At 64.7% G+C, this 461,373-nt stretch carries 417 protein-coding genes, 4 tRNA genes and 1 riboswitch (2 of these 422 cut by a window edge); of the genes, 185 read left to right on the forward strand and 236 right to left on the reverse strand.

Annotation, left to right across the window (positions count from 1 at the left end; genetic code table 11):
• The 4 genes from AABD04_RS16475 to AABD04_RS16490 form a co-directional block, all read right to left on the reverse strand.
• Positions 1 to 5,217 carry the 5' portion of a non-ribosomal peptide synthase/polyketide synthase gene (locus AABD04_RS16475; RefSeq protein ID WP_341441815.1) on the reverse strand. The gene continues 16,587 nt to the left of window position 1, outside the view, so only the first 5,217 of its 21,804 coding nucleotides appear in the window; it begins with the start codon at positions 5,215 to 5,217; its stop codon lies beyond the left edge, outside the window.
• A gap of 53 nt (positions 5,218 to 5,270) precedes the next feature.
• A complete protein-coding gene (locus AABD04_RS16480; RefSeq protein WP_341441816.1) occupies positions 5,271 to 26,186 on the reverse strand; it encodes a non-ribosomal peptide synthase/polyketide synthase in 20,916 nt (6,971 codons plus the stop codon).
• 267 nt (positions 26,187 to 26,453) lie between these two features.
• A complete protein-coding gene (locus AABD04_RS16485) occupies positions 26,454 to 26,879 on the reverse strand; it encodes a PPOX class F420-dependent oxidoreductase (RefSeq protein WP_341441817.1) in 426 nt (141 codons plus the stop codon).
• A 52-nt stretch (positions 26,880 to 26,931) separates the two neighbouring features.
• Positions 26,932 to 28,389 carry an amidohydrolase gene (locus AABD04_RS16490; RefSeq protein WP_341441818.1) on the reverse strand — a complete coding sequence of 486 codons (1,458 nt, stop codon included), beginning with the start codon at positions 28,387 to 28,389 and terminating at the stop codon, positions 26,932 to 26,934.
• Positions 28,390 to 28,462: 73 nt separating this feature from the next.
• Here AABD04_RS16490 and AABD04_RS16495 point away from each other — a divergent pair, with 73 nt between their 5' ends.
• Complete coding sequence (locus tag AABD04_RS16495; RefSeq protein WP_243594714.1) at positions 28,463 to 28,897, forward strand: acyl-CoA thioesterase; 435 nt, start codon at positions 28,463 to 28,465, stop codon at positions 28,895 to 28,897.
• Here the strand turns inward: AABD04_RS16495 and AABD04_RS16500 are convergent.
• The 13 genes from AABD04_RS16500 to mftE all read right to left on the reverse strand — a co-directional run bounded on the left by AABD04_RS16500 (position 28,873) and on the right by mftE (position 45,031).
• Positions 28,873 to 30,819 (reverse strand): acetoacetate--CoA ligase, encoded by a 1,947-nt coding sequence (locus AABD04_RS16500; RefSeq protein ID WP_341441819.1) that lies wholly within the window; start codon positions 30,817 to 30,819, stop codon positions 28,873 to 28,875. The two genes, AABD04_RS16495 and AABD04_RS16500, sit on opposite strands and share 25 nt — an antisense overlap.
• A 31-nt stretch (positions 30,820 to 30,850) precedes the next feature.
• Positions 30,851 to 32,467 carry an AMP-binding protein gene (locus tag AABD04_RS16505; protein ID WP_341441820.1) on the reverse strand — a complete coding sequence of 539 codons (1,617 nt, stop codon included), beginning with the start codon at positions 32,465 to 32,467 and terminating at the stop codon, positions 30,851 to 30,853.
• A 55-nt stretch (positions 32,468 to 32,522) separates the two neighbouring features.
• Positions 32,523 to 33,353, reverse strand: a complete 831-nt coding sequence (gene eutC, locus AABD04_RS16510; RefSeq protein WP_423228163.1) for an ethanolamine ammonia-lyase subunit EutC — start codon at positions 33,351 to 33,353, stop codon at positions 32,523 to 32,525.
• The gene (locus tag AABD04_RS16515; protein ID WP_341441821.1) at positions 33,350 to 34,762 is read right to left on the reverse strand and encodes an ethanolamine ammonia-lyase subunit EutB; all 1,413 of its coding nucleotides are present in this window, start codon (positions 34,760 to 34,762) and stop codon (positions 33,350 to 33,352) included. The genes eutC and AABD04_RS16515 overlap by 4 nt, the downstream gene beginning before the upstream one ends.
• Positions 34,759 to 36,213 carry an ethanolamine permease gene (gene eat, locus AABD04_RS16520; RefSeq protein ID WP_341441822.1) on the reverse strand — a complete coding sequence of 485 codons (1,455 nt, stop codon included), beginning with the start codon at positions 36,211 to 36,213 and terminating at the stop codon, positions 34,759 to 34,761. The genes AABD04_RS16515 and eat overlap by 4 nt, the downstream gene beginning before the upstream one ends.
• Positions 36,214 to 36,348: 135 nt before the next feature.
• The gene (locus AABD04_RS16525) at positions 36,349 to 37,332 is read right to left on the reverse strand and encodes a cation diffusion facilitator family transporter (protein ID WP_341441823.1); all 984 of its coding nucleotides are present in this window, start codon (positions 37,330 to 37,332) and stop codon (positions 36,349 to 36,351) included.
• A gap of 118 nt (positions 37,333 to 37,450) precedes the next feature.
• Complete coding sequence (locus AABD04_RS16530) at positions 37,451 to 37,990, reverse strand: DUF779 domain-containing protein (protein WP_341441824.1); 540 nt, start codon at positions 37,988 to 37,990, stop codon at positions 37,451 to 37,453.
• Entirely contained in the window at positions 37,990 to 39,513 is a 1,524-nt protein-coding gene (gene adh, locus AABD04_RS16535; protein WP_341441826.1) for an aldehyde dehydrogenase, read from the reverse strand. Before adh ends, AABD04_RS16530 begins: the two co-directional genes overlap by 1 nt.
• Positions 39,514 to 39,635: 122 nt before the next feature.
• Entirely contained in the window at positions 39,636 to 40,931 is a 1,296-nt protein-coding gene (locus tag AABD04_RS16540) for a sigma-54-dependent transcriptional regulator family protein (RefSeq protein WP_243597268.1), read from the reverse strand.
• Positions 40,932 to 41,039: 108 nt separating this feature from the next.
• Complete coding sequence (locus AABD04_RS16545) at positions 41,040 to 41,177, reverse strand: hypothetical protein (protein ID WP_167326762.1); 138 nt, start codon at positions 41,175 to 41,177, stop codon at positions 41,040 to 41,042.
• A 126-nt stretch (positions 41,178 to 41,303) separates the two neighbouring features.
• A complete protein-coding gene (gene mftG / locus AABD04_RS16550) occupies positions 41,304 to 42,788 on the reverse strand; it encodes a mycofactocin dehydrogenase MftG (RefSeq protein WP_341441827.1) in 1,485 nt (494 codons plus the stop codon).
• A 33-nt stretch (positions 42,789 to 42,821) separates the two neighbouring features.
• Entirely contained in the window at positions 42,822 to 44,219 is a 1,398-nt protein-coding gene (mftF, locus tag AABD04_RS16555; protein ID WP_341441828.1) for a mycofactocin biosynthesis glycosyltransferase MftF, read from the reverse strand.
• A gap of 125 nt (positions 44,220 to 44,344) precedes the next feature.
• Positions 44,345 to 45,031 (reverse strand): mycofactocin biosynthesis peptidyl-dipeptidase MftE, encoded by a 687-nt coding sequence (gene mftE / locus AABD04_RS16560; RefSeq protein WP_341441829.1) that lies wholly within the window; start codon positions 45,029 to 45,031, stop codon positions 44,345 to 44,347.
• A 70-nt stretch (positions 45,032 to 45,101) separates the two neighbouring features.
• Between mftE and AABD04_RS16565 the strand changes: the two genes are divergently transcribed.
• The 3 genes from AABD04_RS16565 (at position 45,102) to AABD04_RS16575 (ending at position 48,249) form a co-directional block, all read left to right on the forward strand.
• Positions 45,102 to 45,827, forward strand: coding sequence for a GntR family transcriptional regulator (locus AABD04_RS16565; RefSeq protein WP_243597264.1), 726 nt, complete (start codon positions 45,102 to 45,104; stop codon positions 45,825 to 45,827).
• Between the two features lie 108 nt (positions 45,828 to 45,935).
• Positions 45,936 to 47,489: an NCS1 family nucleobase:cation symporter-1 gene (locus AABD04_RS16570; protein ID WP_243608266.1), complete on the forward strand. Its 1,554-nt coding sequence runs from the start codon at positions 45,936 to 45,938 to the stop codon at positions 47,487 to 47,489.
• Positions 47,490 to 47,499: 10 nt separating this feature from the next.
• Positions 47,500 to 48,249 carry an aspartate/glutamate racemase family protein gene (locus AABD04_RS16575; protein WP_341441831.1) on the forward strand — a complete coding sequence of 250 codons (750 nt, stop codon included), beginning with the start codon at positions 47,500 to 47,502 and terminating at the stop codon, positions 48,247 to 48,249.
• Positions 48,250 to 48,262: 13 nt separating this feature from the next.
• Here the strand turns inward: AABD04_RS16575 and AABD04_RS16580 are convergent, their stop codons facing one another.
• Positions 48,263 to 52,039: a WD40 repeat domain-containing protein gene (locus AABD04_RS16580; protein ID WP_341441832.1), complete on the reverse strand. Its 3,777-nt coding sequence runs from the start codon at positions 52,037 to 52,039 to the stop codon at positions 48,263 to 48,265.
• A gap of 213 nt (positions 52,040 to 52,252) precedes the next feature.
• Between AABD04_RS16580 and AABD04_RS16585 the strand changes: the two genes are divergently transcribed.
• Positions 52,253 to 52,579: a LuxR C-terminal-related transcriptional regulator gene (locus AABD04_RS16585; protein WP_341441833.1), complete on the forward strand. Its 327-nt coding sequence runs from the start codon at positions 52,253 to 52,255 to the stop codon at positions 52,577 to 52,579.
• Between the two features lie 22 nt (positions 52,580 to 52,601).
• Here the strand turns inward: AABD04_RS16585 and mftD (AABD04_RS16590) are convergent, their stop codons facing one another.
• From mftD (AABD04_RS16590) to mftA, 5 genes are read right to left on the reverse strand one after another with little or no spacing between them, the layout of a single operon-like run.
• On the reverse strand, positions 52,602 to 53,825 hold the full coding sequence (gene mftD / locus AABD04_RS16590; protein ID WP_341441835.1) for a pre-mycofactocin synthase MftD: 1,224 nt from the start codon (positions 53,823 to 53,825) through the stop codon (positions 52,602 to 52,604).
• On the reverse strand, positions 53,822 to 55,000 hold the full coding sequence (mftD, locus tag AABD04_RS16595; protein ID WP_341441836.1) for a pre-mycofactocin synthase MftD: 1,179 nt from the start codon (positions 54,998 to 55,000) through the stop codon (positions 53,822 to 53,824). The genes mftD (AABD04_RS16590) and mftD (AABD04_RS16595) overlap by 4 nt, the downstream gene beginning before the upstream one ends.
• Entirely contained in the window at positions 55,000 to 56,235 is a 1,236-nt protein-coding gene (gene mftC, locus AABD04_RS16600; RefSeq protein WP_341441837.1) for a mycofactocin radical SAM maturase, read from the reverse strand. The genes mftD (AABD04_RS16595) and mftC overlap by 1 nt, the downstream gene beginning before the upstream one ends.
• Before the next feature lie 43 nt (positions 56,236 to 56,278).
• The gene (gene mftB, locus AABD04_RS16605) at positions 56,279 to 56,563 is read right to left on the reverse strand and encodes a mycofactocin biosynthesis chaperone MftB (RefSeq protein WP_341441838.1); all 285 of its coding nucleotides are present in this window, start codon (positions 56,561 to 56,563) and stop codon (positions 56,279 to 56,281) included.
• 2 nt (positions 56,564 to 56,565) lie between these two features.
• Positions 56,566 to 56,679, reverse strand: a complete 114-nt coding sequence (mftA, locus tag AABD04_RS16610) for a mycofactocin precursor MftA (RefSeq protein ID WP_341441839.1) — start codon at positions 56,677 to 56,679, stop codon at positions 56,566 to 56,568.
• Positions 56,680 to 56,785: 106 nt separating this feature from the next.
• Here mftA and mftR point away from each other — a divergent pair, with 106 nt between their 5' ends.
• Together mftR and mftM are read left to right on the forward strand one after the other, a co-directional pair.
• On the forward strand, positions 56,786 to 57,391 hold the full coding sequence (mftR, locus tag AABD04_RS16615; RefSeq protein WP_243608270.1) for a mycofactocin system transcriptional regulator: 606 nt from the start codon (positions 56,786 to 56,788) through the stop codon (positions 57,389 to 57,391).
• A 27-nt stretch (positions 57,392 to 57,418) separates the two neighbouring features.
• A complete protein-coding gene (gene mftM / locus AABD04_RS16620) occupies positions 57,419 to 58,246 on the forward strand; it encodes a mycofactocin oligosaccharide methyltransferase MftM (protein WP_341441840.1) in 828 nt (275 codons plus the stop codon).
• A 70-nt stretch (positions 58,247 to 58,316) separates the two neighbouring features.
• Here the strand turns inward: mftM and AABD04_RS16625 are convergent, their stop codons facing one another.
• The 9 genes from AABD04_RS16625 to AABD04_RS16665 all read right to left on the reverse strand — a co-directional run bounded on the left by AABD04_RS16625 (position 58,317) and on the right by AABD04_RS16665 (position 69,069).
• Complete coding sequence (locus tag AABD04_RS16625; RefSeq protein ID WP_341441841.1) at positions 58,317 to 58,997, reverse strand: MadR family response regulator transcription factor; 681 nt, start codon at positions 58,995 to 58,997, stop codon at positions 58,317 to 58,319.
• Positions 58,994 to 60,349 (reverse strand): MadS family sensor histidine kinase, encoded by a 1,356-nt coding sequence (locus AABD04_RS16630; protein ID WP_341441842.1) that lies wholly within the window; start codon positions 60,347 to 60,349, stop codon positions 58,994 to 58,996. Before AABD04_RS16630 ends, AABD04_RS16625 begins: the two co-directional genes overlap by 4 nt.
• Positions 60,346 to 61,533, reverse strand: a complete 1,188-nt coding sequence (locus AABD04_RS16635; protein ID WP_341443087.1) for an iron-containing alcohol dehydrogenase — start codon at positions 61,531 to 61,533, stop codon at positions 60,346 to 60,348. Before AABD04_RS16635 ends, AABD04_RS16630 begins: the two co-directional genes overlap by 4 nt.
• A 180-nt stretch (positions 61,534 to 61,713) precedes the next feature.
• On the reverse strand, positions 61,714 to 63,231 hold the full coding sequence (gene madC, locus AABD04_RS16640; RefSeq protein WP_341441843.1) for a MadC family VWA domain-containing protein: 1,518 nt from the start codon (positions 63,229 to 63,231) through the stop codon (positions 61,714 to 61,716).
• Complete coding sequence (locus AABD04_RS16645) at positions 63,228 to 64,265, reverse strand: MadB family AAA-type ATPase (RefSeq protein ID WP_243608273.1); 1,038 nt, start codon at positions 64,263 to 64,265, stop codon at positions 63,228 to 63,230. Before AABD04_RS16645 ends, madC begins: the two co-directional genes overlap by 4 nt.
• An 82-nt stretch (positions 64,266 to 64,347) precedes the next feature.
• Positions 64,348 to 65,619 carry an NDMA-dependent methanol dehydrogenase gene (gene mdo / locus AABD04_RS16650; RefSeq protein ID WP_032376592.1) on the reverse strand — a complete coding sequence of 424 codons (1,272 nt, stop codon included), beginning with the start codon at positions 65,617 to 65,619 and terminating at the stop codon, positions 64,348 to 64,350.
• Positions 65,620 to 65,816: 197 nt separating this feature from the next.
• Entirely contained in the window at positions 65,817 to 67,049 is a 1,233-nt protein-coding gene (locus AABD04_RS16655) for an MFS transporter (protein WP_341441844.1), read from the reverse strand.
• A gap of 74 nt (positions 67,050 to 67,123) precedes the next feature.
• Positions 67,124 to 67,900 carry a glutamate racemase gene (locus AABD04_RS16660; protein ID WP_341441845.1) on the reverse strand — a complete coding sequence of 259 codons (777 nt, stop codon included), beginning with the start codon at positions 67,898 to 67,900 and terminating at the stop codon, positions 67,124 to 67,126.
• The gene (locus AABD04_RS16665) at positions 67,897 to 69,069 is read right to left on the reverse strand and encodes a cystathionine gamma-synthase (protein ID WP_341441846.1); all 1,173 of its coding nucleotides are present in this window, start codon (positions 69,067 to 69,069) and stop codon (positions 67,897 to 67,899) included. The genes AABD04_RS16660 and AABD04_RS16665 overlap by 4 nt, the downstream gene beginning before the upstream one ends.
• A gap of 81 nt (positions 69,070 to 69,150) precedes the next feature.
• On the opposite strand from AABD04_RS16665, the gene AABD04_RS16670 reads away from it, so the two are divergent.
• Entirely contained in the window at positions 69,151 to 70,323 is a 1,173-nt protein-coding gene (locus AABD04_RS16670) for an acyl-CoA dehydrogenase family protein (RefSeq protein WP_243608275.1), read from the forward strand.
• A gap of 53 nt (positions 70,324 to 70,376) precedes the next feature.
• Here AABD04_RS16670 and AABD04_RS16675 read toward each other — a convergent pair whose 3' ends face one another.
• Positions 70,377 to 71,762 carry a cystathionine beta-synthase gene (locus AABD04_RS16675; RefSeq protein ID WP_243597248.1) on the reverse strand — a complete coding sequence of 462 codons (1,386 nt, stop codon included), beginning with the start codon at positions 71,760 to 71,762 and terminating at the stop codon, positions 70,377 to 70,379.
• A gap of 97 nt (positions 71,763 to 71,859) precedes the next feature.
• Here AABD04_RS16675 and AABD04_RS16680 point away from each other — a divergent pair, with 97 nt between their 5' ends.
• Both AABD04_RS16680 and AABD04_RS16685 read left to right on the forward strand, forming a co-directional pair.
• Positions 71,860 to 72,873: an SGNH/GDSL hydrolase family protein gene (locus tag AABD04_RS16680; protein ID WP_341441847.1), complete on the forward strand. Its 1,014-nt coding sequence runs from the start codon at positions 71,860 to 71,862 to the stop codon at positions 72,871 to 72,873.
• 63 nt (positions 72,874 to 72,936) lie between these two features.
• Positions 72,937 to 74,157: an acetyl-CoA C-acetyltransferase gene (locus AABD04_RS16685; protein ID WP_341441848.1), complete on the forward strand. Its 1,221-nt coding sequence runs from the start codon at positions 72,937 to 72,939 to the stop codon at positions 74,155 to 74,157.
• Between the two features lie 61 nt (positions 74,158 to 74,218).
• Here the strand turns inward: AABD04_RS16685 and AABD04_RS16690 are convergent, their stop codons facing one another.
• A complete protein-coding gene (locus tag AABD04_RS16690; protein WP_243597246.1) occupies positions 74,219 to 75,067 on the reverse strand; it encodes a Bax inhibitor-1/YccA family protein in 849 nt (282 codons plus the stop codon).
• Positions 75,068 to 75,264: 197 nt separating this feature from the next.
• Between AABD04_RS16690 and AABD04_RS16695 the strand changes: the two genes are divergently transcribed.
• Positions 75,265 to 75,690 carry a hypothetical protein gene (locus AABD04_RS16695; protein WP_341441849.1) on the forward strand — a complete coding sequence of 142 codons (426 nt, stop codon included), beginning with the start codon at positions 75,265 to 75,267 and terminating at the stop codon, positions 75,688 to 75,690.
• Between the two features lie 9 nt (positions 75,691 to 75,699).
• Here AABD04_RS16695 and AABD04_RS16700 read toward each other — a convergent pair whose 3' ends face one another.
• Positions 75,700 to 76,821 (reverse strand): class I SAM-dependent methyltransferase, encoded by a 1,122-nt coding sequence (locus AABD04_RS16700; RefSeq protein ID WP_341441850.1) that lies wholly within the window; start codon positions 76,819 to 76,821, stop codon positions 75,700 to 75,702.
• 127 nt (positions 76,822 to 76,948) lie between these two features.
• On the opposite strand from AABD04_RS16700, the gene AABD04_RS16705 reads away from it, so the two are divergent.
• Positions 76,949 to 77,071, forward strand: a complete 123-nt coding sequence (locus AABD04_RS16705; protein ID WP_335741310.1) for a hypothetical protein — start codon at positions 76,949 to 76,951, stop codon at positions 77,069 to 77,071.
• Between the two features lie 4 nt (positions 77,072 to 77,075).
• On the opposite strand, the gene AABD04_RS16710 is transcribed toward AABD04_RS16705, so the two are convergent.
• The 3 genes from AABD04_RS16710 to AABD04_RS16720 are packed head-to-tail and all read right to left on the reverse strand — an operon-like array spanning position 77,076 to position 78,985.
• Positions 77,076 to 77,600 carry a peroxiredoxin gene (locus AABD04_RS16710; protein ID WP_341441851.1) on the reverse strand — a complete coding sequence of 175 codons (525 nt, stop codon included), beginning with the start codon at positions 77,598 to 77,600 and terminating at the stop codon, positions 77,076 to 77,078.
• A gap of 16 nt (positions 77,601 to 77,616) precedes the next feature.
• On the reverse strand, positions 77,617 to 78,387 hold the full coding sequence (locus AABD04_RS16715) for a tyrosine-protein phosphatase (protein WP_341441852.1): 771 nt from the start codon (positions 78,385 to 78,387) through the stop codon (positions 77,617 to 77,619).
• Positions 78,388 to 78,412: 25 nt separating this feature from the next.
• Complete coding sequence (locus AABD04_RS16720) at positions 78,413 to 78,985, reverse strand: antibiotic biosynthesis monooxygenase (RefSeq protein WP_341441853.1); 573 nt, start codon at positions 78,983 to 78,985, stop codon at positions 78,413 to 78,415.
• A 170-nt stretch (positions 78,986 to 79,155) separates the two neighbouring features.
• Between AABD04_RS16720 and AABD04_RS16725 the strand changes: the two genes are divergently transcribed.
• Positions 79,156 to 79,653: an Lrp/AsnC family transcriptional regulator gene (locus AABD04_RS16725; protein ID WP_243597240.1), complete on the forward strand. Its 498-nt coding sequence runs from the start codon at positions 79,156 to 79,158 to the stop codon at positions 79,651 to 79,653.
• Positions 79,650 to 80,795, forward strand: a complete 1,146-nt coding sequence (locus AABD04_RS16730) for an NAD(P)/FAD-dependent oxidoreductase (RefSeq protein WP_341441855.1) — start codon at positions 79,650 to 79,652, stop codon at positions 80,793 to 80,795. Before AABD04_RS16725 ends, AABD04_RS16730 begins: the two co-directional genes overlap by 4 nt.
• 38 nt (positions 80,796 to 80,833) lie before the next feature.
• Here the strand turns inward: AABD04_RS16730 and AABD04_RS16735 are convergent, their stop codons facing one another.
• Positions 80,834 to 81,481, reverse strand: coding sequence for a TetR/AcrR family transcriptional regulator (locus AABD04_RS16735; protein WP_243608282.1), 648 nt, complete (start codon positions 81,479 to 81,481; stop codon positions 80,834 to 80,836).
• 147 nt (positions 81,482 to 81,628) lie between these two features.
• Here AABD04_RS16735 and AABD04_RS16740 point away from each other — a divergent pair, with 147 nt between their 5' ends.
• Positions 81,629 to 83,098 carry an MDR family MFS transporter gene (locus tag AABD04_RS16740; protein ID WP_341441857.1) on the forward strand — a complete coding sequence of 490 codons (1,470 nt, stop codon included), beginning with the start codon at positions 81,629 to 81,631 and terminating at the stop codon, positions 83,096 to 83,098.
• 1 nt (position 83,099) lies between these two features.
• Here AABD04_RS16740 and AABD04_RS16745 read toward each other — a convergent pair whose 3' ends face one another.
• From AABD04_RS16745 to pdhA, 4 genes are read right to left on the reverse strand one after another with little or no spacing between them, the layout of a single operon-like run.
• Positions 83,100 to 85,247 carry a thiamine pyrophosphate-dependent enzyme gene (locus tag AABD04_RS16745; protein ID WP_341441858.1) on the reverse strand — a complete coding sequence of 716 codons (2,148 nt, stop codon included), beginning with the start codon at positions 85,245 to 85,247 and terminating at the stop codon, positions 83,100 to 83,102.
• 37 nt (positions 85,248 to 85,284) lie between these two features.
• Positions 85,285 to 86,577: a dihydrolipoamide acetyltransferase family protein gene (locus AABD04_RS16750; protein ID WP_341441859.1), complete on the reverse strand. Its 1,293-nt coding sequence runs from the start codon at positions 86,575 to 86,577 to the stop codon at positions 85,285 to 85,287.
• A 45-nt stretch (positions 86,578 to 86,622) separates the two neighbouring features.
• Complete coding sequence (locus tag AABD04_RS16755) at positions 86,623 to 87,618, reverse strand: alpha-ketoacid dehydrogenase subunit beta (RefSeq protein ID WP_341441860.1); 996 nt, start codon at positions 87,616 to 87,618, stop codon at positions 86,623 to 86,625.
• A complete protein-coding gene (pdhA, locus tag AABD04_RS16760; RefSeq protein WP_243597233.1) occupies positions 87,615 to 88,697 on the reverse strand; it encodes a pyruvate dehydrogenase (acetyl-transferring) E1 component subunit alpha in 1,083 nt (360 codons plus the stop codon). The genes AABD04_RS16755 and pdhA overlap by 4 nt, the downstream gene beginning before the upstream one ends.
• A 134-nt stretch (positions 88,698 to 88,831) precedes the next feature.
• Between pdhA and AABD04_RS16765 the strand changes: the two genes are divergently transcribed.
• Both AABD04_RS16765 and AABD04_RS16770 read left to right on the forward strand, forming a co-directional pair.
• A complete protein-coding gene (locus tag AABD04_RS16765) occupies positions 88,832 to 89,311 on the forward strand; it encodes an Lrp/AsnC family transcriptional regulator (protein WP_243597232.1) in 480 nt (159 codons plus the stop codon).
• Positions 89,312 to 89,479: 168 nt separating this feature from the next.
• On the forward strand, positions 89,480 to 90,589 hold the full coding sequence (locus AABD04_RS16770) for a Glu/Leu/Phe/Val family dehydrogenase (protein WP_341441861.1): 1,110 nt from the start codon (positions 89,480 to 89,482) through the stop codon (positions 90,587 to 90,589).
• A gap of 88 nt (positions 90,590 to 90,677) precedes the next feature.
• Here the strand turns inward: AABD04_RS16770 and AABD04_RS16775 are convergent, their stop codons facing one another.
• Together AABD04_RS16775 and gabT are read right to left on the reverse strand one after the other, a co-directional pair.
• A complete protein-coding gene (locus AABD04_RS16775; RefSeq protein WP_341441862.1) occupies positions 90,678 to 92,129 on the reverse strand; it encodes an NAD-dependent succinate-semialdehyde dehydrogenase in 1,452 nt (483 codons plus the stop codon).
• Position 92,130: 1 nt separating this feature from the next.
• Positions 92,131 to 93,495 (reverse strand): 4-aminobutyrate--2-oxoglutarate transaminase, encoded by a 1,365-nt coding sequence (gabT, locus tag AABD04_RS16780; RefSeq protein WP_243608289.1) that lies wholly within the window; start codon positions 93,493 to 93,495, stop codon positions 92,131 to 92,133.
• A gap of 130 nt (positions 93,496 to 93,625) precedes the next feature.
• Between gabT and AABD04_RS16785 the strand changes: the two genes are divergently transcribed.
• Positions 93,626 to 95,122, forward strand: coding sequence for a PucR family transcriptional regulator (locus AABD04_RS16785; protein ID WP_341441863.1), 1,497 nt, complete (start codon positions 93,626 to 93,628; stop codon positions 95,120 to 95,122).
• A gap of 40 nt (positions 95,123 to 95,162) precedes the next feature.
• Positions 95,163 to 95,867, forward strand: coding sequence for a YoaK family protein (locus AABD04_RS16790; RefSeq protein WP_341441864.1), 705 nt, complete (start codon positions 95,163 to 95,165; stop codon positions 95,865 to 95,867).
• Here AABD04_RS16790 and AABD04_RS16795 read toward each other — a convergent pair.
• Genes AABD04_RS16795 through AABD04_RS16805 form a run of 3 tightly spaced genes read right to left on the reverse strand, consistent with a single transcriptional unit; the run spans position 95,864 to position 99,011 of the window.
• Positions 95,864 to 97,549 (reverse strand): flavin monoamine oxidase family protein, encoded by a 1,686-nt coding sequence (locus tag AABD04_RS16795; protein WP_335741299.1) that lies wholly within the window; start codon positions 97,547 to 97,549, stop codon positions 95,864 to 95,866. The two genes, AABD04_RS16790 and AABD04_RS16795, sit on opposite strands and share 4 nt — an antisense overlap.
• Positions 97,546 to 98,382, reverse strand: coding sequence for a carbon-nitrogen hydrolase family protein (locus AABD04_RS16800; RefSeq protein WP_341441865.1), 837 nt, complete (start codon positions 98,380 to 98,382; stop codon positions 97,546 to 97,548). Before AABD04_RS16800 ends, AABD04_RS16795 begins: the two co-directional genes overlap by 4 nt.
• Entirely contained in the window at positions 98,379 to 99,011 is a 633-nt protein-coding gene (locus tag AABD04_RS16805; protein ID WP_243608294.1) for a helix-turn-helix domain-containing protein, read from the reverse strand. The genes AABD04_RS16800 and AABD04_RS16805 overlap by 4 nt, the downstream gene beginning before the upstream one ends.
• A gap of 104 nt (positions 99,012 to 99,115) precedes the next feature.
• Between AABD04_RS16805 and speB the strand changes: the two genes are divergently transcribed.
• Complete coding sequence (gene speB / locus AABD04_RS16810; RefSeq protein WP_341441866.1) at positions 99,116 to 100,075, forward strand: agmatinase; 960 nt, start codon at positions 99,116 to 99,118, stop codon at positions 100,073 to 100,075.
• Positions 100,076 to 100,079: 4 nt separating this feature from the next.
• On the opposite strand, the gene AABD04_RS16815 is transcribed toward speB, so the two are convergent.
• Both AABD04_RS16815 and AABD04_RS16820 read right to left on the reverse strand, forming a co-directional pair.
• Positions 100,080 to 100,979: a universal stress protein gene (locus tag AABD04_RS16815; RefSeq protein ID WP_341441867.1), complete on the reverse strand. Its 900-nt coding sequence runs from the start codon at positions 100,977 to 100,979 to the stop codon at positions 100,080 to 100,082.
• Entirely contained in the window at positions 100,976 to 102,415 is a 1,440-nt protein-coding gene (locus AABD04_RS16820; RefSeq protein ID WP_341441868.1) for an amino acid permease, read from the reverse strand. Before AABD04_RS16820 ends, AABD04_RS16815 begins: the two co-directional genes overlap by 4 nt.
• A 177-nt stretch (positions 102,416 to 102,592) precedes the next feature.
• Here AABD04_RS16820 and AABD04_RS16825 point away from each other — a divergent pair, with 177 nt between their 5' ends.
• The 4 genes from AABD04_RS16825 to AABD04_RS16840 all read left to right on the forward strand — a co-directional run bounded on the left by AABD04_RS16825 (position 102,593) and on the right by AABD04_RS16840 (position 105,860).
• The gene (locus AABD04_RS16825) at positions 102,593 to 103,810 is read left to right on the forward strand and encodes a PucR family transcriptional regulator (protein ID WP_341441869.1); all 1,218 of its coding nucleotides are present in this window, start codon (positions 102,593 to 102,595) and stop codon (positions 103,808 to 103,810) included.
• Positions 103,811 to 104,012: 202 nt separating this feature from the next.
• Positions 104,013 to 104,168: a hypothetical protein gene (locus AABD04_RS16830; protein WP_183130214.1), complete on the forward strand. Its 156-nt coding sequence runs from the start codon at positions 104,013 to 104,015 to the stop codon at positions 104,166 to 104,168.
• Positions 104,165 to 105,232 (forward strand): TerC family protein, encoded by a 1,068-nt coding sequence (locus AABD04_RS16835; protein ID WP_341441870.1) that lies wholly within the window; start codon positions 104,165 to 104,167, stop codon positions 105,230 to 105,232. The genes AABD04_RS16830 and AABD04_RS16835 overlap by 4 nt, the downstream gene beginning before the upstream one ends.
• 79 nt (positions 105,233 to 105,311) lie before the next feature.
• A complete protein-coding gene (locus AABD04_RS16840; protein ID WP_341441871.1) occupies positions 105,312 to 105,860 on the forward strand; it encodes a Dps family protein in 549 nt (182 codons plus the stop codon).
• A 69-nt stretch (positions 105,861 to 105,929) separates the two neighbouring features.
• Here AABD04_RS16840 and AABD04_RS16845 read toward each other — a convergent pair whose 3' ends face one another.
• Entirely contained in the window at positions 105,930 to 106,391 is a 462-nt protein-coding gene (locus AABD04_RS16845) for a hypothetical protein (RefSeq protein ID WP_341441872.1), read from the reverse strand.
• A gap of 118 nt (positions 106,392 to 106,509) precedes the next feature.
• Here AABD04_RS16845 and AABD04_RS16850 point away from each other — a divergent pair, with 118 nt between their 5' ends.
• Complete coding sequence (locus tag AABD04_RS16850; RefSeq protein ID WP_243597216.1) at positions 106,510 to 106,707, forward strand: CsbD family protein; 198 nt, start codon at positions 106,510 to 106,512, stop codon at positions 106,705 to 106,707.
• A gap of 91 nt (positions 106,708 to 106,798) precedes the next feature.
• On the opposite strand, the gene AABD04_RS16855 is transcribed toward AABD04_RS16850, so the two are convergent.
• On the reverse strand, positions 106,799 to 107,527 hold the full coding sequence (locus AABD04_RS16855) for an EAL domain-containing protein (protein ID WP_341441873.1): 729 nt from the start codon (positions 107,525 to 107,527) through the stop codon (positions 106,799 to 106,801).
• Positions 107,524 to 108,753: a PucR family transcriptional regulator gene (locus tag AABD04_RS16860; protein WP_341441874.1), complete on the reverse strand. Its 1,230-nt coding sequence runs from the start codon at positions 108,751 to 108,753 to the stop codon at positions 107,524 to 107,526. The genes AABD04_RS16855 and AABD04_RS16860 overlap by 4 nt, the downstream gene beginning before the upstream one ends.
• 296 nt (positions 108,754 to 109,049) lie before the next feature.
• Here AABD04_RS16860 and AABD04_RS16865 point away from each other — a divergent pair, with 296 nt between their 5' ends.
• The gene (locus tag AABD04_RS16865; protein WP_341441875.1) at positions 109,050 to 110,237 is read left to right on the forward strand and encodes an esterase/lipase family protein; all 1,188 of its coding nucleotides are present in this window, start codon (positions 109,050 to 109,052) and stop codon (positions 110,235 to 110,237) included.
• A gap of 56 nt (positions 110,238 to 110,293) precedes the next feature.
• Here AABD04_RS16865 and AABD04_RS16870 read toward each other — a convergent pair whose 3' ends face one another.
• From AABD04_RS16870 to AABD04_RS16885, 4 genes are read right to left on the reverse strand one after another with little or no spacing between them, the layout of a single operon-like run.
• A complete protein-coding gene (locus tag AABD04_RS16870; protein WP_341441876.1) occupies positions 110,294 to 111,136 on the reverse strand; it encodes a glycosyltransferase family 2 protein in 843 nt (280 codons plus the stop codon).
• On the reverse strand, positions 111,133 to 112,176 hold the full coding sequence (locus AABD04_RS16875; RefSeq protein WP_341441877.1) for a glycosyltransferase: 1,044 nt from the start codon (positions 112,174 to 112,176) through the stop codon (positions 111,133 to 111,135). The genes AABD04_RS16870 and AABD04_RS16875 overlap by 4 nt, the downstream gene beginning before the upstream one ends.
• On the reverse strand, positions 112,173 to 113,282 hold the full coding sequence (locus AABD04_RS16880) for a glycosyltransferase (protein ID WP_341441878.1): 1,110 nt from the start codon (positions 113,280 to 113,282) through the stop codon (positions 112,173 to 112,175). Before AABD04_RS16880 ends, AABD04_RS16875 begins: the two co-directional genes overlap by 4 nt.
• Positions 113,279 to 114,364 carry a glycosyltransferase gene (locus AABD04_RS16885; protein ID WP_341441879.1) on the reverse strand — a complete coding sequence of 362 codons (1,086 nt, stop codon included), beginning with the start codon at positions 114,362 to 114,364 and terminating at the stop codon, positions 113,279 to 113,281. Before AABD04_RS16885 ends, AABD04_RS16880 begins: the two co-directional genes overlap by 4 nt.
• Positions 114,365 to 114,532: 168 nt before the next feature.
• Between AABD04_RS16885 and AABD04_RS16890 the strand changes: the two genes are divergently transcribed.
• The 4 genes from AABD04_RS16890 (at position 114,533) to AABD04_RS16905 (ending at position 118,937) form a co-directional block, all read left to right on the forward strand.
• Complete coding sequence (locus AABD04_RS16890) at positions 114,533 to 115,468, forward strand: WcbI family polysaccharide biosynthesis putative acetyltransferase (protein WP_341441880.1); 936 nt, start codon at positions 114,533 to 114,535, stop codon at positions 115,466 to 115,468.
• The gene (locus AABD04_RS16895; protein ID WP_341441881.1) at positions 115,465 to 117,786 is read left to right on the forward strand and encodes a glycosyltransferase; all 2,322 of its coding nucleotides are present in this window, start codon (positions 115,465 to 115,467) and stop codon (positions 117,784 to 117,786) included. The genes AABD04_RS16890 and AABD04_RS16895 overlap by 4 nt, the downstream gene beginning before the upstream one ends.
• A gap of 84 nt (positions 117,787 to 117,870) precedes the next feature.
• Complete coding sequence (locus AABD04_RS16900) at positions 117,871 to 118,101, forward strand: hypothetical protein (RefSeq protein WP_243597206.1); 231 nt, start codon at positions 117,871 to 117,873, stop codon at positions 118,099 to 118,101.
• Positions 118,102 to 118,112: 11 nt separating this feature from the next.
• The gene (locus AABD04_RS16905; RefSeq protein ID WP_243597205.1) at positions 118,113 to 118,937 is read left to right on the forward strand and encodes a CDP-alcohol phosphatidyltransferase family protein; all 825 of its coding nucleotides are present in this window, start codon (positions 118,113 to 118,115) and stop codon (positions 118,935 to 118,937) included.
• On the opposite strand, the gene AABD04_RS16910 is transcribed toward AABD04_RS16905, so the two are convergent.
• Positions 118,885 to 119,721, reverse strand: coding sequence for a YihY/virulence factor BrkB family protein (locus AABD04_RS16910; protein WP_341441882.1), 837 nt, complete (start codon positions 119,719 to 119,721; stop codon positions 118,885 to 118,887). The two genes, AABD04_RS16905 and AABD04_RS16910, sit on opposite strands and share 53 nt — an antisense overlap.
• Positions 119,722 to 119,754: 33 nt before the next feature.
• On the reverse strand, positions 119,755 to 120,147 hold the full coding sequence (locus AABD04_RS16915) for an OsmC family protein (RefSeq protein ID WP_341441883.1): 393 nt from the start codon (positions 120,145 to 120,147) through the stop codon (positions 119,755 to 119,757).
• A gap of 213 nt (positions 120,148 to 120,360) precedes the next feature.
• Here AABD04_RS16915 and AABD04_RS16920 point away from each other — a divergent pair, with 213 nt between their 5' ends.
• Complete coding sequence (locus AABD04_RS16920) at positions 120,361 to 121,314, forward strand: ferritin-like domain-containing protein (RefSeq protein ID WP_243608310.1); 954 nt, start codon at positions 120,361 to 120,363, stop codon at positions 121,312 to 121,314.
• A 66-nt stretch (positions 121,315 to 121,380) separates the two neighbouring features.
• Here the strand turns inward: AABD04_RS16920 and AABD04_RS16925 are convergent, their stop codons facing one another.
• Positions 121,381 to 122,562 (reverse strand): zinc-dependent alcohol dehydrogenase, encoded by a 1,182-nt coding sequence (locus AABD04_RS16925; protein WP_243608311.1) that lies wholly within the window; start codon positions 122,560 to 122,562, stop codon positions 121,381 to 121,383.
• 127 nt (positions 122,563 to 122,689) lie between these two features.
• Between AABD04_RS16925 and AABD04_RS16930 the strand changes: the two genes are divergently transcribed.
• Positions 122,690 to 123,688 carry an iron-containing redox enzyme family protein gene (locus AABD04_RS16930; protein WP_243608312.1) on the forward strand — a complete coding sequence of 333 codons (999 nt, stop codon included), beginning with the start codon at positions 122,690 to 122,692 and terminating at the stop codon, positions 123,686 to 123,688.
• Here AABD04_RS16930 and AABD04_RS16935 read toward each other — a convergent pair.
• Together AABD04_RS16935 and AABD04_RS16940 are read right to left on the reverse strand one after the other, a co-directional pair.
• Entirely contained in the window at positions 123,670 to 123,834 is a 165-nt protein-coding gene (locus AABD04_RS16935; RefSeq protein ID WP_341443088.1) for a CDGSH iron-sulfur domain-containing protein, read from the reverse strand. The two genes, AABD04_RS16930 and AABD04_RS16935, sit on opposite strands and share 19 nt — an antisense overlap.
• 61 nt (positions 123,835 to 123,895) lie before the next feature.
• Positions 123,896 to 124,582, reverse strand: coding sequence for a HemK2/MTQ2 family protein methyltransferase (locus AABD04_RS16940; RefSeq protein ID WP_341441884.1), 687 nt, complete (start codon positions 124,580 to 124,582; stop codon positions 123,896 to 123,898).
• Between the two features lie 201 nt (positions 124,583 to 124,783).
• Here AABD04_RS16940 and AABD04_RS16945 point away from each other — a divergent pair, with 201 nt between their 5' ends.
• Together AABD04_RS16945 and AABD04_RS16950 are read left to right on the forward strand one after the other, a co-directional pair.
• On the forward strand, positions 124,784 to 125,170 hold the full coding sequence (locus AABD04_RS16945; RefSeq protein ID WP_341441885.1) for a hypothetical protein: 387 nt from the start codon (positions 124,784 to 124,786) through the stop codon (positions 125,168 to 125,170).
• Positions 125,167 to 126,366, forward strand: coding sequence for an NAD(P)/FAD-dependent oxidoreductase (locus AABD04_RS16950; RefSeq protein WP_341441886.1), 1,200 nt, complete (start codon positions 125,167 to 125,169; stop codon positions 126,364 to 126,366). Before AABD04_RS16945 ends, AABD04_RS16950 begins: the two co-directional genes overlap by 4 nt.
• On the opposite strand, the gene glsA is transcribed toward AABD04_RS16950, so the two are convergent.
• On the reverse strand, positions 126,322 to 127,569 hold the full coding sequence (gene glsA / locus AABD04_RS16955) for a glutaminase A (protein ID WP_341441887.1): 1,248 nt from the start codon (positions 127,567 to 127,569) through the stop codon (positions 126,322 to 126,324). The two genes, AABD04_RS16950 and glsA, sit on opposite strands and share 45 nt — an antisense overlap.
• 112 nt (positions 127,570 to 127,681) lie before the next feature.
• Between glsA and AABD04_RS16960 the strand changes: the two genes are divergently transcribed.
• Positions 127,682 to 128,680, forward strand: a complete 999-nt coding sequence (locus tag AABD04_RS16960) for a fumarylacetoacetate hydrolase family protein (RefSeq protein WP_341441888.1) — start codon at positions 127,682 to 127,684, stop codon at positions 128,678 to 128,680.
• Between the two features lie 4 nt (positions 128,681 to 128,684).
• On the opposite strand, the gene AABD04_RS16965 is transcribed toward AABD04_RS16960, so the two are convergent.
• From AABD04_RS16965 to AABD04_RS17015, 11 genes are all read right to left on the reverse strand, one after another.
• Positions 128,685 to 128,819 carry a hypothetical protein gene (locus AABD04_RS16965; protein ID WP_279392721.1) on the reverse strand — a complete coding sequence of 45 codons (135 nt, stop codon included), beginning with the start codon at positions 128,817 to 128,819 and terminating at the stop codon, positions 128,685 to 128,687.
• A gap of 146 nt (positions 128,820 to 128,965) precedes the next feature.
• A complete protein-coding gene (katG, locus tag AABD04_RS16970) occupies positions 128,966 to 131,161 on the reverse strand; it encodes a catalase/peroxidase HPI (protein ID WP_279392820.1) in 2,196 nt (731 codons plus the stop codon).
• Positions 131,162 to 131,236: 75 nt separating this feature from the next.
• The gene (locus tag AABD04_RS16975) at positions 131,237 to 131,716 is read right to left on the reverse strand and encodes a Fur family transcriptional regulator (RefSeq protein WP_341441889.1); all 480 of its coding nucleotides are present in this window, start codon (positions 131,714 to 131,716) and stop codon (positions 131,237 to 131,239) included.
• 157 nt (positions 131,717 to 131,873) lie between these two features.
• Positions 131,874 to 132,143 carry a metal-sensitive transcriptional regulator gene (locus AABD04_RS16980; protein ID WP_032397635.1) on the reverse strand — a complete coding sequence of 90 codons (270 nt, stop codon included), beginning with the start codon at positions 132,141 to 132,143 and terminating at the stop codon, positions 131,874 to 131,876.
• Positions 132,144 to 132,195: 52 nt separating this feature from the next.
• Entirely contained in the window at positions 132,196 to 132,615 is a 420-nt protein-coding gene (locus AABD04_RS16985) for a DUF302 domain-containing protein (protein WP_341441890.1), read from the reverse strand.
• 24 nt (positions 132,616 to 132,639) lie between these two features.
• Positions 132,640 to 134,706 carry an MMPL family transporter gene (locus AABD04_RS16990; protein ID WP_341441891.1) on the reverse strand — a complete coding sequence of 689 codons (2,067 nt, stop codon included), beginning with the start codon at positions 134,704 to 134,706 and terminating at the stop codon, positions 132,640 to 132,642.
• A 253-nt stretch (positions 134,707 to 134,959) separates the two neighbouring features.
• A complete protein-coding gene (locus tag AABD04_RS16995; protein WP_341441892.1) occupies positions 134,960 to 135,424 on the reverse strand; it encodes a MarR family transcriptional regulator in 465 nt (154 codons plus the stop codon).
• Positions 135,425 to 135,436: 12 nt separating this feature from the next.
• A complete protein-coding gene (locus tag AABD04_RS17000) occupies positions 135,437 to 137,236 on the reverse strand; it encodes an acetyl/propionyl/methylcrotonyl-CoA carboxylase subunit alpha (protein WP_341441893.1) in 1,800 nt (599 codons plus the stop codon).
• A gap of 14 nt (positions 137,237 to 137,250) precedes the next feature.
• Complete coding sequence (locus AABD04_RS17005; protein WP_341441894.1) at positions 137,251 to 137,475, reverse strand: acyl-CoA carboxylase epsilon subunit; 225 nt, start codon at positions 137,473 to 137,475, stop codon at positions 137,251 to 137,253.
• Positions 137,472 to 139,082, reverse strand: a complete 1,611-nt coding sequence (locus AABD04_RS17010; RefSeq protein WP_341441895.1) for an acyl-CoA carboxylase subunit beta — start codon at positions 139,080 to 139,082, stop codon at positions 137,472 to 137,474. The genes AABD04_RS17005 and AABD04_RS17010 overlap by 4 nt, the downstream gene beginning before the upstream one ends.
• 42 nt (positions 139,083 to 139,124) lie before the next feature.
• The gene (locus AABD04_RS17015; RefSeq protein ID WP_341441896.1) at positions 139,125 to 140,267 is read right to left on the reverse strand and encodes an acyl-CoA dehydrogenase family protein; all 1,143 of its coding nucleotides are present in this window, start codon (positions 140,265 to 140,267) and stop codon (positions 139,125 to 139,127) included.
• 93 nt (positions 140,268 to 140,360) lie between these two features.
• Between AABD04_RS17015 and AABD04_RS17020 the strand changes: the two genes are divergently transcribed.
• The 6 genes from AABD04_RS17020 to AABD04_RS17045 all read left to right on the forward strand — a co-directional run bounded on the left by AABD04_RS17020 (position 140,361) and on the right by AABD04_RS17045 (position 143,812).
• On the forward strand, positions 140,361 to 140,942 hold the full coding sequence (locus AABD04_RS17020) for a TetR/AcrR family transcriptional regulator (RefSeq protein WP_222092734.1): 582 nt from the start codon (positions 140,361 to 140,363) through the stop codon (positions 140,940 to 140,942).
• Positions 140,943 to 141,023: 81 nt separating this feature from the next.
• A complete protein-coding gene (locus AABD04_RS17025; protein ID WP_341441897.1) occupies positions 141,024 to 142,043 on the forward strand; it encodes an LLM class flavin-dependent oxidoreductase in 1,020 nt (339 codons plus the stop codon).
• Positions 142,044 to 142,127: 84 nt separating this feature from the next.
• Positions 142,128 to 142,934 (forward strand): transglutaminase-like domain-containing protein, encoded by an 807-nt coding sequence (locus AABD04_RS17030; protein WP_341441898.1) that lies wholly within the window; start codon positions 142,128 to 142,130, stop codon positions 142,932 to 142,934.
• Between the two features lie 116 nt (positions 142,935 to 143,050).
• Positions 143,051 to 143,221: a CsbD family protein gene (locus tag AABD04_RS17035; protein WP_243596365.1), complete on the forward strand. Its 171-nt coding sequence runs from the start codon at positions 143,051 to 143,053 to the stop codon at positions 143,219 to 143,221.
• A 91-nt stretch (positions 143,222 to 143,312) separates the two neighbouring features.
• Positions 143,313 to 143,573: a lipopolysaccharide assembly protein LapA domain-containing protein gene (locus AABD04_RS17040; RefSeq protein ID WP_243596364.1), complete on the forward strand. Its 261-nt coding sequence runs from the start codon at positions 143,313 to 143,315 to the stop codon at positions 143,571 to 143,573.
• Entirely contained in the window at positions 143,570 to 143,812 is a 243-nt protein-coding gene (locus tag AABD04_RS17045; protein ID WP_341441899.1) for a hypothetical protein, read from the forward strand. The genes AABD04_RS17040 and AABD04_RS17045 overlap by 4 nt, the downstream gene beginning before the upstream one ends.
• A gap of 198 nt (positions 143,813 to 144,010) precedes the next feature.
• Here the strand turns inward: AABD04_RS17045 and AABD04_RS17050 are convergent, their stop codons facing one another.
• Both AABD04_RS17050 and thiD read right to left on the reverse strand, forming a co-directional pair.
• Complete coding sequence (locus AABD04_RS17050) at positions 144,011 to 144,316, reverse strand: hypothetical protein (protein WP_341441900.1); 306 nt, start codon at positions 144,314 to 144,316, stop codon at positions 144,011 to 144,013.
• A gap of 103 nt (positions 144,317 to 144,419) precedes the next feature.
• Positions 144,420 to 145,211, reverse strand: a complete 792-nt coding sequence (gene thiD, locus AABD04_RS17055; RefSeq protein WP_243596362.1) for a bifunctional hydroxymethylpyrimidine kinase/phosphomethylpyrimidine kinase — start codon at positions 145,209 to 145,211, stop codon at positions 144,420 to 144,422.
• Between the two features lie 201 nt (positions 145,212 to 145,412).
• Here thiD and AABD04_RS17060 point away from each other — a divergent pair, with 201 nt between their 5' ends.
• The 7 genes from AABD04_RS17060 (at position 145,413) to AABD04_RS17090 (ending at position 151,433) form a co-directional block, all read left to right on the forward strand.
• Positions 145,413 to 145,850, forward strand: a complete 438-nt coding sequence (locus AABD04_RS17060) for an SRPBCC family protein (RefSeq protein WP_341441901.1) — start codon at positions 145,413 to 145,415, stop codon at positions 145,848 to 145,850.
• A complete protein-coding gene (locus tag AABD04_RS17065; RefSeq protein ID WP_341441902.1) occupies positions 145,847 to 147,166 on the forward strand; it encodes an APC family permease in 1,320 nt (439 codons plus the stop codon). Before AABD04_RS17060 ends, AABD04_RS17065 begins: the two co-directional genes overlap by 4 nt.
• Positions 147,163 to 148,755 carry a phytoene desaturase family protein gene (locus tag AABD04_RS17070; RefSeq protein ID WP_341441903.1) on the forward strand — a complete coding sequence of 531 codons (1,593 nt, stop codon included), beginning with the start codon at positions 147,163 to 147,165 and terminating at the stop codon, positions 148,753 to 148,755. The genes AABD04_RS17065 and AABD04_RS17070 overlap by 4 nt, the downstream gene beginning before the upstream one ends.
• 156 nt (positions 148,756 to 148,911) lie before the next feature.
• A complete protein-coding gene (locus AABD04_RS17075; protein WP_341441904.1) occupies positions 148,912 to 149,268 on the forward strand; it encodes an STAS domain-containing protein in 357 nt (118 codons plus the stop codon).
• Between the two features lie 31 nt (positions 149,269 to 149,299).
• On the forward strand, positions 149,300 to 149,689 hold the full coding sequence (locus AABD04_RS17080; protein ID WP_341441905.1) for an STAS domain-containing protein: 390 nt from the start codon (positions 149,300 to 149,302) through the stop codon (positions 149,687 to 149,689).
• A 28-nt stretch (positions 149,690 to 149,717) separates the two neighbouring features.
• Positions 149,718 to 150,167 (forward strand): ATP-binding protein, encoded by a 450-nt coding sequence (locus AABD04_RS17085; RefSeq protein WP_341441906.1) that lies wholly within the window; start codon positions 149,718 to 149,720, stop codon positions 150,165 to 150,167.
• Between the two features lie 15 nt (positions 150,168 to 150,182).
• Positions 150,183 to 151,433, forward strand: a complete 1,251-nt coding sequence (locus AABD04_RS17090) for a PP2C family protein-serine/threonine phosphatase (protein ID WP_341441907.1) — start codon at positions 150,183 to 150,185, stop codon at positions 151,431 to 151,433.
• A 37-nt stretch (positions 151,434 to 151,470) separates the two neighbouring features.
• Here AABD04_RS17090 and AABD04_RS17095 read toward each other — a convergent pair whose 3' ends face one another.
• Positions 151,471 to 152,715, reverse strand: a complete 1,245-nt coding sequence (locus tag AABD04_RS17095) for a TetR family transcriptional regulator (RefSeq protein WP_341441908.1) — start codon at positions 152,713 to 152,715, stop codon at positions 151,471 to 151,473.
• A gap of 215 nt (positions 152,716 to 152,930) precedes the next feature.
• On the opposite strand from AABD04_RS17095, the gene AABD04_RS17100 reads away from it, so the two are divergent.
• Positions 152,931 to 153,323, forward strand: a complete 393-nt coding sequence (locus AABD04_RS17100; RefSeq protein ID WP_341441909.1) for a LuxR C-terminal-related transcriptional regulator — start codon at positions 152,931 to 152,933, stop codon at positions 153,321 to 153,323.
• A 77-nt stretch (positions 153,324 to 153,400) separates the two neighbouring features.
• The gene (locus tag AABD04_RS17105; protein ID WP_341441910.1) at positions 153,401 to 155,878 is read left to right on the forward strand and encodes an alpha/beta fold hydrolase; all 2,478 of its coding nucleotides are present in this window, start codon (positions 153,401 to 153,403) and stop codon (positions 155,876 to 155,878) included.
• Positions 155,879 to 155,890: 12 nt separating this feature from the next.
• Here AABD04_RS17105 and AABD04_RS17110 read toward each other — a convergent pair whose 3' ends face one another.
• Positions 155,891 to 157,555, reverse strand: coding sequence for an FAD-binding dehydrogenase (locus AABD04_RS17110; RefSeq protein WP_341441911.1), 1,665 nt, complete (start codon positions 157,553 to 157,555; stop codon positions 155,891 to 155,893).
• Positions 157,556 to 157,685: 130 nt separating this feature from the next.
• On the opposite strand from AABD04_RS17110, the gene AABD04_RS17115 reads away from it, so the two are divergent.
• Complete coding sequence (locus AABD04_RS17115) at positions 157,686 to 158,888, forward strand: PucR family transcriptional regulator (protein ID WP_341441912.1); 1,203 nt, start codon at positions 157,686 to 157,688, stop codon at positions 158,886 to 158,888.
• Positions 158,889 to 159,043: 155 nt separating this feature from the next.
• Here AABD04_RS17115 and AABD04_RS17120 read toward each other — a convergent pair whose 3' ends face one another.
• On the reverse strand, positions 159,044 to 159,943 hold the full coding sequence (locus AABD04_RS17120) for a 3-hydroxyacyl-CoA dehydrogenase (protein ID WP_243608337.1): 900 nt from the start codon (positions 159,941 to 159,943) through the stop codon (positions 159,044 to 159,046).
• A 280-nt stretch (positions 159,944 to 160,223) separates the two neighbouring features.
• Between AABD04_RS17120 and AABD04_RS17125 the strand changes: the two genes are divergently transcribed.
• Positions 160,224 to 160,850, forward strand: a complete 627-nt coding sequence (locus AABD04_RS17125) for a class I SAM-dependent methyltransferase (protein WP_243608338.1) — start codon at positions 160,224 to 160,226, stop codon at positions 160,848 to 160,850.
• Positions 160,851 to 160,907: 57 nt separating this feature from the next.
• Entirely contained in the window at positions 160,908 to 161,273 is a 366-nt protein-coding gene (locus AABD04_RS17130; protein WP_243608339.1) for a DUF1330 domain-containing protein, read from the forward strand.
• 31 nt (positions 161,274 to 161,304) lie between these two features.
• On the opposite strand, the gene AABD04_RS17135 is transcribed toward AABD04_RS17130, so the two are convergent.
• Complete coding sequence (locus AABD04_RS17135) at positions 161,305 to 162,129, reverse strand: dienelactone hydrolase family protein (protein WP_243608340.1); 825 nt, start codon at positions 162,127 to 162,129, stop codon at positions 161,305 to 161,307.
• A 158-nt stretch (positions 162,130 to 162,287) separates the two neighbouring features.
• Positions 162,288 to 162,665: a hypothetical protein gene (locus AABD04_RS17140; RefSeq protein ID WP_094739627.1), complete on the reverse strand. Its 378-nt coding sequence runs from the start codon at positions 162,663 to 162,665 to the stop codon at positions 162,288 to 162,290.
• 68 nt (positions 162,666 to 162,733) lie between these two features.
• Between AABD04_RS17140 and AABD04_RS17145 the strand changes: the two genes are divergently transcribed.
• Positions 162,734 to 163,273, forward strand: a complete 540-nt coding sequence (locus AABD04_RS17145) for a TetR/AcrR family transcriptional regulator (protein ID WP_243608341.1) — start codon at positions 162,734 to 162,736, stop codon at positions 163,271 to 163,273.
• Positions 163,274 to 163,294: 21 nt separating this feature from the next.
• Here the strand turns inward: AABD04_RS17145 and AABD04_RS17150 are convergent, their stop codons facing one another.
• Genes AABD04_RS17150 through AABD04_RS17160 form a run of 3 tightly spaced genes read right to left on the reverse strand, consistent with a single transcriptional unit; the run spans position 163,295 to position 167,049 of the window.
• Positions 163,295 to 164,089, reverse strand: a complete 795-nt coding sequence (locus AABD04_RS17150) for a MerR family transcriptional regulator (protein ID WP_341441913.1) — start codon at positions 164,087 to 164,089, stop codon at positions 163,295 to 163,297.
• 54 nt (positions 164,090 to 164,143) lie between these two features.
• Positions 164,144 to 165,436: an MFS transporter gene (locus tag AABD04_RS17155; protein WP_243596344.1), complete on the reverse strand. Its 1,293-nt coding sequence runs from the start codon at positions 165,434 to 165,436 to the stop codon at positions 164,144 to 164,146.
• Entirely contained in the window at positions 165,433 to 167,049 is a 1,617-nt protein-coding gene (locus AABD04_RS17160) for a class I adenylate-forming enzyme family protein (protein ID WP_341441914.1), read from the reverse strand. The genes AABD04_RS17155 and AABD04_RS17160 overlap by 4 nt, the downstream gene beginning before the upstream one ends.
• 151 nt (positions 167,050 to 167,200) lie before the next feature.
• Between AABD04_RS17160 and AABD04_RS17165 the strand changes: the two genes are divergently transcribed.
• The 3 genes from AABD04_RS17165 to AABD04_RS17175 all read left to right on the forward strand — a co-directional run bounded on the left by AABD04_RS17165 (position 167,201) and on the right by AABD04_RS17175 (position 170,143).
• The gene (locus tag AABD04_RS17165) at positions 167,201 to 167,818 is read left to right on the forward strand and encodes a TetR/AcrR family transcriptional regulator (protein ID WP_341441915.1); all 618 of its coding nucleotides are present in this window, start codon (positions 167,201 to 167,203) and stop codon (positions 167,816 to 167,818) included.
• A gap of 91 nt (positions 167,819 to 167,909) precedes the next feature.
• Complete coding sequence (locus tag AABD04_RS17170) at positions 167,910 to 169,121, forward strand: acyl-CoA dehydrogenase family protein (protein ID WP_243596341.1); 1,212 nt, start codon at positions 167,910 to 167,912, stop codon at positions 169,119 to 169,121.
• Positions 169,118 to 170,143 (forward strand): phosphotransferase family protein, encoded by a 1,026-nt coding sequence (locus AABD04_RS17175; protein WP_243596340.1) that lies wholly within the window; start codon positions 169,118 to 169,120, stop codon positions 170,141 to 170,143. The genes AABD04_RS17170 and AABD04_RS17175 overlap by 4 nt, the downstream gene beginning before the upstream one ends.
• 7 nt (positions 170,144 to 170,150) lie before the next feature.
• Here the strand turns inward: AABD04_RS17175 and AABD04_RS17180 are convergent, their stop codons facing one another.
• Positions 170,151 to 171,056, reverse strand: coding sequence for a glycoside hydrolase family protein (locus tag AABD04_RS17180; protein ID WP_335742336.1), 906 nt, complete (start codon positions 171,054 to 171,056; stop codon positions 170,151 to 170,153).
• Between the two features lie 110 nt (positions 171,057 to 171,166).
• The gene (locus tag AABD04_RS17185; RefSeq protein ID WP_341441916.1) at positions 171,167 to 172,774 is read right to left on the reverse strand and encodes a sensor domain-containing protein; all 1,608 of its coding nucleotides are present in this window, start codon (positions 172,772 to 172,774) and stop codon (positions 171,167 to 171,169) included.
• A gap of 191 nt (positions 172,775 to 172,965) precedes the next feature.
• Here AABD04_RS17185 and AABD04_RS17190 point away from each other — a divergent pair, with 191 nt between their 5' ends.
• On the forward strand, positions 172,966 to 174,123 hold the full coding sequence (locus tag AABD04_RS17190) for a beta-ketoacyl synthase N-terminal-like domain-containing protein (protein ID WP_243608346.1): 1,158 nt from the start codon (positions 172,966 to 172,968) through the stop codon (positions 174,121 to 174,123).
• A 10-nt stretch (positions 174,124 to 174,133) separates the two neighbouring features.
• Here AABD04_RS17190 and AABD04_RS17195 read toward each other — a convergent pair whose 3' ends face one another.
• Together AABD04_RS17195 and fdhA are read right to left on the reverse strand one after the other, a co-directional pair.
• Positions 174,134 to 174,337: a zinc-ribbon domain-containing protein gene (locus AABD04_RS17195; RefSeq protein WP_243596337.1), complete on the reverse strand. Its 204-nt coding sequence runs from the start codon at positions 174,335 to 174,337 to the stop codon at positions 174,134 to 174,136.
• A gap of 95 nt (positions 174,338 to 174,432) precedes the next feature.
• A complete protein-coding gene (fdhA, locus tag AABD04_RS17200) occupies positions 174,433 to 175,650 on the reverse strand; it encodes a formaldehyde dehydrogenase, glutathione-independent (RefSeq protein WP_243596336.1) in 1,218 nt (405 codons plus the stop codon).
• Between the two features lie 212 nt (positions 175,651 to 175,862).
• On the opposite strand from fdhA, the gene araB reads away from it, so the two are divergent.
• From araB to araA, 3 genes are read left to right on the forward strand one after another with little or no spacing between them, the layout of a single operon-like run.
• A complete protein-coding gene (araB, locus tag AABD04_RS17205) occupies positions 175,863 to 177,536 on the forward strand; it encodes a ribulokinase (RefSeq protein WP_341441917.1) in 1,674 nt (557 codons plus the stop codon).
• Positions 177,533 to 178,210 (forward strand): L-ribulose-5-phosphate 4-epimerase, encoded by a 678-nt coding sequence (locus AABD04_RS17210; RefSeq protein ID WP_341441918.1) that lies wholly within the window; start codon positions 177,533 to 177,535, stop codon positions 178,208 to 178,210. The genes araB and AABD04_RS17210 overlap by 4 nt, the downstream gene beginning before the upstream one ends.
• Positions 178,211 to 178,249: 39 nt before the next feature.
• The gene (gene araA / locus AABD04_RS17215; RefSeq protein WP_341441919.1) at positions 178,250 to 179,734 is read left to right on the forward strand and encodes an L-arabinose isomerase; all 1,485 of its coding nucleotides are present in this window, start codon (positions 178,250 to 178,252) and stop codon (positions 179,732 to 179,734) included.
• Between the two features lie 16 nt (positions 179,735 to 179,750).
• Here araA and AABD04_RS17220 read toward each other — a convergent pair whose 3' ends face one another.
• From AABD04_RS17220 to AABD04_RS17240, 5 genes are all read right to left on the reverse strand, one after another.
• Positions 179,751 to 180,689: a TAXI family TRAP transporter solute-binding subunit gene (locus AABD04_RS17220; RefSeq protein WP_341441920.1), complete on the reverse strand. Its 939-nt coding sequence runs from the start codon at positions 180,687 to 180,689 to the stop codon at positions 179,751 to 179,753.
• Between the two features lie 15 nt (positions 180,690 to 180,704).
• Positions 180,705 to 182,069, reverse strand: a complete 1,365-nt coding sequence (locus AABD04_RS17225) for an MFS transporter (protein ID WP_341441921.1) — start codon at positions 182,067 to 182,069, stop codon at positions 180,705 to 180,707.
• 124 nt (positions 182,070 to 182,193) lie between these two features.
• On the reverse strand, positions 182,194 to 183,594 hold the full coding sequence (locus tag AABD04_RS17230) for a sensor histidine kinase (RefSeq protein WP_341441922.1): 1,401 nt from the start codon (positions 183,592 to 183,594) through the stop codon (positions 182,194 to 182,196).
• Position 183,595: 1 nt separating this feature from the next.
• A complete protein-coding gene (locus AABD04_RS17235; RefSeq protein ID WP_341441923.1) occupies positions 183,596 to 184,276 on the reverse strand; it encodes a response regulator transcription factor in 681 nt (226 codons plus the stop codon).
• Positions 184,277 to 184,404: 128 nt separating this feature from the next.
• On the reverse strand, positions 184,405 to 185,052 hold the full coding sequence (locus AABD04_RS17240) for a hypothetical protein (RefSeq protein WP_341441924.1): 648 nt from the start codon (positions 185,050 to 185,052) through the stop codon (positions 184,405 to 184,407).
• Positions 185,053 to 185,152: 100 nt separating this feature from the next.
• Here AABD04_RS17240 and AABD04_RS17245 point away from each other — a divergent pair, with 100 nt between their 5' ends.
• The gene (locus AABD04_RS17245) at positions 185,153 to 185,308 is read left to right on the forward strand and encodes a hypothetical protein (RefSeq protein ID WP_243596326.1); all 156 of its coding nucleotides are present in this window, start codon (positions 185,153 to 185,155) and stop codon (positions 185,306 to 185,308) included.
• A gap of 152 nt (positions 185,309 to 185,460) precedes the next feature.
• On the opposite strand, the gene AABD04_RS17250 is transcribed toward AABD04_RS17245, so the two are convergent.
• Together AABD04_RS17250 and AABD04_RS17255 are read right to left on the reverse strand one after the other, a co-directional pair.
• The gene (locus tag AABD04_RS17250) at positions 185,461 to 186,675 is read right to left on the reverse strand and encodes a hypothetical protein (RefSeq protein ID WP_341441925.1); all 1,215 of its coding nucleotides are present in this window, start codon (positions 186,673 to 186,675) and stop codon (positions 185,461 to 185,463) included.
• A 286-nt stretch (positions 186,676 to 186,961) separates the two neighbouring features.
• Positions 186,962 to 187,369: a DoxX family protein gene (locus tag AABD04_RS17255; RefSeq protein ID WP_341441926.1), complete on the reverse strand. Its 408-nt coding sequence runs from the start codon at positions 187,367 to 187,369 to the stop codon at positions 186,962 to 186,964.
• A gap of 90 nt (positions 187,370 to 187,459) precedes the next feature.
• On the opposite strand from AABD04_RS17255, the gene AABD04_RS17260 reads away from it, so the two are divergent.
• The 4 genes from AABD04_RS17260 (at position 187,460) to AABD04_RS17275 (ending at position 192,775) form a co-directional block, all read left to right on the forward strand.
• Positions 187,460 to 188,770: a competence/damage-inducible protein A gene (locus tag AABD04_RS17260; protein WP_341441927.1), complete on the forward strand. Its 1,311-nt coding sequence runs from the start codon at positions 187,460 to 187,462 to the stop codon at positions 188,768 to 188,770.
• A 72-nt stretch (positions 188,771 to 188,842) separates the two neighbouring features.
• Positions 188,843 to 191,431 (forward strand): AMP-binding protein, encoded by a 2,589-nt coding sequence (locus AABD04_RS17265; protein WP_341443090.1) that lies wholly within the window; start codon positions 188,843 to 188,845, stop codon positions 191,429 to 191,431.
• A complete protein-coding gene (locus tag AABD04_RS17270; RefSeq protein WP_341441928.1) occupies positions 191,422 to 192,021 on the forward strand; it encodes a sulfite oxidase-like oxidoreductase in 600 nt (199 codons plus the stop codon). Before AABD04_RS17265 ends, AABD04_RS17270 begins: the two co-directional genes overlap by 10 nt.
• Positions 192,022 to 192,028: 7 nt before the next feature.
• Positions 192,029 to 192,775 carry a ferredoxin reductase gene (locus tag AABD04_RS17275; RefSeq protein WP_341441929.1) on the forward strand — a complete coding sequence of 249 codons (747 nt, stop codon included), beginning with the start codon at positions 192,029 to 192,031 and terminating at the stop codon, positions 192,773 to 192,775.
• A 12-nt stretch (positions 192,776 to 192,787) separates the two neighbouring features.
• Here AABD04_RS17275 and AABD04_RS17280 read toward each other — a convergent pair whose 3' ends face one another.
• The 7 genes from AABD04_RS17280 to AABD04_RS17310 all read right to left on the reverse strand — a co-directional run bounded on the left by AABD04_RS17280 (position 192,788) and on the right by AABD04_RS17310 (position 199,602).
• Positions 192,788 to 194,173 carry an alpha/beta hydrolase gene (locus AABD04_RS17280; RefSeq protein WP_341441930.1) on the reverse strand — a complete coding sequence of 462 codons (1,386 nt, stop codon included), beginning with the start codon at positions 194,171 to 194,173 and terminating at the stop codon, positions 192,788 to 192,790.
• A gap of 7 nt (positions 194,174 to 194,180) precedes the next feature.
• Positions 194,181 to 194,669, reverse strand: coding sequence for a nucleoside deaminase (locus tag AABD04_RS17285; RefSeq protein ID WP_341441931.1), 489 nt, complete (start codon positions 194,667 to 194,669; stop codon positions 194,181 to 194,183).
• A gap of 305 nt (positions 194,670 to 194,974) precedes the next feature.
• A complete protein-coding gene (locus AABD04_RS17290; protein ID WP_341441932.1) occupies positions 194,975 to 196,126 on the reverse strand; it encodes an alpha-hydroxy acid oxidase in 1,152 nt (383 codons plus the stop codon).
• Positions 196,127 to 196,242: 116 nt separating this feature from the next.
• Positions 196,243 to 197,037 (reverse strand): ABC transporter ATP-binding protein, encoded by a 795-nt coding sequence (locus AABD04_RS17295; protein WP_335742299.1) that lies wholly within the window; start codon positions 197,035 to 197,037, stop codon positions 196,243 to 196,245.
• Positions 197,034 to 197,807: an ABC transporter permease gene (locus tag AABD04_RS17300; RefSeq protein ID WP_341441933.1), complete on the reverse strand. Its 774-nt coding sequence runs from the start codon at positions 197,805 to 197,807 to the stop codon at positions 197,034 to 197,036. Before AABD04_RS17300 ends, AABD04_RS17295 begins: the two co-directional genes overlap by 4 nt.
• A complete protein-coding gene (locus tag AABD04_RS17305) occupies positions 197,804 to 198,616 on the reverse strand; it encodes an ABC transporter permease (protein ID WP_243596314.1) in 813 nt (270 codons plus the stop codon). Before AABD04_RS17305 ends, AABD04_RS17300 begins: the two co-directional genes overlap by 4 nt.
• A complete protein-coding gene (locus AABD04_RS17310; protein WP_341441934.1) occupies positions 198,613 to 199,602 on the reverse strand; it encodes an ABC transporter substrate-binding protein in 990 nt (329 codons plus the stop codon). The genes AABD04_RS17305 and AABD04_RS17310 overlap by 4 nt, the downstream gene beginning before the upstream one ends.
• Before the next feature lie 168 nt (positions 199,603 to 199,770).
• Between AABD04_RS17310 and AABD04_RS17315 the strand changes: the two genes are divergently transcribed.
• The 4 genes from AABD04_RS17315 (at position 199,771) to AABD04_RS17330 (ending at position 203,627) form a co-directional block, all read left to right on the forward strand.
• Positions 199,771 to 200,607, forward strand: coding sequence for an alpha/beta fold hydrolase (locus AABD04_RS17315; RefSeq protein WP_341441935.1), 837 nt, complete (start codon positions 199,771 to 199,773; stop codon positions 200,605 to 200,607).
• A 26-nt stretch (positions 200,608 to 200,633) separates the two neighbouring features.
• Positions 200,634 to 200,915 (forward strand): hypothetical protein, encoded by a 282-nt coding sequence (locus AABD04_RS17320; RefSeq protein WP_341441936.1) that lies wholly within the window; start codon positions 200,634 to 200,636, stop codon positions 200,913 to 200,915.
• Positions 200,916 to 201,060: 145 nt separating this feature from the next.
• Entirely contained in the window at positions 201,061 to 202,449 is a 1,389-nt protein-coding gene (locus AABD04_RS17325; RefSeq protein ID WP_341441937.1) for a flavin monoamine oxidase family protein, read from the forward strand.
• Between the two features lie 137 nt (positions 202,450 to 202,586).
• The gene (locus AABD04_RS17330) at positions 202,587 to 203,627 is read left to right on the forward strand and encodes an agmatine deiminase family protein (protein ID WP_243608367.1); all 1,041 of its coding nucleotides are present in this window, start codon (positions 202,587 to 202,589) and stop codon (positions 203,625 to 203,627) included.
• A gap of 111 nt (positions 203,628 to 203,738) precedes the next feature.
• Here AABD04_RS17330 and AABD04_RS17335 read toward each other — a convergent pair whose 3' ends face one another.
• The gene (locus tag AABD04_RS17335) at positions 203,739 to 204,362 is read right to left on the reverse strand and encodes a TetR/AcrR family transcriptional regulator C-terminal domain-containing protein (protein WP_243608368.1); all 624 of its coding nucleotides are present in this window, start codon (positions 204,360 to 204,362) and stop codon (positions 203,739 to 203,741) included.
• A 105-nt stretch (positions 204,363 to 204,467) separates the two neighbouring features.
• Between AABD04_RS17335 and AABD04_RS17340 the strand changes: the two genes are divergently transcribed.
• Positions 204,468 to 206,492, forward strand: coding sequence for an amidase (locus AABD04_RS17340; RefSeq protein ID WP_243608369.1), 2,025 nt, complete (start codon positions 204,468 to 204,470; stop codon positions 206,490 to 206,492).
• 142 nt (positions 206,493 to 206,634) lie between these two features.
• On the opposite strand, the gene AABD04_RS17345 is transcribed toward AABD04_RS17340, so the two are convergent.
• On the reverse strand, positions 206,635 to 207,585 hold the full coding sequence (locus tag AABD04_RS17345; protein WP_243596282.1) for an alpha/beta hydrolase: 951 nt from the start codon (positions 207,583 to 207,585) through the stop codon (positions 206,635 to 206,637).
• A 41-nt stretch (positions 207,586 to 207,626) separates the two neighbouring features.
• A complete protein-coding gene (locus AABD04_RS17350; protein WP_243596281.1) occupies positions 207,627 to 208,424 on the reverse strand; it encodes an SDR family NAD(P)-dependent oxidoreductase in 798 nt (265 codons plus the stop codon).
• Positions 208,425 to 208,501: 77 nt separating this feature from the next.
• Here AABD04_RS17350 and AABD04_RS17355 point away from each other — a divergent pair, with 77 nt between their 5' ends.
• Both AABD04_RS17355 and AABD04_RS17360 read left to right on the forward strand, forming a co-directional pair.
• Positions 208,502 to 209,065 (forward strand): TetR/AcrR family transcriptional regulator, encoded by a 564-nt coding sequence (locus tag AABD04_RS17355; RefSeq protein ID WP_243596280.1) that lies wholly within the window; start codon positions 208,502 to 208,504, stop codon positions 209,063 to 209,065.
• Complete coding sequence (locus tag AABD04_RS17360; RefSeq protein ID WP_243596279.1) at positions 209,062 to 210,375, forward strand: lipase family protein; 1,314 nt, start codon at positions 209,062 to 209,064, stop codon at positions 210,373 to 210,375. The genes AABD04_RS17355 and AABD04_RS17360 overlap by 4 nt, the downstream gene beginning before the upstream one ends.
• A gap of 56 nt (positions 210,376 to 210,431) precedes the next feature.
• Here the strand turns inward: AABD04_RS17360 and AABD04_RS17365 are convergent, their stop codons facing one another.
• Entirely contained in the window at positions 210,432 to 211,595 is a 1,164-nt protein-coding gene (locus tag AABD04_RS17365; RefSeq protein ID WP_341441938.1) for an epoxide hydrolase family protein, read from the reverse strand.
• Positions 211,596 to 211,684: 89 nt separating this feature from the next.
• A complete protein-coding gene (gene uvrA / locus AABD04_RS17370; protein ID WP_335742281.1) occupies positions 211,685 to 214,117 on the reverse strand; it encodes an excinuclease ABC subunit UvrA in 2,433 nt (810 codons plus the stop codon).
• A gap of 161 nt (positions 214,118 to 214,278) precedes the next feature.
• Between uvrA and AABD04_RS17375 the strand changes: the two genes are divergently transcribed.
• Positions 214,279 to 214,557 (forward strand): hypothetical protein, encoded by a 279-nt coding sequence (locus AABD04_RS17375; protein WP_341441939.1) that lies wholly within the window; start codon positions 214,279 to 214,281, stop codon positions 214,555 to 214,557.
• Positions 214,558 to 215,075: 518 nt separating this feature from the next.
• The gene (locus AABD04_RS17380; RefSeq protein WP_341441940.1) at positions 215,076 to 216,257 is read left to right on the forward strand and encodes a lipase family protein; all 1,182 of its coding nucleotides are present in this window, start codon (positions 215,076 to 215,078) and stop codon (positions 216,255 to 216,257) included.
• Between the two features lie 188 nt (positions 216,258 to 216,445).
• On the opposite strand, the gene AABD04_RS17385 is transcribed toward AABD04_RS17380, so the two are convergent.
• The 3 genes from AABD04_RS17385 to AABD04_RS17395 form a co-directional block, all read right to left on the reverse strand.
• Positions 216,446 to 216,664, reverse strand: a complete 219-nt coding sequence (locus AABD04_RS17385; RefSeq protein WP_243596275.1) for a PLDc N-terminal domain-containing protein — start codon at positions 216,662 to 216,664, stop codon at positions 216,446 to 216,448.
• 90 nt (positions 216,665 to 216,754) lie between these two features.
• Positions 216,755 to 216,883 (reverse strand): dsRBD fold-containing protein, encoded by a 129-nt coding sequence (locus AABD04_RS17390; protein ID WP_243596274.1) that lies wholly within the window; start codon positions 216,881 to 216,883, stop codon positions 216,755 to 216,757.
• Positions 216,884 to 216,946: 63 nt separating this feature from the next.
• Positions 216,947 to 217,897 carry a universal stress protein gene (locus AABD04_RS17395; RefSeq protein ID WP_243596273.1) on the reverse strand — a complete coding sequence of 317 codons (951 nt, stop codon included), beginning with the start codon at positions 217,895 to 217,897 and terminating at the stop codon, positions 216,947 to 216,949.
• A 185-nt stretch (positions 217,898 to 218,082) separates the two neighbouring features.
• Here AABD04_RS17395 and AABD04_RS17400 point away from each other — a divergent pair, with 185 nt between their 5' ends.
• Positions 218,083 to 219,006, forward strand: coding sequence for a universal stress protein (locus AABD04_RS17400; protein ID WP_341441941.1), 924 nt, complete (start codon positions 218,083 to 218,085; stop codon positions 219,004 to 219,006).
• Positions 219,007 to 219,967: 961 nt separating this feature from the next.
• On the opposite strand, the gene AABD04_RS17405 is transcribed toward AABD04_RS17400, so the two are convergent.
• Positions 219,968 to 221,215, reverse strand: coding sequence for an MgtC/SapB family protein (locus AABD04_RS17405; protein ID WP_243608466.1), 1,248 nt, complete (start codon positions 221,213 to 221,215; stop codon positions 219,968 to 219,970).
• 680 nt (positions 221,216 to 221,895) lie between these two features.
• On the opposite strand from AABD04_RS17405, the gene AABD04_RS17410 reads away from it, so the two are divergent.
• Positions 221,896 to 223,485 (forward strand): FAD-binding oxidoreductase, encoded by a 1,590-nt coding sequence (locus AABD04_RS17410; RefSeq protein ID WP_243608377.1) that lies wholly within the window; start codon positions 221,896 to 221,898, stop codon positions 223,483 to 223,485.
• Positions 223,486 to 224,513: 1,028 nt separating this feature from the next.
• On the opposite strand, the gene AABD04_RS17415 is transcribed toward AABD04_RS17410, so the two are convergent.
• The 4 genes from AABD04_RS17415 to AABD04_RS17430 form a co-directional block, all read right to left on the reverse strand.
• On the reverse strand, positions 224,514 to 225,521 hold the full coding sequence (locus AABD04_RS17415; RefSeq protein ID WP_243608378.1) for an ABC transporter substrate-binding protein: 1,008 nt from the start codon (positions 225,519 to 225,521) through the stop codon (positions 224,514 to 224,516).
• A complete protein-coding gene (locus AABD04_RS17420; protein ID WP_341441942.1) occupies positions 225,518 to 226,291 on the reverse strand; it encodes an ABC transporter ATP-binding protein in 774 nt (257 codons plus the stop codon). The genes AABD04_RS17415 and AABD04_RS17420 overlap by 4 nt, the downstream gene beginning before the upstream one ends.
• A complete protein-coding gene (locus tag AABD04_RS17425) occupies positions 226,291 to 227,328 on the reverse strand; it encodes a FecCD family ABC transporter permease (RefSeq protein WP_335742276.1) in 1,038 nt (345 codons plus the stop codon). Before AABD04_RS17425 ends, AABD04_RS17420 begins: the two co-directional genes overlap by 1 nt.
• Positions 227,329 to 227,470: 142 nt before the next feature.
• A riboswitch (cobalamin riboswitch) is annotated at positions 227,471 to 227,697 on the reverse strand.
• Positions 227,698 to 227,720: 23 nt separating this feature from the next.
• Positions 227,721 to 228,017: an ArsR/SmtB family transcription factor gene (locus tag AABD04_RS17430; RefSeq protein ID WP_335742275.1), complete on the reverse strand. Its 297-nt coding sequence runs from the start codon at positions 228,015 to 228,017 to the stop codon at positions 227,721 to 227,723.
• A gap of 107 nt (positions 228,018 to 228,124) precedes the next feature.
• On the opposite strand from AABD04_RS17430, the gene AABD04_RS17435 reads away from it, so the two are divergent.
• From AABD04_RS17435 to AABD04_RS17475, 9 genes are all read left to right on the forward strand, one after another.
• The gene (locus tag AABD04_RS17435; protein ID WP_341441943.1) at positions 228,125 to 229,717 is read left to right on the forward strand and encodes an ABC transporter substrate-binding protein; all 1,593 of its coding nucleotides are present in this window, start codon (positions 228,125 to 228,127) and stop codon (positions 229,715 to 229,717) included.
• A complete protein-coding gene (locus AABD04_RS17440; RefSeq protein WP_423228164.1) occupies positions 229,599 to 230,696 on the forward strand; it encodes an ABC transporter permease in 1,098 nt (365 codons plus the stop codon). The genes AABD04_RS17435 and AABD04_RS17440 overlap by 119 nt, the downstream gene beginning before the upstream one ends.
• Positions 230,693 to 231,532 carry an ABC transporter permease gene (locus tag AABD04_RS17445; protein ID WP_243596264.1) on the forward strand — a complete coding sequence of 280 codons (840 nt, stop codon included), beginning with the start codon at positions 230,693 to 230,695 and terminating at the stop codon, positions 231,530 to 231,532. Before AABD04_RS17440 ends, AABD04_RS17445 begins: the two co-directional genes overlap by 4 nt.
• Positions 231,529 to 232,284, forward strand: a complete 756-nt coding sequence (locus AABD04_RS17450) for an ATP-binding cassette domain-containing protein (RefSeq protein ID WP_374230323.1) — start codon at positions 231,529 to 231,531, stop codon at positions 232,282 to 232,284. Before AABD04_RS17445 ends, AABD04_RS17450 begins: the two co-directional genes overlap by 4 nt.
• Complete coding sequence (locus tag AABD04_RS17455; RefSeq protein WP_335742272.1) at positions 232,281 to 232,895, forward strand: ATP-binding cassette domain-containing protein; 615 nt, start codon at positions 232,281 to 232,283, stop codon at positions 232,893 to 232,895. The genes AABD04_RS17450 and AABD04_RS17455 overlap by 4 nt, the downstream gene beginning before the upstream one ends.
• A gap of 829 nt (positions 232,896 to 233,724) precedes the next feature.
• A complete protein-coding gene (locus tag AABD04_RS17460; protein WP_243596261.1) occupies positions 233,725 to 234,411 on the forward strand; it encodes a DUF3159 domain-containing protein in 687 nt (228 codons plus the stop codon).
• Positions 234,412 to 234,498: 87 nt separating this feature from the next.
• Positions 234,499 to 235,221, forward strand: coding sequence for a MerR family transcriptional regulator (locus tag AABD04_RS17465; RefSeq protein WP_243596260.1), 723 nt, complete (start codon positions 234,499 to 234,501; stop codon positions 235,219 to 235,221).
• A gap of 39 nt (positions 235,222 to 235,260) precedes the next feature.
• Positions 235,261 to 236,547, forward strand: coding sequence for an alpha/beta fold hydrolase (locus AABD04_RS17470; RefSeq protein WP_341441945.1), 1,287 nt, complete (start codon positions 235,261 to 235,263; stop codon positions 236,545 to 236,547).
• Between the two features lie 22 nt (positions 236,548 to 236,569).
• Complete coding sequence (locus AABD04_RS17475; RefSeq protein WP_341441946.1) at positions 236,570 to 238,456, forward strand: S9 family peptidase; 1,887 nt, start codon at positions 236,570 to 236,572, stop codon at positions 238,454 to 238,456.
• Positions 238,457 to 238,498: 42 nt separating this feature from the next.
• Here AABD04_RS17475 and AABD04_RS17480 read toward each other — a convergent pair whose 3' ends face one another.
• Entirely contained in the window at positions 238,499 to 239,140 is a 642-nt protein-coding gene (locus AABD04_RS17480) for a TetR/AcrR family transcriptional regulator (protein WP_335741506.1), read from the reverse strand.
• A gap of 122 nt (positions 239,141 to 239,262) precedes the next feature.
• On the opposite strand from AABD04_RS17480, the gene AABD04_RS17485 reads away from it, so the two are divergent.
• The 3 genes from AABD04_RS17485 (at position 239,263) to AABD04_RS17495 (ending at position 243,189) form a co-directional block, all read left to right on the forward strand.
• A complete protein-coding gene (locus AABD04_RS17485) occupies positions 239,263 to 240,828 on the forward strand; it encodes an alpha/beta hydrolase (protein WP_341441947.1) in 1,566 nt (521 codons plus the stop codon).
• A 118-nt stretch (positions 240,829 to 240,946) separates the two neighbouring features.
• Positions 240,947 to 241,588: a hypothetical protein gene (locus AABD04_RS17490; protein WP_335741504.1), complete on the forward strand. Its 642-nt coding sequence runs from the start codon at positions 240,947 to 240,949 to the stop codon at positions 241,586 to 241,588.
• A gap of 23 nt (positions 241,589 to 241,611) precedes the next feature.
• Complete coding sequence (locus tag AABD04_RS17495; RefSeq protein ID WP_335741503.1) at positions 241,612 to 243,189, forward strand: alpha/beta hydrolase; 1,578 nt, start codon at positions 241,612 to 241,614, stop codon at positions 243,187 to 243,189.
• A 463-nt stretch (positions 243,190 to 243,652) separates the two neighbouring features.
• Here the strand turns inward: AABD04_RS17495 and AABD04_RS17500 are convergent.
• The 7 genes from AABD04_RS17500 to AABD04_RS17530 all read right to left on the reverse strand — a co-directional run bounded on the left by AABD04_RS17500 (position 243,653) and on the right by AABD04_RS17530 (position 249,652).
• A tRNA-Leu gene (locus AABD04_RS17500) sits at positions 243,653 to 243,726 on the reverse strand.
• Positions 243,727 to 243,770: 44 nt separating this feature from the next.
• Positions 243,771 to 245,222, reverse strand: a complete 1,452-nt coding sequence (locus tag AABD04_RS17505; RefSeq protein WP_341441948.1) for a short-chain fatty acid transporter — start codon at positions 245,220 to 245,222, stop codon at positions 243,771 to 243,773.
• A gap of 116 nt (positions 245,223 to 245,338) precedes the next feature.
• Positions 245,339 to 246,283: a Ppx/GppA phosphatase family protein gene (locus tag AABD04_RS17510; RefSeq protein ID WP_341441949.1), complete on the reverse strand. Its 945-nt coding sequence runs from the start codon at positions 246,281 to 246,283 to the stop codon at positions 245,339 to 245,341.
• The gene (locus AABD04_RS17515) at positions 246,280 to 246,810 is read right to left on the reverse strand and encodes a DUF501 domain-containing protein (protein ID WP_032377244.1); all 531 of its coding nucleotides are present in this window, start codon (positions 246,808 to 246,810) and stop codon (positions 246,280 to 246,282) included. Before AABD04_RS17515 ends, AABD04_RS17510 begins: the two co-directional genes overlap by 4 nt.
• On the reverse strand, positions 246,807 to 247,361 hold the full coding sequence (locus AABD04_RS17520; protein WP_243608400.1) for an FtsB family cell division protein: 555 nt from the start codon (positions 247,359 to 247,361) through the stop codon (positions 246,807 to 246,809). Before AABD04_RS17520 ends, AABD04_RS17515 begins: the two co-directional genes overlap by 4 nt.
• Before the next feature lie 193 nt (positions 247,362 to 247,554).
• Complete coding sequence (gene eno, locus AABD04_RS17525; protein ID WP_243596249.1) at positions 247,555 to 248,841, reverse strand: phosphopyruvate hydratase; 1,287 nt, start codon at positions 248,839 to 248,841, stop codon at positions 247,555 to 247,557.
• Between the two features lie 88 nt (positions 248,842 to 248,929).
• Positions 248,930 to 249,652 (reverse strand): lytic transglycosylase domain-containing protein, encoded by a 723-nt coding sequence (locus tag AABD04_RS17530; protein WP_335741502.1) that lies wholly within the window; start codon positions 249,650 to 249,652, stop codon positions 248,930 to 248,932.
• Positions 249,653 to 249,829: 177 nt separating this feature from the next.
• Between AABD04_RS17530 and efeU the strand changes: the two genes are divergently transcribed.
• From efeU to efeB, 3 genes are read left to right on the forward strand one after another with little or no spacing between them, the layout of a single operon-like run.
• Positions 249,830 to 250,711, forward strand: a complete 882-nt coding sequence (gene efeU, locus AABD04_RS17535; RefSeq protein WP_341441950.1) for an iron uptake transporter permease EfeU — start codon at positions 249,830 to 249,832, stop codon at positions 250,709 to 250,711.
• A gap of 14 nt (positions 250,712 to 250,725) precedes the next feature.
• On the forward strand, positions 250,726 to 251,865 hold the full coding sequence (gene efeO / locus AABD04_RS17540) for an iron uptake system protein EfeO (RefSeq protein ID WP_243596246.1): 1,140 nt from the start codon (positions 250,726 to 250,728) through the stop codon (positions 251,863 to 251,865).
• The gene (gene efeB / locus AABD04_RS17545; RefSeq protein WP_243596245.1) at positions 251,846 to 253,096 is read left to right on the forward strand and encodes an iron uptake transporter deferrochelatase/peroxidase subunit; all 1,251 of its coding nucleotides are present in this window, start codon (positions 251,846 to 251,848) and stop codon (positions 253,094 to 253,096) included. Before efeO ends, efeB begins: the two co-directional genes overlap by 20 nt.
• Positions 253,097 to 253,303: 207 nt before the next feature.
• Here efeB and AABD04_RS17550 read toward each other — a convergent pair whose 3' ends face one another.
• The 4 genes from AABD04_RS17550 to AABD04_RS17565 all read right to left on the reverse strand — a co-directional run bounded on the left by AABD04_RS17550 (position 253,304) and on the right by AABD04_RS17565 (position 259,659).
• Positions 253,304 to 254,218 (reverse strand): nucleoside triphosphate pyrophosphohydrolase, encoded by a 915-nt coding sequence (locus tag AABD04_RS17550; RefSeq protein ID WP_243596244.1) that lies wholly within the window; start codon positions 254,216 to 254,218, stop codon positions 253,304 to 253,306.
• Between the two features lie 2 nt (positions 254,219 to 254,220).
• The gene (mfd, locus tag AABD04_RS17555; protein WP_243608467.1) at positions 254,221 to 257,799 is read right to left on the reverse strand and encodes a transcription-repair coupling factor; all 3,579 of its coding nucleotides are present in this window, start codon (positions 257,797 to 257,799) and stop codon (positions 254,221 to 254,223) included.
• Positions 257,800 to 258,186: 387 nt separating this feature from the next.
• Positions 258,187 to 258,831 (reverse strand): ScbR family autoregulator-binding transcription factor, encoded by a 645-nt coding sequence (locus AABD04_RS17560; protein ID WP_341441951.1) that lies wholly within the window; start codon positions 258,829 to 258,831, stop codon positions 258,187 to 258,189.
• 189 nt (positions 258,832 to 259,020) lie between these two features.
• Positions 259,021 to 259,659 (reverse strand): TetR/AcrR family transcriptional regulator, encoded by a 639-nt coding sequence (locus AABD04_RS17565; protein WP_094613864.1) that lies wholly within the window; start codon positions 259,657 to 259,659, stop codon positions 259,021 to 259,023.
• Positions 259,660 to 259,917: 258 nt separating this feature from the next.
• Here AABD04_RS17565 and AABD04_RS17570 point away from each other — a divergent pair.
• The 9 genes from AABD04_RS17570 (at position 259,918) to AABD04_RS17610 (ending at position 268,503) form a co-directional block, all read left to right on the forward strand.
• Positions 259,918 to 259,988 (forward strand) — tRNA-Gln (locus tag AABD04_RS17570).
• A gap of 52 nt (positions 259,989 to 260,040) precedes the next feature.
• Positions 260,041 to 261,513, forward strand: coding sequence for a bifunctional UDP-N-acetylglucosamine diphosphorylase/glucosamine-1-phosphate N-acetyltransferase GlmU (glmU, locus tag AABD04_RS17575; protein WP_243608406.1), 1,473 nt, complete (start codon positions 260,041 to 260,043; stop codon positions 261,511 to 261,513).
• Positions 261,510 to 262,493 carry a ribose-phosphate diphosphokinase gene (locus AABD04_RS17580; protein ID WP_308198140.1) on the forward strand — a complete coding sequence of 328 codons (984 nt, stop codon included), beginning with the start codon at positions 261,510 to 261,512 and terminating at the stop codon, positions 262,491 to 262,493. The genes glmU and AABD04_RS17580 overlap by 4 nt, the downstream gene beginning before the upstream one ends.
• Before the next feature lie 183 nt (positions 262,494 to 262,676).
• Positions 262,677 to 263,303, forward strand: a complete 627-nt coding sequence (locus AABD04_RS17585; protein ID WP_341441953.1) for a hypothetical protein — start codon at positions 262,677 to 262,679, stop codon at positions 263,301 to 263,303.
• 18 nt (positions 263,304 to 263,321) lie between these two features.
• Positions 263,322 to 264,518, forward strand: coding sequence for a sensor histidine kinase (locus tag AABD04_RS17590; RefSeq protein ID WP_341441954.1), 1,197 nt, complete (start codon positions 263,322 to 263,324; stop codon positions 264,516 to 264,518).
• Complete coding sequence (locus tag AABD04_RS17595) at positions 264,518 to 265,177, forward strand: response regulator (protein WP_243596238.1); 660 nt, start codon at positions 264,518 to 264,520, stop codon at positions 265,175 to 265,177. The genes AABD04_RS17590 and AABD04_RS17595 overlap by 1 nt, the downstream gene beginning before the upstream one ends.
• Positions 265,178 to 265,258: 81 nt before the next feature.
• Positions 265,259 to 266,083 (forward strand): ABC transporter ATP-binding protein, encoded by an 825-nt coding sequence (locus AABD04_RS17600; RefSeq protein WP_341441955.1) that lies wholly within the window; start codon positions 265,259 to 265,261, stop codon positions 266,081 to 266,083.
• Positions 266,080 to 267,459, forward strand: a complete 1,380-nt coding sequence (locus tag AABD04_RS17605) for an ABC transporter permease (RefSeq protein ID WP_341441956.1) — start codon at positions 266,080 to 266,082, stop codon at positions 267,457 to 267,459. The genes AABD04_RS17600 and AABD04_RS17605 overlap by 4 nt, the downstream gene beginning before the upstream one ends.
• Positions 267,460 to 267,642: 183 nt before the next feature.
• Entirely contained in the window at positions 267,643 to 268,503 is an 861-nt protein-coding gene (locus AABD04_RS17610) for a DUF559 domain-containing protein (RefSeq protein WP_341441957.1), read from the forward strand.
• A 101-nt stretch (positions 268,504 to 268,604) separates the two neighbouring features.
• Here the strand turns inward: AABD04_RS17610 and egtD are convergent, their stop codons facing one another.
• The 4 genes from egtD to egtA are packed head-to-tail and all read right to left on the reverse strand — an operon-like array spanning position 268,605 to position 272,877.
• A complete protein-coding gene (egtD, locus tag AABD04_RS17615; RefSeq protein WP_341441958.1) occupies positions 268,605 to 269,573 on the reverse strand; it encodes an L-histidine N(alpha)-methyltransferase in 969 nt (322 codons plus the stop codon).
• Positions 269,570 to 270,319 carry an ergothioneine biosynthesis protein EgtC gene (gene egtC, locus AABD04_RS17620; RefSeq protein ID WP_341441959.1) on the reverse strand — a complete coding sequence of 250 codons (750 nt, stop codon included), beginning with the start codon at positions 270,317 to 270,319 and terminating at the stop codon, positions 269,570 to 269,572. Before egtC ends, egtD begins: the two co-directional genes overlap by 4 nt.
• Positions 270,320 to 271,624 carry an ergothioneine biosynthesis protein EgtB gene (egtB, locus tag AABD04_RS17625; RefSeq protein WP_341441960.1) on the reverse strand — a complete coding sequence of 435 codons (1,305 nt, stop codon included), beginning with the start codon at positions 271,622 to 271,624 and terminating at the stop codon, positions 270,320 to 270,322.
• A complete protein-coding gene (egtA, locus tag AABD04_RS17630; protein ID WP_341441961.1) occupies positions 271,621 to 272,877 on the reverse strand; it encodes an ergothioneine biosynthesis glutamate--cysteine ligase EgtA in 1,257 nt (418 codons plus the stop codon). The genes egtB and egtA overlap by 4 nt, the downstream gene beginning before the upstream one ends.
• 146 nt (positions 272,878 to 273,023) lie before the next feature.
• On the opposite strand from egtA, the gene AABD04_RS17635 reads away from it, so the two are divergent.
• Entirely contained in the window at positions 273,024 to 274,193 is a 1,170-nt protein-coding gene (locus AABD04_RS17635) for an aminotransferase class V-fold PLP-dependent enzyme (protein ID WP_341441962.1), read from the forward strand.
• Here the strand turns inward: AABD04_RS17635 and AABD04_RS17640 are convergent.
• Complete coding sequence (locus tag AABD04_RS17640) at positions 274,136 to 275,101, reverse strand: DMT family transporter (RefSeq protein ID WP_341441963.1); 966 nt, start codon at positions 275,099 to 275,101, stop codon at positions 274,136 to 274,138. The genes AABD04_RS17635 and AABD04_RS17640 overlap by 58 nt on opposite strands.
• Before the next feature lie 73 nt (positions 275,102 to 275,174).
• Here AABD04_RS17640 and AABD04_RS17645 point away from each other — a divergent pair, with 73 nt between their 5' ends.
• From AABD04_RS17645 to pth, 3 genes are all read left to right on the forward strand, one after another.
• Positions 275,175 to 275,750, forward strand: a complete 576-nt coding sequence (locus AABD04_RS17645) for a TetR/AcrR family transcriptional regulator (RefSeq protein WP_341441964.1) — start codon at positions 275,175 to 275,177, stop codon at positions 275,748 to 275,750.
• A gap of 212 nt (positions 275,751 to 275,962) precedes the next feature.
• Positions 275,963 to 276,637 (forward strand): 50S ribosomal protein L25/general stress protein Ctc, encoded by a 675-nt coding sequence (locus tag AABD04_RS17650; protein WP_341441965.1) that lies wholly within the window; start codon positions 275,963 to 275,965, stop codon positions 276,635 to 276,637.
• Between the two features lie 81 nt (positions 276,638 to 276,718).
• A complete protein-coding gene (pth, locus tag AABD04_RS17655) occupies positions 276,719 to 277,315 on the forward strand; it encodes an aminoacyl-tRNA hydrolase (protein ID WP_341441966.1) in 597 nt (198 codons plus the stop codon).
• Positions 277,316 to 277,406: 91 nt separating this feature from the next.
• Here the strand turns inward: pth and AABD04_RS17660 are convergent, their stop codons facing one another.
• A complete protein-coding gene (locus tag AABD04_RS17660) occupies positions 277,407 to 279,041 on the reverse strand; it encodes a fatty acyl-AMP ligase (protein ID WP_243596225.1) in 1,635 nt (544 codons plus the stop codon).
• 146 nt (positions 279,042 to 279,187) lie between these two features.
• Between AABD04_RS17660 and AABD04_RS17665 the strand changes: the two genes are divergently transcribed.
• Both AABD04_RS17665 and pnuC read left to right on the forward strand, forming a co-directional pair.
• Positions 279,188 to 280,882 carry a peptide chain release factor 3 gene (locus tag AABD04_RS17665; RefSeq protein ID WP_243596224.1) on the forward strand — a complete coding sequence of 565 codons (1,695 nt, stop codon included), beginning with the start codon at positions 279,188 to 279,190 and terminating at the stop codon, positions 280,880 to 280,882.
• A gap of 9 nt (positions 280,883 to 280,891) precedes the next feature.
• Positions 280,892 to 281,545 (forward strand): nicotinamide riboside transporter PnuC, encoded by a 654-nt coding sequence (pnuC, locus tag AABD04_RS17670; RefSeq protein WP_243596223.1) that lies wholly within the window; start codon positions 280,892 to 280,894, stop codon positions 281,543 to 281,545.
• A 164-nt stretch (positions 281,546 to 281,709) separates the two neighbouring features.
• Here the strand turns inward: pnuC and AABD04_RS17675 are convergent, their stop codons facing one another.
• Entirely contained in the window at positions 281,710 to 281,934 is a 225-nt protein-coding gene (locus tag AABD04_RS17675; RefSeq protein WP_341441967.1) for a hypothetical protein, read from the reverse strand.
• Positions 281,935 to 282,004: 70 nt separating this feature from the next.
• Here AABD04_RS17675 and AABD04_RS17680 point away from each other — a divergent pair, with 70 nt between their 5' ends.
• The gene (locus AABD04_RS17680) at positions 282,005 to 282,358 is read left to right on the forward strand and encodes a hypothetical protein (RefSeq protein ID WP_243596221.1); all 354 of its coding nucleotides are present in this window, start codon (positions 282,005 to 282,007) and stop codon (positions 282,356 to 282,358) included.
• A gap of 10 nt (positions 282,359 to 282,368) precedes the next feature.
• Here the strand turns inward: AABD04_RS17680 and AABD04_RS17685 are convergent, their stop codons facing one another.
• From AABD04_RS17685 to AABD04_RS17700, 4 genes are all read right to left on the reverse strand, one after another.
• Positions 282,369 to 283,367: an enoyl-CoA hydratase/isomerase family protein gene (locus AABD04_RS17685; RefSeq protein ID WP_243596220.1), complete on the reverse strand. Its 999-nt coding sequence runs from the start codon at positions 283,365 to 283,367 to the stop codon at positions 282,369 to 282,371.
• A gap of 45 nt (positions 283,368 to 283,412) precedes the next feature.
• Complete coding sequence (locus AABD04_RS17690; RefSeq protein ID WP_243596219.1) at positions 283,413 to 284,096, reverse strand: DUF4166 domain-containing protein; 684 nt, start codon at positions 284,094 to 284,096, stop codon at positions 283,413 to 283,415.
• A 79-nt stretch (positions 284,097 to 284,175) separates the two neighbouring features.
• On the reverse strand, positions 284,176 to 285,972 hold the full coding sequence (locus AABD04_RS17695) for an ABC-F family ATP-binding cassette domain-containing protein (protein WP_243596218.1): 1,797 nt from the start codon (positions 285,970 to 285,972) through the stop codon (positions 284,176 to 284,178).
• Positions 285,972 to 286,907, reverse strand: a complete 936-nt coding sequence (locus tag AABD04_RS17700; RefSeq protein ID WP_243596217.1) for a 4-(cytidine 5'-diphospho)-2-C-methyl-D-erythritol kinase — start codon at positions 286,905 to 286,907, stop codon at positions 285,972 to 285,974. The genes AABD04_RS17695 and AABD04_RS17700 overlap by 1 nt, the downstream gene beginning before the upstream one ends.
• 314 nt (positions 286,908 to 287,221) lie before the next feature.
• Between AABD04_RS17700 and AABD04_RS17705 the strand changes: the two genes are divergently transcribed.
• The 3 genes from AABD04_RS17705 to AABD04_RS17715 all read left to right on the forward strand — a co-directional run bounded on the left by AABD04_RS17705 (position 287,222) and on the right by AABD04_RS17715 (position 290,220).
• Complete coding sequence (locus tag AABD04_RS17705; RefSeq protein ID WP_341439794.1) at positions 287,222 to 288,289, forward strand: IS110 family RNA-guided transposase; 1,068 nt, start codon at positions 287,222 to 287,224, stop codon at positions 288,287 to 288,289.
• Positions 288,290 to 288,402: 113 nt separating this feature from the next.
• A complete protein-coding gene (locus AABD04_RS17710; protein ID WP_243593654.1) occupies positions 288,403 to 289,392 on the forward strand; it encodes a helix-turn-helix transcriptional regulator in 990 nt (329 codons plus the stop codon).
• Between the two features lie 12 nt (positions 289,393 to 289,404).
• Positions 289,405 to 290,220 (forward strand): DNA/RNA non-specific endonuclease, encoded by an 816-nt coding sequence (locus AABD04_RS17715; protein WP_243593655.1) that lies wholly within the window; start codon positions 289,405 to 289,407, stop codon positions 290,218 to 290,220.
• Between the two features lie 8 nt (positions 290,221 to 290,228).
• Here the strand turns inward: AABD04_RS17715 and rsmA are convergent, their stop codons facing one another.
• The 3 genes from rsmA to AABD04_RS17730 form a co-directional block, all read right to left on the reverse strand.
• The gene (rsmA, locus tag AABD04_RS17720; RefSeq protein ID WP_243593656.1) at positions 290,229 to 291,104 is read right to left on the reverse strand and encodes a 16S rRNA (adenine(1518)-N(6)/adenine(1519)-N(6))-dimethyltransferase RsmA; all 876 of its coding nucleotides are present in this window, start codon (positions 291,102 to 291,104) and stop codon (positions 290,229 to 290,231) included.
• A 154-nt stretch (positions 291,105 to 291,258) separates the two neighbouring features.
• Entirely contained in the window at positions 291,259 to 292,386 is a 1,128-nt protein-coding gene (locus AABD04_RS17725) for a resuscitation-promoting factor (protein ID WP_243593657.1), read from the reverse strand.
• 102 nt (positions 292,387 to 292,488) lie between these two features.
• Entirely contained in the window at positions 292,489 to 293,316 is an 828-nt protein-coding gene (locus AABD04_RS17730) for a TatD family hydrolase (RefSeq protein WP_243593658.1), read from the reverse strand.
• A 21-nt stretch (positions 293,317 to 293,337) separates the two neighbouring features.
• Here AABD04_RS17730 and metG point away from each other — a divergent pair, with 21 nt between their 5' ends.
• Positions 293,338 to 294,882: a methionine--tRNA ligase gene (metG, locus tag AABD04_RS17735; RefSeq protein ID WP_243593659.1), complete on the forward strand. Its 1,545-nt coding sequence runs from the start codon at positions 293,338 to 293,340 to the stop codon at positions 294,880 to 294,882.
• Between the two features lie 71 nt (positions 294,883 to 294,953).
• On the opposite strand, the gene AABD04_RS17740 is transcribed toward metG, so the two are convergent.
• Positions 294,954 to 296,333 carry a WS/DGAT/MGAT family O-acyltransferase gene (locus tag AABD04_RS17740; protein ID WP_243593660.1) on the reverse strand — a complete coding sequence of 460 codons (1,380 nt, stop codon included), beginning with the start codon at positions 296,331 to 296,333 and terminating at the stop codon, positions 294,954 to 294,956.
• Between the two features lie 186 nt (positions 296,334 to 296,519).
• Here AABD04_RS17740 and AABD04_RS17745 point away from each other — a divergent pair, with 186 nt between their 5' ends.
• Positions 296,520 to 297,524, forward strand: a complete 1,005-nt coding sequence (locus AABD04_RS17745; protein ID WP_243593661.1) for an alpha/beta hydrolase — start codon at positions 296,520 to 296,522, stop codon at positions 297,522 to 297,524.
• 14 nt (positions 297,525 to 297,538) lie between these two features.
• The gene (locus AABD04_RS17750) at positions 297,539 to 297,967 is read left to right on the forward strand and encodes an SRPBCC family protein (protein ID WP_243593662.1); all 429 of its coding nucleotides are present in this window, start codon (positions 297,539 to 297,541) and stop codon (positions 297,965 to 297,967) included.
• Between the two features lie 4 nt (positions 297,968 to 297,971).
• Here the strand turns inward: AABD04_RS17750 and rsmI are convergent, their stop codons facing one another.
• Positions 297,972 to 298,796, reverse strand: a complete 825-nt coding sequence (rsmI, locus tag AABD04_RS17755; protein ID WP_243593663.1) for a 16S rRNA (cytidine(1402)-2'-O)-methyltransferase — start codon at positions 298,794 to 298,796, stop codon at positions 297,972 to 297,974.
• A 107-nt stretch (positions 298,797 to 298,903) separates the two neighbouring features.
• Between rsmI and AABD04_RS17760 the strand changes: the two genes are divergently transcribed.
• The gene (locus AABD04_RS17760; RefSeq protein WP_243593954.1) at positions 298,904 to 300,415 is read left to right on the forward strand and encodes a dolichyl-phosphate-mannose--protein mannosyltransferase; all 1,512 of its coding nucleotides are present in this window, start codon (positions 298,904 to 298,906) and stop codon (positions 300,413 to 300,415) included.
• Positions 300,416 to 300,421: 6 nt separating this feature from the next.
• Here AABD04_RS17760 and AABD04_RS17765 read toward each other — a convergent pair whose 3' ends face one another.
• The 3 genes from AABD04_RS17765 to AABD04_RS17775 all read right to left on the reverse strand — a co-directional run bounded on the left by AABD04_RS17765 (position 300,422) and on the right by AABD04_RS17775 (position 301,958).
• On the reverse strand, positions 300,422 to 300,844 hold the full coding sequence (locus AABD04_RS17765; RefSeq protein WP_243593664.1) for a DoxX family protein: 423 nt from the start codon (positions 300,842 to 300,844) through the stop codon (positions 300,422 to 300,424).
• A 66-nt stretch (positions 300,845 to 300,910) separates the two neighbouring features.
• Positions 300,911 to 301,279, reverse strand: a complete 369-nt coding sequence (locus AABD04_RS17770) for a GntR family transcriptional regulator (RefSeq protein ID WP_243593665.1) — start codon at positions 301,277 to 301,279, stop codon at positions 300,911 to 300,913.
• 10 nt (positions 301,280 to 301,289) lie between these two features.
• Entirely contained in the window at positions 301,290 to 301,958 is a 669-nt protein-coding gene (locus AABD04_RS17775; RefSeq protein WP_243593666.1) for an SDR family oxidoreductase, read from the reverse strand.
• Positions 301,959 to 302,023: 65 nt separating this feature from the next.
• Here AABD04_RS17775 and arsC point away from each other — a divergent pair, with 65 nt between their 5' ends.
• Together arsC and soxR are read left to right on the forward strand one after the other, a co-directional pair.
• Positions 302,024 to 302,371 (forward strand): arsenate reductase (glutaredoxin), encoded by a 348-nt coding sequence (arsC, locus tag AABD04_RS17780; protein ID WP_243593667.1) that lies wholly within the window; start codon positions 302,024 to 302,026, stop codon positions 302,369 to 302,371.
• 82 nt (positions 302,372 to 302,453) lie between these two features.
• The gene (gene soxR / locus AABD04_RS17785; RefSeq protein WP_308198103.1) at positions 302,454 to 302,954 is read left to right on the forward strand and encodes a redox-sensitive transcriptional activator SoxR; all 501 of its coding nucleotides are present in this window, start codon (positions 302,454 to 302,456) and stop codon (positions 302,952 to 302,954) included.
• On the opposite strand, the gene AABD04_RS17790 is transcribed toward soxR, so the two are convergent.
• The 12 genes from AABD04_RS17790 to AABD04_RS17845 all read right to left on the reverse strand — a co-directional run bounded on the left by AABD04_RS17790 (position 302,870) and on the right by AABD04_RS17845 (position 312,078).
• Complete coding sequence (locus tag AABD04_RS17790) at positions 302,870 to 303,772, reverse strand: SDR family oxidoreductase (protein WP_243593668.1); 903 nt, start codon at positions 303,770 to 303,772, stop codon at positions 302,870 to 302,872. The two genes, soxR and AABD04_RS17790, sit on opposite strands and share 85 nt — an antisense overlap.
• A 75-nt stretch (positions 303,773 to 303,847) precedes the next feature.
• Positions 303,848 to 303,991, reverse strand: a complete 144-nt coding sequence (locus AABD04_RS17795; protein WP_243593669.1) for a hypothetical protein — start codon at positions 303,989 to 303,991, stop codon at positions 303,848 to 303,850.
• A gap of 87 nt (positions 303,992 to 304,078) precedes the next feature.
• Entirely contained in the window at positions 304,079 to 304,753 is a 675-nt protein-coding gene (locus AABD04_RS17800) for a ScbR family autoregulator-binding transcription factor (RefSeq protein ID WP_243593670.1), read from the reverse strand.
• Between the two features lie 189 nt (positions 304,754 to 304,942).
• Entirely contained in the window at positions 304,943 to 305,377 is a 435-nt protein-coding gene (locus tag AABD04_RS17805; RefSeq protein WP_335741472.1) for an effector binding domain-containing protein, read from the reverse strand.
• Positions 305,377 to 305,829, reverse strand: a complete 453-nt coding sequence (locus tag AABD04_RS17810; protein ID WP_243593672.1) for an effector binding domain-containing protein — start codon at positions 305,827 to 305,829, stop codon at positions 305,377 to 305,379. Before AABD04_RS17810 ends, AABD04_RS17805 begins: the two co-directional genes overlap by 1 nt.
• 365 nt (positions 305,830 to 306,194) lie before the next feature.
• Positions 306,195 to 307,079, reverse strand: coding sequence for a glycosyltransferase family 2 protein (locus AABD04_RS17815; protein WP_243593673.1), 885 nt, complete (start codon positions 307,077 to 307,079; stop codon positions 306,195 to 306,197).
• 243 nt (positions 307,080 to 307,322) lie between these two features.
• Complete coding sequence (locus AABD04_RS17820; protein WP_279395650.1) at positions 307,323 to 307,859, reverse strand: acyltransferase; 537 nt, start codon at positions 307,857 to 307,859, stop codon at positions 307,323 to 307,325.
• A 109-nt stretch (positions 307,860 to 307,968) separates the two neighbouring features.
• Positions 307,969 to 308,041 (reverse strand) — tRNA-Ala (locus tag AABD04_RS17825).
• 55 nt (positions 308,042 to 308,096) lie between these two features.
• Entirely contained in the window at positions 308,097 to 308,966 is an 870-nt protein-coding gene (gene sepX, locus AABD04_RS17830) for a divisome protein SepX/GlpR (protein WP_243593674.1), read from the reverse strand.
• A 145-nt stretch (positions 308,967 to 309,111) separates the two neighbouring features.
• Positions 309,112 to 309,759, reverse strand: coding sequence for a GNAT family N-acetyltransferase (locus AABD04_RS17835; protein ID WP_243593675.1), 648 nt, complete (start codon positions 309,757 to 309,759; stop codon positions 309,112 to 309,114).
• Positions 309,760 to 309,831: 72 nt separating this feature from the next.
• Positions 309,832 to 311,091 (reverse strand): molybdotransferase-like divisome protein Glp, encoded by a 1,260-nt coding sequence (glp, locus tag AABD04_RS17840; protein ID WP_243593676.1) that lies wholly within the window; start codon positions 311,089 to 311,091, stop codon positions 309,832 to 309,834.
• 33 nt (positions 311,092 to 311,124) lie between these two features.
• Positions 311,125 to 312,078, reverse strand: a complete 954-nt coding sequence (locus AABD04_RS17845) for a UTP--glucose-1-phosphate uridylyltransferase (RefSeq protein ID WP_037192236.1) — start codon at positions 312,076 to 312,078, stop codon at positions 311,125 to 311,127.
• A gap of 107 nt (positions 312,079 to 312,185) precedes the next feature.
• Between AABD04_RS17845 and AABD04_RS17850 the strand changes: the two genes are divergently transcribed.
• The 4 genes from AABD04_RS17850 (at position 312,186) to mscL (ending at position 314,550) form a co-directional block, all read left to right on the forward strand.
• Complete coding sequence (locus AABD04_RS17850; RefSeq protein WP_243593677.1) at positions 312,186 to 312,782, forward strand: 5-formyltetrahydrofolate cyclo-ligase; 597 nt, start codon at positions 312,186 to 312,188, stop codon at positions 312,780 to 312,782.
• Between the two features lie 144 nt (positions 312,783 to 312,926).
• Positions 312,927 to 313,283, forward strand: a complete 357-nt coding sequence (locus AABD04_RS17855) for an FmdB family zinc ribbon protein (RefSeq protein WP_243593678.1) — start codon at positions 312,927 to 312,929, stop codon at positions 313,281 to 313,283.
• 87 nt (positions 313,284 to 313,370) lie between these two features.
• Positions 313,371 to 314,033 carry an SAF domain-containing protein gene (locus tag AABD04_RS17860; protein WP_243593679.1) on the forward strand — a complete coding sequence of 221 codons (663 nt, stop codon included), beginning with the start codon at positions 313,371 to 313,373 and terminating at the stop codon, positions 314,031 to 314,033.
• A gap of 43 nt (positions 314,034 to 314,076) precedes the next feature.
• Positions 314,077 to 314,550 carry a large conductance mechanosensitive channel protein MscL gene (gene mscL, locus AABD04_RS17865; RefSeq protein ID WP_243593680.1) on the forward strand — a complete coding sequence of 158 codons (474 nt, stop codon included), beginning with the start codon at positions 314,077 to 314,079 and terminating at the stop codon, positions 314,548 to 314,550.
• A gap of 143 nt (positions 314,551 to 314,693) precedes the next feature.
• Here the strand turns inward: mscL and AABD04_RS17870 are convergent, their stop codons facing one another.
• The 7 genes from AABD04_RS17870 to AABD04_RS17905 all read right to left on the reverse strand — a co-directional run bounded on the left by AABD04_RS17870 (position 314,694) and on the right by AABD04_RS17905 (position 321,848).
• The gene (locus tag AABD04_RS17870) at positions 314,694 to 315,137 is read right to left on the reverse strand and encodes a hypothetical protein (RefSeq protein WP_243593681.1); all 444 of its coding nucleotides are present in this window, start codon (positions 315,135 to 315,137) and stop codon (positions 314,694 to 314,696) included.
• A 125-nt stretch (positions 315,138 to 315,262) separates the two neighbouring features.
• A complete protein-coding gene (locus AABD04_RS17875; RefSeq protein WP_243593682.1) occupies positions 315,263 to 316,063 on the reverse strand; it encodes an MspA family porin in 801 nt (266 codons plus the stop codon).
• Between the two features lie 776 nt (positions 316,064 to 316,839).
• Complete coding sequence (locus AABD04_RS17885; protein WP_032377304.1) at positions 316,840 to 317,337, reverse strand: MogA/MoaB family molybdenum cofactor biosynthesis protein; 498 nt, start codon at positions 317,335 to 317,337, stop codon at positions 316,840 to 316,842.
• A gap of 89 nt (positions 317,338 to 317,426) precedes the next feature.
• Positions 317,427 to 318,935, reverse strand: a complete 1,509-nt coding sequence (locus tag AABD04_RS17890) for a S1C family serine protease (RefSeq protein ID WP_243593684.1) — start codon at positions 318,933 to 318,935, stop codon at positions 317,427 to 317,429.
• 95 nt (positions 318,936 to 319,030) lie between these two features.
• Complete coding sequence (locus AABD04_RS17895; protein WP_243593685.1) at positions 319,031 to 320,482, reverse strand: HAMP domain-containing sensor histidine kinase; 1,452 nt, start codon at positions 320,480 to 320,482, stop codon at positions 319,031 to 319,033.
• Positions 320,482 to 321,168, reverse strand: coding sequence for a response regulator transcription factor (locus AABD04_RS17900; protein WP_027496041.1), 687 nt, complete (start codon positions 321,166 to 321,168; stop codon positions 320,482 to 320,484). Before AABD04_RS17900 ends, AABD04_RS17895 begins: the two co-directional genes overlap by 1 nt.
• A gap of 65 nt (positions 321,169 to 321,233) precedes the next feature.
• On the reverse strand, positions 321,234 to 321,848 hold the full coding sequence (locus AABD04_RS17905) for a trimeric intracellular cation channel family protein (protein WP_243593686.1): 615 nt from the start codon (positions 321,846 to 321,848) through the stop codon (positions 321,234 to 321,236).
• A 149-nt stretch (positions 321,849 to 321,997) separates the two neighbouring features.
• Here AABD04_RS17905 and AABD04_RS17910 point away from each other — a divergent pair, with 149 nt between their 5' ends.
• Positions 321,998 to 323,014 carry a magnesium and cobalt transport protein CorA gene (locus AABD04_RS17910; protein WP_243593687.1) on the forward strand — a complete coding sequence of 339 codons (1,017 nt, stop codon included), beginning with the start codon at positions 321,998 to 322,000 and terminating at the stop codon, positions 323,012 to 323,014.
• A gap of 66 nt (positions 323,015 to 323,080) precedes the next feature.
• Here the strand turns inward: AABD04_RS17910 and AABD04_RS17915 are convergent, their stop codons facing one another.
• The gene (locus tag AABD04_RS17915; protein ID WP_243593688.1) at positions 323,081 to 324,799 is read right to left on the reverse strand and encodes a metallophosphoesterase; all 1,719 of its coding nucleotides are present in this window, start codon (positions 324,797 to 324,799) and stop codon (positions 323,081 to 323,083) included.
• A gap of 447 nt (positions 324,800 to 325,246) precedes the next feature.
• Between AABD04_RS17915 and AABD04_RS17920 the strand changes: the two genes are divergently transcribed.
• On the forward strand, positions 325,247 to 325,546 hold the full coding sequence (locus AABD04_RS17920) for a hypothetical protein (protein ID WP_243593689.1): 300 nt from the start codon (positions 325,247 to 325,249) through the stop codon (positions 325,544 to 325,546).
• Positions 325,547 to 325,666: 120 nt separating this feature from the next.
• On the opposite strand, the gene AABD04_RS17925 is transcribed toward AABD04_RS17920, so the two are convergent.
• From AABD04_RS17925 to mrf, 5 genes are all read right to left on the reverse strand, one after another.
• The gene (locus AABD04_RS17925; RefSeq protein ID WP_374230238.1) at positions 325,667 to 326,851 is read right to left on the reverse strand and encodes an RtcB family protein; all 1,185 of its coding nucleotides are present in this window, start codon (positions 326,849 to 326,851) and stop codon (positions 325,667 to 325,669) included.
• A 315-nt stretch (positions 326,852 to 327,166) separates the two neighbouring features.
• Positions 327,167 to 328,225 (reverse strand): VIT1/CCC1 transporter family protein, encoded by a 1,059-nt coding sequence (locus AABD04_RS17930; RefSeq protein WP_341441969.1) that lies wholly within the window; start codon positions 328,223 to 328,225, stop codon positions 327,167 to 327,169.
• Between the two features lie 26 nt (positions 328,226 to 328,251).
• Positions 328,252 to 328,419 (reverse strand): 50S ribosomal protein L32, encoded by a 168-nt coding sequence (gene rpmF, locus AABD04_RS17935; protein ID WP_027496033.1) that lies wholly within the window; start codon positions 328,417 to 328,419, stop codon positions 328,252 to 328,254.
• 3 nt (positions 328,420 to 328,422) lie between these two features.
• The gene (locus AABD04_RS17940) at positions 328,423 to 328,683 is read right to left on the reverse strand and encodes a type B 50S ribosomal protein L31 (RefSeq protein WP_243593692.1); all 261 of its coding nucleotides are present in this window, start codon (positions 328,681 to 328,683) and stop codon (positions 328,423 to 328,425) included.
• Positions 328,680 to 329,912: a ribosome hibernation factor-recruiting GTPase MRF gene (gene mrf, locus AABD04_RS17945; RefSeq protein WP_341443091.1), complete on the reverse strand. Its 1,233-nt coding sequence runs from the start codon at positions 329,910 to 329,912 to the stop codon at positions 328,680 to 328,682. The genes AABD04_RS17940 and mrf overlap by 4 nt, the downstream gene beginning before the upstream one ends.
• Positions 329,913 to 330,049: 137 nt before the next feature.
• Here mrf and rpmB point away from each other — a divergent pair, with 137 nt between their 5' ends.
• The 7 genes from rpmB to AABD04_RS17980 all read left to right on the forward strand — a co-directional run bounded on the left by rpmB (position 330,050) and on the right by AABD04_RS17980 (position 333,146).
• A complete protein-coding gene (gene rpmB, locus AABD04_RS17950) occupies positions 330,050 to 330,286 on the forward strand; it encodes a 50S ribosomal protein L28 (protein ID WP_032365915.1) in 237 nt (78 codons plus the stop codon).
• The gene (gene rpmG, locus AABD04_RS17955) at positions 330,283 to 330,453 is read left to right on the forward strand and encodes a 50S ribosomal protein L33 (protein ID WP_187346656.1); all 171 of its coding nucleotides are present in this window, start codon (positions 330,283 to 330,285) and stop codon (positions 330,451 to 330,453) included. The genes rpmB and rpmG overlap by 4 nt, the downstream gene beginning before the upstream one ends.
• A gap of 2 nt (positions 330,454 to 330,455) precedes the next feature.
• The gene (gene rpsN, locus AABD04_RS17960; protein WP_243608915.1) at positions 330,456 to 330,761 is read left to right on the forward strand and encodes a 30S ribosomal protein S14; all 306 of its coding nucleotides are present in this window, start codon (positions 330,456 to 330,458) and stop codon (positions 330,759 to 330,761) included.
• A 14-nt stretch (positions 330,762 to 330,775) separates the two neighbouring features.
• Positions 330,776 to 331,030 (forward strand): 30S ribosomal protein S18, encoded by a 255-nt coding sequence (gene rpsR / locus AABD04_RS17965; protein ID WP_008719028.1) that lies wholly within the window; start codon positions 330,776 to 330,778, stop codon positions 331,028 to 331,030.
• Between the two features lie 80 nt (positions 331,031 to 331,110).
• On the forward strand, positions 331,111 to 332,037 hold the full coding sequence (locus AABD04_RS17970; protein ID WP_341443092.1) for an AEC family transporter: 927 nt from the start codon (positions 331,111 to 331,113) through the stop codon (positions 332,035 to 332,037).
• Positions 332,038 to 332,083: 46 nt separating this feature from the next.
• Positions 332,084 to 332,548, forward strand: a complete 465-nt coding sequence (locus tag AABD04_RS17975) for a hypothetical protein (RefSeq protein ID WP_243593695.1) — start codon at positions 332,084 to 332,086, stop codon at positions 332,546 to 332,548.
• Positions 332,549 to 332,573: 25 nt separating this feature from the next.
• Positions 332,574 to 333,146: a DUF1707 SHOCT-like domain-containing protein gene (locus AABD04_RS17980; RefSeq protein WP_341441971.1), complete on the forward strand. Its 573-nt coding sequence runs from the start codon at positions 332,574 to 332,576 to the stop codon at positions 333,144 to 333,146.
• Here AABD04_RS17980 and AABD04_RS17985 read toward each other — a convergent pair whose 3' ends face one another.
• Entirely contained in the window at positions 333,147 to 335,093 is a 1,947-nt protein-coding gene (locus AABD04_RS17985; RefSeq protein ID WP_341441972.1) for a VWA domain-containing protein, read from the reverse strand. It abuts the gene before it with no gap.
• Entirely contained in the window at positions 335,093 to 336,478 is a 1,386-nt protein-coding gene (locus tag AABD04_RS17990; RefSeq protein WP_341441973.1) for an ATP-binding protein, read from the reverse strand. Before AABD04_RS17990 ends, AABD04_RS17985 begins: the two co-directional genes overlap by 1 nt.
• 237 nt (positions 336,479 to 336,715) lie before the next feature.
• On the opposite strand from AABD04_RS17990, the gene AABD04_RS17995 reads away from it, so the two are divergent.
• On the forward strand, positions 336,716 to 337,579 hold the full coding sequence (locus tag AABD04_RS17995; protein WP_341441974.1) for a DUF559 domain-containing protein: 864 nt from the start codon (positions 336,716 to 336,718) through the stop codon (positions 337,577 to 337,579).
• 67 nt (positions 337,580 to 337,646) lie between these two features.
• On the opposite strand, the gene purH is transcribed toward AABD04_RS17995, so the two are convergent.
• The 8 genes from purH to AABD04_RS18035 form a co-directional block, all read right to left on the reverse strand.
• Positions 337,647 to 339,200: a bifunctional phosphoribosylaminoimidazolecarboxamide formyltransferase/IMP cyclohydrolase gene (purH, locus tag AABD04_RS18000; RefSeq protein WP_243593700.1), complete on the reverse strand. Its 1,554-nt coding sequence runs from the start codon at positions 339,198 to 339,200 to the stop codon at positions 337,647 to 337,649.
• Entirely contained in the window at positions 339,197 to 339,811 is a 615-nt protein-coding gene (purN, locus tag AABD04_RS18005) for a phosphoribosylglycinamide formyltransferase (RefSeq protein ID WP_243593701.1), read from the reverse strand. The genes purH and purN overlap by 4 nt, the downstream gene beginning before the upstream one ends.
• Positions 339,812 to 339,891: 80 nt before the next feature.
• Positions 339,892 to 341,328 (reverse strand): cell division protein PerM, encoded by a 1,437-nt coding sequence (locus tag AABD04_RS18010; protein WP_341441975.1) that lies wholly within the window; start codon positions 341,326 to 341,328, stop codon positions 339,892 to 339,894.
• A 74-nt stretch (positions 341,329 to 341,402) separates the two neighbouring features.
• Positions 341,403 to 342,572 (reverse strand): DUF5336 domain-containing protein, encoded by a 1,170-nt coding sequence (locus tag AABD04_RS18015; RefSeq protein ID WP_341441976.1) that lies wholly within the window; start codon positions 342,570 to 342,572, stop codon positions 341,403 to 341,405.
• A 93-nt stretch (positions 342,573 to 342,665) separates the two neighbouring features.
• Positions 342,666 to 343,790: a dimethylsulfone monooxygenase SfnG gene (gene sfnG / locus AABD04_RS18020; protein WP_341441977.1), complete on the reverse strand. Its 1,125-nt coding sequence runs from the start codon at positions 343,788 to 343,790 to the stop codon at positions 342,666 to 342,668.
• A gap of 23 nt (positions 343,791 to 343,813) precedes the next feature.
• Positions 343,814 to 345,034 carry an acyl-CoA dehydrogenase family protein gene (locus tag AABD04_RS18025; protein ID WP_341441978.1) on the reverse strand — a complete coding sequence of 407 codons (1,221 nt, stop codon included), beginning with the start codon at positions 345,032 to 345,034 and terminating at the stop codon, positions 343,814 to 343,816.
• A gap of 75 nt (positions 345,035 to 345,109) precedes the next feature.
• Entirely contained in the window at positions 345,110 to 345,451 is a 342-nt protein-coding gene (locus AABD04_RS18030) for a DUF2200 domain-containing protein (RefSeq protein WP_341441979.1), read from the reverse strand.
• A 10-nt stretch (positions 345,452 to 345,461) separates the two neighbouring features.
• On the reverse strand, positions 345,462 to 345,956 hold the full coding sequence (locus AABD04_RS18035; protein ID WP_341441980.1) for a hypothetical protein: 495 nt from the start codon (positions 345,954 to 345,956) through the stop codon (positions 345,462 to 345,464).
• A gap of 138 nt (positions 345,957 to 346,094) precedes the next feature.
• On the opposite strand from AABD04_RS18035, the gene AABD04_RS18040 reads away from it, so the two are divergent.
• Positions 346,095 to 346,268, forward strand: coding sequence for a hypothetical protein (locus AABD04_RS18040; RefSeq protein ID WP_341441981.1), 174 nt, complete (start codon positions 346,095 to 346,097; stop codon positions 346,266 to 346,268).
• A 128-nt stretch (positions 346,269 to 346,396) separates the two neighbouring features.
• On the opposite strand, the gene sucD is transcribed toward AABD04_RS18040, so the two are convergent.
• The 3 genes from sucD to AABD04_RS18055 form a co-directional block, all read right to left on the reverse strand.
• Positions 346,397 to 347,308, reverse strand: coding sequence for a succinate--CoA ligase subunit alpha (gene sucD, locus AABD04_RS18045; protein WP_222089956.1), 912 nt, complete (start codon positions 347,306 to 347,308; stop codon positions 346,397 to 346,399).
• Positions 347,309 to 347,316: 8 nt separating this feature from the next.
• Positions 347,317 to 348,480 carry an ADP-forming succinate--CoA ligase subunit beta gene (gene sucC, locus AABD04_RS18050; RefSeq protein WP_032377331.1) on the reverse strand — a complete coding sequence of 388 codons (1,164 nt, stop codon included), beginning with the start codon at positions 348,478 to 348,480 and terminating at the stop codon, positions 347,317 to 347,319.
• A gap of 146 nt (positions 348,481 to 348,626) precedes the next feature.
• A complete protein-coding gene (locus AABD04_RS18055) occupies positions 348,627 to 350,492 on the reverse strand; it encodes a hypothetical protein (RefSeq protein ID WP_341441982.1) in 1,866 nt (621 codons plus the stop codon).
• A gap of 240 nt (positions 350,493 to 350,732) precedes the next feature.
• On the opposite strand from AABD04_RS18055, the gene AABD04_RS18060 reads away from it, so the two are divergent.
• Positions 350,733 to 351,767: a M23 family metallopeptidase gene (locus tag AABD04_RS18060; RefSeq protein WP_341441983.1), complete on the forward strand. Its 1,035-nt coding sequence runs from the start codon at positions 350,733 to 350,735 to the stop codon at positions 351,765 to 351,767.
• A 69-nt stretch (positions 351,768 to 351,836) separates the two neighbouring features.
• Here AABD04_RS18060 and pcrA read toward each other — a convergent pair whose 3' ends face one another.
• Positions 351,837 to 354,302, reverse strand: coding sequence for a DNA helicase PcrA (gene pcrA / locus AABD04_RS18065; RefSeq protein WP_341441984.1), 2,466 nt, complete (start codon positions 354,300 to 354,302; stop codon positions 351,837 to 351,839).
• A 297-nt stretch (positions 354,303 to 354,599) separates the two neighbouring features.
• Here pcrA and AABD04_RS18070 point away from each other — a divergent pair, with 297 nt between their 5' ends.
• Positions 354,600 to 354,890, forward strand: a complete 291-nt coding sequence (locus AABD04_RS18070; protein WP_243593958.1) for a chorismate mutase — start codon at positions 354,600 to 354,602, stop codon at positions 354,888 to 354,890.
• Between the two features lie 46 nt (positions 354,891 to 354,936).
• Here AABD04_RS18070 and AABD04_RS18075 read toward each other — a convergent pair whose 3' ends face one another.
• Positions 354,937 to 356,388: an NAD-dependent succinate-semialdehyde dehydrogenase gene (locus AABD04_RS18075; RefSeq protein WP_341441985.1), complete on the reverse strand. Its 1,452-nt coding sequence runs from the start codon at positions 356,386 to 356,388 to the stop codon at positions 354,937 to 354,939.
• Positions 356,389 to 356,469: 81 nt separating this feature from the next.
• Here AABD04_RS18075 and pgi point away from each other — a divergent pair, with 81 nt between their 5' ends.
• Entirely contained in the window at positions 356,470 to 358,119 is a 1,650-nt protein-coding gene (gene pgi, locus AABD04_RS18080; RefSeq protein ID WP_341441986.1) for a glucose-6-phosphate isomerase, read from the forward strand.
• A gap of 253 nt (positions 358,120 to 358,372) precedes the next feature.
• Positions 358,373 to 359,266, forward strand: coding sequence for a hypothetical protein (locus AABD04_RS18085; protein ID WP_341441987.1), 894 nt, complete (start codon positions 358,373 to 358,375; stop codon positions 359,264 to 359,266).
• A 24-nt stretch (positions 359,267 to 359,290) separates the two neighbouring features.
• Here AABD04_RS18085 and AABD04_RS18090 read toward each other — a convergent pair whose 3' ends face one another.
• Positions 359,291 to 360,907, reverse strand: coding sequence for an acyl-CoA dehydrogenase family protein (locus tag AABD04_RS18090; protein ID WP_341441988.1), 1,617 nt, complete (start codon positions 360,905 to 360,907; stop codon positions 359,291 to 359,293).
• Positions 360,894 to 361,496, reverse strand: a complete 603-nt coding sequence (locus AABD04_RS18095; RefSeq protein WP_341441989.1) for a TetR/AcrR family transcriptional regulator — start codon at positions 361,494 to 361,496, stop codon at positions 360,894 to 360,896. Before AABD04_RS18095 ends, AABD04_RS18090 begins: the two co-directional genes overlap by 14 nt.
• Before the next feature lie 60 nt (positions 361,497 to 361,556).
• On the opposite strand from AABD04_RS18095, the gene AABD04_RS18100 reads away from it, so the two are divergent.
• From AABD04_RS18100 to AABD04_RS18110, 3 genes are read left to right on the forward strand one after another with little or no spacing between them, the layout of a single operon-like run.
• Positions 361,557 to 362,321 (forward strand): crotonase/enoyl-CoA hydratase family protein, encoded by a 765-nt coding sequence (locus AABD04_RS18100; RefSeq protein ID WP_243593715.1) that lies wholly within the window; start codon positions 361,557 to 361,559, stop codon positions 362,319 to 362,321.
• Positions 362,318 to 363,565 carry a hypothetical protein gene (locus AABD04_RS18105; protein ID WP_341441990.1) on the forward strand — a complete coding sequence of 416 codons (1,248 nt, stop codon included), beginning with the start codon at positions 362,318 to 362,320 and terminating at the stop codon, positions 363,563 to 363,565. The genes AABD04_RS18100 and AABD04_RS18105 overlap by 4 nt, the downstream gene beginning before the upstream one ends.
• A 16-nt stretch (positions 363,566 to 363,581) precedes the next feature.
• On the forward strand, positions 363,582 to 363,827 hold the full coding sequence (locus AABD04_RS18110) for a DUF2630 family protein (protein WP_341441991.1): 246 nt from the start codon (positions 363,582 to 363,584) through the stop codon (positions 363,825 to 363,827).
• A gap of 36 nt (positions 363,828 to 363,863) precedes the next feature.
• Here the strand turns inward: AABD04_RS18110 and AABD04_RS18115 are convergent, their stop codons facing one another.
• Positions 363,864 to 364,622 (reverse strand): SDR family oxidoreductase, encoded by a 759-nt coding sequence (locus tag AABD04_RS18115; protein ID WP_341441992.1) that lies wholly within the window; start codon positions 364,620 to 364,622, stop codon positions 363,864 to 363,866.
• 29 nt (positions 364,623 to 364,651) lie between these two features.
• Between AABD04_RS18115 and AABD04_RS18120 the strand changes: the two genes are divergently transcribed.
• Positions 364,652 to 366,094: a dihydrolipoyl dehydrogenase family protein gene (locus tag AABD04_RS18120; protein WP_341441993.1), complete on the forward strand. Its 1,443-nt coding sequence runs from the start codon at positions 364,652 to 364,654 to the stop codon at positions 366,092 to 366,094.
• On the opposite strand, the gene AABD04_RS18125 is transcribed toward AABD04_RS18120, so the two are convergent.
• Complete coding sequence (locus AABD04_RS18125) at positions 366,088 to 367,284, reverse strand: APC family permease (RefSeq protein WP_341441994.1); 1,197 nt, start codon at positions 367,282 to 367,284, stop codon at positions 366,088 to 366,090. The genes AABD04_RS18120 and AABD04_RS18125 overlap by 7 nt on opposite strands.
• Positions 367,285 to 367,555: 271 nt before the next feature.
• Here AABD04_RS18125 and AABD04_RS18130 point away from each other — a divergent pair, with 271 nt between their 5' ends.
• Both AABD04_RS18130 and AABD04_RS18135 read left to right on the forward strand, forming a co-directional pair.
• A complete protein-coding gene (locus AABD04_RS18130) occupies positions 367,556 to 368,149 on the forward strand; it encodes a TMEM175 family protein (RefSeq protein ID WP_341441995.1) in 594 nt (197 codons plus the stop codon).
• Positions 368,150 to 368,158: 9 nt separating this feature from the next.
• Positions 368,159 to 368,935 carry an IclR family transcriptional regulator gene (locus tag AABD04_RS18135; protein WP_341441996.1) on the forward strand — a complete coding sequence of 259 codons (777 nt, stop codon included), beginning with the start codon at positions 368,159 to 368,161 and terminating at the stop codon, positions 368,933 to 368,935.
• Here the strand turns inward: AABD04_RS18135 and AABD04_RS18140 are convergent.
• From AABD04_RS18140 to AABD04_RS18160, 5 genes are all read right to left on the reverse strand, one after another.
• The gene (locus AABD04_RS18140; protein WP_341441997.1) at positions 368,923 to 369,912 is read right to left on the reverse strand and encodes a 2-hydroxyacid dehydrogenase; all 990 of its coding nucleotides are present in this window, start codon (positions 369,910 to 369,912) and stop codon (positions 368,923 to 368,925) included. The genes AABD04_RS18135 and AABD04_RS18140 overlap by 13 nt on opposite strands.
• The gene (locus AABD04_RS18145; RefSeq protein WP_243593722.1) at positions 369,909 to 370,832 is read right to left on the reverse strand and encodes a beta/alpha barrel domain-containing protein; all 924 of its coding nucleotides are present in this window, start codon (positions 370,830 to 370,832) and stop codon (positions 369,909 to 369,911) included. The genes AABD04_RS18140 and AABD04_RS18145 overlap by 4 nt, the downstream gene beginning before the upstream one ends.
• Entirely contained in the window at positions 370,833 to 372,041 is a 1,209-nt protein-coding gene (locus AABD04_RS18150; RefSeq protein WP_341441998.1) for a CaiB/BaiF CoA transferase family protein, read from the reverse strand.
• Positions 372,042 to 372,073: 32 nt separating this feature from the next.
• Positions 372,074 to 373,465 (reverse strand): GntP family permease, encoded by a 1,392-nt coding sequence (locus tag AABD04_RS18155; RefSeq protein ID WP_341443093.1) that lies wholly within the window; start codon positions 373,463 to 373,465, stop codon positions 372,074 to 372,076.
• 152 nt (positions 373,466 to 373,617) lie between these two features.
• Positions 373,618 to 374,178 carry an MOSC domain-containing protein gene (locus AABD04_RS18160; protein ID WP_243593724.1) on the reverse strand — a complete coding sequence of 187 codons (561 nt, stop codon included), beginning with the start codon at positions 374,176 to 374,178 and terminating at the stop codon, positions 373,618 to 373,620.
• Positions 374,179 to 374,252: 74 nt separating this feature from the next.
• Here AABD04_RS18160 and AABD04_RS18165 point away from each other — a divergent pair, with 74 nt between their 5' ends.
• Positions 374,253 to 375,797 (forward strand): carboxylesterase/lipase family protein, encoded by a 1,545-nt coding sequence (locus AABD04_RS18165; protein WP_341441999.1) that lies wholly within the window; start codon positions 374,253 to 374,255, stop codon positions 375,795 to 375,797.
• Here the strand turns inward: AABD04_RS18165 and AABD04_RS18170 are convergent.
• A complete protein-coding gene (locus tag AABD04_RS18170; protein ID WP_341442000.1) occupies positions 375,790 to 376,656 on the reverse strand; it encodes a DNA-formamidopyrimidine glycosylase family protein in 867 nt (288 codons plus the stop codon). The two genes, AABD04_RS18165 and AABD04_RS18170, sit on opposite strands and share 8 nt — an antisense overlap.
• 29 nt (positions 376,657 to 376,685) lie before the next feature.
• Between AABD04_RS18170 and AABD04_RS18175 the strand changes: the two genes are divergently transcribed.
• The 3 genes from AABD04_RS18175 to AABD04_RS18185 are packed head-to-tail and all read left to right on the forward strand — an operon-like array spanning position 376,686 to position 378,373.
• Positions 376,686 to 377,486: a thymidylate synthase gene (locus tag AABD04_RS18175; RefSeq protein WP_341443094.1), complete on the forward strand. Its 801-nt coding sequence runs from the start codon at positions 376,686 to 376,688 to the stop codon at positions 377,484 to 377,486.
• Entirely contained in the window at positions 377,483 to 377,992 is a 510-nt protein-coding gene (locus tag AABD04_RS18180; protein ID WP_341442001.1) for a dihydrofolate reductase, read from the forward strand. Before AABD04_RS18175 ends, AABD04_RS18180 begins: the two co-directional genes overlap by 4 nt.
• 54 nt (positions 377,993 to 378,046) lie before the next feature.
• Positions 378,047 to 378,373, forward strand: a complete 327-nt coding sequence (locus AABD04_RS18185) for a cupin domain-containing protein (RefSeq protein WP_068050089.1) — start codon at positions 378,047 to 378,049, stop codon at positions 378,371 to 378,373.
• Here the strand turns inward: AABD04_RS18185 and AABD04_RS18190 are convergent.
• Together AABD04_RS18190 and AABD04_RS18195 are read right to left on the reverse strand one after the other, a co-directional pair.
• On the reverse strand, positions 378,366 to 379,226 hold the full coding sequence (locus AABD04_RS18190; protein WP_243593729.1) for a universal stress protein: 861 nt from the start codon (positions 379,224 to 379,226) through the stop codon (positions 378,366 to 378,368). The two genes, AABD04_RS18185 and AABD04_RS18190, sit on opposite strands and share 8 nt — an antisense overlap.
• A gap of 145 nt (positions 379,227 to 379,371) precedes the next feature.
• On the reverse strand, positions 379,372 to 380,277 hold the full coding sequence (locus tag AABD04_RS18195; protein WP_341442002.1) for an acyl-ACP desaturase: 906 nt from the start codon (positions 380,275 to 380,277) through the stop codon (positions 379,372 to 379,374).
• A gap of 334 nt (positions 380,278 to 380,611) precedes the next feature.
• Between AABD04_RS18195 and AABD04_RS18200 the strand changes: the two genes are divergently transcribed.
• The 9 genes from AABD04_RS18200 to AABD04_RS18240 all read left to right on the forward strand — a co-directional run bounded on the left by AABD04_RS18200 (position 380,612) and on the right by AABD04_RS18240 (position 391,905).
• Positions 380,612 to 381,844, forward strand: a complete 1,233-nt coding sequence (locus AABD04_RS18200; protein WP_032377353.1) for a PucR family transcriptional regulator — start codon at positions 380,612 to 380,614, stop codon at positions 381,842 to 381,844.
• A gap of 75 nt (positions 381,845 to 381,919) precedes the next feature.
• Positions 381,920 to 382,630 carry an ABC transporter ATP-binding protein gene (locus AABD04_RS18205; RefSeq protein WP_243608887.1) on the forward strand — a complete coding sequence of 237 codons (711 nt, stop codon included), beginning with the start codon at positions 381,920 to 381,922 and terminating at the stop codon, positions 382,628 to 382,630.
• Positions 382,631 to 382,680: 50 nt separating this feature from the next.
• A complete protein-coding gene (locus AABD04_RS18210) occupies positions 382,681 to 385,098 on the forward strand; it encodes an ABC transporter permease (protein WP_341442003.1) in 2,418 nt (805 codons plus the stop codon).
• A gap of 146 nt (positions 385,099 to 385,244) precedes the next feature.
• Positions 385,245 to 385,871, forward strand: coding sequence for an isochorismatase family protein (locus AABD04_RS18215; protein ID WP_341442004.1), 627 nt, complete (start codon positions 385,245 to 385,247; stop codon positions 385,869 to 385,871).
• 115 nt (positions 385,872 to 385,986) lie between these two features.
• A tRNA-Arg gene (locus AABD04_RS18220) sits at positions 385,987 to 386,059 on the forward strand.
• A 104-nt stretch (positions 386,060 to 386,163) separates the two neighbouring features.
• Positions 386,164 to 387,507, forward strand: coding sequence for an HNH endonuclease (locus tag AABD04_RS18225; RefSeq protein WP_341442005.1), 1,344 nt, complete (start codon positions 386,164 to 386,166; stop codon positions 387,505 to 387,507).
• Positions 387,508 to 387,731: 224 nt separating this feature from the next.
• Positions 387,732 to 389,117, forward strand: a complete 1,386-nt coding sequence (locus AABD04_RS18230) for a DEAD/DEAH box helicase (protein ID WP_341442006.1) — start codon at positions 387,732 to 387,734, stop codon at positions 389,115 to 389,117.
• A 23-nt stretch (positions 389,118 to 389,140) separates the two neighbouring features.
• Positions 389,141 to 391,171 carry an ABC transporter ATP-binding protein gene (locus AABD04_RS18235; RefSeq protein WP_341442007.1) on the forward strand — a complete coding sequence of 677 codons (2,031 nt, stop codon included), beginning with the start codon at positions 389,141 to 389,143 and terminating at the stop codon, positions 391,169 to 391,171.
• The gene (locus tag AABD04_RS18240) at positions 391,168 to 391,905 is read left to right on the forward strand and encodes an energy-coupling factor transporter transmembrane component T family protein (RefSeq protein WP_243608882.1); all 738 of its coding nucleotides are present in this window, start codon (positions 391,168 to 391,170) and stop codon (positions 391,903 to 391,905) included. The genes AABD04_RS18235 and AABD04_RS18240 overlap by 4 nt, the downstream gene beginning before the upstream one ends.
• A gap of 1 nt (position 391,906) precedes the next feature.
• Here AABD04_RS18240 and AABD04_RS18245 read toward each other — a convergent pair whose 3' ends face one another.
• From AABD04_RS18245 to AABD04_RS18275, 7 genes are all read right to left on the reverse strand, one after another.
• Positions 391,907 to 393,562: a VWA domain-containing protein gene (locus AABD04_RS18245; RefSeq protein ID WP_341442008.1), complete on the reverse strand. Its 1,656-nt coding sequence runs from the start codon at positions 393,560 to 393,562 to the stop codon at positions 391,907 to 391,909.
• Between the two features lie 158 nt (positions 393,563 to 393,720).
• Positions 393,721 to 394,578 carry a bacteriorhodopsin-like gene (locus AABD04_RS18250; RefSeq protein WP_341442009.1) on the reverse strand — a complete coding sequence of 286 codons (858 nt, stop codon included), beginning with the start codon at positions 394,576 to 394,578 and terminating at the stop codon, positions 393,721 to 393,723.
• Between the two features lie 238 nt (positions 394,579 to 394,816).
• Entirely contained in the window at positions 394,817 to 396,448 is a 1,632-nt protein-coding gene (locus AABD04_RS18255) for a substrate-binding and VWA domain-containing protein (RefSeq protein WP_341442010.1), read from the reverse strand.
• 20 nt (positions 396,449 to 396,468) lie between these two features.
• Positions 396,469 to 396,900, reverse strand: coding sequence for a type II toxin-antitoxin system Rv0910 family toxin (locus AABD04_RS18260; protein ID WP_341442011.1), 432 nt, complete (start codon positions 396,898 to 396,900; stop codon positions 396,469 to 396,471).
• Between the two features lie 81 nt (positions 396,901 to 396,981).
• On the reverse strand, positions 396,982 to 398,616 hold the full coding sequence (locus AABD04_RS18265; RefSeq protein WP_341442012.1) for a solute symporter family protein: 1,635 nt from the start codon (positions 398,614 to 398,616) through the stop codon (positions 396,982 to 396,984).
• A complete protein-coding gene (locus AABD04_RS18270; protein WP_032378306.1) occupies positions 398,613 to 398,912 on the reverse strand; it encodes a DUF485 domain-containing protein in 300 nt (99 codons plus the stop codon). The genes AABD04_RS18265 and AABD04_RS18270 overlap by 4 nt, the downstream gene beginning before the upstream one ends.
• A gap of 263 nt (positions 398,913 to 399,175) precedes the next feature.
• Positions 399,176 to 400,918 carry a sodium/solute symporter gene (locus AABD04_RS18275; protein WP_341442013.1) on the reverse strand — a complete coding sequence of 581 codons (1,743 nt, stop codon included), beginning with the start codon at positions 400,916 to 400,918 and terminating at the stop codon, positions 399,176 to 399,178.
• A 101-nt stretch (positions 400,919 to 401,019) separates the two neighbouring features.
• Between AABD04_RS18275 and AABD04_RS18280 the strand changes: the two genes are divergently transcribed.
• Positions 401,020 to 401,682 (forward strand): GAP family protein, encoded by a 663-nt coding sequence (locus AABD04_RS18280; protein ID WP_341442014.1) that lies wholly within the window; start codon positions 401,020 to 401,022, stop codon positions 401,680 to 401,682.
• A gap of 12 nt (positions 401,683 to 401,694) precedes the next feature.
• Here the strand turns inward: AABD04_RS18280 and AABD04_RS18285 are convergent, their stop codons facing one another.
• The 8 genes from AABD04_RS18285 to AABD04_RS18320 all read right to left on the reverse strand — a co-directional run bounded on the left by AABD04_RS18285 (position 401,695) and on the right by AABD04_RS18320 (position 410,716).
• Complete coding sequence (locus tag AABD04_RS18285) at positions 401,695 to 402,000, reverse strand: hypothetical protein (protein ID WP_423228240.1); 306 nt, start codon at positions 401,998 to 402,000, stop codon at positions 401,695 to 401,697.
• Positions 402,001 to 402,067: 67 nt separating this feature from the next.
• Complete coding sequence (locus AABD04_RS18290) at positions 402,068 to 402,871, reverse strand: LytR/AlgR family response regulator transcription factor (protein ID WP_243593744.1); 804 nt, start codon at positions 402,869 to 402,871, stop codon at positions 402,068 to 402,070.
• Positions 402,868 to 404,040, reverse strand: coding sequence for a sensor histidine kinase (locus AABD04_RS18295; protein WP_243593745.1), 1,173 nt, complete (start codon positions 404,038 to 404,040; stop codon positions 402,868 to 402,870). Before AABD04_RS18295 ends, AABD04_RS18290 begins: the two co-directional genes overlap by 4 nt.
• Positions 404,037 to 405,215 (reverse strand): alpha/beta hydrolase family protein, encoded by a 1,179-nt coding sequence (locus AABD04_RS18300; RefSeq protein ID WP_341442016.1) that lies wholly within the window; start codon positions 405,213 to 405,215, stop codon positions 404,037 to 404,039. The genes AABD04_RS18295 and AABD04_RS18300 overlap by 4 nt, the downstream gene beginning before the upstream one ends.
• Before the next feature lie 29 nt (positions 405,216 to 405,244).
• Positions 405,245 to 406,873 carry a Na+/H+ antiporter gene (locus AABD04_RS18305; RefSeq protein WP_341442017.1) on the reverse strand — a complete coding sequence of 543 codons (1,629 nt, stop codon included), beginning with the start codon at positions 406,871 to 406,873 and terminating at the stop codon, positions 405,245 to 405,247.
• Between the two features lie 77 nt (positions 406,874 to 406,950).
• Complete coding sequence (locus AABD04_RS18310; RefSeq protein WP_243593748.1) at positions 406,951 to 407,139, reverse strand: antitoxin; 189 nt, start codon at positions 407,137 to 407,139, stop codon at positions 406,951 to 406,953.
• Between the two features lie 40 nt (positions 407,140 to 407,179).
• Positions 407,180 to 409,576, reverse strand: a complete 2,397-nt coding sequence (locus tag AABD04_RS18315) for an HAD-IC family P-type ATPase (RefSeq protein WP_341442018.1) — start codon at positions 409,574 to 409,576, stop codon at positions 407,180 to 407,182.
• Between the two features lie 24 nt (positions 409,577 to 409,600).
• Complete coding sequence (locus tag AABD04_RS18320) at positions 409,601 to 410,716, reverse strand: MBL fold metallo-hydrolase (RefSeq protein WP_341442019.1); 1,116 nt, start codon at positions 410,714 to 410,716, stop codon at positions 409,601 to 409,603.
• A 94-nt stretch (positions 410,717 to 410,810) separates the two neighbouring features.
• Between AABD04_RS18320 and htpG the strand changes: the two genes are divergently transcribed.
• Positions 410,811 to 412,736 (forward strand): molecular chaperone HtpG, encoded by a 1,926-nt coding sequence (htpG, locus tag AABD04_RS18325; RefSeq protein WP_341442020.1) that lies wholly within the window; start codon positions 410,811 to 410,813, stop codon positions 412,734 to 412,736.
• Positions 412,737 to 412,862: 126 nt separating this feature from the next.
• A complete protein-coding gene (locus tag AABD04_RS18330) occupies positions 412,863 to 413,666 on the forward strand; it encodes a crotonase/enoyl-CoA hydratase family protein (protein WP_341442021.1) in 804 nt (267 codons plus the stop codon).
• A gap of 57 nt (positions 413,667 to 413,723) precedes the next feature.
• On the opposite strand, the gene AABD04_RS18335 is transcribed toward AABD04_RS18330, so the two are convergent.
• Entirely contained in the window at positions 413,724 to 415,370 is a 1,647-nt protein-coding gene (locus AABD04_RS18335; RefSeq protein ID WP_341442022.1) for a purine-cytosine permease family protein, read from the reverse strand.
• Positions 415,371 to 415,484: 114 nt separating this feature from the next.
• Positions 415,485 to 416,066, reverse strand: coding sequence for an RNA polymerase sigma factor ShbA (shbA, locus tag AABD04_RS18340; RefSeq protein ID WP_341442023.1), 582 nt, complete (start codon positions 416,064 to 416,066; stop codon positions 415,485 to 415,487).
• A gap of 196 nt (positions 416,067 to 416,262) precedes the next feature.
• Between shbA and AABD04_RS18345 the strand changes: the two genes are divergently transcribed.
• Positions 416,263 to 417,210: an alpha/beta fold hydrolase gene (locus AABD04_RS18345; protein WP_341442025.1), complete on the forward strand. Its 948-nt coding sequence runs from the start codon at positions 416,263 to 416,265 to the stop codon at positions 417,208 to 417,210.
• A gap of 63 nt (positions 417,211 to 417,273) precedes the next feature.
• Here AABD04_RS18345 and AABD04_RS18350 read toward each other — a convergent pair whose 3' ends face one another.
• The 3 genes from AABD04_RS18350 to AABD04_RS18360 form a co-directional block, all read right to left on the reverse strand.
• Positions 417,274 to 417,948 (reverse strand): hypothetical protein, encoded by a 675-nt coding sequence (locus AABD04_RS18350; protein WP_341442027.1) that lies wholly within the window; start codon positions 417,946 to 417,948, stop codon positions 417,274 to 417,276.
• Positions 417,949 to 418,139: 191 nt separating this feature from the next.
• Positions 418,140 to 419,474, reverse strand: coding sequence for an ammonium transporter (locus tag AABD04_RS18355; protein WP_341442028.1), 1,335 nt, complete (start codon positions 419,472 to 419,474; stop codon positions 418,140 to 418,142).
• Entirely contained in the window at positions 419,471 to 420,202 is a 732-nt protein-coding gene (locus tag AABD04_RS18360; RefSeq protein WP_243608867.1) for an enoyl-CoA hydratase, read from the reverse strand. The genes AABD04_RS18355 and AABD04_RS18360 overlap by 4 nt, the downstream gene beginning before the upstream one ends.
• Positions 420,203 to 420,264: 62 nt before the next feature.
• Between AABD04_RS18360 and AABD04_RS18365 the strand changes: the two genes are divergently transcribed.
• A complete protein-coding gene (locus tag AABD04_RS18365) occupies positions 420,265 to 421,332 on the forward strand; it encodes a flavin-containing monooxygenase (protein ID WP_341442029.1) in 1,068 nt (355 codons plus the stop codon).
• On the opposite strand, the gene AABD04_RS18370 is transcribed toward AABD04_RS18365, so the two are convergent.
• Positions 421,329 to 422,150: a uroporphyrinogen-III synthase gene (locus AABD04_RS18370; RefSeq protein ID WP_341442030.1), complete on the reverse strand. Its 822-nt coding sequence runs from the start codon at positions 422,148 to 422,150 to the stop codon at positions 421,329 to 421,331. The two genes, AABD04_RS18365 and AABD04_RS18370, sit on opposite strands and share 4 nt — an antisense overlap.
• Positions 422,151 to 422,212: 62 nt before the next feature.
• Positions 422,213 to 423,061 (reverse strand): aldo/keto reductase, encoded by an 849-nt coding sequence (locus tag AABD04_RS18375; protein WP_335741417.1) that lies wholly within the window; start codon positions 423,059 to 423,061, stop codon positions 422,213 to 422,215.
• A gap of 54 nt (positions 423,062 to 423,115) precedes the next feature.
• Between AABD04_RS18375 and AABD04_RS18380 the strand changes: the two genes are divergently transcribed.
• Positions 423,116 to 424,747, forward strand: a complete 1,632-nt coding sequence (locus AABD04_RS18380; protein ID WP_341442031.1) for an ABC-F family ATP-binding cassette domain-containing protein — start codon at positions 423,116 to 423,118, stop codon at positions 424,745 to 424,747.
• Between the two features lie 60 nt (positions 424,748 to 424,807).
• On the opposite strand, the gene AABD04_RS18385 is transcribed toward AABD04_RS18380, so the two are convergent.
• Entirely contained in the window at positions 424,808 to 425,638 is an 831-nt protein-coding gene (locus AABD04_RS18385; RefSeq protein WP_341442032.1) for an alpha/beta fold hydrolase, read from the reverse strand.
• A gap of 81 nt (positions 425,639 to 425,719) precedes the next feature.
• Between AABD04_RS18385 and AABD04_RS18390 the strand changes: the two genes are divergently transcribed.
• The 7 genes from AABD04_RS18390 to AABD04_RS18420 all read left to right on the forward strand — a co-directional run bounded on the left by AABD04_RS18390 (position 425,720) and on the right by AABD04_RS18420 (position 431,185).
• Positions 425,720 to 426,175: a MarR family winged helix-turn-helix transcriptional regulator gene (locus AABD04_RS18390; RefSeq protein WP_341442033.1), complete on the forward strand. Its 456-nt coding sequence runs from the start codon at positions 425,720 to 425,722 to the stop codon at positions 426,173 to 426,175.
• Positions 426,176 to 426,239: 64 nt separating this feature from the next.
• The gene (locus AABD04_RS18395) at positions 426,240 to 426,512 is read left to right on the forward strand and encodes a helix-turn-helix transcriptional regulator (protein ID WP_032404377.1); all 273 of its coding nucleotides are present in this window, start codon (positions 426,240 to 426,242) and stop codon (positions 426,510 to 426,512) included.
• Positions 426,509 to 427,042, forward strand: a complete 534-nt coding sequence (locus tag AABD04_RS18400) for a hypothetical protein (protein WP_341442034.1) — start codon at positions 426,509 to 426,511, stop codon at positions 427,040 to 427,042. Before AABD04_RS18395 ends, AABD04_RS18400 begins: the two co-directional genes overlap by 4 nt.
• Positions 427,043 to 427,044: 2 nt before the next feature.
• A complete protein-coding gene (locus tag AABD04_RS18405) occupies positions 427,045 to 427,605 on the forward strand; it encodes a hypothetical protein (RefSeq protein ID WP_341442035.1) in 561 nt (186 codons plus the stop codon).
• Positions 427,602 to 428,495, forward strand: coding sequence for an ABC transporter ATP-binding protein (locus AABD04_RS18410; protein WP_341442036.1), 894 nt, complete (start codon positions 427,602 to 427,604; stop codon positions 428,493 to 428,495). The genes AABD04_RS18405 and AABD04_RS18410 overlap by 4 nt, the downstream gene beginning before the upstream one ends.
• Positions 428,492 to 429,691, forward strand: coding sequence for an ABC transporter permease (locus AABD04_RS18415; RefSeq protein ID WP_341442037.1), 1,200 nt, complete (start codon positions 428,492 to 428,494; stop codon positions 429,689 to 429,691). The genes AABD04_RS18410 and AABD04_RS18415 overlap by 4 nt, the downstream gene beginning before the upstream one ends.
• A 9-nt stretch (positions 429,692 to 429,700) precedes the next feature.
• Entirely contained in the window at positions 429,701 to 431,185 is a 1,485-nt protein-coding gene (locus AABD04_RS18420) for a carboxyl transferase domain-containing protein (RefSeq protein ID WP_341442038.1), read from the forward strand.
• A 37-nt stretch (positions 431,186 to 431,222) separates the two neighbouring features.
• Here AABD04_RS18420 and AABD04_RS25175 read toward each other — a convergent pair whose 3' ends face one another.
• Complete coding sequence (locus AABD04_RS25175; protein ID WP_423228165.1) at positions 431,223 to 431,621, reverse strand: hypothetical protein; 399 nt, start codon at positions 431,619 to 431,621, stop codon at positions 431,223 to 431,225.
• 192 nt (positions 431,622 to 431,813) lie between these two features.
• On the opposite strand from AABD04_RS25175, the gene AABD04_RS18430 reads away from it, so the two are divergent.
• Positions 431,814 to 433,670: a propionyl-CoA synthetase gene (locus AABD04_RS18430; RefSeq protein WP_341442039.1), complete on the forward strand. Its 1,857-nt coding sequence runs from the start codon at positions 431,814 to 431,816 to the stop codon at positions 433,668 to 433,670.
• Positions 433,671 to 433,742: 72 nt separating this feature from the next.
• The gene (locus AABD04_RS18435; RefSeq protein ID WP_341442040.1) at positions 433,743 to 434,645 is read left to right on the forward strand and encodes a DMT family transporter; all 903 of its coding nucleotides are present in this window, start codon (positions 433,743 to 433,745) and stop codon (positions 434,643 to 434,645) included.
• 6 nt (positions 434,646 to 434,651) lie between these two features.
• Here the strand turns inward: AABD04_RS18435 and AABD04_RS18440 are convergent, their stop codons facing one another.
• Positions 434,652 to 435,980, reverse strand: coding sequence for a cryptochrome/photolyase family protein (locus AABD04_RS18440; protein WP_341442041.1), 1,329 nt, complete (start codon positions 435,978 to 435,980; stop codon positions 434,652 to 434,654).
• A 119-nt stretch (positions 435,981 to 436,099) separates the two neighbouring features.
• Here AABD04_RS18440 and AABD04_RS18445 point away from each other — a divergent pair, with 119 nt between their 5' ends.
• The 4 genes from AABD04_RS18445 (at position 436,100) to AABD04_RS18460 (ending at position 439,509) form a co-directional block, all read left to right on the forward strand.
• On the forward strand, positions 436,100 to 437,173 hold the full coding sequence (locus AABD04_RS18445) for a GGDEF domain-containing protein (protein ID WP_341442042.1): 1,074 nt from the start codon (positions 436,100 to 436,102) through the stop codon (positions 437,171 to 437,173).
• A gap of 92 nt (positions 437,174 to 437,265) precedes the next feature.
• A complete protein-coding gene (locus AABD04_RS18450) occupies positions 437,266 to 437,472 on the forward strand; it encodes a hypothetical protein (protein WP_243593772.1) in 207 nt (68 codons plus the stop codon).
• 10 nt (positions 437,473 to 437,482) lie between these two features.
• Complete coding sequence (locus AABD04_RS18455) at positions 437,483 to 438,211, forward strand: response regulator transcription factor (protein ID WP_341442043.1); 729 nt, start codon at positions 437,483 to 437,485, stop codon at positions 438,209 to 438,211.
• Complete coding sequence (locus AABD04_RS18460; RefSeq protein WP_341442044.1) at positions 438,208 to 439,509, forward strand: sensor histidine kinase; 1,302 nt, start codon at positions 438,208 to 438,210, stop codon at positions 439,507 to 439,509. The genes AABD04_RS18455 and AABD04_RS18460 overlap by 4 nt, the downstream gene beginning before the upstream one ends.
• A 75-nt stretch (positions 439,510 to 439,584) precedes the next feature.
• Here AABD04_RS18460 and AABD04_RS18465 read toward each other — a convergent pair whose 3' ends face one another.
• Positions 439,585 to 439,944, reverse strand: a complete 360-nt coding sequence (locus tag AABD04_RS18465) for an FKBP-type peptidyl-prolyl cis-trans isomerase (protein WP_243593775.1) — start codon at positions 439,942 to 439,944, stop codon at positions 439,585 to 439,587.
• Positions 439,945 to 440,126: 182 nt separating this feature from the next.
• On the opposite strand from AABD04_RS18465, the gene AABD04_RS18470 reads away from it, so the two are divergent.
• Positions 440,127 to 440,927 (forward strand): carbon-nitrogen hydrolase family protein, encoded by an 801-nt coding sequence (locus tag AABD04_RS18470; RefSeq protein ID WP_341442045.1) that lies wholly within the window; start codon positions 440,127 to 440,129, stop codon positions 440,925 to 440,927.
• Positions 440,928 to 441,142: 215 nt separating this feature from the next.
• Here AABD04_RS18470 and AABD04_RS18475 read toward each other — a convergent pair whose 3' ends face one another.
• The 5 genes from AABD04_RS18475 to pdxH all read right to left on the reverse strand — a co-directional run bounded on the left by AABD04_RS18475 (position 441,143) and on the right by pdxH (position 446,299).
• Positions 441,143 to 442,441, reverse strand: a complete 1,299-nt coding sequence (locus AABD04_RS18475) for a citrate synthase (protein WP_243593777.1) — start codon at positions 442,439 to 442,441, stop codon at positions 441,143 to 441,145.
• Positions 442,442 to 442,511: 70 nt separating this feature from the next.
• Positions 442,512 to 443,483 (reverse strand): carbohydrate kinase family protein, encoded by a 972-nt coding sequence (locus tag AABD04_RS18480; protein WP_341442046.1) that lies wholly within the window; start codon positions 443,481 to 443,483, stop codon positions 442,512 to 442,514.
• Positions 443,480 to 444,409, reverse strand: coding sequence for an aldose 1-epimerase family protein (locus AABD04_RS18485; RefSeq protein ID WP_341442047.1), 930 nt, complete (start codon positions 444,407 to 444,409; stop codon positions 443,480 to 443,482). Before AABD04_RS18485 ends, AABD04_RS18480 begins: the two co-directional genes overlap by 4 nt.
• A complete protein-coding gene (locus tag AABD04_RS18490; protein WP_341443095.1) occupies positions 444,393 to 445,676 on the reverse strand; it encodes an MFS transporter in 1,284 nt (427 codons plus the stop codon). Before AABD04_RS18490 ends, AABD04_RS18485 begins: the two co-directional genes overlap by 17 nt.
• A 5-nt stretch (positions 445,677 to 445,681) precedes the next feature.
• Complete coding sequence (gene pdxH / locus AABD04_RS18495) at positions 445,682 to 446,299, reverse strand: pyridoxamine 5'-phosphate oxidase (RefSeq protein ID WP_335741511.1); 618 nt, start codon at positions 446,297 to 446,299, stop codon at positions 445,682 to 445,684.
• 135 nt (positions 446,300 to 446,434) lie between these two features.
• Here pdxH and AABD04_RS18500 point away from each other — a divergent pair, with 135 nt between their 5' ends.
• From AABD04_RS18500 to AABD04_RS18515, 4 genes are all read left to right on the forward strand, one after another.
• The gene (locus tag AABD04_RS18500) at positions 446,435 to 447,553 is read left to right on the forward strand and encodes a citrate synthase 2 (RefSeq protein ID WP_243593780.1); all 1,119 of its coding nucleotides are present in this window, start codon (positions 446,435 to 446,437) and stop codon (positions 447,551 to 447,553) included.
• 69 nt (positions 447,554 to 447,622) lie between these two features.
• Entirely contained in the window at positions 447,623 to 448,744 is a 1,122-nt protein-coding gene (serC, locus tag AABD04_RS18505; protein ID WP_341443096.1) for a phosphoserine transaminase, read from the forward strand.
• Between the two features lie 307 nt (positions 448,745 to 449,051).
• Complete coding sequence (gene sepH / locus AABD04_RS18510) at positions 449,052 to 449,954, forward strand: septation protein SepH (protein ID WP_341442048.1); 903 nt, start codon at positions 449,052 to 449,054, stop codon at positions 449,952 to 449,954.
• Positions 449,955 to 450,040: 86 nt separating this feature from the next.
• The gene (locus AABD04_RS18515) at positions 450,041 to 450,796 is read left to right on the forward strand and encodes a DUF6928 family protein (RefSeq protein WP_341443097.1); all 756 of its coding nucleotides are present in this window, start codon (positions 450,041 to 450,043) and stop codon (positions 450,794 to 450,796) included.
• Between the two features lie 105 nt (positions 450,797 to 450,901).
• Here AABD04_RS18515 and AABD04_RS18520 read toward each other — a convergent pair whose 3' ends face one another.
• The gene (locus AABD04_RS18520; RefSeq protein WP_243593784.1) at positions 450,902 to 451,171 is read right to left on the reverse strand and encodes a DUF2537 domain-containing protein; all 270 of its coding nucleotides are present in this window, start codon (positions 451,169 to 451,171) and stop codon (positions 450,902 to 450,904) included.
• Positions 451,168 to 451,971: a TrmH family RNA methyltransferase gene (locus AABD04_RS18525; RefSeq protein WP_341442049.1), complete on the reverse strand. Its 804-nt coding sequence runs from the start codon at positions 451,969 to 451,971 to the stop codon at positions 451,168 to 451,170. Before AABD04_RS18525 ends, AABD04_RS18520 begins: the two co-directional genes overlap by 4 nt.
• Positions 451,972 to 452,046: 75 nt before the next feature.
• Between AABD04_RS18525 and AABD04_RS18530 the strand changes: the two genes are divergently transcribed.
• A complete protein-coding gene (locus tag AABD04_RS18530) occupies positions 452,047 to 453,246 on the forward strand; it encodes a GNAT family N-acetyltransferase (protein ID WP_243593786.1) in 1,200 nt (399 codons plus the stop codon).
• Here AABD04_RS18530 and AABD04_RS18535 read toward each other — a convergent pair.
• Genes AABD04_RS18535 through AABD04_RS18550 form a run of 4 tightly spaced genes read right to left on the reverse strand, consistent with a single transcriptional unit; the run spans position 453,227 to position 456,925 of the window.
• Entirely contained in the window at positions 453,227 to 454,543 is a 1,317-nt protein-coding gene (locus tag AABD04_RS18535) for an MFS transporter (protein WP_341442050.1), read from the reverse strand. The two genes, AABD04_RS18530 and AABD04_RS18535, sit on opposite strands and share 20 nt — an antisense overlap.
• A 44-nt stretch (positions 454,544 to 454,587) precedes the next feature.
• Positions 454,588 to 455,235: a response regulator transcription factor gene (locus AABD04_RS18540; RefSeq protein ID WP_341442051.1), complete on the reverse strand. Its 648-nt coding sequence runs from the start codon at positions 455,233 to 455,235 to the stop codon at positions 454,588 to 454,590.
• On the reverse strand, positions 455,232 to 456,374 hold the full coding sequence (locus tag AABD04_RS18545; protein WP_341442052.1) for a sensor histidine kinase: 1,143 nt from the start codon (positions 456,372 to 456,374) through the stop codon (positions 455,232 to 455,234). Before AABD04_RS18545 ends, AABD04_RS18540 begins: the two co-directional genes overlap by 4 nt.
• Entirely contained in the window at positions 456,371 to 456,925 is a 555-nt protein-coding gene (locus AABD04_RS18550) for a hypothetical protein (RefSeq protein WP_341442053.1), read from the reverse strand. The genes AABD04_RS18545 and AABD04_RS18550 overlap by 4 nt, the downstream gene beginning before the upstream one ends.
• 177 nt (positions 456,926 to 457,102) lie before the next feature.
• On the opposite strand from AABD04_RS18550, the gene AABD04_RS18555 reads away from it, so the two are divergent.
• From AABD04_RS18555 to AABD04_RS18575, 5 genes are read left to right on the forward strand one after another with little or no spacing between them, the layout of a single operon-like run.
• Positions 457,103 to 457,330, forward strand: coding sequence for a hypothetical protein (locus tag AABD04_RS18555; RefSeq protein ID WP_341442054.1), 228 nt, complete (start codon positions 457,103 to 457,105; stop codon positions 457,328 to 457,330).
• On the forward strand, positions 457,327 to 458,262 hold the full coding sequence (locus AABD04_RS18560) for an ABC transporter ATP-binding protein (protein WP_341442055.1): 936 nt from the start codon (positions 457,327 to 457,329) through the stop codon (positions 458,260 to 458,262). The genes AABD04_RS18555 and AABD04_RS18560 overlap by 4 nt, the downstream gene beginning before the upstream one ends.
• Positions 458,259 to 459,032, forward strand: a complete 774-nt coding sequence (locus AABD04_RS18565; RefSeq protein ID WP_341442056.1) for an ABC transporter permease — start codon at positions 458,259 to 458,261, stop codon at positions 459,030 to 459,032. The genes AABD04_RS18560 and AABD04_RS18565 overlap by 4 nt, the downstream gene beginning before the upstream one ends.
• 37 nt (positions 459,033 to 459,069) lie before the next feature.
• Complete coding sequence (locus tag AABD04_RS18570; protein WP_341442057.1) at positions 459,070 to 460,200, forward strand: sensor histidine kinase; 1,131 nt, start codon at positions 459,070 to 459,072, stop codon at positions 460,198 to 460,200.
• Positions 460,197 to 460,802 (forward strand): response regulator transcription factor, encoded by a 606-nt coding sequence (locus AABD04_RS18575; RefSeq protein WP_341442058.1) that lies wholly within the window; start codon positions 460,197 to 460,199, stop codon positions 460,800 to 460,802. Before AABD04_RS18570 ends, AABD04_RS18575 begins: the two co-directional genes overlap by 4 nt.
• A 5-nt stretch (positions 460,803 to 460,807) precedes the next feature.
• Here AABD04_RS18575 and AABD04_RS18580 read toward each other — a convergent pair whose 3' ends face one another.
• On the reverse strand, positions 460,808 to 461,373 hold the 3' end of the coding sequence (locus tag AABD04_RS18580) for an MFS transporter (protein WP_243593966.1). Its footprint extends 706 nt past the window's final position; the window shows 566 of its 1,272 coding nt (coding positions 707-1,272); its start codon lies off the right edge, out of view; it ends in the stop codon at positions 460,808 to 460,810.

The raw sequence follows: 461,373 nt of genomic DNA on the forward strand, positions 1-461,373 counted from the left end.
CGACGCCACCTGAGTCGCCACCAACGAATTACCGCCGAGTGCGAAGAAATCGTCATCGACACCGACACGGTCGACACCCAACACGTCACCGAATACCTGCGCGACGATCTCCTCCACCGGCGTGGACGGAGCTCGAAACTCTCGCGCCGCGAAGACCGGATCGGGCAGACCTCGTCGATCGAGCTTGCCGTTGGGAGTGAGCGGCAGCGCATCCAACACCACGAACGCGTCGGGCACCATGTAACCCGTCAGGAATCGGCCCGCGAATTGCGCAAGATCATCGGACTCGACGACCGATCCGTGCTCTGGCACCACGTAGCCGACCAGTCGATCGCCGAGCCGGTCGTCGGTACGCACCTCCACCACTGCCTGCAGTACCGATTCGTGGCGTTCGAGCACGGCCTCGACCTCGCCGAGTTCGATTCGGAAGCCACGCAGTTGCACCTGACTGTCGCTTCGACCGACGTAGTCCAGTTCCCCGTCGGCGGTCAGCCGCGCCAGGTCGCCCGTGCGGTAGATCCGCTCGCCGTCCCCTCCGTGGGGATGCGCGACGAAGCGCACAGCAGTCAGATCCGGTCGCTCGAGATACCCGAGCGCGAGCTGCCCACCGGCCACGTACATCTCACCGACGACACCGGGAGCAACCGGCTGCAATCGCGAATCCAGGACGAACACGCCGAGTCCCGGGATCGCGTCACCCACCGGGCTGGCCGACGAACGCAGAGCCGACGATGGGTCGAGCTCGTGGAACGAGACGTGCACCGTCGTTTCGGTGATGCCGTACATGTTCACCAGTACCGCTCGTTCACCGTGGCGCTCGAACCAGCCGCTGAGCCGATCGGGATCCAGCGCCTCGCCACCGAAGATCACGTAACGCAGAGCGAGTTCGCCCACCGAGTCTCCGGCCCGGCGGGCAGCCTCGATCAACTGATAGAACGCCGACGGCGTCTGGTTGAGAACAGTCACCTGCTCACGCACCAGCAATTCGACCATCGCTTCGGGCGATCGAGAGGTGAAGAAGTCCACGACCACCACCCGGCCCCCGGACAGCAGCGGAGCCCACAGCTCCCACACCGAGAAGTCGAATGCGAAGGAATGGAACATCGTCCACACGTCCGTGCGGTCGAATCGATAGAGATCGGCCGTGTTGTCCAGCAGCTGGGTGACATTGCGATGCGAGATCCGAACGCCCTTCGGCGTTCCCGTCGATCCCGACGTGTAGATGACGTAGGCGGTGTTGTCCACGTGCAGCGGCAGGAGCCGGTCGTCGTCGGTGACCGGTGCCGAACTGCGTGCGGACACGGTCGACGAATCGACCGCGATCGTCGGAATGTCGGACACCGGAAGATTGCCCTGGGCGTCGGACCCGGTCACCATCGCAACCGGCCGCGCGTCCGTCAACACGAACTCCAGCCGTTCGGCGGGGTAGGTCGTGTCGATCGGCAGGTAGCCGGCTCCGGACGCGAGTACTGCGAGCAACGCGACGACCAGATCCGCCGATCGCGGCAGCGCCACTGCAACAAGGGTTTCCGGGCCGGCGCCCCGAGCGATGAGCTCGCGCGCCAGACGGTTCGCCCGGGCGGAGAGTTCCGCGTAGGAGATCGATTCGCCGTCGAACGTCACGGCCGTCGCAGCCGGATCGGCCGAGACCTGGGCCTCGAATCGCGCGCCGAGATCGGTCGCCTTCGCAGTCGACGTGGCTGGGCGGAGGCGATCGAGTGCTCGATACCGCTCGTCGGCCTCGAGTACGTCGATATCTCCCACCGCTGTCGATGGCGACTGCGTGATGGCGCGCAGAACACGGACGAAGCGGCTACCCAGCTGCACGATCGACGATTCGTCGAAGAGATCGGCAGCATAGCTCAGCGCGACGGTCAATCCGGATGGAACACCTTCTGCGGCAACCGAATTCCACAAGGTCACCTGTAGGTCGAACTTGGCCAGATCGGCTTCGTAGTCGAGTGCGGCCACTCGAAGTCCCGGAATTTCCACGGACGTCTGATCGAGGTTCTGGAACGTGAGCATCACCTGGAAGAGCGGATGCCGAGCTTGCGACCGTGTCGGTGCCAAGGCGTCGACCAGCTTCTCGAAGGGTACGTCGGCGTGCGAGAACGCGGCGAGGTCCACGCCCCTGACCTCGCGGAGGAATTCCTCGAACGTGGAGTCGGGTTCGACCACGGTACGCAGAACCAAGGTGTTGACGAACATGCCGATGACGTTGTCGAGCACGGCATCACCGCGTCCGGCAACAGGCGTTCCGATCGAGATATCTTCGCTCGCAGACAGTTTGGCGAGAAGAATCGCCAGGGCCGCATGAACCACCATGAAGGTCGTCGCGCCGTGAACGCGGCCGAGCTTCTCGATCGCGGAGACCAACTCGGCGTCGATCTCGAACTTGTACGTGCCGCCTCGGGTGGTGGCCACGGCAGGACGCGGCCGGTCGGTCGGCAGTTCGAGCTGATCGGGAGCGCCACCGAGGCGTCCACGCCAGTACTCCTGCTGAGCGAAGAGCACCGAGTCGGGGTCGTCCTCGCTGCCGAGAACCTTTCTCTGCCACAGCGTGAAGTCGGCGTACTGAACTTCGAGCGGAGCCCACTGGGGAGCCTGACCGCTCGTACGTGCAACGTAGGCCGTCACCACGTCGCGAGTGAGCGGGCCCATGGAGAAGCCGTCGGCCGCGATGTGGTGCACCACGAACGCAAGGACGTGCTCGGTGTCCGACAGCGCGAGCAGCAACGTTCGGAAGGGCAAGTGGACGGCGAGGTCGAAGGGGCGCAGTGCGAATTCGAGCAGCGTTGCCGGAAGGTCCGCTGCATTCGCCTCAGAGATCTCCAGTTCGACTGTCGCCGAATCGGATCGGAGCACATGCTGGTACCCAACACCGTCGAGGTCCGGGAACACGGTCCGCAGCGATTCGTGCCGATCGAGAACGTCGGCGAGTGCAGCCCTCAGCGCGGCGAGATCGAGCGCCCCGGACAGGGTCAGGGCCACCGGGATGTTGTTCACCGCAGAGTCGGGCTCGAATCTGTTCAGGAACCACATGCGTTGTTGAGCCAGCGACAGGGGCACGTCGTCGTGATCGGGCTGCGCCGTCAACGGAATTCGACGATCGGTCGAATCCGACGCGTCCACGGCCGCCGCGAGTTCGGCAACCGTCGGAGCGTCGAAGAACGCGCGAACATCGACGGCCGACCCGCGTTCGGCGTTGACCCGCGCGATCACGCGGGTGGCGTTGAGAGAGTTGCCGCCGAGTGCGAAGAAGTCGTCGTCGACACCGATGCGCTCGATACCGAGAACGGTCTCGAAGATCGACACCAACGCGTTCTCGGTCTCGGTGCTCGGTGCGCGGTATTCCTGCACCTGCGACGCGAAATCGGGCGCAGGCAGTGCTTTTCGGTCGAGTTTGCCGCTCGCGTTCAGCGGAAACTCGTCCAAGACGACGAACACCGACGGCACCATGTACTCGGGCATACGCCGTCGCACCGCGTCCGCGAGGCCGTCGTGATCGATTTCGGGATCGGTGCTGACGACGTATCCGACGAGCTGCTGTTCCGACTGTTCCGACTGCTCGGACGAATGGAGCAGCACAGCCGCCTGAGTCACCTCGGGCTCGGCGAGCAGAGCCGATTCGATTTCGCCCAGCTCGATGCGCAGGCCGCGTAGCTTGACCTGAAAGTCGGTGCGGCCGATGTACTCGATGAGGCCGTCGGCGCGTCGGCGCACCAGGTCGCCGGTGCGGTACATCCGGTCCCCCGGCTCACCGAACGGGTCGGCGACGAATCGATCGGACGTCAGGTCCGTGCGTCCGAGATATCCGCGAGCGAGCTGCACGCCCGCGAGATAGAGCTCTCCCTCGACTCCCCGGGGTGAGCGCCGCAGACCCTCGTCGAGCACGTAGAGGTCGGTGTCGTCGACGGCAGCGCCGATCGGTACCGAGCCGTCCTCCACCTGCTGGGTTCGGTAGTACGTCACGTCGACGGCTGCCTCGGTGGGACCGTACAGGTTGTGCAATTCCGCGTTCGAGATCGCATGGAACGCGTTGACGGTTCGCGCCGGCAGCGCCTCACCCGAGGCGAACACCATGCGAAGCGAATCGGCCTGTGCGGCAGTGGGTTCGGCAACATAGACCGACAGCATCGACGGTACGAAGTGGGTCACCGTCACGCCGTGCTCGCCGATGATGCGCGCGAGATAGGCGGGGTCACGGTGCCCCTCGGGCTCGGCGATGACGAGCGTGGCACCGATCTGCAACGGCCAGAAGAACTCCCACACCGACACGTCGAACGTGAACGGAGTCTTCTGCAACACGACGTCGGTGGCACTCATCGTGTACTCGCGCTGACGCCAGGAGATGTTGGCGACGATGGCGCGGTGGCTCACCGCCACCCCCTTCGGACGTCCCGTCGAACCGGAGGTGAAGATGACGTACGCGAGGTCGTCCTCGGTCAGGGCCGCCCGTCGATCGGCATCGGTGATCCGTCCTGCGGGCACATCGGTCAGGTCGAGGTCGTCGACGAGAACGGTGGCGGTCCCCTCGGGGAGTTGCGGCAGATCGTCCGTGGTCGTCAGCACCAGGACCGGGTTCGCGGTGTCGAGAACATATCCCAGACGGTCGATCGGGTGATCCGGGTCCAGTGGAACGTAGGCTCCGCCGGCCGCGGAGATGGCGTACATACCCACCAACAGATCGAACGAACGACGGATCGACAGGCCCACCGATGCATCGGGCCCCACTCCGCGTGCGATCAGAACGCGTGCGAGCCGCTCGACCGACGCGGCGAACTCGGTGTAGCTGCGGGTCTTCTCACCGAAGACGAGGGCGGGTGCGTCCGGGGTGCGTTCGGCTCGATCGGCGAACAGCGCGTACAGCGTCGAGGCTTCGGGGGTAGCCGCGCTCGACACCGAGTCGTCGTCACCGAGAACTGTGACGGCGTCGCCGACGACCGTCGACACCACCGCGTCCAGACCGCCCTCGGTGGCCTCGATCAAGCCAGGAGCAGTGTTGGACAGCACCACCGGAACGAGCGCGTCGGGGCCGAGGACGCCTCCCATGGCCGCATCGAGGGTGGTGATCTCCTCGTCCAGGCGGGCATAGGTCAGTTCCGTACCGAGGTGCGTGAGCGCTACGCGATCGGGTTCGACCGCTGCGACGCTCCGAACCAAGCGCGGAAGGTCCTCGACCGTCAGAGCTGCATCGCTTCGACGTCCTACCGCCATCTAACTTTTCCTCCTGATCGATCCACGTGCACAACCGGCGAGCTCGGTATTCGTCACGACGACGCGATCACCGATTCCGCCCGTTCGATCAACGATGCCAGAGCGGTGGTGAGCCCCTCCGCACCGAGGGCGGGCAAGATACCCGGAATCAGCGCCGACAGAGTGACGGTCACCAGGGCCTGCGGCTTCATCGCAGAACCCATCGTTGCCGACATCTGTGCCAGCTTGGCGTGTAGCGCAGCGAAATCGACTGCCGTCGACTCGTGTTCGACGGCCACCGCGTCGGGTGCGACGGTGGCTGCCCGGGCAATCAGTTCGGGCAGATCGTCGACCGTCTTGGGCTTGGCTCGCGGCGCGAACTCGGCCTTCTCCTCCTCCGAGAGGATGTCGATGGACCGCAGCACCACATCCGGATCCGAGACGACAGCGGTCAGAATCCGCAGCAACCGATCGGCGAACGTCGCGATCGACGACTCGTCGAAGATCGACGTCGCATACGTGAACGTCGCCTCGATGTCGCCCAATGCGCCGGTGTCGTCGAACCTTTCGACGGCGGTCAGCTGCAGATCGAACTTGGCCTGGTCCTCGCCTGCGGGCAACGCCTGCACCTGCAGACCTGGCAGCTCGAATGTCCCGGTCACGTGATTCTGGAATGTCAGCATCGCCTGGAACAGCGGTGTGTAGGCATTCGACCGCACCCGGCCCAGTGCGTCCACGAGCCGCTCGAACGGGACGTCCGCATGCCCGAACGCTGCGAGGTCCTTGTCCTTCGCCTGCTGCAGCAGATCTACGAACGTGCCGCCCTGATCGAGTCGAGTACGCAGCACGAGCGTGTTGACGAACATACCGACCAACTCGTCGAGCTGCTGTTCACCGCGACCTGCTGTCGGTGTGCCGATACTGATGTCGGAGGAGTTGCTCAGCCTCGACAGCAGCACCGCGAAAGCACTGTGCACCACCATGAATGTCGTCGCAGCGTGCTCTCGAGCGATCTTCTCGATCGCCGACGCGATATCGGAGCCGAACGAGAACTCGTAGGAGGCACCCTGCATCGTCGGACGAGCCGGTCGCGGTCGATCCAGCGGCAGCGCCAGCTGTTCCGGTGCCCCGGCCAACTCGGTCGTCCAGTACGCCAGTTGCTTCGCGAGCGGACTCTCGGGATCGCTCTCGCTGCCGAGCACGTCACGCTGCCACAGCGCGAAGTCCGCGTACTGGACCGGTAGCGGCGTCCATGTCGGCGTGTCCCCCGCAACCCGAGCGGTGTACGCCACCATGACATCGCGGATCAACGGGCCCATCGAGAAGCCATCGGCGGCGATGTGATGCGCCACCACCGCGAGGACGTGTTCGTGCCGGCCGACCTGCAGCAGTGCGGCCCGAACCGGAACGGCCTTCGTGACGTCGAAGCCGGCGGAGAGAACTTCGGTCAAGCGCGCGATCACTGCATCCGGCTGCACCGGCTCCGGAGTCAGATCCACCCCCACCTCGGCGACGGAACCGATCTGCTGGACCGGGCCGTCCGCAGCATCGGGGTACGCCGTGCGCAGGATCTCGTGGCGGGCGAGTACGTCCTCGAATGCCCCGCGCAGAGACTCGATGTCGAGCTCGCCGGTGAGCCGGACTGCAACAGGGATGTTGTATGCCGAGGAACCGGGGTCGATTCTGTTGATCGTCCACATTCTTTCCTGGGCGATCGACAACGGAAGGAGGTCGGGACGCTCCCGAACGGTCAGTTCCCGGCGCGCGCCGCCGCCCACGAGCGGAGCGATGTGAGCGGCCAGGCCCCCAACGGTGGACGCGGCGAACACTGCTCGCACCGGAATCTGGGCGTCCAGCGCTTGACCCAGCCTCGACACCAATTGTGTTGCGATCAAGGAGTTTCCACCGAGCGCAAAGAAGTCGTCGTCGAGACCGGCGCGGTCGATACCGAGCAACTCCGCCACGATGTCGGCAACGATCTCCTCGATCGGGGTGACCGGGGCGCGGAAGTCGGCAACCTCGAACTGCGGTGCCGGAAGTGCCCGTCGATCCAATTTGCCGTTGGTGTTGAGTGGGAGAGCATCAAGGACGACGAACGCTGCAGGAACCATGTACGACGGCACGGCGCGGGCGAGTTCGGTCTCGACACTCGCAACCTCGAGTACCGCTCCGGACTGTCCGACGACGTAGGCGACCAACTGATCACCCATGGATTCGCCGGTGTGCACCACGACGGCGGTGTCGGCCACCGCTTCCTGACTGCGCAGGGCGGCTTCGATCTCACCGAGTTCGATGCGGAACCCGCGAATCTTGACCTGGAAGTCGGCGCGCTCGATGTACTCGAGTCGAGCCGCCGCCGGTGCACCGTCGACGAGCGGAACGCGCCAGCGGACGAGGTCGCCCGTGCGATACATCCGCGTGCCGTTCGCGTCGAACGGATTCGCCACGAACCGTTCGGCGGTGAGGTCTGCTCGACCGAAATAACCTCGCGCCAGTTGCACACCGGCGAGATAGAGCTCTCCGGTGACTCCGGCAGGAACCGGATGCAGGCGAGAGTCCAGCACGAACACTGCGGTGTTCGCCTCGGGCACACCGATGGGCACTGCGGCCGTGTCGGCATCGGTGACCGGATGCGCGGTCACCGACACTGCTGCCTCGGTCGGACCGTAGAGGTTGTGCAGCTCGGCAGAACCGTTGTGCCGCCGGAAATCCTGGGCCACCGCTGCGGGGAGTGCTTCGCCGATCGCCAGGACGCGTCGCAGATCGGGTGACAACTCGCCCGCGGCCACGGTGCCGAGCATCGACAGCATCGACGGCACCAGATGCAGCGTCGTCACTGCGTGCCGACGGATCAGCGTGAGCAGGTAATCGGGATCGCGATGTCCCTCCGGGTTCGCGACGACGAGTCGCCCTCCCGAGGTCAGCTGCGACCAGAACTCCCACACCGACAGGTCGAAGGTCGCTGCGGTCTTGAGCAGAGACGCATCGGTCTCGTCGAGGCCGTACTCCGCACGCAACCAGTTCAGCTGGTTGACGACGGCACCGTGCGAGACCGCAACGCCCTTGGGTCGGCCGGTCGAGCCGGACGTGAAGATGACGTAGGCCGTGTTGTCGGCCGAGAGCTCGGTTCGGCGCTCGGAGGCCTCCACCGGCGCGGGCGAGTAGCCCGCGAGATCGAGCTGCGTCAGATCGACAACCGTTGCTGCAGAGGAGATCTCCGAACCGACGGCACCGGATGTCAGTACGCACAGCGGAGCTGCGGTCTCCAGCACGAGCGCGTTGCGCTCGGCCGGCTGATCCGGATCGATCGGCACGTACGCCCCGCCCGCCATGGCGATGGCGTACATGCCCACCAGAAGATCCACCGAACGTCGAATAGCAAGGCCCACGGGCACTTCCGGTCCGACACCCCGGTCGATCAGGTGGCGGGCCAGTCGCGACACCCGCTCGGAGAACTCGCCGTACGTCAGCGTGCCGTCGTCATGGACGAGTGCAACAGCATCGCGATCGTGCTCGGCAGAGGCGACGAAGAGCTCGGGCAACGTTGCCGCGCCGGCGACGCCGAACTCATGGTCGGTGGCGTTCCACGCGTCGACGATGGCGGGTAGCTCACCGTCGAGGAACAGATCGAGGTCGCCGACCGGGGTCGACGGCGATGCCGCGACGGCGTCGAGAACGGCCTCGAAGCGCGCCACGAGCGAGCGAGCGGTGCGTTCGTCGAACAGATCGGTCGCGTAGGTCAACAACGCATCGAAGCCGCCCGGTGCCTGGTCGTCGTGCTGGGCCTCGTCGTGCTGGGCCTCGTCGTCGCGCGGGGCGTCGGAGACGATGAGGTGCAGGTCGAACTGCGACGTTCCGGTCTCGGTGTCGAGTGCGGAAATCTCCAGCCCGTCGAGCTCGAATTCTCGGCGCGCGAAGTTCTGGAACGAGAAGCCGACCTGGAACAACGGATGACGCGCCGTCGACCGGGTGGGGTTGACGACCTCGACGAGCCGCTCGAACGGTATGTCGGAGTTGGCGAAGGCCTGCAGATCGGTTTCTCTGGCCGCGTCGAGAAGGTCCTCGAAGCTCGCTCCGGCCGCCACGTCGAGCCGCAGCACCAACGTGTTCACGAACATGCCGACGAGGTTTTCGATCTCCGCTTCTCCACGACCCGCGATGGGGGTTCCGACGACGATGTCCGGCGATCCCGACATACGCGAGAGCAGCACGGCGAACGCCGCGTGCACCGCCATGAACACCGTCGCGTTGTGCGCGCGTGCCAGTTCGGTGAGGCGAGCGTGCGCGGCCGCGTCGATCCGGAAATCGACGCGGCTGCCCCGGAAGGTCTGTTCGGCGGGGCGTGGACGATCGAGCGGTAGTTCGATCTGCTCGGGCAACTCGGCCAGAGCATTCTCCCAGTACCGAATCTGCTGCGCAGCAATCGATTCCGGATCTTCCTCGGACCCGAGAACCTGGCGTTGCCACAGCGCGTAGTCGGCGTACTGCACCGGCAGAGGTGCCCACGCCGGATCGGAACCGCGGGTGCGCGCGGCATATGCGGTCATGACGTCGGTGGACAACGGCATCACCGACAGACCGTCGGCACTGATGTGGTGGATGACCATACCGAGTACGAATTCGGTGCCCGAAACTCGGAAGAGCGCGGTCTTCAGCGGAACCTGGGTCGTGACGTCGAATGTCGCCGACAGGAGTTCCAGAACGCGAGCGGTCACCGACTCCGCGTCGGTGTCGATCACCTCGAGGGTGGTGGGCACCTCCGACATCGGCACTATCACCTGATGCGGGCCCTCGGGAGAATCGGGGTACACCGATCGCAGAGTCTCGTGACGCTCGATCACGTCGGAGACGGCACGCTGCAACGCGTCGACGTCGAGACGCCCGCTGAGCCGGAGCGCGAACGGGATGTTGTACGCCGTGGACTCGGAGTCGAAGCGGTTGAGGAACCACATCCGCTGCTGCGCGAGCGAGAGCGGCACTCGGCTCGGTCGCGTCGATGCCATCAGCGCCGGACGCGCGCCTGCGCCCGAACCCTGCTCGACCCGCGCTGCCAGAGCCGCGACCGTCGGTGCCTCGAACAGAGCACGGACGGGAACAGTCGTGTCCGCTGCGGCACCCAGCCTGGACACCACCTGTGTTGCCACCAGCGAATTGCCGCCGAGCTCGAAGAAGTCGTCGTCGAGACCGACGCGTGCGACGCCGAGAACGTCGGCGAAGACGCCGGCGACCATCTCCTCGACGGGAGTGGTCGGTGGTCGGAACTCACGGGTGCGCGCAGCCGGCTCGGGCAGGACTCGTCGGTCGAGCTTTCCGTTGGCGGTCAGCGGAATCGCGTCGAGCACGACGAAGGCCGAGGGCACCATGTACTCGGGGAGGTTCTCCCCCACCGCTGCCCTGACGGCATCGGTATCGACAGTGGAGTCGGCTGCAGGAACCACGTATGCGACCAGCCGGGTGGCACCTGGCGAGTCCTCACGCACGATCACCGCTGCCTGGCCGACGGCAGGAGCAGACGCAACGGCGTTCTCGACCTCGCCCAGCTCGATGCGGAAACCGCGGATCTTGACCTGATCGTCGGCGCGTCCGACGAACTCGAGTTCGCCGTCGGTCGACCACCGCGCGACATCGCCGGTGCGGTACAGCACGGATCCGTCGCCTGCGAAGGGATCGGCGACGAACCTCGTCGCACTCAACCCGGCTCGGCCGAGATATCCGCGTGCGACCTGGCCACCGGCGACGTACATCTCCCCCGGTACGCCCGCGGGCACCAGCGACAGACGCGAGTCCAGTACATATACCGAGAGTCCGGAGATCGCACGACCGACAAGGGATCCCGATGCCGTGGCAGCGGACTCCGAGTCCAGCGCGCGATACGAGACGTGAACCGTGGTTTCCGTGATGCCGTACATGTTGACCAGCTGCGGAGAGCTGTCACCGTGGCGATCGAACCAGCCCGCCAATCGCCGCAGTTCCAACGCTTCACCACCGAAGACGATGTACCGCAACGAGTACTCGGCCGCTGTCCCTACAGTGCGATCAATCTGATCGAACTGGTAGAACGCGGACGGCGTCTGATTGAGAACGGTCACTCGCTCACGAACGAGCAACTCGCGCAATGCTTCCGGCGACCTGGAGGTGAAGTAGTCGACCACGACGACGGTGCCGCCGGTGGTGAGCGGGCCCCACAGCTCCCAGACCGAGAAGTCGAACGCGAACGAGTGGAACAGTGTCCACACGTCGTCGCGACCGAAGTCGAAGTGGCGCTGCGTGTTCGCCAACAGCCGCACGACGTTGCGATGCGGGATCAGAACGCCCTTGGGCTTACCCGTCGAGCCCGAGGTGTAGATGACGTATGCGGTCGAGGCCGCCGTCGCGGGAGTCGGGTCGTCTGCCTGCGCGTCGTCCTGGGTCGAGGCGGTGTCGATGTCGATCCTGGGCAATCCGGTCGGAAGCGCAACCTCCACACCGGACCACGTCAGCACGGCCACCGGTCGAGAATCTGCGAGGACGAATTCGATGCGGTCGGCCGGGTAGGACGGATCGATGGGGACGTAGGCACCCCCGGCTTTGAGCACGGCGAGCAACGCAACGACGAGATCGGCGGTGCGCGGCAGCACGACGGCCACCAGCGACTCCGGCGTGACCCCCTGAGCGGCAAGCGTTCTCGCCAACACCGTCGAGGAATCGTCTATCTCGCGGTAACTCCGGGACACGCCTTCGAAGACCACGGCGGGTGCGTCGGGGTCCTCGGCCACCCGAGCGGCGAAGAGGTCGACGATGGTATCGAGCGAATCGGCGACGGCCGGTGCGTCCTGGGCGAGTGCGAGCACCCGACCACGTTCGCTGTCGTCCATCACCGAGACGTCGCCGATGCGCTGACCCGGATCGGTTGCCACGGACTCCAGGACGCGAACCAGGCGTTCCCCGAGTGCGCGCGCCGTGCTGTCGTCGTACAGGTCGCGGGCGAAGGTGACGTCGATGGTCATGCCGCCGTCGACGTGGTTCTCGGTGAACGTGAACTGAACGTCGAACTTGGCCGTCTCGATGTCGAGATCGACTCCGCGCACGTTCAGACCGGGCAGTTCGAGTTCGGTCTGCTCCATGTTCTGCACGGTGAGCATCACCTGGACCAGTGGGTGACGAGCCGCCGACCGCGGTGGATCGAGCACCTCGACGAGCCGCTCGAACGGCACCTCTGCGTGGGCGAACGCCGACAGGTCGCTCTCGCGTGCCCGAGCAAGAAACTCGTCGAACGGTGCGCCGTGATCGATGTCGGTCCGCAACACGAGCGTGTTGACGAACATCCCGATGACGTCGTCGAGGGCTGCTTCACCGCGGCCCGCGACCGGGGTACCGATCGCGATGTCGGTCTCACCGGACAGTCGGGCCAGCAGCACGGCGAGCGAGGAGTGCAACACCATGAACAGTGAGCTCTGGTTGGCGCGAGCAACGTCCCCGAGCCTGCCGTGGGTGTCGGCATCGAGTGTGAGCGTGATGTTGCCGCCCCGATACGACGACCTGTCCGGGCGCGCGCGATCGCCGGGGAAGGTCACCTCGTCCGGGAGTCCCGACAGGGCCCGAGTCCAATGTCGGATCTGGTTGGAGACCGGTGACGTGGGATCGTCCTCGGAGCCCAGAACGGATTGCTGCCACAGGGTGTAGTCGACGTAGCGAACGGCGAGCGGAGCCCACCCGGGCTCGACACCCGCGCTGCGGGCGGCGTACGCGACCATCAGATCCCGAGTCATGGGGCCGACCGAGAAGCCGTCTGCGGCAATGTGATGGGTGACGAACGCCAGGACGTGGCGATCCGAGTCCAGCTCGAACAGCTCGGCACGCAACGGCGGCGCAGCGGTGACATCGAACCCACCCATGGCCAGCGCCGCCAACGCGGACGGCAGTTCGGCAGTGGTGGTAGCCGTCGGCACCAGATCGGGGACCACCTGATCGGCCGGGACGATCACCTGAGAGGCGACACCGTCGACCTCCGGGTAGACCGTTCGGAGCGACTCGTGCCGCTCGATCACGTCGGCCACTGCCGCGCGCAGAGCGGAGATGTCGAGATCGCCGCTGAGCTCGATGGCGACGGGGAGGTTCTCCGTCGCGGACTCGGGATCGAACCGATTGAGGAACCACATCCGGCGCTGCGCGAGGGAGAGCGGTACCAGATCCGGCAGATCGGTACGCACGAGGGGTATTCGACGGCCCGAACCGGAGAGCTCGTCGAGCTTGGCCGCCAGTGCCGATACGGTCGAGGCCTCGAAGATCGTCCGAACGGTCACCGTGGTGTCGAGTGCCGCACCGATTCTCGACGCCACCCTCGTGGCGACGAGCGAGTTGCCGCCCAGGGCGAAGAACTCGTCGTCGGCACCGACGACATCGATACCGAGGACATCGCGGAACACCTCTGCCACAACAGTTTCCGACGTGGTGGCCGGTGCACGGAAAGCACGCTGCTCGATGTTGGGCTCCGGCAGAGCGCGACGATCGAGCTTGCCGTTGGGCGTCAGAGGCAGCGCGTCGAGCACGACCGTCGCGGCCGGGACCATGTAGCTCGCGAGCGAGCGCGACGCGAACTCCGTCAGCTCGGCGACGTCGACGGTCCCGCCGCCCGTGGGTATCACGTAGGCGACCAGCTGATCGCCTGCGGCAGCGGTCTGCCGAACCAGAACGACGGCGGATTCGACGGACGGGTGCTTGCGCAACACGGTCTCTATCTCGCCGAGTTCGATACGCAACCCTCGCAGCTTGACCTGGAAGTCCGTGCGGCCCAGGTACTCCAACCGGCCGGAGCCGGAGGACACTGCACGCCAACGCACCAGGTCACCGGTGCGATACATGCGTCGACCCGGTTCTCCGAAGGGATCGGGAAGGAATCGATCGGCCGTCAGATCCGTTCGTCCCAGATACCCACGGGCCAGTTGAACTCCGGCGAGGTACAGCTCGCCGGCCACCCCGGGAGCGACCGGAGACAGTCGAGAGTCGAGGACGTACGTCCTGGTGTTCCACACCGGGACACCGATCGGAACGAGGTCGACGTCCGCCTCCGACACGGGATGGTAGGTGACGTCGACGGCCGCCTCGGTGGGACCGTAGAGGTTGTGCAACGCTACGCCCGGCAAAACACGTCGGAGCCGACTGCCGACCTCGGCGGGTAGCGCCTCTCCTGACGCGAACAGTGTCCGCAGAGAGGTCGCCGCAGGCGACGGAGCAGCTGCCACAACGGAGACGAAGACCTCGAGCAGCGAGGGTACGAAGTGCGCCGTGGTGACCGACTGCGCCTCGATCGTCTCGAGCAAGTACTGGGGATCGCGATGGCCGTCGGGCTTCGCGATAACCAACGTAGCGCCGATCTGCAACGGCCAGAACAGTTCCCAGACCGAGACGTCGAACGTGACGGGGGTCTTCTGCAGCACGACGTCGTCGGCGGCGAGCTCGTACTCCGACTGCATCCACAGCAGGCGGTTGACGATCGCCTCGTGCGTGACGGCCACGCCCTTGGGCTGCCCGGTCGAGCCCGACGTGAAGATGACGTAGGCGGTGTTCGACGGTGTCAGCGCACTGATTCGGTCTGCGTCGGTGATCGGAGTGTCGGAGAAGCCGGACAGATCGAGGGTGTCGATCTCGAGGACCTCGACGCCGTCGGCCTCTACCGAGTCTCGTGACGTGGTCAGCACGCAGACCGGTGCCGCGGTTCCGAGAACGTGTGCGATTCGCTCGGCCGGCTGGTCCGGATCGATCGGTACGTACGCACCACCGGCTGCGATGATCGCGTGAATTCCGACGAGCAGTTCCACCGAGCGACGGGCAGCGATGCCCACTGCGCTCTCTGGTCCGACACCGCGGGCGATCAGGAACCGCGCCAGACGAGCGACCCGTTCCTGGAATTCGCCATAGGTGAGCGTGTCGTCTCCGAAAACCAGTGCAGCGGAGGACGAATCGACCCGGCCGGCGAGCGAGGCCAACGTCTGAGCCCGGTCGAGCTCGTGCTCGGTGTCGTTCCAGTCGACCAGCACGCGCCTGCGTTCGACGGGCTCGAGCAGCTCGATGTCGCCGACCACGGTCGAAAGGTTGTCGGCCACCGCTTCGAGAACGGTGATCAGGCGCTCCCCCAGCGTGACGACCGTGGCCTCGTCGAAGAGATCGGTGGCGTAGGTGACATCGACGGTCATACCCTGCGGAGCACCGCTGGGTCCGATCGATTCCACGAACGTGAACTGCAGATCGAACAGTGCAACGAGGGTCTCGAAGTCGACACCCGAGACCGACAGTCCCGGCAGTTCCAAGTCCTTCTGTCCCAGGTTCTGGAACGCGAGCACCACCTGCACGAGGGGATGACGAGCCGTGGACCGGGCTGGGTTGAGAATTTCGACCAGGCGCTCGAACGGGACGTCGACGTGGGTCAGCGCCGACAGGTCGGTCTCGCGGGTGTCGGCCAGTACCTGATCGAACCGCCGCGCCGTATCGATCTCGGTACGCAGCACGAGAGTGTTGACGAACATACCGATCAGATCGTCGAGGGCGGCCTCACCACGACCGGCGACCGGGGTGCCGATCGCGATGTCGGCTTCACCGGACAGCCGTGACAGCAGTACCGCCAGCGAAGTGTGCACCAGCATGAACAGCGTGGCGTTCTCGGCTCTCGCGGCGTCGATCAGGTCGCGATGCAGATCCTCGTCGATGGAGAACCTCACCAGCGCACCGTTGTTCGAGGCAACGGCGGGTCGCGGACGATCCGACGGCACATCGAGCTGATCCGGCAGGCCGGCCAGAGCGGTCTTCCAGTAGTCGATCTGCTGCGAGACGACCGACTGCGGGTCGTCCTCGGAACCGAGTACTTTGCGCTGCCAGAGGCTGTAATCGGCGTAGTCGACCGGCAGCGGAGACCAGAAGGGCTCCTGGTTCAGCGAGCGAGCCGCGTACGCGTTCATCACGTCTCGGGTGAGCGGGCCGAGCGAGAACCCGTCGGCCGCGATGTGGTGGACGACGAACACCAGCAAGTGCTCGGTGGGGCTCACCTCGAACAGTCGGGTTCGGAAGGGCAGATCCTTCGAGAGGTCGAAGCCGGTGGTCGCCAGCTCTCGCATTGCATCCGCGACCTCGTGTGCGGCTATGTCGATCGGCGTCAGATCCGGTGTGGCCGAGGATGCGTCCAGGATCAGCTGGTGTGCCGTTCCGTCGGTCTCCGGGAAGACCGTACGCAGAGACTCCTGTCGGGCCACGACGTCCGCGACCGCGATCTGCATCGCGCGGCGGTCCAGCAGGCCGGACAGTCGCACGGCGATCGGGATGTTGTTGGCGGCCGATTCCACGTCGAACTTGTTGAGGAACCACATGCGCTGCTGAGCCAACGACAACGGAATGTGTTGCGGCCGCTCCTGCGGCACCAATGGCGGGCGACTGCCGGTGGCGACCAACGTGCCCAAGCGTGCGGCGAGGTCGGCAACTGTGGACGCGTCGAACAGCTCGCGCACAGCGATCCTGGTGTCCAGGGACACGCCGAGTCTCGACACCAGTTGCGTTGCGATGAGCGAGTTTCCGCCGAGCTCGAAGAAGTCGTCGTCGAGCCCGACGCGATCGACTCCGAGCACCTGGGCGAAGACGTCGGCCACGGTGCGTTCGATGTCGTTGGTCGGTTCCCGGTACTCGGTCACCTCGAAGGCGGGATCGGGCAATGCCTTGCGGTCGAGCTTGCCACTGGCACCGAGCGGGAACTCCTCGAGCACGATCAGCGTCGAGGGCACCATGTACTCCGCCAGCCGCGACCGAAGCGCAGCAAGAACGGACCCGGTGTCCACCGAGGCTCCGGCCGGTACGACGTACCCCACGAGTTGTTCGCGGCGGACCACGACGACCGCCTGAGAGATCGAGCGTTGCGCCAGCAGTGCCGATTCGATCTCGCCGAGTTCGATGCGCAGTCCGCGCAGCTTGACCTGGAAATCCGATCGCCCGACGTATTCCAGCTCGCCGTGTCGGTTCCAACGCACGACGTCGCCGGTGCGATAGAGGCGTTCTCCGCCCGGCGCGAACGGATTCGCCACGAACCGGTCGGCGGTCAGATCAGGTCGTCGCACGTACCCGCGAGCCAATTGAACACCTGCGAGATAGAGCTCACCTGCTACGCCGACAGGAGTGGGATGCAGACGCGAATCCAACACGTACACAGTGGTGTTCCACACCGGCGCACCGATGGGCATCACATCCGAATCCTCGTCCGTGACAGCGTGATACGTGACATCGACGGCTGCCTCGGTAGGGCCGTACAGGTTGTGCAGCTCCACCCCGGCGATCGCCCGTCGTAGTGCGCGGGCCGTGGTGGGGGCCAACGCCTCGCCGGATGCGAACACCATCCGCAGCGAGGCACCCGATGCCCGGCGCCGCTCGACCTCCGGTACGAACACCGACATCATCGACGGTACGAAGTGCACCACCGAAACACGTTCGCGAGCAATGACATCGAGAAGATACAACGCATCGCGATGACCGTCCGGAACGGCGATGGCCACCGACGCGCCGTTCTGCAACGCCCAGAAGAACTCCCACACCGACACATCGAAGGTCGACGGGGTCTTCTGCAACACCACGTCGTCGGCACTCAGGGCGTACTCGTGCTGCATCCACAACAACCGATTGACGATCGCGTCGTGCGAGACCCCGACACCCTTGGGCCGACCGGTGGATCCCGACGTGAAGATCACGTAGGCGATGTTCGAGGACCGCAACGGCGCGATTCGATCCGCGTCGGTCAGCGGTGCCGGAGACCACTCCGACACGTCGAGAGTGTCGATGTCGATCGTGTCGACTCCGGCGAAGTCCACGTGATCACGCGTGGTCGACAAGATCCGAACGGGTGCCGCCGTGGCCACGATGTACTCGTTGCGGTCCGCGGGCTGAGTCGGATCGATCGGAAGGTAGCCTGCCCCGGCCTTCACGATCGCATACATCCCCACGAACAGATCCAGACTTCGTCCGATCGCGAGTCCGACGAGTGAATCCGGTTGCACGCCAACCGAGATCAAATGCCGCGCAAGACGATTGGCCCTCGCGGCGAACTCCGCATACGTCAGCCGCTCGCCCTCGAACACCAACGCCTGTGCATCGGGAGTCTCGGCGACCCGGCGGTCGAACAGGTCGACGAGCGTCAGCTGCTTCGGCACCTCGTGCTCGGTGCTGTTCCACGCTGTCACGATCTGCTCGCGCTCGGTGTCGTCGAGAAGATCGATGTCGCCCACCGACACCGACGGGTCCGTCACCACCGCAGTGAGCATCCGAACGAAACGTTCGGCGAAGCCCTGGACCGTCGCCGCGTCGAACAGGTCGGTCGCGTAGGTCAGCTCGGCGGCCATGCCCTGGCCGCGACCGTCGACCCCGATGGACTCGGTGACGGTCAGCTGCAGATCGAACTTCGCCACCTCGGCGTCGAGGGCGACGCTGTCCACCGACAGACCCGGAAGATCGACGTGCGTACGAGTGAGGTTCTCGAACGAGAGCATCACCTGGAAGAGAGGGTGACGTGCCTGTGACCGGGACGGATTCAGCACCTCGACCAGTCGCTCGAACGGAAGATCGGCGTGCCCGAACGCACCGAGCGCCACTTCTCTCGCTCGCCCGATCAGCTCCGAGAACGTCCGCTCGGACTCGATGTCGGTGCGCAGCACGAGGGTGTTGACGAACATGCCCACCACGTCGTCGAGTGCCGCATCCCCTCGGCCGGCGACCGGTGTGCCGATCGCGATGTCCTCGGTGCCCGACAGCCGCGCGAGCAGCGCTGCCAAAGCAGCATGTACGACCATGAACAACGATGCGTTGTGGGTGTGGGCCAACGACGACAGGCCTTGGTGAACCTCGGCCGACACATCGAATCGGATCGACGATCCCTGGTAGGACTGCCGGTTGGGGCGCGGCCGATCAGTGGGGAGATCGAGTTGATCGGGCAGTCCGGCGAGCACGTCGGCCCAGTAATCCACCTGACCGGAAATCAGCGACTGCGGGTCGTCCTCGGAGCCGAGAACCGAGCGCTGCCACAGGCTGTAGTCGGCGTACTGCACCTCCAACGGCATCCACGCCGGGTTCTCCCAGGCGGTCCGAGAGGCATACGCGATCATGATGTCTCTGGCCAGCGGACCCATCGACCAGCCGTCGGCCGAGATGTGGTGCACCACCATGGCGATGACGTGTTCGCGAGGACCGATCTCGAAGAGGCGAGCCTGAATCGGAACGTTGACAGTCACGTCGAACGTCGTCGATGCCAGCGTGAAGACCTGCCGCTGGATGTCTGCCGCAGACGTCGGCACCGGCATCAGATTCGGCACCGTTCGAGCGGCGTCGAGGATGGACTGCTGTGGGCCCTGCGCGGTATCGGGGTAGACGGTGCGCAGGGATTCGTGCCGGTCGATCACGTCCATGATCGCAACCTGCAGCGCGGCGACGTCGAGTTCGCCGGTCAATCTCAGCGCGAACGGGATGTTGTACGCCGTGGAGTCGGCATCGAAGCGGTTGAGGAACCACATCCGCTGCTGCGCCAGCGAGAGCGGAATCTGCTCGGGTCGCACGGTCGCAACGAGCGCGGTGCGTCCACCTTCTCCGGCTGCCTGCTCGACCCGTACCGCGAGCAGCGCGACAGTCGATGCCTCGAACAACATACGGACGGGCACGGTGGCATCGAGAGCGACTCCCAGACGCGAGACCACCTGAGTGGCGATCAGCGAGTTTCCGCCAAGCTCGAAGAAATCGTCGTCCAGACCCACGCGCTCGACGCCGAGAACGTCCGCGAAGACGTCGGCGACGATCTCCTCGATCGGTGTTGTCGGGGCACGGAATTCGCGCACCTCGAACACCGGCGCGGGCAGTGCCCGCCGATCGAGCTTGCCGTTGACCGTCAGCGGAATCGCGTCGAGCACGACGAACGCCGACGGCACCATGTACTCCGGAAGCACGTCGGCGATACCGGTTCTGAGATTTTCGATGTCGACGATCGGCCGTCCCTCGACGGCAGCGGACACCACGTAGGCAACCAGTCGAGCCGCACCAGGCGAGTCCTCGCGAACGACGACGGCGGCCTGGGTGACGGTCGGCTGAGCGGTCACCACCGCCTCCACCTCGCCCAGCTCGATGCGGAACCCACGCACCTTGACCTGATCGTCCGACCGGCCGAGGTACTCGAGTTCGCCCGACGCGTTCCACTGTGCGAGGTCGCCGGTTCGGTAGAGCAGCGAGCCGGTATCGGCTCCCGACACGAACGGATTCGCCACGAAGCGAACCGAGGTCAGCTCCCGCCTACCGAGATAGCCGCGGGCGAGTTGTCCACCGGCAACGTACATCTCGCCGGGCACTCCCACCGGCACCGGGTGCAGGCGGGTATCGAGGACATAGACGCGCAGTCCAGCGATCGGCTTGCCGACCACCGAAGCGCTCGTCCCGACCGACGCTGCGGCGAGCGCCTGATACGACACGTGCACGGTCGTTTCGGTGATGCCGTACATGTTGACGAGCCGGGGCGCGCTGTCTCCGTGTCGCTCGAACCAACCGGTCAGCCTCCGCTGCTCGAGCGCTTCGCCGCCGAAGATCACGTAGCGCAGCGACAGCTCGCCTCCGGATGCGGCGGTGCGATCGGCCTCGGAGAGTTGATAGAACGCCGACGGCGTCTGGTTCAGTACCGTCACCCGCTCGTCGACCAGCAACTGGTGGAATGCCTCGGGTGACCGCGAGGTGAAGTAGTCGACGACCACGAGTGTGCCGCCGTACAGCAGAGGACCCCACAGCTCCCATACCGAGAAGTCGAAGGCGTAGGAGTGGAACATCGTCCACACGTCGTCGGCACCGAAACCGTAGACCGAATCGGTGTTGTCCAGCAGCCGAACGACGTTGCGATGCGGGACCATCACGCCCTTGGGACGACCGGTCGAACCCGAGGTGTAGATGACGTAGGCGACGTTGCCTGGCCGGACCGGACGCGTCCTGTCCTCGTCGGTGACGGGATCGCCGGATACCGACGACAGATCCACGGTGTCGAGATCGAGCAATGCTGCGCCGGTGCGAGATTCGACGTCGGACGGCAGTTCCACTCGGTCCGCACCGGAGAGCAGTACGGTCGTCGGCCGCGCGTCGTCGAGCATGTATTCGACGCGCTCGAGTGGGTAGCTCGGATCGACGGGGAGGTACCCGCCGCCGGCTTTGATCACCGCAACGAGGGCAACGATGAGCTCGGCCGACCTCGGCAGAGCCACGGCGACGAGGCTTTCCGGGCCCACGCCGTGGGAAATGAGAACACGGGCAAGGCGATTGGCCTGCGCATCGAACTCGGCGTACGTCATCGACGAATCACCGAATCGAACCGCGACGGCATCGGGGTGGCCGGCGGCCGCAGCATCGAGCAGATCCACCAGGGTCGCTTCTCGAGCGACGTCGTCTCCCGAGGCGTTCCACTGCGACACCACCGACCGGTACTCCGCAGCGTCGACGATGGCGACATCGCCGACCGGAACGGTCGCATCCGTGGTTACGGCGTCCAGAATCGCCAGGAAGCGACGTGCGAAGCTCTCGATCAGATCTGCGTCGAACAGATCCGTCGCGTACTCGAACACCGCGTCGAGGCCGGCCGGTACTCCGTCCTCCAGATGCTCGGTGAGCCACAACTGCACGTCGAACTTGGCGATGGGAACGTCGAATTCGGCCGCCTCGGCGCGTAGACCGCCGACGGTGAGTTCGCGGGACATCGCCGACTCGAGCGAGATGGCGACCTGGAACAGCGGGTGCCGAGACGTCGATCGCACCGGGTTCAGCACCTCGACGAGTCGCTCGAACGGCACGTCTGCGTGTGCGAACGCAGACAGATCGGTATCCCGAACTCGGGCCAGGAGACCCTCGAACGTCAACGCCGGATCGACCTCGGTACGCAGTACGAGCGTGTTGACGAACATGCCGACCAGATCGTCGAGCGCGGGCTCGCCGCGGCCCGCCACCGGCGCACCGATCGCGATGTCGGTGGTGCCGCTGAGCCGGGCGAGCAGCAGTGCGTACGCCGACTGCATGACCATGAACAACGAGGCGTTGTTCTTACGAGCCAGGTTCGCCAGCGAGGCGTGCAGGTGCGCCGGAACATCGACGCGCAGCTTGCTGCCTGCGTTCGAGGACACGGCGGGGCGGGGCCTGCTCGACGGCAGCGCCAGTTGGTCCGGCAGATCCTCGAGAGTCGCGCTCCAGTAAGCGATTTCGCGTGAGGCCAACGACAGTGGATCGGTCTCCGGACCGAGCACCGCCCGTTGCCACAGCGCGTAGTCGGCGTACTGGACCTCGAGCGGCGTCCACTCGGGTGCGCGGCCCTGGACTCGGCTCGAGTACGCCACCAGCACGTCCCTCGCCAGCGGGCCGAAGGACGCGCCGTCTGCAGCGATGTGGTGCAGCACCATGGCAAGTTCGTGCTCGGTCGGTGAGATCTCGAACAGGGCGATCCGGAACGGTGTGTCCACCGTGACGTCGAACCCCTTAGCGACCAGCTCGTGCAAGTGGCCGCCGAGATCCCGGCGTTCGATGCGGACCGGCACGATTGTTGCCGGAGTCCGAGCCGCCTCCAGCACTACCTGTTCGGGTGAGCCGTCCACCTCGGGGTAGACGGTGCGCAGCGTTTCGTGTCGGTCGACGACATCGGCGAACGCGGCCGACAGGGCCGGCACGTCGAGAGCTCCGGTCAGACGCACGGAGAACGGCAGGTTGTACACCGCCGTGGTGGGGTCGAAGCGGTTCAGGAACCACATACGCTGCTGGGCGGGTGAGAGCGGAATTCGCTCGGGCCGTTCCAGCGACCGGAGTACCGGGGTGTCGGCACCGAGTCGGGCCGCCGATTCGGCTCTGGCCGCCAGCGCGCCGACGGTCGGAGCCTCGAACAGCTCGCGGACGCCGAGACGAACGCCGAGAGCGCTCCCGACTCGGGTCACCAGTTGGGTGGCGATCAGAGAGTTACCGCCGAGCTCGAAGAAGTCCTCGTCCAAACCGACCTTCGAGGCTCCGAGCAAATCCTCGTAGATGCCCGCGACCACGTAGTCCGCTCGGCTCTGCGGAGCTCGGTACTTCTTGGCACTGCTGAACACCGGTTCCGGCAACGCTTTTCGATCCAGCTTCCCGCTGGTGTTCAGCGGGAGGGCGTCGAGGACGACGACCGCTGCGGGAACCATGTACGACGGCAACGCATGTCCTGCGAATTCGATCGCCGCAGCGGATTCGATGGATCGGCCCGGTGTCGCAACGACGTACGCAACCAACTGGTCGCCGGTGACCGTCTGCATCACCAGAGTCACTGCCTGCGAGATGGATTCGTGAGACAGCAGTACGGTTTCGATCTCGCCGAGCTCGATGCGCTGTCCGCGGAACTTGACCTGGAAGTCGGTTCGACCGATGTAGTCCAACACTCCGTCACTGCGCCAACGAACGAGGTCGCCGGTACGGTACATCCGCTCCCCACCGACACCGAACGGGTTGGCCACGAAGCGATCCGAGCTCAGATCCGGTCGGCCCACGTAGCCGCGCGCCAGCTGGACTCCGGCGAGGTACAGCTCGCCGGACTCGCCGATCGGAGTGGGGCGCAATCGACCGTCGAGGACGAAGGCTTTCGTATTCCATTCGGGCACGCCGATGGGTACGGTGCGGGTGTCCTGCGCACTACTGGGGTGGTAAGTGACCGAGACGGCGGCCTCGGTGGGACCGTAGAGATTGTGCAGCCCCGCGGAGCACATCGCGCGGAACGACGCTGCGGTTTCGACGGGCAACGCCTCGCCGATCACGAACACGTGACGCAGGGAACTGCAGGTGTTCGCCGGCGCGTTGGCCACGAAGACCGTCAGCATCGACGGCACGAAATCGGTGACCGTGACGCGGTGCTCGGCGATCTTGTTGGCCACGTACACCGAATCTCGGTGGCCGTCGGGGGTGGCCAGGACCATCGTCGCGCCGACCCGCAGCGGCAGGAAGAAGCCCCACAGCGAGACGTCGAAGGTGGTCGCCGTCTTCTGCAGATAGACGTCGGATGCGTTCAACGGATACTCCGCGAGCATCCATTCCATCTGGTTGTCGATTGCCGAGTGCTCGACGGCGACGCCCTTCGGCCGCCCGGTCGAACCAGAGGTGTAGATCACGTAGGCCGTGTTCGAGAGTCGCAGTGGCGCAGTGCGTTCGGCGTCCCGGATGGGTGCCGTGGAACGCGCGGTGCAGTCGACGACATCGACCGCCACGGTCTCGGTTCCGTCGGGCAGCGCGACGTCGTCGCGCGAGGAGATCAGTACGCACCTCGGCTGTGCGGAGTCCAGGATGTATGCGGTGCGATCGGCGGGGTGGTCGGGATCGATCGGTACCCAGGCACCGCCGGCCGCCACGATCGCGTACATGCCGACCACGAGGTCGAACGAACGGCGGATCGAGAGTCCGACGAGAACTTCGGGGCCGACACCCATGTCGATCAGATGGCGAGCGAGGCCGTTCACCCGAGCGGCGAGTTCGCCGTAGGTGAGTGCCTCGCCCTCGTACACGAGGGCCGTGGCATCCGGGTGCGCGGCCGCGGCGGACTCGAAGGCCGACAGCAGCGTGCGCGGATCCGTCTCGTGCTCGGTGGCGTTCCATTCGGCCACGACGAGATCGCGTTCGATACCGTCCGTCAGGGCCAGATCCCAGACCGCGTCCTTCGCTGCCGACGCGACGAACCGACCGAAGAAATCGACGAATCGTTCGTGGTTTCGTCCGGACTGCTCGGGTCCGTACAGGTTGGGGTTGGACTCGAAGTCGATGTGGGTGGTCGACCCGGCCACGCTGGTGTAGAGGTTGAGCCCGAAATCCTCGATGAGGCCGGTCGAGAGGATGTTGATGCCGCCGACCATCGATCCGAGGCGCACCTCGCCGAAGAACAGCATGATGTTGACCCATGGTCCGAAGAACGAGGCCTGACCGCTGGCCGCGCCCGCATCGCGTCGGATGTCCTCGTGTCGGTATCGCTGGTGGCGCAGTGCCCCGGAGACCTCCGCGTTGACACGTGCGAGCAGCGTCTCGACGGTGGTCTCGCTCGACACGTCGAGCCGCAGGGGTACGACGTTGGAGACCATGCCGCCGGAGCGACGCAGGACGGCGGTGGTGCGCGCGGTGACCGGGAGCGAGAGGACGACGTCCTCGCGTCCGGTCATCTGGGCCAGGTAGGCGGCGAATCCGGCGATGACGATGGTTGCCATCGTCGTGTCGGTCTCCGCCCGCAGAGCCTCGAGCTTCGTCATGGTCGCGGTGGACAGAGCTGTGCTGTCTATCTGGCTCTTCGCCGCAGGCGCAGCCGTGTGCCCGGCCAGGGTGGTGACTCCGTCGATCCCGTCGATACGCGACGCCCAGTACTCGCGGTCGGCCTCGAAGCGGCTCGAGTCGCGATAGGCCACGTCGATGTCGTAGACCTTGGTCAGGTCCGATGCCAGGTTCTTGCTCGGTTCGGTGCCCTCCACCGCTGCGGTATAGAGCTCTGCCGCTCGGTTCATGAACGTGACGGCACCGAATCCGTCGAGAACCACGTGATGCACGCGCTCGTACCAGAACCACACGTCGTCCTCGAGGCGTAGCACGGTCGCGGCGATCAGCCGGTCTCGGAGTACGTCGATCGGCGCGCTGTAATCACCGTGCATCCACGCCAGGGCGGCAGCACGTGGGTCGGCTTCGCCGCGCAGATCCAGGTAGTTCAGCGAGTCGTCGAGAGTCGGATCGACCAGCTGCCGAGGTTCGGCGTCGATCTCGACGATGCGCACGAATCCGGACTGCAGCTCGAGCGCAGCCTGGGAGGAGGCCCGACGAAGCAGCTCCACATCGAGTTCGCCGTGCAGCTCGATGTACTGGGCGATGTTCGCAGGTACCGAGGGGTCCACATGCTGCGCGAACCACATTCCCAATTGGGCCGGTGACAGGGGGAACGACGAATGCTCAGGACTGCCGACTCCGTCGTCGTGTCCAGCACCCTCCACACCTAGCGGGTCCAATCGAAGCCTCTCTTTCCCACAATCACACGCGCCCCCACCGGCCGCCGAACCGGCAGCGATCGGTGGGCACCGAACACATCGAGCAAGTCACTTACGTCGTTCTCTATTTTCTCACCGGAAACAACTCGAAGTTACCTTTCAGTACATATCCGTATGTATGTACCGGACCGTTACATGTCGGTACCCGCTTCGAGTCGATCGAACACCTTCGACTCGATTCGACACCCGGTCAATCTACAGTGCCGACCGCGCGGGGAGCGTCGGTCGTCATGCCGTCATGTCGAAAGCGGCAAGGACCTTGTTCGGGGTCACCCGAACGATCAATTCGCCCGAAACACCGTTGCGCACGCCGAACTCGGCGGCACGCTCGCGGCCCATGTACCGGGCCCCGATCTCGGTTGCGGTACGTACCAGCTCGACGGGGTCCTCATCGACCGACGCGATGCCTTGCACCTGGACGAATCCGTACGGTGGCTTTTCGAGATCGACGGTCAACACGACGCGGGGGTCACGGCGAATCGATCGGCCCTTGGCCGTGTCGGCCCCGGTGTTGAACACGATCTGTTCGCCCTCCACGACGAACCAGACGGGCGCGACCAGGGGTCTGCCGTCCGAGGCGAGATATCCGAGTTTGCCGGTGCGGGTACCCGCGGACAGGAACTCGCGTACGCGCGGATCGGTGATCGACGTCATCGCAGTGACGCTACGCGGCCCCTCCGACAACATCGATCCGCGGGCGTCGCGCCTACACCGCAGCCGCGTGAGTGAGCTCGCCCGCGCAGATCGTGGCTCTGATCTCCGTCTCGGCGAGATCGTGCACCGACCGATGAGCAGGGTGCTCGACGAGAACGGCGATGTCTGCCGCTTCCCCGACTCGGAGCGGGCCCCGGCCGCCGCACGCTGCGGGCAGCGCAACGTCGAGAGGGACGGCGTCTTCGGGACGCCACGGCGGTCGGTCGTCGTCGGTTCGGAACACCGCAGCGGCGACTCCAGCCAACGGTTCGGGTGGACTGACCGGGGCGTCGGAACCGAAGAGCAGTCTTGCGCCGCTACGGTGCAGCGAGCCGTACCCGTAGGCCACCGAGCGCCGTCCCGCCCACAAGTGCTCGGCAATATCGCGATCGGCCATCGCGTGCTGCGGCTGCACCGATGCCACGACGCCCAACGCAGCGAAACGCCCGATGTCCTCCGGCAGTATCTGTTGCGCATGCTCGATCCGACCACCGCAGCCGGCTCGCTCGAACGCATCGAGTGCGATGCTGTTCGCGCGGTCGCCGATCGCATGGATCGCAGGCACGATGCCACTGCGCGACGCCCGCGAGACGAGCTCGAACAGGCTCTCCTGGGTCTCGAGCAACAGACCGAACGCGTCGTCGCCGTCGATGCCCGGGTACCGGTCGTGGCAGCAGGCCGTTCTGGTGTTGAGCGAACCGTCGAGCATCACCTTGAGCGGTCCGCGCCTGACCAGTTCCGAGAGCGCCGAGACGTCGCCGGTCCGCTCGTCGCGCTCGATTGCCTCGTCGAGCCACTGAGGCCACACCGTCGTATCGACACGTACTGCGGGGGAACCGGCCGTCAGACGTCGATCCCAGACCGTCTTGTTGTCCGCGAACTCGAAATCCACGACGCTGGTGACTCCGCGGACCGCCAGTGCTGCGGTGGCGTCGAGTACGGCCCGATCGAGTTCGGCCGGGTCCTCCTGTTCCTCGAGTGCCATCACCGCTTCGAGGCCGTCGACATCGCGGAGCACCCCGGTGGGGTGATCGATTCCCAGATCTGCGAGCAATGCCGGGCTCAGCCACAGCGTGTGCAGGTCCATGCTCGTCATGGCCACTCGGGCACCGGGCAGTGCATTCTCGAGCAGATCCTTGTGCGGTTCCTCGGGCCACTGTGCGTCCCGGAAGCCGTTGGCGCGCACCACCGAATCGCCTGCCGTCCGCGCATAGGGGTACACCAGCGCGACGGCATCGGCCGCCGACATCGCCGGCCCGACATCGATTCGCCGACGCGCCGCAGCCCATTGCGTCAGATGTACGTGACTGTCCACGAACCCGGGCAGGGCAACCCCACCCCCACCGTCGAGCACTTCCACGCCGCTACCGCGTCGACGGCCGGCGGGGGCGATCGACTCGATCACCGAGCCGACGAGTTCGATGTCGAAGAGCACGCCGGAACCATCCAAAGCGACGTTGGCGATAATCACCCCTGGGACTCTAGAGCGTCGTCTCGGCCGACGTGCATGCCATCCTCTAGCAATGAAAACAGAGCCTGGTGCGATGCAGACAGAGCCGACCGGTCCCGTCGGATATCACGCGACCGTCACGGTGCGCTGGTCCGACATGGACGCCTTCGCGCACATCAATCATGCACGGATGGTCACCTTACTCGAGGAAGCACGCATCGAATGGCTGCTCAGCGAGGGCGAGGCCAACGAGTCTCTGATCAAGAGTGCGTTGATCGCCAACGTGACCATCGCGTACAAGAAACCGCTCCGACACTCGGACGGTCCACTCGACGTCACACTGTGGTTCGAGAAGGTGCGCGCTGTCGATTTCACCATCGGGTACGAGGTGCGCGCCGCGGGCGCGGCACCCGATTCGCCGCCCGCCGTGGTGGCGACGACCCGGATGGCGATGGTCGACATCGGTGCCGAGACCCTACGCCGCATCGCGCCGGAGGAGAAGGCCTATCTCGCGCGCTGGACTCGCTGAAACTCGGTCGCCCGGTCGACGAACCACGCCAACGCAGCCGCGTCGTCGACGGCACTCGCATCGAGAGTGCCTGCAGCAGTGGCACCTTGGAAGAGACGTTTGAGCGGTACCTCGAGCTTCTTCCCGGTTCGGGTGTGGGGTATCGCGGGCGTGGCGATGACGTCGTCGGGAACGTGTCGCGGCGACGCCTGCGTTCTGATTACGGATTCGATGCGTTCACGCAACTCGTCGGTCGCACCGCCCGGGACCACCACGAACAGGGGCATCCAGTATCCGCCGTCGGGTAGCTCGATGCCGAGCACGAGCGCCTCGGTGACCTCGTCCAGCGATTCCACGGCCTGGTAGATGTCGGCGCTGCCCATGCGAATTCCGTTGCGGTTGAGCGTCGAATCCGACCGCCCGTGGACGACGACACTGCGCCGATCCGTCACGGTGATCCAGTCGCCGTGCCGCCAGATTCCGGGATAGGTGTCGAAGTACGCGTCCCGGTAACGAGATCCGTCCGCGTCGTTCCAGAAGTACAGCGGCATGGACGGCATCGGCTCGGTGACGACCAGTTCACCGACCGTCCCCCGCACCGAGTTGCCGGCTTCGTCGAAGGCGTCGAGCGCCACGCCGAGGAACGGCACCGACAGCTCTCCGGCCCAGACCGGCGCCGTCCGCGCTCCCCCGGCGAATGCCGATACGACGTCGGTGCCGCCGGAGATGGAGAAGACCGGCACGTGGGCTCCGATGTTCTCCGACAACCAGATCGACGACGTTGCGGGCATCGCGGATCCGGTGATGCCGACGGCCCGCAGCGCCGCGAGATCGTGATCGGAGCCGGGATGAGTGTCGGCCTTCATGCACGCGAGCACGTACCCGGGACTGGTGCCGAGGTAGGTCACACCGAGCCGACCGGCGATGTCCCACAATGCATCCGGGGCCGGAAATGCCGGATTTCCGTCGGCGCAGACGATCGTGGATCCGGCCAGTAGACCGGCGACCTGGAAGTTCCACATCATCCAGCTGGGGCTGGTGTACCAGAAGAACACGTCCTCGGGCCCCAGATCGGAGTGCAGAACGACGGATTTGAGATGCTCGAGCACCACACCGCCGTGACCGTGCACGATCCCCTTCGGTAGACCCGTGGTACCCGAGGAGAACACGACCCACAGCGGGTGGTCGAAAGGCACTGCTGCCGGCGACAATTGACGGCTCTGCGCTGTTGCGTCAGCCCAACTCACTGCATTTCCCGACGCCTCCCCGACCGTCACCACCAGTCTCAGCGTCGGCAGCCCGGCCGTGAGAGCGTCGACATCGGCGGCCTTGTCTCGGAACTTCCCTCCGTAGACGTACCCGTCTGCCGTGATCAAGGCCGTGGGTTCGAGTTGGCCCAGACGGTCGAGTGCCGCCGAGGCCGAGTAGTCCTGCCCACACGCGGACCACACCGCACCCAGACTCGCGGTCGCCAGGAACGCGATCACCGCCTCGGGAACGTTGGGCAGGTATCCGACGACGCGATCGCCGCGGCCGACTCCCGCGTCGGCCAGCGAGCCCGCCAGCGCCCCCGCCTGATCGATCATTTCCTCCCACGTCACGGTCCGCGTCGAACCGTCCTCGCGGGCGTGAACGATCGCGGCGCGGCCGGGTCGCATGTGCCTGATCACCTGGTCCACGTAGTTCAACTGCGTACCCGGAAACCAGTGCGCTCCCGGCATACTGCGCTCTACGAGCACCGTCGTAGGCGTGCTGGAGGAACGGACCTCGAAGAAATCCCACACGGCCCGCCAGAACGATTCGAGTTCGATCGTCGACCACCGCCACAGCGCCTCGTAGTCCGGCAGCTCCACCTCGTGACGTTGCTCCACGAACCGCGCGAACTCGGTCACCCGAGCCTCCGCGAGATCGGCATCCGTCGGCGTCCACAGCGCACTGTCCATACACGCGAGTATGTCAGCCGAGCGATCGTCGTCAGATCAATCCGAGCGACCTCTCGCGCATTTCCACCTTGCGCACCTTGCCGGTGACCGTCATCGGGAACTCGTCGACCACGTGCACGTATCGCGGGATCTTGTAGTGCGCCAACCGTCCGTCACAGAACTCGCGCACCGCAGCCGAATCGAGCGGTGCGGCATCGTCCTTCATCCTGATCCACACCATCAGCTCCTCGCCGTACTTCGGGTCGGGCACTCCGATCACCTGCGCGTCGAGGACATCGGGATGGGTGTACAGAAACTCCTCTACCTCGCGGGGATAGATGTTCTCGCCGCCGCGAATCACCATGTCCTTGATCCGCCCGGTGATCGCCACGTAGCCGCCGGAGTCCATGACCCCGATGTCGCCGGTGTGCATCCACCCCTCGTCGTCGACGGCCTCGGCAGTCTTCTCCGGCTGCTCCCAGTAGCCGAGCATCACCGAGTAGCCGCGGGTACACAGCTCGCCGGCCTCACCGCGAGGCAGTGTGCTGCCCTCTATCGGGTCGACGATCTTGACCTCGAGATGAGGACCGACGCGTCCGACGGTCGACACCCGCTGCTCGATGGAGTCCTCGCTCCGAGTCTGCAGCGACACCGGCGACGTCTCGGTCATGCCGTAGCAGATCGACACCTCGGCCATACCCATCTGCTCGATGACCTGCTTCATCACCTCGGTGGGACACGGCGATCCGGCCATGATGCCGGTACGCAGACTGCCGAGGTCGAAGTCGTCGAAGTTCTCCAGTGCCAGTTCCGCGATGAACATCGTCGGGACTCCGTAGAGCGAGGTGCACTTCTCCGCAGCGACGGCCGTCAACGTCGCCACCGGATCGAACGAGGGACCGGGAATCACCATCGCCGCTCCGTGTGATGTGCACGCCAGATTGCCCATCACCATGCCGAAGCAGTGGTAGAACGGCACCGGAATGCACACCCGGTCCTCGGCGGTGTAGTGGCAGAGCTCCCCGACGAAGAAGCCGTTGTTGAGGATGTTGCGGTGACTGAGCGTCGCGCCCTTGGGGAAACCCGTTGTCCCCGAGGTGTACTGGATGTTGATCGGATCATCGGCACGGAGCCGCTCGGACACGTCGGCGATCATGCGTGGAGTCTTCGCCAACGCTCTGTGACCTCGATCGGTCATCGCCTCCCACTGCATGCTGCCGATGAACAGGACCTCACGCAGCGACGGCACCTCGGGGCGCACGTCGTCGATCATCGCCGCGTAGTTCGATCCCTTGAACTCCGTGGCCGACAACAACACCGACACACCGGCCTGCTCGAGCACGAACTTCAGCTCGTGGGAGCGATAGGCGGGGTTGATGTTGACCAACACGGCACCGATCTTCGCCGTCGCATACTGCGCCAGAACCCATTCCGGGCAGTTCGGAGCCCACATTCCGACGCGGTCCCCCACCTCGACACCGGCCACGAGCAAGCCTGCGGCCAGCAGATCGACATCGGCGACGAACTCGGAGTAGGTCCACCGTCGCCCCGAGCCCACATCGATCAACGCATCGTGATCGGAGTACTGCGCCGCACTGCGATCCAGATTCGCGCCGATCGTATCGTCCAGAACTGCGGTGTCCGACGCACCGGAAGAATAACTGTCCATGAACCCCACGGTAGTGACGCCGATCACGTACAGCCACCCCCGAATTGGGGGGAGGTCACTCCAGGGTGAGGACGTCCGCCGACTCGAGCGCGTCGGCTCGCGACGTATCCTTGAGCGCCACTCCGGACCGACCGAGCTTCCGGGCTCCGGCCAGAAGACCGGCCACGATCCGCGCCGACTGCTCGTACCCCTGCCCCTCCGGCGGGTGGATGTTCGAGATGCAATTGCGATCGGCGTCGGTGCACCCGGGCTTCGGCAGATGCGTCAGATAGATACCGAGACTGTCCGCGACCGACAGTCCCGGACGCTCCCCGATCAGAACCAACACCGTCCGCACACCCATCGCTGCGGCGATGTGATCACCCAGCGCCACTCGCGCCTCGGTCGCGATCACCGGAGCCGCGATCGAATAGCCATCGGAGAGTTCCGTTTTCAACGCCTCCAGCATGGCCACACCGTGATCGGACAGCGCACGCGGAGACAACCCGTCACTCAGGACGATGCCGATCTCGTCCTCCGAATGCGACACCGCCGACAGGTCCTTCGGCTGCCGGCCCAGATCCGGCCGTCGGAGATACTCCGCACGACTCGTCGCCAGCGACGTCACCACCGACGGAGATCCGAGCCCCACCTGCTCCACCCGAGCCACGAACTCCTCGACCTCGAGCGGCATGTGCACCGCATCGCGCGCTGCAGCGTGCGCCGAGCGAAACTCGAGCACGCGGGTGGTCGGCAGAGAATCACCGATGCGTCCCAACCCGATCCGAGACTGGGTCATCGCTCTCAGCTCGCCCCAGAACTCTGTTTCCGGTCGTTCCGCAGGCTCCACTCCCAAATCTGGTCGTTCCGCAGGCTCCACTCCTGCCGCTTCCGATTCACCGGTCATCGCGCACTCATCAACGCACGCAACGGTGATCCCGCGGCATCGACCTCGAGAAGTCGACCGTCGGTGTCCACCATTCCCAGTCGGGAGAGCCACGACTCGAATTCCGGTGCGGGTCGTAGACCGAGAACCTGCCGGACGTAGAGCACGTCGTGAAAGCTCAACGACTGATATCCGAGCATGACGTCGTCGGCACCCGGCACCGCGATGACGAACGCGACCCCGGCGGTGCCGAGGAGGGTCAGCAGGGTGTCCATGTCGTCCTGGTCGGCCTCGGCATGGTTGGTGTAGCAGACGTCCACGCCCATCGGCAGGCCCAGCAGCTTGCCGCAGAAGTGATCTTCCAGGCCGGCCCTGATGATTTGCTTGCCGTCGTACAGGTACTCGGGCCCGATGAATCCGACGACGGTGTTGATCAGCAGCGGCTCGAGATCGCGGGCCACCGCGTACGCACGTGTTTCGAGGGTCTGCTGATCGACGGGCCGATCGCCGGTACCGATGTGCGCGCCCGCCGACAACGCCGAACCCTGCCCTGTTTCGAGATACATGACGTTGTTCCCGACGGTTCCGCGGTGCAGTGATCGGCCGGCCTCGTTGGCTTCCCGAAGCAGCGGAATGTTCACTCCGAAGCTCGAATTGGCCCCTTCGGTGCCCGCGATGGATTGGAACACCAGATCCACCGGAACGCCCTTGTCGATCAGTTCCATGGTCGTCGTCACGTGCGAGAGTACGCACGATTGGGTGGGAATCTCGAAGCGCTGCCGAATGTCGTCGAGCAGATGCAGCAGGTCGGCCGTCGCCTGCGGTGAGTCGGTCGCGGGGTTGATCCCGATCACCGCGTCGCCCGATCCGAGGAGCAACCCGTCGAGCGTGGCCGCGGCGATTCCGCGTGGGTCGTCCGTCGGATGATTGGGCTGGAGCCGAGTGGTGAGGGTTCCGGGAAGTCCTATCGTCGTTCGGAAGGCCGACGTCACCTGCACGGCTCGCGACACTGCGATCAGATCCTGGTTTCGCATGATCTTGCTGACCGCTGCCACCATCTCCGGAGTCAGACCGGCGGCCACCGACCGCAACGTCGCCGCCGCGTCCGGCCTCGCCGTGACCTGGAGGAGCCAGTCCCGCAGGCCGCCGACGGTCAGGTGCGACACCGCTCCGAAGGCGATGCGGTCGTGTGAATCGATGATGAGCCGCGTGACTTCGTCGCTCTCGTACGGAACGAGCAGATCGTGCAGGAAGACGTCGAGCGAGACCTCCGACAATGCCCACTGGGCTGCCGCACGCTCGGCGTCAGATTCGGCTGCGCAGCCGGCCAATTCGTCGCCCGATCGAAGCGGGGTCGCCTTGGCCATCAGGTCCACCAGCCCATCGAAGGTGTAGGTGGTGCCCGAGACCTGCTGGGTGTAGATCGTCATTCCAGCTCGGCCTCGGCCTTGGCCAGCGCAGCGAACTCCTCGTCCGGCGAGTTCGCGACGAGATGATGCCTGCTGTAGATGCCGAAGTAGGCCATGAACGCGACGAACACGCCCAGGCACCACAGTGCCGCGGTGGAGTCGACGACGAACGTGGCGACAACAGCGAGCGCTGCGACGATCAACGCGAATCCGGTGGTCACGACGCCGCCGGGGGTTCGGTACGGGCGTTCCATGTTCGGCTCCTTGCGACGGAGCACGATGTGGCTGACCATCATCAGAACGTAGCTCAGCGCCGCACCGAACACGGCCATGTTGAGCAACATTGCGCCCTGCCCGGTCAGTGAGAGCAGGAAGCCGATGACGCCCGGGACGATCAGTGCGAGCGTCGGGGCCTTGCGCGAGTTGGTGATGGACAGGGTCTTCGGCAGGTATCCGGCACGCGAGAGCGCGAAGAGCTGGCGCGAGTACGCGTACATGATCGAGAAGAAGGACGCGACCAGTCCGGCCAGGCCGATGTAGTTGACGATCTTGCTGGCGGTTCCGTCACCGAGGGCTTCCACCAACGGATTTCCCGATTCCTTGACGGCGTCGGCACCGCCTGCGCCGGTCACCAGGATTAGCACGACGGCACCGGTGACGAGCAGTACGCCCATGGCGGCGATGATGCCGCGCGGCACGTTCTTGGTCGGATCCTTGGCCTCTTCTGCGGCCAGCGGAACACCTTCGATTGCGAGGAAGAACCAGATGGCGAACGGGACAGCAGCCCAGATGCCGAGGTAGCCGAACGGCAGGAATCCCGAAGCTCCGGCTGCGTCGGTGGGCGCGATGTCGGTCAGGTTGCTCGCGTCGAATTGTCCGATGGCGGCGATGGCGAACACGACGAGTCCGACCAAGGCGATCGCGGTGATGACGAACATGATCTTGAGGGCTTCGCCTGCGCCGGAGAGATGAATTCCGATGAACACCGCATAGACCACCAGGTAGACCCACCACCCGTCGGTGATGCCGAACAGTCCGAGCGATTCGACGTAGGCACCGATGAACGTCGCGATCGCCGCGGGAGCGATGGCATACTCGATGAGAATCGCTGTGCCGGTGGCGAATCCGCCCCACGGTCCGAGAGCGCGGCGGGCGAAGGTGTAGCCACCGCCCGCGGCGGGCAGCGCAGACGACATCTCGGCCATACCGAGAACCATGGCAAGGTACATGCCCGCGATGATGATCGCCGCGATGAGCAGACCACCGAAGCCACCCTCGGCGAGACCGAAATTCCAGCCGGAGTAGTCGCCGGAGATGACGTAGCTGACTCCGAGGCCCGCCAGCAGGACCCAGCCTGCCGTCCCCTTCTTCAGAGTTCGCTTGGCCAGGTAGTCACCGCCCTCGAAGTGCGACTGAGTGCCCTCGTAAGAGCCGGATTTCGAATGAGAAGACTGGGGGTCTACCACGGACATTGCAAGCCTCTCGTAGCCAGAACGCTCGGAACGACGGTCACGCCCGAGGGACGATTCACAACACGTGTGGCGCGCGAATCGATTCACGATAGGCCCGCGATGTAAGCGGGGCGTCATCGATGAATGACGGGCGAATTACGGCTGGTGCAGGACGGCGTTGACATCACCGATGTCGCCCTCGTCCGGTTCTGCGACTGTCAGTACTGCGTCCACCACAGCTCTGTTGGTTTCCAACTCACGCTCCAGCCGCCGGAGCGTGTGCGCGATGCGTGACTCTGCGAAGTCACCGACGAGATCGACACTCGCCACCACGTAGATCTGTTTGGGACCGACGAACTCGATGCGTACGAATCTGACCGACGCTACCTCGGGGAGCCCTTCGATCCGCTGCACCACCGCGTTCCATAATGCTCTCGAACCCGGTTCGCCGGTGAGGAATCGGCGGTTTCGATCGATCAGAACGAAGGCGACGATTCCGAGCAGTATGCCCACGAGGATGGACCCGATGGCGTCGAAGGCGGCGTTACCGGTCAGCTGATGCAAGCCGATTCCGGCACCGGCGATCACGATGCCGATCAGTGCCGCGCTGTCCTCGGCGAACACCGCGCGCAGCGTCGGATCCGAGGTCTCGAGGGCGTAGTCGAGAAAGTCTCTGTGGTATTCGGCTGCTTCACCGCGAATCTGCCGAACCGATTGCAGAAACGACACTCCCTCGAGCAGAAACGCGATCGCGAGCACCACGTAGGCGACGAGGTAGTTCTCGCTGCTCGATTCACCGGCGAGCAATGAGGTGATGCCGTGCCACACCGACACGGCCGCACCCGCCACGAACAGTCCGATCGCGGCGAGAGTCGACCAGAAGTACGTTTCGCGCCCGTACCCGAGTGGCCGTCGATCGTCGGGACCGCGCGAACCCCGGCGATTGGCCACGAGCAGAAAGATCTCGTTGCCGGTATCGGCCCAGGAGTGCGCGGCCTCGGCGACCATCGATGCCGACCCGGTGAACACGGCCGCGAACGTTTTGGCGATCGCGACACCGAGATTGGCGACGAACGCGATCACCACGGTGCGCACGCTTTCGCCGCCCTCGGCCGCGCCGGACTTCGGTGAGCTCTTCATCTTTCGCACTGTATGCGCTCCGCGCAGTGGTGCGGTTGTGTGCCACCAGGGGCACACGGGAGTGGAGCCCACGGAGCGACCCGGAAAGCGGAGCCGCGCCACTGCGGCTTAGCCGCACTCAGCCCTGGAGCATCCCCGGGACAGGACACGCGTCGACGGCCTCGGCGACCACGAGCGGATCGTCCGGCACCGGCGGGCGCCGACCTTCCTCCCAATCGACGCCGACGAGCGGTGGATACGCGGCAAGAAGCTCGTTCTCTTCCGGGGTGTACGCGCGCCCTCGACTGAGGAAGCGGACTCCCTCGGGGGATTCGAGCGAAAACCCGCCGCCCCGGCCGGGTACCACGTCGAGCACGAGTTGTGTGTGCTTCCAGGCCTGGAACTGAGAACCCGAAATCCACACCGGCACACCATCGATACCGTCGGGGAGGTCGTGCGGAACCTCGCCCACCCCGAGCCGGAGGTCGATGTACCCGAGGAGCACGTCACGGTCTCCGACGATGAATTCCCCTGCTGGATAACACATCGGCGACGACCCGTCACAGCATCCGCCGGACTGATGCATCATCAGTTCGCCGTGGATACCGCCGAGGCGACGGAGGAGATCCATCGCCCCGGCGGTGGTCTTCAGCCGCGCGGGCGGCCGAGCATTCTCCATCAGAAGAAGCCCTGTGCCTTCTGGGCGTAGCTCACCAGCAAGTTCTTGGTCTGCTGGTAATGGTCGAGCATCATCTTGTGGTTCTCGCGGCCGATACCGGACTGCTTGTAGCCACCGAACGCGGCGTGCGCGGGGTACTGGTGGTACGTGTTGGTCCACACGCGACCGGCCTGAATATCGCGGCCGGCGCGGTAGGCGATGCCGCCGTCGCGAGACCAGACGCCTGCGCCGAGACCGTACAGGGTGTCGTTGGCGATCTCGATGGCGTTGTCGTAGTCGGTGAACGACGTGACCGAGACGACCGGCCCGAAGATTTCTTCCTGGAAGATGCGCATGTTGTTCTTGCCGGTGAAGATGGTGGGCTGCATGTAGTAGCCGCCGTTGAGGTCGCCGCCGAGCTGCGCACGCTCGCCGCCGGTGACGACCTGCGCGCCTTCGCCCTTGCCGATCTCGATGTACGAGAGGATCTTCTCGAGCTGATCGTTCGATGCCTGCGCACCGATCATCGTATCGGTGTCGAGCGGATCTCCCTGTCGCACAGCCTTGGTGCGGATGGCAGCGAGGGCGAGGAACTCGTCGAAGATGTCCGCCTGGATCAGCGAGCGCGACGGGCAGGTGCAGACTTCACCCTGGTTGAGGGCGAACATCGTGAAGCCTTCGAGGGCCTTGTCCTGGTAGTCGTCGTTGGCCTGCAGCACGTCGGAGAAGAAGACGTTGGGGCTCTTGCCGCCGAGTTCCAGCGTCACCGGAATCAGGTTCTGCGACGCGTACTGCATGATCAGGCGGCCGGTGGTGGTCTCGCCGGTGAACGCGATCTTGGAAATACGCGGGCTCGATGCCAGCGGCTTGCCTGCCTCGACGCCGAATCCGTTGACGATGTTGAGCACACCGGCGGGCAGCAGGTCACCGATGATCGAGATCAGGTGCAGGATCGACGCGGGAGTCTGCTCCGCGGGCTTGAGCACAACGGCATTGCCGGCTGCGAGAGCGGGGGCCAGCTTCCAGACGGCCATGAGGATCGGGAAGTTCCACGGAATGATCTGCCCGACGACTCCGAGCGGCTCGTGGAAGTGGTAGGCCACTGTGTCGCTGTCGATTTCGGACAGCGAGCCCTCCTGCGCGCGGATGCAGCCGGCGAAGTACCGGAAGTGATCGATGGCCAGCGGGATGTCGGCGTTGAGGGTTTCGCGAATCGGCTTGCCGTTGTCCCAGGATTCCGCGAGGGCGATCGACTCGAGGTTCTCGGCAATGCGGTCGGCGATCTTGTTGAGGATCACGGCGCGCTCGGCAGCGGAGGTCTTGCCCCATGCGGGGGCTGCGGCGTGTGCGGCGTCGAGCGCGAGCTCGATGTCCTCGGACGTGGAGCGGGCGACCTCGCAGAAGTTCTCACCGGTGACGGGAGTCGGGTTCTCGAAGTACTGACCCTTGACCGGCGGTACCCACTCGCCGCCGATCCAATTGTCGTAGCGCGACTGGAACGACATGATGGAATCGGCGGTACCTGGACGGGCGTAGACGGACATTGAAAATCCTCCTGATCGACACGTGCTTCACAGTTGATGCGGTGTGTGATTCAGGACACTAGGCGGTGCAACGTTGCAACTAGGTTGCTTACGCCCGACCGGACGGTCCTCGGATCCTGCAGTCAGATTCCGAGATCGCGGTCGAGCAGATCGATACGCGCGCTGACCTGCCCGTAGAGCGCGGAATCTCTGCTCAGGGTGGACCGGTAGGCCTCCCACGCGACCACATCCGAGCGACCGTGAATGGACGATGTCCACTGGGCCAGCAGCACCGGATCCCCGAGTCGGAGCAGCGCTGCCTGCATTCGAGACCGCAGTTCCTCGCGGATCTCCTCGATACCGGGCGCGGACGATCCGGGTAGCACCGGGCCGGAGTAGATCCGAAGGGCGGCGTCGACGTCGCCGCGATCGAGGGCGCGGCGAATATCGCCGACGTCGGAGGACAACTCTCCGACCAGACGGTAGGGGCGCGACGCCAGGCCTGCGGTTCCGAATGTCTTACGCAGTCTCGACATCTCGGCGCGGATGGTCACGGAGTCGAGCTCGTGCTCGTCGAGCAGCACGGCGAGGTGGTCGGAACTGAGGCCCTCGGGATGCTCACCGAGCAGAAGCAGGATCTCCGCGTGTCGTTGAGAGAGCGGTATCCGGCCGGAACTCCGCACCAATCCGGGCCGACCCGATCCGAGAACTTCGAGCCGGGGAGCTGTGTCGCCCAACGATTTCGGTGAATTCATCAAATGCAACCGCAACTCGGATTCGGCCGCGGCGACGGTGGCACGGACCAGCGAGAGCACCTCGGGTACCGCAACGCGCGGGCCACCGGTGATGTCGATGGCTCCCAGAATGTGGCCACTGGTGGGGTGGTGCACCGGGGCCGCCGAACAGCTCCACTCGTGCACCGAACGCGAGAAGTGCTCGGACGCAAAGATCTGCACGCTGTGGTCGACCGCGAGCGCGGTACCCGGGGCATTGGTGCCCTTGCTCTCCTCGCTCCAGTCGACCCCCTCGGCGAAGTCCATCGTGAGCGCTCGGTCCTTCGCCGCGGAATCACCCTCGACCCACAGCAGCCGGCCCTCGGCGTCGGAGATGGCGACGAGCAATCCGGTGTCCGACGCGTCCTCGACCAGCAGCTTGCGGATGACCGGCCGGATGATGGACATCGGATGCCCGTTGCGGTAGCGCTCGAGATCCGGCCCGGTCAACGCAGGAGTGTCGTTCCCGCCGTCGGGATCGACGCCCTTGGTGCGACTGCGCATCCACGAATCGAGCACAACCGAGCGAACCGTCGAACCGTGAGTACGAATGTCGTCGACGAAAGACTGATGAGCACTGGACATTTGGCGCGCGAGCACAGCGATGTCCTCGCCGGGGCGCACTGCGACCCAGGGGTTGCCGCCACTGTCCGATCGGCTTGCCATTCGACGCTTCCTCCGTGACCTGTCCACATCGCTGTAACCCAGCTCACAAGCAAGGATACAGCCGGGGCCGACGGAACGGCGGTGGCCGGTCCCGCCGTCCGCGAGCGCCTACTTCTTCTTGACTGCCGAGGTGATGATGTCGTTGCTGGTGTCACCGCTCGACTTGGCCCGCTTGTCGGCGCGCTTGTCCTTGAGTGATTTGCCGGATTTCTTGGTCATCGTGTTGCGGGGCGATTTGTCCGACATAGCAGTAACCCATCTATTGGGGAACCTGAACGGTCCCCAGACCACGAACGCTACGCCTTCACACGGCTGCGGTGGTCAACTCCTGCACACCGCCTCATTCCGCAGGCTCCACTCCCATCCACCGGGTCATTCCGCAGGCTCCACTCCCATCAGCGCCACGGCACGCTCCGCGAACATGATGGCCGTCGCATGCGGGCCGCGACTGGGCACCACCGGGAACGCCGAGGTATCGACCACGAAGACTCCGTCCACCCCGCGCACGCGGCAGTGGTCGTCGAGCACCGACTCCGGATCGGACTCGGGCCCCATCTTGGCGCTACCGGACATGTGCAGCGACGTGCCGAGTGCCGCGAGAGGGTCGTCGATCGCGGGCACTTCGACCTCGACCGCCATGGACGGCGATGCGAGCAACTCGCGCGCCAGTTCGACGCCACCTCGCATCGCCCGCCGGTCACCGTCGGATTCGAGATAGCGGTATCTCACGTCCGGGGCCTCGAACGGATCCGTGCTGCGCAGCGTGATGCTCCCTCGCGCCGTCGAGCGCATGAGGCCGACCCCGAACACGTGCGGCACACGCGAGAGACCGGAGATCAGTTGGTCGAACCTCCTGGTGTACGGCCTGATTTCCACCTCGCCCGCATGCAGAACCGCCTCCAGCGCAGGCGATGGCGTCGACCGATCGTTCTTCGTCACGAAGGGAACGGCAACCTCGGGATGATCGCTGAAACCGTGACCTACTCCCGGACTGTCGGCGATGACCGAAATACCAAGCGCAGCAGATCCTTCGGACGGTCCTATGCCGGATCGAAGCAACAGAGCGGGGGTGTGCACCGCACCCGCCGAGACGACGACGGTGTCCGACTCGACGACTCTGCGTACGCCGTCGACGATGATCTCGACCCCGATCACCCTGTTGCCCTTGAACATCAACGACGCCACCGTCGAATTACCCTGCACTCGTAGGTTCTTTCGTCCCGCGACCGGCAAAAGATAAGCCAGAGCGGCACTTACGCGTGTCCCGTCGACGACGTTCGACGGAACGATGCCCACTCCCCCGGCGGCAGCGTCCGGAGAGTTCATGTCCTCACGGAATCGAAAGCCCGCGTTCGTGGCCGAATCCACGAATGCCGCCGTCAGGGGATGTCGATCCTGCATCGGAGCGCGCGAGACCGGCATCGGCCCGCGGGTGCCGTGCCACCGCCCCCTCGCTCCGGCGTCGAGGTCGGTTTCGGAGCCGATGTAGAACGGCAGGACCTGATCGAAAGACCACGCCGACTGCGGCCAGGCGTCGAAGTCGCCAGGCGTGGCGCGGATGAAGTAGCCGCCGTTCACTGCTCCGGAGCCTCCCAGGACCCGACCTCGCGCAATCGTCCGTGAGACACCCGCCGCGAGTTCGGCCGGATAGGTTCCCACCCATTCGCTGCCGGGGCCGATGGGAAGCGTCGACGCGTCGAGCAAGGCCGCCGGGATATCGGCGACGCCGGAGAATGCCGGTCCGGCTTCGAGCAACAGCACCGACCGATCGGGATTCTCGCTGAGCCGTGCGGCGACGACGCAGCCGCAGGAGCCACCGCCGACGACGATGACGTCGGCGAACTCGGTGGGGTTCACACCGTCGACGAGGCCGACCGGGATCGCACCACGTCAGCCGTCGAGTCGAGGCTTGAGCGCGTCCAGGCTGCGAGCTGCCAGTGCGCCGCGCCACAGCCCCGCGCCGTAGGCAACGTCGTCGGCTCGCTTGTAGAAGGCATACCGAACGGGATCGAGGCCGCCGAGTTCACGGTGCTTGTACCAATCCGAGAATGCCTCTGCCACAGCCAATCCGAGCGCGATTTTTCGTATGCGGCTCGACAGCAGCACGGCGAGCAGGGTGATCGGCCAATAGTGCCGACACAGAGCCGACGCCAGTTGCCACAAACCAGCCACGAAACCCTCTGCCGCCAGAATGGCCGCGATGCGAGTGGGCTGATCCAGACCGACGAACATTCTGCGAAGACGGACGATCGTCACGCCGAGCGTGGCGGCCGCGCCGACGAGCCCGAGCCGCGTCAGACTGGCGGCAAGCAGGCAGGCGACCAACGTCCACGGAGACATGGCGATCGGCGGCACCATTCCCGGATGCCGAGCGGACAACGGTGTGGCACCGGTCCCGTAGAACAGCTTGCGCGCGAACCACTCGCCGAAGGTGACGCGATGCTCGTGCGCGACGTGGGCGACGGGCTCGTACCGCAGCCGCCACCCGGCCTCCTGCAATCGCCAGCACAGGTCCACGTCCTCGGCCACGTGCATCGACTCGTCGAATCCGTCGCAGTCCATCGCCACGGACCGGCGGATCAGCATCGCGGCGCTGGGGACGTACGAGACCGAGCTACCGGCCCGGACCGCCGCTTCCTTGCGGCCCAGGTCGAGCGACGAGCGAGCGTGTTCGTACCGGGCGAGAGCACTGCCCTCGGGCTCGAGGGCGACGATGCGCGGTGCCACCAGAGCAACCGCCGGATCCGAGAAGTGACCCAGCATCACCTCGAGCCACCCCTTACGCGGGACGACGTCCGAATCCAAGAATGCCACGAAACCTGTTGTTGCACAGCGCAAGCCAGTGTTTCGCGCCGCAGCCGGCCCGCGTGAGTGCTCGTGCCGCAACACCGTCACACTGCCCACGCTCCACGAGATCTGCGGCACGGCGACCGGGACGTCGGACCCGTCGTCGACGATGATCACGTGCAATCCGTGCAGCGCCGCGATCAGTCGCTCCAGCCCTGCCTCGTTGTTCTTGAGCGGTACGACGACGGTGACGTCCGACGGCGACGGGATCGACATCGGCCGCGGGTTCCCGACCCCGGAGTCCAGCAGCTTGCGCGCCACGAGAGCGGACTGCGAATCCGTCACTTCGATGAATCCGTCGCCGATCATCGCCGCAGCGGTCGGTGCGAGCTTGAGCATGCGTGTCGGTGAACCACCGATCAGGACGCGTCCTTCGGAGAAAGTGCGTACGCGTGGATCGACTCGCACCCCGAAGCCGTCAGGCAACCGACCTTCACCCATCAGGAGATCGTAAGCGGACAAGCCGCCGGAGTGTCGGCCACCCGAGAAATCGGAAGGAACATACCTGGTCCCCGTTTCTCGCGGCGTCACGACGGACCCCCCAGCAGGCGATTCACCGGATTCGGTCATGCGATCACACCGTGCTCGGAGGGACTCCATCTGTGCACCGCTTCGGCGGCGCGGGCGCTGAGGGCCTCGAACAGTCGTCCACCCTCCTCCGAATCGGCCCCGGTGGGGTCGCCGAGCACACCGTTGGCAGTGATCGGTGCCAATCCACCGTCGCGAAGTGCCGGGAGCAGCGCGGCGATGTCGGTCACATTTCCCACCTGTGCCTTCGTCATGTCCACCGCCTCGGGCGAAAGGTGCAGTAGCAACGACGTTTCGGTCCGTCCGGCGTGAGCATCTGCTCCTGGTACGGCGCATGGGAACCACACGACATCGCGTCCCTCGTACCGGAGCAGCAGCACTGCGGATCGCACGGTGGGCCCGTTCCCACCGTGCCCGTTGACGAACACCACCCGCTGGGCCCACCGGCAGGCGGAGCGTCCGTACTCCACCAGGAGCGTTTCGAGCGCAGCGGCGCCGATCGAGACGGTGCCGGGAAAACCCTCGTGCTCGCCGCTCGCCCCGTATGCGATGGCGGGAGCCACGACCGCGTCCGGGATGCTGTGGGCGACGGCGTCGGCGATACGGGTGTCGGTGTCGAGGGGAAGGTGCGGTCCGTGTTGTTCGATCGAACCGACCGGCACCACGAGGGTCCTCGAACCGTCGACGTCCGTCCAGTACTGCGCGCCGAGGGGGTCCGTGGCCATGGACGCAGATGCTATCGGATGGAACGGAACCGTCACGCCGCTGAAACACACCGTCGCTAATGTTCGAGTCGTGCCACCCCGCCGTCGGTCCATATTGCTCTCGCAATTGTCGATATCGACTCCCGGTGGACCGCAACCGGCAATTCTACGAGAATTGCGGCGGGTAATTCTCGCCGGCGACGCTCCACCGAATACCCCGATTCCACTCAACGAAGTGGCGGAACTGTTCGGAGTGAGCCGAATTCCGGTGCGAGAATCCCTCAAGACACTGATCGGTGAGGGATTGGTCGATCATCGACCGAATTTGGGCTACACAGTCGCTCAGCTGACCGCCGCCGAACTTCGCGAAATGTACATCGTGCGAGAGGTTCTCGAGACTGCAGCACTTCCGGTCGCGGTCGATCTGGCGACCGACACCGACCGCGAACACCTCATCGAGGTCAACAGGCAACTCGAGGCCTCCCTCGCCCAGGACGACTCGCGGGAATATCACCGCCTCTCACGTGAATTCCACCTGTCGCTGACGCGCCCGTCCCGAATGCACAGGTTGCTGCACATGCTCGAATCCGCCTGGAACATCACCGAACCCGTGCAACCCATGGTGCACGTCGCCGGGTCCGACCGCGCGTCTCTGCACAGCGACCACGCCGACATGCTCACGGCATTCCTGGCCGGCGATTCCGCGGGACTGCTCAGTGCAGCACAGCATCACCACACGCGCCTCAATTCGGTGATTTCGACACTGTCCAACGATCACGGATTGTTTGCCGATCCACCCTCGGAAACGCCCCGCTGAAGATATATCGCTCACGTCACGAGCGCGCAACACTTCGCCGCTAGCTTTTCCTCATTCACTCGTTCATCTCCTTCGTTCGTCTCATACGCCTTGCCGTCAGGAGCATCGATGACAGATACAGCGCACGGTCCCGCTCAAACGGGAGATCTCGTGGAAGCCGCGGGCCACCCCGTCGGCGGTGGACTGATCAAGGACAGCTACGACCCGCGACTGACCAACGAGGATCTCGCTCCGCTGAAGAAGCAGACCTGGACCTCGTACAACCTCTTCGCCTTCTGGATGTCCGATGTGCACTCGGTCGGCGGCTACGTGACCGCGGGCAGTCTGTTCGCGCTCGGTTTGGCCAGTTGGCAGGTGCTGATCGCATTGCTGGTCGGCATCACGATCGTCTACTTCTTCTGCAACCTCGTCGCCAAGCCGAGCCAGGTGTCGGGAGTTCCGTATCCGGTCATCTGTCGCAGCGTGTTCGGTGTGCTCGGTGCCAACATCCCGGCGATCATCCGTGGCTTGATAGCGGTTGCCTGGTACGGCATTCAGACGTTCTTGGCGTCGGCTGCCCTCGACATCGTGTTGATCAAACTGTTCCCGTCTCTGGGTCCGTACGCCGTCACCGCCGATTACGGTTTCGCCGGGCTCTCGTTGCTCGGCTGGGCGAGCTTCCTGTTCCTGTGGGTCGTCCAGGCCGCGGTGTTCTGGCGCGGGATGGAATCCATCCGCAAGTTCATCGACTTCTGCGGCCCTGCCGTCTACGTCGTCATGTTCATGCTGTGCGGTTACCTGATCTGGAAAGCCGGCTGGGGCGCAATCGATCTCACCCTCGGTGACGTCGAGTACACCGGCTTCAGCGCCGTTCCCGTCATGCTGGGAGCCATTGCGCTCGTCGTCTCGTACTTCTCCGGTCCGATGCTCAACTTCGGTGACTTCTCTCGCTACGGAAAGTCCTACGCCGCGGTCAAGAAGGGCAACTTCCTCGGTCTGCCCATCAACTTCCTGGTCTTCTCCATCCTCGTCGTCGTCACCGCATCGCTGACTCTGCCGGTGTTCGGTGAGCTGATCACCGACCCCGTCGAGACGGTCGCCCGCATCGACAGCACCTTCGCCATCGTCCTCGGTGCCCTCACCTTCGCCATCGCGACGGTCGGCATCAACATTGTCGCCAACTTCATCGCTCCGGCATTCGACTTCTCCAACGTCAGCCCGCAACGCATCAGCTGGCGCGCCGGTGGCATGATCGCGGCAGTGGGTTCGGTACTGATCACCCCGTGGAACCTGTACAACAATCCCGAGGTCATCCACCTGACGCTCGAGACACTGGGCGCGTTCATCGGGCCACTGTTCGGAATCCTGATCGCCGATTACTACCTGATCCGTAAGCAGCATGTGGCGGTCGACGAACTCTTCTCGATGTCCAAGACAGGCCTGTACTGGTATTCGAAGGGCTACAACCCGGCGGCGGTGTACGCGACCGTCGCGGGCGCGGCGGTGGCGATGTTCACCGTGCTGTTCAACGGAGCCGTCGACGGGCTGGAGATCGCCGGTATGTCCACCGCTTCCAAGTACAGCTGGTTCATCGGTTGTGGCATCGGATTCGCCTCGTACTACTTCCTCGCGACGCGAACCAAGCTGGCCGTCACCAACTTCGACGCTCCAGTGAAGGCATAGGATCTGTTTCGTGCTCATCAAGGTCATCAACCCGAACACCACCAGTTCGATGACCGCAACGATCGGTGACTGTGCCCGGGCCGTGGTAGGCCCGGGCACGGTCGTCGACGCGGTCAGCCCCTCGATGGGACCCGTTTCGATCGAGAGCCATGTCGACGAAGCCCTCAGCGTCCCCGGCATTCTCGCCGAGATCGCCCGCGGCGAGGCCGCTGGGGCCGACGGTTACGTCATCGCCTGCTTCGGAGATCCCGGCATCGACGCAGCCCGCGAGCTGGCGGCCGGGCCGGTCATCGGCATCGCCGAGGCGGCCATGCACGCCGCGAGCTTCCTGGGCCGAGGATTCAGCGTCGTCACCACCCTCGGACGCACCATCGGGCGTGCCCAGGATCTGGCGAACCACTACGGCTTCGGACGTCACTGCCTCGGCATCCATGCATGCGAACTGCCGGTCCTCGACCTCGAGACCGATCCCTATGCCCGCAAGATCGTCACCGAGGCGTGCCGCGTCGCCGTCGAAACCGACGGCAGCGACGCCGTCGTGCTCGGATGCGCGGGCATGGCCGATCTGTGCCAACACATTTCGGCCGAGATCGGAGTACCGGTGGTCGACGGTGTGGCCGCGGGAACCCTGTTCGTGCAATCCCTCGTCGCCTTGGGCCTGAGCACCGGAAAGCGCGGCGAATTCGCCACGCCGACAGCCAAGCTCTACACCGGAATGCTGGAGGGATTCAGCAGGCCTCCGGCTGACCCGATCCGGTAAGGGTTTCCACCCATCAGCTCTCGCACAACGTGCGGTAGGGAACGCCGGGTAGGTACTGGGCCCATTCGGCTTCGGTTACCGAGGATCCACCGGATTCGCACAAGCGAGTGCGGACGTCCTCCGGCTCGGTCCGCCACATGCGGACATCGCGGGCCGTGCCACCACCGAACAGCACCTGCCCGTCTGCGGCGAACACCGTTGCGTAGACACGCTGGCCGTACGCGGTGAGGGCGGCATACTGCTCGGGCACGGCACGATCACCGACATTCCACAGCCAGACCGTCGAACCGCCGTCGCCTGCGGTCAACCGCGTACCGGACCGATCGAAGGCGAGCGACCAGATCGGATTGGACGGCCCGACGAGTCGAACCACATGCTGCGGTCCGGCAGGATCTGCCATGTCCCACAATCGAATCGAGCGATCAGCACTACCCGCGGCGAGAGTTCGCCCATCCGGGGAAATTGCCACTGCCTGGACTGCACTTCCGAACCCGCCGAGCGTGGTGATCGGACGCGGATCGGTGGGGTCGCCGATATCCCACAACTCGACCACACCGCCGACACTGGCGACGGCGAGCACCGACCCATCACGAGACAGCACCATTGCCGAGGGATAGTTCCCCGCCTCGAAGGTCGACAAAACCCGCGGGGCCGAAGGATCCGCCAGCGACCACAACGACACGTCGTTCGAGTTCTGGCCCGACACGAGGAGCTTGGTCCCAGAACTATCGAACGCCACCACCGCAGTCAGACTGCTCGTTGCCGTTCGAATGGTGCCGAGAGCTACCGGATCGTCGAGATCGGTTGTGTCCCACAGCTGGAATCCACCGGTCGACGTGCCCGCCGCAGCTCGGGTGCCGTCGGCGGTGAGTGCCACCGCACCTGTCTGCTCGAGACCGTCACCGATCAGCAACGGCGGCGACGCCACCGGATTCTCCACATCCGTGACGTCCCAGAGGACCGTGCCGGTGGCGCGGCGACCGGCACCTACCAGCAGGCGGGTGCCCGACGCATCGATGGCGTTCTGAAAGACGGTGTCACCGGCATCGGCGAGGACCGGTCCGGGAATCGGCCAGATCCGGGTGATTCCATCACCGCTCGCAGTCACGATGGACGAGCGATCCGGCGAGAACGCGAGCGAACCGACCGCGATCGGACCGGGAAGCGTCAGCTGCAGCGTTCCCGAGGCCGCATTCCACACCTTCGTCGAGTTGTCCGAACTCGCCGCAGCGATCAGAGCCCCGTCGCGGCTGAACGCCACATCGTTGACGTAGCTGGTGAAGCCCGTCAACGCAGGCAGTGGAGTGAGCCGGCCGGCATCGTCGACGGCCCACCGCAGAACCTCGCGGCCGGTGGTTCCCGCGATCAACGTCGTTCCGTCGGGAGAGAACGCCAACTGTCGCCAGGTGTAGGTCGACCCGTCGGAGGGGACATCGAGCAGCGGAACGGGCTGCGCTGCAGGAAGAACCGCCAGCCGCGTCGCGTCCCACAACCGCATCGCGCGGCCGGCACCGGCCGTCACCAGGAACCTGCCGTTCGGGCTGAACTCCGTTGCCGAGGGCGACCCGGGTTGCGAGAACTCACCGATCGTGCGGGGCGTGGTGGGTTCTGTGACGTCGAGAAGGGGCAACGTCTCGTCCCGGGTGCCGACGATCAGGAACCGGCCGTCGGGCGAGTACGACAGGCTCCGGACACCGGTGACATCCGTGACCGACAACGTCGTCGGCCTCGTCGGATCCGATACGTCCCACAACTCGACGCCGAAGTACCCGCCCACTGCGAGAACTCGACCACGCGGATCGAACGACAGCACAAGTGAATCCCGCGAAACGATCTCACCGAGCCGGGCGTGGCCGTCGGCGAGAGACCACAGTCGTACGCGCCCGTCGGAACCGGCTGTCGCCACGACGCTTCCGCGCGGATCCACCGCGGTCACGGACTCACCCTCGACTCCGCGCAGGCGTACCGGAGTATGGATCGCCGAAGAATCGAGCAGCACCGATCGCGCCTCCGATGTTCGTTCGGTCTCGTACGACGCCAGCGCGAAGAATGCCGCCAGCCCAGGATCCTGCGTTCGCAATTGCCCTGCCACACCGGCGATCTGGCGTGACACGGCCACCGCCTCCGCATGTTCGGCATCGACCCGTCTGGTGTTCGCGTCCGACCGGGCAACGAATGCCGTCACCGCCAGTGTCACTGCGAGTACGGTCAGCAGTGCAAGCGCGGTGACGAGCGTTTCGAGGGTGCGGCGTCGGCGTCGGTCGTTTCGGTTCTGTTCCTCGACTCGATTCGCACTTGCTTCGAGGTAGAGCTTCTCGATGGCATTGAGATCTCGCCGACGCACCGGTCCGACGGATTCCTGTATCAACGACAGCCTCGACTCCGGCAGCAGCGAGCCCTCATCGCGGTCGTTGTTCTCCCACAGATCTGCCGCCTGGGTGAGCCGACGGTGTTCGACCAGCCATTGACGGTCGTCGTCGAGCCACTCACCCAGCCGCTGCCATGCCGTGAGCAACGCCTCGTGGGTGACCTGGACTGTCTCTTCGTCGACGGTCAGCAGTCTGCGCGCGGCGAACCGTTCGACGACCACGTCGACGTCGGTGACCACGTCGGCATCGTCGTCGCCGTGGAACAACTCGACACGATCGACACGGCGACGAGTGACCACGTCGTCGTCGAGATTGACCAGACGCATGAAGATGCGGCGTGCTTCGCGCTGCTGTTCGGAAGTCAAGGTGGAGAACACTTCCTCGGCGCTCTGGCCCACCGCTCCGCCGATGCCACCGGTTGCGAGATAGTCCGCGACGGTCAGCGTTCGGCCGCTGGAGACCTGCCATGTGGTCAGCAGTGCGTGCGAGAGCAATGGCAGGGCACCCGAGTCGTGGGCGAACTGCGATCCACGCGGACCCAACTCGCCGACCAGCACCTGCACCAGAGCATCGTCGACGGTGACACCGGCCTTCGCCGCGGGCGAGACGATCACCTCCCGCACTTGCGATTCGGTGAGGCGGCCGACGACCACCGGATTGTCGGACAGTCCGGCCAGCAGCGCGTCCTCTGTTACGGCGTTCTGGTAGAAGTCGGCCCGTAGACCGACGACGAGGACCGACCCCGAGTCGGTCGACGCCGATGCCGCACGGAGAAAGCTCTCTCGCTCCTGCATCGTCGCCAGCGTCCACAACTCCTCGGCCTGATCCAGAACGACGACCGAACCCGGTGCGAACGACGCTGCTCGCGCGGGGTAAACACGTATGTCGCCGACGCCGGAGAAAATGTCAGAACCAGCGAACACCGGCACCAGGCCGGCGCGAAGCAGCGACGACTTGCCCGAGCCCGATGCACCGACGACAAAAACGATGCCTCCCCCGCCGGCTAGGGCTCCTCGGACGCGCGTGCTCAGACGCTCGATCACATCGTCGCGTCCGAAGAACCACTCCGCATCGGCGGACTCGAACGCTTCCAGGCCCTTGTACGGAGGGTCGCCCTTCACCGGGTCGACCGTGCTCCTGCCCGAGACGGACCGCACCCTCGACACCGCGTCCCACCACAGTGCTCGCTCGTCCTCGTCGTCGACACCGCAGGCGATGAGTACCGCAGAGAACATCTCGGCACTGGCTTTGGTGGGGACGTGGTGACCGGAGAACCAGCCGCTGATCGTGCCGTGCAGCCCACCGGAGCGCTCGACGATATCGCGGACCGTGGCACCTGACCGGATCCTGATCGCCCGCAGCCCCGCCGCGAATTCGGTGCGGTCCGAGATCGACGAGGGATCCGGGCGATCGGAGGTCATGGGCGAAAACTATAAGGCCGGGAAATCAAGTGCATACGCACTCGAACGCCCTCTGAGCAGCAAGAACGGCAAGTTGATTCGTTTGAATGACGCTCGGATCGAGCGCGAAACCATCCGTATTGACCTTGTATGGACTTCCTCGCAGAGCTGGAACCGCGAGGAAATTGCCCCGACGATGAGCGTGTCGGTGAAATCTCCAGGGGGTAACTTCTCGTGCTCGAACACACGTTGGCAACCGCGGTACATCATCGGTTCCGAAGGCCGGTACAGCCGGCATCCGGTGCGTTCCCGACACCTCCCGACCCTCATCGGCGCAAGCCGACACTGAGCGCTCGTGAGATCGAAGTCATGCTCGCCTGGTTCGCCTCCGACTCGAAGACGGTCGCAGCTCGGTCCGTCTTCATCTCGGTGGGCACGATCAACACGCACATCACCCGCATTCGTCAGAAGTACGCGGCAGTAGGACGCAACGCGCCCACGAAGGCTGCCCTCTTCGCACGTGCCCTACAGGACGGTCACACTCAGCTGTCCGACTGGTGACACACCCGTGGCCGTTCCGAAATCAGCTCCTCGGTTCCGTATCCCGGAATCCGATCGGCGGCGGGTATCCCAGCCCGGGGAGCTGATTCGCTCGAGCGAAGCCAGGCGGCACGACGACATCGGACGGTGACAGTTCGTGGACCGACGCGCGGCCGAGGCCGAGTACCGCGGAGTCCAGGCCCCCGCGCAGAATGTCGAGCACGTTCTCCACTCCGGCCTGACCGTTCGCGGCGAGACCCCACAGATACGCCCGCCCGATCAGGACGGCCCGCGCACCGAGAGCGAGTGCCTTCGCAACATCGCTTCCCCGCCGGATACCGCCGTCGAGGGTGATCTCGACCTGATCACCCACTGCCTCTGCGATGGCCGGCAACGTCCGGATCGATGCCGGCGAACCGTCGAGGTTGTTGCCACCGTGATTGGACACCGAAATCGCGGTGACACCTGCGTCCACGGCCCGGAGCCCGTCGTCGACCCGCGAAACACCTTTGAGCATGAACGGTCCATCCCACTGCGCGCGTAGCCAGGCGATGTCATCCCACGACGGCAGCGGGGTGGACATCCACTCCCGATACGCGGCGAAGAACGTCGGCGCTGATTTTCCGGGCTCGGCGAGATTCGGTGCCGTCAGATCCGGGAACGTGCCCGACCGCGCCCACTGCGCCAGCCACCCCGGACGGGCCAACACTTCGGGTGCCAGCCGCAGCATCGCCCGTGCGTCGAGGCGTTCCGGTATCACCGGACTCCCCCAATCGCGCCCCTCCGAGAACGACCAATCCATAGTCAATATCAGCCCGACCGCGCCCGCCGCACGTGCACGATCGAGCATGTGCGCCAACAACTCCCGCGAACCCACCCAATGCAGCTGAAAGAACGTCTGCGGATTCGCCGCGACGACCTCCTCGATGGGCTTGCTCGCGAACAACGACAAACCCATCGGGATACCCCGTGCCGCTGCCGCTCTCGCGACGGCGACCTCACCATCGGGATGCACGGCCTGCACACCCGTCGGGGAGATCATCACCGGAAACGACAGCGACTGCCCCATCAGTGTCGTCGACAGATTGCGCGCGTCCGACAAACCTGCCACGTGCGGGGCGAATCCGAGTTCACCGAACGCAGCGGTGTTGTCCGAGGCGGTGATTCCCTGTTCTGATCCCGCGACCAACGCCGAATACACGGACTTAGGAAGCCGCTTCTTCGCGCGCCGCTGCGCTTCGGCGACAGTCTCGAACCAGTCGGTCACACACCCAGCCTGCGGTCGAACCCGGGCGGCATCACCACATCCGACGGTGACAGGTCGTGCACCGAGGTGTGTCCGAGTCCGAGGACGGCGGAATCGACTCCGCCGCGCAGGATGTCGAGTACGTTCTCCACACCGGCCTGACCGCCGGCCGACAGACCCCACAGATACGCCCGCCCGATCAACACCGCACGCGCACCGAGAGCCAATGCCTTCACCACGTCGCTGCCGCGCCGGATTCCGCCGTCGAGGGTGATCTCGACCTGATCGCCCACGGCTTCGGCGATCGCGGGTAGCGCCCGGATCGGAGCCGGCGTGCCGTCGAGATTGTTGCCACCGTGATTGGACACCGAAATCGCCGTCACTCCTGCGTCGACGGCCTTCTTCGCGTCATCGACCCGCATGACACCCTTGAGCATGAACGGCCCGCCCCACTGCTCCCGCAGCCACGCCACGTCCTCCCAGGTCGGCAACGGAGTACCCATCCACTCGCCGTACGCTCCGAAGAACGTCGGCGCGGGACCGCCGGTCGGTGGCGTGAGGTTCGGGGTCGTCAGGTCGGGGATCTTGCCGGTCTTGGCGAACTCCCACAACCACTTCGGGCGGGTGATGCCCTCCGGTGCGAATTGCACCATTGCCTTGAGGTCCATCTTCTCCGGGATCGACGGCGAACCCCAGTCGCGGCCATTGGAGAACGACCAGTCCAATGTCATGATCAACCCGACCGCACCTGCTGCGCGGGCCCGCTCCATCCGCTGCAGCAGGATCTCGCGCGAGCCCACCCAGTACATTTGGAAGAACGTCTGCGGATTCGCCGCAGCAACCTCCTCGACGGACTTGCTCGCGAACGACGACAAGCCGATCGGAATACCCCGCGCCGCAGCAGCTCTCGCGACAGCGACCTCACCGTCGGGGTGGACCGCCTGCACACCAGTCGGGGAGATCATGACCGGAAACGACAACGGCTGCCCCATCACCGTCGTCGACAGATCCCGCTTGTCAGACAATCCTGCCACGTGCGGGGCGAAGCCGAGTTCGCCGAACGCGGCCATGTTGTCGTCGATCGTCAACCCACGTTCGGACCCGGCTACCAGCGCGGCGTACACGGATTTCGGTAGACGTTTCTTCGCCCGCCGCTGCGCTTCGGCAACGGTCTCGAACCACGCACTCTTGGCCATTACTGTGCTTCCTGTTCCATTCCTGCGAGCGGGTTCTCGTCGCAGATCTTCGCCGGCGGACGCATCATCAACGTGAGCGGCACCGACTTTCGAGGGGTCTTGCGCTGGCCGGTACGAGAATGATCGACACTGGACTTGGGGATCTCGCCCGCCGCTGCCAATGCCAATTCGCCGTTACCGATGACGCATTCGGGATCCGGGCCATCCATGGGGAGACCGGTGAAGAATTTCGCTGCCATACATCCACCGCGGCACGAATCGAAGTGGGCACATTTGGTGCAGGCACCCGAGGTCTGCGGGGAGCGCAACTCCTGGAACAACTCCGAGGTCTGCCAGACGGATTGGAACCCTCCTATACCGTCCTTCGCGTCACGGACTATGTTGCCGGCGAGGAAGTTCTCGTGAATGGCGAACGGGCAGGCGTACACATCACCGATGGGATCGATGAGACACACCACCCGTCCCGCGCCACAGAGGTTGAGCCCGGGCAGAGCGTCACCGAACGCAGACAGGTGGAAGAACGAATCGCCCGTCAACACACCCTCACCGTTGGCGACGAGCCAGTTGTAGAGTTCGCGCTGCTGCCCGGCCGTCGGGTGCAGATCGTCCCAGACATCCGCGCCGCGGCCCGACGGCCGCAACCGGGTGATTCGCAGTGTCGCAGCATATTTGTCGGCCAACGCTTTGAAGTCGTCGAGCTGGCTCACGTTGTGCCGGGTGACGACGACGGAGATCTTCGCGTCCCGGAATCCGGCCTCTTTCAGATTCTCCAGAGCGCGGCACGCCATGTCGAACGAACCTGGTCCGCGGACCGCATCGTTGACCTCCGCGGTCGCGCCATCGATGGAGATCTGCACATCGACGTAGTCCGAGGCCGCCAACCGCGCCGCCACCTTCTTGTCGATCTTGACCCCGTTGGTGGAGAACTTCACCCCCACCTGATGCGCCGTCGCGTAGTCGACGAGCTCCCAGAAATCCGACCGCACCGTCGGCTCACCGCCACCGATATTGACGTAGAACACCTGCATCTTCTGCAACTCGTCGATGATCGACTTGCACTGCTCGGTGCTCAGTTCACGCGGATCACGACGACCCGACGAGGACAGGCAATGCACGCACGACAAATTGCAGGCGTACGTCAATTCCCACGTCAGACAGATGGGTGCGTCGAGACCGAGCTCGAACTGATCGACGAGTTTTCCTACCGGAGCTGGTCTTTCGAGAGTGGAAGTCATGTGGGTCGGTCCTGTCCAGAAAGGTGTCGAGGGTCAATGGTCCTTAGCGGGGCGCGATCATCTTCGAGTCGGCCAACGTCGCGAGTGCCTTCACATACGGAGCCGATCCGGACTCGGTGATCCCTGCGGCCGCGATCGCGGTGCGCATATCGGGATGATCGGGAAGAGACTCGATGATCGCCACGATCGTGCGGTTCTTCAGGAAGGAGAGCTTGCGAGTTCCGAAGTGGTAGAGCAGCGCCCCGAACGACTCGGGACGCAGCGCCACCTGCGGATGCAATGCCCACGGCACATCCACATCGAGTGCGCCCTGCACTGCAGCAGTCATGATCAGTACACGCCGCACATGCCGTCGATCGACACTTCCTCGACCAACGACTCTTCGACCAGATCGGATTCGACGACGGCGGTGTTTACCACAGGGTTCTCGTTGTTCTTCGACATCTGAAACCTCCGAAAGATGTTGGGGACCACAATCGTGATCGACAGTGGCTTGGATCACCACCATAATGGCACTGGGTGCAGAAAAACCAGTAGATCGAAGGGAAATATGGCCAGGAGTGAGAAACCGTCCACTCGGGTAGGTCGGCGCCCGTCCACGACACGGGGCGAACTGAGCGATCTCGGGATCGAACTGTTCGCCTCCCGAGGTTTCGAGGAGACCAGCATCGACGACATAGCCGACGCGGCAGGCATCGCTCGGCGCACGTTCTTCCGCTACTTCCCGTCCAAGAATGCGGTTCCTTGGGGTGACTTCGACGCTCAACTCGCAGCGCTGAGGGGACATCTGAACGGCCTACCCGCGGACATAGAACTCGCCGATGGACTACGGTCGGCCTTGTTGCAGTTCAACACTTTTCCCGAAGAAGAAACCGCGGTTCACCGACAACGGATGTCGTTGATACTGAGCAATCCTGCACTGCAGAGCTATTCGATGGTCATGTACGAGGGTTGGCGAGCCGTCATCGCCGAATACGTTGCCGCACGAACCGCTTCCGATCCGACAGACCACTTTCCGCGAACTGTTGGCTGGATGGTCCTCGGTGTGGCAATCTCGGCATACGAGCAGTGGCTGACCGATGACCGATCGAGTCTGGTCGAGCTACTCACTGCCGGAATCGCACCGTTGCAGTCCGGCTTGACCCCACCGCCTTAGTGCAGACGAATACAGAAGGCTTTCGAGATGACCGAACTGGATGCACTCGCACCGAGTCCCGACGACGTGTGGGGTCACGAGAACGTCGTGGTCCGTCGTATACCCGGACTCGAGTTGGACGCAGCCCGAACAGGATCGACCGTGCAGGTCGGCCATGGCCTGACGTCGGCCGAGATCGGTGAGCGCCTCGTTCCGATCGTGACGGCACAGGCCCGTCATGTAGGTCTGTCCCAGCGGGAGTTCGAATTGGTGCTGGTCGGGATCGTCCGCACCACCGTCGCCGATCCGGTCGAGGCCTGGACGACCTACTACCGCAATTCCCTGGACGAACTGCTCTCCGGCGCTGCCGAATTCGCTCCCATCCATGCGCGCGCCGAGGCTTTGATCGTCGGGTCGGTGCTCGACATGGGTTCGTGCTTCGGCTTCTTTCCGCTGCGACTGGCGAAGAAGGGTCACTCGGTGACTGCGACCGACCTCTCCGCCGGCACCATGCGTCTGCTCGCCACCGTTGCCCCGCATCTCGGGATCACGCTCGACACTGTCGTGTGTGATGCTTCCGATGTTCCAGTCGCAGACAACAGTGTCGATACCGTGACCGCACTGCATCTCCTCGAGCACGTGGACGCCGAAACAGGCACGCGCATAATGAAAGAAGCGCTACGGATCGCGCGCACCCGTGTCGTCGTTGCTGTGCCCTTCGAGACCGAGACCACCGCCTGCCACGGACACATTCGCACGTTCGACGATGCTGCGTTGGTCGAGCTCGGTCGATCGTCCGGTACGCAGTTCGAGACGTCGCAGCACCACGGCGGATGGCTCGTGCTCGACAAGAACTCCGCGCCCCAGTTCGCCTGATCGGACGGCGGGCGTCCACCAGGCCGATAGGAATCAGCCGGGGTGTTCCGCTCGGCGGGCCCGGCAGACGTCAGATCAACCCCTGCTTACTCGCCGCATATACCGCCTCGGCTCGTCTGGACACCGCGAGCTTGCGCATGATGTTGCTGACGTGGAACTTCACGGTCGTGGCCGAGATGAACAGCCTCGTTCCGATCATGTTGTTGGACAATCCCGTTGCCAGTAGCCGTAGCACTTCGAGCTCGCGCTCGGTGAGGCGCTCGATGCTGCTCGATGTGCCGTTGAGAGAACGGACAACAGCCGAGGCGCTCCGCGAGTCGAATGCACTCTCGCCTCGCGAGACCGCCCGGATCGCGCGTACCAACTCGGTGGTGTCGACGTCCTTGACCACGTACCCGCGCGCTCCCGCATGCACGGCCTCCACCACGAGTCGGTCGTCGAGGAAGGTCGTGAGCACCAGCAGACCGATTCCGTGGTGCGCCTTCGCCAACTGCGCACACAGCGCAAGCCCCTCGTAGTCCGAGCTGGCCGAGAGCTTGAGGTCCATCAGCACGATGTCGGGCTCCACCCGCGCGACGACAGCCAGTCCCTCCTCCCGAGTGGACGCCTCCCCCACGATGGTCAGGTCGGACTCGCGTTCGAGTACCGAACGTAGCCCGTCGCGAAGAATTGCGTGATCGTCGACGAGCACGATGCGCACCGTCGGTGCCACCACCTGCCCTGTCCCCGTGCGAACAGTTGGAACGCTCACTGTGTTTCGCCCTTCTCGGAATGTTCCTGGAGTGGAATGCGCACCGCTACACGCACTCCCCCGGTTCGGGCTCGGCGGATTTCGAGAACGCCGCCGTGTTCGCGGGCGCGGGTCGCCATGTTCGCCAAACCGCGGTGTCGGCCGTCGACATCGGTCGATTCGGCCATGTGCAGCATCATGCGCAGGTGGGCCGGATCGCCGTCCCCGTCGTCGGCGATCGACAGCTGCACCTGTTCGGGCGAATACGTCAATCGCAGAATTGCTCGCGACGCGTGCGCGTGCACCGCTGTGTTGAACAGCGCTTCGCCGGCGATGCGGAGCAACGCGTGCTCGCATTCACTGCTCAACTCGATGGGAGTTCCCTCCACGCGCAACGACACCTGCAGCTCGTCGGGCATGTGGACCACCGAGAGCTGCTCGAGCATGTCCGGCAGCGACGTACGGTCGGCGTCCTGCGGGTGATTGAGCGCGTAGATCGCCGACCGTAGCTGTTCCACCGCTCGACGCGTCAGATCCTTGGCCAGATCCAACCTGTCACCACGTTCTTCGGCCGAGATGTCACTGCGACACACCTCGATCTGCATACCGGCGGACAACACGGCCTGGGTGACACTGTCGTGCAGTTCGCGAGCGATGCGGTGCCGCTCGTCGTCGAGCACCTGGTGTCGATGCGCGGCACCCAGTTGCCGCTGCGTCAGCAACAGTTCGGCATTGCGGGCTGCGAGATCATCCGCGGTTCGGTTCGCCTCGGCGTAGGCACTCTCGGTACGTTCGAGCAGTTGCCTTCGACTTTGGAACAGGGCCGAATTCTGCAGTGCCACAGCGGTTTGGCTGGCAAGAATACTCAATACAGCGGCGTCGGTAGCGTCGAGCACTCGTTGTTCGCCGGTCCACGCCGCGAACGCACCGACAACGCGGCCGTCGAACGCGATCGGTACGAATGCATGGTGAGCGGAGATGACCGGGGTCTGCCCCTCCCCGCAGGTGGACGTCCGGATCGACTCGAGGCAGACGATGACGTCCTCGGGCAGCGGAGGCCCCTCGACGTTGTCCACCAGAAACGGTGTGGCGTCCGGTCCGAGTACCAGCCGACGAGGCCCTGCGTCCGGCAAGGCCCCATCTGCGAGAGCGAACACGACCCAGCGGGCGCTCAGGTGAGCGCGAGCGGCCTCGGCCACTGCGCACACCAGCGTTTCCGGACCGTCGACCGTGCGCACCAACGCCCGTGAAATCAGCTCCAGCGCATAGACGACACGTTCCAAACGTTCTGCCGCGCCCCGATACTGGGGGTAGAACGTGTTCTTTCCCGAGCGCAGCCCGGTCAACAGCGAAAGATCCGGTCCGGTTGTCACAACGCGCTCCGGAACAGGTCGACCATCTCGCGGTGCGTGGCCGAACGCGGATTGGTGGACATGCACGCATCACGTAATGCATTGGTTGCCAACACATCCAGATCGGATTCGCTCACGCCGATCTCGGCCAGGCCCGCAGGAACACCCACTTGCCGAGCGAGTCGGTCGACCCTGTCGGCAACGGCCATCGCCGCCTCCTCCGGCCCGGCACGCCCCTCGTCGAGCCCGAGACTGGTCGCTATCGCCACGTACGGCAACGGATCCTCTGCTGCGTTGAAGCGAATGACGTGTGGCAGCAGCACTCCGTTGATCACCCCGTGTGGGAGGTCGAGCAGCCCTCCCACCTGGTGACTCATGGCATGAGTGGCACCGAGTATGGCGTTCGTGAATGCCAGGCCGGCTTCGAGGCTTGCCTGCGCCATCGACCCGCGCGCCGCCATATCGGTGGGCTCGTCGATGGTGCGAGCCAACTGTGACATCACCATGGTGATCGCTCGGAGCGCATGGTGGTCGGTCAGCTGGTTGTGACCGAGCGAGACGAATGCCTCGATCCCGTGCGTCAGCGCATCCAAACCGGTTGCAGCGTTGAGCCATTCGGGCATCGTGGTCAGCAGCATCGGATCGATCACGGTGATGTCCGGAACCAGCGCTCGGCCGAGGATGGTGATCTTGGTCGAGCGCGCGGTATCGGTGACGATGCAGAACTGTGAGACGTCGGCTCCGGTACCGGATGTCGTCGGCACCATCACCAGCGGTGGGATCGGCCGGGTGGCCTGATCGACGCCCTCGTAATCGAGGATTCTGCCGCCGTTGCCGGCGAGAATGGCGATCCCCTTTGCCGCATCCATGACAGATCCCCCACCGATGGCCACCAGCACGTCGCAGCCGAAGTCGGCGTAGTACCCGTGCCCGGCCTCGATCTCGACATCTTTGGGATTGGGGGTCAACGCACTCCAGACCTGGGGTGCCAGCCCCTGCGCAGTCAGCAGATCCACGAGCTGACCGGCCCAGCCACTCTCGATCAACCCCGAGTCCGTGACGAGCATCGGCCGAACCCCACCGAGGCGGCGTGTCGCGTGCGCGACCTCGCCCAACGAATCAGGACCGAACACGATCTCGGGCGCATGGAACTTGAGCACTCGCGGCGTCTCGGCTGCGCTGCGCTGCGCATCGAGGTCGTGCAGCGCCTTGCCGACGTTCGCCGTAGCTGCCTGGTCCACCGTTCACACCCTCGCTGTATTCGGTCCCGAAACACTCGAACCTGTGATTCAGGTTACAACCTTACGAGCACGGCCGGTACGATCCCACCAGCACCGGGCCAGGTTCGCACCTACCCGTTCGGGTAGGTGAAGGGTGCGATCGGCTCAGGACAGCGCGTGTCCCAATTCGGCTGCCTGCGCCGCCAGCTGTTCCCCATCCCTCGCCACCACTACTCGGTCACAGATCTGCTCGTAGTCCTCCATCGAGCACGCGGCCTGCGCCCAATAGCGGCGGGCCTCGGGAGTGATCCACGCGATGCGGTGCACCTTGGACCGAATCTTCTCCAACGCGTCGAGACCCGACGGTCGTCCGTTGCACCGCCCGTCCCCCACGATGATGACCGCTGTTCGCTTGTTCAGCACGTCCCCGTGCGACTCCAGGAGGTCGGTGAAGGTTCTGCCGTAATCGCTGCTGGCTTCGAGGTCGAGGCGGGCGTCGGCGAGCACCGCGGCCAGAGCGCCGTCGCCGGTGCTGCCGAGCAGTGTCGTCGTCACGTCCACCGGTGCATCGACGAACCCCATCACCGTGCATCGGTGCGCGCGAGAATGCATGGCCTGCGCAAGTCTGAGCGTGAACGCGGTGATCGGTCGTACCGACAGAGATACGTCGGCCAGCACCAGGAGTCGGACCTTGTCGGGTACAGGAGTTTTCGTCACCAGGCGAAAAGGGATGCCGTCGGTTCGCAGACTCGACCGCACGGTGCGCCTCATGTCCAACGGCCCTCGCGAGTGCTCGCGTGGCCGCGGTCGCGGAGTACCGCGCATGTGCCGCAGCACTTCGTGACTCGCACGCTCGATCTCTGCGTGGCTGTCGATGGGTCGGCCGACACCCTCGACCGGCATCGGTGCCGACATCGTTCCCGTCAACTCGCCCAGAGCCTGTACGAATGCCTCGACGGCATCGGTGATCCGATCCAGCATCGCGGTACTCAGCGGACCCGAATCACCGCCGTCGCCATAGACGCTGCGCGGATCGTACGCATCGAACCACGCCAGGATGCTCGACGGATCCTCCCAATTCAGTTGTCCCGCAACCGCTCCGCTGGTGCTCGACGCCAACTCCCCTGCCGCCGTCGATCCGGACCGCTCCAGGTCGACGGTGTAGGTGACGCCACGCCGTCCCATGTCTCCGTCGGTGTCGATCGACAGGTCGTGGTCCTCGGAGGACAGGCTGATGTCGTCGTCGTCCTTGTGGGGGTTGAAGCCCTTGTCTGCCTCGGGCGCGTCGAGCAGATCCCCGATCTCGACAGCTCGTTCGTTGTACTCGGCGTACTTCGCGGCCTCCTGATCCGCTCCCACGTCCAGGTCCGTCGGAAGTCCGCCCGCGACCTGTGCACCCAACGGCGATCGATGCTCGTCCACAGCACTGTCGATGGGGGCCTCGAACATCGACTCGAAGGCGAGATCGAAACCGTGCTGTTCGTGGTCGTACTTGGCACACGTCGCGCGCAGTGCGGCACGCAGAATCGTGAGGTCACGGCCCCCGAGGAGACCGAGGACGCGTCGTACCTCGATGACCTCGGCCGGCGACGCCGCCACTCCAAATCGCCTGAGCGTCCGCCCGAAGACTGCTGCCAACACATCGAGCACCACCGATGCCGAGAACGGTTGATTCCCGGTCATCGTCGTATTCCGATGCCGCCCTTGTCGCGTCCACCGTGTCCCCGAAAGGCCGTCGCGGTCGTGTTGACGACCGCTCCGAGTGATGTTGCTGCAGAGGATGTTTCTGCTACCGGCCCGGCCATGGCGATCTTCATGTCCGACGAGTACTTGACCAGCGCGGCAAGCAGATACTTGCGGGTGTCGGCGGTGTGTCCGAGTACCGACGCGATGCGGGCCGCGTCGATCACCTCCGAGATGGACGGGCTCTTGCGCAGCGGTAGCTCTCGCAATTCCGTCGCCAATGCCACGATGTCGGCTGCGATGTGTGCGGGCACCTCGGGAGCACGAGCGGTCACGATCTCGCGTTCTCGCGCCGCAGTCGGGTAATCGAGGTGAAAGTGCAGGCAGCGTCGCTTCAGAGCCGAGGACAGCTCACGAGTGTCGTTGGAGGTCAATATCACCCACGGATCGCTGCGCGCGGTGAACGTGCCGACCTCGGGGATGGTCACCTGCTTCTCGGCGAGTACCTCGAGGAGCAATGCCTCCATCGACTCCTCGGTGCGATCGACTTCGTCGACCAGGAGCACCACCGGCTCTTCCGAGAGCACCGATTCCAGCAAGGGGCGCACGGCGAGGAAGGGTTCGGAGTAGAGGCCGAAGTCCTTGGCCGCGAGCATCGCCGACGCGTCGTCGATGTCGGTGACGTGCTGGGTGAGCGCACCGATGTGTTCACGCAGCATCTGCACGTGCAGAAGCTGTTTGGCGTAGTCCCACTCGTACAGGGCTCGGTTGTCGTCGAGACCCTCGTAGCACTGCAGGCGCACGAGCTTGCGACCGCTCGCCGCAGCAAGGGATTTCGCCAGCTCCGTCTTGCCCACGCCTGCCGGGCCTTCGAGCAGAAGCGGGCGATCGAGCGCTGTCGCCAGATGCACCACGGTGGCGAGGTCGTCGTCGGCGATGTAGTCCTGCTCGCCGAGCGCGCGCTGCAGATCGGCGGCGTCGGTGAATCGAACGGTGCCGGTGTCGTCGCTACGCACTGTCGACAGCGAGGTCATGTGTTTCCCTTCGTGGTGCGGCGGAGCCGCAGTGGTGCGGTTATGTGCCGCCCGGGGCACATAACCGCACCACTGCGCAGCATCAGTACGACTCGTTGATCGCGTGCGAGACGACGGGGATCATCGATTCGACGGTGACCTCACGCGGGTTGCCCGGGGTGCACCAGTCTTCCTGGATGTGCTCGGAGATCTTCAGAACCGACTTCTCGTCGCCCTTGATCACGTCGCCCTTGCCGGCGTACTTGCCGGTGTTCATCCGGTTCTTGTCGTACGTCGCCGAACGGATCGATCCGAAGTTGTCGGGAATGCCGACGTCCTTGGCGAGGCGGATGGCGGCTTCGACGGCAGCGTCGGCGGCCTGAACGGTGGTCATGTTCTTGGTGTCGACGCCCATGGCCACGGCGATCTCGGCGTAGCGCTCGTAGCGTGAGGGCAGGTTGTACTCCCACACACGCGGCAGAGCGATGGCGTTGTTGAGGCCGTGAGCGCTGTCGTAGAACGCACTGATCGCGTGCGAGATCGAGTGAATGACACCGAGTCCGCCGGAGTTGAAGGCCTGCGTGGCGATGTACTGGGCGTTCATCATGCCCTCGCGAGCCTTCAGGTTGCCCGGGTCGTACACGGCCTCGCGAAGATGCTTGGACACCAAGCCGATCGAGTAGATCGCGTTGCCCAGCGACGGTGCGAAGTCCAGACGCGAGACGTAGGGCTCGGCACCGTGGGCAAGAACGTCGAAGCCACAGAACGCGGTCCACTGCTGGGGGCAGGTGTAGTAGAGCAGCGGATCGTCCAGTGCCAGAGTCGGTGTCGACGCCTCGTCGAAGGCGAGCCACTTGTGCGGCTTCTCCATGTCCGAGGTGTCGGTGATGACGTAGGCCCAGGACGTCTCCGAACCGGTTCCGGCAGTGGTGGATACCGCGATGTGCGGTGGGTTCTGCTTGTTCGTGGACTTGGAGAATCCCTCGAACTCGTTGATGTTGCGGCCGTCGTGGGCGACGACGACGCGGATGCCCTTGGCCGCATCGTGGCTGGAGCCACCACCGACGGAGATGACGCTGTCGCACTTCTCCTTCTGGTACAGCGCAGCACCGTCCATGACGTTGTAGTCCTTGGGATTGGACTCGACCTTGTCGTAGAGGACCACTTCGACGCCCTGGTACTCGATCTTGCCGATCAGTTCCTCGATGATTCCGGACCCGCGCAACCCGGTCGTGACGAGCAGCGAACGCTTGAATCCGAGTTCCTTGGCTTCAACGCCGATCATGTCGTGAGCGCCGACTCCCAGCTTGGCGCGTGGCAGCGGGTGGAACTCCTTGATGGGGAATTCCCAGATCTGATTGAGCTCGATAACCATCGGTGTCTCCTCGGTGAGTGTGAGTGACAAGACGCCTACACCTGTGATCGGCGTCTCACTGGTGACCACACTCCACCGCCCGGCACGTCGATGGAACACCTGGAGGCGCAAACCCTGCCAACGACCCGAGCGAACTACCCGATCGGGTAGGACCGTTCGCTCACCCTCGGCAGAGGCGACTCACAGACTGTGCCGCACTACCGATCTCGTCGTTGTGCCACCGAGAATCCGAGAACCGAGATCAGCGCGAGCGTGATGACGAATCCTCCGTACAGTTCCACCGTCGTGCTCAGACCGAGGCGGTGCACCGCCAGCCCGGCGACCACTGCGGGCACGCTGAACGCGAGGTAGCTGATGACGAAGGTCGTGGCGAACACTCCACCTCGCTCTGCGGCGGGGACCAAGGCACCGAGCGTGCGCATCGATCCGAGAAATGTTGCTCCCCAGCCCGATCCGGCAATCACCGCCCCGACGAAGTACATCGCTATCGACTCGATCTGCACCGACACCAGTGTCAGCGCGACACCTGCCGCCAACACGGTCGCACCGGTCATCATCACCGTACGGGGGAACCGATTGCGCACCACTGCAGCTGCCACCGCACCCGTGGCGAACAGCGCGAAGATCTCCAGCCCGCCCACTATGTGGTTGTCCACGCCGAACACGGTGCCGATGATGGACGGCCCGAGCGAGAGGTGGAACCCGCCGAGGGACCAGGTCGCGAACAAGGCGGGAGCGATGAAAAAGAACGGTGCTCGCACCGACTTCGGGATCGACATCCTCGGCAGCAGGGTCGACGCGAGATGGCGTCGGGAGTCGAACCCGCGCATCGCCGACGTCTCCGGTACGAACAGCAGCGCGACGGCCAGCGTCAGGGCTGCAACGATCAACAGGACGAAGACGAGAATCTCCGGTGCCGGTGCCAATTGCACCAACAGTCCGGCACCGAGCGCGCCACCGGCAAGCCCCAGTGAAGGAGCAACGCTGTTGAGCAACGGCCCGGTGGAGGCGTTGGGCTGCAGATCGATGACGGCCGCACTCATCGCTCCCGTAGCCGCGCCGGCCGCGACTCCCTGGACGACGCGTGCCGCGATGAGCATCGGGACGCTGTCGGCGACGATGAACAGCACCAAGCTGACTGCGAGCAGCAGTAGTGAGGCGATCAGAATCGGTTTGCGCCCGATGTGGTCCGACAGACTACCGACGGTGAGCAACGTGGACAGCAACGCGACCGCATACACGGCAAAGACGACCGTGAGGGTGAGAGCGCTGAATCCCCAGGCCTGTTGGTACACCGGGTACAGCGGTGACGGGGCCGACGCGGAGGCCATCAGGACCAGAAAGGCAATTCCGACCACCCAGAACGCGTACCGGTGCGGAATTCGCGCCGCGGTCCGTCCCGCCGGACTCCGCGTGTCGACACCGACCATGTGCTTCCTTCCACTGCAGTGATCCTTAGCTCAGTGAAAGACAACGCGCAGGATCGCCTCGCATTCCCGGACGATCAGTGTTGCTCTGCTCGTACGTCGTCGAACAGCAGCTCCCCCTCGGGATACCGCTGCGCGCTCGCCGGCAAACGGCCTTCGCTCCCGCTCAACCACACCGATACTCGGCCGGTTCCCGAACCGCTCGAACCGACCTCTTCGACGCGTCGGACCGTCTGGTTGGCCACCGCGTCGGCGCTGTCGAACAGCGTCACCTCGGTGGGCAGCTGTGCGACGATCTCGCCTCGCACAAGCGGATAGTGCGTGCAGCCCAGCACGATCGATTGGACGTCGTCGGGGGTGGCTGCCACGGCGGCGGCGATGGCAGCGCTGATCCCCCGAGCGTCTCCGCGATCGATCGAATCCGCCAGACCGTGACACGCCACACTCGTCACCGTCCGGTGCGAGGCGAACTCCTCGATCAGCCGCCCCTGATAGGCGCTGGCAGTCGTGGCCGCCGTCGCCCAGACAGCAATTCGATCGCTCACCGCCGCAGCGGGTTTGATCGCCGGAACGGTGCCCACCACCGGAACCGTGTCACCGAGCGCGGCCCGGACGTGACCCAGCGCCGTCACACTGGCGGTGTTGCACGGAAGCACGACCACCTCGGCACCGAGGTCGACGGCATGCTGCGCCGTTCCGACCACCCGATCGATCACCCACCGATCGGGCTTGGGCCCCCACGGAGCGTTGTCCGGATCCATCATCAGCACCAGATCGAGCTCGGGGCGCGCTTGTCGCAGCCGCGCAGCCGTCGGGAGCATTCCCAACCCCGAGTCGATCAGTGCGACGATCATGCCAGCGCTTGCTCGACGTCGCCCACCAGATCGGCACCGTCCTCGATACCGACGGACAGCCGCACCAGATCGTCGGGGACCTCGAGCAGCGAACCGGCCGTCGACGCATGGGTCATGGCACCCGGGTGCTCGATCAGCGATTCGACGCCACCGAGCGACTCGGCGAGGGTGAAGATCTCGGTCTTCGCGCAGAAATCGAGAGCGGCCTGCTTGCCACCGGCCAGGCGCACCGACACCATGCCGCCGAAGCGTCGCATCTGCTTGGCGGCGACCGCATGGGACGGGTGAGATTCGAGTCCGGGGTAGATGACCGACGAGATGGCCGGATGTCCGTCGAGGAATTCGACGATCTTCTCGGCGTTGTCGCTGTGGCGTTCCATCCGCAGCGCAAGGGTCTTGATTCCACGCAAGGTCAGGAACGCGTCGAACGGTCCCGGAACGCCGCCTGCACCGTTCTGCAGGAACGCGAAGGCCGTGTCCAGTTCCTCGCTGTCGGTCACCAACGCACCGCCGACCACATCGGAATGACCACCGATGTACTTGGTGGTCGAGTGCAGCACCACGTCGGCACCGAGGCTCAGAGGCTGCTGCAGGTACGGGGACGCGAACGTGTTGTCGACGACGAGCTTGGCCCCGCCCTCGTGCGCGACACCCGAGAGCGCCTCGATGTCACCGACGTTGAGCAACGGGTTGGTGGGCGTCTCGACCCAGACGAGCTTCGTGTTCGGTCGCATCGCCGCACGGACCTCGTCGACGTCCGACACCGCGGCCACCGAGTACTCGATGCCCCACTGGGTGAAGACCTTGTCGATCAATCGGTAGGTGCCGCCGTAGGCATCGTTGGGAATGACGAGATGATCACCGGGACGCAGCGTTGAACGCAACAGGCAGTCCGTCGCCGCCATGCCCGAGGAGAACGCCCGGCCGTAGGTGCCGGATTCGATGGCCGCGAGGTTGGCCTCGAGCGGACGACGAGTCGGGTTGCCGGTGCGCGCGTACTCGAATCCGCTGCGCATGCCGCCCACGCCGTCCTGCGCGAAGGTGGAGCTGGCGTAGATCGGCACGTTCACCGCGCCGGTCAGCGGATCGGGCTCGTAACCCGCGTGTACCGCCTTGGTGGAAAAGCCCTGCCAGGACGTGTTGTCTGCCTTGCTGCGCTGCTCACTCATGACCTCCACACTAATCGGCCTGCTGCGCTCGGCAGGGGCGTGGGTAACCTGCGAAGACAACCCCCAGCGGAAAGAGGCACCGTGGCCAACTCCCAGAGCGTCGACGAACTGTTCGCGATCGATTCACTCCTCGACGACGAGGAGCGACAGATCAGGGACACCGTGCGCAAATTCGGCAACGAGCGCATCCGTCCGCACATCGCCGACTGGTTCGACGAGGGCACGGTACCGGCGCGAGAACTGGCCAAGGAACTCGGCTCACTCGGGTTGCTGGGCATGCACCTCGAGGGCTACGGCTGCGCCGGAACGTCGGCGACGGCGTACGGCCTGGCCTGCCTCGAACTCGAAGCCATCGACTCCGGCATCCGTTCGCTGGTCTCGGTGCAGGGCTCGCTGGCGATGTTCGCCATCTGGAAGTACGGCTCCGAGGAGCAGAAGCAGCAGTGGCTACCGGGGATGGCCGAGGGCTCGCTGATCGGCTGCTTCGGCCTGACCGAGGCAGACTACGGTTCCAACCCGGGCGGCATGCTCACCCGCGCCAAACGCGACGGTGACGACTGGATCCTCAACGGCAGCAAGATGTGGATCACCAACGGACCCATCGCCGACGTCGCCGTCGTCTGGGCACAGACCGACGACAAGATCCGCGGTTTCGTCGTGCCGACCGACACTCCGGGATTCACCGCGAACACGGTCAAGAAGAAGCTCTCGCTGCGCGCCTCGATCACGGGCGAGTTGGTCTTCGACGACGTACGGCTGCCTGCCGATGCGATGCTGCCCGAGGCCCGCGGTCTGAGCGGACCGTTGAGCTGCCTCAACGAGGCCCGCTTCGGCATCGTCTTCGGCGCGATGGGCGCCGCTCGGGACTGCATCGAATCGGCCGTCGAATACTCCAAGACCCGAGCGGTCTTCGACAAGCCCCTCGCCGGATATCAGATCACGCAGGCCAAGCTCGCGAACATGGCCCTCGAACTCGGCAAGGGACAGCTACTCGCTCTGCACCTGGGCCGACTCAAGGACAAGGGCGAGCTGCCGGGCGAGCGGGTGTCGCTCGGCAAGCTCAACAACGTGCGTGAGGCCATCAAAATTGCCCGAGAATGCCGAACGATTCTGGGAGCCAACGGAATCACGCTGGAATACCCGGTTCTCCGGCACGCCAACAACCTCGAATCCGTCCTCACCTACGAGGGCACGTCCGAGGTCCATCAACTGGTGATCGGGCAGGCCCTGACCGGCTCGAGCGCGGTGCGCTGACGCGCAGTGGTGTGGTTGAGTGCCCCCTGGGGCACTCGACCACACCACTGCCGCTAGGCACCCTTGCTGAGGAATCCGAGCAGATCGTGGCGAGTGATGACGCCGACGGGCTTGCCTTCTTCGACGACCATCAGCGCATCGGATTCGCCGAGTGCCTTGGTGGCGTCGGAGACGGTTTCCCCGGCACCGATCAGCGGGAACGGCTCACTCATGTGCTTCGCAACCGGATCTGCCAGAGCTGCGCGTCCCTCGAACACTGCGCTGAGCAGTTCGCGTTCGGTGACGCTGCCTGCGACCTCGCCTGCCATGACGGGCGGCTCGGCACCGACGACGGGCATCTGCGAGACGCCGTACTCGCGCAGAATCTCGATGGCGTCGCGCACGGTTTCCGACGGGTGGGTGTGCACCAGATCCGGCAACGCGCCGGACTTTCCGCGCAGGACCGCGCCGACGGAAGTCTCCTCGGTCGTACCGTCCAAGCGCGAACGCAGGAACCCGTACGAGGACATCCACGAGTCGTTGAAGATCTTCGCCAGGTAGCCGCGGCCACCGTCGGGCAGCAGAACGACGACCAACGCGTCGGGGCCTTCGCGCTCGGCAACCTGGATCGCGGCCACGGCGGCCATGCCGCACGAGCCGCCGACCAACAGGCCTTCCTCGCGGGCGAGGCGACGAGTCATGTCGAACGAGTCGTTGTCGGACACGGCGATGATCTCGTCCGGGATGGACGGGTCGTAGGCGGTCGGCCAGAAGTCCTCACCGACACCCTCGACCAAGTACGGACGTCCCGTGCCACCGGAGTACACCGACCCCTCGGGGTCGACGCCGATGACCTTGACCTTGCCGCCGGAGACCTCCTTGAGGTACTTGCCGGTGCCGGAGATGGTGCCGCCGGTGCCGACGCCTGCGACGAAGTGAGTGATCTTTCCGTCGGTGTCGGCCCAGATCTCCGGACCGGTGGTCTCGTAGTGGCTGGCCGGGCCTGCGGGGTTGGAGTACTGGTTCGGCTTCCACGCTCCCTCGATCTCGCGGACGAGCCGATCGGAGACGCTGTAGTAGCTGTTGGGGTCGTCGGGTGCGACGGCCGTCGGGCAGACCACGACCTCGGCTCCGTAGGCGCGCAGCACGTTGCGCTTGTCCTCACCCACCTTGTCGGGGCACACGAACACGCACTTGTAGCCGCGCTGCTGCGCGACCAGTGCGAGTCCGACGCCGGTGTTGCCGGACGTCGGTTCGACGATGGTGCCGCCGGGCTTCAGTTCGCCGGCCGCCTCGGCCGCGTCGATCATCTTGACCGCGATGCGGTCCTTGGACGAACCACCCGGGTTGAGGTACTCGATCTTTGCCGCGACCGTGCCGCCGCTGCCGCCGACGACAGTGGACAACTTCACCAACGGGGTGTTGCCGATGAGTTCGGTGATGTGCTGTGCGATGCGCATTGCTCCATCTTCCCAGATGCGGGTATTCGACTCTCGGTCACGGCCGTCGAGACCGCGCATACGATGGTGTCGACGGCGCGAGGAGAGGGATCGATCTGTGACGGCGAGCGGATGGCGTACCGCTGCGAAGGCGAGCGCCGCGACGGTTCTCGCAGGCTCCGGAGCAGGGACTGCGTCCTGGGCCGCGTACCGGCATCTGATGGCGCAGGCCGCTGCGGCACGGGGTGTCATCGGGCGCACCACCGCCAAACCACCGGAGGCCGACGGCGTCTACACCGCGGGATGCGCGGCCCCGGAACGGTGGCGGATGGGAAATTCAGCAGATATTCATCTGATGATCTTCGGCGACTCCACTGCAGCGGGAGTGGGCTGCATCGTCGCCGACGAAGTTCCCGGCGTGCTGCTCGCCCGCGGACTTGCCGAGGAAACCGGGCAACGAATTCGGTTGAGCACCAAAGCAATTGCCGGCGCTACCTCGAAGGGGCTCGAAGGCCAGGTCGACGCGATGTTCGTCGCGGGCCCGCCCCCGGACGCAGCGGTCATCTTCGTCGGCGCGAACGACGTCACCAAGAAGTTCTCCATTGCCGCGTCGGCGGCCCGGTTGGGCGACGCGGTCGAACGACTGACGGCCAAAGGCTGTGTGGTCGCCGTGGGCACGTGCCCCGATCTCGGTGTCGTGACGGCCATTCCGCAGCCGCTGCGCACCGTCGTCCGCAATTGGGGTCGACGCCTCGCGAATGCCCAGACGGCCCGCACGCTCAGCGCAGGCGGGCATCCGGTGGCGCTGGCGGATCTGCTCTCCCCGGAGTTTCTCGCGGCGCCCGACACCATGTTCTCGGCGGACCGCTTCCACCCGTCGGCCGCCGGCTACGAGCTCGCAGCGCAGCAGATTCTGCCGGTGCTCGCATCGGCACTCGGTGTGTGGCACGGCGGTCCGCTGCCCGAGTTGCCGACCGTGTCCGCAGCCGTCGAATCGCGCAAGGCCATCCCCCGCGCCACGGCCGCACTCGACCGCTTCCTGCGCAGAAGAACCGCCGAGCTCGATGCCGAGATAGTCACTGCGTCGGAGGATCTCGTACGTCGTGACAACGTCGATTCGTCGGGGTTGTAGGTTCGGTCAGAAGACATCGCCTACTCGGCGGTAGCAGAGCAGATTCGATCAGAAGGAGATCACATGCCAGAGGCAGTCATCGTCGCCACCGCGCGCTCACCGATCGGCAGGGCGATGAAGGGGTCGCTCAAGGACATTCGTCCCGACGACCTCACCGCACAGATGGTCGCCGCTGCGCTGGCCAAGGTGCCCTCGCTCGACCCCAAGGACATCGACGACCTGCTCCTGGGCTGCGGCCTTCCCGGCGGCATGCAGGGCAACAACCTCGCCCGCATCGTCGCGGTTCAGCTCGGTTACGACTCGCTCCCCGGAACGACGATCACGCGCTACTGTTCGTCCTCGCTGCAGACCACCCGGATGGCGCTGCACGCGATCAAGGCAGGCGAGGGTGACGTGTTCATCTCCGCCGGTGTCGAGAGCGTGTCCAGCTTCGTCCACGGCAGCTCCGATTCGCTTCCGGAAAGCCACAACCCGATCTTCGCCGACGCCGAAGCTCGCACCAAGAAGGCACAGGAAGAGGGCGCGGACAGCTGGACCGACCCCCGCGAGAACGGCGAGCTGCCCGACGCGTACATCGCGATGGGCCAGACGGCCGAGAACGTCGCACTGCTCACCGGCATCACCCGCGAGGACCAGGATCACTGGGGCGTCCGGAGCCAGAACCGTGCCGAAGAGGCCATCAACGCCGGCTTCTTCGAGCGGGAGATCACCCCGGTGACCCTGCCCGACGGCACCGTCGTCAACACCGACGACGGCCCTCGCGCCGGCACCACCTACGAGAAGATCAGCCAGCTCAAGCCGGTCTTCCGCCCCAACGGCACCATCACCGCGGGCAACGCCTGCCCGCTCAACGACGGCGCAGCAGCGCTCGTCATCATGAGCGACACCAAGGCCAAGGAACTGGGCCTGACCCCGCTGGCCCGCGTCGTCTCCACCGGAGTCACCGGTACCTCCCCCGAGATCATGGGCCTCGGACCCATCGAGGCCACTCGCAAGGCGCTCAAGATCGCTGGCATGTCGATCTCCGACATCGACCTGTTCGAGATCAACGAGGCGTTCGCCGTGCAGGTCCTCGGATCGGCCCGCGACCTTGGCATCGAGGAGGACAAGCTCAACGTCTCCGGCGGTGCCATTGCGATCGGCCACCCGTTCGGCATGACCGGTGCACGCATCACCACCACGCTGCTGAACAACCTGACGACACACGACAAGACGTTCGGCGTCGAGACCATGTGCGTCGGCGGCGGCATGGGTATGGCCATGGTGCTCGAACGCCTGAGCTGACCCCTGGCAACGAAAAAGCCCCGCCCTCCTCGAAGGAGTGGCGGGGCTTTTCGCGTGAGTACTAGTCGTTCTGGAAGTAGCTCAGCAGACGCAGGATCTCGACGTACAGCCAGACCAGCGTGATGGTCAGACCGAGGGCTACGCCCCAGGCAGCCTTCTCCGGTGCCTGTGCGCGGATCAGCTGATCGGCCTGGTCGAAGTCGAGCAGGAAGCTGAAGGCCGCGATACCGATGCAGACGAGGCTGAAGATGATGGCAATGGGTCCGCCGTCACGCAGTCCGAATCCACCGTCCATGAAGAAGCTGGCAACCAGGTTGCCGAGCATCAGGACGACGACACCGATGAGGGCACCGACGATCATCCGAGTCAGACGCGGGGTGACGCGGATGGCACCGGTCTTGTAGACGATCAGCATGCCGAAGAACACGCCGAAGGTACCGAGGATGGCCTGGCCGATCAGTGCAGATCCGCCGACTCCGCCGAACGAGATGTCGGTGAACATCAACGACAGCGCGCCGAGGAACACACCTTCCGCCGCGGCGTAGGCAAGCACGATTGCCTTGTTGTCCATCTTGCGACCGAACGTCGCGAACATGACCAAGCCGAAGCCGATCAAGCCTCCGCCGATCACGAACGGGATGGCCAAGCCCGGATTACCCGAGACCAGGAAGTACGAGATGATCGCCGTGACGCTCAGCACACCGAGGGTGATGCCGGTCTTGGTGACGACGTCGTCGATGGTCATGGCCCGCTGAGCGGGCTGCGTGGTGTACGGGTCGGCCTGCGTTCCGGGATGCTGGCCGAAGGTTGCGGCCTGCGAGGCTCCAGCCGTCGCAGATCCGAATGTGGCGTAGCCGCCGCCCTGCTGCTTGGGCAGGTTGCGGAACACCGGGTTGCTGGAGGTGCGCACCGTGTCTCTTCCCTTCGTAAGTTCTGATCCCCACCGGGGATCTCCCCGTCGGTCATCAGTAGAACGTCTGACATCCGGACAAAAGTTCCCGAGCGGAGAACTTCTACGACGGACAAATCGGACTCTACCGGGTACGGCCTCGACACGCGGAGACGACCGCGTGTGTGACACCGAATCGAAACGGGCACTATGAGGAAATGGCAATCGAAGACGGACCCGACCAGACTTTGGACCCCAGCGAAAGCGTCGACTCCGACGAGGTGCGCAACGACGACGGCGATACCGTGGTCGATCCCCCGGACCACTGGAGCGAGGCCAACAGCTTCGGCACCACCGCCCGTGAGGCAGCCGAGGGCGAGAGCCTGGATCTCAAGCTCAGCGAGGAAGAACCCGACATCGCAGTCGAGGAGGACCTCGACCGCCCGATCACCGAGACCCCGGACGACGAATTGACCGAGGAACTGGTCGATCACGTGGTCGAGGAGTCGGACGAGGACCCCGACATCGACTACGCGGAAGGCCAGCGTCAGGCCGAGATCGTCGAGGGCACCCTCGTCGAGGACCTCGGACGCAACCGGGGACAGATCGACGGAACTCCCGAAGACGGCGGCCCGGTCACCTGATGCTCACCGTTACTCGCTCGGGCGTACCGAGCGAGCGACGGTGAACTTGCCGTTGCGCCCCATCTGATCGGTGGGGCCGACGGCGTCGGCCAATTCGCGTCGATAGTTCAGATGCGTGTTGAACACCGTCCACAACTGTCCGCCCGGCCGCAGTACTCGGCCCGCCGCGGCGAACAGCTTGCTCGCGCCGCCCGTGTGCACCGCTGCGCCCTCGTGAAACGGGGGGTTGCAGACCACGAGATCGACCGACCCGGACTCGAACGTGGACATTGCGTCGTCGGCGACCACCGAGATCCGCGCTCCGTTCGCTTTCGCCGTCGCCGCTGCCGACAAGATCGCTGCGGACGAGCGATCAGTGGCGAACACCTCGAGGTCGGGCCTCGTTCGGGCTAGTTCGGTGGCGAGAATTCCTGTGCCACAACCCAAGTCGACGGCAACACGAGCACGCGGCAGCATCTTCGGAAGGTACTCGAGCAGGTATCGCGTACCGATGTCCAGACCGGCTCCCGCGAACACCGCCCCGTGTGCGACCACCGTCAAGTCCAAGTCGGCAATCCGCTTGCTCACCGGATACGTCATGCCCGACGCCACCGCCCCGCGTGCGGTGAGCACTCGGGCCTTCTGCCGTCCGCGGCCGGCCGTGACGGTCTCGAACGACCTTCGCAGCACGTCGTTCATCGCCGGTGTCATGTGCTTGTCTCGTCCGCCCGCCAGGACGACGACGTCCGACGACGCGTGTGCGGCGATGCGCTCGGCGATTTCGGTCAACTCGGCCAGTCCTCGAGGCAGTTGCATCAGCACCACCCCCACACCGTCGAGCAGTGCGGCATCCAGCGCGTGCTGGGTGTAGGTGCCCGCCATCGAGACTCGGGCGGCGTTCAACTCGAGCGCCCGCACGCCGGTGACCGCGTCCTGATGGACCCGGACCGTGGTGAACCCCGAGGCGACGGCCCCGAGCGTGAGGGCTCCGTACCGGTCGCCGATCACCGCGATGGGTGTCGTTCTGTCGATGCCGGGGAGTTCGTCGACGGTATCGAGGACGAGACGGTCCGCGGCGTCCACGGCATGGAGGTTCGGTGCCTCGGCGTCGGGCTCACGGCGTAAAGCGTCGAACAGGGTTTCATCGGGCACTCGAGCAGTATCCCACCCGGCTGTGGGTGACCCTCCAGGGTCGTTCCGCAGGCTTACCCCCGCGCGGGTCCCGGCAGAGCCAGCGCGGCGAGTAGCTATTGCAGCGAATGAGGGGCATGCTCGGGGAATGGAACACCAAGACAAGAACGAGGCGCTCTTCAGCCATCCCGACGATGCGTCCACCGATGCACATGCCGAAACCTCGAAGCCGGCCGTCTACACCGCCCTCTTCAGCGGCGCCAACGACTAGCCCTTCACGACAGGTAGCGCAGGTACTCCAGCGCCTTGGTCGCGTGCACGTGACCGCGCTCGCTCCGTACGACCATCCGCACCGTTCGGTGCCGATCTATCACGAATGTCGTCCGCTTCACGGACAACAATTGCCGTACGTATCCACGCTCGGCTGCATGCGCGCGTCCGCGTTCGAACTCCCGGAGCCGACGCCGCCGGGTGAACCACCCGCCCCGCCGCACCCCGAACTGCTCGGCGACAGTACCGTCCGAATCGGACAGCAGGGGAAAGTCGAACGATCGTTGCAGTGCGAAGTGTTGGTTGCTGTCCCGGGTATCGGTACTGATGCCGACACGGTGCGCGCCGAATCTCTCGAACTCCGAGCCCAGGTCACGGAAGTGACATGCTTCCGCGGTGCAGATCGGACTGTTGGCGGCCGGATAGAAGAACAGGACGACAGGCCCCGACGCAGTCAGGTCGGTAAGTGCGCGTAGCTCCCCGGAATGGTCCGGAAGCTCGAAGTCCGGGGCGGTATGTCCGATACGCATGGGGCGAGGCTACCGCTCAGCCATCGACGAGGGCGGCAGTCAACCGACGACGCAACGTCGTATCGATACCCAAGTGCGTCAGATATCCGTCGAACGATCCGTGGTTCGACTCCATCGAAGCCCATCCGTGCTCCAGGTAGGACTCGCGGACGCCCAGTATCGCCTCGGTGGGTTGGGTCTTTTCGTCGGTCGCTCCCACCCACGTTCTGCGGACGTGTGAGAGCAGGGGCTCGATCCCGTCGTTGCTGCGTAGGTAGTCCGCGACGATGTCGTTCTCGCTGACACCTGCCGCCCGAAGTACCGTCGCAACGGTCCACCCCGCCCGGTCCTTGCCTGCCGCGCAATGCACCAGGACGCCACCGCGACGCTCGACGACCGCGTCGATCACCCGCTTGATCGCGTGTGATGCACCGTCGAGGGCCGAGAAGGACGCGTACGCCCGCATCATGTACTCCACTTGGCTTTGCTCGTCCTGCAAGGGAGCTTCGTGTGGGGCGCGCACGCCTCGAACGATTTCGAAGGGAACCGAGATCGACTCCACGCCCGCGGGAACTCGGTCTGCGCCACTTCGATCGATCTCCGAACCGCTACGAAAATCCAGGACCGTGCGGATCCCGAGATCGCCGACAGTCCGCTGACCGCTCTCGGTCAGCGCGCTCAATTCGGATGCGCGATAGAACAATCCGGGCCGAATCGTTGCCCCGTCCGCGGTACGTGCCCCGCCGAGATCGCGGAAGTTCCAGGCCCCGTCCAGGGCGAACTGATCGTGTGCGCGAGCGTCAGGCATGGGGTCGACCCTATCGAAGGTGGCGCTACGAGGCCGGTACCAGCCACCGACGTAGCCGCGCGGTGACGAACGGCATCACCACGTAGACCATCAACGGCGTACACATCATCACCACGAGGGCAGTGCGCAGTGCCACGTTCAGGTTCGTCAGATGCGGAGTGAGAACGATGTTGACGAGCAGACTGACGGCGTAGAACGCGACACCGATCGAGACCGCCTGCTTCCACCGCGGCGGCGGCCCGCCGATCACTCGAACCGCGTCGGTGAGGTTGGACTGCGGCTCGAACCATCCCTCGACACCGGAAAGTCGATGTGTCTCGAGGTCGTCGGCGATGGGACGACCGGTACCGAGCCAGCTGCGTCGGGCGTCCGAGCGCAACCAGACGTCGAGGTTGTCGTGTGTCTCGAATCGATACACCACGTGGTAGTCGCTGGAACCACCGGAGCTGCGCAGCCAACCGCCACCGAGAAATCCGGGAAAGGTTCCAACCAGTGCCATTCCGCGATCGGTCCAGTCCACGAAATCTGCCTCGTATCCCTCGCGAACGCGCCGTGCGACCGAGGTCGTGACGTGATCGAGCGTGTCCGTCGTGGTCATGCGGTACCCCTTCTGCACGTGTTCGTCGCGGCTTACCTGTTCTACACAGAATGCGGCCCAGTGGACCAGCTTTCAAATCGTGGGCAGAAATGTAGATGTATGGCCATGAGATGCACCCGATGTGGCATTCTGTCCACACAGACCTCTCGTGAACCACCTGGAGTGGACGGATGGCACAACACCGACCCGAGTACCGACTCGACGACGTGGACCGACGCATCGTCACCGAGCTCAGCCGTGACGGCCGAATGTCCATGCGCGCCCTGGCCGAGGCCACCCATATCTCGCGGGCACACGCCTACGTGCGCGTCGATCGCCTTCTCGACGAAGGGGTGATCGAGGGATTCACCGCACGCATCGCCTACGAGAAGGCGGGGTTCGGCGCGTCGGCCTATGTGGCACTGTCCATTCGCCAGGATTCCTGGCGCGCCGTCGCCGACGATCTGAGCACCTTCCCGTTCGTCGAACACGTCAGCCTCATGGGCGGCGATTTCGACGCACTCGTTCTGGTGCGCGCTCCGGACACGTCGGCGCTTCGCCATCTCGTTCTCGACAAACTGCAGGGACTCGACGGGATACTCTCGACGCGAACCTGGCTGATCTTCGACGAGGCGATCGGCCCCGGCGCGCAGTGGACCGCAGAGACAACGAACGAGAGAAATCCATGACTACGTCCGAGCGAGAACAGAACTCCACCGACGTCGTCGTGATCGGGGGCGGAATCGGTGGCGTCTCGCTCGGCTACGAACTCGCGAGCGACCGACGCGTCACACTGCTCGAGCGCGAATCCACTCTGGCCTTCCACACCACCGGGCGCTCGGCTGCCCTGTTCCTGGAAACCTACGGCAACAACGCGATTCGCGCTCTGACGACGGCCAGCCGAGCCTTCCTGGTCGACCCGCCGGACTACGTCCGATCCGAACTGCTCGCCCCGCGTCCGCTGTTGCAGTTCGCGGCCACCGGCCGAGGCGACGCTCTCGAGGCGATGTACGCAGACGTCAGCCGCCTGACACCCGACGCGCAACTGGTCTCCCCCGCCGACGCACGCACCCTCTTTCCGCCGCTGCGCCCGGAATTGATCGATTGTGCACTGTACGAACCTCACTCGATGGAAGTCGACGTCCACGCACTGCATCAAGGCTTCGTGCGGGGTCTACGCGATCGAGGTGGGCGAGTCCGCACCGGGGCAGGCGTGACGCGGATCGCACGCGTCGACGGACTGTGGCACGTGCACACCACGGACGGTGCGGTCCATACCGCCCCCCTCGTCGTCGACGCAGCAGGCGCATGGGCAGACGTGGTCGGCGCACTGGCGGGTGCCGATCCGATCGGACTCGTCCCGATGCGTCGGTCGGTCTTCATGGTCGCCGCGCCCGAGGATCTCGACACCGCGAAGCTTGCGACACTGAGCGACATCGACGAGAAGTTCTACATCAAACCCGAAGGCGCACAACTTTTGTGCTCGCCTGCGGACGAGACGCCCACCGAGCCGAGCGATGCCCGCCCCGACGAGTTGGAGATAGCGCGTGCGTTCGACGACATCGCCGAGGCGACCACATTGACGGCGCGACATGTTCGGTCGTCCTGGGCAGGCCTACGCAGTTTCGTTCCCGATCGCACTCCGGTCGTGGGATTCGATCCGGCAGTCGAGGGATTCTTCTGGTGCGCCGGGCAGGGCGGATACGGGATCCAGACGTGCGCGGCACTGGCGCGGGTGGGCGCGGCAATCGTTCGCGGAGAACCGCTTCCGGCCGATGTCACCGAGCGCGGGCTACGGGCAGACGACTTGGCTCCGCACCGCTTCGGGTAGAGGCGCTCCGCGCCACGTGCACGAAAGTTCGACCCCTGCTACGAAGTTCCACTCACGTGCGGCGCAGCCGCTCTACCGACGACGCGTCGTAGATCGCGCAGCGTGGTTCGGTAGATGTCCACCAGATCGGCGTCCTGCCCGGCGTCGATGCGCTCGGCCCAGTCGTCGAAGGCGATCCGCATCGCCATCCCGGCCCCCTCGATCAGCAACCTTGCGTACGAGCGTGATTCGTGGCCACTGAGCGTGGCGGCCACCGAGTCGGTGACGCGACACAACGTCATGGCGTCGGTGGCGAAGGCCGCGGCCCGCAGGTGGTCGTCGCGCCCGATCAGCCGCCGGGTACGCAGCAGGCGATCTCGCGCCTCGTCCGGTGCAGCGGAAAATCGTTCGACGGATTGCTCGTACAGTGCTTCGATAGCAGCGAGAGTGACGTCCTCGGGTGCCCTCGATGCCAGCCAGGCGTCGATATCGAGCTCGAACTCGGGGGCGAGGCCGAGTACCGATTCTTCCTTGGATGCAAAGCTACGAAAAAAGGTGCTGGGCGATACACCGGCCCGGCGCGCGATCTGGTCGACCGTCGTCGCGGCGCAGCCCTGCGTCTCGAACAGATCGAGCGCGGCGCGGGTGATCTCGAGCTGGGTTTCTCGGCGACGTCGCTCGCGCAGATCCGGTACGTGCTCGCTCATCGTCCTCCAACCATCGACCACATCTCGGTATTCTCGCCGTCAACTTACCAGCAATGTTCAAGTTGACAGTCACTGTCACAATGAGTCAGGCTGTCTCAATACGATTTCTCTTCACACTTCGAGCCCATACGCGAAAGTTCTCGACACATGACCACACCTGAGACCGACCACGCACCCGACGGGCAGCTCGCGCCGGGCAGCAAATTACTGATCGGCATCCTCGTCATCGCGGCGTTCGTGATGATCCTCAACGAGACGATCATGAGCGTGGCGCTGCCCACCTTGATGGTCGACCTGAGCATCACGGCGACCACCGCGCAATGGCTCACCACCGGATTTCTGCTGACGATGGCGGTGGTCATCCCCGTCACCGGATTCCTGTTCCAGCGCTTCACCTTGCGCCAGGTATTCGTGGCGGCGATGACTCTGTTCACCATCGGCACGCTGCTCGCGGCCTCCGCCCCGGGCTTCGAGCTCCTCCTGCTCGGCCGCATCACCCAGGCCAGCGGTACGGCGATCATGCTGCCGCTGCTGATGACCACGGTGCTCACCGTCGTTCCGGCGAACAAGCGCGGCGCAATGATGGGCGTGATCTCGATCGTCATCGCCGTGGCCCCCGCCGTCGGCCCGACCATCTCCGGAATCATCCTGAACTCGCTGGACTGGCGTTGGATGTTCTGGCTCGTGCTCCCCATCGCACTCGTCGCGTTCGCCATCGGTACCACTCTGGTGAAGAACGTGACCCGAACCAGTCGGCCGTCGTTCGATCCGCCGTCGGTAGTGTTGTCCGCGTTGGCTTTCGGCGGGATCGTCTACGGCTTGAGCAGCCTGGGACACTCGGCCGAGGAATCCGTCGTGCCGGTATGGCTGCCACTGGTGGTCGGAGCGATCGCACTCGTGGTGTTTGTGCTGCGTCAGATCGCCCGGCAAGATCAGGGTGGAGCCCTGCTGGACATGCGTCCGTTCCGCACCCCCACCTTCAGCATCGGCCTCGGCATGATCGCGATCTCGATGATGGCACTGTTCGGCGCTCTGATCCTGCTACCGATGTACCTGCAGAACGTCCGCGGTCTCGACACCCTCGACACCGGACTGATGCTGCTCCCCGGCGGACTGCTGATGGGCCTGCTCGCGCCGTTCGTCGGCCGGATCTTCGACCGAATCGGTCCGCGCCCGTTGGTCATTCCAGGTGCGATGGTGGTGAGCGCCGCGTTGTGGTCGATGACCGTCCTGGACGCGCAGTCCGCCCTTCCGCTCGTGATCGGTATCCACATGCTGCTCTCGGCAGGTCTCGCGCTCATCATGACACCGCTCATGACCTCGTCGCTGGGGTCGCTTCCCACCCAGCTGTACTCGCACGGTAGCGCCATCTTCAGCACGGTTCAGCAATTGGCAGGTGCCGCAGGTACCGCACTGTTCGTCACCGTGATGTCGAACACCGCAGCGGCCCGTATCGCCGACGGCGCAACCGCCGTGGGCGGCTCCGAGGCCGGCATCCACACCGCATTCCTCTACGGCGGGGCGGTCTCGCTGGTGGCGGTGGCGGCGTCGTTCTTCATCCGCGCCCCGGCTCACAGCGATCGGGACGAGGTCGCTCCGGCACAGCCGGTGCACTGAGTCACCTCGATTCAGCCATCTCCACAGCGGCAGAAACGATCTCGTCCTCCGAGAGGAGGACGAGATCGGCCGCGCCGCCGAGCGGAACGAACGAGTTCTTGCTCGCCACTCGGCCGACCGTACCCTCGTATCCACCCTCGATCAGGGCAGTCACGACACCTTCGCCCACTCCCCCGTCGTGCCGAGTCTCGTCCGCGATCAACACTCGATCGAAGCCGACCAACCGGCGCAGAAGGTCGTCGATCGGCAAAGGAACGATCCAGCGCAGATCGACGACCGTCACGCCGATCCCCCTCTCGCGCAACCTCGACGCTGCCCGCATGCTCATCACCACCCCGTTGCCGAAGGTGACGATGGCCAGGTCGGGACCGTCCGAACAGGTTGCGACGGCACCGAATTCGGCGTCCGAATCATCCCTGCTCCGCAATGCCCCGTCGCCGTCGTGCAGATCGACTCGGTGGTAGAGCGCAATCGGCTCCAGGAAGACGCACACCCGCCCCTCCTCGACAGCCAGTGCCACACAGGTTCTCAGGAGACCGGCAGCCTCTGCCGCCGAACTCGGAACGGCGACGACGATTCCCGGAATGTCGCGCAGGACGGCCACCGCATTGTCGTTGTGGAAGTGCCCACCGAAGCCGCGTTGATACGCCAGACCGGCGATGCGCACCACCATCCCGTTGGTGAACTGCGCATCGGAGAAGAACCTCAGCGACGCCGCCTCACCGCGTAATTGATCCTCGGCGTTGTGCAGGTACGCCAGATACTGAATCTCCGGTATCGGAACGAAGCCCGCGAGCGCGGCACCCAGTGCGGTGCCGAGCACGGTCTGCTCATCGAGCAACGTGTCGAAAACTCTTGCTGCGCCGAACTTCTTGCGCAAACCCTTCGTGACTCCGTAGACGCCGCCCTTGACCGCCACGTCCTCCCCGAACACGAGGACCTCCGGTCGCGCCGCCATGACGTCGGTGAGCGTCCTGCCGATCATCGCGGCAAGAGTCAGACGCTCCTCGCCATGCGCAGCTCGCAGGCTTCGCTCGGTTGCCGCCACCGCCCCCGGTCGCCGTTCGGTGAGCGGAAACATCACCGCGTCCGCGGTCGCGAGGCGTGTCGACGCTCCGGATCGCAGTGAGTGGACCGTCGCCTCGGCCTCGGACATGACGGTCTCGCGCATCGCCTCGTAGCGGCCCTCGACATCGGCGGCAGTGAGCACTCCGGCAGCGATCAATGCGCGGGCACTGGCCAGCAGAGGATCTCGCGCGTAGTCGCCGACGATGTCTGCGCTCGTTCGATACGCGAGTTCGGCGTCGGAGCCGGCGTGGCCCATCAACCGTACCGTCTCGAGATGCAGAACCACCGGCCTACGCCCCGACCGCACGGCCGCGACGGCCGCATCGACGGTGCGCATCAACGAGACAGGGTCGCTGCCGTCGGCGCGCACGTACTCGATCGAGGCGAACCGGCCGAGCGACTGCTCGATCCATCCCTTGGGCGACCGGGTACTGATGCCGATGCCGTTGTCCTCGCAGACGAACAGAATCGGCATCGGGATCGACTGGTGCGCACAGTACGCAGCCGAGTTCAGCGCACCCACCGTCGTCGAATGGTTGGCCGAGGCATCGCCGAAGCTGCACACCACGACGGCATCCTCGGGCCACGGAGTGCGATGACGCAGCGCCTTCGCGCGACCGAGAGAGAACGCCAGACCGACTGCGCGTGGAACCTGCGAACCGATCGTCGACGTCTGCGGGACGATGCCCAGATCCGGGTGCCCGAACACCTTGTGTCGTCCGCCGGACATGGGATCTCGAGTCGAGGCGACCAGACTCGCCAGCACATCCTGGATCGGTGTCGAACCCGGATACTGTTGTGCGCGTGCAGCATAGAAGCCGCCGGAGCGGTAGTGCAGCAACGCCGGGTCGGACACCTCGGTCGCGGCCCCGACAGCTGCGTTGGCCTCGTGGCCGGACGAACCGATGGTGTAATAGCCGGAGCCCGTGGACTGCAACCAGCGAGCGGCGAAGTCGAGATGCCGACTCGCGAGTTGCGCGTCGAAGTACCGGATCAGTCGCTGCGGTTCGGCGACGACCGACCCACTGAGCCCGGTCGAACGAACCTGCTGCAGGAAGTACTCGTCGATCGCCTCGGCCACGCTCGCACCTGTTTCTCCCTCTAGCCGAGCTGGGACATCAGCTCAGGGCGATCATATCCATGGGAGCACTCAGCAACCGGCCGACGAGCGCAAGGAATTGCGATCCCTGCTGGCCGTCGACGAGCCGATGATCGAACGACAGTGACAGTGTCGTCACGGACCGCAACGCGATCTCGCCCTCGTGTTCCCAGGGCATGCGGCGGATCGAACCGAAGCACAGGATGGCAGCTTCGCCGGGATTGAGGATGGGAGTGCCTGCATCGACACCGAACACTCCGACGTTGGTGATCGTGATGGTGCCGTCGGCCAGGTCGGCAGGACTGCTCTTGCCCTCCTTGGCCGTGCGCGTCAGCTCCGACAGCGCGCGGGCGATATCCACCAGAGAGAGCTCGTGGGCGTCCTTGATGTTCGGCACCATCAGGCCGCGCGGAGTCGCCGCGGCGATACCGAGATTGACGTAGTGCTTGGTGACGATCTCCTGAGCGGCCTCGTCCCAGGAGGAGTTGAGCGACGGATTCGATTTCAGCGCAACGAGAACCGCCTTGGCGACCAGAGCCAGCGGAGTCAGCCGCACGTCGGCGAAGTGAGCCGAGGACCGTAGGGACTCCAGCAGTGTCAGGGTCTCGGTGACGTCCACGGTCACGAACTCGGTGACGTGTGGAGCGGTGAATGCACTGCGCACCATTGCATCCGCCGTGTGCTTGCGCACTCCCTTGATCGGGGTGCGCACTTCGCGGCCGACCCGTGACGGGATCTGCTCCCCTGCAGTGTCGGCTCCGTGCAGATACGACTCGACATCGTCGCGGGTGACGTCGCCGCGGGCCCCGGTGGGCGGCACGTCGGCGAGGTCGACGGCGTTGTCCTTGGCGATCTTTCGCACCGGCGGTGCCGCCAGCGGTTTTCCGTTCTGCGCGGTCGGTGTCGGGGTGACCGCTGCAGTTCCACGGCCGCCGCGTCGACTGGAGCCTTCCTTCGCCACCCCGTAGCCGACCAGAACCGGTACGCGTTCGTCCTCGTCCACGGCCGCAACCACCTCGTCCACCTGGGACGCGGCGGGCTCCGACTCCACACCGTCCTCGTTGTCGGCACCGACCCTGATATCTATGATCGGCACCCCGACTTCGACGGTATCGCCCTCCGAGACATGCAGCGCAGCAACGACACCGGCGAACGGTGACGGAAGTTCGACGGCTGCCTTGGCCGTTTCGACCTCGGCGATGTTCTGATTCAGCTCGATGGTGTCGCCGACCGCGACGAGCCAGGTCAGCAGGTCGGCCTCGGTGAGGCCCTCCCCGAGGTCGGGTAGTGGAAAGCTCTTGATCGTGGGCATCGTCGAATCCTGTTCGGTCGAAATCGGCGGTCGGTGAGCGCGAGGTCAGTGCGAGCGGCAGCGGTCGACTGCGTCGAGAATGCGGTCGACGTCGGGCAGGTAGAACTTCTCCAGTTTCGACGCCGGGTACGGGGTTGCGAAACCACCGACGCGCATCACCGGTGCCTCGAGGTTGTAGAAGCACCGTTCGGATACTCGCGCTGCGATCTCCGAGCCGAGGCCCATGAACACCGGAGCCTCGTGGGTGACGACCAGCCGCCCGGTCTTGCGCACCGAGGCCTCGATGGTCTCGAAGTCGATCGGCGAGAGTGAGCGAAGATCGACGACCTCGATCGACAGTCCCTCGTGGGCAGCCACTTCGGCGGCCTTGCGCGCGGTGGCGACGAGTGGTCCGTAGGCGATGAGGGTGATGTCGGTGCCCTCGGTGACCACCCGCGCTCGGTGCAGTGGGTACGACGCGTCGGCGTCGAGGTCGATCGCGCTCTTCTCCCAGTACCGTCGCTTCGGCTCGAAGAACAGCACCGGATCATCGCTGGCGATGGCCTGCTGGATCATCGAATAGCCGTCGGCAGCGTTGCTGCACGTGACGACGCGAAGACCTGCGGTCTGCGCGAAATACCCTTCGGGGGATTCGGAGTGGTGCTCGACGGCACCGATTCCGCCACCGTAGGGCACTCTGATCGTCATCGGGATCTTCACGTTTCCACTGGTGCGGTAGTGCAGTTTGGCCACCTGCGAAACGATCTGGTCGAACGCCGGATAGATGAAACCGTCGAACTGGATCTCGCACACCGGCCGGAATCCCCGCATCGCCAGACCGACGGCGGTACCGATGATGCCCGATTCCGCCAACGGCATGTCGAGCACACGACCGGGTCCGAAGTCCTTCTGCAGGCCGTCGGTGATGCGGAAGACGCCGCCGAGCTTGCCGATGTCCTCGCCCATCAGCAGAACTTTCGGATCGTTCTCCATCGCTCGCCGCAGACCTGCGTTGATGGCCTTGCCCAACGGAAGACTGGTGGGCCGTTCCAGGGTGGTCATGACATGGCTCCTTCGAATCCGGCTTGGTACGAGGCGAATCGAGCGCGCTCGTCGTCCAGGAGAGGGTGGGGATCTGCGTAGACGTTGTCGAAGACCGACATCGCGGCCGGTTCGACGGTCTCGAGGCAACCGCGGCGAAGCTCGGCTGCCACGTCGTCGGCCGTCTGCTTCACCGAGGCGGCGAACGCGTCGTCGAACACGCCGATTCGCCTGAGCAGCTTCTCGATTCGGTCGATCGGATCCTTGGCGCGCCACTCGTCGTCGGTGGCACCCGAGCGGTATCGCGTCGGATCGTCCGAGGTCGTGTGCGGGCCCATGCGGTAGGTGACGGCCTCGATGAGCGTCGGGCCGCTGCCTTCACGCGCCCGCGCCAGGGCTGCCCGGGTCACGGCCAGAACCGCGAGAACGTCGTTGCCGTCGACGCGGACCGACGGGATTCCGTATCCCTCGCCGCGGGCGGCGATCGTCGCCTTCGTCTGCACCGTCACCGGTTCGGAGATGGCCCACTGGTTGTTCTGGCAGAAGAACACCACCGGCGCGTGAAAACTCGCGGCGAAACCGAGTGCCTCGGAAATGTCACCCTGGCTGGTTGCGCCGTCGCCGAAGTAGGTGATGGCTGCGCCCTCGGCACCCTCGAGCTGCATGCCGATCGCGTACCCGGTCGCGTGCAGACCCTGCGATCCCACGATGATCGCCGGTGTCGTCATGCGGTACTCGTACGGGTCCCAGCCCGACAGCGTCGATCCGCGCCAGAACCGCAGCATCTGGGTGGGGTCTACTCCGCGGCAGTACGCGACACCGTGCTCGCGGTAGCTGGCGAACACGAAGTCCTCGGTGTCGAGCGCACGAGCGGATCCGACCTGTGCCGCTTCCTGTCCGAGCAACGGCGCCCACAAGCCCAGTTCGCCCTGTCGCTGCAGTGCGGTGGCCTCGGAATCGATACGCCGGACGACAACGAGATCGCGGTACATCTCCATCATCGCGGCCGTGTCGATATCGGCGACAAGGGGCGAGTAGGTCTCGTTGCGCACCACTGTTCCCGATTCTTTGATCAGCTGAACCAGCGAGTTGGTGTTCATGGTCGTGGCACTCTCCGTCCTGATGTGATGTCCTTCACAAGAACACCACCGACATCCAGACTGCACAAGTGATGACTTCAGAACTGCGCAGCGTGCACAATATTGGGTAACGACCGAGCTACAGGAAGTGCGCAATGACCGATCTGGACAAGACCGACGCTCGACTTCTGCTCGCCCTCTGCGCGAGGCCGCGAGCCACCGGCGTCGAACTCGCCACCACATTGGGACTGTCTCGAAACACCGTCCAGGCGCGCCTCGGTCGATGGGACGACAAGGGGTCGCTCACTCCGATCGATCACCGCATCCCACCGAAGTCGCTGGGACGCCCGCTGCAGGCATTCGTCACCGCACAGGTCAACCAACACACGCTGGCCGCGGTGACCGAGCACCTGCGCACCATCCCGGAAGTGCTCGAGGTGTTCGGGCTGTCCGGAGCCGCAGACATGCACATCCGCATCGCGGCCGTCGACGCCGACGACCTGTATCGCATCGCGGGTCTCATTCTCGATATCCCCGGAGTCGAGCGCACCAACATGTCCATCGCGATGTCGGAGCTGATCCAGTACCGCACCAAGCCGTTGCTCGAACAGCTCGCCGAGGAGGGCCGACGCTGAGCAGCCAGACCAGCTCTGCGGAGTCGATCAACGCACGACCGTGCAACATGCACGTTCTCGGCAACGGCGGTTGACCAGCGTGCACGCTCACGGCACTCTTCGACGGACATGTTCCCGGATACCATCCATTTCCGGGTACCGCCGCCTCATCACCGAAAGAGACCGCCTGTGTCCGTCGTTGCCGACCGCCCCGCCGCCGTACCCACCTCGATCGATACCTTGCCGGCAGGGGTCTTCGATCGTTCCGACATGCCGCACGACTCTGCACACGAGCGCGTCGTGTTCTGCCAGGATCGTGACACCGGTCTGCGTGCGATCATCGCAGTCCACTCCACGACGCTCGGTCCTGCCCTCGGCGGAACTCGGTTCTACCCCTACGCATCCGAGCAGGATGCGCTGACCGATGTTCTACGGCTCTCCCGCGGAATGACGTACAAGGCAGCCGTTGCCGGAGTCGACCTCGGCGGCGGTAAAGCGGTGATCATCGGCAACCCCAACGCCATCAAGACCCCGACACTGTTGAGCGCCTACGGCCGGTTCGTCGAATCGCTCGGCGGGACCTACGTCACGGCAGGCGATGTGGGGACCAACAGCGACGATCTCGACATCATCGGTGAGGAGACGGCGCACGTCGTCGGCAAGAACACCACCGCGGGCGGCACCGGCGACAGCGGCCCGCAGACTGCACTCGGAGTCTCTCTCTCGCTTCGGGCTGCAGCCGAATCGGTATGGGGCTCGGACGATCTGACCGGCAAGCGTGTCGGCGTCGAGGGCGCAGGCAAGGTGGGGTACAACCTCGTCGCGCTGCTTCGTGAGGCCGGTGCCGAGGTGATCGTCAGCGACTCCTACGTACCCGCACTCGATCGCATCGCCCTTGACTTCCCCGGGGTCACCATCGGATCCGACATCATCGGTGCCGACATCGACGTCTACGCGCCGTGCGCCATGGGTGCCACGCTCGACGCCTCGTCGGTGGCTCGATTGTCGGCGTCCATCGTGTGCGGTGCGGCGAACAATCAGTTGCTCACACCCGATGTCGAAGCGATGCTGGCTGCGCGCGGAATCGTCTGGATACCGGACTACGTCGCCAACGCCGGCGGCCTGATTCAGGTGGAAGGCGAACTGCGCGGCAAGGATTCGGCCGAGGTGATGGCCACGATCTGGAAGATCCGCGACACCGTAACCGGCATCTTCGCCATCGCGCGTGCGGAGGGCATTCTGCTGGGAGCCGCCGCCGATCGTCTGGCCGAAGACCGGATCACGGCCGCCCAGGGCTGAGAACGCACAGGCACGTATCGCTCCACTTCCGGCCGTCGATCGGGAATTCCCGCGCTGACGGTCGAGGAGTGGAGCGACACGTGCAGGACTACCGAAGCGCGATGTACTTCGTCTCGAGGTATTCCTCGATGCCTTCGGACCCGCCCTCGCGGCCGAAGCCCGATTCCTTGATGCCACCGAACGGAGCAGCCGCGTCCGAGATGGCACCTCGATTGACCCCGACCATGCCGGTGTCCAGTGCTGCCGATACCCGCAGGGCACGGTCGAGGTTCTCGGTGTAGAAGTAGGCCACCAATCCGTACCGGGTGTCGTTGGCTGCGGCCACTGCCTCGTCCTCGGTGTCGAATCCGATGATCGCTGCCACCGGGCCGAAAATCTCGTCCTGCAACAGATTCGCATCGGCCGGGATGCGGTCGAGAACCGTCGGCGTGTAGAAGAATCCGGGACCATCGGGCGTCGTACCTCCGGTGCGTACCCGTGCCCCCTTCGCCACGGCGTCGTCCACCAGTGCCGTCACCGTGCGGCGCTGCTTGTCGTTGATGAGCGGCCCGATGTCGGTGCCCTCTCGGTCACCTGCACCGACCGTCAGGGCCTCGATCCGCGCCGTCAATTTCGTGGTGAATTCCTCCCGCACCGAGTTCGCGACGTACAGACGGTTGGCCGCCGTGCATGCTTCTCCGCCGTTGCGCATCTTGGCGAGCATCGCCCCGTCGACGGCCGCATCGATGTCCGCGTCGTCGAACACGATGAACGGAGCATTGCCGCCGAGCTCCATCGACGTCCGCAGTAGACGGTCGGCTGCATTGCGCACCAACAGCTTTCCCACGCCGGTCGATCCGGTGAACGTGACCTTCCTCAGTCTCGGGTCGTCCATCAACGGTCCGGTGACCGCCGCCGCGTCGGAGGCCGGAAGGATCGAGAGCACCCCACTGGGCAACCCCGCGTCGGCGAACACCTGCCCGAGAAGGAGCATCGTGAGCGGAGTGTCCTCGGCCGGCTTGACGATGACGGTGCATCCGGCCGCCAGAGCGGGCCCGATCTTGCGCGTGCCCATGGCCAACGGAAAGTTCCACGGGGTGATGGCCAGCACCGGGCCGACGGGCATCTTGGTCACCAGGATTCGGCCGTTGCCTGCCGGCGCGGGGGTGTACCGGCCGCCGATCCGAACGGCTTCTTCGCTGAACCAGCGTAGGAATTCGCCGCCGTAGTTCACTTCACCGCGGCTCTCTGCCAACGACTTCCCCATTTCGAGGGTCATCAACAAAGCGAAATCGGCGGCGCGCGCCTGCAGCAGGTCGAAGGCACGCCGCAGAATCTCTGCCCGCTCGCGAGCCGGAGTTGCCGCCCACGCTCCCTGTGCCGCAGCGGCCAGATCGAGCGCGGAGATGCCGTCGGCCGCGGTGGCGTCGGCGACGGTGGTGAGTTCTTCGCCGGTCGCCGGGTTCAGTACGGAGAATCGGCCACCCGACGCCGACGGGGTCTGCTCACCGCCGAGCCACAGATCGGTGGGCAGCGAGGAGATCAGATCGTGGGCCGACATGTCAGTTCCCCTGTGCCACAGTGCGAAGCGCGCCTTCGAGGACGGTGAGCGCGTCGTCCAGCAGCTCGTCGGAGATCACCAGGGGCGGCAGCAGGCGGATGACGTTGCCGTAGGTACCGCATGTCAGCACGATCACCCCGGCCTCGAGTGCCGCAGCCGCAACGGCTTTGGTGGCCTCGGGATTGGGCTCACGTCCACCGGGCACCACGAGCTCGATCGCGAGCATGGCTCCGCGGCCACGCACGTCGCCGATGATGCCGAGCTCGGACGCCAACGCGTTCAGTCGCTCGGACACGGTGCGTTCGATGTCGCGCGCACGGGCATTGAGGTCGAGCGTCTCCATCTGCTCGATGGATGCGATGGCCGCGGCGCAGGCCACCGGGTTGCCGCCGTAGGTGCCGCCGAGTCCACCGGGGTGCACGGCGTCGATCAGATCGGCACGGCCGGTGACGGCGGCCAGCGGCATACCACCTGCGATGCCCTTGGCCATGGTGATCAGGTCCGGCACGACGCCTTCGTGCTCGCTCGCGAACCAAGCTCCGGTGCGGGTGAATCCGGACTGCACCTCGTCGGCGATGAACACGACGTCGTTCTCCCGCGCCCAGTTCGCCAGTGCAGGCAGAAATCCTTCGGCAGGCACGACGAAGCCGCCCTCACCCTGAATAGGCTCGATCAGGATGGCCGCGAGATTGCCTGCGCCGACCTGCTTTTCGATGACGGAGATCGCCCTCGCCGCAGCCTGGGCCCCGGTGACCGCAGAACCGTCGGCGTTCAGACCTTCGCGGAACGGATACGACATAGGAGCGCGGTAGATCTCGGGAGCGAACGGCCCGAATCCACTCTTGTACGGCATCGACTTCGAGGTCAGTGCCATCGTCAGGTTGGTGCGACCGTGGTACGCGTGGTCGAACACGACGACAGCGGAGCGTCCGGTGGCGTGCCGCGCGATCTTGACCGCGTTCTCGACGGCTTCGGCACCGCTGTTGAACAGGACGCTGCGCTTGTCGTGATCGCCGGGCGTCAGCTCGGCCAGCTTCTCGGCGACCTCGATGTAACCCTCGTACGGTGCGATCATGAAGCACGTGTGGGTGAAGTGCGCGACCTGATCCTGCACGGCGGCAACGACTGCCGGGTTGGATGCACCGACTGTCGTCACGGCGATTCCGGCCCCGAGGTCGATCAGCGAGTTCCCGTCGACGTCGACCACAACGCCACCGTCGGCATCGGCCACGTACACCGGCAGCGTCGACGCCACCCCTGCACCCACGACGGCCTTGCGGCGCTGTGCCAGCGCCGCCGATTTCGGCCCTGGGAAGGCGGTGACGATCCTGCGTTCCTGCGGAAGTCGGTACTCGATCGAGGCCATGGTCGCACCTTTCGTGTGGGCTGGTCGAATCAGTATGCGACCGCTCCCACCCGAAAGTCCGGTGCCATTGTGTACACCCCAGGGTTCGATTGCACTCCAATTCGGCAGCCAGGGCGTTACAGTTCGTTCGGTGAGCATCGAGATGTCCTGGCTGCTGAGACAGCAACACCTCCGCCTGAGTCACCGCGGCGGGCCCGAGCGCAGTCCTTCACCCATCACGTTCGCGCAGGCGACCGAACTCACCGATCCAAGTCCGTGGTTGTCCGGCGGCGAACTGATCCTGACGACAGGACTGGGATTCGACTCCGACGGTCCGGCACTCGGCGCGTACGTCCGCACCCTGGCCGCCGCTGGTGTCGCCTGCCTGGGATTCGGAGTTGGGTTGTCCCACAGCACTGTTCCCCGTCATCTGCTCGACGCCGCCGAGGAGGTCGGACTTCCCGTCGTGGAGGTTCCCTACGACACCCCGTTCGCCGCCGTAATCAGATCGGTCATGAAGCGGATCGCCGAGCAGGAGTACGAGCAGGTACTGCGCGCCGCCTCGGTGCAGACCCGAATCACGCGGGCGGCCCTGCACGGCGGCGTCGACGCGATCGTCCGTGCGCTGGCCGTCGCCACCTCGACATCGGTGGCACTGATCGGCAACCGCACCGAATCGTTCCATCCGGCAGCGGCAGCCGACCTCGTCGAGAGTTCCCGCGAGATTGCGCGGAGCATTCGACCGTCTGCGTCGCCGGCCACCGTGTCGGTCAGCGAACCGGGCTGCACCGTCACCCTGCATTCCGTCGCGGCCTCCGGCGGAGCATCGAGTTTTCTCGCCATTCGCACGACGGGTCCGGTGACGGGCATCGAACAGATTCTGCTCGGGCATGCCGTGTCGCTGGTGACTCTCGAACTCGAGAAGCCCACGCGGCTGCGCGCCGAGCAGTCCCGGCTCAACACGCTGGCTCTCGGTCTGTTGCTCGACGGGCACCTGCCCTCCCCCGACGACACACAGGTGCCGAGCTATCTCGCCGAGGCCACCGACGACGACTCGCGAATCAGGGTAGCGGTGCTACGCGGACCGTCGGCACGCATCGTCGAGGCGATCGATGTGGAATGTCGCTCCCGGGCTCGTCCGACGTTCGCCCGGAAGACCGACACCGGAGCCGTGGTGTTGTTGCGCGGTACGGACGACTCCGATTTCGTTGCGCACGTGCTCGATTCACTGCCCCGATCGGTGTATGTCGGCCTCAGCTCCAGCCACCACATCGCCGATGCCACCGTGGCGTCGAAGCAGGCGTCGCTCGCGTGTGCTGCGGCCGGGTCGAACGATCGCGTCGTCGAATTCACCGGATCGATGCTGCTCGCCGCCGAACCGGTCCAGGAGTCGTTGCGCGCCATGGCGGCCGTCACCATCTCGGTGCTCGCCGAGTACGACCGCACCCACACCGCGGATCTGGTCGGCTCGCTCCGGGCCTTTCTCGAGGCCAACGGGCATTGGGAGACTGCTGCGACGCACCTGTCCGTACACCGGCACACCCTGCGAAACCGGATCACTCGCTGCGAGGAGTTGCTCGCGGTCGATCTGACGTCGGCGCGGGTGCGAGCGGAATTGTTGCTCGTACTCCTTGCGGTACAGGCGTGAGTGCGCTCGTGACCGCATGCCAGTGTGCCAAGCTCTGTCGGTGACCACGCCGCAGCCCCACATCGCCGTCGCGACCGCAAAATCGGTTCGGCTCGGAGTACTGCTGGCGGCGGTCGGTGGATTCCTCGACGCGTACACCTACATCACCCGCGGCGGCGTGTTCGCCGGCGCGCAGACCGGAAACGTGGTGCTCCTCGGCGTCGATGTCGCCGGCGGTCGGTGGGTCGAGGCGCTGGCTTTTCTGCCTCCGCTGGCGGCCTTCGTGCTGGGAGTTGCGACCGCGGAGTTCATCGCGTTGCCCGCGGTGGCGAAGATCGTGCGACGACCGGTGCGGGCAGTGCTGGTGTTCGAGATCCTGGTCGTCCTCGTCGTCGGTTTTCTGCCGGCGACCGTGCCCGACGCCGTGGTCTCGGTGATCCTCGCTCACGTCGCCGGCGTGCAGGTGACCACCTTTCGCGTGCTGGTGGATTCGCCGTTCAACACCACCATGACGACCGGGAATCTCCGCAGCATGGCGATGGCCGCATTTCACCGGGTGGTCGAACACGATCTGGAGGCCGGAACGCGCGCCCGAAGGTTCGGCGCAGTGATCTCCGGATTCTTCGGCGGGGCACTGATCGGCGCAGTCGCGGTCGAGTTGTTCGGGCTGCGGGCGATCTGGATGGTTGCCCTCATGCTGACCATCGCGCTGGCGCTGTTCGTGTTCGACGAGCGCTCCCCCCGGCCACTGCGACCGAAGCGCTAGTCACCCAACCGAAGCGGCGCGATGGCGTCGAAGACATCGCCAGGTCCCGGGTTACCGGGTGCCGACGTGCCGCCCAGGTGATGCACGACGCCCCACACCGCATTCAGTGCGGTGTGAATGGCACCCTCGGCCCAGCCTGCAGTCCACGAGATGTCGTCGCCGGCAAGGAAGATGCCTCGATGTCGTGGGTCGAGCTCGTGCTGGACGAAGTGCGTGAACAACCTTTCCTGGTAGCGGTAGTGGCCCGGCAGGTTGGCTTTGAAGGCACCCATGAAGTCACGTTCGGTCTCCCAGGACAACGTCACCGGTGTGGAGATGATGTGGCTGCGGAAATCGACACCGGGATAGATCTCCTCGAGCGATCGCAGCATGATGTTCATGCGTTCGGTGGGGTCGAGGGCCAGTAGCTTGAGCGAGTCGTCGGACCACGTGTACGACAGGCAGATCAGTCCGGGACGGCCCTCGCCCTGGTCGAGCAGATACGTGCCGCGGCTCATCCGGTCGGTCAGAGTCATGCTCACCAGATCGCGGCCGGTGACCGGATCCTTGTCCTTCCAGAACGGTCGATCGACGAGCGCGAACACCTTGGTCGACCCCATGTAGTGGGTCCGTTCGATGGCGGTCCAGTGGTCGATGGGGAACAGATCGTCGTCACACCTGATGTTGCTCAACAACATCCAGCTCTGAGCGGTCACGACGGCGGCGGCGTAGGTGCGGATGTTACCGCGGTCGTCGTGGATCGTGGTGCCGCCGTCGGTGCGCCTGATCTCGGTGACACGCGACATCGTGGTGCCGCCGTTCAGCGAGGCCACCGACGTGCCGGCGGGCCAGTGCGCCATGTTCGCCGGCGAGTCGGTCCACAGCCGCATCGGCAGTTGCTGTGAGCCTCCGACGATTCCGCGGTGGTGGTCGTCCGCTGCCGTGATGACGACGCGAAGGATCTCGAGGATCGAGTTGGGATAATCGGTGTCCCATCCGCCCGTTCCGAAACCGACCTGGCCGAACAACTCCCGCATCCGAAACGACGAGAAGTGTTCGGAGGCGGCAAGAAAACCGTAGAAGGTCTGATCGTCGAACTTCACGATCAGCTCGTTCCAGATTCGTTTGATCTCGGCCACGTCCCGCTTGCGGATCGCACGCTGCAACGGAATCAGTTCGGCGTGGTCCTCCAGCGTTCGGTTCCACGCCTCGGCGACCTCGGCGAACACCGGTGGAAGATCGTCGAGTTTGCGTGCGTAGTAGCTCTCACCCTTGAGATCGATCACCGTACTGGGCGTCACCTCGGCCAGCGGATTCGGAAACGGTGTGGTGTCGAGTCCGACGGCGTCGAGGTAGTGGAACAGCGCGGTCGACGACGGCGGAAACCGCATCGCACCCATTTCGGCCACCACGCCTGGATGCCCCTCGAACGGCACCGACCGCATCCGGCCACCGATTCGATCCGATTCGTACACAACGGGTTCCAAACCGAGCTCGAGCAGTTCGCGAGCGACGACCATGCCTGCCAGTCCGCCGCCGATCACCGCGACCCGGGTACCGAGGGCCGCGTCGGGAACACGCCCCAGGCCGGCCGGATGCGCGAGGTAATCGTCGTACGCGAACGGAAAGTCCGGGCCGAACATCGTCAGCGGCTGGTCGTCCTCGGATTCGATTGCGCTGTCCGGGGTGACGGGTGTGCTCATCGGTCGGTCTCCTGCTTGGGCCGCGAGGACCCTGTCGGGTAGAGATCATGGCGGCGATCGGCCAGATGCGTGTTGACGGCGCGGGATCGAGCGAGCTCGGCCGGATCCAGATCCACCGTCAGAAGTTGTTCGTGCGCACCGGCGCGCGCAAGGTCGGTGCCGTCCGGCGCGACGGCGCAGGTCAGTCCGCAGTACGTCAGACTCGTCTCCGCGCCACAGCGGTTGACGTAGGTGACGAACAGCTGGCTCTCGTACGCCCGTGTCGGGACGACGTGTGTTGCGATGATCTCGAACGGGGTCATCAGGCCGGTCGGAACGATCAACCACTGCGTTCCGGCGTCGGCGTGCGCACGAACGGATTCCGGGAATTCGACGTCGTAGCAGGTGAGCAGACCGCAGCGCAGTCCGCCGAAGTCGAACTGCACCAACAGGTCCGGTCCAGGCGAGAAATGAGCGCGATCGAGTTCACCGAACAGGTGGGTCTTGCGGTAGCGCGCCACCGACCGTCCTGATGCATCGACCACCTGCACCGCATTGAACACCGTGTCGCCGCCGATCTCCGAACGAGTGCGTTCGGGATACCCGTAGACGATTGCGATGCAGCGAGATCGAGCGATTGCCGCCACCCTCTCGAAGATCGGCCCGTCGAACGGTTCGGCTCGTTGGAGCACGAGATCGCCGATGTCGTATCCGCTGACCGACATCTCCGGGGTCACCAGGATCGACGCGCCGGCTGCGGCCGCTCGCATGGCGGCGTCGTCGAGTGCCGATAGGTTGGCGTCGACGTCGCCGGCCAGTTCGGGGCCTTGGAAGAGCGATACGGTGATCGTCATCGATGCAACTCCTGTTTCCTCATTGCCAACTCCTCGGGGAGCGCCGGTGCCAGCACCCAGAGAACTCGAGCGCCGCCGCTGCCTTCGGTACGGAAGCTGTGCCTGCGCCGCGGCGAGAAGGTGAACGCATCTCCGGGACCGAGCAGTACCTCCTCACCCGCGAAGGTGCCGTCCGCCTCGGCTTCGAAGGTCACCCGTAACTCCCCCTCGATCACGTGCACGAACGTGACGTCGAGCGGAAGGGTGTACGCCTCGGCTCCGCTCCCGCCGCCATCGTCGATGTGGCCCAACAGCACCTGCACCCGACGCTCCCCCACCGGTGTCAGTAGGTACTCGGTCATGGCCTCACCGCCGAACATGATGCGCGGCAACGACTGTGCGCGAACCACCTCGCCGGACGGGGCGTCGTCGAACAGGGAGCCGACCGGTACGTCCAGGGCCGCGCAGACGCGGACCAGCGACGCCACCGAGGCGTTCACCTGATCTCGTTCGAGTTTGGACAGGTACCCCTTGGTCACCCCGCAGGTATCGGCGAGCGCGTCGAGCGTCAACCGCTTCTTCTGGCGCGCCTCTTTCAGCCGCGCGCCGATACGCGGCGCGTCGTTGTCGACCTGCGAAGCCACCGACACCGTTCTCGCCTTTCAGGAAACTCATGTTGACAAGACCGTGCATCAGAGTAACGCTTGCCGGGCGACCTGGTCGACCCGTCACCCCACTTCGGAAGGAATTCTCGATGAACCCGAGCAATCCCGAACACCCACCGATCGGTCCGGTCGACGCCACCAAGGTCCCCCGCTTCGCCGAGCCGACCACCTTCGCCCGGCTGCCCCGACTGGACCAGGTGTCTCGGGCCGACGTGACCGTCCTCGGTGTCCCGTTCGATTCCGGCGTCAGCTACCGCCCCGGCGCACGTTTCGGCCCGGGTCACATCCGAGCGGCCTCGAAACTGTTGCGGCCGTACAACCCTGCGCTGAAGGTGTCGCCCTTCGCCCGTCAACAAGTCGCGGACTTCGGCGACATCGGGGTCAATCCCTTCGACATCACCGAGGCCCTGACCACGGTGCACGACGCGGTGACCGACCTGCGCGCCGACGGCTCGTCGGTTCTCACCCTCGGCGGTGACCACACCATCGCACTGCCGATCCTGCGGTCGCTCGCGCGTGATCACGGGCCGATAGCGGTCCTGCACTTCGACGCCCACCTCGATACCTGGGACACGTACTTCGGTGCTCCCTACACTCACGGCACCCCGTTCCGACGAGCCAGCGAAGAAGGTCTGATCGATCTGGAACGCTCACAACACATCGGCATTCGCGGCCCGCTCTACAGCGAGCAGGATCTCGAGGACGATCGGGTGCTCGGCTTCCAGGTGATTCGCTCCGACGATTACGAGGTCGACGGGGTGGCCAGCATCGTCGAGAGGATGCGCAGACGACTCGACGGCGGTCCGGTCTACGTCTCGGTCGACATCGACGTTCTCGACCCGGCGCACGCGCCCGGTACCGGCACGCCCGAGGCCGGTGGCATGACGTCCCGAGAGTTGCTCAACACCTTGCGCGGACTGGTCGGCCTGAACGTGGTCGGTGCCGACATCGTCGAGGTCGCACCCGCGTACGACCACGCCGAAATCACCGGTATCGCCGCGGCTCACGTGGCCTACGAACTGCTCTCGGTGCTGGCCCTCAACCGATAGACCGTCACCGACGCGGCAGCACCAGGATCGGCACCGGTGAATGACGGATGATCTTGGTGGCCCGCGACCCGAGGAACACCCGAGCGATCGGCCCCAGCGGCCCGGACGATCCGATGGTCAGCACCTCACCGTCCTGCCACTGCACTTCGTCGAGGGCCTCGCGCCAACTGCCTGCCGAGGCCAACTCCGTCGTCACCCGATCCGCCGGGAGTCCCACCGCGACAGCGTCGTCCACCGCAGCGGTCAGCGCCTCACTCAGCCCTCGGGCGAGTTCGGCGGCAACGTCGTCCTCGGCGCGCAGTCCGATCTCGGGCGGGTACATCGTCGCCCCGCGAACGACGAACGAGGCCAAGCGCAGTGGAATGCCCGCGGCCCGAGCCAGTTCCGCGGTGGGTCCCACCACGCGCGAGGCCTCGCTGTCACCGGAGAAGGCGCAGGTGATCCGCGTCAGAGTTGCGCGTTCGCGCATCCGGTAGCCGCGCGGAGCGAGGGCAACCGTCACCGGGGACGAGTGCAGCAGCTTGTCTGCGGTCGACCCGACGACCACCTGTCCGAGGCCGCCGTCGCCCGAGGAACCGAGCACCAGAACCGAGGCCGAGATGCTCTCGGCCGCTTCGGTCAACGCCGTCGACACCGATCGGTGTGCCAAGCGATGGAACGATGCGGTGATGTCGGGAGCCCGGTCCTCCAGGTAGTGCCGCGCCTTCGCCTCCGATTCGGCTGCCGTCGCCGCCGCCCAATCCGCGAATTCGGCATCCACCCGTGCCATAGACGGCGTCGACCACGGCTTGGGCACCACCGTCGCCACATCGATGTCGCTGCCCAACGACCGAGCGAGTTGGGCACCGAGATCGAGAGCACCGACACTGCCTTTTCCCGGCGCGAAGGCGATCAGAACGCTCATTCCGCGTCCTTTCCAACCGATCGGAGCGCCGAATGATGCCGACCCCACAGGAAATAGAACGCGAGAACCACGGCGAGCCAGAGGCCGAACCAGAACCACGTGGTCCACCGCAGACCGGACAGGATGTACACGCAAGCGGCGACCGACAACACCGGAGTCACCGGATAGCCCGGCACCTTGAACGGACGCTCCAGGTCCGGCATCGTCCGACGAAGCACGATCACCCCGATCGCCACGACGATGAACGCGACGAGGGTACCGATCGACACCAGATCGGCCAGCTTGTCGAGCGGAATGAACGCAGCGAGAATCGAGATGATCACCGCGACCACGATCGTGTTGTTGACCGGGGTGTGCGTGCGCGGACTGACTTTGGCAAACGCTGTCGGCAACATGCCGTCTCGGCCCATGGCGAACAGAATGCGAGTCTGCCCGTACATCGTCACCAGGGTCACCGAGAAGATCGAGATGACCGCACCTGCGGCCAGAATCGTTGCCGGCCAGGCCTGCCCGGTGACGTTCCGCAGGATCTCCGCCAGCCCGGCTTCCTCCTGGCCGGCGAAGTCGGTCCAGGGCTGAGTTCCCAGGGCGGCCACGGCCACCACGAGATAGAACACGATGACGACGATCAGCGCCGCAATGATGGCGCGCGGCATGGTCTTCTGCGGATCTTTCACTTCGTCGCCCGCGGTGGACACCGCGTCGAGTCCGATGAACGAGAAGAAGATCGTGCCGGCGGCCGCCGTCACCCCTGCTGCGCCCAACGGCATGAAGTCCGAGAAGTTGCCGGAGTCGAAGGCGGTGAATCCGACGATCGCGAACAGGGCCAGCACACCGAGTTTGATGACGACCATGACTGCATTGACGGCCGCCGACTCGCTCGCACCGCGAATGAGCAGAACGGCGCACAACACGATCAGCACGACTGCAGGCAAATTCATGATGCCGGGATCGGAGTCACCCGGCGCAGCGGACAGCGCGTGCGGGATGGTGAACCCGAACAGGTTGTTCAACAGCTCGTTGAGGTACCCGCTCCACCCGACGGCGACGGCAGCACTGGACACTCCGTACTCGAGCAACAGGCAGGCCGCGACGCCCATCGCGACCACCTCGCCCATCGTCACGTAGGCATAGGAGTAGGTCGAGCCCGAAACCGGTACCGCCGATGCCATTTCGGCGTAACAGATAGCCGCGAGACCGGCCGCGATACCCGCGGCCAGGAACGAGAGCACCACTGCGGGACCGGCTTCGGGAACCGCGAGCGACAGGACGAAGAAGATGCCGGTTCCGATGGTCGCACCGACGCCGAACATCGTCAGCTGAAAGGTGCCGATGGTTCGTTGCAAGCCCCCGGTCTGCTGCTCTGCATCCACGATCGGTTTCTTGCGAAGCAACTGCGACCGCAGACTCGCTGCAGGCCTGTTCGACGAGGTCATGGCCGACACTCCCAACGTGGATACGAACTGTGCGGATCGGGTGATTGTGCTCCCGGATACCGGCTCTTGCACGTCGAACACGCCGCGCAATCAGAAGACGCGGACAGCGATCCGTTTCACCACCGACGCCGCCATGCCTACCATTGACCTTCAGTCGGATGGGAGACACGAGAACAGATGGCCACACAGCGGGATGCGCTACCGCTCGACTCGGTCGCTGCCCGGGCCGCTGCCGATGCCGGCGGGCTCGACGTGGCACTCCTGGGCAGCTTCCTCGACGTCCTCACCGACGCCGTGGACGCGGGTGTCCCACTGAGCCGGGCACAGCTGCGCGAGTTTCGCTCGCAGGGGGACGCCGCGGCGCGCGCGGGCGTTGCCCTGCGCGCGTTGCTCGACCTGTACCTGACCTCCGCGTGGCGGCTGTGGCGCGAGCTGCCCGCGGTGGTCGCAGCCGCCGACGACCCGGCCGGGGTCGTCACGGCGGGCGAGGTGATGCTGCGCGCCGTCGACGACGCGGTGGCCGAACTGGCCGAAGGCTTTCAGCTCGCCCGCAGAACTCTCGTCAGAGCCGAGGTTCTCGCACGCCGCGAATTCGTCGACGATCTGCTCTCGGGCACCTCCGACGTCGCCGGGGTGCTCGGGCGAGCGCAGACGTTCGGGCTCGATCTGTCGAGTCCGCACGTCGTAGCGGTGGTGACGTCGTCCAAGCCGTTCACCGACGCCAGTTCTGCCATCGGCCTCGTCGAGCGCAGCGTGCAGGGCAGCAAGGGCGACGCGGAATTGCTCGTCGCCACCAAGCAGGGCCGGTTGATCCTGGTGTTCCCGGCTCCCGACCTCGAGGCCGTCGAGCATGTACTGACCCGGGTGGGGCGCGTCCTCACCACGTCGTCGGCACCGGTCTCGAAGGAATCGGTCGATCTTCGGCGCAGAGGAGAATACGGCCGGACTCAGATCGGGGTCGGCCGTGCCCGCAGCGGTGCGGTCGGTGTGGCGGCGTCGTACCGGGAAGCGCTCGATGCCCTCGATCTGGCGTCCTCGCTCGGACTGGACGCGCCCGTGGTCGATGCTCGGGATCTGCTCGTCTATCGCGTTCTGATCAGCGATCGCGCGGCGATCGCCGATCTGGTCGACACGTTGCTGACGCCGTTGCTGGGCGCGCGAGGCGGAGCGGGTCCATTGCTGGAAACCTTGCAGGCGTACTTCGACACGGGCGCAAACACCGCGTCGACTGCACGCCGCATGCACCTGTCGGTGCGGGCCGTCACCTACAGATTGTCCCGAATCAAGGATTTGACCGGGCAGAATGTGGGCAACCCGGTCGAGGCGTTCGCCCTGCACACAGCGGTGCTCGGGGCGAAGCTGCTCGACTGGCCCGAGGTTCGCTCGTCCTCGTGACATATCGTGGCCGCCCAGGTTGCCGTAACCCGGCAACGAAAACGGTCGAAACGTGTCCGCAAAACGACCATGCCTGCAGGAAAGCGAACAGTCACACTGGAGTAGTTGCGGAATGACCCGAAGTTTTTCGCCGAGGCCCGAACGCACGGCCGGAACACCGGTAAGACGAAGACAGACGAGAACGAAAAGGAGCGTGTGACAGATGGCGTCGTTGACACAGAAGTTGACATCGTTCGCTCGCAGCCCACAGGGCAAGAAGATGATCGACCAGGCGCGTCGGTACGCGACCAAGCCCGAGAATCAGGCGAAGTTGAAGCAGCTCGGCAGCAAATTCACGAGTAGAGGTGGCCGTTCATGAACGTCGTCCCGTGGTGGGCATGGGCGGCATTCGGTGCCGTCGTCCTCATCCTGTTGGCCATCGACCTGTTGGCGCACCGCGGTGCCCACATCATCGGTTTCAAGGAAGCCGCATGGTGGAGCGCACTGTGGGTCGGCGTGGCCATAATCTTCGGCATCGTGGTGTTCTTCACCTTGGGAACCACGGCTGGAGTCGAATACACGACGGCCTGGTTGCTCGAGAAGAGTCTGTCCGTCGACAATCTGTTCGTCTTCGCACTGATCTTCGGCTATTTCAAGGTTCCCCGTGAGTACCAGCACCGCGTGCTGTTCTTCGGTGTGATCGGCGCCCTGGTCTTCCGCGCAATATTCCTGGCTGCAGGTGTGGCCATCGTCAGCAAGTTCGCTGCCGTTCTCTTCGTCTTCGCAGCCATCCTGCTGTACAGCGCCTACAAGCTGATGAAGGACGAGGAAGAGTCGTACGACCCGGGCAACTCGATCGCGGTTCGTTTGCTGCGCAAGATCATCCCGGTCCAAGACGAGTACTCCGGTACCAAGTTCTTCGTCAAGGAAGCCGGCAAGCGGGTGGCCACGCCACTTCTCGCCGTCGTGGTGGCCATCGAAGCCGCCGACCTGGTGTTCGCCGTCGACAGCGTTCCCGCCGTCCTCGCCGTGACCGACGACCCGTTCATCGTCTACTCCTCGAACGCGTTCGCCATCCTCGGCCTTCGCGCCCTGTACTTCCTGCTCGCAGGGTTGCTCGAGAAGTTCCACTACCTGTCCAAGGGACTGGCGATCATCCTCGCCTTCATCGGCGTCAAGCTGATCCTCCAGGCCGGACACAAGGTGATCAGCACGTCGATCCCCGAGATCCCCTCGCTGGTCAGCCTGGTGGTCATCATCGTGGTCCTGGCAGGCTCGATCATCCTGAGCCTGAAGAATCCCCCGGAGGAAGACAGTGCGGACGTGATCGACGAGGTCGCTGCCGACAGCCCGATCGTCGATCCGACGGACGGAACCTCCTCGGCCGGCACCTCGACGACCGGAACGTCGGGCACGGATTCACCGCGACTCGACAAGTCCTAGCCGCTCACCACTCATGCCCCGCCGAATTCGATTCGGCGGGGCATGTTTGTGTTCCGGGGGGATGGGGCAAACCATGCACATGGCTGAAAAGAACTCGTACACCGTTCCCGGACTCACCTCGGAAGTGGGCGCGCGCGTCGCCGCGATCCTTCAGGATCGACTGAACGCCTACAACGATCTTCATCTGACTCTCAAGCACATTCACTGGAATGTCGTCGGACCCAACTTCATCTCGGTTCACGAGATGCTCGATCCTCAGGTCGAAGCGGTTCGCGGTTTCGCGGACGACGTCGCCGAGCGCATCGCGACCCTCGGCTCCTCGGCAAAGGGCACACCGGGCACCATCGTCTCCGAGCGCAGCTGGGACGACTACTCGATCGGTCGCGCGACGGCCATCGAGCACCTGGGAGCACTCGACCTCGTCTACACCGGAGTCATCGAGACCACTCGCAAGAACATCGAAGAGGTCGGCGAGATCGACCCCGTCACCGAGGACATGCTCATCGGGCAGAGCGCGCAGCTCGAACTCTTCCACTGGTTCGTGCGGGCACACCTGGAGAACTCGGGCGGCCAGCTCTCCACCGCGAACGCATCCAGTGAGGTCGACGCCGCGCAACAGGCAGGCTAGAGACTCACCGCAAAGCACCGATCTCGCCGTCCACCGGCGAGATCGGTGCTTTTCTTTGTCCGATCGGCGTCAGTCGGCCGGTCTCGCCTCGTGCCCGCTGCGTCCGTGGGTCCGACGCCGTTCCTTCATCTCGGCCTCGAAGACGTGGCGACGCCCATCCATCAGCTCGTCTCGCACCGCCCGATCGTGTTCGCGAAGCGGACCCCAATAGCCGTCGTCGAATTCCTCGACGAGCTGAAACGTCCAGCGTCCCGGCGCGATGTTGCGGCCGATCATGTCCGCGTCGATCCGCTGCGAGATCGTTGCGTGGCCGGCATCGGCGAGCGCGTCCACAGCCTCTCCCAACAGCAGGTCGGAGTGCCCCATCAATTGATGAAACGAATAGAGGTGGCCCCGGGCACGCTCGACGCATTCGAGTGCCTCGGACAGTTTCCCCGCCGCAGCAACGGTCGCGTCGTCCACACCACTCGGGCGCCGATGCGCGGGCGACTGCATGTCTGGGGCGGACGGGTTGTCGGTCTCTGAATCCATGGGTCCCGGTTACCCGGATCACGTCGGCACAATCCGCACGGTCCACCCATGATTACCGTCTCCGATCGCGGGTATAGCTCTCGGGCACGGAACGAACAATCGATTTCGAGGAGTTCACATGGCTGATTTCATCGACAAGGCAAAGCACAAGGCAGAAGAGCTCGTGGGCGAAGCCAAGGAAAAGATCGGCCACAAGACCGACAACGACGATCTTGCTGCCGAGGGCGCAACGGATCAGGCGTCGGGCAAGACCAAGCAGGTCGGCGACGACGTCTCGGACGCCGCAGGCAACATCAAGGACAAGTTCACGAACTGATCTTCCGAATCGGAAGTATCCGAACCCCGCACCCCGGCCCACAGGCCGTCGAGGGTGCGGGGTTCGTCGTTGTCGGTTCCCGGCCGAACGGTCAGACCGATGGATTCGGCAGTGGCATCGGGCGGCCGAACATCCAGCCTTGACCGAGCGTTGCTCCCAAGGCCGTCGCACGACGCAGATGCCTGGTGGTTTCGATTCCCTCGGCCAACAGAACTGCGTCGCTGGACCGGACGTAGTCGCGCACCTGCCTCATCGCGGCGCGCGACCGATACGGTGACCGGACGATCGACGCGTCGAGTTTGACGATGTCCGGCGCGACCGAAGCCAACAGCTGCAACGTCGCAGGCGTCGCACCGACGTCGTCCATGGCTACCGCCATTCCGCGGGCCCGCGCTCCTCGAACCAGCGCCATCAACATTGGAACGTTTCGGTCGAGATCTCTCTCGGTGATTTCGAGGACGATGTCCAGATCGTCGCCGATCGCATCGAGGTGGGAGTCGACATCGCGTTCGTCGACGAAGCACCCCGGCTCGATGTTGAGAAAGAAGCGAACCCGACGCGAGTACGAGCGCTCGCGCGCCGCTCGGAGCGCCGCCGCCCGGCACGCGACGTCGACGCGGCCCACCATGCCGCGTTCTCGAGCGAGAGCGAACACGTCCTCGGGCAGAGCCAGGCTCGGAGATGGCCACCTCGCCAGGGCCTCGTATCCGACGACTGCTCCTGTGGACAGTTCGACGACAGGCTGGAACATCGCAGCCACGGACTCCACCGAATCGAGCGCCGCCGATGCTGCGAGCACCGCGCCGTCCGACACCGTCACAGTGATCGCTCGCCCACCGGAACACGACGTGCCTCGAGGCGGTCGGCGATCAAGGCAGCATGTAACCGTCTGAGCCCGGACGGCTTCATCGGATCGAGCCCGGTGAGCTGTTCCACTCGCTTCAAGCGGTAGTCGACGGTGTTGGGGTGAACCGTCAGCCAGGTGGCCGTTTTCTTTCGGTTGGAATCCGAGTCGACGAACGCTTGCAGCGTGGGCAACAGATCGACCGAGTCACGGAGCGGATCGATCAGTGTCACAAGGTGTTTGCGGCCCAGGCCCGGCCTGCTCACCTGGTACTCGAACACCAGATCCGAAATATCGTAGGTCCCGGGGGCGTACCGCAGCCGGCGTACGAGGCTCAGCAGTTCGTACAGATGAGGCGCAGTCGAGGCGATGTCGTCGATCGAGGCCGATCCGGTGGTCGCAGTCACTGCAACTTCACCCGCGTCGGCGAGTCGATCGACGAGGTCACCGACGTCGACACCGGGGACGTCGGGCAGCAGCACGGTTCCGCCGGTGGGGCTGAGGGACGCGATGGGAGTGCAGGCCGCGTCGACCGTTGCCAGCGCCGCGTGGATTCTGCGGAGCTTTCGCGCTGCCATCATCGTGGGGTCGATTCGGCGTCCGCCTTCCTCTGCGTGAGCCGGGAAGTGCAGAGCGACAACGTGATAGTCCTCGGCGAGCAGCGCTCCCATGCGATCGGCGATCTTACGAGCGGTCCCGTCTCCGGTGAGCAGCGCGTCGAGCAGTTCCGCATCGTGCCGGGGACCGCTCTGAGTCAACGATCGCAACTCCGCCAGATAGGCATCGGACACGGCCTCGGTCACGACGTCCAGCAGTTCCATGACCAGGACGGCCCCGTCGACCGAACGGGGTCCTGTGCGCACCCCCGACACACAGCCGTCGCTGATCGCGTGCTGGATGCGTCCGAGCGGCACGCCGTCGCGAGCCCATCGCGTGGCGGCATCGCGAAATACGTCCAACGCACCGAGCGTCGGCAGTCGACCCGACTCGATCACCCCTGTTGCCAATTGGCAACAGGTCGTCGTCATGTCGTCGAGTTCACCGCGGGCACACTCGCGCGGCGGTGGCGTGTCCTCGGGTTCGCCGATGTACTGATCCAACATCCGCGCAGCAGTCTCCCGCGGCGTCCGCAGACGGTCGGAGGCACGCCGCCCGTTGACGTATTCCTCCTGCGGCACGTGCACGCTCCCTGTTGCCGTCACCCCGAACCCACCCCTCGAACTCGACACCTAGTTCTGCCCCACATCCACACCGATCGGTACCGGGGGGAACGTGGTCATCGAACAATAGAACAAAAATAAAACCTTGGGATTGTTTTGGTCAACATATCCGGCACTGCATCCTGATTCGGATCGGGCTACGTCACTTGTGACGCTCCCTCATCGATGACGTGTCGGTTACGGGCAGATTCCAAACGCTCGACCGGAGCCCACAATCGGCCGAAATCGCCGCCTACTGTTCCGCCTTGTCCAACAACCTTCGTCGAAAGTCAGCCTTCATGACCACTTCTCGGTCCACCTTCCGCGCAACGCGGAAGGCCACCACGGTGCGCGCTGCAGTGATCGCGGCAATGGCGTGCTCGCTTGCCCTCGGTTCCGGTGTTGCAGCCCACGCTCAGCCCACTACCGCGCCCGCCCCGCCCGCCACCGTGCAGGGCGACGACGTCATCCCGCCCGCACCGACCGAGGCGTCACCCAAGGCCGCCGACCAGGGCATCGTTCCCCCGAGCATCGATTCCGCAGCTCCTGCGACCAGCACCTACGATCCACAGGCCGAGACGAAGGGGTACGGCCCGGCATTCACGAACTTCCTCGCCGGCTTCCTGTACAGCGTCGTCAATCCGAACGTGGCACCGCAGGGTGCCAACGACTGGAACTGCAAGCCGTCGGCAGCGCATCCGCGGCCGGTCGTGCTGCTGCACGGCACTTGGGAGAACGCATTCAACAACTTCGCGCGTATGTCGCCTGCCTTGAAGAAGGAAGGCTACTGCGTCTTCGCACTGAACTACGGTGACACCGACTCGAGCGCCATCGGTCAGATCAAGTCGTTGCGCGGCACGGATTCCGTCGCCTCGAGCGCCAAGGAGATCGCTACCTACATCGACGCAGTGCGGGCCGCGACCGGCTCCGCTCAGGTCGACATCGTCGGTCACTCGCAGGGTGGCCTCGTCACCCGTCAGTACCTGCGTTTCGAGGGCGGTGCCAACCCGGCCGATCCCACCAAGAACAAGGTGAACACCGTCGTCAGCGTGGCCGGCTCGAACCACGGCACGACGCTCGTCGGAATCGGCACTCTGGGTCGCACCATCAACAACCTGGGCCTGAACGTGCTGGGCGTCGTCGGTGCCATCGCGGGCCCCGCGGCCTCGGACCAGGTCATCGACTCTCCGCTGGTCAAGGGACTGGCTGTGGGCGGTGACACCGACCCCGGCATCAAATACACCGTGATCGGCACCAAGTACGACGAGGTGGTCACCCCGTACAAGACGACGTTCCTCACCGCGGGTCCCGGTGCCACGGTCAACAACGTCACCCTGCAGGACGGCTGCGGAATCGATCTGTCCGATCACCTGTCGATCTCGGTCTCGCTACGCGCGATCGGCATCGTGAAGAATGCACTGGATCCGAAGGGCTTCCCCACGAAGTCGATCCCGTGTGCGTACAACTCGCCCATCACCGGCGGATAGCCATCGGTAGGGCTCAACCCCCGATGAGGGCGATCGGCCGTCGACGCCGATCGCCCTCATTGCCGTCGATCCACGCTCGTCGGACGCGAGCGACGAAGCTCGGAGCCGTCGAACTCCACGAGTCCGCGCGCGGCGAAGGCGTCCAGCCAACCGATCATCGGCCACCGGCCCCATCGATCGAAGAACGTGCGTGCATTGGCGACGATGTCGTCGAGATGTTCCACCGGAGGATCGGAAACCGGGTGGAATTGGTGATACGCGTGCGCCCCGCCGACCCACCGCAACCCCATGCCCGACGCCTCCGCGGTGGCCGCGAAGTCGGTGTCCTCACCGCCGTAGCCGGTGTAGTCCTCGCAGAAGCCACCGAGTTCGATCCAATTCGCCGCACCGATCGCGAAGGACAGGGACCAGAACAGGTCGAAGTTGTCTCCGCGCTCCACGGTGTTCGCCGGCGGGTCGGGCCGTGCTCGATGCGGCGCAGTCAGCAATGTCAGCGACTCCCCCTCGGCTCCGAGGTCCTTCTCTTTCATGTACGTCACCGGGCCGCAGAGCAGCGCACGCTCGTTGTCGGGCAACGTTGCCGCGCAACGGTATCTCTCGATCATCTCCGGGCCGGGGATGCAGTCCACATCGAGGAATACCAGCAACTCCCCACCACGATCCAGTGCCGCGGCCGCGCCCAGGTTGCGGGCCCGTGCCAACGGCAACGGGTGCTGCTGGGGCATCTCGATGCACGTTGCCGTCGAACCCGCCCGAGCGAGCACATCGACGATCGCGGTGTCGCCCATCGAGACGACGACGTGCTCGACCGGTCCCCCGGTCGAGCCGTTCAGACCGCGCACCTGCGCGGCCAAGTGTGCGTGGCGACCCGACACCACGGTGACGACGACGATCTTCACTGTCGAACAGCTCGTGGTGCGGATGTCACGCCGGGTCGTTCCGCCGGCTGCACTCCTGATTGCTCGATCGCAAGGGCGGCGCGGGCGGGAGCGCCGTCGGTGCGCAGGGCAGACCAGCGTCGACCACCGAGCTCGAGAGCGCGGTCCGCCGCGGCGTGCCACCGCGCGACGGACGGCCATGTATCGAGCACCTCTGCAATCGCCCCGTGGGCCAGGGCCCGTCCGGTGGCCGACTGCTCGTCGAAGGGTCGAGCCTGCGGCACCACGATGGCGGGCGCGCCGGACGCGGCGACGTCGGCGATGGCATTCTGCCCGGCGTGCGTGACAACGAGTGCTGCCGAGCACAACACCGGCCAGACGTCGTCCACCCAGTCGCCGCCTGCGACGCCGAGTGCGCGGAACCGGAAGCGAGGATCCACCGCCGACCACGAGTCCACCAGATCGCCGGTCAGCGACGTACCACCGGCAGCACCCAGCACCACCACGGTGGGGACGGCGTTTCCCGCGGTCCGCTCACGTCCGGCGAATCGACTGATCGAGCCCGCGTAGGTGGTCTTCTCGCTGAAGGGACGCAGCCAGGCCGGGTCGTAGACCTGCTGCGACCACGGCGCGACGATGTGCGTTGCCGACCGGTACGCGAGGCTGTGGACCGGATCCACCCTCTCTCCCGGCACGGCCATCACGACGACGCGAACACCCATGAGCCGCAGGAACATCGCCACTTCCACCGAAACGTCGACCACCACCGCCCGCGGGCGCTCGCGAGCCACCCACTCCGCGATGATCGCCATCCGTTCGGTCAGTCCGTCCACGTCGTGCGGAGCCCAGTGCAGTACACCTCCAGCGGAAGGATCCTCTGGAGAAGCATTGTCCGAGTCCTCGTCGACATCGAGAGGCAGAGTGATCCACTCGGCCGCCGCATGCCCTGCCGGTCGAGAGCGCGAGGACAGCACTGTCATCGGCTCGGCCATCGACCGAGCGATGGCGTCGGAGCGCGTGATGTGGCCGACCCCGTGGTGGTGCGCGTAGTAGCCGATCATGCGATCGCGAGCCGATCCTCGATCGGATCGGCAGCGGCGTCCAGTGTCGAGCGGTACAGCGCCTCGTACTCGTCCACCATGCGGTGCATGGAGCACACCTTCTCCGCCCGCGCACGAACGTCGGATCTCTTCAACGCCGCCGCCACGGGAATCGCTGCGGCCAGCCCGTGTACGTCGTCGGCCGCAACCAGCACTCCCGACGAGGCATCGACGATCTCCGGAATCCCACCCCTGGCGAACGCGGCGACGGGAGTGCCGCAGGCCAGTGCTTCCGCCACCACCAGGCCGTACGGCTCGGACCAGACCGGTGAGACGAGCGCTACCTCGGCACCGGCCACCAACGCCGCAAGCGCGGGCTGATCGAGGTGCCCGACATAACGGATGTTCTCGTCGAGCATCGGCTCGACGAACTCGTGGAAGTACTCGAGATTGCTCAGCGGTCCGGCGATACGCAGCGAACGTCCTGCTTCCTTCGCAGCCGCGATGGCCAGGTGCAGTCCTTTCTCCGGAACGACCCGACCCGACCACACCACGTAGTCGCCGCCGACACCGAACGGCCACTCCTCCAACGAAATTCCATTGCGAACCACGACTGTTCCGGTGGTGACATCCGCCCATTGCGAGGCAGCGAATTCACTGACCGCGGCAAACGTATTGGCACCGGGCGGGGCCAACGCCACGGCGGACTCGAGCCACGCGAACGGTGGTGTGTGCAGTGTCGTCACCATCGGCACGGACAGCGTCGACGACATCGCGAGCGGCAGATAGTGCAGGCTGTGGTTGTGCACGATGTCGAAGGACCGAGACATCGTCCCGGCGAGCTCCATCATCACCGCCAGATACGCGTGGTGCTCGCGGATGGCGGTGGGTGTGATCGCGACGTCCGCGATCGAAATCGGCGTCAGGTCCAACGTTCGCACCGGTAGCAGCGTCGCGTCCAGGTCGACACTCGACCCGTCCGCAGCGAACAGACTCACCTGATGCCCACGCTCGGTGAGTGCCCGCACCAGGTTGTAGACATGTGCCTCCAGACCGCCCGCGAAAGGCTGTGCCACCGGAAAACTCGATGACGCCAGCACCGCGATGCGAAGTGGCTTCTCGTTCAACGCATCTCCTTGATCACTGCTCGATAGATCGCTGCATGGGTATCTGCAATTCGTTGTCGCTGTTGGGCTCTGGTGCCGGACTCGACGGCCGGGGTGCGATCTGCGTGCGATGCGCGCAGTGCAGCGACGAGGGTGGCGGGATCGAACGAGTCGACCCCCATTCGGAAGCTGTGTACCCGAGCCTGGTCCGCGTAGAATCCGCAGTCCGACGCAACAACGGCCGTTCCGAGATCGCGGCAGGCCTCCAGCCAGCCGGAATGCGTTCCGAAGCGATACGGAAGCACCGACACATCGATCGCCGACAGGTAGTCCCACAGCGCGTCGTCGTCGAACCGTCCGTGCACGCGGACGTCCACGTCGGGAAAGCTGGTGTAGTCCAGCAACTTCGCGCCGATGGTGGGGTTGTACCAGTGGCTGGAGTGCTCGAAGACGTCCTCGTCGATATCCAACCGGACGGTTGCGTCGGGTAGCGAACGTGCGGCCTCGACGACCGCATCCATCACGGCCAACGGGTCCATGTTGGACCGCAGGTTCTTGGCGTGGACACCGATGACGAACGACTCCGACGGCGGGCGCGAGCGATCCATTCGATCGAGGGGCACGACATGCGGATGTTCCACCACCGTGGATCGAACGCCCCACCGATCGTGGATCCAGGCGGCCGCACCCGAAGTCAGGGTGATCACGGCATCGGCTGCCCGCACGAGTACGTCGAGTTGCCTCAGATGCTGCACGTTGTCCGTGAAATGAGGGTTGTGCAGGTCGTGGACCGTCAGCACCAAGGGCAGGCGGCGGCCGTGCAGATGGTCGACGGTGCGCGTGAGTTCCTCCGGCGCGAAGGACTCGAATCCGAAATGCACGTGTAGAACATCGAAGTGCACGTCGGTCTGTTCGGCGAGCCACCGGGCATCGAGCAGTCGGGGTGGCCACCACTGCCCGGGTACGTCGACCCGGACGGGTGCTGGATCAGGAAGCAGCTGCACCGATCCGGCGGACAGCGGCTCGCGCTCGGAGCCGCAGCGGACGGGCAGGAGGTGTTGGACGTAGGCATGCGAGGACGGAACCGATGCGACGCGAATCATGAATTCCTTCGGGTACGGGCAGGACGATCGTGCCTGGTCCCGACACGCGATACGTGGCCTGTACCCACTTGTGCCGGGGTTCAATCGGGGTTGGCGCAGCAGGTTCACCGGGTCTACGTTGACGAGAGAACGGTCCACCATCAACACGCACACGACGTCGGGGCAAGCATGGACGGTCGCACCCGCCACTACGGCGATTTCTACGCAGCAGCGCACGATCCGGGTCGATCCGACGACGACAGACCGCTCCTGCTCGTCTGGGGAAATTGCCAGGCCGAGGCACTTCGCATCCTTCTCGGTTCCGATCCGTCCATGCCGCTGCGGACTGTGCGGATTCCCCCCGTGCACGAGCTCGAGTCCTCGGACCTGGTACACGTCGACCGACTCGTGCGCCGGACGTCGGTGCTACTCACCCAACCGGTTCGAGCCGGCTACCGTTCACTGCCGCTGGGGGTGCCCGATCTCACCGAAGTGCTCCCACCCGACGCCACCGTCATCCGCTGGCCGGTGCTGAGATACGCGGCACTGCATCCCTTTCAGGTCATCGTTCGACATCCGAGCGACCCGTCCGCAGTCCCGAACACGGTGCCCTATCACGACTTACGCACCATCCTGGCCGCTCGTCGCGGCCTGGGCAGCCATGAGGACTGGGACCGATCGGTCTCGGACGACGGTCTTCGACAGGCAGCCGAGTCGAGCCTCGACGAGTTGCGGCGACGCGAGAGCCGGGACACCGACATCGCTGCGTCCGACCTGTTCAGCGCAGCCGGGAGCAACGCCACCCACACGATCAACCATGCGACCAACACGGTGCTCACTGCTCTGGCCCAGCGGATACTCGATCACCTGGGAACCGGTAGTACGGTCCGAGATCCGGGGCGCGAATTGCTCGGAGGTGTTCGTGCGCCGGTCGAGCGGCGAGTGCTGGACGCACTCGGCCTGGACGGCGAGCCGCGTGCGAATTGGTCGGTCGACGGCAATCCTCTGTCGCCGGATTCCGTTCACCGCGCTCACCTGCTCTGGTACGCCGAACGTCCCGAATTCATCGGTGCCGCGCTGGAACGTCATGCCGAACTGATCCGAACACTGGAGCTGGCACCGTGACCCGGCCTACTCTGCACCTCGCCCTCGGCCCACCCGAACATGGGGTGGTGCGTTGTGCGCGCGAGTTGGCCGCTGCAACAGCGAATCCGGTGATCTCCGATATCGAGCAGGTCCCCCTCGATGCGCCGATCCACGTGCACTTCACCGACAGGCTGTTCGGCCGCACCGCGACGGAGGCCGCGGATGCGTTCGTCGACTTCGCACGGCGGCACCGCGCGCCGGTCACCGTCACGGTGCACGATGTACCGCAACCATCGGACGGCCATGCCTTCGAGGTGCGCACGGACTGCTACCGGCGGGTGATCGACTGCGCCGCTGCCGTCGTCGTCTCCAGCATGCACGAGCGACTGCTGCTCGAGGACGTCATGGATCTGCAACACGATGTTCGGGTGATCCCGCTGCCGATCGGACGCACGGCACCTCCGCTGGAGGACCGCGTCGCATCTCGACGAGTCGTCGGCGTTCTCGGGTTCGTCTATCCGGGCAAGGGCCACGAGGAGGTACTCGGTGCCATGACGTCGCTGGACAGCGACGTCGACTTTCTGTCGATCGGGTCCGCGTCACCGGGCCACGAATCCATGATCGGCGAACTCGCTTGTACTGCAGATCAACTCGATCGATCGTTCGTGTCGACCGGCTTCGTCCCCGACGACGAGCTGGACGAGGTCCTTCGATCCGTTGCAGTTCCCGTCGCGTTCCATCGCCACGTATCGGCATCGGGTTCGATCAATTCCTGGATCGCGGCGGGCCGTCGTCCACTCGTCCCCCGTGGACGGTACGTGGAAGAGATGGAGGCCAATTCTCCCGGGGCACTGTGGATTCACGAAAATTCGGTCGAGGGCCTCGCCACTGCGATGGCGGAGGCTCTCCGCCATCCCGACAGGACATGGCAGAAGGACGACGTAGTCACCTACCCCACACTCGGTCAGGCCGCCGCGCTGTACCGCGCACTGTTCGACGAACAGCGCGTGAAGACGGCAGACCGGCTACCCGACGGCCGGTGGGTGGTACCGGGCAATAGGTGGGATCTCGCCGAGACCGTGGATCGGGATCCACGAGTGTCCGTGGTGATCCCGTACTTCCGCCAGCAGCGCCAGCTGGAACTCGTCCTCGGCGCGCTGACCCTGCAGAGCTACCCGGCCTGCCGACTTCAGGTGATCGTGGCCGACGACGGCTCCCCCGAAGCACCGGCCGTCGACGGCTTTCGTTCGGCGCTCGACATCACCGTCGTGCGGCAGCCCGATCTCGGCTTTCGTGCGGCGGCGGCCCGGAATCTCGGTGCCTCGGTCGCCGATGGCGAGATTCTGTGTTTTCTGGATGCGGATACCGTTCCCGAGCCCCGGTACATCGCGGAATCGGTTCGGCTGCTCGCGTCCCTTCCCGATGCCCTCGCCGTCGGTCGTCGGCGGCACGCCGATCTGACGGGTCGGGCCGCCGAGGACGTGGCGGGGTGGTTCGGCGGAGAGTCGGCCGCTCCGCCGGAATTGACGGAGCCGCAATGGCTCCGCGACGGGTATCGCCGTTCACGCGACCTACTCGACGCCGATCGGCGCTCGTACCGGTACATCATCAGTGCCGTGATGTCGTGCAGCCGTGAGCTGTTCTCCGAGATCGGCGGATTCGACGAGACCTTCGTCGGATACGGCGGAGAGGACTGGGATTTCGCACATCGCGCCTACGACGCCGGTGCCGTCCTGGCGCACCTGCCCCACGCGGTCGCATGGCACGACGGGCCCGAATGGGCCGAGCGGACAGGCGGAGATCGCGAACGCAAGAATCTCGAGGCCCTGATGCTGTCCTCCAGGATCACCGACCCTGCTGCTCGCACTCACGGCCTCGTCTACGCCGTCCCCGAGATCGTCGTCGTCGTCGATTCGACCGGGCACAGCTCTGCGTCGCTCCTTGTCACCGTCGGATCCGTTCTGCACGAGACAGATTGCGCGGTGTGGATAGCCGGGCCGGACGCGGCGCAGTTGCGGCAGCGGTGGGGCGACATCGACCCACGCGTCCATCTGGGCAGGCCCGGCGACGCCGGCCGCAGCCACATCGTCGTGCACGTGCGCGGATTCGTGCTGTTCGGTGAGCAGGCTCTGCGCCGAATGCTGGCGATCGGAGCCGATCGCCTGACCGTCGACGTCGGCGGTATCGGCTCCGTCGAGCTACGCAGTTCGCGGTCGAATGCGCGCGCAGCGAGGTGGGCCGGCGCGCTGGGCCGTGAACACCAGGACGTGGCCGAATCGCTGTTCGGTCATGTGCACCGCACGGGACTCGAATTCGGGATCTCGCCCGGTGAACAACAGCCGAACCTGGCCTGGTGATGGGAAGACAGTGCGGTCGCGATTGATGAAAGAATGCATGTCGGCGGTCGTCGGGGACGGCGGAAGAGCAAGGTCGGGTGGACGATGAACAGAACTCTGTATTCGATGATCTGGATGATGGCGATCATCGCTTTCGTTGCATTGATCTGGGGCACAGTCGGTTACGTGTACGCCGACGAACATCCGCTGCGTCGAGCGGCATTCGTCGGTGGCGGAGTTCTGATCTCGGGATGGCTGATCGTGCTCGCGGCCGTGGGTATCAAGATCTCGCGTCTGAAGGCACGCAGGCGAGCGAGCAACTCCGACGACGACTGACGGCACCGAGGGTGCGGATTGAGAACGCCGTGGACGGGTACTCCGCTTCGAAGTCTCGACGTGCAGTCGCCGGTCACCTGCTCGCCGAGTTCCTCTCAGTCGGTGCCGAGCAAGGGTCCTCGATGGTCAATCAGCGCAGTTCTGCGAAGCAACACGTCACGACGGTACGGCCGGCGACGCGCGAGGAGTATCTGTCGACCTGGTCGACACTGCACAACGGCATCGATCCGTCCTCGTCCGCGTTGGTCTCGGGCTGGCTTCGCATCGTGTACGCGCTGAGCGCTCCCCTGGTTCGTGCGTCCGTGTCTGCCCATGCCGTCACCCTCACAGCCGTTGTCGTGGCCGGGGCGGCAGTGGCTCTGTCCAGACCGGGGACCTCGGCCCCACTGATCGCAGCCGTGCTGATCGTGGTCTCCGGCCTGCTCGACGGTATCGACGGCGGAGTCGCGATGATCGGCCGCTCCCAGTCCCAGTGGGGCTACCTACTCGACACCGTCGCCGATCGCTGCAGCGACCTGCTCCTCGTGGCGAGCGGCCTTGCTTTGGGAGCGCCGATGCCACTGGTGGTGGCTGTCGGCGTGACGACGTTGCTGCACGAGATGGCCCGGGCCCGAGCGGTGGGTTCCGGAATCGAGGACGTCGGCTTTCTGACGGTGTGGGAGCGTCCTTCGCGGGTGATCGCGGCTGCGGTCACGGCAACGGTTGCCGGAGCCGCACCGGCGGCTGCCGAAACGTCGGCAACGATCGGTGTTTCCGTCACGTGTGCGCTCGCGGTGGTCGGGTTCACCCAGTTGATGTTCGGATTGCATCGTCGGGCCGATCGAATTCCGCGGTGATCAGCCAGCCGGCAAGCGCCAGGATGTGGAACACGAACATCCACAACATGATTGCTACTCCGCCGCCGATCGCGGTGAGGCCGCCGAACGGTGCACCCAGATCCACCGGAATCGCCAGGAACAAGATGAATCCGTGGACGAACCCGGTGACGATGGACGAGGTGACGAGCGATCCGACGATGAGCGCCCGCCAGCCCACCGCTCGTGGCGCTATCACTCGGTAGGTCCACGCCAGAGGGACCGACAGAATGAGCCACAGGCAATTGAAGCCGAGGAACACGCGTAGCGCCATGTCTCCGATTCCACCGCCTCCGGTCGATGCATCGAGCAATCGAGCCACGCCGAGTACGCCCGCGAGCAGTACCGGTGCGGCGGCGAAGAACGGCACCATTGCCAGGCGACCGCGCCAGCCGGTGAACGATTCTCGAATCGGTGCGAACCGCACGATCGCCCTGCGCAGGCCCTCCCCGTAGAACGTCGCAGGGAAGACGGCGATCAGGACCCCGACCGGGCCGAGCTCGATTCCGGCCGTGGCCAATCCGTCCACCGCCGCGCGAGCCCCCAGAGCGTCCGGCAGCAACCCCGACATCGCGTCGAACCCTCCGCGGACCCACTCGTCCGACACCAATAGTGCACAGGCGCGGATGCTGAGGAGCAGCAGCGGAATTACCGCTATGACGGCATAGAACGTCAGGCCACCCGCTATCAGGGTGGTGTCCTCACGAGCAAACCCGGCTTTGATGGCGGCGAGAGCGTCGGCCACCCGGGTTCGAATCGTTGTCATGCCGGAAATGTGCCACAGGATCCCGACGCGGCGTCAGGCAAGGGTGACGTCGACCCCGTCGATGGCCTTGAGGAACGGGCAGATCGATGTCGCCTGAGCCAGTACCGCTTCGGGGTCGTCCGTACCGGGCAGGGAGACCGAGAGCGCGAACGTCGCGTCGTATCCGGATGCCTCGGAGTCGGTGAGAACGACAGTCCCCTTGACCGCCAGTTCGTCGACGCCGCCGCCGACCGTTCCGAGCGCGATACGAAGGGACTCGACGAGGCAGCTCGACAGTGCGGCTGCCATCAACTGTTCGGGGTTGGTGCTCCCTCCGGGCCCACCCAGCTGTTCGGGCTCACGCACGCCCAGTGACAGGACGCCGTCGTCGGAGGTGACGCCGGTCGCGGTGGCGGAGACGGTCGCGGTGTAGAGCTCGGTGTTCATGCCTGTCGAATGTCCAGTGATCGGTCGATCGAAACCGTCGATCACTGGACTCTCGGACTGCCGCGGAGCCCCACGTGTCGATGCTCACACATCGACAGCACCCGTTTGACCGAACCTACTCACGGGTAATGACACGAACAGGGCCGCGCATCACGCTATGACCCACAGGCATCGGCCAGAAACAATCGACCACCCGACCGAAAGGGGAGCACCATGAGCACATCCACGTTGATCGCGCAGTTGCGCGTTGCACTGCAGCTGACGAACACCGAGATCCAGATCGCGGAAACTCGCGTCGTTCAGGCGCGCACCGAGGCGGTACGCAGGGAGTTGACACAGAACGCCGCGAACGGACGTGAGCGCGCGGCAGCCATCGAGGAGGCCCTCCGCGGTCTCGGCGGACTGCCCGAACTCGTCGCGCCGTTCCTGGGGCGCACGCTCGCTGCCGTCAAGACGGTCGCAGAGCAGGCACAGCCGTTCGACGAGGCACTGTTGGGCGATCTCGCACTCGAGCAGCAACTGCTGGGCCGCGCCAAGTACATCAAGGCACTGGCCACGGCAGCGAACGAGCCCACCGTCGTCGCACTGGCGACCCGGCTGGCCACAGCGCACAGCGCAACGGTGGAATGGCTGGAGACGGTGCTCGCGGAAGACGCGCTCGGCGGACCCGCAGCACTGCGACGCACTCCGTTCCAAGCGGCCGCGGGCACTGCCGTGAAGATCGTCAACGCACCGGCGACGTGGTCGGCACGTGGACTCGATCGCGCGCTGGACGCGGCTCGCTCCACCCCGGACCGCCTCGGAGCGCTCCTGGGCCGTGGCGCTCACGCCGGTGACGTGGCCGTCAAGACCCTGACGGCAAGCCGCGACGCCGCACTCGAAGCAGCCGAGGACGTCACCCGTAGCGAGGGAGTCGACACCGTCGCCGACGCGATCCACACCGCGCGGTCGGCCGGCGGAATCCTCGACGCCGACGAGCTTCCGATCGCAGACTACGACGACCTCAATGTCTCGGACGCTGTTGCCGCCATCAAGGACCTCACGAACCCGACCGACGTTCGCACCGTCGTGACGTACGAAGAGGCGCACAAGAACCGCCACGGAGTCGTGTCCGCAGGACAGACGCGCGTGGCAGCCATCGCCAAGGATGTCATCTCGATCGACTGACCCTTCTGCGAATACCGATGCGGCCCGTGAACTTCCGGGCCGCATCGCTGTATTCGAAGCAGTTCGTCAGGGCTTCAACAACACCTTGATGGCACCGTCTTGCTTCTTCTGGAAGATGTCGTATGCGTGCGGAGCCTCTTCGAGGGAAAGCTCATGCGTGGCAAACGAATCGACGCCCAGAGGATCGTCGTCGCCGAGTAGCGGCATGATGTCGTCGACCCACTTCTTGATGTTCGCCTGACCCATGCGAAGCTGAATCTGCTTGTCGAACATGGTCATCAGCGGGAGCGGGTCGGCCATGCCGCCGTACACGCCGATGATCGAGATGGTTCCGCCGCGTCGAACGATATCGATTGCCGAGTACAGCGCGCCCAGTCGGTCGACACCGGCCTTCTGCATCATCGGCGCTGCCACGGCATCCGGGAGCATTCCGACTATCTGCTGCGCCAGTTTACCGACCGGAGACCCGTGTGCCTCCATGCCCACCGCATCGATCACCGAGTCCGTGCCTCTGCCGTCGGTCATCTCGCGGATGACGTCGCCGACGCCCCCGCTGTGCTCGGCCAGGTTCACCGTTTCGATTCCCCGGGCCGCGGCCCGCGCCAAGCGCTCGGGAACGAGGTCGACTGCTATGACACGAGCGCCCTTGTGCTGTGCGATGCGCGCCGCCATGTCTCCGATGGGCCCGAGACCGAGAACCGTCACCGATCCCCCGTCCGGAATGGCGGCGTATTCGACAGACTGCCATGCGGTGGGCAATACGTCGGAAAGGTAGACGAATCGCGAATCCGGCGGCCCCTCCGGAACTTTGATGTGGGTGAACTGCGCCTGCGGGACGCGCAGATACTCGGCTTGACCGCCGGGAACTTGACCGTACAGCTTGGAGAAGCCGAACAGAGCTGCGCCCATCCCTTGCTCACGAACCTGGGTGGTCTCACACTGGGTGTACAGACTCGAATTGCACATGTAGCAATGTCCACACGAGATCTGGAACGGGATGACCACGCGGTCGCCGACGGCGAGATCGCCTGTCTCCGAACCCACTTCCTCGACGATGCCCATCGGCTCGTGGCCCAGAATGTCACCCTGGTCCATGAAGGCACCGAGGGTTTCGTACAGGTGCAGGTCCGATCCGCAAATGTTGGTGGTCGTGATCTTCACGATCGCGTCCGTCGGCAGTTCTATCCGCGGATCGGGAACCGTATCGACGCTGACGTTCCTCTTGCCCTGCCATGTCACTGCGCGCATGGAGGCTCCTCTCTGTTGCTCGACCCCGAAACTCGGCGTCGCACGAAGCGGATTACCTCGTTCGTATGCGTGCAAACGCATTGGACCGACACGATTGACCGTGACCGGGAGCGGGTAGGCGAGCACAATGAGTGTCGTGACCCCCGCCATCGCCCGCACCCTCGTAGCGCCTAGCCTGCCGGTGCCCTGTGGTCCGCTGTCGGACGCCGTGGTCCGATACCTCTCGACCGGAGGCGGCACTGCACTGCCCAGCGCATCGGCTGCCGATCCGACCTCGCGTGATCTGCAACTGGCGTTGCTCATGACCTACGAACTGCACTACCGCGGATTCGAGGGCGTCGACGACGATTTGGAATGGGATCCGGCTCTGTTGCAGTTCAGGGCTCGACTCGAATCCGCGTTTCTGGACTACGTTCGTTCGGGTGTCGAACCCGGCGACGACGTCGTCGCCGAGATGGATCGCCTGTCGATCGAGACGTCGTCGGGTACCGGACCCTCGTGGTTCCTGCAGGACGAAGGATCGTGGGAGCAGATGCGCGAGTACTTCGTTCATCGGTCCGTCTACCACCTCAAGGAAGCAGATCCCCATGCATGGGCGATCCCCCGATTGACCGGCCAGGTCAAAGCCTCGTACGTCGCCGTGGAATTCGACGAGTACGGCGGTGGCAGGGGCGATCGCGTGCACCAACATCTGTGGGCCGAGTCGATGAGGGCCGCTGACCTCGATGCGTCCTACCTCGGATACGTGGACCGCGTTCCCGCCCAGACGCTCGCGTGGGTGAACCTCATGTCGTTGTTCGGACTGCACCGCAGCCGCCGAGGTGCCACCGTGGGTCATTTCGCCGCCACGGAGATCACGTCCTCGCCGGGTTCGCAGCGGTTCGTGCAGGGACTCCGCAGGCTGGCTGCACCGGCCGCGTGCATCGCGTTCTACGCCGAGCATGTCGAGGCCGATGCCGTACACGAGCAGGTACTGCGCCACGACGTGGTGGGAAATCTGATCGGTCAGGAACCACACATCGAATCCGACATCGTATTCGGTATGCGCGCACTCGACTTCGTCGAGAACGAGCTTGCGGACCACGTGATGCAGCGGTGGTCCGCCGGTCAGTCGTCGCTGGACTGAGGCACCCGTCGCTTCGCGCGATGGCTCGTATCGCACAGCGGGTACGTCTTGCTGCGCTTACACGTACACAGCGCTACGACGAACCGATCCGAGGTGACGACGGTGCCGTCATCGAGTTCGATCTCCACCGGCCCGTCGATCAGCATGGGTCCGCCCCGGACGAGTCTCACCCGAGTGCGCGCGGGCGCGGCGTCTCTACCCGTCGGCTCATCGCTTGTCGCCACGTAACACCACCAATTCTTCGGTTCTGCGGCCTGGTTCGAGCAAGCCCCTCGTCTCGAGCCATTCGGCGCGAGACATCATGACCGGCCCGAAATCGATTGTGCGGCGTGCCGCGTCCGATACGCCGAAACCGTGAGCACCGAGCATCTCCCGTGTCCGCTGCGGACCCGAGAACTCCGAGTGGACCACCAGAATCACACCGCCGGGCACCAGCAGTTCCGCGCCTCGCGTACACAGTGGATCGAGCACCACTCGTCCGTCCTCGCCTGCATCCCACGCGCGATGCACACCCATTCCGGTGGGCGCGTTCTCCGACGGGACATATGGAGGATTGCACAGCAGAACGTCGAACGGCTCCACCTCGGCTGCGTCCGAGAACGACCCGAGACGCACATCCACATCGACTCCGACCGACCGGGCATTGCGCTGTGCACAGGCAACTGCCCGCGGAGAGATGTCGAAGGCCATCACGTCGCGGGCACCGAGCAGTGCCGCGGTGATGGCCACTGCGCCGCTACCGGTACACATGTCGAGTACGCGTGCTCCGGAGACGAGCCCCGACTCGGCTGCAACGTCGCACAGCAGGAGTGAATCCTGCTGGGGCTCGTACACTCCGGGATCAGCGTGCACTCCGGCCAGTGAGCGGACGGAGTCGAATTCGGCTGTCGTCACGGATGTTCCTCCAAGTATCGATTGTCGGATTCGTATTCCCGCCCCGAAGTCCCGCAAACCGGTTGCCCGGAACATGCTTACGAACACGATCAGCGGGGTAAGCCCTTGAATGCGCGGTTGAGGAGCAGCCCGCAGTCCTCACCGTCGACTGCCGCACTCCTGCTCCACAGGCTCAGGGGTTCGGCTCCACAGGAGTTGCCCATGATCGTCGTACCGTCCATTACGCCCCCGGTCGCGGAAGTGGTTCCGTCGCTGACCGACTCGCAGAGCCTCGCTACCGAGATGAGGCTGTCGGTGGACGAAAGTGCAGGTGCCGACATCGTCGTGCGAGTGATCGGCGCAGTGGGCGATTCGGACGTTCCGATACTTGCCGAAACGCTCGGTGAGGTCGCCGAGCGTGGCCGAGCCCTGATTCTCGACCTGTCTTCGGTGACAGGTGTGGCCGCAGGTGTTCATTCCGTGCTCGACGCCACCGCCATTCGCCTGGGTCGATGGAATCAACAGCTGACCGTGGTGCTTTCACCCGCCTTGGAATCCGAAGTCGGTCTCGTGACCGACCGAGTCGTGGTGCGTCGGTCGGTTCTGTGAGCGCCCCGCGCAGAACGTACGACGTCCTCGTTGTCGGCGGCGGCAACGCAGGCATCAGCGCGGCCGCGCGATTGCTGAAGAAGGGCATCTCCGACGTCGCGGTCATCGAACCCAAGCAGGTGCACACGTATCGCCCCCTGCTCTCGTACGTGGGTTCCGGGCAGGCATCCTTGGCCGAGGCCGAGCGAACTCAGCGTTCGGTGATCCCGGCCGGATGCCGCTGGCTGGAGGATTCGGCGGTGGCGATCGACCCGGTGAATCGCGTGGTGCGATGTGCGTCGGGTTCGGACTACGGCTACCGCGATCTCGTACTCGGCCAGGGACTCGTCGTCGATACCGATGCGCTGCCCGGGGTGTGGGCTGCGCTCGCATTCCCCGGTGTCGCCAGCAATTACCTCGACCGAGCCGAACGCACCTGGCAGCTCGTGCGTGACCTACCTGCTCACAGCAGTGCTGTGTTCACCGTCCCTCGCCCGCCGGTCGGGTGCACCGGCACCACACTCAAGCCGTTGTTTCTCGCCGCGGATCACTGGAGTCGCACCGGGCGTATGCCGGGAATCGACATCACTCTGGTGTTGGATCGACATCGACTCCTGGGCGTGCCGGAACTCGACGCCATGGTCATCACGCGGCTCCGCGAGCTCGGCGTGCGAATTCTGAACCGTACCGCGGTGACGGCACTGCACCCGGAGAGCAGGCACATCACGGTCACGGACCAGGACGGCATCGACGAGCGTCTGGACTACGACATGCTGCACCTGGTACCGCCGTTCCGAGGTCCGACGTGGTTGGAGGAATCGAATCTGACCGGCTCTGCGCCGCACGGTGTGGTGGACATCGACGGACGAACTCTGCGCCATCGGGTGTACCCGAACGTCTGGGCCGCGGGTGACGGTGCAGCCATCGACACCGACTCCTCGGGTGGCGCACTGCGCAAACAGGTTTCGGTTCTCGTCGACAATCTGATCGCAGCTCGCAACGGGCAACCGTCGACGGAGTACGACGGCTACACCGTCGCCCCCATCGCAGTCGGCGCACACAAGTTGATCGCGGCCGAGTTCGACCGAACCGGGACCTTGACGCCATCGTTGCCGTCGTTTCTCGATTCACTGAAACCCAGGCGATCGGCCTGGGCGTTCGACCGATACGGCCTACCGTTGTCCTACTGGAACATGATTCTCGCCGGTCGCCTCTGACCGGTCGGGTGAATCCATGAATCCGTCGGGGTCCTCCACGGAAACCCGATGGCCGTCGTCCTCCAATGCGTGGACCGCATCGGTGAGGAGCCGTCGAGCCGCACCGTCTACGGCCCGAACCTCCTTGAAATCAATTGCCACACTACGATTTTCGGTAACTCCGGACAGCAACCGCGATATGACGGCCTCCGCACCGGCGAACCGCAGATCTCCCTGCAGTTCCACGCTGGTCATGTCCTCGCTCTCGGTCACGCTCCTGATCGCCGATTCACCGCTGGGTGCCACGTGCATCATGTGCAGGCCCAGATCGCGCGAGAGTCGCTCGAACACCGCCACACCGCGCACACTGTTGCCGTGCTCGTTCAGTCTCGGCGACAGGACGGCAATGCCCACCTGGCCCGGCAGCACGCCGATGATCGCGCCGGCCACCCCACTCTTGGCCGGGATGCCTACGCTCGCAAGCCAGCTGCCGCTGCCGTCGTACATTCCGCAGGTCGCCATGACGGCAAGAATGTGGCGATCGACCGCCGGGTCGAGTATCTGCACACCCGTCTCGGGATTCTTGCCTCCGTTCGCCATCACCGCGGCGATCCTCGCCAGGTCGCTACAGGTCACACTCACCGCGCACTGACGCGCGTAGCCGTCGACGACATCGGCGGGCTCGGCGTCCAGGTGGCCGACCGACTTCAGCAGGTGTGCAATGGCAGTGTTCCGGTCGTCGGATGCGAGTTCGGCCTCGTACACCGATTGGTCGATCGAGAGTTCGCGGTCGGCCATCGTGGACAGCAGAGCAGTCATACGCGCGGCGCGCTCCTCGCTCCCGCTGCCTCTGATCATCGAATGCACCGCCAGCGCACCGGCATTGATCAACGGGTTCCGCGGTCTTCCGGTTTCCGCTTCCAGGGAGATCTCGTTGAACGAGTCGCCCGAGGGTTCGACGTCGACGGCCTCGAGCACCGCCTCGATGCCGTTGTCCTCGATGGCCAGTGCATACGCGATCGCCTTCGCGATCGACTGGATCGAGAATTCGGTGTCGGTATCGCCCGCCTCGTGCAGCGATCCCGCGACGGTGGCGAGGGAGACTGCGAACGTATCGGGATCTGCCGAGGCCACTACCGGGTTGCCCTCGGTCACCGCCCCTCCGTCGAACCGTCGGCAGTCCTCCAACACGGAAGCAAGGTACTCGGGAACAGGCGATCTCATGGGTCCACGCTAGTCCCCGCCGAGCAGGTCTTGACACCACAGCCGTACCGCCGTTTACACTCCTGGTTCCTCAACCGTTGTGGAGCCCCTCCCGCGAAGATCGGATCACCCAGTGCGATTACGACGCCTGATCGCTGCCGACTCGGCAGACCGTCTCGCCGTGTACGCGCCCGAGACGAATTCGTGGGTCGATCTCGACGCCGCGGTGTCGACGTTGGGTGCCGACGAGGCTCTGCGCCCACTCACCCGCACCGTGCTCGGGTTCCTCGACGCCGGTGAACGCGTGCGCGACGCGGCCACTGCCGTGGTGCAGCGCGCGGTCTCCGAAGGTGTCGCGGTGGTCGACCGACCGACACCGACGCTTCCCGTCGCCCCGGCGTCGCTCCGCTGCTTCCTCGGTTGGGAGGCGCACTGGGACCTGGCCGCGCACAACCTGGTTCGCCGCAACCTTCCGAAAGCCGTCCCCTTCATCCGCGGATTCGAGACCGTCACTCGATCGACGTTTCCGGCACTCCGCCCTGGTCCGGGATTCGACGACCACCCGGTCTACTACACCGGCAACCACCTCACCGTTGTCGCCGACGAAACCACCGTCGAGTGGCCGTCCTACAGCCGGGCGCTGGATTTCGAGTTGGAGTTCGGAGCCGTGGTGACCAGACCCGTTCGCGACGTGTCCGCGCGCGAGGCCGCCGCTGCGATCGGCGGGTACGTGGTGTTCGACGACATCAGTGCTCGCGACACTCAATGGGAGGAGCAGCGCCGCAATCCGTTCGGACCGGTGGTCAAGACCAAGACCTTCGCCAGCTCCATGGGAGCCGATATCGTCACCGCCGACGAGATCACGCCACGGCTGGACTCGTTGACGGCCACCGTCACGGTCGACGGCGAGCTGTGGTCGACGACCGGCACTGCAGGCATGCGGTACTCGATCGGCGAATCACTCGCGTACGCGTGTCGCGGTGAAAACGTCTACCCCGGTGAGCTGTTGACGTCCGGCACGCTGCCGCGCGGATGCGGCCTCGAACTCGACCGCTGGATCTCCCCGGGCGATCGCGTCGAACTGAGCATCGAAGGAATCGGCTCGGTCACCAATACGATCGGGACTCGCTGACGATTCAGCGCTCGAAGTCGGATTTGTCGGTAGAGGCATCCTGGAACATCTCCAGGAACGATCCGAACCCGGAGGCTCCCTTGCGCGATTCGTCCATGTTGTTGTCGACGGCTCCCGCCGCCCCCTCGTCGTGTGTCATGTCTTGTAGCCTGCCGCTCGGAAATTGCAGCGAGCCTGGGACCGAGGACACGAATTGGCAACGAAAGATAACGGACCTATAACGACGAACTCGGAGCTACGGACGAGAATTCGTCCATAGCTCCGAGTTCGGTGGAGCAGTGAAGACTAAGCGAGCTCGAAGCGATCGAGCATCATGACCTTGTCCCAGGCCGCGACGAAGTCGCGGACGAACTTCTCCTTGGCGTCATCGCAGGCGTATACCTCTGCGAGAGCGCGCAATTCGGAATTCGAGCCGAAGACCAGATCGTTGCGGGTTCCGGTCCACTTCTTCTCACCGGTGGCCGCGTCCTTGGCCTCGTAGATGCCGTCCTCCGCGGTGGGAACCCATTCGGTGCCCATGTCGAGGAGGTTGACGAAGAAGTCGTTGGTGAGCGTGCCGACCTTGTCGGTCAGAACGCCGTGCGACGACTGCTTGTAGTTCGCGCCGAGCACACGCAGACCGCCGACGAGCACGGTCATCTCGGGCGCACTGAGCGACAACAGGTTTGCGCGATCGACGAGGTTGAACTCGGCCGGCAGCTTCTGGCCCTTGCCCAGGAAGTTGCGGAAACCATCGACCTTGGGCTCCAGATCGGAGAACGAGTCGACGTCCGTCTTCTCCTGCGTGGCATCCATGCGGCCCGGAGTGAACGGCACCGTGACGTCGACGCCCGCGTTCTTGGCCGCCTGCTCCACGGCTGCGACACCACCGAGAACGACGAGGTCGGCGAACGAGACCGTTCCGGAGAACGACTGCTGGACACCTTCGAGGACTCGGATGACCTGTGCGATCTCGTCGGGCTCGTTGACCTCCCAGCCGGCCTGCGGCTGCAGGCGCAGACGGCCACCGTTGGCTCCGCCGCGCTTGTCGCTCACACGGAACGACGATGCCGCTGCCCAGGCAGCCGAGATCAGCTGGTCCTGAGTCAGTTCGGAACCGAGGATGGTCTGCTTGAGCTCGGCAATCTGAGCGTCGTCGATCAGCTCGTGATCGACGGCCGGGATCGGGTCCTGCCAGAGCAGTGGCTCCGCCGGAACCTCGGGGCCGAGGTAGCGCGAGACCGGTCCCATGTCGCGGTGCGTGAGCTTGAACCAGGCCTTCTGGAACTCTTCCGCGAGCTCCTCGGGATGGTCGAGCCAGCGACGGGTGATCTGCTCGTAGATCGGGTCGACGCGCATCGCGATGTCGGAGGTCAGCATCGACGGGTGGCGACGCTTCGTGGGATCGGCGGGATCGGGAACGAGATCCGCACCCTCGCCGTTCTTCGGACGCCACTGGTGCGCACCTGCGGGGCTCTTGGTGAGCTCCCACTCGAATCCGTACAGGGTCTCGAGGAAGCTGTTGTCCCACTGGGTCGGCGTCGGAGTCCAGATGACCTCGAGGCCACTGGTGATCGCGTCCGCACCGACACCGCTCTGGTAGCTGTTCTTCCAGCCGAGGCCCATCTGTTCGATGGGTGCGCCCTCGGGCTCGGCACTGATGTGCTCGTCGGGATCCGCTGCACCGTGCGTCTTGCCGAAGGTGTGTCCGCCGACGGCCAGTGCCGCAGTTTCGATGTCGTTCATGGCCATGCGGCCGAAGGTCTCGCGAATGTCCAACGCGGACTGCACGGGATCCGGGTTGCCGTTGGGGCCTTCGGGATTGACGTAGATCAGGCCCATCTGCACTGCGGCGAGCGGGTTCTCGAGGCTCGTGCGATCACCGTTGTAGCGCTCGTCGCCGAGCCAGGTCTGCTCTGGGCCCCAGTAGACGTCCTCGTCCGGCTCCCAGGCGTCGACGCGTCCGCCGGCGAAACCGTAGGTCGGCAGGCCCATGGACTCGATGGCGACATTGCCGGTGAGCACGATCAGGTCGGCCCAGGAGAGCTTGCGGCCGTACTTCTGCTTGACCGGCCAGATCAGGCGGCGCGCCTTGTCCAGCGACGCGTTGTCGGGCCAGCTGTTGAGAGGCGCGAAACGCTGCATGCCTGCACCGGCACCGCCGCGACCGTCCTGCTTGCGGTACGTGCCCGCTGCGTGCCACGCCATGCGGATGAAGAACGGGCCGTAGTGACCGAAGTCTGCAGGCCACCAGGGCTGCGAGTTCGTCATGAGGGCTTCGATGTCACGCTTGACCTCGGCGAGGTCCAGGGAGTTGAACTCGGCAGCGTAGTCGTAATCCGCACCCATCGGATCGCCGACAGCCGGGTTCTTCTTGAGAATCTTCAGATTCAGGGCCTTGGGCCACCACTCACGGTTGCCTCCGCCTTCGACGGGAGTCGGCATCGAGTCGTGCATGACCGGACACTTGCCACCGCTCTCCTGCGGCTGATCCTCGTTCATCTCTTTTTCGCGTGTTACGTGATCTTCAGACACGTGCTTCCTTCCAGGGTGTGACGATCGGGCTGTGATCGGTGGTCACGAACTTCGGTGTGCTCGAGACCGGGGAGGGAACTGAACGGGAACTGTCGGCTGCTTGCGAGCAGCCGAACACTGTGCGCAGAAGCCCCAGTAGATGACTTCCGCCTCGTCGATCGTGAAACCGACGGAGTCCGATGCGGTGAGACACGGCGTCTCACCCACCGCGCAATCCACGTCTGCGATCACGCCACAGGCGCGACACACAGCGTGGTGGTGGTTGTCGCCGACACGAGATTCGTACCGAGCAGGAGATCCTGCCGGTTCGATTCGCCGTACGAGGCGCGCCGTGCTCAACGCATTGAGAACGTCGTACACGGTTTGCCGAGACACCTCGGGCAGCACCGATCGCACGAGTCCGAGGATCGTGTCGGTGTCCGCATGAGGATTGGATCCGACGACCTCGAGCACCGCGACCCGGGGACGGGTCACGCGCATATCGGCGGCGCGTAACTGCTCCGCACACGGTGAGATCGGCATCACAGCAATACTATCCTCCGCTTTTCTGGACAAAGTCAAGTATGCAGCCGAACTCGTCGGATGTCGACCCCGACGTCGCACAACAGCGTCGTCACGGGGCAAACACGACTCCCACTGTTCGCCCTCCCGTCGCTCCCTCGTGGGATTCGACCCGGCCTCAGGCCAGTGCCAGGAACAGTTTCTCGAGTTCGGCCTCGGTCATCGGCTCCTTCTCACCCGCACTTTCCCCCGTCATGCACTCGCGCAGACCGGTGGCCACGATCTTGAACCCCGCCTTGTCCAGTGCGCGCGAGACGGCGGCGAGCTGGGTGACGACATCCTTGCAATCGCGACCGTTCTCGATCATCCCGATGACCCCGGCAAGCTGACCGTGCGCGCGCTTGAGTCGATTCAATACCAGTGCGATGCTGTCTTCGTCGCCGATCATGTCGATCCCCTCGATGGTGGTGATAGTGCCCCCGATGGTACCCCCGGGGGCATCAAGCGGGATCGGATCCGGTACCGCCCAGTGCCGCGATGGCCGCCTGCAGCTTCGTCGTGGCCTCGGAAGCAACCGCGTCCAACCCGGACTCGCCGGTGACCTCGACCATGATGGCCGGGTTCATGGCCTCGACGACGACGGATCGCGCTACTGCCGTGTTCTCGCGAACCACCACGTTGCACGGCAACAGCAGACCGATCTGCTTCATGACGCCCACCGCACGGTGAGCCAGTCCCGGGTTGCATGCACCGAGGATCACGTAGCGCTCCATGTCCTCGTCGAGCTTCGCTTTCAGAGTTGCCTGCATATCGATCTCGGTGAGGACTCCGAAACCCTGCTCCGACAACGCTTTTCTCGTGCTGTCGATCGCGGTGTCGAAGTCGGTGTCGTTCAGCGTGGTGGACAATGCGATGTTCACGGTGTCTCCTCGAAAATTGTTGTGTCAGTGAGAAAAACGGATGGAGGGCAGCACCGCGCGCAGCCACGCCGGCGACCACCAGGCACCGTGCCCGGTCAACCGCAAGAGGACAGGAAGCAGCACGAGTCGAACGAGGAACGCGTCGAGCAGTACAGCGACACCGAGGATGATGCCCATCTCCTTGGGTGGCAACGGATCGGACAGTGCGAACGTGAAGAACACTGCCACCATCACCGCTGCTGCGGCAAAGATGACGCGCCCCGAGTGTGCCAACCCGTCGACCTGAGCAACCTTGGAGTCACCCGAGCGTTCGTAGTGTTCCTTGGCGGTGGCCAGCAGGAACACCGTGTAGTCCATGGCGATGGCGAAGATCATCGCGAAGAAGAACACCGGGCCCCAACCGTCGAGGAATCCCTGAGGCGTGAAGCCCAGCAGCGAGGATCCGTGACCGTCCTGGAAGATCAGCTTGGCGACGCCGAACGCTGCCGCGGTGGACAGCAGGCTCACCACGGTGCCGAGCAACGCGATGAGCGGAGCCTGAAGCGCCACCAGAAGCAGCACGAATCCGAGAACCAGGATGATCCCGACGACTATCGGCAGATAGTCGTTCAAGGCCTGCTGCAGGTCCAGGTTCTCTGCCGGCGCTCCGCCGACGAGTGCCGAATCGGGCAGTGTCGATCGCAGATCGGCGAGAATGGAACCCATCGCCTCATCGGACGGATCCACCGACGGAATTGCCTGCAGAAGTGCATATCCCGAATCGTCAGCGGCACTCTGCGGCGGCGTCACCATCGAGATCCCGTCGACCCCCGCAGCGACGGTTGCGGTCTCGACGGCATCCGCGTCGGGAACCACGACTTGCAGCGCACCCGGTGCACCCGGCCCGAACTGGGCCTGCACGAGCGCGTAGCCCTGACGCACCGGTGCATCCTCGGGCACCACCGCGATCGACGGCATCGCCACCTTCAAGCCGAGCACCGGAAGCGCCAGGGCGATCAGAATTCCCACGGAGACGAGAGCGAACGGCCACGGGTGCTTGTGCAACAACTCGCCCCATGCCGCGAACTTCGGCGATCGATGCGCCTGACGCTTGGCATACGGCAACGAAGCTGCGTTGACCTTGGGGCCGAGCGCCCCCAGAGCCGCGGGCAACAGTGTCATCGTCGCCAGCAATACGAAGGCGACGGCCAGCATGATCCCGACCGCCATGGTGCGCACCGCGGGAGCGGGGACGAGCAGCACTGCCGACAGACTCACCAGCACCGTCAGACCGGACAGCACAACGGCTTTGCCTGCCGTATCCATGGTTTCGGCGACGGCCGCCCGAGGGTCGGCGTTGCGCAACGCGTCGCGGAAGCGCGCAACGATGAACAGCGCGTAGTCGATTCCCAGAGCGAGGGCGAACATCATCGCGAAGTTCATGGCCCACACCGAGATCGGCGTCACACCGTTGAGTAGAACGAGACCACCAGCGGACGCAACGAGCCCGGCGACGGTGAGCAGCAGCGGCAACCCCGCGGCGACCAGTGACCCGAACGCAAGCACCATGATCGCCAATGTGACCGGCCACGAGAACAATTCGGCCTGGATCATCGCATCGTGGTTCGCCTTGTTGAAGTCCGACCACAGGGCCGACGAACCGGTGGGATAGACCTCGATACCGTTGCCGGACAGCGCGGTCAACCGCTCCTTCACATCGTCGACGGCTTTGACCATCTCATCGGTGGTGCCGTTCGCCCCCGCAATGACGATGCCGGTTCGGCCGTCCGGGCTGATCGTCATACCCGGTTGCGGCGCAACGACGTCGCCGAATCTTGCGTCGCCGGTGAATACGCCGGACACGTCGGCAATCACATCCTGAACAGCGGGATCGGTGATGGATGCCGAGTCGGAGTGGACGACCACCTGCACCGCCGCCGAGGAATTACCGCCGAAGTGCTGCTGGGCCAGTTCCCGAACCTGTACGGATTCCGATCCGTTCGCCTGCCATCCCGCTCCGGCCAGCGACGAGAACACCGAGGGCGCAAACGAACCAAGGGCCACGAGCACGATGAGCCATACACCGAACACCCAACGTCGGTGAGTCACCATCGAGCCACCCGCGCGACCGAGCAAGCCCGGCCCGGCTACAGGTCGATCATCCGGTGGACGAAGAACTTCGGCATCGCGCAACGACATTGTGCTCCTATACGGGTGGGGGTATCGAACGGGGCAGACAAGACCCTCGAAACGAACGAACGTGCCCACCTTCGCACATACCCAACGGGGTATGCAAGTACCCCTGGGGGTATCACCTCAGGGGTACTTGTTTCAGAGTCGACTGACCGGTGTCGTCACCCGCCGATCAGCGCCGACCGTTCCACTGCTTCTCGATGCCACGCAGCACCTCGAGCGTCCGAGCAGAATCGGCATCGACGGCCATCCTCGACCGAGCGCGCTCGAGCGCACGCTCGGCCCGCGCCACCGCGCGATGGCCCGAGTCGGTCGCTTCGACCATGTACTGCTGTCGATTTCGCGGATTGACGCTCCGCGTCAGCAGTCCCGCCTCGACGAGACTGGCCGTCGTGGCGGTGATACTCGTCCGGTGCCGCACCAACTCCCGCGACAGCGCACTGTAGGACATCGGCCCTCGCCTGGACACCAGTTCCAGCACCTCGTACCTCGCCCAGCTCAGCCCCTGTGCGTCCAGCGCCTCCGCCAGACGAACCCGCGCGGCCGACGCCATGCGCAGCACCGTGGACACGATTTCGAGCTCGGTGGAATGCACCGGCGAGGTACCACCGTCGAACGATTCAGCGAGGGCAGTCATCGGAACACTCCCCTACTTGATTTCCGCGAGGACGGTGCCTTGGGTGATGGCGTCGCCTGCGGTGACGGTCAGTCCGGTGATGGTGCCTGCTTTGTGGGCGTTGACGGGGTTTTCCATTTTCATCGCTTCGAGGACGGCGACGAGGTCACCGGCGGCGACTTCCTGGCCTTCTTCGACGGCGACTTTGACCACGGTGCCCTGCATGGGTGCGGTGACCGAGTCTCCGGATGCGGCTCCTGCACCGGCACCGCCGCGGGTGCGGGCTTTGGGTTTGCGCCGCACCGCACCGGCATTCCCGCCGTTGTTGTTGCCGCCGAGGGACAGTTCCCCGGGCAGGGAGACCTCGACGCGTCGGCCCCCGACCTCGACGACGACGGACTGACGGGGTAGTGCGTCGTCGTCGTCGATCGGCTGGCCTGCGGTGAACGGGGGGACCTGGTTGTCCCATTCGGTTTCGATCCAGCGGGTGTGCACCGAGAACGAGTCGCCGTCGCCGATGAACGCCGGATCGGAGACCACCGCGGCGTGGAACGGGATGACCGTCGCCAATCCGTCGACGGTGAACTCCGCCAACGCCCGCCGCGAGCGTGCCAGGGCTTCGTCGCGGGTGGCTCCGGTGACGATGAGCTTGGCGAGCATCGAATCGAACTGGCCACCGATCACACTGCCGGACTCGACACCGGAATCGACACGCACGCCCGGGCCGGAGGGAGCGGTGAAGGTGGTGACCGGTCCGGGGGCGGGCAGGAACCCGCGGCCGGCGTCTTCGCCGTTGATCCGGAACTCGAACGAATGCCCGCGTGGTTCGGGGTCCTCGGTGATGGACAGTTCCTCGCCGTTGGCGATCTTGAACTGCTGCAGGACGAGGTCGATGCCGGAGGTTTCCTCGGTGACGGGGTGCTCGACCTGCAGTCTGGTGTTGACTTCCAGGAACGACACCAGGCCGTCTTGGCCGACGAGGTATTCCACCGTCCCGGCTCCGTAGTAGCCGGCTTCGAGGCAGATGGCTTTGGCGCTGGAGTGGATTTCTTTGCGTTGGGCGTCGGTGAGGAACGGGGCGGGGGCTTCTTCGACGAGTTTCTGGAAGCGGCGCTGCAGGGAGCAGTCGCGGGTACCGGCGACGATGACGTTGCCGTGTTGGTCGGCGATGACCTGGGCTTCGACGTGGCGTGGCTTGTCGAGGTAGCGTTCGACGAAGCATTCCCCACGCCCGAATGCGGCGACGGCTTCGCGGGTGGCGGAGTCGAACAGTTCGGGGATTTCCTCGCGGGTGCGCGCCACTTTCATGCCGCGTCCGCCGCCACCGAATGCGGCTTTGATGGCGATGGGGAGGCCGTGTTCGTCGACGAACGCGAGGATTTCGTCGGCGTCCTTGACCGGTTCGGAGGTGCCGGGGACGGAAGGTGCTTTGGCGCGGGCGGCGATGTGGCGGGCGGTGACCTTGTCGCCGAGGTCGCGGATGGACTGGGGGGACGGTCCGATCCAGATCAGTCCGGCGTCGATCACGGCCTGGGCGAAGTCGGCGTTCTCGGAGAGGAATCCGTAGCCGGGGTGGATGGCGTCGGCACCGGACTTGGCGGCGGCGTCGAGGATCTTGTCGATCACCAGGTACGACTCCGCAGATGTCTGCCCACCGAGCGCGAAGGCTTCGTCGGCCAGACGTACGAACGGGGCATCGGCATCGGGCTCGGCATACACAGCGACACTGGCCAACCCGGCATCGGCGGCCGCCCGGATCACCCGCACCGCGATCTCACCACGATTGGCGACAAGAACCTTCGAGATTTTCTTATGGGAAGTCGAGGTGGTCATATACTGAAATTCCTTCACTGGCCAAATCGGGCATTGACGAAAAGGGCTGGGGCACTGGCAAGTCCGTAGCGATGCTGATCCTCGGGCCGGCCCCACAGGTCCGATACCGCCGGAGCTTCGGCGACCACCGACGTCTGCGCAGCGGTCAGAACAGCAACCACGGCGGCGATGTCGGTGTCGGTGGGCTTCCCACGAAACGACCAACTGGGCGACGCAACAACATGATTCGCTTCGGTCATAGTGGGATGTTTCCGTGTTTCTTGGGTGGGAGGGTGACTTGTTTGCGTTCGAGCAGTCGTAGCGCGGTGACGATCTGGCCGCGGGTGTGACTGGGTGGGATGACGGCGTCGAGGTAGCCGCGTTCGGCAGCGATGTAGGGGTTGACGAGGGTGTCCTCGTATTCCTGCTGCAGTGTCAACCGGAGAGCGTCGACGTCCTCACCGTTCTTCGCGGCCTCCAACAGTTTCTTGCGGTAGACGAACCCGACAGCACCGGAGGCTCCCATGACGGCGATCTGCGCGGTCGGCCACGCCAAATTCACGTCGGCTCCCATGTGCTTGGACCCCATCACGTCGTATGCCCCGCCGTACGCTTTGCGGGTGATGACGGTGATCTTCCCGACCGTCGCTTCCCCGTAGGCGTACAACAGTTTCGCCCCACGCCGGATGATGCCGTTGAATTCCTGCCCCGTCCCGGGCAGAAACCCGGGTACGTCGACCAGGGTGATGATCGGGACGTTGAAGCAGTCGCACGTGCGGACGAAGCGGGCTGCTTTCTCGGAGGCATCGATATCGAGGGTGCCTGCGAATTGGGTGGGTTGATTGGCCACGATCCCCACCGACCGGCCGTCGATCCGCCCGAACCCGACGATGATGTTGCGGGCTCGACCTTCCTGGACTTCGAGGAATTCGTCGTCGTCGAGGATCCGGGTGATCACCTCGTGCATGTCGTACGGGGTGTTCGGTGAATCGGGGATCAGGGTGTCGAGTTCGAGGTCCTCGGCGGTCAACGAGTCCTCGATCGCCCCGACAACAGGGTCCGACGCCGCGGTGCGGGGGGCGTCGGCGCGATTGTTCGACGGTAGGTAGGACAGCAGGTCGCGGACGTAGTCGAGGGCGTCCTGTTCGCCGGAGGCGACGTAGTGCGCGACCCCGGATTTCTCCATGTGGGTGTGTGCGCCACCGAGTTCTTCCATGGTGACGTTCTCGCCGGTGACGGTTTTGATGACATCCGGTCCGGTGACGAACATCTGGCTCGTGCCGTCGACCATGACCACGAAATCGGTCAGGGCCGGGGAGTAGACGTGCCCGCCTGCGGCGGGTCCCATGATCACCGAGATCTGCGGGATCACCCCGGACGCGCGGACGTTGCGGTGGAAGATCTCCCCGTACAACCCGAGGGAGACCACACCTTCCTGGATGCGGGCTCCGGCACCTTCGTTGATCCCGACCAGGGGCCGGCCGGTCTTGATCGCCAGGTCCATCACCTTGACGATCTTCTCGCCGTAGATCTCCCCCAAGCTGCCGCCGAAGACGGTCGCGTCCTGGGAGAACACACACACATCGCGGCCATCGACCGTGCCGTAGCCGGTGACGACACCGTCACCGAACGGCCGGTTGTCGGCCAACCCGAAATTCTGTGAGCGGTGCCGCGCCAACGCGTCGAGTTCGACGAACGATCCCTCGTCGAGCAACGCCGTGATCCGCTCCCGCGCGGTCAGCTTGCCCTTGGCATGGACCCGCTCCACCGCCGCCTCACCCGACGGAATCTCCGCAACCGCGAGACGTTTACGAAGATCGGCCAACTTACCCGCAGTGGTATGGATATCGGGTTCGGTCGTTGTCATGCAGATGTCCCCTACGTTGTATGGAATGGGAGATTGAGATCGTCAGTTCGTTGCAAGCGAGCGTGCAATCACCAGACGCTGAATCTGGTTGGTGCCCTCGAAGATCTGCGTGATCTTGGCGTCGCGCATGTATCGCTCGACGCGGAAGTCGCGGGTGTACCCGTAACCACCGAACACCTGCACCGCGTCGGTGGTCACCTTCATGGCTGCATCGGTGGCGATCAACTTGGCCACAGAAGCATTGCGGGAGTACGGAAGTCCCGCGTCCCGACGGCGAGCCGCGTCGAGATACGTCGCGCGTGCGGAGTCCACTGCCGCCGCCATGTCCGCCAGCACGAATCCCAGGCCCTGGTGGTCGATGATCTTCTTACCGAACGCTGTGCGCTCCTGCGCGTACTTCACGGCATCGTCGAGTGCGGCTTGCGCGATTCCGACTGCAACAGCAGCGATTCCGAGCCGCCCGGCATCGAGCGCGCTGAAGGCGATCTGCAGCCCCTGCCCCTCCGCACCGATGCGCCACTCGGTCGGTACGTGCACGTCGTCGTAGTGCGCCGAGGTCGTCGGAATCGCGTGCAGCCCCATCTTGTCCTCGGGCTTGCCGAAGCTCAGGCCGTCGGTTCCATCCGGAACGAGAAAGCACGAGATGCCCTTCGATCCTTCGCCGGTCCGGGCGAACAGGTTGTAGAAGTCGGCCACCCCGCCGTGCGTGATCCACGCCTTCGAACCGTTCACCGTGTAGCCGCCCTCGGTCGGGGTGGCCTTGCAGCTCAAGGCTGCTGCGTCCGAACCGGCCTGCGCCTCGGACAGCGAGTAGGCACCGATCTGCGCCCCACCGAGCATGTCGGGAAGTTTGTCGGCTTTCTGCTGGTCGGTCCCGAACGCCATCACGGGATAGCAGGCCAAACCGTGCACGCTCACTGCAACGGCCACTGCTGCCCAACGCGATGCCAGCTCTTCGAGTACCTGGAGGTACACCTCGTACGGCTGGCCACCACCGCCCCACTCCTCCGCGTACGGCAGGCTGAGCAGCCCTGCTTCACCGAGAGTGGCGAACACGCCTGTCGGATAGGTCTCGCTGCGCTCGTGTTCGTCGACGATCGGGTCGAGCACCTTGTCTGCCACGTCGCGGGTCAGCGCGATGAGGTCGCGCGCTTCGGCGGTGGGCAACAGACGATCGACGGGCACGTGAACCTCCGGGATGTTCGGCATCAGTACTGAAGAATGATCCGCAGTACTGACGAACAGTACTGCACAACTCGATGCAGTACCATCTCTTCTGTGAACGCACCCGTGACCTCGCATGCCACGGCGCGCCGTTCCGAACTCTTCGACCAGCTCGTCAGCCTGTTTCTGGCAGAGGGCTTCGCACACCTCACGCTCGATACCATCGCGGCCCGGCTTCGGTGCTCCAAGTCCACCCTGTACACCCTGGCGTCGAGCAAGGATCAGCTGGTCGGCGGGGCCACCGTGCACTACTTCAAGTCCATGACCACCCAGGTCGAAAACGCCGTCGCCGAGGTCGACGGCACCCGCAATCGCATCACCACGTATTTGACTGCGGTGGGTGCAGCGCTGGAATCGGCGTCCGAGCAATTCATGACCGACCTGGCGTCACTCGAGGCGGCCCGCTCGGTGTACGAGCGCAATACCGCGATCGCTGCGCGCCGCGTCCAGGAGTTGATCAGCGAGGGCGTGGCCAGTGGCGAAGTACGTGATGTGCACGCGGCCTTCGTCGGCGATGTCGCTTCCTCTGTCATGGTCCGAATTCAGACTCGCGAGGTGTTCCGCCTCACCGGCCTCAGTGACGGAGACGCCTACCTCGAATTGGCGAAGTTGTTGACGGCGGGCATCGGAGCCTAGTGCCGGAACCGGGGAATGAATCGACCCCGCCGAGCGCTGAGTTCTACGAACGTAGTTGATCCTTCAACGAGAGAGCACACGATGAAGAAGATCGGATTCCTGTCCTTCGGCCACTGGTCACCGTCCCCGCAGTCGCAGACACGATCGGCATCGGATGTGCTGTTGCAGTCGATCGACCTGGCGGTCGCGGCCGAGGAACTCGGAGCCGACGGCGCGTACTACCGCGTCCACCACTTCGCCAACCAGCTCGCATCGCCGTTTCCGCTGCTTGCCGCCGTCGGCGCCAAGACGAGCACCATCGAGATCGGCACCGGTGTCATCGACATGCGCTACGAGAATCCGTTCTACATGGCCGAGGACTCCGGCTCCGCCGACCTCATCTCGGGCGGGCGTCTACAGCTCGGCGTCAGCCGGGGATCGCCCGAACAGGTCATCGAGGGCTATCGCTACTTCGGCTACGCACCCGCCGAGGGCTCCGATCATGCAGACATGGCCCGCGAGCACACCCGCATCTACCTCGATCTCCTCGAAGGCAAGGGCTTCGCTCAGCCGAACCCGCGGCCGATGTTCCCCAATCCACCCGGCCTGCTGCGCCTCGAACCGCACGCACCGGGTCTGCGTCAACGCATCTGGTGGGGAGCAGGCACCCGCGAGACGGCCGAGTGGACAGCACAACAGGGCATGAACTTGATGAGCTCGACCCTGCTGAGCGAGGACACTGGGGTGCCGTTCCATCAGCTGCAGGCCGAGCAGATCGAACGATTCCACAAGACGTGGAGCGACGCCGGGCACGATTTCGCTCCTCGAACGTCCGTGAGCCGCAGCATCTTTCCGATAGTGAACGACCTCGATCGCGCCTACTTCGGCCGCGAGGGCAGCGGCGACGATCAGGTCGGCTACCTCGACGGCGGCAAGGCCCGATTCGGCAAGACATACGCAGGAGAGCCCGATCGACTGATCGAAGAACTCGCCGCCGACGAAGCGATCGCCGCCGCGGACACCCTGCTGCTCACCGTCCCGAACCAGTTGGGCGTCGAATACTGCGCGCACGTTCTGGAGACACTGCTGCGCGACGTGGCCCCCGCACTGGGGTGGCGTTGATCACTCGGTGACCAGGGGCGATTGGTTTCGGCGGATACGGGTACTGGCAGCAGGTTCACCCGCCCCCGCCTGCCAGGAGTCCTCATGCTAAAACGCGACGTATCCGCGCGCCTCGATGTAGACATCACCGCCGCCACCACTCTCGAATTCCAGATCGCGATCGCACCGCACCCCGGTACTACGGTCACCGAATCGCTCTCCTTCGTTCTCGACGGTAACCCCGTTGAGCCGAAGGAAGTGAGCGGACCGCACGGCAACCGCATTCACGTCATGCCCGCCGACGTCGGGAACTTGCAGGTCTCGTACGACGCCACCATCCTGGGCAACACCACCCCGGCCCCCGTCACCGACTACGACATGTCGCTCTACCTCCGGCCCAGCCGTTACGCCGAAGCAGACAAGTTCTACGGCTTCGCCGCAACAGAATTCGGCGACTACGCCGATTCCGAGGAACTGCTGGCCAAGATCTCCGCTTGGGTGGGCTCACGCCTGAATTACGTTCCGGGAAGCAGTGATCCGATCGACGGTGCCGTCGACACACTGCTCGCCGGACAGGGCGTCTGCCGGGACTACTCGCACCTCGTGGTCGCCATGCTGCGTGCGGTCAACGTTCCGGCTCGACTGGTTGCGGTGTACGCACCCGGCTGCGATCCGATGGATTTTCACGCTGTCGCCGAAGCGTTCGTGGGCGGGCAGTGGCGCGTCGTCGATGCCACGTGCCTGGCACCTCGCTCGACGCTGGTCCGGATCTCGGTGGGTCGCGATGCCGCCGACACCGCATTCCTGGACAACCACAAGGGTGCCATCACACTGAACAGTTCCGTGGTCACAGCCGTGGTCGACGGCGAACTCCCCCAGGACGACATCACCGAGCTGATCTCCCTCACCTGATCCGCCGACCGACAGCGCCGTTATGTGAGCTACATCACAGCGGCGTTTGTTTTCAGCCGTGAAAACCGACTAAGTATCCGTTACCAACAATCACAGCCACCTGAGAGGGCAACAGCATGAGCTTCATCGACAAGGCCAAGAACGCAGCAGAAGACGCCATCGGCAAGGCGAAGGAAGTTGTCGGCGACGCCACGAACAACAACGATCTCGAGGCCGAGGGCAAGAAGGACCAGGGTTCGGCAGGCGTGAAGAAGGTCGGCGAAAACATCAAGGACACCTTCAAGTAACCCCCGATCTCATCGAGTGCCGCCGATCTCGATGATCGGCGGCACTCACCTTTCACCCCACCCACTGCACACCAGGAAACGGATTCCCCTCATGACCACATCGACCGACACGACCAAGACCACCAAGCGTCGCGGCGGATTCGCCTCGAAGTTCGCCCTCCTCATCACGCTCGTGCTCGTGGCAGCACTGGTGATCTTCGTGCTACAGAACACGATTCACACGAACATCAACTTCCTGGGCTGGAACTTCGATCTCGCCCAGGGCGTCTCTCTGCTCGGCGCAGCAGTCGTCGGAGCCGTGATCACGCTGACTGCGACCGCGGCGTTCAAGGTTCGACGCGCAGTCCGATGATTCCTTTGCTCGCGCGCAAGTACCTGTACCGATACCTCATCGTCGCGATCGGCCTACCGATCCTTGCTCGACTCCTGGCCTTCGCCGGTCAGAGCCTCGAAAAGCGAACGGGAAAGTACAACGTCGTGTCCAAGGGCTTGAAATCGGCCAGCAGATTCGCGCAGAAACGAGCCGATAAGTCGCAGGGCAAGAAGGAACGCAAATCCCGACACACCCTCGGCCAGGCCGGGTCTCGGTAGAGATCGTTCAACGCTTCCCGAAGCACAGTTCGATCGTCGAACTCGACAAGTTCTCGGCCGTAGGCCTGCTCTGTACCGCAGCCTCGGCCCGCGACAGCGACAACATCGTCGGGTTCGGCGATCTCCACTGCGAGGGCCTACGGCGTCGCACCGACAACTCGGCCTGTCGACTCCGGGATCCGTCGGCCGCGGACTGGGTCAATGACCCGCCGGGTCGCTGAGGGATTTGCCCTCCCGAGCCTTGACGCGCCTACGCTCCAGAAGCACCAAGGTAATTCCGGCCACCAGCAGAACCGTCGCGGCAATTGCCCCGATCCACACCCAACCGGTGAAGCCGTAACCAGCTGCGGTGAGGGTGAGACCGAGGCTCACCAGCGCCACTCCGATGCAGATGTAACCCGGCCAGTTCCGTGTGTCGACGATCGCCTCACCGGCGTGCCCGCGGGTCGTCCGATCGTCGTCAGTGGCTCCGGCGTCGGCTTCGCTCGTGTTCTCGTCTGCCATGTGGATCCCCTCCGGATGCGGACCGTTCATCCCATTCGAGACAAACCGTCCACGACGGCTGCCCGCTCGAGACCGGAGATAAACCTGACGGCGGAAGCGATTGTCAGTCGTGCCAACTCACCGCGGCGAACGGAGCGTTGCTCGTCAGTCGTCCGACGATGCCCGCGTGCGCGAAGCTCTTGGCAGTGGCCACCGCATCCTGCACCTCCGCGCCCTTGGCAAGCTCGGCGGTGATGGCAGCCGCGAACACACATCCAGCTCCCGAGACCCGCTCGTCGCCCACTTTGGGGGCGCGCAGCACTGTCAGTTCGGAACCGTCGTAGACGACATCGACGGCTTCGTCGCCGGGCAAGCCGGCACCACCCTTGACCACCACGTAGCGCGGCCCGAGTTCGGCAATGCGCTTGGCAGCCTCGCCCAGGTCATCGACGGTGGAGATGGCGTCCATTCCGGACAACGTCTGCGCCTCGAACAGGTTGGGCGTGATCACGGTGGCCAGCGGGAGAATGTCGCGCCGGAGAGCGTTGTCGGTGTCGAGTGCCGCGCCCGGCTCCTGGCCCTTGCAGATCAATACCGGATCGACCACCACATGCCGCCACGGCTGCAGACGCAACGAGGTCGCCACCGTCTCGACGGTACCGGGCGTACCGAGCATGCCGATCTTGACGACGTCGAGATCGTGTGCGGCCGTGGCCACTTCGATCTGATCGGCGATGACCGAGCTGTCGATGGGAACGAAACGGTGACTCCAGCCCGACTTCGGGTCGAACGACACGATGCACGTGATCGTTCCGACGCCGTACACCCCGAGTCGCTCGAATGTCTTGAGATCGGCCTGCAGACCAGCTCCGCCGGTGGCTTCCGAACCTGCGATGACATACGCGATTGTCGACATGCCCTCAGTATGACAACGCGGAATCGACCGTGAATCAGGTGGTCGCATCCGATTGGGTCCGGCAGTTTCGGGGCATACGACCACTTCGGGTCGTCTCCGACGACCACGCCGCGCAGTACATCGACTTCGAGCCCAGGAGCAGCGGCGCACGATCTGTGATCGTGCGATCACGCGACACGACGAGAGTTCGGAGGCCGAACCGTGCCCACCAGCAGGAACACGACAGCCAGTTGCGAGGACGTGTGGAACGTTCTCGCGAACGGATGGACGTACGCCACCTGGGTGGTCGGCGCATCCCGTATTCGCGCGGTCGACGACACCTGGCCCGCCCCGGGCTCCGCGATCCACCATTCGGTGGGCGCATGGCCCGCGGTCCTGAGCGACGTCACGCGTTCGGTGGGACTTCACGTCAACCGAGAGCTTCGACTGGAAGCGCGGGCGCTGCCGTTCGGCAAGGCCTCGATCACGGTGCGGCTGCACCCGATTGCCACCGGTTGTCGCATGGAGATCATCGAGCACGCGATCACCCCGCCGTTCGACCTGGTGCCGAACCGAGTGCAATATCTGTTGGCACATCCGCGCAACGCCGAAGCGCTCCGTCGGCTCGCTCTGCTGGCAGAGCGGTCCACAACTCCATGAGCAATACCCCACTGCGACAGGCAGTCTCGGGCAAAATGCTGTTCGTGTTCATACTCGGCGATGTGCTGGGTGCCGGAATCTACGCGCTGGTCGGCGAGATCGCAGGCGAGATCGGCGGAGCGATCTGGCTACCGATGCTCGTGGCGCTGCTGATGGCCCTGCTCACCGCGGCCTCGTACGCCGAGCTCGTCACCAAGTACCCGAGAGCAGGTGGCGCGGCCGTGTTCGCGCAACAGGCATACAAAAAACCCATCGTGTCGTTCCTCGTCGGGTTCTCGATGCTCGCCGCAGGCGTCACCAGCGCCGCAGGCTTGGCGCTCGCCTTCTCGGGCGACTACCTGGGCGTGTTCCTCGACGTGCCTGCTGTGCCGGCGGCGGTCGTCTTCCTACTACTGGTCGGGCTGCTCAACGCCCGCGGGATCACCGAATCGTTGCGGGCGAATCTCGCTATGACGATCGTCGAGGTATCGGGGCTGGTGCTGATCGTCGCCCTCGCCGGTCTCGTCCTGAGCCGGGGCGACGGCACCCCGTCCAGGGTCCTCGAATTCACCGACGAGACAACTCCGACGCTCGCAGTGCTCGGTGCGGCTCTGCTCGCGTTCTATTCGTTCGTAGGATTCGAGACGTCCGCGAACATCGCCGAGGAAGTCGAGGACGTACGCCGGGTCTATCCGCGTGCTCTGCTCGGTGCCGTCACCGTCGCCGGGGTGGTGTACGTGCTCGTAGGTCTTGCCGTCTCGACGGTCGTGCCTGCCGACACCCTGGCGCAATCGACCGGCCCACTGCTCGAGGTCGTCGCCGCTGCCGATGCCGGCATTCCGCCGTGGGTCTTCAGCCTCGTCGCGCTGTTAGCGGTAGCCAACGGTGCACTGCTGACCATGATCATGGCGTCGCGACTGACCTTCGGCATGGCTCGTGACGGTCTGCTTCCGGGCGCATTGGCCAAGGTTCTGCCTGGCCGCAGGACTCCGTGGGCGGCGATCGTCGCCACCACGGTTGTCGCGATGGTGTTGTGCAGCACCGGTTCCGTCGCCGCGCTGGCGGAGACGGTCGTGCTGCTTCTGCTGTTCGTCTTCGTCAGCACCAACATCGCGGTGCTCGTACTCCGTGGCGATCGGGCCGACTCCGACCATTTCCGTACGCCGACAGTGCTCCCCATCCTGGCGCTGATCACGTGCGCTGTGTTGCTGACTCAACAGTCCGCGGCAACGTGGCTCCGTGCCGGACTGCTCCTCGCCGTAGGAGTTGCGTTGTACGTCGCCGGTAACGTGCTGACCGGGAAGACCACCACCGACCAGAGGAGTGCCGTCCGATGACCACCACCGAGGTCGACGCGATCGTGATCGGCAGTGGCCACAACGGCTTGGTCGCGGCGGCCGCGATGGCAGACGCCGGCTGGGACGTCGTGGTCCTCGAGGCTGCCGAACATCCCGGCGGGGCTGTGCGCAGCGCGACGCTGGTTCCTGGATTCACCAGCGATCTCTTCAGCGCGTTCTACCCACTGGCTCTCGCCTCGCCTGCCATGACGGCACTCGAGTTGGAAAGCCACGGGCTGCAGTGGTCGCACTCCCCCGCGGCGTACGGGCACGCGCTGTCTCCGCAGGACACCGATGCACCGGTCGTTCACCACGACGTGGAGACCACTGCGGCAATGCTTTCCGAACACGACAAGCGCGACGGCCGCACCTGGCTGGAGCTCTTCGAGCAATGGCAACGCATTCGCGAGCCCTTCATGAATTCGCTGTTCGGCCCGTTTCCACCCGTCGTCCCCGCGGCTCGCCTCGCCCGCACGCTCGGGGTGCCCGAGACACTGCGTTTCGCTCGATTCGCAGCCCTCCCCGCCCGGGTGATGGCACACGAGCTCTTCCACAGCGAGGCTGCTCGCTGCCTCCTGCTGGGTAACGCGATGCACGGTGACGTCCCGACCGATGCTCCGGTGAGCGGCATGATGGGTTGGCTGCTCACGATGCTGGCCCAGGATGTCGGGTATCCCGCCCCGGTCGGTGGATCGTCGGCATTGACGAGCGCGTTGATTCGCCGTGGTGCCGCGTCGGGTGCGGTGCTCGAGTGCGGTCAAGCGGTCGAGCTCATCGATGTACGCGGCGGCCGCGCTCGTGCCGTGCACACCGCGGCCGGAGATACGTTCCGGGCACGCAGAGCGATCGTCGCCGACGTATCCGCACCGGCGCTGTACGGATCGCTGCTTCCGTTCGACGCCGTTCCGCGCCGCGTGCACGACGACTTGCGCACCTTCGAGTGGGACACCCCGGTGGTGAAGGTGAACTACGCTCTCGATCGCCGAATAGCGTGGAATTCGCCGTCTTTGGCCGATGCCGGCACCGTCCATCTCGGTGCGGACGACAACGGTCTCGTGCACTGGGCGGCAGATCTCACCACCGGTGTACTCCCCGAGAGCCCGTTCATACTGTTCGGCCAGATGACCACCGCCGATCGCAGCAGGTCGCCGGAGGGCACCGAAAGCGCCTGGGCCTACACGCATCTCCCGCGGGGCGTCGTCGACGATGCCTCGGCAGACACCGTGGCGGGCCGAGTCGACGACGTCCTCGATGCGCACGCACCGGGCTTTCTCGATTCGGTCGTGGGCCGAGTCGTGCAACGCCCGAGCGATCTGCACGGTGCGGATGCCAATCTGCACGGTGGTGCGGTGAACGGCGGCACCGCGCAATTGCAGCAGCAGTTGATATTTCGCCCGACGCCTGGCCTGGGCCGGTCGGAAACCCCGGTGGAAGGGCTGTTCCTGGGATCGGCATCGGCGCACCCGGGTGGCGGAGTGCACGGTGCAGCCGGCCTCAATGCTGCCCGGGCCGCGCTCGGTCAACGAGGTGCGCGCGGCTGGGTGAAGAAAAAGATCACCGGTTCCCTCATCGATGTGCTGACCAGGTAGCGCCGTTACCGAACCGTGACCTTGTGTTACCAGTTCGAGATTCAACGACTGAGCCTTCCGCAATGACGCACTGGCATCGTTGACTGCACAACAACTCAGCGTCTCGCAGCCGGCGGTCACCGACCGGAACGAGCGCTTCGGGGAAGAGGTAGGCAAATGTTGACGAGCACCGCAACCATGGAACGCTCCATTCGCGACGAAGAGGGCGTGTTCCGACTCGAGACGACAACTCGACCGAACGGCCACAACACACTGCGTGCCTTCGGAGAACTGGACATGTCCACTCGCGCCGAATTCGTGCACAGTCTCGACGTTCTGGCCTCCGTATCGACTCGGGTCTCGGTCGATCTGTCGGAGGTGTCGTTCATCTACTCCGGCGTCGCAAATGCAATCATCGACGCCACGTACGTGCATCCGGACAAGATCCGAGTACTGGCCCCCGCACGATCGGTGCGCATGGTGTTGGACGTGCTGGGCGCGGGCGAGCTGTTCGACGATTCCTCTCGGTCGTGAATCCGACTCGATAACAGGTAACGTCGAGCGCATGTCAGAGGAGCCGACCGGAGGACAGTTCGAGATCGTGGCGGCCGAGCACGAGGCCACCACCGTGCTGACCGTTCGAGGCGAACTCGATCTCGACACCATCCCGGAACTGTCGGCCACTGCCTTCCCTGCGGCCGACACGGCCAGGGGCGGACTCGTGGTCGATCTGACCGACGTGAGCTTTCTGTCGTCGAGCGCAATCACGGTGCTGGTGCGAGTATGCGACCGCATGCCGGACGCGTCGCGCATGGCGCTGGTGGCAGTCAACGGCGTCGTCACTCGGCCCGTTCAACTGAGTGGAATCGACCGGGTGATGGCCACGTTCACGACGGTGCCGGATGCGGTTGCTCACGTGCAGTCGGCGACCCTCGACGACGAGGCCGCCCGATGAACGGCCGACACCCGTCCGGACTGTGCTCATGAGCGGGGTCACTCCCACGCCGTCGACTCGGCGCTGGACGCACACCGCTCCCGCGGAGTCGACCGTAGCGACAGTTGTTCGACGACGGTTGCATAGTTGGGCTCTCGAACTGGGGGTGAGCGACTCCTTGGTCGACGACATCGTGCTCGGGGTCTACGAGGCACTCGCCAACGTCGTCGAGCACGCGTACCGCTCGGCACCGGAGCCCGGAACGATGACCATCACCGCCGCGTACGAACACGAGACACTGACCGTCACGGTCTCCGACACCGGAACGTGGCGGCCACCGACACCGACGACCAACCGCAGCCACGGTCTGCAACTCGCTGCTGCGGTGGCCGACGATCTCGTCGTCGACCACCGGCCGGGGTTCGGCACCATCGTGACTGCAACGTGGATGAACCCGGTCTCCGCCGGCCGTTCGAGATCTGCCAGCCGCTCGTCATGACCGAAGGGAGTGCCCATGTCTGCCACCGCCGCTGAACTGCTCGACACGGCACCGTGCGGTGTGTTCTCGGTCGACGTCGCCACCGCACGGATCCTGTACGCCAATGCGGCCGCCGCCCGGATCACTGCACGCAGTCGTGATGCTCTCGTAGGAACAGCGGTCACCGATCTGTTCACGATCGAGTTCGAGCCGGTACTGACGGCGCTGATGGACGTTGCGTCGGGTTCACCGGACGACTCTCCGATCGGGGCCTCCGCGAAGTTGACCATCTCCGCCGAACGCAATTCCGCAATTGCCGTGTCGATACTCGCCAACAGTGTCCGCACGTCCGCGGGGGCCATGACGGTGACGATGACGCTGCACAACGAGACCGAGCGTCACGTGCGCGAAAAGGATCTGATCGACGCCCGCGACAATGCCGAGGCCGCGCAGGACACCGCCGAGGCCGCACTGGACAGATCACAGGACGCACTCGGTGCCTCGGAACAAGCACGCAAGCAGGCAGAGGCGGAGAAAACGCAGGTGCAGATTCTTGCGTCGACCCTGCAACGCACCCTGCTGCCCCCGATCCTGTCCGCTCCGACGGGCATGAACGTCGCGGCCCACTATCACCCTGCATCGATCGACGAGGTCGGTGGCGACTTCTACGACGTGTTCCCACTCGACAAGGACACATGGGGCTTCTTCCTCGGTGACGTCAGTGGCAAGGGCGCGGGAGCCGCCGCCGTCACCTCGCTGACCCGATACACCCTGCGCGCCGCCGCAGTGTTCGACCGCAATCCGATCTCCGTGCTGGAAAACCTCAACACCGTTCTGCACCACGAGTTTCACGGCGACGACCCGCGATTCTGCACGGTGGTGTTCGGCACCATCTCACCGGGACCCGATGGCGCAGAGGTTCACCTCGCCAGCGGCGGGCATCCACCTGCGCTGCGCGTCACTCGCGACGCGGTCGTGGACTTCGTCGACACCACCGGTGGCCAGTTGGTCGGAGCATTGGCCGAGCCGTATTTCGCGTCTGCATCGGTGACGCTGCGACCCGGTGACGTCATGGCCTTCTACACCGACGGGTTGACCGAGGCGATCGTCGGACCCGGGCGGACGCGCTTCGACGACGACGGTGGCCTCGAATCCTTCGCTGCCGGAAAGGGTCCGACGACGGCACCGAAGATCGTCGACGACCTCACGTCGCTCTTGGCCTCCTTCGGGGACGGCCTGCAGGACGACGTCGCACTGCTCGCCTTCGAGGTCCCTCTTCCCGACTGAAGCTCGGCCGAGGCGTGATCATCGCACCAGGCCTCGATCACCGAGACAGTATTCCGGACAGGAACACCCTCAGAACGACGTCGGCGACCTCCTCCGGGGGCTCGGCAGACCGCGTCACAGATCTGATCACCACGTTGTTGGCGAGTATCGTGGCCAATTCGAGTGCAGACGCATCGGTGGCGAAATCACCTCGGCGCTGCCCGCTTTCGATGACCGGAACGAGCGCTGACGGCACCGGAAGATGTTCCCTGATGGTGGTGACGGTACCCGGCTCGTGAAACTGCTCGAAACTCAGCGCCAGCAACATTCCCGAGCTCATCGCCCGATTATTCGCCACGAACTCCGCCAGCCGATTCACCGTACGGGTAAGGGCGACAACCGGTTCCACTTCGAGACGAGCATCTGCGCGACCCAGTCGGAGGACCCGCTCGAACTCGGGTGTCAGCGCGGCAACGATGATGTCGACTTTGCTGGGAAACAATCGCTTGAGATCGGTGACGCTCAGCGAGGAAGCCGACGCGATGTCGGCAAGAGTGACCGAGAAATAGCCGTGTTCCGAGAACAGTGCCTCGGTGGCCGCGATGACATCGGATTCGATATCGACCCTGGAAGGATCGAGGGGTTCGAGTGATGGCGGAGCATCGACCTGCTGCGCGGCGCCCTGCCATCGATCCGAGTGCACCGGGTCCACTGCCCAGTCCAACAACGAGTCGACGACCTCGGACACCCGTGCCGCTGACATCGTTCCCGGGCTGAGCGTCTCCCGGAAGGCAAGCCCGTCGAGCAGAGCGACGAAGACCGTGCACAGGTCGGTCACCGTCAGAGGCCTTTTGACCGAACCGCCGCGAGCACGAAGTCGGTTCCGAATTGCGCTCTCGGCGGCGCGATCCATGGCATCGAATTCCGGAGCCAGCGACGATCGGGCACCGGCATGATCGGAGGCGATCATGCCGCCGATCATCCTTCTCCGCATCAAGCCCGAGATCAGGTGCTCGAAATAGACCGCGAGTTCGACGGAAGGCTGCGCGCCGGGTTCATCGGGCGGTGAGTACTGCAACGACACATGCGTGAGTAGATCCTCCACGAACGCTTCCTTACCGCCGCGCTCCTCGGCGCGTGAGGAGCCGGGATACACGTTGTGGAAGGTCTGATGCGACAGTCCCGCCTCGTCCACGATCGCGGCAATGGACAACGATTTGGCCAGCACCGACATATCGAGGTCGGCCAACAAACGCAGCCCCGCCCCGAGCAGTTGTTCACGTGGTGTGGATTTCGTGCTCAACGACAGCCGCCTACGAATGTGTGACCTTGTGGACATCGAACCATAGCAACCTCATTGGCCCGGCCGAGTGTTTTACAGCCTTATCAAAACTGCTCGATAACCCGCTACAAAACTGCGCTCGCACTCGAACTCGGTGGTGTTGTTTCATGTTTTCCGCCGTGGTCGGATGATCGAAAGACCCAACACGGACAGCGGGGGCGAATGTGATGCGAACGATGGATTCGGGTGTTATCACCACACCGATCCAGCCCATAGCCGTTCCGACGGCTCAGCCCTCGCAGCGCTTTGCACCCCGCCGCAGCGCATCGACCATGAGGTCTCGGACCGTCTCGACCCCCAGCACCGACAGATCCCGGTCACATGGCGAGACGTCCGACTTCGCCGATCCGGGCCTCACTGCGCGCGAGATCGCAGTCCTGGGTGCGTGGTTGCGCTGCGACTCCAAGCAGGAAGTGTGTGCGGTTCTGCACATTGCGCTCGGCACAGTCAACACCCACCTGACTCGAATTCGCGCGAAATATTCCACCGTCGGGCGAGCGGCACCCACCAAAGCGTCGCTCGTGGCCCGCGCACTGCAGGACGGCTTGGTCACCCTCGACGATCTCTGACCGATAGCCGTTCACCGCGGCGCGGTCCGATGCTAGATTCCCGGATGCACGATGTATTCATGCCGATGGTGGGGGCCATGACAATTCTGGGGGAATTCGCGCGGCGTTCGTTCGTGCGTGGTGCCGTGTGCACGTCGCTGGTGGTGTCGATTTCGGCCGTGGTACCTGCCGCAGTGTCTGCGGAGCCTGTGCCAGGCCGCACCGAACGCGAGATCTCGTCGTCCTCACCCGTCACCGGGGTCGTCGCGTCGGTGGTCGTTCTCGATGCCCCGCTTCCCGTGGGTTCTGAACCGCACCCGGCGGAGTGCGATCGGCTCTCCTATCTGCGATACCGAGCCGCGGACGGTCCCGAGAATTCAGCGGACGCCGACCGAGTGCTCGTGGCACAGCCTGGGGTGTTCGAAGGTGCGGGTGCCTTCGAGTCCGTCGCACGCAACACTGTCGCCGCAGCAGCTGCCGAGGGCAGACACATCGAATTCTGGGCCCTGGACCGTCGCTCGAACTGCCTGGAGGATCACACCGGAAGCCAGGCGGCACTCGCCGCGAACGACCTCGACATCGCCACGGACTACTACTTCGCCGGGGGAACCGCCGACGGCCGCACTTTCGCCGGATACGCCGACGGCGCAGGCACCGCGTGGTTGAAGGACCAGGGCCTGGTGCAGACGATGCGCGACCAGTACGACGTGCTGCGTCTCGAACTCCCCGACCAGAACATCCGCAAGCAGAAGGTGCTGTGCGGTGGCCATTCCCTCGGTGGATTCCTGACCGGTTACTTCGCGAACTGGGATTTCGACGGCAACCCGGCAACCACCGCTGATGCCGGATACAACCAGTGCTCCGGGTACTTCGCACTCGACACCGTGATCAAGGCCGGTCCTCCGAACCCCATCCGCAACCTCGACATTCCAGAACTCCCGCCGGCGCTCGCCGAGCCGATCGAGGCCGCGTCGGGCACCTTGACCGACGTGTATCCGGTGACGCGACTGCCCGCCGTCATCAATCCGGAAACGACGAATCTGCTTGCGATAGCGGGACTTGCCGCTCGATTGGACCCGACGGGAGTCAACGACGTCGTCGACCGACTACCGCGCGGCCTCAACTTCGATGCGACTCTACGGACCTTGCTGTCCAAGGACACCTTGATGGCCACGACCGGGCTGCCCGACATCAGAACGCTGTACGCCACAAACGAAGCCGTCGTCGGCGCGTTGCTCGACGACAATTCTCAGCCACTCGGATTTCTGCAGACCAGCGTCGGCTTCATCGGCAACGGACCCGTTCAGGACAAATACTTCCCGATGCCGAACGACGTGATCGCGACCATTCCGTTTTTGGGTCAGGTGTTCGGCAGCGACCGCAAGGCAGCACCGACGAGCTACGGAGATCCGTCCGTCGTCTACACGTGGCAGGACTACGACGAGATGACCCCGAACTCGTACACCGATCCCCTCGCAGGAAGTCACCTCCATCTCGCAGATCGCGCGGAGCCTGAGCGAACCACCACTCGACTTCACCGAGTGGTACTTCCCGACGGCCATCACCACCGATCTGGGGCAACCGACCGCGCCGTCGATTGCCGCCCACTACCTCTACCGCGACGGCGTGAGCCGCAACCCCGTGCTGACCTTGCAGGGCGACGGTGGTCTGGATCTGGGTGCGTCCGACAGCCCGAACGACATTCCGATCACGCTGCCCGGCTACAACCACCTCGATGTTCTGACGGCGGCGCAGAAGCAGAACGATGGTCTCCCGGAACAGGTTTCGACTCGACTGGCCGAATTCAGCCGATGACCGACAAACCTGCATTGATGTTGCTGCACGGCGTCACCATGTCGGGAGCAGCGTGGGACGACGTCGTGCCGCTTCTCACCGATAGGTTCGACGTCATCGTTCCCACCGCGGCCGGTCACCTCGGAGGTCCGGTGCTCGGCACCGAAGCGACGATTGCGGCCGTCACCGACGCTGCCGAACGCCAACTCGACGAGCGTGGGCTGGGTGCAGTACACGTCGCCGGAAACTCGATGGGCGGATGGATGGCCGTCGAACTGGCGAGGCGGGGGCGCGCACGATCGGTCTGCGCTTTCTCACCTGCAGGACTGTGGGCGAAGGACGACAAGCCCGGGGCCAGCCGAGTCACCTTGATCCGCACCAAAAAGTTGGCCGACGCCACTCGGCGTCTTGCCCCGCCGCTGATGACGTTCGGCCTCGTTCGCCGAATTGCCATGCGTGACATCGCGGTACACGGATACCGAATGACGACGCAGCAGGCCCGTCGATCGTTCCAGGATCTCGTAGGGTGCGACGCGGCGTACGAGTTGCTTAACACCCGCGAGAGCATGGATCCACTCGTCGATCCACCTTGCCCGGTCACCGTCGCGTGGGCCGCTCACGATCGAATCTTCCCCCCGGCGGAATTCGTTCCCGTTGCCCAGCAGCGGCTCCCTCATGCCCGGTTCGTCACCTTGCCCGGCGTCGGCCATGTTCCGATGATCGACGACCCGGCTCTGTGTGCCCGAACCATCATCGAGTCGATCGGAGACTCCGCTGGCTGACGCGAGAGCTCATCACGCTTGCGCTGCGAGCGCACGTCCGGCCTGACGGCCCCCGAAGATGCACCCACCCAGGAACGTTCCTTCCAGTGAGCGGTATCCGTGCACTCCACCACCGCCGAATCCGGCGATCTCACCGGCCGCCCACAGTCCCTCGATCGCCTGTCCGTCGCCGTCGAGGACGCGCCCCTGCAGGTCGGTTTGAATGCCGCCCAGGGTCTTTCGCGTGATGATATTCAGGCGCACGGCAATCAACGGACCCGACTTGGGGTCGAGGATCTTGTGGGGTGACGCGGTACGCGCGATCCGCTCTCCGCGCGAACGACGCGAGTTGTGGATAGCGGAGATCTGTAGATCCTTGGTGAAGGGGTTGTCGACCTCGCGGTCGCGGGCCTCGATCTGCCGCCGCAGATCGGCGAGGTCGATCAGGTCCTCACCGGCAATCTTGTTCATTCCCTGGACGAGGTCGCCGAGGGAGTCGGCAACGACGAAATCCTCGCCGTTCTTCTTGAACGCCTCTACCGGTTCGCTGGCACCGGGCAACACCCGACTGAGAACGAGCTTGAGGTTCTTGCCGGTGATGTCCGGATTCTGTTCCGATCCCGAGAGCGCGAACTCCTTTTCGATGATCTTCTGGGTGAGGACGAACCAGGAGTACTCGAATCCGCTGTCCTGGATGGCTTTCAACGTTCCGAGGGTGTCGAATCCCGGGAAGTTCGGAACCGGGAAGCGTCGGCCACGCGCGTCGAACCACATGGACGACGGGCCGGGAATGATCCTGATTCCGTGGTTCTTCCAGATCGGGTTCCAATTCTTGATGCCCTCGGTGTAGTGCCACATGCGGTCCTTGTTGACCAGACGGCCCCCGACTTTCTCGGTGATGCCGAGCATCCGGCCGTCGACATGTTCGGGAACTCCCGAGATCAGCGACTTCGGAGCTGATCCCAACCGGGCCGGCCAGTTCTCCCGCACCAGGTCGTGATTGGCTCCGATGCCGCCCGCCGTGACGAGCACCGCTCCGGCACGCAGCTCGAACTCGCCCACCTCCGCCCGGGTACTACCCGAACCACGCTCTGCGGCACTGGGTTCGAGAACTGCGCCACGGACTCCCTCGACTGTGCCGGCACTGACGATGAACTCGTCCACACGGTGTCGAAAACCGAAGCGCACCAATCCCTTGTCGGCCGCCTCGCGCACGCGCCGCTCGAACGGTGCGACAACGCCGGGGCCGGTCCCCCAGGTGAGGTGGAAGCGCGGCACAGAGTTGCCGTGGCCCTCGGCGAGGTATCCACCGCGTTCGGCCCATCCGACGATGGGAACCCAGCGCATGCCCTGTGCATGCAGCCACGAGCGCTTCTCCCCCGCTGCGAAGTCGAGGTACGCGCGCGCCCACTGGTGACCCCAGTAGTCCTCGCCTGCGGGATCGTCGATGCCGCGGTCGAATGTCGCGGTGCCGAGCCAGTCTTGCCACGCCAGTTCTGCAGAGTCCTTGATACCCATGCGTCGCTGCTCCGGCGTATCGACCATGAACAGACCGCCGAGCGACCAGAACGCCTGACCGCCCAGGTTCTGTTCGGGCTCCTGGTCGAGGAGGAGGACGCGTTTTCCGGCGTCGGCCAATTCGGCGGTTGCCACCAGACCTGCCAGGCCGGCACCCACCACGATCACGTCTGCGTCCATTGGCCCCACTCTTCTGCTCGACTCGGCTGTCTCCCTCGACTGTGCTGTCGTGAGCACCGTAACTCAAGGAAATCTGCACCAATGATGATTCGGTCTATCAGCAACTGACAAACTGTGACAGGATGCCGCGATGTACACAGCCCGAGCCGCGGTGGTCGCCGAGATCGAAGGGGAACTGGTCGCCGTCGTGGCGTCGGCTGTGCAGGCCGTTCGCGACGCAATCCCGGTATACCGCAACCTGCACGGGCCTCAACTGGCCGACGTGGAGGCAATCGCGTATTGGTCGTTGCGACGCCTGATGACGTTGTGGGCGGGCGGCGATTCGACCATCGACGAGCGAGATCACAGTAGGTTCCGCGCAATCGGTGCCGCACGCGCCGCCGACGGGCGGCCGTTGGCCGACGTGCTCCGAGCGTACCGAGTCGCGTCGAGCGTGTTCGTTCGGCACGTGACCACCGAGTATCTCGATGCACTCGAACCGCCGGACATCGCCGAGCTCAGCCTCGGCGTGCTCGACGCCATCGATGCGATATCAGAGGAGATCATCGGCGCGTATATCGTTGCGCGCGAACAGCTCACGTCCAATCGCGCACAGGCGCATGCGCTCTTGCTCGACGACCTCGTGGCAGGCAGGCAGAATTCGCCCGGTGCGCTGGCCGATCGCGTCCGCGAACTGGACCTCGAGCTGCCTACTCACCCGAATGTGCTGGTGGTGGAGCCGATGGACGCAGGCAGGTCACTGACCGACGACACCGTCGAATCTCTCGTTCTCGCACTGGGACTCACCCCACCCGACCGCACGGCACAGTCTACTCGACGAAGCCATCTGTGCACTCGGCGTGATCAGCGCGCAATCCTGTTGTTGCCCAATGCCATCGAGCGCACCGAGGTCGAGGCCGCCTGTAACGAGATGATGCTGCGCGGGTGCCTGGTAGTGCGATCGACCATTGTCGGTGTAGGAGGTGCGTGGAGACTTGCTTCGGAGGCGCTGGACACTGCACCGGACCACGCGTTCGACGACCGTGCCGTGCTCGACAGTGGCGACGGCCAGTTGCTGGCACTGTTGACCGCACGGACCACTGCGGACACGAGCGAGGTGGTGCGCACCGTTCTCGGCTCGCTCACCGAGTCGGCGAACAAGCATATCCTCGAAGGGCTTTCGGCCTTCATCGCCACCGGTACCGCCACGGCCGCCGCGGCACAGTTGCATGTGCATCCGCAGACTCTGCGCTACCGACTGCGCCGAGCCCAGGAACTGACCGGCCGAGATCCGCGATCTGCATGGCATCGACTCGCGTTGGACACTGCGATTCAACTGCGGCAACTCGGTTGATCCGGCTCGGCGGCCATCGCTGCGGCGCACGAATGTCCGACGATCCAAGCGGTGGCATGCTGGAGACACCGACAACGAGACCGTCGAACAATGGGCACCCATGCATGAATCTTTTCGCGGTCTCGTCCACCTGAATGGGACAGTGATCGAGCGATTCAGTTGATGTTCCACGACTCGACAGCATCGAGACGCTTGCCGTCGGAATCGTACGTGTAGAAGCCCTCACCGTCCCCGAGGCCCGTCTTTCCCGCGTCGATACCCTTCTGCAGAAGATCGGCGAACTTGACCTGATCCTCGCCGCCGTGTGCGCGGGCGATGTGTGCTGCGACGTTGAAGCCGACCGTGTCGTATATCTGGAACGGACCGGCGGGCGCCCCGGTGGCTATGCGCCACACGTTGTCGATGTCCGCCGGATTGGCAACCCCGCCGACGTAGAGGTTGGCTCCTGCTTGCAGCAGCGGAATCAAAAGACTGTTCAACACGTATCCCGGAACTTCCTTTCGGACCGGAACGGGAACGAGACCGATCTCCGAAGCGAAGCTCAATGCGGTATCGAAATAAACGGGATCTGTTGCAGCAGTTGCCATCACCTCACCTGTGTTGTACCGCCACACGAGATTGGCGAAGTGCAGTGCAAGAAACTTTTCCGGCCGCCCGGTAGCCTCCGCAAAACTGCTGGGCAGTAGCGACGACGAGTTGGTCACGAAGATGGTTTTCGGCGGGGCGGACGCGCCGATATCCGACCAGACACTTTTCTTCAGCTCGAGATCCTCCGGAACTGCTTCGATCACCAGGTCGGCGTCCGAAACGGCTTCCGCGACGCTGGTGGTGGTCGTGATGGATTCGATGGCCTCGTCGAAGCGCGCCTCGTCGAAGGTCTTCAGGTCACGCTTGTAGTATCCGCGCATCCATTCCCAGCGATCCGGCAGTTTGGCCAGCAATTCGTCGGAAATGTCGTATCCCACAACGGTTTTTCCGTGGTACGCAGCCTGCATCATGATCTGTGAACCGAGCACTCCAGTTCCGAATACGGTCACTTTCTCAACATCGGTCATGGACGACACACTTCCCATTCATCGAGTCACCGGTTTTCCCGCTCTTCCAGTTCTACCGTTGACCATGGAACCACCGTCTCGGGGGTCCCACAGCGGCTCGATTCGCTGAACGACTGGTCGAGTTTCCCCGAGGAGCTGTCACGCAGCGGTGTCACCGATACTGTCGGTTGTATCTGCATCCGGTGGCGCTTCGCCGCTGTCCGTGCTGGGTTTTCGATACCACCGGGGAACCGATGCAGTGAACAGACAGACACCGCACCGACGACGAAAGCCAAACACCGTGGCCTTGTGGTCCGACCGCCTACTCCCCCGACTGATCGACGTCGTGCTCGACGGGTCCTACGTGCACCGCTTGCGGACCCGCGCCCTCTCCGGGCTCAGCGGCGACGTCGTGGAGATCGGGTTCGGCTCCGGCACCAACGTTCCGGTGTACCCGAGTGCGGTGACGTCCGTCGCCGCCGTCGAGCCGTCTCTCGGTGCGCGGCATCTGGCAGCCGACCGCATTGCTGCGTCATCGATTCCGATCCATTTCGTGGGACTCGACGGACAGTCGCTTCCGCTGCCCGACAACAGCTGCGACGCCGCGGTCAGCACGTTCACGCTGTGTACTGTGCCAGACCCCGCTCGTGCACTGCGTGAGATCGGACGCGTGCTTCGTCCTGGCGGCAAGTTGTTCTTCCTCGAGCACGGTCTGTCCCCGGACCCACGCGTTGCCGCGTGGCAGCGTCGCCTCGACGGCATCGAGCAACGCGTCGCCGGCGGATGCCACCTCGTTCGTAATGTCCCCGAATTGGTGACGGACGCCGGCTTCACGATGGAGGAATTGGACACCGACCGGCTACCCGGGCCCCGACTGCTGCGCCCGTGGGGACATCTGTCGCTCGGGGTCGCCGCCGCCGACCGGTAAGTCGTTGCGAGTGTGGTTTCTGCTCCATCGGATCGTCGGCTGACGCATACTCGATCGATGGCTGTAGATCCCCGTGGAAGAGACCTCAAGCGCTATCTGGAAGAAGACCCCGGTGGTCCTGTGGTGATGCTCAACCTGCTGCGGTTCGCCGACGATGGCCGCGATTCATACGCAGAATATGCGAAAGCACTGGACGAGACGTTCCTTCCGCGCTACGGCGCGACGGTGCTGTATGCGGGCGACGGTTCGACGGCGTTGGTAGCCGACGACGGTCAGGCCTGGGATGCGGTCCTGCTGGTGCAGTACCCCTCGCGCACGGCATTCAGCGAGATGGTGGCCGATCCGGAATATCAGACGGTGACGGCACTGCGGACCGGCGCGTTGACGGAGGCGGTTCTACAGGCCACCGTTCCCTGGGCATGAATCTCGGTCCACCGGCCGGACGTTCGCTTGCTCAATCTGTCGTGAGCAACCGCTTACGGAACAGATCGAGTACCTGATCCAGCGCCTGCCGTGTCGGCTCCCCCGGCTCGTCGATCAGTCCTTCGGTGACGACGGAATGCGGCGGTCCGAATGCTTCCGGGTTGAAGGCGGAGTCGGGCAATTCCACCGAGACGAATGCGTCGCCGAGTTGCTCACGCAGCCACTGGAATCGCGCGGGCGGACACATCTTGTCGCCTTCGAAACGCATCCCCAGGACCGTGAGCTCGCCTGCCGCACAACGACTTTTCACCTTGTCCAGGTCGCCCTGGGTGATGTCGATCGATCGACTGCGGGACTTCGATGCCGCGAACGGAAGTGACGGCTGCGAGAGCACCGGTGCGATCAGTCGATCGTCCGCCGCCATGGCGAGAGCGAACCCGCCGGTGAAGCACATTCCGATGGCACCGACGCCTGGTCCGCCGCAGCGCTCGTGCTCCTGCGCTGCCAGGGCGCGCAGCCACACCACGACCCGTGACGATTTCCCGGTGGCCAGGATGGTGAACTCGCGACTGATGCACGCCGGCACCATGGCGCGGGACATGGTGGCAACGGTGCCGAGCGCTCCCAGTGGCGCAGCCAGCGGATCCTTGCCGTCGACTCCGAACAGGTGCGGAACGACGGCCGTACAACCGATTCCGGCGACGGTTCTCGCGAAGTCCGCGACCCTCGGAGTGATGCCCGGCATTTCCGACATCACGATCACAGCCGGTCCGGTTCCGATGCGATACACGGGCGCTGTCCGCCCGTCCGCGGTGAACTCGGTTCGCTCGAAGTCGGCCAGCGTGTCATCGGTCATGGGAGTGCGTCCTTCTGCCGGAGGTCCACCGCGCCGAGCCGACGCATACCGTCAAAGCTAGACCATCGGATGGACTACGGCGAGAACACCGCAGTACCGCCCCTCACCGCGCACAAGAGAGTACAGCGACCCGAACGAGACGCCGGTGATGCGGATGATCACGAAGCGGCCGAGTCCGCGATGATCGTCACGCCCAGTACGACGAACAGCGTTGCGCCGGCCGCCACTCCGGCCAGACTCGCAGCCGGCGCACCTGCCCGACGACCGATCACACTTGCCGCGACGTCGAGGACATCGATCGCGATGCCGGCCTCCACGGCTGCTTTGCGAACGTCCGCGGATGGGTGGTGCAGCGCCATTCCCAGCGCGAGATCGCGGACTCCGAACAGGCGCGTCGCCACCCCCGCACTTCCGACTTGATGCATGGGTCCGAGGCCGAAGGCACGCCACGAATGTGCGGGACTCGCCCACGAGATCAGTCCGGCGGTCGATCGCAGAACCGACAGTGCGAGCAAGGGAGTCGAACGTGTACGCATGACGTCTCCTTCGAGTTGTAGTGGTCACTACAAGAGAAGGTACCTGTAGTGACCACTACGATCAAGGTGTGGTCAAGAAACATTCACGCGAAGAGATACTGTCCGTGGCACTCGAGGCCGCCCTGGAAGACGGCCTGAGCCGCTTGACCTTCGGCAGACTCGCATCGCGTTTGAAGATCAGTGATCGCATGGTCGTCTACTACTTCCCGACGAAGGACGAGCTCGTCACGTCCGTTCTGTCGGTAGTCGGAGATCGACTGCAACACGTGTTGGCCGCCGCGTTCTCGATGCCGATGAACGACCACCGCTCACTCGTCGCGACGGCGTGGCCGGTGGTGGCACAGCCCGAGTGCGATCCGCTGTTCGGGCTCTACTTCGAGGCCATCGGACAAGCAACAGCAGGAATCGAGCCTTACAAATCCGTGGCCTCGCACTTGGTGGAGGGCTGGATCGAATGGCTCGGAGGCTTCGTCGTCGGGGACCAGGACTACCGACGCAGAGAGGCTGCCGCTGCTGTGGCTGTGCTCGACGGCCTTCTGCTCATGCGTCTGCTGGGAGGCAGTGACCTCGCCGACACGGCATCGACGTCACTGCTCGATCACCGATAGATCCGCTGGGGCAGAGCGGGTTCAGGACACCACAGGTTCTGCGATCGGCGTCTGGAAGGACCACAGATGCCCCTCCGGATCACGAACGCCGTACTCCCTGACGCCGTAGGGCATATCGGCGGGCGCGTAGTCGATCGCTGCCCCGGTTGCGGCCACTCGAGCGTGATGGCCGTCGACGTCGTCGATCAGGACCGCGAGCGAGGCGGTGACCATGCCGTTGGTCAGGGGCGAAACCATTCGATGTTCAGGAGCCTCGCGGTGCAACCAGACAACACCGTCACCGGCGTGAACCTCTCCGTGGACTGCTCGGTCACCGTCGTATTCGATCGGTCCCGGAGCCAGTCCCAGCACGTCTACGAGGTAGGAGTGGGCCGCTGCGATGTCGCGGTAGACCAACAACGTGGTCCGACCGGTCACCGCCGGCTCTTCGGTCGACAGGCACGAGAGTAGATCCAACAGCGCGTCGTCGCCGAGAAGAGCACCGTGCAGTAGTCGGTCCTCGACCGCACGAACCCGTTCGCGCACCCGAGCAAGCTCCGCCAGCCGACGGTCCAGGTCGGCCAGATGTTGCCGAGTCAGGTGCTGGAAATCCGCCGCGTCCGGATCGACATCGGCAAGCGGAGTGCCCAATTCGCGGAGCAGCCGAATTCGGTACAACCGATCGAGATCTCCCCCGTCGTACCGACGCCTGCCCCCTCCGTCTCGGTCCGGAGCCAGCAGACCCAACTCTTCGTAGTAGCGCAATGTGCGCTCGGTGAGGCCGGTTCGACGGGCAACGTCACCGATGCCCAACGTGGTGGAATCGCTGCTGTTCATACTGGCAACGGTAGAACCTCACGCCACGTCAGGAGCAAGCTCCGCCGATCCGGATCACACGTCCTCGAGTCGAATCCCCTTGGTTTCCTTCATGAAGAAGCAGGCGACACCGGTCAAGGCGGCCAGGAACATGATGTACACGCCGAACACCCAGCCCAGATCGAGGCCGAGGAAGAGTTGGTTGAGATAGGGCGCTGTTCCACCGAACACCGCTACCGAGAACGAGTACGCGAATCCGATTGCCTGCGTGCGGAGTCGGGTGGGGAAACTCTCCGACAACGTCGACGACAGAATCGAAGCCGGGACGGCGATGACGAGCAGGGCAACTGTCGACGGGAGCAGCAACGTCCACCACTGCGTCGAGATCATCATCGTCAGCGGGATCTGCAGAACGAACATCAACACGGCGAAGGCAGCCAGCATCGGCCGGCGACCGATCGAGTCCGAGAGACGACCGAAGAACGGCAGCGACACCAACGCAATCAGCTGCGCGATGACGAGCATCCAGTACGCGGTATCGGGATTCATCCCGCGCTGCGTGATGGCGAATGTCGACACGTACGAGGTCCAGGTGTAATGCGCCGCTGTGATTCCCGACGTCATGCCGATCATCAACACGATTGCCTTCACAACCGTCTTTCGTGCGATCGGTGCCTGTTTCACCTTGTTCTGCTCCGAATCGAAGACGTCGCTCTCGTCCATGTTCTTGCGCAGGTACAACGCGAACAGTGCCAGAACTGCACCGAGCAGGAACGGGATACGCCAACCCCATTGACCGACAGCCGATTCGGACAGTGTCGAGGTGATGACGCCACCGACGGTGTATGCCAGTGCCGAGCCGCCGAAGATTGCAACGAATGCGACGCTTCCCCACATCCCACGTCGGTTCGGTGGCGCGATCTCGCCGACGTACGAGTAGGCCGTCGCCGACTCGCCGCCGTGGGCGAAACCTTGCATGACGCGTGCGAGCAGCAGCAGCACCGACGCCCAGGCCCCGATCGCACCGTAGGTGGGCATGATGCCGATCAGCAGGCTTCCGGCGGCCATCATCAACATGGTGGTGACGAGGACGAACTTGCGCCCCTTCTTGTCTGCGATCCGTCCGAACACGATGCCGCCGAGCGGCCGCATCAGGAATCCGACGGCGAACACCGCCAACGTGGACAGCAACGCGGAAACCGGATCGGTCTGGCTGAACATCGCTGCCGCGATGAACGGTGCGAACACCGCGTAGGCGCTCCACTCGTACCACTCGAGTACGTTGCCGATCGTGCTGGCGAACAACGACTTCTTCCGCGAGGAGATGTCCGGTGTCGAGCGCGTGTCGCGGGGTGATCCGACGGTCATGAGGTGCCACTTTCGCTCGAGTGAGTCAGTGCTGAAACAGGTTTGAGTGCTGCGCGACGAATTTTCCCGGTCTGTGTCTTGGGCAGCTCGTCGATGATGTGTATTTCTTTCGGCCGCTTGTAGGCAGCGAGCCGATCGCGCGCGAAGGCCATCAGCTCGTCGGTGGTCACGGCCGAACCACTGCGGACCGACACGTACGCGACCACCGACTCCCCTTGATAGGTGTCGGGACGACCGACCACGGCGGCTTCGAATACCGTCGGGTGTTCGTAGAGGGCGTCCTCGACCTCTCGGGGCCAGACCTTGTATCCGGAGACGTTGATCTGGTCCTTCAGCCGGTCGACGAGATAGACCCATCCCTGTTCGTCGATGACCGCTACGTCCCCGGTGTGCAGGCGACCTTCGGGCATCGTCGACGCCGACGCCTCGGGGTTCTTCCAGTATCCTGAGACCACCTGTGGCCCGGACACTTCCAACTCGCCGGCAACTCCCGGCTCGGTGGGTCGCCCGGTGGGGTCGAGTGTGCGCAGCCGCACGCGAGGAAGCGGCAGTCCGACGGACAGTGATCCGCTCGACGTGTCCACGGGTGCCCGGAGTCCGGGCGGCACCGCGATCACACCGGCGGTGGTCTCGGTCATTCCGTACGCATTGTGGATGTAGCACCCGAACTTCGCCTCGAACGCGGAGACGGTGGCCGGAGGAATGGGCGCGCCGCCCGAGTACAGCGCCTTCACCGAGGCAAAATGCGCGCGGTCAGCGCCCGGGCTCTCGGAGATCGCGTTGAACACGGTGATGGACCCGATGGTGTACGTGACCCGATGCTCGACGAAAGCGTCCAACGTGACGCCCGCATGGAAGCGGTGAGCGAACACGAGCACGCAGTCTCGCACCATAGCCACAGCGGCATCGAGCATGGCCCCGGTGATGTGGAACAGCGGCGCGACGGCGAACACGACGTCCCCGTCCTCCGTACCCGCACGCTCACCGAAGTCCGAGGCCGTCGCGAACGCGTTGGCGTGCGAGATCCGAGCCCCCTTGGGCGGCCCCGTGGTTCCGGAGGTGTAGGCCAACAGCGCCAGATCGTCCGGCTGCGGTGTGAATTCGTCCATCACGCGACCTCGGTAGGCCTCGACGAGACCGAGCAGGTCGTTCTCGGGCGCCGGCGTGATGCGCGTCGTCGCGGTGAACACACGCGGATCGTCGCGAGTCTGCAGATCCAGTCCGCTGGTGCTCACGAAGAACCGAATCGTACTGCCCTGCAACGAGGTTTCGAGCGCCTCGAGATCCGACTCGTCGCACACGAGGGCGACGGGCTCCGCGTCGTCGAGCAGGTGCCGTAGTTCTCTGTTGCGGTACATCGGATTCAGGATCAGAGCCACAGCGCCGATCTTCCACAGCGCCAAGAACGTCAGGGCGTAGTGGGGAACGTTCTGCAGATAGATTCCGACGCGGTCGCCACGAGTGACTCCGCGGTCCGCGAACGCGGCGGCGAGAGCGTCCGAGGCCTCGTCGACCTCGCGGGCAGAGAGAACGGCGTCGAAGTACGCCAACGCGGGCCGATCGGGCGACCGGCGCACCCGGGCGCGCCAGGCATCGAGGATGGTGAGGGGCATCGAGGACTCTTTCGATCGAACGTTGACCTGACCGAGATCGACCGACCGAGCACTCGCTCGGTCAACTCTTCGAGTGTTACGGATCACAGAGGAAGTGTCAACCGAGTGCTTCCGGGACCACACCCGTCGCCCGGCCATCTACGGTAAGCGCATGACCGTGACCGGCACCTGGCGAACGTACGAGGGCTCGAACCTCTCCCCTGCCTTGGCGTCGGCGTTGAACAAGTTTGTCGAGCAGGGCTATCACGGAACGTCGGTACGGCAGATCGCGGCCGGAGCCGGCCTGTCCGTTCCCGGTCTCTACCACCACTTTCCGTCGAAGCAGGCTCTGCTGGTCGGCATCATGGACGCGTCGATGGACGAGCTGTTGGAACGAACCCGATCGGCAGAGGCCGGTGCCGGCTCGTCGCCGAGTGACCGTTTCGATGCCGTCGTCGAAGCCCTGCTGCTGTTCCACATCCATCGACGTGATGTCGCCTTCGTGTGTTCGACGGAAATTCGCAGTCTCGATCCTACGAATCGTGCCGCCTACATCGCCAAGCGCGACGAAGAGCAGCGACTGCTCGACGCGATCGTCGCCGACGGGGTCGAGTCCGGCGTCTTCGACACCCCACACCCGGCGGACGCCAGCCGAGCCGTCACGACGATGTGCGTCGGCGTCGCCACGTGGTATCGCCCGGACGGGCCGTTGTCTCCGAGCGAGCTGGTGGCGGTCTACCTCGACATTGCCCGTCGTACGGTCGGTGCTGCGACCGGCGGGCAGGCGTAGCTGCCCCGGAATCCTTGACCCGATCGAGCGATTGTGTCAACCTTCCAGAGACCGAGCGAGTGTTCGGTCGGTACCGGACAGGGAGCATATCGTGGCCATCGATCTGACGTACGACCCCGACATCGAGAAGCTGATCGATCGGACGCGCACGTTCACTCGCGAGTACGTACTCCCCATCGAGGACCGGTTCCTGGGCAACATCGCCGACGCCGGCGGCGACGAGCTGCGCATCGAGATGCAGGCAGCCGCTCGAGATGCCGGCGTGTTCGCGCCGCATGCGCCGGTCCAGTACGGAGGCCACGGGCTCTCGATGAGCGACCGCGCGCCTGTGTTCGAGGAAGCCGGCTACTCATTGTTCGGTCCGATCGCCCTCAACCTCGGCGCGCCGGACGAGGGCAACGTCCACATGCTCGCTCACATCGCGTCTGCAGCGCAGAAGGAGCAGTTTCTCGCTCCCCTCGCCCGCGGTGACCAACGATCGGCCTTCGCGATGACCGAGCCGGCACCGGGTGCGGGCTCGGATCCCGCTGCCCTCACCACTGCCGCCGTCCGGGTCGACGGTGGTTGGAAGATCAACGGGCACAAGTGGTTCATCACCGGTGCCGACGGTGCGGGGTTCTTCATCATCATGGCTCGGACATCCGGCAAGCCCGGCGACCGAGGCGGTGCCACGATGTTCCTGGCACCCGCCGACACCGCGGGCATCGCCGTCGGCCGCCACATCGGCACTCTCGACAAAGCGATGATCGGTGGACATTGCGAGGTGTTCTTCGAGAACGTGTTCGTCCCCGACGAGAACGTCCTGGGCGCCGTCGACGAGGGCTTCGCCTACGCCCAGGTGCGCCTGGGGCCCGCCCGCATGACACACGTGATGCGCTGGCTCGGAGCCTCCAGACGGGCCCACGACATCGCCGTCGCGCAGGTGGCCCAGCGTGAAGGGTTCGGCGGAAAGCTCGGCGATCTCGGCATGGTGCAGAAGATGGTCGCGGACAACGAGATCGACATCGCAGCCACCCGGGCACTGCTGACCGTTGCCTGCTTCGAGTTGGATCGAGGCGGGCACGCGAGCAACGAGACGTCCATCGCCAAGACGTTCGCCGCCGAGGCCATCTTCCGAATCGTCGACCGCAGCATCCAGATGTGCGGGGGTCTCGGGGTTTCCGACGATCTTCCGTTGGCCAGGCTTTCGCGTGAGGTACGTCCGTTCCGCGTCTACGACGGCCCGTCCGAGGTGCACCGGTGGGCCATCGCCAAGCGAACGATCGGTGCAGCCAAGCGCGCAGCGCGGGAGGCACAGTCGTGAGCGAATTGCCGGGCATGAATCGTGATGCGCTGGAACGGTTCCTGCGAGAGAACGGGATCGAGGTCGACGGCACGTTGCTCGTCGAAATGATCAGCGGCGGGCGATCGAACCTCACCTACAAGGCGTACGACGACACCTCCACCTGGGTCGTCCGTCGACCTCCCACCAGTGGGCTCACGCCCTCCGCACACGACATGGCCCGCGAGTGGGCCGTCACCGACGCACTCGCATCCACCGATGTACCGGTCGCGCGGACCGTCGCATTCGACCGTGACGGTTCCGCACTGGGCGCGCCCATGACCGTCGTGGAGTTCGTTCCGGGGCGAGTCGTCCGCACGCGCGAGGACCTCGACGATCTGACGGATACACAGGTCGCGGGCAACGCCGCCGAGTTGGTCCGCGTACTCGCCGCACTTCATGCCGTCGATCCCGCGTCGGTGGGTCTCGAGAAGTTCGGCCGCCCCGACGGTTTCGTCACCCGTCAGGTCGCCACGTGGGCTCGGCAGTGGCAGACGGTGAAGACTCGTGAGCTACCCGACGTCGACCGACTGCACCGTGCGCTCGAAGCTGCGGTGCCCACCCGCTCGGCCGCGTCCATCGTGCACGGCGACTATCGCGTCGACAACACCATCCTCGACGCAGAGGATCCCAGTTCTGTTGCAGCGGTGGTGGACTGGGAGATGTCCACGCTCGGCGATCCGTTGACCGATGTGGCGCTGATGTGTGTGTACCGGCAACCCGTGTTCGACGCCGTTCTCGGTGCCGATGCCGCGTGGACGAGCGACCGGTATCCCTCGGCAGCGGATCTGGTGCAGCAGTACGCCGTTCGATCGGGACGCGACGTGGACAACTGGGGCTTCTACCTGGCGTTGGCCAATTTCAAGCTCGGGGTGATCGGCGAGGGCATCACCCATCGAGCACTGTCGGGCTCCGATACCGGTGCCGGAGCCCGCAATGCCGCCGACGCGACGCAGGAGTTCATCGCAGCCGGGCTCAGAGCGCTCTCGGGATCGGACGGGTGATGGTGCGTCAGGCAGGCTCCCGCATCACGCCGATGTGGCGCACGGTTCCGGAAAGCCCCGAGAGCTCCTTCGGTTCGGACCATCCGAGCAGGTCCGTACTGTCGGAGTAGAAGTACTTCTGGTTGGTATAGTCGTCGTAGTACAGCCGCCAGGTGCCGTCGGGCAACTGAACGACTGCAGGTCCTTCCTTCAAGGGGCCGAAGTCACGGAAGGTGGGGTCCAGAACGTACGGACCACCCAAAGACGGTGCGATCCAATGCTCGATGACCTTCTCGCTCTCGCCTTTCGTGAACGCATGGTAGAGCGCCCCTGCCTTCACCACCGTGGTATCGATGTGGTCGTTGATGATCCCCGTCAGCGGAACCGGCGGGCTCCATTGCGTCAGACCGGGATCGGTGGCCGTCATGAGGTACGGCACGAACCCTCCGCCGGTGGACAACGACACGATGATGCTCACGCGGTCGCCCTCGATGAACCACTCGGGTGCCCACGCCTTGGTGGTGAACGGCGACAGTGACGGAAGTTCCGAGGAGCCTGCCGAGCCGGTTCCTGGTCCAGTACCAGGCAGGAGTAGGCAGCAATATGGGATCGGAAGGTTCTGCACGAATGTCCAATTGACGCGATCGGCGCTGCGCGCAAACCCGATCTCGGCCCCGCCGCCGTTCGTGTAGGTCACGTAGTACATACCGTCCGCAGCTCTGAAGATACTCGCGTCACGGACCACCCCGGTTGGCGGTCGATAGGCCCCGCTCTGCACGGCGGTGAAGTCCGTGCCGTCGGTGGATTCGTAGACATCCATGTCACGGTCACTGTCGTTGCTGAACGCCACCATCGTGTACTGCCACGCGGAGGGTGCTGCGGCACCGGTTCCTGCAGCGGAGAACAACAGTCCGGCGACAGCGACGATCACCATGGGTACGGCGAGGAACTTACGACCGGTCGGTATCACCGAGACAGTATGTACGACCCATCAGCATCATGCGTCACTTCGACATCGGGACGAACCAATCGTTATTCGAGTCGTCACGGGTTCACGAGGTACTGACCCAGTGGCTTGGCCTGGTACATCTCGTGATCGGCATCGTCGAGTATGTCCAGCGCACTACGGGTGTCACCGCAGTCGACGGTGACACCGCCGATGCTCGCGGTCACCGTCAACACTCGTCCTGCGGTCTCGATGGGTGTCGTCAGTTCGGCGCGCAGGTCGTCGGCCTCGGTACCGACGCAACGGGAGACGACCGCCACGAACTCGTCACCGCCTATCCGGCCCACGAAGGCGTCGGCCGGGAGGGCTCGCGTCAGACGGTCTGCGACCACACCGAGAACTGCGTCGCCGACGGTATGTCCGTGCAAGTCGTTGATGGTCTTGAAGTTGTCGAGGTCGATGAACAACACGGCGATGGAGTCCTCGCGCGCGGGCCTTGCCAGTTCTTCGTCCAGGCGCGCCAGGATCAGCGGCCTGTTCGGCAGACCGGTCAGGTCGTCGTGCGTCGCCGCGTGTTCGAGCTGCATGCTCATCCGGTATGTCTCGGTGACGTCGACGAACGTCGCGACGATCGAGGGTTCCGGATCGCCCCCGTTCAACATGGTCGCCGTCAACGACAGCCAGAAGTTGCGGCCGTCCCGGCGGCGTTCGATTCCGATCACCGCTTGGCAGGGCTGTCCGGTTTTCCTGGTGATGGCAACAGGATGCTCGAGCGGGTGAATCGGCCCTTCGTCGGTGCCGTACACCCGGAACGGAAGCACCGACGCCTGACCCGCCGTCGCCACCCCGACCCGGATGTCGAGAATCGTCTTCGCTGCGAGGTTCGCCGACTCGATGCGTCCGGCGTGATCGAGCACGACCACGCCCGCCTCCAGCGATTCCACGACCGCTGTGAAGTGTTCCTCGGCTCTGCGTACCGCACTCTGGTCGGCGCAGACCAACACGTAGCCGTCGGGCATCTGGGCCGCCGACACCATCACCGCCAGCGTCGACCCGTCCGCGTGCCGATGCGACTCGTACTGCCGACCGCCGACAGCAAGGATCGCCGCCGGATCGCAGGGCACTCCCACCGCATACGAGACGTGGCGACCGAGTACATCCGCGGCCGGTCGTCCGTAGACCGACTCGGCAGCAGGATTCCAGGTCGACACCAAACCGTCGGGGGAAACCCCGACGATGGCATCGCTGACGTGCTGGACCAGTGCGGCTTGCTTCTGCAGCGCCTTCTGCGCCGCTTTGTGTTCGGTGAGGTCTCGCAGTATGACCTGGTACGCCGGCTCGCCGTTCCACACCGTGCGCACCGAGACCGCTTCCATCGTCAGCGTCGTCCCGTCCAGGGCCAGCACCGTCGCCTCCGATGCGGCGCTGGCGCTGCCGTGTGCGTCGAGGGCGGCGATCCGTTCGAGCATCGGGCCCACCGACTCGGCGGCGATGAACTCGGTGATCGGATGTCCGATGACGTCGGCGGCATCCTCGGCGCGCAGATACTGCATCCCGGCGGGGTTGAGATACACCAGAACGCCTCGTCGATGGACACCGATCGCGTCCGGTGAATGCTCGATCAGAACCCGGTAGCGGTCGGCAAGTCCTGGCGACGCGGAACGTGATTCAGGGTCGCCGACGCCTTCGCGCTCCCCTGGGGCCATGATCGGTCCTCACGTTCGTAGACAGACGGTCGACGCTCGATTGAACCACTTACGACCGTGCCGTTGGCGAGCTGTGTCCGTTTCAGTCCGTATGTCCGTTTGTCGACTGGACCTGATGACGGTTTGCGGGGCTAAATCGAGGCGCGAGCCGAATCCGGTCCGCATACCTCGACAAGAAACGGATTTCGACGATGAGCTCTCACGGCATCGACATCACCGGTATCGGCGCACTGTCCGGCTACGGCTGGGGTGCGTCCGCCCTGTGGGACGGCCTCGCAACGGGCAAGGCAGCGGCCGGCCTGCACCACGACCACACGCGACCGGGACAGAATCCGGTGTGGCTCGCGAAGGTCCCCGACGACGGGGACCGGAGCGACGGCACCAGCCGATTCGGACGGGCACTTCGCGCGGCCGCACGCGAGGCCGTCGACGACGCGATGGCGCGGGGCTGGCAGCCGGGTCGGCGGGTGGGTCTGATCCATGCCGTCGTCCTGGGTGAAGTGGACGAGTGGCGCAACTTCTATCTGCGCGACGGCGGAGAACGCCGTGTACGCGACTACCTGACACTGATGCCGTCCACTCCGGTGTCTCTGCTGATGCAGGAATACGGCTTTCACGGCCCGGCCATGAACGTCTCGGCGATGTGCGCGTCGGGCAATGCAGGTCTGCTCACCGCCAAGATGTGGCTCGATACCGGATTCGTCGACGACGTCGTGTTCGTGGCCACGGACCTGTCTCTCACTCCGGAGAACATCGACCACTTCGTGAAGCTCGGAGTCGGTGTGGTGGACGTGGAACCTCAGGAGGGCTGCCGACCGTTCCAGGAAGGCAGTCGTGGATTCGGAATGGGCGAAGCAGCAACTGCTTTCGTACTCACCAACCGTAGCGATGCTGCATACGCGCGGGTATTGGGCGGATCGATGACGCACGACGCGTTTCATGCAACCTCGATCGACCCTTCACTCACCCGGGTACGGGCCTGTTTCGAGGAGGCATTGGCCGACGCCGATGTCGTCCCCGAACAGGTGCGCTACCTCAACGCTCACGGCCCCGGCACCGCGCAATGCGATGCGGCGGAGACGGCGATGTTGGAGACGGTACTTCGGTCCAACGCGCAGGTGTACTCGGTGAAGCCGTTGACGGGACATTGCCAGGGGGCCGCGTCGGCAATCGAAACCGCGTCGGCGGTCATGGGATTCGAACGTGGACTCGTGCCTGCGGCCCCGCAGGTCTCGGATGGTCATCACCTACTGCTCGACGGATTCACCAGAGCAGAGCCAGGATTGACGGTGAAGTCGTCATTGGGAATGGGAGGACACAACTCGGTGGTGGTGTTGGCTCCTGCGTGACGTGCGTTTCTCACACCTCGGTGGCAGCACCGCAAATTCCGCATTCTTCGAATTCGACGCGCTTCCAGCGGGCGACGGGTAGGAAGAACAGCGTGAATTGCTGGTACTGCTTCATCCGCACCCACTGAGTGGTGTTGTGGCACCGCGGGCAGTTTCGCGTTGCGCCCGAGCCGACGTGTTTGCGCTTGCTGCCGAAACCGAAGAGTAGGAACATCACTCCAGCATAGGTGGCCCGACCGTTGCTGGGCTCGGTGCAGCACGGCCGCCCTCGCATACTTCGCAGCGAGGGCGGCCGTGGTCGCGGTGGTGTCAGCTCGCGATCATGCCGTGTGGATCGATGACGAATTTCTGCGCGACACCGCTGTCGAACTCGCGGTAACCCCGTGGCGCGTCGTCGAGCGAGATCACGGTTGCGTTGACCGCCTTCGCGATCGAAACCCGATCCGAGAGAATGGCATTCATCAGTTCACGGTGGTAGCTCATCACCGGGCACTGACCGGTGGCGAACGAGAGCGACTTCGCCCAACCGGTGCCCAGGCTGAGCGACAGAGCACCACGCTGGGCAGCTTCGTCGACACCGCCGGGATCTCCGGTGACATACAACCCGGGAATGCCGATGCCACCGCCCGCAGTGGTGATGTCCATCAGCGAGTTGAGCACCGTGGCCGGTGCCTCGCGGGACGAGTCTCCGCCGTGGCCGCGGGCCTCGAACCCCACGGCATCCACCGCGGCGTCGACCTCGGGAACACCGAGAATCTGTTCGATCTGATCCTGCGGCGCACCCTTGCCCACGTCGACGGTCTCGCAACCGAACGTGCGCGCCTGGGCCAACCTGTCGGCGTTCATGTCACCGACGATCACCACCGACGCTCCCAGCAATTGCGCGCCGACGGCGGCGGCGAGGCCGACCGGTCCCGCACCCGCGATGTACACCGTCGCACCAGGTTTGACACCAGCGGTCACCGCTCCGTGGAAGCCGGTGGGAAAGATGTCGGACAGCATCGTCAGGTCCAGAATCTTCTCCAGTGCCTGGTCACGATCGGGAAATCTCAGCAGATTGAAGTCCGCGTAGGGAGCCATGACGTACTCGGCCTGACCTCCGACCCAACCGCCCATGTCCACGTAGCCGAACGCCGAGCCCGGTCGATCGGGGTTGACGTTGAGACAGATGCCGGTCTTGCGTTCCTTGCAGTTTCGACACCGCCCGCACGCGATGTTGAACGGAACTGAGCAGATGTCTCCGACCTTCAGAAACTCGACATCCCGTCCGACCTCGACGATTTCGCCGGTGATCTCGTGGCCGAGCACCAGACCCTCGGGAGCGGTCGTACGCCCACGAACCATGTGCTGATCGCTGCCGCAGATGTTGGTCGAGACGACCTTCAGAATCACACCGTGCTCGCACTTACGACCGACGTTCGCCGGGTTCACTCCGGGACCGTCGGTCAATTCGAGGCCAGGAAAGGCGATGTCCTGAACCTCCACCTTGCCCGGTCCGGCGTACGTCACTGCGCGGTTGTCTGCCATGAGTTCTCCTCTTCGTCGAGTGAGCTGGGTGACCAGCGGGCCGGGATCATCGATCCGATCTGCGCCTGTGGCCCGCATCACACCAGTATGCACAGTTTTGCATATGCGCGTCTGCGCAGAACCAGGAATAAGCGCTACTTGACTCAGCACGATGTTAGCGCTCACACTGTGTTGCACACGTCACAGTGGGTGGCAACACGAAGGAGTTCTGCATGCCGGTTGACCGCTACACGGTAGGAGTCGACTTCGGCACCCTCTCCGGCCGGGCCGTCGTGGTCCGCGTGTCCGACGGTGCCGAAATAGCCTCTGCCGTGCATGAATACCGACACGCCGTGCTCGAGGAGACGCTGCCCGACGGCACGGTGCGTTTGCCCGACGCGTGGGCTCTGCAGGTGCCCGACGACTATCGCGACGTCCTGCGTCGTGCGGTTCCGGCCGCACTGGCCGCCGCAGGCATCGCACCCGAGCAGGTGGTCGGCATCGGTACCGACTTCACCGCATGCACCATGGTGCCCACCTACGCGGACGGCACCCCATTGAGCGAGGACCCTCGGTTCGTCGATCGACCACATGCGTACGTCAAACTGTGGAAGCACCATGCGGCGCAGGGCCAGGCAGACCGCATCAACGAACTGGCCGCCCGTCGCGGCGAGAGTTGGCTCCCCCGCTACGGCGGCTTGATCTCGTCGGAATGGGAATTTGCCAAGGCCTTGCAGATTCACGAGGAAGACGCAGAGATCTACCAGGCCATGGACAGATGGGTCGAGGCAGCCGACTGGATCGTCTGGCAGCTGTGTGGACGCTACGTGCGCAACGCCTGCACCGCCGGCTACAAGGGCATCTACCAGGACGGTCACTATCCCTCGGTGGACTTTCTCACCGAACTGGCACCGGGCTTCGGCTCGTTCGTCGCAGACAAGCTCGATCAGCCGTTGGGCGAGTTGGGTTCACGAGCAGGCTCCTTGACCGCCGAGGCCGCTGAGTGGACCGGGTTACCCGAGGGCATCCCCGTGGCGGTCGGCAACGTCGACGCGCATGTGACTGCACCCGCGGCGGGCGCTGTGGAACCAGGCCGGATGGTCGCCATCATGGGGACCTCGACGTGCCACGTCATGAGTTCGACGGTCTTGAAGGACGTTCCAGGTATGTGTGGGGTCGTCGACGGCGGCATCATCGCCGGATCCTTCGGCTACGAAGCGGGACAGAGCGGCGTCGGCGACATCTTCGGTTGGTTCACCCGCACCGGAGTTCCTGCGTCCTACAGCGAGGCGGCATCCGCGGCAGGTGAGTCGATACACGAGTATCTGACGCGACTGGCGGAGACGCAGCACGTGGGCGAACACGGCCTCGTCGCGCTCGACTGGCACAGCGGCAACAGGTCGATCCTGGTCGATCACGAGCTGTCCGGTCTGGTCATCGGCTCGACGCTCGCGACGCGGCCCGAGGACACCTACCGCGCTCTGCTGGAGGCGACGGCATTCGGCACCCGCGTCATCGTCGAGACGTTCCGCAACAGTGGCGTTCCCGTCGAGGAGTTCGTCGTGGCGGGAGGTCTGGCCCGCAACCCGCTGCTCATGCAGATCTACGCGGACGTCCTGCGAATGCCGTTGTCCGTCATCGCATCTGCACAGGGCCCGGCGCTGGGATCTGCCATCCATGCCGCGGTGGCCGCCGGCTGCTATACCGACGTGCCGGTCGCGTCGAAATCGATGGGCAAGGTCCGGCGCAATGCCTTCGTACCGGACGAGCCCCGATCGAAGACCTACGACTCGCTCTACGAGATCTACCTGGAACTGCACGACCGCTTCGGTCGGGACGTACCGACGATGCGCCGGCTGCGATCACTCCGGCGCGCTGCCCTGACCAGGAAGGTGGATGCGAAATGACGGTTGTCGAGGAAGTCCGCGAGGTCGTCGAAGAGATACGCAAGGATGTGTGCGCCTTGCACGCCGAGCTGGTGCGGTACGGCCTGGTGGTGTGGACGGCCGGCAACGTCTCGGCGCGGGTTCCCGGGCGGGACCTGCTGGTCATCAAGCCCAGTGGCGTCTCCTACGACGACCTCGCGCCCGGCAACATGGTGGTGTGCGATCTGTACGGCAAGGTGGTCGACGGTGACCATGCACCGTCCTCCGACACCGAGGCGCAAGCCTATGTCTACCGGCACCTCGAGCACGTCGGCGGTGTGGTGCACACACATTCGCCGTACGCCGTTGCGTGGGCGGCCCGCGGCGAACCCATTCCCGTGGTCACCACGATGTGCGCGGACGAGTTCGGCGGGGACATTCCGGTCGGTCCCTTCGCGACGATCGGCGACGACTCGATCGGCCGAGGGATAGTCGACACCCTCGCGGACAGTCGATCTCCGGCAGTGTTGATGCAGAACCACGGAGTGTTCGCAGTGGGACCCACCGCTCGATCGGCGGTGAAAGCGGCGGTCATGTGCGAGGACGTCGCGCGGTCGGTACATCTGTCCTACCAACTGGGACAACCACTTCGCATTCCGAACTCGAAGGTCGACGCACTGTACGACCGCTACCAGAACGTCTACGGCCAGCGCTGACCGGCGCACCACGTCTTTTCCACGGAAGGTACATCCTCCATGTCCGAAGTATGGTTTCTCACCGGCAGCCAAAGCCTGTACGGCCCCGAAACCCTCGAGCAGGTAGCCGTCCAGTCTCGCGAGATCGCCGACAAACTCGATGCGGCACTTCCGGTCTCGGTGGTCTGGAAGCCGGTTCTGCTCGACGCGTCGTCCATCCTGCGCTGCATGCGCGAGGCGAACGCCGCCGACGAATGCGTGGGTGTGGTGACGTGGATGCACACCTTCTCCCCCGCCAAGATGTGGATTGCCGGGCTCGACGCGTTGGACGTCCCGCTGCTGCATCTGCACACGCAGGCCGGAATGTCGTTGCCGTGGTCGACGATCGACATGGAGTTCATGAATCTCAACCAGGCCGCCCACGGCGACCGCGAGTTCGGACACGTCGAATCTCGGGTGGGTGTTCTGCGCACGATCGTGGCGGGCCACGTCGACAATCCCGCGGTTCTGGAGCGTGCGGAGCAGTGGGTGCGAGCGGCTCTCGGTCGCGCGGAGCTCAGGTCGCTGTGCCTGGCACGTTTCGGCGACAACATGCGTGATGTCGCGGTGACCGAGGGCGACAAGGTCGAAGCGCAATTGCGATTCGGAGTGTCCGTCAACACCTACGGGGTCAACGATCTCGTCGCGGTAGTGGACAGCGTGAGCGATTCGGCGGTGTCGGACCTCATCGACGAGTATCGGTCGTCGTACGACATCGCACCGAGTCTCGACAAGGGCGGTGACCGTCATGAATCCCTCCGCTACGGTGCCCGCGTCGAGGCCGGCCTACGGCAGTTCCTGACCGACGGTGGCTTCAATGCCTTCACCACGAACTTCGAGGATCTCGGTGGGCTTCGTCAGTTGCCGGGGCTTGCAGTGCAACGGCTGATGGCCGACGGGTACGGCTTCGGCGGCGAGGGCGACTGGAAGACCTCGATGTTGTTGCGCGCCATGAAGGTGATGGCCGAGGGTCTCGACGGTGGAACGTCGTTCATGGAGGACTACACCTACCACCTGGTCCCCGGGGAGGAGAAGATCCTCGGAGCACACATGCTGGAGGTGTGCCCGTCCATCACCACCTCGCGGCCCACCCTGGAGATCCATCCGCTGTCCATCGGCGGTCGCGAGGACCCGGTGCGACTGCGCTTCACGGCAGACCCCGGCCACGGCGTAGTCGTCGGACTGTCCGACGTAGGTGAGCGATTCCGGTTGACGGCCAACGTGATCGACGTGGTCGAGCCCAACGAGGCATTGCCGAAGCTGCCGGTGGCGTGTGCAGTGTGGGAGCCGCAGCCGTCACTCGCGGTGTCGGCCGAATCCTGGCTCACGGCCGGGGCACCCCACCACACGGTTCTGAGTACGGCCATCGGTCTGCCTGTGCTGGAGGCATTCTCGGACATGATCGGGGTCGAGTTGCTCGCTATCGATTCCGGCACCACGACACGAGGGTTCCAGCAGACACTGCGCTGGAACGCGGCGTACCACCGACTCGCGGCCAAGTTGTGAACTCTTGGCGTTCCGCTCACCCGTGCCGTTTTCGATATTCCTGCTCGGCTCCGGGGTGAAGGGGGATGCTGCCGGTCATGACGAGCGACCGCGCGTCGAGAAACTGGCTGCCGATCGCCTGACCGGGAACCAGCCCGGACGACCGATCGAGAAGCACACTCACCAGCGCAGCCACAACGCGGTCCGGCACTTGGGGATGCGCCAGCAGAATGTTCGGGATACCGACTGTGGTGACTTCCGGATGCTCGCCGTACACGTTCGCCGGGACCCGCACCGCCTCGTACGCGGTACCGAATTCGCGTCTCAAATCATCGACGACGGTGCCAAGATCGAGTAGCCGGATCCCGGTAGGGGGCTCGGCAAACGCCGGAGTCGGCAACCCGCCGGCCCACATCACGGCGTCGACTTCGTTGGTTGTCAGGGCATCTGCCGCCGAGCTCATCGACAGCTGAACCTGTTCGACAGCACCTGCTTCCGCCACACCCGCTGCCCGCAGGACTCGCTGCGATACTTCGGTGGCACCGGACCCCGGGGCACCGATGCTCACGTTTCGCCCTCGCAGATCCTCCATGGACTCGATAACCGAGTCCGCACGCACTGCCACTTGATAGTAGTTCTCGTAGACGCACCCGACCGCCGCCAGCTCTCTGCTCGGATGGCTGTAGGCGGCGTCCATGAGCGTCAGGGCCAGCTCGGCCTCCCGAGAACCCAACGCCTCGAGGTTGTCGACGGAGCCGGCCGTCGAGAGTGGAACGATCTCCGCTGCATCGGTTTCGGCGGCAGCGTCGGCGAGAAGTCCGGCGAACTCCCAGAAGAATCCACCGACCTCGCCCGCCGCGAGTCGCAGCTGCATCGGCGGGTCCGAGGCGCAGGCACCAACGACGGCAGCGCTCAGGCCAAACAGACCGGCCCGCAGCGCCGTTCTACGTGAGAAAGACGCTGCAGGCTCGGCCATGTCAGTCACTGTAAATCACCGAAACGCTCGACCCTGCTCTCGGTCGAGCACGGTCTCGGACTTGTTGCGCAGCACGAAGATGTACACCAGCAGCGAGATGGCGATCACGACCGTCACGTAGAGGATGAACCAACTCACGTGCCCGCCGTTCTTCGCGGCTTGATAGATCAGCGGTGCTGTGCCGCCGAAGGCCGAGTTGGCGAGCGCGTATCCCAAGCCGACGCCGAGTGCGCGGACGTGCGAGGGAAACAGCTCCGCTTTGACGATCGCATTGATCGAGGTGTAGCCGGTGAGGATGACGTAACCGACGCACACCAGAGCAAGCGACTGCACCACCGACGTCGCCGTCGGCAGGTACGTGATGAGTACGTAGGTGTACAGCACGCCACCGATGCCGAAGAACACGAGCAGCGGCTTGCGGCCCACCCTGTCACTGATCATTCCGCCGATGGGCTGCAGCAGCATGAGGAAGACCAGACCGGCGAGGTTGATCCAGGTACCGGTCATCCCCCGGTCCTCGTACGCGGTCTTGACCATCGAGGGTGCGTTGACGCTGTAGGTGTAGAAAGCAATGGTTCCACCGGCCGTCACCATGAAGCAGATCAGCAGCGCACGCCAGTGGTTGCCGACCAACTCCTTCAAAGAACCGGAGGATTGATCCGCACCGCTGCGAACGGCGTCGAGTTGATCCTTGGTCAAGGATTCGTCCATGCTGCGGCGCAGCCAGAAGACGACCACTGCTGCGACTCCACCGATGAAGAAAGCTATGCGCCAACCGAACTCCTCGATCTGTTCGCGCTCGAGGAACACCTGCATCAGCAACAGAGTCACCTGTGCCAGCACATGCCCACCGACCAGGGTGACGTACTGGAACGAGGAGAAGAATCCACGACGCTCACGGGTGGCGGCCTCGGACATGTAGGTAGCCGACGCTCCGTACTCACCACCGGTGGCGAAGCCCTGCACCAGACGGCACAGGATGAGGATGACGGCGGCCCACACGCCGATGCTCTCCCGCCCTGGGGTGAACGCGATGACCATCGAGCAGGCCGCCATCATCGAGACGCTGAATGTCAGCGCAGCCCTGCGCCCGTTACGGTCCGCGTAGCGGCCGAAGAACCACGACCCGACAGGTCGCATCAAGAACGTGACGGCAAAGATCCCGTACACGTAGATGGTGGAGTTCTTGTCGGCAGAGTCGAAGAATTGATTCTCGAAGTACGTCGCGAAGACGGTGTAGACGTACACGTCGTACCACTCGACCAAATTTCCGGACGACCCCCGCAACGTGTTGAAGACGGCACGGCGGGTGGCAGCACGAGAGGAAACGGGTGGACTCGGGAGCGTCGAACCGGTGATCGAGGTGGCCTCGTTGGCCATGTTTTGGTCCTTCCACATTCAGCGGGCAATTGGGCTGCCGGTCGACAATCGGCAACCGAAGCCTCCCTACTGTGACGGCAGGCACAGCCCGAGACCAAGCCGTTTCGGATTTCCTAACACTCCCTTAGGAAACGACCCGCGGGAGCCGCAGCTCGACCCTCAGTCCCACTGGTCGGCGCTCCATGACTCGAAGGGATCCGCCGTTTCGCTCGGTCAGGGCGTGGACGATCGACAGCCCCAGACCGGTGCCGTCGCCGTGCGCACTCGACGCTCGATAGAACCGATCGACGACCTTGTCGAGTTCGGCTGCTGGCACACCGGGTCCGTTGTCGGACAGCCACATCCTGACGTCCGCGCCACTGGTTCGGTAGCCGATCTCGATGGCAGAGCCGGAGCCGGCGTACTTGGTTGCATTGCTCAGCAGAGCGTCGAGAATTCGAATCAGGTCGTCCTCGGACATCGCAACTCGACTGTCCGTCTCGGCATTCGGCTCCGAGACATGAACGGTCATTCCGGCCACGACTATCGTGCTCGACCAGAATTCGACTCGATCTGCAACGACGGCACCGAGGTCACAACCCGGAGATCGAGCGCTCGCCGGTGTTTCGGCAGCTGCGAGAACGAGCAGGCCTTCCACCACCGAGCTCAGGCGATCCACCTCGAGTGTGGTCCGCAGGTGCGCCTCGGTTGCCGAATCCGGCACCCGCATGCCCAGAACATCCATCCGGATTCGCAACGCTGCCAGTGGGTTCCGAAGAGCATGGGCAGTGTCGGCCACCAATCGACGTTGCGCTGCGGTGGCGGCCTCGACGTCGTCGGCCATGGCCTCGAAGGCACTGGACAGCTCACGCACCTCCGGTGGCCCGACGTAGGGCACCGGCTCGAGTCGGTGCGATTCTTCGATCGATACCTGATCGTGGAACTTGTCGCCGAACGAGTGGACTCGGGAGGACAATGCGCCCAGCGGACGAACGACCCAGCGTGACAACGCAACAGCAATCGCCGCCACCGTCGCGAGAATCAGCATGGCACCGACAGCGATGACCACCCAGGCAATTGCGACGTCCCTGCGCGCAGAATCGGTGGATGCCGCGAGGACCACCGCGCCGTCCACTTGCGTTCCCCCACCGACCGGGGCGGCGATCAACACCGAGGAATCCGACCACGGCGTCAGGCTCGACGGTAGGTCGCCGCGCTGATTGCGCAACGCACCTGCCACCGCCTGCTGGACGTCGGCACGCTGCACGTCCAGGCCGGACGTCGCCCGCACCCCTCCGGTGCGATCGACGACGGCGACTCCCTCGTCGTAGAGACTGTTGTAGCGCTGCAACGATTCTCGGATACGAGCTACACCGGATTCGTCTTCTCGCGAGCTGAGTTCTGCAAAGAACGATGCTGCAGCGGCTCGATTCTCGCCGAATCGTTGGGCCCGTTCGCGGCCGACCAACAGCGCGAGGGGAACCGACAGAGCAAGCACGACGACGGTGGAGTAGATCATCAACACCAACAGGACTCGCCGCCGCACGTCAGGTATCCCAGCGGTAGCCGAAGCCGCGGATGGTGACGATCGCACCCGGGCGAGCGAGCTTGGAACGCAACGCCGTCATGTGCACGTCGAGCGTTCGTGAAATCGCGACATAGGCGTCACCCCAGATCGCGTCCATCAACTGTTCCCGGCTCACTGCTTCGCCGCGTCGCGTCACGAGATGCGCCAACAGGTCGAACTCTTTGGTGGTCAGTGCAACAGCGCGTCCGTCGACTTCGACGGCACGTCCGTCGACTTCGACGGCACGTCCGGAGAGATCGACGACGACGTCACCGAGTGTCAGCCTGTCTGCCATGGGTTCGCTCGCCGCGCTTCGACGATGCGCGGCCACCTCGAGTCTCGCGTGCAGTTCACCCAATCGAGCCGGCTTGACGACGTAGTCGTCGGCACCGCCGCGCAGGGCCCGTACCACCGAGCGCTCGTCGTCCCGCGCCGTCAGCACCACCACCGGAACCGAACTCAGCGTCCTGAGCTTTCGGAGAACTTCGAGACCATCCATGTCGGGTAGTCCGAGGTCGAGCAGCACGACGTCCATCTCGTGGTAGCCGAGTAGGGCGTCGGCACCGCGGCGCATGCGGACAGGCGTGTGGCCCACCTCGGTCAACGCGTCCACCAACGCCTCGCCGAGCCCATCGTCGTCTTCCACCACAGCTATGCGCATCGAACTCAAGATAGGCCACTGGGACGCGCGCGGACGTCAGTGTTCACAATCGGGCGTCATGTGCGGGATGCCGCCGGTGGGCGACGGTAGTGAACGCCCAGGTGCAGCCCGGGTGAGCACCCGGTTCGTCAGGCCGGCGCGCTCGCGCGAAGGCCGGGTGCCAGTGCGATATCGATAAGTTGCTCGAGCGTCAGTACGCCGTTGGCGTTCACATCGATTCGGGTGCCGTCGGTGGCCACTGCAACGACGCGAGTCGTGTCCGTGCCGTCCTGAATGTCGAGCACTGTTCCGTCTGCTTGCGTCGAGCGCTCGTCGACGACGCCCGCAAAGCACGGACCGGCAGGCTGGTCGGAAAGACCCACGGTGACTGCCAACGTGCCGGTCCGATCGGCGGCGGTAATGGTTCCGAACGCTGTGGCGTAGCCGTCGAACGACTGCCTCACTGCGACTGCGTCGAAGCCGAAGGTCGGTGCGAACGGCTCGGGTTCGACTACTGACCCGTCGGGTAGCGCCGCGATCAAGGCATCGGTCATTGCCTGCGATTTGGCCTCGAACCTCCACGGCACCTCGGAACTGTCGACGTCCCCCTCGCTGACGAATGCGAAGTTCACTCGCACCAAGTCCTCGGGCTGAATGACCTCCTCGCAACCTGGAATCGCGATCGGTTCGGGCTGCGGTTCGTGCAGCAGGCCGGCCACAACCGTGCCGGCAGCAACAATGCCTACGATCACCGCAACCGTCGACCACACCGAGCCCCGTGCACCTGTCGATTTCATACAGTCCTTGCCATCTCGGGGGTGTAGTTCTGTGCCCAGCGGGGCACACCCAGATAGTCCAACCTACGGCGACCCCTCGCCCCGACCTTGTGGAGGCTCCATGACGATGCCGACCGACGCAAGCGATGCAGTTCCGTCCGACGGCAGCAACGACGGCCCCCGAGAGCACACCGCCGAGACCGACGCGGTCGAGGGCGCGCACGTGGACGAGGAGAACGTGCCACACCCTCCGGAGAACGGAGACGTGCAGAACTGAAGCGCTGCTCGACGCCATGGTCGGTAGATGATCACGAACGTCGAGCACATTCGCCGGTTGGCCCAGTCGTCGCTTCGACGCTGGGCGACCGTCGAGTTCGAAGTCTCACTTCCTTGCCCGGATCGAGGGCCTCGTCCTTCGATCGCATGGATTCACAGATCCAAGCCCGGAGCCGTCGCGAGCTCGACGAGCGAATCAGCCTCGATTCCGTCTCCGAAACTGAACTGCACGAGCGTGTTCGACGGCCGGAGCACGCTCAACCACTCGCTCGGCTGCCCACCTATCGGAGTGTCGTCGGAACGACGGGTCACGACGGTGCCGTCGGGCAGAGTCAATCGGCTCACACCGGAGCTGTCCTGCGCGCCGGTATTGCGCTGCCCACTGGTGTCCCTGATCGATATCTCGATACTCAACTCCGTGGAACCGGTCTGTGTCGATACGTTCACTGTGTTGCACGCACTTCCGCTCCCGGACGACCCGAGAACCAGATCGCCGATGGGACGATCCGATTGCGTATCAGGAAACACGACTGCCCACTGGTCCGCCAGTGACGCACCGATGCGTTCGACCATATTTTTGGACAAAGGGAGCGTCGGGTTCTCTCGGTACGAGCCACAGTCACGAGGCGATGGCGGCGTTCCCTCGGGAACCTCTGCTGTGACGCGCAATTCGGGGTTCGAGACGATGCTTCGAACCTCGTCCACCTCCAGCGGGAGCAGCGAGTCGCTCCCTTCGTTCGACGTCCTCGCGTGTACGAGAGTGTCCGTGAAATACGCAACCGCAGTGCGGCGATGCGTCGCCCTTCCGTTGGAGTCCGACACCGCATCCAACGTGTCGACAACAGTGCCGTCGGGCAGGGTCGTTCGTTCGTCGACCCGCTCTTCGACGCACGGCGGAATCTCCCCGTCCCACTCTTCGACCGAAACTACGAGGGGCGCCAGCACATCTCCGCGACCGACGACGCCGGAGGCCGTACTGTCACCGCTGATGTCCTCGACCGTGACACCCTCCGCAATCTCGACGCCCTCGGGATAGATCTGCATCGGTTGAAACACCAAAGAATTCGACGGCGGAGCGAACTCCAATTCCACATCGGCGGGCAAGGATTCGATCAACGCAGTCGACAGTGCCGACGCCTTCGTTGCCGTAAGCCACGGGTAGTCAGGGTTATCGTACCGACCCCCGTAAGAACCGATCGAGAAAGAAAAGCCTTCCTCGGCAGGAAGAACGACGTCGCAGCCGGGTATGGGCCCGACGGAGGGCCGCTGATCTTCGAGGACTCCGGCAACCACGGTTCCGACGGACACGATAGCAACGACCACCGCGACGTCCATCCACACCCCACCGCGTCGCATATCGGTTCGCACACGTGGAGCTTAGCCTTCGGATAGGGACGCATCGGTCATCTGCGGCAGCCGAATCAACCAGTGGATGACAGCGGCACCACCGCTATCAAAATCCGCACGAGCGGCCAACATGAGTTCGACTTGCGAACAACGAATTCGCGGCAAACGCGCGCATCCGTCAGATTCGCGCGAGCTCGCCAACTATTTCGCGAGCATGCGGCGAACGCGCGCGCGTTTGCGGAGAACAGGGACGACCTCGGCAATCCGAACAGTCGAGTAGCGGCGCGGCCTTATCGAACGCCGATTTCTATGTTCGACGCAGCGGAATGATGTTGCGAACCCGCTCGTCCCGAAGGTACAGCGCTCCCCACGCTGCGATACCCACGTAGATCGCAAAGAACACGGTGCTCAGCAACGGCTTCTCGACGCGCCAGTTGGTCAATACCGCGCCGCCGAGATAGCCGGTGAGCACGATGGCACCCAGGATCGACGTCGCGGGAACGGCGTAGAGAACCAGGACGACCAGCATGACGATGCCGGTGATCGGTGCCATCTCGTCGCGCAGGCCGAGTTCGACCGATGCATCCTTCACCACCTGCAGGTTCAGAATATGGCTGATCGCGTCGAACAGGAGGAAGGCGATCACGAGGACCTGTAGAACGAGGCCGATCCGCTGGGCGATCTTTCCCGGTGCGGCAGTGCGAGTGGTGGTCATGGCTGTCTCCTCGGTAGCGGTCGATGTCACTTGTTGGACCCGCGCCAACCGCAGAAGTCACCGCACGCGCCCAGTCAGTAAGGTCTAAGGATGACTGTGCGAGCGGGTGTGGTGGTCACGGGAACCGAGGTTCTGGCCGGTCGGGTCACCGACCGGAACGGTCCGTGGGTGGCTCAACGACTTCTCGAGATGGGGGTCGACGTCGCCCACATCACCGTGTGCGGCGATCGGCCGGACGATCTGACTGCGCAGGTTCGGTTTCTGGCCGACCAACGCGTCGACTTGATCGTCACTACCGGGGGGTTGGGTCCGACCGCCGACGACCTCACCGTTCCGACCGTCGCCGCGCTGTACGGACGCGAATTGACGCTGGACGCCGAGCTCGAAGATCGGATCCACGCGATCGTGCAACGGTGGCGAAGCCGAATGAGTTCTGCAGCCGACTCCGAGCCCCTACGGGCCGGTATCCGAAAGCAGGCGATGGTTCCCCAAGGCGCGCAGTCCATTTCACCGACCGGAACCGCACCCGGGGTCGCGATACCGGCCGACGACTCCAGGTCACTGCCCGCCGTCCTCATCCTCCCCGGCCCGCCTCGCGAACTGCAGGCGATGTGGTCCGAGGCCCTCGACAGCGCACCCGTCGCCGCAGTTCTCGCCCGCCGCACGCAGATGCGTCAGGACACCATTCGCGGCTATCGACTGTCCGAGGCCGACCTCGCCGCAACCCTGCGCACGGCCGAAAGCGAGATCGCGGGATTCGGCGACCTCGAGATCACCACCTGCCTGAGTCGCGGCGAGCTCGAGATGGTGACCCGCTACGCCGAATCGGCGCGAACGGCATACACGGATCTCGAACGTCTCATCGACAAAGAACATGGCACACAGGTCTTTTCGACCGACGGTTCCACCATCGACGATATCGTCGCGAACCGCCTCTCCGGGCATCGCATCGCCACGGCGGAATCGTGCACCGGCGGGATGATCGCCGCACGCCTCACCGACCGCGCAGGATCGTCGGCGTACGTCATCGGCGCGGTGGTGTCCTACGCCAACGAGGCGAAGACGGGCTTGCTCGACGTCCCAGCCGAGGTCATCGATCGACACGGAGCCGTCAGCGAGCCGGTGGCCGCACTGATGGCCGAAGGCGCACTGAAGCGGCTGAACGTCGACATCGCGGTATCGACCAGCGGCGTCGCCGGACCGGGCGGCGGCACCGAGACCAAGCCGGTCGGGACCGTCTGCTTCGGTATCGCCGTCGCCGGCCACCCGACCGTCACTCGAACCCTTCATCTCCCCGGCGACCGGGCCAGTGTGCGTGCACTGTCCACCACCGCAGCCATGCATATGCTCGCCGACGCATTGGGGTCCGCACCCGGCGCAGTCGACGGATCCGACGCCTGAGGAAGCATTCAGCACAATGCCGTCTAGTTAGGTACGGCATTCCTTATATAGACTCCGTCGGTGCTCAGCGAGATGACCCACGTCGACCGCCCCGGTGTGCGCTTCGTGCGCGAACTCGGTCGCTTCGGCGACGAACCAGCTCTGATCACGGCCGACGAGACGCTCACCTACCGTGACCTCGACGAACGCGTCGAGCATCGGGCTTCGGAACTCGGGACGACGCGTCGTCTCGTGATGATCGCCGGTTCCAACGACGTCGACGTGATCGTCACGTATCTGGCGGCGTTGCGGGCCGGGCATCCGGTGCTGATGGCTCCGGGCGACAGTTCCGGCCACCTCGATGGCCTGATCGACGCCTACCGGCCCGATGTGGTGGTGCGCACCGTCGCCGGCCGCACTGTCATCGCGAAGGACAACCGACGACCCGAGCATCACCTGCACCCCGACCTCGCGTTGCTTCTCAGCACATCCGGCTCGACCGGTTCACCCAAACTCGTCCGACTCTCGCACCGAAACGTGCAGTCCAACGCCGAGTCGATCGCCGAGTATCTCGGCATCCGCGCCACCGACCGAGCAGTGACGACGCTGCCCGTGCACTACTGCTACGGACTGTCGGTCGTGCACAGCCACCTCCTACGCGGAGCCGCGTTGATTCTGACCGATTCTTCCGTCACCGATCCCGACTTCTGGACCCTCGTGCGGACCCAGCGCGGAACCACGTTCGCGGGCGTGCCGTACACCTTCGATCTGCTCGACCGGATGGGTTTCGACAAGCTTGATCTGCCGGAGCTGCGCTACATCACGCAGGCCGGTGGCAAGATGCCGCCGGATCGCGTCCGGAAATACGCCGAGCTCGGTCGACGTCGGGGATGGGATCTGTTCGTCATGTACGGGCAGACCGAGGCAACCGCCCGAATGGCTTATCTGCCATCCGATCTCGCCGCCACTCACCCGCACACCATCGGCCGTCCGATCCCCGGGGGATCCTTCCGCCTGGGAAGCGTCGACGACTCCCCAAGCGGGACAGGTGAACTCGTCTACTCTGGGCCGAATGTCATGCTCGGTTACGCCGAGGGTCCCGACGACCTTCGCCTCGGTGACACCCTCGGCGGCGAACTGCACACCGGCGATCTCGCGCGGCTCACGGACGACGGATTCTACGAGGTGGTGGGCCGCCGAAGTCGATTCGCGAAGATGTTCGGCCTGCGCATCGATCTGCAGCGCGTCGAGTCCGCGCTCGCTCAGCACGGGCTGACGGCGTGCTGCGCCGGGGGAACCGACGAGCTTGTCGTCGTCATGGAGAGCGGAGACATCGACGCAGTCCGCCGCACAGCCGCGCGGACCAGTGGCCTTCCCGTTGCAGCGGTACGGGTGTGTCTCGTCGACCAAGTGCCGCGAACACCCACCGGTAAACCCGATCTGCGAGCGGTTGCGGACATCGCTGCCCGGCACGATCTCGACCCGTCGGACACCGTCCCGACCACCGCCGATGTGAAGGCGCTGTTCGCCGAGATCCTGCACTGCTCACGGGTGGAGGATGACAGTACGTTCGTGAGCCTGGGCGGTGACTCGCTGTCGTACGTCCGTATGTCCCTGCGGCTGGAGGCCATGCTCGGCCATCTGCCCGAGAACTGGCACACCACACCGGTACAAGAATTCGATCGAGGTCCGCGCTCACGCCACGGTTGGCACCGAGTGGAGACCAACGTTCTGCTGCGCGCCCTCGCGATCGTTGCGATCGTCGGCTCGCACATTCACCTGTTCGCGGTGCTCGGCGGCGCTCACGTTCTTCTCGGGATAGCCGGCTACAACTTCGCCCGCTTTCACCTCGGGGCAGCAGACCGCACCGAACGGACGCGACGTGTGCTCCGAAGCGTTGCCCGGATAGCCGTCCCCAGCATGGTGTGGATCGGGTTGGTCATCGCCCTCACCGGGGACTATCGAATCACCAGTGCATTTCTGCTCAACGGGATCCTCGGCCCCGACGGGTGGTCCGCGGAATGGCGGTACTGGTTTGTCGAGGCGATCGTGTACATCGTTCTCGCCGCTGCTGCTCTGCTTTTCGTGCCGTTTCTCGATCGTGTCGAGCGCTGTCACCCGTTCTGGTTCCCGATGGGACTCGTGGGCCTCGGACTCGTCACCCGCTATGGGCTGATCGACATCGACGACAGTCCCAACCGCATCCTGACCGCGTCGGTCGTCTTCTGGCTGTTCGCAGTGGGTTGGGCAGCGGCGCAGGCGAACACGGTCCGGCAGCGACTGTGTGTGACGGCGGCCATCGTGGGTACGGTTCCCGGGTTCTTCTTCGGCGACACGCAACGAGAAGTCATCGTCACCATCGGTCTGTGCATGCTGGTATGGCTGTCGTCTATTGCGTTCCCCGCGTTGCTGAGCCGGGTGGCAGGAACGTTGGCGAGCGCCTCCCTCTTCATCTACCTGACCCACTTCCAGGTCTACCTGCCGCTGCGCGACGACCACCCGTGGTTGGCCTTCGTCTTGTCGATCGTCGTCGGGATTCTGTACTGGCAGGCCGTCGAATTCGCACTTTCTCTCCGCAGTCGAATCATGGCGCGATCGATGACAGTCCCTTCAGCCCCCGGCGTGCCGTCCGACTTGTCAGACTCCCGACCACCGGAGCACAATTTGCCACCATGGCATTGATCTCGAAGGGCTTCGTGGGCCGCCGTCGCGGCGACGACGGGCGCACTCCCCCCGGTCAGTATCTGACCAAGGATTTTCCCGTCCTCGCAATCGGACCCGCGCCCGTGGTCGCGACCGACACGTGGTCGTTCTCGGTCACCACCGAACGGGGCGAGACTCGCAGCTGGACCTGGGACGAATTCGCGGCACTGCCGCACGAAACCCCGACCGTCGACATCCACTGCGTCACCAAGTGGTCGAAGCTCGACACCACCTGGAAGGGCGTGAGCCTGGACGTTCTGCTCGACGGACTCGACACCGATGCCGGGTACGTCGTGGTGCACGGCTTCGACGGGTACACCACCAACCTTCCCCTCGAGGATCTCAGGGACGGGAAGGCCTGGCTGGTCACCGAGTTCGACGGCGCTCCCCTGACTCGCGAACACGGTGGTCCCGCACGGCTTCTCGTTCCGCATCTGTATTTCTGGAAATCGGCGAAGTGGATCTCACGTATCGAACTCACGCTGGAGAACGAACAGGGCTTCTGGGAGCGCGGCGGATACCACGATTACGGAGATCCGTGGCGCGAGCAGCGGTACCAGGGCGACTGACGTGTCCGTGACGGCCAGGGCGAAACCCTGGCTCGTGGCCACGGTGCAGACGGTGCGGCGAGAGACTCCCACCGCGTCCACCCTCGTTCTCGACGTCGACGGATGGCCCGGCCATCTTGCCGGGCAGCACGTGGACGTCAAGCTCACCGCCGAGGACGGCTACAGCGCGCAGCGAAGCTACTCTCTGGCGTCGGCACCCGACGGCACGTCGCGCATCGAGATCGCGGTCCAGAACGTCCCGGACGGCGAGGTGTCGCCGTATCTGGTCGAGTCCGTCGAAGTCGGCGACCGCATAGAACTCCGCGGGCCGGTGGGTCGATGGTTCGTCTGGCGGCCGTCCCAGCCCTCCGAGACCCCGTCTCCCCCGATTCTGCTGGTGGGTGGCGGTTCCGGCATCGTGCCGCTCCGCGCGATGGTTCGGGCGCAGGCGTCCGCGACGGGCGGACGAGTGCCCTTCCGAGTCCTGTACTCCGTGCGCGAACCCGCCGAGGTCTACTTCGCGGACGAGTGGGCTCGCCCTCCGGCCGGCGTGGACGTCACCATGATTCACACGCGGCGTGCACCCGCAGGCAACGCGCGACCACTCGGCCGGATCACGTTGGACGACATCGATGCTCACGGATGGCCGGCGGAGTTCGAGCCGCGATGCTACATCTGCGGCCCCACGAGCTTCGTCGACACCGTGGCCGACATGTTGGTGAAGCGTGGCCACTCGGCAGCGAACATCCGAACAGAGCGTTTCGGACCGAGCTGAGGGTGCATTGGATCAGACGATGCCGCCGAGGAATTCGATCTTGAGGCGGCTGTAGTCGTCGGTCCACTCCGAATCCACCGACATGAACGAATGGTCGAGTCTCGCCTCGTTCTTGCTGTACAGGTTGAGGCGATTGGCGACGCCTACTCTGTCCAGTCCGGCGCTCAGTTCCGCTGCCTGGTCGGGGAAGGTACCGGTGTTGCCATCGGAGATGAAGCTCGGTGGAAAGTCGGCTGTGACATTGTCGATGATGTTCGCCTGCGCCAGCAATGCTGTGTCGGTGGTGTCGAGGTAGCTTCGGGCGGCGACGTCGAAGAAGAAACCGTTCGACGGGCTCGGTGATTGCGGTGCGCCCGCTCTACCGACATCGAGGGCAGCACTCTCGAACACGATCCCCTTCAGGGCACTTCGGTCCATGGTGGGTTCGATGCCCAGTGCTCGTGCGTAATCGGAGTTGGTCTGCACAGTGGCGTAGTTGCCGACGATGTGGCCTCCCGCGCTGGTTCCGGCGAGCACGACGCGACTCATGTCGAGTCCGTATCGGACGGCGTTCGCTTCCAGGAACTGTATGGCCTGGCCCAGTTGGATTGTCTGCGTGGGAAACCGGTACTGCGGGGCGAACGCATAATTCACCGACACCACGTTGTAACCGGCGTCGAGCATGGGGCCGGCCCACGATGCGCCGTCGGAATCTGCGCTGGGAGCACCATTCGTTTTGTCCCCGACGATCCAGCCACCGCCGTGCACTGTGACGTACGTGGGCCGACCGACCGATGGATCGTCGTCGGCGATGTAGATGTCGAGAAACGAATTCGGAAGCGTCGAGCCGTATTCGACGTCGTTGGTGAGTCGTGCACCGTCGACGACCGCCGTCGCTGTCTGCGTGTCGGGCTCGAAGGAATTGCTCTGCCCCAACGCATGCAGCGATCGCACCAGCGGTGCCGGATCTGCCGCCATGCCGACGACCGCGGCGGAGCCCACCAACGCAATCGCCGCAGCGAGGCCAGCGGGGATGGCGGTGACCGCCCGACGAGTTGAGGCCGCCGAACGGCCCGTCCACGCCGATGCAAGCAGAAAGAAGCCGAGCGCTATCGACGCAACCAAGGCCGTGACCCACAGTGCGTGCATACCCGTCACCAGCCAGGCCACCTGAGTGACGACGGTGACGGCCCCGAGCGATGTACCGACGGCTACATGCTTACCGGCATTCGACGAGACAAGGCATATCGCCACCACCGCAACGGCGATGAGCCACAGTCCCACCACGAGCTGCTGACGGATGAGAAGAAACTCGAGCCATGCGAGTCCGACGCTGACGCCGCCGGTCACCGCGAGCGCAGTCGTCATCACTCTCGTGCGCTGGACGCCGCCGATCTCGACGCCTTCCTTTACGATCACTTCCCCACTACTCCGCAGACGTGTGACGTCTTCTGTGCAGTTCACGAACGGCGTCGCTGAACTCGGCCACCGGCCCGTCCACCACGATCCCCGGAACGATCTGCTGAATCGGTGACGGCGTGATCGCAAGAGGTGCTGCACCGAATTCTTCGAGCCACGTGAGCAATTGAGCCGTCGACGTGGCATAGACGATGCGGCCGAGTCCGACTATGCCGTGGCTTGCAGAGCACATCACGCAGTGTTCACCGGAGGTGTAGACCGTCGCCGATCGACGCTGATCATGGTTCAGGTTGGTCGCGGCCCACCGAGACAGTGCGATCTCGGGGTGCTGGGTGGGATCGTTCAGGTCGCCGACCCTGTTCCGGTCCTCGGCCAGCAGCTCGCCGCTGTCCGACACCAGAACCGAGCCGAACGGATCGTTGCCCGTGCGCGCCGCCTCTGCCGCCAACTCGACAGCACGGGCCAGGAATGAACGGTCACTCGAAGAGATACTCACTAGGCACCGGTGCCGACGATCGAAGTTTTCACGCTTCGACCGTACCGTCTCGAAACACACCGCACGCCGGCCCAGCAGTACGGCACCGCGGCTGGGGGTCGACTGGGCTGCGGTTGCACCACGCGCGGAGTTGCCGTTCGCGCGGTCCAACAAGATTCCGCACGTCGGCGATCTGCCGGTCTGGGCGGCCTGGTGCTTCCGCGTCGAAGCCGGCCACCGTAACCGCGCTATCGGGCGGTATCCCACGGGTCATAATGCGAAAAGATCAGCGCCGCTGAGGTAGTGCGGCGTCGCCCCTTCCTGGCCTACCTCCGCAGTGTCACCCGTCCCCGAACGTCCGTCAGTGTCTGTGCACCCATCAGCTGCATCGTCCGAGTCGCCTCCGACCGAAAGATGTCCAGGGCGGTGGTGACGCCACGCTGTCCGCCGGCCATCAGTCCGTACAAGTACGCGCGCCCCACCATCCCGGCCGTGGCCCCCAATCCCACTGCGGCAATCAGATCGGCACCGGTCGAGATGCCGGTGTCGACGTACACCTCGGCATCTGATCCGACCGCGTCGACTACCTGCGGTAGCAGTTCGAGAGGAGTCGGGGCGCGGTCGAGCTGACGACCTCCGTGATTGGACACCACCAGCGCATCCGCACCGGCATCGACGACTGTCCGGGCATCGTCGATGTCCTGAATCCCTTTGACCACAAGCTTTCCCGGCCATTCGGAGCGCAGCCATTCGAGATCGGCCACCCTCAGAGAGGGGTCGAACATACTTTTCACCAGTTCGCCGACGGTGCCTTCGAAAGACGTCAGATTCGCGAACTCCAGCGGTTCGGTGGTCAGCAGATTCATCCACCAACTGGGGTGCCGCGTCATGTCGGCCAGGGTGCGCATGTTGAGCGTCGGCGGGATCGTCATTCCATTGCGGACATCGCGCAGGCGGTTACCGGGAACGGGTGTGTCCACGGTCAGAACCAAGACGTCGACCCCGGCCTGGACTGCTCGTTCGACGAGGTCCTTACTGGCCGCCCTGTCCTTCCACAGATACAGCTGAAACCACGTGGCACCGGTCGGTGCCGTTCTCGTCACGTCCTCGATCGTCGCGGTACCCATGGTCGACAGCGCGTACGGCACACCCGCTGTTGCCGCTGCTCTCGCCACCGCTGTTTCACCTTCGTGTTGCATCATTCTGGTGAATCCAGTGGGGGCGAGGATCAACGGGAGGGACGCTGTCCTGCCGAGAATCGAGGTCGACGTGTCGACGGAGCTCACGTCTCGCAGCACATGTGGTCTGAACTCGACTCTGTCGTACCCCTCGCGCGCACGTTCGATGCCGATCTCCCCCTCGGCACCACCGGAGACGTACTCGAACACCGACTTCGGGGTACGCCGACGAGCAATCTCGGCGAGATCACCGATGGTGTGTGCGCGCGAAAGACGTCGTTCGACAGGATCGTGCTCCATCGCGCGCACTGTGAGGAACGGCGCCACCTCGCGCCAACGAGGCAGCCTCCGATGCGTCCGCGATCCGTTCGTGTCGACGGGGTCGGACACCGATTCGCCTCTCGCTTCCATTCTTGTCAGGCCACCGACACGGCGGGGTCGGCGAGATCCGGGCGAATACGCCGGAGTACGTCCATCCGGAGTGAGCCGAACAGGCCCGAACTCTTGGTACTCAACTGATCTCGTGCATCCGGCAATGGCACCGGAACGGTAGCCGTCACCGATGCCGGTGATCCACCGAGAACGATGACCTTGTTGGACATGTACACGGCTTCGTCGACGTCGTGGGTGACGATGATGACCGTCATTCCGAACTCGCGTTGCACCTTCATCGTCAGGTCTTCGAGATCGGCGCGGGTCTGGGCGTCGACGGATGCGAACGGCTCGTCCATCAACAGCACACGTGGCTCGAACGCGAGAGCCCGTGCGATGGCGGCCCGTTGCTGCATTCCGCCGGACATCTCCCAGGGATAGTAGTCACCGCGACCTGCCAGTCCGACCGATTCGAGGGCGGATTCGGCGCGTCGACGCCGCTCTGCCTTCCCCGTCGTGCGGCGCAACGGAAGTTCCACGTTTTCCCTGACGCGCATCCACGGCAGCAACGAGCGGCCGTAGTCCTGGAACACAACGGCCAGATCCGCCGGTGGCCCGTCGACCGTTCTTCCGTTGATCGACACCTCACCGCTCGCCGAAGTGAGCCCGGCAACAGCACGAAGCAGGGTGGATTTGCCGGTCCCGGAATGGCCTACGATGCAGACCAATTCACGTTCGTCGATGGTGAAGTCGACATTTTCGAGCACGGGCCCGGATGCACCGGCGTAGGTCTTGCAAAGTCCACGAACGGCCACTGCGGGCGTGGGTAGGTTGTTCATTGTGCTGCCGTCGTTTCCAGTCGTAGACGATGCCACCGAAGGGTCCTTCTCTCCACTAGAGCGAACAATAGGTTGAGTCCATAGCCCAGCAGGCCGAGCATGATGAGTCCTGCCCACATGTCCGTCATCGCATATGTGCGCTGCGATTGCAGGACGAAGTAGCCGATGCCTTCGGACGACGCGAACAGTTCGCTGCCCACCATTGCCACAACGGCAACGGCAACGCTGGTTCGCATTCCCGCAATGATCTGCGGTGTGGCGGAACGAAGGAACACGCGCATGCTCGAATCCCAGACGCCGACGCGATAACTCCGTGTGACGTCGCGTACCAGAGGGTCGACGGCGCGCACTCCGTCGACGGTGTTGAGCAACGTAGGCCACATGCACGCGAAGGCGATGATGGCCACCTTCTGCACGACGTCCGTGCCGAGCAGCACGATCGTCAGCGGTATGAGGGCGATAACCGGTGTGGCCCGGATGAACTCGAGTGTCGGAGACAGCGCACGATGTGTCTGCGGCATCGAGCCCAAGGCAAGTCCGAACAGAATCCCGATCGTGACGCCCAGGACGAACCCGAGCCCGAAGTTTCGGAGGCTGGGCACCACGTGCACGACGAAGGCATCGGAGAACCACAGGTCAGCGAAACGCGTCATGATCTCGTCGAGCGACGGGAAGTAGAACGACGAACTCTTGCTCGACGCGAACCACCACACCCCGACGAGAAGAATCGGCAGCCAGGCCTCGACGGCAAGGGAACGAATGCGGGTCACGACGGGATCCTCTGCGACGGGTGCCAGCGGCACAGCCTGCGTTCGACCGCCGCGAACAGATACAGCACGGCGACACCCATCAGGGCGGTCACCAGAGTCAACGCGAACACATCGACCATCTGCGCGTTCATCTGAGCCTGCGCAAGCGTCTTGCCGATACCGGGTACCGAGGCCAGTAGCTCGATGCCGATCGCCAGGAGCATCGCCATGACCGCGGCGATACGAAAGCCGGTGGCCACGAACGGAGTAGCGGACGGCACGATCACGAAGCGGATGACCTGGAACTTGGTCAGGCGATAGGACCGAGCCGCTTCGAGCGCGGCACCGTCGACGTCACGGACCCCGTACATCGTCTGGAGCAGGATCGGCCAGACGCAGGCAGCCACCACCACCGTCAGTTCCGTCTGACGGGTGGTTCCGTAGATGAGCGCGACGAGGGGAATGATTCCCAACGTCGGAATGGACCGAAGAAATTCGATGATGAATCGGCAACTGCGGTAGGCGAAGTCGCTCGTGCCGAGCAGAATTCCCACCGGTACGGCGATGATCGTCGAGTACAGCAGGCCCAGTGCCCACCCGGTCATGGTCGACGCGATATCGGTCCAGAACGACGACGTCGTCGCCATCTCGAGTACTCGGCCGACCACCGGAACGGGCCCGGGGATCGTGTCGGCGGCGAACAGGCCCGACGACGACAGGGCGGTCCAGCCGAGTATCAGCACGATGGGTGCGATTGCCTTCGTCGCTGCGGCGGGCATCGCCGTTCGCACGCGGAACGTCGGCACGGTGCGCAGCGCCGCGACGGTCATCGGGTGAGCCCACTGACGTCGGCCGAGGAATCGAGAGCGCCGTTCTCGCGGAGAATGGTGGCAATCTCGTCGATTCCCGTTGCGTCGACGCGGCTTTCGAGTGCCGGGTACCCGGTGTCACCGACGGTGTCGGCAGGGGTGCCGAAATGTTGGACCATGGCGGCGCGCATGTCGTCGGGGTGCGAGTCCGCGTACTCCACTGCCTCGTCGAGCGCTGTCCGAAACTTGTCGACCACCTCGGGGTTGGTCTCGACATAGTCGCGGGTCCCGGTGACCACGACTCGTGGCGCGGGGCCGAAGACCTGCTCGATGGGGTCGCCAAGGGGTGCCTCGAATTGTCCCGTCTTCAACAGGAGACTGGCGAAGGGATCACCGATCAGAGCGGCGTCGATTCGATCCGCGGTGATCGATTCGCCCATGGCGGAGAACGGAACCTCGATGATCGACACCCCGCTGCCATCACCGCCTGCTTGGTCGACGACGCCTCGGACCCCGTACTCGGATGCCGATGCCAGCAGGTTCACCCCTACCGTCTTGCCTTCCAGATCGGCAGCGGTGCGAATAGGACTCCCGGCCTCGACGAGCAGGGTGGAGCCGGTGCGTCCGTCCGGGCCGGCCTGGAACGTGGAGACGCCGCCGACCACGGCGAGGGGGATTCCCTTGCCCGCCGCCATCACGACGCCGGGTCCGGTGTTGGGGTTCATGTCGACCTGACCGCTGAGGAGACCACCGACCAGGTCCGCCGGCGTGATGTCGACGAGTTCGATGTTCAGTCCGTTGCGTTCGAAGATCCCCTGGTCGACACCCAGCAACACTGCTGCGTAGTCCGACAGTTGAACGTTGCCCAGACGGACGGTGGTCAGTCCGTTCTCCGACGCCGCCGGAGCGCTCTGCGTTCCGCCGCATGCGGTCGTGGTCAGCGCCAGCAGAATTCCCGCCGTCGCAGCAATCGATCGCGTTCGGACATGTCGGCGCTGAGGAATCATCTTCGATCACCTTCGGTTGGTCGGACCAGCACTGCCTGCTGCAGCGTCGAAAACTGACGATAGTGACGGAGACCACACCGCGATACAGAGGAACCATCCATATTTCTACGTGCGCAGTGGGTGTCCAATCCATGCCCTCCGGAGCCGGCTTCCCATACTGTCGGCATCATGACCATCGATCGAGTAGCGGTATCCGGCGGAGACGTCGTCGTCGAAACACACACCGGCAGCAGTGAGCCCGTCCTCGTGGTGCACGGAGTGTCCAGCCAACGCATGTTGTGGGGTTGGCTGCGGGCGGAGTCGCCGCACCTGACACTCCTCGCACCGGATCTGCGCGGTAGAGGTGACAGCGTGGGCGTCGCGGGAGCGTCCTCGTTGGGTCGACACGCGGACGACCTGGCCACTGTCTTGGATGCCCTCGGTCTCGACTCCGTGCACGTGTGCGGAATGTCCATGGGCGGGTTCGTGGCAGTCGAGTTCGCAGCCCGGTATCCATCTCGAGTGAAGAGTCTCGTTCTCGTCGACGGGGGCGTGCCGGTGGCACCGCCGGCCGGCCTCACCCGGGAGTCGGTCGGGGCCGTGTTCGCAGACAGGATCGCTCGAACTCAGCAGCACTTCGAGACCGTCGTCGAATACGTCGACTTCTTGGTGTCGACGTCGCTGCCACTACTCGACCCAGCCGATCCGCTCCTCCGGGCGTACGCCGAACACGATCTGGTCGACGGCTCGGTGCGGCTGTCGACCGATGCGGTCGTCTCCGACGCCGAGGATGTGTTCTTCGGCGAGTCGCGGTTCCGAGAACTGACGATGCCGATTCGATTCCTGCACGCGCAGTGGAGCGTTGGGGAGAACTCGGCACCGATGTACTCGTCCGAGGACATCGACGCGCTCGACCTGACGTCCATCACCCCGATGATGGGACTCGATCATGCCGGCACAATCATGACGTCGTCCGGTGCCGCTGCGGTGGGAGCAACAATCGACGAGGCACTGCGGAACGGGTGATCCAGGACTGTCGAGGTGTTCGCGAGGTGATGGACCTGCGCGCTGTCGTCGAACCTCCCATTGCCGAACGGGCGGGTGTCCGCCGTCGCACATCGGAACTACATGCCCTTCGCACTCCGCTCGGGACCTCGGAGCGCGAGCTCGGCAACCGGCCGCCGTCACTGCAGGTCATGCAACTGTGCGACGTGCAGTTCCATCTCGCGATCGCCGGGCTCGATGCCCACCGAATCGTCTACCACGCTATCGCAGAACGTGATCCGGTTCGCGCTCGCGAAGCAATGCACGATCACCTCGCCGACGTGCTCTAGTCGATCGCACCCCTCGCGCACTGATTCCCACCCCGAACGGTCCGAATGTCCGAAATGGAGTGCACGATTGCGCTCCAGTAGCCACTTCGTCGTATGCGCCTCGAGTGGATTCCGGACACAATCGAGGTGCTATCGGCCGAAACCGATGTACCGCAATCAAAGGAGCTCGACAGTGCCCACCCTCGAACGCGACGTCGCTATCGTCGGGGCCGGCCCTTCCGGCCTGGCCGCAGCAACCGAACTACGCAAGGCGGGGCTGACCGTCGCGGTTCTCGAGGCACGCGACCGCGTCGGTGGGCGCACGTGGACGAACACCATCGACGGCGCGAGCCTCGAAATCGGCGGTCAGTGGGTCTCGCCCGATCAGGAGTCACTGATCGCGTTGATAGACGAACTCGGCCTCGAAACGTTCGACCGGTACCGCGAGGGCCAGTCCGTCTACATCTCCGCCGCGGGCGAGCGGACCCGCTACTCGGGTGACTCGTTCCCCGTCGACGAGACCACGGACAAGGAGATGGACCGACTCGTCGCGCTGCTCGACGACTTGGCCGCCCAGGTCGGCCCCGAAGAGCCGTGGGCGCACCCGCTAGCGCGTGAACTGGACACGATCTCGTTCGAGCAGTGGCTGATTCGTGAGTCCGACGATCCCGAAGCACGAGGCAACATCGGCATGTTCATCGCCGGTGGCATGTTGACCAAACCTGCGCACGCGTTCTCGGCTCTGCAAGCAGTGCTGATGGCCGCATCGGCAGGTTCGTTCTCCCACCTGGTGGACGAGAACTTCATCCTCGACAAGCGCGTCGTCGGTGGCATGCAGCAGGTGTCGATCCGTATGGCGGCCGCCCTCGGAGAAGACATCTTCCTCGACGCGCCGGTGCGTACGGTGCGGTGGAACCCCGACGGCGCAACGGTATTCGCCGACGGCGACATCGAGGTACAGGCCAAACGCGTCGTTCTCGCCGTTCCGCCGAACCTGTACTCGCGCATCTCCTACGACCCGCCGCTTCCGCGTCGCCAGCATCAGATGCACCAGCATCAGTCGCTGGGACTGGTGATCAAGGTTCACGCCGTCTACGACACCCCGTTCTGGCGCGAGGACGGGCTGTCGGGAACCGGCTTCGGTGCCTCCGAGATCGTGCAGGAGGTGTACGACAACACCAATCATCAGGACAGCCGCGGAACACTGGTCGGCTTCGTGTCCGACGCCAAGGCCGACGCGATGTTCGAACTCGACGAGCAGGATCGCCGCACGAAAATTCTCGAATCCATCGCGCACTACCTGGGGCCCAAGGCGACCGAGCCGGTCGTCTACTACGAGTCGGACTGGGGTTCGGAAGAATGGACCCGCGGGGCGTACGCGGCCAGCTTCGACCTCGGCGGACTGCACCGGTACGGCAAGGACAGCCGCACTCCTGTCGGCCCGATTCACTTCTCCTGCTCCGATATTGCCGCGGAGGGCTACCAACACGTCGACGGCGCAGTTCGTATGGGCCATCGCACCGCGGCGGACATCGTGTCGAGAATCGGCGGATAGCGCCGAACACCAGGTCGCTCGCCTCCCGACAGAGACTGCAACGAGCACACCCTCCACCTACAACCGAGGACACACATGCGCATTGTCACAGAACACAATTCGCCCGCCTCTGCGGCCACGACGTTCGGGAGGCAGTGATGCAGTGGACGATGCCGGCGGAAGGTATCCGACACGAACGGACCTGGATGGCCTATCCGCGCGAGGGGTATTCGCTCGGTGAGACGCCCGAGGAGCAGCACGAGGCTCGCACCACGTGGGCCGAGGTCGCGCAGGCGGTCGCACGATTCGAACCGGTCACCGTCGTCGTCGACCCCGCCGAAAGTGCGGTCGCACGCACATACCTCTCGTCCGAGACCGCATACCCGATCGACATCCTCGAGGCTCCGTTGAACGACGCCTGGATGCGCGACATCGGGCCCACGTTCGTGCTGTCCGAGGACGGTCGTCTCGGCGGCGTCGACTGGGTGTTCAACGGCTGGGGTGCGCAGGATTGGGCGCGTTGGGACAAGGACTCGAAGATCGGCGCGCTCGTCGTCGAGAAGTCCGGTGCCGAGATGATCGATTCACCGATCGTCAACGAGGGCGGCGGTATTCAGGTGGACGGGCTGGGAACAGTTCTCGTCACCGAGACGGTACAACTCGATCCCGGTCGCAATCCCACGCTGTCCAAGGTCGATATCGAGGCCGAACTGGCCCGCACGATCGGTGCCACCACGGTGATCTGGCTTCCCCGAGGCCTCACCCGTGACGCGGAGGAGTTCGGAACCCGAGGCCACGTCGACATCGTCGCTGCCATTCCCTCGCCCGGCGTCGTTCTGGTGCACGACCAACGCAACCCCGAACACCCCGATCACGAGGTCAGCAAGACCGTGTTCGAGATCTTCGAGAACAGCACCGACGCACGCGGCGAGAGGTGGACCATCGTCAAAGTTCCCGCACCGGAGATTCTCCGCGACGCGGAGGGCTTCGTCGACTACAGCTACATCAATCACTACGTCGTCAACGACGGTGTGATCGCCTGTAGCTACGGCGATCCCGCGGACGACGAGGCTGCTGCAATTCTCTCTGCGGCGTACCCGGGTCGCAGCGTCGTCACCGTCGACGCTCGGCCGCTCTTCGCCCGCGGGGGCGGAATTCACTGCATCACACAGAATCAGCCAGAGGCTCAGACGGACTGAGCGGACGCGGGAGCGGGTATCGAATACTGCTCCCGCAACTCGTTCTTGCGAATCTTGCCCGTCGGATTGCGCGGGATCTCGTCGACGTCGCCGGGAAGGGCTACGGCGATCTCACCGCCGCGGGCGTGCCGAGGCGACCAGCATCGCCAGACCCATCTCGAAGGCGCGGGTGGCAATGGGATCGTCGGCATCCTCGTCCTGCACCGTCTGGTAGGCCGCGGCCAATCGCGGGAAAGCCTCCTCCTGGCCCGCCGGATCGAACACGACACTCGGGCCGGACATGTCGAGCACACTGCCGAGGATGAACGATTCGAACGCGGTCAGCAAAGGCAATACGTCCCTGCTGGCCCAGCCGACGGCCTCGGCAGCAACAGAGAAATCCTCGTACTCCGCCAACAACACCGGTGTCGATGCGCGCGTGGCCATGAGGAGGGGAACGGCGCGGTGATGCTCCGCGAAGGCCAATCGGTAGGACCTCGCCCATACGACAAGGCCGTCTTCCCAGGGCAATTCGCGTAGAGGTGCCGAGTCGATCCGGGCCGAGACCAGAGCTCGGACGTCTTCGATCATCGCCGCGCGGTCGGCGACGTGGTTGTAGAGGGAGGTAGGGTTCACGCCCAATTTCAGCGCCACGCCCCGCATGCTCGCGCCCTCGGCTCCGTCCCGATCGACCAGCGCCAATGCTGTGCGGGCAATCAGGTCACGGCTGAGAATGGCGCGAGGTGGTCGTGCCATGGTCGTCTCCTCCTTGACGGTCGTCGAGTACGGACAGCCTTGCATGTCGAGGATTTTTTCGATTCACCCGTTCCCAAAACCGACAGTGTGTGTTTTAGTTTTGTCATGAATTCTTCATCCTTCACCGTGGTCGAGGCCGATGTCGCCGGAGTTTCCGCTGCGCTCGCCGAGGGCACCGTGACGAGCGTCGAACTGGTGGCGCGCTACCTCAATCGAATCGGCCACTACGACCGCACCGGAATCGCACTGAACGCCGTACCGGTACTCAACCCCGACGCGTTCGAGGAAGCCCGCGCAGCCGACCGACGTCGGAGCGCTGGACAAGCTCTCGGCCCGATGGACGGAATTCCCTACACCGCCAAGGCCAGCTACAAGGTGCGCGGCCTTCCTGCGACGGCCGGATCGCCCGCATTCGAGGGTCTCATCGCGACCGACGACGCGTTCGCGGTGGCCCAACTCCGAGCGGCCGGTGCGATCTGCCTGGGCCTGACCAACATGCCTCCGATGGCCGCGGGCGGGATGCAGCGCGGGCTCTACGGGCGTGCCGAAAGCCCCTACGCCGCAGAGTTTCTCACCTCGGCATTCGGCTCGGGATCGTCCAACGGCTCGGGTACGGCGACAGCTGCCAGCTTCGCTACCTTCGGGCTCGCCGAGGAGACCTGGTCCTCCGGGCGCGCCCCCGCGTCGAACAACGCTCTCGTCGCTTACACGCCCTCTCGCGGGGTGATTTCGGTGCGGGGTAATTGGCCGCTGGTGCCTACGATGGATGTAGTTGTGCCACATGCGCGTACGGTCGACGACCTACTGCAACTGCTGGACGTGGTCGTGGCCGACGACGCGGTCACCGAGGGCGACCTGTGGCGTATGCAGGACTGGGTTCCGATCCCCCGGGCGTCGGAGGTCAGGCCCACGTCCTTCACCGATCTGCCGCCGCTGCCGCTGCAGGGACTTCGACTCGCCGTCCCGCGCCTGTACGTCAACGGCGATCCCGACAGTGCGTATCCGATCCACACCCGCGATTCGGTGATGGCTCTGTGGCACACCATGCGCGACGATCTGGTGGCTGCAGGTGCAGAAGTCATCGAAACCGACTTCCCCGTCGTGGAGAATTACGAAGGCCTGCATCCGGATTCGCAGACCATGGTCGACCGCGGCCTGGTTCCCGCCGAGTTCCTCGAACGCGAGCTGGAGGAACTCTCGGTGTGGGCGTTCGACAGCTTTTTGGCCGCGAACGGTCAACCCGGACTCAGCGGCCTGGCCGAGACCGACGGGGCGCGCATTTTCCCCCACCCCACCGGCGCGCTACCCGATCGCTACGGCATCCTGCCGTTCGACACGTCCTACGATCTGGCGGATTACGTTCCCATGGCGGCGGCAGGCGTGACGCCGTTCGACCGTATTCCGTCCGTGGAGGCGGGGATGCGCGGACTGGAAGAGGTCCGCCGCGTCGATTTCGAGAAGTGGTTGCAGGACAATCGGTTCGACGCCGTCATCTTTCCTGCCGTTGCCGACGTGGGCCCCGCCGACGCCGATGTCGACGTCGCGTCCGCCGATATCGCCTGGCGCAACGGAGTCTGGGTGGCCAACGGCAATCTCGTGCCCCGCCACCTCGGCATACCCACCGTCACCGTTCCCATGGGGTCGATGAACGACACGTCGATGCCGGTCGGCTTGACCCTCGCCGGTGCTGCCTACTCCGATACGACACTGCTGCAGATCGCTCGTTCCGTCGACGCCCTCGGGGCACGACGAGTGGCACCCGCACGCACCCCGGCACTGACCGACGAGCAAGTGTTCGACGGTATCGGCCACGCCGGTGAATCGGATGCCGCCATCGCAGTGACCGACGTGCAGATAAAGCCGGGCTCCGCGGGCGAAGAGCTCACCTTCGTCGTCCGGATCGACGGCGGTTCCGTCGATGACGTACAGGCTTTCGTCGACGGGGTGCGAGTGCCGCTCCACATGACGGGCAGCGCTGCCACCGGGACGGTATCGATTCCGCAGGGTTCGTACGACGCCCTGCACAGTGCGTGGCGGGCACCGTACGGCCCCCTCGTCGTCGCCGTCGCCCGCTGCGCAGACGGCGGTGTCGCCGGAGCTATGGCCACGACCGACGGATCGCCTCTCTGAACAGGCCTGCTCCGCCAGGGTGGCCCACGCGATATCGTCGTCATCATCGAAATATGTTCGCAACAGCCACAGTTCGGAGTTGTTCGTACCGTCGGCCATGGAGATCCAATCCGAGAACTGTGGGGTGCACCGAACCGTTCGGTCAGGCGGAGGGGACGGCCCGGAGTTGCAGGGGCACGTTGTCGGCCAGAAACGTCAGTTGATCTCGTATCACCGAGGAGAACAGTGGCTCGACGTACGGATCGAAATGGCCACCGTCGTAGGTCCGTACCGTGGCCTTGCGAACCTTTGCCGCGGCGCGCTGTGCGACGGCAGCCGGGGTCACGGAATCGTCGGACGCGATCTGCACCAGTGTGGGGCAGTCGATCGCGGACATCGTGCGGCCTGGGGAATACCGCCAGATCTTCAGCAATATCCGCGCCGCCACGGTCTCCGGGTAGTCGCCGTCGGTCAGGCCCGACTCGAGAACCAAGCGGTCACGCCCTGTCATCGCGTCGGGTGAGACCATCACTGCTCGCGTGCCAGGAAGCCCGACACTGTCGACGTAGTGCGGCGATCGTCCGAGGACTGCGCTGACGCTGTCGCTGATGGCGGCCGGTGCCAGCCGCAACGCCTGCCTGAACCCGGTCGCGCGAACGGCGGCGATGCCGTCGATGTGGGGCACCTGGGCGATGATCGCCGCGAACCGAACGCCGTTGCCCGCCAGCGTGAGTACGTGGCCGCCGGCGAAGGACGTACCCCATCCGACGATTCGGCTCTCGTCGACGCCGTCGAGCGAGCGAGCGAAGTCGACTGCGCTTCGCCAATCGGCAAGCTGCGAATCCACGTCCAACAGTTGGCGGGGTTCGCCGTCGCTGTCCCCGAAGTACCGATAGTCGAAGACGCAGACCACGTAGCCGGCCGCAACGAAACGCTCGGCGTACGCGTAGAGGCGCATCGCCCGGGGAGAGCCGAATCCGTGCGCCATCACGATTGCCGGCAAGTCCCTGGCGGCAGAAGTGTCAGGACGGAAGACCGTAGCCGCGCAACGAACTCCGTCCGACATGAACGATGTTTCGGCACGGGTGAAGCCGGCGTGTTCGTCGGTGGTCATGCGTGTGTCTCTCTGTTCTGCGGCAGGGTGGTGATCGGATCTCACAGCTTGAAAGGGTTGAGGGTTTTACCGAGGTAGTACCCGATGCGAGTCGGAATCGGCTTCGCTGCAGCGGCTGTCACTTTGTTGACCATCCCGGGTACGCATACCGGCGTGCCGTTGTTCACTGCCCGCCATCCTTCTCGGACGACGTCCTCAGGGCTCTGCCACAGAAGAGCGGGCAGCTTGGAGGTCGCTGCATCTCGAGTTCCCATGACGTCGTGGAACTCACTGTGGGTGAAACCGGGACAGAGCGCAGTCACGTGGATGCCGTGCGGCCGCAACTCCATGTCTAGTGCTTGCGACATGTCGAGCACATAGGACTTGATTCCGGTGTACAGCAGACTTGCGCCAGGTGGCAGCAGCGCCGCCAACGACGACAGATTCACGATTCGGCCGTATCCGCGTTCTTTCATGCCGGGCACCGTGAGATGAGCGAGTTCGGTGACGGCAGTGATCATCACCTGTATCTCCGCGGCGTGTGCGTCGAACGGCGCATCTGCGAACGTGGAGTTCCCCGACATGCCCGCGTTGTTGACGAGGATATCGACGTCGACACCGAGGGATGTCGTTTTCTCGAAGATGGCCCGGGGCGCAGAGCGATCGGCGAGGTCCGCAGGCACGACATCGCATCGCACACCGTGCTGGGACGACAGCTCGTCCGCCAGTGCGGTGAGTCGGTCCTCGCGCCGCGCGACGAGAACGAGGTTGTGCCCCTCGGCCGCGAGGTGTCGAGCAAAAGCCGCGCCTATACCCGCTGACGCTCCGGTGATCAGCGCGGTTCTTCCGGTCTTCGACATCGACGAGCCTCCACTCTTGAACGGTATTCAAGGACGGTAGCAGGGTCTTGAAGACCATTCAAGATATGGTTGGTCGTATGCCCAGGAATCGCGGACTTCACGACCGGGAGAGCAAGCGCGAGAACATCGTGACCGCCGCCCGCGAGATGTTCGTGTCCGACGGCTTCGATCGCACCTCGATCAGCCGTCTCGCGAAAGCAGCGGGTGTCACCGCGAACACGCTGTACTGGTACTTCGGCGACAAGGACGACATCCTGGTCGCTGTCCTGACGGCCATCGCCGCCGACGATGCCACGGACTATCTCGACATCGTCGACCTGCCGCTGGCCGACCGACTGTTCTGGCTGGTGGAGCGGCTGAGAAAAGTAGGCCCGCTGGTCTCCACCGTGCACGATCGGGTGACCGAGTCCGAAGCCATCAATCAATGGCACAACGGATTTCATGCCTTCGCGGAGTCGCTGTTCGCCGCCGATATCGACGCTGCAGGCCTGTCCGGTGAGGCGGCCGATGCCATGCTCCGCATCGGTACGTTCGTCGTCGAGGGATTGCTGACTCACACGGCGTCACCTGAAGCCTCCCGAGCAGTCATCGACCAACTCGTCGACACCATCGCACCCGCACCAGGAAGTGATCAACCATGAGTATCGAACCCGATTCTGCGTCGACCGCTCGTCCGCGAGCAACGGCCGACCATGCCGACTCGGAATCGATCATCGCGATTCCGAGTATGGACCCGTTCTATCGGGCACCGGCCGGTTTCGAGCGCGCGGAGCCGGGGACCGTGTTGCGGTCCCGCGAGGTGACCCTCGCGTTGTTCGGCGTCATTCGTCAGAAGGTGTCGGCCTGGCAACTTCTGTACCGGACCACCAGCCTCGACGGGGCAGCGCGTGTCGCGGTCACGACGGTGGTGCTTCCGGTCGGGGACCGACAGCGACCGCAACGCGCTCTGCTGTCCTACCAGTGCGCGATCGACGCCGTGTCGGATCGATGCTTCCCGTCTTACGTCCTGCGGGCGGGCGCTCGAGCCGTCGGCTCCGTACCGCAGTTCGAGTTCATGATCATCCTGTATGCCCTGCGCCGCGGATGGGTTCTGTCCCTCCCCGATCACGAGGGCATGGACGGGCAGTGGGGAGCACCCATCGAGCCCGGTTACTGCGCCCTCGACGGCGTCCGCGCGGCACTGTCTTTCGAGCCGCTCGACCTCACCGACACCACCCCTGTCGCTCTGTGGGGATACTCGGGTGGCGGATTGGCGACGTCATGGGCCGCCGAGGCTGCGGCCGACTACGCCCCTGAACTCGACATCGTCGGCGCTGCACTCGGATCGCCCGTCGGCGATCCCGGGTCTGCATTCTCCCGCCTCAACGGCACGATCTTCGCGGCGCTGCCCGCGATGGTGGTGGAGGGCCTGCGACGTACCTACCCCGTGCTCGACCGCCTCGTTCGCGAACACGTCGCCGCTGCGGGGCTCGACACACTCTCATCCCTCCACCGAAAGACGACAGTCCACGCCGTCATGTCGATGGTGATGCACGATCTGGAGCGGCACCTCGATATCCCGATGGCAGACCTCCTGGCGACACCCGAGATGGTGCAGATCTTCCAAGATATCCAGCCCGGCAAGTCGGCACCCGACTTTCCACTTCTGGTGGTGCAGGCGGTGCATGATCCGATGATCGACGTCGACGACGTGGACGGGCAAGTACGCCGGTATCGCGCTGCCGGAGCGAACGTCACGTACATCCGCGATCGCCTCAGCGAGCACCTGTCGCTGCACCCGATCGCAGCCCCCGTCACTCTGAATTGGCTCGCGGACCGCTTCGCGGGCAAGCCGACCGACGAATCGTCGACGAACACTGTGTGGTCACTGGCCGGATCGTTGCCAGGGTTGCGCGGATTGCTCGGTCTCGCTGTTTCCACCGGACGCGCATTCGCCGGCCGGATCGGTTGATGCACAACCACATCGAAATCCGAAAGCGCCTTACGCGAGCCGGTCAAAGACACCGGTCAGCGACCCGACGGTAAGGCGGACAGAAACAAGCGCAGATCCGCGGCAAGGCGCTCCGGCTCCTCCATCGCCGCAAAGTGCCCACCGTGATCCGGAACCTCGGTCCAGTGCACGATGTCGAACTCTTGTTCCGCAAGGTGCCTGATGCCGATGTCGTGCGCGAACATGATGGCACCGACCGGTTGCGACGGCTTCGCCTGCGGATCGCCCCAGGCCCCTCCATCGGCCGCGTAGACGGTGTGAGCGGCGCTACCGGCGCTCCGCGTCAACCAATACAGGGTGACGTGGGCGAGAATCCGGCTACGGCCGAGGGCACCATCCGGTTCCTCGTCGAACGGGTAGGTCCACGCGCGGAATTTGTCCAGCATCCATGACAACTGACCGATGGGACTGTCGGTCAGAGCAGCACCGATCAGTTGCGGACGAGTCGACTGGATGGAGATGTACCCGAACTCCGACTTCATGAACTCGCCCACACGCCGGTAGCGGTCCAATTCGGTTTCGGTGCAACGCTTCTGCTCCTCCTCGTCGGGTTCTTGGAAGGGTGCTCCGATGGACCCGTTGACATGAATGGCGTCGCAATGCTCCGGATCGAGACGACCCATCGCCGGTGCCACTCCGGCACCGTAGTCGCCGCCCTGCACGACGTACGAGCCGTACCCGAGGCAGCTCATCAATTCGACGAAAGCCTGAGCCACGCGGTCAATACTCCACCCGTCGCCCGACAGCGGCGTGGAGAAGGCGAATCCGGGGACAGACGGCACGATCACGTCGAAGGCCTGAAGATCGACATCGTCCGGCTCGGTCAGCAGCGGAATGAGATCGAGGAACTCCAGGTACGAACCCGGCCACCCGTGACACAGCAGAACAGGAGTGGAGTCGGCTCGCGACGACCGCACGTGCAGGTAGTGGATGCGCTGCCCGTCGATCTCCACCACGTACTGAGGAAACGACGCGAGCTGCTTCTCCACCTCTCGCCAGCTGAAGTCGTCGACCCAGCTGGTCGCCATCGACCGCAGAACGGAGATCGGGACTCCGGTGCTCCAGTCATCGGCACCGAGGGGTTCGGGCAGACGTGCGTCCCGAACACGCCGGGCCAAGTCGTCGAGCTCCGACTGCGGGACGTCGACAACGAACGGGATGGGAGCTTCAGTGATTGTCATGACGTCATCATGAGACCTATCGCGGACAGCTACGGTCCGGAATCGACCGTCAGGCTGAAAGCTCGAGCACGACAAGACGAAGCGACAGTTCAGGATTGGAGCCGGCGGGCCAGGTATGGTCCCGTGATGCTGTCCGGGGACGCCGCGACTTCGGCGGGCGTCCCGGTGGCAACGACGGTGCCCCCGTTGTCGCCGCCGCCGGGGCCGAGATCGATGACCCAGTCTGCGGACGCTATGGCATCCAAGTCGTGTTCCACCATCACCACGGTGTTGCCCGCGTCGACGAGCAGGTGCAGCTGACGCATGAGCAGTGCGACATCGGAGGGATGCAGCCCTGCGGTCGGTTCGTCCAGTAAGTAGAGGGCAGTGCCGCGGCGGGTGCGCTGCAATTCGGTGGCAATCTTGATGCGCTGCGCTTCTCCGCCGCTCAGCTCCGTGGCGGGTTGACCGAGTCGAAGGTAGCCGAGACCGATGTCGCGCAAGGTCTCCAGACTGCGCGATGCTCCCGTGATATCGGCGAAGAACATCGCAGCCTCGTCCACCGACATGTGCAGCACTTGCGCAATCGTCTTGTCACGCCACGTTATTTCGAGAGTTTCCGGGTTGTACCGATCACCGTGACAAGTGGGGCAAGGGCCATAGGTGCCGGGAAGGAACAGCAGCTCCACCTCGACGAAACCGTCGCCCTGGCATGTAGGGCATCGTCCGTCGGCGACGTTGAAGGAGAACCGTCCAGGTGCCCATCCGCGGGCCTTCGCCTCATCGGTGGCGGCAAACAGTTTACGGACGATGTCGAACATTCCGACGTAGGTTGCCAGAGTCGATCGGGGGGTTCGGCCGATGGGGCGTTGATCCACCCGGACCAGACGAGTGAATGTCTCGATTCCGGACACCTCGGCCACGTCGACTTCGATCTGCGCGTCTTCGTCCTCGTCTGCCGCGGTCTCGAGTCGGTGACGTGCCACTTCGAATAGGACCTGGCTGACGAGTGTCGACTTACCGGAGCCCGACACACCCGTCACTGCCGTGAGCACCGCGTGTGGGAATTCCGCGGTCAAGTCCTGCAGATTGTGCCGGGTGACTCCGGCCAGCGTGAGCCAGCCCTGGGTAGGGCGCGTCTCCCGCTGCACGGATTCCGCTCGACCGAAGAGGTGCCTGCCGGTGACCGACTCCTCGATCTCCTCCAAGCCGGCGACGGGGCCGCTGTAGACGACTCTGCCGCCGCCCTCGCCGGCCGCGGGTCCGATATCGACCACCCAATCGGCGCGCCGGACCACGTCCATGTCGTGTTCGACGACGAACAAGGAGTTTCCCGACGCCTTCAGCTGGTCCAGGACGTCGAGCAGTGGCTCGGCATCCGCCGGATGCAGTCCCGCGGAAGGTTCGTCCAACACGTAGACCACCCCGAAAAGACCGGAACGAAGCTGAGTGGCGATCCGCAACCGCTGCGTCTCGCCGGGCGACAGCGTCGTCGAGCTACGCCCGAGCGCCAAGTATCCCAAGCCCAACTCGAGCAACACGTCGATTCTGGCCAGCAGGTCGGCGGTGATGCGTACTGCTACCTCCGCGGCCTCCCCCGACAGTTCGGCTACCGGGCGCAGAACTGCGGCAAGTTCTGTCAGCGAGAGCGCATTGATCTCAGAGATCGACCGGCCGGCGATGGTGACGGCCAGCGCGTCGGCGCGCAGTCCGCTGCCGGAGCACATCGGGCAGCGGACGGTCTCGGTGAATTGGAGAGCGCGGTCCCGCATGCGCTCGCTGTTCGAGTCGGCCAGAACATGCATGACATGGCTGCGGGCGCTCCAGAACTTACCTTCGTAACTGTGGTCGACTCGGCCCTCTTCCGGGTCGATCCACACCTTGGGGTGCTCGTCGGTGAAGAGAAGCCACTCTCGGTCCTTCTTCTTCAGCGTGCGCCACGGCACGTCGATGTCGATACCCATGCCGCTGACGATGCTGCGCAGGTTTGCACCCTGCCAGGCACCCGGCCACGCCGCGATCGCGCCCTCACGAATGGTCAGCGACGGGTCGGGAACGAGCAGTTCCGTTGTCACATCGTGGAACTCACCCAACCCGCCGCATCGCGGGCAGGCACCGGCGACGGTATTGGGTGAGAACGCTTCCGCCGACAGCAGCGATGCACCGTCGGGATAGGTACCCGCCCGGGAATAAAGCATGCGGAGCAGGTTGGACATGGTGGTGATGGTGCCGACGCTGGAGCGTGAACTGGGCGAACCCCGGCGTTGCTGCAGTGCAACGGCTGGAGGAAGGCCGGTGATGGAGGCGACGTGGGGTGCGCCGACTTGCTGAAGCAGTCGACGCGCATAGGGGGCAACAGACTCGAAGTAGCGTCGCTGCGCTTCGGCGTACAACGTGCTGAAAGCCAGTGACGACTTACCGGACCCCGAGACCCCTGTGAACGCGACGAATGCATTGCGGGGTATGTCGACATCGACAGCGGCCAGGTTGTGCTCGGTGGCGCCGCGCACTCGGACATACCCGTCCCACGTTGAGTCCGTCACCGACCGAGCCTAACTGGCGTCCTCGGCCCGAGGGCGCACACGTCGCGAGATGCGGTGCCTCGGTGACATCGCGCCTCTGCGCATATCGAGGGTATCTTTCTGGTAGGTCTGCTCCTCGCGTCGCGTGCGACGAGCATGAAGACCGCGCAGAGGGAGGCTGCATGGCCGAGGAACACTCCACACGGCCGCTGTTTCGCAACGGTGCCGGCAGTGCCGCGCTGATCCTGGGCATCGTCGCCTTGGTCTGCGCGTTCCTACCCTTCATCGGAGATTTTGTCGCTGTCCCAACAGGTATCGCCGCTGTGGTGTGCGGATGGGTCGGCGTGGGCCGAGACGAGAAGGGCCTGGCGACGAATGGCCGCGAGGCCATGATCGGCGCAGCTCTCGGCGGTGCGGCCATGTTCGTGGTGTTCGTGGCATACGCGGCCACCGTCGTGTGAACCGAGCCGGGGCGAGCAGTGCCACGAACATCTTTGTCATCGGTTGCTGTGCAGGACCTCTCACGCTTTTCACTCGACAGAATCGGCATCCGAGAATACCGGGGATCTGGGACGCCATCCTCGGTAGTGCGACCAAGAATGTTGCGCAGTTGTTGTCGCACTGATTCTTCAGCGATTACTTGCGGTCCGTCGCAAGAATCGGCCAATTGGCACGAATTCGTAAGGCAGGTTGTCACAGCGCACGACACCACCCAAGCGGTCAAACGCACTTTCGATCCGAACTCGAGTCCGAGCTTCGTGATCTGTGCCCGGGTCACCGTCGACCCGGACGCGGCAGCGGGCGGGTTCGGGGTGCACCACGTCGTCGACGGGCCGCGGTCAGAGAACCCGCTCGACACGGGAGCCGAAGACCGTGGGGGTGGTCTGCGGGGACGTCTCCATTATTGCGTTCACCGACCGCCTCGCGCGGTACGGTGACCGCGGGGATGGGTACGGCTCGAGAAGAATGACGGGGGATCATGGCTGTGTTCGGTGTGCTCGATCGCGTATTGACTCGACGACTGCCCCTGGAGCCTCCGGACGATCCCCATGCCGCGATCCTTCCGACCCCGATCGACAACGACGACTTCTTCCTCACCCCTCCCGGCATCGAGGACCTCGCACCCGGCGTAGTGATCCGGCAGCGCACGACCCGCGGTCTGGTGCCCCGGCCGCGAACCGCCCTGCATCAGTTCATGGTGCGATCGACCGACGCGCGGGGTCTCCCCGCCGGCGTCACCGCCTCGCTGCTGATCCCGAGGCGGCCGTGGACCGGGCGCGGACCGCGGCCCGTCGTCGCCCACAACGTGGCCATCGATTCCCTCGGAGCCAAGAGCACGCCGTCGTACCGACTCGTGCACGGTGTCGGCGCCGACCTCCCGCCGGTGATGCCGGTCTGGCTCGCCCGCGGATACGCCGTCCTCGTCGCCGATCACCAAGGCCCGCGGATGTCGTACTCCGAAGGCACGATGGCCGGGCATGCCGTCCTGGACTCGCTACGCGGGATGACGGTCGTCGCCCCGGAGCTCGCCGACAGCCCGGTGGTGGCCTACGGCTACAGCGGCGGCGCGATCGCCACCACATGGACGGCGCAGCTGCAGCCGAGGTACGCGCCGGACGTGAAGTTGGTGGGTGCCGTCGCCGGTGGAACGCCAACCGACTTCTCGATGCTGCTCGACACCATGAACGGCACCGTCGCGGCCGGCCTGCTGGGTGCGGCGACCATGGGTCTCGCGCGTGAGCACCCCGAGATGGTGGAGTTGTTCGGTCCGAAGGCGCTGCTGTTTGCGTCCTGGGTGAAGGACATGTCCGTCCTCCCCCTGGCCTTGGGCGGGTTGGCACGCATGCGAATCGAGGACTTGGCGTCCGAGCCCGACCCGTTCGACTCCGACATCGCGCGGCGGGTGATCGCCGCGAACCGCCCGGGTGCCGACGCTCCCTCGGCACCGGTCGCGTTCTTCCACGGTTCCGCGAGCAAGTGGATCGGCGATCGCTTCACCCCCGAGGCAGGCGTGACCGCCCTGATCGAGCACTGGCGAAGCAAGGGTGCCGACGTGCACTACGAGCCCGTGGCAGGCGACCACTTCATCGGTGCCATGACCGGTCTGCCGTTCGTGTTACGTTGGACTGCACAGCAATTCGAGGTCAACGGTTCGGGCTAGCTCGCCAGCTCCCGAGTTCGGCGTGATAGGTCTGCATCGCGTCGCGGGTGTGGGCGCGCCCCTGACTCGGGCCCGCGTTCGACGTTGCACCACCGACTGTGTCCGTAGATGGGGCCCAGCGCAACGCAATTGCGGTCAAGACCAGAAATATGCTGTGCCGCAGGGTCGATCGGTCGAACGTAGCACCGCTACAGCGGCGACGCTTGCTGGGGCGGATCCGACCGTCGGCCGAGAACGAAGTACGTGATCGGACCGAAGAAATTGACGCATATGACCGCCGCCCAAAGTCGCTTGCTGCCAGCAACCTGTCCGCTACTGCGTCGTGCAAGATCGAGCCAAGCGGCCATAGCCATTGCCACCTGAATCGCGCCGAGAACGACGATGCCGCGGCGACGTCGTTCGCTCATGTCCTTCCACGATCGCGAGCTCGGTTTCGACACGTCGTTCACCCTCCTCTTGTGTGCTTGCAGACAGCCACGATGGATCGCGTAATGCGTTCACATTCTCACTCGAACAGGTTCGTGGACAACCTGTTCCAGGTCTTGCGCACTGCATTCGAGCAGCTGATGAGCAAGATCCGACAGTGCTCGCGCGATGGCAAGCCCATCGCCGATCTCTGGGACCACCGGATCCTCGGGGCTCTTTCGCGCCAGTCCTACCCAGTCAGCTTCGTGTCGTCGCAGGTCCAGTCATCGTCCGTCGCGGCAGATCATGACGGGACAGTGCGCGTGATGAACGAGATTGGAACCGGTCGACCCCAGCACAAGCGAGGCGATCGATCCGCGACCGTGGCTGCCCACGATGACGAGCTGCGACTGCGTGGAAAGATCCACGAGTGCGTGGGAGGCATTCCCCCGGCGCAGTTCGCGTTCGATCTGCACGTCCGGGTATTTCTCGGCCCATCCGGCCAAGCTCTCGGACAGTAGTGCAGCCTCCTCTCGTTCGTAGGCGGCCCAGTCGACGAATCCCGGAAGTGCGACTCCGCCGGCTTTGGACGCCGGGTTCCAGGAGTGAACGGCAACGAGCGCCACCCCCAACGCCGACGCAACCTCGAATGCGTGTCCGACCGCGGACTCACTCGCAGCGCTACCGTCGATTCCGACGACGACCGGCGCGTCGAACGTCGAGCGACTCTCCCGCCATACGACGACCGGGCAGTCCGCATCGTGAGTGACTGCTTTCGCCGTACTTCCCAACAAGAACGAACTGATGGCACCGGAGCCCGAGTTTCCCACCACGACCAATCGCGCCGTATGTGAGCACTCTTTCAGTAACGCGGCGGCAGAAGTGGTGCCGACTTCGGTGCTCACTTCGAGGTGAGGATGAATACCGACCACAGACTCGGACAGGTCGTCGACGATCTTTCGGGCGTTCTCCTTCTGCTGATTCCACACCTCGACGGGCACGACCATGGCCTCCTCGGCCATGTAGAACGTGGGCTCTCGGACTGCGCTCACGAGGTGCAGCGGCGAATGCAATCGGGCCGCCATCTCCGCCGCCCACCGTGCTGCAGCGTCACTGCTCTCCGAACCGTCCACTCCGACGACGACTCGCTGACGATTGGCCAGAACCATGGTGTCCTCTCCGATCTGCGATGGGCGAATGTCCGACAGGATTTCGGCCACTCCGTGCGGACTCATCGGTACGCAGTCCCATTGCATCCCAGGTGGATCGGGCAACCCAGGGTATTACGTCCCCGATTGTCAGGACCTTCGATCGAACCGGCGAGCAGTGCAGACCGTCGTGCCGAATTCAAGGCCTTCGGCACCGTGCGACAGGTCCGAAGCCTCTCGTCCCGTTCGACCCGACCCCAGAGGATCGATGCATGACCACTGCGATCGACCATCGAAAGAATCTCACGGTAGTAGGTGTCGACGGCTCCGTGTCGGCTCGGAACGCTGTGCGTTGGGCTGCCACGGACGTAGTCGGCCGAGACACCACACTGGTGCTCGTCTACGCCGGTGTCGATCAGGACATCACGCGCACCGGAGCACCGGGCGCGAACAGTGGCACCGCGTCGAGTGCTCGCGCTCGTGCGCAGTCCGCGCTTGCCGCCGCCCGCGTCATCGCGCTGTCGATCCTGGGCGACGACGCCGATGTGAAAACTGTGCTGGATCCCGGCCCACCCCACGAGGTGCTGAACGGGTACGCGGACACAGCTCGGATGCTCGTGCTGGGTTCTCGTCGAAAGGGAACCGTTGCGCGGGCAGTACTGGGCTCGGTCAGTACCGATGTCGCCACTCACGCACGGTGCCCTATTGCCGTTGTCCCCCAAACTTTCACACGAACGGCGACGGAGTCCGAGACCGCTCCCGCAGTGGTGGGCGTCGACTGTTCACCCAACGATGATGCAGTACTCGACCTCGCCTTCGACCAGGCATCACGTCTCGGCGTCCCCCTTCGTGCCGTGCACGCGTACGAGTCGTTACAACCGCGAACCGGGTTCACCCGACACATCGACCTGGGGCCTCGCATGCGTGTCGATTCTGCTCCACAGCGGTGGATCGACCACCTCATCGCCTCGTGGTCCGAGAAGTACCCCGACGTCGAAGTCACCGCTCACGCCACACAAGACAGACCGTCACACGCGCTTCTCGAGGACGCATCCCACGCGCAACTCATCGTCCTCGGGGCCAGGAGCCGTGGTGCGATCTCACCGCTGTTCGGCGGATCGACCAGCCGCGCGGTACTCCATCGAGCCGACATCCCGGTCGTCATCGTCCCGGCCTGCGGGGAAAAACTGCAGTGACCTCCAATGCCCCTGTGACAGCGGCGTTCCCGAAGACTCGGTATCCCTCGACGAACTCGCCCATCGCGAATCGGTGGGTGATGACAGCGGACGGGTCGAGGGTGTGGACCAGATCATTGTTGCCATCCCGAACCGACATCGGTCAGAACCAGCAGACCCTGTGCTGCTACCAGGAGTCCGAAGAAGACGACAACGAGCAAAGGTGCGCCCGCGAATAGACAAGCGACGAACAGTCCGGAGACGAGTACCAGCTTGAATGGCGAGCGCGGTGGCTTCATGGCATTCCCCAACGGTCGATTCTGCGCCTCACTGTGACAAACCACGATTGCACCCGGTTTCAGGTTTGTGGAGAGCACAAAGACCACTCATGGACTCGTCTCGTGGACCAGAGTGAAGCAGTTCTCCTCCTCTCGCACCTAGTGCAACCGCACCAGTGAATGCAGGCCGCACAAGCTTCGTGCGGCAGCACGGGTACCGAACAGAAATGCGTCCACGATCCGTCACGAAACAGGGGCTTGGTCGAGGTGGCCGATCGCCCCAACTGCGCCGATCTGCGCAGAAGAGCGAGGTCACCGTTTCATTGCGACCTGCTCGGCCGAGAACCTGCGCACTATCTCGGGGAACGGTGGGGAGTTCGGCCTGCTTCTTCGCATCGTTCCGTAGTGCACGCAACGCGTTGACAATCGCGGCAACATCGATGAGCTGTGAGTGATGAGCGCCATCAGCGACAGACATTCCCCGCGTTGCGGCTCCGAGCGCACTGCGCGAGCGAGATACAAGCCAGCTGCGGGGCGCACGGATGATTCGGTCGAGTGGCGAAACGACCCCCGCCGGCAGGGCGAGGTTTCTTCAGATTCAGAGATGCCGCAGTACCGAGGACGCTTGCGCAAGCGAGGCCGGCCACAGGCGTGTCCCGGGGGCGCGGACACGGCGACCGACGAGCGGAAAGGTCCGCTGCAGTTCATCCCATCGTCACCACGATGGTCATCGCGACGGAGAAGACGACGGTCGGCAGAGCCATGGCCGCAAGAAACCCGAGACCGAAGCGATGCCCACCTGAAGTGAAGGCCAGCACGCTCTTGACCAGTAGGTTCGATCCGAGCGCAGCGGCGATCGCCTGCAGCGCGCTGTCGACCGTGATGGTGCCTTTCGCAGCAAGGCTCGCAGCACCGAGAGCACCGGCGTGAGCATCGGCGAGACCCGCCGCAGCTGCGGCGAGCACCGCTCCTCGGGAACCCAGCACGTCAGCACCCCATCGGCCGACAAACAGGGCAAAGACGAGAACAGCGGCCAAGACGAGTGCCGGCCGCAACGAAAACGGCCGCGCCGAGGTATGCGGCTCGACACCTGCGCTGATCACCTCAGCGTCTTGTGGAGCCACTGCGGCACCGCGGTAGACGGCGGCGGCGACTACAACGAGCACCATGGCTCCCGCCACTACCGGGGGCCACAGTCGTCGAAGCACCTCTGGCTCGACGAACCCGATGACGACGAGCAACTGTATGAAAGTGGCGAGGCTCGCAATGAGCGCCCCGGCGAGCGGTGCCCGCATTTCATCGGCCGTCCGGCTCAGCCGGCCCATCGACGCGGTTGTTGCACTTGCGGATACGAATCCGCCGGCCAGACCCGTGACGAGCAGACCACGCTGGGGCCCAAGCGCCCGAACGCCGATGTATCCGATCCATCCGATACCGGTGAGCAGAACGACGAGGAGCCATACCTTGGCCGGGTTCAGTACGCCGTAGGGTCCGATTCCGCGATCGGGCAACAACGGCAGGATGACAAATGCCGCCACGAGGAACTTGATGGCGTCTTCGAGTTCGATCTCGCTGACCATCTGACGGGCGAACCGATGAATGCGAGACTTCGACGTCAGCAGTCCGGCCACGATCACGGAAAGAGCGACCGCTACCGACGGGGCGGTATAGGCGAGCGCGCCGAGTAGATAGGCCACCAGCGCGGCGATCTCGGTAGTGGTCCCCGGGTCCTGCTCGCTGGTGCGGAAGTAGGCAAGCGCCATGAGCAGCCCGACGACGACGATGCCGGCTGAGACTGCCCAGTTGTCGAAGCTGGCGGCGGCGGCTCCGGCAAGAGACAACAGCGCGAATGAACGCGACCCGGCCGGGAGCGTGCGGATATGGCTGCGTTCACGCTCGAACCCGAGCAGCAGCCCGATGGCGAGCGCCACCAGGAAGGGCTCGACGTCCATCCAGCTCACGACAGTTGCACCGATCGTGCAGTACTGGAACGGATTTGCCGCACCGCCCACCTTCTACCGCACGAGTCGTCGACGGATCCTGCGGTCGAATCGAATTTGCATCCACGGTCGGTCCGGTTTCGGACCAGTTCGCCTCGAGCGGCGAACACAGCCGAGCCCCATCCGTCTCTGCTGTGATCTGACATTTCCGTCACGACGTCAGCTCTCAGCGTCGCAGTAGGTCACGGTCCCATTGTCGCGACCACACAGTGGAAGAGACAGGGCGGAAGGTCCCTCACGCGTATGACTCTCGTCATCGCCCTAGGTACGGTCCGTCGATGTTCCGACATCACCGAACGACACGTAGAAAGCCCATCTGTACCGTGTGCTGTCCGCCCCCTCGGACTTCGAACGGGATCGGTTCGTTGGCGGCAGGAGCGCCCAAATCTCTATCAACCTGGACAACCAGCGAGGAACGGACCGTCGGCGCATGCATTGTTGCCGATCCCCGAGCTCGATGCCGTCCAAGCAGACGGCCATGCTCGTGTTACCGCTGAATACCGTCGAACTGCGTGATCGAAGTCTGCCAATGACGGTCTCAGGATGCGACTGCGCACACGAATACCTGCCGCGTGTACCGGTCGGTGCCGCGCGACAGCCGATTGTGCACGAGTCGGAAGTACACTCGTGCGATGCCCAAACTGACGCGACGCCACCTGTTGTTCGGTGCAGCCGCCTTGGCCGGTGGCGCTTTGCCGAACTTGCGTCCCTTCGGCGCGTCCGCCGATCCGCTCGTCGCGTCGACAGCCGTCACGGAATTGAGCCCTCCGGACCCGGAGTTCGTGCGGTTGGTGCAGCGCGGTTACAACCCGCGATTCCTCGCGCAGCCCGAAACTATTTTTGTGCCCGTGAACACCGAAGAGACCGTGGCCGCGGTAGAGACGGCGGTCATGCGCGGTCTGCGCATCGCCGTCCGATCGGGTGGACACTGCGTCGAGAACTTCGTCGACAACGCCTCTACTCAGGCCATCATCGATCTGAGTCGGCTTACAGCCGTGGAGTTCGATGCGGAAAACAACGCCTTCTCCGTCGGGGCCGGAGCGGATCTGGGCGCAGTGTACGAGCAGCTGTACCGAGGCTGGGGTGTGTCGCTACCCGGCGGAAGTTGCCTGGGCGTCGGCATGGGAGGCCACGCCGCGGGAGGCGGCTTCGGCCCTCTGTCGCGGGCCTTCGGGTCTGTTGTCGACCACCTCTACGGCGTGGAAGTTGTCGTCGTCGACGCCGACGGACGTGCCTCGTCCGTCCTGGCAACTCGCGACGGTCGGAACTCCGATCTGTGGTGGGCGCACACGGGCGGCGGCGGAGGAAACTTCGGCGTCGTGACCCGGTACCTACTCCGCACGCACGACGCGGACGGGTCGGATCCCACGCTGGCCCTACCGACCCCTCCGGCGAACCTGCTCAGCACACAGGTCGTACTGCCCGTGGTCAGCGAAGACGCTTTCGTGCGGTTCGTCGGCAATTTTCAGCGATTCTTCGAGCGCAACAGCGAACCTGGGTCGAGATTCGCGAGCCTGTACGCGCAGTTCTTCGCCAGCGCACACCTGTGCCAGCTCACCCCACGGCTCGATGCCGACCTGCCCAACTCGCGCGCGCTGCTCGACGAGTTCGTCGCCGCACTGGGCGAGGGTGTGTGGCCACCACCCGTCGCGGTGCCCGCTTCGCAAGGACCGTTTCTGGATGTTTCGACACAATTGTCGGCACCCCGTGGCCGGGCACCGTTCTCGGGCAAATACAAGAGTGCGAACTTGCGTCGGGCACACACCGACGAGCAGCTGCGCACCCTGCACAGGTACCTGTCGGACCCGCGTTTTCAGAGCCTGGACTCGGGAATCGAGCTCTTCCCTGCCGGTGGTGCAATCAACGACCGACCCGCCGACGCGACGGCGATGCCGACCAGAAATTCGTTCATGAAGGCCGTCTTCGTCACCGCCTGGCGCAATCCCGCAGACGAGGCCGCCCATGTCGAGTGGTCCCGAAACATGTATCGCGACATCTACGCCGACACCGGCGGCGTTCCGGTACCGAACGACGCCAACGCCGGCGCTTACATCAACTATCCGGACTCCGACTTGAAGGATCCCGCCTGGAACACCTCGGGGGTGTCGTGGTCCACGCTGTACTACGGGGACAACTACTCGAGGCTGCAGGAGATCAAGGCGGCGTGGGATCCCGGCAACCTGTTCCGGCACGACTTGTCGATCGAACTCCCCCGCACCTGACGGAATCAAGTGCGCGTCGCATTCCGGAAGAACACTCCGATGATCGCTTCCACGGCTAGGAGGAACGTCGAGCGGACTCGAGTCACCGGCGACAACATGATCGGCCATTGACATCGAGTCGGACAATCAGGTGTCGACTGCAAGACCACGACGCGAGTCAGTCGCGTTCCGAGCTGCCGAACAGGTTGCACAGTCCGACCAGTCGTGACATTCAGAATCGCCAGTCGAATCTGATATCAGTTGTACTGCATCGTATTCGGGGTCAGCAGTGAGGCTTCTTTCCCGTGAGATCGTCCAATCCCCGATCGACGGAGCTGACTCCCCCACCGCGAACCGATCACGACCCTGCTTCGCCGGCCTCTTGACCTCACTGTTCCAGGCCACCGGATGAATACTCCCACGGCAGTGCGGAGAAAGCCGACGGCGTGGTGTGTGCGTTACTTTCGAGACACACGAGTCCAGCAGTTCGTCCACAGCAGCACAGGCGCCCACAGCGCCGATGCCATCCGGACTCGGATGCGGCACCGGGTGATCGCAGCGACGGGGAGGACACTGACAGGAAAGTCGTTCGCCCCGAGCTTATTTTCGACGCTGGTCGAAGCAGTGCGAAGCGAGAGACGTCGGCATCTCGGCAAGCCCAGGTCCTCCGTTGCAGAGCCAACCTGCAATCTGCTCCTTCATTCCTGCGCCCAGAACGAAACCGAGCCACGTTGGTCGGCCACCGGTTCGATGTCCGCATCTCGATGGGGCAACCACGACAACGTTCGATCGTTCGCATGGTCCAAGGCACTCGGTGACGCGAAAGTTACCGACACCATCGACCAGGTGACGCAAACTCTCGAGTTCGGCGTCGTGGTCGATGTCCGGATGCTTGTCGGTAGTGCCGCAGCAGCATCCGCGGCATACGATGACTGTCGGTCTGGATCGATCCATTGCCACTCTGTTCATCTTCTATCCACATGCAGCGTTTCGAGTCGCTCCGACGTACCGGTCACAAAGGTGAAAAGCGCCCTCTGCCGCGATCGCAGTCACAGACCTTTCGACCGCAAAAAATCCGCGACTGAAGTCACCGCCTGCGGGTTGCGTGGGCCTTCGACGAGCGCCGCGTAGGGAAGGGCCGTGATGTTGTTCTCGCGGACCGCGGTCGTTCCCGACATCAGCGGATGTTGCCGTAGCTGTTCGATTTTCGCCTCGACGGTCTCCCCCGCGCCCGAGTTGTAGTCGACTATGACGATCGCTTGCGGATCGCGCTGAGCCGCGGCCTCCCAGGATGCGGTGGTCCACGAGTTGTCGATGTCGTCGAAGATGTTGCTGCCACCGGCCTCTCGGAAGATCTGCGATGGGGCTGCTGTACGGCCGGCGGTGAACGGTTCCGGGGTCGCACTGTCGAACAAGAACATTCGCGTCGGATCCTGCCCGGCCGGTGCTGTCGCGTTCGCGTCCGCAACTTGTTCGCGGTACCCGGCGACGAGATCGTCGGCGCGGTCACGGACGTCGAAGATATCGCCGAGGTTTTCGATGTCGGCGTACAGCGCGTCGAGCGGGTCCATGATTCCGCGCTGCGTGGTGCCGGGTTGACGGCATGCCTCGGTGAGCTGATACGGGGTGGCACCGATGCTGCGCACCCAGTCCGGTGTCAGACCGGTCGATTCCTTGTATCCGTAGTTCCAGCCGGCGAAGACGAAGTCCGGATTCGCGGCCTGGACCGCTTCACGGGTGAAGGTGTCACCGATATCGGGGGTGGACTCGAAATCGGCTTTCCAGGGCGAGGATTCGATGTCCCCGTCCTTCGATGCCTGCGCGGAGAAGCCGACGACTCGGTCGGCCAGGCCGAGCGCGAACATCATCTCGGTGATTCCGGTGTCGTTGGTGACCACGCGCTGCGGAACGCCATCAACGGTCAACGGCTCGTCGCAGTTGGTGACGGTGACGGTCGCGCCGCCTGGTTCTGCTGTGGTCTCCACCTCCGCGCCGCAGGCGCTCAGCGCCAGGGTGGTTGCAGCGATCAGCGCCCAGGTCCGTCTCGGATGTGTCATCGGTACTCTTTCTCGTCGAAAATGATCTGGGGGACGCCCAGTCGGGGGTGGGTGATGATGTGGCCGCCGATCTCGAACCATCGGCGCAGAACGTCGACGGTGATGACCTCGGCGGGGGTGCCCGAGCACACCAGCCGGCCGGCACCGAGCACGAACAGCTGGTCGCAGTACTGGGCTGCGAGGTTGAGGTCGTGCAGGGCAGCGACGACGGTGACACCGAGCTTTTTCGCGGCGGAGAGCACGGCATATTGATGGTGGACGTCGAGATGGTTGGTCGGCTCGTCCAGTACCAGCACCTTCGGTTCCTGCGCGAACGCGCGTGCGATCAGGACTCGTTGCCGCTCCCCGCCGGACAGTGAGAGAAAGCTCCGCTCCGACAGATGTTGTGCGTCGGCGAGCAGCATCGCTTCCCGACAGACCAGGTGATCGTGTGCCCGATCTCGCGAGAATGCGCGTCCGTGGGGAAGTCGGCCGGTCGCAACGACTTCGGCGGCGGTGAAGTCGAATTGCAGGGGCGAATCCTGGGTAAACGCGGCCACCTGCAGAGCGTTCAGGCGCATGCTGACAGTCAGATTGTCGACGCCGTCGACCCGCACCGTTCCCGCCGACGGGGTCAGCGCCCGGTAGAGGCATCGCAATAGTGTCGATTTTCCGCTGCCGTTGGGCCCTACGATCCCGACGAAGTGTCCCGACGGGATCGAGACGGTGACGTCGTGCACGATCGTGGCACCATCGATGGTGACGTCGACGGCGTCGTACTCGACCCGCATCAGTCGGAACCCATCAGCGCACCGCGGCGGCGCATCAGCAGCACGAACACCGGGACTCCGACCGCCGCGGTGATCGCGCCGAGCGGAAGTTCCTGCGGAGGCACCAAGGTTCGGGCGAGAAGGTCGGCGCTGACCAGAAAGACCGATCCAAGGACCGGGACCACCACGATCAAGCGCCTATGGTCGGCACCGACGAGCATTCGGGCGACATGCGGGACGACGAGTCCGACGAACCCGACTGCACCGCAGATAGATACGAAACATCCGGTCATCGCCGCCGCGACGACGAACAGCAGTAGCCGGAACTTCGAGGCGTCGAGGCCGAGAGCGGCGCTGACTTCATCGCCCATCGACAATGCGTTGAGGCGGCGGGCGCAGGCGGCGATGATCACCAAGCCCACTACGGTGACGACGGCCGCGAGCGGGACCATCTGCCAGGTCGCCGCCGACAGGCTTCCGAGGAGCCAGAACATGACACTTCGTGCGCCGTCGCCGTGGGGTGCAAGGAATACCAGGACAGTGGTGATGGCCGAGAAGCCGTACCCGAGAGCCGTTCCGGTGAGAACCAGCCGCAGAGGAACAAGCCCCGCCGCAGATCTGGCCATGAGGTACACCAGCAACGTCGCAGCCAACGCACCGACGAACGCGGCCGTGGAGAGGGCGTAGATTCCGAGAGCACCGAAGGTTCCGAACAGCACCACCGACGTCGCGCCGACGGACGCACCGGAGGATATACCCAGCACGTACGGGTCCGCGAGGGCATTGCGCACCATCGCCTGAACAACCAGTCCGACGGCGCTGAGGCCGCCGCCGATGAGAATGGCCAGCAGCACCCGAGGCAGGCGTGAATCGACGATGATGCGGTAGTTGGGTACATCGTCCGTAGCGATGGTGCCACCGGTGATCTCTGCCCACGCGATGTGGCTGACCTCGCGCCACGGGATATGTGCGGTACCGAGCATCAATGCGATCACCGACACCGCTACCAACACCAGGAGGGCGGTCGCGGTCAGAGCAGTCACCGATATTCGGCGCATCTCGTTGGCACGTTCCTTGCAGGTCGTCGACGTCAGGCGTTGCGGCTCTCATGACACGAGCGCAGACGAAGACGACAGACCTGTCCCAACACGGTCTGCATCTCGTCGACCATGTCCCACGGAGTCGACAAGCGACCGCACCGGTGGTGCGGCCGCGTTGGCAGGTCTTCGGACTCGTGAACACGTCACCGGATGCTCCCGATGACAACCTAATAGCGGTCGCTTCCCGAGCCCCTGGGCTCAGTGCTGTTGACCGCGGTCGTTTTCACATACCGCTGCGGGGCAGTTCCGGATTCACACCGGATTCCCTCTTGCGATCCGACGAACCTCACAGAGAGGCCGCCGGAAACCAACGCAGCGCGACTGTAACACCACGACTGTCGTCGCGGGTGTCAGTCATGGCGGTGCTCCGCGCCCATGATGTCGTGCAGGATCCGGTGCACGATCGCGTCGGCGACTACCCGGTAGTGCACCGTCCGGCCCGACTTCGTGGTCTCGACCCACCCTCGGGCCCTGAGAGCGCGGAGCGATTGCGACGCCGCGTTGTCGGTGATACCCACGGCGGCAGCGAGTTCGGCGACAGTGGCACCGGATTTCTCGTGCATGTAGCTGACCAGACGGAGCCGCGTCGGATCGGACAGGACGGCAAAGCGGGTCGACCATTCCTCGATGTCGTCGCTATCGGTCATCGATTCTCCCGCGCTGCTGGTTCCCAATGCTGCTGCTACACTACGGCACACAACATGTGTCTGCCTGGACACATATTTCGACCGAGCATGCACCCGGGGAGCAGTCCGTGACACCGTCCATCGCCCGCATTCTGGGTGCAGCTGTTGCCCTCGCCCTCACCGCCGCGGGTTGCGCGTCACCGTCCGACGAGAGCTCCGGCGGGGCGATCGTGCTGGCCGACAGCCAGGAACTCGGCGGGTTCAGTCCGGTGTCCGGCTACGGGGCACTCGGCGTCTCCCCGGTCTACGAGGGGTTGCTCCGCCCCGACGCCGTTTCCGACTCCGCACTTCCCGATCTCGTTCCGTCCCTGGCCGACTCGGTCCCGACGAATATTGCACCCCGGCAGTGGCGAGTGACATTGCGTGCGGACGTCGCATTCTCGGACGGCACCGACTTCGACTCCGCGGACGTAGTGGCCACCTACGAGGCCGTGAAGAATCCCAGTGTCGCATCCGAGATCTCGACGGATTTCGATCCGATCGTCGATGTCGTCGCCGATGGATCGGATGCCGTGGTGATAACGATGACCACCGACGCAGATCCGTCGCCGTACCTCCTGCTCGGTATCGCTCCGTCGGAGCGGGTCGAGCAGGCACCCGCAGCCGACTGGGCACTGAACACCGAGCCGGTCGGAACCGGGCCGTACATGTTGGACAGCCTGCGCGCAGATCAGGCCGTGTTCACCGCACGTGAGGACTACTGGGGCGAGGCTCCCCAGGTGACGCGACTGGTGATCACCTACACCCCGGACGACAACACCCGAGTGCAGCGCGTCGCCACGGGCGAGGTCTCCGGCACGTCACTGCCTCCGACTGCCGTCGCCGCGCTCGACGGAAACGACGACGTGAAGACGGTCGGCGTGAAATCTGCTGATTGGCGCGGGGTCTCGCTTCCGGCGGGCAATGCGTTCACGTCCGACCTCCAAGCCCGGATCGCGATGAATCTCGCCGTCGATCGAAGGCGCATGGTCGACGACGTTCTCGGTGGGTACGGTCGCCCCGCGAGCACACCGGTGGCCGATGTCTACGGCGACGCCTACGAGCCGACAGCCGTGTTCCCGTTCGACCTTTCCGCCGCCGAGTCCACCCTCGATGCCGCCGGGTGGCGCGTCGGCGCAGGCGGTATACGCCAGAAAGACGGTGCCACAGCGTCGTTCGAGCTTCTCTACAACGCTCAGGATTCTGTGCGGAGGGATCTGGCGGTAGCCTTTGCCGCCGCCATGCAACCCGTCGGTATCGATGTCCGGCCCCGAGGAACCGGGTGGGACGAGATCGAGACCCGCCTCGGCGACTCGGCAGTGCTGCTCGGCGGCGGCGACACCCCGTACAGCATCGACTCGCAGGTGTTCGACACCCTGCACACCCGCGTCGACGACTCCTCGCCCTATGCCAACCCCGGCAACTTCACCGCGCCGGGTCTCGACGATGCACTGCAGCAAGCTCGCGATTCCGCGTCCGGACCCGAGAACGACGCTCGATACCGGCTGATCCAGCAGCTCTACGTGGAGCAGCCGTCCTCGGTGTTCCTCACGTTTCTCGACCATGCATACGCGTATCGCGATCTCGGCTGGAACCAGAGCCCTCCCATTCTCGAACCGCACTCGCACGGCGTCTCGTGGGGTCCATGGTGGGACCTGGCGGCGTGGGCACGTGCGCAGTAGAACTCGAGCCCGGACAGTGGGCCGAATCCTCGCCGTCCGTACCGGTATCGCGATCCCGACCGTCGTCGCGGTCTCGGCGGCCATGTTCGCACTCGCGTCGCTATCTCCACTCGACCCGCTCGCCGCGTACCTCGGTGACAGATACCAGAGTGCGACTCTGTCGCAGCGGCAGCAACTTCGAGACGCCTACGGAACGGAGACGCCGTGGTACACCGCATGGTGGACCTGGCTGACCGACCTACTGCACGGCGATCTCGGATGGTCCTCGACCCAGTCCCTCCCGGTCTCGACAGTCCTTGCCGAACGTCTGCCCTTCACTCTCGGACTGTCTGCTCTCGCCCTGATTCTGGCCACCGTGACCGCCGTCGTAGTGGGTTCGTCGGCCGGGATGCGCCGCGGCGGCATGCTCGATCGGGCGTGCTCGGTCCTGTCCACGACTTTCGCGGCCGTGCCGCCGTTCGTCGTATCGCTGGTTCTGGTCTCGGTGTTCGCAGTGACCTTCCGGTGGTTTCCCACCTCGGGTGCACGGGCACCGGGCACTACGTACTCGGCCGCGGGGATCGCCGCGCATGCCGTTCTTCCGCTGATCGCGCTCACCGTGTCGCAGATCCCGTGGCTTCTTCTGTCCATGCGGGCTGCGGTTGTCGACTCGGCCGACTCCGATGCGGTGCGCGCGGCGCGGGCACGCGGGATCTACGGGTGGGCTCTGTTGCGTGGGCACGTGCTGCCGACGTCGGTGGCTCCTACTCTGGCTCTGCTCGGCACCCGGCTACCTGAGCTGATCGCGGGTGCTGCGATTGTCGAGACCGTGTTCGGGTGGCCAGGGATGGCCGAAGCACTGGTACAATCGGCTGCGGCACTGGACTTCTCGTTGATGGCGGCGACCACGACCGCCGCGGCCCTCGCAGTATTGCTGGGATCGGCATTCTCCGACGCAGCGACCGCTGCGATCGACCCCCGAGTGCGGATCGCTGCATGACCGCCCGAGACGATGAGCTCGACTATCGGCGTCGATACATTCCGGATTCGCCGTGGTTGGTGGTTCTCGCGATCTCACTCGGCGCAGTGCTGATCCCGATGATCGCCGGGCGGCAGACCGCGGATTTCGCTTCCGCTCTGCTGCCGCCGAGCGCCTCGAACCTGCTGGGCACCGATCACTCCGGATACGACATGCTCACCAGAACAGCAGAGGGGCTGCGGATCTCGCTGTTGATCGCAGTACTCTGCGCGGTGATCGCGTGCGCTCTCGGAGTGGTCATCGGGGTTGCTTCGGCGGCTGCCGGCGGGTGGTTCGATGCCGTCGTCATGCGCGTGGTCGATACGGTCAACGCCCTTCCCCACCTGGTGCTGGGTATCGTCATCGCGGCGCTGTGGCGAGGCGAGCCACTTGCCGTGGTGGCGTCGATCTCGTTGACGCACTGGCCTTCTGTGGCCCGGATAGTGCGAGCCGAGGTCTTGGCGACGGCAGATTCCGGGTGGGTACGTACCTCCCGCCTGGCCGGCGCGTCCCGATGGTTCGTCGCACGCAGACACCTGGCACCGTCGGTAGGTGGGCAGATTCTGGTCGCGCTGGCGATGCTGATCCCGCACGCCATCTGGCACGAATCGACGCTGTCGTTCCTCGGAGTCGGCCTGTCACCCGATCGCGCGAGCCTGGGCACGCTGCTCGGGCAGGCCCGCGGCGATGTGATGCTCGGCGCGTGGTGGACACTCGCCGTTCCGGCCACGGCGCTGGTGGTGACGGCACTCGCGTTCACCCTGGGATTGTCGATGCTGCGACGACGACTCACTCCACCCGGGGGTTCGGTGTGGTGACGGCGGCCAGACTTCGCGAATACACCGTGGACATCGACTCACGTAGCCGCGGAGGCACTCTCGTTCGCACACTGGACTCCGTCGATCTCGACGTCGACTCCGGCCGAGTCACCGCCCTCGTCGGCGAATCGGGATGTGGCAAATCCCTCGTTGCGGCCGCACTGTGCGGGCTGCTGCCGCCGGGTTCATACACGACCGGGACTCTCGACATAGCCGGACGCGCGGTGCCGACCGAGGCCGACTGGCGAATACTCCGCGGGCACCGCATCGGGCTGATTCCGCAGTCGCCCGCTACCTCGTTCACACCCGTGCGCACCGTCGGCTCCCAGCTCGCCGAGGTCGCGCGAACCCTGGGAAGCCGAAACACCCTGTCGGAGCTATTGGATCGGGTAGCACTCCCACCATCGACCGCGCGGCTGTACCCGCACGAATTGTCCGGCGGGATGGCGCAGCGCGCCGCGATCGCCGCGGCGCTCGCCGGATCACCGGATCTGGTAATTGCGGACGAGCCGACATCGGCACTCGATCCAGCTCTGGCAGAACAGGTCTGGGCACTGTTGAGCGACATCGCGGCAGACGGTCGAGCCGTGCTGATCGTCACTCACGATCTGACCTCGATGATGCGCTCCGGCACCTGTGGATCCATCGCCGTGATGAGGGCGGGGACGACGGTCCTCCAGGCCACACCGACGACAGTCCTCTCGCACGACGACGACTACGTCCGCGCTCTCTTCGAAGGCGTGACGATATGATCGAAGCTCGGAACGTGACCGTGACGTACGACGACACCGCTGTCCTAAAACAGGTCTCGGTGACCATTACCCCCGGCACGACAACCGGTATCACCGGCCCGTCCGGCGTCGGAAAGACGACACTGCTCGGGGTGCTCGCCGGGTTGGTGCAGCCACATACAGGCACCGTGACATGGGATGCGCAGGCACGGCCCATGCGCGGGTCGATCGCTCTCCTTGCTCAGCATCCGAGACTGGTGTGCAATCCGCGGTGGACCCTCGGCGCGATCGTGGCCGAGCCTGCAGCGATTCGCCGGAAGTCGATCGATGTCGAGGCCGTGTGCGACCGCGTCGGCCTCGATACTGCTCTGCTGCGGCGATTCCCGGCCCAGGTGAGCGATGGGCAACTCCAACGCGCATGCCTCGCGCGCATCCTCGTGCAACAGCCGCTGTACATCCTGTGCGACGAGCCGACGTCCATGCTCGATCCGATCGCCACCCGCGACGTGATGCGACTGCTCACTGCACTGGCTGCAGACGGAGCCGGACTCGCTGTGGTCAGCCACGACCGAGCCGTCATCGACGCCCTCGCGCCCGAACACCTCGAACTCCGTGCGCACATCGCATCCTGATCGTCATCGAGCCTGGGATGATTCAGTTGACCAGCTCCCTCGAACTTGTTGTGTACTGTGGCGGTCCAATGAGAATCGTCCGAAAAGCCAGTTGAGCATCTTCCACGCGCAAATCCGGTGCCCACAGTCGGACTCGCACCGAAGCTGTGCGGATTTCAAGTCCCTAGAAGTGGATCTGCACGAACTTCAATGGACCTGATATTTGCTTATTTGCAACGTTTTTTGTGCATAGTTGTCCGGACGAGTCCAGGTCCGAACGTACCGACTTGTGACACTCTCGTGACACCGAACTGCCGCCGATCCTCCGACATCGGACGGTCCTGATCGGTGTCGGACAGCCACGGTATCGGGTGGACGCAGAGCGCCCTGGCGATCGACGCTCCGTGCCGACGCGTGACACCGAGACTCATTCGTCGCGAACCCATATCGCCCTCGACTCAGTAGGACTGTGCAACTGCGGGATCCACCGCGACGACTTTGCATCAGCGCACTTCAGCGTCGAACGGGCAGGTTTCGTCGCTGCCCTTGTACGGCCGGGTTTCGCTACCCGGCCGCCTGCTTGATCTGTCTTGGAGTTGCGGAGCCGCCAGAGCCGCGTTGCGCCTGGAGTGCTCTGGCGGTTCAGCAAAAAACCAATTCTCTCTGACGCAGTCGACGCTGTTCTCGGGCCACCGACCTAGCGGTCACACTGCCAGGACATGACATCTGTCATGTCCTGTCGATGATGTTGTCACCACATCCAATGTTTGTGTGCACTGTTGTGCCCCGGTCGCCGAGACGACAGTAGGGGATGCACAGAGCGAACCGAAGCATCGACGAGGAGGGCACCATGAACACGCCGGAATCGACATCGGACGACAAAAACGAGACTCAGACAATTCCCGGTGGCAAGACCACGGAAAAGATCAATGCCACACAGCTTCTGCTCGACAGCCTCGGCGGAACCAGTGGAATGATCTATACAGCCATTCCGGTCGTGGCATTCGTCACCGCCAATGCTCTGGTGGCCCTTCCGATCGCCGTCGGCGTCGCGATCGCCATCGCACTGGTGGTCACTGTTCTCCGCGTCAAGCGAGGCGAGCCGATCGCGCAGGCCAGTGGCGGACTGCTGGGCGTCGTCGTCGCAGGCGGTATCGCCGCCTGGACGGGGTCGGCAGGGGGCTACTTCCTCATCGGCATCTGGCTGAGCCTTGCCGGAGCTGCACTGATGCTGGCCTCGATACTCGCGCGACGACCGTTGACCGGACTGCTGTGGAATGCGCTGCACGGCAACGAGTACACCTGGCGATCCAATCGCTCGGTCGCCCGCGCCCACTACATCGCGACGTCGACATTTGCCGTGTTGTTCGGTGCCCGCTACGTCGTTCAGGACTGGTTGTACGACACCGACGCCACCGGGTGGCTCGCGTTCGCTCGGATCGCAATGGGCACCCCGTTGCTCGCGGCGGCAGTGCTCGTCACCGTCTGGGCCTTCCGCCGCTCCACGGCGCAGTTGGTTCACTCGACCCCTGCGTAGGACCTCCTGTGCGCAGTTGACACTTGACTATGCCGTTGGGTCACAGTCGACACTGATCCCGACCCGATCGAACCGGAGGAGAGCGACATGGGCTGGAGCACTCGACAGATCGCCGATCTCGCCGGCACCACCCTGAAGTCGGTGCGGCACTACCACGATGTCGGACTACTCGATGAGCCCGAGCGTGCCTCGAACGGCTACAAGCAGTACAGCGTCACGCATCTCGTACGGCTGATGCAGATCAAACGCCTCACCGAACTGGGATTCTCGTTGGCCGACATCGCCGCTCAGGGTGATGGGCGCGACCATCCCGAACAAGCACTGCGCACCCTGGATGCAGAACTCGGCGCAACGATCGATCGCCTGCAGCGAGCACGGTTGGAGATCGCGATGCTTCTCCACGACTCCCTTCCGACCGATCTGCCACCCGAACTCGGATCTGCTGCAAGACATCTGACGACAGCAGACCGGCAGTTCATCACCTTCGCCAGCACTGTACTGAATCCGACGGCCCTCGACGCCTACTGCGACCTATTGCGGTCCACTCCTCAGCTGCCCACAGATCCAGAGTTCGACGACCTCCCGGCCGACGCCGACAGCGCCACCACCAGGGATCTGGCGGAACGAATGGCTCCGCATGTTCGTCAGCTGGCGGCTCGTTTCCCGGCCCTGTTCGACGACACAGAAACCGACGGCGACAGACGACGGGTGACTCGCGCACTCGCAGTCGCCGTGGAAGACCTGTACAACCCCGCCCAACGCGACGTGCTGCGACAGGTCGCGGCACTCAACGCCGCCGATCCCGAATAGAACATCAACACACTGCAATTCGACAGGAGTCGACCGATCATGCCCCTAATCGACAACAGGAGAGCGAAACTCTTCGCTGCAGCGTCGGCGTCGATGCTGCTGCTCGGTGCCTGCAGCCAGTCGCCGCCGGAACCGGACGCCGACTCCGAGCCGTCGGCCGATCTGCAGCAGTTCTACGACCAGAGCGTGACATTCGAGCCGTGCGAAGGCTACGGCACCACCACGACCGACGAGCAACTGTTTTCCAGTGACCCCGGATTCGAGTGCGCCCGCGTGGACGTGCCACTCGACTACGAGAACCCGGATGGGCGGGCGGCGCAGATCGCGCTGCTGAAAGCACCCGCCCGAGGCGAGAAAGTGGGCTCGCTCCTGCTCAACTCCGGCGGACCGGGCGGGCCTGGAATGAGTATGGCGGCGTCAGGTGCGACGGCGACGTGGGCGCAGAGCCCGCTGACCGAAAAATTCGATCTGATCGGATTCGATCCCCGCGGCGTCGGTGCGTCCACCCCTGCCATTGACTGCTTCACCGATGAGGAGTATGAGGCAGGACAGGCCTACACCACGGTACTCACCGGCTCGAGAACCCTCACCGAGGACGGTGCACGGCAGCTGGTGAGCCAGTGCTCCGAACGATCCGGCGGCGACGACGTCCTCCAACACGTCGGTACCCGCGACGCTGCCCGCGACATGGACATTCTCCGGGCAGTGCTCGGCGACGACACCCTGAGCTACCTCGGCCAGAGCTACGGAACACGACTCGGCGCGGTCTACGCGGAGATGTTCCCGGAGAACGTGCGCGCGATGGTTCTGGACGGCGGAATCGATCCGGGCCAGGGCACCGCAGAGCGCCGGATCTACCAATACACCAACTTCCAAAAAGCTTTCGACGACATGGCCGCGGCATGCACGAGCGCCCCTGACTGCCCGCTGGGCACAGACCCGAGCAAGGCTGTCGACAACTTCCAACAGATCGTCAGACCGCTGATCGACAACCCGATCGTCACCCCCGATGGCCGCGTCATGGACTTCGACGCCGCATACGGTGCCGTGATCGCGGGCCTCTACGACTCGACCGCGTGGCCGGTCATCACCACCGACATCGACGGACTCCCCGACACACTGACCATCTCGGTGACCGGCGACCCGTCCACACCGTACGAGGGAGGCGTCAACTTGGCGAACACCCTGGGCGGCTCGCTGCTCACCGTCGACGGCGACCAACACACTGTGGCGTTCGGCGCAACGAGCACCTGCGTCAACGACATCGTCGCGAACTACCTCGTCGACCTCGAATCCCCACCGGCCGACGCCCGCTGCGCCCTGTAACAGCCGAACGAAAGGACAAATCATGACTGCACCCCCACTGATCTCGGTCGAGGACTTCTTCGGCCCACCCATTCGCTCCGGTGCCACGATCTCACCGGACGGCAACACGATGGCGTTCCTCGCGCCGTGGAAGAACCGTCTGAACGTGTGGATCGAAGACCTCGCGCCCGGTAGTGAGCCACGCTGCGTCACCGCGGACGAGACGCGCAGTGTGCACGATTTTCAGTGGACGGACGACCCCCGCTGGCTGCTGTATATGCAGGACACCGGCGGTGACGAGAACAACCACGTGTTCCGCGTCGATCTGAATGATCCCGATGCCGCGGCAGTCGATCTGACGCCGTTCCCCGGTTCCCGCGCGGTGGCCATCGAACCCGTGCGCGGTCGGGAAGGTGTGTACACCGTCCTGATCAACGGAAGAAACATCGCCGAGTTCGACCTGTACGAAATCGAGATCGCCACAGGTGAACTGACGATGATCCGGCAGAGCCCCGGCGTCGGCCGGTATCCGATGCTCGGTTCCGACGGCGAGGTGTTCGTCTTCGCGATGACCACGGCCGGCACCATCGACATCACGCGGTTGGAGGAGTCCGGAGCAGAAACCACGGTGGCATCGTTCGACGGCACCGACTATCCGATGGGCATCAGTCCGATGCAGATCACCGCGGACGGTACCGGCATGTGGCTGGGTTCCAACCGGGGGCGCGACTTGGACTATCTGATTCGACTCGACCTGGAGACCGGTGAGGAGACCGTCGTCGACAGTCACCCGACACTCGAACTCGACGGTGTGCGACGAGCCGTCGAGCAGACCGCGCCACCGCTGATCTGCGACAGTGCAACCGGCGAGCTCATCGGTGTTCGGTATCTAGGAGAACGCCAGGTGATCCACGCAGTGAAACCGGGTTTCGCAGAGATACTGAAGAATCTGGAGCAACTGTTCGACGGTGACATCGGAGCACTGTCCTCCGACGAGAGCGGACAGAAATGGATCGTCAGCTTCGTCCACGACCGCGATCCGGCCGTCACCTACTACTACGATCACAACACCGGATCGAGTCGCCGACTCTTCCGCCCCTACCCACACCTGGATCCCGGAGACATGGCCCCGATGGTGCCGGTGAACATCCAGTCGCGTGACGGTCTGACTCTGCCGTCGTATCTGACGCTTCCGGTCGGCGTGGAACCCGAGAATCTGCCGATGGTTCTGGTGGTGCACGGCGGCCCCTGGTATCGGGATTCGTGGAACTTCGACCCCATCGCGCAAATGCTCGCGAACCGCGGATATGCAGTGTTGCAGGTCAACTTTCGCGGGTCCGTCGGATACGGCACAGCGCACATGAACGCCGGGGTCGGCGAATTTGCGGGCGCGATGCACAACGATCTGATCGATGCAGTGAACTGGGCAGTCGAGGCGGGGTACGCCGATCGCGAGCGGGTGGCCATCATGGGTGGTTCCTACGGCGGCTATGCGGCGCTGGTGGGCGCATCGTTCACCCCCGACACGTTTGCCGCCGCGATCGACTGCGTCGGCATCTCGGACCTGTCGAACTTCATGCGCACCCAACCGGCCTTCATCGGTCCCGGAATCATCAACAGCTGGCACCGATTCGTCGGCGACCCCACTGATCCCGATCAACTGGCCGACATGCTCGCACGATCACCCATCTCCAAGCTCGACGCGATACGCGCGCCGCTCCTGATTGCGCAGGGTGCCAACGATCCTCGGGTCGTCAAGGCAGAATCGGACAACGTCGTCGAGCGCCTGCGGTCACGTGGCGTCGACGTCGACTACCTCGTGTTCGACGACGAAGGCCACGGATTCGTCAACCCGGAGAACAGTATTCGCTACTACCGCGAGGTGGAGAAGTTTCTCGCTCACCACCTCGGCGGCCGTAGTCTGCCATGATCGGAAGCACAGTGGAGGTGGATCGGAAGCTCGTCGTCGAAGTCAGTCCGAGTCGCCCTTCGGCATGGGTGCAGCGGTGTGAAAAAGCATCGAAATGGCGTGCTGCAGAACGTCTGTTTCCGAGCGAATTCGAGTAGCGTCGGTCGGGAGGGCTCGTGCTACGGAGAGCCCGTCCAGCACCACGTTGAGATAGGCGGCGCGCTGGGTGTTGTCACCCGGCGGCAGGGCACCTTCTTTGTCGAGGACCTCCAGCCAGTGTTCTATGTGCCGGAGTCCGGCTGCGCTGAAAGCGAGATACGTGTCGATGGCGTCAGCGTTGAGTTCCGCGCTGAGGTAGGTACCGAACGTCCGTCTCCACGTATCGCGGGCTTGCTCACCGGTCCCGGTGGCCGACAACACTTGCTGCATACACGCCAACAGTCGCTCCTCGGCAGGCACAGTGGCGTCTTCGATGACATTTTTGTTCGCCACCAGTCCGGTGATTCCCGCGGCGACTTCGTCCATCAACGCTCGCTGCGTGGGAAAGAAGTGACGCAGTGATCCGGTACTGACCCCTGCTCGCGCGGCGACCGCTCGGACGCTGATCCGGGTACCCGGATCCTCGGACACCATCGTCGCGGCTGCGATCAGAATCCGGTCCTTGGTGCTGGGTTCGCTTCTTTGGGCCTCCACATTGTCCGACACCTCCCCAACCCTAATACAGCGTGATACGTTGAGCCCCACTATCACGCTGTACTAGTCGTGCGTGGAAGGGAAACACACAGCGCTCGCACCTACGCCTTTGAGCCTCTGAGAGAGGAATTACGATGCTCCACAGTCGATCCCACCAGAATCGGAAGTATCACGGCCGCCGGACGGCAGTGCTCGAAACCGCCGCAGTGACGATGGCTGGATTGTGGGCTCTCACCTCGTGCAGCGCACCGTCCTCGGTCGAGCCGCAGCCTTCGCCTGCACCGACACGTTACGAACAACAAACGCTCGACTTCTCTGCGTGCGACCCTGCTGCCACAGGCATTGCCGACGACAGGGTCGAATGCACAACGCTCGAAGTACCGCTCGATTACGCGGCTGTCGACGGGCCCACCATCGAGCTCGGGATTTCCCGCATTCGGGCCACAGGGAACGACCGCGTCGGATCCGTCGTGGTCAACCCCGGCGGCCCGGGAGCCCCGAGTCTCGGATTCGTGACCGCGGTCGCAGACTCATGGGGCAACGGTCCCGCTCGCGAACACTTCGACATCGTATCGATGGATCCACGTGGAGTCGGGACCTCACAACCGGCCATCGACTGCTACACCGACCAGGAACGAGACGATGACGCCATCGTGTCCGGAGTTCCCGCTGGGGCGTTGGCCTGGAGCGCGGAATCGACCCGCTCGGTCCTCGATCAGTGCGCTCGACGCAGCGGCGGTATGAATGTCCTGGGCCAGATGGGCACCCGGAACGTGGCCCGAGATCTCGATGTCCTGCGCGCTGCGCTCGACGACGAGCAGCTGACGTTCCTCGGTGCCAGCTACGGAACACGTTTGGGCACGATCTATGCGCAACAGTTTCCGCACCGGGTCCGCGCGATGGTTCTCGACGGCGCAGTCGACCCGCGCAAGAATGTTCTCGAACGCCAGATCCAGACGTTTTCCGGCGTGCAGCGTTCCTTCGACGAGCTGGCTCGCTACTGCATCGAACGAGGCAATTGCCCCTTGGGAAGCGATCCGGCCCGAGCGACCGATGCGGCCCAGGACTTGCTTCGACCACTTGTCGACAATCCGGTCCGAACTGCTGACGGTCGTCGGCTGACCTACTACTCGGCAATCGAAGCCATCACCCTCGGTCTCTACTCGAACCAGGCCTGGGACAGCGTCATCGGCGGTTTGACGGAGCTACGGGCCGGACGCGGTGAGGTACTGCTTGCGCTGCGAGATCTCTCGGCGCAGCGGGGACCCGACGGAACGTACACCAACTCTTCCGAAGCTACGCTCGCCATCAACTGCCTCGACGAAATGCGACCGACACCGGAGCACACGACATCCACCGTCGCCGAGATCAATTCCGCGGCACCGTACATGGACCCAGGTTTCGACGTGGACACACATTACGGATGCGAGGGCTGGCCTGACGAACACGTACTCGACTATCCCTACGGCGAGAACATCACCGGCCTCCCGCAGACACTCGTTGTATCGGTCACCGGCGACGGACTGACACCACACGAAGGCGGTGTGGCACTGGCAGACAACCTCGGCGGGCGACTCCTCACCGTAGACGGTGAACAGCACGGCGCCACCACCGCAGCGAACCCATGCGTCAACGCGATCGTCGAACGCTATCTGGTCGATCTCACCACTCCCGACGGCCACTTGCGTTGCGCTCTGTAAAGCCACGACCGGCACGACGCTTGGCACTCAGCATTATCGCGTGACCATTTTCCATCACAGTGTGCTAGCGTCATCAGCGACTATCACGCTGTACTAGTAGAGGGCGGGGATCGAGCAGATGGGCATCAAGCAGTGGCGCTACCGCCGCATTCGCGCCGGATCGGGTGAACCGCTCCGCCGGTACCGCTGGTGGCAGATGTTCGGCAGATCGCTCCGGTCGATCACGCTGTCCGCACCCGACGGCACCACGTCGGTCTACGCAGTCGATGTTCGGCACATGGGCGACGCAAAGGACGGTGAGGTGCGCGCTCGCCTCTACGTCGACGGCGCACTGCAGTCGTACGCCAAGATGCCGACCCGCTTCCCAGTCCCCGGAGGACGCATCGAGGTCGCGGCCACCGGATTCGGGCTCAAGCGCTGCCATTACGTGCGTGAGGACGGCATCGAAAAGCAGCTGTCTCCGGATCCCGCATCCGCAGAGGGACGCCGAGCTCGGCTGCACCACCGGCACCCGGGTCCGAGTCGCGTCATCGGTCTCATCTCGATGGTGCTCGTCATCGGCGGCCTCTGCGTGGAGGTGCCGCAGATCATCGCATCCCTCTCTCTCATTCCCCCCATCGCCGACTCGATCGGAACGTTCACCTCACCCATCCGACTGCCGCTCCACGTCAACCTGCTCATCGGATTCGCTGCTGTCATCGGGAGCACGGAACGAGCTCTACGGATGAAATCGAGCTGGATCGACGAACTCGCCAGCTGAATCCCACCGAAGGAAGCACCACCATGACTTACACAGATATCCGACCGAGGGACGACAAACGACGGCGATGGCCGAAGCCGGCAATAGCAGCGGCTGCATCAGTGCTCCTGCTCGTCGGATGCTCCGGTGTGGTACCCAACAATGACGACAGCGCGAACGAGGTGGGCCTCGAACAATTCATGGGGCAAAAACTCGAGTTCGGGGCGTGCGACGCCAGCATCGTGGACTCCCAGCCGCCCGTTCCCGAAGTGGTCGAGGCGGCAGAGAAGGCGGAATGCGCGATGCTCACCGTGCCGATGGATTACGAGAACCTCGACGGCACGACCATCGAGATCGCCGTCTCGCGCATTTCCGCCACCGGCGACAACCCGATCGGCTCCGTCTTGCTGAACCCGGGCGGTCCCGGAGCGGCGGGGACTACGCTCGCTCCACTCGTCGATGCCCTATGGACGGGAGGTCCCATCCCCGAACGCTTCGACATCGTCGGCTTCGATCCGCGCGGAGTCGGTCTCAGCACACCGGCAATCGACTGCTACTCCGATGAGGAGCGCGACGCCGACGCACCCCTGTCTGCTCTCGGCGAGTGGACCGAAGAATCCGCGCGCGCCATCGTCGACAAATGCGCCGCCGGCTCCGGTAGCACAGAGGTACTCGCCCATCTCGGGACCCGGGATGTCGCTCGCGACATGGATGTGCTCCGCTCCGCGCTCGGCGACGACAAACTGACTTATGCGGGAGTCAGCTATGGCACTCGACTCGGCTCGGTGTACGCCGAGATGTTCCCCGAGAATGTCCGTGCACTCGTCCTCGACGGCGCGGTGGATCCGCTCGTGGACACCGCGGATCGCAGGATCCAGCTCAGCGAAGGACTGCAGGCTTCGTTCCAGCGTTTCGCCGACTTCTGCGTGACTCGGGCCGCGTGCCCGCTCGGCACCGACCCGACGCAGGCGACCGCCGCAGCCCAGGAGCTCCTCCAGCCTCTCGACAGAAAACCGCTGGTGGCCGCCGACGGACGAGAATTCGGCTTCCTCGCCGCCAGCGAAGGAATTGTCTCCGGCCTCTACTCCGAAGCCAGCTGGCCCGCCATCATCGCGGGGCTGACGGAGCTCGAAGCCGGACGACCCGACGCCCTCCTCGCGATCCGCGACGGGTACTACGGCCGGTCCGACAATGGGGAGTACACCAATTCGTTCGAAGCGCTCTTCGCCATCAACTGCCTCGACGAGGAACGGTTCACCGAAGAAGAGATGGCCCAGCTCGGCCACGATCTCAACGAGGCAGTGCCGTTCCTCGACCCCGGATCCACTCCCCATGCGCAGGACGGGTGCGAGTTCTGGCCGGCCGAGCCCACACTCGGATACCCCTACGCCACCGACATCGACGGGCTTCCCGAGGTGCTCGTGGTCTCGGCCACCGGAGACCCCGTGACGCCTCACGAAGGAGGCATCAGCCTGGCCGACACACTCGGGGCGCGGTTGCTCACGGTCGAGGCCAACCAGCACGGGACGATCATCTCCGCCAACGCCTGTGTCGATGGAGCGATCGCCGACTACCTGATCGACCTCGAACTGCCGGATGAAGGTGCACGCTGCACCATCTGAGCCTGCTGAGCCATCGAGCGGGCCCGATCCGCTCGATTGCTCAGCCATCCCGGCGCTCAATCACGAACTGCCGCAATCGTATCGGCGTGCAATGCCGCGCGCCTCGGCTACGCATCATGGATCATCCTCGCTGGGTTCGTGCTTACCGTGGCGGGAACAGTTGCAAATTCTTCGATTGGTGAAGATGAGAGACCGCGGGTGTCGAGCAGGTTGAACAGGTCAGTCAGATCCAGTTGTAACAACCTCGTGACACCGAGCCGCACGCGAAGAAAACAGTCCGCCAGGAAACTAGGCCTGAGCTGCACGAATACGAAGATTTGACGACGGAAAGTGTCACGAATAGGCGGATCTGAAATCCGTTGTCTCGGTTGTCCACTCAAATCCGTGGTAGACCGCCGAAGTCCACGGTACCACCCCAAAAGCACTGTCCTGGTCCAGAAATCTGGATCCAGATGGACTCCAGTGCCCCCAGTCGGACTCGAACCGACACTGTGCGGATTTTAAGTCCGCTGCCTCTGCCAATTGGGCTATAGGGGCCACCGCTGGAGTCGCGCTCCAGCGGTGACGATCATATCGGGCTACTACTGCGCCGGGATGACCGGCGGCACGAAGTCGAAGGTCATACCGAGGAGCCACACGAGCAGCAGGACCACCGGGAAGTGGAAAATGAACTGCAGGAACGTGAATCCGATCAAGTCTCGCGCTCGCAGACCCAGAACTGCCAGCAAGGGCAGCATGAAGAACGGGTTGATCAGGTTCGGCAACGCCTCTGCCACGTTGTAGATCTGGACGGTCCAGCCGAGGTTCATCTGCACGTCTGTCGCGGATTGCATGACGTACGGCGCTTCGACGAGCCACTTGCCGCCGCCGGATGGAACGAACAGGCCGAGCACAACGGTGTAGATCGCAATGACCACGGCGAATCCGCCACCGCTGCCGATGTCGGTGAAGAAGTTCGCAAGGTGCTCGGAGATCGTGACGCCTCCCCGACCCTCCGCTTCGGTCAACATCGCCGCCATTGCGGCGTAGAGCGGGAACTGCACCAAGATGCCGGCGGTCGCGGGCACCGCTTTGCTGACCGAATCGAGGAAGCGCCGCGGAGTGCCGTGCAGTACGAGCCCGAGCATCAGGAACACCAGGAGATACCCGTTGAGGCTACTGACCACCGACAGCACCGGCAGCGTCAACAGTTGGGAGACAAGCCATCCCAGGGTCATCGCGCCCACGAAGAGTGGAAGAATTCTGCTGTACTCGAGCCATTCCCCTGGTCGACTGCGCGGAGCAGGCTCGGACACGGTGTCGTCCAAACTGACGTTCATGTCCTCGGCGGTTTTGATCGCCGCGCCCTTGGGTGCAGAGAAGTGCGCGATGGCCACCGTGAGAACGATGATGATCACGCACATCAGCAACGACTGCCACGTGAAAATGGTGGTTCCGAAGTCGAGTACACCCGTCACCGAAAGCAGCGTCGCCGGAAGCGAACTGGCCGTCGCCTGCAACTGCGCAGCCGATGACGACATTCCGAGGGCCCACACGGCTCCGAGTCCCATGAATGCCGCAGCTCCGAGTGCTCGGTAGTCCGTCCGCAGATCGTCGCGTCGCGCGATGGCCCGGGCCAGCAGCCCGGCGAACACCAGGCTCAGGCCCCAGTTCAGGAAGGACACCGAGCAGGACAGCAGAGCCACGAAACTGACTGCGCTACTGGAACTCTTAGGCACCTGCGCCAATCGGGTGATCAATCTGGCGACCGGTGGAGATGTGGCCACGACGTAGCCGGTCAGAACGACCATCGCCATCTGCAGCGTGAACGCAGTCAGGTCCCAGAAGCCGTTTCCGAACGCGTCGACCACATTCTGCGGGGACGAGCCGTTGGCGAAGGCGGCGACGGCAACGACCACCACGCCGACGAGGGCGAAGATGTACGCATCGGGGAACCACTTCTCGGTCCCCTTGGCGAGCGCTTGCGCTACGCGAGCCAGCCCTTTCTCGGCCGGCGCCTGGTCGGCCGGTGCCTGTTCGGCGGGTGACGTCATCGGTGGTCCTCACCTAGAAGGAAGCCGTGACGTAGGCCACAGCACCTGTAAGGTTTCACCGAAACATGCAGCGATGCAACCTACATCGCCGCAGACCGCATCTGCAGAATTGCAGATCAGATCTTGATGGACATCGCGATGCCGTCGAGGATGTCGTGCTCACTGACGGTCAACGAGCTCACGGCACCGCGTCGCTCGAATTCCTCGGCCAATACGCTGCACACAATTGCACCGCCGCCGATGACGTCGACCCGTCCGGGATGCATGGGGCCCAACGCACTTCGCTGCGTATGCGTCATGCCGATCAGTCGCTCGCACACCTCGAACAATTCCGAGAAGGGCACCCGCGACAGATGCACGGCGTTGGCATCGTACTCGGGTAGTTCCTTCGCGATAGCGGCGATGGTGGTCATCGTGCCGGCCACCCCCACCCAGCTCGACGCGTCGCCGATCGACACTTCCTCGAATGCCTCCGCCAACTTCTCGCGGGCATACTCACGCGCGCCGTTGATCTCGTCCGCGGTGGGAGGATCCGAATGCAGGAATCGTTCGGTCAGACGCACACAACCGATGTTCGCCGAGAACGCCGACTTCACGCCTTTGGCGTCGCCCAGCACGAGCTCGGTGGAACCGCCGCCCAGATCGACGACCAGGAAAGGCCCTGCAGCAGAGTCGAGTTCACCGACCGCACCGGCGAAGGACAACCGCGCCTCTTCGTCGCCGGTGATCACTTCGGCTTCGGCACCGGGGATGACCTTGCCGAGTACCTCGCGCACCATCGAGAAGAAATCCTCGCGATTCGACGCGTCGCGCGTAGCGGACGTGGCGACCATCCGCACCGCCGTCGCCCCAGTCTTACGGATGATCTCTGCGTACTCCACCAATGCCACCCGGGTGCGCTCGATCGCCTCGGGCACGAAGGCTCCCGTCGCGTCGACGCCTTGCCCGAGCCGCACCACTCGCATCTCGCGGGCGACGTCGGCGAGGGACTTCCCGTTGTTATCGGCCACGAGCAGGCGGATCGAGTTGGTGCCGCAATCTATCGCTGCAACCCTGGTCATTGTTTCTCCGCACGTAGTTCTTCGATGGTCGGCCAATCGGCCGGAATAGCCTTGCCGCGCAACGAGTTCTCGGCTGCCAACGCAACGGACTCGTCACCGAGCGGGTTGACGCCCGGGCCCTTGGCCAACGAATGCGCGATCAGTACGTGCAAGCACTTGACACGATCGGGCATGCCGCCGCCGGTGAAATCCGTTCCGAGAGATTCGATCTCGTCACGCTCGGCCAGATAGGACTGATGGGCGCGCAGGTATGCCGCAGCCAATTCGGGATCGGTACCCAGACGCTCGGTCATCTCCCGCATCACTCCGGCCGATTCCTGCCGACTGGCCTCGGCCGTCAGCCGCGGATCCGTCAAATAGAACAGGGTGGGAAAAGGCGTGCCGTCGGGCAGCTTCGGGGCGGTTTTCACCACACCCGGCCTGCCGTCCGGAGATCGGTACGCGATCTCGAGTACGCCACGCGGTTCACGTCCGAGCTGCGATGCGACCGCATCGAGATCTTCCTGCGAGACTGCCGAGGAATTCACCCGACCGGTCCTCCTTCTGGTTCTGGCACCGGCGGCGGGGCCGGTGCGGGTTCTGGCTGTACGAGAGGCATCGGTGCGGACGTCGGCTCCTGCGGCTCGTCCGAACCCTGGGGCTCGACCGCGGTGTTCCACAGTTCGGTGAACCACGGACCCGTCGGAGTGTCGTCCACCGCGAGGTCCTCGGAGCTCGGCGAGTAGTCGCCGGGCAGCTGCACCTGGTACGGCGTCTCCCCCGGCATGACGAAGCGCAGTCGTTCACGTGCGTCGGCCGCAATGCGGGACGGCTCGTCGAGCTGAGACTTCTGCACCCGCAGAGCCTCTACGTCCTTCTCCAGCGCTGCCCGCTCGGCCAACACTGACTCGAGCTCACTGCGTTGCGAGAAGTACGTACGCAGCGGCACAGCCAACGTCAACGCCAGCGCACACACCACGACACCGAGAACGACGGCTCGTCCCGTGGACAGTCCGAAGAACGTCCGTTCGGGCATCTTGGGTCGACGGGCACCGACGCGCCGGGGAGCAGCCTTGCCGCCGACCACGGCGTCGCGCACCTGTTCGGAAGGTTCCGGTGGGGTGGCCTGCCGGCCGGAGGCGTTCCCGTCGCGAGAGACGCCCCCGGCCTTGGACCGACTCGAAGAGGAGGAGCGGCCGCGGGGTCGGGGATCACGTCCACCTGGACTGGTCCCGGACCTGCCGCGCCGTGCCATCATTCACTCTCCACTTCGTGCCATACGTGCCTGTTCGCTATCCCTCGTAATTGAACCGGGGGAAAGACAACTCGCCGGCGTAACGCGCCGCATCGCCCAGAGCTTCTTCGATACGCAGCAACTGGTTGTACTTGGCGACGCGCTCGCTTCGAGCCGGTGCACCGGTCTTGATCTGGCCGCTGCCGACGGCAACTGCCAGGTCAGCGATGGTGGTGTCCTCGGTCTCGCCGGACCGGTGGCTCATCATCGTCTTGTAGCCGTTGCGGTGCGCCAGATCGACGGCGTCGAGGGTCTCGGTGAGCGTGCCGATCTGGTTGACCTTCACCAGCAGCGCGTTGGCGGCACCCTTGACGATGCCGTCTTCGAGACGCTCGGGGTTGGTGACGAAGAGATCGTCACCGACGAGCTGCACCTTGTCGCCGATCGACTCGGTGAGTGCAACCCAGCCGTCCCAGTCGTTCTCGTCGAGTGGATCCTCGATGGAGACCAGCGGGTAGGCGTCGACGAGCTCGCCGTAGAACGCCGACATCTGCTCGGCGGTCTTGGTCTCACGCTCGAAGGCGTAGCCGGTGCCTGCCGTGTAGAACTCGGTGGCCGCCACGTCGAGGGCGAGGGCGACGTCCTGGCCGGGCTTCAGGCCGGTCTTGCCGATGGCCTCGAGGATGAGATCGAGGGCTGCCTTGGTGCCGGCGAGATCGGGAGCGAAGCCGCCCTCGTCACCGAGGCCGGTGGACAGGCCCTTGGCCTTGAGCACGGACTTGAGTGCGTGGTAGACCTCGGCACCCCAGCGCAGCGACTCCTTGAACGTGGGCGCACCGATCGGCGCGATCATGAATTCCTGCACGTCGACGCCACTGTCTGCGTGTGCGCCACCGTTGATGATGTTCATCATCGGGACGGGCAGAATGTGGGCGTTCGGGCCGCCGAGGTAGCGGAACAGCTCGAGGCCGGTGGACTCTGCGGCGGCCTTCGCGACGGCGAGCGAGACACCCAGCAGGGAGTTCGCGCCGAGGCGGGACTTGTCGGGGGTGCCGTCGAGGTCGAGCAGAGCCTGGTCGACGGTGCGCTGCTCGATGGCGTCGAGGCCGATGACCGCGGGCGCGATCTCGTCGAGCACCGCGTTGACGGCCTTCTCGACGCCCTTGCCGCCGTAGCGGTCTCCGCCGTCACGAAGCTCGACGGCCTCGTGCTCACCGGTGGATGCGCCGGAGGGAACGGCTGCACGGGTCAACGTCCCGTCGTCCAATGCGACCTCGACCTCAACCGTGGGGTTGCCACGGGAATCGAGGATCTCGCGAGCTCCGACCTGCTCAATGATGGCCACGAATGCTTCTCCTAGTAACGGGGACCGGCGGACTGTGCCGGGTGCAAGACTAGCCGCTCCCCCGTACTGCCCGCGATGCACGGAGTTTCTACGGCCTGGTGCCCACCGAGTACGCGGCCGCTCGATCGCGCACGTCACGCAGATACTGGCCCGAGAGGTTGTACGCCATCAAGGCGCTCTCCCAGCCCTGCGCTGTCCGCAGATCACCACCGCGTGCACACAGATATCGCGCCGCGGTCAGCGCCGCGTCGTCGATGTTGTCCGGATCTGCGATGCCGTCCCCGTTGGCGTCGACGCCCCATTTCTTCCACGTCTCCGGGATGAACTGCATGGGGCCCATGGCCCGATCGAACACGGTGTCACCGTCCATGACGCCACCGTCGGTATCCGGAATCTCCGCCACGCCCGGCCCGCCATCGAGCGGAATACCGCGGATCGGCGGCGCGACGAGTCCGTCGGGCTGCACGGACGAACCCTGGTAGGTCCCGTGTCTGCTCTCGATGTATCCGATGCCCGCCAGCGTCGTCCAGGCGATTCCGCAGTCGGCATCGGTCTCGGTCATGATCGCGGCAGCGTGCCCGTACGACGCGAGGGCCGTCACCGAGATGCCCAGCGCCTCGGTCTGAGGTTCGGCCCACGCGAGCAGCAGATCCGCTGTCCGGCCCGGGGCATTGAAGTCGATGGCAGGCACCTCGGTGCCGGGCCCGGGCGGAATACCCTCGGGAATCTCACGCTTCGGCTCGCCGCTGCCACACGCGGTGAGCGCAAGGAGGACCGACGCGGTGGCGAGCACGCAGATTCGTGAGATCACCTCACCATCCTGCACACGCAAGGTAATAGAAAGCTAAAGGCGGAGAAAACCGCAGGTCAACGTGCATTCGGACGGTGCTCCAGGGTGTATGTTTCTGTCAACCTTCACGCATGAGGGTCGCCTACCCTTCGCGAGGCAAGGCGTACCAATGTTCGACGCACAACAGGAGCACCATCCGTGTCTGTACTGGCCGCCGCAGGATCTGCGCCGTCGATCGCCACCCAGATGTTCGGCAGTTGCCTGATCGGGCTGCGCGAGGGCCTCGAGACCGGCATCGTGGTAATGATCCTCGTCGCGTTCCTCGTCAAGGCCGACCGACGCGACGCTCTCAAATGGGTCTGGCTGGGAGTCGGCTTGGCCGTCGCGATGGTGGCCGCCATCTTCTTCGTGATCCACTACGGCACGTCCACCGTCACCGGATTGACCGCCGAGATCATCGCCGGAGCAGCATCGCTCGTGGCCGTGGTCATCGTGACCGCGATGGTCCTCTGGATGCGCACTGCCGCGAAGAACATCTCCGGCGAACTGCGGGCGAACATGGAGAAGGCCCTGACCGTCGGCCCAGCCGCGGTGCTGACGCTGGCATTCTTCGCCGTCGGCCGCGAGGGCGTCGAAACCGCGTTGCTCATGGTCGGCTACGCCGAGAACACCAACGGCAGCCTGTGGCCACTGCTCGGACTCCTACTCGGCATCGTCGTCGCTGCCGCGCTGACGGTGTTTCTGTACTTCGGCGCGGTGCGCATCAACTTCGCCGTGTTCTTCAAATACACGGGCATCTTCCTCATCGTGGTCGCCGCCGGAATCCTGGCCTACGGCATCCGCGCCCTGCAGATCGGCGGAGTTCTGCCCGGTGGCGGTGCCGTCGCCTTCGACATCACCGCACACTTCGACGCCTCGAGCTGGTACGGCACCGTGCTCGCCGGCATCTTCAACTTCCGGCCCGAACCCACTGTGTTCCAAGCGATCGCGTGGGTGCTCTACATCGTGGTCGTCCTCTACCTCTTCCTCCGCCCGGTTCGCGTTCCCGCGACCCCCGAGCCAGCTCTGCAATCCTCCTGAAAGGCACCACAACCATGCGTCGTACCACCTACGCTCTGGCCGCCGTCGCGGTTCTGCCGATGGCTCTGGCCGGATGCACAGAGAAGTCCTCCACCGAGGCCGCGTCGGGCGATATTGCCGTCACCGCAACCGACTCCTCCTGCGACGTCGGCGCTTCCGAGGGCACCACCGGAAACTCGACGTTCCAGATCACCAACAACGGCAGCAAGGTCACCGAGTTCTACGTCTACGGCGAGGGTGACCGCGTCATGGGCGAAGTGGAGAACATCGGACCCGGCTTGACGCGTCAGCTCATCGTCGCCCTGCCCGACCCCGGCACATACCAAACCGCCTGCAAGGCAGGCATGGTGGGCGACGGCATCCGCGCCGATTACGTCGTCACCGGCGACTCGGTGCGTTCGACAGACGAGGACGGCTTGCTCACCGAGGCGGCTGCGGGCTACAAGCGCTACGTCGTCAGCCAGATCGATGCACTGCAGGAGACCACGACGTCGTTCGTCACCGCCGTCAAGAGCGGGGACGTGGCCGCAGCCAAGGCCCAGTTCCCCATCGCGCGTAGCTATTACGAGCGCATCGAGCCAGTCGCCGAGAGCTTCCCCGACGACCTCGACCCGCGCATCGACCTGCGTGAGCCCGACGTGGAGCCCGGAGCCGAATGGACCGGCTTCCACCGCATCGAGAAGGACCTGTGGACGCAGGGAATGCAGCCCGACACGAACGCGATGGCCGATCAGCTCGAGGCCGACATCACCGAACTCGCAGACAAGATCAAGGCCGAGGATTTCACGATCGATCCCATCCAGGTCGCTGGTGGCGCACAGGGATTGCTCGACGAGGTCGCCAAGACCAAAATCAGCGGTGAAGAGGACTTCTTCTCGCACACCGACCTGTGGGACTTCCAGGCCAACGTCGACGGCTCACAGGCGGCCATTGCTGCCGTCCGCCCCATCCTCGACGAGCGCAACGCCGAGCTCGGCACCGCCATCGACGCCCGCTTCGCCGAGCTCGATGCCGAACTCGCCAAGTACCGCAGCGGGGACGGCTTCGTGTTCTACGACACCGTGACCGAGCCGCAGCGCCAGGAACTCTCGAACAAGATCGATGCCTTGTCCGCCGAAGTGAGTCAGGTGCAGGGTGTCGTCGCCGGACAGTAAGACCGGGCAGTTCTCCCGACGGCGCCTCTTCGGCGCCGTCGGGACCGGTGCTGCGCTCGTGGGAGTCGGGGCCCTCGCAGGACATGCAACGGCCTCCGGTGCCGAGGCACCCGTTTCGGACGTCGTCGAATTCCGTGGAGACCACCAGGCCGGCATCGTCACCCCCGCGCAGGATCGTATGCACTTCGTCGCGTTCGACATCACCACCGACTCGCGCGAGGACTTCGTTGCGCTGCTGAAGAAGTGGACCCTGATGGCCGAACGGCTCACCAAGGGTGAGGAGACGTTCGACGGCGGCGCAGTCGACGGCGGCGAGTACAACGTGCCCGCCGATACCGGCGAAGCACTCGGCCTGACGGCGTCGTCGCTGACGTTGACGATCGGATTCGGTCCGTCGATGTTCGACCGATTCGATCTGGCATCGAAAAAGCCTGCGTCACTTGCCGATCTGCAGCATTTTCCGGCCGACAACCTCGATCCCAGCCGCTCCGGCGGTGACCTGTGCATCCAGGCCTGTGCCGACGACCCCCAGGTTGCCGTGCACGCGATCCGCAACCTCGCTCGCGTAGGTTTCGGCACGGTGTCGGTGAAATGGTCGCAACTCGGCTTCGGTCGAACCTCCTCCACCTCGACCACCCAGGCAACTCCGCGAAACCTGTTCGGATTCAAGGACGGAACGGCCAACCTCAAGGCCGAGGATCCGTCGTTGCTGGACGAGAACGTGTGGGTCTCTGCCGACGACGATCAAGAGTGGATGGCAGGTGGCTCCTACCTCGTGGCGCGTCGAATCCGAATGTTGATCGAATCGTGGGACCGCACCACGTTGAAGGAACAAGAGCGAGTGATCGGCCGCAGCAAGGGAACTGGTGCGCCGCTCGGGCAGAAAGACGAATTCGACGCACTCGACTTCGAGTCCCAGGGCCCCGAGGGCACGTTCATCGACAAGACCGCGCACGTGCGCCTGGCGTCGAAGGAGAACCTCGGCGGCGTCCAGCTCCTGCGTCGGGGATACAACTTCACCGACGGCTCCGACGGCTTCGGCCACCTCGACGCCGGACTGTTCTTCATCGCCTACTGCCGCGACCCACTGACCCAATTCGTCCCGATGCAATTGGCCCTCTCCCGCAAAGACGCATTGAACGAATACATCCAACACGTGGGATCCGCGGTATTCGCCTGCCCACCCGGCGTCGGAGAATCCGGATACTGGGGTTCGACGCTGTTCGAGTAGCCCGGCCGCCCCCACCCCGTCCCCGTCCAACCCCACCCCGTCCGCGTCAATGGACCCTTGCATGCGTCTGACCGCTGCAAGGGTCCATTGACGCAGCAGCCTGGTTCGCGTGAATGGCGCACTGCATACGTCTGGGCAGTGCAGTGGTCCATTGACGCGTTCGGGGGGGGTGGGCGTCCGGGGGGGTGGGCGGTCCGGACGGGAGTGTCAGCCCCGCAGACCCCAATGCTCTATCCAGTCCAGTGCAGACATCTCCCCCGACTCGATGCCGGCGTTGCGGGCCGACGCTTCGGCATTGCGGATCAGGGTTGCGAAATCCAATACCCGACGCCGCAGTGCGTCCTCGGCACTGTCTCCTCCGTGCGAGTGATCGACCCCGATGTGTACGACGCGTAGGCCGTCGGGAATCAGCTCGTCGGGCAGGCCTGCCTTGGTGGCCCGTCCGATCACTTTCTGCGCCAGTGCGAGTGACGGCTGAGACAGGGCGATTCCGTCGACGCAGGACCCGCGTGCCTTCTCCGATGCCTTCTTCTCTTCCCATGCCCGCTCTTGTTCGGCGATGTCGATGGGACCGGCATCCGTTCGACCGAGGTGCGGGCTGCGGTGGGTGAGCTTGGCGACGAGTCCGGCGGCGACGTCGTCGACATCGAACGCGTTCTCGGCGGCATCCTGAGCGATCCTGGAATGAAAGAGGACCTGCAGCAACAGGTCTCCGAGTTCCTCGCGCAGGTCCACCAGGTTGCCCGCGGCGATGGCGTCGAGCAGCTCGTAGGTTTCTTCCAGGAGGTAACCGCGCAACGACTCGTGGGTCTGCTGCGCTTCCCAACCGCCGAGGGTGCGCAGGCGATCCATGAGTTGCACGGCTGCGATGACGTCGTCACCAGGTAGCTTCTCAGCAGCAACGACGCGTTCGCCGCGCGCGATCCGATCCTGGACGTCGGGGTTGGCCGGGTCGGTGCTCACCAGCACTGCGTCGACGGCGTCGGGCGCAGCGGTTCCCGAGAACAGCCACCGCACCCGCACCGGTACCTCTTCGGTGAATTGCACCGCGCCGCCGAGGAATTCGACAGCATCCACCGGCACTTGTGTGGGTCGAACAGGGTCGAGCAGAACTACCGTCACCGCTACACCCCCACTGTTTGCTCCAACAACACCGACCGAGATGGCTTCCCGTCCAAGGATAGGATGAGATCGGCGATGAACTGCACCAATTCGACGTCGCGTACGCGCGCCGCCCCCACGCCGCCCCCTTCGACGCGCGGCAGCGGCAACTGGACCACTCCGGTCGTGGCCCGGTATGCAGCGCTCGGGTAGAGCCGCTTGAGTCGGATCTGCTTGGAGTCGGGCAAGTCCATCGGCGCCAGCTTCACCTGCGTTCCGGCAACGTTGACGTCGGTGAGACCGTATTCCTTGGCGATCAGGCGCAGCTTGGCGATAGAGACCAGTCGGCCGACCTCCTCGGGCAACGGGCCGTACCGGTCGACGAGCTCTTCGATGACGGCGTCGATGCCCTCGGAATCGGCTGCCGCAGCGAGCTTTCGATAGCCCTCGAGTCGCAACCGATCGCTGGTGACGTAGTCGGGTGGGATGTTGGCGTCGACGGGGAGGTCGATACGAACTTCCTTGGGTGCCTCGTCGGTGGTGATGGGCTTTCCGTCGGCGGCCGCGCGGTACGCCTCGACCGCCTCACCGACGAGCCGCACGTACAGGTCGAATCCGACGCCTGCGACGTGGCCGGACTGCTCCGCGCCCAGAACGTTTCCGGCACCACGGATTTCGAGGTCCTTCATCGCCACGGCCATACCGGCACCGAGGTCGGAGTTCTGCGAGATGGTCGCCAGCCGGTCGTAGGCGGTCTCGGTGAGCGGCTTCTCGGGCGGATACAGGAAGTACGCGTAGCCACGCTCGCGGCTACGCCCCACGCGACCGCGGAGCTGATGCAACTGCGACAGGCCGAGCGAATCGGACCGCTCCACGATCAGTGTGTTGGCGTTGGAGATGTCGAGACCGGTCTCGATGATGGTGGTACACACCAACACATCGGTCTCGCGTTGCCAGAACCCCTGCACGGTGCGCTCGAGGGTCTCCTCGTTCATCTGACCGTGTGCCGTCGCCACCCGGGCCTCGGGGACCAGATCGCGGATCTTCTTCGCGGCCTTGTCGATCGAGCTGACTCGGTTGTGCACGAAGAACACCTGGCCGTCGCGCAGCAGCTCACGCCTGATGGCCGCGGCGACCTGCTTGTCGTTGTACGCGCCCACGTAGGTGAGCACCGGGTGCCGCTCCTCGGGTGGGGTGAGAATGGTCGACATCTCACGGATTCCGGCGAGGCTCATCTCGAGCGTTCGGGGAATCGGAGTCGCCGACATCGTCAGGACGTCGACGTGGGTTCGGAGCGACTTGATGTGCTCCTTGTGCTCGACGCCGAAGCGCTGCTCCTCGTCGACGATGACCAAACCGAGGTCCTTCCACGCGACACCGGTCTGCAGCAACCGGTGCGTACCGACGACGATGTCCACCGTCCCGTCGGCCAACCCGGCCATGACCTCCTTGGACTCGGAGCCGTGCGTGAAGCGAGAGAGCCCCCTGACGGTCACCGGGAACGACGCCATCCGTGCGGTGAAGGTCTGCAGATGCTGTTGCGCCAGAAGCGTTGTCGGCACGAGCACGGCGACCTGCTTGCCGTCCTGCACTGCCTTGAACGCGGCGCGCACCGCGATCTCGGTCTTGCCGTAGCCGACGTCGCCGAGAATGACACGGTCCATCGGAACCGCCTTCTCCATGTCCGCCTTCACGTCGGTGATGGCCGTCATCTGGTCGACCGTCTCGGTGAAGCCGAACGCATCCTCCATCTCGAGCTGCCACGGGGTGTCGGGTCCGAAAGCGTGTCCGGGAGCCGCCTGGCGAGCGGCGTACAGCTGCACGAGCTCTCCGGCGATCTCACGAACTGCCTTGCGCGCCTTGCGTTTGGTGTTGGCCCAATCGGATCCGCCGAGTTTGCTCAGAGACGGCAGCTCACCGCCGACGTAACGCGAGAGCTGGTCGAGCGAGTCCATGGGGACGAAGAGTCGATCTCCGGGATGACCGCGCTTGCTGGGTGCATATTCGACGACGAGATATTCGCGTCGCGCACCGCCGATGGTGCGCTCGACCATCTCGACGAATCGGCCGATGCCGTGCTGATCGTGCACGACGCTGTCGCCGGCCACGAGGGCGAGCGGATCGACCTGATTACGACGCTTCGCCGGGAGCTTGCGTCCCTCGCCCGCCGCGGCCACGCGGTTGCCGGTCAGATCGCTCTCGGTGACGACCACGAGCTTCGCGTCGGGAAACACCAGGCCGTCGTGCAACGATCCGCACAGGACGTTCACGATGTCAGCGGCCGGGACCGCACCGGAATCGAGATGTGCTGCAGGCACTTCCGCCTCGGCGAGGCGTTCGATGATGCGGGTGGCGGTACCTGCACCGGCGACGGAGATGACCGCACGACCACCGGTGGCGATGTGCGCCCGCAAGGTCGCGAACAGGGCCGTCAGCGCCTCCTCGGACCCTCGAACCTCCGGAACCGAATCGACGGCGAGTTCGACTTCCTCGCCGTTGCCGGAGGCTAGCGGGCTGATGGTCCACCACGGACGGCCGTGGATCTGCGCAGACTCGCGAACCTGCCGCAGGGAACGGTAGGCAGAGGCACCGAGGTCGAGTGACGCCCCTTCGAGGCTGGACGTGTCGAGGGTGGAGGTATCGAGCGGCGCAGCTCCACCGATCGATGCAGCCGTCCAGGATGCTTCGAGGAACTCCTGGCCTGTGCGCACCAGATCTGTTGCGCGCGTACGAATTCGCTCAGGGTCGCACAGCAACACGTGCGTTCCTGCGGGGAGGGTATCGGCGAGCAATTGCAGCTCACCCGGCTGCAGCAGCGGCAGCAACGCCTCCATGCCCTCGACCGGGACGCCGGCGGACAGCTTGTCGAGCATCTCGACCAACGCGGTGTCGCCGGCATTGTCGGCTGCGAGTACTGCAGCGCGATCGCGGACTTCCTGGGTGAGCAGCAGTTCGCGGCACGGCGGCGCGATGACCAGATCTACCTCGTGATCGGGCAACGAACGCTGATCGGAGACTGCGAACGCACGGAGCTCGGTGATCTCGTCGCCCCAGAATTCCACGCGCACCGGATGATCTGCCGTCGGCGAGAAGAGGTCGAGGATGCCGCCGCGGACGGCGAACTCGCCGCGCTTGCCGACCATGTCCACGCGCACGTATCCGAACTCGACGAGTCGGTGGATCAACCCGTCGAAATCGATGTCCAGACCGACCTTCAGGGTCACGGGTTCGATCTCGCCGAGGCCAGGGGCCATCGGCTGCACCAGCGAGCGGACGGTGGTGACGATGACGCGCAGGGGGTCGCCGTAGTCGGCGTCGCCGGGGCGCGCGAGCCGTCGGAGCACGTCGAGACGTTTACCGACGGTGTCGGCGCTCGGTGAGAGTCGCTCGTGCGGAAGCGTCTCCCACGACGGGAACATGACCACTCCGCCGCCGAGAATCTGACGGAGTTCGTCGGTCAGATCGTCCGCTTCACGCCCGGTGGCGGTGACGATCAACAGCTGGGTGTGCTGCGCGATCGCAGCGGCGACGAACGGGCGAACCGAGTGCGGTCCGATGAGCGTGTGCTCAGCGGTTCCGATTGCGTCGGCAACGGCCACCATCGACGAATCCGTCAGCGCCACGCTCGCCAGACCCGAGAGTTGCAGCGCCGCGTCGGGAACGATCGTGGCCGGCCCGGATGGAGAAATGGCAGGCAGAGAATCGGAAGACAACAGCAATGCTCCTACAAGCGATTCGAGGCGATGGCTGCTCACGCACAGTCACCACCGAGTCTATGGGAGTACACCGACAGCACGGCAGGCGGGAGACGAGGACGGGCTACGTCAGAGCGGCATCGAGCATTGCTGCGAGAGACTCGGCGGCAGCAGCCGAGTCGTGACCCGGATCATGCAGGCACTCGGTGACGATCGCGTCGCCTGCGATCAACGGTGCGTACCCGGATCGACTTCGAGACGATATTGCGGACTTCGTTTCGAGAAACTTGTGATTTACGGCCCGAAGCGAATGACTCGACGTGCTGCGAATTCGCGGAAGTAGTCGAGCTTGTTGGCAGGCACCAAAGCCGGAAGAAGGTAGTACCAGAGGCGCTCCATGCGCGACGGCAGTTCCTCGGTGGTGGAGGTGGCAACGGCGACCATGTGCACACCCGTCAGAATCTCGAGCACGAGGGATCCGATGGTCTTGGGTTCCGAGTTGGGGTCGATGTCACCCTGCGCGATGGCCTTGGCGGCGAGCTTGTCGAACGATTCGCTCCACCCGGCCATGACGTTGCCCTCGGTCCCCCGGTAGTCGCCGATCTGATGGCTCAGCCGAAGCATGGCCGAGACCATGGGATCGCTGACCGAGAGGTCGACGACGATGTAGGAGATACCGATGGCCGCTTCCAGCGCCGGGATGCGGCCGTCGTTGAACTGCTGGCATGCAGTGATCAGGCGGGAATTACCCTCGTCGATGACCGCCCGCGCAAGTTCTTCCTTGGATCCGAAGTGGAAGTACAGAGCGCCCTTGGTGACCTGTGACTGAGAGATGATTTCGCTGAGGCTCGCGTTCGCGTACCCGAGGCGCAAGAATACGTTCGCTGCGCCAGCCAGCACGGTGTCGCGAGTGATTTCAGCGCGAGCCTGCCTGACCATAGGATCCGCCTTCGCAATTTCAGAACTGCCACTGCGCAAATTACGCCCGAACGGTACCACTGAGTGGCTTTACGTCTTGTGCCAACATGCATCGGTCCGATCGAGAACCCTGCGGGGAGTGACAGAGCTCTCACGGCCGACAAAGGGGACGATACCCCCTCTTTCCCAGGCAAGAGTCGAAACCGAGTCTCATTCCTCGGTCAATCGAGGGTCGGCCTCCAGATTCGTCAGTCCGTTCCAGCACAGGTTGACCACGTGCGCCGCAACCACCTCTTTCGACGGTGTGCGCACATCGAGCCACCATTGCGCCGTCATCGACACCATTCCCACCAACGCCTGGGCGTACATGGGCGCGAACTCGGGATCCAGTCCGCGGCGTGAGAAGTCCCCGGCCAGCATGTGCCCGACGCGACCGATGGCCTCGTTGAGCAACGACGAGTACTTACCGTCCTCGGCAGCGGCGGGGGAATCACGGACGAGAATGCGAAAACCGTCGGTCCGGTCCTCGATGTAGGTCAGCAGTGCAAGTGCGACACGTTCGACGCGAATCCGCGACCGATTGAGGTCGAGTGACTTGGTGATCATGCCGAGAAGCGTCGACATCTCTCGGTCGACGATGACGGCATAGAGGCCTTCCTTGCCGCCGAAGTGTTCGTAGACGACCGGCTTGGACACGTTCGCACGTCCGGCGATCTCCTCCACCGAGGCAGCCTCGTACCCGCGTTCGGCGAACAGCGTCCGGCCCACCTCTATCAACTGTTCGCGCCGTTGCGTCCCTGTCATCCGGACCCGAGGTGAGCGTTCCTGCTCGGAGGCTGCGCCTGTCATGGAAAACCGCTTCCGTTGCCGACCGTGTGCACTGTCGGACGCCGCATTCGACGCCTTCCTTCACCCTAACCATGCCCGAACCATCCGGTTTCGAGCGTCGGGAGTGCGGGTACCAGAACGGGTCGGGTGGTCTCTATTACGTCGCGGTTCGACTCACCACCACCTCGCGTGCGAGGATCGTTGCGCTCAGTGGGAGCGCAGCGGCAAACGAATGAGTCGTTCGATTCGTCGGCCACTGATGAAACCGCTGGCCGTTTATCCGCCGTGGTGTAATGGCAGCACCTCTGATTTTGGTTCAGATAGTTCAGGTTCGAGTCCTGGCGGCGGAGCGAGCAACATCATTCGTGCATACCGTCTTCGCGTTACCGCCTGAGGAGCTCAATGCCTGTGCAGACCGCCGTGGTCGTTCTCGCTGCGGGTGCAGGTACCCGAATGCGGTCGAAGACTCCGAAAGTTCTGCACCCCCTCGCCGGCCGCACGATGCTCGCGCACGCTCTCCACGCAGCCGCCGACCTCGGCCCCGACCATCTGGTGACCGTCGTCGGGCACGATCGCGAGCGAGTGACCGACGCCGTCAACGACCTTGCGGCCACCTTCGGTCGCACGATTCACACCGCCGTCCAGGATCGCCAGCTCGGCACCGGACACGCCGTCCAGTGCGGCCTCGCGGCCCTTCCCGACGACTTCGAGGGCACGATCCTCGTCACCGCGGCCGATGTTCCCCTGCTCGACGGCCACACACTCAAAGCTCTGCTCGACGAGCATCTGAGCGCCCCGCGGCCCGCGGCTGCAACAGTGCTGACCTTTCTTCCCGACGATGCCAACGGCTACGGCCGCATCGTCCGCACCGACGACGGCGAAGTGGCCGAGATCGTCGAGCACGCCGACGCCACCCCCGCTCAAGTGCTGATCGGTGAGGTCAACTCCGGCGTCTACGCATTCGACGCCGTTGCACTGCGTACCGCCCTGGGCAAACTCAGCACCGCCAACGCTCAGCACGAGCTGTATCTGACCGACGTCGTCAAGATCAGCAAGGCCGACGGCAAAGCCGTCTACGGCACCCAGCTCGCCGATCCCGATCTGGTGGTGGGCGTCAACGACCGCGTCCAGCTCGCGCACGTCACGTCCGTGCTCAACCGCCACATCGTCGAACGGCACATGCGGGCCGGAGTCACCGTCGTCGACCCGTCGACCACCTGGATCGACATCGACGTCACCCTCGGCGCGGACGTCCGCATCGAACCCGGCGTCCAACTCCACGGCAAGACCCACATCGCCGACGACGCCATCGTCGGGCCGGACTCGACCCTGCGTGACGTCGAGATCGGCGAGCGCGCGTCGGTCGTACGAACCCACGCCGAGCAGGCCGTGATCGGACCTGACGCCACCGTCGGGCCGTTCACCTACCTTCGTCCCGGCACGGTGCTGGGCGAAGGCGGCAAACTCGGTGCCTACGTCGAGACGAAGAACGCCACGATCGGCAACCACACCAAGGTTCCGCACCTCACGTACGTCGGCGACGCCACGATCGGGCACCACAGCAACATCGGTTGCTCCAACGTCTTCGCCAACTACGACGGCGTCAACAAGAGCCGTACGGAAATCGGATCCCACGTACGGACCGGTTCCGACTCGACGTTCGTCGCACCCGTGCATGTGGGCGACGGCGCTTACACCGGTGCAGGAACAGTGGTTCGGGACGATGTTCCTCCCGGCGCGCTGGCTGTCTCCGGTGGCAAGCAACGCAATATCGAAGGCTGGGTCATCGACAACAGGCCCGGAACCGAAGCTGCGAAAGCAGCGGCGCTCGCAGATCGTGATCGGCAAGAACAAAAGGACGGCGAAGAGCAGTGACCACCCCTAATTGGATCGACAACCAGAAGAACCTGATGTTGTTTTCTGGTCGAGCACATCCGGAGTTGGCCGAGCAGGTCGCCAAGGAACTCGGAATCGACGTCACCCCGCAGACCGCGCGTGACTTCGCCAACGGCGAGATCTTCGTTCGCTTCGAGGAGTCGGTCCGCGGATCGGACGCCTTCGTGCTGCAGTCGCATCCGTTCCCGCTCAACACCTGGCTGATGGAACAGCTCATCATGATCGACGCGCTCAAGCGCGGATCGGCCAAGCGCATCACCGCGATCCTGCCGTTCTATCCCTATGCGCGACAGGACAAGAAGCACCGCGGCCGCGAGCCCATCTCCGCCCGCCTGGTCGCCGACCTGCTCAAGACTGCAGGAGCCGACCGCATCATCACCGTCGACCTGCACACCGATCAGATCCAGGGCTTCTTCGACGGCCCCGTCGATCACATGCATGCACACAGCCAGCTCGCCGATCACATCCGCGGTAAGTACAGCCTCGAGCACATCACCGTCGTCTCCCCCGACTCCGGCCGTGTGCGCGTCGCCGAGAAGTGGGCCGACTCGTTCGGCGGCGCACCGCTCGCCTTCATCCACAAGACGCGTGACCCGTTGGTGCCCAACCAGGTCAAGTCCAACCGCGTGGTCGGTGACGTCGAAGGCCGCACCTGCATCCTCATCGACGACATGATCGACACCGGCGGCACCATCGCCGGAGCAGTCAAGGTACTCAAGGAAGCCGGAGCGGGTGACGTCGTCATCGCTGCAACCCACGGCGTGCTGTCCAACCCGGCCGCCGAGCGCCTCGCCAACTGCGGTGCCAAGGAAGTCGTCGTCACCAACACCCTGCCGATCAGCGACGAGAAGCGCTTCGACACGCTGACCGAGCTCTCGATCGCTCCGCTGCTGGCTCGCACCATCCGCGAGGTCTTCGAAAACGGTTCGGTGACAAGCTTGTTCAACGGCAGCGCCTAGTACCCCTTGGTCATTCCGCAGGCTCCACTCCCGACCCCCTAGTCTGTTTCGCTCGATCCGAAACCCGCCCCGCCCACTCTCCGTCCGCGTCGCATGAACTACGTCACGTCCGTGACCCGAACATGCAGCTCGCGAGACGGGGGTGTGCGGGGCGGGTTTTGTTGTCACCTAAGATGACTCGTCGTGATCGACGCAGACTCTTCCCACGGCCCGGCTGGAACTACTACGGTCAGAATCGCCCGATGGACGCCGGGCGGGTGCGTCTGGTGCGGTAGCACCGACAGCGTCGAGGACTTCCGAAACGAGCCGCGCTGTGGTCTGTGCCGCGAGAAGGAAGCCGTCATCGACGAGGCCAAGCACTTCATCGGGATGTACGGCCTGCGCCCTCTGGGCGGCACGCTGGCGTCCGAGGACGAGGAGGAGCGCGAATACCGCGTCACCGCTCGGGATGCACGTGAGGTGCTCAACCGTATTCGGCTCGAGAAGCTGCCCGATCCGGCTGCCGTCCGCAAAGCGTTGCGTCCCAGGGCCGCTGCCGCAGGGAACGCACCGGCCTCGCCGACGTCCGCTCCGGCGAAGGCACCGACGAAGAAGTCGCAGGCCGGTGTCACCGGAATCGATGCGATCGAACTGCAGTCCCGCGTGGAGAAGTTGCTCGGCCAGCTCACCTCCGTCGACGAGCAGATCAGCGCGCTCGACGGCGTGCAGGGCCTGCCTGCACGTGCTCGCATGAAGGATCTCGAACGGCAGCGGACAACCGTGCTGTCCACTCTGGCCGCGCTCGAGAAGGCTCGTCGCCGCACCAACTGATCCACGTAGTCTGATCGAGTGCTACGCAAGCGTTCGATCTCACGGCAGGTGCTCGACGTCACCTACGCCGTCGTCTTCGTTCTTCTGCTGCTGCCGTCGACCCTGAGCGGACCCTACGGCTCTCCCGCCGTGGTTGTCCTGATCGGGTTCGGCCTCGCACTGGCAGTTCGGCGCCGATCACCGCGACTGTCGTTGGCGCTCGCCTGGGTGCTCGCCGTCGTACAGATGGTCGGCGGGGTACTCGATCTCTCGGCCGATACAGCGATCTTCGCGATCCTGTATTGCACGGCCGCGTACGGCGACAACGTGATTCGACGCCTCGGGCTGGCGTCGGCCGTCGGCGGCGGAGTGATCGCAGCGTTGTATCTGGCCTACGTGGACGGCAATCCATTCGGTTCGCCGACCGAAGAGGTCTACCAGGAACCTCGGTTCCTACAGTTCGCCCTACTCCTCGCGGGCCTGTGGGCGATGCTCGGTCTGTCCTGGGCCCTGGGCCGGCTCGCCTACGCGCGCCGCTCGGCCATCGAATCCGCACACGCGCGCGAGCTTGCCGAGGTACATCAGGCCCGCGCCGAACACGAAGTGGCAATCGAGCAGGAGCGCAACCGAATTGCCCGCGACATGCACGACATCGTGGCGCACTCGCTCGCCGTGGTGATCGCGCAGGCCGACGGTGCACGCTATGTGCGCGCCGTCGATCCCGCTGCCGTCGACACCGCACTGACGACCATCTCCGACACCGCCCGCGAGGCTCTGTCCGACGTTCGGGTGCTACTGGGGCAGCTTCGGCACAGTCAGGGTGATCTACCGACCCCTGGCCCTGGCGATCTGGAGCGCCTGTTCGATCAGATGCGTGCCACCGGCCTGACCATCGACTCCTCGATAGACCCCACCGAGGTGTCGTTGGGCGCCGGAACGCACTTGGCGCTGTATCGCATAGCCCAAGAATCGCTGACCAACGCCCTGCGACACGGTGATCCGGACCGACCGGTGACCGTGACCATCGAATCCGATTCTGCCGGCGTCGAACTGACGGTGCGCAACAGCGTTCTCCCCAGGCGTTCGAGCCCCGAAACCTCCGGTCACGGAGTCGCAGGAATGAAAGAGCGCGCCAGCCTCGCCGGTGGTATGTGCACCGCGACCGGCGACGGCTCGTCGTGGACCGTGACTGCCTGGCTTCCTGCCGCCGGATCGTCCACGAAGGGAATCAACTGATGGCCGATCGAATCAAGGTGGCGCTGGTCGACGACCAGCAACTGTTCCGGGCGGGCATTCGCATGCTCATCTCCTCACAGGCCGATCTGGAGTTCGTCGGCGAGGCGGGTAACGGACGAGAAGCCGTCGAGCTCGCCGCGTCGGCGACTCCGGACGTGATGCTCATGGACGTCCGGATGCCGGTGCTCGACGGTATCGCCGCCACCGAGCAGATTCTGGCTGCCTCCGATACTCCTCCGCGGATCCTGGTCCTGACGACGTTCGACCTCGACGAGAGTGCGGCACGGGCAATTCGTTCGGGGGCAAGTGGATTCGTACTCAAGGATGCGGACCCGGAATTTCTGCTCGCCGCGATCCGCACGGTGCACGCGGGTAATTCGGTGATCGCCGCCTCCGCGACAACGGGTTTGCTGGCTCATTTCACGCCGACGCCGGTGGTGCCGAAGGTTCCGGATGCGTTCGCCACTCTCACTGCGCGGGAGAAGGAACTCTTCAGGCTCACAGCCCGCGGATTGAGCAACTCGGAGATCGCCGAGCTGGAGTACCTGAGCGAGGCGACGGTGAAAACGCACATCAGCCGCATATTCGCCAAGCTGCACCTGCGTGATCGGGTGCAGCTGGTGGTCTACGCATTCGAGCACGGACTCACCGGAGACTGACCCCGAAGTCATCCTTCAGATGTACGAGGCGAAGACTCGCGCCTGATTACTCCGGTCCGCCGAGTTCATAGCGTTGTGGACATGACGACAACACATCCCCCGGTCGCCCGGGCATTTCAGGTCAGCAAGTATTTCGGCGACTCCTCCAATCCGGTGAGCGCCCTCGACAACGTATCTCTCGATATACACAGCGGACAGTTCACTGCCATCATGGGTCCGTCCGGTTCCGGAAAGTCGACCCTGATGCATGTCATGGCAGGCCTGGACAACGCCAGCGCCGGACATCTGATGTTGGCCGGCGCAGACATCACCTCGGCGAACGACGACGCTCTGACGACGTTGCGGCGCAAGCAGGTCGGCTTCATCTTTCAGTCCTTCAATCTCGTCCCCACCCTCGATGTTCGGGGCAACATCCTGCTGCCGTTCGAGCTCGACGGCCGCGCGCCCACCGCGCAGGAGTCGGCATGGATCGAGCAGCTCATCGACACTCTCGGACTGCAGGAGCGGGTGAACCACCGCCCGCATCAGCTCTCGGGTGGGCAGCAGCAGCGCGTTGCGATCGCCCGGGCGCTGGGCACACGGCCGCATCTGATTTTCGCCGACGAGCCCACCGGCAACCTCGACTCCCGCACCGGCCGTGAGGTTCTCGGCCTACTCGCTGCAGCGGTGCGCGAGTACGGCCAGTCGATCGTCATGGTCACCCACGACCCCATCGCGGCCAGCTACGCCGATCGCATCGTCTTCCTCGCCGACGGGCACATCGTCGACGAGCTGGGACGTTCCAATGCGGAGCAGATTTCGAGCTACATGCTGGGAATGGAGAGCGGGAGTGGAGCCGGCAGGAACGACCTCGAGAAGACACGGAGTGGAGCCGGCAGGAACGACCTCGAGGGAGCAGCATCATGAATGGATTGACTTCTGCTCGGGCGTCGAAGGAGCACGGTGCCAGCATTCTGGTCACCTCGCTGGCGTCGTTCTTCGGTGTGGTCTTGATTCAGGCCACGGCGTTTCTCGTCGATATCTTCGGGGACGCCGACGGTGCGGCCGTCACTGCGCTGTACAGCGTGGCGCTGGTATTCATCGGCCTCGCGTTGTACGTCGCGGCGGTGGTCACCTCGAACACGTTCGCGACGATCGTCGCGGGGCGCACCCGCACCATCGCACTACTTCGACTGCTGGGAGCCCGCTCTCGTGACCTGCGCCGATCGGTAGCACGCGAGGGCCTCGTCGTCGGATTGTTCGGTGGCGCAGTCGGTATGGTCCTCGGCGTCGGCGCGAGTCACCTGGCCCGGGCCGTTGCGGTCTCGGCCGGTCAGCTGCCGGACGTGCAGTACACGTCCGTTCAACCGCTGGTGATTCTGCCGGTTGTCATCGTGGTGCTGACGACGACTCTCGCGTCGTATGTCGGATCTCGAAAGGTCCTGGACGTGACGCCTGTACAGGCAACCGGAGGTGCCGTCGACACGGGAGTGGAGGCTCCGCGGTCACGTCGTGTCAGGACGGTGCTGTCGATCGTGCTGATCGCAGGCGGAGTCGCGCTGCTCGGCCTCGGGATCTTGGTCGGGATGCTCAACCCGGGCGGTGTTCTGGTCGCCTTCCTCGGTGGTGTCGCGTCGTTCACCGGAATCATGGTCGGTGCCTACCGAATTCTGCCCGCGACGCTGAAGGCGGTAGGCAGACTGTTCGGCCGCGGACCAGCGGCGAGATTGGCCTCGGCCAACGCAATTCGCTATCCGGATCGCAGCACCCGCACCGCGGTGGGATTGCTGATCGGGGTGACGTTGGTGACGACGTTCGCGGTCGCGATGTACAGCTACCGGTCGATGCTCGTCAACGAGTTCGACGAAGCATCGGTCGACCAGGTCCTCACCGTGACGGTGGGAATCATGACCGGCCTCATCGGGTTCTCGGCTGTGATCGCGGCGGTCGGGATGGTGAACAATTTGCTGCTGAGCATTCTGCAGCGCACCCGGGAGATCGGTCTGCTCCGCGCACTCGGATTCACCCGCAAGCAGATTCGGGCGATGATCGTCTCGGAGAGCAGCCAGATGGTGGTCGCATCGATGGGCTTCGGTCTGATCCTCGGCATCGTCTACGGCTGGGCCGCAGCACAATCGCTGCTGGGCTCCCTGGATTCGCGCGGGCTCACCGCACCCACCCTGCCGTGGGCCGTCATCGCCGGAACGGTGTTGTGCGGTGGCCTCCTCGCACTCGGTGCGTCACTGACACCGGCGCGACGTGCGAATCAGATCTCGCCGGTCGTTGCGCTGGCGGATGCCTGATCGCGAGGCTTCGGGCCGGGTTGCGCACTACCGACGCCGATCGACGGGATGCCGTCGATCGGCGGTCGTAGCGTGCACTGGTGCCCACTCTGCCGGGCACTGCCTGTGGATAACGTCATCGAGTTATCCACAATTGCGAGATTGCCACTGTTGCAGGGGCTCCATAGCCGCAACGGTGTACCAATGGGGGTTTACACGGCGCAGCAATTGGTGGCGCAAGGGCTCAGTACGAGCACGATTTCGAAGCGATCGCAGTCGGGCGAACTCGTACGCCTACTGCCGAAGGTCTACGCGACGAAGAAACCGGACTACTTCGACCTGTGCACCGGTGCGACTCTGTGGAGACCGGATGCCGTGCTGAGCCACGAAAGTGCGGCCTGGTTGTGGGGACTGATCGACTACGAACCGCGTCTCGTCTCGGTCACGGTAGCCCCGAACACCCAGTCGAGGTCGGTGCCCTGGATTCGAATCCATCGCCGACGCCTCCTGCTCGATGCCGTACTCCACCGAGGCCTGCGAGTCGTGTCACTGGAACAGACATTCGTCGACATCGCGACCTCGTTGTCGACGCCCGATCTCGAGAAGTTCTTCGACAACGCCATCGATCATCATCTGCCGTGGCGACGGGTTGCCGCATTGTGTGACACGGCCAAAGGAATGCACGGTATGGCTGCCGTTCGGAAGCAGCTTCGAACATGCTGCCCGAGAACACGATCCGAGCCGGAGCGCGTGGTAGCGCGGGCATTGACCGCTCGCCACTTCACAATGGAGACCAATGCGCGCGTAGGAAAGTTTTACGGCGACCTGGTCGACTTTTCCGCACGAGTCATCGTCGAAATCGATGGCCGAGAGTTCCATACGGATCCCGCCACGTTCAACAACGATCGTCGACGGCAGAACGAGTTGGTGCTCGACGGCTGGTTGGTGCTGCGATACTCGGCGGCGACGGCACTTGCGGAGTTGGATCGCGTTGTGGACGAAATCATCACCGTGGTGCGGCGTCGCCGAAAGTCGATCGCGGCAACGGACCGTCGACTCCCGTGAACGCGCGGATGTGGCGGGCCGGAGTGCGCACTACCGACGCCGATCGACGGGATTCCGACGATCGGCGATCGTAGCGTGCACTGGTGCCCACTTGGCGCGAGCTACGCACCCTTCCGCGCAAGGATGAGCGCGAAGCGGGAGTCGGTGTCGGTCCACAGATGCTCGACGTCGAATCCTGCTGCAGCCAGTTCGTCGGTGATCCCCTGCGGTCGAAACTTCGCCGAGATCTCGGTGCGGAGTTCCTCGCCTTCATCGAAGTGCACGTGCAGATCGAGATCGGCGAGGTACACCTCCTGCGCCGACGTGGCGCGGAGCCGCATCTCGATCCACTCCTGCTCGGCGTTCCACAGAGCGACGTGCTCGAACGCATCGACATCGAAGTTCCCACCGAGCCGAGAGTTGATCACCGACAGCACATTTCGATTGAACTGCGCTGTCACCCCTGCGGCGTCGTCGTATGCCGGGACCAGCACGTCCGGGTCGATGACCAGCCCGACACCGAGCAACAGATACTCGCCCGAATCCAGGGCACCGGCGATAGCCCCCAGGAATTCCTCGCGCTCCTCGGGAATGAGGTTGCCCAGGGTTCCACCGAGGAACGCAATCGTCCGCCGAAGGCCGTCCGGCAGATTGCTCAGAGTGTCGGTGAAATCGCTGACGATGCCGCGCACGTCGAGGGCGGGGAACTCCAGCGAGAGCTGCTCGATGGCACCTTCGAGCGCCGTGACCGATACATCCTGCGGCACATACGTTTTCAATGATCCATGCTTGACCCCGGCCGCGAGCAGGATCTTCGTCTTCTCCGATGAACCCGAGCCCAGCTCGATCAACATCGTGGATTCGGTTGCCTCGGCGATATCGAGGGCATGTTCTTCGAGCAGTGCCCGCTCGGTTCGGGTCGGGTAGTACTCCGGCAGGACGGTGATCTGCTCGAACAACTCGCTGCCCACGGCGTCGTAGAAGTACTTGGGCGAGAGCCACTTCGGATCGGATGTGAGCCCGTCCCGCACGTCCTTGCGTAATTCGTCCACCAGTGCCGTGTCTGCGAGGTGTACCTCGACAGTGCTCATCTGTGCTCCTCTTCATCGAGACGGGAAACGGTGAAATCCGATGCCGTGGCGACGACAAGACTGCGGTCGTCGATGGGCGTCCAGTCGGAGTGATCGTCGGTGGGTTCGGACGCGATGGTGACGGCGTCGCCGGAACTGCGGACGGACAATGCGTGATGCACTGCGGTGGCGTACAGGTTTTCCCCATCACCGAGGAGGAAGTTGAGCCTGGAGCCCGGTGCCCGTGCTTCGATGCGCCGCACCAACGTGGCCAGGGCTGCTGGCGGTTCGAGGCGGGTGAGCAACTGGAGCAACACGATCCAGACAGCGGCCGCATCGGTCGGAGCCGGCAACGTGAGTGCATCCTCGGGCGGCACCTCGGACCACAGGTCGGTCAGCGAATGGGGCCAGCCGCGGACGACACCGTTGTGACTGAACGCCCAGCGGCCGTCGGTGAACGGCGCGCAAGCCGAGCGTTCCACCGGCATTCCCACCGTGGCCGATCGCACCGCGGCGATCACCGACGTCGACTCGAGCTGCGGCAGAACATCGTCGACGGCCGGATCGGTCCAGATGGGCATGGGATTGCGGTAGCCGCGAACAGAATCGGCGTCCCACCAAGCCACACCGAATCCGTCGGCGTTGATGGTGCCGCCGCCGCGCATGTCGTCGGGGGCATACGACTGCACACGCAGGCTGTGATCGCCGTCCGTGAGCACTCCCCCGACGGAGGTGCGAGGGCCGAGATACCCGAGGTGACGGCACATTCAGCTGGGCTCGACGTCGCGGGCCAACCGGAACCCACTGAAGATCTGCCGGCGAATCGGATGGTCCCAGTTACGGAACGTGCCTCGGCACGCCACCTCGTCGGTTCCGAACGAGCCGCCGCGCAACACCTTGTAATCGCCGCGAAGAAACACCTCGGAGTATTCGGCGTAGGGGAACGCCTCGAAGCCGGGGTACGCCTCGAACTCAGAGGACGTCCATTCCCACACGTCACCGATGAGGTGATGCACACCGGCAGCGGAGGCACCGTCGGGATAGGCACCGACGTCCGCCGGTTCCAGATGCCGCTGGTTCAGATTGGCATGTGCAGCAGTGGGTTCGGCGTCGCCCCACGGATAGGCGTGGCTGCTACCGGTCCGGGCGTCGTAGCGCGCGGCCTTCTCCCACTCGGCCTCCGTCGGCAGACGCTTACCTGCCCAGCGGGCGTAGGCGTCGGCCTCGAACCAGCTGACGTGCACCACAGGCTGATGCGGGCGCACCGGCTTACGCACGCCGAAGCTGCGACGCCACCACGTGCCGTCGGAGTCGGTCTCCCAGAACTGAGGAGCCGTCAGATTCGCATCGACGCGATGGTGCCAGCCCTTCTCGGTCCACAGTTCACGGCGTTCGTAACCGCCGTCGGCGATGAAATCCGTGAACTGCGCGTTGGTGATCGGGGCTCGGTCGATGGCGAACGTCGGTACGTGCACGGCATGAGCCGGGCGCTCGTTGTCCAGTGCCCACGGGTCGAGCGAGGTCCCCATCGAGAACGGGCCACCGGCGATGACGGCCTCACCCGACACCGGCACCGTGGAGGCAGGCGGAGCAGGAGCCGTCAGAACCGCAGGCCCGACGCGCAATTGATGGGTCGCGAGCATGGTCTCGTCGTGCTGCTGTTCGTGCTGGGCAATCATCCCGAAAGCAAAACCGAGCTTCTCGACGGGCCTACCTTGAAACGTAGTGCGATCCAACACGTCCCAGGCCTTGTCGCGGACGGTCTGCACATAGACGCGCGCCTCGTCCGGAGTGAGCAGCGGAAGCGACGTGCGCGACGAACGCGAGTGCTTGAACGCGTCGTACAGCTCGTCGATATCGGGACGCACCGGATCACGACCGCCGACGTCACGGACGAGCCAGAGCTCTTCCTGGCTGCCGATGTGCGCGAGGTCCCAGACCAGCGGACTCATCAGCGGCGAATGCTGTGCCATCAGTTCGGTCTCGTCCACACAGTCGGTGAGTGCCGCACTGCGGGCACGACTGCGAGTGAGGACCGTTTCGATCCTGCTCCTGAGTTGTTCGGCGCTCACACCGATTCCTTTCGATTCCGAAAATCCGGCGATGCCATATCGAATTCACTGGGAGGTTCGCCTGAACTGCACCGACGGGATGCCGCAGCGAGGTGGTCGGAGTACTCCCCGCCGACCTCCGCTGCGAGATCGAGCAGTTCGGTTGCGGCAGTGCGGAGATCGAGATCTGCCAGCCCGACGCGAGCCGCGTCGAGCCAGCGTCCAGCCGTCCCAGCTCCGATCTCGGTGGCGCGAGCCACCAGCTCGGGTGTGGACAGCAACGCCTCGAACGCGGCTGCGGGAACCACCCACTGGCCGTCCGGCTGAGTGTCGAGATAGCGAATCTCGAAGTAGCCGCAGGCGCGTACCCGAGGGAACAAGGTGGTCAGGTGATAGTCGAGATCACCGTGAGTCGCTGCGCGGCCGACGATGTCGGGATCGTCCAACCACTGAGCGAACGTGGTGCCCGCCGGCGCTTCCCAGTTCCGCGTGGTGCCCTGGATGCAGAGCAGTGGCACGTCGAGTGCCCAGCTGGCATAGTCCGCGATCGGGTCGCCGGTGTTCGGTACCGCAGTTCTACTGGAATCCGTTCTGCTGGAATCCAGTTCGAGCCACGTCCGCATGCGCTGGGATGCCCACGTTCCATCGGGAGCTCCGGCGAGTTCGGGCGAGCGTGCAAAGGCAGCCACGAATGCCGGGCCGATCACGTGGAGCATCCGCCAACGCGCGGCAACGTCGGCGCGATCCCGGCCGGCGTCGACACTCACCTGAGTCGCTGCGGTGTTGCACATCATCAGCTTGCCGTACGGGCCGATGGTGGTGAATCGGCTTTCCATCGCGCAGTACCGCGGCAGGGTGAGAAGCCGCTCGGGGGCGCGAGTCGCGTCGGCCGGAACAGCGAGGATGTCGATGCCGGAGGCGTCGAGCATGTCGCGCAACAATCGGGCATCCGCGTCGAGCATCGGCGCGAGCTCGGAAACGGATGTATAAGGCGAACTGGACAATTCGACTTGACCGCCGGGTTCGACGGTGACGATGCTTCCGCCCGGCAACGGCTGGGCGGGCGACTCGGGAGCGATACTGCGCGGGGAATGATCACCGAGCGCGGCTGCGAGCGCAGAAAGGGTGGGACGCGTTCCGTCGTCGAGGGCGGTGAGCCACTCGAGTTCGGCACCGATGAGAGCCGGTGGCCCCAGCTTGAAACACACCTTCGACACGTATGCCTCTGCTGCCGGGCGTGAGCTCAGCTCCAGAGACTTCTCGTTGGACGACACTCATTCCTTCTTTCCGCACTCAACACGTTCTTCGCTACCGAACGTACCCAGCTGCGGGGATCGAAAACGCCGCGATCCCGCGCCCTGACGAGGCTACCGATTGTGGAACTCTGGTGCCCGAGAGTTCGCTACCGAAAGGACCACCGATGCTCGATCACGACCGCATTCGACGTGACACCCCCGGTGCGTCGGGCCGGGTGTTTCTCGACAGCGCCGGATCCTCGTTGCCCCCGACCGTCGTCCTCGATACCGCGATCGCACATCTGCGGCGAGAAGCAGAAATCGGTGGCTACCGGGCCGCGAGCGAGCGGCTCGACGACCTCGCAGCCGTCAAGACCTCGATCGGAACTCTGATCGGAGCCCCGGCGTCGGGCATTGCACTGAGTGATTCTGCGACGCGGGCCTGGACGGACTTCTTCTACTCGGTACCCCTCTCCCCTGGTGATCGGATCCTGCTGTGCGAGGCCGAGTACGCCAGCAATGCCATCTCCGCCCTCCACCGCGCCGAGGTCACGGGCGCGACGGTGGAGATCGTCCCGAGTGACCGGTCGGGACGGATCGACGTCGACGCGCTGACAACCATGCTCGACGACCGCGTGAAACTGGTCTCGGTTGTACACGCGCCGACCAACGGGGGCCTGATCAACCCTGCTGGTGCCGTCGCAGATCTCGCGCACCGCCACGGGGCTCTCGTACTGCTCGACGCCTGCCAATCCATCGGGCAGATGCGCGTCGACGTCGAGGAATTGGGCGTCGATGCGCTCTCCGCCACCGGTCGCAAATGGCTTCGCGGCCCCCGCGGAACCGGTTTCCTGTACCTGCGTCCCGGATTGGCGTCGACTCTGCATCCGCCGGCCCTGGACCTGCACAGCGCCCAATGGGTCGACCGACAGACCTATCGAATGGCCGACGACGCCACGCGATTCGAGTTCTGGGAATGCGACGTCGCAGCCAGGCTCGCGCTCGGTGCTGCCGTCGACTACCTGCTCGAGCTCGGCATCGACCACGTCGAAGAAGCCGTTGCCGAACGCGCCGAATACCTACGTGCCGGGCTCGGACGAATTCCCGGAGTGACAGTGCGGGACCTCGGCGATCACAGGAGTGGCATCGTCTCCTTCACCGTCGACGGCGAAGATCCCGTGGCCGTGCGCGACCGACTCGCCGACAGCTCGGTGACGGTGACGGTCAGCCACCGGGGCTCGACGCGAGTGGACATGGAGGGCCGGGGACTCGACGCCGTCGTCCGCGCGTCTCCCCACTATTTCGTCACCTTCGCCGAACTGGACACGATGCTCGCTGCGCTCGCACGTGAGTGACACTTCGTAGCAGGGTCGGCAGGAGTGGAGCCGGCGGAACGACCCGCCGAACCGTCGCTCACATAGGCAGCCACACCGATTGCAGAAACCAGGAGTCCACCGATTCCGAGCCAGGTGATCGCGTCGCCGAACATCACGAATGCCCACAGCATGGTCGTCGGCGGGGTCAGGTAGAGCAGCACGCTGGCGCGAGTCGGTCCGTTGCGACGCACGACGAACAGGTACGCGCTGTATGCCCCGAAGGTCGAGAGCACGACCGTCCAGGCGACAGCCGCGAGAAAGCCCGACGTCATCGGCGGTGCGACGTCTCCGGCCAGCGCACTCCAGGTCATGAATCCGACTGCGCTGATGGAACATTGGATGGCCATTGCCAGCGCGATCGGCTCTTTCGGTGCCAGCATCCGTTGACCGATCGTGCCCACCGACAGCGCCAGCATCCCCGCGGCGGGGAGTAGGTAGACCGGCCACGCGAGATCGGCACCGGACATGTCTCCGACCACCACCAACGAGACACCCGCAATCCCGACGACGAGTCCCAGCGTCTGCCGGCCGCCGACGCGTTCACCGAACATCCTGCTCGACGCCATCGCGACCACCAGCGGCTGCAGCGCGGCGATCAACGCGGCGACGCCGGGTGGCACGCCCATCCCGATGCCGGTGATCGTGGCACCGAGGTAGAGGAACTGGCAGAACAGGCCGATGACCGTGTGGATGCGGACCGCATGCCAGGTGGGCGTCAGGTGCAGGTATCCGCACCAGGCGATCAGCAGCAGTGCAGCGGCAAGGTAACGCCAGGCCAGCAGCGTGTGGGCGGGTGCTTCAGCGGTTCCGAGCTCGGCTCCGATGAAGCCCGAACTCCACAGCACCACCAGAGCGGTCCCTGCGATGACATCGATGCGTGTTCTCATGCAGCGAGATAAACATACAGGTCTGTATACTTGCAGTGCACCTACCGTTGACCAGCGCTTTCGAAAGGTAGTCATGCTCGAAAAGCCGCTCACCCCCGCAGGGGAACGCATCCTCACCGTCGCCAGCGAGCTGTTCTACGCCCGCGGCATCCGCGCCGTCGGAGTCGACCTCATCGCCGAGGAGGCCGGCACCACGAAGAAGACCCTGTACGACCGTTTCGGCTCCAAGGACGGCCTGGTACAGCACTACCTCACCCGCCGACACGGTCTGTGGTGCGATCACGTGACGCAGTACGTCGAGTCCCTCGAGCCCGGCGACGCGCGCATCCTCGGGGTGTACGACGCCCTCGAACTGTGGATGCGCGACAACCATCGCGGCTGCGGATTCGTCAATGCGTTCGCCGAGTTCGGCGGCACCGCCAGTCCGGTGGTCGCGATCATCGAGTCGGAGAAGAACTGGACGAGATCGTTGTTCGCGCGACTGGCCGCGGAGGCCGGATACCCCGATGCCGAGCAGCTGGGAACCCGACTGTCGGTAGTGCACGAGGGTGCGGTGGTGATGGGGACGGCAGGTGGCCGAGACGATGCGGTCTCCGTGGCGCGCGGCATAGCTGCCGAATTGCTCGCTGCGCTCGCACGTGCACGGTAGTTCGTAGCAGGGGTCGAACTTCCGCGCACATGACCTGGTCGTGTATTGTCTTCCAGGTTGTCTCGGCGAGGGTAGATCCGACTGAATCCGGATCCACCGTTATCGACGCGGCTCGGCCCCGTTGGCCGCGCTCGTTCGTGTCCGCCCCGACGAGCTTGACCGCCCGACGAAGTACGCCGCACGAACCACTTTTATCAGGAGCATTCAGCACCATGGCATCGAAGGTAAACAATCTCACCGCGCAGGTCCGCACCGAATTCGGCAAGGGCGCGGCTCGCCGCACCCGCCGTGACGGCCAGGTTCCGGCCGTTCTCTACGGACACGGCACCGACCCCCAGCACCTCGCGCTCGACGCTCGCGCGTTCGCAGCCGTGCTGCGTAACGATGGCACCAACGCCGTGCTGACCCTCGACATCGACGGCAAGTCGCAGCTGGCGCTGACCAAGTCGATCGTCGTGCACCCGATCCGTCGCAGCATCGAGCACGCCGACCTCCTCGTCCTGAACAAGGGCGAGCGCGTCACCGTCGAGGTCAACATCATCGTCGAAGGCGATGCCGCTCCGGGCACCCTGGTCGTCACCGACTCGACGTACATCGAGATCGAGGCCGACGCTCTGGAGATCCCCGAGAACTTCGTCATCTCCGTCGAGGACGCCCAGATCGACACGCAGTACTACGCGAGCGATGTCCAGCTGCCTGACGGTGTCACCTTGGTGTCCGACCCCGAGCAGCTGCTCGTCAACGTCACCGAGGCACCGTCCGAGGAAGAGCTCGAGGCCGAAGGCGAAGGCACCGAGCCGATCTCCGAGGAAGGCGAAGCCGAGACTCAGGAAGAGGCCGAGAGCCACGAGGGTTCGGACGAGGACAGCAAGGACAGCGACAGCTGATCTCGCTCCACGAACCGCGTACGACGCGCTGCTCCCACGCCGGGTGCAGCGCGTCGTTCGTTTCGAATGACCGATGAGAGAATGACGACCGTGAGTGATGCCCCTGAAGCGCCGGCCCTGATCGTAGGCCTCGGCAATCCCGGTCCGCAGTACGAAAAGACCCGCCACAACGTCGGATTCATGGTCGCCGACGCCCTGGCCGGACGCGTCGGATCGACGTTCTCCTCGCACAAGAAGTCCAACTCCGACATCGTTCAGGCTCGCCTCGGCACTCGGTCGGTGATCATCGCCAAGCCGCGTACCTTCATGAATCTCTCGGGCCAGCCGGTCGCGGCCTTGGCTCGATTCTTCTCCGTCGACCCGGCGAACGTCGTGGTGGTGCACGACGAATTGGACATCGACTTCGGTTCTCTGCGGCTCAAGCTCGGCGGCGGCGAAGGCGGCCACAACGGGCTGCGCTCGATCTCGCAGCACCTGAGCACCAAGGACTACCTGAGGGTTCGCGTGGGCGTCGGACGTCCGCCCGGACGAATGGATCCGGCGTCGTTCGTGCTCAAGCCGTTCTCGGCCGCCGAGCGCAAGGATCTCGGCGTCGTGGTCGAAGAAGCCGCAGACGCCGCCGAACTCCTGCTCTCCGCCGGCCTCGAAGCGGCCCAGAACAGGGTGCACCCTCGCTGAACCTCACACCCTTTTTCTGAGGCGCGCGCCCCTTCTCGCTTCCGAGGGCACACGCGCACCCCGCAGAAAGGGTGTGAGGTCCGCGGCCGCGTCAATTCAACAGCGACACCGAATTCGCCCGTCGCAATTTGCCGCTCGACGTCTTCGGAATACTGCCCGGGCCCAACACCGCAACGGTGCGTGGCCGCACACCCACCTCCGAGTGCACCGCGTGGATCACTTCGCGTTCGATGCGCTTGACTTCGTCCGGATTGTCGATGTCGTTGGTTTCCACTGCCACGGCGAAACTTTCACGCTTGTCGCCTGCATCGAGCCGAATGGCGACGGCATTGCCCGGCCGCACACCTGCGACAGTGCCCGCGGCCCGTTCGATGTCGGTGGGATAGATGTTGCGACCACCCATGATGATGACGTCCTTGATGCGACCGCACACGACCACCAGTTCGTCCTCGGTGATGTAGCCGACGTCGCCGGTATCGAGCCAGCCGTCGGCGTCTTGCGTCGACACCGGGCCTTCGACGGTGATGTATCCGGGCGTGACGGCCTTGCCCCGCACCTCGATGATGCCGACGCCACGGGCGGTGAGCACCTGCCCTTCCTTGTCCACGACGCGACCCTCCAACCCGGGAACGAACTTGCCGAGCGTGGCGAGAGATCGGGTGTTGCCACGGGTGGACGGGACGGCGCGTCCCAGGGTTTCGAGCAGATCCGCGTCGACCATGTCGATCACCTGCCCCTGGTCGGGATCCGGAATCGACACTGCCAGAGTCGTTTCCGCCATTCCGTACACCGGAGCGAGCGCCAACGGGTTCAGCTTGTACCGAGCACCGGCCTCGGCGAGGGCGATCATGGTGTCCGGATCGACCGGCTCGGCTCCGTTCCAGGCGTACCGCAGAGTCGACAGATCGAGATCCAGATCGTCCTCGGCCTGACGCAAGCGCCGCGCCAGCAGCGAGTACGCGAAATTCGGTGCTGCCGTGACAGTTCCACGGTATTTGTGAATCAGCTTGGCCCACAACAGTGGTGAGCGCAGGAAGTCCAGCGGAGTGATACTGACGACCTCGGCACCGACCTGCATCGGCACCGACAGAAAGCCCACCATCCCCATGTCGTGGAACAGTGGCAGCCAGCTGATCATCACGTCGGAGTCGACATCGAATTCGATGCGGTCGATCATCGCGTACGCATTGACGTAGAAGTTCTCGTGCGTGATCCGCACCGCCTTCGGCGAACCCGTCGAACCGGACGTGAGTTGCTGCAGCGCGATATCGGACTCGGCCGTCGGCACCGGATCGATGTCGCGACCGGTCTTCATGTCCTCGATCTTCAGCACAGTGATGCCGCGCTCCTCGAGCACCGGTGCGGCGATGTCGAACGGAGCCCCCAGAATCACGGCCTTGGCCTCGATCATCCGCACGACGGTCTCGGTGTCCTCGCCCCAGACGGCGAGGTCGGTCCTCGGAGTGGGCTGGTGCAGCATGGTCACCGATCCCCCGCGCATCCACGTCGCCTGGCACGCGGGCGCGATGTCCACCGGCTGACCGGCCAGGATGCCGATCGCGTCCCCGTGTTCGACGCCTGCGTCCGCCAGAGCACCGGCCATCCGACGCGCCTGCTCGTGAATCTCACCCCACGACTGCCGCAGCGCCTCGTCGGGCTCGCCGGTGACCAGACCGTGCTTGCTGGTGCTCGCGGTCTCGAACATCTCTTCGGTGAACTTGCTCAACGCGCATCTCCTCGTGAGGGATCTCCCGGCCCACCGTTCACAGTAGGCACTCCCGCCCCGACCGAGGGGTACAACGGGCCGCGTATCCTTGATTTCTGCCCCGGCGACCGATTCGGTGCCGCCCTTGCTAGGAGAATGAGGTTTTCGTGAGTACCCCGTCCAGCACCCCCGACGTCGACGCAACGCTCGACGGGTCCGGACCGGCAACGCTCGACGAGCCCGGCCCCTCCAAGAGCCCGGCCAAGGAGCTCGAGACCGAGGTCGCGAGGCGTCGAACATTCGCGGTGATCTCGCACCCGGACGCCGGTAAGTCGACGCTCACCGAAGCTCTCGCCCTGCACGCACGCGTCATCTCCGAGGCCGGTGCCATTCACGGCAAAGCCGGTCGCCGCTCCACCGTCTCGGACTGGATGGAGATGGAGAAGGCCCGCGGTATCTCGGTGAGTTCGACTGCGCTGCAGTTCAATTACCAGACCTCCCCCGACGCCGAGATCACCAACGTCATCAACCTCGTCGACACCCCGGGCCACGCCGACTTCTCCGAGGACACCTACCGCGTGCTCACCGCCGTCGACGCGGCCGTGATGCTGATCGACGCCGCCAAGGGCCTGGAGCCACAGACCCTCAAGCTGTTCCAGGTGTGCCGCCAGTTCGGCATCCCGGTGATCACCGTCATCAACAAGTGGGACCGCCCGGGCCAGTCGCCGCTCGAGCTGTTCGACGAGATCGAGTCGCGGATCGGCCTGACGCCGACGCCCCTCTACTGGCCCGTCGGCATTGCCGGCGATTTCCGCGGGCTGCTCGACGTGCAGGACGGCAGCTACATTCGCTTCACCCGTACCGCGGGCGGTGCGACCATCGCGCCCGAGGAATTCATGTCGGCAGAGGCAGCCGCCGAACGCGAGGGCGTCGACTGGGACACCGCCGTCGAGGAGAGCGATCTGCTGATCTCGAGCGGTCAGCAACACGATCAGGAGATGTTCCTGGCCGGCCAGACGTCGCCGGTGATCTTCGGCTCGGCGATGCTCAACTTCGGCGTCCGGCAGATTCTCGACACCCTCGTGGCCCTCGCGCCGTCACCCGGCCCGCGTGACGACGTCTCCGGCGGCGTACGCGAGGTCACCGACCCGTTCAGCGCCGTCGTGTTCAAGGTGCAGGCGGGCATGGACACCGCCCACCGCGACCGACTGGCATTCATGCGCGTGGTCTCCGGAGTGTTCGAGCGCGGCATGGTCGTCACGCACTCGCAGACCAAGAAGCCGTTCACCACCAAGTACGCGTTGACGGTGTTCGGTCGCGATCGAACGACCGTCGAGAATGCCTACCCCGGAGACATCGTCGGCCTCGTGAACGCGACCGCCCTGGCCCCGGGCCACACGCTCTACACCGACAAGAAGGTCGAGTTCCCCCCGATCCCGTCGTTCGCACCCGAGCACTTCTCCGCCCTGCGCGTCGACAGCGCCGACAAGTACAAGAAGTTCCGCCGGGCCGTCGAGCAGCTCGACTCCGAAGGCGTCGTGCAGGTGTTGCGCAACGACATTCGCGGCGATGCGTCCCCGGTTCTCGCCGCCGTCGGACCCATGCAGTTCGAGGTGGTCACCGCACGAATGAAGACCGAATTCGGCGTCGACGCTCGAATGGAACCACTCGGATACTCCTTGGCCCGACGCACCGACGCGGCCTCGGCGGTCGAGTTGGGTCGCCAGCGCGGTGTCGAGGTGTTCACCCGCACCGACGGCGCGCTGTTGGCACTCGTCAGCGACAAATGGCGGTTGCAGTACATCCAGAAAGAGATGCCCGAGCTGACTCTCGAACCACTTGTCGCCGCCGGCGATCAGTAGCCTCTTCAGGTGCTGATCGAGCTGCTCGACGCCGAATTCAGTGTCTTCGGCAACCCGGTGCTGTGGCGTGAGGTGGTCGGAAACGGCTTCGGATTGCTCTCCGCGATCGGTGGGATGCGACGCGTCGTGTGGGCGTGGCCGGTGGGGATCATCGGAAATGCGTTGCTGTTCACCGTCTTTCTCGGCGGCGTGTTCCATACGCCGCAAGCGTTGGACCTCTACGGTCAGGCCGGTCGGCAATTGATGTTCATCGCCGTGAGCGTCTACGGCCTGGTGCGCTGGATGCGAGATTCCAAGCAGACGGGGTCCGCCGTTCTCCCACGGTGGGGCACGACGAGGGAGCGGACGGCGATGGTCGTCGTCGCGATCGTCGGCACGGTGGTGTTCGCGCAGTTGTTCGGCTATCTCGGCTCGTTCGGCAAGTGGGCCGACGCGTGGATCTTCACCGGATCCATGTTGGCAACCTTCGGAATGGCGCGGGGACTGACCGAATTCTGGCTGATCTGGATCGCAGTGGACGTGGTGGGCGTGCCACTGCTCATCATCGCCGGTTTCTACCCGTCCGCGGCTCTGTACCTGGTGTACGCCGCGTTCGTTGCCTGGGGATTTGCCGTGTGGTTGAGGATCCAGAACAAATACATCGGTCAAAAAATGGCGTCGTAAACAATCGTGATGCTACTCTCAGCGTGTCCGAACAAACTCAAAGTACGTTTTGGCGTGCTCGACGCCGAGTGACTCGTCCTGATCGATACCCGATCGTGACATCTCGGCGCGGAACCACCTGGGAATCACGATGAAGTTGAAGACGACATGACAAAGGGATCGAACTACCCACTGGCCGGGATCAAGGTCGGTGGCGCTCCCGCGCATCGTTTGGCGACGCCGCCGACGTCCGATTCCACTTCACCCATCGGTGGTCGCACCGATTCTTCGGCGGCAGCGCCCGCCGAGAAGGCGGCCGAGACCTCTTCCATCGACAAGTCGACGACAGAGGCCACGTCCACCGAGAAGGCGTCCGCAACAACGCCTGCACCAGCACCGTCGTCCGCCACGGTTTCAGCGCCCACCCGTACGGATCGACGTCGTCCAGATAAGCCCGCCACGGAATCGAACGAGGTTGAAGTGACTACAAGCGATCAGATCTCAGAACACGGCCTGCCCACCAACGGCCGCTCCACATCTCACGGCTCCAGCGCCGGCACCTCGCCGTCGCTCGGTCGGGGTCAGGCACCCGACCGTCGCACCGCCATGGGCGTCGCATCGGTCCGTATCGCAGGACGCTTGACCCAGAACGAGCTCGGCAGCCGCACCGGCGACATCCGCACTCCCGACACCTCCGTCGGCCCCGACGAGCTTCTCCAGCTCCTGGGCGAGTACCTCGTCTCGGGCGGCCTGCAGAACCCCGAGATCCACGTTCGCTCCAACGGCCAGACCATCGTGCTCGACCTGCAGAACCCCGCCAAGGGCTACCGCTGACCGCTGCCGGTCACAGCAGTCGCTGGAACGCCTCTGGTCGTACCATCTCGAGTACCAGAGGCTTCCATTGCGGCGCTCGGTCCTTATCGACCAACACCGCACGAACACCCTCGGCGAAGTCCGGCTCGGTGATGATCCACGTCGCCACCCGTAGTTCGCGATCGAGGCATTCGCGCAACGTACTGTCGGCCCCGCGTGCGATCAGTGCGTCGGTGGCCATCAGGGACGTCGGCGACAGCGTCGCCAGTTGAGTCTTCGTCGTCCGTGACCACGATGTGTCGCACACCAACGCGTCGATGATGTCGACAAGAGATTCCTTCTCGAACACTGCCGCCACCGCCTTCGCGTCGAAGGACAGCTCAGCCGTCGGCGGTGCGGCGGTGTAGCGATCCAACACCTCGTGCACGTCGACGCCTGCGAGGATGTCCGCCTTCAGAGCAGACACCGACTCGCTGGGGCAGAAGTGCGTCGCCAAACCCAGTGCGAGCGCATCGGATCCGGTGATCCGAGTTCCCGTCAGCGCCAAGTACCGTCCGACGCGGCCCGGTAGGCGCGAGAGAAAATAGCTCGACCCCACATCCGGCACGAAGCCGATCGCCGTCTCGGGCATGGCCAACACCGCGTTCTCGGTGACGATGCGGATGCTGCCGTGGATCGAGATACCCAACCCACCACCGAAGGCCGCAGCCTCGATGACGGCGATGTACGGCTTGGGGTAGCCGGCAATCACCTCGTCGAGGTCGTACTCGGCCGCGAAGTACTCCCGACCGGCCTCGTCGTCACCGTCGACGACGGCCTGCCGGATGGCCTTGATGTCTCCGCCCGCGCAGAACGCCCGCGGCGAACTACTGGTCACCAGAACAGAACTGACCGCGTCGTCGTCACGCCACGCCTCTAGGGCGTCGCGGATGCCCTCGATCATGGCACCGTTCAAGGAGTTCAGTGCCTCCGGCCGGTTCAGGACGATATGCCCCACGCCACCCGCGATCTCGGCTTCGACAACGGCCACTGTTGACTCCTTCACACGCAGATCGTTCGACGCGTAACAGTAGCGCTATTCGCGAGCCTCGACCGACCGCGGACGCGCGTCACCCGGGATATCGGCAGGCGCACAGGACCGCTCCTCCGCAGTGAACCACCCGCGGTACAGGAACAGCTGGCCCATCACGGGACTCTCGACCTTGATCTCGATGCGATGCCGTTCCTCCGACGCGTCCCACCACTCCCGGCCGATGGTCAGCGCCGAGGCCACCTTCGGCAGTTTCGGTGCCACAGGGCCGAGGAGGAATCGCGGTACCTCGCTCTCGAGAATCAGACCGCCCTCGGCGTCCACCTCGCATCTGGTGTGCACCACCATGTCCGAGGAGAATCCCAGATAGTCCAGGGCATACGCGTCGGACTCGGCGGAGGACACCATCACCGAATTCATTCCCTGCGGCCGACCGGGGAAGGCAAAGCGACGCACGAAAGACAGTGTCTCGCGGCCCAATTCGTCGACATACGCATAGTTGGCGATGGTGAACGGCACGTCCTTGCCCACACCTGCGGGGAACAGACCACGCTTGCGTCCGGCCCACAGCAACGGCGGCGGAACCAGCCGAGAATGGGTCATCTCCTCCATCACGCCCACCCCGAACTGAGCGAGATGATCCGAGGACTGCAATCCGAAACGCCACTGAACCTTGGGATGCAGACGGGCGAAATCCGAACCGAGTACTTCCGCGACGACCGATGTCATGACTCCAGTATGCGCTGCGCGCACGTGCACGAAACTTCGTAGTGGACTACGAAGTTCCGTTCACATGCGGCGGAGCCGCTCACTCCAGCTCGGCGGCCAGTTCCATCCATCGTTCCTCGGCGACATCCTTGTCGGCGAGGACCTGCTTGAGTTCGGTGTCGAGGGCGACGAGCTTGCCCGGCTCGGTGGACGCGTCGACGAGTTCGGCGTGCAGCTCCACCTCACGCTTGGAGAGTCGAATCACGAGCTTCTCGAGCTTGCTGAGTTCCTTGCGAGCCGCGCGTTCGGAGGCGGCATCTCGGGTTGCCTTCCGCGGTGTGCCGCCGGTGGTCAGCGAGTCCGGCGTCGCGTCGGCCGCGAGGACGGCCCGCCGGCGCAGGTACTCGTCGATACCGCCGGGCAGGTTGGTGAGCTTGCCGTCGCCGAACAATGCCCAGGTGGAGTCGCAGATGCGCTCGATCAGGTACCGATCGTGACTGATGACGACGAGAGTGCCCGCCCAGCCGTCGAGGATGTCTTCGAGCTGCTGCAAGGTGTCGATGTCCAGGTCGTTGGTGGGCTCGTCGAGCAGCAGCACGTTCGGCTCGGCCATCAACACGCGCGTCAGCTGCAGCCGACGACGCTCACCGCCGGAGAGATCCCCGACGGGTGTGCGCTGACGCGCCGGGGTGAAGCCGAGCCGTTCCGCGAGCTGGCCGGCAGAGATCTCTCGGTCGCCCAGGGTGATCCGCTCGGCCACTTCCTTGACCGCATCGAGAACCCGCAGCTTCTTGGGTAGATCGTCCAATTCCTGCTTCAGCCAACCGATCTTGACGGTCTGGCCCTGGATGCGCTTACCGGAAGCCGGCTGCAGTTCACCGGCGAGCGTGCGGAGCATCGTCGTCTTACCCGAACCGTTGACGCCGACGAGACCGACGCGCTCACCGGGAGCGAGTCGCCAGGTGAAGTCCTTCACCAATTCGCGGCCGTCGGGGGTCTCCAGGCGCGCGTCCTCGAGTTCGATGACGACCTTGCCGAGTCGGCGCTGAGCAAAGGAGGACAACGCGACGGAGTCACGCGGGGCGGGAACGTCGGCGATCAGAGCCTCGGCCGCCTCGATGCGGTACTTCGGCTTGGAGGTACGGGCCGGGGCACCGCGGCGCAGCCACGCCAGTTCCTTGCGCGCGAGGTTGCGTCGACGTTCCTCGGACGCGTCGGCCTGACGGGACCGCTCGGCACGAGCGAACACCCAGTCGTTGTAGCCACCCTCGTAGGCCTCGACGCCGCCGCCGACCACTTCCCACGTGCGATTGGCGACGGTGTCGAGGAACCAGCGATCGTGGGTGACGACCACCAGCGCACTGCGACGGCTGACCAGGTGTGCGGCCAACCATTGCACGCCCTCGACGTCGAGGTGGTTGGTCGGCTCGTCGAGAACCACGAGGTCGAGATCCTGAACCAGGGCCGCTGCCAACGCAACTCGTCGACGCTCACCACCGGAGAGATTGTCGATCGGCGCGTCGAGTCCCGAGCTGCCTGCGGGTCCGAGATCGGCAATACCGATGCCGGTGAGAATGTTCCGCACCCGAGAATCTCCGGCCCACTCGTGCTCGGCCATTCCGAGTGGGTCGAGGACCACCTGGCCGACGGTCGACCCGGGCGGCAACACACCACGCTGGGTGACGACGGCCATCCGCAGGCCGTTGACTCGGCTGACGCGTCCCGAATCGGGCGGCTCGATGCCGGCGAGAACTTCGAGGGTGGTGGTCTTACCGCCGCCGTTGAGGCCGACCATGCCGATGCGTTCACCCTCCTGCACACCGAGAGAGACGCCGTCGAGCAGCGGTTTCACGCCGAAGGACTTACTGACGTTTTCGAGATTGACGAGATTGACCATCAGGAAAAACCAATCGATTCGCTAGTGACAACACGAGCACCGGGAACCGGTCCACTCGCAACACGGACGGTGCGGCACACGCCGGCACCGGACAATTCAGCGCTCACCGACACCGCCGCGTCGGCGTCGGCGCACAGGAACGCGCAGGTGGGGCCCGAACCGGACACGATGCCCGCCAACGCCCCGGCGGTGACTCCCGCACGCAGCGTGCGACGCAACTGCGGCATCAGCGACACCGCAGCGGCTTGCAGGTCGTTGCCGAGCAACGGCGCGAGCGCACGCGCATCGCCGGACGCCAGCGCATGCATCAGATCCTCGGTGCCGCCGAGGCGAGGCGGATTGCCCTTGGCGCGCAGCTCGTCGAGTTCGTTGTAGACGGCAGGCGTCTGCAGACCGCCCTTCGCCAACGCCAGCACCCAGTGAAAACTGTTGCGCGAGAGCACCGGAAGCAGCTTTTCCCCGCGTCCGGTTCCGACCGCGGTGCCGCCGTGCAACGAGAACGGCACGTCGCTGCCGAGCTCGGCCGCCACCTCGTCGAGCTCGTCACGCGAGAGATCGAGATGCCACATCGCGTTCAGTGCCACCAGAGTCGCGGCAGCATCGGCACTTCCGCCTGCCATGCCGCCGGCCACCGGAATTCCCTTGTCGATGGTGATCTCCACCGACGGCTCCCGCCCGACCCGACGCCCCAGCAACTCCGCGGCCTTCCACACAAGATTTCTGGAGTCCGTGGGAACCACTCTCGCGTCGTCGCCGCGTACCCGAACCGAGAGTGTCTTGGCCGGAATCAGCGACAGTTCGTCCGAGAGCGAGAGCGCCTGGAACACCGTCGTCAGCTCGTGGAAGCCATCGGGGCGCAGGTCACCGACCGAGAGATGCAGATTCACCTTCGATGGGGCCCGAACGACGACGGGTGTGGGAACGACAGACAGCACGAGTAACCACAGTAGTGGAGAAACAGCGGCCGAGTTCACCACCAGGGCGGCCTCCGGTGGGTACTCAATGTGACTGTGAGTATGAATGTGTCCGGTGATACTGGATATCTGCGGTGGGTTGGGGCCTGACTCTCAATGTGACCGACGCCCGGTGGGCTGTCCTTCGAACGATGTGTCGGTACCCGACCCGCTGTTGCTGCTCACACGCGACCGGTGGGGCGAAGTGACTTCATAGGAGCCTGTCCAAAGAGTCCCATCACAGTCTTGTCCGCCGTCCCCGGCCGGTGCGTGGCCACCACCACGAAGGGATAGCCATGTCCAGCATGACCGACAATCCACCCGATGTCAGCACCACCGTCTTCGTCGGCGTCGACACACACAAGAACACCAATCACGCCGCGATCATCGACCACCTCGGACGCGAGGTCGGCGACCGAGAATTCCCCACCACCGCCGCCGGCCACGTGGACCTGATCGCCTGGATCACCGCGGCCGGAAAGGTCGAGCGAATCGGAGTCGAAGGTACCGGCAGTTATGGATCGACACTGGCCACTGCGCTACGCCTGAGCGGGCTCGAGGTCGTCGATGTCGATCGCCCCGACCGACGCTCTCGCCGCTTCCACGGCAAATCCGACCCACTCGATGCCCATTCCGCAGCGCGCGCAGCATTGACCGGAAAGGCCACCACCACACCGAAGGCCCACGACGGCAACGTCGAAGCGATTCGCTTCTTGCACAACGCACGTCACTCGGCAGTCAAAGCCCGCGCCGAAGCGGTCACACAACTGAAATCGATGATCGTCAATGCCCCAGAAGGCATACGCGCCGAGCTCCGTCAGCTCACCGACGCGCACCTGTTCGCCGCATGCGCAGCATTGCCACACGCACCGCGTCGGCCCGTCGATCTCGATTCCGCAGTCGGTGCCGCACTGCGGTCGGTGTCCCGCCGAATTCTCGACCTCACCGCCGAGGAACGAATCCTCGCCAAACAAATAGAGGCACTCGTCACCGCACACGCACCGCAGCTCCTCGCCCGATTCGGGATCGGAACCAGCACAGCTGCACAACTGTTGATAACAGTCGGCGACAACCCCGAACGGATCACCTCCGAAGCGTCCTTCGCGCACCTGTGCGGAGTTGCACCGATCCAGGCATCCTCGGGCCGCACACAACGTCACCGCCTCGACCGAGGCGGTGACCGTCAAGCGAACCGGGCGCTCTACACGATCGCCATCACCCGCCTACGCGGCGACGAACGAACCCAGCAGTATCGGGACCGGCGACTGACAGAAGGCAAGACCCCACGCGAGATCACCCGATGCCTCAAACGCGCCATCGCCCGCGAAATCTACGGCCTACTCAAGCCGCCCCAGACCACTTGACAAACATAGGAGCATCGTTCGGTGGCCTTTTGGGCGGTCAATGGCACATCGAGTGGACTTCGAGATGCACGATGCGGACCGAATATGTCCGCATTGCGTGGCATCGTGGCGACATGAAGGAAACCTCGGCTCGGTTGCTGCGACTGTTGTCTCTGCTGCAGACGCGTCGCGATTGGGCGGGCGCGGAGTTGGCAGAGCGGCTCGCCGTCACTCCTCGCACGCTGCGGCGTGATGTCGACAAGCTGCGTGACATCGGCTATCCGGTCAATGCGACGCCCGGTGTCGGTGGCGGATATCAGCTCGGCCCCGGTGCGGAGATGCCTCCGCTGTTGCTCGACGACGACGAGGCGCTGGCGGTGGCGTTCGGGTTGCAGTCCGCCGCCGGGGGCTCTGTCGCGGGCATCGGGGAGGCGTCGTTGCGGGCGCTGACGAAGTTGCGGCAGGTGATGCCGTCGCGCATCCAGCATCGGCTCGACGCGTTGCGGATCGACGTGGTGGACAAGACGCCACGCTCGGCGGTGGATGCATCGGTGCTGTCCACGGTGGCGGCTGTCTGCCACGGACACGAGCGGTTGCGCTTCGACTACCGCAAGCACGACGGTTCCGAGTCCAGGCGCGAGGTGGAGCCCTACAGCCTGGTGCGGGCGGGCGCGCGCTGGTACCTACTGGGGTGGGATGTGCTGCGGCAGGATTGGCGGTCGTTTCGAGTGGATCGCCTGACTCCGAAGATTCCGACGGGTCCGCGGTTCACGCCACGAGAGCTGCCGCCGGGCGGTGCGGCGGCGTTCGTCTCGAAGGGAATCGATCGGGCGATCGCTCAGGTTCGGGCGCGGATCGCGTTGCATGCTCCGATCGAAACCATCGCACCGATGGTCGACGAACAATGGGGCGCACTCGAATCCATCGACGAGACCACGTGCGCGTTGGTGCTGTCCGGCGATTCGCTGCCCTCGATCGCGCGGTGGCTGGCCGCGTTCGACACCGATTTCACGGTGCTCGATCCACCGGAACTGCGCGAGGAATGCCGCATCGTGGCCGAGCGACACGCGAGGCTGACCGAGCGGTACCTCGCGGCGGTTCACTCTCCGGTAACCGGTACGTGAGTCAATGGGCAGATGACGACACCACTCGGTTTCGACCCGAAGTTCCTGGCCGACATCGACGTTCCGCTACCCGACCGCGTCGACGTGGTGGTACTTCCGTACACGCACTTCTCGGTGTCGATAGACCCTGCCCGACGCCTCGCCGCGGTCACCGGCGTCAATATCGACGGCGCGAGCCTGAAGGACGTCGGGCGGAGCGACAACTGGCGACTCGACGATCGGCTACCGGCTGCGCAGCAGGCCGGCAACGAGTTGTACAAGAACAACGACCTCGATCGTGGGCATCTGGTGCGACGACGGGATCCGGTGTGGGGTGAGCGTGCAGTGGCGGAGCGCGCCAACGAGGACACGTTCCACTACACCGTGTGTGCCCCACAGACGGCCACACTGAACCAGTCGAAGACACTGTGGCTGGGGCTGGAGGACTACGTATTGGACAACGCCGAGCAGTACGGCCGACAGCTCTCGGTCTTCAGCGGCTGCATCTTCGCCGACGACGATCCGATCTACCGAGGCGTCGCCATTCCGCGGCAGTTCTTCAAGATCGCAGTCTGGTCGCAGGATTCGTCACCCGCGTGCACCGGATACGTTCTCGATCAGACGCCGTCTCTCGACCCGATCCTCGACAAGCCGCTGCGACTCGACACCGATCCCCCGCCCCTCGGCCCGTACCGGACGTACCAGGTTCCGGTGGCCGACATCGCGTCGCTGACCGGACTGGAGCTGGGCACCCTGATCGACGCCGACCGCTATGCACCGGTGGCGGCTGCGCGCGAGGGGGCGTCGACGTGGACCGAACTGACTGCCCTGAAGGACATCCACCTGTAGAAGGTGCCTCAGGCTTCGGTAGCGGCCAAGCGGACGAACGCTGCGGCATCGATGGTTTCGCCGCGTGCCGTCGGGTCGATTCCGGCCTCACGCAACCGGCGTTCGGCCGCCACCGGTGAGCCGGCCCACCCGGCGAGCGCTGCTCGCAATGTCTTGCGTCGCTGCGCGAATGCGGCGTCTATCACGGCGAACACGGCCTTGCGATGCGCGGTGTCGGTGGACCACGGCGGCTCGGCGTACCGATCGATGCGGACCAGTCCCGATTCGACCTTGGGCACCGGCCAGAACACCGAACGGCCTACTGCGCCTGCTCTTCTGACGTCGCCGAAGAACCTGGCCTTGACGCTGGGGATGCCGTAGATCTTGCTTCCGGGCACTGCCGCGAGTCGATCGGCCACCTCGGCTTGGACCATCACCACGGCCACCCGCAGGCTGGGTAGCTCCGAGAACAGGTGAATGAGCACAGGCACCGCGACGTTGTACGGCAGGTTCGCCACCAATGCCGTCGGGTGTCTCGGAATGTCCTCGGCCCGTACGCGCAACGCGTCGGCTTCGATGACCGTCAACCGTTCGGCGAGAGTGGGGGCGCGGTCGGCCACCGTGATGGGCAACCGGGTCGCGAGCTTGGGGTCGATCTCGACCGCGACGACCGCGTCGGCCACATCGAGCAGAGCGAGAGTCAACGAACCGAGGCCGGGACCGACCTCGAGGACCGTGTCCTGCGGACCCACGCCTGCGGACGCGACGATGCGTCGAACAGTGTTGGCGTCGTGCACGAAGTTCTGCCCGAGTTGCTTGGTGGGACGCACATCGAGCTCGGCGGCCAGAGAGCGGACCTCGGCGGGACCGAGCAGGGCCGCGGATCCCCTCACATGTTCGGACACGGCCGAAACTCTACGGGGGCGGGAGTGGAGCCTGCGGAATGACCCAGAAACGCGGGAGTGGAGCCTGCGGAATGACCCAGAAACGCGGGAGTGGAGCCTGCGGAATGACCCAGAAACGCGGGAGTGGAGCCTGCGGAATGACCCAGAAAGACAGTCAGCGGTAACCCAAGCGCGAGGTGCAGGCAGGCCATGCGCCCCAGCCCTGCGACTTCTGCGTCACCGACGCGATCGCGATCTGTTCCTCACGGGTGGCGAGGTCGGCGCGCGGAGCGTACTTGAGGCCGCCCTGACGTTCCCAGGTGTTCTGGTCGAACTGCACGCCACCGTAGAAACCGTTGCCGGTGTTGATGGCCCAGTTGCCCGTCGCCTCGCACTGCGCGAGGGCGTCCCAGATCGCGCCGTTCTCCACCGGCGGCACCTCGGTACCGGGCTTCGCTCCGACGCGAACCGTCTTCGGCTGGGCGGGCACCTGAACCTGCTCGTCGACCTTCTCGCGACCGACCTCGACGCCGTTGACCATGTTGATATTCCACGTGATGTCGGAGACGCCCGGCGCACCCGGGTTCTCGACGACGGTACGGCTCATGTTCATCGTGGGATCTTCGATGCGCTGCTCCGGAGCATCGGTGTCGGTGGTCTCGGTCTTGGTGACGGTGCGATCACGCGTGACGACGATCTCGGCTCCGTCGGTGACGGTGGCGTCGGGATCGGGGCTGACGGTGTCGGCTTCTTCGAGCGGCGCGCCTGCTGCTTCGAGGAATTCACGCACGGTCGGTGCGGCCAGGGTGACCGGCGCGGCGGGGGCTCCTCCATCGACGAGCGAGACCTGCTTGGGCAGTGCCACGTCCAACTCCGTGCCGTCGAGCGGCAGTCGCTCCGAGCGCGAGGCGGACACGTGCACGTCCTCGGCCAGGCCGGTCTGCTCGAGTGCTTCCTCGACCGTCAGCGCGGTGGTCCAGATGTTCTCGGGCTGCCCGTCGACGTTGAGCGTGATCTCACGGGCGCGGCGCAGGACCACGGTGTCGCCGTCGCTCAACCCGGAGTCGGGAGCGGGAACAACGAGGTCCTTGTCCGACGGCGCATAGCCGGCGTCGGCCAACGCACTGCTGACGTCGGTCTTCATCGTGCTCAGCGAAATCATGTTGCCGTCGACGTCGATGGTCACGGTCTTGTGACGGCTCACGGCCATCACACCGCCAGCGACGAGCGTCATCAACAGGGCCGCGATGACCAGGTAGAGCGTGGTCGAACGAGCGGAGTTGAGGCGTCTGATAGTCGACAAGTTTCGTATTCCTGGCGGTTGCAAGCGTGACTTCGGGGTCGAAACGCCCGAGTTCGGTCACGGTACGGTAACGAATTAGCACCCACGCCGCAACCTCAGCTGCTAGAGGCCGTACACCCTCTCCGCATTGGCAGTCGCGTTCGCGGCCAGCTCGGCCGGATCCTGATCTCGAATCTCGGCCAACGCTCGCGCGGTGTAGGGCAAGCAGTACGGCTCGTTGGGCGCGCCTCGGTACGGATGCGGAGTCAGGAACGGCGCGTCGGTCTCCACCAGCATCAAGTCGTCGGGAATGAGCAGAGCAGCCTCCCGCAGCGCGTGCGCATTCTTGAAACTGACCGTCCCGGAGAAACTGAGCACGTAGCCGGCGTCGACGCACGCCTTCGCAGTCGCGGGACCGCCGGAGAAGCAGTGGAAGATCACGGTCTCGGGCGCGCCCTCCGCCGTCAGAACAGCCAGCAGATCCTCGTCGGCCTCGCGATTGTGAATCATCAACGGCTTGCCCAGACGCTTCGCCAGGTCGATGTGCCACCGGAATCCGTCGTGCTGCTCCGCCACGGTGGCGCACCCGTCGAGCTTGCCGGGCCAGTAGTAGTCCAGCCCGGTCTCCCCCACGGCAACCACCCGGGGGTCGGACGCCAAGCGCTCGATCTCGACCTTGGCCGCGTCGTCGAGCACGTTCGCCCGGGTGGGGTGAATGGCGACGGCGGCCCACACCCGCGGATCCCAGGACGCCGCGTCGACGGCGAACCGCGCAGCGTCGAGATCGTCGGCGATCGTGACCACGCGCGTGACTCCGACGGACTCCGCCTTGTCCACTATCGCGGCCACGCTCGCCGCGTCGGTCGCCCCACACGCGTCGAGGTGGGTGTGTGCGTCGACGAGGGTGCCGACGGGCTCGGGCAACGGCGGTGCGGGACGGTCTCTACTCACGCTGGTTAGAGTAGGCGAACCATGACTGCGCCAGCTGATGCCTCACGGCCACCCTTCTACGTCACCACCGCAATCGCGTACCCCAACGGCGCTCCGCACATCGGGCACGCCTACGAGTACATCGCCACCGACGCCATCGCGCGCTTCAAGCGCCTCGACGGTTACGACGTGCGATTCCTGACGGGCACCGACGAGCACGGGCTGAAGATGCAGCAGACCGCGCAGACCGAGGGCGTCGACGTGCGGCAGCTCGCCGCCCGCAACTCCGATGCGTTCCAGACGGCGCAGGACCTGCTGAAGATCTCCTACGGCCGCTTCATCCGCACCACCGACGCCGACCACCACGCTGCGAGCCAGGAACTGTGGACGCGGATGGAGGCGAACGGCGACATCTACCTCGACGCGTTCTCCGGCTGGTATTCGGTGCGAGACGAAGCGTTCTACACCGAAGCCGAGACCACCCTGAACGACGACGGCTCCCGCGTCGCAACCGAGACGAACACTCCCGTCGAATGGACCGAGGAACCGTCGTACTTCTTCCGTCTGTCGCAGTACCAGGACAAACTGCTCGAGCTCTACGACGCGTCGCCGGACTTCATCGCGCCCAACACCCGTCGCAACGAGATCGTCAACTTCGTCAAGGGCGGCCTGCGCGACCTGTCGATCTCCCGGACCACGTTCGACTGGGGTGTGCCGGTACCCGGCGATCCCGCGCACGTGATGTACGTGTGGGTCGACGCGTTGACCAACTACCTCACCGGTGCCGGGTTCCCCGAGACCGACTCCGAGGCGTACCGGAAGTTCTGGCCCGCAGATCTGCACATCATCGGCAAGGACATCACCCGCTTCCACACCGTCTATTGGCCTGCGTTCCTGATGTCCGCGGGGATCGAGCTGCCCAAGCGGGTGTTCGTGCACGGGTTCCTGAACGTCAAGGGCGAGAAGATGTCCAAGTCCCTCGGCAACGTTCTCGACCCGAAGTCGTTGGTGGAGAATTACGGTCTCGATCCGGTGCGCTTCTTCTTCCTGCGCGAGGTCTCGTTCGGTCAGGACGGAAGCTACAGCCACGAGGCCATCGTCGCCCGCGTCAACGCCGACCTGTCCAACGAACTCGGCAACCTCGCGCAGCGGTCGCTGACCATGGTCGCCAAGAACCTCGACGGCGCGCTCCCGACCCCGGGCGAGTTCACCGCCGAGGACGAAGCGATGCTGGCCCGCGCGGACGCGTTGCTCGAGATCTGCCGACGCGAATTCGACGTGCAGGCACTCCATTCCGCACTCGAAGCGATCTGGTCGGTGCTCGGCGAGACCAACCGCTACTTCTCGCTGCAGCAGCCGTGGGTGCTACGCAAGACCGATCCCGATCGCATGGCCACCGTGCTGTACGTGACGATCGAGGTGCTGCGCATCGTGAGCATCCTGGCTCAGCCCGTCATGCCGGATTCTGCGTCGCGCATCCTCGACCTGCTCGGGGCGTCGAACCGCGAATTCACCGATGTGGCAACACGTTCGGTGCCCGGCACTGCACTACCGACCCCGACGCCGGTGTTCCCCAAGTACGAGTAGAGCGCTCCGCGCATGTGAGCGGAAATTCGTAGCCCACTACGAATTTTCGTTCACATGCGGCGAAGCCGCTCTCACAACGTCTTCTCGAGCTCCTCCAACGTGTTCTCCAGGTGCGTCAGCATGCGCTGCAGGTGCGGCACACTGCGCCTGCAGCCGATGAGCCCGAAGTTCAGCGAGTCACCGTTACTGGCGACGGTGATGTTGAGCGCCTGCCCGTCGGCGACGATCGACGCCGGGTAGATGCCGTCGAGTTTCGCGCCGTTCCAGTACAGATCCTCCTTGGATCCGGGCACGTTCGAGATGATGACGTTGAACGGCGGCGGGGTGTAGTCGACGAATCCCGGCACCGGGCCGAACAGCAACGGGGCCATGGTGATTGCGCCGACGGTGAGCGCTTCGAGGGTGTTGAGTTCGCTCATCATCTGCTTGCCCTTGACGGTCGAATCCTTGATGCGCTCGAGCCGAAGAATCGGATCGGACTCGTCGGTGCCCAGGTTGCACAGGATGGTCGTCACCGAATTCCCGGCGTCCCTGTCGTCACCCTCTTTGCGTAGCGACACCGGCACCATGGCGATCAACGGATCCTCGGGCAGCGCGTTCTGATCGATGAGGTACGCCCGCAGAGCGCCTGCGCACATCGCGAGCACCATGTCGTTGAGCGTCGCATCGAGGGCCGACCCGACCGTGCGGATTCGCTCGATCGACCAACTCTCGGCGGCGAAACGTCGCGCACCGCCGATGGCCACGTTGAACATCGTCCTCGGTGCCTGCAACGGCAGTTGCGCTCCCTCTTTCTTCAACGCACGCATCCCGATTCGCGCAGATGCAGGCGCGAAGTCGACCAAGTCACCGACGATCTTGCGTCCCATCGAGAAGCCGCCGCCGAGCTGCGCCAATCGCCCGGGCTGCTCGGTAGCGACCTGCTTCTTGCGTCTGCCGAACAGGGACGGATCCCACGTTGCTTTCCCACTTCGATCGTCCGGGTCGGTGGACAGCGTTCGCTGCATCAACTTCAGGGCGCTCACACCGTCGACCAGCGAGTGATGCACTTTGGTGTACAACGCAATTCGGCCGTCCGCCAATCCCTCGATGATGTGCAGCTCCCACATCGGTTTGTATCGATCGAGTGGCGCACTGTGATTGAGCGAGAGGAACTGGAAGAGCTCCCGAATCCTCCCCGGCGCAGGCAGCACCGTGCGGCGAACGTGATACTCGAAGTCGACGTCCGGGTCGAAGGCCCAGGCCAGGTTGCCCATGATCTGCACCGGACGCGCGGGACGCTTGCGGAAGAGCTCGTGCACCTCACCGGTGGTGAACTTGCTGTGCACCTCCTCGGCGAAGTCGTGCGGGTCGCCGGGCGGCACGAACAACTCCAAACCGCCCACGTGCATCGGGTGTTCCCGTGACTCGGCGATCAGAAACATCGATTCGGTGATGGGCATGAGTGCCATGAGCTGTCCCTTTTCCATTTGTTTTCGGTCACGGTACGGCACCGAATGTGACTCAGAACACGACCTTACGTCGGGTCGCGAAAAGCTACCCGCTATTGTCCGTTAGCAGGGGTTCCAAATAGAGCGGGGTTCCAACGCACGGCGCACACGCACCGCGCAACGACAACGGGGATGGAGGCGACGGTCATGAATCCGGCGCTCACCGTAGTGAAATCGACCGACCCGGCAGCCACCGCGCGCCGACGCGACATCCGTGGCGCGAGCCTGCAGTCGCAGATCCTGTCCAAGTACCTGCAGTTCACCGTCCGTCCGTTTCTGACCGTGTGGGCACAGGCCCCCTCACTTCCGTGGCCGATGGGACTGGTCGACTACGCCGGACTACTCGTACCGCAGATCAGCGGCACCACCCGTAGTCGCGTCATGCTCGCCGAGTGCGAGGCCGAGTGGATCCGCGCCGAGGGCACCGGAACAGATCGCGTGGTGCTCTACCTGCACGGCGGCGCATTCGTCTGCTGCGGCCTGCGCACCCATCGTCGGATGACCTCACGCGTTTCGAAGCACGTCGACGGCTCGGTGCTGTCGGTGAACTATCGGATGATGCCGCGCAACCCGATCGGCCACGCCGTCGAGGACGGCGTCGACGCGTATCGCTTCCTGCTCGATTCCGGATACCGACCGGAGCAAATCGTCCTGGGTGGCGACTCGGCCGGCGGATACCTGGCGTTCATGGTCACCCTGGCCCTGCGCACCGTCGGGTTGCCCGCCCCCGCAGGGATCTTCACCATGTCCCCACTCACCGATATGGACCCTTCCGGCAAACTCGATCACGAGAACGCGTCGAAGTGTTCGGTCTTTCCGTCCAACGCAGTTCCGGCGCTGACCGCTCTGGCCGATCGCGTCGATGCGCGCATCGTCGTCGACGGCGAACGGGGCCCGCGAGTCTCGCCCGTCGACGGTGATCTCACCGGCATGCCGCCGGTGCTGATTCAGGTCGGTTCCACCGAAATGGTCTATGCCGACGCAGAACTCATGGCCGAACGCCTGGCGGTCGCCGGAGTCGAGTGCGAACTCCAGGTGTACGAGGATCAGGTCCACGTGTTCCAGGCAGCCGATTTCGTCCCCGAAGCCCAACGCGCCCTACGCGCCATCGGCGAGTTCGCCCGGAACGTCAGCCCCCGTACAGAAAGCTGAGATACCTTCTCCCCATGGCAGTCACAGTGAACAAGTCCGTCGACATCGACGCCGACGCAGCGACAATTCTCGACGTCCTCGCGGACGTCGAAGGCCTCCCCTCGTGGTCTCCGGTGCACAAGAAGTGCGAGGTGGTCGATCGCTTCGAGGACGGCCGACCGAACCACGTCAAGATGAACGTCTCGATCATCGGCGTCAACGACGAGCAGTTGGTCGAATACACCTGGAGTGAGAACGAGGTGTCGTGGAGCCTGGTGGAGAGCAACCAGCAGAAGGCTCAAGAAGGTCGATACACGTTGACGCCCAAGGGCAACGGCACGCACGTCGAGTTCGAGCTGACCGTCGACCCCAAGGCTCCACTGCCCGGCTTCCTCGTGAAGAAGGGAACCAAGACCATCCTCGAGGCGGCGACCGAGGGCCTGCGCAAGAAAGTGCTGGGCTGACCCGCTACTGCTCTTTGCGCGCGGCGAGGACGGCCTCGTAGACCTCGCGTTTGGACACGCCACCGACCGCCACCTGAGCGCAGGCGTCCTTCAACCGCATGCCCGACGCCACCAGCGTTTCGACGTCGGCAACGAGATCCTCGGGCTCCTCGGCGACGGCGACAGCGCCTTCGAGCACGACGGTGATCTCGCCGCGCACGCCGCCCCGCGCCCATTCGAGCAGCTCGCCCAGGCCGCCGCGTCGCACCTCCTCGTAGGTCTTGGTCAGCTCACGGCACACCGCGGCGCGCCGGTCGGGACCGAGGACGTGCACGGCGTCCTCGAGGCACGCGACGAGGCGATGCGGTGCCTCGAAGAACGCGATGGCACGCGGTTCGGCGAGCACCGACTGGAAATAGGTGCGTCGCTGTCCTTGCTTACGCGGGACGAACCCGTCGAAACAGAACCGTTCGACGGGCAGACCGGACAACGCGAGCGCCGTCGTCACTGCCGAAGGACCGGGCAGGCAGGTCACCGGCAGATCGGCGTCGACGCATGCCGCCACGAGGCGGTAGCCCGGATCGCTCACCGACGGCATCCCGGCATCGGTGACCAGCAGGACAGACTTGCCCTCGGCCACTGCCTCGACGAGTGCCGGGAGGCGGGCCGTCTCGACCTGATCGTAGAAACTGACGATTCTGCCCGTGATCACCACGCCGAGCGACGACGCGAGTTGTTTGGTGCGCCGGGTGTCCTCGGCGGCGACGACATCGGCACTGCCGAGGGCATCACGCAGGCGCTGCGAGGCATCACCGACGTCGCCCATCGGGGTGGCGGCAAGGATGAGCATGGCTCCAGTGTCCCGCACGCGGTACAGCGGCTTGTCGGGCACTGCCGATCAACGCCTACGATCGGTACGTGACCTTGCTGACCTCTGAGCGCTCCGGCGACCGGTCGATGGTCAGTCCCGGGCCGACCGTCGCCGCGCGCGACTGGTTCCACGACACCGATGCCCGACGCGGTTGGATCGTCACCGTCGTGATCACCGTCATCTGCGCAGTCACGCGATTCACGATGCTGCGCTACCCCACCGACGCGGGGACACCCGTGTTCGACGAGAAGCACTACGCCCCGCAGGGCTATCAGGTTCTCACCGGCGGTGGAATCGAGGACAATCCGGCGTACGGACTCGTGGTGCATCCGCCGGTCGGCAAGCAGCTGATCGCCGTCGGGGAAGCGTTGTTCGGTTACAACGGCTGGGGTTGGCGCTTCTCCTCGGCGGTGGCCGGAACCTTGTTGGTGCTGTTGGTGATTCGCATCGTGCGACGCCTCGCGCGATCGACCCTCGTCGGGGCGATCGCGGGCATTCTGCTGACGGTGGACGGAGTGACGTTCGTCAGCAGCCGTATCGGCATGCTGGACATCTTTCTCGCTCTCTTCGTCACTGCCGCGCTGGGCTGCCTGGTGGTCGACCGCGACGACATGCGGCAACGACTGTCGAGAGTGCGCGCCGAAGGTCGAATGGACGCCAGCGTGCTCGGGCCGCGAATGGGAGTGCGGTGGTGGCGATTCGGGGCCGGTGTCATGTTGGGGTTCGCCTGCGGCACCAAGTGGTCGGGTCTGTACTTCATCGCATTCTTCGGATTGTTGAGTGTGGCATTCGATGTAGCTGCACGGCGCTCGTACGGCGTCCGACGCCCGTGGCGGGGAACGGCAGTGCGCGACATCGGGCCTGCGCTGTACGCACTGGTGGTCGTGCCGATCGCGGTGTATCTGATGACGTGGTGGGCATGGTTCACCTCGGAGACCAGCGTCTACCGACACGAAGTCGGCGACGGTGTCGGCGTCGGAGGCCCGTTCTCGTTCGTTCCCGACGCGCTGCGTTCACTGTGGTTCTACAGCAGCAGTGTGCTGCAATTCCATGAGGGACTGACCAATTCGGCCGGCAACCGGCACCCGTGGGAATCGAAGCCGTGGACGTGGCCGATGGGCCTGCGACCGATGCTGTACTACTTCGCCGACGGCGAGAACGTGTCCGGCTGCTCGGCGTCCTCGTGCGTGAAAGCGATCATGCTCATCGGCACGCCGGCGATGTGGTGGCTGGCGCTGCCGATGCTGGCATGGGCGATCTGGTCGGTGTTCGTCCGACGCGACTGGCGTTACGCCACAGTGCTGGTCGGGTACTCCGCAGCACTGCTGCCGTGGTTCGCCACCCTCGATCGACAGATGTATTACTTCTACGCGGTCGCACTCGCGCCGTTCATGGTGATGGGTTTCGCGTTGGTGCTGGGCGACATCATCGGGAAAGCGAGAGCATCGGCCGAGCGGCGAGGTACCGGACTACTGCTGGTGGCCCTGTACCTCGCCGTGGTGATCGCGAACTTCGTCTGGCTGTGGCCGATTCTCACCGCGATGCCGATCACGCCGGAAATGTGGCAGCAACAGCTGTGGTTACCGAGCTGGCGTTAGCCCGGGTTATGCACCCAGTGCGGTCTTGCCTTTGGTGAGTCCGTCGATGCTGATGCGTCCGGCACCGAATGCGGCCAGCAGCAGCGCGCCGACACCGAGGGCGACAACGAGCTCGTAGCCGTTCTCCGTTGCGAACACACCGTTCTCGAAGTGGACGAAGATGGCGGCACCGAGCATGTTCAGGAACAGCAGCAGACCTGCGATGGGAGTGAAGATTCCCAGTACGAGCGCGCCACCGCCGACCAGTTCGACGAACGTGGCGAAGTACGCGGATGCGGTGGGCAGCGGAACGTTCATCATCTCGAAGCTCGCTGCGGCACCGTCGAGACCGAAAGTGTTCAGCTTCTGCCAACCGTGGGCGATGAAGACGACTCCCAATCCGATTCGGGCTACGAGGGCGACGACGTCACGGACGACGGTGGAATTCATGACACATCCTTCTGTCAGGGCTGCATGGGCAGGACTACCCTGACAGAAGTAACTTGAAGCGTCAACTTAACTCCCGCTCGCACCTTTCAGAGCGGATTCCAAGAAGGAACGGGCCTGGTCGTCGTCGAGACCGATGGACCGGACGGCTCGGACGAACTCCGTCGCCGCCCGGGCCGCGATGTCTCGCGAGGGATCGCCACCCGACGCGACGAACGAGCCGGATCGGCCTCGAGTTTCGATGACCCCCTGCTGCTCGAGCTCGCGGTAGGTCTTCGCGACCGTATTCGGCGCGATCTTCAGCTCCTCGGCCAGGCCGCGAACCGTCGGAATCTTGGTGCCTGCGATGAGATCGCCGGATCGCACCAGCCCGAGAATCTGCATTCGCAGCTGCTCGAACACGGGGGTCGTGTTCGACGAATCGATATGTACGCGCACGGTCGCAGCCTTATCCCAGCGCGTCGACTGCGGAAACGATCGATTTCGAGCCGGACGTCAGCATCAGCGTCTTGTGCACAGCCGATCCGGTGTCGAGCAACTGCGCGATCACCGCTGCCACGTCGGCGCGCGTCACTTCACCGGGGTCCAACGGCGGCTCGGTCAGGGATACCGAGCCGGTCGGATCCTCGTCCGTCAGCTTGCCTGGTCGCAGAATCGTCCAGTGCAAGCCGCTCCTGGCCGAAACATTATCTTCCGCAGCCGTTTTGGCCTCGATGTATGCCTTCCAACCGGCGTCGAGATCCTCCGCGACCGGCTCACCTGCACCGAACGAGCTGATCAGGACATAGCGACTGACACCGGCCTTCTCTGCCGCGTCGGCCAGCAACACAGCGCCCGCGCGGTCGACAGTGTCCTTGCGCTCGGGACCGCTGTCGGGGCCCGCACCTGCCGCGAACACGACTGCGTCGGCACCTTCGAGTACTGCGGCAACGTCGTCGACAGATGCCGATTCGAGGTCGATCACCTGCGGCAGCGCGCCCAAAGCGGTGACGGCATCGATGTGGTCGCTGTTGCGAATCAGCGACACCGCACGATCTCCGTTCGCCGTGAGCACCTGAGTCAGATGTTGAGCGATCTGTCCGTGGCCACCTGCAATGACAATGCGCTTATCGGTCATGAAAGCTACTCCCGTTCCTGGCGTGAATCTGTCGGCTTGGCTACCCGCGTGGCAGGATCGCAAACATGACTTCGTCCGCGACCATCTATCACAATCCCCGGTGCAACACCTCCCGCACCGCATTGAAATTGATCGAAGAAGCGGGCGTCACTCCGCGAGTGATCCGTTACCTCGAGTCGCCGCCCACCGAGGACGAACTCCGCACACTGCTCACTGACGCCGGCCTCGAACCCCGTCAGGCCATCCGTACGCGCGAGAGTGTCTACAAGGAACTGGAACTCGCCGACGCGGACGCCGACACGTTGATCGCGGCCATGATCCAGCACCCGATTCTCATCGAACGCCCGATCGTGGTGACCGACAAGGGCACCGTGCTGGCCCGGCCGGCCGACAGGGTGCGGACCGTCCTGTAGAGCGCTGCAACTTCTCGCGGGACACCGAACACGACGCGAGTCGGCACCCGACGGGAGCAGGACCTGAAGTATTGTCGAGGTCGTGCCGATGCCCGAGTGGAACGTTCGAGAACTGACTCCCGGCCAGTTATCCGAGCGCAGCGGGGTTGCGGTATCGGCCTTGCACTTCTACGAGAAGCAAGGTCTGATCAGCAGCCGTCGAACATCGGGCAATCAACGCAGATTTCCCCGTGAGACGTTGCGCCGCGTGGCCTTCATCCGCATTTCACAGAAGGTCGGGATTCCATTGGCGACCATTCGGCAGGCGTTGAGTGAACTACCGGACGAGCGGACGCCGACGCGCGAGGATTGGGCCGGGCTCTCGACACGGTGGCATCGCGAATTGGACTCTCGGATAGAGCAATTGATTCGGCTCAGAGACAACTTGACCGGGTGCATCGGGTGCGGTTGCCTGTCTCTGGCCGGTTGTGCACTGGCCAATCCGCACGACGAGCTGTCCTATTCGGGCCCGGGCGCGCGCACGCTGGACGTCGATTTCGACGATCCCCCGTCCCTACGCGGCTCGAGCAACTTGGAGAACTGATCGTTCGCCTTCTGCAGCACGAACTCGTAGGGCGGAGCGAACTTTCGAGCGACCCAGTATCCGAAGCGAATGTCGTTGGAGGAGTACACGAGGTATTTGCGTTTGGCGATTCCGGCGAGAATTGCGTCGGCGACCACCGACGGTTCCACGGCGCGCTTCTCGAATCGATGCTGCAACTTCTGTACGCGCGGATCGTCGCGGTCGATGCCGGCGATCTGAAGTGTCTGCACCAGACCGGTTTTGACACCACCGGGCACCACCAGACTGACGCCGATTCCGTGGCGCTTGAGGTCGTACTTGAGCACCTCGGACACTCCCCGCAAGCCGTACTTGCTGGCGCTGTAGGCAGCGTGCCACGGCAGGGGAATCAACCCCGCAGCGGACGACACGTTGACCAGATGGCCGCCACGCCCGGCCTCGATCATCGGGGGCAAGAATTTCTCGATGACGTGTATGGGCCCCATGAGATTGACGTCGATCATCGACTTCCAGTGCCGGTGTTCGAGATTTTCGACAGTTCCCCATGCGGAGATACCGGCGACATTCATCACGACGTCCAGGCTGCCGAATTCGGCGTGGATGTCGTCCGCGAACGCACTGACCGCCTCGAAGTCGGACACATCGAACGGCAGCGAGTGGCTGACAGTGCCGCCCGCGCTACCGACCATGTCCACCGTCTCCGCCAACCCGGCGCTGTTGATGTCGGTGAGGAACAGCTCGGCTCCCACTCCAGCGGCAGCGATGGCCGTTGCCCGGCCGATTCCGCTACCCGCTCCCGTGATCAACGTCTTCTTGCCGCGCAGATCGTATGTAGCCATCGAAGCCTGCATCCCCCACCGGTCGCCACGTGTCAGTTCGATTTCGACCCTACGCGGTGACGACCGAGAGAGTCGTCACAATCTTTGCGACATCTCGTCTCGGTAATCGGCGATGGTGCGCTCGATGCGCGCAGCGTCATCGTCGGCACCCTGCTTACGGGCAACATCCGCGCGTTGCTGCAGGGTCCCGATCGCTTTACGGAGCTCGTTGTCCGACATTCTTCGATCTTGTGCAGTGTGTTCCATATCACACAGTGTGCCCGGCTACCCGATGCGCGGCAAGCACCCCGAGATCACGGAATTCCCTCAGACGGTGACCGATCCCGACGAGACGTTCTCACGCACGAAACTGGACAGACTGCGTGCCGCGAACTCGCGGAAGTAGGGAAGTTTGTCGGTCGGCACCAGCGAGGGAAGGACCGTGTTCCAGACCTTCTCCATGCGCGACGGGGCGTCCTCCAGACGCGACTGCGCCTCGGACACCATCAGAACGCCAGCGAGCATCTCGCACACCAGCAAGGCCGCGTTGCCCGAGTCCAGGTGGTCTGCGACATCGCCGTGCACGATGGCGCGCTCGAAGAGATGCTCGAAAATGTTTCCCCACGTGCCGAAAACACTGCCTCGGGCGGTGTCGGATCCGTCGATCTCCATCTGCAATCGGTACATGACACGAACCAGCGGGTCCGAGGCCGCCAGCTCGAGTACCGAGTACGAAATTCCGATGACGGATTCGAGTGCCGGGCTACGGCTGTCGACCATCCCTGCGCACGCGGTCGACACGCGCTCATGACCTTCGTCGACGATGGCGCGGGCCAGCTCCTCCTTCGACGCGAAGTGGAAGTAGAGCGCGCCCTTGGTCACACCGGATTGTGCAGACACCTGACTCAGCGTGGCATTCGCGTGCCCCACTTCGAGAAAGAGATCTGCCGCCGCGCGCAATGCGGCCGCGCGTGTTGCTTCTGCCCTGAGTTGTCTCACCATGCTGGAACACCCCTGCTCTGTCGACCTTGCCATGACATCGACGCTCTGTTCGCGCTGCCTATACATCGACCGAACGAGGTGAACATCGAATTCACATCGCCATTGCGGACTGCCAGCGCCCGCCAATGGTAACCGGTTCGACGGCGACTTTGTGATTCGAAAGTGACAATTGCATGAAGAGCACCTCGTTCACAAGACGATTGAAATGAAAAGTTCCACCTCTCCCGAGTTTGTAACGACTTCGACTTCCTCTTTGTATGCGCGAAATACAGATCCGGACAAAACGCACTCGTCCACCTGAGCCCACACATCCTCGATCGGATCCGCCAACGCGCCGCTCGGCGTGAAAACGGCAAACACACCGGTCGGTATCGAGACGAACACATCTCCCACGGCGACGTCACCGGGCGAGTCCACCGGAACGGCGACGACGGCATTGACCGTGCCGTGCGGATCCGGGACGTACACGGTGCTGACCTGGACCGCGTCGATGTTCTTCTCGCGCACACGATCTCGCAGGAATCGCATCCACTCACTGCCGCTCGATTCCGCGCCGGGTTGCACTCGCGGTGCCACCAGCCCACTGAACAACTCGGCGCTGCGTGCCGTAACACGAAAGCTCATCACGAACCTCCGGGCGCAGTGATCGCCAGATAGAGGTCGATCTTGTACGCGTGCGGATAGCACTCGTAGTCGCCGGTGAACGATCGCACTATTTCGCCCTGCTCCTCGGCATGATCGATCTGAGTCCACAGTCGCGTGAGAACCTCGGGGAAATACCCCACCGCAGAAAATCGCGCGTATTTCGCCGCCGGCACTTTGGCAACCAGATGTCCGCGTGCAACTTGACCTAGTGAAGAACACAGATAACCGACTATCTGCGTATTGTACGAGCCGATACCAGGGGCGAAGTCGGTATAAATAGAAGCGAGCGGACCCGAAGTCTCTTGGTTGAGAACTGCCGACCACGCCTGGTCGAGGGCCGGGTCGTTGAGGCGACCGAGCGCCCGTTTGGGGCTGCGAACGGGAAGACCGGCGACCCACGTTTCAGCGAGGTCGACGATCTCGAACGTCATTCACACTCCGTAGAGAAGTTGCAGGGGCAGATGCAGTGCTCGGAACCGATCCGTTCACAATATCGCCCGTCAATCTACCGGCGCGACGGGTACATCGATCGTCAATCGATCAACCATACTTCAAGCCTGTTTTAACTGCTAAGCAACTTCTCGACCGTCTCTCCGCGACTCGGTCCTCGGGAGGGCCTCCACCCGCCGGTGGACGAGCCGCCCTACGGACGGCGGGGGACGGCTCGACCGTGGTCAGCGGCGGACGCATTCCGCCGCGAAGGAAATGCCGTTCGCCCCGAACTTCCCGATCGTCGGGGGTGACTGACGGAGAACTGATCACATCGCTGTCATTCGAGATCGAATTCTCCGAAAATTCACTTTCCGGACGCGGCCGTCGCGAATTCGCCTCGAGGGAGAGATGACAAATGCCGGTCCGACGTAACGCTGGTATCGGAATGCGAAACCGGGAGAATTCGTGAATCACACGTGGACAGCATTCGCGTCAGCGGCCAATGCAGAGTGTGCAGGATCATGTCCGCGACCAACAATCGACGCAACGACTTGTTCGCCAGACCATGGAAAGACCAGGTCCGATAGGAACTCGCGACGTAGTGGCGGTATTCGAGAGGCGGCGTGAGCAGTCGACGCCCCGACACCTCGACGCACATGGACTTGATCTGAGCTATCTGCAACCCGACGCGGTAGAGGCACAGCGACAGATCGATGTCCTCGTGCAGATCGGTCCGCAGGCTCACTCGATCGCGGGCCGCCTGCCAAGCGGTGCGGCGGATGGCGAAGTTGTTGCCGGACGCGGCGGATACGCGCAGCTCATCCGGCTTGCGCTTGGTGGTGTAGCTGACGTAGGCCCGATACGGCGCGGCCCAGGGCGAGTCGTAGAGGTTGATCGGGCCGGTCACCGCGGCGTAGTCCAGCCGCCGATCGAAGAAGTCCAGAACCGACTTCGCCCAACCCTGCCCGATGTGTGTATCGGCGTCGATGCGTCCGATGATCGATCCGCTCGCGTGATCGAAACCGGTGTTCCGTGCGTGCACGACGCCCCGCTCGGACTCGGCCACGAGGGTCACCATCGGGAATCGACGTCGGCGATCGAGCACGATCGCAGCAGTGTCATCGGTGCAATTGTTGTCGACGACAATGATTTCGTGAATGTACTCACGTTGTTCGAGCAATGCATCCAGGCAATCACCCATGTGGGCCGATTCGTTGAATGCAGGAACAACAACCGACAGTGTGTTCACCCGTGCCAACCCCTGACAAATTGTTTTTGGCAATCGTGTGGCTCGATGTGCTTACGTGAATTGCGCATTCTCGATATCCGAGCCGCGGACGCAGATGATGCTACCTCATTACCAGAGGAAAATACTTTGCCGAATTGTCGGCCTTAAACAATACGAATTACGAAAGCAACCCATCGGACGAACTTCGATCCCGCCATGCCGAGCCGAAACAGGGGCATTTCCCGTTTGGGCCCTGTGGGCCGACTAGCCGTCCAGGCTCCGCACTCGCCGCGCCGGGCTGCCGACGTAGACCCCGTCACGGTCACAATCCTTCGTCACCAGAGCATTCGCACCGATGATGCACCCGGGGCCGATCCGAACGCCCGGCATGATCACTGCACCAGAGCCCACCCACGTTCCGGCTCCGATCGACACCGGCCGACCGACCAGCCGACCGGCTCGACGAGTAGGTCCACCGATCTCGTGGGTGCTGGTCAGCACCCGCACGTGGTCTGCGAGAAAGACCCCGTCGCCGACGCGGATGTCCGCCACGGTGTCGAAGTAGCAGCCGTGGTTCACGAAGGAGCCCGCACCGAGCCGCAGCGTGCCCCGCCCCTGGATGATCTGTCCGCCGTACACCAGCGCCGCCGACCCGACTCGTACGCGCGCGCCCCGCAATGCGTGCCCGCGCAGGATCGCGGGCAGAACCGGGCAGTTGGCCAACGACACGACCGTCGACTGCCGCACCTGAAACAGAGCCCAACGAACATCATCGGTCACGTACCCCCGCCACCAGCGCATGAGCGAACCTTAGCCGTGGGAACGAGTCGAGTCCCACATCCCGCGCGCGAGTGAACGTGACGGACAACGAAAAAACCGCCACCCGATGAGTGGCGGTTTCCGTTTTCGGTGGAGCTGAGGGGAATCGAACCCCTGACCTTCTCGATGCGAACGAGACGCGCTACCAACTGCGCCACAGCCCCGTTGCCGTCGTGCCGACCGGCTGCGTAACTCTAGCAAAGCCGCTTCGGGCGGTACCTACGCGCCCTGCGCTCTGCGGAAGTCTCCATCCTCGTCACGGTTCGCCTGGAACGGCTCCTCGTAGTGGTCGAGATGCTCGAACTCCGGATCCTCGTCGTCGATCTCGAGCACCACCGCACCGGGGCGACGCAGACGCTGTGGGACGAGCGCGAGCTCGTCGTCGGTCTCCGATTCCACGCCCAGCCGAGACCGACCCATTCGGGTGAGCCGACGCTGCCGCACCTCTTCTTCGATCTGCACCTGCCGTCGCAGGTAGTACAGATAACCGGCGAGGACGGCGACGGACAACCCGCACAGCCACCAGACCGTCGGGGAGATGATGAACGCCAATGCCGCTGTGGTGATGGCCGCGAAGACCAGCCCCAGAACTGCGCGTTGGCGGAAGGCGTACCGGGCAGCTCGGGCGAGCGCGTCGGCCTCGGGATCGAAACCACCGCGGCCGCGTCGGCGAGGGACGAAATCGTCGTCGACCACGCCCGGTTCGTGCGACGGTGCCCTCCCGCGCGAAGGTCCCTCGACCGGTGCATCGCTGTCGAGGTCGTTCTCTGCTGCGTGAGTGTCCATCGGGTCCTCCGCGGTACCGGGTAGATCGGGTGAGTCTGGACGAACGGTCGCGACTTTCGGGCCGAAGATCTCGCTAGCCGGCGCGGAAACCCGAAGGTCGTCCTCCGGTCGCCAGTGCGGATCGCTGCGGTGCCCGGTTGCGGGCCCGCGCTGCTTTCGCTTGGTGCCACCCCGATGCAGCACACGCGTGGCGAGCGCGGCATCAGTCGTCTGCATGATCTGGGGGCGCTTGGTCATCAGCATGGGCAGAAGAACGAAGAGCCAGACGGCTACGAGACCGATCCAGATGATCGAGTTCGGCATCGGCGAAGTTCTCCTCCCTTGGATGACGGCGACAGTCGAGACGTCATCAGGCTATGTGGAGGACGGGTGAGAACGACGCAGACGCGCCGACCGGAATTACACTCCTGTCACTTTGACAACATGAGACTCGAGACGCGGTCGGGCGTCAGGCCCACGCGGCCCGGCCGGCGCGCACCAACCGATCGACGACGGTTCCCTGCACCTCACCCGAGGTGATCGCGACGAGCTTGTGATCGCGCCATTCGCCGTCGACGTCGAGATACTTGTAGAGCAGTCCCTCTTCGCGAAAGCCGACGTTACGTAGAACTGCTTGGCTGGCAAGGTTCTCCGGCCGCACCGTCGCTTCGACGCGATGCAGTCCGACGGGACCGAAGCAATGATCGAGACCGAGCGCCAGAGCCGCGGTGGCTACGCCCTTGCCGTTGACGTCCTTGGAGACCCAGTACCCGATCCAGGCCGAACGCAGTGCTCCCCGCACGATGTTTCCGGTGGTGATCTGCCCGCAGAATTCACCGTCGACTTCGATGACCATCGGCAGCATGTGTCCCTTGCGCGCCTCGGACTTGAGGCCCGAGCACAGGGTCGGCCACGAGGAGATGTGGTGCCGCGAATTCCAGCTGCCCTCGCCACTGGGCTCCCAGGGTTCGAGGTGGGCGCGATCCGCAGTACGAATCCGACTCCAGGCGGCCGCGTCGCGCACCCGTACCGGCCGCAACGTGACAGTTCCGCCGGCCACTCTCACTGGACCCAATTTCGCCGGCCAACCTGGGTGGCTCGACCACGTTCGCGGCATCCGTCGATCGTATGCGCTGCGCGCATGTGCATGGAAATTCGTACCCCACTACGAACTACCGCTCACATGGCGTCAGCCTCTCTGCGCGAGGAACGAGACCTTCACTTCTTCGCCGGTTCGGATTTCGGTGACCTCGGGATCGATGACGACCAGGCAATTCGCCTCGGCGAGCGTGGCCAGCAGATGCGAGGACGATCCGGGTGCGCCGCCGAGTGCCTGGACCAGATATTCGCCGGTCCCCTCGTCGCGCATCAGTTGGCCGCGGAGGAATCCCTTGCGGCCCTCGATCGAGGTGATCGGCGCGACGGTGCGAGCAGTGACGGTCCGGCGCAGCGGCTGCCGCCGGCCGAGAGCGATGCGAATCAGCGGACGCACCATGACCTCGAACACCACCAACGCACTGACGGGGTTGGCCGGCAACAGAAAGGTGGGTACTTCGTCGCGTCCGAGTTGACCGAAGCCCTGAACGGATCCGGGGTGCATGGCAACTCGCTCGACTTCCATGTCACCGAGTTCGCCGAGCGCCTCACGCACACCGTCCGACGCGCCGCCACCCACCGCTCCGGCGATGACCACGATCTCGGATCGAATCAGCTGACCCTCGACCACCTCACGCAGGCGCTTGGGGTCGGTGCTGACGATCCCTACGCGGTTGACGTCGGCTCCGGCGTCGCGCGCTGCTGCGGCGAGTGCATAGGAATTGACGTCGTACACCTGGCCGGGCCCGGGGGTCCGATCGGTATCGACCAACTCGCCGCCCACAGAGATGACCGACAGACGCGGCCTCGGGTGCACCAGCACCTTGTCACGACCGACGGCTGCGAGCAGTCCCACCTGAGCTGCGCCGATGATCGTTCCCGCACGGACCGCCACGTCACCGGGCTGCACGTCGTCTCCGATCTTGCGGACGTAGTCACCCGAGCGAACCGGACGGAACACCTTGACTCGGGCACGGCCGCTGTCGGTTCGATCCAACGGCAACACCGCATCGGCCAGCGTGGGCAGCGGCGCGCCGGTATCGACTCGCACTGCCTGACGCGGTTGCAAGCGGATGGGTTGACGCGACCCCGCGGACACCTCACCGACGACAGGAAGCGTCAGATCGATGCGTTCGTCGTCCTCGTTGCGCAGGTCCGTTCCCGCGGCCGCGACATCGACGCTTCGTACCGCGTAGCCGTCGATCGCCGCCTGGTCGAAACCGGGAAGGGGACGCTCGGTGACCACTTCTTCCGCGCACAGCAGGCCCTGTGCCTCCGAGATGGCGACCCGAACAGGCCGTGGAGCCACCGCCGCGGCGGTCACTCTGGTCTGTTGATCCTCGACCGAGCGCATCTGGCCCTTCCTCTATGGCATCGACCCGCGATGCTATTCGTACGTGGTCAGTTCCGGTGCCCAGCTGTCGCTCAGGCGTTCGTTCAGCCATTCGCGCAGCGCCGGGCCGTAGTCGTCACGCTGTAGAGCAAAGTCAACCGCAGCGCGCAGGTATCCCCCGGGATTTCCGAGGTCGTGTCTCGATCCGCGGTGCACCACCACGTGCACGGGATGACCCTCTTCGATCAGCAGCGCAATGGCGTCAGTGAGCTGCAACTCGCCGCCGGCACCGGGCTTGATCCGACGCAGTGCGTCGAAGATCGCGCGGTCGAGCAGGTAGCGTCCGGCCGCTGCCAAGTTGGACGGAGCGTCCTCCTGCTTGGGCTTTTCGACCATACCGGTGACCTTGAGGACGTTCGGGTTGACCGCGTCGGGCACGATCTCGACGGAGAAGACGCCGTAGGACGAGACCTTGTCGTCGGGGACCTCGATGGCGCACAGCACCGAGCCACCGCGCTTGGCGCGCACGCGGGCCATGACGTCGAGCACACCGCGGGGCATCACCAGATCGTCGGGCAGCAGAACGGCGACGGAATCCTCGTCGTCGTCGAGAACTTCCTCGGCGCAGGCGACGGCATGCCCGAGTCCGAGTGGCTCGTGCTGAATGACCGATTGGACGTCGAGCAGCCCGGGTGCGACCCGCACCTTCTCGAGCATCTCGAGCTTGCCACTGGCCTCTAGCTTGTTCTCGAGTACGAGGTCCTCGACGAAGTGAGCGACGACGCCGTCCTTGCCGGGGGACGTGACGATCACGAGTCGCTGCGCGCCGGAATCAGCGGCCTCGCCTGCGACGAGCTCGATGCCGGGAGTGTCGACCACTGGAAGCAGTTCTTTCGGAACGGTTTTCGTCGCCGGCAAGAACCGGGTACCCATGCCCGCTGCGGGAACGATGGCCGTGCGGAAATGCACGGGCGTGGCGGCGGTCGTCGCTGTAACGGCTTCTGTCATGGTGCTCACCCTATCCATGGTTTCTGGTGATCTGCTCGGCGTGTGCTGCGTTCTACCCCCGAGTGCATATCGTTGAACGACTGCACAGGAAGGGAGGACGAATCGTTGTGACCGTTCCCGAATTCACGGAAAACACGTCCAAGGATCGATGGCGGAAGCATGTTCTCGCCGAACGCCGACTGCTCGACGGTGCGCAACGCGCGATGGAGTCTTCTGCACTCTGTCACGTCCTCGCCGAATTGGCGGCCGAACACCCGTCCGTCGCCGCATACGTCCCTGTCGGCCGTGAGCCGGGATCCATCGAGATGCTCGACGCGATGGCCGCGGCCGGGTCCACCGTTCTGCTCCCGAGTGCGCACGAACCGGGCCCGCTGCGCTGGGCTCGGTACGCCGGACGCGAGTCGTTGGTGACGGCCCCGTTCGGTTTGCTGGAACCGTCGGGACCTCTCCTCGATCCCGGCGCCGTGTCGGCGTGCTCGTTGGTGCTGATTCCAGCGCTGGCCGTGGACCGGAGCGGGACCAGGTTGGGCCGGGGTGCCGGCTTCTACGACCGCACCCTCGACCTGTGCGCACCCGACGCCGTGCTGGTCGCGGTGGTACGCGACAGCGAACTGGTCGATCGTCTACCGGCAGAACCACACGACAGACGGGTGACGCACGTGGTGACCCCGAGCAACGGACTCGTACGCTTGAGTACGGAATAACGGTACGATTCGATTCGTTGGCACTCCTGACTGTAGAGTGCTAATGCTCTCCCCAGTTTCGACGAACAGACAAGACACCGGCGGTGTTCGACCTCGGCCAGTAGAGCGCCGAATCTCCTCGGTGACCAGCGCGGAGGAAACACGATGCCCACTTACTCATACGCATGTACCGAGTGCGACAACCGATTCGACATCGTTCAGTCCTTCACCGACGACACGTTGACGGTGTGCCCGGCGTGCTCGGGCAAGCTTCGTAAGCTGTTCAATTCGGTCGGCATCGTCTTCAAGGGCAGTGGCTTCTACCGCACCGACAGCCGCGGCGGCTCGGGCACCTCGAGTGAGGGCGCAGGCGAGAAGAAGTCCGACGCGGCGGCCGCGAAATCGGAGAGCAAGACCGAATCGAAGTCCGACTCCAAGCCCGCCGAGAAGAAATCTTCCGATTCGTCGTCGTCGAGCAAATCTTCTTCCTCGACCACCACGAAAGCTGCTGCGAGCCAGTAACTTTCGCTTCATCCACAGGCCGGGCTGTTATCCACAGCCCGGCCTTTTCGGCGTCGGAGCCGCCGTTGTCGGCGATAGCGTTCCAGCATGACCGCTCGCACGAACCGACTCGACTCGACGCTGCTCGATCGCATCACGCTGCGTCCGGTGTGGGTCGGATCCCCGAAAGTCAGACGGATCGCGGCAGGTGTGCTGGTCGCGGTCGCACTGGTGTTGTTCGTCGACGACGCCTCAGGCGACAATCGGGTCCAGGTGATCACGGCCGGACGCGATTTGACGCCCGGGACGGTGCTGACCTCGGCCGATGTGGTGGTCGCCGACTGGGACTCGGCCGGTGTTCCCGAAGGCGCGCTCGTCGACACGGGAGCTGTGGAGGGTCAGACGCTCACCGGGCCGGTCCGAGCGGGCGAACTACTCACCGACGTGCGCCTACTGGGATCTCGGACCGCTACGACGGCCCTGGGGACCGAGGCACGCGTCGTACCTGTGCATCTCGCCGATGCCGCAGTGACCGACCTACTGCGCGAAGGCGATCGGGTCGACGTGTTGACCGTCGAGTCCCAGGAAGACCCGAACGCAGTGCCCGCGGCGCGGGTGCTGGCGTCGGGAGCGATGGTCGTGCTCATCTCGGCCGACGCCGGTGACAGTCGGCAGCGAGATCGGGTGGTGCTGCTGGCACTACCGACGAACGACGCGACGACGGTGGCCGCCGCATCGTTGGTCAGCGCGCTGACCGTCACCCTGCACTAACGTTTCTCCGGACAGAACAATCCGAACGTTGGGAGAAGGGCTCATGCTAAAGGGCTTCAAAGATTTCTTGTTGCGCGGCAACGTCGTGGACCTCGCAGTCGCGGTGGTCGTCGGTGCGGCATTCACCGCCATCGTCACCGCATTCACCACGAACATCATCAATCCTCTTGTCGCAGCCCTCGGTGGCAGCAACGAATACGGCTTCGGCTTCAACATCACGTCGTCCCCGGAATCGTTCGTCAACATCGGTGCGGTGATCACGGCGATCATCAACTTCATCATCATCGCCGCAGTGGTCTACTTCGTGCTCATTCTGCCGGTGAACACCGCCAAGAAGCGCTTCGTCAGTCAGCCGGAGAAGGAACTGAGCGACGTCGACGTGCTGGTGCAGATTCGCGACATCCTCGCCGGGGGAACCGCAGCGGGACAGAAACTGTCGACCGGAGCCGACACCACCGGTGGTAGCGGCGACGCGATCGATTCCGCGCCGGATCTGGGTAAGCACTCCAAGGACTGACCCCTGGCCGTCCGGACGCGGCCGATGCGGCTGTGATGGTCACCCTGTCCGATTGAATGCGCCATTCACGTTGTCTGACAGCGTGAATGGCGCATTCATTCTTTCGGGGGGTGATGAGGCAGGCAGAGAGGGCCTTCAGGCGATCAGTTGGTGAAGGTAGTGAGAGGCAACTCGTCGAGTGTGATCGTGGTGCCGTCGGCCTCGCACGCCGAGGCAACGGCTGCACCGTTGTCGACGAAGGCCTTGCCGGATGCGCTGTCGGTTTCCGACAGTTCGAGCGTGTCGGCGGGCAGCGCTTCCACGAACGTGGAGGAAGCGGACGCGACGTCGCCGGAGGCCGTGCCTGGTACCGACTTCAACGCGTCGACGGCAGCCTGCTTGTCGGCTGTCCACTTCTCGATGTTGGCTGCCGACCCCGGTCCGGCGGTGACCAGGCCGACAAAGGTGTTGTGGTCGGCGGCGAAGGTGTTGCATGCATCGGTGTTCTGACCGGTGGCCCCCTCGTCACTGCTACTGCAGCCGGTAACCAATCCGAGAGCTGCGACGGCTCCTGCTGCGAACACTGTGAGACGGGCTTTGCGATGCATCACTACTTCTGAACCTTTCCTTGAACGTCGAAATGTGCTTACGGCGAACATAGTTCAGGCCCGCACGGAGAATCCATGCGGGCCTGAACCGGAGGAACTAGCGAACCAGAATCAACCGAAGAAGATCAGTTGAGGCGGGTTGCGGGGCCGTACGTGGTGATCGAGTCGCCCTTGGCGCTGAGCAGGGTGACGTACGGACGAACCGTGACGTTGCCCAGGATGCCCGTTGCTGTGCCGTGGACGCCAGCGAGCTGGATGGAGCCCTGTGCGCCTGCAGCGTCACCTTCGGTCTTGGAGATGTTCGCCTCTTCGTTGAAGGTGGCGATTGCACTCTCGGACTGAACGACGCCGCCGCCGGGAGCGAGATCGATGGTCGCAGTTGCCTGCGGGATCAGCTGGACGCCGACGTCGAGGCCGCTGCCCGAGGTAGCGGTGCTCTTGAGGGGGACCGCGTCGAGATCGGGAAGTCCGGTAGTCGGATCGGGGATGAGATCGCCGAGCGTGCCATCGATGCCGATGGTGGAGTCGTTGCCACTGCTGATGCCGAGGTTGGCGGAAGGCGAAGCCCACTCGATGGACACTCCACCGTCGAGGCTCAACGGGTAGCCGATCTGCAGGCCGGCGGTGAGGGTGCCCTCGAATTCGTCAGCCGTGGGGCCCTGAACATCGAAGGTCGCGCGGCCGTCGTAGAACCACTCACGGGTGAGCGGGTTTCCGTCGAGAGGCGCAACGCCACTGACGAAGGAGTCGGACAGGGTCAACGTCACCGTGTTGCCATCGGCGTCGACGATGGACTTCGCGCTGTCGACAGCGGCAGAAGCGGTTCCGGTACCGAGCACCAGGCCGACTACCGAGGCGCTGGCAGCAACTGCAACGCTCATGGACTTGAGTCCCCGGCTGCGCCGCGACTTCTGGATCTCCGTCATTTATTCCTCATCATGTTCAGTCCCAGCGCGGTGTCGCACGGGGAAGCTTGTGGCTTTCACCCTCGAACTAGATCGGACGCAACGATGCGTACGAGCCCGAGCCGGATGGAGCCGTGAAGGCCACATCCTCGATCCTGCAGTCCCGTGGTGAAGGGCGCGGCACCGGTCGGTCCCACGCCCTCGTTGTCGGAAGCTGAGGGGAACATTAGAGGAGTTGCCTGACCGTGACAATCCCTACGATCGGCCCTCGAACGTTGCCGTTCTGTGATGTGTTTCCGCGGCGTGAACAACTTTCACAGCCGTGTTAGCGATAACCCGCGTCACAGCATCTCTCACAGGGGCCGAACTGTTACATCCGCCTCATACGAGTAAACCGACCCTGATGTGGGAATACCCTCGCGCATCCATGATCGGATCGGCCCGATAGTCCGGTCTGGAATACGTCCACCGAGCCCGTTTCGACCGTTAGCGACCGTAGCTACTACCGGGTAGCTCGCTAACGCTAGGTAAACGAGTAACTAACAGACCTGTCATTCCAGCCAAGAAAATGTGTCGTGGATCACATCAAAAGTAATGAGGTGGTCGCTGCTGTTTCAACCATTCGTCCGACTTCGAACCGCTCGACTCCGCGTCCGGAGCGTCGTTTCGCTCGTCCCCGGTCGTCTCCGGTAGTACCTCACCGAAGATACGAGCGAGCCGGGCCCGTTCTGCTCGGGCCCGGCTCGCGTCGTCTTCGGCCGATCGATCGTCTCTCGGCTCGTTGCTCATCGGTATCGCTATGCGTCCAACCCGGACAGCTCGGCGATGACCTGACTTGCCAATGGCGTCAGCGTCGCCATCCCGTCGCGGATAGCGGCCCGCGAGGACGCGAGATTCACCACCAACGTGCTGCCGGAAACACCGACCAACCCGCGTGAGAGACCCGCATCCAGAGAACCGGCCGCCAGTCCCGACGATCTCAGCGCCTCACTGATACCCGGGATCTCGCGATCGAGCACCTCCGCGGTGACATCCGGGGTCACATCACGGGGCGAGACGCCGGTGCCTCCGATCGAGACCACCAGATCGACACCACCGATCACTGCGGTGTTGAGGGCGTTCCTGACATCCACTTCGTCCGCCGTCACAGCGACGACACCGTCGACCAGGAAGCCTGCCTCGGTCAACAGTTCCGTGACGAGTGGGCCCGTCGAATCCTTCTCGGTGCTGTGCGCGGTTCGGTCGTCAACGATGACAACCAACGCGCGCCCTGCCAGTGGTGCGTCGAGTTCCATACCGCTCACCGTAGTAGTTAGGCCTCTACCCGGCTCACGCTGTGCGTAAATCGTTGCAACCGTGCCGTGCCTGCCTGCTTCCCGCAACATCAGCGACCGCCCGGGAACGACGGGACCTGGAACGGCAATTGCTGTTCCTGGCGCTGGGTCTGCGGCTGCGCAGCTACGGGCTCGGCAGTGCCGAGCGTCACGTTCACCGTCTTCTCGCTACCGCCCTCGGTGTAGGTGATGGTGACCGAATCCCCCGGAGCGTGCGATCGCACAGCTGCGATCAACGCGTCACCGCTGGAGACGACGCGATCGTCGACCTTGGTGATCACCGCGCCCTGCGGTATGCCCGCAGCCGCTGCCGGTCCGCCCTCGGTGACCTCGACGACGGTTGCGCCGTTGGCATCGTCCTGCGACGGCACCTGCACCCCGATCATGGCCTGAGTCGCCTTGCCCGTGGTGGTCAGTTCGTCGGCAATGCGCTTGGCCTGATCGACCGGGATTGCGAACCCGAGTCCGATCGAGCCACTCTGCGCTCCCGATCCCCCGCTACCGCCGATCGTGGCGATCGCGGTGTTGATGCCGATCAACTGACCGTCGGTGTTGACGAGCGCACCACCGGAGTTGCCCGGATTGATCGCGGCGTCGGTCTGGATGGCGTCGATCACCGAGTTCTGATTGCCGGACTCGCCGGACGTCGACACGGGCCGGTTCAGCGAGGAGACGATGCCCGTGGTGACGGTGCCGGCCAGACCCAGCGGGGAACCGATAGCGACAACCTGCTGTCCCACTTCCAGATTCGAAGAGGAACCGAGCTCGATGGGCGTCAGATTCGACTTGCCCTCGGCCTTGATGACGGCCATGTCCGAGACCGAATCGGCACCGACGATCGTGGCGTCGGCCACCGAGCCGTCGGAGAACGCGACAGTGAGCTGGCCGTTGGCACCCGCGCCCGTCGCGACGTGGTTGTTGGTGAGGATCAAGCCGTCACTGCTGAGAATGACGCCCGAGCCCTCGCCCTCCTCCTGTGAGCCCTTCACCTGAATCTGTACGACGCTCGGCAGGACCTTGTTGGCCACCGCCTGGACGGAGCCGTCGGGGAAGTTGGCGGCCGGCTGCGCGGCGGTGACCGAGGAGTTCAGCGAGTTGGTGGCTCCCCCACCGTTCCCGTTGGCATTGTTGGTGGCAATCGCACCGACTGCGCCGCCGATGCCGCCCCCGACCAGAACCAGCGCGATCGCTCCGGCGACCAACGCGGACCGACCCGGGCGCGCCTTCACCGTGCCCGGTGCCGAATTCGTCTGCGGTGCAGCATTCTGAGGCTGGGCGTGATGCGCCTGCGTGTGCTGGGTACTGCGCGGGTCACCCTGCTGGCCGTACGGTCCGTAGCCGGGCTGGTATGCACCTTGGCCGTAACCGGCGTACTGCTGCGGATAACCCTGCTGAGGGGGGAGCTGCTGGGTCGGATGCTGCTGTGTCTCATGCTGCCGGGTCGGATGCTGCTGGGTCGAGTAGTTCTGCTCGTCGCCGCGCGAAGCCCGGTCCGCCGGATGCTGCTCGCCACCGGCACCCTGTCCGGTCTGTTCGGATTCGTTACGGTCGTCGCTCATCGTTGCTGCTTCCTTCAGTAGGGACCCAGAGGTCCGCCCGCCTTCTTGCTACTCACTGTGCAGGGCGGTACTGAGAGGGCGCTGAGATCCGGCTATCAGTTTGCCGAGAGTGTCCCGGGTTCCGACGCTCCCTCACCGGGCAACACGATTCGGATCAGCGCACCACCCCGCTCGGACACCTCGACCCCGATGGTGCCGCCGTGTTTGACGACCACCTGTCGCACGATGGCAAGTCCCAGACCGGATCCCGGCATCGAGCGCGATGCCGTCGAGCGGTAGAAGCGCTCGAACACCAGCTCACGATCCTCCTCGGGAATACCCGGCCCGGCGTCGTCCACCGTCAATTCGAGCAGGCCATCCCCGATCTGCTGCATCGAGATTCGTACCTCGCCGCCGCTCGGGCTCCATTTTGCTGCGTTGTCGAGCACGTTCAGCACGGCCCGCGACAGTCCCGCCTGATCGCCGTAGACGAACCACGGCATCAGCGTTGCATCGAAGTCGATCTCGTTGCGGCGACGGCGCGCCCGCTCGAGACTGCGTTCGACGGCGTCGGCCAGGTCGACGCGCTCGAACACCGTCTCCGGCGCATCCTCGCGCGCCAGATCGACCAAATCTCCCACCAGCGTGGACAGTTCCTGAATCTGCGCAACCACGTCGGTCCGCAACTCCGCCATGTCGTCGTCGGGAATGGACGGTGCACCGGGGCGCCCCGCTGCGATGAGCAGCTCCATGTTGGTCCGCAACGAGGTCAACGGAGTCCGAAGCTCGTGACCGGCGTCGGCAACCAATCTGCTCTGTCTGCCGCGAGATTCGGCGAGCGCCCGAAGCATCGTGTTAAAACTCTCGGTCAGACGCGCCAATTCGTCGTCGCCGGTCACCGGGATCGGCGTCAGATCATCGGTTCGCGCCACGCGCTCGGCCGCGGCGGTCAACCGAGCGATCGGCCGCAAGCCGGTGCGTCCCACAGCCATTCCGGCTCCGGCAGCCAACACCACTCCGAAGGCACCGACGACGAGCAGCACCCAGGCCAGGCGATCGAGCACCTTGCCGGTAGGCAGCAGTCTCTGCGCAACGATGAGGGTGCTGCCGTCCTGGGTTCGTTGCGCGAGCACCCGCTGATCGTCGAGCGTGCGCAGCGAGAATTCCTGATCCCCGCGCACCACGGCGACTTCGGCGTCCCCGATCGGGACCTTCGGCCCGGGCGGGTTGTAGCTGGTCATATCCGGATAGATCAGCGCCACACTCACGTCGGTGCTGTACAGCGTGGCTCCCGCCACGAACCGCGGGTCGTAGGAGACCAGACTCGATTCCGCCAAAGCCGATGCACGCGAACGCAATTGCGTATCCACGTCGCCGTACAACGCTCGTGAAACCACGGTGTACGCCGCGATCGCCATGACCGCCACCGCAATCGCGACCACGGACGCCGCGAGCAACGTCACCCGCCACCGCAGAGACACCGACCGCGTCAGCGGCATGGGAGGTCGCATCGCCGCCGGCGACGAGCCGACACTCTCGGGCGTCTTGCGTCCGAACGGAGCGACCATCACGGAGGCGTTTCGCGCAGGACGTATCCGACACCGCGAACGGTGTGGATCAACCGCGACTCCCCCTCCGCCTCGGTTTTGCGCCGCAGATAGCCGACGTACACCTCGAGCGCATTGCCCGACGTCGGGAAGTCGTAGCCCCAGACTTCCTCGAGGATGCGACTCCTGGTCAGCACTCGGCGCGGATTGGTCATCAGCATCTCGAGCAACGAGAATTCGGTTCGGGTGAGGCTGATCGAGCGTTCGCCGCGCGAGACCTCACGGGTGACCGGGTCCAAGGACAAGTCCGCGAACGTCATGGTCTCGGAGTCGATACCCGCCTCCATCGCGGTGCGGCGAAGCAGCGCTCGCAGCCTGGCCAGCAGTTCCTCGAGCGCGAACGGCTTGGGCAGGTAGTCGTCGGCACCGGCATCGAGGCCCGCGACACGCTCGGAGACCGAGTCCCGTGCCGTCAAGACGAGGATCGGCAGATCGTCACCGACACTGCGCAGTCGACGACACACCTCCAGGCCGTCCAGCCGAGGCATCATCACGTCGAGCACCAACGCGTCGGGCCGCGCCGCAGCCACCTGCTCGAGCGCATCCAGCCCGTCGACCGCCAGGTCCACGGTGTACCCGTTGAACGTCAGCGACCTACGCAGCGACTCACGCACTGCTCGATCGTCGTCGACCACCAAAATCCGCATTCGTACAGTTTGTCCTGGTCGACTGAGATACGGCTGAGAGGGGTACCTACTCCACCGACGACCGCCTACAGGCTCGGAAGGTTGCGGGCCAGCGGGAGGTTCCACTTTCGCCACAGCGCAAGCAGTCGCAACCCCGTCGCGAGCACTGTTCCCGCGACGAGTCCCACGTTCTCCGGAAGGGTCAGAACATCGGCCAACACGACGGTCGTCGCGCCGAGCAGGGCGGGCAGAGCGTACAGATCCCGATGAAGCAACAGCGGTACCTCGTTGACCAGCACGTCTCGAATCACGCCGCCGGCAACCGCGGTTGTGGTGCCGATGAGGGCTCCCGACAGGGAGCTCCCGCCGGCCGCCAACGCGATCGTCGCGCCGGTCGCAGCGAACAGTCCCATGCCGAATGCGTCGAGCACGAGAACACCGCGTCGCACCTTGCCCATCTGTCGGTGCGCCACGAAGACGGCCAGCGACGCACAGAAGCCGACGGTGACGTTCGGCCACGTGTCCAGCGACGTCGGCGGATGAATGCCGAGGAGAAGATCACGAATGACTCCACCGCCGATACCCGTCGTGATTCCGACGACGCAGACTCCGAACAGATCCAACCGGCGATGCACTCCGATCAAAGCACCCGACGCCGCGAAGACTGCGATACCGAGGTAGCCGAGGAGGTCGAGAAGCATCGGATCAGCATGTCACGGCATCGACGGCGGATTCACAGCAACATGCGAGGGTCCTGGGTGCACTCGCTGCTGCATCGCCCTACGTTCAGGCGATAGTCTCGATCGGGTGCCGTCCGGCACGCTTCTTTCTCGAACCGAGGTGACCCGAAGTGCCGATCGTCGACAACGCCGTCTACGTCGAGGGGAAGCGAACTGCGAATCCCGAAAGCCTCGATATCACTTTCGAGTGCATGCGGGATCGCCACGGAATGGCATGGATCGGCCTCTATCGTCCCGAGCTCCGTGAAATCAACGCAGTTGCAGACGAATTCGGCCTACATCGTTTGGCCGTCGAGGACGCGATCGCAGCCCATCAGCGACCGAAGCTCGAACGCTATGCCGAGCAGCTCTTCGTCGTACTGCGCCCCGCCAGATATATCGACGAGACCGAAAAGGTCGAATTCGGCGAATTGCACATTTTTCTCGGCGTGGATTTTGTGGTCACCATTCGTCACGCCGAATCGCCCGAGCTCGGGAAGGTGCGGCACCGGCTTGAGGAATCCCCCGAGTTGCTCGGACTCGGGCCAGAGGCGATTCTGTACGGCATCCTCGACCAAGTGGTCGACGAGTACGTTCCCGTCATCAAGGGATTGCAGACCGACATCGACGAGATCGAGGATCAACTGTTCACCGGCGATCCGAGCGTGTCGCGTCGCATCTATTCACTGCTGCGTGAGGTGTCCGAATTCGACCGCGCCGCAAAGCCTTTGGTCGAGATGATCGAATCCCTCAAGCGCGGATCGGACAAGTATCACGTCGACGTCGAACTGCAGCGCAATCTTCGCGACGTCCTGGACCATGCGATCCGCATCTCCGACCGCATCGAGGCATTCCGGTCCATCCTGCAGAACGCGATGACCGTGCACTCGACCATGGTTGCGCAACAACAGAACGAGGAAATGCGCAACATGACGCAGGTGAGCCTGGAACAGAACGAGCAGGTCAAGCGCATCTCGTCCTGGGGTGCAATTCTTTTCGCACCCTCCCTGGTCGCCGCCATCTACGGCATGAACTTCGAGGACATGCCCGAATTGAAGTGGCACTTGGGATATCCACTCGCCCTGGTCGCCATGGTGCTCTGCTCGACAGCACTGTACGTGGTGTTCAAGCGTCAGAAGTGGCTGTAGAGCGGCTTCGCCGCACGTGCACGGAAGTTCGTAGCAGGGGTCGAATTTCCGCGCACATGGGAGAGCCTAGGAAGAGCCGAAAATCGGGCCCACCGGGATGTCTCGAGTGAACGTCAACCTGTCGAACTCATTGCCGTATTCGTCGATGGCACCGATGGTCATCGTGCTGGCCTTGATGCCCGGAAGACCCGGCACCACATCGACTCTGACGAACGAGTAGTTCAGGAATCGAACCCTCGACCAGGTGATGGACTCGGCCGACTTGGTGCCGTCCGGTGCCCACACGTAGCTGTTCGGAACTGCGGTGTCGGGCAACTCGTTGCCGCGGTAGCTCACGCCCTCGCCGTCCTGGAAGGTGTAGCGCGGACGACCACCACCGCCGACGGTGTAATACACGGTGCCGTCGGTCTTTCCGTTGACCGTGGCGTTGTCACCGGCGACCCGAGTCGCGCGATTGCCACGAATCGGATCGGTGCGCTCGAAGACGTGATTGTGCGCTTGGAGCACCACATCCACCTTGTACTTGTCGAACAGTGCCACCCATGCGTCGCGCACACCGCCGTCGCTCGCATGCGTCGAGGTGGTCGAATACGCGCAGTGGTGGAAGAAACAGACGATGAAGTCGATGTTCGGATCGGCCCGGTATTTCGCCAAAGTCTGCTCCACCCAGGTGTTCTGGGCTCCACCGCTGTACCCGGTGTTGGCCTTGATCTCGTAGCTGACGTCGTTCGCGTCGAGCGAGAGCACCGCGGTGTTGCCGTAGACGAACGAGTAGGCCGACGGGCAGCCCTTCGGCCCGTTGGTCGGCTGATCCAAACGCGCTGCGTGGCCGCCGTATCCGTTGGGGCTGTACAGCGCCTCCATGTCGTGGTTGCCTGTGGCGAACAACCACGGCGCGGTCGACGCACTGGCTTCGATCGCCTGGAAATAGCCGTCCCAGACGAACGGGTTGAACTTGTCGAATCCCTTCGGTGGGGTCTGTCCGTGCTTGGCGAACTGAGGCGGAACACCAGAACCCGACGGGTCCGCGTACGCGATATCACCGGCCAGAATGTGAAAATCCGGGTGCGAGGCCGCGATCTGACGATTGATGTTGCGCGCGTGCTTGACCGACGGTTCGTTGTCTGCCTTGTAGTACAGATCGTCGTAGTCGCCGGCAACCAAACCCTCCGGTTGCGAGGGGGTTTCGTCGTTGCCCTGATCGCCCATCATCGTGAACCGGAACGGAGCGATACGACCGGTCGGCACGGCAGGAGATGCGCTGCGGATGTCGCTGACGAAGCCGTCGGCGGTGCGCCAGCGGTAGTAATGCGGCAGCTTCGGCGTCAGATTGTCCACGGGTACGTGCACGTAATACTGCTCGGCCGAGAGGATGCCGCCGTCGGTCTGCGGCACCTGGCTGATCAGGTTGCGCACCTCCGCGGACGTCGTCGCGCCGAGTGCCGGTGTGGGTCCGTGATCGAGAAAGACTCCGGTGATCCCGGGATTGCGCGAAAGCTGGGCGGAGAATCGCAGCTGTGTCGCCGGGTCGTTTCCGAATCCCATGTGCCGCCCAGCCACCGCCAGCGGAGCATCCTGCGCGTAGGCGTTACGTGCGAACACCGAATTCCCGACGCCTACCGCGGCGGCCGTCGCGGCCGCCCCCACCAGGAAATTTCGTCGACTGACCGGGTGCCGCCGCAGGAACGACCGATGCCAATCGTGCTGCTCGGCCATGGTCATGTTCTCGGCGAGCGTGCCCGGGATACCGGTCGCGACGGTCTCGCCTGCGGGATTGAGCGTCATGAATCGATGGTGAAGGCGACGCCCGCTCTATCCGTTAACCAAGCGAAGCAGTTGAGTGAACAGTACGAGAACAACGACGCACAACGGGACGAACGCGGACAATCCCGTCGGGGTCGGGAAGATAGCTCGGACGGGGAATCTAGGAACTCCTGGTTGCGGCAGGTACGCGTCAGTGCAATGAACTGGGCAAGATTGGCCATGGCACACGTAGTCCGACGTCCATCGTCCCTTCCCACAGCGCAACCAGATATAAGCAACATATGCGACATAGTCGATCGGCGACTGGCGCGCCGGAACACCGCATGCGCTGCTAGTCTGAGCACGAAACTTAAGGTCAGCACTGGCTGGCTGAAGTTCAACGTGAGTTATACACCTCCGGTGACTGCACACGCCCCTGTGGCCGCAATCAGTCAGCAGGAGCCAACAGATTGAAACCGAGGAGATGTCATGTTGAAGAAGTCGTTGGCCGTTGCCACGTTGTCCATTGCCTGCGCGATCGGATTCGCGCCGATGGCGAATGCAGCAGATGCTGTCCCCGATTTCGAGGATGACATCGAGGGCAGTTCCATTTCCGAGGCTCGCGCGACGATCAAAGACACCGGCAACCTCATGCTGATCAAGCTCGATGGCCCGATCAATGGATGCGCCTACGCAGATCGCGAAGCAACAGCCATGCGCTCGGTGTACTTCGCACCGATCGACCGCAGCAACGTTACGGTCACCTTCTCCTGCCCCGAAGAGGACTGAGCTTCCGCTTCATCTCCTTGTGGACCGAAGACGCGCGCCGAGAGCAGATCTCGACGCGCGTCTTTTGTCGTTCAGCCGCACAGGACAGAAGTGTGGCCGAACCACGGGACGAACCCGCGCTCAGGTCCCCTTGACGTTGAGGATCTGCCGCAACTCGTGCTCGATCGTCACCAGGTCGCGGGCGTCCTCCATCACGACATCGATGGACTTGTAGGCATCGGGAATCTCGTCGATGAAGTCGGCACTGTCGCGAAATTCGATCCCTACCATCCGCTCGCGCAGGTTCTCGTGGGTGAACCGCTTCCTGGCCTCGGTCCTCGAGAACTGCCGCCCGGCACCGTGAGGAGCAGAGCGCAGCGCCGCCCGCGAGCCCTTACCGACGACCACATACGAACGAGTTCCCATCGACCCGGGAATGATCGCCTTGACACCCTCGTGTGCGTCTACCGCGCCCTTGCGTGTGAGCCACACATCCTTCTGAGCGTGCGTTTCCTTCACCGTGTAGTTGTGATGGCAATTGATCCGCTCGACCTCGCGATGATCGTCGGTTCCCATCCATTCGGCGAACAACGCGCCGAACCGGTCCATCATCTCGGCCCGGTTCAGGTAAGCGAACCGCTGCGCCCACTTCAGATCTCGGATGTACCGTCCGAATTCAGGCGCACTCTCGGGCAGGTACGCCAGATCCTTGTTGGGCAACGAGATCCACCACTGGGCACACAGACGCTGCGCGATCGCGATGTGCTTCTTCGCGATCTTGTTGCCGACGCCCCTCGACCCACTGTGCAGAAACAGCCATACACGATCGGTTTCGTCGAGGCACAGCTCGACAAAATGATTGCCGCCGCCCAACGAACCGAGCTGTTCACGCCACTGCGGTGAATGATTCAGCTCGACACCGTCCTTGGCCGCCAACTCCTCGAGTTCGACCAGCTTGGGCGCAGTGAACTGCCATCGATCCACACCGGCGTTGTAGTTGCCCGGCGACAGCGGGATGCTTGCCTCGATGGCGAGTCGCAAGTCCGTCAGATTGCGGCCGTCGACGTCGGCGAGGGTGAATTCTGTTCGGACGCCGATCATTCCGCAGCCGATATCGACTCCGACTGCAGCCGGTATCACTGCACCCAATGTCGGGATCACGGTTCCGACTGCGCTTCCCATACCGCTGTGAGCGTCGGGCATCAGGGCGACGTGCGGATGCACGAACGGCATCGACGCTGTCTCACGGGCCTGCTCGAGTGTCTTGTCCTCGAGCTGTGACGCCCAATTGAGCAAACGCAAGCCCACCTTGTTCGGGGGCACGATGTTCCTTCCTGCCCCCTTACACAAGAGGGCGCTATTCGATGGGTCGATTCACAAGTTGAGCTTGTTTGCCGCAGAGAGCGGCCAATCGCTCCGGTGAATACGCGCGCAGCACAAGGCTCGTAACGGCTCTCGTGTCGAGAGCGGCACCAGACAGAACGGTTGCGCGCATGACGAGGACCCTATCGAGCGAAACCTTGCCCACGCGAGCGAATTATTTCGACAGGTGGTGGGACTGAATGCACGGAAGTGCCCTGTTCGGACGGGATCCCGTCGATGGGACCCACTAGTGTGCAAACCTGCCCAGGACGCCGGTCTCTACACTCCCCCACCGAATGCCAAGCCCAACAGATATGTCGCACCGGCCGCCCCGTAGCCGATAGCCAGCTGGCGCAGAGCACGTTTGACCGGCGGCCCACCACTGAGCAGTCCCACCACCAGGCCCGTGCAGATCAGTGCCAGCCCAACAAGGACAGCCGCAACGGCAAGTGCCACATAACCTTCGAGGCCGAACAGGTACGGCAGGACCGGGATGACGGCACCGGAGGCGAAGAAGCAGAAACTGGCCCCGGCCGCACCGAGGCCGGTTCCGATCGACTCGTGCTGGTCGACGTCGGGAGCCATCTCGTCCGCAGGCAATAGCCGCAGTACTTCCGCCGCTTTGGCGTCGGCCTCCTGCTGCGTCATTCCTCGGGCTCGGTACACCAGTGCCAGTTCGTTGGCGTCGACGTCGAGGTGTCGGACGGCATCTCGCGCCGCGCTGTCCGGGGACGACGCCTCGAGCAGTTCGCGTTGCGAGCGGACCGAGACGTATTCGCCCGCACCCATCGACAGCGCGCCGGCGAGCAAGCCCGCGAGACCCGTGAACAGGACGATCTGATTCGACACCCCGGAGCCGCTGATGCCGAGGACCAGAGCCAGGTTGCTCACCAGACCGTCGTTGGCCCCGAACACCGCAGCCCGGAAGGTGCCGGACAGTCGATTGCGACCGCGGGCTGCCAGCGCCCTGATGACCTCGGCATGGATCTGCTCGTCGGCCGTCATGGCCTCCGTGGCGTCGGCGTCGGTGGCGTACGGCGAACGGGTTTCGGCTCGTTGGGCCAGCGCGAGTACGAACACCGAACCGAATCGGCGTGCCAATACCCCGAGGATTCGAGTACGGATGTCGCCTTTCAGCGGCATGCCGACTCGCTCACCCAGCAGATTTCGCCAATGCTGCTCGTGGCGGCCTTCCGCATCGGCGAGTGCGAGCAGTATCTCTCGCTCCTCGCCGCTGCGTCGGCCGGCCAGATCGCGATAGACGGCGGCCTCGGCCCGCTCGTCTGCGAGGTATTGCCGCCATCGCTTCACATCTCGCGAGCTGGGTCCATCGTTCATGAATGTGAAGATAGACCCGTCGGCGATCAGCTCGGGTCGTACACCCCGGCCTGGACTGCTTTGACCAATCTCCGCGGCACTCTGAACTCTCGACCTTGAAAACGCACCGTCACCAGATCCGGCGCAACGGCCTTCCACTGTGCTCGCCTGCTTCGGGTATTCGAGCGCGACATCTTTCTCTTCGGAACAGCCATGACTCAGGCGTCCTTTCGGCTTCGGCGGCCGTACCGCTTCTCGAACTTCTCGACGCGTCCCTGGGTGTCCATCAACCGCGCAGCCCCGGTCCAGAAGGGATGTGATTCCGACGAGACGTCGACGACGATCAGCGGGTAGGTGTTGCCGTCTTCCCACTCGGTCTCGCGGGCGGACGTAACGGTCGATCTGGTGAGGAACTTGTTCCCGGTGCTCGAGTCCTGGAACACGACCGGGTGGTAGTCGGGATGGATGCCTGGCTTCATTCTGTTGCCTCTCGTGACTGGTCTGCGTACGGGGATTCGCTGCTCTCGCAGGGGTCTTCGTGCCACTGGCCGAAAGGGTCGGTCCACGTGGCCCATTGGGCGGGATCGGTCATCTCGTCGTCGGAGACCAATGCCCACTGCAGGGTTCGGTCGATCTCGGTGGGGTCGGCCTGATGCACCAGGATCACCAGGGAGGTGTCTCGATCACCGAATTGCTCGTCCCACCGCAGCGCTGCCATTGCTCGACGGGTGGTATCGATGCGGTCCTGTTCCACGGGAGTCATTGCAGCGAGCCACTTTCCGGCGCTCGCAACCCGAAGTCCGCCGCCTGCCGACTCGATCCACAGAGCTTCGTCGGGTTGCGTGGCCACCCACGCCCGTCCGCGCGCGGTGACGACGCCGTCGAGCAACACGTCGATGGCCTCGTGCAATCGTTCGGGGTGGAAGGGCCTCGTTGCGGCGAACTCCACGAGTGCGACTCCGCAGTCGACGGACAAGGGCGGCTGGCCGCGCAACAGCGGCGAGTGGGCGTCGGTGATCTCACCGCGTCGGGCGTCGAAGGGAACAGACGCGAGAACTGCCGGTCCGTCGACCATCGAGTCCTGCGGAACCCAGACGACAGGTGCGTTCGGTGCCAACCGCGCGAGGACAGCCGCGAGCCTGGCCCGCTCCCAGGCGTCGACATCGGGACCTGCGGTGACGACGAGCGCGTCGGCGTAATCGACCTGCCCTACCACCAGCTGCGCGACGGTGCGATCGTCGTCACCACTGGCGACGACGCCTCGGTCGGCCAAGGTGTCGTCGCCGGTGGCGTCGGCCAACCAGGTTGCGGCGTCGAGGCAGCCGATCACGGCCTCGATACGCACATCTCGCGAGGCGGGTCCGTCGATCTGCCCCACCACGTCCGCGACGATGACGTTGTCCACCGCCCAGCACAACGCTTCGGGTTCGAGCGCCGGGTCCATGACGAGCACGATGCGATCGACAGTGCTGCGCGTGGACAGTGCACGCAGCAGTGGCAGCAGATCCTCACGGAGCGTGCACGAGACACAGCCGTGCGCCAGTTCCAGGATCGTCTCGCGCGGATTCTCACCCAGGACGTACAGCGTGCGACGCACGACGCCCTCGGTGACGCGGCTCAGATCGTGGCGAACAGCAACAGTTCCCGGCGCGAGCAGCGATGTCACGACCGCGTCCATGGCTCCGGTCCAGCCGGAGACGAGGACCATCGGGGTTCGATCGTCCGGTGAGTAGTTCACGGGCACCTTTCTTCTCGACAACGATTGTCATTCTCTGAGGATGCACGCTACATTCGGATGAACGCTTTGTCGAAAACGATTGTCATAACGGCAAGAAAGGAACGCTCATGTCAGCGCACTGCCAGGTCACCGGCCGCACCCCCAGCTTCGGAAAGTCGGTCTCGCACTCCCACGTGCGCACCAGCCGCCGCTGGGATCCCAACATTCAGCGCAAGACCTACTACGCACCCAGCCTCGGACGCCGCGTCACCCTCACGCTCTCGGCCAAGGGCATCAAGACCATCGACCGCGACGGCATCGACGCCGTGGTCGCCAAGATCCGCGCACGCGGGGAGAAGATCTGATGGGCAAGAGCACGGACGTCCGTCCGATCATCAAGCTGAAGTCGACCGCCGGCACCGGCTACACCTACGTCACCCGCAAGAACCGCCGCAACGACCCCGACCGACTGGTCATGAAGAAATACGACCCGGTCGTGCGCAAGCACGTCGACTTCAGGGAAGAGCGATAGCCATGGCCAAGAAATCGAAGATAGCGAAGAACGAGCAACGCAAGCTCGTTGTCGCCCGCTGGGCAACGCGTCGCGGCGAGCTCAAGGAGATCATCCGCAAGCCCTCGAGCAGCGACTCCGAGCGCGCGCAGGCCCAGGCGGCACTGCAGCGTCTGCCACGCGATTCGAGTCCGGTACGATTGCGCAATCGTGACGCTGCGGATGGACGTCCGCGCGGTTACCTACGGAAATTCGGGCTGTCCCGCGTGAAAATGCGCGAGATGGCTCACCGCGGGGAACTGCCAGGCGTCCACAAGTCGAGCTGGTAAGGGAAAAGGTAGAGATGGCAGTCAAGAGAGCACCGTCGAAGAAGGTCCGCGCAGAGGCGGGTCGTCGACCGAAGAAGAATCCGTTGAACGCCGCCAAGGTCACCACGGTGGACTACAAGGACATCAACCTTCTTCGTCAGTTCATTTCCGACCGCGGCAAGATCCGCAGCCGTCGGGTCACCGGGCTCACCCCGCAGCAGCAGCGCCAGGTCGCTGTCGCAGTGAAGAACGCTCGTGAAATGGCATTGCTGCCGTTCACCAGCCGCTGAATCAGCTTTCGAGAAAGGCCACGTAGCCCTCGGCTACGTGGCCTTTCTGTCGTTCCCAGCAAGAAATGAGCACTTCGACGATGTCCGGCGTTCTCGAGGGCTTCACCGTCATCTTCGTCGTTATCGCCCTGGGCTACCTTCTTGCTCACCTGAATGTGCTGGGCGAGCACGGCCAATTCGTCCTCGGTCGTCTCGTGTTCTTCGTCGCGACACCGGCATTGCTGTTCGTGACGTTGGCCAATTCCGATCTGTCGGTGATTCTCTCGCCTGTATTGGCCGTCGCCGGTTCCACGGCACTGCTCGTCGGGGCCATCTACTTCGTCATCGCGAAGCTCGCGCTGAAACGGTCCGTGCCCGACGCGACCATCGGCGCACTCGCGAGTTCCTACGTCAATGCCGCCAACCTGGGCATCCCGATCGCCGTGTTCGTGCTCGGCGACGCGAACTTCGTCGCGCCCCTGCTGCTGTTCCAGATCATGATCTACACCCCGATCGCCGTCACCATCCTCGACATTTCCACCAAGATCGACAAGGTCTCGCTGTTCAAGACCGTCACCACGCCGTTCCGCAATCCGATCGTGGTGGCCGGAGCCGCAGGCCTCGTGCTGTCGATCACCGGATACGAGCTCCCCGAGGCGCTCATGCAGCCGTTCCAACTCGTCGGCAACCTGTCCGTGCCCGGGGCGCTGCTCGCCTTCGGTCTGTCCCTCTACGGTGCCCGGGTCCTGCAGAAAGGCAGCAGTCCGCGGCGGGACGTGGCCCTGGCAAGCGTGTTCAAGATGGCGCTGCAGCCGTTGCTCGGCTACCTCATGGCCAGGTTCGTCTTCGGTTTGGACGGGCACGATCTGTTCGCCATCGTCGTCGTCTCCGCACTGCCCACCGCGCAGAACGTGTTCGTCTTCGCCAGCCGATACCAGCGCGGGGTGGTGCTCGCCCGCGACACCGCGTTCGTGACCACGCTCGTCTCTATCCCCGTCATCGCTCTCGTGACGGTCTTCCTCGCGTGAGCCGAACACAAAGGTTCTCCTCAGCTCCCAGCGCTAGTTTGGACTCATGAGGTTTCTCGCCGCGGGTGTCATGCTGTGCCTGCTGCTGGCCGGCTGCAGCACCGCCGCTGGTAGCGACGAGGACACAACGCCCAGCATCGACTCCACAACACCCATGGGACTCGTCCAGCAACCCAGCGCCCCTCCGGTTCCGCACGAAGTTCCCGTCGGCGACGTGGGCACGATGTTCGAGGCCACCCCCGGCCTGATCCGCGCCACCACCACTCCGTTCGAGTCGTGGAGCCAGGTATCCCCCAACACCATTGCGGTGCACTTCGTGACCGGCACACCCGAGTGCTACGGGGCCGACGCGTCGGTCACCGAGACCGACACCACCGTCACGATCGAACTGCGAACCGGAACCAGGCCCGATGCCGCCGACAAGTCCTGCATCATGGTTGCCGTCTACGCCACCATGCAGATGACTCTTGCGTCACCGCTCGGTAGCCGCACGATCCTGAATGCGGCCTGACCCCGGCACCGGTAGTGTCCGGGCGGTGAGCGATCATCTCCCCGACCGAGATCGAAGCCAGGTTCGCGCGGCCGATGCGGACCGAAACCTCGTCGCGCAGTTGCTGAGCGACGCGTTCGCGAACGGCCAACTCACCGTCAGCGAATACGACGAGCGCACCGCTGCGGTGTACCAGGCGAAAACCTACGGCGAGCTCGATGTGCTGACCGGCGACCTGGTGCTCTCCCCTCCCCCAGCGCCCATACCGTCCGGTGGTTCCTCGAACGACCGCGTGATCGCGATCATGAGCGGTGCCGTGCGCAAGGGCGAGTGGACCCCCGCCGCACGCATCGACGCGATCGCATTCTGGGGCGGCATAGAACTCGACCTACGCCGCGCATCGTTCACCGCCGAGGAAACCACCATCAACTGTGTCGCCATCATGGGCGGCATCGAGGTCACCGTGCCGCCCGGAGTGAGCGTCGAAGTCCGCGGTATGGGCATCATGGGCGGCTTCGATCACGTCAGCGCGACGCACCCCGGCGCACCTCGCGTCATCATCACCGGTTTCGCCTTCTGGGGCGGAGTATCGGTCGATATCAAGGCAGCAAAGAAGTAATCAGGATCGCCGACGCTTGAGGTAGTCGGTCACCACCGCCGCACCGAGTCCGTCCAGATCCGGGGCGATGACGCGTCCGCCCACTCGCTCGGCCATCTTGTCGACCACTCGTGCCAGGCCTGGGTCGTCTCCGAGACGGAAGATCGTCACCTGCGCACCGAGTTTCGCGACGGTATCGAGCTCGCGGACGGTCAGACCGAGGGTTCTCGACGACGGAGGATAGTCGAAGTACGCGTGGCCGTCCGGTTCCAGATGCGCCGTCGGCTCCCCGTCGGTGACGATCAGCACGACCGGCTGCGCATTGGGATGACGCCGCAGATGACGTACCGCGAGCATCAGAGCGTGGTGCAGATTGGTGCCCTGATCGTAGGCACCGTCCAACCCGGCCAGCTCCGACGCCGTCAATGTCTGTGCATGCCTACCGAATCCGATGAGTTGTAGATCGTCCCCGCGGAAGCGAGTGCTGACCAGGTGATTGAGAGCCAGCGCTGTGCGTTTCATCGGCACCCAGCGGCCGTCCATCACCATCGAGAACGAGGTATCGACCAACAGTGCCACCGCGGCCTGTGTGCGAGTCTCGGTCTCGCTGATCTCCACATCGGTCACCTGCAGCTGCACCGGAAAGCCCGATCCCGTTGCAGCCGAGCGCAGTACCGCATTGTTCACCGTGCGCGTGACATCCCATGGCTCGGTGTCGCCGAACTCCCACGCACGCGACGCACCGGTGGGCTCGCCCATCGCGCCCGCTTTGCGCGTGTCTCGCTCGCCGCCGCGTCGGGACAGCTTGCCCGCGACATCCTTGAGTGCGGACTGCCCCAGCTGCCGCATCGCCTTGGGTGAGAGCCGCCACTGGCCGTCGGCACCCTTGTCCATGAAACCCTGCTGCTGCAGCGCCTTTTCGAGCTCGGCGAGCATCCTCGCATCGGCCGCAGCCTCGGGCCCGAGTTGCTTCAGCAACGCGTCGGCGTCGATGTCGTCCAAGGCAGCGCCATTGTACTGCTGCGAGAGCTGATTGCCCAGGTTCTCGAGATTCGCGATGTCCTGAAGCGCACCGGTACCGTCGCCGAGGCCCATGCCGTTCTCGCCACGGAAGTTCTGCGAGCCATCCCAGTCCTCACCGGGCCGCGCCTGCTGCAGATTCTGATCGAGCTGATCGAGCTGGCTCAACAGATTCGAATCACCGAAGGCCTGCTGCGCCAACGCATCCAACTCTGCACGCTGCTCGGGAGACAGAGAGTTACGTAGTCGCTGTGCGGCGGCAGCTCTTTCCGCCAATGAATCGAGTAGCTCGTCGACATTCTTCGGATTCTCCGGAAAGTGCTGCCCGTGCTTGTTCATGAACTGGTCGAACTGCTCATCGGTGTCCTCGCCCTTGTTGTGGGCGTCGAGCAATTCGTTGAGGTCCTTCAGCATCTCGCTGATGGCCTGACGGTCCTCGTCGGTGGCACCTTCGAGCGCCTGCTTCATACCCGCGAAACGCTGGTCGAGCATTTCGCGTCCGAGCAAGTCCTTGATCTTCTCGTAATTCTCGCGCCCCTCCGACGAACGCCAGTCGTAGTCCGAAAGCTCTTGCACCGCTTGGGCAGTGGACGGTGACAGATCACCGATCTGCATCTCCTGGAACCGCGCATCGTCGTCGAGGGCACGCGCAAGTGCTTTGCGCTCTTCGAGTACCGCCTTGTCCAGCAGCTCACGCACTTCCTGCAATGTGCCGTCGAGGTTGTTCTTCTTCAACAGATCTCGCCGACGTTTGGCGGCCTGAGCAGCGAGGTCGTCGAGCCCACGCATGTTCTTCGTTCCACGCCGCAGCATCTCCTGCAGTGCCCGACGCGGGGACGCGCCCTCGAGCACGTCCTCGCCGATGGCGTCGAGCGCCTCGCGCAGATCCACCGGTGGCGCAAGAGGGTCCGGCCCGTCGTGATACCGCCCGTATCTGGAGCGACGCATCAGCTGTACACCGTCTGACCGTCGTCGTCGGGATCCTTGGAGATGCGACGCGCCAGATACAGACCTTCGAGAGCGAGCTCGACGGCAGCTGCCTTCTCGCCGTCCGACGTGGCGTTCAGACGCTCGTGGATGTCGCCGATCACCTCGACGTCGGGCAGCTCGTCGAGCAACGCCTTGGCGGTGATGCGGTCGCCGGTGACGATCGGTTCACCCGTCTCGATGGCCGTCACCAGAGCGGCGAGGTTGATGCCGCCGAGGTGAGCACGCACGGTATCGGCGGTCGCGCGGCGCAGCATGTGCTCGAGGACCTCGATTTCGCGTCCTTCCTCACCCGACTCGAATTCGACCTTGCCGCGCAACACCTCGATGATGGTCCCGAGGTCGACAGGCCGGGCCACGGGCTCGGCCTCTCCGAGAATCGCGGCCCGGTGAACGGCTGCGGCAGCGATGGTTTCGGCCGCAGCGATCGCGAACCGAGCGGAAACACCGGAGCGCTGGTCGACCGACGGCGACTCGCGCAGCAATCGGGTGAATCGCGCCAGCACCTCGAGCAGATAGGTCGGAACCGTCGCCTGCAGCTCTGCTTCCTGGTTTATGACTGACACCTCGGCGTCGAGTTCGAGGGGGTAGTGCGTCCTGATCTCCGCGCCGAAACGGTCCTTGAGCGGGGTGATGATGCGTCCGCGATTGGTGTAGTCCTCGGGGTTCGCGCTCGCAACGAGCATCACGTCGAGCGGCAGGCGCAAGGTGTAGCCGCGAACCTGGATGTCGCGCTCCTCCATGACGTTGAGCAGCGACACCTGGATACGCTCGGCGAGGTCGGGCAGCTCGTTGATCGCCACGATGCCGCGGTGGCTGCGGGGAACCAGACCGAAGTGAATGGTCTCCGGGTCGCCGAGGCTGCGCCCCTCCGCCACCTTGACCGGGTCGACGTCGCCGACGAGGTCCGCCACCGACGTATCCGGGGTCGCGAGCTTCTCGGCGTACCGCTCGCTGCGGTGCCGCCACTCGACCGGCAGATCGTCGCCGAGTTCCTTTGCTTTCCTGATGCTCGCCGGGGTGATCGGCTCGTACGGGTGCTCACCGAGTTCCGCCCCCGCGATCACCGGCACCCACTCGTCGAGCAGCAGATTCAGGGTGCGCAACAGACGCGTCTTGCCCTGCCCACGCTCGCCGAGCAGCACCACGTCGTGACCGGCCAGAATCGCGCGCTCGAACTGCGGCAACACGGTGCCGCCGAAACCGACGATCCCCGGCCACGGATCTTCGCCGTCACGCAATGCCTTCAGAAGATTTTCCCGCAACTCTTCCTTGATCGACCGCTGCCGATGTCCGGATGCCTTGAGTTCGCCGAGAGTGGAGATGCCAGGTTTGGTAGAGGTCACTTCTCCACGCTACGAGCGTTTGGCAATTGCTGCCATCGAGTGCTCCGTTATGGTTCCGCCGAACTCGAAGTTATGGACGAAATTCGGGCAAATTCCGTCCATAACTTCGAGTTCGGCAGCCGATGCACACTTCGGCGGAACTTCGATCACAACCACGTAACTGTGGACAACTATTTTCTTCATCCACAGCCGACGCTCGAACCACTTTCCGAGCGAGTTCGATGCCACAGTGCGTGGATGGACAGCGCACCGTTCGTCGGATCAGAGGCCCTGGCGAACGGGCTGGTGACCCGCCAGCAGCTCAGAGGCCACTTCCGAAGGATCTATCGCGACGTCTACATCGATCCGGACAGCGAGCTGGACGCACCGACCCGAGCGCGGGCAGCCTGGCTGTACTCACATGGGAACGCCGTCGTGTCCGGCCTGAGTGCTGCCGCACTCCACGGATCGAAGTGGATCTCCGGCGATGACGACGCCGAACTCCTGTGGGCAGAGCATCGTAAGAAGTTCGACGGCCTGCGCATCGGTTTCGACGAGCTGCTACCCCAAGAAGTCGAGACTGTCGACGGCTTGGCAGTCACCACAGCGGCACGCACTGCATACGACCTCGGCCGACGTAGGCCGTTCGGAACCGCCGTGGCACGACTCGATGCACTCGTCCGCGCCACCGGAGTCGGCGTTCACGACATCGCCCGGCTCGCAGAGAACCATCGAGGTGCTCGCGGCATCGTTCAGCTGAGGGCCGTACTCGCCGTGGTCGACGCAGGTGCGGAATCACCGCAGGAGACCCGCACCAGACTGGCCCTTCTGAACGCAGGACTACCTCGCCCGCAAACGCAGATCGAGGTGGTGGGTCCGGACGGGAGGGTGTTCGCCCGCATCGACATCGGCTGGGCACGCTGGAAGGTGGCGGTGGAGTACGACGGCGAGCAGCACTGGTCGGACGAGAGGCAACGGGCCTGGGACATCGAGCGACAACACCTTCTCGAATCACTCGGCTGGACGGTTATCCGGGTGAGCGCTATGCAATTGCGCACCGATCCGTGGGGCGTTTCGGCGCGAGTTCGCGACGCACTGCGTGCCGCCGGGGCGAAGGTCTAGCCGAACTCGAAGTTATGGACGGATTTCGCCGGAAATCCATCCATAACTTCGAGTTCGGCGTCAGAGGCTAGTGAGCGAAGTGCCGCGAACCCGTCAGATACAGCGACACTCCCGCATCCTGTGCTGCGGCGATCACCTCGTTGTCGCGAACCGAACCACCTGGTTGCACAACAGCTTTGACGCCTGCGCTCATCAGCACCTGCAGACCGTCGGGGAAGGGGAAGAACGCATCCGAGGACGCGACCGAACCGACGACGCGATCCCCGGCTCGCTGCACGGCGAGGTGGGCAGCATCGACGCGGTTGACCTGGCCCATTCCGACGCCGACCGACGCACCGTCGTGGGCGAGCAGGATCGCGTTGGACTTCACGGCTCTGCCTGCACGCCAAGCGAATTCGAGATCTTTCAGGGTCGCCTCGTCAACCGGCTCTCCCGCTGCGAGGGTCCAGTTGGCCGGGTTGTCGCCGTCCGCGTCCAGCACGTCCCGTTGCTGCAGCAGTGCCCCGCCGGAGACGGGCTTGAGTTCGACGCCCGAGGTGGGCGGTGCGACCGCGAGCAGGACGCGAATGTTCTTCTTGCGCTGCAACACTCCGAGTGCGCCGTCTGCATAGGACGGCGCGATGATGACCTCGGTGAAGATCTCGGCTACCTGCTCGGCCATCTCGACGGTGACCTCACGGTTGGCGGCGATCACACCACCGTACGCACTCACCGGATCGCAGGCGTGGGCCTTGCGGTGCGCCTCGGCGATGTCCTTGCCGATTGCGATGCCACAGGGATTGGCGTGCTTGATGATGGCAACGGTGGGCTCGGCGTGATCGAACGCCGCACGCCAGGCCGCGTCGGAATCGGTGAAGTTGTTGTACGACATCTCTTTACCGTGCAACTGCTCGGCCTGCGCGATGCCTGCCGCAGCGGAGGAGTCGACGTACAGGGCAGCCTTCTGGTGTGGGTTCTCGCCGTAGCGCAGTACTGCCGAACGGTCCCAGGTTCCACCGATCCACTCGGGGAACGAGGACTCGGACTCCACCAGCACACTGCTCATCCACGACGCCACCGCGACGTCGTAGGCGGCCGTGTGTTGAAAAGCCTGTGCCGCAAGTGATGTGCGCTCCGCGAGGGTGAATCCGCCACCGGCGACGGCCGTGAGTACGTCCTCATAGCGGGCCGGGTCGACGACGACCGCCACCGACGGGTGGTTCTTGGCTGCGGCGCGCACCATCGACGGGCCACCGATGTCTATCTGTTCGACGCATTCGTCCGGCGTCGCCCCACTGGCCACGGTCTCGGTGAACGGATACAGGTTCACCACGACGAGCTCGAACGCCTCGATGCCCAACTCCTCGAGCTGGGCAAGATGTTCGGGCTTGCGGGTATCGGCGAGCACGCCGGCATGGACGCGAGGATGCAGCGTCTTGACGCGTCCCTCCAGCGTCTCGGGGAATCCGGTGAGGTCTTCGACCTTGGTGACCGGAATTCCGGCGTCGGCGATCTTGCTCGCCGTCGAACCGGTGGACACCAGAGCGACGCCTGCGCTGTGCAAGCCTGTCGCCAGTTCGACCAGTCCGGTCTTGTCGTAGACGCTGACCAGCGCGCGGCGCACTGCTTTACGTTCACTCATCGGATTATCTGAGCCTTTCGTCCATCGGAGGTGACACCTGTGGCGACCACGGCTGCGATCACGTCGACCAGCAACCGTCGCTCCACGATCTTGATGCGTTCGTGCAACGCGGCTTCGTCGTCGCCGTCCAGAACCGGCACGGCTTCCTGCGCCAGGATCGGCCCGGTGTCGACACCGGAATCGACCAGGTGAACCGTCGAACCGGTCAGTTTGACGCCGTGGTCGAGTGCATCCCGCACGGCATGGGCACCGGGGAACGACGGCAGCAGAGCAGGATGAGTGTTGATGATGCGTCCGGCGAAAGCATCGAGAAACCGGGACCCGAGAATCTTCATGAAACCGGCGGTGACGATCAGATCGGGTTCGTGACCCAGGACGGCATCGGTGAGTGCGATGTCCCACCGGGCCCGATCGGCATAGTCCTTCAGCCCGATTCGGAAGTTCGGTAACCCGGCCTCGTCCGCACGGCGGGCAGCGTCGCAATCTCGGTCGACTCCGACGGCGACGATGCTCGCGGGATAGTTCTCGGTGGCAGTCGCGGCGATGAGCGACTGCAGGAGCGAGCCGGTCCCCGATGCGAGGACGACGACCCGCGCGGGTGTCTCACGCAAGGCAGTCAGCGCACTACTCCTGAAATATCGAGGCGGATCGTTCGAGCCAGCGGAAAGCCTAGTCTCTGCGCCCCGCACACCTACCGGGCAGGTCCGTCCTGGTCCGTGGGAGGAGCGACGACTTCGGCATCCAACGGTTCGTCGGCAACGGTCTGGACGGTCGCCTCCGGTTCTTCGGCCGGGGGCATCTCGGCCGGGACGTCGTTCACGACCTCCGCCTCGACGACCTCCTCGACCGGCTCGACGTCCGCAGGCTCGTCGGGAGCGGCCTCGATCGCCAACTCGGCCGTAGGTACCGCAGCGGCAACGGGCTCGCTCGCGATCGGCTCGTCCTGGATCGGCTCGGGTTCTGCTCGACGCCACACGGTGACGGCGGCCGAGGCCGAGCCGACAACACCGAGCCACGCGAACGTCAGCAACCCGAAGCTCCACTCGGTCACCTCGACGGTTCCGAACGTGCCCAGGTTGCCGCCTGCGGCATAGCCGAACAGCGCGGCGAGCGCTCCAGTGGCGGCGGCCACGACCCACACCGAGGACACGGCGACCTGGATGTCGGCGCTGCGAATCGCGCAGTCGCGGCCGAGCAACAGCCCGACACCGATCGGGACGACCAGCATGACGATCCAGATGGTCTGCGCAGATCCTTCGGGGAGGACGGCCAGGATCGGCAGTGGCGGGAGCGGCCCTCCCGTCGTCGAGAAGAGGCTGACCGACGCGTCGCCGAACCCGGCAGAGGAACCGGTGGCCACGGCGAGAGCACCGATGAGGACGTTGGGGAGATAGAGCACCGACAGCACTGTGAGGCCGAGCATGCCGACGACATCGCGTCCGCTCTCGACCAGCGCTCCTGCGGTCTCCCACGAGACGAGCAGGGCGATCAGTACGACGGCCGCGCCGCCGGCGGCGAACATCGAGATCGCGCGAACGAACGGTGCGACGAGTGCGCGAACCCACTCCGGAAGCCCGCGGCGGATCACCACGGAGTCCCAGCGCGCGAGCAGCAGACCCGTTCCCGACGCGGCCGCGTGCACGCCTGCGACCCACGAGAAGGCGACGAGTGCGTTGGGGCTGGACAGTCCGATGACGGTGGACGCATCCTGTGCGACGGCCAGGGCGATGGCGGTCACGGCGAGTGGACCGGCCAACGAGGCGGCGAACACCCACCGCACCATCCGGCCGTCGGTGTCGATGTCGACTGCGCGGTGAACGGTGCGCGCCACGGACCAGCCGACGATCAGCGTCGGCAGAAGCGGTGCGACACCGAGGGATGTACCGCCGATACTCAGGGGTACGAGGTGCACCGCGAACCACGACCCGGCGATCGCCCCGAAGGTGCCGGTCAGATCACTGTTGACCGAGACGAGGGTGACCAGAGCGAGCGTCGTCGCGATCACCACGACCAGTCCGGAAATCTTGAACGCCACCCCGGCGAGTACGCGCGACTGATCGGGCGTCGGCCCGGTACTGGGAGTCCGCGCGGCCGCGCGTCGCGTCTCTCGGTTCAATAGATCGCTCATCGCAACGAGACTCGCATCATCTTCGCGGCGCACCGGTCAGGCGCGCCGCGAAGGGTGCCTGGAGGGACGTGAAATCAGTCGCGCTTCTTCTCGTCCTCGGCGGGAGTGGCCCCGAAGGACTGCGTGGGCGCGCCGTACGGCGTCGACTGATCGCCCGATTCCGGCTCGTCCGACTTCGCCGGGGGCTGACCGTATCCGGACGGCTGCCCGTACTGGTACTGGTTCGGTGGGTACGCCTGCCCGGCGGCCGGTCCGCTCGGACCGGTGTACGGCGGCGGCGCGTAGCCGCCCTGCGGAGACGGGTTGGGGGCGGACTGTCCGTACGACGGCTGGCCACCCGGGTTGTAGGAATGCTGCCCCGACGCCTGTCCGCTCGGAGCCTGACCGAAGTTCGACGACGTTCCCTGAGGCTGCCCGTACGACGGCGGATTGCCGTATGCCTGCGACTGTGACGGTCCACCGAACGATGTCGTCGGCGCGTTGTACGGGTTCGGCTGGCCGAATCCGGGCTGCTGGTTCTGGGTCTGGCCGCCGAAGCCTGCAGGCTTGGGGACCGGAGCCTTGACGATGCCCGCATCGAGCAGCAGAGCTGCGACCGCGGCAGCTGCCTGGACGAAGCCGAGAACGAGCACCAGGATCGCGCCGATGCCGAGCGAACTGGAGGTGCTGGCGAACTCGTTGCCCTCGGCGCTCGGCAGACTGAACGACTGGAATGCCAACACCAGGAAGCCGGTGATCGCCAGTGCGGCCACCACGCCCTGATTCTTCGTGTCCTTCTGCAGCAACGACGCTCCGGCGATCATGCCCGCTGCCAGCAACAGTGCAACCGACACCGCGCTTCCACCGGAGGCGAAGAACGTGGTGCTGAACGAGGTCTGAATGCTGCTCGGCAGCTCCTGAGACGAGGTGACCTCGGCGGTGACGAGGTCCAGCAATCCGAGCAGGAAGTTCACTATGCCGAGCCCGAGAATGACGAAGGTGAGGATCTTCGGCAGATTCGACAGCCCCGACCCTCTCGACTTCGGCTGTGGCGCAGGATTCACCGGTGCCGACGTTCCGGGGACCGGCGGGCCGAAGGGATTGGACACCGACGGCTGATGAAACGTCTGGTTCTGACCCGGATGACCTTGGGGATTGGGGGACGGCTGATTGGGCGAGGACGACAGGCCGTAGGACGGTCCACCTCCGCCGTAGCCACCAGAGTTGGAGCCCCCGTTTTCAGGGCTGCCGGGCGAGTAGGTCATCGCGTCTCCTCATCCTGATAGTGACGTACCCAGGTCGGTCGGGTCCGAGAACTCACGCTACTGCACGGACCCGACCGCTCAAGGAACTCCAGGTCAGTGGGACGCGACCAGCTGCTGGTCGTTCGATTCGGCAGCTTCGAGCTCTCGAACCAACGGCAGCACCCTGGCACCGAAATATTCGATGTCCTCCTGGAAGTGCAGGAAGCCACCGAGAATCAGGTCGACGCCGCGGCGGCGGTAGGCGACGATGCGTTCGGCCACCTGCTCCGGGGTGCCGATCAACTGGGTCTTGAAGCCGTCGTTGTACTGAACGAGGTCCTCGAACGTGGAGTCGGCCCACATTCCCTTCTTGTCGCCCGTCGAATTGCCCGCCTGTTGCACCGCCCCCTTGAAGCCTTCGACGGCAGGCTTGTTCGCCTTCTCGATAATTTCGCGCAGTGTGTCTCGGGCTTCCTTTTCGGTATCGCGCGCGATGATGAACCCGTTGAGCCCGAACTTGACCTCGCGCTGGTGATCGCGCGCGACGCGACGGAGATTGTCGAGTTGCTCGGTGACGCCGGCGAAATCCTTGCCGTTGCTGAAGTACCAGTCCGAGTATCGTCCGGCATTCTCCTGTGCGGCAGACGAATTGCCACCTTGGAACAGTTCGGGATTGGGTCGCTCAGGTGTGTTGAGAGGCTTGGGCTTGAGCGTGAAGTCGTGGATCCGGTAGAAGTCGCCCCGGAAGTCGACGTCGTCCTCGGTCCAGATCTTGCGTAGTACCTGCAGGAATTCTGCACTGCGACGGTACCTTTCGTCGTGCTCGAGCCACGGTTCACCGAGGTGGGTGAACTCGTCCTTGAACCAGCCGCTGACGACATTGACGGCGAAACGACCGTTCGACAGGTGGTCGGCCGTGGCACCGAGCTTGGCGAGGACCGCCGGCTGCCACAGACCGGGATGCACTGCCGCAATGACTTTGAGCCTTTCGGTGGCCAGCAGCAGCGCGAGCGAGAAGCTGGTGGATTCGTGCTGGAACTCTGCCCCGTAACTCGCTTCGTAGCGCACCTGACTCAGGGCGTACTCGAATCCGTTGTTCTCGGCCGTCTGCGCCAGCTTCTTGTTGTATTCGTAATCCCAGCCGGTGCGTTGTTCGATGGTGCTGGTGACCAGGCCTCCCGATACATTGGGTACCCAGTACGCGAACTTGACAGCGTCGGCGATTCTTTCGGTGCTCATTCTTGTTCTCCTACCAGTGCGTTCTAGGAATACCAGGTCGGCTCGGGCAGTTCGCCCGTGAGAACCCAGCGGCCGACCTCACGTCGCTTGTACGCGACCGGATCGTGCAGGGTATGCGTACGCACGTTGCGCCAGAAGCGATCGAATCCGTACTTGCTGGCCGTCGCCCGCGCACCGAGTGCCTCGAACACCGTGGAAGTGATCTCGAGCGACACCTCCGTGGCGCGAGCCTTGACTGCGGCCACCCGCACTTCGTGATCACCGCGCTCCTCGGCGGTGACGTTCCACGCGTCGTCGTGAATCTTCTGCCCTTCCAACGCCACTGCGTCGGCCAGAGCTTCGACGGCCCACAGCTTGGCGGTCAGGTCGCCGTAGATGTCGATGATGTAGGGCTCGTCGACTGCCTTGTCCACCGTGCTGTGCAGCCACGCACGAGTCTTGTCCTTGGTGTACGACGCTGCTTCCTCGAGAGCGCCCCTCGCGATGCCGAGGTAGAAGTTGACGAACACGAGCTGGATGGTCGGAACGTTGAGGGTGTTGTAGACCCGCGGCTGAAAGGCCTTGTCCACGAACCCTGCTGCGCTGGCCCAGTCGACACGAACCTTGTCGATCGTGACGCTGCCACTCTCGGTCTGACGCTGGCCGATGTTGTCCCAATCGTCATGGAACGACAATCCCTCGATGTTCGACGGCACGATTGCGAACACGTGCTGACCGTCGGGCAACGCTCCTTCGAGCACGGTGACGTCCGAGACCCGGCTGCCGGTAGAGAACGTTTTGGAACCGTCGAACACGATGGTCTCGCCCTCATCGGTGACCGACACGTCGTTGTCCCGCGGGTTGACGGCACCACCGAAGAACCATTTGTTCTTGGTGGCGTCGGCTTCGACGGCCTCGATCTGCTCCGGTGTGCCCACCAGACGCGCAGCCCAGAACCACAGTAGGTGGTATCCGAGCAGCTGGCCGATCGAGCCGTCGGCCTTGGAGACGGTACGAATCACCTGATAGGCCGTCGGCCAGTCGTGGCCCGCGCCGCCGTGTTCGACGGGGCCGAGCAGAGTGACGAGTCCGGCGTCCTTCAGGAGCTGAACCTCGGCATGCGGCGCGGCATTGCCCTTGTCGCGGGCGACGGCATCGACAGCGAGGAGTTGAGCTACCTCACCCGCGCGGGAAATCCAACCGGCGGCAGTGGTGGGGGCGTCGGACCAGTTCTTGGTGAGGACACGATTCTCGGTGGTTGTCATGACGATCAGTGAAGTCGTGCAGAGGATCGGTGACCACAGTTCGACTCAGCGTGATTTCAAGACCCCGTGTCGAGGTCAGCCACGCAAGATCTTCTCCATCTTCTTGCCCTTGGCGAGTTCGTCGATCAGCTTGTCCAGGTAGCGGATCTTCTGCATCAGCGGGTCTTCGACGTTCTCGACGCGTATCCCACAGACGACACCGGTGATCAGGGTCGCGTTCGAGTTCAGGTTCGCTGCCGCGAAGAAGTCGTCGAACGTCGTTTCGGCCTCGAGATGGCGGTCGAGGTCCGACTGGTCGAAACCGGTGAGCCATCGAATGATCTCGTCGACCTCGGCTTTGGTCCGACCTTTGCGTTCGGCCTTGGTCACGTAGAGCGGATAGACCGAGCTGAAGGCGGTGGTGAAGATCCTGTGCACGCGGATCAATCTAGTCCACTGATGTGCCCGCGAAGTAGGCCCGCACTCGCGGAGTGAACAGCAGCAGTGCCACCGTCAGCAGGATTACCACTTGAATCGCCTGCACCACGTGGGTCCAGGGCAGGTTCGGGGTGAAAATTAGATACGAGTAGGCAGCGACCCCGAAGATACTCCAGCTCAACAGGACTCGATATTGGGACGGGGTGCGCTCGGACAGCCGTCGGACGAGATACGAGTAGCCGAAGATCAGACTGACCACGGTGATCACCCGTAGGGAGTAGGCCCCGTAGACGATGGCCTTCGCCGACGACGAGCCGTCGTCCATGCCCTGCCTGTGCATCTGAAAATCTGCGAGAGACTTCGCCAGCACCACCGATGCGAGTACATACAGGCACGAGACCACCATGGCCGCGATCATCAACCTGCCGATAGGCCGCACCGCTCGGTCTGCATGCCATCCGTCGCGATACAGACGAGTCAGGAATTCAGCCGTGTTTCCTCCCATGTCGCCAGTATCTCAGCATTTCATTACTTCGGCTGTTGACATCTCTTTACCACCAGATTGTCTGCCAATTACTATGCAGCGCAACATATTTCGTGCACAATGATGCGGACGCATTCGCCGATCAGGGAGGGCCAGCGCATGAGGCGAAAGAGAATCGAATATTTCAAGGTCGCCACACTTCTCACCTTCGCCATTGTCGCAGCATGGGGTGCGGGTTCCCTGGGCTCGGTCTACTACGCCGGGGTGGCGATAGCGCTGGGAGCAGCGTCCGTGTTCGTTCTGTGGCGAGTGGACAAATTCGAGACCGAATAGCACTGCCAGCTCCGCGTCAATGTGACATTGCACCGCCCAGACGCATGCAGTGGTCCATTCACGCGAACTGGGGGCGCGCACGAAAAAGCCCGCCACCGAATCGGTGGCGGGCCTCTCTCGCGTGAAAGTTACTTCACAGACAGCGATTCCAGGATCTCGCGCGCGAGGGCAGCGGTCTCGGACGGCGTCTTGCCGACCTTGACGCCTGCGGCCTCTAGTGCGTCCTTCTTCGCCTGCGCCGTTCCCAGCGAGCCGGAGACGATGGCGCCTGCGTGGCCCATGGTCTTGCCCTCGGGAGCGGTGAAGCCTGCGACGTAGCCGACGACCGGCTTGGTCACGTTGGCCTTGATGTAGTCGGCTGCACGCTCTTCGGCGTCGCCACCGATCTCACCGATCATGACGATGACCTTGGTCTCGGGGTCCGCTTCGAATGCCTCGATGGCGTCGATGTGGGTGGTTCCGATGACGGGGTCGCCGCCGATGCCGATGGCCGTCGAGAAGCCGAAGTCACGGAGCTCGAACATCATCTGGTAGGTCAGCGTGCCGCTCTTGGAGACCAGGCCGATGGGGCCGGTTCCCGAGATGTTGGCGGGCGTGATGCCGACCAATGCCTCACCGGGAGTGATGATTCCGGGGCAGTTCGGGCCGATGATGCGGGTCTTCTTGCCCTTCTCCACGTTGTAGGCCCACGCGTATGCGGAGTCCTGCACGGGGATGCCCTCGGTGATGACGACGAGCAGCGGGATCTCCGCGTCGATCGCTTCGACGATGGCGTCCTTGGAGAATGCCGGCGGCACGAACGCGATGGACACGTCGGCTCCGGTCTTCTCCATGGCCTCGGAAACCGAAGCGAAGACCGGGAGTTCGATGTCGTTGCCCTGTGCGTCGACGTGCTTGACCGTGGTGCCGGCCTTGCGTGCGTTGACGCCACCGACGACCTGGGTGCCGGCCTTGAGCATCAGGGCGGTGTGCTTGGTGCCTTCGCCGCCGGTGATGCCCTGGACGATGACCTTGTTGTCCTTGTTCAGAAAGATTGACATGGTTTCCTCTACTTCGCTGCCAGCTCGGCGGCCTTGTCGGCGCCCTCGTCCATGGTTCCGGCGAGCGTCACCAGCGGGTGCGCGGCGTCGGCGAGAATCTTGCGGCCCTCTTCGACCTTGTTGCCGTCGAGACGGACGACCAGCGGCTTGTTGGCGTCGTCGCCCAGCTTCTTCAGCGCGCCGACGATGCCGTTGGCGACTGCGTCACACGCGGTGATACCGCCGAAGACGTTGACGAACACGCTCTTGACCTGCTCGTCACCGAGGATGACGTCGAGGCCTGCGGCCATGACCTCGGCCGACGCGCCGCCGCCGATGTCGAGGAAGTTGGCCGGCTTGACGCCGCCGTGTGCCTCGCCTGCGTATGCGACGACGTCGAGGGTCGACATGACCAGTCCGGCACCGTTTCCGATGATGCCGACCTGTCCGTCGAGCTTGACGTAGTTGAGGTCGTTCTCCTTCGCCTTGGCCTCGAGGGGATCGGCTGCGTCCTTGTCCTCGAACTCGGCGTGGCCGGCCTGGCGGAAGTCTGCGTTGGCGTCGAGCGTGACCTTGCCGTCGAGGGCGAGGATCTGATCGTCCGGGGTGCGAACCAGCGGGTTGACCTCGACCAGGAGAGCGTCTTCGTTGATGAAGACCTCCCACAGCTTCTGGATGGTCACCGCAGCGGCGTCGAGCACCTCGGCGGGAAGCTTGCCCTTTTCGGCGATTTCACGAGCAAAAGCAAGATCGACGCCCTTGACGGCGTCGACCGGGATACGTGCGAGTGCGTCGGGGTTCTCCTCCGCCGTCACCTCGATTTCGACGCCACCCTCGACCGAACACATGGCGAGGTAGGTGCGGTTGGTGCGGTCGAGCAGGAAGGAGATGTAGTACTCCTCGGCGATGTCGGAGGCTTCTGCAACGAGAAGCTTCTTGACGACATGGCCCTTGATGTCGAGTCCGAGAATCGCTTCTGCGTTCTCGGTGGCTGCTGCGACGTCCTTGGAGTACTTGACGCCACCGGCCTTGCCGCGGCCGCCGACTTTGACCTGTGCCTTGACCATTACTGGCTTGCCGATTTCTTCGGCAATCTGTGTTGCTCCGGCGACCGTGTCGGTGACACGACCGGCGGAGGTGGGTACGCCATGCTTGGCGAACAATTCCTTCGCCTGGTATTCGAAGAGATCCATCAGCTCACCGTCTCGTCTACGTTGACGCCCGCTCCAGGGGTGTGAGCGGGTCTGAGCATGGACTTTATCCAGGTGCCCCGACAGCGCATCGGGCGCATGGATGCTATGTGGCCTATCTCACCGCTACCGGCTCGATGAAACGGCCGTCACCGATCGGCGCGGCGGGCCGAAAGTGCCGCCGCGACAGCGAGAACGACGATTCCGACGACCGAGGGCACGACGCCGGGACCCATTTCCGGATCGGTGGCACGCGCAGACGTCAGCGGCCACGACGCCACGTACACGATCCCCGCGACGACCGACCCACCGAGCAGAACGCTGCCGCGAGCGGGCCGAGCACGCGCCGCGACGACGGCAGCGACCACGACTCCGACGGCGAGCAGCATCTGACCCCAGGTGTCCCAGCCCCACGGAAATTCGGTGACGGTCGCGGCGGTCAGATCGCTGCCTCGGTACAAGGGCAGGGCGAGTCCGATGGCAAGGAGAACCCCGCCGAACAGAGCAGCGCCCAGAACCGGAACGTCGAACCCGGCGTCGGCCGAGGTGTCGACGTCGTCGCGTTCGGCCGATCCGGCGAACAGCGCCAGCACTCCGGTGGCCACGGCAGCGACGACGCCCGCGATGATCGCCAGAGCTCCGATGCCGGTACTCACCCCGTCCACGTCCTCGGCGAGCACCACCGACTGCAACACTCCGGCCGCAGCCGAGACCGCGCCGAGCCAGAACATCGACACGAACGGCCTCGCCGTCGAAGCGAACTCGGAGAACAGCAGCGGCACCGAACCCAGAATCATCACGAACCCGGCGACCAACACCACGCGGGTGGCCAGAATCTGCGGCACGGCAATGCCCGAGTCGGTCCCCAGAATCGGCAACAACGATCCGAGAACGAACAGCACGCCCGACGCGACGCCTGCACTCCCGGCCGCTGCGTGCCATCGCGTCGTTCCTGGACCGGCGACACCGCGGGCATCTCGCGCACCCGTCGCGCGCTGCTGCGCTCTCTCCAGCGCTCGGCGGTCACGTGCCGCGGCGACGGGTGCCAGCACCGCCCCACAGATAAGCAGCCCGAGCCCAGCGACCGTTCCCAGGTATGCACCGACGCCGGCATCCACTCGGGCTCCGGTACCGAGTCCCGCCAGCAGACCGACCCCGGCGAACGCCAGCACCCCGAGCCCGGCACCGACGGACGCACCCGAGGCCACGATCGGAGACAGCGAGGCCAACGCAGATGCGGCCACCACGAGCGCCGCGATCCCGACCACTCCTGATCCCACCGCGACGAACACCGGCGATTCCACCACCGCCGTCACGATCACCACCGGATCGTCCGAGCGATACAGCGACGCGAATGCCGCCACCGCCGCCAGCACACCCAAGATGCCGATCAGCGCCGCGAGCAACGGACCGACACGCCCCGCAGCAGCGCGTCCCACGTGCTCGGAATACACCGAGTGGCCGTACCCGTCACCGAGACCGGCGCGATGCACCGCAGACCACCCCGCAACACCCGCCAGAACCGACACAGCGTGACCGACGAGCAGAACGTAGGCACCGGGGGTGGCGTCGAGCATCGCAGCGCTCAGCGGGCGGAAGAGCTCGAGCCGATTCGCGTCGATGGGATCCGCCAGCAGGGCCACATCGAGGAGTGCGAGTCCGAGTGCCACCGCGCCGTACCCGGCCAGCAGCGCTGCAGCGAACTCGACACGTTTGCCGGCCACGCCCACCGCAGCACCGAGGACGACGACAACGGGAACGGCCCCGGCCAGGATCGCGGCGATCGCGGCCCCGTCACCCACCGGCGAACCGTCGGCGCTGCGGACGACACCGATCAGCTGTGCCACCACCACGGCAACCGCAGCGATCAGAGCCAGTACGACTGCTGTTGCCACGCGCGAGGTCGGCGACGGGTCGTCGGGCCGACCGAACTCTCCGTCCTGGGGCCGGATGCGTTGCGGTTCCGCTCGCTCGGAGCCGCGGGCGGACGAATCGTCGAAGGTGGGAGTCGGCACTCGGATCACGGTATCGGCTCGATCGGTGCAAGAACCGTTACTGTCGCCGTGTGCCGTCGATGGGTTCCCGTCTCCGATCACGGATGTGGCTCGTCACGAGATAACCGCTGGTCGCCTTGTGAGCCATCTCACATATGCCGCCGGTTTGGGCTGTTAACTTGCGCGCCCCGCAATCATTTCGTTACCGTCTGCCGAGTCTTTCAGTAACAGCCAGGTCACGGACAACGGAGGTAGTAGGTCTTGCAGCAACACCGTGCGTCCTTCACCTCCAGCCGGTTCTCTCGACCTTCGGCCGAAGACGCGACCACGGTGTACAGCTACGAGCCCATCGCCGACGCTGCCGCAGAGCCCGCGTTCGAGACCGATGCCTACGACGCGTACGCCTACTCGCCGTACCAGTACACCGAGGCCGATTTCGCCCAGGCCTCGCACGTCGCAGCCGACGAGTCACCGACCGTCGTCACCACGTTCGCCACTTCTGCTGACGCCACCCCCGTGGCCCGTCGCGGCGGCGCACACCGCATTCCTCTTCCCCCCACCGCACTCAAGGGCCGAGCAGCAGTTCTCGCGGTAGCCGCAGGCGCAGTCGTCGCTGCCGGCCAGGCCGTCGTCAACGATGACTCGCCCACCGCGGTTGCCACCTCCGAGTACGCACTCGCAGCAGGCGAGGCACCCGCCGCAGCGGCAGTCCCGCCCACGACGACTCCGCAGACCACCGAACCGGCAGCCGACTCGTCCAGCGCAGCGCCGTCGGAGGCACCGCAGATCCTCAGCATCGCCGCACCGGTTGATCTGAGCCAGTTCAACGACCTGCTCGCCAAGGGCCAACGCTTCAGCGAAGAGCGGGCTGCCCGTGAAGCCGCCGCTCGCCGGCCACTGTTCGCGCTTCCGGCGCAGGGCACCTACACCTCCAACTTCGGCACCCGTTGGGGCGTACTCCACGCAGGCGTCGACGTCGCCAATGCAATCGGAACTCCGATCTACGCCGTCGCCGACGGCAAGGTGATCGACTCCGGTCCGGCCGCGGGCTTCGGCATGTGGGTTCGCGTGCAGCATGCCGACGGCACGATCACCGTCTACGGCCACATCGACACCTCGACCGTCACTGTCGGTCAGAACGTCATGGCGGGCGATCAGATCGCAACCATGGGCAACCGCGGCTTCTCCACGGGCCCGCACCTGCACTTCGAGGTCCACCTTCCAGGCGAGCTCAAGATCGACCCGCTCCCCTGGCTCGCCTCCCGAGGAATCTCCCTCGGACCCGAGATGGACTGAGTCCTCCTCCACCGCACAACAAGCCGGACCCCGCTTTCGCAGGGCCCGGCTTTCGCGTTCTCGGAGTCCTTACAGCTTTGTCATCGGGACGCCGCCGATGAGCATCATCTTGACGCGGCCCGCCGAACCGAAGTCGATCAACACCATCGCCTTGACGCCTGCTCCGGTCGATTCCAGCACCGTACCCAGGCCGTACTTGTCGTGACTGACTCGATCGCCCACGGCCAGAACGAGGTTGGAGTTGCGCCCCTTGGCGGCCCCGAAACTCGGCGAGCTCTGACCTCGATTCGAGGATCCGCCGTAACTGTTCGAGCCGTAACCGGTGGAGCCGTAACCGCCACCTGATCCGTAGCTGCCGGATCTGCCACCACCGATCGCTCGGCCGCCACCGGTGCCGGGATCCTCACGCCGCCAGTCGATCAAGTGCTGCGGAACTTCCTGCAGGAAGCGTGATTCCGGATTGGCGATGGGTTGCCCCCATGCCGAGCGCATGATCGCGCGCGTGAGGTAGAGCCGCTGCCGCGCACGGGTGATACCCACGTACGCCAGACGTCGTTCCTCGGACAGTTCGTTGGGATCGCCGAGTGCCCGCATGTGTGGGAACTGGCCGTCCTCCCAACCCGTCACGAAGACGACCGGAAATTCGAGCCCCTTGGCGGTGTGCAGCGTCATCAGCGTGACGACGCCGGTACCCGAATCGGGAATCTGATCCGTGTCGGCCACCAGAGACACTCGTTCGAGAAACGCCGCGAGCGAACCCGGCTCGGCCAACCCGTCGACGCCGCCGTCGTCCTCGTCGTCACCGGTCTCGAGCGCCTCCTCTGCAACCGCGGCTTGGTTGCGTGCTTCGGACGTGAATTCCCGTGCCACGCTGACGAGTTCGTTGAGGTTGTCGAGGCGCGCACCGTCCTGCGGGTCGCTGCTGGCCTCGAGCTCGGCTCGGTAGCCGGTGCGGTCGAGTACGGCTTCGACGACATCGCCGATGTCTGCGATGTCGTTGCCGTCCCCGTCGGTTGCGGTGAGCACGGCACGGAGTTCGTCGAGCAACTCCATGAACTGCGCAATCAACTTCTGCTGGCGCGAGTTCAGCAACGCCACCTTGCCCGCGGAGGCGTCGTGCAAGGCTTGCGAGAAGCTGATGCCGCGCTGTTCGGCGTGCACCGCGACGCAGGCCTCGGCACGGTCACCGATGCCGCGGCGTGGAGTGTTGAGAATACGACGCATGCTGACGGTGTCGTCCTCGTTGGACAGCACGCGCAGGTACGCGACGAGGTCTCTCACTTCCTTTCGCTCGTAGAACCGAACACCGCCGACGACCTTGTACGGCAGCCCGAGCCGGATGAAGATCTCTTCCAGCGCACGCGACGAGTTGTTGGTTCGATAGAAGACGGCCACCTCGTCGAAACGCACGTCTCCGCCGTCGACGAGTCGGTCGATCTCCGAGGCCACGAACGACGCCTCGTCGTGCTCGTTGTCCGCGACATAGCCGACGATCAACTCGCCCTCGCCGGTGTCGGTCCACAGCTTCTTCTCACGCCGGCCGGTGTTGCGCGAGATCACGGAATTGGCGGCCGACAGGATGTTCTGGGTCGACCGATAGTTCTGCTCGAGCAGGATGGTGCGCGCATCGGGATAGTCGCGTTCGAACTCCTCGATGTTGCGGATCGTTGCGCCGCGGAACGCATAGATCGACTGATCGGCGTCGCCCACCACACACAGCTCGCCCGGCGCGACGGTGCCCTCCAATGCGCCGTCCGCATCGGGGGTGCCGACCAGTTCGCGGACCAGCATGTACTGGGCGTGGTTGGTGTCCTGATACTCGTCGACCAGAACGTGCCGGAACCGACGTCGGTAGTACTGCGCCACCTGTGGGAACGCCTGCAGGATTCCGACCGTCTCGCCGATCAGGTCGTCGAAGTCCATGGCATTGGCCGCGCGCAACCTCTGCTGGTAGATGCCGTAGACCTTGGCCACGAGTCGCGGCAGCTCGGCGGGGTCGCCGTCGGCGTCCTCCACGGCCTTGTCGGGGCCGATCAACTCGTTCTTCAGGTTCGAGATCGCGGTCGAGAGCAGCCGCGCCGAGAACTTCTTGGTGTCGATCTGCAGATCCTTGGAGATCATCGTCAGCAGTCGCCGAGAATCGTCCGCGTCGTAGATGGAGAAGTTCGAGTTCAGACCTGGGAGCAGGGCCGACTGCGCGCGCAGAATGCGCACGCAACTCGAGTGGAAGGTCGAGACCCACATCGCGTTCGCCCGAGGTCCGACCAGGCCGGCGACTCGCTCGCGCATCTCGGCAGCGGCCTTGTTGGTGAACGTGATGGCCAGAATCTGGCCGGGTGACACCCCTCGCTCGGCGAGCAGATACGCAATGCGACGCGTCAGCACCGCCGTCTTGCCCGACCCGGCTCCGGCCACGATGAGCAGCGGCGATCCGGTGTGCACGACGGCCTCGCGCTGCTGGGGGTTCAGGCCCTCCAGCAGGGCGTCGGACGACGTGTTCTTTCGAGACTCGAGGCCTTGGAGGAATGTGTTCATCGTCCGGTCAGGTTACCGGCGTGTACCGACAAACCCACATCCCGTGGTCGTCGGCCGAACCGACGACTTTTCAGGACGGTTGACCCATGGCACACTGGATCGGTGATCGAAAAAACCGTACGTCATCGCCTGCATCGGGTTCGCCGTTGTTCGGTCGTGCGCGCAGGAGCCTGTCGATAGTCGCACCGCCCCTGGTTCCAGACGGGCACCGAACCAACAGGCGATGCAGCTCCGAATACGAAAGGCGTAACGGTGACGGACGACGCAGCGATCCAAGATGTGACCCGAGGAGAGACGATGGCCATGACGACGAAGATCGAATCCGAGACCGCAGTGCCCACCAGCGAAGCCGAGATCAACGACCTGCGCCAGGAAATCGATCGCCTCGATGCCGAGATCCTCGCCGCAGTGCGACGTCGGTCCGAGGTCTCGCAGATCATCGGACGCACTCGCATGGCCTCCGGCGGACCGCGTCTGGTGCACAGCCGTGAGATGAAGGTTCTCGAGCGTTTCAGCAGCCTCGGACAGGAAGGCCACACGCTGGCCATGCTCCTGCTCCGCCTCGGCCGCGGTCGCCTCGGCCACTGATTCACCCTCGGTTGGGCGCGCGGTGCGCACGCCCAACCGGTGTAGCTCACTTCAGAGCGATGTACTTCGTTTCGAGATATTCCTCGATTCCTTCGGATCCGCCTTCGCGGCCGAATCCCGATTCCTTCACTCCCCCGAACGGCGCTGCCGCGTCCGAGATCACTCCGCGGTTGACACCGACCATTCCGCTGTCGATGGCGTCGGCCACCCGTAGCGCGCGGTCCAGGTTCTCGGTGTAGATGTACGACGCCAAGCCGTATTCGGTGTTGTTCGCCGCGTCGATCCCCTCCTGCTCGGTGTCGAAACCGACGATCGGTGCGACCGGCCCGAACACCTCTTCCTTCAGAATCCGTGCCGACGACGGCACGTCGGTGAGTACGGTCGCCGGGTAGAAGTAACCGTCGCCGCCCGGTGCCTCTCCGCCGAGAGCGACGGACGCGCCGTGGGCCACCGCGTCGTCGACGAGTTCCTGCACGGTCTCGAGCTGATCCGCGTTGATCAGTGGTCCGAGCTTCGTATCGGGATCCACGCCCGGTCCGAGCTTCATCTCGGACATCTTGGCGACGAGCTTGGTGGTGAACTCTTCGCGGACGCTGTTGTGCACGTGCAGCCGGTTCGCGGCGGTGCATGCTTCGCCGCCGTTGCGCATCTTGGCCAGCATCGCGCCCTCCACGGCGTCGTCGATGTTCGCGTCGTCGAACACCACGAACGGTGCGTTGCCGCCGAGCTCCATCGAGGTCCGCAGCAAGCGGGTGGCCGACTTCTCGACGAGCGACTTGCCGACGCCGGTCGAGCCGGTGAACGTCAGCTTTCGCAAGCGTGAATCTTCCAGGAGTGGCCCGGTGACGTCACCGGACTTCGATGTGGTGAGCACCGAAAGCACACCCTCGGGCAGACCGACCTCGTCGAAGATCTGCGCGAGCAGCAGCATCGTCAACGGGGTCTCCCGCGCGGGCTTGACCACGATGGTGCAGCCGGCGGCCAGAGCGGGCCCGATCTTCCTCGTGCCCATCGCCAACGGAAAGTTCCACGGGGTGATGGCCAGGACCGGACCCACCGGAGCCTTGGTGACGAGAATTCGTCCGTTGCCTGCCGGTGCCGGGGTGTAGCGGCCACCGATGCGTACGGCTTCCTCCGCGAACCACCGGAAGAACTCGGCACCGTACTTCACCTCGGCCTTGGACTCCGCCAGGGCCTTGCCCATCTCCAGGGTCATCAGCAGGGCGATGTCGTCGGCGCGTTCGGTGACCTTCTCGAACGCCGCCCGCAGAATCTCACTGCGCTCGCGGGGCGGTGTTGCCGCCCAACTCTTCTGCGCTGCAGCGGCCGCGTCGAGCGCCTTCATCGCGTCGGCCGGGGACGCGTCGGCCACCTCGGTCAGCGGCTTCCCGGTCGCGGGATCGTTCACCGCGAACGTCTTGCCTCCCTCGGCGTCGACGGCCTTGCCGCCGATCCACAGTTTTGCCGGAATCGATTCGATCAATGCACGTTGGTCCATACCTCCATGATGCCTCCGCAGTGCTGAATACAAACGAGAACGACGCGCGCGTGACTGTGCACGGGATTACTGTTGGTTGGTATGAGCGTCGATATCACCGGCACGGATGCCTGGCAGAAGCTGACCGATCACCACTCCGCGATTGCCGATACTCATCTGCGGACGTTGTTCGCCGAGGACGCCGACCGAACGCGCACGTTCACTCTCGATGCTGCCGATCTGCACATCGACTACAGCAAGCACCGCATCACTCGTGAGACCGTCGAATTGCTCGTCGAACTCGCCCGCACCGCCGATGTCGAAGGCAAGCGCGACGCCATGTTCGCGGGAGAACACATCAACACCTCCGAGGACCGCGCGGTTCTGCACACCGCGCTGCGTCTACCGGCCGACGCGTCGTTGACCGTCGACGGCCAGAACGTGGTTGCGGATGTACACGAAGTCCTCACGGCCATGGGCGAATTCACCGATCGGGTGCGGTCGGGCGAGTGGGTCGGTGCAACGGGCGAGAAAATCTCCACCGTCGTCAACATCGGCATCGGCGGATCCGATCTCGGACCGGTCATGGTCTACAACGCGCTGCGTCACTACGCCGACGCCGGGATCTCCGCGAAGTTCGTCTCCAACGTCGACCCCGCCGATCTCGTCGGCGCACTCGACGGACTCGACCCCGCGTCGACGCTGTTCATCATCGCGTCGAAGACGTTCTCCACTCTCGAAACGCTGACGAACGCCACCGCCGCCCGGCGCTGGCTCGTCGACGCGCTCGGTGAAGACGCCGTGGCCAAGCATTTCGTCGCCGTGTCCACCAACGCCGAGCGCGTCGCGGACTTCGGTATCGACACCGCCAACATGTTCGGTTTCTGGGATTGGGTGGGCGGACGCTACTCCGTCGATTCGGCCATCGGATTGTCGGTCATGGCCGTTGTGGGCAAGGAAGCGTTCGGCGAGTTCCTCGACGGTTTTCATCGGATCGACGAGCACTTCCGGTTGACGCCTCTCGCCGAGAACGCGCCGGTACTGCTCGGCCTCATCGGCCTGTGGTACAGCTCCTTCTTCGGCGCGGAAACCCGTGCAGTGCTGCCGTATTCGAATGACCTCTCGCGCTTTGCGGCCTACCTGCAGCAGCTGACGATGGAGTCGAACGGCAAGTCCGTCAAGGCCGACGGCTCCCCCGTCACCACGCCGACCGGCGAGATCTTCTGGGGCGAGCCGGGTACCAACGGTCAGCATGCCTTTTACCAATTGCTGCACCAGGGAACACGTTTGGTGCCGGCAGACTTCATCGGATTTGCCGAGCCCACCGACGATCTCCCCACCCGGGACGGCACCGGCTCGATGCACGATCTGCTGATGAGCAACTTCTTCGCCCAGACCAAGGTGCTCGCCTTCGGCAAGACGGCCGAGGAGATCGCCGCAGAGGACACCCCGGCAGATGTAGTGCCGCACAAGGTGATGCCCGGCAATCGTCCGTCCACCTCGATTCTCGCATCGAAGCTCACGCCGTCGGTTGTCGGCCAGCTGATCGCCCTGTACGAGCATCAGGTTTTCGTCGAAGGCGTCATCTGGGGAGTCGACTCCTACGATCAGTGGGGCGTCGAACTCGGCAAGACCCAGGCCCTGGAGCTGACTCCGGTGCTGACGGACTCCGAAGCTCCTGCTGCGCAGTCGGATTCATCGACCGATGCACTGGTGCGCTGGTACCGGGCGCAGCGGGGTCGTTCGGTTTAGGGTCCCACTCCGGCGCGAATCCACGCCCTTCGTCGTAATCTACGCCCCACCCGCCGGGCGTGGATTGCGGCGCAGGGCGTGAATCTTCTGCACATGGATCCGCACCGCCTCCCGCTGCGTCCAATCGGGCATGGACTTCGATCAAGCTGGGCTGTTCAGTCGCGCCGACGCACACCGGGCGGGCTTCACGGACAACGATCTCCGGCGTGCGCGAGCGCAGGGGTCGATCGTTGCAATTCGCCCAGGGTGGTACATGCGAGCTCAGGTGTTCCGCGCACTCGACGGCCCGCAGCAACACGCGATTCTCGCCCAAGCCACATATCTCGATTGTGTCGACGGCGCGGTCCTCAGCCATGTCTCGGCGGCAGTCATCCACGGCTTCGACCTCTGGAACGTTCCACTCGACAAGGTGCATCTGACCATCGGGGCTGGGCACACGAGCAAACGCACACGAAGACGCGAACTACACGGGACTTCCTTGACAGACGACGAGTGGCTCCACAGCCCCCTGGCCACGCTTCCGGTCACCAACCCCGCACGGACGATCGTCGATGTTGCGCGATCCGTTCCGCTCGAGCAAGCCGTCTGCACAGGCGATTATGCCCTCAGACATGGTCACGTGACGCACGCGGAGCTTGCGCAGTCGGTCGAATCAGCCAAGCACCGCTCCGGAATCGGGCGCGCACGACGGGCGATCGAGCTGATGTCGGACCGAAGTGACAGCGTCGGAGAAACACGTGCGCGCTTGATCTTCGGATCCGTCACGCCCGTGCTGTGCAATCAGTCCGTATACGACCACAACGGGGACTTCCTCGCTCGGGTGGACCACGTGTTTCCTGACCTTGGCGAGGTGATCGGCGAGTTCGACGGAATGCACAAGTACGGGGCCGACCCTCGCCGCGTTGTGCTGGCCGAGAAGGAGCGGCACAACCGCTTGCTGGAGCAGGGACGAACAGTGTTCCGCTACGGCTGGGCAGACCTCGCGAACCCCAGCGTGCTGATCGAACGGCTACAGGCCGCACACCGTCGCGCGTTATTGCACGGCCCACCGAGTGGTTGGTTCACCGAGCTGCCGCTACCCAAATCCGCGCCGCTACCGGTAATCGACGCACCGTTCAGGGGGAGTCGACTACCACGAGGGGCGTGAATCCCCGAGCCGACCCACCGACCATCACACCCGCGCCAACACCGCCCCGGTATCCACTCCCGTCGGCAGGGTGCCGAAGGCAATGCCCCAGTCTCGGTCGAGTCGACTGGCGCAGAAGGCATCGGCGACAGCGGAATTCCCATGCATCACCAACTGTGCGCCCTGGAAGGTCAGCGCCATGAGCTCGACGACTCTTCGAGCCCGGTATTCCATGTCGGAAGTGTCGGAGAGTTCCTTGCCGACGCGGGCGATGGCGTCGTCGAGGCGAGAATCCACACCCGACGCCTTGCCGATCTCACCGAAGAACGCCTCGACGCTGTCGGGTTGACGGGCCAGTGCGCGGAGGGAGTCGAGTGCGGCGACGTTGCCGGAGCCTTCCCAGATCGACATCAGCGGCGATTCGCGGAACAACCGAGGCATACCCGATTCCTCGACATAGCCGTTGCCACCGAGACATTCGAGTGCTTCGGCGGCGTGGGCCGGTGCTCGTTTGCACACCCAGTACTTGGTGACGGCCAACGCGATTCGGCGCAGCGCACTCTCCTGTTCATCGCCGCGGGCCGAGCCGTCGGTGGCCTGCGCCAGGCGAGTCATGGCGGCGGTCGCTGCCTCGGATTCGATGGTCAAGTCTGCCAACACGTTTCGCATCAGCGGCTGATCGACGAGCGCAGCTCCGAACGCGGCTCGGTGTCGCGCATGATGGACTGCGCGCACGGTGGCGTTGCGAATTCCGGCCGCGGACCCGATGACGCAGTCCAGCCGGGTCATGTTGACCATCTCGATGATGGTGCGCACGCCGCGACCTTCTTCGCCGACGAGCCAGCCGGTGGCCCCGTGGTACTCGAGCTCACCGGATGCATTCGACTTGTTGCCGAGCTTGTCCTTCAAGCGCTGCAGCATCATTCGGTTGCGGGTACCGTCGGGCAGCACCCGCGGCAACAGGAAACACGACAGTCCGCCGGGTGCCTGGGCCAACGTCAGGAACATGTCCGACATCGGTGCCGACGTGAACCATTTGTGGCCGACGATCGAGTACGTTCCGTCCGACGACGGCGTGGCCGTGGTGGTGTTCGCCCGAACGTCCGAACCGCCTTGCTTCTCCGTCATCGACATACCGGCAATCAGGCCGCGTTTGCTCGAAGGCACGCGCAGTCCGAAGTCGTACTCCCGGGACGCCAACAGAGGCTCGTACTGTGCGGCCAGAGAAGGGTTGTGCCGCAACGCCGGAACGACGGCGTAGGTCATCGAAATGGGGCACATATGGCCGGCCTCGGCTTGTCCCCACACGTAGAACTTCGCGGCGCGGGCCACGTGTACACCCACTCGATCGTCGGTCCACGGGCTGGCGTGCAGTCCGTGCTGGACCGCGACGGTCATCAGATCGTGCCAGTGCGGATGGAATTCGACCTCGTCGATGCGATGGCCGTATCGATTGTGAGTTTTCAGCACCGGTGGGTTCTCGTTGACGAGCCTGCCCCACTCCTGGGCCTCGACTCCGCCTGCGCGAGCACCCAGGAGCCGCACCTCGTCGACCGCCCAACCGCCCCCGGCCCGGTCGAGGCCCTCCAGCAGCGATGCGTCGTCGGACACGTCGTAGGGCGTCAGATCGACTGCCTGATTGAATACCTCATGTGTGCTCAATTCGAACTCCTAACGCACGCAACGAATAAGCAACGAGCCCGGGAACCACGTCCACCGACTCGTGCGAGGACAACGGACCGACCAGCACTTCGCCGACGGCACCGACAAGGCCTGCGGCCGAGATCGCCGCGTCCTGATCGGGAATTTCTCCGGCCGCGATTCCTGCCATGATCGCGTCGGCGAAGGCGGCGGTGAATTTGCGGCGGAACACCAACCGCTCCGCGTCCACTGCTGGATCGACCGGTTCGGCGAGCAGTGCGTAGGCCATCGTGCGGTTCTTCAGGGCACGTCCGGCGAAGGTCTGGACCACTGCGGTGACCCGCTCGGACGTGCTGCCGTGTGCAGCGACGGCGACCACCGCAGCCACTTCGCGGGTGCAGACCTGACGGAAGATCTCGACGACGAGGTCGGATTTGCCGTCGAAGTGCGTGTAGACGCTGCCTGCCGACACACCGGCAGCCGCGGCGACCGAGGCCACCGACAAGCCCGCGTATCCCTTCGTGGACAGAACCTCGACGGCGGCAGCGAGGAGTTTCGTGCGGCCGGCATCGAGCCTGGCCTGCACTGCGGGTGTTCGCCGGTAGGGCATTGAAGGATTGAAGCACTGATTCAGCGCTTCACGCAAGGGGACTCGAGTAGGTTCGTAACCATGCCGGTACGGATCGAACGATCAGGCCCCGTCACCACCATCGTCCTGTCGCGCCCGGAGGCACGCAATGCCGTCGACGGCCCCACTGCCCAGGAGTTGATCCAGGCGTTCGAGGAGTTCGACGCCGACGAATCCGCCTCGGTCGCAGTGCTGTGGGGCGAGGGCGGCACATTCTGCTCGGGAGCAGACCTCAAGGCCCTGGGCACACCGCGCTCGAACCACGCGACCGAACACGGTGACGGTCCGATGGGCCCGACGCGAATGCGATTGTCCAAGCCGGTCATCGCAGCTGTGTCGGGGTACGCCGTCGCGGGCGGTCTCGAACTCGCCCTGTGGTGCGACCTACGGATCGCCGAGGACGACGCGACGTTCGGTGTCTTCTGCCGGCGCTGGGGAGTTCCACTGATCGACGGCGGCACGGTGCGATTGCCACGCATCGTCGGCACCGGCCGAGCGATGGACATGATCCTCACCGGTCGTGCCGTCGATGCCGAGGAAGCGCTGAACATCGGACTCGTCACCCGAGTGGTTCCGGTGGGCCGGGCTCGGTCGGAAGCGGAGGCCCTGGCCGCCGAACTCGCGTTGCTCCCGCAGACGTGTATGCGTGAGGACCGACTGTCCCTCCTCGAACAGGACGGCCTCGACGAGGAGTCCGCCCTGAAGAACGAGTTTCGGCACGGGGCGATCTCGATCAACGCCGACGCGCTGAGCGGCGCGAGCAGATTCGCATCGGGTGCGGGACGACACGGCACCGCGAGCCCGTGAAATCCACGCGCCTGTCGGTGATCGACGAGATATTTCTCCGGACCCACCGCGGCTACGGAATTCCCATTGCGCTCCAAGGCATCTGGCGCACCACCGAAACGGTGAGCACCGAAGAACTCGAGGGGGTGCACGACCGACTCGCCGTCGGGCACCTCGGCCGTCGGGTCGGCACGCCCCGCATACCCGGGGCACGATTGCGCTGGGACATCTCGTCCGAGTCGCTTCCGGTCGACTACGGCACCGATGAGGTCGACGACATCATCGGCTGGGCCGATGCGCAGGCAGACGTTCGGCTCGACCCGCAGTACGGGCCCGGCTGGCGATTGACGGCCGCGCCCATTGCACACGGCGGCACCGTGGTCTCGCTGGTGTGTTCGCACGCACTCGCCGATGCTCGCGAGCTCATCGACGCTGCCGCCCAGGCATTCTCCGAATCCGCACCCACACCGGTGCTGCACCCCGGCTCGGATGTGAGGGACGCGATCTCGATGATCCTGACCGTCCTCCTGCGCTCCATCGCAGCGACGGCGAGGCTGTGGGTCAGCAAGAAGGCCCGCGCCGAACTGCGCGCGTTCACCACCGCCGACAGTGGAGGAATTGCCCCGCACCACGCGCGCAGAATGCAGTCGGTGATCGTGGACATCGATGCTGTGGAGTGGGATTCGGCTGCCCGACGCGTCGGCGGATCGGCCAATTCGCTGTTCGTCTCCGTTGTCGCAGCCACGATGAGCGAACTCGGATCACCCGCAGTGACCGTCGACATTCCTTTCCGCACCGGATCCGGCGACGCCAATGCCATCGGCATGGCCACCGTCGCCGTCCGCGGCGACGACTCGCCCGCGGCCGTCCGGGCAGCGTGCAAGGCGGCCTTCGGCACGCCTGTCGGAGCGCCCGCAGGCTATCCCGCGGAGATCGTCCAACTGCTCCCCCACCGCGTCGCCGCGAAACTCACCTCGACCCCGGGCCGCGGAGAAGTGTTGTGCTCCAACATCGGTGACATTCCGGACGGCGTCACCACGCTCGGCTCCCACCGGTCCTGCGGGCTCGCGACGCGCGCGATCCATCCGAACCCGTCGGGCGCGCTGTCGACGATCAGGATGTCGACCTACCTCTCTCGGCTGGACGGCAACTACACGCTCTCACTCGTGTGCACCGACGACGCGCTGGCCGGATCGACGGTCGAGCTCACCGCGGCTGTGCAACGAGCTCTGGCAACGCGGAACCTGGCCGCCAAACCCTGGTAGGTCTACCGTTGTCGCCATGAACGAGCACGATATCCACACCAAGATCCAGCAGCTCATCGCCACCGAGCACAAGCTCCGCACCGAGGCCCAGTCCGGCGACATCGACCCGGACACCGAGAAGGCCCAACTGGCATCTCTCGAGCATGCTCTCGATCAGTGCTGGGACCTGCTCCGCCAGCGTCGCGCGCGCATCGATGCGGGTAAAGACCCCGACACCGCAACCGCCAACAGCGTCAACCAGGTCGAGGGGTATCTGCAATAAAACTGGTCGTTCCTGCAGGCTCCACTCCTGCAGTAACTACACCATCCGATCCGTCAGCACGTTCGGCAGGAACCGCAACGCCGCGTCGATCCCCCGCCACTTGAGGCCAGGGAGCGCGGCGCGGCGGGTCTCGCTCTCGATCGCGTCGACCATCGCCGACACTCCCTGGTCCAGAGTGGCTGTGAGAGCTGCACTGTCGCCTGCGCCCGCCGACATGTCGGTGGCGATGAAACCGGGCAACAGCGTCGTGATGACGATGTCGGTTCGAGACAACTCGGTGGCCAGCGATTCTCCCAGCGAGGCCACCGCCGCCTTACTGGCAGAGTAGGCCGCCTTGGCACCGGGCAGACCTCGATCGGCGCTGATGGACGAGACGAACACCAGGTGTCCGCGCTTCTGCTCCCGGAAGATCGACAGTGCGGCCTCGGCCTGCGACAGCGCTCCGACGAAGTTGGTGCGTGCGGTCTGCAGGTTGGCGTCGGCTCGCCCGGTACCGATCTTTGCGCCCTTGCCGAGGCCCGCATTGACGATCACTCGATCGAGGCCGCCCAATTCGTCTCGCAGTTCCCCGAACACCTCACCGACGGCATCGTGATCGGTGACGTCGAGTGCTCGGACCGCCACGGTGATGTTCGGATTGTGGTGCATCAACTCGGCGCGGAGTTCGTCGAGTCGGTCCACCCGTCGAGCACACAGCGCCAGATCGCGACCCATGCCTGCGAACCGTCTGGCCATTTCCTCACCGAGCCCCGAGCTCGCTCCGGTGATCAGAATCTTGTTGCGAGTGGTCGCCATAAGCGGCGAGCCTATGTCACTGTGGAGCAATGGCCCCAGAGAGCTCGGAATTCGATGTCATCGTCATCGGCGGTGGCCCCGTCGGTGAGAATGCCGCCCAGTACGCGATACAGGGCAGTGACCGTACCGCCGCCATCGTCGAACACGAACTCGTCGGCGGTGAATGTTCGTACTGGGCGTGCATGCCCAGCAAGGCGCTGCTGCGGCCCAGCGAGGTGCTCGACACCGCCCGGAACATGCCGGGAGTCAAAGAACTGGTCGGCGATCAACCCCTCGACGCAGACGCCGTACTGGCCAGGCGTGAATCCTTCACCCACGGTCTCGACGACTCGTCACAGGTGTCGTGGGCCGAGTCCGCAGGCATCTCGGTCGTTCGTGGCCACGGACGCCTCACCGGAGAGAAGACCGTCGAGGTCGACGGCCGCACGCTGACCGCCCGGCACGCGGTCGTTCTCGCCACCGGAACCACGGCATCCGTCCCGAACACACCGGGCCTGCGCGACGCACGGCCGTGGATCTCTCGCGACGCCACCAACATTCACGAGACCCCGGGGCACATCGCCGTCATCGGCGGTGGCGTCGTCGCGACGGAGGCGGCGACCTGGCTGCTCTCGCTCGGGGCGAAGGTGACGATGATCGTGCGCGGATCGTCGCTACTGGCCGGTTCCGAGCCGTTCGCAGGCGAACTCGTCGCGAGCGCGCTGAAGGAGCGGGGTGCCACGATCATGCTCGACGCCTCCCTCGAATCCGTGTCCCGCGAGAACCCGGCCGACACCGGCATCGGCCGAATCCACGGTGGCCCGGTCGGTCTCGTCGTCGACGGCACCGAGATCGTCGCCGATGAGATCCTGGTCGCCGCAGGCCGCACCCCGGCGAGTGCGGACCTCGGGTTGTCGACCCTCGGTCTCGAGGAGGGGCACTACATCGACGTCGACGATCACCTGAATGTTTCGGGCCTCGAGTGGCTCTATGCGGTGGGCGACGTCAACGGACGCGCGCCCCTGACCCACATGGGCAAGTACCAGGGCCGGGTGGCCGGCGACGTCATTGCCGCCAGGGCCGAAGGAAAGTCGCTGGACAGCAAGCGTTTCCGTGCTACCGCGGATCACGGCCAGGTTCCTCAAGTGGTGTTCACTCCGCTCGAGGTGGCCTCCGTCGGGCTCACCGAGGCCAAGGCCCGAAAAGAGGGCATCGACGTCGAGATCGTGGCACAGGACATCGCCGTCGCGGGTTCGTCTCTCCAGCAGGACAATTACTCCGGCCGCGCGCAACTGGTGATCGACCGCGACACCGACACGATAGTGGGCGCCACCTTCGTCGGTCCGGGCGTCGCCGAGTTGGTACATGCGGCCACTGTGGCTCTGGTAGGCAAGGTCTCGCTCGACGACCTGTGGCATGCGGTGCCGTCGTATCCGACGGTCAGCGAGATCTGGCTGAGGCTACTCGAGGCCCGTCGAACAGCCGATCACTGACGCATGTAGGCCGCGGCGATGCCCTCGTACGTCTTCGGGTCGGCTCGTCTGATGCGTAGTGCCACCAGGACCCCGAGGATCGCGGCGAGAATCAGGACCACGGGGATCGCGTTGACGATCGCTGAATCGGAACCGGTCAGGATGCTGTAATGCGTTCCGGCAAGCACCAATCCGGTCATGAACCCGGCGAAACCGATTCCGGGGGCAATTCCGGTGCGCCACAGTGAGCGATCGGGATGGCCGATGAAGTACACCACCACCGACAGCGCCGCAGCGGCTTGCAGAGCAATGACTCCCAACGTTCCCAGCCCGATGGCACCGGCCGCATAGATCAGGTACGGGTCGGCACCGGTCACCGCGAACGCGGTCAGCGACACTGCAGCCACCACCGAGGCGGTGACGCTGCCGATGTGCGGGCTGGAGTGGCGCGGGTGAATTCGGCCCAGCCGCATCGGAAGTACTCGCTCTCGTCCGAGGGCGAACAGATATCGACTGGCCGCGTTGTGCACGGCGAGATACGACGCGAGCACACTGGTGCACAGCAGCACCGCGGTACCGTCGTACAGCACGGTTCCGCCGTACTGCTGCGCCAGCGTGAACAGAAGATTGCCCAATTCGCTCTCGGCCAACATCGGTGCATCGACACCGCCCGCGGCCCCCACGATGATCCAACTCGTCAACACGTAGAACACCGCTATCAGCGTGACCGCGATGAACGTCGCGCGCGGGATGCTGCGCCGGGGATCCTTGGTTTCCTCGCCGTACAGTGCCGCAGACTCGAAGCCGATGAAGCTCGAGAAGGCGAACATCATCGCTATCCCCAGCGATCCGGAGAACACTTGCGTCGGCGTGAACGACTCCAGCGGCACCGCCGCGGTTCCCTTGTCACTCACCACCAGGACGTTGAACACCGTCAGGAAAGCGAACTCGAGCACCATCAGCGTTCCCAACACCTTGGCCGAGAGGTCGGCATTTCGGAAGCCGAGGAATGCGACAATGACGACGGCGGCTGCGGTGAAGACGTACCACGGAATGTCGATTCCCGAATCGGCGAATACCAGATGCGTGAAATATCCGAATGCGCCCGAAAGCCCACACGCCAGCGAGGTATATGCGACAACTGCGACATATGCGGCAGCAACGCCGGGCGGCTTTCCCAGCGCGAGACCGATATAGGTGTAGAACGGCACCGGTGCTGTACACCTGCTGGCTGATTGCCGCGAATCCCACCGAGAAGCACAGCAGTACAACAGCACTGATCGCATAGGCAGCGGGAAGGCCGGCACCGTTGCCCCGTATCAGAGCCAACGGTACGTTGCCGATCATGGCTGCCATGGGGGCCGCAGCGGCGACCACGAGAAACACCACTCGACCGGTGGTGAGAGTACGTCGATCGGACATCGTTCGGACGCTACTCGTAGAGAGAGCACAATGCTGACATGGAATACGTGAAGGTCTGACATGGAATATCAACGTGGTTTCGACAGACTGGTCAACTTCAGTGACGCCGTGGTCGCCATTGCCGCGACGCTGCTGGTGCTACCACTCGTCGAACTGGCGGATCCGGGGCAGAGCGACAGTTTCGTGGACGTCTTTCGCGAACACGGAGTCGAGTTCTACGCTTTCGTACTGAGCTTTCTAGTAATTTTCACCCAGTGGCTCAGCCACCATCGCGTCTTCCGAGATCTGATCGGTTACACACCCGCCCTGATGTGGGTCAATTTCGTCTGGCTGCTCTCGATCGTCTTCCTGCCGTTCCCGACGAAGTTGATCGCCGAGAAGAACGGTTACGACTCGAGTTCGTCGACGCTGTACGTTGCCACCATCGCGGTATCGGTCATCTCCATGTTCGTCGCGGACATCATCGTCTCCCGGCACCCGTCCATCTTGGCCGAGGATTCGAGAGACCTCGAGCGCGTCCGCAACGGTGCGATCAGTTCGGTATTGATCCTGATCGCGTTCGGTGTCGCTTTCACCTCGCTCGGCCTGTGGTCACTGATGATCCTGCTGCTGACCAAGCCGATCAACCATCTGGTGAGCCGCCGGGCCGAGTAGATTGGTCGGGTGAGCAGCGAGAGCACGTCGAAGCAGCAGCCGCTTCTCGTGCTGGGCAAGATCACCGAGATTCTCGACGCCTTCTCCTTCGATCGTCCGTCGATGACTCTCGGCGAGATCCAGCACAGCACCGGCCTGCCCACCTCGACCGTCCAGCGCCTCGTCACCAACCTGGTGCAGCAGGGCTTTCTGGATCGAAGCGGCGACCGTATCCGAATCGGCGTGCGCATGGCCTACTGGGCCGCGACGGCGACCAAAGACCTCGACGTGCTGTCGGTGGTCAACCCGGTCCTCAAGGACATGCGCGATCTGACGACCGAGACGGCATGCTTCTTCCGAGCCGAGCAGAACTACCGGGTGTGTGTTGCGATCGCCGAGACACGCCACGCGTTACGCCGAGACATGTATGTCGGCAAGGTCATTCCGCTCAGTGCAGGGTCGGCCAGCCGCGTCCTGCTGGCCTGGGACGCCGAACTGGCCGAGCGGGTGCTCTCGCGCGAACTCGAATCGATGACCGAGCAGACGGTGACCGAGGCGGAGACGCTGCGGGCCCTGTTGGCGCAGACCAAGTCCGACGGCTACGCGATCACCACCGGTGAACGCGAGACCGGCGCCTCGGGACTGTCCGCACCGGTGTTCGATTCGGCCGCGGACATCGTCGGTGCCGTCACCATCAGCGGTCCGACGCTGCGGATGCCGCAGTCGCAGTGCGAGGAATGGGTCGATCTGCTGATCTCCCATGCCGAGCAGATCACGAGAACACTGGGCGGCCGCTACCCGTCGTGAGCCCAGGCCTCTGGATTCACCGGATGTGGAGGCGGTGAGCCACCGACCATCGCGGCCGCATTGGTTGCGCACAGTCTGGCCATCTCCGAGCGTACCGATACCGTCGCGCTCCCCACGTGCGGGAGCAACACGGTGTTCGACAGTTCTGCGAGTCCCGGTTCGAGCGCCGGTTCGCGCTCGTAGACGTCCAATCCTGCTGCGGCGATGGTTCCCTCGCGCAGCGCGGTCACCAGAGCGGCCTCGTCGACCACCGGCCCGCGTGCGGTGTTGATCAGGATCGCCGACGGTTTCATCGCCTCCAGCGCGGATGCGTCGACCAGATGATGGGTGGCGTCCGACAGCGGAACATGAAGCGAGAGAAAGTCACTGGTGGCGACGATCTCGTCCCACGACGCATGCTCGACGCAACCGGCGAACTCGCCGAGCTCGTCGTCGGAGACGTCGCGATCACCGGGTGGGCGGGGACAGAACTTGATCGTCATACCGAAACCGAGCGCCCGCCGAGCAGTGGCGCGCGCGATGCGTCCGAACCCGGCCAGACCCAGCACCCGGCCCGAGACATCGCTGCCGAGAAGCAATTCGGGCTCCCAGCCGGTGAACGAGCCGGAGCGGACGAACGCATCGGCCTCGACGGCGCGTCGAGCGGTGGACAGGACCAACAGCATCGCGATGTCGGCGGTCGAATTCGTCAGGACCCCGGGAGTATTGGCGACCGTGATCCCGTGCTGCGTCGCGGCGGCGACGTCGATGTTGTCGAATCCGACGGCGTAGTTGGAGATTCCGACGATCGACGCCGACGCCAACAGATCGGCATCGAACCGGTCACGCAACTGGGATACGACGACCGAGTATTCACCCGAGGCGCAGGCGTCGACGAGTTGCTCGTGATCGAGCGCTCTCAGGTCCACCTCCCCGGCGGCTCGGAGAATCTCCATACCGGGAGCGGGGATCTCGGTGGTGACGAGGATGCGGCTCATGCGACCCACTCGAAGGCGCGCGCATTCGATCGCACGCCCTGGACCGTCTTCGATCGCATGGGCTCCTCCAGCTCGGCCAACAGACTTTCCGACACGGACACCATGCGCTCCAACGTAGTCGGCTCGAACCAGTCCGGCCTCGTCGCGAAGAGGATGTCCTCGGAGGAGGTGTTGCCGCTGGCACCCGGGGCGAAGGGGCAACCGCCGAGTCCGCCGAGCGAACCGTCGACCATCGTGGCACCGGCCGAGATGGCGGCGAGCGTATTCGCGACGCCGAGACCCCAGGTGTCGTGACCGTGGAACACCACTCGACGGTCGGGGGTTTCGCCCCGCACGCGCTCGATCAGGGACGACACCTGTACCGGCACGGCCTGTCCCAGGGTGTCGCAGATGACGATATCCGTTGCACCGGTTGCCCGTTCGTCGTTGGCGATCTCGATGACCCGGTCCGGTGGCACCTGTCCCTCGAAGGGACAGGTGAACGACGTCGCGATGCACAGCTCGATCTCGCCGCCCACCGACCTGGCGATGTCGACGGCGTCGGGCATGGCGGCAAGGGAGACCTCGGTGGTCCGGCCGATGTTGGCCTGGTTGTGCGAATCCGAGGCGGAGAAGCAGTACTGGAAGTGACGGGCACCCGCGGCTGCTGCCTTCTCGACGTGACGTGGTGTTGCCACCCAGACCCAGCAGCTCTCGAGTTCGTCGGCGGTGAGCTCGCCGATCACCTCCAGGGTGTTGGCCATGGGCGGCACCTTGTCACCTCGCGCCATCGACCCGATCTCGAGCGCTGGGACGCCGAGTTCGAGGAGAGCCCTGATGATCTCGAGTTTGCGTTCGGTGGAGAGCATCTTGCCGGTGAGCTGCAGACCGTCACGCATGGTGACGTCGCGAAGCTCGGCGGCGGGAGCGAATCGAAACATCTACTGGCCCATCTCTTCGTCGGTACGGCCGAGCAGGGTCGAGAGAACTTCCCTGGTGTGTTCGCCCAGATCCGGTCCGACCGAGCGAATCGGCAGGGACGCGTCGCCGATCACCGGGACGACACCGACGAATCCGACGTCGGTGGGCTCGTCACCGCCGGTGTCGACCTGGAAGTGCTGAATCATGTTGCGGGCGGCGTACTGTTCGTCGGCGACGATGTCTGCAGCGGTGTAGATCGGGCCCGACGGCACCCCGGCCGCATCGAGAATCTTCAAAGCCTGCTCGCGCGAATGCAATCCGGTCCACGCCGAGATAGCGGCGTCCAGTTCGTCGCGTCGACGCCATCGGCCGGCGTTGGATGCCAGATCGGGATCGGCCCCGAGATCGGGTCGGTCGATGGTCTCCATGTAGCGCTGAAAGATGGCGTCGCCGTTGCCGGCGATGATGATCGAATGACCGTCGTTGCACGGGTACGCGTTCGACGGGGCGATGCCTTCCATCCGCCCGCCGGTCCGTTCTCGCTCGACTCCGTAGGCGAGGTAGTCCGGGATGAGCGATTCCATCATCGACAGTATGGATTCGTTGAGCGCCACATCGATGGATCGCTGCGCCAGCGACAAGTCCGGCGCCTGGGCCGCCCGTTGGGTCTGTCGCTGGAACAACGCCATGACACATCCGAACGCTGCATACAGCCCGGCGATGGAGTCCCCGATCGAGACTCCGACCCGAACAGGTGGCCGATCCGGATCGCCCACGAGATTGCGGAAGCCGCCGTATGCCTCTGCGACAGCGGCGAATCCGGGTCGCTGCGACATGGGGCCGGTCTGGCCGAAGGCCGAGATGCGGGTGATGATCAGCTCGGGATTGGCGGCAGAGAGCACCTCCGGCGAGATACCCCATTTCTCCAGCGTGCCGGGCCGGAAGTTCTCGAGCACGATGTCGCATGTCGCTGCGAGGTCGACGACGTCCTTGCGTCCCTGTTCGGTGCGCAGGTCCAGCACGATCGACTTCTTGTTGCGGTTGATCGTGCGATAGAGCATCGACGTGGTGCCCGAGTACAACCGCCAGTTGCGCAGTTCGTCTCCGGTTCCCGGTCGTTCGACCTTGATGACCTCGGCACCGAAGTCCGCGAGCATGCGGGCTGCAGTGGGTGCGGCGATGTAGTTGCCGAGTTCGAGAACTCGAACTCCGCTGAGCGGCAGGGCCATCGTGTTCCTTTCGGTATTCACAGGAGAGGCGCTCACAGGATCCAGCTCATGGGCACGATCAGCGCGATCGCAATGACCGACGCGACCGACACACCGACCGAGCACGTCTTGAGTGTGCCTCGCGTCGACTGTCCCATCAAGGACTGCAACAGCCAGAAGGTGTTGCTGGTGACGTGCACGGCGAACAGTGATCCGGCACCGGCCGCGAGAGCGATGAACACCGGGTCGAGACCGATCAGCGGTGCGACCGGGGCCAGAATGCCGGCGGAGGTGATGGCCGAGATCGTCACCGATCCGACGGCGATGTGCAGCGCGGCAGCGATGACCCACACCATCAACAGCGGAGCCGCGGTGCTGGCCGTGAAGTACTGGCCGAGGATGTCGCCGAGTCCCGCTTCGTTGATGACGGCCGCGAGCGAACCACCGACACCGGTGAGGATGAGGATCTGACCGCTCTCGGCGAAGCCACGAGCCAGTGCCTTCTCCACCCGGCCCTGACCGACGTGATAGCGACCGATGAGGCACGTCCCCACCAATCCGATGAGCAGCGCGATGACCGGGCTGGCAATGAATTCGACTACAGGAACCGATATTTCGGCGACTTCGAGAACGGCTCCGATCGCAATGAGGACGAGCGCGAGCAGCAGCGGCGAGAGCAACACCAGCAGTGACGTCTGCTTCTCCGTGCGGACCTTCTGGGCAATGCCACCTCCGGTTTCGACCGGCTCGTCGTCGGAATCGGCAGGATCCGGGACCACAGGCTCTGGGACTACTGTGATCTGCTGCTCGTCCTTCTCCTCGTTCCACCATCCGTGTCGGAACACGAACGACATGATGGCCACCGACAGCACCACGACCGGAACGATCAGAATCAGTCCATAGATCATCATCTTGCCCAGCGGCACCCCGAGCAGTCCGGCCAGAGCGAGCGTCGCGACACCGGGGACCATGAACACGATTCCGCATTCCAGGGCGATGGCCAGCGCCGTGGCCATCCTCGCCGTGCCGTACTTGCCGATCTTGGGCGCGAGGTTGCGAGCCAGCGGAGCGGAGATCACCAACAGCACGTCGAGAAAGATGGACTGCAGCAGCGTCGCGATGGTCAGCGAGAGCGCGTACGGCAGCCGTTTGGGTCCGAAGGTTCTGAGCAACGTGCCGACCAGGCGTTGAATGGCGTTCATCTCCTGCAGCACCGAGCCCATCAGCACACCGAAGGCGATGAGCAGGCCCACCTCGGCCATGATCTCGCCGAAGCCACCGGTGATGGTGTCGACGGTGGTCGAGACTCCCAGCTTCGTCGCCAGGCCCAGATACGCCGCTCCGAGGACGAGCGAGACGACCGGGTTGAAATGAAAGCGAACGATGAAGACCACCACCGCCAGAACGGCGACGACGGTGTTGATCACGATCCAGATGTCGGACATCGGCAATTCTTCCCGCTCGGTGAGAGTGACCGCTGCCTTGGCACACGGCTCGGTGTGATCCACCACACTGATACCCACATTATGGGCACAGATTTACTTCGTGAGCAAGAGCTTGGGCAGCATCGAGCCGTGAGGGAGGACCGAGGACACGGTCAGATCGGCTGCGCACGCCTCACGGACAGCGCTGCGCGAGACGGATCGAGTTCCACGGGCGAGCGGACCAGTAGCTCCCCGACCCGCAGAATGCCGTCGGACAACGGTTCGACGCGAAGCCCGCCGCGGCCGATCAACGCCTTACGTGCACCGTCGACCACCATGCGGTCCATCCACGCGCAGGGATGGGCCGGTCGGCCGCCCCGAAAACGAATCCAGCCGTCACCGGAATCGAGCTCGAATTCCAGACCGCGCAACGGGTCGAGTTCGAGCCCGCGGACCACCACGTTCCGCCTGGCCACGGACGGATCGGGAACGTCGACACCGAGTACCTCGCCCACGGCGTCCCAGGCCTCGACGGACAGAAAGCTCACCGCCGCCTCGGTGTGCGCCTTCACCCCGAAGAATCGATCGCCGCGAATGCCCTTGTGGGCGACGATCTCGACACTGTCCGGCAGTTCGGTCGGCACATCGGCCGGGCCGTCCTTGGATCTCCCGAAGTACGCGTGCGAGGGCGCTCGCAGCAGCTCCACTATCTCGGCTCGATACTCGAAAGGCATGCGCTCGAGTCTGCCCGGAATCGAACTCTGCCGGTTCTTACCACCGGGTAAGAACGGCCCGGTAGTATCGCGAAATGGCTGTGAAAACACGTGTGACCACTGCGGACGGCATGATCGAGGGAAAGCCGGTCGGGAATCTCACCACCTGGCGGGGCATTCCCTACGCCGCCCCACCCGTGGGTCCATTGAGGTTCAGAGCGCCCCAGCCCACGGAGCCGTGGCAGGGCGTACGCGACGCGACCGAGTGGGGTAACGCCTCCGTTCAGCACAAGCGAGGCACGATGCTCGCGATCGGCAAGTACCAACCGTCGAGCGAGGACTGCCTGACGCTCAACGTACTGGCCCCGAGCACACCGAGCGCGAGTCCGCGTCCGGTCATGGTGTTCATTCACGGTGGTGCCTACACCCTCGGCACGTCGGCCACTCCCCTGTACGGCGGCGGTTCCCTGGTGCGCCGCTCGCTGCAGGACGGCGACGGCATCATCTACGTATCTGTCAACTACCGACTCGGTGCACTGGGCTACCTCGACATGTCCCAGTTCTCCACTCCCGAGCGGCCGTTCGACTCCAACCTGGGCTTGCGAGATCAGGTTGCGGCCCTGGAATGGGTACAGCGCAACATCGCGAACTTCGGCGGTGATCCGAACAACGTCACCATCTTCGGTGAATCCGCCGGCGGCAATGCCGTCACTACTCTGATGACAGTTCCCTCCGCGAAAGGCCTGTTCGCCCAGGCCATTTCCGAAAGCTCCGCACCGGGCATGACGGCCACCAAGGAGCGTGCCGATCAGTGGGCGCGCGAGTACGTCGGGTACCTCGGCGGCACCAGCGAGAACGCTGCCGAGACCCTGGAGAACGCCGAGGTGCTGCGGCTCGGGCGGGCCGGCACCAAGCTGGGGCTCACCACATTGCATCGCACTCCCGGCCTGCTCCCGTTCGGCCCGGTGATCGACGGTGACTTCCTCCCGGTCAGCCCGGTCGAGGCCTACGCGAACGGAACCGCGCACCGCGTCCCACTGATCATCGGCACCAATGCCCGTGAGGGAACGCTGTTTCCGAAGTTCCTCGACGCGCTGCCCACCAACCCCGAGCGCATCACCAAGCTGTTCTCTCTCACCGATCCCGACGCCGAAGCGGTGGTCACTTCGGGCTACCGGGGCTACCCCAGCGAGCGGGCAGCCATCGACTTCGGTGGCGACTTCACCTTCTGGAAGCCGTCTCTCGAAGTGGCCGAGGGACATTCGCGTCATGCACCCACGTACTTCTATCGCTTCGACTTCGCTCCACGATCGCTCAAGGTGCTCGGCCTCGACGCCACCCACGGCTTCGAGTTGTTCGCCGTGTTCGGCATCAACGCGACGATGTTCGGCAAGGCGCTCACGCTGGCCGGCGGACGGAAGGCTTTCGCCGAGGTCACCGAGCAGGTGCAATCGCAGTGGATCGCGTTCGCCAGCAACGGAAAGCCGTTGGACTCGTGGCCGGCGTACGACGAATCAGGCCGTAAGACGATGATCTTCGATACTCGCACCCGAGTACAGAAGGATCCGCGCAGCGACAGGCGCAAGGCCTGGGAGGGCTACCGAGGCTACGACAGCCAGAAGCTCGAACCCGTCACTTGAGCAGTCGCGACATACGACGGTCGGCGAGAATCTTGCCGGCCGTCTGGCAGGTCGCGCAGTACTGAAAAGAGCGATCCACGTAGGCGACTTCGCGGACCGGGTCGCCGCACACCGGGCACGGCAGCCCGGTTCTGGCGTGCACGCGCATTCCCGATCTCTTCTCCCCCTTCAGACGCGCCGCATCCTGCCCGGCCGAGCGGGCCACCGCGTCGGACAGGACGGAACGCATCGCCTCGTAGAGCACCCCGACGGATTCGGGATCGAGCTTGCTCGACGAGGCGAACGGGGAGAGCTTCGCGACGTGCAATATCTCGTCCGAGTAGGCATTGCCGATGCCTGCCAGCAGCGACTGGTCCACCAACGAGGTCTTCAACCGTGCGGTGGTGCTTCCGAGGACGTCGGCGAATTCGAGCTCGGTGACCGTCAGCGCGTCGGGTCCGAGCCGCGCGATGCTCGCGACCTGCTGCGGGTCGCGGACCACCCACACCGCCAACCGCTTCTTGGTCCCGGCCTCGGTCAGATCGATGGCGGGCGTCGCTCCTTCGGGAGTGAAGAAGTGGATTCGCAGCGCCAGAGGCCCTTTGCCCGGCTTCGGCGGTGCGGCGCTGGGATTGTCCACCCATCGCAACCATCCTCCGCGCGAGAGATGCGTGATCAGCCACAGGTCCCCGGCTCGGAGCGCCAGGTGCTTTCCGAAGCGCGCGGCGTCGGTGACGTCCGTGCCCTGCAGCTCGGTGATCGGCGGATCGAACGTCTTGAGAACGCTGAGAGCAGCGATGTCGATTCGGCCGATCACGGCACCGACGGCATGCTCGCGCAGAAAGCCGGCAAGGGCTTCCACCTCGGGTAATTCCGGCATGCGTCCAGTATGCAGCTACGATGACCGTCGTGATGGTTCCGACTCCGTACGAAGATCTGCTGCGCCACATCCTCGATACCGGGGCGGCCAAATCCGATCGCACCGGAACCGGCACCACCAGCGTGTTCGGCCATCAGATGCGCTTCGACCTGGCAGCAGGCTTCCCGTTGATCACCACCAAGAAGGTCCACCTCAAGTCGATCGTCTACGAGTTGCTGTGGTTTCTGCGCGGGGACTCCAACGCCACGTGGCTGCAGGAGCACGGCGTCAGCATCTGGGACGAGTGGGCAGCTCCGGACGGCGAACTCGGACCCGTGTACGGCGTGCAGTGGCGGTCGTGGCCGACCCCGTCGGGCGAGCACATCGATCAGATTTCGCAGGTCATCGAGACGCTGAAATCCGATCCGGATTCGCGTCGAATGATCGTCTCGGCCTGGAACGTCGGCGAGATTCCCCGGATGGCACTGCCGCCCTGCCACGCGTTCTTTCAGTTCTACGTGGCCGAGGGCAAGCTCTCGTGCCAGCTCTACCAGCGCAGCGCAGACATGTTCCTCGGTGTGCCGTTCAACATCGCCAGTTACGCACTGCTCACGCACATGGTGGCGGCGCAGACCGGCCTCGAGGTCGGCGAGTTCGTCTGGACCGGCGGCGATTGCCACATCTACGACAACCACCGTGAGCAGGTCACCGAGCAACTCTCACGCGAGGCCTACCCCTACCCCACTCTGAAACTGGCGCAACGGGATTCGATCTTCGACTACGTCTACGAGGACATCGAGATCGTCGACTACCAGCACCACCCGGCGATCAAGGCCCCGGTAGCGGTGTGAGTGCCCCGCACTTCGTGGGTCTGATCTGGGCTCAGAGCACCGCGGGCGTCATCGGGGACGCGGGATCGATCCCCTGGCACGTCCCCGAAGACATGGCGCACTTCAAATCGAAGACGACCGAGCATCCGGTGATCATGGGCCGAAAGACCTGGGACTCGCTGCCCGCGAAGTTTCGTCCGCTGCCGGGCCGTCGCAACATCGTGGTCACCCGCAACCCCTCGTGGACCGCCGACGGTGCCGACAGCGCACCGAGTGTCGCCGACGCAGTGGCCCTGGTCGGCGAGAGCCCGGTCTGGATCATCGGAGGCGGCGAAATCTATCGCAGCGCAATGGATATCGCGACCCACCTGGAAGTCACCGAGGTCGATCTCGACGTCGACGGCGATACGAGGGCTCCCGAAATTCCGCACGGCTGGACCGCGACGGCAGGCGAGTGGCGCAGCAGCCGGGTCGACGGCACCCGGTTCCGCTTCATCGAGTACGGAAAGCCTACCCAACCTTCTTGAGCGCGTTCAGGATTCCCCCGTCGCGACTGCGAACGGTGCGTCATACTGACGATCATGGACAAGAAGTCACTCACTGCCCTTGCCCGCCAACAGCTCAAGCTTGCCGTCGGCGCGTCGAGTGGCCGCAGTTCGCAGACTGTGTACGGCGGTCACCAGCGCCACCTGCGGCAGACGGTCGTGGCGCTCGCCGCCGGCAACAAGCTGGCCGAACACGACCTCTCCGGCGAGTCGACGGTATTGGTGCTCAGCGGCAAACTCGAGCTGATCAGCGGCGAGCGATCCTGGAAGGGCTCGACCGGCGACCTTCTCGTCATCCCCGACGCCCGCCACAGTGTCGAGGCACTCGAAGACGTGAGCTTTCTGCTGACCGTCGCTATGTGAGCGCCTGTCGTACGACCAGTACCGGGCAGTCCGCAGTGTTGACGAGCGCGAAACTCGTGGACCCCAGCAGCATTCCCCCGAAGCCGCCGCGCCCTCTGTTCCCCACGACGATCAACGCTGCCGTCTCGGACAGCCCACTGAGAACCCGTACCGGCCGGTCCTGCGCGACGACCCGCTGAATCTCGACGTCGGGGAACCTCTCCTGCCAGCCGGCAAGGCTCTCGGCCAGCAAGGCCTCCTCACCGTCCGCGATGGCCTGCCAGTCCGTGGGAGCGCGGCCGAACGACCGGGTCAGGTCGACGTCGGACCACACGTGCACCGCAATCAACACTGCGCCTCGCGCCGATGCTTCGACGAACGCCCATTCCACCGCCGCCTGGTTGACGTCCGAGCCGTCCATGCCGACGACCACCGGACCCTCGGCGACGGGACGGCCGTCGATGTCTCGGCCCCGCACCACCGCGACCGGTGAGACGCTGTGCGCGGCCAACGAGAGTGTGACAGCCCCGGTTTCGCTCGCCCCGATCACCAGGATCTCGGCCTGCGCCGACACACCGATGAGTACGTCCATGACGCCGCCCTCGACGGCGCTCGAGGTCACTTCGAAGGCGGGATCGTCGACGACCGATGCTGCCAGAGTTTCTGCCGCGACCAGTCTGGATTTGGCCGTGGCAACGAATTCGGTTGCCTCTCCAGCGAATTCGCTCAGATCGACGACTCCCGGCATATCGACGGCCGTGACGATGTGCAATCGGCGATCACGTCGGTGCGCGCAGAGCGCCGCCCAGATCACCGCCTTGTCCGCTGCGGCGGATCCGTCGATGCCGACGATGATCGGTCGAGAGCCTGTCACGTTTCGGGCCTCCGGTCGGTGCGCGAGAACTCGAGCCTCGGGCGTATGACGAATAGGAGTTCAGGCTAGTCGATGGACTCCGCCGAGGCGCCCCTTCGATTCGAATCGAAGAGGCACCGGTCCACGACTCCCCGGGGGTGTGGTGTCAGCTGGCGCGCAATGCGTTTGCGTACTGCTGATTTCGCGTGCGGCCGATCTCGGTAGCGGCGTCCTGCGCGTCGAGATGGTCCAGGTGAGCGGCCAGCAGATCGCGGCTGCGACCGCCGGCACCGAGATCGGCGCGCTCGAAGATGCGCCACTGGGCCAACATGGGCCGCAGCACGTCGTCGAGATGGCGGCGAAGATCGTAGATACCGTCCCGCGAGATGAGCATCGCGCTGCGCGCGAATCCCGGCAGATTGCTACCCGGCAGCTGGAAGTTCATGACGACCTCGGTGATCGCGGTGACCGTCAGCGACGGTGCCACCTCGAGCGCCGCCGAGACCAGGTCCGAGAAGAAGCGAACATGCAGTTCCTGATCGGCGACGATACGTCCGAGCAGGCGATCGGCCACCGGATCGTGGCACTGAGCCACGGTGTTGCGATGACAGACGCTCGAGACCGACTCGTCCAGAGCCACCTGGACGAGCGAACGAAGAAGGTGCGCTCCGTTGATAGGGGCGTCGAAACCCACGGTCATGCACTGCGTCCGAGCGCGGCCGAGAGCGATCGGATCGACGCTGCGGGTGGCAACCAGGTAGTCGGTGACGGCCGCCGCGTGTCGGGTCCGTCCCGCGCTCCACTCGGTCAGCCACGACGGCCACGCACCGACCTCGGCGGCCGTGGCGTCCCGGCGGTACAGCGGAATGTTCTGCTCCACGAGCAGATTGGTCACCAACGCCGCTTTGGCGGCTTCGGTCAGCGTCGAGGTACGCGAGCCCCAGTACATCTCGGCCCGGACGAAGTCGGCCGGTTCCCAGTGCACGGCTGCGGCGCGATGGCGAGCGAGATTCTCCTCGATGGTCGGCAACAGTTGCCGCAGAACCGCGAACTGCCCGATATCACTGCGCATACCCGCCCCTTCGCCGTCTGCCTACCACTCCGACCGAGATCAACGTAGATGCGCAGCCCCCTGGTCGAGGACACCTTCACGATTGTTTAGGGCAAGTCGCAAGCGCCCGGGGCACCCGCTCAGGAAAAGTCACAACGAGTTCTGGCGAAACCGTGGATAACGCGTTGATAACAACCTATGATCGATCCTGTTAGAGGCCAGGAAACAAACTTGAAGTACGAAAACGCCCCGATTTTGCCTGGAATTGCATAGATTGAGGCGAACGAGCGCATCGATACGCGCTAGTAAGTTTGTTCTCCGATGACCTGAAGAACTCAACACGAAGGGTTGATCTGTGACCGTTCACAACTCGACTAGCCTCGGAATCATGGTCGCGGGTCAGCCTGCGTCGGCTCCTCTTCGCGACTTCCGCGCGGTGGCGCGGCTCCTCGTCGGCCACTTCGCCGCCAACACTCCCTGTGGGTCGTTGCCGGGCGAACAGCTCCACGGGGACGTCACCGAATTCACCGTCAAATGCATCAGTATCGCCGTGCAGATGCTCGACGAACGACGCGCTCCTGCCGAGTCCGACCTGGCCGAACTGCGCGCCAAGGCCAGCCAGTGGGCACGCGAAGGCGTTCCGCTCGAATCGGTTCTCAGCGTGTATCACGAGGGCATCCAGATCGGCTGGAATCTCGTATCGAAGCGAGCAGGCGAGGGCGACGCAGCACAGCTGATCGAGGCCGCACGCATGTTCGTGCTGCTGTCGGAGAAGGTGTCCATCGCCGCCAGCAAGAGCTATGTCGAAGAGCTTCAGGCCGTGGCCAGCGAGCACCACACGGCAGCCCACACCCTGGTGACCTCGCTGCTCAGCGGCCACAACGCCGTCTCGATGGCTCGCCAGTCCGGCATCGAACTCGCCGACAGCTACCTCGTGCTCGCCATCTCGGTGCCGCCCCACCCGGACGAGAACGACCCCAACATCCAGAAGACCGTCGCCGCCCGCCGAAAACTGCGGCGTGTTCAGGCCGAGCTGGCCACGATCTGCGGTCGCACGCCGCTGTCCCTGCTCAGCACCGAGGGCGGCACAGTGCTGATCCCCGGTGTTCACGACGACGAATGGGTCGAGGCCCTGGTGCACCGCATCGGTACCGCCGCGGAGGTTCCCGTCACCGTCACCGCCGAGCAGGCCGCAACCGCCGACATCCCCACCGCAGCCGATCAGGTACACGAACTGCTGTCGCTGGCGCATCAGCTGCACCGCCCGTCCGGCCTGTACCGCATGGACGACCTGGTGCTGGAATACCAGCTCACGCGCCCGGGACCTGGTCGACGCCACCTGACGCAGATCCTCGAACCACTCGACTCCTCACCCGAGCTGCTCGAGACCCTCGAGATCCACATCTCGCACGATCTGAACCGTCAACGGTCCGCGCGCCAGCTCCATCTGCACACCAACACCGTCGATTACCGCCTCAAGCGGATCGCGCAGCTCACCGGGTTCGACCCCACCCGCCCCTCGGGAATCCGACACCTGCAGGCCGCCCTGGTGGCCCGCCGACTCGAATCCTCGCGCGGCGCAGCGTGATCTGAGAACTCCGGCCGGTTTCTCGACCCGACGGCAGGTAGCGTCGGGAGTATTCGAGGAGCAGGGGATCGTGGCATGACGAAGTTGAAGCTCGAGCTGGCCGGTGTGGTCAAGGAGTACCCCACCGGCGAGCAACCCGTCCGCGCCTTGGACGGTATCGATCTCACGATCGAGGGCGGCCAGTTCGTCTCGCTCGTCGCACCGTCCGGTGCAGGTAAGTCGACGCTGCTGCACATGCTCGGCGCACTCGACACCCCGACGTCGGGTTCCATTCGATTCGGCGACGTCGAGGTCACCACCCTCGACGACAACGCCCAATCCGATTTCCGACGCCACCAGGTGGGTTTCGTCTTCCAGTTCTTCAACCTGCTGCCGACGATGTCGGCATGGGAGAACGTCGCCGTCCCCAAGCTGCTCGACGGCACCCCCATCAAGAAGGCCAGATCCGACGCGATGCGTCTGCTCGAGATGGTCGGACTCTCGAACCGATCCGAACACCGTCCGGCCCAGTTGTCCGGCGGTCAGATCCAGCGCATCGCGATCGCGCGAGCGTTGATGATGGATCCGGCACTGCTGATCGCCGACGAACCGACCGGCAATCTCGATTCGAAGACCTCCCACAACGTCCTCGAGATCCTCGCCGACGTGGCGCACGCCAGCGAGGGGCGTCGAGCAGTGGTGATGGCGACCCATGACCTCGAGGCGGCACGGTCCACCGATCGCATCGTCAGCATGATCGACGGACGCGTCGAGACCGACACCTTGACGGCCGGTCTCGATCGGTGATCGGTACCGCGCTCAGCAGATTTCGAGTCATCAGCCTTCGCGACCTTCGCATGCACTGGGTGCGTTCGTTGGTGTCGGCCGGCGTCGTCGCCGTCGCAGCCGGGTTGCTCATCGCCGTCCTCGGCACCTACGGATCCTTGACCGGATCCGTCGAGCGCCTCGCGGTGTCTATCGCAGGTAACGCGAACTACGAGATCGTCGGTGTCACCGACTCGGGCTTCGATCAGAGCGAACTCGACGCCGTCCGTGCGGTTCCCGGCGTCGAAACAGCGGTTCCACTGTTGCGCAGCACCGTTCGGTCCGACGCCGGAGATCTCACCGTTCTCGGTGTCGACTCGTCCATCACGGCACTGCAGTCGGACTTCGAGGGTGCCGTCGGCGACGCGGCGGGGTTGCTGACCGACCCGTCCGGTGTCTTGGTCGGAGCCGCAACGGGTCTGACGCAGGGCGATACCGTCACCATCGACGACGTCCCGACGGCGGTGGTCGGCGTGGTCGACGGCCCGGGGACGCAGCGTATCGGCGGAGGTATGTTCGCCGTCGCGCTTCTCCCGACGGCTCAGGCGCTCACCGACCGCCCCGATCAGCTCGATTCGATCTTCGTCCTCGGCGGCAGTGAGACGCTGCGGTCGGACCTCGACGCGGCGTTGGCCGGACGAGTGTCGGTGATGAATCCGGACTTCCGAGCCGATCGCGCGAACCAGGCGATGAGCCTGACTCGCAATGCCACGCTGATGGTCTCGCTCATCGCGTTCGTCGTCGCGGCCTTCCTCGTCTTCAACGTCATGAATATGGCCATCGCGAAGCGTCGACCCACCATCTCTCTGCTCCGAGCCGTCGGTGGCAGGCGCGCCGATATCGTGCGAGATCTGCTGTTCGAGTCCGTGCTGGTGGGTCTGGTCGGCGGAGCCGTCGGAGTCCCGCTGGGAATCGCCATGGGCCGCATCGCGATCGAGAGTCTGCCGCCGTTCCTGTCGCAGGCGTTCGATGCGCGGATCGAATACGTGCTGCCCGGCTTCGCGATTCCGGTGGCGATCGTGGCGTGCGTACTGGCCTGTGTCGGAGCCTCGGCGGTCGCGGCCGTGCAGGTGTATCGCATCTCGCCGATCGAGGCGCTCGCGGTCGGCGGCGGAGAGACCTCGGGTGGCCCCGGTCTGCGATTCACCGTGGCCGCGACCGTATTCGGGGTGCTCGCCATCGCCGGGGCGTTCGTGTTCGCCGTCAACGTCGACGGACAGCTGACCCTCGGAGCCGGTGCCCTGTTCATGTTCGGCGTCGTCGCGCTGTGCGTCGGCGCGACCGGGCCGATCGTGTCGGTGACCGCAGCAGTCCCCCGCCGCTGGGGTGGTGCCGGACGCCTCGCGACCGCCACCATCGAACGCGCCCCGCGGCGTATCTGGGCAACCGTGATGACGATCGTGATCGCGGTGGGAGTCAGTGTGGGCGTGTCGGGTTCGCTGACCAACATGACCGGCTCCGCAGCCGAGTCCTTGTCGTCGTTGGCGAACACCGACCTGTACGTGTCGATGACCTCGCCCGACGCCATACCGTCGGGCCCGATCGTCCCCACCGAGGTGGCCGACGCCGTCGCATCGACTCCCGGTGTCTCTCGCGTCGTCGAGGGGCAGTGGGCATACGCGACGATCGACGGCGAGACGGTATCCATCCAGGGCGTCGCCGACGGAAGCAATGCAGTGACGCTCGCGTCGCTCACCGACGACGTGCGGTCCCAGGTGCTCGCCGGTGACGGGGTGGTGCTGTCCCAGGGGTTCGGCAGAACGTTGGGCGTGTCGGTGGGCGACTACATCGACCTCCCGACGCCGACCGGCGTACAGAACGTGCGGGTGCTGGATCTGGTCCAGTACATCAATGCCGCGGGCGGCACAATGGCGATCTCGTTGGACTCGATGCAGCGATGGTACGACCGGCCCGGGGCCACCTACCTGGAGATCAGCGTCGACGGAGACGTTGCCGCCGTGCAGGATTCACTGCGTTCGACGCTGCCGCCCGAGGCCTTCGTGTACACCGGCGCAGCCGCACTAGAGGGAACCAGTGCGGCCATCCGACAGTCCGGTGCACTGGCCATCGCGTTGCAGTGGATCGTCGCGCTCGTCGCTGCGGTCGCGTTGCTCAACACGTTGACACTGTCGGTACTGGAGCGTCGCCGCGAACTCGGGGTGCTGCGGGCCATGGGCGGCGGCCGGGGAACCCTGGCGAGAATGGTGCTCGCCGAGGCGCTGTCGGTCGGCATCGTCGGCGGTGTCCTCGGCCTCATCATCGGTGCGGGTCTGCAATATTTGAGCACCCTGATCCTCGGAGCCAGCATCGGAATTCCGGTCGCCTACACCGCGAGTTGGTCGGTGCTGCTGTACGGACTCGTTGCCCTCGGACTGTCACTGTTGGGTTCGGCTCCCCCTGCCGTGCATGCGTCTCGACTGAACATCGTGGAAGCTATTGCGGCGGACTAGGTGGTGGGGATCGTCTGGTTCTGCGTTGCTGGGCCTCTGGGATCCGCAAACGCGCGCGCGTTTGTCAGGTGCGAGCGGAATAGTGTGACGAGCCTGCGCGCGTCTGGCAAATGCGCGTGCGTTTGCGAGAGGGAAGGGTGATCGACGTGGCCACATTCAGCGTCGAAGTCGAGGAGTACGACGTCGAGAGCCTGCGCGACTGTGCGGGTGGTCCCGAGTGGGAATTGCGGCTGGAGCGTGCCGCCGTTCTGGTCCACGACATGCAGCCGTACTACCTGAACGTGCTGCACCACTCGGTGCGCTCGCGGGTCGCTGCGGAGGCGTCGAAGGTGGTCACGCGCGCCCGGGCCGTGGGGGTACCCATCCTGGCGAGTGGCCCGCGGGCAGCGAGTGTCATCGAGCAGCGTGGACTGCTGGGACCGATGTGGGGCTTGGGTCCGTCCGCCGAAGATACGGCAGTTAGCGAGCCGGACTTCGTTCCGATCTCGAAACGCAGCTACAGCGCCTTCTACGCCACCGATCTGGAAGTAGAACTGCGCCGACGCGGCCGTGACCAGCTCATCATCGTGGGAGTGTTCGCATCGGCGGGAATTCTCGCGACGACATTCGACGCTTTCGCCCGCGATGTCCAGTGCTTCGTCGGCATCGAATCGATCGCCGACTACACCGCTCACCAGCACCGCACCGCCCTGAACCTGATCACGTCACTGACCGGGACGGTGACGAGCAGCGGCAACCTGCTTCACGATCGCCACGGTGGGCCGCTAGACTAGCGAGCGCGATGTGGGCCAGCTGTGCATCTCGACAGCGAACCCATCCGCAACCGATTGTTCGATGGATCGAAAGTCGTTGCTGGACAATGGCTTCGGATCAGCAGAACGATCACCAGCCTTCGTAGCTCAGGGGATAGAGCAACCCTCTCCTAAAGGGTAGGTCGCAGGTTCGAATCCTGCCGAGGGCACTGCAGAGCAACTTCCGCGACCCTTCCCAGTTTCGTGAACCTATTGCGGACCCACAAAAACCCCCGTACCATCGAACATGCATTCGAGTACTGGGGAGGAACTCGTGGTCACAGCCGTACAAGATTCACCGTTGACGTCCGATGAAGTGCTGCGCTTCGTTGCGCGCCTTCAGTCGTCGGAGTTCGACGCCGACGCAGCAGCCGGCATCGATCTGATCTCGGCCCTCGAAACGATGAAAAGCGCCGGCGTGGCAGCGCAAGCCGTGGTGACCGACGCCGTGGCGACGACCATCAGCGACGAACGCAGAGAGCGCGGCAAGCCGAAAGCCCAGTGGCGCATCGGTATTGCGTCACAGATCGGCTTGGCCCGACGCGAATCACCGAACCGCGGCGGCACGCACCTCGGCCTTGCCCGTGCGCTCGTACACGAAATGCCGCACACCCTCGCGCGCCTGAGAGCCGGGGAACTCAACGAGTGGCGCGCCATGATCCTCGCCCGCGAAACCGCATGCCTCACTGTCGAGGATCGGCGCACGATCGACGAGCGACTCTGCGCAGACCCCGCCACACTGGCCGGTGCCGGCGACCGCACCATCGAAGGCCGCGCCCGCGCACTCGCCAACGAACTCGACGCCGCCTCCCAGGTAAAACGACGCGCCAAGGCCTATGCCGCCCGCCGCACCAGCACCCGCCCCGCACCTGAATCGATGGGCTTCTTCACGGTCCTCACCTCGATGGAGAAGATGGTCTGCATGTGGGCGACGCTGCGACGAGACGCCGACACCATCATCAACTCCGGCGGCGACACACGCACCCGCGACCAGATCATGGCCGACCTCGTCTTCGAGCGCGTCACCGGCGCATCCGCAGCACAGGGCCCTCCGGTGACCGTCGACGTCGTCATCTCGGATTCCACCCTCCTTGCCGGCGGTGACACGTCCGCATACATGCACGGCTACGGCGACATTCCGTCCGACGTCGCCCGGCAACTCATCCGAGACACACTCGACAGTGAGACGCACGTCGCATTACGCCGCCTCTACGCCCACCCGAAGTCCGGCGCATTGACGGCCGTCGAGTCCGCATCGCGCGCGTTTCCCACCGCGCTCGGACGCCTCATCGATCTCCGCGATCGCACCTGCCGCACCCCGTGGTGCGACGCGCCGATCCGTCACCACGACCACATCAGACCCCACTCCGCGAACGGCACTACCAGTGCCGAGAACGGCGCAGGCCTTTGTGCCGCATGCAATTACGCGAAAGAAGGCGACGGCTGGACGGCCGAAGCAAGACGAGACAAACACAACGCACGACACCGCTACACACTCATCCCACCGACCGGGCACACCTACGACTCGAGTGCACCGCCGATGCCGGTGGTGGAGCTGTACAACTCGCGAATCGAGAACGTGATACTCACCGGTCTCTTCGGCGACGACGCCGCATGACAGGTCGCCGCGGGAAGAGACCGAGACACAACTCGGTTACACTCGACAACGGCGCGCACAAGTGCACGCCAGACGTCGTGGAATTGCTCCCGAATCACCATGTGCACCCTGCACAGGCTTCTCTTACGGCGATCGAAACTGCCCACCGGCAGTCTCGCCACCTTTGCATCTCGGCCCAAGGCCCGCAGGTGCAACACCCTGCCCGAAAGGCACTTTTCATCACTATGACGACCCCACAGACTTTTGCTGCGCTCGGCGTACCCCAGGCCATCGCGGACGTACTCGCGAGCCAGGGCAAGACCGAGGCATTCCCCATCCAGGCCGATACGCTCCCCGACACACTGCAGGGACGCGACGTGCTCGGACGCGGAAAGACCGGCAGCGGAAAGACACTCGCCTTCGCCATCCCGATGGTCGCTCGCCTCGCCGGGCAGCTTTCCGGCAACCGCAAGCCCGGCCGCCCGCGTGGCCTGATTCTCGCGCCGACGCGTGAGCTCGCCACCCAGATCGCCGTCGCGATCGAGCCCCTCGCCGCCGCATACTCGCTGAAGGTCACCACGATCTTCGGTGGCGTCTCGCAGGTTCGCCAGGTCTCCGCACTCAAGGGCGGAGTCGACATCGTCGTCGCCTGCCCCGGACGCCTCGAGGACCTGATGAAGCAGCGCCACCTCACGCTCGACGGCGTTCAGATCACCGTCCTCGACGAGGCAGACCACATGGCCGACCTCGGGTTCCTGCCCGTCGTCACCCGCATCCTCGCCGCCACCCCGGACAAGGGCCAGCGCATGCTGTTCTCCGCGACCCTGGACAACGGTGTCGACAAGCTCGTCAAGCGCTTCCTGCACAACCAGATCACGCACTCCGTCGACGAGGCCACGTCACACGTCGAGGCCATGACGCACAGCGTGTTCGAGGTCGACGGCGTCGACGCCAAGAAGAAGCTCGTCCACCAGCTCGCCTCGGGCACCGGACGCCGCATCCTGTTCATGCGCACCAAGCACCAGGCCCGCAAGCTCGCCAAGCAGCTCACCGACGCCGGAATCCCGTCCGTCGACCTGCACGGCAACCTGTCGCAGGCCGCCCGTGACCGCAACCTCGCCGCCTTCTCCTCCGGCCAGGCTCGTGTTCTCGTCGCCACCGATGTCGCGGCCCGCGGCGTCCACGTCGACGACGTCCAGCTCGTCGTTCACGTCGATCCCCCGGCCGAGCACAAGGCGTACCTGCACCGCTCCGGCCGCACGGCGCGCGCGGGAAGCGCCGGCGACGTCGTGACCGTCGTCCTGCCCGAGCAGCGCAAGGACACCGCAGTCCTCCTGCGCAAGGCCGACATCAAGGTCACGCCCATCCGCGTCACCGCCGACTCGCCCGCAGTGGCGAACCTCGTCGGCGAGCAGGCTCGCTACGTCCAGCCCGCACCGAAGGCCGAGCCGGCACCGGCCCGCGCCGGAACCCCGCGCAACAGCAACAACGCGCGCCGCGGCGGCCCGGCCCGCTCCGGTGGACAGCCGCGCAGTGGCGGTCAGCCCCGCAGTGGTGGTCAGCCGCGCAGCGGTGGTGGCGGCCACAGCCGTCGCGCAGCAGGGCCGGCCACGAGCCAGCGCAGCCGCTGATCTCAGGCTGGCACACTGGAGCAGTGACCGTCAGCTCTTCGTCCACGCCCAAGTCAGGGCCCCTCGGTCCGCAGGAAATGGCGACCGCTGCCGTCATGAGCAGCTTCACCGTTGCCCTGACGGTGATCGGCGTGCTCGTACCGATGGCGGCGATCCTTCAGGTCGTCGCAGCGATTCCCATGTCGGTGGTTGCGCTCCGGTATCGGACTCGGGCACTGGTCACGGCTGCGGTGGCCGGCACCCTCGTCGGATTTGTCGCGGCCGGAACTCAGACGGCCATCACCGTCGCCAGCGCCGCCCTACTGGGCGGCCTGGTGGGGCGGGCGAAGCGCAAGAAGCAGGGACTGTTCGGCGTGCTGGTCACCTCGATGGTCGTCGGGCCGGTGCTCGGAGCCCTGACAGTGCTGATCCTGCTCGTTCTCGTTCCGCTGCGCGAGCTGTTTCTCGAGACTCTCCGTAACACCTTCGAGGGCATCTCTCGGCTGCTCGAGCGGACATCGGCGCTGCAAGGCGTGGCCGACGTGATCCGCACCGGCTCCACGGCCGTGCTCGACAACTGGTGGTGGTGGGCCGGCGGGTCGATCGCCTTCGGCATCGTCACCGGAACGCTGTTCGCGTGGCTCATCCTCGCCGCCATCCTCGACCGTCTCTCCACCATTCCCACCCCCGAGCCTCTGGGCTCGAACGCCGGCGACGAGATCGGGCCGCTGCCGGTCACGCTGAATGCGGTCGGATTCCGCTACCCGGGAAGCACGACAGCCGCGTTGACGGGCGTCGACCTCCGCATCGAAACCGGTGAGTTCGTGGCGATCGTCGGCCACAACGGTTCCGGGAAATCGACGCTGACGCGGATCCTCGCCGGCCTCGAACCGTCGGAGGGCACTGTGAGTCGGCCCGGCTCGACCGGTCTCGGACGGTACGGCGGCACCGCGGTGGTGCTGCAGCGCCCCGAAAGCCAGATCCTCGGCACCCGCGTCGCCGACGACGTGGTGTGGGGACTGCCGCCCGGCGATTCGCGTCCCGACGTGGAGGCGCTGCTCGACGAGGTCGGACTCGGCGGTATGGGAGCCCGCGACACCGCCTCCCTGTCCGGCGGCGAAATGCAGCGACTCGCCGTTGCCGCAGCACTGGCTCGCCGTCCCGCACTGCTCATCGCCGACGAAGCGACCGCGATGATCGACGCCTCGGGGCGCGAACACCTGGTCTCGCTCCTTGCCGAACTGCCCCGCAGGCACACGATGTCGGTCGTGCTCGTCACCCACCATGTCTCGGACACCGTCGCCGCAGATCGCGTCGTACATCTGCACGAGGGACATCAGGTGCAGCACGACTCGATGTGGATGCACGCTCGAACGGAGAATCCCGTTGCACTGCATGATAATTCGAGCGGCAGGCTCCTCGAGCTGAACAGCGTCCAGCACACCTACAACCGACGCACCCCGTGGGCGCAGGCCGCACTGAACGGTATCGACATCACCGTCAAGCGCGGTGAGGGTGTGCTCGTTCTCGGCGGAAACGGTTCGGGCAAGTCCACTCTCGCGTGGATCATGGCCGGCCTCACGGGCCCGACGGCAGGCACCGCACAGCTCGACGGCAAGGCCATGACCGCACGAGTCGGCGAAGTCGGCCTGGCGTTCCAGCACTCCCGCCTCCAGTTGCAGCGGCGCACCGTGTCCGAGGACATCGCGGCCGCCGCCGGACCCGAAACCGGTTCTGCCACAGTATCGGCCGCAATGGACGCCGTGGGCCTGGACAGATCGTTGGCCGCTCGCGACATCGACTCGCTCAGCGGTGGCCAGATGCGCCGCGTCGTATTGGCCGGGCTCATCGCGCGACGGCCTCGAATGTTGGTTCTCGACGAACCCCTGGCCGGGCTCGATCCACCCGGACGCGACGACATCATCGGCGTTCTCGCCGGACTGCGCGATCGCGGCGTCGCCATCGTCGTCATCTCGCACGACGTGGACGGTATGGACACCGTCTGCAGCCGCACCATCACCATGGCCGACGGCCACATCGTCTCCGATTCGATCCTGGGGAGCGTGCATTCGTGACCACCGTCGTACTGCGTCAGGTTCCGCGGTTCTCGCCGATCCATCGGCTGTGGGCCGGCACCAAGCTCGTCGTCGTGGTGCTGCTGTCCATCACTCTCGTGGTGGCACCGACCTGGCCCGCGCTCGGCATCGTCTTCGCGCTGTTGGTCATCGCCGCGATCATTGCGCACGTCCCGATCACGGCAGTGCCACGTCCACCGTGGTGGATCTGGGCCCTGTTCGGCGTCGGAGCTCTGATCAATCTGCCGATCGGCGGTGCGGCAGTGCTGGTGTATCTGCGCGCGACGCTGTTCATCTTCGTCCTGCTCGGCGCATCGATGATGATCGGCTGGACCACGTCGATGAGCGACATCGCGCCTGCGGTCTCCAAACTGGGCACACCGCTGAAGAAGCTGAAACTGCCGGTCGACGAGTGGGCGATCGCCGTGGCCCTGAGCCTGCGGTCGCTTCCGCTGCTGATCGAAGAGATGCGCACCCTCAACGCTGCCCGACGCCTTCGGCCCAAGCCGGTCGTCAACAGCGCCTCGGACAACTCCCTGGTCGACATCGTCACGACGGTGATGTCGGTGGCCATCCGACGGGCCGACGAGATGGGTGGGGCCATCACCGCCCGCGGCGGCACCGGAATGATCACCGCCACCGAGGCGCGCTTCAAGGCCTCCGACGCGGTGACGCTGATCGTGGTGACGCTCGCGTGCGCCGCAGCCATCGCGATCAGCTTCCTGTGGAGCTGATCTACTCCCCCGCGAGGCGTTCGGTGCGCGAGTTCAGCGCCTTCACGAACACCTCCGGGATGTCCCGTGGATCCTCGGCCACGTAGCTCGTACCGCCGGTGACAGCCGAGATCTGCTGCAGTGCAACCGGATCTGCATCGCCCGTGACGCCGACCGTGATGATCACGATGGGACGCACCGGATCCTGTTCCTTCTGCAGTGACGCCAGCAGCTGGTCGAGGCTGATGCTGCCCTCGTCCTCGTTGGCCCCGTCGGTCAGAATGATGACGCTGTTGACGTAATCGGGGTCGTACCCCTCCTTCACCCGCCGGAACGCCGCCAACGTGGTGTCGTAGAGCCCTGTTCCGCCCCCGACGAGGCTGGGCAGGCCGCGGATGGCGTCGAGGATCGCCTGACGCTGCGGCTTGCCGTCGAACATGTTGCTCACCGGGCCGAGCGGTACCAGTTCTCGATAGTCTTGTCTTCCACCACCGAGTCCGATGGAGAATGCCCACAGACCCATCTGGGTCTGGTCGCTGAACAGATCGTTTGCACCGACCGATGCATCGACGGTCAACGCGATGCGCGTCGAGTCGCCCGATCTCGCGGCCATCGAACCCGACACGTCCTCGACGACGAGGGTGCGCAGCGGTAGCGCGAGCACGGCCCAATCCCGCAGCGTCGTCTCGATCGACAACGGGTTCTTGATCTCGAGCGACGCGACGGACCCGACGCCTCGGCCCTCGGGAAGTGGTGTGCCACTCGACGTTCGGAAGCCGGCTGCAACCATGGTCTCAGCGGCCGAGGCGGTGGCGAGAACGGAGCCCAGTGCCGCTCCTGCCTGCTTGACGCGATCGTAGTCGGGCCCGGCAGGAGCGGTCACCGCCAGCGGGTAGTTGAGGAAGTAGCTTCCGGTCGGCGGAACCGACGCGGTCAGAGTCGATCCCGGATTCCCGGCCTCGTACGCCAACAGTGCCTGTTCGGTGGCCACACTGGTACCGCCCTCGGCGGCTACCTGGGCCACCAGATCCGGCGTGTCGTGCGGAGTGTCCGCGATGCGCCCGAAATCCTGTGCCATGGGCACCAGTGCCGCCGATACGGCCTTCGCGTCCGAGATCGCCACCTCGGATTCGGCCAGCGCACCGAGAATCGCGGCATTCGAGGCACTGCTGGTCAGAGGGTCACCGATGCGTTGACCGGGAAGCTGAAGCACACTGAGCCAGGTATCGGTCACCGGCACCGCATCGGAACTCGACACCAGGATCGGCAGTGTGTTGGCGACGGAGGTCTTCGCCAGCTCGGGCAGGGCACCGGTCGAGCGCAGGGTCTTGAGCAGCCACAGCGTCGAATCCGGGATCCACAGGTCCGGACGATCGTCGTCGGTTCCCGCGATTTCGGTGGCGGTGTCCGTCGGCCGCTCGGGCCGGACCTCGAAGTTCACGCAACCGCGGGCGACCTCGTCGGCCTGCGAAAGAATCTGCTCGACCGGCTCGGCGATGGAGGTGTCCACCGCGAGCGACACGGTATCGAGCGAATCGCAGGAATTCGCGCCGGATGCGCGCACGGCCTGCACTCCGAACCAGCCACCGACCACGAAGACCACCGCAGTCAGAGCAAGAACCGCCCAGGTCCACACGCGGCCGAACCTGGAACTACTACCGCTGTGACGTCCCGACATCGCTGGCTCCCCCTGCTTCGATCCCCATCATCACCGACGTGATGGGGCCCCGGATCCTCCGCGCATCGAAGTGCCTCGCTGCGCGTGGTGCATACCATAGCGGGTCACCGGTACAGGAGCTCAACCTCGGGCTCCGGCTCGCTACTGGCTGAGATGACTCAGGCGGCGCCTCTCGGAATCGGTCGATCCTCCTCGTGCCTCGGGTCCAGTTCCATGGCTTCGCTCGTGGACAGTTCACTCGCGGCGAAGGACGGATCGTCAGCGAAGGACTTGATCCGCGCAATTCGGTAGATGATCAGACCGTACAGAACCTTCGCGAGAATGTCGGCTATCGAGTAACCGATCTGCTTACCGGTCCAGGCCGCGGCACCGTCGATGCCCAACTGCGGCAACAGGTATGCAATCGGGTACACACCCCACGTGATCAGCAGCAGAAGCCTGAGCTGACCGATCGACTTGCGCACCTGTTCCGGTTGCTTGTCGAGGGACTTCGTGACCTCTACGAACAGGACGTAGAGAATGTAGACGAAAGGAATGGACGACAGCGTTCCGAAGAGGTTTCGAATTCCGTTGTCCCCGCTCAGTTCTCCAGGATATCCAAGTGCAATCATCAGCGCCGCAGCGGGGATGAGCCGCAGCAGCAGACTGGCCTGAAGCTTGCGCGCGAGCGCCAGTACGGCGACCAACTCGAGGAGAAGCAACGGCACAGTGAGCAGCCAGTCGACGTATCGGTAACCCTCGTTGAACCCCACTCCTGCAACTTGGCTGTAGGTGCCGCGTCCACCGACCGCGTCGGTCTCGAACGAGTCGTTGAACGAATTGAAGATTCGGAAGTAGTGGTACGCAGCGATGCCACAGACGACGGCTGCAACACACATGGCCTGCCTGTACCGGGGCAAAATCCTAGGGAGACAGGCGATCATGAACAACGCAGCAAAGAGCTGCGACGCAATGACCAACGAGAAGATGTTGTAGATGGTGTCGTGTTGGGCGGTGGTGAGAGTGTCGGGTATCACGGGGCGTCCTCCGGTCAGAAAGTAGCGAAGTTCGCTGGTGAGGAGAGGACGACCGGGAGTGTCAATAACCTGCCGTGGTCTGAAGACCGCTGCGAACTATCTCGAACGCTAGACCCAACGCGGGCAAATAGTTGCCCGAAATCGACTATTCGAATATTTCAGTTCGGAAAACCTGCACACCGTCCTGAATTGCCGCGAGTTTCGTTGTCGTCGCGAACCTTTCGGGTCGATGCCGTCGTTAGCGACCAGAACGGCTTCTCAGCGCATTGACGAAGACGTTGGGGATCTCCGCGGGATTTCGCGCGACGAAACTCGTACCACCGGTTGCGGCCGAGATCTGTTGCAGCACACCGGCATCTGCGTCGTCGGTGATACCGATCGTCACGATGACGACCGGCTTGGACGGGTCCTGCTCGGCGCGGAGAGTGGACAGCAGCTCGTCGAGCGAGATGCTGGCGGGGTCCTCGTTGGTGCCGTCGGTGAGAATGATGACACTGTTCACGGCATCGGGGTCGTAGCCCTCCTGTACGGAGCGGAACGCTGCCAACGTGGTGTCGTAGAGACCGGTACCACCTCCGACCAGGGTCGGAAGCGTGCGAGTCTGCTGCAACAACACTTCACGCTGCGTGGTGTTGCCGACCTTTTCGTCCATTCGCCGGATCGGTGCGAGCTCACGGTAGTCCTGCGATTCGCCGCCTAGTCCGATCGAGAAAGCCCACAACCCCATCGACGCGTTGTCGGGGAAGAGTCGATTTCCGGTTTCGCTGGCCTGCACCGTCAATGCGATACGCGAATCGGCCCCGGCGCTGTAGTTCATCGATCCCGAGACGTCCTCCATCACCAGCGTCCGCGACGGAAGGGCCAACACCTGGTACTGACGCAACGTCGACTCGGCGGCCTGCTGATCGGCGATCGTCAGGGGTGTGACGTCCCCGATCCCACGATCGGCGTCCAGCGGGGTCATGTCCGCGGACCGGAACCCGCCGTCGGACAACGCCTGCTGTCCTCGATCGGATTCGATGGCTGCGGCCAGTGCCGTCCCGACGGACTTCGCGGTCTCGTGTCGATCACCTGCGGGTTCGGTCACCGCCAGCGGAAAGTTCAGGAAAATGGTGCCCGTCGGCGGCACCGTCGCGCCCAGTTCGACGCCCGTGTCCTGCTGATAAGCCAGGAAGGCCTGCTCGGAGACCACCGCGACGCCTCCGTCGGCGACCAGATCGTCGAGCCGTACCGTCGGATCGGCTTCGCCGCGGGTGGCGGCCTGAGCCTGCGCGATGGGAACGAGCGCCGACCCGACCGCGTCGAGCAGCTCCTCGTCCGATCCGGCCTCGGCCACTGCTCCGAGGATGGCCGCGTCGGACGTGGTGTTGGCCAAGGGGTTACCGATACGCAGGCCTTCGAGCTTCAATGCGGTGAGCCAGGTGTCGAAGAACGGCACCTCGTCCTTGCGGGCAGCGAGCACGGCCGGTGTAGCGGCCACCGACTGACTCGCCAGGTCGATCAACGACGCGGTGGACCGCACGGTCTTGCCGATCCACAGCGACGAATCTGGAACCCAGAGCGAGGGAACATCGTCGCCCTTGGCCACCGCGGCCGAGACCTGACCCGACTCGGTGGCGGTGACTTCGATAGCGGCGCAACCCAGGTCCTCGGCGGAGGTGTTGTCGACGATCTGCTCCAGCACGGGTGCGATCGCCGGATCAGCGGCCAGCGAGTAGGACTGCGTGTCGCCGCAGGCGGACCCGAAGGCCTTCAGCGCGACAAACGCTCCGCCGCCGACCACGAGCAGCAGAACTACGGCGACGACGACGTACTTGGCGAACCCTCTGCTGCTCGTCGCGGACGACGGCGCACTGTGCCTACCGGGCATGCATCTCCACTCCTACACCGTCAGGCGTAGATCTTGACGAACGTCTTCAGCGAGTTCTCGATATCGCCCTTGAGTGCGCGTGCGACGCCGGAGCCGATCGGGCCGAACAGTGGCGCACCGCCGAGGTTGACGTCGATGGTGATCTCGGAACCGTCGCCCTTGGATTTCACGGTGAGATCGAGGCCGATCTTGACGCCGCCCTTGCCGTTGCCCTTTAGCTCGAGCTTCTTGGGCGGATCGTAGGACTCGATCTTCCAGGACACCCGATTGCGCATGCCCTTGACACTGGCGACGGAGTCCAGGGTGGTGCCGACGGCCAGCTGCTCGGGCAGCTCACCGCGCCACGCTTCGTGGATGGAGAGCCACTGCTCGTAGCCGGACAGATCGGACGCGTGCGCCCACGTCTGCTCGGGGGTCAGCGGGACGTCGAGGGAAACCTTCAGCTTGGCCACAGCAGGGATGGTAACCGCTGTACGGAAAATGTCCGTGTGAGGGCTTCCTCACACGGACACTTTCGCTGGAGCTGCGGTCGACTAGTGAGCGCTGGCCTTCTCCGCACCGATACCGGTGAGAGAGCGAACCTCCATTTCGGCCTGCTTGTCGGTGTTCTCGGTGTCCTTCGAGATCAGTGTTCCGACGATGCCGAGGATGAATGCCAACGGAATCGAGACGATGCCGGGGTTGGAGAGCGGGAACCAGGCGAAGTCCGAGCCGGGAACCATCGACGTGGGCGATCCGGAGACGGCCGGGGAGAAGATGATCAGCACGATCGTCGAGATCAGGCCGCCGTACATGCTGAACAGTGCGCCGGTGGTGGTGAAGCGACGCCAGAACAGCGAGTACAGGATGGTCGGCAGGTTCGCGGCTGCGGCGACAGCGAAGGCCAGGGCCACCAGGAAGGCGATGTTCTGACCGTTGGCGAGGATGCCGAGCCCGATGGCCAGCAGGCCGATGACAACGGCCGTGATGCGCGAGACCTTGACCTGCTTGACGTCGTCGACCTTGCCCTTCTTGATGACGCTCGCATAGATGTCGTGAGCGAACGACGCCGACGCGGTGATCGTCAAGCCGGCAACCACGGCGAGGATGGTCGCGAAGGCCACCGCCGAGATGACGCCGAGCAGAATGACGCCGCCGAGCTCGAAGGCCAACAGCGGAGCCGCGGAGTTCTGACCGCCGGCCGAAGCCAGGATGCGGTCGGGTCCGACGATCGCTGCGGCGCCGTAGCCGAGCACGAGGGTGAACAGGTAGAACGCACCGATGAGCGCGATGGCCCACACGACGCTACGACGAGCTTCCTTGGCGGTGGGCACTGTGTAGAAGCGCATCAGCACGTGCGGCAGACCCGCGGTGCCGAGGACGAGTGCGATACCGAGCGAGAGGAAGTTGATCTTCGAGGTTGCACTGCCGCCGTACTGAGCACCCGGCGCGATGACGTCGCGCGCGGCAACGGGATCGCTTGCCGATCCGGCCACCATGGCCTGTGCGCTGCCGAGCAATTCGGAGAAGTTCAGGCCGAACTTGGCGAGCACGAGCACAGTCATGAAGGCTGCACCGGTGATGAGCAGCACGGCCTTGATGATCTGCACCCAGGTGGTGCCCTTCATGCCGCCGATGAGCACGTACGCGATCATCAGCACGCCGACGATGGCGATGACGATGGACTGCCCGGTGCGGTCGGAGATGTCGAGCAACAGTGCGACGAGTCCGCCGGCACCGGCCATCTGCGCGAGCAGGTAGAACAGCGAGACCGTCAAGGTGGACAGTGCGGCCGCGGTGCGAACCGGGCCTTGCTTGAGCCGGAAGCTCAGCACGTCCGCCATCGTGAATTTACCGGTGTTCCTGAGCAATTCGGCGACGAGCAACAGCGCAACCAACCAGGCGACGAGGAAGCCGATGGAGTACAGGAAGCCGTCGTAGCCGTAGACGGCGATGGCACCGGCGATACCGAGGAAGCTTGCCGCCGAGAGGTAGTCACCGGCGATGGCGACGCCGTTCTGCGGTCCGGAGAAACCGCCGCCCGCAGTGAAGAACTCCGCGGAGGTCGCGTTCTTCTTCGAGGCGCGAATGACGACGGCCATGGTGATGAGAACGAATGCGCCGAAGATCGCAATGTTGACGAGTGGTTCACCGACGGTGGTGTCGGCAGCCTGGGCAAGAATGTTCACGACTTCGCTCCCTGGGAGGCTTCCATCTCGGCGCGCAGGGCTGCGGCGCGAGGATCGAGTTCACGGTTGGCGAACTTCACGTAGATGCCGGTGATGGCGAATGTCGTGACGAACTGGCCGAGGCCGAGCAGCAGACCGACGTTGATGTTGCCCCACACCTTGGTGGACATGAAGTCCACGGCGTAGGTGCTCAGCAGCACGTAGATGACGTACCAGACCAGGAAGAACCCGGCCATCGGGAACACGAAGCTACGCAGGCGACGCCTGAGTTCCTGGAACTCGGGACTGGCCTGCATGTCGACGAACGCTTGCGCGTCCGGTGGCGAATTGGTTTCCGGTGCGGTCACCTTGGACTCCTGAAGTAGATGTGAGCTGTAGCTGACTCGGAACAGTAGTGAGAGTCAGGTCACAAAATCAGGAGGTGGTGTCGATCACACGATGGGCTGCGGGAGTGTGCGACGAGCGGTCGAGAATGGCAGTTGAGCGGCCCTGTGGGAGTGGAGCCTGCGGAATGACCCAACAAAGGGAGTGGAGCCTGCGGAATGACCCGAAGACGCAGTTACAGTTCGCGCTCGCGATCTTTGCCCATGTCGAGGCCTTCGGGGAGGTGCAGTCGCGCGAAGATGCGGGAGATGTCCGATGGGATCGTTTTTCGGGTGGCCAGGCTGACGACGATCATCGAGGCGAAGGCGATCGGCACGCTGACTGCGGCGGGGTAACCGAGGATCGCTGCCGCCCAGCCGCCGAGGACGCCGTCGGAGATGGGGGTGACGACGGAGATCGATGCGGCGACGAGTGAGATGCCGCCACCGAGCAGCAGTCCGGTTGCCGCTCCCGCTGCGGTGAGTCCCCGCCACCAGATGCCCAGCACCAGTAGTGGACACAGGGTGGATGCCGCGACGGCGAAGACGAGCCCGACGGTGCGCGAGAGGTCGAGTGAGACAACGCCGATGGACAGTGCCAGCGGTACCGCGCCGGCGAGTATCGCAGCGACCCGAAAGTCTCGGACCTTACCCGAGAGGACGTCGGTGCTGAGCACGCCTGCGATGCTGACCAGCAGACCCGAGGAGGTCGACAGGAAAGCTGCGATGGCACCTGCGGCCACCAGTGCGGCGAGCAGCTGGCCCGGAATTCCGGACAGGACCGAGCCGGGCAACAGCAGGACGGCCGCGTCCGATGCTCCGGTGATCAGCAGTTGCGGTACGTACAGCCGGGCGAAGACGCCGAGGACCGTCGGGAACAGGTAGAACATGCCGAGCAGCGCCAGCACGGTGAGCGAGGTCAATCGCGCGGCTCGGCCATCCGGGTTGGTGTAGAACCGCACCAGCACGTGCGGCAGCCCGAGGGTGCCGAGGAACGTGGCCAGGATCAGCGAGTACACCTGGTAGAGCGGGTGTGCCCCGCCCAGTCCCCCGCCCGGCATCGCCCAGGCGCGGTCCGTGGTCGGCGCGCCGGCGACCACCGGCACCGGGGAACCTGCGTCCAGGGTGAGCAGCGTCCCGGACCCGAGCCGGTGTTCGCCGGCGTCGAGATTCACACGTCCGTCAACGCTCTGCTCGTCCAAGGTTCCTGTCACGGACACCACGATCGGCGAGTCGACCTGCACGAGCACGTCGGTGGTGATGTCGACGACGGTCTGTTCGGTCACCGTGGGTGGGGCCGGGCTGCCGACGCTTCGGTCGTCGGCGAAGAAGTACACGGCCAGCACCAGAGCCGGAATGGCGATCGCAGTGAGCTTGAGCCAATACTGGAACGCCTGGACGAAGGTGATGGAGCGCATGCCGCCGCCGACGACGTTCGCGATGACGATCAACCCCACGGCCAGGGCCCCGACCCAACCGGGCACGCCGAGCAGAATGTTCAGAGTCAGGCCCGCGCCCTGGAACTGCGGCACCAGGTACAGCGCGCAGATGACCACCACCACCAGCATCGCCACGGTCCGCAACCACGGTGCGCCGAGCCGAAATTCGACGAAGTCGGGCACCGTGTACGCACCGCTTCTGCGCAGTGGGGCGGCGACGAACAGCAGCAGACCCAGGTAGCCGGCCGTGAAGCCGACCGGATACCACAGCGCATCGGCCCCATACTTCGCGATGAGCCCCGCGACCCCGAGAAACGATGCAGCAGAAAGATATTCACCGCTGATGGCGGCGGCATTCCAGCGTGGTCCGACGGAGCGGGAGGCCACCAGAAAGTCGGAGGTGGTGCGGGCCAACCGAACTCCGTAGACACCGATGCCGACGGTGGCCACAGCTGCGGCGAGCAGCGCGATCACCGTCGCGATCGGGATGGATTGGTTCACTGGACGCCGATCTCCTGATCGTGGCTCCGAGCACCGAAACTCATGTGGTGATCGGAGTCGGGGTGGGACACTGAGTCGATGCACGTGCCGAGCGTGACCCGATGACGGTATCGACGGCCGTCGCCGCATGTCTGCCGTTCGCGGCAGGCGCTGTGTTCGCGCATCTGCCCACCGCCGCGGTGGCGGCCGGCCTCGGCTCTCTGAACACCGGGTCCGTGCTCGCGCGATTCACTGCCGGATGGCTGACAGGCGTCGCGGCCATCACCGCCGCAGGGTTGGTGGTCATAGACACTGCGGTCCTGGCGTCGGACTCGTCCGGCTGGGTGCGCTGGCTGAGAGTCGCTCTCGGTCTCGTGCTGCTCCTTCTCGGCATCCGCAAGCTGGTCGCGCGGGTGCGGAACGGCCCGACGCAGGAAGAACCGGGGTGGGTCGGAACGGCCCGCAACCTCAGCGGGGCCAAGGCTTTCGTCACTGCGTTCTTGCTCGGGTCGGTGAATCCGAAAAGTGCCGTCATCGCGCTTTCGGCCGTGGCGGTGATCGTCGACGCGTCCTCGGTAGTGGCCGCCCAGATCGCCGCCACGGTGGTGTTCGTGGTCGTATCGAGCCTGGGCGTCGCTGCACCTGCCGTCGCGCTGCTCGTCTTCCGCGACCGTGCCCGACGACCCATGAGCACCGTCGTCGACCGGTTCGTCGAGTACAGCGACATGGTCCTGATCGCGATACTGCTGGCCCTCGGCCTGTACATGACTGTGAACGCTATCTGATCGTCGATCGCGTCAATCGTCCATCAGGACGATGAAGTCGTGCTCGTTGCGTTCGGCTCGACGTGTGTACATCCAGCCGACGCCGAACAGCATCGGATAGATCGCTACCCCCAGCACCACCCACTGCAGCCCGATACCGAGCAGCCGAACGTCGGTCACACGTGCCAGACCCAGCCCCAGAAGGGGAACCGCGAACAGAATCGACAGCGTCATCACCGCCAGGCGCACCGACAGCAACAGTTGCGCACGAACCAGGCTACGGACCAGGGCGTCGCCGACCTCGGTTTGCTCCTGCACTTCGACGCGGGTGCGCACCATCCGTGCGCCGCGACGTTGCGAGAGCACCACCCGCTGCCGGTGTGGCTGGCTCACTGCGTACTCCTCGTCACCTGGACGACCACGATTGCAACGGACCGCGGACCAGCCGGTCCTTGAGTTCTCTGGCGTGCCTACGGCTCACCGGCAGTTCACAGGCTGCCAGGTTTCCGCTGGCCCGCAGGCACACCACCAGACCCGAACCGACGCTTCGGATCCCCGTGACCAACCGTAGCGAGACCAGGTAGGAGCGGTGCACGCGCAGGAATCCGGCCTCGGCCCAGCGGCTTTCGAGAGCAGAGATCGGTATGCGCACCAGATGCGAGCCGTTGGAGGTGTGCAGTCTCGCGTAGTCACCGTCGGCCTCCACCCAAGCGACCGACGACCGATGCACCAACGTCGTGGTACCGCCGAGTTCGACGGGAATGACCTCGTCGGCCGACGTGTCCGCGGACTCGGCCGGTCGACGGCGCGCGAGCAACACACGGCGCAGTGCCTCGGCGAGACGATCCTCTCGCAACGGCTTGAGCAGATAGTCGACGGCACCGAGGTCGAACGCGGCGAGCGCTCGGTCGTCGTGGGCGGTGACGAACACGACCGCGGGTGGCCGCGCGAACGCCGACAGGATGCCGGCCAGTTCGAGGCCGTCGAGTCCTGGCATGTTGATGTCGAGGAACACCGCGTCCACCACTGCCTGCGCCGAGGTCTGTTGGAGCTGCCGTAGGGCAGTCGTGGCGTCCTGGGCTGTGAACACCTCGGCGACGGTGTCCTGCTGGCGCAGCAGAAAGGCGAGTTCGTCCAGTGCCGGGCGCTCGTCGTCGACGGCGAGGACGGTCAGTCCCCGGCCGGAAGTGGTGTTCGCGGCCTGCGTCATGCCCGCACACCCGGCCTGAATTTGGGCACCCGCATGCTCACTTTGGTGCCTGCGCCCGGTGCGGTGTCCACGACGAGACCGTAGTCGTTCCCGAAGGCCGCCCGCAGCCGATCGTCCACGTTCGCCAATCCGACATGGGCCGCGTCCTCGGTATGCAGACTTCCCGAGCGCAACACATCGGGATCCATCCCCACACCGTCGTCCTCGATACTGATCACTGCGTCGGTGCCCTCGTCGGCGGCGATGATCGTGACGCGGCCGCCGTCGGCCTTACCGGACAGGCCGTGCCGGACGGCGTTCTCGACGAGCGGCTGCAATGCGAGAAACGGCAGTGCGACGCCCAACACCTCGGGAGCGACCTGCAGCGTGACCTGCAGGGAGTCGCCGAAGCGGGCACGTTCGAGTGTCAGGTACCGGTCGATGTTGCGCAACTCGTCCGCGAGGACCGTGAACTCGCCTGCGTTGCGGAACGAGTAGCGGGTGAAGTCGGCGAACTCGAGCACCAGCTCCCGCGCCCGATCCGGGTCGGTGCGGACGAACGACGCGATCGTGCCGAGTGCGTTGTAGATGAAGTGCGGGCTGATCTGCGCGCGCAGCGCCCGCACCTCGGCGCGGTCCAAGCGTGCGCGCGAGGCGTCGAGTTCGGCGAGCTCGATCTGACCGCAGGCGTAGCGCGCGACCTCGGCGATGGCCCCGAGCATGCCCGGACCCGGCTCGGCGACGACAGCGGCACCCAGCACCCCGACCACCGGGGACTCGTCGACGACCATGGGCTGCACCACCAGCGCCTTGACCTCGTGGATCGAACCGAGCGGCAGACGCACCAGGACGCGCCGCTGCCCGTCCACCGCCCGCTTCGCCGCCTCGACGAAGGCCGGTGTCAGCTCGTCCCACGGACCGTCCCAGGCCAGCAGCGAACCGTCGGGATCGCAGATGCCCAGCGCGTCGGCACCCGTCAGCACGCGCAGGTGCGGCGCTGCAACCGCTGCCGAACGGGCGTCGAGTCCGTCGCGCAGCGGCTTGGCCGCCAGCGAGGCGGTGTGCAGTGTGGAGTGCACGGCCCGTTCGGCGGGCGTGGTCAGATCGCGTCGACCACGCAGGCTGATCAGAGCGATCACCGTGACGATGAGCGCCACGATCACCGCCATCCACGCCAGCGCCGCGGTCATCGGATGCACGTGCTGGACGTCGGCGTGTTCAGGAAGCGTTCGACGAGCCAGTCGACGCCGATCGCGTTGGCGGCCAACTCGGCATGGCCCTGCTGCGGTTCGGAGCGAAACTCGATGTCGTCGCCGAGTCCGCAGGCCGCGTCCACCGCGTCGCGGGTCCACCGCGGATCGACCAGGTCGTCGCGCTCGCCGACCAACACGAACATCGGCACCTCGGTGCCGGCGGTGGGCAGTGCCACCGATTCGAGCCAGTCCGTCATCCGGTCCGCGGCTTCCTCGGTGGCCGGGACGGCGTCCGCCGGATCGAGAACGGCACCGGCGTCGGCCTTGGAGAAGCCGAGCAGATCACTGCAGGCGGTCAACGCGGTCACATTGTCCGCGAAACTGCCGCGAATGTAGTCCGAGCGTTCGGCACTCGGATTCGCGATGCGCAGACCCTCGTACAGGTACGGCACCAGCAGCTGACGCGACAGGGTCTGTTCGGTCTCGGGAGCGAAGAATCGACTCAGGTCGGCCGTGGGCGAGAGCGCCGCAGCACCGACCAGTTGCAGACCGTCCCCGTAGTCCGCGTTGCGCTCGGCAGCAGCCCAGACTGCTTGTCCGCCTTGAGAGGTACCCACTGCGCCCCACCTGGTACCGACCTCGGGAACCACGTTGCGGGCCGCACGCACGGCGTCGATGATGTCGTAGGCCGCGGCGTCGGGGTCCAGGTAGGCCGGATCCCCCGGTGTGCCGAGACCCTGATAGTCGGTCACCACGACCACTGTGCCGCGTTCGAGGAACGGGGTCACCAATCCGATGGTGCCCAACAGGTTCGGGTAGAGCGAGGGCGCGCATTCGTCGGTGACACCGGTGGTGCCGTGCCCCACCGAGACGATCGGCCAACCACCCGGGGGCGCAGAACCCCTGGGCACGAACACCGTTCCCGACGTCTCGGTACCGCCGCCGCTCACCCCGTCGGTGGTGCGGTAGACGATCTTCGTGGCCGTACCACCGAGGTAGGCCACACCGATGTCGACCTGACCCAGCAACGTCGACGAGACGATCTCCCCGCGTTCGAGCCCTTCGGGTGCCGCGGTCTCGGTGGTCGTGGAGCCAGGATCGGCAGCAGGAGTACTGCACGCGGCAAGGGCGAACACCAGCGCCGCGGCGGCGACCAGCCTGGTCGACCTCACTGTTTCTGCGCTCCTACATAGTGCGTCGTCTACGGTGTGCGTCGTGCGATGCGCGCCTCGGCCGCAATTTCTTCCACGTCCAAGCCATTCAACACTGCCCGCAGAGCTTCGTCCTCCAGCTCCCCCGAGTCGCGGGCTGCGATGAGGGCCGACCGCTGCGCGACCAGGACGTTGTGTCGCAGGGTGTCGAACAGCGCTCCGGCCGCCGCGATCCGCTTCTCGCGGTCCTCGGTCTCGTCGGCATCCAACCGAGCGCGCACCGAGCGTCGGACGCGCTCGATCACCTCGTCGATGCGCTCGCCGTCCACTCCGGCGATTCCCTCCTTCGCCGCGCGCTGGAGGTAGTCCTCCGCCGCCGTCCGGGCAATGGCCTGTGAGAGCAGACGCTGATTGTCGTTGCGCTGCTGCTCGAGTGGATCTGCGACGTCGAGCCGGCGGATCAACAGCGGAAGCGTCAGCCCCTGCAGCAGCAACGTACCGACCGCGACGACGAACGCCACGGCCTGAATCACTGCCCGCCCGGGGAATTCGTCTCCGACCACCGTGGTCAGCGGCACACCGGCCGCCGCAGCGAGCGTCACCACCCCGCGCATCCCGGCCCACGAGAGCACCAGGTTCTGCTGCCACGTCAGACCCGCCTCAGCCGGCGATGATCGACGAAACAGCTTGCGAATCACTACGTCTCGACCGGAATTGGCGAAGATCCACGCCGGCCGGACCACCATGACCACCACGAGCACCAGCACCGCGTACGCGAACACATGATGGACCGGCAGCCCCTCGCGTTGCACTTCCTGGATGACGAACTTCAGCTGTAAACCCATGTAGGCGAACACGAATGCTTCGAGCAGCAGATCGAGCGTCGGCCACACCTGTCGTTCCTGGACCCGAGTGGAGACCGACACGTCGGCAGTGACACGGCCCAGCACAAAACCGGCGGTGACGACGGCGAGTACGCCGGACGCGTGTATCTCCTCGGCCGCCAAATACGCCGTGAACGGCAGCACCAGACCGAGCACGGTTTCCAGCGCCGAGTCCGCGATGCGATTGCGGACGAACCGCACGATGCGAGCGAGGATCAACCCCACCAGCACGCCACCCACGATCTCGTACAGGAAGAACAGCACCGGCGAGCCCAGTTCGATCCGACTGCCCGTCACCGACGCAACGGCCAAGGTGAACAGGGTCAGCGCGGCCGCGTCGTTCACGAGGCTCTCGCCGGTGAGGATGGCCATCATCCGCGCGGGCAAGCCGAGCTTGCGGCCGACCGCGGTCGCGGACACCGCGTCGGGTGGGGCGACGACCGCGCCGAGGACCAGGGCCGCGCCGAGAGTGAGCTCAGGGATCAGCAGATTGGCGAACCAGCCGACGACGAAGGTCGTGACGATCACCATGACCAGACCCAGTCGCAGAATCTGGCCGAGGTTGCGCCGGAAGGTGACGAACGAGAAGTCGAGTGCGGCGGAGTACAGCAGCGGCGGGAGTACGACGCCGAGGATCAGCTCGGGCGAGAGGCTGACGTGCGGCACTCCGGGAACGAACGAGGCGATGGATCCGACGGTGACCAGCACGAGCGGAACCTGAAGGTCCAGGCGCTTGGCGAACCCGGCGACCGCGATCGCGAAGATGACAACGAGAAGAAGAATCGGTCCGTCCACACCGACGATTGTGCCGCCAGCCGCACCCGGTGGCGCGGCCGACGGCACCGACACTCACGTCGGACGCCCGATAGGTCCTACTTGTCCGGGATTGCCTTCTTGGCGGCTTCCTGCACCTTGTCGATCTTGTCGGCGTACTTGCCGCCGGTCTTGTTGTCGATGAAGTCCCCGGCCTTCTCCACCACGTCGTCGATCTTGTCCGAGTTCTCGGCCGCAAGGTCCTTGCCCTTGTCGACGATGCCCTTCAGATTGTCTGCGAAGCCCATGACTCTCTCCTGTCGCTAGAGTGATCGAACACTTGGGAGCTTACGTTTTGTACTGCCTGTTGCGTAGTGCCGATCCGAATCGGTGGGCGACCTCGACGAGCACGATGCCGATACCGCCGATGACCAGAGCACTGGTGGTCGCTCCGACGTTCGACGGATCGAGCTTGAAGAACGTGCGGCAGAACGGGATTGCGAACAGCAGCAGGTAGCCACCGACCGATCCGGCGAGCAGCAGGATCTTCCACCAGTTGTAGGGCCGCGCGACGACGGCCAACACCCACAGCGCGATCATGATCAAGGTGATCAGCGCGGTGGTACTGGCCTGCGTCACCTGGGTCTCGCTGGCATTCGGGCCGGCATAGACCAGCAGGTAGGAGATGAACGTGCAGGAGCCGACGATCAACCCGGACGGGACGGCCAGGCGCATCACCCGCGACACGAAGCCACTGCGTGCCCGCTCGTTGTTGGGCGCGAGCGAGAGCACAAAAGCGGGAATTCCGATGGTGAACCACGCCGCGATCGTCACGTGCCGTGGCAGGAACGGATACGGAATCGGCTCGAAATGAAAGATCTGCGAGAGCACGCCCGAGAGACCGATGAGGAACGCCAGCAGCACCGAGTACACCGTTTTGGTGAGGAACAGGTTCGAGACGCGTTCGATGTTGCCGATGACGCGTCGCCCCTCACCCACGACGTAGGGCAACGTGGCGAACTTGTTGTCCAGCAACACGATCTGTGCGACGGCTCGCGTGGCCGCACTCCCCGAGCCCATCGAGACGCCGATATCGGCGTCCTTGAGCGCGAGCACGTCGTTGACGCCGTCGCCGGTCATCGCGACCGTGTGGCCGCGAGACTGCAACGCGCCCACCATCGCCCGCTTCTGATCGGGCCGCACCCGACCGAACGTGGTCGAACCTGCCACGGCGTCGGCCAGCCGATCGGAATCCTCGGGGAGATCACGCGCATCGATCGGAGCGTTGCCACCGGGCAGTCCGAGCGAACCCGCGACCGCGCCGACGGAAACAGCATTGTCGCCGGAGATGACCTTGACCTCGACGTGCTGACTTGCGAAGTAGTCCAACGTCTCTCGGGCATCCTCACGGACCTTCTGCTCGAGAATCACCAGCGCTCGCGGAGTCACGACGCCGGGTGCCTCCGGGTGGTCGACCGAGCGGTCGGAGCTGGCGAGCAACAACACCCTCAGTCCATGGGAACCGGCATCCTCGGCCCGACGGGCGATGTCGGAGGAGGCGTCGAGCAACACGTCCGGAGCACCGAGCAGCCAGTTCCCGTGCTCGCCGTACGACAGCCCGCTCCACTTCTTTGCCGAGGAGAACGGGGCCACGGCCGTCTGCGTCCACCCGGGCGCGTCCGGGTATGCCTCGCCGACGGCCTGCACACTGGCGTTCGGACGCGGATCGTCGCGTGCCAGGGACGCGAGAGCCGCTGTGGCGGAGCCGGAATCGGGCTGGTCGATCAGCACCAGTTCGGACAGACGCATGCCGTTCTCGGTGAGCGTGCCGGTCTTGTCGGCGCACACCACATCGACGCGGGCGAGGCCCTCGATCGCCGGCAGCTCCTGCACCAGACACTGCCGTTGACCGAGCCGGATCACGCCCACCGCGAAGGCGATCGACGTCATCAGCACCAGGCCCTCGGGCACCATCGGGACGAGCGCAGCCACCATGCCGTTGAGGGCAGGCCGCAAAGCCTGACCGCTGGAGAACAATTGGTTGTAGATGATCAGCGCACCGGCCGGAATCATCAGGTACGTGATGAACTTCAGGATCTTGTCGATACCGCTGCGCAATTCGGACTTGACCAGCGTGAACTTGCTGGCTTCCTCGGCGAGCTTGGCCGCGTAGGCATCGCGGCCCACCTTCGTCGCGCGGTAGGCCCCACTGCCCGAGACCACGAAGCTTCCCGAAAGCACCTGCGCTGCTTCGAGTTTGTGCACCGTGTCGGCCTCACCGGTGAGCAGTGACTCGTCGATCTCGAGGCTCGCGGTCTCGATCACCTCACCGTCGACCACGATCTGATCACCGGGCCCCAGTTCGACGACGTCGCCGAGCACGACCTCATCGGGGGGGATCTGCTTCGAGACGCCCTCGCGTCGTACCTGGGGCTTGTTCTGACCGACGATGGCCAGGCGGTCGAGCGTGCGCTTCGCGCGAATCTCCTGGATGATGCCGATGCCGCTGTTCGCGACGATCAACAGCCCGAACATGCCGTCGATCACCGAGCCCGTCGAGAGCACGATGATCAGCAACACCCCGAGAATGGCATTGATACGGGTGAACACGTTGCCGCGAACGATGTCGCGAACCGACCGAGACGCTCGGGCCGGAACGTCGTTGGATTTCCCCTCGGCCCGGAGCTGGGCGACCTCCGCCTCGGTCAGCCCGGTATCCCGCTGCGCATCGGCGTCGATTGACATGCGTGCAGCCTAATGCGGATCTGCTCAGCCCAGCCGAGCCCACCAACGATCGTCGTGCAACGTTCGAGTTGCGTCCATGCGCTGGCCCGGCATCGGCACGGCCACCTGCACTCCGACGTCCTCGGCGGCGGCGTGCAGCCGCACGATCGGCTCGGACCAGGGATGGAAGGCCAGGTTGAACGTGGCCCAATGGATCGGGACGAAGATGCCCGACGCCGTCAGATCGACGTGCGCGGTGACCGCTTCCTCCGGATTCATGTGGATGTCCGGCCACCGAGCGTCATAGGCCCCGACGGGCAACAGCGTCAGGTCGAAGGGTCCGTAGTTGCTGCCGATCTCGGCGAATTTCGGTGTGTAGCCGGTATCGCCGCCGAAGAAGACGCGTCGAACCGGACCGGCGAAGGCCCAGGACGCCCACTGCGTCGAGTCCCGGGTCAAGCCACGGCCGGAGAAGTGACGCGCCTCGGTGCACGTGACGGTGAGGCCACCGACGTTCGTCTGCTCGTCCCAGTCCAGTTCGATGATCCGCGCGTCGGGCACCCGCCATTTACGCAGGTGAGCACCGATTCCCAGCGGCACGACGAACGGGGCCGACTGCGTACTCGCCAGCTTCTGCACCGTCACCTTGTCCAGGTGGTCGTAGTGATCGTGGGAAATGACGATGGCGTCGACCTGCGGCAGATCGATCAGCCCGACCGGGGTCGGATGCAGGCGCGCGGGCCCCACCACCGAGGACGGCGAGACACGATTGCTCCACACGGGATCGGCGAGAACGCGGTAGCCGTCGACCTCGACGAGCACACTCGAGTGTCCGTACCAGGTGACCGCGAGCTCCCCGGCATCCACCGGCGCGATCGGCGGTGCCAGCGGAATCGGGCGTTGTGGCCTCCCCTTGCCGCGTTCGGTGAGCAGCGAGACGAACATGTTCTGCTGCCCTTTCTCGCCGCGCCCCGGTACGTAACTGGAGCTGGGGTCGGAGTTGTGGAATCGGCGATCGCGGTATCGAGGAGATCCTGCTGCGTACGGGGTGATGTGCACTCTCCTGGCCCCGATGGCCGAGGGCAGACCCCACAGGGCACGCGCCAACCATGCACTGCTCAGTGCTGCCGTGGCTCCCAGTACGAACTTCGTCTTCGTCACGGCCACCACAGTAGGCGGCGCCGACGTCTTCGCAGCTCACCCGTAGCCTTGCCGTAGAATATTCGCGTCGGTTTTGCTGCTAGAAGGGGAGACATTGAGTACCGAACAGCTCGAATTCCAGGCGGAGACGCGTCAGCTCCTGGATCTGATGGTGCACTCCATCTACTCCAACAAGGACAGCTTTCTCCGTGAACTGATCTCCAACTCCTCGGACGCGCTGGACAAGCTGCGCCTGGAGTCGTACCGCAACAAGGACCTGGACGTCGACGTCTCGGATCTGCACATCGAGATCGACATCGACGCCGCAGCCCGCAGCCTCACCATCCGGGACAACGGCATCGGCATGTCGCGCTCGGAGGTCATCGACCTCATCGGCACGCTGGCCAAGTCCGGCACCGCCGAGGTCCGTAAGAAGCTCAAGGAAGCCAAGGACGCAGCCGCTTCCGAGGAGCTGATCGGCCAGTTCGGCATCGGCTTCTACTCCACGTTCATGGTGGCCGAGAAGGTCACGCTGCTCACCCGCAAGGCGGGTGAAAGCACCGCCACGAAGTGGGAGTCGACCGGTGAGGGCACCTACGAGATCACCGACGTCGACGACGCCCCGCAGGGCTCCTCGGTGACGCTCGCTCTCAAGCCCGCCGACGAGGAAGACCATCTCCACGACTACGCGTCCGAGCGCAAGATCAAGGAACTGGTCAAGAAGTACTCCGATTTCATCGCCTGGCCCATTCGCATCGACGTCGAGAAGCGCGTCAAGAGCGAAGAGGAAGGCGGCGAGGACACCGTCACGATCGAGACGGAGACGATCAACTCGCAGAAGGCGCTGTGGACCCGCTCCAAGGACGAGGTGTCCGAGGAGGAGTACAAGGAGTTCTACAAGCACGTCAGCCATGCCTGGGACGAGCCGCTCGAGGTCATCCCGTTCAAGGCCGAGGGCACGTTCGAATACCAAGCGCTGCTGTTCATTCCGTCGCAGGCACCGTTCGACCTGTTCATGCGCGAGAGCAAGGCCGGCGTGCACCTGTACGTCAAGCGCGTGTTCATCATGGACGACTCGCAGGAACTGCTGCCCGAGTACCTGCGCTTCGTCAAGGGTGTCGTGGACGCAGCGGACCTCTCGCTCAACGTCTCTCGCGAGATTCTGCAGCAGGACCGGCAGATCCGCGCGATCCGTCGACGCCTCACCAAGAAGGTGCTCTCCACGGTCAAGGAACTGCAGAGCGAGCAGCCCGAGAAGTACACGACGCTGTGGTCGCAGTTCGGCACGGTCCTCAAGGAGGGCCTGATCTCGGACTCCGACAATCGCGAAACCCTGTTGGGCATTTCGTCGTTCGCGTCCACGAACTCCGAGGAGGGCGTGACCACCCTCGCCGAGTACGTGGACCGGATGAAGGACGGCCAGCAGCAGATCTACTACATGACGGGCGAATCCCGTCAGCAGATCGAAAGCTCGCCGCACATGGAGGCGTTCAAGGCTCGCGGCCTCGAGGTGCTGCTGCTCACCGATTCGGTCGACGAGGTGTGGGTCGGCAACGTCACCGACTTCGACGGAAAGTCGTTCCAGTCCATCGCCAAGGGCGAGGTGGACCTCGACACCGAAGAGGAGAAGAAGGACTCCGAGGCCAAGCGCGAGGAGCAGGACAAGGAGTTCGCGGACCTGCTCACCTGGCTCACCGAGACCCTCGGCGAGGACGTCAAGGAGGTACGTCTGTCGACGCGCCTGACGACGTCACCGGCCTGCGTCGTCGGCGACGAGTTCAGCTTCTCCCCGCAGCTCGAGAAGATGTACAAGGCGTCGGGTCAGTTCGTGCCGACCTCCAAGCGCATCCTCGAACTCAACCCCACCCACGATCTGGTGACGGGGCTGAAGAAGGCCCGCGAGGATCGCAGTGACGATCCGCATCTCGCCGAGACCGCCGAATTGCTCTATGCGACGGCACTTCTCGCCGAAGGAACCGAGCTGAAGGATCCGGCGAAATTCTCCCGTTTGCTCGCCGATCGGTTGACGCGCACCATCTGAGCGGCTTCGCCGCATGTGAGTGTGGAGCCTGCGGGTCGTTCCGCAGGCTCCACTCCTGCCTCGTAGCCTGCTACGAAGTTCCACTCACGACCCAAGCTGCACAAGAAGATGGAGGACCCGCCCGCTATGACCGACGCACCACTGCTGATCGAGCGAACCGGGGACATCGTCGCCTGGACGTTGAACAACCCCCAGGCCCGTAATCCCATCTCCGAGATCGAGACCATCGACGCTCTCGAGGCCGCGATCGCCGACGCGAACGGGGATCCATCGATCAGGGTTGCCATTCTGACCGGTGCCGGTTCGGCATTCTCGTCGGGCGGGAACGTCAAGCACATGCGGGACAAGCAGGGAATGTTCGGTGGTAGCCCGGCCGAGTTGCGGCAGGGCTACCGCCACGGCATTCAACGAATCCCGAAGGCGTTGTATCACTGCGAGATTCCCACGATCGCCGCGGTCAATGGCCCAGCCATCGGAGCCGGCTGCGATCTGGCATTGATGTGCGACCTGCGCATCGCGTCGACCACAGCGACATTCGCCGAAAGTTTCGTCAAGGTAGGGATCATTCCCGGTGATGGAGGAGCGTGGCTGCTCCCCCGCGCCATCGGCATGGCACGGGCGAGCGAAATGGCGTTCACCGGCGAGGCCATCGACGCCGCTACGGCATTGGAATGGGGCTTGGTCTCTCGGGTCGTCGAGCCCGAAGATCTGCTCGACGCTGCCCACACACTGGCTCGGCGTGTGGCGGCCAACCCACCGCAGGTACTGCGTATGACGAAGAAGTTGTTGCGCGAGGGCCAGCAGCAGAGTCTGGAATCCTTGCTCGAACTCTCCGCTGCCTATCAGGCCATCGCACACCACACCGAGGATCATTCCGAGGCTGTCAACGCGATGCTCGAGCGTCGCGATCCCGAGTTCCGAGGACGCTGACTCGCCAGGTGAGTGGAACTTCGTAGTCTGCTACGAAGTTCCGCTCACATGCTGAGGTCACTGCGGAGGGAGAATGTGCTCCCCCGTCTTGTCGGTGCTCAGCGACAGTGAACTGATGTATTGCTTCTCCCCGTTGGGCCCCGGCACGTTGGACGCGATCATGTCGGGTCGCTCGAATTCCATTCCGCTGACGTGGCACATCACGAGTTCGTCGGACGGGTTGCCGTGCTCGTCGAACATCGGCAGATCGATACCGTCGTCGGTACGTCGCAGGTAGTACTTGCCCTTGGTTGCCACCGCCAGAATGGGCGGAAGCACCAGTGCGAGAACGAGAGCCACGATCGGTGAGTACGGTTTGATCGCCGATCCGAATGCGCCGAAGAAGACGAGAATCGACAGAATCGCCGACGCCGCCATCGACCCGAAGCCGACCGGATTGATGTTGTAGAGCATGCCGCGTCGAAACTCGGGGACCTTGGGCGAGAGCTTCAGGATGTACTTGTTGAAGACGATGTCCGACGCCACCACCGCGATCCACGCGATACCGCAGTTGGCGTAGAAGCCGAGGATGCTGTTGAGGAAGTCGAACATGTTGGCTTCCATCAGGATCAGTGCGATGGCAAGGTTGAACAGCACGAACACCATGCGGCCGGGATACGTCTTGGTGAGACGGGTGTAGGAGTTGGTCCACGCCAGCGACCCGGAATACGCGTTGGTCACGTTGATCTTGATCTGGCTGATGACGACCAGGATCACCGCGAGGGTCATGGCGAGCCAGCCCGGCATGAAGTTCTCGTAGATCTCGAGGAACTGGTGCACCGGCTCGTTGGCGATGCTGGATCCGTCGACGACGTTGGCGATCAGGTACACGGCGAGGAAGAGGCCGACGACCTGCTTGAGTGCACCGAAGATGACCCAGCCCGGGCCGGCCAGAAGCACTGCCGTCCACCACCGCCGAGAATTTTCGGGAGTCTTGGGCGGCATGAAGCGCAGGTAGTCGATCTGCTCGGCGATCTGCGCGATGAGCGACAGACACACGCCTGCGGCGAGCATGACCGACCCGACGTTGACGCCCTTACCGTCGGCCCCGTCCTGACCGCCGTAGGCGAAGAACTCACCGACCGAGTCGGGGTTGCTGATCACCAGGTACACGAACGGCAGCACCATCAACACCAGCCACAGCGGGGTGGTCCAGACCTGAAGCTTGGCAAGGGCTTTCATGCCGTAGATGACCAGCGGGATCACCATGATCGTGGATACCGCGTACCCGATGGGCAAGGGGATGTTCAGGCCGAGTTCGAGTCCCTGCGCCATGATCGAACCTTCGAGCGCAAAGAAGATGAACGTGAATGTCGCGAAGATGACGTTGGTGACCACCGACCCGTAGTAGCCGAATCCGCTTCCACGGGTGATCAAATCGAGGTCGATGTTGTAGCGAGCAGCGTAGTAGGCAAGCGGGAGCCCGGTCAGGAAGATCACGACGGCGAACACCAGGATGCCCCACAGGGCGTTACCGGTTCCGTAGGAGATGCCGATGTTGGCACCGATGGCGAAGTCCGCGAGATACGCGATGCCGCCGAGCGCGGACGTCGCGACAACGCCGGTTCCCCATTTACGGTAGCTCCGCGGCGCGAAGCGGAGCGTGTAGTCCTCCAGCGTCTCTTTCAGCGCGGTGTCTGTCGGTGCAGGCTGTACGGCGGTCATGGATCAACAACGTAGAACCGCCACATTGCCGCAGTGTCTTGTGACGATGTAGCTACTGTTACTCACTCCGACGATTCGGACATCCGGCGCACATGCTCGTCACGGAGGGATTTGTCAGGCGACTGCGCGTGCCGCCAACAGCGAGAAGTTCGACAGCTCGGCACGGAGCAGGTTCATCGCCCGATGCTGGGCCACTCGCACGGCCCCGGCCGTCATTCCGAGCGCTTCGCCTGTTTGCGGTGCCGTGAGACCCCACACCACTCGCATCAGGATGATCTTCCTGTACTTCGGCGGCAGGGTATCCATCAAGGCCTGAGCGTGACTGCGCAGTTCGTCGCCGAGCGCGACCTGCTCGGGCCCGGCATCGGTGGACTGCTCCTCGGGCATCTCGTCGACCGAGAACGATTGGCGAAGAGCAGATCTACGACCTGCATCGGCCAGCTTGTGTGCAGCGATCCCGTAGACGAACGCCATGAACGGCTTGCCCATGTCGCGATATTTGGGAATGGCGGTCACCAGTGCGAGGCATACGTCCTGCACCACGTCGTCCGCAGCCACGTCGAGATTCCGGACCCGGGCGGAACAGTAGCGGTGGACCGGTGGCTGGATCAGCACCAGTACGCGTTCGAGCGCGGCACGGTCGCCCGCGACGGCAAGCGGTACGACGTCTTCGAGCGTGTCCATGGAAGTGCTCATGGCCGATCTCCTTCTTGGCAACGCGCGCCCTCACCTGAACGCTCACCGGTACTTCGACGCAGCCGACCGTTCGGCTTGGTCGGATCGAATACCACATCGAAAGAAAATGTGATTCAGGTAACACGGCGTGTCGTGAAAGCGACGTACCGGACAACATCCACGTCGCGTCACGTGACCCTGACACCGCGGAGCGCCAATGAACACCAGTGAGCAGAACCATCTGGTCGGCCGCCGGAGCACAGTCGCCGCTGCGGACGGCACCACGCTCGCGGTGCGCGAGTTCGGACACCCCGATGCGGCTCTGACCGTGGTGTTAGTCCACGGACACTGCCTGCGGATGCAGTCGTGGACCGAGCTGCGCACACACGTCGAGGCTGTCTGGGGCGAGGACACGCGAATCGTTCTCTACGATCACCGCGGCCACGGCGAATCCGGTGCAGCAACGCCGGACAGCTGCACCATCGATCAGCTCGGCGAGGACTTGGCCGACGTGCTCCGCGCTGTGGTCCCGATGGGGCCGTTCGTTCTGATCGGACACTCGATGGGAGGCATGACGGCGCTCTCCTACGCCCGTCAGTACCCGGAGGCCGTCGGCTCACGTCTGGTCGGGGTCGGTCTGATCGCGACGTCGGCCGGTGGGATCACCGACGACGGACTCGGCAGTTGCCTCGCGCATCCCGCCGTGTCGGCATTCCAAGCCGCTGTTCGACGCGCCCCTCGACTGATGTCGGGTGCCAAGAAGCTCAGTCGCGGGTTGTGCGCCCCCATCGTCAGGACGGCGGGATGCGGCTCCCACAAAGTCAGCCCGCGGGTGGTGACGCTGGCGACGGCGATGCTGGGTGAGACGTCCATCGTCACGATGTCCGGCTTTCTCGGAGCATTCCGAGGTCTGGACGAGGTGGCCGGCCTGGCCGCTCTGGCCTCGATTCCCACCCTCGTACTCTGCGGCACCGACGACCTGATGACACCGATGCGACACTCGGAAACCCTTGCCGCACATCTGCCCGACGCTCGCCTGGTCCGGGTGGCGCAGGCCGGACACATGGTGATTCTCGAACGGGCACACGAGGTGGCGGACGCCATTGTCGAACTCGTGACGGCCGCTCGACGGGCACACGTGGGAGATCTTGCCCTGGCACGGTAGACCTGCCGACGACTGTGGCCCGCAACGGAATCCGATGCGGGCCACAGCACTGCAGTGAACGATCTACTTCTTGACTGCGGGAGGAGCGTTGAGGAGCTGGATGAACTGTCCGGCGTTACCGATGACCGCGCCGAGGCCACCGGCGGAGGTGCCGGCGAGCGATCCGATGGCACCGAGGGCGATCGCGCCGATGACGCAGCCGCCGATGGGGCCGGCTCCGAGAAGAGTTGCAACCGGTGCGGTCACGACGACTCCGGTGATGATTCCGAGGAGGCATCCACCGACGATTCCGGTTGCAGCACCGAGGAATCCGCCGACAGAGGCGGTGAGGCTGAGGTTGTCCTTGACACCCGCGACAGCGGCAGGCAGGTCGACCTGCTGCAGGCCGGGGAGGGAGGTGGAGACCGGGGTTGCCGCGGCGGGCGAGACATCAGCGGTCAGGGTGGCGTGGTTTCCGTCGATCACGGCGGCGACGGGGTGCGAAAAGCCGTCGGCGGCGATGGCCAGCGGTACGGAGTCGACGAGTGCGCCGTTGGCGTCACGGACGACCAGGTGGTTGTCCTCGTTGCTCAGGGTGCCGGCCGTCGTGTCGACGAGAACCTGGTTACCGGCCTGGGTGACGTTCCACCCGACGGCAGCGGCGGGAGCCGGGGCCGGATCCGCATAGGCGGTGCCCATGGCGGTCGTCATCGCTGCAATGACCAATGCGGACGTTGCCGCGAATCGAGTCAGCTTCATGTTCCTCAGTCTTTCGTCGTGTCCATCACTCGATGCGAGCAGCGAAAAACTATGGGTGGAACACGCGGGTCAGACGAACCGAGGATGAACGAACGGGGTCGAACCGAACAACGATCCGACGCATCGAGTCATAAGGGACAGAACGACTTTCGAAGTCCAATCGTTTCGTAAACGACTCGCGCGGGTTGTCTCTACTTACCGAAAAGACCCGGCTTGTTGCTGCCTCCGTGGCCCACTCCGAAGTCGTATGCGGACTCGGCGTGCTCGTGCTCGTCCAAGCCGTCGGCTTCGTGTTGCGCGTCGGCGCGCACGCCCATGACGGCCTTGATGGCGAACGCGATTCCGGTGGTGACGATTGCGCAGTAGGCGAACACCGCGGCCACCGCGATCGCCTGGACCCAAAGCTGATGCAGCCCGCCGCCGTAGAACAGACCGTCCACTCCCGCCGGCATCTCCGCGCTGGCCACGAGTCCGATCATCAGCGTGCCGACGATGCCGCCCACCAGATGCACGCCCACGACGTCGAGCGAATCGTCGTATCCGAAGCGATATTTGAGCCCGATGGCCAGCGCACACAGCGCGCCCGACGCGACCCCGATTGCTGCGGCACCTATCGGGGTGACCGCCGCACACGAGGGCGTGATGGCCACCAGTCCGGCGACGACTCCCGATGCAGCACCGAACGACGTCGCGCGGCCGTCCCGCAGCTTCTCGACCACGAGCCACGCGGCCATGGACACCGCTCCGGCACCCATCGTGTTCACCAGGGCCACCGCGGCGACCCCGTCCGCGGCGAGGGACGATCCAGCATTGAAGCCGAACCACCCGAACCACAGCAACCCGGCTCCGAGCATCACGGCCGGAAGGTTGTGCGGGCGCATGGGATCTCGCGGCCAACCTCGACGTTTGCCGACCACCAGGGCAAGCACGAGACCGGCAACTCCGGCGTTGATCTCCACCGCAGTGCCGCCGGCGAAATCGATCGCACCCAGCCGGTTGGCGATCCACCCACCGAACTCACTCGTGAGGCCGTCGAGCGAGAACACCCAGTGCGCCACCGGGAAATACACCAGGGTGGACCACAAGGCCGCGAACACGACCCAGGGAACGAAACGCATCCGATCTGCGACGGCTCCCGAGATCAACGCCACGGTCACCATCGCGAAGCCCGCCTGGAAGGCCGCGAAGACCAGTGCGGGAACGGTGCCCACCAACGGAATCGACACCGCTCCCCCGGCGGAGGTGTACACCCCACCCAGCAGACCCTCGAAACCTGCGTACTGCAGTGGATTCCCGATCCATCCGCCGAACACGTTGTCGCCGAACACCATCGAGAATCCGAACGCCAACCACAGCAGCCACACCACCGCGATCGCCGACAAACTCATCATCATCATGTTCAGCACGCTCTTCGAGCGCACCATCCCGCCGTAGAAGAAGGCCAGACCGGGCGTCATCAGCAACACCAGCGCGGTACTGGCCAGCAACCATGCAGTATCGCCCGCATCGGGCGCGCCGTTGATCACCTTCCTGCGAACTTCGGCGTGCGCTTCTCGGTACGTGCTCGGCGCGCTTCCTTCATGTCCTCGCTGCTCCACGTGGCCTCGAACGCAGCGGCCTGTTCCGACGTCGGAACATCATGTGCTCCATCATCGTTGAAAACGAGCTTGAGATGCTTCAGCGCCAAGGGCGCGAGTGCGGTGATCGACAGTGCCCACTCCATCGCCGCATCGACGTCGCCGAGCTTGTTGGCCAGCCCGCACGTGTACGCCTGATCGGCGTGCACCCGTTCCCCGCCGATCAGAATCGTGCGTGCGACGCCGCCCCCGGCGAGCGCGGCCAACCGCCGGATGGTCCAGTTGCTCACCGCGATACCGAGCCGCGTCGACGGAATCTCGAAGAATCCACCCGGCGCAACAACCCTCAGATCGCAGGCAATCGCCAACTGTGTCCCGGCACCCACCGCCGGGCCGTTGATCGCCGCGACCACCGGGATCGAGACACGTTCGATCGCCGTCAGCATCTCCTCGAGGATCTGCCCGAAATGCTCGGGAAACGCATCACCGGTCAGATCGGCGCCCGCGCAGAAGCTGGTCCCCTGGCCGGTGATGACCACGACCCGCGCGCCGTCACGCTCGGCTTGTTCGACTCCGCGCTGCACCGCGAGGCACAACTCGGAGTTCAATGCGTTCCGTCGATCCGGGCGCTGCAGTTCGAGGGTGACGACATCGCCGTCACGTGTGTGTCCAATCACGAGTGCAGAGGTTACCCACCAGTACAGGAATCGACAGTGTGGGGCCTGATCTACTGGTCTCCATGATCGACACTCGGGTCGCCGTCATCGGTGCCGGCCAAGCAGGACTCTCGGCCGGCTATCACCTGCATCGCGCCGGCCTGACCGCAGGCGAGGGGTTCGTGATGTTGGATCGCTCCCCCGGCCCGGGTGGCGCGTGGCAGTTCCGCTGGCCGTCGCTGACCCTGAGCACCGTCAACGGCGTGCACGACCTGCCCGGCATGGCGTTCGCCGAGACCCTCGGCGACGAGCCTGCCGAGACCATCGCGGCCGCCGACGCGGTCCCCCGCTACTACCGCGAGTACGAGGACCGCTTCGAACTGCATGTTCGACGCCCCGTCACGGTGACCGTCGTATGCGACCGCGAGCCCCGATTCCGGGTCGAAGCGGGCGAGACAGTCGTCATGGCCGCGGGGCTGATCAATGCGACCGGGACGTGGGAGAAGCCGTTCGTTCCGCACTACGACGGTGCAGAAACGTTCACAGGCAGGCACTTGCACACCAAGGATTACCGGACGGCCGACGAGTTCGCCGGCCAGCACGTCGTCGTGGTGGGCGGCGGCATCTCGGCCGTCCAACTGCTCGACGAGATCTCGCAGGTCACGACGACGACCTGGGTGACGCGTCGACCACCGGTGTTCCGGGACAGCGAGTTCGATCACGATGCCGGTCGTGAGGCCGTCGCGATGGTGGAAGAACGCGTGCGAGCCGGCCTGCCTCCCGGGTCGGTCGTCTCCGTCACCGGACTGCTGCTGACCCCGTCGTTGGCTGCCGCCCAGAAGCGCGGCGCGCTCGACCGAAAGCCGATGTTCTCGTCCATCACGGAGGATTCGGTGGTGTGGGAGGACGGATCGAGTCAGCACGCCGATGTGATTCTGTGGGCCACCGGTTTTCGCAGCGCCCTCGACCACCTCGCTCCGCTGCGCCTGCGCGGACACGGCGGCGGAATCGTGATGGACGGCAGGCTCACCACCCGCGTGGCTGCGAACCATCGCGTCCATCTACTCGGCTACGGACCGTCCGCCAGCACGATCGGCGCGAACCGGGCCGGTCGCGCGGCGGTGACGGAGCTGCTCGAGACTCTGGGTTAACCGAGCTGCTCGGCCACGAACTTGGCCAGCGCGCCGAGCCTCGCCCGGCTCGGCATGGAGGTCGGAACACCCAATGCATCCAACGGTGCCGACGTCACCGGCCCGACGCAGATCGCGGCGACAGGGCCTCGAAGTGCGTCGAGGAAAGCGTCGAGCAGGCCGTTGTCCTTGGCGGTCGAGAGCAGAGACGCGACCGCGGGCGCGCTGGTGAACGTGACCGCGTCGACGCGATGTTCGATGATCTGCGCCAACAAGTCGATGAGTGGAGCCTGATCAACGGGTCGGATCCAGCGGTACACCGGGATCGGTCGGACATGCGCGCCGAGTTCGTTCAACGCATCGCTCAGGTGAATCGTCGGCTCCCACTCGGTGATCACCCCGTGCAGCTGCACCGCGATGTCCACGCCGGCAACACCCTCGGCCTCGAGATGATCGGAGACTTCCTGCGAGGCCTCGGTAGCGGGTGACCATTCGTCCCTGAGCCCGGCACCACGAATTGCCCCGCGCGCCTTGGGACCTCGGGCGATGATTCGCGTGTTCCCCAGTGCTGTCAGGAGGTCTTCGCGCATACCCCAGTCGGCGGCCGCGTCGAGCCAGCCCCGGAAACCGACACCGGTACTGATCACGACGATCTGCGGCGGGTGTTCGACGATGCCCTCGGTGGCGGACTTCAGCTCGGAATCGTCGATCAGGGGCAGAACGTGAATCGCCGCGGCGTGAACGATGTTCGCGCCGCGGCGTTCGAGCATGGTGGCCAATTCGTCTGCACGCCGCTCGGCGGTGAGGGCAACGATCTTGCCGTCGAGCGAATCGGACATGGGTACAGACTAAGCCCCCACGTGCACGGAACTTCGTAGCCCACTACGAAGTTCCGCTCACGTCAGCTGCTGAACTGGTCCGGGTCCGGGCCGGTGCGGCCGTCTGCGGAATCCAGTGCGTTGATCTGCTGAATCTCGTCGTTGCTCAGCTCGAAGCCGAACACGTCGAAGTTGGCGGCGATGCGCTTCGGGGTCACCGACTTGGGGATCACCACGTTGCCGAGCTGGATGTGCCAACGCAGGATGACCTGAGCCGGGGTGACGCCGTGTGCGTCGCCGATCTTCGCGAACACCGGCTCGTCGAGAATGGTGCCCGATCCGAGCGGGCTCCAGGCCTCGGTGGCGATGCCCTTCGAGGTGTGGAACGCGCGCAGCTCTTCCTGGATGAAGCGCGGATGCAGCTCGATCTGGTTGACCGAGGGCACCTCGCCGACGGCGTCCATCAGCTTCTCGAGGGTGGGAATGGTGAAGTTGGAGACGCCGATCGAACCGATGCGGCCGTCCGCCTTCAGCTTCTGGAATGCCTTGAAGGTGTCGACGTACTTGTCGCGATCGAGCTGCTGCCAGTGAATGAGGTACAGGTCGAGGTACTCGAGTCCGAGTCGTTCCATGCTGGCGTCGAACGCCTTCAGGGTGGAGTCGTAGCCCTGATCGTCGTTCCAGAGCTTGGTGGTGATGAACAGCTCGTCACGGGCGATGCCGGATTCCGCGATCGCCTTGCCGGTGCCGGCCTCGTTCTCGTACACCTTGGCGGTGTCGATGCTGCGGTAGCCGACCTTCAATGCCTCGGTCACTGCGGCCTGGGCACCGTCGTCGGGCACCTGCCACACACCGAACCCCAGCTGGGGAATGGACGTGCCGTCGTTGAGCACGATGGTCGGGACAGTACTGGTCTCGGCTGAATACGTCATACGAATGGCAACGGTGGGTGGGGTGGTGTTGTTCCCGCCCCTTAGTGTTTCGGTGTGACCGCAACGCTTCGTATCGACGATCTCGCCGCATTTCACGGCGATCGAACCCTGTTCTCCGGACTGGATCTGACGGTGGCCGAGGGTGATGTGATCGGGCTCGTCGGGGCGAACGGCGCAGGTAAATCGACGCTGTTGACGCTGCTCGCGGGGGTCGGCACGGCCGATCACGAGGGTGAGATCTACACCAGCCCGCCCGACGCGACCGTCGGCTATCTGGCGCAAGAGCCCGAGCGCATCGCCGGGGAAACGGTGCTGGACTTTCTCGGTCGGCGGACCGGGGTCACCGATGCCGAAGCCTCCATGAACGCAGCCGCCGAAGCACTGGGCAGCAGCGATGAGGACCTCTACACCCCGGCGCTGGAACGATGGCTGGCACTCGGCGGCGCTGATCTGGCGGAGCGCACGGCGAAGGTGCTGGCCGATCTCGGTCTGGATGTCGATGGGTCTGCGCTCATGACGGCGCTGTCCGGTGGGCAGGCTGCCCGCGCGGGGCTCGCCGCGATTCTCCTCGCGCGTTACGACATTCTGCTGCTCGACGAGCCCACCAACGATCTCGATCTGGCGGGCCTCGAGCAACTCGAGCAGTTCGTCGTCGCGACGCGGGCGGCGATCGTCGTCGTCAGTCACGATCGTGAATTCCTGGCACGAACGGTGACGGGCGTCGTCGAGCTCGATCGAGCTCAGCGTCGCATCGATGTCTACGACGGCAGCTACCAGTCGTATCTGGCGGAACGGGAGATCGCCCGCCAGCATGCGCGGGAGAAGTACGACGAGTTCGCGGATACCAAGTCCGCGTTGGAGTCTCGCGCGCAGATGCAGCGCAACTGGATGGAGTCGGGGGTGCGCAATGCACGCCGGAAGGCCACCGACAACGACAAGATCGCCCGCAAGACCCGCGCCGAGTCGACCGAGAAACAAGCCGCGAAAGCCCGTCAGACCCAGCGGCGCATCGAGCGACTCGAGGTGGTCGAGGAGCCTCGCAAGGAATGGGAGCTGCGAATGGAGATCGCGGCGGCTCCCCGTAGCGGAACTGTCGTGTCGGTGTTGGGCGGTGCTCTGGTGCGGCGATCCGGGTTCACGTTCGGTCCGGTCACGACGCAGATCGACTGGGGCGATCGAATTCTGATCACGGGGCCCAACGGTTCCGGCAAGACGACGTTGCTGTCGGTACTACTGGGCCGGTTGGAGCCGGACGAGGGCTCGGCCTCGCTGGGTTCGGGTGTGGCGATCGGTGAGATCGACCAGGCACGAGCATATTTCGTGGGCGACGGCACGGTGTCCGACGCCTTGAGCGCCGCGGTTCCCGAGTGGCCCGATGCCGAGGTACGCACGCTGCTGGCCAAGTTCGGACTGCGCGGCGACGACGCACTCCGGCCGGCGTCGTCGCTCTCGCCCGGTGAGCGAACCCGTGCGGCACTCGCGTTGCTGCAGGCCCGGGGCGTGAATCTGCTGGTGCTCGACGAGCCCACCAACCACCTCGACCTGCCTGCCATCGAACAACTCGAACGCGCCATGGAGAACTTCGAGGGCACCCTGTTGCTGGTGACTCACGACCGCCGAATGCTCGACACCGTTCGCAGCACTCGTCACTGGACGATGGCCGACGGGCAGCTGAGCGAGAAGTAGTTGTCGCTGAATCGGGTGCAGCTGACCGCGGTGAGCGCGGTCAGCTGCACCCGATTCACGTCAGCTCAGCAGGATCTCGTTCACCTCTGCTACGGGGTGCATCGGGAGCCCGTGGTGCGTGGCGTTCTCGAGTATCACCGTCCTCGCACTCGGCAGAACGGCATGCACAGCCGCTTCGATGCGAGCAGCGTTGTGCACCTTCCCTTTCCCCGCGAGGACCACGGTGGTACGCACACCGAAGTTCTCGAACGCAGCGGGCTTCGGCCGCTTGGGAACAATGGTTTTTGTGGTCGGGGCATGCGTGGCTCCCAGAGCAAGTACGTCGAGCCAGTCGGAATCCAACTGCGCGCCATCGGTTTCCCACCGGACGAAAGCACGCTGCCGTTTCTCGTTGGGGAACAGCAGTATCGGTAGCGCATGCAGCAGGTAGCGCGGACTCATGGAGCCGAAGCAGGCATTGGGATCGAGGAGGGTCAGTGCGTCGACGCGGTTGTCGTGACGCAGCGCGTAAGCCAGAGCGATCATCGCGCCGTAGGAATGTCCGCAGAACGCCGCGGTGGGCAGATTCAGCTCATTCAGCACCGCCGTCACCCAGTCCAACAGCTCGTCCACGGAGTCGATGGACTGGTTACCCGGAACGCTGCGTCCCACGTCACCCATCAGGTCGACCGCGTACACCCGATATCGCTGCGAGAGTGCCCCGACGTTTGCGAACCACACGGTGGAGGTCGCACCGGCCCCCGGCAGCAGCACCAGAGCCGGGCCATCGACGGGTCCGCAGGCGTTGATTCGCGTGGTGCCGTGCACCGTGTTCACGTCGATGGCCTGGGTATCTGCAGGCCATTTCTTCAGAACTCGGTCGTAGGCGGGACAGAACTTATCCACGGTCACGGCAACCCTCAATTCTCTCGATCATCGAGATAATAGACAATGGAGACACTCTTCGTCCAGCATCAACCGAGGGATCAGCACATGACCGAGCCCGTCTCTGCCGTCCATCAGCTGCGCGCACTGACGGTCGACCTCGATCTTCTGGGCGCGGAGTTCGCGCAGAGACATGCGCTCCACCCGACGGATATCCGGGCGCTGATCTGCCTGCTGGATGCGGACCGAGCCGGAACGCGTGCCACGCCCGGCTGGCTCGGCGCACAGCTGGGCCTGGAATCGGCATCCGTCACCGCCCTCGTCGATCGAATGGCGAAGCGCCAGTTGGTATCACGTGAACCCGACCCAGCCGATCGTCGGCGAGTACTGCTGCGCGTGACCGCACACGCCTCGGAACTCGGCACCACGTTCTTCGGCCCCGTGATCGGCCGCGCAGTCGACGAGCTGGCGCGTTTCACACCCGAGCAGCGGGCGACGATCGACGAGTTTCTGACGACCATGCGCACCATCGTTGCCGACGCCCGGGAGCAGCAGACCCCGTAGGCGGATCGGCAGTTTTGCCATTACCCGTTGACAGATCGTTGGGTTTATACAACACTTCATTGTCATGAGCCCAGTCAAGCGCGGTACCGCGCTCCCGATCTACAACAGGGTGGGTGTTCTGCGGGCAGAACGAAAGATGAGCCGCGCGCAACTGGCCGAACTCGTCGAAGTGAATCCCCAGACGGTGGGAGCGCTCGAACGAGGCGACCACTACCCGAGCCTCGACCTCGCGATGCGCATCTGCGACGTCTTCGATCTGCCGATCGAAGCAGTGTTCTCACGCACCGAACTCGGACCACTCTCGGCCGAACTCTTCCGAAGGGAGAAGGATCGATGAACACGCCCGAGCCGAGCATCTTCTCTCGCTATCAGGAATCCCGCACGCAGATGTTCCTGGACAGCGACAAGCATTACGCCAACTGGCTACCGGGCCTGCGAGGCCAGAAGCGTCGCCGCATCTTCGTGATCGCGCTCATCACCCTCCTCGCCGCTGCGGCCGGATTCGCGCTGGCAACTCTCGCGGTCAGGGGGGCACTCGGCGGATGGGCCGTGTGCTACATCGCGTTCCTCTTCGCAGCCATCGTCCTCGGCATCGTCTCTCACAGCCGTGCCGAAGCGCCGGAGGATGCACTCGACGAGTACGAGGTTGCACGTCGCAACCACGCCCGATCGATCGGACTGACAGTCACTCAGGGGTTGGGCACAGCAGCAGCGTCCTACCTGTTTCTCGGCGCAATGTTCCTGGACAACACAGATTTGGCGCTCTCGGGAGGGGCATTGGTGTTGACCGCTCTGAGCGCCGGGAGATATGCCCCCGCAATGCTTCTCGCATGGAACACTCCCGACCCCGATCCCGAGGACGGCTGACAATGAGCGAACACATCGACTTCCTCACCCGCTATCAGGCCTATCGCACGCGCCGATTCCTGGAGAACGACGCCAACACGAGACACTGGCTTCCGAAGTGGCGCACGCAGCGACGACGCCGGATTCTCGCCGTCTTACTGATGGCGTCATTGCTCACCCTGATGGTGGTCGCCGTGTGGTCCCTGTTCTCGAGGTGGGCACCGATCGTATGGATCCCGGCCACCGTGATGTTTCTCGTCACGTGGACGATGCTGCAAACAGTGTCCCGTCGCCACAGCGATGCACCGGTGGGCGCTCTCGACGAATGGGAAGTGCAGCAGCGCAACGAAGCACGCTCGATCGGCCTTACTGTCACGCAGGCCCTGGTGATGGTGGCAGTTCTGATTCTGATAGTGCTGTCGGGAGCGTACGACAACGAAAACCTGGCTTACGCAGGAGCTTTGTGGACGCTCGCTGCCTTGCTGGCCGGCGGGTGCTCCCCAGCAATCATTCTCGCCTGGATTACCCCCGACTCCGAACCGGACGACTTCGATCCCGACAAAGAGACAGAAAGGGCACCATGAGCACCCTCACGATCGACTCGGTCTCCAAAAAATACGGCGACAAGATCGCCCTCGACAACCTCAGCTTCGACGTCCGGCCCGGCGAGCTGTTCGGCTTCGTCGGCAGCAACGGCGCGGGCAAGACCACTACGATGCGTATCGCATTGGGCGTCCTGTCTGCAGATTCCGGTCAGGTTCTGTTGGGCGGCAAGCCCGTCGACCTCGACGTCCGCCGCACCATCGGATACATGCCCGAGGAACGCGGCCTGTATCCGAAGATGAAGGTCGGCCCGCAATTGGCCTACATGGCAGAGCTGCACGGGCTGTCGTCCAAGGACGCCAAGGCTGCGGTGATCCGTTGGACCGAACGCCTCGGCATCGATCAGCGCGTCAACGACACCGTCGACGCATTGAGCCTGGGCAACCAACAGCGTGTGCAGCTGGCGGCCGCGCTGGTGCACGATCCCGCGGTTCTGGTGTTGGACGAGCCGTTCTCCGGACTGGATCCCATCGCCGTCGACGTGATGAGCGAGGTATTGCGCGAAAAGGCTGCTGCCGGAGTGCCGGTGGTGTTCTCGAGTCACCAGCTCGACCTGGTGCAGCGCCTGTGCGACCGCGTCGGCATCATCGCCGCCGGCTCGATGAAGGCCGTCGGGACCGTCGACGAACTACGCGGCTCGGGAGATTCACAACTGCGCGTCCATGCACCGAACGCGGCACCCGGATGGGCGTCGAGCATCGCCGGGGTGAGCACCCTCGGCCACAGTGACGGCGTCACCGTCCTGGGCTTGGCACCCGGGGCCGACGATCAGGAGATCCTCCGGGCCGCACTGGCGACCGGTCCGGTGCACGACTTCTCCATCCAGAAACCTTCCCTGAGCGACCTGTTCCGAGAGGCGGTAGTGGCATGAGCTCCCAACTGAACTCCTTCAGCGCAGTATCCTTGATAGCCAAGCGCGAGTTCACCGTTCAGGTGATGAAGAAGAGCTTCGTCATCAGCAACGTGATCATCCTGGCCGTCATCGTCGGCGGCATCATCGCGTTCTCGATCTTCTCCGGCAGCGGTGACGAAGAGCGCGACGTCGTCGGCATCGCCGGCGACCAGTCCATTGCGGCCGTAGTGGAAGCGACCGGCGATGCCGTCGGGTCTCCGGTCGAGGTTCGCGAGGTCGCCGACGCATCCGCCGCACGCAGCGGCGTCGAATCCGGGGATCTCGACGTGGCGTTGGTTCCGGACGGAACCGCAGGTGCGTACACCGCCGTCACCGAGTCCGATCTGACCGGCACGTTGCGCGCCGTCGTCGAAGGCAGTGTCGCAACGCAGGCCACCAATACTGCACTGGCGCAACAGGGTGTTGATCAGAACGAGCTCGGGGCCGCGACGAGTGCCGCCACGGTCACCGTCGACGCGATCGATCCGCCGGACCCCGAGGCCGGTCAACGGACCGCGCTGGCCCTCTCCGCTGTATTCCTGCTCTACGCCCAGATCATCGGCTTCGGCATGTATGTCGCGATGGGCGTCGTCGAAGAGAAGTCGTCGCGTGTCGTCGAACTGCTGCTCTCCACCGTTCGCCCCCTGCAGTTACTCTGGGGCAAGATCCTCGGCATCGGTGCGGTCGGTATCCTGCAGCTCGCCCTGTACGGAATAGCCGGTGTGGGTGCAGGATTGGGTACTGGTGTCCTCACCGTCACCGGTGCCGCCGTCAGTGTCTTCGCTGCCACGTTGGCCTGGTTCATCCTGGGCTTCGCCTTCTTCGCAGTGCTCTACGCGGCGGGCGGGTCGATGGTCTCGCGGCAGGAGGACGTGAACTCGACGACAATGCCGTTGCTGATCCTGATCATGGCCATGTTCTTCGCCGCCTTCTACTCCGTCAGCGATCCGGAGAGCACCCTTGCGAACACATTGAGCTGGATCCCCCCGTTCTCCGCGATCATGATGCCGTTGCGCATCGCCGCCGGCGTGACCTCACCGGTGCAGATCGTCGGATCGGCGGTCCTGATGATCGTCACCACCGCGATCCTTGCGATGGGTGCCGCGAAGATCTACCAGCGCTCCATTTTGCGAATCGGCAAGACCGTCTCCTGGAAGGAAGCGTTTGCTCGCTAGGGTTCACCCATGAGCCCACGGACGTCCGCCGCCGAGATTCTCGATTCCGTTCTCGACGGCGGATCGTTCGTGTCCTGGGACTCCACGCCTGTGGACGTCCATCCTGGGGAGTCCTATCTGCGGGACCTGGCCAAGGCTCGCGAGAAGAGCGGCGTCGACGAGTCGGTGGTCACCGGCGAGGGCACCATCGACGGTCGACGCGTGGTGATCATCGCGTGCGAGTTCGCTTTTCTCGCCGGATCGATCGGCGTTGCCGCGGCCGAGCGCATCACCTCCGCTATCGAACGCGCCACGGCAGAGAGGCTGCCCTTGATCGCCTCCCCCACTTCCGGGGGCACGCGCATGCAGGAGGGCACACTCGCCTTCGTGCAGATGGTCAACATCGCCTCCGCCGTGACCGCGCACAAGGCGGCGCACCTGCCGTACCTGGTGTATCTCCGCAATCCGACGACCGGTGGAGTGTTCGCGTCCTGGGGATCGTTGGCTCACGTCACGGTCGCCGAACCCGGTGCCCTCATCGGGTTCCTCGGACCACGCGTCTATCAGGCGTTGTACGACAAGCCATTTCCCGACGGCGTCCAGACCGCCGAAAATCTCTACCAGCACGGCGTCATCGATGGCGTGGTGCCGGTCGATCAACTGCGCCACCTGTTGATCCGTGCGCTCCGAGTGATCGTCGACGCCACGGTGTGGCCCGATCTCACCGACGATGAGCCGGCCGAGATACCGGAGCAGTCGGCCTGGCATTCGGTGCAGTCGTCGCGTCGCGCGGATCGCCCCGGCATTCGGCAACTCATCGAACACGCTGCGAGCGAGCACGTTCCACTCAGCGGCACCGGTCAGGGCGAGGCCGACACCTCGATTCTGTTGTCGCTGTGCCGTATCCGTGGTGTCTCTTGCGTGCTGTTCGGCAACGACCGAAGTAGCAGCACCGCCACGGCAACGATGGGCCCAGCGGCACTACGAGAAGCTCGACGCGGCATGCGCCTGGCCGAGGAACTTCGGCTACCTCTGGTACTCGTCATCGACACATTCGGCGCAGCACTGTCCAAGGAGGCGGAGGAAGGCGGCTTGGCACCGGAGATCGCGCGATCGATCTCGGATCTGGTCACCGTCGACACTCCCACGGTGTCGGTGCTGCTCGGCCAGGGCACCGGCGGCGGAGCGCTCGCGCTACTGCCTGCCGATCGTGTGCTGTGCGCCCAGAATGCCTGGCTCGCACCACTTCCGCCCGAAGGTGCCAGTGCCATCGTGCACCGCGACACCGCGCACGCCCCGGAGATGGCCGAGGCGCAGGGCATCCGCTCCGTCGATCTACTGCGCGATGGCATCGTCGACGCCATCGTTCCCGAACTTCCCGACGCGGCCGACGAACCGGCTGCGTTCTCCGCACGAGTCGCCGATGCCATCGTCGGGGAACTGCGCGGCTTGTCGACCGTCGACACCGCCACCCGGACTCGGAACAGACTCGGCCGCTACCGCTCGCTGGGATGAGCGGCTTCGCCGCATGTGAGCAGAACTTCGTAGCAGGCTACGAACTTTCGTGCACCTGCGAGGTCACGAGCGCCAGCACATCGCCCGCACGGAGGTCGGCCGGGAGCTCGACCGGACTCACACAACGGCGACCCGGGCCGTGAACATCGACCTTGACCACCGGACCCACCGAATGCCGGTTGACCACCACCGCCTGCAGCAGATCCCCGAACTCGGCGTCGACGCCCACCTCGCCTGCGATCACCGAACGCACCCGCGTCACCAGAATGCGCCCCCACTGCACCGGAGTGCCCTGCGCATCGGCCAGATCCTCCAACGCAACGCCGTCGACCGTGATGCGGCCGCAGACGCAATGCGTATCGGCCGGCCAGAGCGCAGGATCGCACCGCGAAACGTAGGCGGCACCGAGGGACGGAAGAATGTCGAGGAGTGTCATGAGAAGAAGTCTTGCGCCGGGCGGTGGCGTCGAACAGGGGTGTTGACGCAATCTTGACGCCCGGACCCCGAATCTTGACGTGCACCGGGCACCAGTGCACGCAACGACCGCCGGTCGACGGGATTCCGCCGGTCGTCGCCGGTAGTGCGCAACCCGGCCCGGACCACCCCACCCTCGAACTACGCTCGCCCCATGAGTGGCGAATATCGGCAGGCATTCGAGAACAGCGTCGACAACCGTGAGCAGTTCTGGCTGTCTGCGGCGGCAGACATCGACTGGGACACCCCGCCCACCACTGCGTTCGACGGCGCGCACTGGTTTCCCGGGGCCCGTCTGAACACCTGCGTCAATGCCCTGGACCGGCACGTCGACGCCGGGCACGGCGACCGGACCGCGTTGATCTACGACTCGGCGATGGTCGGTCTCACCCGCAGCTACACCTACGCCGAACTGCTCGACCAGGTCGCTCGCTTCGCCGGGGTACTGCGCGGGCAGGGCGTGGGGCCGGGCGACCGCGTGGTGATCTACCTACCGATGATTCCCGAGGCCGTCGTCGCCATGCTCGCGTGCGCCAGGCTCGGCGCCGTGCATTCGGTGGTATTCGGCGGCTTCGCAGCCAAGGAACTCGCCGCACGTATCGACGACGCCGAACCCGCACTGCTGATCACCGCCAGCGGTGGATTCGAGCCGGGTCGCGTCATCGAGTATTTGCCTCTGGTGGCACGCGCGCTGACCCTCACCACCGCGAAAACGCCTGCGGTGATCGTGAAAGCACGAGAGGGAATTCCCAGCGATCACGACTGGCTCGACTGGGACACCCTCATCGCCGACGCCACCGCCGCCCCACCGGTTTCGGTGCTCGCTACCGATCCGCTGTACATCCTCTACACCTCGGGCACGACCGGCAAGCCCAAGGGTGTGGTGCGCGACAACGGCGGTCATGCCGTGGCTCTCACGTGGTCGATGCGCAACATCTACGACGTGGGGCCCGGGCAGGTGATGTGGACGGCGTCCGACGTCGGCTGGGTCGTCGGGCACTCGTACATCGTCTACGCACCTCTGTTTGCCGGTGCCACAACGGTTCTCTACGAAGGAAAGCCCGTCGGGACTCCCGATGCAGGCGCATTCTGGCGGGTGATCCAGGATCACGGCGTCCGCGCGTTGTTCACTGCGCCGACGGCATTGCGTGCCATCCGCAAGGTGGACCCGCACGCCGCCGAGCTGGAGAAGTACGACACCTCGTCGCTCGAGACCCTGTTCGTCGCCGGTGAACGCCTCGATCCCGATACGTACGAATGGATTTCGCGCACGCTGGATCGCCCGGTCGTCGATCACTGGTGGCAGACGGAAACCGGGTGGGCGATCTGCGCCAATCTCCGTGGGCTGGAACCACTTCCGATCAAACCGGGGTCACCCACTGTTCCGGTGCCGGGGTTCCAGGTCGGAATTCTGGATGCGTCGGGTAATCCGGTGGAGGCCGGCACCGAGGGCAACATCGTCGTGCAGCTGCCGTTGCCGCCGGGCGCGCTGGTGGGTCTGTGGAACGACGAATCACGTTTCCAGCGTTCGTATCTCGATACGTTCCCCGGCTACTACCTCACCGGCGATTCCGGATACATCGACGCCGACGGCTACGTCTACGTGCTGGGCCGTAGCGACGACGTCATCAACGTCGCCGGACACCGCCTGTCGACCGGGTCGATGGAGGCAGTGCTGGCCGGCCACCCCGCCGTCGCCGAATGCGCCGTCATCGGCATTCACGACGACCTCAAGGGCCAGCGCCCCAGCGGGTACGTGGTGCTCAAGGCCGGTGAGACCATCACCGAGGAGCAGCTGCGTAGCGAACTGGTGGCCATGGTCCGCGATCAGATCGGCGCGCTCGCGACGTTCCGCGACGTGACGATCGTCGGAGCGCTGCCCAAGACCCGATCGGGCAAGATCCTGCGGAAGACGATGCGCCAGATCGTCTCAGGCGAGGAGTACGGCGTGCCGTCGACCATCGAGGATCCGGCCGTACTCGACGCGCTGGAGAAGCTGCTCGGCAGATAGCGGCGGTAATACGAGCAACCATGGCCGAAATCCGCGCGCCAGGGGTCGTTCGCGCGCGATAGCGTCGTCGGCATGACAGATCTCGACACCCGTCCCGCCGTCGATTGGCTCGCCCTCGGTGCGGTCACCATCACGGTGATCTCGTGGGCCTCGGCCTTCGTGGCGATTCGCGGCGTCGGCGAATCCTTCGGGGCAGGCCCGCTCGCACTCGGCCGGTTGCTGATCGGATCTGTGGCACTCGGCGCGATCGTCTTGGTCAGAAGACAGTGGGTCAAGCCCAACCGCACTCAGTGGCTGCAGATCATCAGTATCGGGGTGTTCTGGTTCGGCATCTACAACGTCGCCCTCAATGCCGCCGAGCAGCGCGTCGACGCCGGCACGACGTCGATGATCATTCAGATCGGACCGATTCTGGTCGCCCTGTTCGCGGGTCTGCTTCTCGGCGAGGGCTTTCCGAGGTGGTTGGTGATCGGCGCAGCCATCGCGTTCGCCGGCGCAGTCATGGTCGGCGTCGTGACGGCTGTGACCACCACGTCCACAACCAAGACGGACGCCGACGTCCTCGGCATCGCACTGTGTCTGGTGTCCGCGGTGACCTACGCAATCGGAGTGCTCAGCCAGAAGCCGGTGCTGCGCACCATTCCAGGACTTCAGGTCACGTGGATGGCGTGCACCATCGGCGCAGTGTGCACGCTGCCCTTCGCTCCGGCTCTGCTCGACGACCTGTCGACCGCCTCGACCGGTGCCACCGGCGGACTGATCTACCTCGGCCTCGTCCCGACTGCATTGGCGTTCAGCACCTGGGCCTACGCGTTGACGCGAATGAACGCAGGCAAGCTCGGAATCACCACGTACGCGGTCCCACCGATCACGATCGTTCTGGCCTGGCTGCTGCTCGGCGAGGTTCCCCACGTCCTCGCCGTGGTCGGCGGGGTCATCTGCCTGGTGGGAGTCGGTTTGTCCCGCAAGCGATAACGGTCGCTAGAGGGCCTTGAACCGTGCAATCGCCACTTCCCGCTCGTGCTTGTGATCGACGATCGGCTCCGGGTATTCCTTGGGACGGCCGAACTTCAACGTGTGCACGGCTTTTCCTTCTTCACCGCGTAGCTCGGGCACCCAGCGGCGCACGTAATCGCCGGTGGGGTCGAACTTCTCGCCTTGGGTGATCGGATTGAACACCCGGAAGTACGGCGACGCGTCGGTACCGGTTCCTGCGGTCCACTGCCAGCCGTGCTGGTTGCTGGCCAGATCGCCGTCGACGAGATGCTGCATGAAGTAGCGCGCACCCCGCCACCAGGGCAGGTGCAGATCCTTGACGAGGAACGACGCCACGATCATGCGAACTCGGTTGTGCATCCACTTCTCCGAGTTCAACTGCCGCATACCGGCATCGACGATCGGAAAGCCGGTCTCGCCCTTGCACCAGGCCTCGAACAACTCGTCGGCGTGCTTGCCCGAGTCCAGTTCGATAGCATCGAACTTCTTGACGTAGTTCTCACGCGCGCTGTCGGGACGCTGAAACAGGATGTCGCCGTAGAAGTCTCGCCAGCAGATCTGGCGACGATACGACGCTGCGCCCTCGTTCCGGAGCTTGCCCAGGTCCGCCAGCATCGTCCGCGGATGAATGGTTCCGTACTTCAGATGCACCGACATCCGACTCGTAGAATCGAGGTCGGGACGATTGCGCTCGTCGTCGTACGCAGAAACCTCGTCGAGAAATTCCTTCCACTGCTTCGATGCGGCGGCTTCACCGGCAGCCGCGTCGGACGCCTCCTTCTCGGAGGGAATCTTCACGCGCCGAACACCTTTCACCTCGTCCGGGTCGATCCAGTCGGCAGTGTTCGCGGACGTATCGGCAGGCCCGCGCCAGCCGTGGTCCATCCACTGGCGTGAGTACGGCGTGAACACCTTGTACGGCTCCCCGTCGTTCTTGACGATCCGACCCGGCGCGACCGCGTACGGGGAGCCGGTCTCGACCAACGTCACCTTCTCCCCGACCCGGGCGTCGCGCTCGCGCCCGTAGGGGCCGTAATCGGCACTGATGTGCACCTCTTCGGTCCCGACGGCCTTCGCCACCTTCGGGACCACCGTCTCGGGGTCACCGTGCACCACCATCAATCTGCCGTCGAGCTGCTCGTTCAGTGCCTCGAGAGACCGAAACAGGAAGTCCTTGCGCGGACCGCCGGAGGGCTTGAGTAAGCGGTCGTCGAGCACGAACAGACCGAGTACCGGGTCTCCGGACTCGGCGGCGGCGGTGAGGGTGGGCAGATCACCCAGACGGAGATCACGGCGAAACCAGACGATCGACATGGTGTCAGTCTTACCCAACCGTGCGGAGTGCAACCCGCCCCCATCGATTCCCTCCGCCCGGCCCCGGGTGCAGCTACCGTGTATGCGGCACCGCGCCTGCCGGGGAGGAACGCGCCGAGATGGCAATCGACTGGACCGCGCCACACCGCTACGAGTTCTTTCCCGAGTATCTGGTACGACGCCAATTGATGCCACTCGCGCGGACAGCCGTCGTGCTGGCCACAGTGGTTCTGGGCCTGCAGCCTCTGCTGTTCGAGCTCGGCACGGACCGCAGTGGTCGATCCGGTGCGATGACAGTTGCGTTACTCGTCGCCCTCGTCGATATCGGATGGGCCGTGCTGCTGTGGCGATCACGCCCCTGGTTCACCGAGGCACAGTCTCTGTGGTTCGTGGGAACTGCAGGCGTGTTCATGACAACTACGGGATACCTCATCCCCGTTCCGCTTCTCGGCTTGGCAGAATGCACCGGTTTCGCCGTCGTGTGCGGCTACGTGGTGTTCTTTCACGGCTCTCGCGTCTTCGGTGCCGCCGTCGCCTGTGCAGTGCTGGCAACGGTGGGATTGGCAGTCAGCGAACTACGCGAAGGCGCTCCCCCGATCCAGGTGCTGGCACTCGGTGCTGCGGTACTGATCATCATCGGCGCAGTGCCGATGATGACCCTCGTGATCGTCGGCATGATGACCCTCGACGTCGAGGACTCGGAGATCGACGAACTCACCAGGGCATTCAATCGTCGCGGGCTCGAACGGGAGGTTCGGCACGCGATCACGTCCTCCGACTCCGCACGGTCCATCACCGTCTACCTCCTCGATCTCGACAAGTTCAAGTCGATCAAAGACACGTACGGTCATTCAGCGGGCGACGAGGTTCTCGTAGCGGTGGCCGATGCTTTGCGACGAACCGAACCGGCGATGACGGTGGCTCGGCTCGGCGGCGAGGAATTCGTGGTCATCGACGCAGCCACACCGATCCCATCGACCGCTGCCGAAGACACGGCCGAGGGGCTGCGGCGCGCAGTCCGTGAAGCCGCTACACCCGTGGTCACGGCCAGCATCGGCGTCTGCGGACCGGTGCACGCGGACTTGTCTTCTGTCGATCGAACACTTCGTGCGGCGGTGGCAGCCGCGGATCGCGCGATGTACGAGGCCAAGCGCGCGGGCGGCGACCGTGCACATCACGATTCGATGTCGTGAAAGAAGTCTCAGAATACCGCCAACAATGACTCACCATCGTCGCAAGAAGCCCCTCTAGCTTGGGAAACACCCCGAGAGACAAGGAGAACATCATGACGAACGCACGCCCCTTCCCCGGTGCCCTCTCCCTGATCGACAGCACCTGCACCTTCGAGAAGTACTACGAGCAGCTCTACGCCAAGGCCCCCGCGCTCGCCTGGTCACTCGACGCCGACACCGGGCGTCGCAGTGCCCTCGAGGACTTCTTCGCCAAGACACCCGAGGAACGCCGCAGCACCGTCGACAGTTGGGTTGCCTAGCATTGGACCGGTGACCGAATCGCCGAGTGCCCCCGCCACCGTCCTGGTCGTCGATGACGACGCCGACGTGCTGTCGTCGTTGCAACGCGGACTGCGCTTGTCCGGGTTCACCGTCATCACCGCATCCGACGGCGCAGAGGCTCTCGGCGTCGTGTCCAGATCCATGCCCGATGTCATCGTGCTCGACATCAACATGCCGGTGCTCGACGGTGCCAGCGTGGTCACCGCGTTGCGCGCCATGGGCAACGACGTTCCGATCTGCGTGCTCAGTGCCCGCAATTCGGTGGACGATCGCATCGCCGGACTCGAATCCGGTGCCGACGACTATCTCACCAAACCGTTCGTGTTGGCCGAGCTCGTCGCTCGAATCCGCGCCATGTTGCGACGACGCGGCACCAGTCCGGTTGCACCGGTGACGGATTCGGGCACACCCAACTCCGCCGTGGCCATCGGAACCCTGGTGGTCGACATCCCCGGCTATCGCGTCCACCGCGGCGGTGCCGATATCGACCTGACCAAGCGAGAATTCGAGCTGTTGGCGATCCTGGCTCGTAACAAGGGCGTCGTCCTGACGCGTGAGCGACTGCTCGAACTGGTCTGGGGTTACGACTTCGTCGCCGACACCAACGTGGTCGACGTGTTCGTCGGCTACCTCAGACGCAAGCTCGAGGCCGACGGATCGCCGCGCATCCTGCACACGGTCCGCGGCGTCGGCTTCGTCGTCCGGGATGCCGCATGAGCTTCTCCCTGCGCGCCAGAGTGGCCGCGGCCACTGCCCTCGGCGCGACCCTCGTCGTCGCCGCCCTCGCGGTGGTCACGTCGGTCGCCATCTCGCGCAACAACGTCAATCAACTCGACGAGCGTCTGACGACGGCATCGCAGGTTCTGGTCCCGAACTCGTCGACGTTGGAGGCCTTCATAGACCAGCTCTCGGGCGCGTTCGCCGTCACCATTCGCAGTGGCGACATCGTCGTCGCGTCCACCCCGACACGGCTGCCCGCGCTGGAGACCGGTTCGCAGACCGTAGACGTGGACGGTCGACGCTTCCGGGTCTATACCGCGGTCTCGACCGTGGTCTCGTCGATCTCCATTTCCATCGGCGTGCCGGCCATCGAGGCGCAACAGGTGACCGACGAGCAACAGAAACAGGTAATCCTGTTGGGGCTGGCCGCAGTCGCCGTATCCACCGGTTTGGGATGGCTCTTCGGTGGCCGAGCCGTCAGACCGCTCGTGACGTTGACCAGGCAGGTCAGTGCGCAACCGCCGACCGCTCCGGAAACCCGGACTGGCGTCACCGAAGCCGACGAACTCGCTGTCGCGATCGGGGGCATGCTCACCAGACTCAACGAGGCACAGGACCGGACCAATGCCGCTCTCGACACCGCACGCGACTTCGCGGCCGTCTCTGCGCACGAGCTGCGAACCCCACTGACCGCGATGCGCACCGACATCGAGGTGCTCAGAACACTCGATCTCGAGCCCGGGCAGCAGCGGGAAATTCTGGGTGACCTCGAACGAACACAGGGGCGGGTGGAGACCACTCTGACTGCGCTGGAGCGACTGGCATCGGGCGAATTGTCCAGCGAGGCGGACAGAGTCGAGACCGACATCATCGACATCTGCGACGTCGCCGCCCAGGATGCGCAACGACAGCACCCCGAACTCGACATACGAGTGGAGTCCGCCGCCGACTGCGAGATCACGATGCGTGCGCTGCCGACCGGTCTGAGACTTGCCGTCGACAACGTGATCGGCAACGCCGTACGGCACGGCAACGCCACCTCGATCGTCATCACCGCCGAACGGGTGGGTACGACGGTCCGCGTGTCGATCGACGACAACGGATCGGGCATTCCCCCAGGCGAACGCGTCACGGTGTTCGGGCGATTCGAGCGTGGCACCGGGGCCGCGACGGGCGGCTCGGGGCTCGGCCTGGCGCTGGTAGCGCAACAGGCCGAATTGCACGGTGGCCGAGCTTATGTGAGCGACAGCCCGCTCGGCGGCGCGCGATTGGTGCTGGAATTGCAGGATCGCTGACTACTGCAGTCTTACGCAGGTTGCCGAGGGGAACGGCCGCCGCCGCGGCAACCCGCGCTGTTACCGGACCTGCAGTTATTTCACGTCGAGCAGGTCGATGACGAACACGAGCGTCTTGCCGGACAGTCGGTGTCCTGCGCCTGCGGGGCCGTAGGCGAGCTCCGGCGGAATGGTGAGCTGACGGCGTCCGCCGATCTTCATTCCGGGAATGCCGTCCTGCCAGCCCTGGATGAGTCCACGCAGCGGGAACTGGATGGATTCGCCACGGTTCCAGGACGAGTCGAACTCTTCGCCGGAGTCGAACTCGACTCCGACGTAGTGCACCTCGACGGTGCCACCTGCCACTGCCTCTGCGCCGTCACCCTCGACGAGGTCGACCGTCACCAGGTCCAATGGTGCGGGTCCGGCCTGAAATTCGATCACTGGCTTCGTCACTGAAGTCTCCTGCGGTTGCGCCGGCCCGCCGACGCCGGCTGTGGTGCTCTGAATGGCTGTTGTCTGAACGTCGAGCAGTTCGACTCTACGTCGTAGACGGGTCGCGACGGGCGCTGGCACCCGAAAAAGACACGAATTCGCTGGTCGGAGACACCGGCGGCCCGGGGCATACGATGGAGTGCATGAGCGACACGATCCGCGTCAGTCTCGCCCAGATCACCAGTGGCGAACACCCCGCCGAGAACCTCGAACTCATCGACACTCATGCCCGGGCAGCCGCGCACGCCGGCTCGGACCTCGTGGTGTTCCCGGAGGCGACGATGCGATGCTTCGGCGGGCCGATACGCAAGTTCGCACAACCCCTCGACGGCGAATGGGCCAACGCTGTGCGTGACATCGCGTCCGCCACCGGCATCACCGTCGTCGCCGGAATGTTCACGCCCGCTGCAGAGGACAGGGTGACCAACACCCTGCTCGTGACCGGCCCCGGAGTCGATGCGAGCTACGACAAGATTCACCTGTTCGACGCCTTCGGATTCGCCGAATCCGATACCGTCGCACCGGGTTCGGAGCCCCTCGTGGTCGACATCGCCGGAGTTCGAGTGGGCTTCGCAACCTGCTACGACATTCGATTCCCGGCTCTGTTCCAGAAGCTCGGCGACCTCGGCGCGGAACTCGTCGTCGTTCCGGCATCGTGGGGATCGGGAGACGGCAAGATCGAACAGTGGACCCTGCTCGCACGGGCACGCGCGTTGGATTCGACGACCTTCATCGCAGCCTGCGACCAGGCCGAACCCGCTGCCGCCGAAGGTAATGCACCATTGGGCGTGGGACACAGCATCGTCTGCTCGCCCACCGGCGAGATCCTCGGTCAACTGGACGCGACCCCCGGAATGCTGACCATCGACATTCACACCGAACTGGTCGACGCCGTGCGGAAAACTCTCCCGGTGTTGAAGAACCGCAAGCACTTCGACGCCTGATGCTGACGCGAACTCGAAGTTATGGATGGATTCCGGCCGAAATACGTCCATAACCTCGAACTCGACGCGCGCACTCGGCCGTCACGCAGCGAGATCGCAGTTGTGCAGCCAAAAGTGGCCATATCGCCTGCGTAAGTGCGAACTCGGCGCAGTGGCACCAACAACAACGCCGCCGAACCCCAATGGGAGCCGGCGGCGTTGTTGTTCAGCGAAAGCTAGCGGGAGCTGACGTCCTGGTAGTCGCGCTCGGTGTAGCCGGTGTAGATCTGGCGCGGACGGCCGATCTTGCCGGTCGTGTCCTCGTTCTGCTCGCGCCAGTGCGCGATCCAGCCCGGGAGACGGCCCATCGCGAACAACACCGTGAACATGCGCGGCGGGAAGCCCATCGCGCGGTAGATCAGGCCGGTGTAGAAGTCCACGTTGGGGTAGAGCTTGCGCTCGACGAAGTAGTCGTCGGTCAACGCGGTCTCTTCGAGCTTGAGGGCGATCTCGAGCAGCTCGTCGCCGTTGCCCAGCTTGCCGAGGATCGTGTGTGCAGTTTCCTTGACCAGCGTCGCGCGCGGATCGAAGTTCTTGTACACCCGGTGTCCGAAGCCCATGAGCTTGACGCCGTCTTCCTTGTTCTTCACTCGACGCAGGAAGTCGGTGGCGTCGCCGCCCTCGGCCTTGATCTTGTCGAGCATCTCGAGCACGGCCTGGTTGGCTCCGCCGTGCAGCGGGCCCCACAGTGCGTTGATGCCGCCGGAGATCGAGGTGAACAGGTTGGCCTGCGAGGATCCGACGAGCCGGACCGTCGACGTCGAGCAATTCTGCTCGTGATCGGCATGCAGGATGAGCAGCATGTCGAGTGCCTTGACGATCTCGGGGTCGACCTCGTACGGCTCGGCCGGGAAGCCGAAGGTGAGGCGAAGGAAGTTCTCGACCAGACTCTTCGAGTTGTCCGGGTACAGGAACGGCTGCCCGACGGACTTCTTGTAGGCGTACGCCGCGATGGTCGGCAGCTTGGCCAGCAAGCGGATGGTCGAGAGTTCGACCTGCTCCGGGTCGTTGGGGTCGAGCGAATCCTGGTAGTACGCCGACAGCGCGTTGACGGCGCTCGACAGCACCGGCATCGGATGCGCGTTACGCGGGAAGCCGTCGAAGAACCGCTTGAGGTCCTCGTGCAGCAGAGTGTGCCGACGGATCTTGTCGGTGAACTTCTCGAGCTCGACCTCCGACGGCAGCTCTCCGTAGATCAGCAGGTAGCTGACCTCGATGAACGACGACTTGCCCGCGAGCTGTTCGATCGGGTATCCGCGGTAGCGCAGGATGCCTGCGTCGCCGTCGATGTAGGTGATGGCCGACTTGGTCGACGCGGTGTTGACGAACCCGCCGTCCAACGTCGTGTAGCCGGTGGTGGCCAGCAACTTCCCCAGTTCGATGCCGTTGTTGCCCTCGGAGGCCTCGGCAATCGACATGGAGTATTCGCCACCGGGATAGGTGAGGGTGGCTTTGGCATCATTCTCAGCGGGCACGAATGGTCCCTCTCGAACTCGTGTAACGGACACGTACTTGAAGCGGACAGTTCTAACGTCGATAGTGAAACTAGTCTCTCGACGCCTCGGACGCCCAGGGAGGGTCGGCACCGGGGCGCGAAACCGTGATTGCCGCTGCCTTCGCAGCGAACTCGAGCGCTGATTGCCAATCTTGCTTGCTCATCTGTTTCACCGCGTTCGATGTGATAATGCTCTCCTTCTGCAAAAAGCTCAGCAGAGCCCCGTGCACGGTGTCACCAGCGCCGATCGTGTCGACGACGTCGACGGCCACACCCGGAACAGATGTTTCCTCGGCTGCCACGATTCCCGAGGCCGAGTTCTGCTCGGGGGCGGTGAAGACCGAGATGCCGTCGCCGCCGCGGGTCATCACCACCGCGGTGACCCCTGCCGCGAGCCAGTCGTCGACGGTGGTGCCCTGGGTTCCGAGCCCCAGCCAATGCGAGTCGTCCTCGGACACCTTGAGAATGTCGATGCTGGGCAGCCACGAGCGAAAACGATCGCGGAAGCCGTCGGCGGTGATGTCACCACTGGTGCTGTCGATGGCAGCGGGGCGAATGTTCGGGTCGAGCATCGTGAGCTTGCCCGCGGCCCGAGCGCGGTGCAGCAGGCCCGCGTACATCGACGCGCCGGGCTCGTAGAGCAGCGACAGTGTGCCGAACGAGAGCACGCTGATCTCGTCCGGCAGGTCGCCGGGATCGGCCACCAGGCGGTCGGCAGTGCCGTCGGCGTAGAACGAGTACTCGGCGCTGCCGTCCTCGGCGAGGGTGGTCATCGCCAACGTCGTCGGCTCGTCGCCGCGCTGCACCCACGACACGTCGACGCCCGCGTCGCGCAGACTCGCCAGAATCTGCTCGCCGAACGGGTCGCGGGAGATCCGCGAGAGGTACGCGACGGGCGAACCCAGTCGACGGATCGCAACGGCGACGTTGAACGGTCCGCCGCCGAGTTTGGGCGAGAGCAGCGGGCCCTCGTGCACCGGAACCAGATCGACCAATGCTTCACCGCACACCAGAATCGTCACTTCTCGTACCTCATTCCCCAGGTGCCGGACCAGGTTTGCCCTGGTTCGAGCACGATCAGATCGATCTCGGAATTCAACGCATCGGGCGGGCAGGTCATCGGCTCGATCGCCAGCGCTCGTCCCCGATCGGGATAGGCCTGATCGTTGGCGGGATCGGCGGTGAACACCTGGACCCAACCGAAGCTGCTGTCGGTCCACAGCACGGTCGCAGTGCCGTCGGGACCACGCAGAACATGGTTCGCACGACCGTCGGCGTCGGGTAGCGACGCACTGAACGGAGTGTCGAGCTGTACGCCCTCCAGGCTTCGCGGCTGCCGGAAGTCGTACTCGGTATCGGCCGTCGGCACCGAGTTGCCCACCGGCAGATTGCGCACCGGATCGAGCGGCAGCCGCGTCCCGGCAGAGAGCTCGACCGTGCACTCGTCGAGCGGCACATCCCCCACCCGGACGAAGGTGTGAAACCCCATCCCGAACGGTGCCGCGGAATCACCGGCATTTTTCGCCGACGCGGTGACGGTGAGACCGTCCGCCGACAACTCGTGCACCACGGTGACCGTCACCGAGAACGGCCAACCCGGATGCACCCCGATGTCCACGCTCTGCTCGACGCGACTGTCCGTGTGCTCCACGAGAGTCCACGCCACGCGTCGGACGAATCCGTGGCTGGCGTTGTTCCGCGAAGGCTCGGTGATCTCCAACCGATGCTCGACGCCTTCGAAGGAGAACGTCCCGTCGGCCGTCCGGTTGGGCCACGGGGCCAACACCAGCCCCGCCGACAGCGGCGGCTTGCTGCCGGCCTCCCAGGTTTCGGTGAGCGCAGCGCCGTCGTACTCGAGAACCCGCAGGCCCGCTCCGACGGCAGCGATGTCTGCCCGATATTTGCCGCTCGTCAACGAGTAGGTCTGTGCGTCAGCCATGAGAGCCATTCTTTACTACGACACCCACTCGGTAGCGGATGAATGCCGGGAGAGCCAGCGCAGCGATCGAAACACCGATGACGACCAGCACGCCGCCGCCGGCCGCAGCAGCTGCTGTCCCCACCGACGCGGCTGCGGCCCCGTGCAGCACGTCGCCGATGCGAGGCCCTCCCGCGACGACGACGATGAAGACACCTTGCAGCCGGCCACGCATCTCGTCGGTCGCAACGGTCTGCAGCATCGTGCTGCGGAACGCCGCGGAGATCATGTCGGCTCCACCGCCGAGGGCCAGGAACGCCAATGCGAACCAGAGGGCGACGGTGGTGGCCCCGTCGGTGGCCGCGCCGACGGCCAGACCGAAGCCGATCATCGCCACGCCCCACACGACGATGCAGATCAGCACCGCGAGGCCTTGCCTGCGCACTCGCGGCAGCCAGCCGGAGAACACTCCACCCACCACAGCGCCCGCGGACATCGCTGCGAACAGCATGCCCAGAACCGGACCGCCCGACGCCGGATCGCCGAAGCTCTCGTGCGCGATCTGCGGGAAGAGCGCCCGGGGCATACCGAACACCATCGCGATGATGTCGACGACGAACGAGGCCAGCAACACCTTCTGGGTGGCGAGGTAGGCGAAACCGTCGAACACCGAACGCAATCCAGCGCGCTGACCCGACTTCGCCGGCGGAATCCCCGGCAGCCGGATCACGGCCCACAGGGTGGCGAACAGTGCGATGGTGTCGATCAGGTACAGGGTCTCGAGCCCGATGTAGTAGATGAGGATGCCTGCACTGAGCGGTCCGGCGATAGCACCGAAGTTGAACACCGTCATGTTCAGCGAGTTCGCGGCCGGCAGCTGCTCGGCCGGCAGGATTCGCGGGAGAATCGCGCTGCGCGTCGGCTGATTCACTGCGAAGAACGCCTGCTGAACGGCCAACAGCACCAGGATGATCCACACATTGTTCAGGTCCAGAAACGCCTGCAACCAGAACAGAGCCGACGTTCCGATCAGGCCGCAGGTGGTGATCATCAACAGGGTGCGACGGTCCATCACATCGGCCAGCGCCCCGCCCCACAGACCGAACACGATGAGCGGCACCAGCGCGAAGACACCGGTCAGACCCACGTAGGCCGAGCTCAGCGTGATCTGAAAAACCTGTTGCGGCACAGCGACGATGGACAGCTGCGCCCCGATGACGGTGATGATGTTCGCCAACCACAACCGCTTGTAGGCGGGAGTCTTCAGCGGAGTCGTGTCGGCGAGGATGCCGCGCAACCCACTCACGGTTGCAGACGCTCGATCACACCGCTTGCCACCGTCAGGCGAATTCGATTGTGCATACGGCTCGTTCGGCCCTGCCAGAACTCGACCGTCTCCGGTTCGACGCGAAAGCCGCCCCAGTTCGGCGGCACCGGTACCTCGATACCGTCGAACGTCGCGGTGACCTCGGCCAGACGCGCAGCCAGGTCTTCCCGCGAGCCGATGGGACGCGACTGCTCGGACGCCCATGCCCCCAGCTGCGAGCCGCGGGGCCGCGTGCGCCAGTACGTTTCGGTGGTCTCGGCGTCGACCTTGACCACCGCGCCGCGCACCGTGAGCTGGCGAGCAATTCCGATCCAGGGGAACGTGATCGAGGCGTACGGCGTCGCAGTGAGCGCACGGCCCTTGTCCGAGTCGTAGTTGGTGTAGAACACCACCCCGTCTGCGTCGAAGTCCTTGCACAACACGGTGCGGGTGGCGGGTCTACCCGCCTCGTCGACCGTCCCCAACACGATGGCGTTGGGCTCGGGCAGATTCGCAGCTATCGCGTCGGACAACCACTGCTGCGCCAGCGAACACCACCCGCCCGCCAGAGCATCGACATCGAGGTCCTCGGGCTCTCCGTAGTCCACCCGCATGTTCGCCAGGCGCTGTTCTTCTGCAGACACAAGCCCAGACGCTACTCCCGCGTAGATCCCGGCTATGGTTCTGACGAAGTACGCCCGGATGCGGCGCAGAGCCGGGTGCAGTTGCGACGAGGGAGTCCACAGGCCATGGCTGTTCAACGAGTTCCCGAGGATTTCGTCTCCGGTCTCGAAGGTGTCGTCGCGTTCACCTCCGACATCGCCGAGCCCGACAAGGACGGTGGCGCACTGCGGTACCGCGGTGTCGACATCGAAGAACTCGTCGCACAGAACGTCACCTTCGGCGATGTCTGGGCACTGCTCGTCGACGGAGAATTCGGGCGAGGACTCCCCCCGGCGGAACCCTTCCCGCTGCCGATTCACACCGGTGACGTCCGTGTCGACGTACAGGCGGGTCTGGCGATGCTGGCACCCATCTGGGGCTACCAGCCGATACTCGACATCGACGACTCCACCGCTCGCGACAACCTCGCTCGCGCATCGGTGATGGCCCTGTCCTACGTCGCCCAGTCCGCTCGCGGTATCTATCAGCCCGCCGTACCGCAGACCCGCATCGACGAGGCCGCGACGGTCACCGAACGGTTCATGGTCCGCTGGAAGGGTGAACCGGATCCCGCTCACGTCGCCGCCATCGACGCGTACTGGGTCTCGGCTGCCGAGCACGGGATGAACGCGTCGACGTTCACCGCGCGGGTCATCGCCTCCACCGGAGCCGACGTCGCCGCCTGCCTCTCGGGTGCCATCGGTGCGATGTCCGGGCCCCTGCACGGCGGTGCGCCCGCCCGCGTCCTGCCGATGATCGAAGAGGTCGAGAGGACCGGTGACGCACGCGCTCTCATCACCGGGATCCTGGACCGCAAAGAGAAGCTCATGGGCTTCGGACATCGCGTCTACCGCGCCGAGGACCCCCGCGCCCGCGTGCTGCGGGCAACTGCGAAGCGGCTGAACGCACCGCGCTACGAGGTTGCTGCCGCGCTCGAACAGGCCGCGCTGACCGAACTGCGTGAGCGCCGCCCCGACCGCGCCATCGAGACCAACGTCGAGTTCTGGGCTGCGGTGATTCTGGACTTCGCCGAGGTGCCGGCGCACATGATGCCCGCCATGTTCACCTGCGGTCGCACAGCGGGCTGGTGTGCCCACATCCTGGAGCAGAAGCGGCTCGGCAAGCTGGTTCGCCCGGCCGCCCTCTACACCGGCCCCGAACCCCGTACCCCCGAGTCCGTCGACGGCTGGGAGCTGATCCGGTAGTCGACGGTGTCATGACACCCGACTAGCCTGTGGATGCCATATTCCATCGACGCTAGGACGCGCTACTCCATGGCCGAATTGCCGATCATTCCCGCCGATCTCCTGCCCGCCGACGGACGCTTCGGTTGCGGCCCGTCCAAGGTTCGCCCCGAGCAGCTGCAATCCCTGGTCGACGTCGGCGCTTCCGTGTTCGGCACCAGCCACCGGCAGAAGCCCGTCAAGGACGTCGTCGGACGTGTACGCAGTGGTCTGAAGGATCTCTTCTCGCTTCCCGAGGGCTACGAGGTCGTGCTCGGCAACGGTGGCACCACCGCGTTCTGGGACGCCGCTGCGTTCGGCCTCATCCGCGAGAAGTCGTTGCACCTGACCAACGGCGAGTTCAGCTCGAAGTTCGCCTCGGTGGCCAAGAACAACCCCTTCATCGGTGATCCGATCGTCGTCAAGGCCGAGCCGGGCAGCGCGCCCGAGCCCACCTCCGACCCGTCCGTGGACCTCATCGGGTGGGCGCACAACGAGACCTCGACGGGCGTGGCCATTCCGGTCAGCCGTCCGGCCGGCTCCGAGAACGCCCTCATCGCGATCGACGCCACCTCCGGTGCCGGCGGTCTGCCGGTGAACGTCGCCGACTCGGACGTCTACTACTTCGCACCGCAGAAGTGCTTCGCCGCCGACGGTGGCCTGTGGGTGGCGCTGATGAGCCCGGCCGCACTCGAGCGCGTCAGCGAGATCGCTGCCACGGATCGATGGGTCCCGGACTTCCTGTCGCTGCCGATCGCCGTCGACAACAGCAGCAAGAACCAGACGTACAACACCCCGGCCGTGGCGACCTTGCTGATGTTCGCGGACCAGATCGAGTGGCTGAACGCGCAGGGCGGCCTCGATTGGGCCACCGGCCGCACCGCCGATTCGTCCTCACGTCTGTACGACTGGGCCGAGAAGAGCGAATTCGCGACGCCGTTCGTGACCAACCCGGATCACCGCAGCCAGGTCGTCGGCACCATCGACTTCGACGAGAAGGTCGACGCAGCCCAGGTCGCGAAGATCCTGCGCGCCAACGGCGTCGTCGACACCGAGCCGTACCGCAAGCTCGGCCGCAACCAGTTGCGTGTCGGTATGTTCCCGGCCATCGAGCCGGACGACATCACCGCACTGACCACGAGCATCGACTGGGTCGTGTCCACTCTGAGCTAGTTGGCAGCTACAACGCTCCCTTCGAGGCATCCACTTGCAATGAGTGCGCGTGGCGACCTCGAAGGGAGCGCTTGCTTGTACCGGTACCTGCTGGCACGCTGCTTTCTCCCAGACGCATCGACGTTGCCGCACAAAGCAATTGATGGAACATCGACCGAATGGGTGCAGCCGAGCCCGCAGCTGTCTACCCTCTGATAGGGAAACGATCGTCGGCACCCGCGAAGCGTGTCGAACACCCGCCGAGTACGGCGAGTGAACTAGGCTCGAATTCGACGGTATCGCGAGCCGGCGCGATGAGGAGGTCAAGGTGCGAGACTTACGTGTGGTGGGTCTCGAGGCCGACGGAAAGTTCGTCGTGTGTGCAGATCCCAAGACCGGCGACAGATTCCGGCTTCCAGCCGACGACAAGCTCCGCGCGGCCTCCCGCGGCGACATCGCTCGACTAGGACAGATTGAGATCGAAATGGACAGCTTGCTTCGGCCGAAAGAAATTCAGGCGCGCATCCGCAGCGGAGCGACCATCGAACAGGTTGCCGCCGACTCCGGAATGGCCATCAGCCGCGTCGAGGTGTTCGCGCACCCCGTGCTGCTCGAGCGCTCGCAGGCCGCTTCGATGGCTCAGGCCGGTCATCCGCTGCGCCACGACGGCCCCGCCGTGCAGACCCTGCTCGAGATCGTCACCCTCGCCTTCCGTGCTCGCGGACACAACCTCGACGACGCGGAGTGGGACGCCTGGCGCGACGAGGACAACAAATGGGTCGCGCAGTTGAAGTGGCAGGCGGGCCGCACCACCAACAAGGCGCACTGGCAGTTCCTCCCCGACGGGCACGGCGGCACCATCGCGCCCCTCGACGACACCGCACACGAACTCATCGATCCCGACTTCGGACGCCAGCTTCGCGGTCTGGCCCCGGTGCGCGCACTCGCGTCCGCCGAGGACTCGGGCGACGACGAGGCCTCACAGCAGAGCTTCGACGAGTACTACGGCACCAGCGCCGACAGCGAGATGGATGTCGAGACCATCGACGTCGAGGTGGACGCTGCGCCGACCACCGAGCCCGAGCAGCCTCGCGAACCGGCGGCCAGGGAACCCAAGCCCGCACCCAAGCCGGCTGCGGGTCACACCAGCGGCAAGGACAAGCGCGGCAAGCCGGCCATGCCGTCGTGGGAGGACGTTCTGCTCGGCGTTCGTAGCAGCGGTCACAACTGAACGTGACAGATGTGCCGCGCGGTGAAGAATCACCGACGCTCGCACCGTAGGCTTCCCAGGAGGTAACGGAGAGAGAGGTGCCGGTAGTGGGGGCCAAAGCATCAACGATCTGGTACGTGGACGCGCCGGATCCCATTTCTGTTCTCCGAGAGGCAACTACCTCGGACTGGAATGCTGCGACCGCACTTGTCGGGCGTCTGTACCCCCACCTGACGGCCGTGCCCCTCGGACAGGGCCCGATATCGACCTCGGCAGGCGTGGACGACGATCACGTCTTCATCGGCTGCTACCCCGGCGTGACCGTGGTGTGTGGATCCAATCTCGCGGTGCCCACGCCGTCGACGCTCCCCGAATCCTTCACTCGCCCTCTGGCATCCGAGCACACCTATCTCGTCGCCTCGGATCCCCAACACGCCTGGGGAGCATTCGCCTACTGGGAGCGCGGTGAATTCCGCCGCTCCTTCAGCGCCACACCGGTGTACATCTACGAGGACTCGGGCCTGCCCCTGGTGTGGGAAAGATCCTTCTGGGCCGGTGAGCATCCACTGATCTATCCCCCCGGCGTGATGCCGGATCCGCAATCGCTCCCGTTCCATCCGCAGGAATTCGCCGAGGCCGCCAACGCCGAGTGGCTCGGATTCCGCTACACCGGGGCACCGCACGCGGACGAATTCGATCCGGACACCCTGCCGGTCTGCGGATTCACGATGTACGTTCCTGGGCAAGAACCGCCGCCACCGAACCAGCAGAGCTCCAACGGCCGGGGCGCACAGGAACCGATGCCCGGTGCCCCCGATGAGCAGGCACCGCGGCCGAAGAAGCGTTGGTTCTCGCGCAAATAGTGGCTCGGGTGGGCACAGTTGCACACAACGATCGCCTGTCGACGGGTTTCCGCCGATTGTCGACGGTAGTGCGCAACCCTGCCCGCATCGGGTGCCCGGCGAACGTCAGAACGCCAGCGCCGCCAATGCCACGAAGCTCAGGATGGAACCGATACCGGCTCCGTACACAGCCCAGCGCCACACCGGGGTCACGAGCCATCGCATGACCGTCGGCGCGGCACCCGCGACAACGATGATGTTCAGACCGATCGCGAGCAACGGATGAATTCTGGCCAGCTCCAGACCGAACGCTGTCAGGGCCACTCCCACGAGCGCCGCCGAGATCACAGCGATCGGGATTCCGGTCCAACGCACACTCGCGTCGTGATCGATCACGTCAACCGCACGCGTTCGTAGAACCCCATCGCCGCAGCCGTCGCCACGTTGAGCGAATCGGTGCCAGGCGCCATAGGAATGCGCGCGCGAATGTCCGTGGCGCGCATGGCATGTTCGGTCAGACCCGGGCCCTCCGCACCGAGCAGCAGGGCAACCTTCTCCCCCGTCATCGCCGCAGCCAGCGACACCGCCTCCGGGTTGGGCGTCAGCGAGATCAGCTGAAAGCCGTGCGCGCGTACGCGATCGAGGCCGCGCGGCCACTCGGGCACCTTCGCGAACGGCACACGGAGCACATGCCCCATCGACACCCGTACCGACCGTCGGTACAGCGGATCCGCGCACGCGGCTCCGAACAGCACTGCGTCCACCCCGAGCCCTGCCGCGTTGCGGAACATCGACCCGAGATTCTCGTGATCGTTGACGCCCTCGAGAATCGCCACCGTCTTCGCGTCGGCCAGCACCTCGTCCAGTTCCAGCGCGGGCGGCCTGTTGGCCGCCGCCAACACCCCGCGATTGAGATGGAACCCGACGACCTCGGCCATCACCTCCGCCGACGTCCGGTAGAACGGGACGTCGGAATCTGCCAGATCATCGCGCAAGGCGTCGAGCCGTCGATCCACACCGAGCAGGCTGATCATCGGGAAACGCGAGGTCAACAGACGCTGTGCAACCAACACGCCCTCGGCGATCACCAAGCCCTTGCCCTCGGGCAGGTCGGGCCGCCTGTCCGACGAGTTGAGATCACGAAAGTCGTCCAGTCGCAGGTCCGATGGGTCGTCGATATCGATTACATGCACCACCCGCTCATCTTGTCACCCGGCATTTCTGGCAGTCCCTCGGCGAACCACAACCCCTGTGTGGAAAAGTTATGAGCGATGACTACCGACGAATCGATCACTATCCGTACCGCCACCGACGACGACTGGGATGCCGTCGCGCTGCTCGACGCCCATGCATTCGGCGAGCACCAGAACGCCGAGGACCTGGCCGAGACGCAGATCCTGACCCAGTCCGAGCACGTGTACCTGGCGTGGGACGGCGAGACCCCGGTGGGTGTGGCCATGCACTTCCCGATGTCGGTCACCGTTCCCGGTGGTGCGCAGGTCGAGGCGTCCGGAGTCTCCTGGGTGTCGGTCGCGCCGACGCATCGTCGACGCGGCATCCTGCGATCGATGTTCACCCAGCAGCACCGCGCGCTGAACGACGCGGGCGCACCCCTCTCGCTGCTCACCGCCAGCGAGGCGACGATCTACGGACGCTTCGGCTACGGACCGGTGACCGAGGAGATCAGCGTCTCGATCGACCGTCGATTCGCGCAGTTCCGCAAGGACGCGCCCCCGGCAACCGGTGTACGACTGATCGAATCGGCCGAGGCCACCGAACTGCTCCCCGACATCTACCATCGCTGGCAGCAGCAGACCGCAGGCGCGCAGCCCAAGCCGCCGATCCGCTGGGAGCGATTCTTCGCCGACCGTGAGAACCGACGCGGCGGGCTGACGGCTCTGTTCTTCATCGCCCATCCCGACGGCTACGTCGCCTATCGGCGCGGACGCAACCCGAGCCGAGTGGTGGTGGAGGAATTCATCGCGGTGACCGACGACGCGTACGCCGCGCTGTGGCAGATCTTGGTGGGGGTCGACCTGGTCGACACCATCGAGGTACGGCAGGCACGGGACGAAGCACTTCCGTTCCTGCTGACCAACAATCGGCTACCGAAGGTCACCGCGCATCACGACGCGCTGTGGGGCCGCATCATGCACGTCGAGGCAGCGTTGGAGGCTCGCACCTACGCACTCGACACCTCGCTGATCATCGCTGTGCGAGATCCCTTCCTCGATGCGGGCGGCACCTACTCGCTGACCGTGACCGACGGCCGAGCCACCTGTACCCGGGTGGAATCCGAGCCGGACATCGAACTCGACATCGACGTGCTGGCCAGCATCTACTTCGGCACCCATCGGGCCCGACTGTTCGCCGCAGCCAACCGCCTCACCGCCCGCAACGAAGAATCGCTGCATGCACTCGACCTGACGTTCGGAACTGCGCGCCCGGCCGTCATGGGTTGGGGTTTCTAGAGCCGTTCGGCGCATCGAGCGCTGACGCCGAGCCACCTCGCATCCAGAGAGCGGCACACAGCGTCACCGCGATCAGCGCGGTCATGTACGCGATGAATTCGATGCTGTGCCGACTGCTCGTGGCGTGATAGATCAACGGTGCTGTTCCGCCGAAGAGCGAGTTCGCCACCGCGTAGCCGAAGCCGACGCCGAGCGCACGGATGTGTGCGGGAAACACTTCGGCTTTGGCGATGCCGTTCACCGACAGGTAGCACGTCAGAACGACGAACGCCGACACCAGGATGACGAGGACCACCGGTGGGGACGTCACCCGAGTGGTCGCCACCAGCAGCGCCCCGGTACCCGAGATCCCCAGTGCCCCGAAGGCGATGAGTAGCGACTTTCTCCCGATTCGGTCGCTCAGTGCGCCGCCGATGGGTTGTAGCACCATCAGCACCACGAAGGCGGCAAGTACGACAGCGGTCGCCGTGAGCTCTCCCCTGTCACCGTCCGCGGCGAAGAACGTCTCGCGCACGATCGAGGGAACCGTGACTGTGTAGGTGTAGAACGCCGCGCTACCTCCCGCGGTCAGCAGGAACACCCAAGTCAACGGACGCCAGTGATCGCGAAACAGCGCTCCCATCGTGGCGTCCTGGGGTGCCGTCGGTTGTCGCGGGGCGCGATCGAGCCCGCGCGCCCACCACAGCGACGCCAGACCGGCCGCACCTCCCACAGCGAACGCGAGGCGAAAACCCCACTCCGAGATTGCCGCTCGGTCGGTGCTCGCGAGCAGCACGAGTAAGCACGTCTGCGCGAGCACGAGGCCGCCGACGATGGTCGCGGCCTGAAACGAGGCGAAGAATCCGCGATGACCGCGCGTGCCGGACTCGGAGAGCAGCACCGTCGCCGCCGCATATTCGCCACCGGTGGCGATGCCCTGGACGATGCTCACGACCGCGAGGATCACCGCCGCCCAGGCACCGATCGCGTGGACCGTGGGAGTGACCGCCAACGCAACCGATCCGGCCGACATCAACGTGACTGCCGCGACGAGCGCGAACTGTCGTCCTCGCACGTCCGCGAGCCTGCCGAACAGCCACGATCCGAGCGGGCGTACGACGAAGGTCAGTGCGAAGAGTCCGTAGACGTACACGAGTGAATCGGTCGAGGCAGGATCGAAGAACTCGGTCCGAAAGTACGGCGCGAACGTCGCGTAGAGGTACAGGTTGAACCACTGCACGAGGTTCGGCACCGAGCCCGACAGAATGACGCGCATCTGCTTACGACGTTCGGAGCTCGCCGACTCGGTGCGATTCACGAGCTGAAAGTACCCGAACACGTGCGTTCACGCAGGTGAGCTGTTTATCCCACCACACCGTGAGTGAATGCGAAGTGCACGGCCTGAGCCCGGTCACGTAATTGTGCCTTGGCGAACAGATGATTGATATGCGTTTTGACCGTCGCCTCGCTGACGAACATCTGCTGAGCGATCTCCCGGTTCGAGAGGCCGGCGGCGATCGCGCGTAAGACCTCCACCTCGCGTGGCGTCAACCCGGCCGGGACAGCCTTTGTCCGGGGCGCTTCGACGGCGTCGAGCAACCGCGCTTGCACCTCGGGATTCAGCACGGCTTGCCCGGCGAAGGCCGCTCGCAATGCCGCCGCGATCTCCACCCGCCCGGCGTCCTTGGTGAGATAGCCGCGCGCACCGGCACCGAGAGCGTCGAGAACGGAACGCTCGTCGGAGAAGGTCGTCAGCACCACCACGGGCAGGTCGGGGAAAAGCCCCTTCAGGATTCGCGTCGCTTCGATCCCGTCGGTCCCTGGCATCCGCAGATCCATCAGGACAACGTCCACGCCCCCGATGTCCATCGCCGCCGTCACCTCGGTCACGGCGGCAGCTCCGTCCGATGCGGTGGCGACGACGGTGATGTCCTCGACCAGATCCAACATCACTGCCAGTGCCTCGCGTACCGACGCCTGGTCGTCCGCGATCACAATCCGAATGCTCATGCTCTCGCTTCCGTGTCGGACTCGGTGGGTTGTCGCAGAGGCACTTCGGCGCGCACGACCCAGCCTTGCCCGTCCGGACCTGCAGTGACCGACCCGCCCACGAGGGCCGCGCGTTCGCGCATGCCGACAAGGCCCATTCCGGTGCTCTCGACCGGTTCTGGCAGCGACGGGGCCGGACCGTTGGCCACCGAGAGTCCGACCGATCCGGCATCGAAGCGAAGTAGTACCTCGACGGCAGCGCCGGGGGCGTGGTTGCGAGTGTTGGTCATCGCCTCCTGCGCGCACCGGACCAGGAACTGGGCCTGCGGGGTATCGAGATCTCGCGGTGCGCCGTCGACACGGAAGCTCGCGTCATCACCCACGAGTGCAGCCAACGTCGGCACGAGGGGCAGCGCATCCTGACGCAAAGTCTGAACGGCACGGCGGGTTTCGGTGAGCCCTTCCCGAGCGAGACTCTGCGCCTTGCCCACTGCCGCTCTCGCCTCCTCGCCGCGGCCGGCGTCGAGCAACGCGTCGGCGACTTCGAGTTGCATGTTGACCCCGGACAGCGAGTGCGCGAGAACGTCGTGAATGTCGCGGGCGATGCGGGCCCGCTCGGCCAGGGCATGCTCGCGGAGTTCGGCATCGGTGGCGCGGCGCGCATTACGCAGCGCGTCCAGCCGACTGCGCCGTGAGTACCCGATCAGCACCGGCCAACCCGCGAACAGCCCTGCAGCCCAGGGCCATCCGTCGACACCGTTGTGCTCTGCAACCCACAGAGCGGCTGCGCACGCCACGCTGAGCGAGATCGCGAACGGGAACGAGATCGACGGCTTGAACCGCCACCCTGCATGTCCCGCGAACAGAAACGGAAACAGAGTAGCCGCAGCCGTGCCGTCCACGGCCAGGATTGCCGCAGAGGCGATCAGCGCGACACCCGCGCCGGCCAGAGAGATCCCAGGGCCGATCAACCGTCGTGGAAGCGACGAGGCCAGTAGCACCACACCGTTGACGACGAGCAGCGCGAGTACGAGCGGATTGCTCAGGTCCGAGGTGGCGAAGGCCCCGACGATCACGACGATCGCGACACACGGCCGGCTCGACAGCCGGAGGCGGTCGAGCGTGGGCAACCGTACGTCGGAGTGGGGTGCCGATGTCACCGAATCTTCGACCCTCCGCCGCGAACCCGATTGTGCATGTCGGTCAGCGTAGGCGACGTGGTGTGGTTTCCGGCCTTGTCGGCGCGCCACACGATGGTTGCGTCCAGGTGCATGGCTCGGTAGAGGACGGCGACCGACTCGGCGAGGAATCCGATGCCCACGGCCAGCATCGTGGCCTGGCCGGCGGCAGAGGCGGCAGTCGGGTCGATGACGACCTCCAAGGGAATGAGCAGAATCCGAACGGCGATGGCGGCGATCCACAGACCGATCGACGCGACGGAGTACCGCATCCACACCATCCCGTCTCGCTCGGTGATTCTGACGGTGTAACCGCGGATCACACCGAGGACGATTCCGACGACGCAGCCGAGGAGGAGGAACCCGATCGCCATGGGCGACAGGACCGTCGAGTCGAGTGTCGTCAGCCCGACGAGGGCGAGGATCGCTGGAATTATCAGCAGGCGCCGGGCTTCCATGAGCTGGCCGGTCATGCGCCGCACCAGCAGGTATCCGACCAGAAGGACTACGAGAGCAATCGTTGCGAGGTTCATGGCAGTAACGCTACGAAGATCGCGAGGGTGGCGAATCGACCCACGGGTGGAGAACGGGTGGAGAAGCCCGAGCGAGAAGGACCATGACGTTTGTCATGGCTGGACTGTGACGGTGTCACTTCAGGTCATGATGCGCTGCACTGTTTTCGGTGGTTCGGGCGCAGCAGACTCGTAGTCATGAAGCAACCAGACGAAGGAAACCTGTTCACCGATCTGATGGAGCTCGGACCGGCTCCGACGATGGCGCGTGAGATCGTCGTCATCGTCATCAGCATCGCCATTGTCGCCGTGCTGTTCGCGATCGTCGGTACGTCGCTTCCGGCGTTCGTCGCACTCGGCGTCATCGTCGCCTTCATGGGTGTCCGGTTCGTCATCGGAATGCGCCACTGGGGGAAGCAATCATGACCATTATCGATGTCGACGGAATGACTCGACGCTACGGTTCGGGTAAGAACGCATACGACGCCGTCAAAGCTCTCGATCTGCACATCGCCGAGGGCGAGCTGTTCGGATTGCTGGGCACCAACGGTGCGGGCAAGACCTCCACTCTCGAAGTGATTCAGGGTCTTTCGCGGCCCAGCAAGGGCACGGTCAGGATCATGGGAATGGACCCTGTGTCCGATCGTCGCAAGGTCCGACCCTCTCTGGGCATCATGCTGCAGAAGGGCGGCCTGCCACAGGATCTGACGACCGCCGAGAGCCTGCGGATGTGGGCAGGTACCTGCAGCAATCCGCTGCCGGTGGCGGACGTGCTCGAACGCGTCGACCTGGCCGATCGCGCCGATACCCGGGTGAAGTTTCTCTCCGGTGGCGAGCAGCGCAGACTGGATCTGGCCTGCGCCATCATCAGCCGTCCGCGAGTGCTGTTCCTGGACGAACCGACTACCGGACTCGACCCCGAAAGTCGCCGCAACACATGGCGTTTGATTCAGGAGCTGAAGAACTCGGGGGTGACGATCATGCTCACGACGCACTACCTGGACGAGGCCGAGTCTCTCTGTGACCGGTTGGCGATCATGCACCGCGGCACAGTCGTTCGCAGCGGAACGGTGGACGAGGTGGTTGCCGACCACCCCGCGAAGATCGAACTGACAGCCCCCGGTACGGCGCTGCCGACGTTGCCCGGTACGTCCGTCGACGTCTCGGGGGAAACCATCTCGATTCAGACGTCGTCGGTGCAGGACACCTTGACCGATCTGTTGCTGTGGGCTCGACACAACGGGGTGACACTGCACGGTCTCGACGCCCGCGCGGCGTCGCTGGAAACCGTGTTCCTTTCCATCGCAGACGAATTCGACAATACGGACGTTACAGACCAGAAGGTGATGAGCGCATGAGCACGATGACCGCCCTGTCGCGAGCAGAGTTCACACTGCTCGGACGCAATCGAGTACTACTGTTCAACGCGATCGTCATGCCGTTGATCTTCCCCATCGCGCTGCTGATCATCGGCAGCCGCGGCGACGACGGATTGACCGATGCAGGTGTCGGAGCTGCACTCGAGATCTTCGCACTGTTCCTGCTGGTGTTCATGGTGTACTACAACATGCTTTCGGTCTATGCCACGCGACGAGACGAGTTGGTACTCAAGCGACTTCGCACCGGAGAGAGTTCGGACGTTCAGATTCTGCTCGGGCCGGCGGTACCATCGTTCATCCTCACCGTGGCACTGGGCCTGATCGTCGGAGCAGTGGTTCTGGCCTTCGGTGGCCCGGTTCCTACCAACGCACTGCTCGTCGCGGTGGCCCTCCTCGGTGGAGCGGCTCTGTTCGCCGCACTGGCGTTGATCACGTCTGCTTTCACCCGCAATGCGGAGGCGGCGCAGATCACCAGCCTGCCGGTGATCCTGGTCGCCATGGCCGGCTCCTCTCTGCTCCGCGACGCCCTCCCGGATTCGTTCAGCAGGGTCATCGAGCTGACCCCGATGGCCGCGGTCTCGGACCTGCTCAACCTGGGTTGGTTCGGCAACACCACCGCTGGCGACGCGTCCATCGGCTTCGCTGCCACCTTCACCGAAGCCGCCATGCCTCTCACGGTGATGATCGCCTGGATTCTCGGCAGTCTGCTGATCGCCCGCACGCATTTCCGATGGGAACCGCGGTCCTAGATCACACCTCCATCGACCGTCTGCAAGGCTGGAGATCATGAAGTTGCACGAGTACCTCAATCCACTGCACGGCTGGAAAGACAGCAGTGACGTGGAGAAGGTGCGCGTCTACACCCGCCAGTCGTTCCTGACGCTCGCCGTCGCCGTCGCCGTTGCTGCGATGCTCACATCTCTGCAGCACGACGACTATCTGTCGATGGCGGCGGAAGCGGTCTGCGCCGCAGCTACTTTCGTGATCGTGCAGCGCACTCCCGCTATCGGTGGCGAGTCGAAGGCAAGTCCGCGCGTGCCCCTGGGGATCATGGCCGTCTCCGCCGTCGTGGTGGCGTTCAGCGGAGACTCGAACAACATGCTCTGGGCCGCCGCCCTCGCCACGACTGCCGTGGCAGCCCTGATCCCGTTACGGTGGTGCCTGGCGGCCGCAGCGGCAGCCGCAGTGCTTGCGGCGGCGCTGGGACGCCCTGCGATCGAAGCACTCGTGCTCGGTCTTTTCATCGCGTTTCTGGCCTCCACATTGCAACTGTCGGCATGGCTGCTGCGCATCGTCACCGAACTCGACGCCGCTCGCGACGCCGCGGCAGCACTGTCGGTCGCCGAGGAACGGCTGCGGTTCTCCCGAGATCTGCACGACGTCGTCGGACGTGCACTGTCCGCAATCGCCGTCAAGAGCGAACTCGCCGCGACACTCGCTCGTCGAGGTGACGACCGTGCTGCGGGCCAGATGGACGAGGTTCGCGCACTCGCCCAGGAATCGATGACCGACGCCAGAAAACTGGTGCGGGGGTACCGATCGGTCGATGTGGCCTCGGAACTCGACGGCGCTCGATCCCTGCTGTCCGCCGCGGGCATCACGACCGAACTCGTCGGTGAAACCTCGATCCTGAACGAACGCGCGGCCGAGGCCGCTGCCTGGGTGGTCCGTGAGGGTGTGACGAACATTCTGCGTCACTCCGCAGCCACCTACTGCCGGATAGAGCTGAGCGCCGCCAGTATCCGATTGATCAACGATCATCCCAGTGCCTCGACCGACCGCGATGACGGCACGGGCCTGAGCGGGTTGCGCGAACGTTTGGTTGCCGTCGGCGGCACCCTGAATGCGGAGAAGACCTCCGAGGAATTCACCCTCACGGCGGAGCTACCGACGGAGAACCCTAGGACCACATCATGATCCGAGTTCTACTGGCCGACGACGAGAATCTGATCCGAACTGCTCTGGCGACCATGCTCGATCTCGAGGACGACATCGAGATCGTCGGGCAGGCCGACTCCGGCGAGACAGCGTTGACCATCGCAGCCACTCTCGCCCCCGATGTGGCAGTGCTGGACCTGCAGATGGGCGGGATCGACGGCATCGAGACGGCCCAGAAGATTGCCGAAACCCTGCCGACGTGTGCGTCGATCATCGTGACCAGCCACGGTCGACCCGGCTATCTGAAGAAGGCGTTGGAGGCCGGAGTGCGCGGGTTCCTGCCGAAAACCACCTCGGCCGCCACCCTCGCCGAGGTGGTGCGCACCGTGCACGGCGGCGGACGCTACGTCGATCCGACGCTCGCTGCAGAAGCCATCGGAGCCGGGGATTCCCCGCTCACCCCGCGTGAGGCGGACGTACTCGAGTTCGCCGCCGACGGTGCATCGATAGCGGAAATCGCACAGCGCGCGCACCTGTCGCCGGGGACCACCCGCAACTACCTGTCCGCCGCCGCCGCGAAACTCGGCGCGGCGAATCGACACGAGGCCTGCGCACTGGCCCGACGCCACGGATGGATCTGAACGCGTCACACCTTGGCGGTGGCGGCCACGGTGTCGAGCGTCGGCAGCCGGTGTCCGCCGGCGGGCGGCACCACGGTGATCCGCAAGTTGTTGTGCCGCAGTAGATATACGGCCGCGAAGAGTCCCGTTGCCAGGGAGATGATGCCGCCGAACACGAGCGGGGCACGCGGATCGAGCACATCGGCGAGCCAGCCGAGGACCGGGCTGCCCAGCGGGGTTCCGCCCAGGAAGCACAGCATGTAGATACCCATCACGCGTCCGCGCATATCGGACGGCACGGACATCTGCAGAATGTTCATCGCCGACGTCGTGAAGGTCAACGTCAACGCGCCGGTAGGCACCAACAGGATCGCCACCAGAACGTAATTGGGCATCAACCCCACGAGTAGTTCGAAAATCCCGAACGCGATGACGGCACCGATGAAGAGCCGTAATCGCGGTGCCGTGGCGCGCCTGGCCGCCAGGGTCGCTCCGGCCAAGGTACCGACGGCGAGGGTGGTCGACAGCAGACCGTAGGCGTCTGCTCCGCTGCCGAACGTGTTGCGCGCCAACACCGACAGACTCAGCGGAA

This window comes from Rhodococcoides navarretei (assembly GCF_038069675.1).
Taxonomy (GTDB): domain Bacteria; phylum Actinomycetota; class Actinomycetes; order Mycobacteriales; family Mycobacteriaceae; genus Rhodococcoides; species Rhodococcoides navarretei.

What these genes read in the sequence shown, in the direction of transcription:
- AABD04_RS16485 (WP_341441817.1), bottom strand. Translation starts at nt 26,879, where the DNA reads ATGACGTCGATCACCGATCCGCGCGTACGCGAGTTCCTGTCCGCGGGT.
- AABD04_RS16495 (WP_243594714.1), top strand. Translation starts at nt 28,463, where the DNA reads ATGCAGACAGAGCCGACCGGTCCCGTCGGATATCACGCGACCGTCACG.
- AABD04_RS16500 (WP_341441819.1), bottom strand. Translation starts at nt 30,819, where the DNA reads ATGGACAGTGCGCTGTGGACGCCGACGGATGCCGATCTCGCGGAGGCT.
- AABD04_RS16505 (WP_341441820.1), bottom strand. Translation starts at nt 32,467, where the DNA reads ATGGACAGTTATTCTTCCGGTGCGTCGGACACCGCAGTTCTGGACGAT.
- eutC (WP_423228163.1), bottom strand. Translation starts at nt 33,353, where the DNA reads ATGACCGGTGAATCGGAAGCGGCAGGAGTGGAGCCTGCGGAACGACCA.
- AABD04_RS16515 (WP_341441821.1), bottom strand. Translation starts at nt 34,762, where the DNA reads ATGACGATCTACACCCAGCAGGTCTCGGGCACCACCTACACCTTCGAT.
- eat (WP_341441822.1), bottom strand. Translation starts at nt 36,213, where the DNA reads ATGTCCGTGGTAGACCCCCAGTCTTCTCATTCGAAATCCGGCTCTTAC.
- AABD04_RS16525 (WP_341441823.1), bottom strand. Translation starts at nt 37,332, where the DNA reads ATGAAGAGCTCACCGAAGTCCGGCGCGGCCGAGGGCGGCGAAAGCGTG.
- AABD04_RS16530 (WP_341441824.1), bottom strand. Translation starts at nt 37,990, where the DNA reads ATGGAGAATGCTCGGCCGCCCGCGCGGCTGAAGACCACCGCCGGGGCG.
- adh (WP_341441826.1), bottom strand. Translation starts at nt 39,513, where the DNA reads ATGTCCGTCTACGCCCGTCCAGGTACCGCCGATTCCATCATGTCGTTC.
- AABD04_RS16540 (WP_243597268.1), bottom strand. Translation starts at nt 40,931, where the DNA reads ATGGCAAGCCGATCGGACAGTGGCGGCAACCCCTGGGTCGCAGTGCGC.
- AABD04_RS16545 (WP_167326762.1), bottom strand. Translation starts at nt 41,177, where the DNA reads ATGTCGGACAAATCGCCCCGCAACACGATGACCAAGAAATCCGGCAAA.
- mftF (WP_341441828.1), bottom strand. Translation starts at nt 44,219, where the DNA reads ATGGGTGAAGGTCGGTTGCCTGACGGCTTCGGGGTGCGAGTCGATCCA.
- mftE (WP_341441829.1), bottom strand. Translation starts at nt 45,031, where the DNA reads ATGGCCACGGACCCCCTCGGCGCGCAGTACTGGACGGACGTCGACGGT.
- AABD04_RS16570 (WP_243608266.1), top strand. Translation starts at nt 45,936, where the DNA reads ATGACAGATACAGCGCACGGTCCCGCTCAAACGGGAGATCTCGTGGAA.
- AABD04_RS16580 (WP_341441832.1), bottom strand. Translation starts at nt 52,039, where the DNA reads ATGACCTCCGATCGCCCGGATCCCTCGTCGATCTCGGACCGCACCGAA.
- mftD (WP_341441836.1), bottom strand. Translation starts at nt 55,000, where the DNA reads ATGGCCAAGAGTGCGTGGTTCGAGACCGTTGCCGAAGCGCAGCGGCGG.
- mftC (WP_341441837.1), bottom strand. Translation starts at nt 56,235, where the DNA reads ATGACTTCCACTCTCGAAAGACCAGCTCCGGTAGGAAAACTCGTCGAT.
- mftB (WP_341441838.1), bottom strand. Translation starts at nt 56,563, where the DNA reads ATGACTGCTGCAGTGCAGGGCGCACTCGATGTGGATGTGCCGTGGGCA.
- mftA (WP_341441839.1), bottom strand. Translation starts at nt 56,679, where the DNA reads ATGTCGAAGAACAACGAGAACCCTGTGGTAAACACCGCCGTCGTCGAA.
- mftR (WP_243608270.1), top strand. Translation starts at nt 56,786, where the DNA reads ATGGCCAGGAGTGAGAAACCGTCCACTCGGGTAGGTCGGCGCCCGTCC.
- mftM (WP_341441840.1), top strand. Translation starts at nt 57,419, where the DNA reads ATGACCGAACTGGATGCACTCGCACCGAGTCCCGACGACGTGTGGGGT.
- madC (WP_341441843.1), bottom strand. Translation starts at nt 63,231, where the DNA reads ATGACCGGGAATCAACCGTTCTCGGCATCGGTGGTGCTCGATGTGTTG.
- AABD04_RS16645 (WP_243608273.1), bottom strand. Translation starts at nt 64,265, where the DNA reads ATGACCTCGCTGTCGACAGTGCGTAGCGACGACACCGGCACCGTTCGA.
- mdo (WP_032376592.1), bottom strand. Translation starts at nt 65,619, where the DNA reads ATGGTTATCGAGCTCAATCAGATCTGGGAATTCCCCATCAAGGAGTTC.
- AABD04_RS16655 (WP_341441844.1), bottom strand. Translation starts at nt 67,049, where the DNA reads ATGGTCGGTGTCGACACGCGGAGTCCGGCGGGACGGACCGCGGCGCGA.
- AABD04_RS16660 (WP_341441845.1), bottom strand. Translation starts at nt 67,900, where the DNA reads ATGATCGTCGCACTGATCGACTCGGGGTTGGGAATGCTCCCGACGGCT.
- AABD04_RS16665 (WP_341441846.1), bottom strand. Translation starts at nt 69,069, where the DNA reads ATGAGTGAGCAGCGCAGCAAGGCAGACAACACGTCCTGGCAGGGCTTT.
- AABD04_RS16675 (WP_243597248.1), bottom strand. Translation starts at nt 71,762, where the DNA reads ATGCGCATCGCACAGCACATCACCGAACTCATCGGCAACACCCCGTTG.
- AABD04_RS16685 (WP_341441848.1), top strand. Translation starts at nt 72,937, where the DNA reads ATGCCAGAGGCAGTCATCGTCGCCACCGCGCGCTCACCGATCGGCAGG.
- AABD04_RS16695 (WP_341441849.1), top strand. Translation starts at nt 75,265, where the DNA reads ATGGCAATCGAAGACGGACCCGACCAGACTTTGGACCCCAGCGAAAGC.
- AABD04_RS16705 (WP_335741310.1), top strand. Translation starts at nt 76,949, where the DNA reads ATGGAACACCAAGACAAGAACGAGGCGCTCTTCAGCCATCCCGACGAT.
- AABD04_RS16710 (WP_341441851.1), bottom strand. Translation starts at nt 77,600, where the DNA reads ATGCGTATCGGACATACCGCCCCGGACTTCGAGCTTCCGGACCATTCC.
- AABD04_RS16715 (WP_341441852.1), bottom strand. Translation starts at nt 78,387, where the DNA reads ATGCCTGACGCTCGCGCACACGATCAGTTCGCCCTGGACGGGGCCTGG.
- AABD04_RS16720 (WP_341441853.1), bottom strand. Translation starts at nt 78,985, where the DNA reads ATGACCACGACGGACACGCTCGATCACGTCACGACCTCGGTCGCACGG.
- AABD04_RS16725 (WP_243597240.1), top strand. Translation starts at nt 79,156, where the DNA reads ATGGCACAACACCGACCCGAGTACCGACTCGACGACGTGGACCGACGC.
- AABD04_RS16730 (WP_341441855.1), top strand. Translation starts at nt 79,650, where the DNA reads ATGACTACGTCCGAGCGAGAACAGAACTCCACCGACGTCGTCGTGATC.
- AABD04_RS16735 (WP_243608282.1), bottom strand. Translation starts at nt 81,481, where the DNA reads ATGAGCGAGCACGTACCGGATCTGCGCGAGCGACGTCGCCGAGAAACC.
- AABD04_RS16740 (WP_341441857.1), top strand. Translation starts at nt 81,629, where the DNA reads ATGACCACACCTGAGACCGACCACGCACCCGACGGGCAGCTCGCGCCG.
- AABD04_RS16750 (WP_341441859.1), bottom strand. Translation starts at nt 86,577, where the DNA reads ATGCCCACGATCAAGAGCTTTCCACTACCCGACCTCGGGGAGGGCCTC.
- AABD04_RS16755 (WP_341441860.1), bottom strand. Translation starts at nt 87,618, where the DNA reads ATGACCACCCTGGAACGGCCCACCAGTCTTCCGTTGGGCAAGGCCATC.
- pdhA (WP_243597233.1), bottom strand. Translation starts at nt 88,697, where the DNA reads ATGAACACCAACTCGCTGGTTCAGCTGATCAAAGAATCGGGAACAGTG.
- AABD04_RS16765 (WP_243597232.1), top strand. Translation starts at nt 88,832, where the DNA reads ATGACCGATCTGGACAAGACCGACGCTCGACTTCTGCTCGCCCTCTGC.
- AABD04_RS16775 (WP_341441862.1), bottom strand. Translation starts at nt 92,129, where the DNA reads ATGTCGGCCCACGATCTGATCTCCTCGCTGCCCACCGATCTGTGGCTC.
- gabT (WP_243608289.1), bottom strand. Translation starts at nt 93,495, where the DNA reads ATGGCCTCGATCGAGTACCGACTTCCGCAGGAACGCAGGATCGTCACC.
- AABD04_RS16795 (WP_335741299.1), bottom strand. Translation starts at nt 97,549, where the DNA reads ATGAGCACACCCGTCACCCCGGACAGCGCAATCGAATCCGAGGACGAC.
- AABD04_RS16800 (WP_341441865.1), bottom strand. Translation starts at nt 98,382, where the DNA reads ATGACGATCACCGTATCGCTCTTCCAAGGCCCCGAACTGGCCGGCGAC.
- speB (WP_341441866.1), top strand. Translation starts at nt 99,116, where the DNA reads ATGAACCCGAGCAATCCCGAACACCCACCGATCGGTCCGGTCGACGCC.
- AABD04_RS16815 (WP_341441867.1), bottom strand. Translation starts at nt 100,979, where the DNA reads ATGAGCGTTCTGATCGCCTTCGCGCCGGGAAAAGGCAGTGTCGGTGCT.
- AABD04_RS16820 (WP_341441868.1), bottom strand. Translation starts at nt 102,415, where the DNA reads ATGACCTCGTCGAACAGGCCTGCAGCGAGTCTGCGGTCGCAGTTGCTT.
- AABD04_RS16825 (WP_341441869.1), top strand. Translation starts at nt 102,593, where the DNA reads ATGGCCACACAGCGGGATGCGCTACCGCTCGACTCGGTCGCTGCCCGG.
- AABD04_RS16830 (WP_183130214.1), top strand. Translation starts at nt 104,013, where the DNA reads ATGGCGTCGTTGACACAGAAGTTGACATCGTTCGCTCGCAGCCCACAG.
- AABD04_RS16835 (WP_341441870.1), top strand. Translation starts at nt 104,165, where the DNA reads ATGAACGTCGTCCCGTGGTGGGCATGGGCGGCATTCGGTGCCGTCGTC.
- AABD04_RS16840 (WP_341441871.1), top strand. Translation starts at nt 105,312, where the DNA reads ATGGCTGAAAAGAACTCGTACACCGTTCCCGGACTCACCTCGGAAGTG.
- AABD04_RS16845 (WP_341441872.1), bottom strand. Translation starts at nt 106,391, where the DNA reads ATGGATTCAGAGACCGACAACCCGTCCGCCCCAGACATGCAGTCGCCC.
- AABD04_RS16850 (WP_243597216.1), top strand. Translation starts at nt 106,510, where the DNA reads ATGGCTGATTTCATCGACAAGGCAAAGCACAAGGCAGAAGAGCTCGTG.
- AABD04_RS16865 (WP_341441875.1), top strand. Translation starts at nt 109,050, where the DNA reads ATGACCACTTCTCGGTCCACCTTCCGCGCAACGCGGAAGGCCACCACG.
- AABD04_RS16875 (WP_341441877.1), bottom strand. Translation starts at nt 112,176, where the DNA reads ATGATCGGCTACTACGCGCACCACCACGGGGTCGGCCACATCACGCGC.
- AABD04_RS16885 (WP_341441879.1), bottom strand. Translation starts at nt 114,364, where the DNA reads ATGATTCGCGTCGCATCGGTTCCGTCCTCGCATGCCTACGTCCAACAC.
- AABD04_RS16890 (WP_341441880.1), top strand. Translation starts at nt 114,533, where the DNA reads ATGGACGGTCGCACCCGCCACTACGGCGATTTCTACGCAGCAGCGCAC.
- AABD04_RS16900 (WP_243597206.1), top strand. Translation starts at nt 117,871, where the DNA reads ATGAACAGAACTCTGTATTCGATGATCTGGATGATGGCGATCATCGCT.
- AABD04_RS16910 (WP_341441882.1), bottom strand. Translation starts at nt 119,721, where the DNA reads ATGACAACGATTCGAACCCGGGTGGCCGACGCTCTCGCCGCCATCAAA.
- AABD04_RS16915 (WP_341441883.1), bottom strand. Translation starts at nt 120,147, where the DNA reads ATGAACACCGAGCTCTACACCGCGACCGTCTCCGCCACCGCGACCGGC.
- AABD04_RS16920 (WP_243608310.1), top strand. Translation starts at nt 120,361, where the DNA reads ATGAGCACATCCACGTTGATCGCGCAGTTGCGCGTTGCACTGCAGCTG.
- AABD04_RS16925 (WP_243608311.1), bottom strand. Translation starts at nt 122,562, where the DNA reads ATGCGCGCAGTGACATGGCAGGGCAAGAGGAACGTCAGCGTCGATACG.
- AABD04_RS16930 (WP_243608312.1), top strand. Translation starts at nt 122,690, where the DNA reads ATGAGTGTCGTGACCCCCGCCATCGCCCGCACCCTCGTAGCGCCTAGC.
- AABD04_RS16935 (WP_341443088.1), bottom strand. Translation starts at nt 123,834, where the DNA reads ATGCTGATCGACGGGCCGGTGGAGATCGAACTCGATGACGGCACCGTC.
- AABD04_RS16945 (WP_341441885.1), top strand. Translation starts at nt 124,784, where the DNA reads ATGATCGTCGTACCGTCCATTACGCCCCCGGTCGCGGAAGTGGTTCCG.
- glsA (WP_341441887.1), bottom strand. Translation starts at nt 127,569, where the DNA reads ATGAGATCGCCTGTTCCCGAGTACCTTGCTTCCGTGTTGGAGGACTGC.
- AABD04_RS16965 (WP_279392721.1), bottom strand. Translation starts at nt 128,819, where the DNA reads ATGACACACGACGAGGGGGCGGCGGGAGCCGTCGACAACAACATGGAC.
- katG (WP_279392820.1), bottom strand. Translation starts at nt 131,161, where the DNA reads ATGAACGAGGATCAGCCGCAGGAGAGCGGTGGCAAGTGTCCGGTCATG.
- AABD04_RS16975 (WP_341441889.1), bottom strand. Translation starts at nt 131,716, where the DNA reads ATGCCGATCTCACCGTGTGCGGAGCAGTTACGCGCCGCCGATATGCGC.
- AABD04_RS16980 (WP_032397635.1), bottom strand. Translation starts at nt 132,143, where the DNA reads ATGATCGGCGACGAAGACAGCATCGCACTGGTATTGAATCGACTCAAG.
- AABD04_RS16990 (WP_341441891.1), bottom strand. Translation starts at nt 134,706, where the DNA reads ATGGTGACTCACCGACGTTGGGTGTTCGGTGTATGGCTCATCGTGCTC.
- AABD04_RS16995 (WP_341441892.1), bottom strand. Translation starts at nt 135,424, where the DNA reads ATGACTGCCCTCGCTGAATCGTTCGACGGTGGTACCTCGCCGGTGCAT.
- AABD04_RS17000 (WP_341441893.1), bottom strand. Translation starts at nt 137,236, where the DNA reads ATGACCACCTCGACTTCCCATAAGAAAATCTCGAAGGTTCTTGTCGCC.
- AABD04_RS17005 (WP_341441894.1), bottom strand. Translation starts at nt 137,475, where the DNA reads ATGACCGAAGCGAATCATGTTGTTGCGTCGCCCAGTTGGTCGTTTCGT.
- AABD04_RS17010 (WP_341441895.1), bottom strand. Translation starts at nt 139,082, where the DNA reads ATGACAACGACCGAACCCGATATCCATACCACTGCGGGTAAGTTGGCC.
- AABD04_RS17025 (WP_341441897.1), top strand. Translation starts at nt 141,024, where the DNA reads ATGAAGAAGATCGGATTCCTGTCCTTCGGCCACTGGTCACCGTCCCCG.
- AABD04_RS17030 (WP_341441898.1), top strand. Translation starts at nt 142,128, where the DNA reads ATGCTAAAACGCGACGTATCCGCGCGCCTCGATGTAGACATCACCGCC.
- AABD04_RS17035 (WP_243596365.1), top strand. Translation starts at nt 143,051, where the DNA reads ATGAGCTTCATCGACAAGGCCAAGAACGCAGCAGAAGACGCCATCGGC.
- AABD04_RS17040 (WP_243596364.1), top strand. Translation starts at nt 143,313, where the DNA reads ATGACCACATCGACCGACACGACCAAGACCACCAAGCGTCGCGGCGGA.
- AABD04_RS17045 (WP_341441899.1), top strand. Translation starts at nt 143,570, where the DNA reads ATGATTCCTTTGCTCGCGCGCAAGTACCTGTACCGATACCTCATCGTC.
- AABD04_RS17050 (WP_341441900.1), bottom strand. Translation starts at nt 144,316, where the DNA reads ATGGCAGACGAGAACACGAGCGAAGCCGACGCCGGAGCCACTGACGAC.
- thiD (WP_243596362.1), bottom strand. Translation starts at nt 145,211, where the DNA reads ATGTCGACAATCGCGTATGTCATCGCAGGTTCGGAAGCCACCGGCGGA.
- AABD04_RS17065 (WP_341441902.1), top strand. Translation starts at nt 145,847, where the DNA reads ATGAGCAATACCCCACTGCGACAGGCAGTCTCGGGCAAAATGCTGTTC.
- AABD04_RS17070 (WP_341441903.1), top strand. Translation starts at nt 147,163, where the DNA reads ATGACCACCACCGAGGTCGACGCGATCGTGATCGGCAGTGGCCACAAC.
- AABD04_RS17075 (WP_341441904.1), top strand. Translation starts at nt 148,912, where the DNA reads ATGTTGACGAGCACCGCAACCATGGAACGCTCCATTCGCGACGAAGAG.
- AABD04_RS17080 (WP_341441905.1), top strand. Translation starts at nt 149,300, where the DNA reads ATGTCAGAGGAGCCGACCGGAGGACAGTTCGAGATCGTGGCGGCCGAG.
- AABD04_RS17085 (WP_341441906.1), top strand. Translation starts at nt 149,718, where the DNA reads ATGAGCGGGGTCACTCCCACGCCGTCGACTCGGCGCTGGACGCACACC.
- AABD04_RS17090 (WP_341441907.1), top strand. Translation starts at nt 150,183, where the DNA reads ATGTCTGCCACCGCCGCTGAACTGCTCGACACGGCACCGTGCGGTGTG.
- AABD04_RS17100 (WP_341441909.1), top strand. Translation starts at nt 152,931, where the DNA reads ATGGATTCGGGTGTTATCACCACACCGATCCAGCCCATAGCCGTTCCG.
- AABD04_RS17105 (WP_341441910.1), top strand. Translation starts at nt 153,401, where the DNA reads ATGACAATTCTGGGGGAATTCGCGCGGCGTTCGTTCGTGCGTGGTGCC.
- AABD04_RS17110 (WP_341441911.1), bottom strand. Translation starts at nt 157,555, where the DNA reads ATGGACGCAGACGTGATCGTGGTGGGTGCCGGCCTGGCAGGTCTGGTG.
- AABD04_RS17115 (WP_341441912.1), top strand. Translation starts at nt 157,686, where the DNA reads ATGTACACAGCCCGAGCCGCGGTGGTCGCCGAGATCGAAGGGGAACTG.
- AABD04_RS17120 (WP_243608337.1), bottom strand. Translation starts at nt 159,943, where the DNA reads ATGACCGATGTTGAGAAAGTGACCGTATTCGGAACTGGAGTGCTCGGT.
- AABD04_RS17130 (WP_243608339.1), top strand. Translation starts at nt 160,908, where the DNA reads ATGGCTGTAGATCCCCGTGGAAGAGACCTCAAGCGCTATCTGGAAGAA.
- AABD04_RS17135 (WP_243608340.1), bottom strand. Translation starts at nt 162,129, where the DNA reads ATGACCGATGACACGCTGGCCGACTTCGAGCGAACCGAGTTCACCGCG.
- AABD04_RS17140 (WP_094739627.1), bottom strand. Translation starts at nt 162,665, where the DNA reads ATGCGTACACGTTCGACTCCCTTGCTCGCACTGTCGGTTCTGCGATCG.
- AABD04_RS17150 (WP_341441913.1), bottom strand. Translation starts at nt 164,089, where the DNA reads ATGAACAGCAGCGATTCCACCACGTTGGGCATCGGTGACGTTGCCCGT.
- AABD04_RS17155 (WP_243596344.1), bottom strand. Translation starts at nt 165,436, where the DNA reads ATGACCGTCGGATCACCCCGCGACACGCGCTCGACACCGGACATCTCC.
- AABD04_RS17160 (WP_341441914.1), bottom strand. Translation starts at nt 167,049, where the DNA reads ATGCCCCTCACCATCCTCGATGCCTGGCGCGCCCGGGTGCGCCGGTCG.
- AABD04_RS17165 (WP_341441915.1), top strand. Translation starts at nt 167,201, where the DNA reads ATGACCGTGACCGGCACCTGGCGAACGTACGAGGGCTCGAACCTCTCC.
- AABD04_RS17180 (WP_335742336.1), bottom strand. Translation starts at nt 171,056, where the DNA reads ATGGTGATCGTCGCTGTCGCCGGACTGTTGTTCTCCGCTGCAGGAACC.
- AABD04_RS17185 (WP_341441916.1), bottom strand. Translation starts at nt 172,774, where the DNA reads ATGGCCCCAGGGGAGCGCGAAGGCGTCGGCGACCCTGAATCACGTTCC.
- AABD04_RS17190 (WP_243608346.1), top strand. Translation starts at nt 172,966, where the DNA reads ATGAGCTCTCACGGCATCGACATCACCGGTATCGGCGCACTGTCCGGC.
- AABD04_RS17195 (WP_243596337.1), bottom strand. Translation starts at nt 174,337, where the DNA reads ATGTTCCTACTCTTCGGTTTCGGCAGCAAGCGCAAACACGTCGGCTCG.
- fdhA (WP_243596336.1), bottom strand. Translation starts at nt 175,650, where the DNA reads ATGGCAGACAACCGCGCAGTGACGTACGCCGGACCGGGCAAGGTGGAG.
- araB (WP_341441917.1), top strand. Translation starts at nt 175,863, where the DNA reads ATGCCGGTTGACCGCTACACGGTAGGAGTCGACTTCGGCACCCTCTCC.
- AABD04_RS17210 (WP_341441918.1), top strand. Translation starts at nt 177,533, where the DNA reads ATGACGGTTGTCGAGGAAGTCCGCGAGGTCGTCGAAGAGATACGCAAG.
- araA (WP_341441919.1), top strand. Translation starts at nt 178,250, where the DNA reads ATGTCCGAAGTATGGTTTCTCACCGGCAGCCAAAGCCTGTACGGCCCC.
- AABD04_RS17220 (WP_341441920.1), bottom strand. Translation starts at nt 180,689, where the DNA reads ATGGCCGAGCCTGCAGCGTCTTTCTCACGTAGAACGGCGCTGCGGGCC.
- AABD04_RS17225 (WP_341441921.1), bottom strand. Translation starts at nt 182,069, where the DNA reads ATGGCCAACGAGGCCACCTCGATCACCGGTTCGACGCTCCCGAGTCCA.
- AABD04_RS17235 (WP_341441923.1), bottom strand. Translation starts at nt 184,276, where the DNA reads ATGCGCATAGCTGTGGTGGAAGACGACGATGGGCTCGGCGAGGCGTTG.
- AABD04_RS17240 (WP_341441924.1), bottom strand. Translation starts at nt 185,052, where the DNA reads ATGAAATCGACAGGTGCACGGGGCTCGGTGTGGTCGACGGTTGCGGTG.
- AABD04_RS17245 (WP_243596326.1), top strand. Translation starts at nt 185,153, where the DNA reads ATGACGATGCCGACCGACGCAAGCGATGCAGTTCCGTCCGACGGCAGC.
- AABD04_RS17255 (WP_341441926.1), bottom strand. Translation starts at nt 187,369, where the DNA reads ATGACCACCACTCGCACTGCCGCACCGGGAAAGATCGCCCAGCGGATC.
- AABD04_RS17260 (WP_341441927.1), top strand. Translation starts at nt 187,460, where the DNA reads ATGACTGTGCGAGCGGGTGTGGTGGTCACGGGAACCGAGGTTCTGGCC.
- AABD04_RS17265 (WP_341443090.1), top strand. Translation starts at nt 188,843, where the DNA reads ATGACCCACGTCGACCGCCCCGGTGTGCGCTTCGTGCGCGAACTCGGT.
- AABD04_RS17270 (WP_341441928.1), top strand. Translation starts at nt 191,422, where the DNA reads ATGGCATTGATCTCGAAGGGCTTCGTGGGCCGCCGTCGCGGCGACGAC.
- AABD04_RS17290 (WP_341441932.1), bottom strand. Translation starts at nt 196,126, where the DNA reads ATGGAGCACGATCCTGTCGAACGACGTCTTTCGCGCGCACACACCATC.
- AABD04_RS17295 (WP_335742299.1), bottom strand. Translation starts at nt 197,037, where the DNA reads ATGAACAACCTACCCACGCCCGCAGTGGCCGTTCGTGGACTTTGCAAG.
- AABD04_RS17305 (WP_243596314.1), bottom strand. Translation starts at nt 198,616, where the DNA reads ATGACCGTCGCGGCGCTGCGCACCGTGCCGACGTTCCGCGTGCGAACG.
- AABD04_RS17310 (WP_341441934.1), bottom strand. Translation starts at nt 199,602, where the DNA reads ATGATTCCTCAGCGCCGACATGTCCGAACGCGATCGATTGCTGCGACG.
- AABD04_RS17315 (WP_341441935.1), top strand. Translation starts at nt 199,771, where the DNA reads ATGACCATCGATCGAGTAGCGGTATCCGGCGGAGACGTCGTCGTCGAA.
- AABD04_RS17325 (WP_341441937.1), top strand. Translation starts at nt 201,061, where the DNA reads ATGTACCGCAATCAAAGGAGCTCGACAGTGCCCACCCTCGAACGCGAC.
- AABD04_RS17330 (WP_243608367.1), top strand. Translation starts at nt 202,587, where the DNA reads ATGCAGTGGACGATGCCGGCGGAAGGTATCCGACACGAACGGACCTGG.
- AABD04_RS17335 (WP_243608368.1), bottom strand. Translation starts at nt 204,362, where the DNA reads ATGGCACGACCACCTCGCGCCATTCTCAGCCGTGACCTGATTGCCCGC.
- AABD04_RS17340 (WP_243608369.1), top strand. Translation starts at nt 204,468, where the DNA reads ATGAATTCTTCATCCTTCACCGTGGTCGAGGCCGATGTCGCCGGAGTT.
- AABD04_RS17345 (WP_243596282.1), bottom strand. Translation starts at nt 207,585, where the DNA reads ATGACCACCGACGAACACGCCGGCTTCACCCGTGCCGAAACATCGTTC.
- AABD04_RS17350 (WP_243596281.1), bottom strand. Translation starts at nt 208,424, where the DNA reads ATGTCGAAGACCGGAAGAACCGCGCTGATCACCGGAGCGTCAGCGGGT.
- AABD04_RS17355 (WP_243596280.1), top strand. Translation starts at nt 208,502, where the DNA reads ATGCCCAGGAATCGCGGACTTCACGACCGGGAGAGCAAGCGCGAGAAC.
- AABD04_RS17360 (WP_243596279.1), top strand. Translation starts at nt 209,062, where the DNA reads ATGAGTATCGAACCCGATTCTGCGTCGACCGCTCGTCCGCGAGCAACG.
- AABD04_RS17365 (WP_341441938.1), bottom strand. Translation starts at nt 211,595, where the DNA reads ATGACAATCACTGAAGCTCCCATCCCGTTCGTTGTCGACGTCCCGCAG.
- AABD04_RS17375 (WP_341441939.1), top strand. Translation starts at nt 214,279, where the DNA reads ATGGCCGAGGAACACTCCACACGGCCGCTGTTTCGCAACGGTGCCGGC.
- AABD04_RS17380 (WP_341441940.1), top strand. Translation starts at nt 215,076, where the DNA reads ATGGCTGTGTTCGGTGTGCTCGATCGCGTATTGACTCGACGACTGCCC.
- AABD04_RS17385 (WP_243596275.1), bottom strand. Translation starts at nt 216,664, where the DNA reads ATGAGCGAACGACGTCGCCGCGGCATCGTCGTTCTCGGCGCGATTCAG.
- AABD04_RS17395 (WP_243596273.1), bottom strand. Translation starts at nt 217,897, where the DNA reads ATGAGTCCGCACGGAGTGGCCGAAATCCTGTCGGACATTCGCCCATCG.
- AABD04_RS17400 (WP_341441941.1), top strand. Translation starts at nt 218,083, where the DNA reads ATGACCACTGCGATCGACCATCGAAAGAATCTCACGGTAGTAGGTGTC.
- AABD04_RS17405 (WP_243608466.1), bottom strand. Translation starts at nt 221,215, where the DNA reads ATGGACGTCGAGCCCTTCCTGGTGGCGCTCGCCATCGGGCTGCTGCTC.
- AABD04_RS17410 (WP_243608377.1), top strand. Translation starts at nt 221,896, where the DNA reads ATGCCCAAACTGACGCGACGCCACCTGTTGTTCGGTGCAGCCGCCTTG.
- AABD04_RS17415 (WP_243608378.1), bottom strand. Translation starts at nt 225,521, where the DNA reads ATGACACATCCGAGACGGACCTGGGCGCTGATCGCTGCAACCACCCTG.
- AABD04_RS17420 (WP_341441942.1), bottom strand. Translation starts at nt 226,291, where the DNA reads ATGCGGGTCGAGTACGACGCCGTCGACGTCACCATCGATGGTGCCACG.
- AABD04_RS17425 (WP_335742276.1), bottom strand. Translation starts at nt 227,328, where the DNA reads ATGCGCCGAATATCGGTGACTGCTCTGACCGCGACCGCCCTCCTGGTG.
- AABD04_RS17430 (WP_335742275.1), bottom strand. Translation starts at nt 228,017, where the DNA reads ATGACCGATAGCGACGACATCGAGGAATGGTCGACCCGCTTTGCCGTC.
- AABD04_RS17440 (WP_423228164.1), top strand. Translation starts at nt 229,599, where the DNA reads ATGCATACGCGTATCGCGATCTCGGCTGGAACCAGAGCCCTCCCATTC.
- AABD04_RS17445 (WP_243596264.1), top strand. Translation starts at nt 230,693, where the DNA reads ATGACCGCCCGAGACGATGAGCTCGACTATCGGCGTCGATACATTCCG.
- AABD04_RS17455 (WP_335742272.1), top strand. Translation starts at nt 232,281, where the DNA reads ATGATCGAAGCTCGGAACGTGACCGTGACGTACGACGACACCGCTGTC.
- AABD04_RS17460 (WP_243596261.1), top strand. Translation starts at nt 233,725, where the DNA reads ATGAACACGCCGGAATCGACATCGGACGACAAAAACGAGACTCAGACA.
- AABD04_RS17465 (WP_243596260.1), top strand. Translation starts at nt 234,499, where the DNA reads ATGGGCTGGAGCACTCGACAGATCGCCGATCTCGCCGGCACCACCCTG.
- AABD04_RS17470 (WP_341441945.1), top strand. Translation starts at nt 235,261, where the DNA reads ATGCCCCTAATCGACAACAGGAGAGCGAAACTCTTCGCTGCAGCGTCG.
- AABD04_RS17475 (WP_341441946.1), top strand. Translation starts at nt 236,570, where the DNA reads ATGACTGCACCCCCACTGATCTCGGTCGAGGACTTCTTCGGCCCACCC.
- AABD04_RS17485 (WP_341441947.1), top strand. Translation starts at nt 239,263, where the DNA reads ATGCTCCACAGTCGATCCCACCAGAATCGGAAGTATCACGGCCGCCGG.
- AABD04_RS17490 (WP_335741504.1), top strand. Translation starts at nt 240,947, where the DNA reads ATGGGCATCAAGCAGTGGCGCTACCGCCGCATTCGCGCCGGATCGGGT.
- AABD04_RS17495 (WP_335741503.1), top strand. Translation starts at nt 241,612, where the DNA reads ATGACTTACACAGATATCCGACCGAGGGACGACAAACGACGGCGATGG.
- AABD04_RS17505 (WP_341441948.1), bottom strand. Translation starts at nt 245,222, where the DNA reads ATGACGTCACCCGCCGAACAGGCACCGGCCGACCAGGCGCCGGCCGAG.
- AABD04_RS17510 (WP_341441949.1), bottom strand. Translation starts at nt 246,283, where the DNA reads ATGACCAGGGTTGCAGCGATAGATTGCGGCACCAACTCGATCCGCCTG.
- efeO (WP_243596246.1), top strand. Translation starts at nt 250,726, where the DNA reads ATGCGTCGTACCACCTACGCTCTGGCCGCCGTCGCGGTTCTGCCGATG.
- mfd (WP_243608467.1), bottom strand. Translation starts at nt 257,799, where the DNA reads ATGGTGGCCGTTGCCGACGCAATCGGAACCGCTGAGCACACGCTCATC.
- AABD04_RS17560 (WP_341441951.1), bottom strand. Translation starts at nt 258,831, where the DNA reads ATGGTCAGGCAGGCTCGCGCTGAAATCACTCGCGACACCGTGCTGGCT.
- AABD04_RS17565 (WP_094613864.1), bottom strand. Translation starts at nt 259,659, where the DNA reads ATGACAGGCGCAGCCTCCGAGCAGGAACGCTCACCTCGGGTCCGGATG.
- glmU (WP_243608406.1), top strand. Translation starts at nt 260,041, where the DNA reads ATGCCTGTGCAGACCGCCGTGGTCGTTCTCGCTGCGGGTGCAGGTACC.
- AABD04_RS17595 (WP_243596238.1), top strand. Translation starts at nt 264,518, where the DNA reads ATGGCCGATCGAATCAAGGTGGCGCTGGTCGACGACCAGCAACTGTTC.
- AABD04_RS17600 (WP_341441955.1), top strand. Translation starts at nt 265,259, where the DNA reads ATGACGACAACACATCCCCCGGTCGCCCGGGCATTTCAGGTCAGCAAG.
- AABD04_RS17605 (WP_341441956.1), top strand. Translation starts at nt 266,080, where the DNA reads ATGAATGGATTGACTTCTGCTCGGGCGTCGAAGGAGCACGGTGCCAGC.
- AABD04_RS17610 (WP_341441957.1), top strand. Translation starts at nt 267,643, where the DNA reads ATGGGGGTTTACACGGCGCAGCAATTGGTGGCGCAAGGGCTCAGTACG.
- egtD (WP_341441958.1), bottom strand. Translation starts at nt 269,573, where the DNA reads ATGAGCACTGTCGAGGTACACCTCGCAGACACGGCACTGGTGGACGAA.
- egtC (WP_341441959.1), bottom strand. Translation starts at nt 270,319, where the DNA reads ATGTGCCGTCACCTCGGGTATCTCGGCCCTCGCACCTCCGTCGGGGGA.
- AABD04_RS17635 (WP_341441962.1), top strand. Translation starts at nt 273,024, where the DNA reads ATGCTCGATCACGACCGCATTCGACGTGACACCCCCGGTGCGTCGGGC.
- AABD04_RS17640 (WP_341441963.1), bottom strand. Translation starts at nt 275,101, where the DNA reads ATGAGAACACGCATCGATGTCATCGCAGGGACCGCTCTGGTGGTGCTG.
- AABD04_RS17645 (WP_341441964.1), top strand. Translation starts at nt 275,175, where the DNA reads ATGCTCGAAAAGCCGCTCACCCCCGCAGGGGAACGCATCCTCACCGTC.
- AABD04_RS17650 (WP_341441965.1), top strand. Translation starts at nt 275,963, where the DNA reads ATGGCATCGAAGGTAAACAATCTCACCGCGCAGGTCCGCACCGAATTC.
- pth (WP_341441966.1), top strand. Translation starts at nt 276,719, where the DNA reads ATGACGACCGTGAGTGATGCCCCTGAAGCGCCGGCCCTGATCGTAGGC.
- AABD04_RS17690 (WP_243596219.1), bottom strand. Translation starts at nt 284,096, where the DNA reads ATGACATCGGTCGTCGCGGAAGTACTCGGTTCGGATTTCGCCCGTCTG.
- AABD04_RS17695 (WP_243596218.1), bottom strand. Translation starts at nt 285,972, where the DNA reads ATGGTCAATCTCGTCAATCTCGAAAACGTCAGTAAGTCCTTCGGCGTG.
- AABD04_RS17705 (WP_341439794.1), top strand. Translation starts at nt 287,222, where the DNA reads ATGTCCAGCATGACCGACAATCCACCCGATGTCAGCACCACCGTCTTC.
- AABD04_RS17710 (WP_243593654.1), top strand. Translation starts at nt 288,403, where the DNA reads ATGAAGGAAACCTCGGCTCGGTTGCTGCGACTGTTGTCTCTGCTGCAG.
- AABD04_RS17715 (WP_243593655.1), top strand. Translation starts at nt 289,405, where the DNA reads ATGACGACACCACTCGGTTTCGACCCGAAGTTCCTGGCCGACATCGAC.
- metG (WP_243593659.1), top strand. Translation starts at nt 293,338, where the DNA reads ATGACTGCGCCAGCTGATGCCTCACGGCCACCCTTCTACGTCACCACC.
- AABD04_RS17740 (WP_243593660.1), bottom strand. Translation starts at nt 296,333, where the DNA reads ATGGCACTCATGCCCATCACCGAATCGATGTTTCTGATCGCCGAGTCA.
- AABD04_RS17745 (WP_243593661.1), top strand. Translation starts at nt 296,520, where the DNA reads ATGAATCCGGCGCTCACCGTAGTGAAATCGACCGACCCGGCAGCCACC.
- AABD04_RS17750 (WP_243593662.1), top strand. Translation starts at nt 297,539, where the DNA reads ATGGCAGTCACAGTGAACAAGTCCGTCGACATCGACGCCGACGCAGCG.
- rsmI (WP_243593663.1), bottom strand. Translation starts at nt 298,796, where the DNA reads ATGCTCATCCTTGCCGCCACCCCGATGGGCGACGTCGGTGATGCCTCG.
- AABD04_RS17760 (WP_243593954.1), top strand. Translation starts at nt 298,904, where the DNA reads ATGGTCAGTCCCGGGCCGACCGTCGCCGCGCGCGACTGGTTCCACGAC.
- AABD04_RS17765 (WP_243593664.1), bottom strand. Translation starts at nt 300,844, where the DNA reads ATGAATTCCACCGTCGTCCGTGACGTCGTCGCCCTCGTAGCCCGAATC.
- AABD04_RS17775 (WP_243593666.1), bottom strand. Translation starts at nt 301,958, where the DNA reads ATGACCGATAAGCGCATTGTCATTGCAGGTGGCCACGGACAGATCGCT.
- arsC (WP_243593667.1), top strand. Translation starts at nt 302,024, where the DNA reads ATGACTTCGTCCGCGACCATCTATCACAATCCCCGGTGCAACACCTCC.
- AABD04_RS17790 (WP_243593668.1), bottom strand. Translation starts at nt 303,772, where the DNA reads ATGGCTACATACGATCTGCGCGGCAAGAAGACGTTGATCACGGGAGCG.
- AABD04_RS17795 (WP_243593669.1), bottom strand. Translation starts at nt 303,991, where the DNA reads ATGTCGGACAACGAGCTCCGTAAAGCGATCGGGACCCTGCAGCAACGC.
- AABD04_RS17800 (WP_243593670.1), bottom strand. Translation starts at nt 304,753, where the DNA reads ATGGTGAGACAACTCAGGGCAGAAGCAACACGCGCGGCCGCATTGCGC.
- AABD04_RS17805 (WP_335741472.1), bottom strand. Translation starts at nt 305,377, where the DNA reads ATGAGCTTTCGTGTTACGGCACGCAGCGCCGAGTTGTTCAGTGGGCTG.
- AABD04_RS17810 (WP_243593672.1), bottom strand. Translation starts at nt 305,829, where the DNA reads ATGACGTTCGAGATCGTCGACCTCGCTGAAACGTGGGTCGCCGGTCTT.
- AABD04_RS17820 (WP_279395650.1), bottom strand. Translation starts at nt 307,859, where the DNA reads ATGCGCTGGTGGCGGGGGTACGTGACCGATGATGTTCGTTGGGCTCTG.
- sepX (WP_243593674.1), bottom strand. Translation starts at nt 308,966, where the DNA reads ATGCCGAACTCGATCATCTGGATCGGTCTCGTAGCCGTCTGGCTCTTC.
- AABD04_RS17835 (WP_243593675.1), bottom strand. Translation starts at nt 309,759, where the DNA reads ATGCCGCGAACGTGGTCGAGCCACCCAGGTTGGCCGGCGAAATTGGGT.
- glp (WP_243593676.1), bottom strand. Translation starts at nt 311,091, where the DNA reads ATGCGCTCGGTCGAGGATCAACAGACCAGAGTGACCGCCGCGGCGGTG.
- AABD04_RS17845 (WP_037192236.1), bottom strand. Translation starts at nt 312,078, where the DNA reads ATGACAGAAGCCGTTACAGCGACGACCGCCGCCACGCCCGTGCATTTC.
- AABD04_RS17855 (WP_243593678.1), top strand. Translation starts at nt 312,927, where the DNA reads ATGCCCACTTACTCATACGCATGTACCGAGTGCGACAACCGATTCGAC.
- AABD04_RS17860 (WP_243593679.1), top strand. Translation starts at nt 313,371, where the DNA reads ATGACCGCTCGCACGAACCGACTCGACTCGACGCTGCTCGATCGCATC.
- mscL (WP_243593680.1), top strand. Translation starts at nt 314,077, where the DNA reads ATGCTAAAGGGCTTCAAAGATTTCTTGTTGCGCGGCAACGTCGTGGAC.
- AABD04_RS17870 (WP_243593681.1), bottom strand. Translation starts at nt 315,137, where the DNA reads ATGCATCGCAAAGCCCGTCTCACAGTGTTCGCAGCAGGAGCCGTCGCA.
- AABD04_RS17875 (WP_243593682.1), bottom strand. Translation starts at nt 316,063, where the DNA reads ATGACGGAGATCCAGAAGTCGCGGCGCAGCCGGGGACTCAAGTCCATG.
- AABD04_RS17885 (WP_032377304.1), bottom strand. Translation starts at nt 317,337, where the DNA reads ATGGAACTCGACGCACCACTGGCAGGGCGCGCGTTGGTTGTCATCGTT.
- AABD04_RS17890 (WP_243593684.1), bottom strand. Translation starts at nt 318,935, where the DNA reads ATGAGCGACGACCGTAACGAATCCGAACAGACCGGACAGGGTGCCGGT.
- AABD04_RS17895 (WP_243593685.1), bottom strand. Translation starts at nt 320,482, where the DNA reads ATGGTCGCTCCGTTCGGACGCAAGACGCCCGAGAGTGTCGGCTCGTCG.
- AABD04_RS17900 (WP_027496041.1), bottom strand. Translation starts at nt 321,168, where the DNA reads ATGCGGATTTTGGTGGTCGACGACGATCGAGCAGTGCGTGAGTCGCTG.
- AABD04_RS17905 (WP_243593686.1), bottom strand. Translation starts at nt 321,848, where the DNA reads ATGCTTCTCGACCTCCTCGGCTACCTCGGTATCGCAGTCTTCGCGGCG.
- AABD04_RS17915 (WP_243593688.1), bottom strand. Translation starts at nt 324,799, where the DNA reads ATGACGCTCAATCCCGCAGGCGAGACCGTCGCGACCGGTATCCCGGGC.
- AABD04_RS17920 (WP_243593689.1), top strand. Translation starts at nt 325,247, where the DNA reads ATGTTGAAGAAGTCGTTGGCCGTTGCCACGTTGTCCATTGCCTGCGCG.
- AABD04_RS17930 (WP_341441969.1), bottom strand. Translation starts at nt 328,225, where the DNA reads ATGAACGATGGACCCAGCTCGCGAGATGTGAAGCGATGGCGGCAATAC.
- rpmF (WP_027496033.1), bottom strand. Translation starts at nt 328,419, where the DNA reads ATGGCTGTTCCGAAGAGAAAGATGTCGCGCTCGAATACCCGAAGCAGG.
- AABD04_RS17940 (WP_243593692.1), bottom strand. Translation starts at nt 328,683, where the DNA reads ATGAAGCCAGGCATCCATCCCGACTACCACCCGGTCGTGTTCCAGGAC.
- mrf (WP_341443091.1), bottom strand. Translation starts at nt 329,912, where the DNA reads ATGGTCCTCGTCTCCGGCTGGACCGGAGCCATGGACGCGGTCGTGACA.
- rpmB (WP_032365915.1), top strand. Translation starts at nt 330,050, where the DNA reads ATGTCAGCGCACTGCCAGGTCACCGGCCGCACCCCCAGCTTCGGAAAG.
- rpsN (WP_243608915.1), top strand. Translation starts at nt 330,456, where the DNA reads ATGGCCAAGAAATCGAAGATAGCGAAGAACGAGCAACGCAAGCTCGTT.
- rpsR (WP_008719028.1), top strand. Translation starts at nt 330,776, where the DNA reads ATGGCAGTCAAGAGAGCACCGTCGAAGAAGGTCCGCGCAGAGGCGGGT.
- AABD04_RS17970 (WP_341443092.1), top strand. Translation starts at nt 331,111, where the DNA reads ATGTCCGGCGTTCTCGAGGGCTTCACCGTCATCTTCGTCGTTATCGCC.
- AABD04_RS17975 (WP_243593695.1), top strand. Translation starts at nt 332,084, where the DNA reads ATGAGGTTTCTCGCCGCGGGTGTCATGCTGTGCCTGCTGCTGGCCGGC.
- AABD04_RS17985 (WP_341441972.1), bottom strand. Translation starts at nt 335,093, where the DNA reads ATGCGTCGCTCCAGATACGGGCGGTATCACGACGGGCCGGACCCTCTT.
- AABD04_RS17995 (WP_341441974.1), top strand. Translation starts at nt 336,716, where the DNA reads ATGGACAGCGCACCGTTCGTCGGATCAGAGGCCCTGGCGAACGGGCTG.
- purH (WP_243593700.1), bottom strand. Translation starts at nt 339,200, where the DNA reads ATGAGTGAACGTAAAGCAGTGCGCCGCGCGCTGGTCAGCGTCTACGAC.
- AABD04_RS18010 (WP_341441975.1), bottom strand. Translation starts at nt 341,328, where the DNA reads ATGAGCGATCTATTGAACCGAGAGACGCGACGCGCGGCCGCGCGGACT.
- AABD04_RS18015 (WP_341441976.1), bottom strand. Translation starts at nt 342,572, where the DNA reads ATGACCTACTCGCCCGGCAGCCCTGAAAACGGGGGCTCCAACTCTGGT.
- sfnG (WP_341441977.1), bottom strand. Translation starts at nt 343,790, where the DNA reads ATGAGCACCGAAAGAATCGCCGACGCTGTCAAGTTCGCGTACTGGGTA.
- AABD04_RS18025 (WP_341441978.1), bottom strand. Translation starts at nt 345,034, where the DNA reads ATGACAACCACCGAGAATCGTGTCCTCACCAAGAACTGGTCCGACGCC.
- AABD04_RS18035 (WP_341441980.1), bottom strand. Translation starts at nt 345,956, where the DNA reads ATGGGAGGAAACACGGCTGAATTCCTGACTCGTCTGTATCGCGACGGA.
- AABD04_RS18040 (WP_341441981.1), top strand. Translation starts at nt 346,095, where the DNA reads ATGAGGCGAAAGAGAATCGAATATTTCAAGGTCGCCACACTTCTCACC.
- sucD (WP_222089956.1), bottom strand. Translation starts at nt 347,308, where the DNA reads ATGTCAATCTTTCTGAACAAGGACAACAAGGTCATCGTCCAGGGCATC.
- sucC (WP_032377331.1), bottom strand. Translation starts at nt 348,480, where the DNA reads ATGGATCTCTTCGAATACCAGGCGAAGGAATTGTTCGCCAAGCATGGC.
- pcrA (WP_341441984.1), bottom strand. Translation starts at nt 354,302, where the DNA reads ATGAACACATTCCTCCAAGGCCTCGAGTCTCGAAAGAACACGTCGTCC.
- AABD04_RS18070 (WP_243593958.1), top strand. Translation starts at nt 354,600, where the DNA reads ATGGCCATGACGACGAAGATCGAATCCGAGACCGCAGTGCCCACCAGC.
- AABD04_RS18075 (WP_341441985.1), bottom strand. Translation starts at nt 356,388, where the DNA reads ATGGACCAACGTGCATTGATCGAATCGATTCCGGCAAAACTGTGGATC.
- pgi (WP_341441986.1), top strand. Translation starts at nt 356,470, where the DNA reads ATGAGCGTCGATATCACCGGCACGGATGCCTGGCAGAAGCTGACCGAT.
- AABD04_RS18085 (WP_341441987.1), top strand. Translation starts at nt 358,373, where the DNA reads ATGCGAGCTCAGGTGTTCCGCGCACTCGACGGCCCGCAGCAACACGCG.
- AABD04_RS18095 (WP_341441989.1), bottom strand. Translation starts at nt 361,496, where the DNA reads ATGCCCTACCGGCGAACACCCGCAGTGCAGGCCAGGCTCGATGCCGGC.
- AABD04_RS18100 (WP_243593715.1), top strand. Translation starts at nt 361,557, where the DNA reads ATGCCGGTACGGATCGAACGATCAGGCCCCGTCACCACCATCGTCCTG.
- AABD04_RS18110 (WP_341441991.1), top strand. Translation starts at nt 363,582, where the DNA reads ATGAACGAGCACGATATCCACACCAAGATCCAGCAGCTCATCGCCACC.
- AABD04_RS18115 (WP_341441992.1), bottom strand. Translation starts at nt 364,622, where the DNA reads ATGGCGACCACTCGCAACAAGATTCTGATCACCGGAGCGAGCTCGGGG.
- AABD04_RS18120 (WP_341441993.1), top strand. Translation starts at nt 364,652, where the DNA reads ATGGCCCCAGAGAGCTCGGAATTCGATGTCATCGTCATCGGCGGTGGC.
- AABD04_RS18130 (WP_341441995.1), top strand. Translation starts at nt 367,556, where the DNA reads ATGGAATATCAACGTGGTTTCGACAGACTGGTCAACTTCAGTGACGCC.
- AABD04_RS18140 (WP_341441997.1), bottom strand. Translation starts at nt 369,912, where the DNA reads ATGAGCCGCATCCTCGTCACCACCGAGATCCCCGCTCCCGGTATGGAG.
- AABD04_RS18145 (WP_243593722.1), bottom strand. Translation starts at nt 370,832, where the DNA reads ATGTTTCGATTCGCTCCCGCCGCCGAGCTTCGCGACGTCACCATGCGT.
- AABD04_RS18150 (WP_341441998.1), bottom strand. Translation starts at nt 372,041, where the DNA reads ATGGCCCTGCCGCTCAGCGGAGTTCGAGTTCTCGAACTCGGCAACTAC.
- AABD04_RS18155 (WP_341443093.1), bottom strand. Translation starts at nt 373,465, where the DNA reads ATGTCCGACATCTGGATCGTGATCAACACCGTCGTCGCCGTTCTGGCG.
- AABD04_RS18160 (WP_243593724.1), bottom strand. Translation starts at nt 374,178, where the DNA reads ATGCCTTTCGAGTATCGAGCCGAGATAGTGGAGCTGCTGCGAGCGCCC.
- AABD04_RS18165 (WP_341441999.1), top strand. Translation starts at nt 374,253, where the DNA reads ATGGCTGTGAAAACACGTGTGACCACTGCGGACGGCATGATCGAGGGA.
- AABD04_RS18170 (WP_341442000.1), bottom strand. Translation starts at nt 376,656, where the DNA reads ATGCCGGAATTACCCGAGGTGGAAGCCCTTGCCGGCTTTCTGCGCGAG.
- AABD04_RS18185 (WP_068050089.1), top strand. Translation starts at nt 378,047, where the DNA reads ATGGACAAGAAGTCACTCACTGCCCTTGCCCGCCAACAGCTCAAGCTT.
- AABD04_RS18195 (WP_341442002.1), bottom strand. Translation starts at nt 380,277, where the DNA reads ATGCGCAGTGATATCGGGCAGTTCGCGGTTCTGCGGCAACTGTTGCCG.
- AABD04_RS18205 (WP_243608887.1), top strand. Translation starts at nt 381,920, where the DNA reads ATGACGAAGTTGAAGCTCGAGCTGGCCGGTGTGGTCAAGGAGTACCCC.
- AABD04_RS18210 (WP_341442003.1), top strand. Translation starts at nt 382,681, where the DNA reads ATGCACTGGGTGCGTTCGTTGGTGTCGGCCGGCGTCGTCGCCGTCGCA.
- AABD04_RS18230 (WP_341442006.1), top strand. Translation starts at nt 387,732, where the DNA reads ATGACGACCCCACAGACTTTTGCTGCGCTCGGCGTACCCCAGGCCATC.
- AABD04_RS18245 (WP_341442008.1), bottom strand. Translation starts at nt 393,562, where the DNA reads ATGTCGGGACGTCACAGCGGTAGTAGTTCCAGGTTCGGCCGCGTGTGG.
- AABD04_RS18255 (WP_341442010.1), bottom strand. Translation starts at nt 396,448, where the DNA reads ATGCCCGGTAGGCACAGTGCGCCGTCGTCCGCGACGAGCAGCAGAGGG.
- AABD04_RS18270 (WP_032378306.1), bottom strand. Translation starts at nt 398,912, where the DNA reads ATGCAGGCCAGTCCCGAGTTCCAGGAACTCAGGCGTCGCCTGCGTAGC.
- AABD04_RS18280 (WP_341442014.1), top strand. Translation starts at nt 401,020, where the DNA reads ATGACGGTATCGACGGCCGTCGCCGCATGTCTGCCGTTCGCGGCAGGC.
- AABD04_RS18285 (WP_423228240.1), bottom strand. Translation starts at nt 402,000, where the DNA reads ATGGTGCGCACCCGCGTCGAAGTGCAGGAGCAAACCGAGGTCGGCGAC.
- AABD04_RS18290 (WP_243593744.1), bottom strand. Translation starts at nt 402,871, where the DNA reads ATGACGCAGGCCGCGAACACCACTTCCGGCCGGGGACTGACCGTCCTC.
- AABD04_RS18295 (WP_243593745.1), bottom strand. Translation starts at nt 404,040, where the DNA reads ATGACCGCGGCGCTGGCGTGGATGGCGGTGATCGTGGCGCTCATCGTC.
- AABD04_RS18310 (WP_243593748.1), bottom strand. Translation starts at nt 407,139, where the DNA reads ATGGGCTTCGCAGACAATCTGAAGGGCATCGTCGACAAGGGCAAGGAC.
- AABD04_RS18315 (WP_341442018.1), bottom strand. Translation starts at nt 409,576, where the DNA reads ATGTCAATCGACGCCGATGCGCAGCGGGATACCGGGCTGACCGAGGCG.
- AABD04_RS18330 (WP_341442021.1), top strand. Translation starts at nt 412,863, where the DNA reads ATGACCGACGCACCACTGCTGATCGAGCGAACCGGGGACATCGTCGCC.
- AABD04_RS18335 (WP_341442022.1), bottom strand. Translation starts at nt 415,370, where the DNA reads ATGACCGCCGTACAGCCTGCACCGACAGACACCGCGCTGAAAGAGACG.
- shbA (WP_341442023.1), bottom strand. Translation starts at nt 416,066, where the DNA reads ATGAGCACTTCCATGGACACGCTCGAAGACGTCGTACCGCTTGCCGTC.
- AABD04_RS18345 (WP_341442025.1), top strand. Translation starts at nt 416,263, where the DNA reads ATGAACACCAGTGAGCAGAACCATCTGGTCGGCCGCCGGAGCACAGTC.
- AABD04_RS18350 (WP_341442027.1), bottom strand. Translation starts at nt 417,948, where the DNA reads ATGAAGCTGACTCGATTCGCGGCAACGTCCGCATTGGTCATTGCAGCG.
- AABD04_RS18365 (WP_341442029.1), top strand. Translation starts at nt 420,265, where the DNA reads ATGATCGACACTCGGGTCGCCGTCATCGGTGCCGGCCAAGCAGGACTC.
- AABD04_RS18370 (WP_341442030.1), bottom strand. Translation starts at nt 422,150, where the DNA reads ATGTCCGATTCGCTCGACGGCAAGATCGTTGCCCTCACCGCCGAGCGG.
- AABD04_RS18375 (WP_335741417.1), bottom strand. Translation starts at nt 423,061, where the DNA reads ATGACGTATTCAGCCGAGACCAGTACTGTCCCGACCATCGTGCTCAAC.
- AABD04_RS18390 (WP_341442033.1), top strand. Translation starts at nt 425,720, where the DNA reads ATGACCGAGCCCGTCTCTGCCGTCCATCAGCTGCGCGCACTGACGGTC.
- AABD04_RS18395 (WP_032404377.1), top strand. Translation starts at nt 426,240, where the DNA reads ATGAGCCCAGTCAAGCGCGGTACCGCGCTCCCGATCTACAACAGGGTG.
- AABD04_RS18400 (WP_341442034.1), top strand. Translation starts at nt 426,509, where the DNA reads ATGAACACGCCCGAGCCGAGCATCTTCTCTCGCTATCAGGAATCCCGC.
- AABD04_RS18405 (WP_341442035.1), top strand. Translation starts at nt 427,045, where the DNA reads ATGAGCGAACACATCGACTTCCTCACCCGCTATCAGGCCTATCGCACG.
- AABD04_RS18410 (WP_341442036.1), top strand. Translation starts at nt 427,602, where the DNA reads ATGAGCACCCTCACGATCGACTCGGTCTCCAAAAAATACGGCGACAAG.
- AABD04_RS18415 (WP_341442037.1), top strand. Translation starts at nt 428,492, where the DNA reads ATGAGCTCCCAACTGAACTCCTTCAGCGCAGTATCCTTGATAGCCAAG.
- AABD04_RS18420 (WP_341442038.1), top strand. Translation starts at nt 429,701, where the DNA reads ATGAGCCCACGGACGTCCGCCGCCGAGATTCTCGATTCCGTTCTCGAC.
- AABD04_RS25175 (WP_423228165.1), bottom strand. Translation starts at nt 431,621, where the DNA reads ATGACACTCCTCGACATTCTTCCGTCCCTCGGTGCCGCCTACGTTTCG.
- AABD04_RS18430 (WP_341442039.1), top strand. Translation starts at nt 431,814, where the DNA reads ATGAGTGGCGAATATCGGCAGGCATTCGAGAACAGCGTCGACAACCGT.
- AABD04_RS18435 (WP_341442040.1), top strand. Translation starts at nt 433,743, where the DNA reads ATGACAGATCTCGACACCCGTCCCGCCGTCGATTGGCTCGCCCTCGGT.
- AABD04_RS18440 (WP_341442041.1), bottom strand. Translation starts at nt 435,980, where the DNA reads ATGTCGATCGTCTGGTTTCGCCGTGATCTCCGTCTGGGTGATCTGCCC.
- AABD04_RS18445 (WP_341442042.1), top strand. Translation starts at nt 436,100, where the DNA reads ATGGCAATCGACTGGACCGCGCCACACCGCTACGAGTTCTTTCCCGAG.
- AABD04_RS18450 (WP_243593772.1), top strand. Translation starts at nt 437,266, where the DNA reads ATGACGAACGCACGCCCCTTCCCCGGTGCCCTCTCCCTGATCGACAGC.
- AABD04_RS18460 (WP_341442044.1), top strand. Translation starts at nt 438,208, where the DNA reads ATGAGCTTCTCCCTGCGCGCCAGAGTGGCCGCGGCCACTGCCCTCGGC.
- AABD04_RS18470 (WP_341442045.1), top strand. Translation starts at nt 440,127, where the DNA reads ATGAGCGACACGATCCGCGTCAGTCTCGCCCAGATCACCAGTGGCGAA.
- AABD04_RS18485 (WP_341442047.1), bottom strand. Translation starts at nt 444,409, where the DNA reads ATGGCTCTCATGGCTGACGCACAGACCTACTCGTTGACGAGCGGCAAA.
- pdxH (WP_335741511.1), bottom strand. Translation starts at nt 446,299, where the DNA reads ATGCGGGTGGACTACGGAGAGCCCGAGGACCTCGATGTCGATGCTCTG.
- AABD04_RS18500 (WP_243593780.1), top strand. Translation starts at nt 446,435, where the DNA reads ATGGCTGTTCAACGAGTTCCCGAGGATTTCGTCTCCGGTCTCGAAGGT.
- serC (WP_341443096.1), top strand. Translation starts at nt 447,623, where the DNA reads ATGGCCGAATTGCCGATCATTCCCGCCGATCTCCTGCCCGCCGACGGA.
- AABD04_RS18530 (WP_243593786.1), top strand. Translation starts at nt 452,047, where the DNA reads ATGACTACCGACGAATCGATCACTATCCGTACCGCCACCGACGACGAC.
- AABD04_RS18540 (WP_341442051.1), bottom strand. Translation starts at nt 455,235, where the DNA reads ATGAGCATTCGGATTGTGATCGCGGACGACCAGGCGTCGGTACGCGAG.
- AABD04_RS18550 (WP_341442053.1), bottom strand. Translation starts at nt 456,925, where the DNA reads ATGAACCTCGCAACGATTGCTCTCGTAGTCCTTCTGGTCGGATACCTG.
- AABD04_RS18555 (WP_341442054.1), top strand. Translation starts at nt 457,103, where the DNA reads ATGAAGCAACCAGACGAAGGAAACCTGTTCACCGATCTGATGGAGCTC.
- AABD04_RS18560 (WP_341442055.1), top strand. Translation starts at nt 457,327, where the DNA reads ATGACCATTATCGATGTCGACGGAATGACTCGACGCTACGGTTCGGGT.
- AABD04_RS18565 (WP_341442056.1), top strand. Translation starts at nt 458,259, where the DNA reads ATGAGCACGATGACCGCCCTGTCGCGAGCAGAGTTCACACTGCTCGGA.
- AABD04_RS18570 (WP_341442057.1), top strand. Translation starts at nt 459,070, where the DNA reads ATGAAGTTGCACGAGTACCTCAATCCACTGCACGGCTGGAAAGACAGC.
- AABD04_RS18575 (WP_341442058.1), top strand. Translation starts at nt 460,197, where the DNA reads ATGATCCGAGTTCTACTGGCCGACGACGAGAATCTGATCCGAACTGCT.